Source organism: Nocardia sp. XZ_19_231 (assembly GCF_015355705.1).
Classification (GTDB): domain Bacteria; phylum Actinomycetota; class Actinomycetes; order Mycobacteriales; family Mycobacteriaceae; genus Nocardia; species Nocardia salmonicida.
The window spans coordinates 286,998-743,992 of sequence record NZ_JACUZI010000002.1; the positions used below are offsets into that span (position 1 = coordinate 286,998).

At 67.1% G+C, this 456,995-nt stretch carries 432 protein-coding genes, 10 tRNA genes, 1 other RNA gene and 1 riboswitch (1 of these 444 only partly in view); of the genes, 263 read left to right on the top strand and 180 right to left on the bottom strand.

The features are described from left to right. Positions 1-103: 103 nt before the first annotated feature. Positions 104-829: a maleylpyruvate isomerase family mycothiol-dependent enzyme gene (locus IBJ82_RS08555; protein WP_194825435.1), complete on the bottom strand. Its 726-nt coding sequence runs from the start codon at positions 827-829 to the stop codon at positions 104-106. Positions 830-973: 144 nt separating this feature from the next. Beyond that, the gene (locus IBJ82_RS08560) at positions 974-1,369 is read right to left on the bottom strand and encodes a Rid family hydrolase (protein ID WP_194825436.1); all 396 of its coding nucleotides are present in this window, start codon (positions 1,367-1,369) and stop codon (positions 974-976) included. An 85-nt stretch (positions 1,370-1,454) separates the two neighbouring features. On the opposite strand from IBJ82_RS08560, the gene IBJ82_RS08565 reads away from it, so the two are divergent. Further along, positions 1,455-3,035: an esterase-like activity of phytase family protein gene (locus IBJ82_RS08565; RefSeq protein WP_370585224.1), complete on the top strand. Its 1,581-nt coding sequence runs from the start codon at positions 1,455-1,457 to the stop codon at positions 3,033-3,035. On the opposite strand, the gene IBJ82_RS08570 is transcribed toward IBJ82_RS08565, so the two are convergent. Continuing rightward, the gene (locus IBJ82_RS08570) at positions 3,028-3,708 is read right to left on the bottom strand and encodes a DUF998 domain-containing protein (RefSeq protein ID WP_370585225.1); all 681 of its coding nucleotides are present in this window, start codon (positions 3,706-3,708) and stop codon (positions 3,028-3,030) included. The genes IBJ82_RS08565 and IBJ82_RS08570 overlap by 8 nt on opposite strands. 146 nt (positions 3,709-3,854) lie before the next feature. On the opposite strand from IBJ82_RS08570, the gene IBJ82_RS35060 reads away from it, so the two are divergent. After that, positions 3,855-3,983, top strand: coding sequence for a hypothetical protein (locus IBJ82_RS35060; protein WP_255532839.1), 129 nt, complete (start codon positions 3,855-3,857; stop codon positions 3,981-3,983). A gap of 18 nt (positions 3,984-4,001) precedes the next feature. Here the strand turns inward: IBJ82_RS35060 and IBJ82_RS08575 are convergent, their stop codons facing one another. Next, complete coding sequence (locus IBJ82_RS08575) at positions 4,002-4,436, bottom strand: very short patch repair endonuclease (RefSeq protein ID WP_063004636.1); 435 nt, start codon at positions 4,434-4,436, stop codon at positions 4,002-4,004. After that, positions 4,433-5,566 (bottom strand): DNA cytosine methyltransferase, encoded by a 1,134-nt coding sequence (locus tag IBJ82_RS08580; protein ID WP_194826171.1) that lies wholly within the window; start codon positions 5,564-5,566, stop codon positions 4,433-4,435. The genes IBJ82_RS08575 and IBJ82_RS08580 overlap by 4 nt, the downstream gene beginning before the upstream one ends. A 480-nt stretch (positions 5,567-6,046) precedes the next feature. On the opposite strand from IBJ82_RS08580, the gene IBJ82_RS08585 reads away from it, so the two are divergent. From IBJ82_RS08585 to IBJ82_RS08595, 3 genes are read left to right on the top strand one after another with little or no spacing between them, the layout of a single operon-like run. Beyond that, positions 6,047-7,795: an ABC transporter ATP-binding protein gene (locus IBJ82_RS08585; protein ID WP_194825438.1), complete on the top strand. Its 1,749-nt coding sequence runs from the start codon at positions 6,047-6,049 to the stop codon at positions 7,793-7,795. Continuing rightward, a complete protein-coding gene (locus IBJ82_RS08590; RefSeq protein WP_194825439.1) occupies positions 7,792-9,651 on the top strand; it encodes an ABC transporter ATP-binding protein in 1,860 nt (619 codons plus the stop codon). Before IBJ82_RS08585 ends, IBJ82_RS08590 begins: the two co-directional genes overlap by 4 nt. Before the next feature lie 49 nt (positions 9,652-9,700). Next, positions 9,701-10,318, top strand: coding sequence for a putative glycolipid-binding domain-containing protein (locus tag IBJ82_RS08595; RefSeq protein ID WP_131816641.1), 618 nt, complete (start codon positions 9,701-9,703; stop codon positions 10,316-10,318). 18 nt (positions 10,319-10,336) lie between these two features. Here IBJ82_RS08595 and IBJ82_RS08600 read toward each other — a convergent pair whose 3' ends face one another. Continuing rightward, positions 10,337-11,284, bottom strand: coding sequence for a prephenate dehydrogenase (locus IBJ82_RS08600; RefSeq protein ID WP_194825440.1), 948 nt, complete (start codon positions 11,282-11,284; stop codon positions 10,337-10,339). 58 nt (positions 11,285-11,342) lie between these two features. On the opposite strand from IBJ82_RS08600, the gene IBJ82_RS08605 reads away from it, so the two are divergent. The 4 genes from IBJ82_RS08605 to tnpB all read left to right on the top strand — a co-directional run bounded on the left by IBJ82_RS08605 (position 11,343) and on the right by tnpB (position 14,262). Beyond that, positions 11,343-11,882 carry a tRNA adenosine deaminase-associated protein gene (locus IBJ82_RS08605; protein WP_194825441.1) on the top strand — a complete coding sequence of 180 codons (540 nt, stop codon included), beginning with the start codon at positions 11,343-11,345 and terminating at the stop codon, positions 11,880-11,882. An 11-nt stretch (positions 11,883-11,893) separates the two neighbouring features. Beyond that, complete coding sequence (locus IBJ82_RS08610; RefSeq protein WP_194826172.1) at positions 11,894-12,328, top strand: nucleoside deaminase; 435 nt, start codon at positions 11,894-11,896, stop codon at positions 12,326-12,328. A 46-nt stretch (positions 12,329-12,374) separates the two neighbouring features. Next, positions 12,375-12,465: transfer RNA gene (locus IBJ82_RS08615), tRNA-Ser, on the top strand. A 354-nt stretch (positions 12,466-12,819) separates the two neighbouring features. Continuing rightward, the gene (gene tnpB, locus IBJ82_RS08620) at positions 12,820-14,262 is read left to right on the top strand and encodes an IS607 family element RNA-guided endonuclease TnpB (RefSeq protein ID WP_228536811.1); all 1,443 of its coding nucleotides are present in this window, start codon (positions 12,820-12,822) and stop codon (positions 14,260-14,262) included. A 97-nt stretch (positions 14,263-14,359) separates the two neighbouring features. On the opposite strand, the gene IBJ82_RS08625 is transcribed toward tnpB, so the two are convergent. Beyond that, a complete protein-coding gene (locus tag IBJ82_RS08625) occupies positions 14,360-15,337 on the bottom strand; it encodes a GlxA family transcriptional regulator (protein ID WP_194825442.1) in 978 nt (325 codons plus the stop codon). Between the two features lie 322 nt (positions 15,338-15,659). On the opposite strand from IBJ82_RS08625, the gene IBJ82_RS08630 reads away from it, so the two are divergent. Continuing rightward, positions 15,660-15,908, top strand: coding sequence for a hypothetical protein (locus IBJ82_RS08630; protein ID WP_228536812.1), 249 nt, complete (start codon positions 15,660-15,662; stop codon positions 15,906-15,908). Between the two features lie 46 nt (positions 15,909-15,954). On the opposite strand, the gene IBJ82_RS08635 is transcribed toward IBJ82_RS08630, so the two are convergent. Together IBJ82_RS08635 and IBJ82_RS08640 are read right to left on the bottom strand one after the other, a co-directional pair. After that, positions 15,955-18,240, bottom strand: a complete 2,286-nt coding sequence (locus tag IBJ82_RS08635; RefSeq protein ID WP_194825443.1) for an MMPL family transporter — start codon at positions 18,238-18,240, stop codon at positions 15,955-15,957. 178 nt (positions 18,241-18,418) lie between these two features. Further along, entirely contained in the window at positions 18,419-20,713 is a 2,295-nt protein-coding gene (locus IBJ82_RS08640; protein WP_194825444.1) for an MMPL family transporter, read from the bottom strand. Between the two features lie 201 nt (positions 20,714-20,914). Here IBJ82_RS08640 and IBJ82_RS08645 point away from each other — a divergent pair, with 201 nt between their 5' ends. From IBJ82_RS08645 to tgt, 5 genes are all read left to right on the top strand, one after another. Then, entirely contained in the window at positions 20,915-21,508 is a 594-nt protein-coding gene (locus IBJ82_RS08645; protein ID WP_194825445.1) for a TetR/AcrR family transcriptional regulator, read from the top strand. 10 nt (positions 21,509-21,518) lie between these two features. Beyond that, positions 21,519-21,995 (top strand): Rrf2 family transcriptional regulator, encoded by a 477-nt coding sequence (locus IBJ82_RS08650; RefSeq protein ID WP_056822080.1) that lies wholly within the window; start codon positions 21,519-21,521, stop codon positions 21,993-21,995. An 83-nt stretch (positions 21,996-22,078) separates the two neighbouring features. Further along, the gene (locus IBJ82_RS08655) at positions 22,079-23,812 is read left to right on the top strand and encodes an ABC transporter ATP-binding protein (RefSeq protein WP_194825446.1); all 1,734 of its coding nucleotides are present in this window, start codon (positions 22,079-22,081) and stop codon (positions 23,810-23,812) included. Next, positions 23,809-25,713, top strand: a complete 1,905-nt coding sequence (locus IBJ82_RS08660; RefSeq protein WP_194825447.1) for an ABC transporter ATP-binding protein — start codon at positions 23,809-23,811, stop codon at positions 25,711-25,713. The genes IBJ82_RS08655 and IBJ82_RS08660 overlap by 4 nt, the downstream gene beginning before the upstream one ends. A gap of 32 nt (positions 25,714-25,745) precedes the next feature. Beyond that, positions 25,746-26,999: a tRNA guanosine(34) transglycosylase Tgt gene (gene tgt, locus IBJ82_RS08665; RefSeq protein WP_194825448.1), complete on the top strand. Its 1,254-nt coding sequence runs from the start codon at positions 25,746-25,748 to the stop codon at positions 26,997-26,999. A 36-nt stretch (positions 27,000-27,035) separates the two neighbouring features. On the opposite strand, the gene IBJ82_RS08670 is transcribed toward tgt, so the two are convergent. Next, on the bottom strand, positions 27,036-27,809 hold the full coding sequence (locus IBJ82_RS08670) for a queuosine precursor transporter (protein WP_370585227.1): 774 nt from the start codon (positions 27,807-27,809) through the stop codon (positions 27,036-27,038). Positions 27,810-27,871: 62 nt separating this feature from the next. Here IBJ82_RS08670 and IBJ82_RS08675 point away from each other — a divergent pair, with 62 nt between their 5' ends. Continuing rightward, positions 27,872-28,465 (top strand): DUF4190 domain-containing protein, encoded by a 594-nt coding sequence (locus IBJ82_RS08675; RefSeq protein ID WP_194825449.1) that lies wholly within the window; start codon positions 27,872-27,874, stop codon positions 28,463-28,465. Between the two features lie 69 nt (positions 28,466-28,534). Here IBJ82_RS08675 and IBJ82_RS08680 read toward each other — a convergent pair whose 3' ends face one another. Genes IBJ82_RS08680 through IBJ82_RS08690 form a run of 3 tightly spaced genes read right to left on the bottom strand, consistent with a single transcriptional unit; the run spans position 28,535 to position 30,697 of the window. Further along, on the bottom strand, positions 28,535-29,236 hold the full coding sequence (locus tag IBJ82_RS08680; RefSeq protein WP_194825450.1) for an RDD family protein: 702 nt from the start codon (positions 29,234-29,236) through the stop codon (positions 28,535-28,537). A 45-nt stretch (positions 29,237-29,281) separates the two neighbouring features. Then, on the bottom strand, positions 29,282-30,202 hold the full coding sequence (gene gluQRS / locus IBJ82_RS08685; protein ID WP_194825451.1) for a tRNA glutamyl-Q(34) synthetase GluQRS: 921 nt from the start codon (positions 30,200-30,202) through the stop codon (positions 29,282-29,284). A 9-nt stretch (positions 30,203-30,211) separates the two neighbouring features. Continuing rightward, positions 30,212-30,697: a DUF309 domain-containing protein gene (locus tag IBJ82_RS08690; protein WP_194825452.1), complete on the bottom strand. Its 486-nt coding sequence runs from the start codon at positions 30,695-30,697 to the stop codon at positions 30,212-30,214. 420 nt (positions 30,698-31,117) lie between these two features. Between IBJ82_RS08690 and IBJ82_RS08695 the strand changes: the two genes are divergently transcribed. Both IBJ82_RS08695 and IBJ82_RS08700 read left to right on the top strand, forming a co-directional pair. Beyond that, positions 31,118-31,327, top strand: a complete 210-nt coding sequence (locus tag IBJ82_RS08695; RefSeq protein ID WP_056822060.1) for a DUF397 domain-containing protein — start codon at positions 31,118-31,120, stop codon at positions 31,325-31,327. A gap of 96 nt (positions 31,328-31,423) precedes the next feature. Next, positions 31,424-32,854 (top strand): WS/DGAT domain-containing protein, encoded by a 1,431-nt coding sequence (locus tag IBJ82_RS08700; protein WP_194825453.1) that lies wholly within the window; start codon positions 31,424-31,426, stop codon positions 32,852-32,854. Between the two features lie 24 nt (positions 32,855-32,878). On the opposite strand, the gene IBJ82_RS34605 is transcribed toward IBJ82_RS08700, so the two are convergent. Beyond that, entirely contained in the window at positions 32,879-33,361 is a 483-nt protein-coding gene (locus tag IBJ82_RS34605; protein ID WP_255532840.1) for a helix-turn-helix domain-containing protein, read from the bottom strand. A gap of 266 nt (positions 33,362-33,627) precedes the next feature. After that, positions 33,628-34,272 (bottom strand): helix-turn-helix domain-containing protein, encoded by a 645-nt coding sequence (locus IBJ82_RS08710; RefSeq protein WP_194825454.1) that lies wholly within the window; start codon positions 34,270-34,272, stop codon positions 33,628-33,630. A 348-nt stretch (positions 34,273-34,620) separates the two neighbouring features. Between IBJ82_RS08710 and IBJ82_RS08715 the strand changes: the two genes are divergently transcribed. Then, complete coding sequence (locus IBJ82_RS08715; protein ID WP_194825455.1) at positions 34,621-36,072, top strand: threonine/serine exporter ThrE family protein; 1,452 nt, start codon at positions 34,621-34,623, stop codon at positions 36,070-36,072. 21 nt (positions 36,073-36,093) lie between these two features. On the opposite strand, the gene IBJ82_RS08720 is transcribed toward IBJ82_RS08715, so the two are convergent. The 3 genes from IBJ82_RS08720 to IBJ82_RS08730 all read right to left on the bottom strand — a co-directional run bounded on the left by IBJ82_RS08720 (position 36,094) and on the right by IBJ82_RS08730 (position 37,931). Beyond that, positions 36,094-36,522 (bottom strand): DUF5994 family protein, encoded by a 429-nt coding sequence (locus IBJ82_RS08720; protein WP_194825456.1) that lies wholly within the window; start codon positions 36,520-36,522, stop codon positions 36,094-36,096. 267 nt (positions 36,523-36,789) lie between these two features. Then, positions 36,790-36,874, bottom strand: a tRNA-Ser gene (locus tag IBJ82_RS08725). 67 nt (positions 36,875-36,941) lie between these two features. After that, positions 36,942-37,931 (bottom strand): hypothetical protein, encoded by a 990-nt coding sequence (locus IBJ82_RS08730; RefSeq protein WP_194825457.1) that lies wholly within the window; start codon positions 37,929-37,931, stop codon positions 36,942-36,944. Between the two features lie 153 nt (positions 37,932-38,084). Between IBJ82_RS08730 and IBJ82_RS08735 the strand changes: the two genes are divergently transcribed. The 3 genes from IBJ82_RS08735 (at position 38,085) to IBJ82_RS08745 (ending at position 40,235) form a co-directional block, all read left to right on the top strand. Then, the gene (locus IBJ82_RS08735) at positions 38,085-38,657 is read left to right on the top strand and encodes a TetR/AcrR family transcriptional regulator (protein ID WP_194825458.1); all 573 of its coding nucleotides are present in this window, start codon (positions 38,085-38,087) and stop codon (positions 38,655-38,657) included. A 26-nt stretch (positions 38,658-38,683) separates the two neighbouring features. Beyond that, positions 38,684-38,778, top strand: an RNA gene (gene ffs, locus IBJ82_RS08740) — signal recognition particle sRNA small type. A gap of 170 nt (positions 38,779-38,948) precedes the next feature. Further along, entirely contained in the window at positions 38,949-40,235 is a 1,287-nt protein-coding gene (locus tag IBJ82_RS08745) for an aminotransferase class I/II-fold pyridoxal phosphate-dependent enzyme (protein ID WP_194825459.1), read from the top strand. A gap of 24 nt (positions 40,236-40,259) precedes the next feature. Here the strand turns inward: IBJ82_RS08745 and IBJ82_RS08750 are convergent, their stop codons facing one another. After that, positions 40,260-41,102: a methyltransferase domain-containing protein gene (locus IBJ82_RS08750; RefSeq protein WP_370585228.1), complete on the bottom strand. Its 843-nt coding sequence runs from the start codon at positions 41,100-41,102 to the stop codon at positions 40,260-40,262. A gap of 40 nt (positions 41,103-41,142) precedes the next feature. On the opposite strand from IBJ82_RS08750, the gene IBJ82_RS08755 reads away from it, so the two are divergent. The 3 genes from IBJ82_RS08755 (at position 41,143) to IBJ82_RS08765 (ending at position 44,187) form a co-directional block, all read left to right on the top strand. Next, complete coding sequence (locus IBJ82_RS08755) at positions 41,143-41,718, top strand: HhH-GPD-type base excision DNA repair protein (protein WP_194825460.1); 576 nt, start codon at positions 41,143-41,145, stop codon at positions 41,716-41,718. Between the two features lie 105 nt (positions 41,719-41,823). Further along, positions 41,824-42,534: a hypothetical protein gene (locus tag IBJ82_RS08760; RefSeq protein ID WP_194825461.1), complete on the top strand. Its 711-nt coding sequence runs from the start codon at positions 41,824-41,826 to the stop codon at positions 42,532-42,534. Between the two features lie 372 nt (positions 42,535-42,906). Then, complete coding sequence (locus IBJ82_RS08765; protein ID WP_194825462.1) at positions 42,907-44,187, top strand: ROK family transcriptional regulator; 1,281 nt, start codon at positions 42,907-42,909, stop codon at positions 44,185-44,187. A 66-nt stretch (positions 44,188-44,253) separates the two neighbouring features. Here the strand turns inward: IBJ82_RS08765 and IBJ82_RS08770 are convergent, their stop codons facing one another. After that, positions 44,254-45,876 (bottom strand): DUF2207 domain-containing protein, encoded by a 1,623-nt coding sequence (locus IBJ82_RS08770; RefSeq protein ID WP_194825463.1) that lies wholly within the window; start codon positions 45,874-45,876, stop codon positions 44,254-44,256. A 278-nt stretch (positions 45,877-46,154) separates the two neighbouring features. On the opposite strand from IBJ82_RS08770, the gene IBJ82_RS08775 reads away from it, so the two are divergent. Both IBJ82_RS08775 and IBJ82_RS34610 read left to right on the top strand, forming a co-directional pair. Then, entirely contained in the window at positions 46,155-47,066 is a 912-nt protein-coding gene (locus tag IBJ82_RS08775) for a neutral zinc metallopeptidase (protein WP_194825464.1), read from the top strand. 232 nt (positions 47,067-47,298) lie between these two features. Then, positions 47,299-48,345: a neutral zinc metallopeptidase gene (locus IBJ82_RS34610; protein WP_228536813.1), complete on the top strand. Its 1,047-nt coding sequence runs from the start codon at positions 47,299-47,301 to the stop codon at positions 48,343-48,345. Here IBJ82_RS34610 and IBJ82_RS08785 read toward each other — a convergent pair. Continuing rightward, on the bottom strand, positions 48,342-49,619 hold the full coding sequence (locus IBJ82_RS08785) for an ammonium transporter (protein ID WP_194825465.1): 1,278 nt from the start codon (positions 49,617-49,619) through the stop codon (positions 48,342-48,344). The two genes, IBJ82_RS34610 and IBJ82_RS08785, sit on opposite strands and share 4 nt — an antisense overlap. Before the next feature lie 154 nt (positions 49,620-49,773). Further along, on the bottom strand, positions 49,774-50,598 hold the full coding sequence (locus tag IBJ82_RS08790) for a hypothetical protein (RefSeq protein ID WP_194825466.1): 825 nt from the start codon (positions 50,596-50,598) through the stop codon (positions 49,774-49,776). Between the two features lie 444 nt (positions 50,599-51,042). On the opposite strand from IBJ82_RS08790, the gene IBJ82_RS08795 reads away from it, so the two are divergent. The 3 genes from IBJ82_RS08795 (at position 51,043) to IBJ82_RS08805 (ending at position 57,322) form a co-directional block, all read left to right on the top strand. Further along, positions 51,043-53,724 carry a DNA polymerase III subunit gamma and tau gene (locus IBJ82_RS08795; RefSeq protein ID WP_194825467.1) on the top strand — a complete coding sequence of 894 codons (2,682 nt, stop codon included), beginning with the start codon at positions 51,043-51,045 and terminating at the stop codon, positions 53,722-53,724. Between the two features lie 189 nt (positions 53,725-53,913). Continuing rightward, a complete protein-coding gene (locus IBJ82_RS08800; RefSeq protein ID WP_194825468.1) occupies positions 53,914-55,128 on the top strand; it encodes an acetyl-CoA C-acetyltransferase in 1,215 nt (404 codons plus the stop codon). A 37-nt stretch (positions 55,129-55,165) separates the two neighbouring features. Beyond that, on the top strand, positions 55,166-57,322 hold the full coding sequence (locus IBJ82_RS08805) for a 3-hydroxyacyl-CoA dehydrogenase NAD-binding domain-containing protein (RefSeq protein ID WP_194825469.1): 2,157 nt from the start codon (positions 55,166-55,168) through the stop codon (positions 57,320-57,322). Positions 57,323-57,390: 68 nt separating this feature from the next. On the opposite strand, the gene IBJ82_RS08810 is transcribed toward IBJ82_RS08805, so the two are convergent. Further along, positions 57,391-57,756, bottom strand: coding sequence for a cupin domain-containing protein (locus IBJ82_RS08810; protein WP_194825470.1), 366 nt, complete (start codon positions 57,754-57,756; stop codon positions 57,391-57,393). Between the two features lie 195 nt (positions 57,757-57,951). Here IBJ82_RS08810 and IBJ82_RS08815 point away from each other — a divergent pair, with 195 nt between their 5' ends. Together IBJ82_RS08815 and IBJ82_RS08820 are read left to right on the top strand one after the other, a co-directional pair. Beyond that, positions 57,952-59,037, top strand: coding sequence for an esterase-like activity of phytase family protein (locus tag IBJ82_RS08815; protein WP_194825471.1), 1,086 nt, complete (start codon positions 57,952-57,954; stop codon positions 59,035-59,037). A gap of 149 nt (positions 59,038-59,186) precedes the next feature. After that, the gene (locus IBJ82_RS08820; protein ID WP_228536814.1) at positions 59,187-62,726 is read left to right on the top strand and encodes a serine/threonine-protein kinase; all 3,540 of its coding nucleotides are present in this window, start codon (positions 59,187-59,189) and stop codon (positions 62,724-62,726) included. Between the two features lie 112 nt (positions 62,727-62,838). Here the strand turns inward: IBJ82_RS08820 and IBJ82_RS08825 are convergent, their stop codons facing one another. Then, positions 62,839-64,155, bottom strand: coding sequence for a class I SAM-dependent methyltransferase (locus IBJ82_RS08825; RefSeq protein WP_194825472.1), 1,317 nt, complete (start codon positions 64,153-64,155; stop codon positions 62,839-62,841). Further along, positions 64,152-65,594 carry an FAD-binding oxidoreductase gene (locus tag IBJ82_RS08830; protein WP_194826177.1) on the bottom strand — a complete coding sequence of 481 codons (1,443 nt, stop codon included), beginning with the start codon at positions 65,592-65,594 and terminating at the stop codon, positions 64,152-64,154. The genes IBJ82_RS08825 and IBJ82_RS08830 overlap by 4 nt, the downstream gene beginning before the upstream one ends. Before the next feature lie 180 nt (positions 65,595-65,774). Here IBJ82_RS08830 and IBJ82_RS08835 point away from each other — a divergent pair, with 180 nt between their 5' ends. Then, positions 65,775-66,209: an SRPBCC family protein gene (locus tag IBJ82_RS08835; protein ID WP_194825473.1), complete on the top strand. Its 435-nt coding sequence runs from the start codon at positions 65,775-65,777 to the stop codon at positions 66,207-66,209. Between the two features lie 14 nt (positions 66,210-66,223). Here the strand turns inward: IBJ82_RS08835 and IBJ82_RS08840 are convergent, their stop codons facing one another. The 3 genes from IBJ82_RS08840 to IBJ82_RS08850 are packed head-to-tail and all read right to left on the bottom strand — an operon-like array spanning position 66,224 to position 68,021. Then, complete coding sequence (locus tag IBJ82_RS08840) at positions 66,224-66,574, bottom strand: VOC family protein (RefSeq protein ID WP_194825474.1); 351 nt, start codon at positions 66,572-66,574, stop codon at positions 66,224-66,226. Continuing rightward, positions 66,574-67,401, bottom strand: coding sequence for a MerR family transcriptional regulator (locus IBJ82_RS08845; RefSeq protein ID WP_194825475.1), 828 nt, complete (start codon positions 67,399-67,401; stop codon positions 66,574-66,576). The genes IBJ82_RS08840 and IBJ82_RS08845 overlap by 1 nt, the downstream gene beginning before the upstream one ends. A 44-nt stretch (positions 67,402-67,445) precedes the next feature. After that, positions 67,446-68,021, bottom strand: a complete 576-nt coding sequence (locus IBJ82_RS08850; protein WP_194825476.1) for a hypothetical protein — start codon at positions 68,019-68,021, stop codon at positions 67,446-67,448. Positions 68,022-68,321: 300 nt separating this feature from the next. Between IBJ82_RS08850 and IBJ82_RS08855 the strand changes: the two genes are divergently transcribed. Both IBJ82_RS08855 and recR read left to right on the top strand, forming a co-directional pair. Then, a complete protein-coding gene (locus tag IBJ82_RS08855; RefSeq protein ID WP_228536936.1) occupies positions 68,322-68,639 on the top strand; it encodes a YbaB/EbfC family nucleoid-associated protein in 318 nt (105 codons plus the stop codon). Further along, complete coding sequence (recR, locus tag IBJ82_RS08860; RefSeq protein ID WP_056822003.1) at positions 68,639-69,247, top strand: recombination mediator RecR; 609 nt, start codon at positions 68,639-68,641, stop codon at positions 69,245-69,247. Before IBJ82_RS08855 ends, recR begins: the two co-directional genes overlap by 1 nt. 15 nt (positions 69,248-69,262) lie before the next feature. Here recR and IBJ82_RS08865 read toward each other — a convergent pair whose 3' ends face one another. After that, entirely contained in the window at positions 69,263-69,904 is a 642-nt protein-coding gene (locus tag IBJ82_RS08865; RefSeq protein WP_194825478.1) for a hypothetical protein, read from the bottom strand. A gap of 131 nt (positions 69,905-70,035) precedes the next feature. Between IBJ82_RS08865 and IBJ82_RS34615 the strand changes: the two genes are divergently transcribed. The 5 genes from IBJ82_RS34615 (at position 70,036) to IBJ82_RS08895 (ending at position 80,233) form a co-directional block, all read left to right on the top strand. Then, positions 70,036-74,121 carry a transglutaminase family protein gene (locus IBJ82_RS34615; RefSeq protein ID WP_228536815.1) on the top strand — a complete coding sequence of 1,362 codons (4,086 nt, stop codon included), beginning with the start codon at positions 70,036-70,038 and terminating at the stop codon, positions 74,119-74,121. A gap of 41 nt (positions 74,122-74,162) precedes the next feature. Next, positions 74,163-77,252, top strand: coding sequence for a circularly permuted type 2 ATP-grasp protein (locus IBJ82_RS08880; RefSeq protein WP_194825479.1), 3,090 nt, complete (start codon positions 74,163-74,165; stop codon positions 77,250-77,252). Further along, positions 77,249-78,160, top strand: a complete 912-nt coding sequence (locus IBJ82_RS08885; protein ID WP_194825480.1) for a transglutaminase family protein — start codon at positions 77,249-77,251, stop codon at positions 78,158-78,160. Before IBJ82_RS08880 ends, IBJ82_RS08885 begins: the two co-directional genes overlap by 4 nt. 4 nt (positions 78,161-78,164) lie before the next feature. Further along, positions 78,165-79,223: a putative zinc-binding metallopeptidase gene (locus IBJ82_RS08890; protein ID WP_194825481.1), complete on the top strand. Its 1,059-nt coding sequence runs from the start codon at positions 78,165-78,167 to the stop codon at positions 79,221-79,223. Positions 79,224-79,351: 128 nt separating this feature from the next. Next, positions 79,352-80,233: a bile acid:sodium symporter family protein gene (locus IBJ82_RS08895; protein WP_194825482.1), complete on the top strand. Its 882-nt coding sequence runs from the start codon at positions 79,352-79,354 to the stop codon at positions 80,231-80,233. Between the two features lie 63 nt (positions 80,234-80,296). On the opposite strand, the gene IBJ82_RS08900 is transcribed toward IBJ82_RS08895, so the two are convergent. The 4 genes from IBJ82_RS08900 to IBJ82_RS08915 all read right to left on the bottom strand — a co-directional run bounded on the left by IBJ82_RS08900 (position 80,297) and on the right by IBJ82_RS08915 (position 85,177). Further along, the gene (locus IBJ82_RS08900; RefSeq protein ID WP_194825483.1) at positions 80,297-81,013 is read right to left on the bottom strand and encodes a glutamine amidotransferase; all 717 of its coding nucleotides are present in this window, start codon (positions 81,011-81,013) and stop codon (positions 80,297-80,299) included. Next, positions 81,010-82,245: a MurT ligase domain-containing protein gene (locus tag IBJ82_RS08905; RefSeq protein WP_194825484.1), complete on the bottom strand. Its 1,236-nt coding sequence runs from the start codon at positions 82,243-82,245 to the stop codon at positions 81,010-81,012. The genes IBJ82_RS08900 and IBJ82_RS08905 overlap by 4 nt, the downstream gene beginning before the upstream one ends. Positions 82,246-82,308: 63 nt before the next feature. After that, entirely contained in the window at positions 82,309-84,063 is a 1,755-nt protein-coding gene (locus IBJ82_RS08910) for an FAD-dependent oxidoreductase (RefSeq protein ID WP_194825485.1), read from the bottom strand. Between the two features lie 187 nt (positions 84,064-84,250). Continuing rightward, positions 84,251-85,177 (bottom strand): EamA family transporter, encoded by a 927-nt coding sequence (locus IBJ82_RS08915; RefSeq protein ID WP_194825486.1) that lies wholly within the window; start codon positions 85,175-85,177, stop codon positions 84,251-84,253. 71 nt (positions 85,178-85,248) lie between these two features. Here IBJ82_RS08915 and IBJ82_RS08920 point away from each other — a divergent pair, with 71 nt between their 5' ends. Next, entirely contained in the window at positions 85,249-86,148 is a 900-nt protein-coding gene (locus IBJ82_RS08920) for a LysR family transcriptional regulator (protein WP_194825487.1), read from the top strand. Positions 86,149-86,178: 30 nt separating this feature from the next. Here the strand turns inward: IBJ82_RS08920 and IBJ82_RS08925 are convergent, their stop codons facing one another. After that, on the bottom strand, positions 86,179-87,645 hold the full coding sequence (locus IBJ82_RS08925; RefSeq protein ID WP_228536943.1) for a MinD/ParA family protein: 1,467 nt from the start codon (positions 87,643-87,645) through the stop codon (positions 86,179-86,181). Positions 87,646-88,216: 571 nt separating this feature from the next. Continuing rightward, complete coding sequence (gene leuA, locus IBJ82_RS08930; protein WP_194825488.1) at positions 88,217-90,013, bottom strand: 2-isopropylmalate synthase; 1,797 nt, start codon at positions 90,011-90,013, stop codon at positions 88,217-88,219. A 298-nt stretch (positions 90,014-90,311) separates the two neighbouring features. Here leuA and IBJ82_RS08935 point away from each other — a divergent pair, with 298 nt between their 5' ends. The 3 genes from IBJ82_RS08935 (at position 90,312) to IBJ82_RS08945 (ending at position 93,756) form a co-directional block, all read left to right on the top strand. Then, positions 90,312-91,079: a sulfite exporter TauE/SafE family protein gene (locus IBJ82_RS08935; protein ID WP_194825489.1), complete on the top strand. Its 768-nt coding sequence runs from the start codon at positions 90,312-90,314 to the stop codon at positions 91,077-91,079. 118 nt (positions 91,080-91,197) lie between these two features. Then, on the top strand, positions 91,198-92,808 hold the full coding sequence (locus tag IBJ82_RS08940; protein ID WP_370585229.1) for a GMC oxidoreductase: 1,611 nt from the start codon (positions 91,198-91,200) through the stop codon (positions 92,806-92,808). A 114-nt stretch (positions 92,809-92,922) separates the two neighbouring features. After that, on the top strand, positions 92,923-93,756 hold the full coding sequence (locus IBJ82_RS08945; RefSeq protein WP_194825491.1) for an ion transporter: 834 nt from the start codon (positions 92,923-92,925) through the stop codon (positions 93,754-93,756). On the opposite strand, the gene IBJ82_RS08950 is transcribed toward IBJ82_RS08945, so the two are convergent. The 3 genes from IBJ82_RS08950 to IBJ82_RS08960 all read right to left on the bottom strand — a co-directional run bounded on the left by IBJ82_RS08950 (position 93,743) and on the right by IBJ82_RS08960 (position 96,141). After that, positions 93,743-94,945 (bottom strand): low temperature requirement protein A, encoded by a 1,203-nt coding sequence (locus tag IBJ82_RS08950; RefSeq protein WP_194825492.1) that lies wholly within the window; start codon positions 94,943-94,945, stop codon positions 93,743-93,745. The genes IBJ82_RS08945 and IBJ82_RS08950 overlap by 14 nt on opposite strands. A gap of 66 nt (positions 94,946-95,011) precedes the next feature. Beyond that, positions 95,012-95,470 carry an SRPBCC family protein gene (locus IBJ82_RS08955; protein ID WP_194825493.1) on the bottom strand — a complete coding sequence of 153 codons (459 nt, stop codon included), beginning with the start codon at positions 95,468-95,470 and terminating at the stop codon, positions 95,012-95,014. 98 nt (positions 95,471-95,568) lie between these two features. Beyond that, positions 95,569-96,141: a TetR/AcrR family transcriptional regulator gene (locus IBJ82_RS08960; RefSeq protein WP_370585230.1), complete on the bottom strand. Its 573-nt coding sequence runs from the start codon at positions 96,139-96,141 to the stop codon at positions 95,569-95,571. A 71-nt stretch (positions 96,142-96,212) separates the two neighbouring features. Between IBJ82_RS08960 and IBJ82_RS08965 the strand changes: the two genes are divergently transcribed. The 3 genes from IBJ82_RS08965 to IBJ82_RS08975 all read left to right on the top strand — a co-directional run bounded on the left by IBJ82_RS08965 (position 96,213) and on the right by IBJ82_RS08975 (position 99,227). Continuing rightward, entirely contained in the window at positions 96,213-96,788 is a 576-nt protein-coding gene (locus IBJ82_RS08965) for a dihydrofolate reductase family protein (protein WP_194825495.1), read from the top strand. 135 nt (positions 96,789-96,923) lie between these two features. Then, the gene (locus IBJ82_RS08970; protein ID WP_194825496.1) at positions 96,924-98,189 is read left to right on the top strand and encodes an aspartate kinase; all 1,266 of its coding nucleotides are present in this window, start codon (positions 96,924-96,926) and stop codon (positions 98,187-98,189) included. 3 nt (positions 98,190-98,192) lie between these two features. Beyond that, positions 98,193-99,227, top strand: coding sequence for an aspartate-semialdehyde dehydrogenase (locus IBJ82_RS08975; protein WP_194825497.1), 1,035 nt, complete (start codon positions 98,193-98,195; stop codon positions 99,225-99,227). A gap of 70 nt (positions 99,228-99,297) precedes the next feature. Here the strand turns inward: IBJ82_RS08975 and IBJ82_RS08980 are convergent, their stop codons facing one another. Both IBJ82_RS08980 and IBJ82_RS08985 read right to left on the bottom strand, forming a co-directional pair. After that, a complete protein-coding gene (locus tag IBJ82_RS08980; protein WP_194825498.1) occupies positions 99,298-100,641 on the bottom strand; it encodes a serine hydrolase in 1,344 nt (447 codons plus the stop codon). 75 nt (positions 100,642-100,716) lie between these two features. Beyond that, complete coding sequence (locus IBJ82_RS08985) at positions 100,717-101,955, bottom strand: APC family permease (protein WP_194825499.1); 1,239 nt, start codon at positions 101,953-101,955, stop codon at positions 100,717-100,719. A gap of 729 nt (positions 101,956-102,684) precedes the next feature. Between IBJ82_RS08985 and IBJ82_RS08990 the strand changes: the two genes are divergently transcribed. Beyond that, positions 102,685-103,353: an arsenate reductase ArsC gene (locus tag IBJ82_RS08990; protein WP_370585231.1), complete on the top strand. Its 669-nt coding sequence runs from the start codon at positions 102,685-102,687 to the stop codon at positions 103,351-103,353. On the opposite strand, the gene atzF is transcribed toward IBJ82_RS08990, so the two are convergent. From atzF to IBJ82_RS09010, 4 genes are all read right to left on the bottom strand, one after another. Next, positions 103,310-105,007, bottom strand: a complete 1,698-nt coding sequence (gene atzF / locus IBJ82_RS08995; protein WP_194825500.1) for an allophanate hydrolase — start codon at positions 105,005-105,007, stop codon at positions 103,310-103,312. The two genes, IBJ82_RS08990 and atzF, sit on opposite strands and share 44 nt — an antisense overlap. Before the next feature lie 26 nt (positions 105,008-105,033). Further along, the gene (locus IBJ82_RS09000) at positions 105,034-105,738 is read right to left on the bottom strand and encodes a GntR family transcriptional regulator (RefSeq protein WP_194825501.1); all 705 of its coding nucleotides are present in this window, start codon (positions 105,736-105,738) and stop codon (positions 105,034-105,036) included. A gap of 485 nt (positions 105,739-106,223) precedes the next feature. Next, entirely contained in the window at positions 106,224-106,931 is a 708-nt protein-coding gene (locus IBJ82_RS09005; RefSeq protein ID WP_194825502.1) for a YrhK family protein, read from the bottom strand. Positions 106,932-107,274: 343 nt separating this feature from the next. Continuing rightward, complete coding sequence (locus tag IBJ82_RS09010; protein ID WP_194825503.1) at positions 107,275-108,234, bottom strand: hypothetical protein; 960 nt, start codon at positions 108,232-108,234, stop codon at positions 107,275-107,277. Between the two features lie 977 nt (positions 108,235-109,211). On the opposite strand from IBJ82_RS09010, the gene IBJ82_RS09015 reads away from it, so the two are divergent. From IBJ82_RS09015 to IBJ82_RS09130, 24 genes are all read left to right on the top strand, one after another. Next, positions 109,212-111,038 (top strand): serine/threonine-protein kinase, encoded by a 1,827-nt coding sequence (locus IBJ82_RS09015; RefSeq protein ID WP_194825504.1) that lies wholly within the window; start codon positions 109,212-109,214, stop codon positions 111,036-111,038. A gap of 283 nt (positions 111,039-111,321) precedes the next feature. Then, positions 111,322-112,161, top strand: a complete 840-nt coding sequence (locus tag IBJ82_RS09020) for a class I SAM-dependent methyltransferase (protein WP_194825505.1) — start codon at positions 111,322-111,324, stop codon at positions 112,159-112,161. A 113-nt stretch (positions 112,162-112,274) separates the two neighbouring features. Further along, a complete protein-coding gene (locus IBJ82_RS09025) occupies positions 112,275-112,949 on the top strand; it encodes a GntR family transcriptional regulator (protein WP_194825506.1) in 675 nt (224 codons plus the stop codon). A gap of 173 nt (positions 112,950-113,122) precedes the next feature. After that, positions 113,123-113,332 (top strand): DNA-binding protein, encoded by a 210-nt coding sequence (locus tag IBJ82_RS09030; protein WP_194826262.1) that lies wholly within the window; start codon positions 113,123-113,125, stop codon positions 113,330-113,332. Further along, a complete protein-coding gene (locus tag IBJ82_RS09035) occupies positions 113,329-113,544 on the top strand; it encodes a hypothetical protein (protein WP_194825507.1) in 216 nt (71 codons plus the stop codon). The genes IBJ82_RS09030 and IBJ82_RS09035 overlap by 4 nt, the downstream gene beginning before the upstream one ends. Continuing rightward, complete coding sequence (locus IBJ82_RS09040) at positions 113,544-113,693, top strand: hypothetical protein (protein ID WP_194825508.1); 150 nt, start codon at positions 113,544-113,546, stop codon at positions 113,691-113,693. Before IBJ82_RS09035 ends, IBJ82_RS09040 begins: the two co-directional genes overlap by 1 nt. Then, positions 113,690-114,067 carry a hypothetical protein gene (locus IBJ82_RS09045; protein WP_194825509.1) on the top strand — a complete coding sequence of 126 codons (378 nt, stop codon included), beginning with the start codon at positions 113,690-113,692 and terminating at the stop codon, positions 114,065-114,067. Before IBJ82_RS09040 ends, IBJ82_RS09045 begins: the two co-directional genes overlap by 4 nt. Then, entirely contained in the window at positions 114,064-114,366 is a 303-nt protein-coding gene (locus tag IBJ82_RS09050) for a hypothetical protein (protein WP_194825510.1), read from the top strand. Before IBJ82_RS09045 ends, IBJ82_RS09050 begins: the two co-directional genes overlap by 4 nt. Continuing rightward, positions 114,363-114,764 carry a hypothetical protein gene (locus tag IBJ82_RS09055; RefSeq protein WP_194825511.1) on the top strand — a complete coding sequence of 134 codons (402 nt, stop codon included), beginning with the start codon at positions 114,363-114,365 and terminating at the stop codon, positions 114,762-114,764. Before IBJ82_RS09050 ends, IBJ82_RS09055 begins: the two co-directional genes overlap by 4 nt. Further along, positions 114,761-115,843: a hypothetical protein gene (locus IBJ82_RS09060; protein ID WP_194825512.1), complete on the top strand. Its 1,083-nt coding sequence runs from the start codon at positions 114,761-114,763 to the stop codon at positions 115,841-115,843. Before IBJ82_RS09055 ends, IBJ82_RS09060 begins: the two co-directional genes overlap by 4 nt. Continuing rightward, a complete protein-coding gene (locus tag IBJ82_RS09065) occupies positions 115,840-117,840 on the top strand; it encodes a hypothetical protein (RefSeq protein ID WP_194825513.1) in 2,001 nt (666 codons plus the stop codon). Before IBJ82_RS09060 ends, IBJ82_RS09065 begins: the two co-directional genes overlap by 4 nt. 37 nt (positions 117,841-117,877) lie before the next feature. Then, the gene (locus IBJ82_RS09070; protein ID WP_194825514.1) at positions 117,878-118,501 is read left to right on the top strand and encodes a hypothetical protein; all 624 of its coding nucleotides are present in this window, start codon (positions 117,878-117,880) and stop codon (positions 118,499-118,501) included. 31 nt (positions 118,502-118,532) lie between these two features. Beyond that, positions 118,533-118,922 (top strand): hypothetical protein, encoded by a 390-nt coding sequence (locus IBJ82_RS09075; RefSeq protein WP_194825515.1) that lies wholly within the window; start codon positions 118,533-118,535, stop codon positions 118,920-118,922. Positions 118,923-118,947: 25 nt separating this feature from the next. Continuing rightward, positions 118,948-120,477 carry a hypothetical protein gene (locus IBJ82_RS09080; RefSeq protein WP_194825516.1) on the top strand — a complete coding sequence of 510 codons (1,530 nt, stop codon included), beginning with the start codon at positions 118,948-118,950 and terminating at the stop codon, positions 120,475-120,477. Between the two features lies 1 nt (position 120,478). After that, positions 120,479-120,922 (top strand): hypothetical protein, encoded by a 444-nt coding sequence (locus tag IBJ82_RS09085; RefSeq protein WP_194825517.1) that lies wholly within the window; start codon positions 120,479-120,481, stop codon positions 120,920-120,922. Position 120,923: 1 nt separating this feature from the next. Next, on the top strand, positions 120,924-121,337 hold the full coding sequence (locus tag IBJ82_RS09090) for a hypothetical protein (RefSeq protein WP_194825518.1): 414 nt from the start codon (positions 120,924-120,926) through the stop codon (positions 121,335-121,337). After that, on the top strand, positions 121,337-122,392 hold the full coding sequence (locus IBJ82_RS09095) for a toprim domain-containing protein (RefSeq protein WP_194825519.1): 1,056 nt from the start codon (positions 121,337-121,339) through the stop codon (positions 122,390-122,392). The genes IBJ82_RS09090 and IBJ82_RS09095 overlap by 1 nt, the downstream gene beginning before the upstream one ends. Before the next feature lie 28 nt (positions 122,393-122,420). Beyond that, the gene (locus tag IBJ82_RS09100) at positions 122,421-122,771 is read left to right on the top strand and encodes a hypothetical protein (protein WP_194825520.1); all 351 of its coding nucleotides are present in this window, start codon (positions 122,421-122,423) and stop codon (positions 122,769-122,771) included. A 32-nt stretch (positions 122,772-122,803) separates the two neighbouring features. Then, positions 122,804-123,229, top strand: a complete 426-nt coding sequence (locus IBJ82_RS09105; RefSeq protein WP_194825521.1) for a hypothetical protein — start codon at positions 122,804-122,806, stop codon at positions 123,227-123,229. After that, positions 123,226-124,116, top strand: a complete 891-nt coding sequence (locus IBJ82_RS09110) for a DUF2637 domain-containing protein (RefSeq protein WP_194825522.1) — start codon at positions 123,226-123,228, stop codon at positions 124,114-124,116. Before IBJ82_RS09105 ends, IBJ82_RS09110 begins: the two co-directional genes overlap by 4 nt. Further along, positions 124,113-124,367, top strand: coding sequence for a hypothetical protein (locus IBJ82_RS09115; protein WP_194825523.1), 255 nt, complete (start codon positions 124,113-124,115; stop codon positions 124,365-124,367). Before IBJ82_RS09110 ends, IBJ82_RS09115 begins: the two co-directional genes overlap by 4 nt. Continuing rightward, positions 124,351-125,778 carry a DNA cytosine methyltransferase gene (locus IBJ82_RS09120; RefSeq protein WP_194825524.1) on the top strand — a complete coding sequence of 476 codons (1,428 nt, stop codon included), beginning with the start codon at positions 124,351-124,353 and terminating at the stop codon, positions 125,776-125,778. The genes IBJ82_RS09115 and IBJ82_RS09120 overlap by 17 nt, the downstream gene beginning before the upstream one ends. A gap of 38 nt (positions 125,779-125,816) precedes the next feature. Then, on the top strand, positions 125,817-126,014 hold the full coding sequence (locus IBJ82_RS09125) for an AlpA family transcriptional regulator (RefSeq protein ID WP_194825525.1): 198 nt from the start codon (positions 125,817-125,819) through the stop codon (positions 126,012-126,014). Positions 126,015-126,016: 2 nt separating this feature from the next. Next, positions 126,017-127,243 (top strand): site-specific integrase, encoded by a 1,227-nt coding sequence (locus tag IBJ82_RS09130; protein WP_194825526.1) that lies wholly within the window; start codon positions 126,017-126,019, stop codon positions 127,241-127,243. 93 nt (positions 127,244-127,336) lie between these two features. On the opposite strand, the gene IBJ82_RS09135 is transcribed toward IBJ82_RS09130, so the two are convergent. From IBJ82_RS09135 to IBJ82_RS09145, 3 genes are all read right to left on the bottom strand, one after another. Beyond that, positions 127,337-127,410: transfer RNA gene (locus tag IBJ82_RS09135), tRNA-Pro, on the bottom strand. 67 nt (positions 127,411-127,477) lie between these two features. Continuing rightward, positions 127,478-129,028 (bottom strand): hypothetical protein, encoded by a 1,551-nt coding sequence (locus tag IBJ82_RS09140; RefSeq protein WP_194825527.1) that lies wholly within the window; start codon positions 129,026-129,028, stop codon positions 127,478-127,480. Between the two features lie 48 nt (positions 129,029-129,076). Continuing rightward, entirely contained in the window at positions 129,077-130,039 is a 963-nt protein-coding gene (locus IBJ82_RS09145; protein WP_056821935.1) for a metallophosphoesterase, read from the bottom strand. Positions 130,040-130,161: 122 nt separating this feature from the next. On the opposite strand from IBJ82_RS09145, the gene IBJ82_RS09150 reads away from it, so the two are divergent. Continuing rightward, positions 130,162-130,626 (top strand): GatB/YqeY domain-containing protein, encoded by a 465-nt coding sequence (locus IBJ82_RS09150; protein ID WP_194825528.1) that lies wholly within the window; start codon positions 130,162-130,164, stop codon positions 130,624-130,626. Positions 130,627-130,674: 48 nt separating this feature from the next. Here IBJ82_RS09150 and IBJ82_RS09155 read toward each other — a convergent pair whose 3' ends face one another. After that, positions 130,675-133,053, bottom strand: a complete 2,379-nt coding sequence (locus IBJ82_RS09155) for a penicillin-binding protein (protein ID WP_194825529.1) — start codon at positions 133,051-133,053, stop codon at positions 130,675-130,677. Between the two features lie 372 nt (positions 133,054-133,425). Between IBJ82_RS09155 and IBJ82_RS09160 the strand changes: the two genes are divergently transcribed. Further along, on the top strand, positions 133,426-133,749 hold the full coding sequence (locus IBJ82_RS09160) for a WhiB family transcriptional regulator (protein WP_056821932.1): 324 nt from the start codon (positions 133,426-133,428) through the stop codon (positions 133,747-133,749). Positions 133,750-133,863: 114 nt separating this feature from the next. On the opposite strand, the gene IBJ82_RS09165 is transcribed toward IBJ82_RS09160, so the two are convergent. Together IBJ82_RS09165 and IBJ82_RS09170 are read right to left on the bottom strand one after the other, a co-directional pair. Further along, complete coding sequence (locus IBJ82_RS09165; protein ID WP_194825530.1) at positions 133,864-134,997, bottom strand: ArsA family ATPase; 1,134 nt, start codon at positions 134,995-134,997, stop codon at positions 133,864-133,866. After that, the gene (locus IBJ82_RS09170; protein ID WP_194825531.1) at positions 134,994-136,031 is read right to left on the bottom strand and encodes an ArsA family ATPase; all 1,038 of its coding nucleotides are present in this window, start codon (positions 136,029-136,031) and stop codon (positions 134,994-134,996) included. Before IBJ82_RS09170 ends, IBJ82_RS09165 begins: the two co-directional genes overlap by 4 nt. A gap of 59 nt (positions 136,032-136,090) precedes the next feature. Between IBJ82_RS09170 and IBJ82_RS09175 the strand changes: the two genes are divergently transcribed. From IBJ82_RS09175 to IBJ82_RS09185, 3 genes are read left to right on the top strand one after another with little or no spacing between them, the layout of a single operon-like run. Continuing rightward, positions 136,091-136,252 carry a DUF4177 domain-containing protein gene (locus tag IBJ82_RS09175; RefSeq protein WP_101464811.1) on the top strand — a complete coding sequence of 54 codons (162 nt, stop codon included), beginning with the start codon at positions 136,091-136,093 and terminating at the stop codon, positions 136,250-136,252. A gap of 2 nt (positions 136,253-136,254) precedes the next feature. Then, positions 136,255-136,716: a RidA family protein gene (locus IBJ82_RS09180; protein ID WP_056821924.1), complete on the top strand. Its 462-nt coding sequence runs from the start codon at positions 136,255-136,257 to the stop codon at positions 136,714-136,716. Between the two features lie 9 nt (positions 136,717-136,725). Then, positions 136,726-137,520: an MBL fold metallo-hydrolase gene (locus IBJ82_RS09185; protein WP_194825532.1), complete on the top strand. Its 795-nt coding sequence runs from the start codon at positions 136,726-136,728 to the stop codon at positions 137,518-137,520. A 171-nt stretch (positions 137,521-137,691) separates the two neighbouring features. On the opposite strand, the gene IBJ82_RS09190 is transcribed toward IBJ82_RS09185, so the two are convergent. Both IBJ82_RS09190 and IBJ82_RS09195 read right to left on the bottom strand, forming a co-directional pair. Next, complete coding sequence (locus tag IBJ82_RS09190; RefSeq protein WP_040703546.1) at positions 137,692-138,366, bottom strand: Crp/Fnr family transcriptional regulator; 675 nt, start codon at positions 138,364-138,366, stop codon at positions 137,692-137,694. A gap of 145 nt (positions 138,367-138,511) precedes the next feature. Next, positions 138,512-138,754, bottom strand: coding sequence for a hypothetical protein (locus tag IBJ82_RS09195; RefSeq protein ID WP_056821920.1), 243 nt, complete (start codon positions 138,752-138,754; stop codon positions 138,512-138,514). Between the two features lie 167 nt (positions 138,755-138,921). Here IBJ82_RS09195 and nth point away from each other — a divergent pair, with 167 nt between their 5' ends. Genes nth through IBJ82_RS09215 form a run of 4 tightly spaced genes read left to right on the top strand, consistent with a single transcriptional unit; the run spans position 138,922 to position 142,286 of the window. Next, complete coding sequence (gene nth, locus IBJ82_RS09200) at positions 138,922-139,680, top strand: endonuclease III (RefSeq protein ID WP_370585293.1); 759 nt, start codon at positions 138,922-138,924, stop codon at positions 139,678-139,680. Beyond that, positions 139,677-140,327, top strand: coding sequence for a TlpA family protein disulfide reductase (locus IBJ82_RS09205; protein ID WP_370585233.1), 651 nt, complete (start codon positions 139,677-139,679; stop codon positions 140,325-140,327). The genes nth and IBJ82_RS09205 overlap by 4 nt, the downstream gene beginning before the upstream one ends. A gap of 40 nt (positions 140,328-140,367) precedes the next feature. Continuing rightward, positions 140,368-141,096, top strand: coding sequence for a CoA pyrophosphatase (locus IBJ82_RS09210; RefSeq protein WP_370585234.1), 729 nt, complete (start codon positions 140,368-140,370; stop codon positions 141,094-141,096). Beyond that, positions 141,093-142,286 carry a MarP family serine protease gene (locus IBJ82_RS09215; protein WP_194825533.1) on the top strand — a complete coding sequence of 398 codons (1,194 nt, stop codon included), beginning with the start codon at positions 141,093-141,095 and terminating at the stop codon, positions 142,284-142,286. The genes IBJ82_RS09210 and IBJ82_RS09215 overlap by 4 nt, the downstream gene beginning before the upstream one ends. A 234-nt stretch (positions 142,287-142,520) precedes the next feature. On the opposite strand, the gene IBJ82_RS09220 is transcribed toward IBJ82_RS09215, so the two are convergent. From IBJ82_RS09220 to acs, 4 genes are all read right to left on the bottom strand, one after another. Beyond that, entirely contained in the window at positions 142,521-143,507 is a 987-nt protein-coding gene (locus IBJ82_RS09220; RefSeq protein WP_194825534.1) for an alpha/beta hydrolase, read from the bottom strand. A 55-nt stretch (positions 143,508-143,562) separates the two neighbouring features. Further along, entirely contained in the window at positions 143,563-144,090 is a 528-nt protein-coding gene (locus IBJ82_RS09225) for a phage holin family protein (RefSeq protein ID WP_194825535.1), read from the bottom strand. Beyond that, positions 144,087-145,316 (bottom strand): Na+/H+ antiporter NhaA, encoded by a 1,230-nt coding sequence (gene nhaA / locus IBJ82_RS09230; protein WP_194825536.1) that lies wholly within the window; start codon positions 145,314-145,316, stop codon positions 144,087-144,089. Before nhaA ends, IBJ82_RS09225 begins: the two co-directional genes overlap by 4 nt. 147 nt (positions 145,317-145,463) lie before the next feature. Further along, positions 145,464-147,422, bottom strand: coding sequence for an acetate--CoA ligase (gene acs / locus IBJ82_RS09235; protein WP_194825537.1), 1,959 nt, complete (start codon positions 147,420-147,422; stop codon positions 145,464-145,466). A 387-nt stretch (positions 147,423-147,809) separates the two neighbouring features. Between acs and IBJ82_RS09240 the strand changes: the two genes are divergently transcribed. From IBJ82_RS09240 to IBJ82_RS09265, 6 genes are all read left to right on the top strand, one after another. After that, positions 147,810-149,408 carry an ABC transporter substrate-binding protein gene (locus IBJ82_RS09240; RefSeq protein ID WP_228536816.1) on the top strand — a complete coding sequence of 533 codons (1,599 nt, stop codon included), beginning with the start codon at positions 147,810-147,812 and terminating at the stop codon, positions 149,406-149,408. Positions 149,409-149,471: 63 nt separating this feature from the next. Next, complete coding sequence (locus IBJ82_RS09245) at positions 149,472-150,398, top strand: ABC transporter permease (RefSeq protein ID WP_194825538.1); 927 nt, start codon at positions 149,472-149,474, stop codon at positions 150,396-150,398. Further along, entirely contained in the window at positions 150,391-151,320 is a 930-nt protein-coding gene (locus IBJ82_RS09250) for an ABC transporter permease (RefSeq protein ID WP_194825539.1), read from the top strand. Before IBJ82_RS09245 ends, IBJ82_RS09250 begins: the two co-directional genes overlap by 8 nt. Continuing rightward, positions 151,317-152,984 carry an ABC transporter ATP-binding protein gene (locus IBJ82_RS09255; protein ID WP_194825540.1) on the top strand — a complete coding sequence of 556 codons (1,668 nt, stop codon included), beginning with the start codon at positions 151,317-151,319 and terminating at the stop codon, positions 152,982-152,984. The genes IBJ82_RS09250 and IBJ82_RS09255 overlap by 4 nt, the downstream gene beginning before the upstream one ends. 439 nt (positions 152,985-153,423) lie before the next feature. Further along, positions 153,424-153,588 carry a hypothetical protein gene (locus tag IBJ82_RS09260; RefSeq protein ID WP_156677517.1) on the top strand — a complete coding sequence of 55 codons (165 nt, stop codon included), beginning with the start codon at positions 153,424-153,426 and terminating at the stop codon, positions 153,586-153,588. Between the two features lie 10 nt (positions 153,589-153,598). After that, a complete protein-coding gene (locus IBJ82_RS09265; protein WP_194825541.1) occupies positions 153,599-154,345 on the top strand; it encodes an oxidoreductase in 747 nt (248 codons plus the stop codon). 422 nt (positions 154,346-154,767) lie between these two features. Here IBJ82_RS09265 and IBJ82_RS09270 read toward each other — a convergent pair whose 3' ends face one another. Further along, complete coding sequence (locus tag IBJ82_RS09270) at positions 154,768-155,562, bottom strand: HAD-IB family hydrolase (protein ID WP_194826184.1); 795 nt, start codon at positions 155,560-155,562, stop codon at positions 154,768-154,770. 414 nt (positions 155,563-155,976) lie between these two features. On the opposite strand from IBJ82_RS09270, the gene ssd reads away from it, so the two are divergent. From ssd to IBJ82_RS09305, 7 genes are all read left to right on the top strand, one after another. Further along, the gene (gene ssd, locus IBJ82_RS09275; RefSeq protein WP_228536817.1) at positions 155,977-157,140 is read left to right on the top strand and encodes a septum site-determining protein Ssd; all 1,164 of its coding nucleotides are present in this window, start codon (positions 155,977-155,979) and stop codon (positions 157,138-157,140) included. Positions 157,141-157,159: 19 nt separating this feature from the next. Next, complete coding sequence (locus tag IBJ82_RS09280) at positions 157,160-158,341, top strand: TadA family conjugal transfer-associated ATPase (RefSeq protein ID WP_194825542.1); 1,182 nt, start codon at positions 157,160-157,162, stop codon at positions 158,339-158,341. Between the two features lie 271 nt (positions 158,342-158,612). Further along, positions 158,613-159,191, top strand: coding sequence for a type II secretion system F family protein (locus IBJ82_RS09285; protein ID WP_370585235.1), 579 nt, complete (start codon positions 158,613-158,615; stop codon positions 159,189-159,191). A 165-nt stretch (positions 159,192-159,356) separates the two neighbouring features. Next, positions 159,357-159,977: a type II secretion system F family protein gene (locus tag IBJ82_RS09290; protein WP_194825543.1), complete on the top strand. Its 621-nt coding sequence runs from the start codon at positions 159,357-159,359 to the stop codon at positions 159,975-159,977. Between the two features lie 72 nt (positions 159,978-160,049). Beyond that, positions 160,050-160,259 (top strand): DUF4244 domain-containing protein, encoded by a 210-nt coding sequence (locus tag IBJ82_RS09295; RefSeq protein ID WP_194825544.1) that lies wholly within the window; start codon positions 160,050-160,052, stop codon positions 160,257-160,259. 41 nt (positions 160,260-160,300) lie between these two features. After that, complete coding sequence (locus IBJ82_RS09300) at positions 160,301-160,615, top strand: TadE family type IV pilus minor pilin (RefSeq protein WP_194825545.1); 315 nt, start codon at positions 160,301-160,303, stop codon at positions 160,613-160,615. Positions 160,616-160,698: 83 nt separating this feature from the next. Next, positions 160,699-161,064, top strand: a complete 366-nt coding sequence (locus IBJ82_RS09305) for an Rv3654c family TadE-like protein (protein WP_370585294.1) — start codon at positions 160,699-160,701, stop codon at positions 161,062-161,064. Between the two features lie 300 nt (positions 161,065-161,364). Here IBJ82_RS09305 and IBJ82_RS09310 read toward each other — a convergent pair whose 3' ends face one another. Continuing rightward, positions 161,365-163,755 carry a DEAD/DEAH box helicase gene (locus IBJ82_RS09310; protein ID WP_194825547.1) on the bottom strand — a complete coding sequence of 797 codons (2,391 nt, stop codon included), beginning with the start codon at positions 163,753-163,755 and terminating at the stop codon, positions 161,365-161,367. A gap of 434 nt (positions 163,756-164,189) precedes the next feature. Between IBJ82_RS09310 and IBJ82_RS09315 the strand changes: the two genes are divergently transcribed. The 6 genes from IBJ82_RS09315 to IBJ82_RS09340 all read left to right on the top strand — a co-directional run bounded on the left by IBJ82_RS09315 (position 164,190) and on the right by IBJ82_RS09340 (position 171,626). Next, positions 164,190-164,396, top strand: coding sequence for a cold-shock protein (locus IBJ82_RS09315; RefSeq protein WP_019044597.1), 207 nt, complete (start codon positions 164,190-164,192; stop codon positions 164,394-164,396). A 237-nt stretch (positions 164,397-164,633) separates the two neighbouring features. Further along, entirely contained in the window at positions 164,634-167,570 is a 2,937-nt protein-coding gene (gene topA, locus IBJ82_RS09320) for a type I DNA topoisomerase (RefSeq protein ID WP_194825548.1), read from the top strand. Between the two features lie 91 nt (positions 167,571-167,661). Further along, complete coding sequence (locus IBJ82_RS09325; RefSeq protein ID WP_194825549.1) at positions 167,662-168,861, top strand: DNA polymerase III subunit delta'; 1,200 nt, start codon at positions 167,662-167,664, stop codon at positions 168,859-168,861. A gap of 58 nt (positions 168,862-168,919) precedes the next feature. After that, a tRNA-Thr gene (locus IBJ82_RS09330) sits at positions 168,920-168,992 on the top strand. A gap of 670 nt (positions 168,993-169,662) precedes the next feature. Continuing rightward, positions 169,663-170,244: a transcriptional regulator gene (locus IBJ82_RS09335; RefSeq protein WP_194825550.1), complete on the top strand. Its 582-nt coding sequence runs from the start codon at positions 169,663-169,665 to the stop codon at positions 170,242-170,244. Positions 170,245-170,252: 8 nt separating this feature from the next. Continuing rightward, entirely contained in the window at positions 170,253-171,626 is a 1,374-nt protein-coding gene (locus tag IBJ82_RS09340) for a prolyl oligopeptidase family serine peptidase (RefSeq protein ID WP_194825551.1), read from the top strand. A 95-nt stretch (positions 171,627-171,721) separates the two neighbouring features. On the opposite strand, the gene IBJ82_RS09345 is transcribed toward IBJ82_RS09340, so the two are convergent. Beyond that, positions 171,722-172,810 (bottom strand): alpha/beta fold hydrolase, encoded by a 1,089-nt coding sequence (locus IBJ82_RS09345; RefSeq protein WP_228536818.1) that lies wholly within the window; start codon positions 172,808-172,810, stop codon positions 171,722-171,724. 225 nt (positions 172,811-173,035) lie between these two features. On the opposite strand from IBJ82_RS09345, the gene IBJ82_RS09350 reads away from it, so the two are divergent. Together IBJ82_RS09350 and IBJ82_RS09355 are read left to right on the top strand one after the other, a co-directional pair. After that, positions 173,036-173,500, top strand: a complete 465-nt coding sequence (locus IBJ82_RS09350) for a DUF2752 domain-containing protein (protein ID WP_370585236.1) — start codon at positions 173,036-173,038, stop codon at positions 173,498-173,500. 38 nt (positions 173,501-173,538) lie between these two features. Next, entirely contained in the window at positions 173,539-173,724 is a 186-nt protein-coding gene (locus IBJ82_RS09355) for a hypothetical protein (protein ID WP_194825552.1), read from the top strand. Here IBJ82_RS09355 and IBJ82_RS09360 read toward each other — a convergent pair. From IBJ82_RS09360 to IBJ82_RS09370, 3 genes are all read right to left on the bottom strand, one after another. After that, entirely contained in the window at positions 173,709-175,064 is a 1,356-nt protein-coding gene (locus IBJ82_RS09360) for a M1 family metallopeptidase (protein WP_194825553.1), read from the bottom strand. The two genes, IBJ82_RS09355 and IBJ82_RS09360, sit on opposite strands and share 16 nt — an antisense overlap. Continuing rightward, positions 175,064-178,975 carry a Pls/PosA family non-ribosomal peptide synthetase gene (locus IBJ82_RS09365; protein WP_194825554.1) on the bottom strand — a complete coding sequence of 1,304 codons (3,912 nt, stop codon included), beginning with the start codon at positions 178,973-178,975 and terminating at the stop codon, positions 175,064-175,066. The genes IBJ82_RS09360 and IBJ82_RS09365 overlap by 1 nt, the downstream gene beginning before the upstream one ends. 156 nt (positions 178,976-179,131) lie before the next feature. Next, the gene (locus IBJ82_RS09370; RefSeq protein ID WP_194825555.1) at positions 179,132-179,566 is read right to left on the bottom strand and encodes a MarR family winged helix-turn-helix transcriptional regulator; all 435 of its coding nucleotides are present in this window, start codon (positions 179,564-179,566) and stop codon (positions 179,132-179,134) included. 237 nt (positions 179,567-179,803) lie between these two features. After that, a riboswitch (SAM riboswitch) is annotated at positions 179,804-179,918 on the top strand. Positions 179,919-179,958: 40 nt separating this feature from the next. On the opposite strand from IBJ82_RS09370, the gene IBJ82_RS09375 reads away from it, so the two are divergent. Both IBJ82_RS09375 and IBJ82_RS09380 read left to right on the top strand, forming a co-directional pair. After that, positions 179,959-181,275 (top strand): aminotransferase class V-fold PLP-dependent enzyme, encoded by a 1,317-nt coding sequence (locus tag IBJ82_RS09375; RefSeq protein WP_194825556.1) that lies wholly within the window; start codon positions 179,959-179,961, stop codon positions 181,273-181,275. A gap of 534 nt (positions 181,276-181,809) precedes the next feature. Then, complete coding sequence (locus IBJ82_RS09380; protein WP_194825557.1) at positions 181,810-181,977, top strand: excalibur calcium-binding domain-containing protein; 168 nt, start codon at positions 181,810-181,812, stop codon at positions 181,975-181,977. Between the two features lie 15 nt (positions 181,978-181,992). Here the strand turns inward: IBJ82_RS09380 and IBJ82_RS09385 are convergent, their stop codons facing one another. Together IBJ82_RS09385 and IBJ82_RS09390 are read right to left on the bottom strand one after the other, a co-directional pair. Beyond that, a complete protein-coding gene (locus IBJ82_RS09385) occupies positions 181,993-182,460 on the bottom strand; it encodes a flavin reductase family protein (RefSeq protein WP_228536961.1) in 468 nt (155 codons plus the stop codon). A 172-nt stretch (positions 182,461-182,632) separates the two neighbouring features. Next, complete coding sequence (locus IBJ82_RS09390; protein ID WP_194825558.1) at positions 182,633-183,109, bottom strand: YbaK/EbsC family protein; 477 nt, start codon at positions 183,107-183,109, stop codon at positions 182,633-182,635. A 241-nt stretch (positions 183,110-183,350) separates the two neighbouring features. On the opposite strand from IBJ82_RS09390, the gene IBJ82_RS09395 reads away from it, so the two are divergent. From IBJ82_RS09395 to IBJ82_RS09415, 5 genes are all read left to right on the top strand, one after another. After that, on the top strand, positions 183,351-184,172 hold the full coding sequence (locus tag IBJ82_RS09395; protein WP_194825559.1) for a crotonase/enoyl-CoA hydratase family protein: 822 nt from the start codon (positions 183,351-183,353) through the stop codon (positions 184,170-184,172). Positions 184,173-184,260: 88 nt separating this feature from the next. Further along, positions 184,261-184,752, top strand: coding sequence for a MarR family transcriptional regulator (locus tag IBJ82_RS09400; protein WP_194825560.1), 492 nt, complete (start codon positions 184,261-184,263; stop codon positions 184,750-184,752). A gap of 5 nt (positions 184,753-184,757) precedes the next feature. Further along, positions 184,758-186,521 (top strand): DHA2 family efflux MFS transporter permease subunit, encoded by a 1,764-nt coding sequence (locus IBJ82_RS09405; RefSeq protein WP_194826189.1) that lies wholly within the window; start codon positions 184,758-184,760, stop codon positions 186,519-186,521. A 7-nt stretch (positions 186,522-186,528) separates the two neighbouring features. Continuing rightward, on the top strand, positions 186,529-187,779 hold the full coding sequence (locus tag IBJ82_RS09410; RefSeq protein ID WP_194825561.1) for a sensor histidine kinase: 1,251 nt from the start codon (positions 186,529-186,531) through the stop codon (positions 187,777-187,779). Continuing rightward, positions 187,767-188,426, top strand: coding sequence for a response regulator transcription factor (locus IBJ82_RS09415; protein WP_194825562.1), 660 nt, complete (start codon positions 187,767-187,769; stop codon positions 188,424-188,426). Before IBJ82_RS09410 ends, IBJ82_RS09415 begins: the two co-directional genes overlap by 13 nt. Here IBJ82_RS09415 and IBJ82_RS09420 read toward each other — a convergent pair. Next, positions 188,396-189,904, bottom strand: coding sequence for an alpha/beta hydrolase (locus IBJ82_RS09420; protein WP_370585237.1), 1,509 nt, complete (start codon positions 189,902-189,904; stop codon positions 188,396-188,398). The genes IBJ82_RS09415 and IBJ82_RS09420 overlap by 31 nt on opposite strands. After that, on the bottom strand, positions 189,901-191,088 hold the full coding sequence (locus IBJ82_RS09425; RefSeq protein WP_194825563.1) for a serine hydrolase: 1,188 nt from the start codon (positions 191,086-191,088) through the stop codon (positions 189,901-189,903). The genes IBJ82_RS09420 and IBJ82_RS09425 overlap by 4 nt, the downstream gene beginning before the upstream one ends. 200 nt (positions 191,089-191,288) lie before the next feature. Here IBJ82_RS09425 and IBJ82_RS09430 point away from each other — a divergent pair, with 200 nt between their 5' ends. After that, entirely contained in the window at positions 191,289-191,516 is a 228-nt protein-coding gene (locus tag IBJ82_RS09430) for a hypothetical protein (RefSeq protein WP_056819071.1), read from the top strand. A gap of 58 nt (positions 191,517-191,574) precedes the next feature. On the opposite strand, the gene IBJ82_RS09435 is transcribed toward IBJ82_RS09430, so the two are convergent. Beyond that, positions 191,575-192,063, bottom strand: coding sequence for an inorganic diphosphatase (locus IBJ82_RS09435; protein WP_194825564.1), 489 nt, complete (start codon positions 192,061-192,063; stop codon positions 191,575-191,577). A gap of 163 nt (positions 192,064-192,226) precedes the next feature. Here IBJ82_RS09435 and dacB point away from each other — a divergent pair, with 163 nt between their 5' ends. The 4 genes from dacB to hpt are packed head-to-tail and all read left to right on the top strand — an operon-like array spanning position 192,227 to position 196,353. After that, complete coding sequence (dacB, locus tag IBJ82_RS09440; protein ID WP_194825565.1) at positions 192,227-193,684, top strand: D-alanyl-D-alanine carboxypeptidase/D-alanyl-D-alanine-endopeptidase; 1,458 nt, start codon at positions 192,227-192,229, stop codon at positions 193,682-193,684. A gap of 14 nt (positions 193,685-193,698) precedes the next feature. Beyond that, entirely contained in the window at positions 193,699-194,760 is a 1,062-nt protein-coding gene (locus IBJ82_RS09445; RefSeq protein WP_194825566.1) for a zinc-dependent metalloprotease, read from the top strand. Next, on the top strand, positions 194,761-195,777 hold the full coding sequence (gene tilS / locus IBJ82_RS09450) for a tRNA lysidine(34) synthetase TilS (RefSeq protein ID WP_194825567.1): 1,017 nt from the start codon (positions 194,761-194,763) through the stop codon (positions 195,775-195,777). Between the two features lie 24 nt (positions 195,778-195,801). Then, positions 195,802-196,353, top strand: coding sequence for a hypoxanthine phosphoribosyltransferase (gene hpt, locus IBJ82_RS09455; RefSeq protein ID WP_056819061.1), 552 nt, complete (start codon positions 195,802-195,804; stop codon positions 196,351-196,353). Here hpt and IBJ82_RS09460 read toward each other — a convergent pair. Further along, positions 196,350-198,239, bottom strand: a complete 1,890-nt coding sequence (locus tag IBJ82_RS09460) for a serine/threonine-protein kinase (RefSeq protein ID WP_370585238.1) — start codon at positions 198,237-198,239, stop codon at positions 196,350-196,352. The two genes, hpt and IBJ82_RS09460, sit on opposite strands and share 4 nt — an antisense overlap. Positions 198,240-198,290: 51 nt before the next feature. Continuing rightward, entirely contained in the window at positions 198,291-200,696 is a 2,406-nt protein-coding gene (locus tag IBJ82_RS09465) for a protein kinase (RefSeq protein ID WP_194825569.1), read from the bottom strand. Positions 200,697-200,919: 223 nt separating this feature from the next. Between IBJ82_RS09465 and IBJ82_RS09470 the strand changes: the two genes are divergently transcribed. Then, on the top strand, positions 200,920-202,266 hold the full coding sequence (locus IBJ82_RS09470) for an amidase (RefSeq protein ID WP_370585295.1): 1,347 nt from the start codon (positions 200,920-200,922) through the stop codon (positions 202,264-202,266). On the opposite strand, the gene IBJ82_RS09475 is transcribed toward IBJ82_RS09470, so the two are convergent. From IBJ82_RS09475 to IBJ82_RS09485, 3 genes are all read right to left on the bottom strand, one after another. Further along, complete coding sequence (locus IBJ82_RS09475) at positions 202,263-203,159, bottom strand: LysR family transcriptional regulator (RefSeq protein ID WP_194825571.1); 897 nt, start codon at positions 203,157-203,159, stop codon at positions 202,263-202,265. The genes IBJ82_RS09470 and IBJ82_RS09475 overlap by 4 nt on opposite strands. 386 nt (positions 203,160-203,545) lie before the next feature. Next, positions 203,546-205,096 (bottom strand): aldehyde dehydrogenase family protein, encoded by a 1,551-nt coding sequence (locus IBJ82_RS09480; RefSeq protein WP_194825572.1) that lies wholly within the window; start codon positions 205,094-205,096, stop codon positions 203,546-203,548. Between the two features lie 120 nt (positions 205,097-205,216). Then, entirely contained in the window at positions 205,217-205,489 is a 273-nt protein-coding gene (locus tag IBJ82_RS09485) for a DUF2277 domain-containing protein (RefSeq protein ID WP_194825573.1), read from the bottom strand. Positions 205,490-205,614: 125 nt separating this feature from the next. On the opposite strand from IBJ82_RS09485, the gene IBJ82_RS09490 reads away from it, so the two are divergent. Next, on the top strand, positions 205,615-206,472 hold the full coding sequence (locus IBJ82_RS09490) for a DUF1266 domain-containing protein (protein WP_062991379.1): 858 nt from the start codon (positions 205,615-205,617) through the stop codon (positions 206,470-206,472). A gap of 23 nt (positions 206,473-206,495) precedes the next feature. Here the strand turns inward: IBJ82_RS09490 and IBJ82_RS09495 are convergent, their stop codons facing one another. Further along, positions 206,496-207,308 carry a hypothetical protein gene (locus IBJ82_RS09495; RefSeq protein ID WP_370585239.1) on the bottom strand — a complete coding sequence of 271 codons (813 nt, stop codon included), beginning with the start codon at positions 207,306-207,308 and terminating at the stop codon, positions 206,496-206,498. Between the two features lie 401 nt (positions 207,309-207,709). Between IBJ82_RS09495 and ftsH the strand changes: the two genes are divergently transcribed. From ftsH to IBJ82_RS09595, 20 genes are all read left to right on the top strand, one after another. Then, positions 207,710-210,085, top strand: coding sequence for an ATP-dependent zinc metalloprotease FtsH (gene ftsH / locus IBJ82_RS09500; RefSeq protein WP_194825574.1), 2,376 nt, complete (start codon positions 207,710-207,712; stop codon positions 210,083-210,085). A 247-nt stretch (positions 210,086-210,332) separates the two neighbouring features. Next, the gene (gene folE / locus IBJ82_RS09505; RefSeq protein ID WP_194826192.1) at positions 210,333-210,947 is read left to right on the top strand and encodes a GTP cyclohydrolase I FolE; all 615 of its coding nucleotides are present in this window, start codon (positions 210,333-210,335) and stop codon (positions 210,945-210,947) included. Next, positions 210,944-211,828, top strand: a complete 885-nt coding sequence (gene folP, locus IBJ82_RS09510) for a dihydropteroate synthase (protein ID WP_194825575.1) — start codon at positions 210,944-210,946, stop codon at positions 211,826-211,828. Before folE ends, folP begins: the two co-directional genes overlap by 4 nt. Further along, positions 211,825-212,247: a dihydroneopterin aldolase gene (gene folB / locus IBJ82_RS09515; protein WP_194825576.1), complete on the top strand. Its 423-nt coding sequence runs from the start codon at positions 211,825-211,827 to the stop codon at positions 212,245-212,247. Before folP ends, folB begins: the two co-directional genes overlap by 4 nt. Continuing rightward, entirely contained in the window at positions 212,244-212,783 is a 540-nt protein-coding gene (gene folK / locus IBJ82_RS09520; RefSeq protein WP_194825577.1) for a 2-amino-4-hydroxy-6-hydroxymethyldihydropteridine diphosphokinase, read from the top strand. Before folB ends, folK begins: the two co-directional genes overlap by 4 nt. Further along, a complete protein-coding gene (locus IBJ82_RS09525; RefSeq protein ID WP_194825578.1) occupies positions 212,777-213,250 on the top strand; it encodes a DUF3180 domain-containing protein in 474 nt (157 codons plus the stop codon). Before folK ends, IBJ82_RS09525 begins: the two co-directional genes overlap by 7 nt. A 68-nt stretch (positions 213,251-213,318) precedes the next feature. After that, positions 213,319-214,398, top strand: a complete 1,080-nt coding sequence (locus tag IBJ82_RS09530; RefSeq protein ID WP_194825579.1) for a DUF6779 domain-containing protein — start codon at positions 213,319-213,321, stop codon at positions 214,396-214,398. A 147-nt stretch (positions 214,399-214,545) separates the two neighbouring features. Continuing rightward, positions 214,546-215,499, top strand: coding sequence for a Rossmann-like and DUF2520 domain-containing protein (locus IBJ82_RS09535; RefSeq protein ID WP_194825580.1), 954 nt, complete (start codon positions 214,546-214,548; stop codon positions 215,497-215,499). Further along, positions 215,499-216,455, top strand: a complete 957-nt coding sequence (panC, locus tag IBJ82_RS09540) for a pantoate--beta-alanine ligase (protein ID WP_194825581.1) — start codon at positions 215,499-215,501, stop codon at positions 216,453-216,455. The genes IBJ82_RS09535 and panC overlap by 1 nt, the downstream gene beginning before the upstream one ends. Before the next feature lie 12 nt (positions 216,456-216,467). Further along, the gene (panD, locus tag IBJ82_RS09545) at positions 216,468-216,887 is read left to right on the top strand and encodes an aspartate 1-decarboxylase (RefSeq protein ID WP_056819033.1); all 420 of its coding nucleotides are present in this window, start codon (positions 216,468-216,470) and stop codon (positions 216,885-216,887) included. A 22-nt stretch (positions 216,888-216,909) separates the two neighbouring features. Continuing rightward, on the top strand, positions 216,910-217,692 hold the full coding sequence (locus tag IBJ82_RS09550) for a type III pantothenate kinase (RefSeq protein WP_194825582.1): 783 nt from the start codon (positions 216,910-216,912) through the stop codon (positions 217,690-217,692). A gap of 128 nt (positions 217,693-217,820) precedes the next feature. Then, positions 217,821-218,417, top strand: a complete 597-nt coding sequence (locus IBJ82_RS09555) for a cysteine dioxygenase family protein (RefSeq protein WP_228536821.1) — start codon at positions 217,821-217,823, stop codon at positions 218,415-218,417. Next, on the top strand, positions 218,417-218,848 hold the full coding sequence (locus tag IBJ82_RS09560; protein ID WP_194825583.1) for a rhodanese-like domain-containing protein: 432 nt from the start codon (positions 218,417-218,419) through the stop codon (positions 218,846-218,848). The genes IBJ82_RS09555 and IBJ82_RS09560 overlap by 1 nt, the downstream gene beginning before the upstream one ends. Before the next feature lie 287 nt (positions 218,849-219,135). Beyond that, positions 219,136-220,602: a lysine--tRNA ligase gene (lysS, locus tag IBJ82_RS09565; protein WP_194826194.1), complete on the top strand. Its 1,467-nt coding sequence runs from the start codon at positions 219,136-219,138 to the stop codon at positions 220,600-220,602. Between the two features lie 115 nt (positions 220,603-220,717). Then, complete coding sequence (locus tag IBJ82_RS09570) at positions 220,718-221,080, top strand: Lsr2 family protein (protein ID WP_194825584.1); 363 nt, start codon at positions 220,718-220,720, stop codon at positions 221,078-221,080. 293 nt (positions 221,081-221,373) lie between these two features. Further along, positions 221,374-221,985, top strand: a complete 612-nt coding sequence (locus tag IBJ82_RS09575; RefSeq protein ID WP_082843641.1) for an FHA domain-containing protein — start codon at positions 221,374-221,376, stop codon at positions 221,983-221,985. A 124-nt stretch (positions 221,986-222,109) separates the two neighbouring features. Next, positions 222,110-222,766 (top strand): DUF1772 domain-containing protein, encoded by a 657-nt coding sequence (locus tag IBJ82_RS09580; RefSeq protein ID WP_194825585.1) that lies wholly within the window; start codon positions 222,110-222,112, stop codon positions 222,764-222,766. Positions 222,767-222,843: 77 nt separating this feature from the next. After that, positions 222,844-223,773, top strand: a complete 930-nt coding sequence (locus tag IBJ82_RS09585) for a triacylglycerol lipase (RefSeq protein ID WP_194825586.1) — start codon at positions 222,844-222,846, stop codon at positions 223,771-223,773. A 274-nt stretch (positions 223,774-224,047) separates the two neighbouring features. Further along, positions 224,048-226,615 (top strand): ATP-dependent Clp protease ATP-binding subunit, encoded by a 2,568-nt coding sequence (locus tag IBJ82_RS09590; protein ID WP_194825587.1) that lies wholly within the window; start codon positions 224,048-224,050, stop codon positions 226,613-226,615. Positions 226,616-226,742: 127 nt separating this feature from the next. Then, the gene (locus tag IBJ82_RS09595; RefSeq protein ID WP_194825588.1) at positions 226,743-227,591 is read left to right on the top strand and encodes an AraC family transcriptional regulator; all 849 of its coding nucleotides are present in this window, start codon (positions 226,743-226,745) and stop codon (positions 227,589-227,591) included. Here IBJ82_RS09595 and IBJ82_RS09600 read toward each other — a convergent pair. Continuing rightward, positions 227,572-228,762 carry an MFS transporter gene (locus IBJ82_RS09600; protein ID WP_194825589.1) on the bottom strand — a complete coding sequence of 397 codons (1,191 nt, stop codon included), beginning with the start codon at positions 228,760-228,762 and terminating at the stop codon, positions 227,572-227,574. The genes IBJ82_RS09595 and IBJ82_RS09600 overlap by 20 nt on opposite strands. Before the next feature lie 308 nt (positions 228,763-229,070). On the opposite strand from IBJ82_RS09600, the gene IBJ82_RS09605 reads away from it, so the two are divergent. After that, complete coding sequence (locus IBJ82_RS09605) at positions 229,071-229,718, top strand: vWA domain-containing protein (RefSeq protein WP_194825590.1); 648 nt, start codon at positions 229,071-229,073, stop codon at positions 229,716-229,718. Between the two features lie 5 nt (positions 229,719-229,723). Here the strand turns inward: IBJ82_RS09605 and IBJ82_RS09610 are convergent, their stop codons facing one another. Beyond that, a complete protein-coding gene (locus IBJ82_RS09610; RefSeq protein WP_370585240.1) occupies positions 229,724-230,428 on the bottom strand; it encodes a response regulator in 705 nt (234 codons plus the stop codon). Continuing rightward, the gene (locus tag IBJ82_RS09615) at positions 230,421-231,704 is read right to left on the bottom strand and encodes a sensor histidine kinase (protein ID WP_370585241.1); all 1,284 of its coding nucleotides are present in this window, start codon (positions 231,702-231,704) and stop codon (positions 230,421-230,423) included. Before IBJ82_RS09615 ends, IBJ82_RS09610 begins: the two co-directional genes overlap by 8 nt. Before the next feature lie 146 nt (positions 231,705-231,850). On the opposite strand from IBJ82_RS09615, the gene IBJ82_RS09620 reads away from it, so the two are divergent. Both IBJ82_RS09620 and IBJ82_RS09625 read left to right on the top strand, forming a co-directional pair. Beyond that, a complete protein-coding gene (locus IBJ82_RS09620; protein ID WP_194825591.1) occupies positions 231,851-232,750 on the top strand; it encodes an ABC transporter ATP-binding protein in 900 nt (299 codons plus the stop codon). Further along, complete coding sequence (locus IBJ82_RS09625) at positions 232,747-233,607, top strand: ABC transporter permease (RefSeq protein ID WP_370585242.1); 861 nt, start codon at positions 232,747-232,749, stop codon at positions 233,605-233,607. The genes IBJ82_RS09620 and IBJ82_RS09625 overlap by 4 nt, the downstream gene beginning before the upstream one ends. Positions 233,608-233,652: 45 nt before the next feature. Here the strand turns inward: IBJ82_RS09625 and IBJ82_RS09630 are convergent, their stop codons facing one another. Next, positions 233,653-234,129, bottom strand: a complete 477-nt coding sequence (locus IBJ82_RS09630; protein ID WP_370585243.1) for a DUF4240 domain-containing protein — start codon at positions 234,127-234,129, stop codon at positions 233,653-233,655. 265 nt (positions 234,130-234,394) lie between these two features. On the opposite strand from IBJ82_RS09630, the gene IBJ82_RS09635 reads away from it, so the two are divergent. Further along, the gene (locus IBJ82_RS09635; protein WP_228536822.1) at positions 234,395-234,841 is read left to right on the top strand and encodes an SRPBCC domain-containing protein; all 447 of its coding nucleotides are present in this window, start codon (positions 234,395-234,397) and stop codon (positions 234,839-234,841) included. 90 nt (positions 234,842-234,931) lie between these two features. Further along, positions 234,932-235,369: an OsmC family peroxiredoxin gene (locus IBJ82_RS09640; RefSeq protein ID WP_194825593.1), complete on the top strand. Its 438-nt coding sequence runs from the start codon at positions 234,932-234,934 to the stop codon at positions 235,367-235,369. Positions 235,370-235,426: 57 nt separating this feature from the next. Here the strand turns inward: IBJ82_RS09640 and IBJ82_RS09645 are convergent, their stop codons facing one another. The 4 genes from IBJ82_RS09645 to IBJ82_RS09660 form a co-directional block, all read right to left on the bottom strand. Further along, positions 235,427-235,876, bottom strand: coding sequence for a hypothetical protein (locus tag IBJ82_RS09645; RefSeq protein ID WP_194825594.1), 450 nt, complete (start codon positions 235,874-235,876; stop codon positions 235,427-235,429). A 36-nt stretch (positions 235,877-235,912) separates the two neighbouring features. Continuing rightward, complete coding sequence (locus IBJ82_RS09650) at positions 235,913-236,698, bottom strand: CbtA family protein (protein ID WP_194825595.1); 786 nt, start codon at positions 236,696-236,698, stop codon at positions 235,913-235,915. Continuing rightward, positions 236,689-236,889: a CbtB-domain containing protein gene (locus IBJ82_RS09655; protein ID WP_056818985.1), complete on the bottom strand. Its 201-nt coding sequence runs from the start codon at positions 236,887-236,889 to the stop codon at positions 236,689-236,691. The genes IBJ82_RS09650 and IBJ82_RS09655 overlap by 10 nt, the downstream gene beginning before the upstream one ends. Before the next feature lie 226 nt (positions 236,890-237,115). Next, entirely contained in the window at positions 237,116-237,439 is a 324-nt protein-coding gene (locus tag IBJ82_RS09660; RefSeq protein WP_194825596.1) for an antibiotic biosynthesis monooxygenase, read from the bottom strand. 57 nt (positions 237,440-237,496) lie between these two features. Between IBJ82_RS09660 and IBJ82_RS09665 the strand changes: the two genes are divergently transcribed. Then, on the top strand, positions 237,497-238,240 hold the full coding sequence (locus IBJ82_RS09665) for an alpha/beta fold hydrolase (RefSeq protein ID WP_194825597.1): 744 nt from the start codon (positions 237,497-237,499) through the stop codon (positions 238,238-238,240). 34 nt (positions 238,241-238,274) lie between these two features. Here the strand turns inward: IBJ82_RS09665 and IBJ82_RS09670 are convergent, their stop codons facing one another. Next, positions 238,275-239,153: an A/G-specific adenine glycosylase gene (locus IBJ82_RS09670; RefSeq protein ID WP_194825598.1), complete on the bottom strand. Its 879-nt coding sequence runs from the start codon at positions 239,151-239,153 to the stop codon at positions 238,275-238,277. Between the two features lie 90 nt (positions 239,154-239,243). On the opposite strand from IBJ82_RS09670, the gene IBJ82_RS09675 reads away from it, so the two are divergent. Beyond that, positions 239,244-239,867, top strand: a complete 624-nt coding sequence (locus IBJ82_RS09675) for a carbonic anhydrase (RefSeq protein ID WP_194825599.1) — start codon at positions 239,244-239,246, stop codon at positions 239,865-239,867. A gap of 82 nt (positions 239,868-239,949) precedes the next feature. Then, on the top strand, positions 239,950-240,633 hold the full coding sequence (locus tag IBJ82_RS09680) for a hypothetical protein (RefSeq protein WP_194825600.1): 684 nt from the start codon (positions 239,950-239,952) through the stop codon (positions 240,631-240,633). 155 nt (positions 240,634-240,788) lie between these two features. On the opposite strand, the gene radA is transcribed toward IBJ82_RS09680, so the two are convergent. Then, positions 240,789-242,189, bottom strand: coding sequence for a DNA repair protein RadA (gene radA, locus IBJ82_RS09685; protein ID WP_062982912.1), 1,401 nt, complete (start codon positions 242,187-242,189; stop codon positions 240,789-240,791). Positions 242,190-242,269: 80 nt separating this feature from the next. Beyond that, positions 242,270-242,971 (bottom strand): hypothetical protein, encoded by a 702-nt coding sequence (locus IBJ82_RS09690; protein WP_370585244.1) that lies wholly within the window; start codon positions 242,969-242,971, stop codon positions 242,270-242,272. A 351-nt stretch (positions 242,972-243,322) separates the two neighbouring features. Between IBJ82_RS09690 and carD the strand changes: the two genes are divergently transcribed. The 6 genes from carD to IBJ82_RS09720 all read left to right on the top strand — a co-directional run bounded on the left by carD (position 243,323) and on the right by IBJ82_RS09720 (position 247,873). Beyond that, positions 243,323-243,811: an RNA polymerase-binding transcription factor CarD gene (gene carD, locus IBJ82_RS09695; RefSeq protein ID WP_019044685.1), complete on the top strand. Its 489-nt coding sequence runs from the start codon at positions 243,323-243,325 to the stop codon at positions 243,809-243,811. Positions 243,812-243,824: 13 nt separating this feature from the next. Continuing rightward, the gene (gene ispD, locus IBJ82_RS09700) at positions 243,825-244,556 is read left to right on the top strand and encodes a 2-C-methyl-D-erythritol 4-phosphate cytidylyltransferase (RefSeq protein WP_194825601.1); all 732 of its coding nucleotides are present in this window, start codon (positions 243,825-243,827) and stop codon (positions 244,554-244,556) included. After that, positions 244,553-245,020 (top strand): 2-C-methyl-D-erythritol 2,4-cyclodiphosphate synthase, encoded by a 468-nt coding sequence (ispF, locus tag IBJ82_RS09705; protein ID WP_194825602.1) that lies wholly within the window; start codon positions 244,553-244,555, stop codon positions 245,018-245,020. The genes ispD and ispF overlap by 4 nt, the downstream gene beginning before the upstream one ends. A 131-nt stretch (positions 245,021-245,151) precedes the next feature. Next, positions 245,152-246,555: a cysteine--tRNA ligase gene (cysS, locus tag IBJ82_RS09710; protein WP_194825603.1), complete on the top strand. Its 1,404-nt coding sequence runs from the start codon at positions 245,152-245,154 to the stop codon at positions 246,553-246,555. Continuing rightward, positions 246,555-247,544 (top strand): 23S rRNA (guanosine(2251)-2'-O)-methyltransferase RlmB, encoded by a 990-nt coding sequence (gene rlmB / locus IBJ82_RS09715; protein ID WP_194825604.1) that lies wholly within the window; start codon positions 246,555-246,557, stop codon positions 247,542-247,544. The genes cysS and rlmB overlap by 1 nt, the downstream gene beginning before the upstream one ends. 50 nt (positions 247,545-247,594) lie before the next feature. Next, entirely contained in the window at positions 247,595-247,873 is a 279-nt protein-coding gene (locus IBJ82_RS09720) for a DUF4190 domain-containing protein (protein ID WP_062982906.1), read from the top strand. A 2-nt stretch (positions 247,874-247,875) separates the two neighbouring features. Here IBJ82_RS09720 and IBJ82_RS09725 read toward each other — a convergent pair whose 3' ends face one another. From IBJ82_RS09725 to kstR, 7 genes are all read right to left on the bottom strand, one after another. Next, positions 247,876-248,679, bottom strand: a complete 804-nt coding sequence (locus tag IBJ82_RS09725) for an enoyl-CoA hydratase/isomerase family protein (protein WP_194825605.1) — start codon at positions 248,677-248,679, stop codon at positions 247,876-247,878. Positions 248,680-248,693: 14 nt separating this feature from the next. Beyond that, a complete protein-coding gene (locus IBJ82_RS09730; protein ID WP_194825606.1) occupies positions 248,694-249,869 on the bottom strand; it encodes an acyl-CoA dehydrogenase family protein in 1,176 nt (391 codons plus the stop codon). Positions 249,870-249,891: 22 nt separating this feature from the next. Then, positions 249,892-250,758, bottom strand: a complete 867-nt coding sequence (locus IBJ82_RS09735) for a metal ABC transporter permease (RefSeq protein ID WP_174551977.1) — start codon at positions 250,756-250,758, stop codon at positions 249,892-249,894. Next, positions 250,758-251,606, bottom strand: a complete 849-nt coding sequence (locus IBJ82_RS09740) for a metal ABC transporter ATP-binding protein (protein ID WP_194825607.1) — start codon at positions 251,604-251,606, stop codon at positions 250,758-250,760. Before IBJ82_RS09740 ends, IBJ82_RS09735 begins: the two co-directional genes overlap by 1 nt. Before the next feature lie 8 nt (positions 251,607-251,614). Next, on the bottom strand, positions 251,615-252,499 hold the full coding sequence (locus IBJ82_RS09745) for a metal ABC transporter solute-binding protein, Zn/Mn family (RefSeq protein ID WP_370585245.1): 885 nt from the start codon (positions 252,497-252,499) through the stop codon (positions 251,615-251,617). 134 nt (positions 252,500-252,633) lie between these two features. Beyond that, entirely contained in the window at positions 252,634-255,204 is a 2,571-nt protein-coding gene (gene otsB, locus IBJ82_RS09750) for a trehalose-phosphatase (protein WP_194825608.1), read from the bottom strand. Between the two features lie 344 nt (positions 255,205-255,548). Next, entirely contained in the window at positions 255,549-256,163 is a 615-nt protein-coding gene (kstR, locus tag IBJ82_RS09755; protein WP_056818959.1) for a cholesterol catabolism transcriptional regulator KstR, read from the bottom strand. A gap of 148 nt (positions 256,164-256,311) precedes the next feature. Between kstR and IBJ82_RS09760 the strand changes: the two genes are divergently transcribed. The 7 genes from IBJ82_RS09760 to IBJ82_RS09790 are packed head-to-tail and all read left to right on the top strand — an operon-like array spanning position 256,312 to position 263,775. Beyond that, positions 256,312-258,435, top strand: a complete 2,124-nt coding sequence (locus tag IBJ82_RS09760; RefSeq protein ID WP_194825609.1) for an acyl-CoA dehydrogenase — start codon at positions 256,312-256,314, stop codon at positions 258,433-258,435. 4 nt (positions 258,436-258,439) lie between these two features. Further along, positions 258,440-259,519 carry an acyl-CoA dehydrogenase family protein gene (locus IBJ82_RS09765; protein ID WP_194825610.1) on the top strand — a complete coding sequence of 360 codons (1,080 nt, stop codon included), beginning with the start codon at positions 258,440-258,442 and terminating at the stop codon, positions 259,517-259,519. Beyond that, a complete protein-coding gene (locus tag IBJ82_RS09770) occupies positions 259,504-260,667 on the top strand; it encodes an acyl-CoA dehydrogenase family protein (protein ID WP_194825611.1) in 1,164 nt (387 codons plus the stop codon). The genes IBJ82_RS09765 and IBJ82_RS09770 overlap by 16 nt, the downstream gene beginning before the upstream one ends. A 14-nt stretch (positions 260,668-260,681) precedes the next feature. Beyond that, entirely contained in the window at positions 260,682-261,665 is a 984-nt protein-coding gene (locus IBJ82_RS09775) for a bifunctional MaoC family dehydratase N-terminal/OB-fold nucleic acid binding domain-containing protein (RefSeq protein WP_370585246.1), read from the top strand. A gap of 43 nt (positions 261,666-261,708) precedes the next feature. Then, entirely contained in the window at positions 261,709-262,131 is a 423-nt protein-coding gene (locus IBJ82_RS09780) for a MaoC family dehydratase (RefSeq protein ID WP_194825613.1), read from the top strand. Then, positions 262,128-263,312 carry a lipid-transfer protein gene (locus IBJ82_RS09785; RefSeq protein ID WP_194825614.1) on the top strand — a complete coding sequence of 395 codons (1,185 nt, stop codon included), beginning with the start codon at positions 262,128-262,130 and terminating at the stop codon, positions 263,310-263,312. Before IBJ82_RS09780 ends, IBJ82_RS09785 begins: the two co-directional genes overlap by 4 nt. A gap of 25 nt (positions 263,313-263,337) precedes the next feature. After that, positions 263,338-263,775, top strand: a complete 438-nt coding sequence (locus tag IBJ82_RS09790) for an NUDIX domain-containing protein (RefSeq protein ID WP_194825615.1) — start codon at positions 263,338-263,340, stop codon at positions 263,773-263,775. On the opposite strand, the gene IBJ82_RS09795 is transcribed toward IBJ82_RS09790, so the two are convergent. Beyond that, complete coding sequence (locus IBJ82_RS09795) at positions 263,748-264,353, bottom strand: TetR/AcrR family transcriptional regulator (protein ID WP_194825616.1); 606 nt, start codon at positions 264,351-264,353, stop codon at positions 263,748-263,750. The two genes, IBJ82_RS09790 and IBJ82_RS09795, sit on opposite strands and share 28 nt — an antisense overlap. A 64-nt stretch (positions 264,354-264,417) precedes the next feature. On the opposite strand from IBJ82_RS09795, the gene zapE reads away from it, so the two are divergent. The 6 genes from zapE to IBJ82_RS09825 all read left to right on the top strand — a co-directional run bounded on the left by zapE (position 264,418) and on the right by IBJ82_RS09825 (position 269,753). Next, positions 264,418-265,497 carry a cell division protein ZapE gene (gene zapE, locus IBJ82_RS09800; protein WP_194825617.1) on the top strand — a complete coding sequence of 360 codons (1,080 nt, stop codon included), beginning with the start codon at positions 264,418-264,420 and terminating at the stop codon, positions 265,495-265,497. A gap of 138 nt (positions 265,498-265,635) precedes the next feature. After that, positions 265,636-266,565: a DUF4129 domain-containing protein gene (locus tag IBJ82_RS09805; RefSeq protein WP_370585247.1), complete on the top strand. Its 930-nt coding sequence runs from the start codon at positions 265,636-265,638 to the stop codon at positions 266,563-266,565. Beyond that, positions 266,562-267,056, top strand: a complete 495-nt coding sequence (locus IBJ82_RS09810) for a hypothetical protein (RefSeq protein ID WP_194825619.1) — start codon at positions 266,562-266,564, stop codon at positions 267,054-267,056. Before IBJ82_RS09805 ends, IBJ82_RS09810 begins: the two co-directional genes overlap by 4 nt. A gap of 17 nt (positions 267,057-267,073) precedes the next feature. After that, positions 267,074-268,036 carry a MoxR family ATPase gene (locus tag IBJ82_RS09815; protein ID WP_056818940.1) on the top strand — a complete coding sequence of 321 codons (963 nt, stop codon included), beginning with the start codon at positions 267,074-267,076 and terminating at the stop codon, positions 268,034-268,036. Beyond that, entirely contained in the window at positions 268,033-269,307 is a 1,275-nt protein-coding gene (locus IBJ82_RS09820; RefSeq protein ID WP_194825620.1) for a DUF58 domain-containing protein, read from the top strand. The genes IBJ82_RS09815 and IBJ82_RS09820 overlap by 4 nt, the downstream gene beginning before the upstream one ends. Beyond that, positions 269,304-269,753, top strand: coding sequence for a hypothetical protein (locus IBJ82_RS09825; protein WP_194825621.1), 450 nt, complete (start codon positions 269,304-269,306; stop codon positions 269,751-269,753). The genes IBJ82_RS09820 and IBJ82_RS09825 overlap by 4 nt, the downstream gene beginning before the upstream one ends. 10 nt (positions 269,754-269,763) lie before the next feature. Here the strand turns inward: IBJ82_RS09825 and IBJ82_RS09830 are convergent, their stop codons facing one another. Next, entirely contained in the window at positions 269,764-270,615 is an 852-nt protein-coding gene (locus IBJ82_RS09830; protein WP_194825622.1) for a GNAT family N-acetyltransferase, read from the bottom strand. Between the two features lie 48 nt (positions 270,616-270,663). Further along, positions 270,664-271,011: a helix-turn-helix domain-containing protein gene (locus tag IBJ82_RS09835; RefSeq protein ID WP_056818933.1), complete on the bottom strand. Its 348-nt coding sequence runs from the start codon at positions 271,009-271,011 to the stop codon at positions 270,664-270,666. A gap of 70 nt (positions 271,012-271,081) precedes the next feature. Here IBJ82_RS09835 and IBJ82_RS09840 point away from each other — a divergent pair, with 70 nt between their 5' ends. After that, complete coding sequence (locus IBJ82_RS09840; RefSeq protein ID WP_194825623.1) at positions 271,082-271,849, top strand: SDR family oxidoreductase; 768 nt, start codon at positions 271,082-271,084, stop codon at positions 271,847-271,849. Positions 271,850-271,922: 73 nt separating this feature from the next. On the opposite strand, the gene dmpG is transcribed toward IBJ82_RS09840, so the two are convergent. The 3 genes from dmpG to IBJ82_RS09855 are packed head-to-tail and all read right to left on the bottom strand — an operon-like array spanning position 271,923 to position 274,707. Further along, positions 271,923-272,978 (bottom strand): 4-hydroxy-2-oxovalerate aldolase, encoded by a 1,056-nt coding sequence (dmpG, locus tag IBJ82_RS09845; protein ID WP_194825624.1) that lies wholly within the window; start codon positions 272,976-272,978, stop codon positions 271,923-271,925. 14 nt (positions 272,979-272,992) lie between these two features. Further along, positions 272,993-273,898, bottom strand: a complete 906-nt coding sequence (locus IBJ82_RS09850; protein WP_194825625.1) for an acetaldehyde dehydrogenase (acetylating) — start codon at positions 273,896-273,898, stop codon at positions 272,993-272,995. Between the two features lie 23 nt (positions 273,899-273,921). After that, positions 273,922-274,707 carry a 2-keto-4-pentenoate hydratase gene (locus tag IBJ82_RS09855; protein ID WP_194825626.1) on the bottom strand — a complete coding sequence of 262 codons (786 nt, stop codon included), beginning with the start codon at positions 274,705-274,707 and terminating at the stop codon, positions 273,922-273,924. 172 nt (positions 274,708-274,879) lie between these two features. On the opposite strand from IBJ82_RS09855, the gene kstD reads away from it, so the two are divergent. Together kstD and IBJ82_RS09865 are read left to right on the top strand one after the other, a co-directional pair. Continuing rightward, positions 274,880-276,583, top strand: a complete 1,704-nt coding sequence (gene kstD, locus IBJ82_RS09860) for a 3-oxosteroid 1-dehydrogenase (RefSeq protein ID WP_194825627.1) — start codon at positions 274,880-274,882, stop codon at positions 276,581-276,583. 93 nt (positions 276,584-276,676) lie between these two features. Beyond that, positions 276,677-277,537 (top strand): MaoC/PaaZ C-terminal domain-containing protein, encoded by an 861-nt coding sequence (locus IBJ82_RS09865; RefSeq protein WP_056818922.1) that lies wholly within the window; start codon positions 276,677-276,679, stop codon positions 277,535-277,537. A gap of 55 nt (positions 277,538-277,592) precedes the next feature. On the opposite strand, the gene IBJ82_RS09870 is transcribed toward IBJ82_RS09865, so the two are convergent. The 5 genes from IBJ82_RS09870 to hsaA all read right to left on the bottom strand — a co-directional run bounded on the left by IBJ82_RS09870 (position 277,593) and on the right by hsaA (position 281,771). Next, positions 277,593-278,138: a YdeI family protein gene (locus IBJ82_RS09870; protein ID WP_194825628.1), complete on the bottom strand. Its 546-nt coding sequence runs from the start codon at positions 278,136-278,138 to the stop codon at positions 277,593-277,595. Positions 278,139-278,235: 97 nt separating this feature from the next. Beyond that, positions 278,236-278,811 carry a 3-hydroxy-9,10-secoandrosta-1,3,5(10)-triene-9,17-dione monooxygenase reductase subunit gene (gene hsaB, locus IBJ82_RS09875; protein ID WP_194825629.1) on the bottom strand — a complete coding sequence of 192 codons (576 nt, stop codon included), beginning with the start codon at positions 278,809-278,811 and terminating at the stop codon, positions 278,236-278,238. Positions 278,812-278,829: 18 nt separating this feature from the next. Continuing rightward, a complete protein-coding gene (gene hsaC / locus IBJ82_RS09880; RefSeq protein ID WP_194825630.1) occupies positions 278,830-279,735 on the bottom strand; it encodes an iron-dependent extradiol dioxygenase HsaC in 906 nt (301 codons plus the stop codon). After that, positions 279,735-280,604, bottom strand: coding sequence for a 4,5:9,10-diseco-3-hydroxy-5,9,17-trioxoandrosta-1(10),2-diene-4-oate hydrolase (hsaD, locus tag IBJ82_RS09885; protein WP_194825631.1), 870 nt, complete (start codon positions 280,602-280,604; stop codon positions 279,735-279,737). Before hsaD ends, hsaC begins: the two co-directional genes overlap by 1 nt. Before the next feature lie 3 nt (positions 280,605-280,607). Continuing rightward, positions 280,608-281,771: a 3-hydroxy-9,10-secoandrosta-1,3,5(10)-triene-9,17-dione monooxygenase oxygenase subunit gene (gene hsaA, locus IBJ82_RS09890; protein ID WP_194825632.1), complete on the bottom strand. Its 1,164-nt coding sequence runs from the start codon at positions 281,769-281,771 to the stop codon at positions 280,608-280,610. A 194-nt stretch (positions 281,772-281,965) separates the two neighbouring features. On the opposite strand from hsaA, the gene IBJ82_RS09895 reads away from it, so the two are divergent. Next, entirely contained in the window at positions 281,966-283,141 is a 1,176-nt protein-coding gene (locus IBJ82_RS09895; protein WP_194825633.1) for a Rieske 2Fe-2S domain-containing protein, read from the top strand. Position 283,142: 1 nt separating this feature from the next. Further along, entirely contained in the window at positions 283,143-283,565 is a 423-nt protein-coding gene (locus IBJ82_RS09900; protein WP_370585248.1) for a hypothetical protein, read from the top strand. Here IBJ82_RS09900 and IBJ82_RS09905 read toward each other — a convergent pair whose 3' ends face one another. The 8 genes from IBJ82_RS09905 to IBJ82_RS09940 form a co-directional block, all read right to left on the bottom strand. Continuing rightward, on the bottom strand, positions 283,566-284,315 hold the full coding sequence (locus tag IBJ82_RS09905; RefSeq protein ID WP_194825634.1) for a DUF427 domain-containing protein: 750 nt from the start codon (positions 284,313-284,315) through the stop codon (positions 283,566-283,568). Between the two features lie 104 nt (positions 284,316-284,419). After that, positions 284,420-285,667, bottom strand: coding sequence for an MFS transporter (locus IBJ82_RS09910; RefSeq protein WP_194825635.1), 1,248 nt, complete (start codon positions 285,665-285,667; stop codon positions 284,420-284,422). Between the two features lie 17 nt (positions 285,668-285,684). Beyond that, positions 285,685-286,137 (bottom strand): MarR family transcriptional regulator, encoded by a 453-nt coding sequence (locus IBJ82_RS09915; protein WP_194825636.1) that lies wholly within the window; start codon positions 286,135-286,137, stop codon positions 285,685-285,687. A gap of 131 nt (positions 286,138-286,268) precedes the next feature. Then, on the bottom strand, positions 286,269-287,318 hold the full coding sequence (locus IBJ82_RS09920; protein ID WP_194825637.1) for an acyl-CoA dehydrogenase family protein: 1,050 nt from the start codon (positions 287,316-287,318) through the stop codon (positions 286,269-286,271). Between the two features lie 10 nt (positions 287,319-287,328). Beyond that, positions 287,329-288,360, bottom strand: a complete 1,032-nt coding sequence (locus IBJ82_RS09925; RefSeq protein WP_194825638.1) for an acyl-CoA dehydrogenase family protein — start codon at positions 288,358-288,360, stop codon at positions 287,329-287,331. Between the two features lie 28 nt (positions 288,361-288,388). Next, positions 288,389-289,531: an acyl-CoA dehydrogenase family protein gene (locus IBJ82_RS09930; protein ID WP_194825639.1), complete on the bottom strand. Its 1,143-nt coding sequence runs from the start codon at positions 289,529-289,531 to the stop codon at positions 288,389-288,391. Then, positions 289,532-290,407 carry an enoyl-CoA hydratase gene (locus tag IBJ82_RS09935; protein WP_194825640.1) on the bottom strand — a complete coding sequence of 292 codons (876 nt, stop codon included), beginning with the start codon at positions 290,405-290,407 and terminating at the stop codon, positions 289,532-289,534. It lies immediately after the preceding gene. Then, on the bottom strand, positions 290,404-291,969 hold the full coding sequence (locus IBJ82_RS09940; RefSeq protein ID WP_194825641.1) for a FadD3 family acyl-CoA ligase: 1,566 nt from the start codon (positions 291,967-291,969) through the stop codon (positions 290,404-290,406). Before IBJ82_RS09940 ends, IBJ82_RS09935 begins: the two co-directional genes overlap by 4 nt. 79 nt (positions 291,970-292,048) lie before the next feature. Between IBJ82_RS09940 and IBJ82_RS09945 the strand changes: the two genes are divergently transcribed. The 5 genes from IBJ82_RS09945 (at position 292,049) to IBJ82_RS09965 (ending at position 298,016) form a co-directional block, all read left to right on the top strand. Beyond that, a complete protein-coding gene (locus IBJ82_RS09945; RefSeq protein WP_194825642.1) occupies positions 292,049-293,236 on the top strand; it encodes an acyl-CoA dehydrogenase family protein in 1,188 nt (395 codons plus the stop codon). Then, the gene (locus tag IBJ82_RS09950; protein WP_194825643.1) at positions 293,233-294,039 is read left to right on the top strand and encodes an SDR family oxidoreductase; all 807 of its coding nucleotides are present in this window, start codon (positions 293,233-293,235) and stop codon (positions 294,037-294,039) included. The genes IBJ82_RS09945 and IBJ82_RS09950 overlap by 4 nt, the downstream gene beginning before the upstream one ends. 46 nt (positions 294,040-294,085) lie before the next feature. Beyond that, positions 294,086-294,706: a TetR/AcrR family transcriptional regulator gene (locus tag IBJ82_RS09955; RefSeq protein WP_062982761.1), complete on the top strand. Its 621-nt coding sequence runs from the start codon at positions 294,086-294,088 to the stop codon at positions 294,704-294,706. Between the two features lie 46 nt (positions 294,707-294,752). Then, positions 294,753-295,916: an acetyl-CoA C-acetyltransferase gene (locus tag IBJ82_RS09960; RefSeq protein ID WP_194826200.1), complete on the top strand. Its 1,164-nt coding sequence runs from the start codon at positions 294,753-294,755 to the stop codon at positions 295,914-295,916. Between the two features lie 138 nt (positions 295,917-296,054). After that, entirely contained in the window at positions 296,055-298,016 is a 1,962-nt protein-coding gene (locus IBJ82_RS09965; protein WP_194825644.1) for a molybdopterin-dependent oxidoreductase, read from the top strand. Between the two features lie 129 nt (positions 298,017-298,145). On the opposite strand, the gene IBJ82_RS09970 is transcribed toward IBJ82_RS09965, so the two are convergent. From IBJ82_RS09970 to IBJ82_RS09985, 4 genes are read right to left on the bottom strand one after another with little or no spacing between them, the layout of a single operon-like run. Further along, on the bottom strand, positions 298,146-299,231 hold the full coding sequence (locus IBJ82_RS09970; protein WP_194825645.1) for a nitronate monooxygenase family protein: 1,086 nt from the start codon (positions 299,229-299,231) through the stop codon (positions 298,146-298,148). Then, complete coding sequence (locus IBJ82_RS09975) at positions 299,228-299,974, bottom strand: CoA-transferase subunit beta (RefSeq protein WP_194825646.1); 747 nt, start codon at positions 299,972-299,974, stop codon at positions 299,228-299,230. The genes IBJ82_RS09970 and IBJ82_RS09975 overlap by 4 nt, the downstream gene beginning before the upstream one ends. Further along, positions 299,971-300,852, bottom strand: a complete 882-nt coding sequence (locus tag IBJ82_RS09980; RefSeq protein ID WP_194825647.1) for a CoA transferase subunit A — start codon at positions 300,850-300,852, stop codon at positions 299,971-299,973. Before IBJ82_RS09980 ends, IBJ82_RS09975 begins: the two co-directional genes overlap by 4 nt. Before the next feature lie 5 nt (positions 300,853-300,857). Further along, on the bottom strand, positions 300,858-301,622 hold the full coding sequence (locus tag IBJ82_RS09985) for an enoyl-CoA hydratase family protein (protein WP_056818882.1): 765 nt from the start codon (positions 301,620-301,622) through the stop codon (positions 300,858-300,860). A gap of 70 nt (positions 301,623-301,692) precedes the next feature. On the opposite strand from IBJ82_RS09985, the gene IBJ82_RS09990 reads away from it, so the two are divergent. The 5 genes from IBJ82_RS09990 to IBJ82_RS10010 all read left to right on the top strand — a co-directional run bounded on the left by IBJ82_RS09990 (position 301,693) and on the right by IBJ82_RS10010 (position 306,474). Beyond that, the gene (locus IBJ82_RS09990; protein WP_194825648.1) at positions 301,693-302,469 is read left to right on the top strand and encodes an SDR family oxidoreductase; all 777 of its coding nucleotides are present in this window, start codon (positions 301,693-301,695) and stop codon (positions 302,467-302,469) included. A 222-nt stretch (positions 302,470-302,691) separates the two neighbouring features. Beyond that, positions 302,692-303,603: an SDR family oxidoreductase gene (locus tag IBJ82_RS09995; protein WP_062982756.1), complete on the top strand. Its 912-nt coding sequence runs from the start codon at positions 302,692-302,694 to the stop codon at positions 303,601-303,603. Positions 303,604-303,806: 203 nt separating this feature from the next. Continuing rightward, positions 303,807-304,916 carry a hypothetical protein gene (locus IBJ82_RS10000; protein ID WP_194825649.1) on the top strand — a complete coding sequence of 370 codons (1,110 nt, stop codon included), beginning with the start codon at positions 303,807-303,809 and terminating at the stop codon, positions 304,914-304,916. An 11-nt stretch (positions 304,917-304,927) separates the two neighbouring features. After that, positions 304,928-305,443 carry an ImmA/IrrE family metallo-endopeptidase gene (locus tag IBJ82_RS10005; protein WP_056818874.1) on the top strand — a complete coding sequence of 172 codons (516 nt, stop codon included), beginning with the start codon at positions 304,928-304,930 and terminating at the stop codon, positions 305,441-305,443. Further along, positions 305,440-306,474, top strand: a complete 1,035-nt coding sequence (locus tag IBJ82_RS10010) for a hypothetical protein (RefSeq protein ID WP_194825650.1) — start codon at positions 305,440-305,442, stop codon at positions 306,472-306,474. The genes IBJ82_RS10005 and IBJ82_RS10010 overlap by 4 nt, the downstream gene beginning before the upstream one ends. A gap of 131 nt (positions 306,475-306,605) precedes the next feature. On the opposite strand, the gene IBJ82_RS10015 is transcribed toward IBJ82_RS10010, so the two are convergent. Both IBJ82_RS10015 and IBJ82_RS10020 read right to left on the bottom strand, forming a co-directional pair. Next, the gene (locus IBJ82_RS10015) at positions 306,606-307,022 is read right to left on the bottom strand and encodes a helix-turn-helix domain-containing protein (RefSeq protein ID WP_019044759.1); all 417 of its coding nucleotides are present in this window, start codon (positions 307,020-307,022) and stop codon (positions 306,606-306,608) included. A gap of 365 nt (positions 307,023-307,387) precedes the next feature. Then, positions 307,388-308,551 (bottom strand): steroid 3-ketoacyl-CoA thiolase, encoded by a 1,164-nt coding sequence (locus tag IBJ82_RS10020; protein ID WP_194825651.1) that lies wholly within the window; start codon positions 308,549-308,551, stop codon positions 307,388-307,390. Between the two features lie 132 nt (positions 308,552-308,683). On the opposite strand from IBJ82_RS10020, the gene IBJ82_RS10025 reads away from it, so the two are divergent. Then, positions 308,684-309,973 (top strand): cytochrome P450, encoded by a 1,290-nt coding sequence (locus IBJ82_RS10025; protein WP_370585249.1) that lies wholly within the window; start codon positions 308,684-308,686, stop codon positions 309,971-309,973. 65 nt (positions 309,974-310,038) lie between these two features. Here the strand turns inward: IBJ82_RS10025 and IBJ82_RS10030 are convergent, their stop codons facing one another. From IBJ82_RS10030 to IBJ82_RS10050, 5 genes are read right to left on the bottom strand one after another with little or no spacing between them, the layout of a single operon-like run. Next, entirely contained in the window at positions 310,039-310,458 is a 420-nt protein-coding gene (locus tag IBJ82_RS10030) for a nuclear transport factor 2 family protein (RefSeq protein ID WP_056818869.1), read from the bottom strand. Then, positions 310,455-311,345, bottom strand: coding sequence for a TIGR03619 family F420-dependent LLM class oxidoreductase (locus IBJ82_RS10035; RefSeq protein ID WP_194825653.1), 891 nt, complete (start codon positions 311,343-311,345; stop codon positions 310,455-310,457). The genes IBJ82_RS10030 and IBJ82_RS10035 overlap by 4 nt, the downstream gene beginning before the upstream one ends. Continuing rightward, on the bottom strand, positions 311,342-312,511 hold the full coding sequence (locus tag IBJ82_RS10040; RefSeq protein WP_194825654.1) for a thiolase domain-containing protein: 1,170 nt from the start codon (positions 312,509-312,511) through the stop codon (positions 311,342-311,344). The genes IBJ82_RS10035 and IBJ82_RS10040 overlap by 4 nt, the downstream gene beginning before the upstream one ends. Beyond that, on the bottom strand, positions 312,508-313,521 hold the full coding sequence (locus tag IBJ82_RS10045) for a thiolase domain-containing protein (protein ID WP_056819347.1): 1,014 nt from the start codon (positions 313,519-313,521) through the stop codon (positions 312,508-312,510). Before IBJ82_RS10045 ends, IBJ82_RS10040 begins: the two co-directional genes overlap by 4 nt. A gap of 16 nt (positions 313,522-313,537) precedes the next feature. Further along, the gene (locus IBJ82_RS10050) at positions 313,538-314,509 is read right to left on the bottom strand and encodes an OB-fold nucleic acid binding domain-containing protein (protein ID WP_194825655.1); all 972 of its coding nucleotides are present in this window, start codon (positions 314,507-314,509) and stop codon (positions 313,538-313,540) included. A 60-nt stretch (positions 314,510-314,569) separates the two neighbouring features. On the opposite strand from IBJ82_RS10050, the gene IBJ82_RS10055 reads away from it, so the two are divergent. Together IBJ82_RS10055 and IBJ82_RS10060 are read left to right on the top strand one after the other, a co-directional pair. Further along, the gene (locus IBJ82_RS10055; RefSeq protein ID WP_194825656.1) at positions 314,570-315,607 is read left to right on the top strand and encodes an LLM class F420-dependent oxidoreductase; all 1,038 of its coding nucleotides are present in this window, start codon (positions 314,570-314,572) and stop codon (positions 315,605-315,607) included. Between the two features lie 21 nt (positions 315,608-315,628). Further along, complete coding sequence (locus tag IBJ82_RS10060) at positions 315,629-317,161, top strand: acyl-CoA synthetase (RefSeq protein ID WP_194825657.1); 1,533 nt, start codon at positions 315,629-315,631, stop codon at positions 317,159-317,161. 13 nt (positions 317,162-317,174) lie between these two features. Here IBJ82_RS10060 and IBJ82_RS10065 read toward each other — a convergent pair whose 3' ends face one another. Continuing rightward, a complete protein-coding gene (locus IBJ82_RS10065) occupies positions 317,175-318,173 on the bottom strand; it encodes a sigma-70 family RNA polymerase sigma factor (protein WP_194825658.1) in 999 nt (332 codons plus the stop codon). Between the two features lie 149 nt (positions 318,174-318,322). Here IBJ82_RS10065 and IBJ82_RS10070 point away from each other — a divergent pair, with 149 nt between their 5' ends. Next, entirely contained in the window at positions 318,323-318,739 is a 417-nt protein-coding gene (locus IBJ82_RS10070) for a VOC family protein (protein ID WP_194825659.1), read from the top strand. Between the two features lie 51 nt (positions 318,740-318,790). On the opposite strand, the gene IBJ82_RS10075 is transcribed toward IBJ82_RS10070, so the two are convergent. Then, positions 318,791-319,573: a crotonase/enoyl-CoA hydratase family protein gene (locus tag IBJ82_RS10075; RefSeq protein WP_194825660.1), complete on the bottom strand. Its 783-nt coding sequence runs from the start codon at positions 319,571-319,573 to the stop codon at positions 318,791-318,793. Positions 319,574-319,634: 61 nt separating this feature from the next. Here IBJ82_RS10075 and IBJ82_RS10080 point away from each other — a divergent pair, with 61 nt between their 5' ends. Further along, positions 319,635-321,278 carry an acyl-CoA synthetase gene (locus IBJ82_RS10080; RefSeq protein ID WP_194825661.1) on the top strand — a complete coding sequence of 548 codons (1,644 nt, stop codon included), beginning with the start codon at positions 319,635-319,637 and terminating at the stop codon, positions 321,276-321,278. 174 nt (positions 321,279-321,452) lie between these two features. Continuing rightward, on the top strand, positions 321,453-321,902 hold the full coding sequence (locus IBJ82_RS10085) for a DUF4440 domain-containing protein (protein ID WP_194825662.1): 450 nt from the start codon (positions 321,453-321,455) through the stop codon (positions 321,900-321,902). A gap of 110 nt (positions 321,903-322,012) precedes the next feature. Here the strand turns inward: IBJ82_RS10085 and IBJ82_RS10090 are convergent, their stop codons facing one another. Then, on the bottom strand, positions 322,013-323,191 hold the full coding sequence (locus IBJ82_RS10090; RefSeq protein WP_194825663.1) for an FAD-dependent monooxygenase: 1,179 nt from the start codon (positions 323,189-323,191) through the stop codon (positions 322,013-322,015). A gap of 99 nt (positions 323,192-323,290) precedes the next feature. Here IBJ82_RS10090 and IBJ82_RS10095 point away from each other — a divergent pair, with 99 nt between their 5' ends. Next, a complete protein-coding gene (locus IBJ82_RS10095) occupies positions 323,291-323,872 on the top strand; it encodes a TetR/AcrR family transcriptional regulator (protein WP_228536827.1) in 582 nt (193 codons plus the stop codon). Positions 323,873-324,097: 225 nt separating this feature from the next. Here IBJ82_RS10095 and IBJ82_RS10100 read toward each other — a convergent pair whose 3' ends face one another. Both IBJ82_RS10100 and IBJ82_RS10105 read right to left on the bottom strand, forming a co-directional pair. Continuing rightward, positions 324,098-325,195: an acyl-CoA dehydrogenase family protein gene (locus tag IBJ82_RS10100; RefSeq protein WP_194825665.1), complete on the bottom strand. Its 1,098-nt coding sequence runs from the start codon at positions 325,193-325,195 to the stop codon at positions 324,098-324,100. 21 nt (positions 325,196-325,216) lie between these two features. Further along, positions 325,217-326,410, bottom strand: coding sequence for an acyl-CoA dehydrogenase family protein (locus IBJ82_RS10105; protein ID WP_194825666.1), 1,194 nt, complete (start codon positions 326,408-326,410; stop codon positions 325,217-325,219). A gap of 186 nt (positions 326,411-326,596) precedes the next feature. Between IBJ82_RS10105 and IBJ82_RS10110 the strand changes: the two genes are divergently transcribed. The 12 genes from IBJ82_RS10110 to IBJ82_RS10165 all read left to right on the top strand — a co-directional run bounded on the left by IBJ82_RS10110 (position 326,597) and on the right by IBJ82_RS10165 (position 338,067). Then, a complete protein-coding gene (locus IBJ82_RS10110; RefSeq protein ID WP_056819344.1) occupies positions 326,597-326,785 on the top strand; it encodes a ferredoxin in 189 nt (62 codons plus the stop codon). Between the two features lie 43 nt (positions 326,786-326,828). Further along, a complete protein-coding gene (locus tag IBJ82_RS10115) occupies positions 326,829-327,731 on the top strand; it encodes a 3-oxoacyl-ACP reductase (RefSeq protein WP_194825667.1) in 903 nt (300 codons plus the stop codon). A 325-nt stretch (positions 327,732-328,056) separates the two neighbouring features. Then, entirely contained in the window at positions 328,057-328,821 is a 765-nt protein-coding gene (locus IBJ82_RS10120; RefSeq protein WP_194825668.1) for an ABC transporter permease, read from the top strand. Positions 328,822-328,825: 4 nt separating this feature from the next. Beyond that, a complete protein-coding gene (locus IBJ82_RS10125; protein WP_062982725.1) occupies positions 328,826-329,677 on the top strand; it encodes an ABC transporter permease in 852 nt (283 codons plus the stop codon). A 4-nt stretch (positions 329,678-329,681) separates the two neighbouring features. Continuing rightward, positions 329,682-330,884, top strand: coding sequence for an MCE family protein (locus IBJ82_RS10130; RefSeq protein WP_194825669.1), 1,203 nt, complete (start codon positions 329,682-329,684; stop codon positions 330,882-330,884). Then, positions 330,881-331,909, top strand: coding sequence for an MCE family protein (locus IBJ82_RS10135; protein ID WP_194825670.1), 1,029 nt, complete (start codon positions 330,881-330,883; stop codon positions 331,907-331,909). Before IBJ82_RS10130 ends, IBJ82_RS10135 begins: the two co-directional genes overlap by 4 nt. Beyond that, the gene (locus tag IBJ82_RS10140) at positions 331,902-332,969 is read left to right on the top strand and encodes an MCE family protein (protein ID WP_194825671.1); all 1,068 of its coding nucleotides are present in this window, start codon (positions 331,902-331,904) and stop codon (positions 332,967-332,969) included. Before IBJ82_RS10135 ends, IBJ82_RS10140 begins: the two co-directional genes overlap by 8 nt. Then, complete coding sequence (locus IBJ82_RS10145; protein WP_194825672.1) at positions 332,966-334,225, top strand: MCE family protein; 1,260 nt, start codon at positions 332,966-332,968, stop codon at positions 334,223-334,225. Before IBJ82_RS10140 ends, IBJ82_RS10145 begins: the two co-directional genes overlap by 4 nt. Next, positions 334,222-335,448: an MCE family protein gene (locus IBJ82_RS10150; RefSeq protein WP_194825673.1), complete on the top strand. Its 1,227-nt coding sequence runs from the start codon at positions 334,222-334,224 to the stop codon at positions 335,446-335,448. Before IBJ82_RS10145 ends, IBJ82_RS10150 begins: the two co-directional genes overlap by 4 nt. Then, on the top strand, positions 335,445-336,848 hold the full coding sequence (locus tag IBJ82_RS10155; RefSeq protein WP_194825674.1) for an MCE family protein: 1,404 nt from the start codon (positions 335,445-335,447) through the stop codon (positions 336,846-336,848). Before IBJ82_RS10150 ends, IBJ82_RS10155 begins: the two co-directional genes overlap by 4 nt. Next, positions 336,845-337,585 carry a hypothetical protein gene (locus IBJ82_RS10160; RefSeq protein ID WP_194825675.1) on the top strand — a complete coding sequence of 247 codons (741 nt, stop codon included), beginning with the start codon at positions 336,845-336,847 and terminating at the stop codon, positions 337,583-337,585. Before IBJ82_RS10155 ends, IBJ82_RS10160 begins: the two co-directional genes overlap by 4 nt. After that, positions 337,582-338,067, top strand: coding sequence for a h domain protein (locus IBJ82_RS10165; RefSeq protein ID WP_194825676.1), 486 nt, complete (start codon positions 337,582-337,584; stop codon positions 338,065-338,067). Before IBJ82_RS10160 ends, IBJ82_RS10165 begins: the two co-directional genes overlap by 4 nt. A gap of 1 nt (position 338,068) precedes the next feature. On the opposite strand, the gene IBJ82_RS10170 is transcribed toward IBJ82_RS10165, so the two are convergent. From IBJ82_RS10170 to IBJ82_RS10185, 4 genes are all read right to left on the bottom strand, one after another. Continuing rightward, entirely contained in the window at positions 338,069-339,487 is a 1,419-nt protein-coding gene (locus tag IBJ82_RS10170) for a cell wall metabolism sensor histidine kinase WalK (protein ID WP_194825677.1), read from the bottom strand. Next, positions 339,484-340,188 (bottom strand): response regulator transcription factor, encoded by a 705-nt coding sequence (locus IBJ82_RS10175; protein WP_194825678.1) that lies wholly within the window; start codon positions 340,186-340,188, stop codon positions 339,484-339,486. Before IBJ82_RS10175 ends, IBJ82_RS10170 begins: the two co-directional genes overlap by 4 nt. A 66-nt stretch (positions 340,189-340,254) precedes the next feature. Beyond that, on the bottom strand, positions 340,255-341,784 hold the full coding sequence (locus IBJ82_RS10180; protein ID WP_194826201.1) for a trehalose-6-phosphate synthase: 1,530 nt from the start codon (positions 341,782-341,784) through the stop codon (positions 340,255-340,257). Between the two features lie 44 nt (positions 341,785-341,828). Next, a complete protein-coding gene (locus IBJ82_RS10185; protein WP_194825679.1) occupies positions 341,829-341,987 on the bottom strand; it encodes a hypothetical protein in 159 nt (52 codons plus the stop codon). A gap of 175 nt (positions 341,988-342,162) precedes the next feature. Between IBJ82_RS10185 and IBJ82_RS10190 the strand changes: the two genes are divergently transcribed. The 3 genes from IBJ82_RS10190 (at position 342,163) to IBJ82_RS10200 (ending at position 343,511) form a co-directional block, all read left to right on the top strand. Further along, positions 342,163-342,996, top strand: coding sequence for an alpha/beta fold hydrolase (locus IBJ82_RS10190; RefSeq protein ID WP_194825680.1), 834 nt, complete (start codon positions 342,163-342,165; stop codon positions 342,994-342,996). A gap of 129 nt (positions 342,997-343,125) precedes the next feature. Beyond that, the gene (locus IBJ82_RS10195; RefSeq protein WP_022565839.1) at positions 343,126-343,362 is read left to right on the top strand and encodes an MbtH family protein; all 237 of its coding nucleotides are present in this window, start codon (positions 343,126-343,128) and stop codon (positions 343,360-343,362) included. A 77-nt stretch (positions 343,363-343,439) separates the two neighbouring features. After that, a tRNA-Thr gene (locus tag IBJ82_RS10200) sits at positions 343,440-343,511 on the top strand. A gap of 40 nt (positions 343,512-343,551) precedes the next feature. On the opposite strand, the gene IBJ82_RS10205 is transcribed toward IBJ82_RS10200, so the two are convergent. Together IBJ82_RS10205 and IBJ82_RS10210 are read right to left on the bottom strand one after the other, a co-directional pair. Beyond that, positions 343,552-344,703: a site-specific integrase gene (locus IBJ82_RS10205; RefSeq protein WP_194825681.1), complete on the bottom strand. Its 1,152-nt coding sequence runs from the start codon at positions 344,701-344,703 to the stop codon at positions 343,552-343,554. 51 nt (positions 344,704-344,754) lie between these two features. Beyond that, positions 344,755-345,366, bottom strand: coding sequence for a hypothetical protein (locus IBJ82_RS10210; RefSeq protein ID WP_194825682.1), 612 nt, complete (start codon positions 345,364-345,366; stop codon positions 344,755-344,757). Between the two features lie 120 nt (positions 345,367-345,486). Between IBJ82_RS10210 and IBJ82_RS10215 the strand changes: the two genes are divergently transcribed. The 9 genes from IBJ82_RS10215 (at position 345,487) to IBJ82_RS10255 (ending at position 350,423) form a co-directional block, all read left to right on the top strand. Then, positions 345,487-345,693, top strand: coding sequence for an AlpA family transcriptional regulator (locus IBJ82_RS10215; RefSeq protein WP_194825683.1), 207 nt, complete (start codon positions 345,487-345,489; stop codon positions 345,691-345,693). Positions 345,694-345,801: 108 nt separating this feature from the next. After that, the gene (locus IBJ82_RS10220; RefSeq protein WP_194825684.1) at positions 345,802-347,541 is read left to right on the top strand and encodes an AAA family ATPase; all 1,740 of its coding nucleotides are present in this window, start codon (positions 345,802-345,804) and stop codon (positions 347,539-347,541) included. A 193-nt stretch (positions 347,542-347,734) separates the two neighbouring features. Then, positions 347,735-347,938 carry a hypothetical protein gene (locus tag IBJ82_RS10225; RefSeq protein WP_194825685.1) on the top strand — a complete coding sequence of 68 codons (204 nt, stop codon included), beginning with the start codon at positions 347,735-347,737 and terminating at the stop codon, positions 347,936-347,938. Between the two features lie 64 nt (positions 347,939-348,002). Further along, complete coding sequence (locus IBJ82_RS10230) at positions 348,003-348,239, top strand: hypothetical protein (protein ID WP_194825686.1); 237 nt, start codon at positions 348,003-348,005, stop codon at positions 348,237-348,239. A gap of 86 nt (positions 348,240-348,325) precedes the next feature. Next, entirely contained in the window at positions 348,326-348,967 is a 642-nt protein-coding gene (locus IBJ82_RS10235) for a hypothetical protein (protein ID WP_194825687.1), read from the top strand. Next, complete coding sequence (locus IBJ82_RS10240) at positions 348,960-349,247, top strand: hypothetical protein (protein WP_194825688.1); 288 nt, start codon at positions 348,960-348,962, stop codon at positions 349,245-349,247. The genes IBJ82_RS10235 and IBJ82_RS10240 overlap by 8 nt, the downstream gene beginning before the upstream one ends. Beyond that, a complete protein-coding gene (locus tag IBJ82_RS10245; protein WP_194825689.1) occupies positions 349,244-349,753 on the top strand; it encodes a M50 family metallopeptidase in 510 nt (169 codons plus the stop codon). The genes IBJ82_RS10240 and IBJ82_RS10245 overlap by 4 nt, the downstream gene beginning before the upstream one ends. Further along, the gene (locus IBJ82_RS10250) at positions 349,750-349,956 is read left to right on the top strand and encodes a hypothetical protein (RefSeq protein WP_194825690.1); all 207 of its coding nucleotides are present in this window, start codon (positions 349,750-349,752) and stop codon (positions 349,954-349,956) included. The genes IBJ82_RS10245 and IBJ82_RS10250 overlap by 4 nt, the downstream gene beginning before the upstream one ends. Positions 349,957-349,958: 2 nt before the next feature. Further along, positions 349,959-350,423 carry a hypothetical protein gene (locus tag IBJ82_RS10255; RefSeq protein WP_194825691.1) on the top strand — a complete coding sequence of 155 codons (465 nt, stop codon included), beginning with the start codon at positions 349,959-349,961 and terminating at the stop codon, positions 350,421-350,423. A gap of 179 nt (positions 350,424-350,602) precedes the next feature. Here IBJ82_RS10255 and IBJ82_RS10260 read toward each other — a convergent pair whose 3' ends face one another. From IBJ82_RS10260 to IBJ82_RS10270, 3 genes are all read right to left on the bottom strand, one after another. Next, positions 350,603-351,112 carry an HNH endonuclease signature motif containing protein gene (locus IBJ82_RS10260; RefSeq protein WP_194825692.1) on the bottom strand — a complete coding sequence of 170 codons (510 nt, stop codon included), beginning with the start codon at positions 351,110-351,112 and terminating at the stop codon, positions 350,603-350,605. A 441-nt stretch (positions 351,113-351,553) separates the two neighbouring features. Further along, positions 351,554-351,724 carry a hypothetical protein gene (locus IBJ82_RS10265; RefSeq protein ID WP_194825693.1) on the bottom strand — a complete coding sequence of 57 codons (171 nt, stop codon included), beginning with the start codon at positions 351,722-351,724 and terminating at the stop codon, positions 351,554-351,556. Further along, positions 351,724-351,954 (bottom strand): hypothetical protein, encoded by a 231-nt coding sequence (locus IBJ82_RS10270; protein ID WP_194825694.1) that lies wholly within the window; start codon positions 351,952-351,954, stop codon positions 351,724-351,726. The genes IBJ82_RS10265 and IBJ82_RS10270 overlap by 1 nt, the downstream gene beginning before the upstream one ends. A 449-nt stretch (positions 351,955-352,403) precedes the next feature. Here IBJ82_RS10270 and IBJ82_RS10275 point away from each other — a divergent pair, with 449 nt between their 5' ends. From IBJ82_RS10275 to IBJ82_RS10285, 3 genes are all read left to right on the top strand, one after another. Then, positions 352,404-353,630, top strand: coding sequence for a helix-turn-helix transcriptional regulator (locus IBJ82_RS10275; RefSeq protein ID WP_194825695.1), 1,227 nt, complete (start codon positions 352,404-352,406; stop codon positions 353,628-353,630). A 323-nt stretch (positions 353,631-353,953) separates the two neighbouring features. Continuing rightward, positions 353,954-354,301 (top strand): YciI family protein, encoded by a 348-nt coding sequence (locus IBJ82_RS10280; protein ID WP_056818818.1) that lies wholly within the window; start codon positions 353,954-353,956, stop codon positions 354,299-354,301. Next, complete coding sequence (locus IBJ82_RS10285) at positions 354,298-355,521, top strand: RNA polymerase sigma factor (RefSeq protein WP_194825696.1); 1,224 nt, start codon at positions 354,298-354,300, stop codon at positions 355,519-355,521. Before IBJ82_RS10280 ends, IBJ82_RS10285 begins: the two co-directional genes overlap by 4 nt. Positions 355,522-355,526: 5 nt before the next feature. Here the strand turns inward: IBJ82_RS10285 and IBJ82_RS10290 are convergent, their stop codons facing one another. Continuing rightward, entirely contained in the window at positions 355,527-356,528 is a 1,002-nt protein-coding gene (locus IBJ82_RS10290) for a 1-aminocyclopropane-1-carboxylate deaminase/D-cysteine desulfhydrase (RefSeq protein ID WP_194825697.1), read from the bottom strand. Between the two features lie 407 nt (positions 356,529-356,935). Here IBJ82_RS10290 and IBJ82_RS10295 point away from each other — a divergent pair, with 407 nt between their 5' ends. Continuing rightward, positions 356,936-357,361 carry a DUF6069 family protein gene (locus IBJ82_RS10295; RefSeq protein WP_194825698.1) on the top strand — a complete coding sequence of 142 codons (426 nt, stop codon included), beginning with the start codon at positions 356,936-356,938 and terminating at the stop codon, positions 357,359-357,361. A gap of 98 nt (positions 357,362-357,459) precedes the next feature. On the opposite strand, the gene IBJ82_RS10300 is transcribed toward IBJ82_RS10295, so the two are convergent. From IBJ82_RS10300 to IBJ82_RS10325, 6 genes are all read right to left on the bottom strand, one after another. Next, positions 357,460-358,215 (bottom strand): ESX secretion-associated protein EspG, encoded by a 756-nt coding sequence (locus IBJ82_RS10300; RefSeq protein ID WP_194825699.1) that lies wholly within the window; start codon positions 358,213-358,215, stop codon positions 357,460-357,462. Next, complete coding sequence (locus tag IBJ82_RS10305) at positions 358,212-359,477, bottom strand: hypothetical protein (protein ID WP_194825700.1); 1,266 nt, start codon at positions 359,475-359,477, stop codon at positions 358,212-358,214. The genes IBJ82_RS10300 and IBJ82_RS10305 overlap by 4 nt, the downstream gene beginning before the upstream one ends. A 129-nt stretch (positions 359,478-359,606) precedes the next feature. Beyond that, positions 359,607-359,999, bottom strand: a complete 393-nt coding sequence (locus tag IBJ82_RS10310) for a hypothetical protein (protein ID WP_194825701.1) — start codon at positions 359,997-359,999, stop codon at positions 359,607-359,609. Positions 360,000-360,026: 27 nt separating this feature from the next. Next, positions 360,027-360,548: a DUF3558 domain-containing protein gene (locus tag IBJ82_RS10315; protein ID WP_194825702.1), complete on the bottom strand. Its 522-nt coding sequence runs from the start codon at positions 360,546-360,548 to the stop codon at positions 360,027-360,029. A gap of 81 nt (positions 360,549-360,629) precedes the next feature. Beyond that, positions 360,630-361,055 carry an HIT family protein gene (locus IBJ82_RS10320; protein WP_194825703.1) on the bottom strand — a complete coding sequence of 142 codons (426 nt, stop codon included), beginning with the start codon at positions 361,053-361,055 and terminating at the stop codon, positions 360,630-360,632. Between the two features lie 14 nt (positions 361,056-361,069). Next, positions 361,070-361,447, bottom strand: a complete 378-nt coding sequence (locus IBJ82_RS10325; protein ID WP_194826202.1) for a PH domain-containing protein — start codon at positions 361,445-361,447, stop codon at positions 361,070-361,072. A gap of 167 nt (positions 361,448-361,614) precedes the next feature. On the opposite strand from IBJ82_RS10325, the gene purD reads away from it, so the two are divergent. After that, positions 361,615-362,898, top strand: coding sequence for a phosphoribosylamine--glycine ligase (gene purD / locus IBJ82_RS10330; protein WP_194825704.1), 1,284 nt, complete (start codon positions 361,615-361,617; stop codon positions 362,896-362,898). A gap of 6 nt (positions 362,899-362,904) precedes the next feature. Here the strand turns inward: purD and IBJ82_RS10335 are convergent, their stop codons facing one another. Both IBJ82_RS10335 and IBJ82_RS10340 read right to left on the bottom strand, forming a co-directional pair. Then, positions 362,905-363,087 (bottom strand): YegP family protein, encoded by a 183-nt coding sequence (locus IBJ82_RS10335; RefSeq protein WP_194825705.1) that lies wholly within the window; start codon positions 363,085-363,087, stop codon positions 362,905-362,907. Positions 363,088-363,169: 82 nt separating this feature from the next. Beyond that, complete coding sequence (locus IBJ82_RS10340) at positions 363,170-364,291, bottom strand: M23 family metallopeptidase (RefSeq protein WP_370585250.1); 1,122 nt, start codon at positions 364,289-364,291, stop codon at positions 363,170-363,172. A gap of 154 nt (positions 364,292-364,445) precedes the next feature. Between IBJ82_RS10340 and IBJ82_RS10345 the strand changes: the two genes are divergently transcribed. From IBJ82_RS10345 to IBJ82_RS10365, 5 genes are all read left to right on the top strand, one after another. After that, positions 364,446-365,609: a pyridoxal phosphate-dependent aminotransferase gene (locus IBJ82_RS10345; protein WP_194825706.1), complete on the top strand. Its 1,164-nt coding sequence runs from the start codon at positions 364,446-364,448 to the stop codon at positions 365,607-365,609. A gap of 157 nt (positions 365,610-365,766) precedes the next feature. Next, complete coding sequence (locus tag IBJ82_RS10350) at positions 365,767-366,420, top strand: TetR family transcriptional regulator (protein WP_194825707.1); 654 nt, start codon at positions 365,767-365,769, stop codon at positions 366,418-366,420. A gap of 6 nt (positions 366,421-366,426) precedes the next feature. Next, complete coding sequence (gene purB / locus IBJ82_RS10355) at positions 366,427-367,848, top strand: adenylosuccinate lyase (RefSeq protein WP_056819329.1); 1,422 nt, start codon at positions 366,427-366,429, stop codon at positions 367,846-367,848. 82 nt (positions 367,849-367,930) lie between these two features. Continuing rightward, the gene (locus IBJ82_RS10360) at positions 367,931-368,353 is read left to right on the top strand and encodes an HIT family protein (protein WP_056818792.1); all 423 of its coding nucleotides are present in this window, start codon (positions 367,931-367,933) and stop codon (positions 368,351-368,353) included. Between the two features lie 136 nt (positions 368,354-368,489). Continuing rightward, complete coding sequence (locus tag IBJ82_RS10365) at positions 368,490-369,449, top strand: alpha/beta hydrolase (RefSeq protein ID WP_370585251.1); 960 nt, start codon at positions 368,490-368,492, stop codon at positions 369,447-369,449. A 12-nt stretch (positions 369,450-369,461) separates the two neighbouring features. Here the strand turns inward: IBJ82_RS10365 and IBJ82_RS10370 are convergent, their stop codons facing one another. Beyond that, entirely contained in the window at positions 369,462-370,499 is a 1,038-nt protein-coding gene (locus IBJ82_RS10370) for a DUF2330 domain-containing protein (RefSeq protein ID WP_228536828.1), read from the bottom strand. Positions 370,500-370,633: 134 nt separating this feature from the next. On the opposite strand from IBJ82_RS10370, the gene IBJ82_RS10375 reads away from it, so the two are divergent. From IBJ82_RS10375 to IBJ82_RS10395, 5 genes are all read left to right on the top strand, one after another. Further along, a complete protein-coding gene (locus IBJ82_RS10375) occupies positions 370,634-372,781 on the top strand; it encodes a S9 family peptidase (protein ID WP_194825709.1) in 2,148 nt (715 codons plus the stop codon). Positions 372,782-372,910: 129 nt separating this feature from the next. Further along, a complete protein-coding gene (locus IBJ82_RS10380; RefSeq protein ID WP_194825710.1) occupies positions 372,911-373,612 on the top strand; it encodes a DUF2334 domain-containing protein in 702 nt (233 codons plus the stop codon). 134 nt (positions 373,613-373,746) lie between these two features. Continuing rightward, positions 373,747-375,171, top strand: coding sequence for an APC family permease (locus IBJ82_RS10385; RefSeq protein WP_194825711.1), 1,425 nt, complete (start codon positions 373,747-373,749; stop codon positions 375,169-375,171). Further along, positions 375,168-375,605 carry a hypothetical protein gene (locus tag IBJ82_RS10390; RefSeq protein WP_194825712.1) on the top strand — a complete coding sequence of 146 codons (438 nt, stop codon included), beginning with the start codon at positions 375,168-375,170 and terminating at the stop codon, positions 375,603-375,605. The genes IBJ82_RS10385 and IBJ82_RS10390 overlap by 4 nt, the downstream gene beginning before the upstream one ends. A 10-nt stretch (positions 375,606-375,615) precedes the next feature. Beyond that, entirely contained in the window at positions 375,616-376,962 is a 1,347-nt protein-coding gene (locus tag IBJ82_RS10395) for a dipeptidase (RefSeq protein WP_194825713.1), read from the top strand. 1 nt (position 376,963) lies between these two features. On the opposite strand, the gene IBJ82_RS10400 is transcribed toward IBJ82_RS10395, so the two are convergent. Beyond that, a complete protein-coding gene (locus tag IBJ82_RS10400; protein WP_062982678.1) occupies positions 376,964-377,608 on the bottom strand; it encodes an MBL fold metallo-hydrolase in 645 nt (214 codons plus the stop codon). Positions 377,609-377,705: 97 nt separating this feature from the next. Here IBJ82_RS10400 and purS point away from each other — a divergent pair, with 97 nt between their 5' ends. After that, positions 377,706-377,942: a phosphoribosylformylglycinamidine synthase subunit PurS gene (gene purS / locus IBJ82_RS10405; RefSeq protein WP_056818769.1), complete on the top strand. Its 237-nt coding sequence runs from the start codon at positions 377,706-377,708 to the stop codon at positions 377,940-377,942. Further along, positions 377,939-378,616: a phosphoribosylformylglycinamidine synthase subunit PurQ gene (gene purQ / locus IBJ82_RS10410; RefSeq protein ID WP_194825714.1), complete on the top strand. Its 678-nt coding sequence runs from the start codon at positions 377,939-377,941 to the stop codon at positions 378,614-378,616. Before purS ends, purQ begins: the two co-directional genes overlap by 4 nt. 24 nt (positions 378,617-378,640) lie before the next feature. Here the strand turns inward: purQ and IBJ82_RS10415 are convergent, their stop codons facing one another. Continuing rightward, on the bottom strand, positions 378,641-379,714 hold the full coding sequence (locus IBJ82_RS10415) for a substrate-binding domain-containing protein (RefSeq protein WP_194825715.1): 1,074 nt from the start codon (positions 379,712-379,714) through the stop codon (positions 378,641-378,643). Positions 379,715-379,774: 60 nt separating this feature from the next. On the opposite strand from IBJ82_RS10415, the gene IBJ82_RS10420 reads away from it, so the two are divergent. Next, positions 379,775-380,212, top strand: coding sequence for a MarR family winged helix-turn-helix transcriptional regulator (locus IBJ82_RS10420; protein ID WP_056818763.1), 438 nt, complete (start codon positions 379,775-379,777; stop codon positions 380,210-380,212). 60 nt (positions 380,213-380,272) lie between these two features. Continuing rightward, positions 380,273-381,565 (top strand): M18 family aminopeptidase, encoded by a 1,293-nt coding sequence (locus IBJ82_RS10425; RefSeq protein ID WP_194825716.1) that lies wholly within the window; start codon positions 380,273-380,275, stop codon positions 381,563-381,565. Positions 381,566-381,593: 28 nt separating this feature from the next. On the opposite strand, the gene IBJ82_RS10430 is transcribed toward IBJ82_RS10425, so the two are convergent. After that, positions 381,594-382,850 carry a glycosyltransferase 87 family protein gene (locus IBJ82_RS10430; protein ID WP_194825717.1) on the bottom strand — a complete coding sequence of 419 codons (1,257 nt, stop codon included), beginning with the start codon at positions 382,848-382,850 and terminating at the stop codon, positions 381,594-381,596. 162 nt (positions 382,851-383,012) lie between these two features. Here IBJ82_RS10430 and purL point away from each other — a divergent pair, with 162 nt between their 5' ends. Then, a complete protein-coding gene (purL, locus tag IBJ82_RS10435) occupies positions 383,013-385,307 on the top strand; it encodes a phosphoribosylformylglycinamidine synthase subunit PurL (protein WP_194825718.1) in 2,295 nt (764 codons plus the stop codon). A gap of 22 nt (positions 385,308-385,329) precedes the next feature. Continuing rightward, positions 385,330-387,114 (top strand): alpha/beta hydrolase, encoded by a 1,785-nt coding sequence (locus IBJ82_RS10440; protein WP_370585252.1) that lies wholly within the window; start codon positions 385,330-385,332, stop codon positions 387,112-387,114. 48 nt (positions 387,115-387,162) lie between these two features. Here IBJ82_RS10440 and IBJ82_RS10445 read toward each other — a convergent pair whose 3' ends face one another. Continuing rightward, a complete protein-coding gene (locus IBJ82_RS10445) occupies positions 387,163-387,450 on the bottom strand; it encodes a YiaA/YiaB family inner membrane protein (RefSeq protein ID WP_056818759.1) in 288 nt (95 codons plus the stop codon). Between the two features lie 155 nt (positions 387,451-387,605). On the opposite strand from IBJ82_RS10445, the gene IBJ82_RS10450 reads away from it, so the two are divergent. Both IBJ82_RS10450 and IBJ82_RS10455 read left to right on the top strand, forming a co-directional pair. After that, a complete protein-coding gene (locus IBJ82_RS10450; protein WP_194826206.1) occupies positions 387,606-389,309 on the top strand; it encodes an alpha/beta-hydrolase family protein in 1,704 nt (567 codons plus the stop codon). Beyond that, the gene (locus IBJ82_RS10455) at positions 389,306-389,935 is read left to right on the top strand and encodes a lysostaphin resistance A-like protein (protein WP_370585253.1); all 630 of its coding nucleotides are present in this window, start codon (positions 389,306-389,308) and stop codon (positions 389,933-389,935) included. Before IBJ82_RS10450 ends, IBJ82_RS10455 begins: the two co-directional genes overlap by 4 nt. Positions 389,936-389,941: 6 nt before the next feature. Here the strand turns inward: IBJ82_RS10455 and IBJ82_RS10460 are convergent, their stop codons facing one another. Beyond that, a complete protein-coding gene (locus IBJ82_RS10460) occupies positions 389,942-390,808 on the bottom strand; it encodes an alpha/beta fold hydrolase (RefSeq protein WP_194825720.1) in 867 nt (288 codons plus the stop codon). A gap of 155 nt (positions 390,809-390,963) precedes the next feature. Here IBJ82_RS10460 and IBJ82_RS10465 point away from each other — a divergent pair, with 155 nt between their 5' ends. Beyond that, positions 390,964-391,374 (top strand): sterol carrier family protein, encoded by a 411-nt coding sequence (locus IBJ82_RS10465; protein ID WP_194825721.1) that lies wholly within the window; start codon positions 390,964-390,966, stop codon positions 391,372-391,374. Between the two features lie 18 nt (positions 391,375-391,392). On the opposite strand, the gene IBJ82_RS10470 is transcribed toward IBJ82_RS10465, so the two are convergent. Further along, positions 391,393-392,811 (bottom strand): YhgE/Pip domain-containing protein, encoded by a 1,419-nt coding sequence (locus IBJ82_RS10470; protein WP_370585254.1) that lies wholly within the window; start codon positions 392,809-392,811, stop codon positions 391,393-391,395. A 206-nt stretch (positions 392,812-393,017) separates the two neighbouring features. On the opposite strand from IBJ82_RS10470, the gene purF reads away from it, so the two are divergent. The 6 genes from purF (at position 393,018) to purM (ending at position 401,321) form a co-directional block, all read left to right on the top strand. Further along, on the top strand, positions 393,018-394,598 hold the full coding sequence (purF, locus tag IBJ82_RS10475; protein WP_194825723.1) for an amidophosphoribosyltransferase: 1,581 nt from the start codon (positions 393,018-393,020) through the stop codon (positions 394,596-394,598). 268 nt (positions 394,599-394,866) lie between these two features. Then, on the top strand, positions 394,867-396,453 hold the full coding sequence (locus tag IBJ82_RS10480; RefSeq protein WP_228536829.1) for an ABC transporter substrate-binding protein: 1,587 nt from the start codon (positions 394,867-394,869) through the stop codon (positions 396,451-396,453). Between the two features lie 53 nt (positions 396,454-396,506). Beyond that, positions 396,507-397,547, top strand: coding sequence for an ABC transporter permease (locus IBJ82_RS10485; protein WP_194826208.1), 1,041 nt, complete (start codon positions 396,507-396,509; stop codon positions 397,545-397,547). Then, positions 397,548-398,498, top strand: coding sequence for an ABC transporter permease (locus tag IBJ82_RS10490; RefSeq protein WP_194825724.1), 951 nt, complete (start codon positions 397,548-397,550; stop codon positions 398,496-398,498). After that, positions 398,491-400,155, top strand: a complete 1,665-nt coding sequence (locus tag IBJ82_RS10495; RefSeq protein ID WP_194825725.1) for an ABC transporter ATP-binding protein — start codon at positions 398,491-398,493, stop codon at positions 400,153-400,155. Before IBJ82_RS10490 ends, IBJ82_RS10495 begins: the two co-directional genes overlap by 8 nt. Positions 400,156-400,241: 86 nt before the next feature. Then, complete coding sequence (gene purM, locus IBJ82_RS10500) at positions 400,242-401,321, top strand: phosphoribosylformylglycinamidine cyclo-ligase (RefSeq protein WP_056818742.1); 1,080 nt, start codon at positions 400,242-400,244, stop codon at positions 401,319-401,321. Between the two features lie 298 nt (positions 401,322-401,619). Here purM and IBJ82_RS10505 read toward each other — a convergent pair whose 3' ends face one another. The 4 genes from IBJ82_RS10505 to IBJ82_RS10520 form a co-directional block, all read right to left on the bottom strand. Then, positions 401,620-401,847 (bottom strand): DUF3073 domain-containing protein, encoded by a 228-nt coding sequence (locus IBJ82_RS10505; RefSeq protein WP_082843622.1) that lies wholly within the window; start codon positions 401,845-401,847, stop codon positions 401,620-401,622. A gap of 174 nt (positions 401,848-402,021) precedes the next feature. After that, entirely contained in the window at positions 402,022-402,972 is a 951-nt protein-coding gene (locus IBJ82_RS10510) for an asparaginase (protein ID WP_194825726.1), read from the bottom strand. Positions 402,973-403,042: 70 nt separating this feature from the next. Beyond that, on the bottom strand, positions 403,043-403,711 hold the full coding sequence (locus tag IBJ82_RS10515; RefSeq protein ID WP_194825727.1) for an MOSC domain-containing protein: 669 nt from the start codon (positions 403,709-403,711) through the stop codon (positions 403,043-403,045). Positions 403,712-403,722: 11 nt separating this feature from the next. After that, complete coding sequence (locus IBJ82_RS10520; protein ID WP_194826209.1) at positions 403,723-404,856, bottom strand: folate-binding protein YgfZ; 1,134 nt, start codon at positions 404,854-404,856, stop codon at positions 403,723-403,725. Between the two features lie 92 nt (positions 404,857-404,948). Between IBJ82_RS10520 and IBJ82_RS10525 the strand changes: the two genes are divergently transcribed. The 5 genes from IBJ82_RS10525 (at position 404,949) to cydC (ending at position 412,141) form a co-directional block, all read left to right on the top strand. Next, on the top strand, positions 404,949-405,854 hold the full coding sequence (locus IBJ82_RS10525) for an aminodeoxychorismate lyase (protein WP_194825728.1): 906 nt from the start codon (positions 404,949-404,951) through the stop codon (positions 405,852-405,854). A gap of 135 nt (positions 405,855-405,989) precedes the next feature. Beyond that, positions 405,990-407,444 carry a cytochrome ubiquinol oxidase subunit I gene (locus IBJ82_RS10530; RefSeq protein WP_370585255.1) on the top strand — a complete coding sequence of 485 codons (1,455 nt, stop codon included), beginning with the start codon at positions 405,990-405,992 and terminating at the stop codon, positions 407,442-407,444. Positions 407,445-407,453: 9 nt separating this feature from the next. Continuing rightward, the gene (gene cydB / locus IBJ82_RS10535) at positions 407,454-408,482 is read left to right on the top strand and encodes a cytochrome d ubiquinol oxidase subunit II (protein WP_194825729.1); all 1,029 of its coding nucleotides are present in this window, start codon (positions 407,454-407,456) and stop codon (positions 408,480-408,482) included. 129 nt (positions 408,483-408,611) lie between these two features. Beyond that, positions 408,612-410,402 (top strand): thiol reductant ABC exporter subunit CydD, encoded by a 1,791-nt coding sequence (gene cydD, locus IBJ82_RS10540; RefSeq protein ID WP_370585256.1) that lies wholly within the window; start codon positions 408,612-408,614, stop codon positions 410,400-410,402. Then, a complete protein-coding gene (cydC, locus tag IBJ82_RS10545) occupies positions 410,399-412,141 on the top strand; it encodes a thiol reductant ABC exporter subunit CydC (protein WP_194825731.1) in 1,743 nt (580 codons plus the stop codon). The genes cydD and cydC overlap by 4 nt, the downstream gene beginning before the upstream one ends. A gap of 329 nt (positions 412,142-412,470) precedes the next feature. On the opposite strand, the gene IBJ82_RS10550 is transcribed toward cydC, so the two are convergent. The 6 genes from IBJ82_RS10550 to IBJ82_RS10575 form a co-directional block, all read right to left on the bottom strand. Beyond that, a complete protein-coding gene (locus IBJ82_RS10550; RefSeq protein ID WP_194825732.1) occupies positions 412,471-413,163 on the bottom strand; it encodes an FABP family protein in 693 nt (230 codons plus the stop codon). 180 nt (positions 413,164-413,343) lie between these two features. Next, positions 413,344-413,649, bottom strand: a complete 306-nt coding sequence (locus IBJ82_RS10555; protein WP_056818727.1) for a DUF1416 domain-containing protein — start codon at positions 413,647-413,649, stop codon at positions 413,344-413,346. A gap of 5 nt (positions 413,650-413,654) precedes the next feature. Further along, on the bottom strand, positions 413,655-414,488 hold the full coding sequence (locus IBJ82_RS10560) for a sulfurtransferase (protein WP_194825733.1): 834 nt from the start codon (positions 414,486-414,488) through the stop codon (positions 413,655-413,657). A gap of 32 nt (positions 414,489-414,520) precedes the next feature. After that, on the bottom strand, positions 414,521-414,988 hold the full coding sequence (locus IBJ82_RS10565) for a DUF4395 domain-containing protein (protein WP_194825734.1): 468 nt from the start codon (positions 414,986-414,988) through the stop codon (positions 414,521-414,523). A 279-nt stretch (positions 414,989-415,267) separates the two neighbouring features. After that, positions 415,268-415,702 carry a thioredoxin family protein gene (locus IBJ82_RS10570; protein WP_194825735.1) on the bottom strand — a complete coding sequence of 145 codons (435 nt, stop codon included), beginning with the start codon at positions 415,700-415,702 and terminating at the stop codon, positions 415,268-415,270. Continuing rightward, positions 415,699-416,547 carry an LmeA family phospholipid-binding protein gene (locus IBJ82_RS10575; RefSeq protein ID WP_194825736.1) on the bottom strand — a complete coding sequence of 283 codons (849 nt, stop codon included), beginning with the start codon at positions 416,545-416,547 and terminating at the stop codon, positions 415,699-415,701. Before IBJ82_RS10575 ends, IBJ82_RS10570 begins: the two co-directional genes overlap by 4 nt. 200 nt (positions 416,548-416,747) lie before the next feature. On the opposite strand from IBJ82_RS10575, the gene IBJ82_RS10580 reads away from it, so the two are divergent. From IBJ82_RS10580 to pstB, 6 genes are all read left to right on the top strand, one after another. Beyond that, the gene (locus tag IBJ82_RS10580) at positions 416,748-417,509 is read left to right on the top strand and encodes a response regulator transcription factor (RefSeq protein ID WP_194825737.1); all 762 of its coding nucleotides are present in this window, start codon (positions 416,748-416,750) and stop codon (positions 417,507-417,509) included. A gap of 53 nt (positions 417,510-417,562) precedes the next feature. Beyond that, positions 417,563-418,471 (top strand): mycothiol synthase, encoded by a 909-nt coding sequence (gene mshD / locus IBJ82_RS10585; protein WP_194825738.1) that lies wholly within the window; start codon positions 417,563-417,565, stop codon positions 418,469-418,471. Positions 418,472-418,768: 297 nt separating this feature from the next. Further along, complete coding sequence (gene pstS, locus IBJ82_RS10590; protein WP_194825739.1) at positions 418,769-419,884, top strand: phosphate ABC transporter substrate-binding protein PstS; 1,116 nt, start codon at positions 418,769-418,771, stop codon at positions 419,882-419,884. 91 nt (positions 419,885-419,975) lie between these two features. Further along, positions 419,976-420,947 carry a phosphate ABC transporter permease subunit PstC gene (pstC, locus tag IBJ82_RS10595; RefSeq protein WP_228536830.1) on the top strand — a complete coding sequence of 324 codons (972 nt, stop codon included), beginning with the start codon at positions 419,976-419,978 and terminating at the stop codon, positions 420,945-420,947. Next, positions 420,947-421,852 carry a phosphate ABC transporter permease PstA gene (gene pstA, locus IBJ82_RS10600; protein WP_194825741.1) on the top strand — a complete coding sequence of 302 codons (906 nt, stop codon included), beginning with the start codon at positions 420,947-420,949 and terminating at the stop codon, positions 421,850-421,852. The genes pstC and pstA overlap by 1 nt, the downstream gene beginning before the upstream one ends. A 19-nt stretch (positions 421,853-421,871) precedes the next feature. Beyond that, positions 421,872-422,648 (top strand): phosphate ABC transporter ATP-binding protein PstB, encoded by a 777-nt coding sequence (gene pstB, locus IBJ82_RS10605; RefSeq protein ID WP_194825742.1) that lies wholly within the window; start codon positions 421,872-421,874, stop codon positions 422,646-422,648. A 185-nt stretch (positions 422,649-422,833) separates the two neighbouring features. Here pstB and phoU read toward each other — a convergent pair whose 3' ends face one another. The 3 genes from phoU to dusB all read right to left on the bottom strand — a co-directional run bounded on the left by phoU (position 422,834) and on the right by dusB (position 427,062). Further along, positions 422,834-423,499 carry a phosphate signaling complex protein PhoU gene (gene phoU, locus IBJ82_RS10610; protein ID WP_194825743.1) on the bottom strand — a complete coding sequence of 222 codons (666 nt, stop codon included), beginning with the start codon at positions 423,497-423,499 and terminating at the stop codon, positions 422,834-422,836. Between the two features lie 86 nt (positions 423,500-423,585). After that, positions 423,586-425,661: an LCP family protein gene (locus IBJ82_RS10615; protein WP_194825744.1), complete on the bottom strand. Its 2,076-nt coding sequence runs from the start codon at positions 425,659-425,661 to the stop codon at positions 423,586-423,588. Positions 425,662-425,907: 246 nt separating this feature from the next. Next, positions 425,908-427,062 (bottom strand): tRNA dihydrouridine synthase DusB, encoded by a 1,155-nt coding sequence (gene dusB, locus IBJ82_RS10620; RefSeq protein WP_063004817.1) that lies wholly within the window; start codon positions 427,060-427,062, stop codon positions 425,908-425,910. Positions 427,063-427,266: 204 nt separating this feature from the next. Between dusB and IBJ82_RS10625 the strand changes: the two genes are divergently transcribed. Further along, a complete protein-coding gene (locus tag IBJ82_RS10625; protein ID WP_194825745.1) occupies positions 427,267-427,848 on the top strand; it encodes a hypothetical protein in 582 nt (193 codons plus the stop codon). A gap of 61 nt (positions 427,849-427,909) precedes the next feature. On the opposite strand, the gene IBJ82_RS10630 is transcribed toward IBJ82_RS10625, so the two are convergent. The 3 genes from IBJ82_RS10630 to IBJ82_RS10640 all read right to left on the bottom strand — a co-directional run bounded on the left by IBJ82_RS10630 (position 427,910) and on the right by IBJ82_RS10640 (position 429,969). Next, positions 427,910-428,866, bottom strand: a complete 957-nt coding sequence (locus IBJ82_RS10630; RefSeq protein WP_194825746.1) for an acyl-ACP desaturase — start codon at positions 428,864-428,866, stop codon at positions 427,910-427,912. Positions 428,867-429,096: 230 nt separating this feature from the next. Continuing rightward, positions 429,097-429,690 carry a DUF937 domain-containing protein gene (locus tag IBJ82_RS10635; protein WP_194825747.1) on the bottom strand — a complete coding sequence of 198 codons (594 nt, stop codon included), beginning with the start codon at positions 429,688-429,690 and terminating at the stop codon, positions 429,097-429,099. A 203-nt stretch (positions 429,691-429,893) separates the two neighbouring features. Then, a tRNA-Lys gene (locus IBJ82_RS10640) sits at positions 429,894-429,969 on the bottom strand. A gap of 730 nt (positions 429,970-430,699) precedes the next feature. Here IBJ82_RS10640 and IBJ82_RS10645 point away from each other — a divergent pair. The 4 genes from IBJ82_RS10645 to IBJ82_RS10660 all read left to right on the top strand — a co-directional run bounded on the left by IBJ82_RS10645 (position 430,700) and on the right by IBJ82_RS10660 (position 431,753). Next, on the top strand, positions 430,700-431,371 hold the full coding sequence (locus IBJ82_RS10645; RefSeq protein ID WP_194825748.1) for a TetR family transcriptional regulator: 672 nt from the start codon (positions 430,700-430,702) through the stop codon (positions 431,369-431,371). Positions 431,372-431,462: 91 nt separating this feature from the next. Then, positions 431,463-431,535, top strand: a tRNA-Glu gene (locus IBJ82_RS10650). Positions 431,536-431,575: 40 nt separating this feature from the next. Then, positions 431,576-431,649 (top strand) — tRNA-Asp (locus IBJ82_RS10655). Between the two features lie 30 nt (positions 431,650-431,679). Continuing rightward, positions 431,680-431,753 (top strand) — tRNA-Phe (locus IBJ82_RS10660). Positions 431,754-431,818: 65 nt separating this feature from the next. On the opposite strand, the gene IBJ82_RS10665 is transcribed toward IBJ82_RS10660, so the two are convergent. The 6 genes from IBJ82_RS10665 to IBJ82_RS10690 form a co-directional block, all read right to left on the bottom strand. Then, positions 431,819-432,508: a TetR/AcrR family transcriptional regulator gene (locus IBJ82_RS10665; protein ID WP_194825749.1), complete on the bottom strand. Its 690-nt coding sequence runs from the start codon at positions 432,506-432,508 to the stop codon at positions 431,819-431,821. A 21-nt stretch (positions 432,509-432,529) separates the two neighbouring features. Beyond that, the gene (locus IBJ82_RS10670) at positions 432,530-433,513 is read right to left on the bottom strand and encodes an NADPH:quinone oxidoreductase family protein (protein WP_194825750.1); all 984 of its coding nucleotides are present in this window, start codon (positions 433,511-433,513) and stop codon (positions 432,530-432,532) included. Positions 433,514-433,599: 86 nt separating this feature from the next. Then, positions 433,600-434,814, bottom strand: coding sequence for an acyl-CoA dehydrogenase family protein (locus IBJ82_RS10675; RefSeq protein ID WP_194825751.1), 1,215 nt, complete (start codon positions 434,812-434,814; stop codon positions 433,600-433,602). Between the two features lie 15 nt (positions 434,815-434,829). Further along, the gene (locus tag IBJ82_RS10680) at positions 434,830-435,651 is read right to left on the bottom strand and encodes an SDR family oxidoreductase (RefSeq protein WP_194825752.1); all 822 of its coding nucleotides are present in this window, start codon (positions 435,649-435,651) and stop codon (positions 434,830-434,832) included. Between the two features lie 128 nt (positions 435,652-435,779). Continuing rightward, positions 435,780-438,995 (bottom strand): carboxyl transferase domain-containing protein, encoded by a 3,216-nt coding sequence (locus IBJ82_RS10685; RefSeq protein ID WP_194825753.1) that lies wholly within the window; start codon positions 438,993-438,995, stop codon positions 435,780-435,782. A 38-nt stretch (positions 438,996-439,033) separates the two neighbouring features. Beyond that, entirely contained in the window at positions 439,034-439,657 is a 624-nt protein-coding gene (locus tag IBJ82_RS10690) for a TetR/AcrR family transcriptional regulator (protein WP_194825754.1), read from the bottom strand. A 117-nt stretch (positions 439,658-439,774) separates the two neighbouring features. Between IBJ82_RS10690 and IBJ82_RS10695 the strand changes: the two genes are divergently transcribed. Beyond that, positions 439,775-439,851, top strand: a tRNA-Asp gene (locus IBJ82_RS10695). 58 nt (positions 439,852-439,909) lie between these two features. Here the strand turns inward: IBJ82_RS10695 and IBJ82_RS10700 are convergent. Genes IBJ82_RS10700 through IBJ82_RS10710 form a run of 3 tightly spaced genes read right to left on the bottom strand, consistent with a single transcriptional unit; the run spans position 439,910 to position 442,554 of the window. Beyond that, on the bottom strand, positions 439,910-440,935 hold the full coding sequence (locus IBJ82_RS10700; RefSeq protein WP_194825755.1) for a hypothetical protein: 1,026 nt from the start codon (positions 440,933-440,935) through the stop codon (positions 439,910-439,912). 9 nt (positions 440,936-440,944) lie between these two features. After that, entirely contained in the window at positions 440,945-442,237 is a 1,293-nt protein-coding gene (locus tag IBJ82_RS10705; RefSeq protein WP_194825756.1) for a hypothetical protein, read from the bottom strand. Beyond that, positions 442,237-442,554, bottom strand: a complete 318-nt coding sequence (locus IBJ82_RS10710; protein WP_194825757.1) for a hypothetical protein — start codon at positions 442,552-442,554, stop codon at positions 442,237-442,239. Before IBJ82_RS10710 ends, IBJ82_RS10705 begins: the two co-directional genes overlap by 1 nt. A 211-nt stretch (positions 442,555-442,765) precedes the next feature. Between IBJ82_RS10710 and IBJ82_RS10715 the strand changes: the two genes are divergently transcribed. Together IBJ82_RS10715 and IBJ82_RS10720 are read left to right on the top strand one after the other, a co-directional pair. Then, positions 442,766-443,452, top strand: a complete 687-nt coding sequence (locus IBJ82_RS10715) for a GAP family protein (protein ID WP_194825758.1) — start codon at positions 442,766-442,768, stop codon at positions 443,450-443,452. 123 nt (positions 443,453-443,575) lie between these two features. Beyond that, the gene (locus IBJ82_RS10720; protein ID WP_228536832.1) at positions 443,576-444,295 is read left to right on the top strand and encodes a polyprenol monophosphomannose synthase; all 720 of its coding nucleotides are present in this window, start codon (positions 443,576-443,578) and stop codon (positions 444,293-444,295) included. 60 nt (positions 444,296-444,355) lie between these two features. Here IBJ82_RS10720 and IBJ82_RS10725 read toward each other — a convergent pair whose 3' ends face one another. Beyond that, positions 444,356-444,790, bottom strand: coding sequence for a DUF6069 family protein (locus IBJ82_RS10725; RefSeq protein WP_194825759.1), 435 nt, complete (start codon positions 444,788-444,790; stop codon positions 444,356-444,358). Positions 444,791-444,943: 153 nt separating this feature from the next. Between IBJ82_RS10725 and IBJ82_RS10730 the strand changes: the two genes are divergently transcribed. From IBJ82_RS10730 to IBJ82_RS10740, 3 genes are all read left to right on the top strand, one after another. Further along, positions 444,944-445,492: a hypothetical protein gene (locus IBJ82_RS10730; protein ID WP_194825760.1), complete on the top strand. Its 549-nt coding sequence runs from the start codon at positions 444,944-444,946 to the stop codon at positions 445,490-445,492. A 95-nt stretch (positions 445,493-445,587) separates the two neighbouring features. Continuing rightward, a complete protein-coding gene (locus IBJ82_RS10735) occupies positions 445,588-446,136 on the top strand; it encodes a copper chaperone PCu(A)C (protein WP_194825761.1) in 549 nt (182 codons plus the stop codon). Further along, positions 446,129-447,325, top strand: coding sequence for a Dyp-type peroxidase (locus tag IBJ82_RS10740; protein WP_194825762.1), 1,197 nt, complete (start codon positions 446,129-446,131; stop codon positions 447,323-447,325). The genes IBJ82_RS10735 and IBJ82_RS10740 overlap by 8 nt, the downstream gene beginning before the upstream one ends. Positions 447,326-447,359: 34 nt before the next feature. On the opposite strand, the gene IBJ82_RS10745 is transcribed toward IBJ82_RS10740, so the two are convergent. Next, positions 447,360-448,769: an HAD-IB family hydrolase gene (locus IBJ82_RS10745; protein WP_194825763.1), complete on the bottom strand. Its 1,410-nt coding sequence runs from the start codon at positions 448,767-448,769 to the stop codon at positions 447,360-447,362. Next, the gene (locus IBJ82_RS10750) at positions 448,769-451,186 is read right to left on the bottom strand and encodes a glycerol-3-phosphate 1-O-acyltransferase (protein ID WP_194825764.1); all 2,418 of its coding nucleotides are present in this window, start codon (positions 451,184-451,186) and stop codon (positions 448,769-448,771) included. Before IBJ82_RS10750 ends, IBJ82_RS10745 begins: the two co-directional genes overlap by 1 nt. 249 nt (positions 451,187-451,435) lie before the next feature. On the opposite strand from IBJ82_RS10750, the gene IBJ82_RS10755 reads away from it, so the two are divergent. After that, positions 451,436-452,737, top strand: coding sequence for a salicylate synthase (locus IBJ82_RS10755; protein WP_370585257.1), 1,302 nt, complete (start codon positions 451,436-451,438; stop codon positions 452,735-452,737). Positions 452,738-452,883: 146 nt separating this feature from the next. Here the strand turns inward: IBJ82_RS10755 and IBJ82_RS10760 are convergent, their stop codons facing one another. Beyond that, positions 452,884-454,527 carry an AMP-binding protein gene (locus tag IBJ82_RS10760; protein WP_194825766.1) on the bottom strand — a complete coding sequence of 548 codons (1,644 nt, stop codon included), beginning with the start codon at positions 454,525-454,527 and terminating at the stop codon, positions 452,884-452,886. A gap of 125 nt (positions 454,528-454,652) precedes the next feature. Here IBJ82_RS10760 and IBJ82_RS10765 point away from each other — a divergent pair, with 125 nt between their 5' ends. Next, positions 454,653-456,995, top strand: the 5' portion of a protein-coding gene (locus IBJ82_RS10765; protein ID WP_194825767.1) for a non-ribosomal peptide synthetase. Its footprint extends 1,413 nt past the window's final position; only the first 2,343 of its 3,756 coding nucleotides appear in the window; the start codon lies at positions 454,653-454,655; its stop codon lies beyond the right edge, outside the window.

The following is a 456,995-nucleotide window of genomic DNA, read 5'->3' on the forward strand; positions in this document are numbered from 1 at the left end:
TATCAACTGATACGGGGTCGTTTTTTGCGTGATGGTCCGAGTCGTTTGCGGGGCCGGTCGCTTCGGGACTCTGGTGGGGCGGAGGTACTTTCGTCGGAGCGGGCTACTTCCAGGCCGGCAGCGGCGGTAGGGGGCCGGTGAGGTCGTTGCCGGAGGTGCGGCCGACCAGCCACCCCAGGAGAGCCCAGGCGGGGCCGAGGACGGTGTGGTGGGGGCGGCCGGGGCCCACGGTGGCAATGAAATCTGTGTCGGTGGACTGGATGTCGAAGGTGGGGGTGGCTTCGGGGAGGAGTTTGGCGGAGAGGTCGGTGATGGTTTCGGGGAGCAGGCGGGCGACGAAGGGGGCGGGCCAGTCGGCGGGGGTGTAGCCGATGTCGAGGTCCACATGGTGGATTTCGGTCTCGCGCAGGCGCATCCAGGGAATCTGGTCGGCGGTGAGGGTGCCGCCCTGGCGATTGCGGACCTCGGCCTGCCAGTCGGCGGCGGGCATGGTGGTGGCGACAGCCTGCCAGCGGTGCGCGGTGGCGGTGAAGTCCGCGCGCTGCACGGTCAGCGGGCGGGGTGCGCCCGCCTCGATGTCGGCGTCGCGGACGGCGACGTTCGGATACTGCGGCATCTCGATACCGGTGTGGGCCCACAGCAGCAGGTTCAGCAGGCTGTCGGCATTGCGTGACAGGTGGGCGAGCACGTGACCGCGGGTCCACCCCGGTAACAGGGACGGTTCGGCCAGGGCCGCATCGGTGAGCGAGCCGATCGCGGTGTCGATGCGCGCGGTGGAGGTGGCGAGCTGATCGAGCAGGTCGGTGGGAGTAGCCGTTTCGCTGGTCACAGATTCGAGAGTAGTGGTCAGGTCTCCGGCGCACAGGCGATAACGACGGCATCGAAACTGCCCTGTGGATAACTCTGAGCCTGTGGATAACCAGGCGTTTTCAGCCGTCGGCGCCGGAGAGCCGGAGTAGGCCCGTGTGACGATTCAGTCAGCGATGATCGCGTCCGCCTCGATCTCGACCAGCAGTCCGGGGGCGATCAACGCGGTGACTTCGTACATGGAGGCCGCGGGGCGGATCGTGCCGAACACCTCGGCATGAGCGGCCGCGACCTCGGGCCAGCGGGCGATATCGGTGACGAACATGCGCGTGCGCACCACATCGCGCACACTCGCCCCGGCCTGCTCGAGGGCTGCGGCGATGCGGGCCAAGACCTCACGGGTCTGCGCGCCGATGTCGTCGCCGCCGACCGCGCCACCACCGGCAACGGCGGCCGTGGTGCCACTGATGACGACCTGGTTGCCGACCCGTACCGCCCGCGAATACCCGACGACATCTTCGAAATCGGAGGCTGAGGAAATGTTCACCCGAGTTGTGGTCATGATCGCCAGGATGGTCCACCGAGGGGTGGAGGACAATTCATTTGCCGGTCGTCTACTGGTCGGCTCGCGACGGTATGCATGCCAGGTGAACGCACGTCCAGGTCTACGCCTCCTTCCTCTCACCGCCGCTCTGTGCGCTGCCGCCGTTGTGGCGGGCTGCTCAGCGCCGGATCCCGATGCCGGCTTCACCGCGGGCAAGGACCAGCCGCTGGTGATCTCGCTCGACGACCTGGTCGCCAAGGCCGGTAGCAGTGCGGTGCTCGGGGTCAGCCTCGAGCCCGAGCACGGCAACATCACCCGCCGGGCCGACGGCGCCTACGTCTACACCCCGAGCGCCGGCTACACCGGTCTCGACCAGTTCACGGTCACCACCACCGACGCGGTTCGCCTCTACACCACCGACATTCCGGTGCTCGGTGAATTCGGCGGCACCACTGTGCAGGGCAGTGGATTCGGGTCGGCCTGGACCCCGGTGCCGGGTAGCGCCGACGAGTTCTACGGACTCACCGACCGTGGCCCGAACGTCGACGGTCCGGCCAAGAATGAAAAGCTCTCGCCGACGCCGAGTTTCGTGCCAAAGATCGGCCGGTTCAAGTTGGTCGACAACAAGGCCGTGCTGCAGTCGAGCATCGAGCTGCGCAGTAAGTCGGGTGCACCGTTCAACGGCCAGGTCGACATCTCGGCCACCACCGGCGAGACCATCAAGGACCTCCAGGGCAATGTCCTGCCGCCCACCGATCACGGTATCGACCCCGAAGGCCTGGTCGCACTGGCCGACGGCACGTTCTGGATCTCCGACGAATACGGCCCGTTCCTGGTGCATTTCGATGCCAAGGGCACCGAGATCGAGCGGCTCGCCCCAGGCAAGGGCCTGCCGAAGGAGATCGCCCTGCGCACGCCCAACCAGGGCATGGAGGGGCTGACCATCACCCCCGACGGCAGCACCCTGGTCGGGATGGTGCAGAGCGCACTCAACACCCCCGGGCTGAGCGGTTCGGCCAAGGAGGTGCCGTTCGCGCGCATCGTGACCGTGGACCTGAAGACCAAGGCGCAGAAGGAATTCCTGTACCCGCTGGAAAACCCGAAGCAGTCCAAGGTCGCGGTCTCGGAGATCACCGCACTGAGCGCCACCACCTTCCTGGTCGACGAGCGCGACGGCAACCTCGCACCCGAGTCGAACAAGAAGATCTGGACCATCGACATCGCGGGCGCCACCGATGTCGGCCCGCAGGCCGCGGTGCCCGGCGCGACCTATGACGCCGAGAAGGGCGGCCTGCTGATCGACGGCAAGCCGCTGGAAACGCTGATCGGCGTCACCCCGACCGCCGATGCCGTCGCCGCGCTCACCAAGGCGGGCGTCACCCCCGTCGCGAAGAAGAGCAACCTCGACCTCTCCGCGCTGGTCGTCGCGCTCGACGAGAAGGGCCGATTCTTCGGTCACGACAAGATCGAGGGCATCGCCACCCTCGACGGTGGCAAGACCATCTACATCGCCAACGACAGCGACTTCGGCCTTGCCGCCGGCCAGGGCGAACAGCCCCCGTTCGGTCTGAAGCCCAAGACGTTGCCCAACGGCATGCAGGACACCGGCGAGGTGCTCGCGGTCGACACCACCAAGCTGCCAGCGAAGATCGACGGCTACACGGTGAAGATCACCGTCAAGTAGTCCACTCGCGGGCTTCGATGAGGACCGCGGTGGCCAGGGCGAGCAGCCACAGTGACATGGTGCCGACCTGGATTCGCTGGGCGATGCCGAGTGCGTAGGAGCCGGACAGGTTGTCGGCGACCATCATCCAGATGGTGGCCGCCGACCCGAGAATCAGCACCGCGACGCCGAACTCGCGCAGGATCCGCCAACGGTGGTAGCGGTAGGCGGCGGCGCTGAACGCGAACGCCGCCACCGCGATCGAGGTGACGGCCAGGGTGCTCGTCAGCGCGTGTGGTTGGTGCAGTTGCGGGAACAGGCCGCTGTCGCCGCCGCACGTGCTGTTACCCGCGGCGCAGTCGTGCAGCGGGAGCAGGGCGTCGGCGATCGTGGACGCACCGAAGCAGAGCAGGGCTGTCCAGCCGATCGTGGTCAATCGGCGGCGCCGGAAAACGAGCAGTCCACCCAGCGCCGCCGGGATGAGCAACAGGCCGACCACTTTGTCGGCGGTGCCGAACACCTCGCGGTACGGCTTGCCCTCGGCATCGAGTTCGCTGAGGAAGTCGTTGACCGGGTCGGTGTCGATCGGCAGCGCGAATTCCAGCAGCCAGGACGAATAGCACAGGCCCGCGACCGCGATCGCGAGGGCGATCAGCAACGAATAGCCACGGGTGTGCCGTGCGGATTCGGTCACACCGACCATTGTGCGTGTCCGGCCTACACCGCCCCGATCAGGCGCGTCGAGAACGCGGACGTGGTTTCATCGAGCAGCACAGGCACGCACAGGTTGCTGTCAGGTTCACCGTGCAGGGTGGTTGGTAACCAACGGAGAGGTCCTCGATGAGCTACGTGATCGCGCTGGCAAGTTTCGCCACGATCCTGGCACTGGCCGTGTCCGGCTTCGTAGCGGCGGATGCGTCGCGCGCACGGGTGCGGGTTCGCGCCGAAAGCACTCCGCGTCGTCGCTGAAACTGTAATAGGCGCAGGTCAGCTGGGCTTTGATCGCTCCACCAGTGCGGTGATCCGCTCAGCTGCCGTGTGCGGATCCTCGTGCTCCCACACCCGCACGACCCGCCAGCCCGCCGCCGTCAACGCGGCATCGGTGGCCCGATCGCGGGCGACGTTGCCTGCCAACTTGTCGGCCCACCACTGCGCGTTGTTCTTCGGATCGGTCGCGTGAGCAGGGCAGCGATGCCAGAAACATCCGTCGACATACACGGCGATGCGCAGCCGGGGAAACACCACATCCGCGCGCCGACGCTGACCTTTGATGGGCGGGCGGTCGACGAAATAGCGCAGGCCCGCGCGGTGTAATTCGCGGCGTAGTGCCAGCTCGGGAGCGGTGTTCGCGCGTCGCTGTTTGGACATGCGTGCACTCGTCGCCGCGTCGGTCGGTGGCGACAAGGCCCGCCGCGCGCTCATGCCGCCCAGCCGCCCATGCGGTCGAGGTGGTCGCGGACATCGTCGAGGAATCCGGGCGGAAAGCGCAGGTTTCCCATCTCGGTGCGACGCAGGAATCCCGCCGTCGCGCGGGGAGAGAGCAGGCGAGGTTCGGCGAGGAAGTTCTTCAGGTCCTCGTAGGGCTCGTGGACCGGCCAGGTCGAGAGGGGAACGCGGTGCACGACGCCCGCGTGACCCCAGGCCGCGCTCGGCCATGGTTGGCCCGCGGCAATCGGTTCTCCCACGGTCAGCGGATCCGACGGTGCGGCCAGGCGTTCACCGACCCAGTTCGCCATCCGCACACTCACCGCGTTGCCCACCAGTTTCCAACGGTGACCGTGGCGCACGCCGGGAACGTCGATGGCGGGGGCGGTCCAGTCGGCGTCGAAGCCTTGTAATCGTTCACCGTCGACGATGCCCGGCGTCACGATCTCGCCGGAGGGCAGCCGGACCGCGGGCGGACTGGCGATGCCGAGCCCGGAGCCACCCTTGAGGGTCGGCACGGCGTTCACCGCCCAGCCGAGGCCACGCACACCTTCGGTCCAGTAGAAACCACACGGATCGCGCTCCGGGTCGCCGTAGTCGCGGGGGCCTGCGTCGTCGCCGAACAGCACCTGACGGGGGTCCTCGGTGCGCGAAGCCAGCATCAGCACGCGCTGACGCCGCTGCGGCAAGCCGAACGCGCGGCCGTCGACGACCCGGTACGCCCAGGCATATCCGAGCTCCTCCAGCGCGGCGGTGATGTGGCGCATCGCCGCACCACGACCCAGCTGCAGCATGAACGGGACATTCTCGATCAACAACCAGCGCGGCCCACGCTGCCTGCGAACCAGCCGGAACACCTCGTCGACCAGGCCGGATCGACGCCCGGTGATGCCCGCCGTGCGCCCGGCCTGTGACAGGTCCTGGCAGGGGAAACCGGCCGCGACGAGCTCGGTGCCCGCGGGCAGTGAACGCAGTCGGGTGATGTCGCCGTGCAGGTCGGTGTCGGGGAATCGAGCGGAAAGGACGCCCTGGGCGCCGGGGTCGATCTCGCACAGCAGCTCCGAGGTCCAGCCATGCCTGCTCAGACCGAGTTCGAGCCCGCCGATCCCGGCGAACAACCCGACCATCCGCATCAACGACCCCTGTGTCTTCGGAGCGCGGCCGCGCTCGAGTTCGCGGCCCTGAGCGGCCCGCTGTTCGGCGGCCGATACTCGCGCCCGCGTCGCATTGTATCGGGCCGCTGAACAGCGAGCCGACCGCGAACGATCGGCCAAGAAGGTCGAGTGCTTCAGCAGATGGACGGTGGGGCTCGCTCGAAGGTCGAGGGATCAGGAGGTGCACGGGGGCGGTGTACGGCGTCGGGTCGCCCAGGTGGACGAAGGGGCGTTGCCGGGAGGAAAATCGGTGGCCGGAGGCGGGGGTGCTCTGGGACTCTTGAAGGGCCGAACTTGTCGGACCCCGGTGCGAACATCACCTGGCGTCCGTACCGGAAAACCAACCAGCCGACCGGGCATCAAGGGGGAGTTTTGTCTGTCACATCAGAGCTGGCGGCTGCCGAATCGGAGGCCGACAGATCGGAGCGGCCTGCGCCGCGGTCGAGTGGGGGGATGCGGTCGCTGAGGCGATTTCTGCCCTTTCTCCGCCCCTACCGGGTGCCGCTGCTGCTGGCGAACGCGCTGGCGATCGTTACCGCGAGCACCGCGATCGCGATTCCGCTCGTTATCGCGCGGGTGATCGACGGGCCGATCGCACAGCGGGATTTCGTCGGCCTGCTGGCGCCGGTCGCGCTGATCTTTCTGCTCGGCTCGCTCGAATCGTTCGGTATGTGGGGCAGGCGATGGCTGGTATCCAAGCCTTCGACGCTGTTCGAGATCACCATGCGCGCCAAGCTCTTCACCCAGCTGCAGGCGCTCTCGATCGGCCGCCACGACGGCTGGCAGTCGGGCCAGTTGCTCTCGCGCGCGATCGACGATCTGTCGGTGATGCGGCGATTCGTCGCGTTCGCAGGCCCGTTCCTCATCGTCAACGGGGTGATCATGCCCACCGGGCTGATCGTGCTGTTCGCGATGAATTGGCAAGTGGGACTGATCTTCACGGTTACGTCCCTGCCGTTGACGCTGTTCTGCGCGCGATTCGTTCGCCGTTTCGAGGTGGCCTCGCGGCGTTCGCAGGACCAGTCCGGCGACCTGGCCACCATCGCCCAGGAATCCGCGCAGGGCGTGCGGGTGCTCAAGGCGCTGGGTCGTGGCCGGTTCTTCGGTACGCGCTTCACCGCCCTGTCCCGAGAACTGCAGCGCACCGAGATGGAGAAGGTGCGCCTCGACGCGACGCTGTGGGCGGCGTTGGTGACCCTGCCGACCGTGTCTATCGCGGTGTCGCTCGGGGTGGGCGGCTACTCGGTGGTGCAGGGGTCGATGACGATGGGCACGCTCGTCGCGAGCATCACGCTGGCCACGTTCCTGCAGTGGCCGATCATCTGGCTCGGGTTCCTGTTGTCGGAGCTGTTCGAGGCGCGCACCGCGGCCGATCGGTTCTGGGAGATCATCGACACCCCGCTCGACATCGCCGACCCACCGAACCCCGCGGAACTACCCACCGCGCTGCGCGGGGAACTGGTGATCGACCGTGTCCGCTTCGCCTACCCGCGATCTGGAGACGGACCGGAGCACACCGTGCTGGAAGAGATTTCGCTGCGGATCAGGCCGGGGGAGACGGTCGCGCTCGTCGGCGCGACGGGCAGCGGTAAAACCGCGCTGCTCGAGCTGATTCCCCGGCTCTACGACGTCAGTGGCGGCAGCATCACCATCGACGGCGTCGATATCGCCACCCTGCAGCTGGCCGAGCTGCGCCGGGTGGTGACGGTGGCCTTCGAGGAACCGGTGCTGTTCTCGGCCAGCGTGCGCGAGAACGTCGCACTGGGTGACCCGCGCGCCACCGACGCCGATGTGCGTCTGGCGCTCGATGTCGCGCAGGCGGGCGAGTTCGTCGACGCGTTGCCGTGGGGGCTCGACACCCGCATCGGTGAGCAAGGCATGAGTCTGTCCGGCGGACAGCGTCAGCGTCTGGCCCTGGCCAGGGCTGTGCTCACCGGTGACACCGCGGCGAGCGGCCGGATCATGGTCCTCGACGATCCGCTCTCTGCCCTGGACGTGGAAACCGAAGAGCGCGTGCAGGATCGGCTGCGCTCGGTGCTCTCCGGAGCGACCACCCTGCTCGTCGCGCACCGGCCGTCCACCGCCGCACTGGCCGACCGCGTCGCCCTGCTCGCCGACGGTCGCATCGTCGCCGAGGGCAGCCACGAGAAACTGCTGCGCACGAGCAGTCACTACCGCGAACTGATGGGAGGTGAGGCATGAGCACCGAGACCGTGACACCGGAAGAGGCAGTGCCGGAGAAGGAATCCGATCTGGCCGCCGACTGGCGGGGTATCGCCAAGGAAGACGACACCGTCACCGGAACCGGAAACCTGGTGCTGGCCGGTCGATCCCGGCGACTGCTCCTCGATCTGGTGCGGCCCTACCGCAAGCAGGCGATCGGAACCTTCGTCCTGATCCTGCTCGACAACGCGGCCAAGGTGTCGCTGCCGCTGTTCATCGCCTACGGCCTCGACCACGGCATCGCCCAAGGGCGCCAGGGCAATTGGACGCCGATGCTCGCGACCGTCGCCGGCTTCGTCGGGGTGACGTTGCTGTCGGGGCTCACCACGTTCGCCTTCCTGCGGGCCTCCGGGTGGCTGAGTCAGCGGGTGCTGTTCGACCTGCGGGTGCGCGCGTTCCAGCACACGCAGCGGTTGAGCGTGTCATTCCACGAGAAGTACACCTCGGGCAAGGTCGTCACCCGGCTCACCAGCGATATCGAAGCCCTACAGGAGCTGCTCGAAGGCGCGCTGAATCAGGCGCTGAGCGCGGTGATCTCGGTGGTGACCATCGCGGCGCTGTTGATCTGGCTCGATCCGATGCTCGCCTCGATCGTGTTGATCGGGTTCGTGCCGCTGGTACTGGTCACCCGGTGGGCGCAGCGGCGTCAACGGGCGGGCTATCGGCGCACGCGCGGCGCGATCTCGCGCGTTGTCGTGCAGTTCGTCGAATCGATGAGCGGTATGCGCGCGGTGCAGGCATTCCGTCGCGAACACCGCAACGAGGAGGTCCTCGGCGCCGAGGACTCGGTGTACCAGAAGGCGACCACCACCGCGGTTCGCGGAATGGGCGACTACGTCGGGCTGTCGAACTTCATCGGCAAGCTCACCACGGTGATCGTGCTGCTGGTCGGCGCCTGGCAGGTGATGGAGGGCAACCTCGCCATCGGTGTGCTCGCCGCGTACCTGCTCTACCTCGACCAGTTCTACGGTCCGCTCGACGAACTCGCGCAGGTGTTCAACTCCTACCAGTCCGCCGCCGCGGCGCTGGAGAAGATCTCCGGCGTGCTCGAGGAGGAACCGGCCGTCGCCGAACCGGAACGCCCGGTCACGCTCGACTACTCGACCGGCGCGGTGCGGATGGACAAGGTCAGCTTCGGCTACAACACCACCTCGGTGCTGCCGGAGTTCGACCTGGAGATCCCGGCCGGACAGGTGGTGGCGCTGGTCGGCGCCACCGGCGCGGGCAAGTCGACGCTGGCGAAACTGCTCACCCGGTTCTACGACCCGAGCGGTGGCGTCATCACCCTCGACGAGGTGGATCTGCGCGACCTGGCCGATGCCGAGTTGCGCAGGCACGTCGTGATGATCACGCAGGAGGCCTACCTGTTCTCCGGCACCATCGCCGACAACATCCGGCTCGGCAGGCCCGACGCGACCGACGCCGAGGTCGCCGCGGCCGCGCGTGCGGTGGGGCTGGACGCGTTCGTCGCGGGACTGCCCGACGGGTATGCCACCGACGTGCGCACGCGCGGCGGCAGGCTTTCGGCGGGGCAGCGTCAGCTGGTGGCGTTCGCTCGGGTGTTCCTGGCCGATCCGGCGGTGATCGTGCTCGACGAGGCCACGTCCAGCCTGGACATCCCCGGTGAGCGACTGGTTCAGCACGCGCTGGAGACGCTGCTGCGCGACCGCACGGCCGTGATCATCGCGCACCGACTGTCCACCGTGGCCATTGCCGACCGGGTGCTGGTGCTCGACGGAGGCCGGATCGTGGAGGACGGCGCACCGGCCGAGTTGATCGCGGGCCAGGGACGCTTCGCCGGATTGCACGCCGCATGGCGGGATTCGCTGGTGTGATGCGCCCGTGTTGTGTGGCGGCGGGGCTGGTGTCGCTTACCGTAGAGAGGTGACGACCCCAGCCCCGGGCCCGGCCGACGGCCCCACCGAGATCAAGCCGGCCTCCCGGTGGCCTACGGTGCTCACCTGGCGTGCCCACGACAACTCCCGCATGGAATCGGTGCGCGTGACGGTGAACGGCAATCGGATCAGGGCGGCGGGCCGACTGATAGGTAGTGCCGGCGACGAGCACCCGGCGTTCAGCGCGTCCTACGACCTCGTCACCGATGAGGCGGGCGCCACGCGGCGGTTGTCGCTGCGCACCACCACCGCGGCCGGTGAACGCCACGCCTCGATCTCGCGTGACGAGGAGAACTACTGGCTCGTCGACGCGGGCGGCACCCACGTGCGCTCCACCTTCGGCGGCGCACTCGACGTCGACGTGGTGTTGAGTCCGTTCTTCAACACCCTGCCGATCCGGCGGTTCAGCCTCCAGCACGCTGTCGGTGACGTCCAGGTTCCGGTGGTCTACGTGCGACTACCCGACCTGCTGGTGCAAGAGGCCGAGCTCACCTACTCGAGCGCGGCCGACGGCATCAACGTCCTGTCGCCGGTGTCGAGCGCCACCCTGACGGTCGACCCGGAAGGTTTCGTCCTGGACTACCCGGGACTGGCCGAGCGCGCCTGATCCGGCGAAGGCAGGGACTCAGAGTGCGCGCAGCACGCCACCGTCGCGACCCGCACGATGCAGGTCGCCGAGCCAGTCGCCGGTGCCGGGAGTGATGCCGGTGATGTCTGAGGTCGTGCGGTCGTCGTAGGCGGTGCGACCGCGGAAACCCGTCTCGACGAGTTCGCCGAGGTCACGGTCCGCACGCAGGGAGTCGCGTGCAGTGACAAGTGTCTCGATGGCCTCGTCGAGGACCCGGCCCAGCGCGGTCGCGTTCGGTTCGCAGATGGCGCGCACGAGGTCGGGGGCGGTGGCCGCGACGCGGGTCCCGTCGCGGAACGAACCCGCCGCCAGACCGAGCGCCAGTTTCCCGCCCTCGGCACCCGCAGCGGCCAGCGCTTCGGCCAATACGTGCGGCAGATGCGAGATCCGCGCGACGGCCTGATCGTGTTCCTCGGCGCGCACCGGAACCACCACCGACCCGCAATCCAAGGCGAGCCGTACCACCCGCGACCATGGTTCTGCTCGCGTGCCCTCGTCCACCCCGACGGCCCACACAGCACCCTGAAAGAGGTCTGAATCTGTTGCAGCCCAACCGGATTGGGCGGTGCCGGTCATCGGATGCCCACCCACATACAGGGCCTCGAGCCCATGCTTTCGCACCGCGTCCAGCACCGGCCCCTTCACGCTCACCACATCGGTCAGCGGGCAGCCGGGCGCGAGCGCGGCGACGTCGGCCAGTAGATATTCGACGGCGGGCATCGGTACCGCGATTACCAGCAGCGCGTCTACTTCGGCGGCCCGAATGAGCACCGCGGACAGGTCGCCGGAGACGTCGAAGCCGTCCTGACACGCCGCGGAAACCCCGGATTCGGAGCGGTTGTAGCCGAACGCCGGGTACCCCGATGCGACGGCGGCGCGCAGCAGTGAACCGCCGATCAGGCCGGTCCCGAGGACGCAAACAGCCCCACGCTCGTCGATGCTCATCGGAACAGATTGGCACACGAGTTCATCATTAGGGGTGGGACAGACTACCGTTTGGTCCATGGCAGCACAGCGCTCGGGCACGAACAGGGCGACGTCGGATGACGACTTCGACGTCGAAGGGTTCGCAGTGGCCGTGGTCCGCGAAGAAGGCACGTGGCGGGTCAGCCCGCTCAGCTCCGAAGCCCTGCACGATCTGTCGGCCGCGGAGACCGAGCTGAAGGCTTTGCGCAGCTCAGGTGCGGTCTTCGGCCTGATCGACGTCGACGACGAATTCTTCATCGTGTTGCGTCCCGCGCCGAGCGGCACCCGGCTGCTCGTCTCCGACGCGACCGCGGCGATCGACTACGACATCGCCGCCGACGTCCTCGACGCGCTCAATGTCGAGATCCCCGATATCGACCCCGACGACCTCGACGACGTCGAACCGTGGGAAGAGGGCGACCTGGGAATGCTGGCCGACCTCGGCCTCCCCGAACCGGTCCTCAGTGTGATCATCGCCGAAACCGACCTCTATCCCGACGAGCAGCTCGGCATGATCGCCCAGCGCCTCGGTTTCGCCGACGAATTCGCCGCGGTCCTGGACAAAATGCCGAGGTGACCGACGAAGAGATGATGCGCGCCGCCTTGGCGGCCGCAGCCGACGCCGACCCGCGCGATGTGCCGGTCGGCGCCGTCGTCTTCGACGCACAGGGCCGCGAACTCGCTCGCGCCACCAACGCCAGGGAAGCCCGCGGCGACCCGACCGCCCACGCCGAAGTGCTCGCCCTGCGCGCGGCCGCGGCTGTCCACGGTGACGGATGGCGCCTCGAGGGCGCGACCCTGGCCGTCACCCTCGAACCGTGCACCATGTGCGCGGGCGCGCTGGTTCTGGCCCGGGTCGGCAAGGTCGTCTTCGGTGCGTGGGAACCCAAAACCGGTGCCGTCGGCTCGCTCTGGGACGTGGTCCGCGACCGCCGCCTCAACCACCGCCCCGAAGTCCGCGGCGGAATCCTCGAATCGGACTGCGTAGCCCTCCTCGACACCTTCTTCAAAAACCAACGCTGACCAGCCGATTTAACAATCGTCCACCCACTCCGGTACCGTAGTCGGCGGTGGCGTGTCCGAGCGGCCTAAGGAGCACGCCTCGAAAGCGTGTGAGGGGTAACCCCCCTCCGAGGGTTCAAATCCCTCCGCCACCGCCAAGAGCCTCCCACTTGTTCACCCAGGTGGGGGGCTTTTTCATGCAACGAGCGTCGTCGCTGATTACTGACAGCAGCGACGCCTGTGGCTCACGACTTCGAGCCCAGGGTTTCGCTGAGGCGAGACCGCAGGAGTCGTTGTCACCGCGGCCAGCCCCGGACGCCGCTGCTCGGGCGTGACTTCCTTGGTCCTGAGCGCAGCGGGACACCGCGCAGCTTGCCCGTCCGGCTGCCCTCGCTCGCTGTCATCGAAATATGTCACATCGCTATGGCATGGTGGTGGGCAATGTTTGTGAGCGACTACAAGACCCAGGGAAGGAGTTGATCGCTGATGGCGAGGTTCGACATCCCCGACGGATGGACAGTGCAGGCCTACCGATTCGCGATCGACCCCACCCCGCAACAACTTCCCGTTTCGGATCACATTGCGGTGCATCCCGATTCGTGTTCAACCACATGCTCGCCCTCGTCAAAGCGGTGATGGATCAGCGCGCCGCCGAACGCAGCTATGGGATCGCCGAGACCGATCTGACCCCGTCGATCGGCTGGTCACTGCCGAAGCTCCGGAAGATCTGGAATAAGCGTAAACACGAGCACGCGCCGTGGTGGGCGGAGAACTCGAAGGAGGCCTACAACACCGGACTCGATGGGCTCGCCCGGTCGCTGGAAAACTGGGCTGCCTCCCGGACCGGTCTGCGAGCCGGTAAACCGGTCGGGTTCCCGAGATTCAAAACCGCGGCCCGGTCGCGGCGGTCCGTTCGGTTTACGACCGGAACGATCCGGCTCGAACCCGACCGCCACCACATCGTCTTGCCACGGGTCGGACGGCTCAAAACACATGAGTCGACCCGCAAGCTCGCCCGCCGAGTCGAGGCCGGAACCGCACGCATCCTGTCAGCGACCCTCTCCCAGGACTCGCGTCGTCGCTGGTACGTGTCATTCCAAACACTGGTTGGGACCAAAACCCGTCCCGCACACGCACGCCGGTCGCCGCACCCGGTGGTTGGTGTCGATGTCGGTGTCAAAGCCGACGCGCTGCTGGTGATCGCGACTCCTGACGGTTGTGAGGTCGCCCGTGTTCAGGCGCCGAAACCCTTAACTGCCGCGCAAGCCCGGTTGCGGGAGTTGCAACGTCGGGCAGCACGCCAACTCGGCCCTTATGACACGGTCACGAAGACCCGCAGGCGGCCATCGAAACGGTGGCAGGCCACCAACGCACGAATCGGCCGCACTCACGGACGGGCCGCCGCGATCCGCCGCGACGTTCTCCACAAGGCAACCACCGAACTCGCCCAGCAGCACCGGGTGATCACGGTGGAATCACTGAACGCGGCCGGGATGCGATCCGCTGGTGGCGCCCGCAAGAAGGGGTTGAATCGGGCGCTCGCTGACGCCGCATTGGCACAGATCCGCCAGATGCTGGGGTACAAGACTCGCTGGTACGGGTCGGCGTTGGTGGAAGCTGATCGGTGGTTTCCGAGTTCGAAGACGTGTTCGGGGTGTGGTGGGCGAAAGCCAAACCTGACCCTCGCCGACCGCGTCTATAGCTGTGAATCGTGTGGTTTGTCGATTGATCGCGATCGTAATGCCGCGATCAACCTCGCCCGACTCGGCGAGACCCGCCTGTCCAGGATGGGTGAACAGGGTTGTGCCGACAGTGGGTCGGCGCCAGGACGTGGAGCCATCCGCAAGTCCGAGCCCGCGCGAGCGGGCGAGGCAGGAGGCCGTGAAACGTCTACCCCGTACCAGCGTGAGCTGGGTTCGATGGGGACCGCTTCACCGCAAGGTGAGGCTGCCTGATGGAGCAGGCTCACGTCCGCTCCCCAAGGGTAACGGATTCGATGTATTGGGCTCGTTCGATTACCACACCAGGTCGGCGATCCCGCTCGACCGCTGTTCATGCCTGAGATGGCGTGCCTTTCCTGTGGCTGGCCCGGAAGGTGTTGCGGTAGGCCGACGGTGCGGTTCGCATTGACTTGGCGAAGTGGTGACGGAAGGTGACAACGGTCGCGAATCCGGCGGCGGTGGCGACTTCCTCTACCGGGGCATTGCTGCTTTCGAGCATTTCCAGGGCGGCTTGGATGCGCTGGGCGATCAGCCATTTGGTTGGTGTGGTGCCGGTTTCTCGGATGAAGTGGCGTAGGTAGGTGCGAGGGGAGAGGCCTGCGACTCTGGCCAGGTCGGCGACGGCGATCGGGTCGGCTAGGTGTTCGAGGGCCCATGAGAGACTGCGGGCTATGGGGGCATCGAGGGGTTCGGGGGGCACGGGTGACTCGATGTATTGAGCCTGGCCGCCCGTGCGGTGGGGCTGGATGACGAGGCGACGGGCGACCGCATTGGCGACGGCCGCACCCAGGTCGGTGCGCACCAGGTGGAGTGCCAGGTCGAGGCCGGCGGCGCAGCCCGCGCTGGTGAGGATGTCGCCCTCGTCGGTGTAGAGCGGTTCGGGGTCGACGTCCACAGCGGGGTAGCGCTCGCGCAGTAGGTCGGCGTATCGCCAGTGGGTGGTGGCTCGGCGGCCGTCGAGCAGGCCCGCGGCGGCGAGGGCGAAGGCGCCCGAGCAGATCGACACGATCCGGGAGCCGTTGCTGTGCGCCCGGCGGAGGGCGTCGATCAATTCCGGCGAGGTCTGCGCGCGTGGGTCGGCGACGCTCGGGACGACGACCGTATCGGCGGCGGCGAACTCGGCGAGACCGTACGGGCTGGTCATGGTCGCGCCGCCGATTACGCGGACAGGGTCGGGAGTTTCGGTGCAGATCTTCAGCTCGTACCAGGGCTGTTCGATATCGGACCAGGTCAGACCGAAGACCTCGATGACGATGCCGGTTTCGAACGCCGTCATCCCGTCGTAGGCCAGCACGGAAACAGAGCTCATGTCTAAATCTTAGCGATAGTCGTCATCTACGCCACTTCTCCCGATGACGCGGAAGTCAGACCATGGAGATATGTTGAAGCAACTGAAGGACTTCGCCCTCGGAATCCACGCCGCGAACGCGATCAGGCACGGCATCCGTCCGCCTGTCGAGGCTCGGCGCGGAAGCCGGAAGCCACAGTGCGGGAGCGAGTGCAGCCCCCGGTAACGGTCGCGGTTCGAGAACGGGCACGATCTGTCGTCGGGTATTCACCTGCGTCCGACCTGCGGTGTATTCCTCGCGTAATAGACTGGGTGACACCGAATCCTGGAAGGAACGATGTTTATGCGCGGGCGACAGCCGCCACCCGCGAAGTCCGGGATGGGGCTCGGGGGAAAGCTTCTGGTTCTCATCGTGCTCGGCTGGGTTGCCGTCGGGTTGCTCGCCGCTGGTCAGCGGCACCACTTCGCTCACCTGCCCAAGCAATGTTCGGACTGGGCGACCATCGCGGTCACGGCCGCGGCGGGGCCGGCGAACTACATCGGGCTCAATCCGCGTGTCACCGAATGCCAAGTGCCGCAACCGAGTCAATAGAGAAATGGCCGGGGAACCAGAGTTCCCCGGCCATCGATGCTCAGCCTTACGGTACCGGCGCGACCTCGCGCTGATCGGCCTGGATCTCGCGCAGCCGCGAGCCTTCGACGTCGATATCGGGCACGATCCGGTCCAGCCACTTCGGTATCCACCACGCCCACTTGCCCAGCAGCACAAGCAAAGCAGGAATGAGCACCATCCGGACGACGAACGCGTCCAAGGCCACGCCCGCCGCCAGCGCGAAGCCCATCGACTTGGCGGTGACATCGGATTCCAGCAGGAACGAACCGAACACCGAGATCATGATGATCGCCGCCGAGGTCACCACCCGCGCACCGTGGTGATAGCCCTTGATCACGGCGTCTGTGGGATCGGCACCGTGGACGTATTCCTCGCGCATGCGGGTCACCAGGAACACCTGGTAGTCCATCGCCAAGCCGAATACCAAGCCGATCAACATGATCGGTAGGAAGCTGACCAGCGGATGCGGGTCCTTGATCAGCCCGAGTTCGCCCTCCTGGAAGATCAGCACGGTCGCGCCGAAGGTGGCCGCCATCGACAACAGGAAGCCGAGCGCGGCGGTGAGCGGGACCAGGATCGATCGGAACACCAGGATCAGCAGGATGAACGCCGCGCCTGCCACGATCGCCATGTACGGAACGATCTTGCTCAGTAGTACATGGTCGATATCGGCGTAGATGGCGGTGGTTCCGGTGATGCCGTACGACATGTTGTACTGCTCGTTCAGATCGGATTCCGCATCGCGCGCCGACTGCACCAGATCCTTCGTCGACTGTGCGTTGGGTCCGGTCTTGGGGATGCCGTTGATCAGCGCACCCGCCCCGTCCTTGCTCATCTGCGGCTCGGTGACCAGATCCATGTCTGGGTAGGACTGCAGCTTGACGCGCAAGGCATTCAGCGCCGCCGGACGCTGGTCGGCGGGGGTGTCGCTGAGGTCGACGGCCACTTGGAGCACACCGTTGCTGCCCTCGCCGAAGCCTTCGGTGCGCAGGTCGTAGGCCTTCCGGACGGTGGTCGACTTGGGCAGGCTGTCCTCGCCGGGCAGGCCGAGGTTCAGGTTCAGCGCCGGTGCGGCGAGCAGGCCGAGCACCACGATGGCCAGGATCATCGTGACCGCGGGGAACTTGGCGATCACCCTGGCCACGCGGGTGCCGTTGGTGACGACACTGTCGTCCTCGGGATCGTGCTGGGCGATCACCGGCAGCTTCGGCTTGAACAGGGCCTTGCCGAACGCGCCGAGCAGCGCAGGCATCAGCGTGATGGCGGTGAGCACGGCGAACGCCGCGGCGATGGCGCCACCCAGGCCCATGAAGGTCAGGAATCTGACCCCGACGATGCTCAGCCCGACCAGCGCGATGATGACGGTGAGCCCGGCGAACACCACCGCCGAACCCGCCGTCCCCAACGCCGAGCCGACCGCTTCCTCGGCGGAATCCTGCACCGCCAGCTCATGTTTGTAGCGCGAGACGATGAACAGCGCGTAGTCGATCGAGAGCGCGATGCCGATCATCGAGGCGAGGAATGTGGTGAAGCTCGGCACCGACACCACCGACGTCGACAGGAAGATCAGCGAAGTCGCCGCGCCGAGTCCGACGATCGCGGTGATGATCGGCACGAACGCGGCGACGATCGCGCCGAACGCCACGATCATCACCACCAATGCCACAGCCATACCGATCATCTCGGACTTGCCGCTCGGCATTTCCTGTTCCATCGCGATGGTGCCGCTGATCTCGACCGTCAGTCCGGCCGCGCGGGCGGTGTCGCCCGCGTTGTAGGCGGCCTCGCGTTCCTCGGCGGTGATGTCGGCGAAGTCGGTGATCGTGAACGGGACGCTGAAGAACGCGACGGTGTCGGGCGCGGTCTTGTTCAGCACGTTCAGCGGGGCGCCGCTGCATGTCGACGGGTCGGGTTGCCCGGTGAGGCAACCCATTTCCTCGGTAGCGGTGATCGGATTCACGATCGGCTCGGCATGGTCGACAATGTCGAGTTGGTCGAGCTTGCCGATCAGCTCGTCGATCGCGGCCCGGTTGGCCGGGTCGGTGAGTTTCTGGCCCGCGGGCGCGCCCACGACATAGGTGCCGGTCACGGCGTCGAACGCGAAAGCCTCTGACATACCGGGGAAGTGCTTGTCGAGGATTTCGGTGGCCCGTTCCGAGGGCAGGTTCGGCATGCTGAAGTCATCGGTCATCGGCTTCTGCAACGAGGACCCGAGCCCCGCGAGCACCATGAAGAACAGCAACCAGACGGGCAGCACAATCCATTTGCGGCGGAAGGCCAGCTTGCCCCACCGGTAGAGATAGACAGACACGGTTCTTCTCCTCGTGGATCGGTGCAGAGCGCGGATCGGAGGTATAGCCGGGTCGAACTAGCCCTGAGTCTGCTGCCCGGCAACCGCGATATCAAGCACCGCCTCCAGCGCGGAGACCGAAAACAAACGGCCCCGCAATCCAGGAGCGGATTGCGGGGCCGTGCGGTTCAGTGACGGATCAGCCGACCGAAACCGGGTGTTTCACCGTCTCGACGGTCTCGTTGCGCAGCTGCTCGAGCTTCGCCCCTTCGACGTCGATATCGGGCACGATCCGGTCGAGCCACTTCGGCATCCACCAGGCCCACTTGCCCATGATCACCAGCAGTGCGGGGACGACGATCATGCGGACGATGAACGCGTCGATCGCCACACCGGCGGCCAGCGCGAAACCGAACGACTTGGCGGTGACGTCGGTTTCCAGGATGAAGGAGCCGAACACCGAGATCATGATGATCGCGGCCGAGGTCACCACGCGAGCACCGTGGTGGTAGCCGGAGACCATCGCGTCCTTGGGCGATTTGCCGTGCACGAATTCCTCGCGCATGCGGGTTACCAGGAACACCTGGTAGTCCATGGCCAAGCCGAACACCAAGCCGATCAACATGATCGGCAGGAAGCTGACCAGCGGCTGCGGATCCTCGATCAGCCCGAACTTGCCCTGCTGGAAGATCAGCACGGTCGCACCGAAGGTGGCGCCCATCGACAACAGGAAGCCGAGCGCCGCGGTGAGCGGGACCAGAATCGAGCGGAACACCAGGATCAGCAGGATGAACGCGGCACCGGCCACGATCGCCAGATACGGCAGGATCTTGCTGAGCAGCACGTGATCGACATCGGCGTAGATGGCGGTGGTGCCGGTGATGCCGTAGACCATGCCGTACTGCGCGTTCAGATCCGCTTCCGCGCCACGTGCTTCGGCGACCAGATCCTTGGTGTCCTGGTTGTTCGGACCAGACTTCGGGACACCGTTGAGCATGGCGCCCTGGTTGTCCTTGCTCCACACCGGCTCGGTGACGTAATCCATGCCCTCGTAGGACGCGAGCTTGGCACGCAGCGCATCGACCGCGCCCTTACGCTCGCCCTCGGGCGTCGCACTCAGGTCGGCGGCGACCATGAGGATGCCGTTGCTGCCTTCACCGAAGCCTTCGGTCCGCAGGTCGTAGGCCTTACGGATGGTGGAGGTCTTCGGCATGCTGTCGTCACCGGGCAGGCCCAGGTTCAGACCGGCGGCCGGTGCGGCGAGCGCACCCAGCACGAGCACCGACAGGATCAGTGCGACCCACGGCGCCTTGGCGATCACCTTGGCGAAACGCTGACCGTTGGTGACCGAGTTCTCGTCGTCGGGATCGTGCTGCGCCACGACCGGCAGCTTCGGCTTGAACAGCGACTTGCCGAAGGCGCCCATCAGCGCGGGCATCAGGGTGACGGCGGTGAGCACGGCGAACGCGGCGGCGATGGCGCCACCGAGACCCATGAAGGTCAGGAACTCCACGCCGACGATGCCGAGGGCGCCGAGGGCGATGATGACGGTGAGACCGGCGAACACCACGGCCGAACCGGCGGTACCGAGCGCGGTGCCAGCGGCTTCTTCGGCCGAATCACGCACGGCCAGTTCGTGTTTGTACCGGGAGACGATGAACAGCGCGTAGTCGATCGACAGCGCGATACCGATCATCGAGGCCAGGAAGGTGGTGAAGCCGGGCACCTCCATCACCGAGGTGCCGAGCATGATCAGCGAGGTCGCCGCGCCGAGGCCGACGATGGCGGTGATGATGGGCACGACCGCGGCGACGATGGCGCCGAAGGCCACCACCATCACGATCAGTGCGACACCCATGCCGATCAGTTCGGACTTGCCGCTCGGCTGTTCCTGCTTCATCGCGATCGAGCCGCTGAGCTCGACGGTGAGTCCGGCGTTGCGGGCTTCGGTGCCGACATCGAAGGCGGCATCGCGCTCGGTATCGGTCACATCGGTGACCGCCTTGATGGTGAACGGGACGCTGAGCACGCCGACGGTGTCGGGTGCGGTCTCGCTCAGCACGTTGAGCGGGGCGGACGAGCACTTCGACGGGTCAGGGGCGGCGAGGCAGCCCATCTCCTCGGTGGCTGCGACCGGGCTGGTCAGCTTCTTCTCGTGATCGACGATCGACAGGTCGTTCAGCTTGGCGATGAACGCTTCGATCGCGGCCCGGTTGGCCGGGTCGGTGAGCTTCTGCCCCTCCGGGGCGCCGATCACGTAGGTGCCGGTGACGGCATCCATCGAGAACTGCTCCGACATGCCTTCGAAGTGCTTGTCGAGGATCTCGTTGGCGCGAGCCGACGGGAGCTCGGGCATGCTGAAGTCGTTGGACATCGGCTTGCTCAGCATGGCGCCGAGGCCGCCGAGCAGCACGAACAGCAGTAGCCAGACCGGCAAGACAATCCATTTACGGCGGAAAGCGAACTTTCCCCATCTATACAGGTATACGGACACGCGGGTGCTCCTAGCGCGAAGAACGGGTGGGTGGCATGGCTCGTAGACAGCACTCGCGGGCCACCCCTGCGGGACCCGCCTCCACAACATCGTTTTCTGCCTACCGTGCGGTAGGTAGACTACCTAGGTGATAAGTGGAGGAGCAACCTCGATATCGGGGGCTCCGGATGCGTCACACCGAATCATGGGAGGATTGCCGCCATGCCCGCCCGAGACATCGCCGACACCGTCACCGCAGGTGGGGGTACCAAACAGGCGATCCGAGACGCCGCGGTTGCGCTGTTCGCCGCCAAGGGTTTCGAGCAGACGAGCCTGCGCGAGGTCGCGGATGTGGTGGGAATCACGAAGGCTTCGCTCTATTACCACTACGCTTCGAAGCTCGATCTGCTCCTCGCGATCATCGATCCGATCATCGATCACATGCGCGACATCGTCGAAGACATCGACGCCGTGCCCTATGACGACGAGGGTATCCGCGCGGTCCTGCGCACCTATCTGCGCGGCATGATCCGCCACCGCGCCGCGGGAGCGCTCTGCGTGCGCGATACCGCCGCCATCGTCAACGCCATCGCCGACCGCTACCCCGACCTGATGGAACCCACCCGTGAGCTGCGGCTGTGGCTGGCCGGGCCCGACCCGACCCAGAACTCGATGCTGCGCGCCGCTGCCGCCATCGAGGTGCTCGGGGTGGCGCTGTTGTCCTCGGAGCTGGCGCCGGGCGCCACCGACGAGATGGTCGAGAAGACTCTCCTGGACGCGGCAACCTGCGTACTGACCGCGTGCGGCACCGCGTAAGTTCGACACCGTGCATATCACCGCCAGGGTCGATTACGCGGTGCGAACGCTGCTCGAGCTCGCTGCGGCCGATGGAGTCGTCAAGTCCGAGGCCATCGCCGCCGCCGCGCAGATCCCACCGAAGGTGCTGGAAACGGTGCTGGCCGAACTGCGTCGCGCCGAGCTCGTGCTGAGCAGGCGAGGGCCCGACGGCGGGTATCGCCTCGGCAGGCCTGCGACGGAGATCTCGGTGGCCGATGTGATCCGCGCGGTGGAGTCGCCGCTGGCGTCGGTGCGCGGGCAGCGGCCCGAAGACGTCCGATATCCCGGTGCGGCGGAGCCGTTGCAGCAGGTGTGGATCGCGCTTCGGGTCAATATCCGGGCCGTGCTGGAGAACGTCTCCATCGCCGATATCGCCGCCGACCGACTGCCCGATTTCATCGGTGAGCTGGTCGCCGACCCCGGCGCGTGGGCACGTCGTGAACCGCGCACACCGGCAGGCGCCTGAGTTATCCACAGGCTGAGAGTTATCCACAGGGCTGGTAAAAGTACGGGGCGCGGGTCATCGCCGCGCTGTAGCCTTCGTCCATCATGTTGATCTCCCTGCTACGGACCTACTTGGCCCCGTACCGCGCTCAGCTGGCGGGTGTCCTCGTACTCCAGCTGATCTCGGTTATCGCGATGCTCTACCTGCCCAGTCTCAATGCCGACCTCATCGACAACGGGGTCACCAAGGGCGATATCGGTTACATCTGGACCACCGGATTGTGGATGCTCGCGGTGAGCTGCGTGCAGATCGTGGCCTCGTCGGCGTCGGTGTACTTCGGCGCGCGGGCGGCGATGGGTGCCGGTCGGGATATGCGCGGTGGCGTGCTGCACCGGGTGGAAACGTTCTCGGCCAGGGAGGTCGGGATGTTCGGCGCGCCGTCGCTGATCACCCGCTCGACCAACGATATCCAGCAGGTCCAGCTGCTCATCGTGATGTCGGTGACGATCCTGGTGATGGCGCCGATCATGTGCGTCGGTGGCGTCATCATGGCGGTGCGTGAGGATCTCGAGCTGTCGTGGTTGCTGTTGATCGCGGTGCCCGCCCTTGCTCTGTCGATGGGCACGATCGTGACCAAGATGGTGCCGGGGTTCCGGGAGATGCAGGCCCGGATCGACAGCGTGAACCGGGTGTTGCGCGAGCAGATCACCGGCATCAGGGTGGTGCGCGCGTTCGTGCGTGAGCGGCAGGAGATCTGGCGCTTCGGGATGGCCAATACCGCGCTCACCGATGCTTCGCTGCGCGTCGGCAAGCTGATGGCGTTGATGTTCCCGACCGTGATGTTGATCAGTAATCTGACCGCAGTCGGGGTGATCTGGTTCGGCGGTCACCATGTGGACAACGGCACGATGCAGATCGGCTCGCTCACCGCGATGCTCTCCTATGTCATGCAGATCCTGATGGCCGTCATGATGGCCTCGTTCCTGGCGATGATGGCCCCGCGTGCGGCCGTCTCCGCCGATCGGATCGGCGCGGTGCTCGAGACCGAGTCCTCGGTTCGCCCGCCCCGGCTGCCGCAGGTGTTCAAGGGCGATCCGGCAACGGTCGACATGCAGTTCGCGGAATTCGCCTACCCCGGCGCGGAGAAGCCGGTGCTGCGCGGTATCCGATTCCAGGCCACACCCGGTACCACCACTGCCGTCGTCGGTTCGACCGGCGCGGGCAAGACCACACTGATCAACTTGATCCCGCGCCTGATCGACGTCACCGACGGCGCGGTCTACGTCGGCGGCACCGACGTGCGCCACCTCGACCTCGAACTCCTACGGAGTGAGATCGGATTGGTGCCGCAGAAGGCCTACTTGTTCTCCGGCACCATCGCGACCAACCTGCGCTACGGCAAGCCCGACGCCACCGACGAAGAACTCTGGCACGCGCTCGAGGTCGCCCAGGCGGCCGATTTCGTGAGTGAGATGCCGCAGGGTCTCGACACTCCGGTGGCCCAGGGCGGCACCACGGTCTCGGGCGGTCAGCGCCAGCGGTTGTGTATCGCCCGCGCGCTGGTGCGTCGGCCGCGCGTCTACCTGTTCGACGATTCGTTCTCCGCGCTCGATGTCGCCACCGACGCCCGGCTGCGCGCCGCGCTGAAGCCCGAGACCGCCGACGCGTCGGTGATCATCGTGGCCCAGCGGATTCAGACGATTCGCGATGCCGACCAGATCGTCGTGCTCGAAGACGGTGCGATGGCGGGCATCGGTACCCATGACCAATTGATGCAGCGCTGCTCGGAGTACCGCGAGATCGTCGAGTCCCAGCTGAGCGTGGAGGAAGCCCGATGAGGCCAGGTGGACCCGTTCCCGGAGCGCCGGGAACGAAGGCCAAGTCGTTCAAACCGTCGCTGAAGCGACTACTGCGCAGGCTGACTCCCGAGAGGTTCACCGTCGGCCTGATCGTCGCGCTGGTGATCGCCTCCGTGGTGCTCAATACGCTCGGCCCGTATCTGCTCGGCAAGGCGACGAACCTGGTGTTCGACGGCTTCGTCGGCAAGCAGCTCGAACCCGGGCTCACCAAGGACCAGACCATCGAGCTGCTGCGCGGGCAGGGCCAGACCACCCGCGCCGACATGCTCTCGGCGATGAACGTGGTCCCCGGTACCGGCATAGATTTCGACGCTGTCGGGCGCGTGCTGATGCTCGTGCTCGCGCTGTACGTGGCCGCCGCGGTGTTCGGGTGGCTGCAGGGCTACCTGCTCAATATCGCCATCAACCGGACCGTGAAGCGGCTGCGCGACGACGTGGAGCAGAAGCTGCACCGGCTGCCGCTGCGCTATTTCGACACCGCACCACGCGGTGACGTGCTCAGCCGTGTCACCAACGATGTCGACAACATCTCGCAGACCTTGCAGCAGACGATGAGTCAGCTGTTGGTCTCGCTGTTCTCGGTGGCAGGCATTCTGATCATGATGTTCTGGATCTCGCCGCTGCTGGCGCTGATCGCGCTACTCACCGTGCCCGCCGCGATCGTGGTCACCGCGCAGATCGCCAAGCGATCCAAGCCGCACTTCGTCAACCAGTGGAAGTTCACCGGTGAGGTGAACTCCTCGGTGGAAGAGGCCTACACCGGCCACGAAATCATCACCGCGTTCGGTCGCGGTCGTGAGGTCGGCGAGGAATTCGACCACCGCAATCAGAAGCTCTACGACGCGAGCTTCAAAGCGCAGTTCATCTCCGGCCTGATCATGCCTGCCATCATGTTCCTCGGAAACGTGAACTTCGTGTTCATCGCGCTGATCGGCGGGCTGCGGGTGGCCACGGGCAACCTGTCGCTCGGCGAAGTGCAGGCGTTCATCCAGTACTCGCGCCAGTTCAGTCAGCCGCTCACCCAGATCGGTGCGATGGCGAACCTGCTGCAGTCCGGCGTCGCCTCAGCGGAGCGGATCTTCGAGATCCTCGATGCCGAGGAACAGAGTCCCGATCCGCTGGTGGAGATCTCGCGCCCGGTGGATCGTGGGCGGGTGGAGTTCGAGGCGGTGTCGTTCGGCTACAGCCCGGAAACGCCTGTCATCGAACGGCTTTCGCTGGTCGCCGACCCCGGTCACGTGGTCGCCATCGTCGGCCCCACCGGCGCGGGCAAGACCACCCTGGTGAACCTGCTGATGCGCTTCTACGAACTCGACGCGGGCACCATCGCGATCGACGACGTCGACATCACCACCATCACTCGCGACCATCTGCGCTCGCGCATCGGCATGGTGTTGCAGGACACCTGGCTGTTCAAGGGCACCATCCGCGAGAACATCGCCTACGGCAACCCGACGGCCTCGGAAGCCGACATCCAGGCCGCTGCCCGCGCTGCCTACGTGGACCGGTTCGTGCACTCGCTGCCCAACGGGTACGACACGGTCATCGACGAAGAGGGCGGCGGGGTGAGCGCGGGCGAGAAACAGCTGATCACGATCGCCCGCGCGTTCCTGGCCAAGCCGTCGATCCTGATCCTGGACGAGGCGACCAGCTCGGTCGACACCCGCACCGAGTCGCTGGTCCAGCATGCCACCGCGGCCCTGCGCCGCGATCGCACCAGTTTCGTGATCGCGCATCGTCTGTCGACGATTCGAGACGCGGATCTGATCGTCGTGATGGACAAGGGGCGCATCGTCGAACACGGCACCCACGACCGGCTGCTCGCCGAGCGCGGACCGTACTACAACCTGTACAACGCCCAGTTCGCGGCGGCTCAGTAAGACCGCGGTCTCCGCCCTGGCACGATGGGGCGGTGGCCGACAGCAGCGAGTTCTCCTTCGAAGTAGGCACCCGTCTCGACGGGGGCAGGCATGGTCGGACCGGGGTGATCGGCACCCCGCACGGCGAGATCGCCACGCCCGCTTTCATCCCGGTGGGAACGAAGGCTTCGGTGAAGGCTGTCCTGCCGGAGACGATGAAGGAGATCGGGGCACAGGCGCTGCTGGCCAATGCCTATCACCTGTACCTGCAGCCCGGCTCCGATGTGGTCGACGATGCGGGTGGGCTCGGCAAGTTCATGAACTGGCAGGGGCCCACCTTCACCGACAGCGGTGGGTTCCAGGTGATGTCGCTGGGGGTCGGGTTCAAGAAGGTCCTTGCCATGGAGGCCGTGGATATCCGGTCCGACCAGGTGATCGCGGCAGGCAAGGAGCGGCTGGCCACCGTCGACGACGACGGGGTCACCTTCCGTTCGCATCTGGACGGTTCGAAGCATCGATTCACGCCCGAGGTGTCGATGGGGATCCAGCACCAGCTGGGGGCCGACATCATGTTCGCCTTCGACGAGCTGACCACCCTGATGAACACCCGCGGCTATCAAGAGAAGTCGTTGCAGCGCACGCACGAATGGGCACAGCGTTGTATCGACGAACACGAACGGCTCACCGCCGCGCGCGGTCATCGGCCGTACCAGGCGCTGTTCGCGGTGATCCAGGGCGCGCAGTACGAAGACCTGCGGCGCAAGGCTTGTCGTGAGCTGGAGACGATCCGGGGTAGTGGCGGAACGGAATTCGACGGCTACGGCATCGGCGGTGCCCTGGAGAAACACAACCTCGGCACGACCGTCGGGTGGTGCTGTGATGAGCTGCCCGAATCCAAACCGCGCCACATGCTGGGAATCAGCGAGCCGGAGGACATGTTCACCGCGATCGAGAACGGGGCGGACACCTTCGACTGCGTCAATCCGTCACGGGTGGCGCGCAATGCCGCGATCTACGTCGACGAGGGTCGTTTCAACATCAACACCGCGCGGTTCCGTCGGGACTTCACTCCGATCGACGAGAACTGCGACTGCTACACCTGCGCGCACTACACCCGCGCCTACCTGCATCACCTGTTCAAGGCCAAGGAGATGCTCTCGGCGACGCTGTGCACGATTCACAACGAGCGCTTCACGATTCGGCTCGTCGATCGGATCAGGGAGAGCATCGAGGGCGGGTACTTCGATGAGTTCAAGAAGGAGTTCTTGGGGCAGTGGCGGGGTCGGATCAAGGTGCCGGGGGAGTAGGCGGCGGATCTTCCGATCCGCCGCCGGCACTGCGAACTAGTCGTGGAGTGCGTCGACCTTCGCCGGGGCGTAAGTCGGTTCGGTCTTCTTGAGGATCGCGATGACGCGGTAGGTGATCGGCATGACGAGTACCTCGCACAGGGTTTTCCACAGGAAGCCGACGATGACGTAGTTGATGAACGACTGCCAGGTGTTGATGCCGATGGCGGTGGCGGCGATCGAGCAGAAGATCAGGGTGTCGGCGAACTCGCCCACGACGGTGGAGCCGATCAGGCGGGCCCACAGGTGCTTTTCCTTGGTGCGCTCTTTGATCAGCACCAGGGTGGCCGAGTTGAGCAACTGGCCGACGAAGTAGCCGGCGAGACCGGCGAGCACCAGTTGGGGGGTGGTGCCGAGGACCGTGCGGAAGGCTTCCTGGTTCTCGTAGAAGCCGGCGGGGGGCAGCTGGATGGCGATATAGAAGCAGCCGACGGTGAGCAGTAGCGCGCCGAAACCGGTGTAGATGGCGTGGCGGGTGGCGCGGAAGCCGTAGACCTCGCTGAGCACGTCGCCGAGGATGTAGGCCAGCGGGAACAGGAAGAAGGCGCCGTCGGTCGCGATCGGCAGGACCTGGATCGGGCCGAGCATCACCGAACTGTCGGTGAAGAACTCCACGCCCTTGGTGGCACAGATGTTGGAGATGATCAGCGTCGCGGTGAACAGGGCGACGATTACCGGATAGAACCCCCGCGCAACCTGGGCGAATGCCGCATGTTCCGGCGCGGGGTGCCCAGATTCAGCTGGTTTGTCGAGCGAGTTTGTATCAGTCACGGCCCCTATTCTCCCAAGGAAGCGATGCGTCACGGTGGCCGGTTGTGGAATACGCTGTCGTTATGACGAATCCCGGCGATTCCGACGAGTGGTGGAAGCAGTACGGCGGCTCCGGCGTGTCTCCGGAGTCCGGCGCGCCGGGTTCGGTGCCGCAGCATCCGACCGCCCAGCCGTCGCAGCCTTCCCAGTACCCGTCGTCGCCGCAGTATCCCCAGCAGCCGGCGCCGCCCCCCTCGCAGCCGCAGTACCCGCAGCAGCCGCCGTCGCAGCCGCAGTACCAGCAGCCCAGCCAGCCGCAGTATCCGCAGCAGCCGCCCGTGTACGGGCAGCCTCCTGCCTACGGCGGTTATCCGGCCGCGGGTGCCTATCAGCCGTACGGGCAGTACCCGCAGCCGCAGGGCACCAACGGGCTGGCGATCGGCGCGCTGGTCTCCTCGCTGCTCGGCCTGTGCAGCTGTGGCCTCGGCGCGGTCGTCGGCATCATCCTCGGTGTGATGGCGCTCAACCAGATCAAGGAGCGCGGCGGCGAGGGTAAGGGCATGGCGCAGGCAGGCATCTGGATCGGTGTCGCCGCGATCGTGGGCTGGATCCTCTACATCCTGTTCTTCGTGGTGCTCGGCATCGCCGGTGGCCTGGATTCGTCCACGACCTACTGAGTTCGAAACGCAGCAGGGGCGCTTCCGGAATCCGGAAGCGCCCCTGCTGTTTTTGCCAGGTGAAGGGAATCAGCCCTTGACGACCTGCGTGCCGCCGGCGAACTTGTCGTGCCAGCCCTGCTTGTTCGGGTCGTTGCTGATCGTGACCATGATGTAGATGGCCAGGCCGAGGCTGACGAGGCCGCCGACGCAGGGGATCAGGCCGACGATCGTGAACAGGTTGCGCTTGAGAGACTGCTCGGGCGTCACGCTCGGCGCACCGCCGGGGGCGAGCACGCGCAGGCCGAGGATCTTCTTGCCCAGTGACTGACCATTCTGCGTGACCTCCATGGCCACGAAGTAACCGTAGATGGCCAGCGACAAGATCAAACTGGTGAGGATCTGGCCGCCGGTGCCACTACCGACGATGAGCCCGAGCAGGATCGCGACGGGGATGCCGACGATCAGGTAATCGATCAGACGCGCACCGATCCGGATTCCCAGGTCGGCAGGCTGCACGCCGCCGAAGCCCTGCTGCTGACCGAACTGGTCCTGCTGCGGGTAGGCCTGCTGCTGACCGTACGGGTCCTGCCCGTAGGCCGGCTGCTGCTGACCGTAGGGGTCCGGCTGGCCGTAACCGGGCTGGGGTGCCCCGCCGTGTCCGGGCTGGCCGTACGGCTGCTGCTGGCCGTAGCCCGGCTGCGGCTGCTGCTGGCCGTAGGGGTCCTGGCCGTAGCCGCCGGGCTGACCGCCCTGCGGGTACTGGTTGGGGTCGTAACCACCGCTGGTCATAATCTCAGTCCTCGTATTGATCTTCTAGATCGGTCGATGCGTACGTTACGGACATCCCTCTGGTCGGAACAACCCGATAGGCTCGAGTATCCACGGTTTCTCAGGGATGCGTGCGGGGTCGAAAACTTCGCGTAGTTCGGCAGTGGTCCGTGCGGTATATCCGAGGGACTCCGTGATCGCCGCCACCACGTCCTCGGGAGTGTGACCGAGGGCGCGTTGATCCGAAAGGCTCACGGCCCCGTCACGTTTCGCGAGCCGCTTGCCTTCTTCGTTGAGCACGAGCGGTACGTGGGCGTAGGTCGGAGCGGTGAGTCCGAGCAGGTCCGCGAGATAGGCCTGGCGCGGGGTGGACGGCAGGAGGTCGTCACCGCGAACCACCTGGTCAACGCCTTGAGCGGCGTCGTCGACGACGACGGTGAGGTTGTAGGCGGGGATGCCGTCGCCGCGGCGCAACACCAAATCGTCGACAGCGCCCCGATATCGGCCGTGCAGCAGATCGGTGATCTCGTACTCGGTGACCTCGGCGCGCAATCGCACAGCGCCGGTGCGCCCTTCGGCCCGCTTGGCCGCGCGCTGGGCCTCGCTCAGCTGACGGCAGGTGCCGGGGTAAGCGCCCATCGGCCCGTGCGGCGCGGTGGCGGCCTGCTGGATTTCGCGTCTGGTGCAGAAGCATTCATACGTGCGTCCGGCGGCGGTGAGTTCGGCGACAGCGGCCGCGTAGATCGGCAGTCGGTCGGATTGGTAGACCACCGGGCCGTCCCAATCGATACCGATCGCGGCGAGGTCGTCGAGCTGGCGCTGCGCGGCACCGGGCCGAACGCGGTCCAGATCGTCGACACGAATCAGGAACTCGCGCCCCGAGGTTCGCGCGAAAAGCCAGGCGAGCACCGCGGTACGCAGGTTTCCCACGTGCAGCTCGCCCGAAGGGCTCGGCGCGTAGCGGCCCGCGCCTCGACTCGTTGGCACCCCTCGATCCTAGGTGGGCTCTCGGCACAGCCGCGTCCGTAGTCGTTCCTCGGCGATGGCGTCACCGGTATCGAGCGCGACGAGCAGCTCCTGCGCGTGCGCGATGAGCCCGGCGCGGTCGACATCGTGCTGCTGGGCATTCGCCGGATAGGACTCGAGCCGGTCACTCGCGCGGCGCAGTAGAGTACCCGCGCCTTTGGCGTTGCCCCGCTGGATGTGGGTGAGCCCGACGGCGTACTGGGCCAGCCCCTGCCAGAGCATCCGTTCGGCAACCGGCCCGTTCTTCCACGCTGCCTCCAATACCTCGTGGGCATTGAATGCCAACCCGTCGTCCAGCAGTTGCTGAGCGAAAGCCAGAGTTTGCTGGGGCCCGAGCTCGAGATCGTCGGGAATTCGGGCGACTCCGGAGCTGCCGGGAGGCAGCGGTCGGCCGAGGCGGTCGCGGGGACGGTCGTTACGGGCACGACCTGCGGTGTCACGGTCACGGGAGATCATTCCCCCATGATCCACGTCTGCCCTCGATGGTGCTCATGTGACTGTTGGGGCGCTCGAGAAATTGACGTATCACGGACTAATCACATGGAAGTAATTGGGGATGTGTCAACCGGATCAGGAATGGGTAAGCGGGCTGGCAATGCCCCCGCAAACGTGAAGCTTCGCAAGGTTGGCAAAACGATATGAGAAAGCAAATTCTCTTCCGCAACATTGCGGAAGACCTGCTAGTGTTTCTTCCGCGGGGGCAGCCCCCGGAGGCGGAAACGCCTCGATGCGCTGGTTCGTGCCGGTCGGTTGCGCGCGCCGTGTGGTAGTGCCTTGTGTGCCACGAAGTAACTCATCGGTCGTGCCGGATTTCGGAATGTTGCAACGATTCCAGGAGTTATCCCCTCTTCTCGATGGACCAAAGGAGCAAGTGCCGTGGAAGTTGATGTGACCGACGCTGTGTGGCGGAAGAGCACCTACAGCGGACCCGATGGGAACTGCGTCGAAGTAGCCTTTCTCGCCGGCGGCGATATCGCCGTTCGCGACACCAAGGATCGCGGTCGCGGACCCGTGCTGGCCTTCGGTCCAGGGCAGTGGCGAGCCTTTCTCTCCGATGTCACCGCAGGAGAGTTCGCGCGCGGCTGAGCCGCGAGATGCATCTCGAATGGACAACACCGGCCCCGAGTCGAGCGGACTCGGGGCCTTCTCAGTGACCTCGGAGGTTTGGCCTATCGTGGCCGGATGACCACGATGGCCGCGCGTGACGCGACGATGTACTGGCTGTCACGCCGCACTGCCAACGATGTGTTCCTGCTCTACTCTTTCGCCGAAACCGATACCGCCACTGACGAACTCCGCGATTTCGTCGCCGCGCGTGCCGCACGCATTCCGGATCTGCGGATCCGGTTACAGGAGATACCGGGCAATCTCGGCTATCCGCGCTGGGTTCCGGCCGAATTCGCGTCCCAGCAATTCACCCACCACCGCCCCGACGGCCTGTCATGGCAGGCGTTGCTCGCGGATCTGGGCGAACTCCTGGGTACCGGTGTCGTCGCGACCGAATATCCCTGGCGCATCCACGTTTTCCGGGCGGTCCACGGTGCCCCCCGATCGACGGAGCCCGTTGTGGTGGTGGTGCTGCAACTTTCGCACGCACTCGCCGACGGCACTCGTGCCGCTGTCATCGCACGAGCGCTCTTCGGGACGGCTGTGGATGAAGCTGTTGTCCACAGCACATCCGGTATGCCTGTGGATAACTCGGCATATCACCCGGTCGGAACTGCCAAAACTTACACACCGCCTGTGGATTCCTGTGGACAACCCTGTGGATGGATTGCGCGACGGGTAGATCCGAGAGTGATTGGAGTGCTGCGCTTTCCCGGACAGTTGGCCGCGACCGTGTGGCGCGGACGGGCCGCGTACCTGGCCCAGCGGGAATTGGCTGACCGGACGGCGGCGGGTGAAGTCCCCGCGGTCGCACCCGGATTCGCGCCGAGTGCGCTGAATCCGGCCTCCCCGGTCGCCGACCACACTGTACGAATGCTGGTTGTCGATGTGGACGACCTCCGCATTCCAGGCAAAACCGTCACTGTCGTTGCACTGACGGCGATTTCGTCCGCGCTGGTCGACTACCTCACCGAGCGCGGTGAGCGACCGGAACGGCTGGGGACGGCGCTACCGATGGCTCTTCCGGCGCTGAGCGAGGCGCGCAACAACTATCGCGGACTGTCCATCGACCTGCACATCGACGAACCCGACCTGCGTCTGCGCGCGAATCTCATCGCCGATGACCTCGCCACCCGTCGCGAACGGGCGTTGAATCCGCTGCTCTCCGCACAGGATCGAGTCGGCGAGGTGGTCCCCGCTGTCCTGGCGGTGCGCGATGTCGAACGCGCCGACCTGGACGACGTTCCCGCGATGCTCGACGGCAACACTGTCGTCTCCAGCGTCTACCGCGGCCAGGGCGACCTCGCCTTCGCGGGTGGCCCGGTCCTGTTCACCGGTGGTTTCCCTGCGCTCGGCAGCGTCATGCACCTCACCCACGGGGTCCACGGAATCGGTGAAACCATCACGCTGTCCGTGCATTCCGATCCGCGGGTGCTGCCCGATCCCGACCGCTACCTGCAACTGCTCGCCGAGTCGCTCGACAGGGTCGTCGCCGCGCACCGATGATCAGTGGTCGCCGTGCGCCCGGTATCACCGAATTCGTCCGGGGCCGGTGCTGTTTCCCGCCCGGTTCAGCTCGGCGCCCACCGCAAGCAGCGCCGAGCGCACGGCCGTCGCCGCATCGGTTCCGGCGGCTTCGCCCTCGATTACACCGTCGATCCGGAACGGGCAGAAGTACCCGGTTCCGCTGTCTCCCTGGTGTGGTCGTCCGATCTCGATGAGCGGGCCGGTCCGGTGTGCGGCGGCGATCGCCGCCGCGAGTGCGGCGTCGGCGGCTCGCGGATCACGTCGACGAGTTCCGGGTAGCGCGGGCCTCGATTGCGCGTGTACCCGCTCGTACCAGGCGATCACCTCGAAAGATGCTGCTCGCGCCCCGGTTTCGTAGTGACCGAGCGCCGCCCTGCTGTATGGAACGCGAGTGGCCAACGCGGCCAGTGACAACCCCGCCTCTTCCCGCAGTCGCCGCAACCGAGCTCCGACGATGCCGTTCCCCTGCTCGCCCCGACTGGACATGGACTCATCGTAGAGAACTGTAGACGTTTGTAGACGCTTTTTGCTGTCCAAAAGGTCTTGACGGCGACCATACTTTTCGTGGCGGCTCAGAAGCCACAATACCGCGCCACTCGTGCAAGCACTGACTCGTTCGGAGGGGAACCGATGGAGATCTTTCTGTGGATTGCTCTGGGGCTGTTCGTATTCGGGGCGCTGAGCCGCTACCTACTACTGCTGCCGCCCGAGGACGACGGGCGTCCGAGCGTCGCCGAGATCCGGCGGCGGCTTCAGGCCGAGCGAGAGGGGCCGGGCCACGACTCGACACTGCCGTCGGTGCGCAGCATTTCCGCCAGAAGCTTTTCGGCGTCGGACTTTTCCCGCGCCAGGACGCTCCAGCCGCGTACCAGACCGTCGGGGCCCGATTTCGTCGTCCACGAGCCGACGGCATGAGCACCCTGGGGATGGAGCGAGTAGTAGATGGTGCCCACCGGGAACGCGATATCCATGCCGCGCACCCAGCCGGTGAGCGCCTCGCCCTCCCAGACGCGCATCTCACCACGCACCTGAGTGACCGGATCCGACTCGGGCGCAGGCGATTCAGGGGCAGAGTCGAGCATCAGATGGTCGCCCTCGTGCCGGATGGTCACCGCCGCTACCTCGACCTCGTCCGGGTGGTTCGCCGGTTTCTGCCAGGCTGCCCACCAGTGACCCGCCAGGTCGACGCGGTTGTCCACGATGCCGGCCAGCTCCGCGAGCGAGACCTGCAGCGCGTCGGCCAAGCGGACCGCGACCGGCAGCGTCGGCGATTGCTCTTCGGACTCGTACCTGGTGATCTGGCGCGAGCTCACCCCGATCGCGGTGGCCAGCGCGGGCTGCGAGAGCCCGAGCAGCCTGCGCCGCTCCTGGATCACCTTCCCCGTCCCGGTGTTCATACAGTCATCGCCTCCATTGCCTGCCCCTCCCGTCACACCCTGCTGGACACATCCGCACCAGACCCGCCGACATCGCGGGCCGCCGTCCTCCGTCACGAAGACCACTGGCGCGCCGTACATGCCGACTGTGTGGCCGATTCTTCCATTTCTTCGCTCCAGCAGGCCCGTTTCGTGCTGACTCAGCACAATGGCTGTGGCCCTCGCTGCCTCCAGCACCTGGCCGCGATGGCCTACAGCACCGGACTGATCGACGACATCTGAGTGCGAACTCCAGGTCAGCGGGCCCGACACGTTGACGAACTGGTTGCGAGACGGCGAAGGTGCTGCGATCGCCGTTACCGTCGAGGTATGAGTGCGGACCCCCTGGCGGAAGGCGACGGCGCCACGATTGTCGAACGCCCAGGTCTGCGCCGCCGGTGGTGGCGGTTGCGCCGACCGTTCGTGCTGCCGTCGCAGCGCGCCACCGCCGACAACATCGTCGCCGCGCCCACTCCGCTGCGACCGATCGATCTGGCCGACGACGCCGAGGTGTCGCAGGTACTCGACCTGGCGGTGCGGGTGGGTGAGGTCGTGCTCGCGGCGGGCACCGGTGTCGGCGACACCACCGCGCAGGTCCGTTTCATCGCCTCCACCTACGGTCTGAACAGCTGCGACATCGATGTCACCTTCGACGCGATCCGCATCTGGGCCGACCGAGGACCGCGACTGCCGCCGGCCAGCGATATGCGGGTGGTGAAGTATCGCTCGCTCGACTTCACCCGACTGGCCGCGGTCGACCGGCTCACCCGACGCATTCGCAGCCAGATCGTCCCCGTCGACCAGGCGCACGCCGCCCTCGACGAGCTCATCTCGTCACGGCACCCCTATCCGCGCTGGGTGTCGACGGCGGGCTGGTCGTTGCTCGCGGCGGCGATCGCGGTGCTACTCGGTGGTGGGTTCATGCTCGCCGCCATCAGTTTCGCGACCACCGCGGTGATCGATGTGGTGAACCGGGTGCTGCATCAGCTCGGTCTGCCGTTGTTCTTCCAGCACATGATCGGCGGTGTCATCGCCGCCGCCCCTGCCATCGCGCTCGCCGCGTTCAGTGAACATTGGCGGGCCGATGCCGCGCTGATCGTGGCCGCGGGGATCACGGTGCTGCTGTCGGGTTTGCAGTTGGTCGGTTCCGTACAGGACGCGATCACCGGCGCGCCGATCACCGCCGCGGCCCGCATGCTCGAAGTGGTGATGATGACCGCGGGCATCGTCGCGGGTATCGGTTTGGCGCTCCGTATTTCGACGATGATGGGGATCGGGGTGCCGGAGATCGCGGCGAGCGCCGGTCGCGATATCGAATATCTGCCGATCAAACTGATCGCGGGTGCCGTCGCGGCGATCGCGTTCGCGCTGGCCTGTTACGCGGAGCGGCGGGCGCTGGTCGCGGCCGGGCTCAGCGGCGCGGGCGGCATCATGGCCTACCTCGGCGCGCAGGACATCGGTTTCGGGCCGGTGGTTGCTGCGGGGCTGGCGGCGACGCTGATCGGTCTCGCCGGTGGTCTGATGGCGCGTCGCGCGCTCACGCCGCCCTTGGTCGTCGCGGCGGCCGGAATCACACCGCTGCTGCCGGGTCTGAAGGTATATCGCGGGCTGTACGCCCTGCTCGAGGACGAAACGCTGCTCGGTTTCGGGCAGATCCTCGGTGCGTTCGGTGTCGGCTGCGCGCTGGCCGCGGGCGTCATTCTCGGTGAATGGTTCGACCGCTTGCTGAGCCGCCGCGGTGCGCCGCGCGACTTCGATCCGACCTACACCAGCGACCGCTGAACGGGACCGGTACGAGGTGGGCTAGATCTGCACGAGGGTGCGAGGACCGGCGGCCGCCGTGTCGGCGGGCGCCGGGTCCTGGATGCGCGGCTTGCCTGCCGCCCAGCGCATCTGGCTGCGGGCCGCGGGCGCCTCGGTGGCCGCGGGGATGACCAGCAGCGCGAGCGCGGCGCCGTTGCTGCCGACCACGTGCATGATGCGCGCGGCCTGGTCGGTGCGGGCGGTGCTGTCGCCGGATTCACCGGCGGTCCAATCGAATCCGAGCCGGGCCAGCTTGCCGATCCGCGGTCCGACCGCGGCCACCAACTGGTGCAACTCGGTCATCGGCTGATCGGTTCGCGGCCACCAGGCGCCGTCGATCGGCCCTGTGGTGGCTGTGCGGTCACGCAGCATCAGCCGGATCTGCCCGGACGCGTCGCGCCCGGTGCTCGTTTCAGGTGATGTATTCACTTCTTCGTCTTTTACTTTCTGATTTCTGTGCGATCGACGCCGCTCGCGGCATCGACCGGCGCGGTCCGAACTCGGATCGGCGCGAAGGCTGGGTACCCACTGGACTGTGTCGGCACGCACGTTATTTTTGGGGGCGGCGACGACGGTATATGGGTGTGGTGGGGGTCTCCCGCACCATCGGGGCTCACTCTACGGAAGCCCACTGACAGATCCACCGATTAAACGAGCAAGGCCCCGACCGGCGAACCGATCAGGGCCCTGCTGTTGCGGAGGATAGGGGATTTGAACCCCTGAGGGCGTTAACCCAACCCGCGTTCCAGGCGAGCGCCATAGGCCACTAGGCGAATCCTCCGTGGAGCAGCATAGCGGGTTGTAGGGGGTCGATGCCAAACCGGCCCCCTGCGACGGGTTCTGACCTGCTACTTCTTCAAAGCCGCCAGCACCTTGCGGACCTGCGTCTCGGCGGCGGTGCGCATGGCGGCCTTGTCGACGGTGCGCATCGTCGACACCTCGATCTCCACCTTCACCGAGATATTGCTGTCGTGCGCGGCCACCACGACGGAGTAATCGCTCGGGATGGAACCGTAGGTGTGCTGCTCGTCGGCGTAGTACGCCTCTGTGCCGAGACCGCTCACCGGGCCGTGGTCGTAGTCCTTGCCGGTGGTCTTGGTGTCGTAGCCCTTCCAGCGCGCATAGTCGGACTCGGTCTCGCTCTCGGTCTTGAACTCGACCTCGAGGCCCAAGCTCGCGTCGTTGGCGTTGCGGCCCGTCTCCTTGTTCTTTGCGTCGCAGTCGTAGGAGCCGCCACCGATGTACTCCGACGGTCCGCGCTCGGTGTGGGTGGTCGTCTCGCGGGTGGACGACCACTGGTTCAGCACCGTGAGATCGACCAGTTCGCAGGCGTTCTTGCCGTCCTTGTAGACGTAGCTGCCCGCCCACTTGTCCGGATCGGTTCCGAAGGGGTTGTCGTCGACCTTGTTGGCCGTGAACGCGATCAACCCGATCACGAGAGCGCCGACCGCGACGATGGCGCCACCGACGATCCACCACACCGCTTTGTTGCCCGACGAGGGCGGCCGCGGCGGTGGTGCACCCCACTGCGGCTGCGGCGCCTGATAGGCGACCGCTTGCGGATGCGCGTACTGCTGCGGCTGCGGGTACGGCTGTGGGTTCGCGCCGCTCTGGTAGGGACCGGGCGGGGCGGTGTAGGGCTGTGGGTTCGCGCCGCTTTGATAGGGCGTCGGCGGTGCGGTGTACGGGCCGGGCGCGCCGATGTTGCCGCGCAGCACGGTCGGGTCGGCTTGTGCGGGGTTCTGACCTGCGCCGTCGCCTGGTCGTTCCCACCACGCGACAGTGGGATCGGACGGTGGCACACCGTTGCCGGGTGGTTGTTGATTCGGGCCGGTCACGAGTGGGCCCCCTCTCCAGTCATGGGGAACCGGAACCCCCCACTGCCGATATCGGATAGATCGTAGCCAGCGTCACCGTCGGCGCGGCGGTTATACGGCTGCGTACACTCGAGGATCGACTGGTCGGGTGTGGTCGTCGTCGATGGATATGAGGTGGAACACGTCGTGGGTACCGCGCGAACTCCCCGGGTCAGATGGGTCGAGGAAGGTCTTGCCGTGCTGGCGTCCTCGGGCGTCGACGCGGTCCGGGTCGAGGCGCTGGCCAAACGCATCGGCGTCACCAAGGGCGGGTTCTACGGCTATTTCGCCGACCGCGACGCACTGCTCACCGCGATGCTCGACGCGTGGGAGAGCGAGGCGACCGATCAGGTGCTAGAGCACGTCGAGCACGCGGGCCTCGACCCGAAGACCAAAGCGCGCGTGGCCGGGCTGCTCACGTTTTCCAGCCATCGTCTGCTCCCGATCGATCTGGCGATCCGCGACTGGGCTCGCCGCGACGACGACGTCGCCGAACGCCTGCGCCGCGTCGACAACAAGCGAATGGCGTTGCTGCGCGAGACAATCGGCGTGTTCTGCGAAGATCCCGACGAGGTAGAAGCCAGGAGCCTGCTCGCCTTCTGCGCCACCATCGGCAGCCACTTCCTCGCCGCCGATCACGAGGGCCGCACTCGCGTCGAAGTGCTCACGCGGGCCGCCGACCTGCTGTTCGAAGACCGGAATCGCTAGTCGGCAGAACTACCGCTACACTGGCCGACGGATCCCGCGCGGCGAGCATCCTGTGAACTCCCCCAGGGCCGGAAGGCAGCAAGGGTCAACGGGCTCTGCCGGGTGCGCGGGGTCCCCTTTAATTTCCGGGGGTCCCTTTTCCGACTGATCGGCCTACGCACCTTCGCAGCGTGCGAGCCTGATCCGGGTACGGATACCCCACCGATTCCGAGCAGCCGCCGGGTAACGTTGCGGATGTCAGCACGCGCAGCGTGCACACCCCCACCTTGCTGCTTCGAAAGGCTGCCCAGGATGCCCCGGCAAACGCAGATCGGTTTGATGAGCCACGAGGAACTCGTGTCCGAGCACGAGTCCCAGACCGCGAATTACGCGACGCTCCGAACCGAGAAGCTCACGCTGGACCTCACCCGAGGTAAGCCGTCGCCGGAACAACTCGACCTGTCCGTGTCGCTGCTTTCCCTGCCGGGCGACGGTGACTTCCGCGACAGTTCGGGCACCGACTGCCGCAACTACGGCGGCCTCACCGGTCTGCCGGAACTGCGCGCGATCTTCGGCGAACTGCTCGGCATCCCGGTCGAGCGGCTGCTGGCGGGCAACAACGCCAGCCTCGAGATCATGCACGACCTCATCGTGTTCTCGATGCTCTACGGCACCCCCGACTCCCCGCGCCGCTGGGCCGACGAGCCGATCAAGTGGCTGTGTCCTGCCCCCGGCTACGACCGTCACTTCGCCATCACCGAGGCGCTCGGCATCGAGATGATCACCATCCCGATGCGCCACGACGGCCCCGACACCCACGCCATCGCGACGCTGCTGGCGAACGATCCGCAGATCAAGGGTCTGTGGGCGGTGCCGAACTACTCCAACCCCACCGGTGTCGTCTACTCCGAAGAGATTGTCCGCGAACTGGTTTCGATGCCCGCCGCGGCGCCGGACTTCCGTCTTTTCTGGGACAACGCCTACGCGGTGCACCCGCTCACCGATACCGCGGCCCCGGTCGTCGACGTACTCGGCCTGGCCGAGGCGGCGGGCAACCCGAACCGTCCGCTGGTATTCGCGTCGACCTCCAAGATCACCTTCGCCGGCGCGGGCGTGAGCTTCTTCGGAGCGTCGCAGGCCAATATCGACTGGTACCTGTCGCACGCGTCGAAGAAGAGCATCGGCCCCGACAAGCTCAACCAGCTGCGGCACCTGCGCTTCTTCACCGATGCCGAAGGTGTGCGTGAGCACATGCAGAAGCACCGCGCGCTGCTCGAGCCCAAGTTCGCGCTGGTGCGCCGCATCCTGGAAGACCGCCTCGGCGCCTCGAAGGTGGCGTCGTGGACCGAACCCAAGGGCGGCTACTTCATCAGCCTCGATGTGCTCGACGGCACCGCGTCCCGGGTGATCGCCCTGGCCAAGGAGGCCGGCATCGCGCTCACCGCCGCGGGCTCGGCCTTTCCGTACAGCAAGGATCCCGAGGACAAGAACATCCGCATCGCCCCCAGCTTCCCGCGGCTGCCGGAGCTGGAGAAGGCGATGGACGGATTGGCGACCTGCGTGCTGCTGGCGGCCACAGAAAAGCTGCTCGAGAGCTGAATTGTTGTAGCGCTGGCGCCGGACTCAGGTCGGTTTATGGACCAAGGCGCCGAACAGGGTGACGGAGATGTGGATGTCGCCGCGGTCCGCGCCTGTTTGTAGGTCGGCGAGGAGTTGGTCGCGTTCGGTCGCGGTGATCACGCCGCGCAGGACCGCGAGGTCTGCGATCCGGCGCACCAGCGCGCCCGCGCCGACCGTGCGGTCCTGCACCAGCGCGTGCGAGCCGATCTCGTCGACCACCAGTCCGGTCCCGCTGAGCAGCCCGGCTAGCCGGCGACCCGACAGCGGATTGGTGGTCGAGGAGATCAGGGTGTCGATCACCGCGCTCACCACCCGCGGGTTGCCCGGATGGACGATCGCGGTTGCCCAATCGCAGTCCACCACCACCGCGCGCCCACCGGGTCGCAGCACCCTGGCGATCTCGGCCGCCGCTCGCGCGGGTGCGGTGAGATGCTGGAACACCCGCTCGCACAACACCGCGTCGAAGGTGTCGCTGCCGAACGGCAGGCCGTAGGCGTCGCCGGAGACGAACGCCGCCCTCGACCCGGACTCGACCGCGCGGCGCTGCGCTGCGGCCAGCAGATGCGGGTCCGGCTCGACGCCGACCGCGGTGCCGTCGGGCCCGAGTTCCTCGGCGAAGGTGAATACCTCCGATCCGTTGCCCGACCCGACATCGAGAGCGCTCTCACCGGGCCGCAGCGCCAGCGCGCTGTGACTCCAGGCGCCCAGCGCGCGCATTCCGGGTCGGGTGACTTCCAGATCATGGGCGTCGATCAGCTGATCCCGGCCTGCTTGGTCGAAGCGGGCCGGTCGTGGGGTGTAGTCGGTCATACGCACCGCCAGTGTGGGAGCAGTCCTCGTGAGCATGGACTCAGAGGCTACTGGTGAAATGTGTCACGATGAATGTATGACTCGCACGCTGTGCCTCGCGCAGGAATCCGAGGCCGACGAACTGCTCAGCACCGACGATTTCGCGCTGCTGGTGGGGATGCTGCTCGACCAGCAGTACCCGATGGAGCATGCGTTTCGCGGGCCGCGCAAACTCGCCGAGCGCATGGGCGGATTCGATCTGCACCGGATCGCCGAAGCGGATCCGGCCGAATTCGAGGAACTCGCGGCCACCCCGCCCGCGATTCACCGCTATGGGCGGTCGATGGCGCGGCGGGCGCAGGCACTCGCCCAGTATGTGATCGAGCATTACGACGGTGTACCCGCGCAGATCTGGACCGCGGGCGACCCCGATGGCAAAGAGGTGCTGCGCCGATTGCAGGATCTGCCGGGGTTCGGAGCGCAGAAGGCGAAGATCTTTCTCGCGCTGCTCGGCAAACAACGTGGGGTGCAACCGGACGGCTGGAAGAAAGCGGCTGGATCCTACGGCGACGACGGATCGCGACGTTCGGTCGCCGATGTCGTCGACGCCGAAACGTTGTCGGAAGTAAGGGAATTCAAGAAGCAGGCCAAAGCCGCGGCGAAAACCGCGTGAATTCTTAGTTACGATCCGGTTGCTTTTATCCCTCGTCACCGGGGTGGATCTGCTCGAAGCTTGTTTCTCGAACAGCTCCACAACAGATGAGGGATTGGCAGTTTTATGAAGATGAGGAAGTTCGCCGTTGTCGCGGCGCTGTTGACTGTGGCTACCGGCATCACCGCAGGCACCGTCAACGCCGCGCCGGCCGCGCAGGCCGATACCCCCGTGAACTTCACGGCCCAGGAGGTCAACGGCACGTCGGTGATCACCACCGATGCCGGCTCGCTGGTCGCCGAAGAGGGCGCCTTCAAGGTGAAGGCCCCGAACGGCACGACTATCGCGGCCACGCCGTTGACATTCCGGCTCGACGATTTCGAATTGCCCATCGCCGCGGAGATCGCGGGCAACACCGCGACCCTGACACCGCAACTCGACGCGTCCAAGGCCGTGTACAAGCCCGTCGCCCTGCCGTTCGAGGACAAGGCGCCGTTCAAGACCGAATACGACCGTGAGGTCGCGGCCTGGAACCGGCTGACCAGCACTATCTCCCTCGGTGCTGCGGTGGGTACCCTGCTCGGTGGCCTCACCGGCGGCGCCGTCGGCTGCGTCCTCGGTGGCATCGCCGGCGCGACCGTCGCGGCGGCGACCATCGTCGGGCTCTTCGGACCGTTCCTGCCCGCGGCGGCCATCGGCTGCATCGGCGGCATCCTGGCCGTCGGAGCCCTCGGCACGCTGGTCGGTCAGATCTTCATCACGGCTCCGGTCGCGATCGGTGCCGCCATTCAGTACTTCACGACGGTCAACGCACCCTTCGCAGCCCCAGCCAAGTAGCTACCACTCCGCAGGCCCCTCCCGGAACTTCGGTTCCCGGAGGGGTTTTCCCGTCTCCGGCACGGCCGCGCTCCACATTGCGCGCCCCACGGCAACGCGCTGAACTGGGAATATGATGTGCCGCAGCGCACAATTCGCCGGTTTGGGTTGGATGGGTCGGGATTCGGTGTTAACTTGATTGTTATGTCCAGCAACCGTCTCTCCGCTGAGCGGGTCACCTATGTGACCGCCGCTCTGGGCTTGCGGTTGCCGTTGACGCGCGAACTGTGTCGTTCCTGCTTCTGCAGCTGAGCCCTTCAGGTTCGCGAGCTGCCACGCCCCACGTGTAGGCAATCCCGTTGAGATAACGGGATTTTTGGCAAGGAACTTCATATGTCTGCTCCCATCATCGATCGCCCCGCCTCCCGGACGGGCGCCGCTCGCCCTCGCGTTTCCCGCCCTGTTGTGCCGCCGGAGCTGCGTCGTAGCGACAACCCCGCCGCCGCCGTGCTGCGAACCGCCGCCTCGGGTCCCGTCTCGCGTGACAATGCCGCGCGAGCAACTGGGTTGAGTATCGCCACCGTGAATCGGCAAGTGGCGTCGCTGCTTTCGGCGGGACTGCTGCGTGAGCGGCCCGATCTGACCGCCGCGGGGGCCGTCGGCAGGCCGCGGGTGCCGTTCGAGATCGATCACGACGCCTATCTGACGCTGGGCATCCATATCGGTGCCGAGGCAACGAAGATCGTCGCCGCTGATCTGCGTGGGCGCATCCTCGGTGGGCTCGCCATCGCCACACCGCAGACCGGGCAGGAGTTCGCGGTCACCACCGTCGCTCGCAGCGCCAAGGCGTTCCTGCAGCGCTGGCATCGGCGGACCCCGCTGTGGGCGGGTGTCGCCATCGGTGGCCGGGTGGATCCGCAGAGCGGTGTGGTCGACCATCCGAAGCTGGAATGGAAGGGCGCGCCGATCGGACAGGTGCTCGGTGACGTACTCGAGCTGCCGGTCTCCGTCGCGCCGCACGTCGAGGCGATGGCGGCTTCGGAGCTGCTGCTGCCGACCTTCGATGCTCGTCGGCCCGAGCCCGATACCGAACTTCCCGCTGCTCAGCACGGCAGCAGCCTCTACTTCTATGTTCGTGAGACCGCGGGCATCGCCGTGACTCTCGACGGTCGGGTCCATACGCCGAGCAACGGGCCGGGGTCGATCGCGCACCTCCCGACGGGGTCCGATGTGCAGTGCACGTGCGGACGGCGTGGGTGCTTGGAAGTGACCGTCGGCGACCGGGCGCTGCAAGCTCGGGCTGTCGGTCGCGGAATCATCCCGGCGCACAACGGGACTGCAGGCACGACGATCAACGATCTGTACCGGGCCGCTGAGTCCGGGTCCGAATCGGCGCGGGAATTGCTCGCCGAGCGGGCGACGATGCTCGGGCAGACCGTCGCGCTGGTGCGGGACATGCTCAACCCGGACCGAGTTGTACTGGGCGGACAGGCATTCACCGGATATCGACCCGCGCTGGGACATGTGGCCAGGGCGTTCTCGCAGAGTACGCAGTTGGCGGCCACGGATATCCGTATCAGTGGATTCGGCGGCAAGGTACAGGAATTCGCCGCGGTGGTCACGTCGCTGAGCGCGCTGTACGCCGACCCGCTGGCGGCTATTCGTCGGGTATAGGAAACTGGGACAAAGAAAAACGCCCCGCGACTCGTCAAGAGTCGCGGGGCGTTTCGCATCGACAAATCAACGCGGGTTGAACGCGCCTTCCAATGCCGTGATGAAGAACGGGAATTGCGCGGCGAAGCGGTGCAGGTTGGGGTCTTGGTCGTAGCCGGCGAACCAGTAGAGACCCGGTTGTGAGTCGGCGGCGGGGTTCATGTCGCGGAAGGTGCGGATCCAGTTGTCGGCTCTGCCGCTGATCACCGTGTAGGGGAGGGCGCGGGAGAAGATCGTTTCCTGGTCGATGGGGGGAATCCGGTCGCGGGTGACGGTGTCGAGGCCGCGGTGCATGGCACGGATTCGGCCTGCGACGGTGTCGCCCAGTGGGGTTCGGGTGGGGAGGTAGTTGGGGAGCAGCAGCGCCGCGCCGCCTGCGAGAGCGATGGCTACGCCCACCAGGGCGTGGCCGGAGGTCAGGGCGAGCGTGACCGTGATGATCACCCCGAGAGCGATCAGGGCGGCGCCGATCCAGCGGGACAGCGCCCGCTGCTTCGGGTCGGCGAAGGCGCCGGTGGCGACCGCGTCGTTGCGCATGGCGGCGCGAATCGGGTCCAGCTGCAGGCGGCCCGGGGTGCGTAGTTCGCGAACGGCGACGGTGTCGGTGCCCTCGGGGAGCAGCATGTCGTAGACGGTGCGTTCGTAGTCGCGCAACTGGTCGTCGGGGGCGTTGACGCGGCTGATGCGCCAATCGTCTTCGCCGCGCGCGTTCACCGGAGTGATCCACAGGTAGCGCCGGACGGCGAGATCGACGACGGTGGCGGCGATGTCGACCGGATCGGCGTGCTCGTCGATGATCAGGCCCGCCTCGCCGGGGAGCACACCGTCGGGGGAGACGAACTCGACCCGGCCGGCCTGCTGGATCAGCGGATCGAAGGCGTCGCTGCCCCTGACCGCGGCGGCGGCCCGCTTCCGCGCCAGCAGCACGTAGGCGATCATGCCCGCCAATGCCAGCAGCAGGGCGCCGAACGCGGCGAGCACGGGCGTGGTGAAGGCGAAGGGACCCGTACCGCCGCCGCGCACATCGGCATTCGCGGGCACGGTGCCGGGGGGCATCTGCAAGGTGAGGTCGATGGCATCGCCCTTGCGCAGGTCGGTCTGGTGCAGGTACAGCACGCCGTCGGGTTCGGTGTGGACATCGGCGCACGGCTTGGCATTGCCCGCGGAGCCGAGTTTGCAGTCCACGATGCCCATTTGGAAGCTCGGGCTGATCACCGAGACATCGAGCACGGCGATATCGGCGTTGAGCACGCCGAGCCAGTGGAACACCTGTGTGCCCGGCATGTCGGAGACGGTGTTGTGCACCGTATACGTGAACTTCGATTCGCCAGGCTCGGCTTCGACGACGAACTGGTCGTTGACGGTGGTGGCGGTGCCCGAACCGCTCGCGGTCACATCGGTGACCTTGAAGACCCGCTCGACATCGTCACCGACCTTGAGGCGCAACGGGAGCGACATCGTGAAATTTCCATCGGCGGGCACCGCGACAGTTTCGATGACCTCGAGCACACCGGTTTCGGTGAGCGTGAGATCGGCGGTGATCGAAACACCGGTGGTCGCGGGCTGCGTGTGGGCTACCGGCGCGGCCACGAGCAACCCCGCCGCGGCGAGCAGCAGCGCGCCCGCGGCGCCCCCCCGAAAAGTCAGCATGGGTGCTTACTCTAGACAGCTTGCTATTCTGCGTCAGCGGCTGTCGACGACTCATGAGACGAGGGGGGTACGGGGGAGTGACTCAACCACCGTACGGTTATGGGCCGAACGGCCCAGGTGGACGTCCGGTTCCACCGCCCCCTGGCTATGGTCCGCCCCCGGGATACCGGCCACAACCGGGATATGGGCAGCCAGGTTATCCACAGCCTCAGGGTTATCCACAGGGTTACGGGCAGCGTCCGGCGTACGGTCCGCCGCCGGGATACCGCCCACCGCCCATGCCTTACGGGCCGCCGGGCAGGCCGACTCCGCCGCCACGTAAGCGCGGTGGTGGCTTCACCTCGGTGATCCTCGTGGTCATCTTCCTGCTGGTCGGTGGCCTGGTGAAGTACGCCGTCAACACCGGCGTCGACCTCGGCATCGGTGCGATCGGCCCGAAACCGACCACCACCTACACCCCCCAGCCCGGTACCGCGCCCGCCGCGACCGGCGACAACCCGCTGCTCACCGACTCCGACGGCACCCTGGTCCCGGCATCGTGCAACTACGCGCCGTGGGGCACCCAGGTGGACAAGGCCCGCACCTTCTTCGAATCGGCCGCGACGTGCCTCGAATCGGCGTGGAAACCACTGCTGGCGGAGAACAATCTGCCCTTCGAGTCGCCGACGCTCAGCGTCACCGCGAACACCGACGGCATCACTACCCCGTGCACCGGATCGACGAGCAACTTCGCCGCCTTCTACTGCCCGGCGAACAAGACCATCTACATGCCGATCAGCCAGCTGCAGACCGAGCAGTTCCGCGACAACTGGGTCGTGTACCTGTCGGTGTTTGCGCACGAGTACGGCCACCACGTGCAGGCCCAGTCGGGCATCCTGCGCAAGGCCAACAGCGAGCGCGTCGACGCGGGCGCCCGCTCGGCCAAGGGGCTGGAGCTCTCGCGCCGAGTCGAGTTGCAGGCCAACTGCTTCGACGGCATGTTCATCGCCTCCTCGAAGGGCGGCGGCTCGCTGACCTCCTCGCAGGTCACTGTCGCAGCCAAGGATTCCTACGGCCGCGGTGACGGTCCCGGCGACATGCGCGACCACGGCACCGCAGAGCACGGCGGCCAGTGGTTCGAAACGGGTCTCGATCGCAACCTCACGGCCCAGTGCAACACCTTCACGGTGTCCGCGAGCGAAGTGAACTGAGGCTCCCCGCCTCTCCGGGCCTTCCAGCCGGACTTGTGTGCCGCACAAGTAGCGTTGGCGGCCGACGGTGTGGTGCGGGGTGAGTTGGCTCCGTTCCCGGTGAGTTACCCATGTCCGTGCGTGATCAGTTGTCAGGTGATTGATGTATCCCCCGCCTCCTCCGCAGCCGCCCTATGGCAGGCCCATGCCGCCGCCGTACGGGGGGCAGATGCCGCCGTATGGTCGGCCCGCGATGCCGCCGTACGGGAGGCCGCTGCCGCCGCCTTACGGCTATGCGCCGCAGGCTTACGGCTATGCGCCGCAGGGGTATCCGCCGCCGCGTCGTGGCGGATCGGGCGCGGTCGGTGCGGTGCTGACGGTGTTGACCGTGTTCAGTGTCATCGGGCTGCTGTTGGTCGCGGTGACCGTGTCGGGTCAGAGCTCGCCCGGTTCGGTCGCCAAGACGACGCCGCCGAGCTTCACCTACAGCTCGAATTCGCCGGTGCCGACCACGAATCCGACGTCTGCGCGAACCACCACCACCGCGCGCACCACTGCGCCGACGACGACCAAACCCGCGGGGCCGCAACCTGTTATCGCCCTCGATCAGCATCCGCTGTTCAAGAACGACGACGCGGGCCTGACGAACATGGACTGCGATCTGCCGCGGTGGTCGACCAACGCGGCGGTGGCCAAGGCCTTCTTCGCGGCGGCGCAGGTCTGCCTCGATCAGATGTGGCGGTCGAATCTCGCCGCCGCGAATCTGCCGTTCAAGAGCCCGGGACTTGTTGTCGCGGAACAACCTTCACAACTGTCGTCGCCGTGTGGTAATTCCACGGCCGACGCGTTCTACTGCAGTGCGTCGAGCACGATCTACATGTCGACGGAGGGGTTGGTCATACACAACACGCCTTATCCGCCGATGGAAGCGCTGTCGGTCTACGCCCACGAGTACGGCCACCACATCCAGGGGCTCACCGGCCTGATGCAGGCATCGTCGAATCAGCGTCGTGACCAGGGCGCGATGTCGGCGGGTGGACTGGAGACCTCACGCCGAATGGAGTTGCAGGCCAGCTGCTTCGGCGGGATGTACATCGGTTCGTCGGAAGCAGGCGGTTCGTGGACCTCGCAGGAGGGCTACGCCGCGGTCAAGCACAACTACAACCGCGGTGACGGCAACGGCCGCCACCGCGATCACGGAACCCCGGACCACAACGGCAATTGGTACAACCAGGGCTACTCGAAGAACCGCAACTTCCAGTGCAACACCTGGCTGGCCCCGTCCGACGAAGTGAGCTAAGTCCCGTAGTGGCCCTCGCCGAAGCGGCGGGGGGAGGAACCGTGCACGCCTTCGGCATAGGCGGTTTCGGCGTGGAGGGCGAAGTCGATGCCCGCGGTTTCGTCTTCCTTGCTCACGCGGAAGCCGATGATCTTGTCGATGCCCTTGCCCAGCACCCACGAGACTGCGAAGGCGTAGGCCGCGACCACGAGAATCGCGACGAGCTGCTTGCCGAGCTGGGTGAAGCCGCCGCCGTAGAGCAGGCCGTTCACGCCGCCGGTCATCACCTGGGTGGCCAGCAGGCCGATCAGGACGGTGCCGACGATGCCGCCGACGAAGTGCACGCCGACCACGTCGAGCGAATCGTCATAGCCCGCTTTGTGTTTCCAGCCGACCGCGAACGAACACACCACACCGGCGGCCAGACCGACGATGACCGCGCCGAAGGTGTTCACCACGCCGCAGGACGGGGTGATCGCGACCAGACCGGCCACCGCGCCCGAGGCCGCGCCGAAGGTGGTGGGCCGACCGTCGCGGACCTGCTCGACGATGAGCCAGCCGAGCATGCCGAGACTGCCCGCGACCAGGGTGTTCAGGAAAACCGCCGCCGCGGTCCCGGTGGCGCCGAGTGCGGAGCCCGCGTTGAATCCGAACCAGCCGAACCACAGCAGACCGGCGCCGAGCAGCACGAACGGCAGGTTGTGCGGACGCATCGCATCGATGTTGAATCCGATCCGCGGCCCGAGGACCAGTGCCAATGCCAAGGCTGAAGCGCCGGAGGCGATCTCGACCACCAGGCCGCCCGCGTAGTCGAGCGCGCCGAAGTTCAGCAGCCAGCCGTCGGGTCCCCACACCCAGTGCGCGATCGGCGCGTACACCGCCAGCGTCCACAGCGGAACGAACACCATCCAGCCCGCGAACTTGGCGCGGTCGGCGATGGCGCCGGAGACCAGGGCGGCGGTCAGGATGGCGAACGTCAGCTGGAAGGTGACGAACAGCAGCTCCGGAATGGTGCCGCGGACGGAGTCGGGAGTGATCCCGGCCAGCCCGAAGTGCTCGAGATTGCCGATCAGGCCACCGCCCGCGTCGTCGCCGAACGCGAGGCTGTAGCCGGCGACCAGCCAGACGACGGTGACCAGCGGGATCGCGATGAAGCTCATCATCAGCATGTTCAGCACGCCGGTCGAGCGCACCATCCCGCCGTAGAACACGGCCAGCGCCGGCGTCATCAACAGCACCATGGCGGTGGCCGCGAGTAGCCAGGCGGTGGCCGCCGGGTCGATCGTTGCGGGCACGGGAACTCCTTTCACGCGTGAATGCGTTGCAAGGAAGTTACCGAATGCGCACAGGACAAAACCCGTCAGTCCTGTCGGCCGACCAGCGCGGTCACGCGGATCTCGACGCGCATGCCGGGGGCGCCGAGGGCGGCTGCGCCGATCTGAGCGGGCGCTAGGCCCGGCTCTCCTTGGCCAGCGCCCGCGCGCCGCGTTTGCCGGGAACGGGCAGGTCATCGCCGTCGGCGAGCCATTCGGCAGTGGTGAGCCAGCGGCGCTGAGCATGCGCGTCGGCCACGTCGAAGAACAGTCGGCGGCCGCGATCGTCGCGTGCGTCGCGGGCGAGCACGGCCCAACTCGGCGGCTTGCCCCGTTCGGCGGTGTGTTCCACGACGAAGCCCGTGACCAGCTTGCCGACCATGTTGACCGGCTTCTGCGAGACCCGATTGCCGTATTTCGTGGTGTGCCAGCGCCGCGCCGGGCACAGCGAACCGGGGCTCGCGTTCGAGGCGATCCAGCCGGCGCGCTGCGCCCGCTCGATCAGCCACAGATGCTTGACCGCCGACGGCGCGATCTCACCCACCCGTTCGGCGATGAGTTCGCAGACCTCGGTATCGGCGAGGATGTCGCGCCTGGTCGGACCGATATCGTGGTCGGTCCAGTGCGCGGCGGCGAGGCGGGCGAGGATGCGACCGAACTCGTCGATGCTGCGCTGGGCGCGACGGCCGAGCCGCTCGATCCGCTCGGCCTCGCGGCGCATCTCGTTCTGCGCGGTGAGCGTGCGAATGGCCGCCATCGTTGGTACCTGCCCGCGTTGGAGCAGTTGCAGGATGGCGTCGGCGGTCGCCGGGTCGGCCGCGGCCGCGACGGGTAACGAGTCGCGTTTGATGTCGAAGTCTTGTGGGCTGATCGCCCGACTCAGTAGCCCGACCGCGGCGTTGTCGCCGGCGAAGTCGGTGTGGGCGAGCCAGGCGGTTGCGATGTCATCACACGACAGCACGGTGAAACGTTCCTCCGGTCGGTGCGGTGGGGGAGCGATCGGTGCGCGAAGGTTGTGCCCCGGTCGGGATGAGGGACCGGCCGGGGTCACCAACCTGATGAAGGTTTGGCCACCGAAGTTGCCGAGACCCACGGTAGCCAGACACTTGCGCTGCTGTCACGATCGTTCATTGTTTCGTTACATCCAGTAAGAAGCCGTCAAGCGGGGAATGGGTATGTATATACGCTGCAACCAGGATTGACAGTTGGTCGATGGCGAATTCGCCGCGCGGATGGCAGTCGATAGCTCGACCGTTGCGCATGGCAGACCGCTTTGCTCCTACGCTTCAGACCGCGCATTTCAATGTGATTTGCATCACAACATGGTCATCGCTTCGTTACCGCGCGACCGCACAGTGCCAGCCGCCGATAAAGCCTGTCGGACACGCTCGGTAGCCTGTGGGTCGTGGCTCTGTACCGGAAGTATCGACCGGCGACATTCGCGGAAGTAGTGGGTCAGGAGCACGTCACCGACCCGCTGAGTACGGCGCTGGATACCGGCCGGATCAGTCACGCGTACCTATTCTCCGGGCCGCGTGGCTGCGGTAAGACGTCGTCGGCTCGCATCCTCGCGCGCTCGTTGAACTGCGTGGACGGACCCACCTCGACGCCGTGCGGTACGTGCTCGTCGTGTGAGGCGCTCGGGCCAGGTGGGTCGGGCAATCTCGACGTCATCGAGCTCGACGCGGCCAGCCACGGTGGTGTCGACGACACCCGTGAGCTGCGTGATCGCGCTTTCTACGCGCCCGCGGAGTCGCGTTATCGCGTGTTCATCGTCGACGAGGCGCACATGGTCACCACGGCCGGTTTCAACGCGCTGCTCAAGATCGTCGAGGAGCCGCCTGCCCACCTGATCTTCATCTTCGCCACCACCGAGCCCGACAAGGTGCTGCCGACGATTCGCTCACGCACGCACCACTATCCGTTCCGTCTGCTGCCGCCCGCCACCATGCGCGGACTGCTCGGCAAGATCTGCGAGCAGGAGAACGTGCCGGTGGAGGAGGCGGTGTATCCGCTGGTCATCCGCGCCGGTGGTGGTTCACCGCGCGACAGCCTCAGCGTGCTCGACCAACTGCTCGCCGGCGCCGGACCAGACGGTGTCACCTACCCGCGCGCGGTCTCGCTGCTCGGCGTCACCGATGTGGCGCTGATCGACGACGCCATCTACGCATTGGCCGCCGATGACGGTGCCGCCCTGTTCAACACCGTCGATCAGGTGATGGAGGCGGGTCACGACCCGCGCCGTTTCGCCGTCGACCTGCTCGAGCGGCTGCGCGATCTGATCCTGCTGCGCGCGGTCCCCGACGCCGCCGACCGCGGTCTGGTCTCCGGTCCCGGCGATGTCATGGAACGGATGCGCGACCAGGCCGAACGTCTCGGCCCCGCCACCCTCACCCGCTACGCCGAACTCCTGCACGAGGGCCTGGGCGAAATGCGCGGCGCCACCGCCCCGCGTCTCCTGCTCGAGGTGATCTGCGCTCGCATGCTCCTGCCTTCGGTGTCCGACACCGAATCGGCGACGCTGCAGCGGCTGGAACGCCTGGAACGTGGGTTCGCCGGTGGAGCGGTCCCCGCTCCGGCCCGTCCGGGCCCTGCCGCAGGTGAGGCGCCTGCGGAACGTTCTTCCGCGCCTACGTCGAGCGGGGAAAGCCGCCGTCGTGGCGCCGAACTTCTCGCTGCCGCCCGCGCCGAGAAGGAAGCGGCGACCGGTGGTTCGTCGGCACCTGGCGCGGCGAGCCCTGTTGTCGCGGAACAGAAGACCGCCGTTCCGACCGCGCCTGCGGCCCCCGCGACTTCTGTCCCGACCGCGCCGCCGACTCCCGTAACCGCCGCGTCCACCACGCCGTCGGCGACCGTGGCCCCGGAATCGACCATGACGCCGGTGGCAGTGACCTCGGATTCGACTGTGACGCCGGCGGCCCTGACCTCGGACTCGACTGTGATCCCGGCGGCCTCCGACTCGACCCCGGCGGCCGCGGCGACCGCCCCGCGCGGACAATCTGCACCGCCGGTCCCATCAGCGGAGTCCGAGTCCCTCGCCGAATCCGCACCGGCCACGCAGTCCGCACCGCCCGCTGTGCAATCTGCGGACGTTGTGCCGCCAGTCGATTCCGGCCGAGGTGTTGCCGGTACGTCCTCAAAAGAGGTTGCACCCGAACCGCTGACGACAGAAATCCCGCCGACCGAAGATGACAACACCGCCCGGTCCGACCTCGGCGCACGACCGGAAAGCTCTGGCGCCGAGCCGCCGACCGAAGCCGCCGCGCCGCGCCGCACCGCCGAATCGACGCCGGTTCCGGAAGCAGTAGCACCGCAGGCGGATTCGCCGGCTCAGCCCGAACCCGCTCAGGCGCCGGCGCCGGCGCCGGCGCCGGTAGAGGCTGCTCCGGTGCAGGCGGAGCCGCAGGTCAGCGCGGCCAAGCCACCGGCTGTGGCCGAGGATCTGGTCGCCATCGTCGATGCCGCGTGGCCGGAGATCAAGGGCCGAGTGCGGGAGTTCGGGGCTACCTTGCAGGCGTTGTTGTCGGGTGCGGCGGTGTCGCGGGTCGATGGTGACGTGATCGTGTTCGCGCATCAGAGCGCGCCGTTGGCGCAGCGACTGTCCGATCCGCGCAATATCGACGCCGTGCGCTCGGCGGTGCGGGCCGTGCTCGGGCGTGAACTGGATGTGCGCTGGGAGACCGGAGCTCCCGCGCCCCGACCTGCGCCCGCCGCCAAGACCGGGGCGGCACGGGGGACGGGAACTCCGGAGAGCAAGCCGGCGGGTCGGCCGAAGTTCTCCCGGCCGAGCCAGGCCGGGGGCAACCAGTCGTCGAACCGGGCGAACCGACCGCCCGACGACGACATTCCGCCGCCTGATTTCCCCGACTTGCCCGACGATCCCGGCCCGGACGACGGGCCGGAGTCCCGGTCCGGCTCGGATTCCGCGCGCAGCGCCGCCGTTCTCGCCCCGCCGACCCCCGAAGAAGAACGGGAGATGCTGGCCGCCGCCGCGGTGCCGGTGGCTCCCGGTGACCGCCAGGACCCGGACGAGGTCGCTCTGGCGTTGCTACGTGAACAGTTCGGAGCAAAGAGTCTGGATGGTTGACAGCCACCGTCCTCAGCGCGTTAAGTTAACCGGAGTTCGCACACCACGGTAGTATGAACGGGTGGCCGGTTTCACCGGATGGGCATGGTTCTATGCTCCGCTGGTGCCTGCCGGGATTTGTACGGCGTCGAGACAATTGGTCGTGGCGTTCGTGCGGCCACCGCACCCCAAGGAAGGAAACACTCCGATATGACCACAGAGGCCTACATCTACGAGGCCATCCGCACTCCGCGCGGCCGCGGCAAGAAGAACGGCTCGCTGCACTCGGTCAAGCCGATCGATCTGACTGTTGGTCTGATCCAGGAGCTGCGTGGCCGCTTCCCGAACCTCGACGAGGACCAGATCTCGGACCTCATCCTCGGCGTGGTCACCCCCGTCGGCGACCAGGGCATGGACATCGCCCGCACCGCGGTCACCATCGCCGGCCTGCCCGACACCGTCGGTGGCTTCCAGCTCAACCGTTTCTGTGCTTCCGGCCTCGAGGCCGTGAACCTGGCTGCGCAGAAGGTTCGCTCCGGCTTCGACGACCTCGTCATCGCCGGTGGCGTCGAGTCGATGTCGCGCGTACCGATGGGTTCCGACGGCGGCGCCTGGGCGCTCGACCCGGCCACCAACTACGACGGCTACTTCGTGCCCCAGGGCGTCTCGGCCGACCTGATCGCCACCATCGAGGGCTTCAGCCGCGATGACGTCGACGCCTACGCGGTGCGCTCGCAGGATCTGGCCGCCGCGGCGACCACCGGCGGCTACTTCGCCAAGTCGATCGTCCCGGTCAAGGACATCAACGGCCTGGTCGTGCTCGACAACGACGAGCACATGCGTCCCGGCACCACCGCCGCCGACCTCGGCAAGCTGAACCCGGCCTTCGCCGGCGTCGGTGAGATGGGTGGCTTCGACGCAGTCGCGCTGCAGAAGTTCACCTACATCGAGAAGATCAACCACGTCCACCACGGTGGCAACAGCTCGGGCATCGTCGACGGCGCCGCCCTGCTGCTGATCGGTTCCGAAGAGGCGGGCAAGAACTCGGGTCTGACCCCGCGTGCCCGCGTCGTGGCGACCGCCACCTCCGGTGCGGACTCCACCATCATGCTGACCGGTCCGACCCCGGCTGCCAAGAAGGCGCTGGCCAAGGCCGGTCTGACGATCGAGGACATGGACCTCGTCGAGATCAACGAGGCCTTCGCCTCCGTGGTGCTGAAGTTCCAGAAGGACCTGAACGTCCCGGACGAGAAGCTGAACGTCAACGGTGGCGCGATCGCGATGGGCCACCCGCTGGGTGCCACCGGCGCGATGATCACCGGCACGGTGCTCGACGAGCTGGAGCGTCGCAACGCGCGCTACGGCCTGATCACCCTGTGCATCGGCGGCGGCATGGGCGTCGCCACCATCATCGAGCGCGTCTGATTCCCGGCCGAAACTTCTCACAGGAGAACGAAAAACTATGACTGACAACATCATCGGCTGGGAGAAGGACGCCGACGGCGTGGTCGTCCTCACCATCGACGACCCCAGCCAGGGCGCCAACACCATGAACGACGCGTACCTCGCGTCGATGAACGCCACCGTCGACCGCCTCGAGGCGGAGAAGGACGACATCACCGGTGTCGTCATCACCTCGGGCAAGAAGACCTTCTTCGCCGGCGGCGACCTGAAGAACATGATGAAGGTCGGCCCGGACAACGCGGCCGAGGTCGTCAAGATGGTCACCGACGTCAAGGCCCCGCTGCGTCGCCTCGAGCAGCTCGGCAAGCCGGTCGTCGCCGCCATCAACGGCGCTGCCCTCGGTGGCGGCCTCGAGATCGCGCTGGCCACCCACTACCGCATCGCGGCCGACGTCAAGGGTTCGGCCATCGGCCTGCCCGAGGTCTCCCTGGGCCTGCTGCCCGGTGGCGGCGGCGTGACCCGCACCGTGCGCATGCTCGGCCTGCAGAACGCGCTGATGCAGGTGCTGCTGCAGGGCCAGCGTCACCGCGTCACCAAGGCCAAGGAAATCGGCCTGATCGACGAGGTCGTCGCCACGGTCGAGGAGCTCGTCCCCGCCGCCAAGGTGTGGATCGCGGCCAACCCCGAAGCGGCGCAGCCGTGGGACAAGAAGGGCTACCGGATCCCCGGCGGCACCCCGTCCACCCCGGCCTTCGCGGCGAACCTGCCCGCGTTCCCGGCCAACCTGCGCAAGCAGATCAAGGGCACCAACATGCCCGCACCGCGCGCCATCATGGCCGCGGCGGTCGAGGGTTCGCAGGTCGACATCGACAACGCGCTGACCATCGAGGGCCGTTACTTCACGAGCCTGCTGACCGGTCCGGTCGCGAAGAACATGATCCAGGCGTTCTTCTTCGACCTCAACCACATCAACGGTGGCGGCTCGCGTCCGTCCGTCGCGGATGTGCCCAAGCGTGACATCAAGAAGATCGGTGTCATCGGCGCGGGCATGATGGGCGCGGGCATCGCGTACGTCTCGGCCAAGGCCGGCTACGAGGTCGTGCTCAAGGACGTCGAGCTCGCCAACGCCGAAAAGGGCAAGGGCTACGCCGAGGCCATCGAGGCCAAGGCACTCTCGCGTGGCAAGACCACCCCGGAGAAGTCGGCCGAGCTGCTGGCCCGCATCACCCCGTCCGCCGACGCGGCCGACTTCAAGGGTGTCGACTTCGTCATCGAGGCCGTGTTCGAGAACCCGGACCTCAAGAACAAGGTCTTCCAGGAGATCGAGGACATCGTCGACGCCGATGCCCTGCTCGGCTCGAACACCTCCACCCTGCCGATCACCCTGCTCTCCGAGGGCGTGAAGCGGTCCGAGGACTTCATCGGTATCCACTTCTTCTCCCCCGTGGACAAGATGCCGCTGGTGGAGATCATCAAGGGCAAGAACACCTCCGACGAGGCGCTGGCTCGGGTGTACGACTACACCCTCGCCATCAAGAAGACCCCGATCGTCGTCAACGACAGCCGCGGCTTCTTCACCTCGCGTGTGATCGGCACCTTCATCAACGAGGCCATCTCGATGGTCGCCGAGGGTGTCGACCCGGCCACTGTCGAGCAGGCCGGTCTGCAGGCGGGCTACCCGGCCGCGCCGCTGAAGCTCAGCGACGAGCTGAACTTCACCACGATGCAGAAGATCTACAAGGAGACCTCCGAGGCCATCCTCGCTGCCGGTGGCGAGCTCAACGCCGCGTCCGCGAAGACCGCCGAGGTTCTCAACACCCTGATCGACAAGTACGACCGCAAGGGCAAGCTGGGCGGCGCGGGCTTCTACGAGTACGTCGACGGCAAGGCCACCGGCCTGTGGGACGAGCTGCGCGAGATCTTCAGCTCGAGCCGTGAGCTCCCGGAGGGTGTCACCTTCCAGGACCTCAAGGACCGGATGATGTTCGCCGAGTCCATCGAGACCCAGAAGTGCTTCGACGAAGGCGTGCTCACCAGCACCGCCGACGCGAACATCGGCTCGATCTTCGGCATCGGCTTCCCGGCCTGGTCGGGTGGCTCGCACCAGTTCATCGTCGGCTACCCCGGTGGCCAGGAGGCCTTCGTGGCCCGCGCCGATGAGCTGGCCGCGAAGTTCGGCCCGCGTTTCGAGGTTCCGGCCTCGCTGCGCAAGTAAGTCGGTAGTTCCGGTTTCGGCCGGGTCCGGACGCCCGTCGCCTCGTTGAGGTGGCGGGCGTTCGCCGTTTATCGCGGCTTGGCGTAGTCGGCGTAGCCCTGCCAGTCGAGCATCACGCACGGCTCGTCGCCGACGACCCAGGCATCGTGGCCAGGGGAAGCGATCATCACGTCGCCGGGGCCGAATTCCTGCTGTGCGCCGTCGTCCATCACCACCATGAGCCGCCCGGACAGGCAGTATCCGATATGCGGGGCCTGACAGCTGTCCGTGCCCGCGATCGGTTTCACGTGGTCGCTCCATCGCCAACCGGGTTCGAAGACCGCACGGCCGACGGGACCCGCTTCGGTGTTGACCAGGTCGAGTCGACCCTTACCCTGCTCGAACGGCCGGGTTTCCTCGGGTGCGTCGAAACTCATGCGTACCAGCGTGGACATGACATCTCACTTCTGCTCGGGTGATGAGCAGTCATGTCGTGGTCCACCGCGTGGAGGCCAGTACGGCCCACGGCCGAGCCCACCGAGGATCCAATTCTTCGCCGATTCGTGGGAGGTAGCAAGGGCGCCGGCGGAGGTCCGACAGTTCGGATGGTGTTCACCTTGGGGTGTGCTGGGGTGGATAGCTTGTCGTCCATGGGACATCGCGTGGCCGCAGTGGTGCTGGGAATCGTCGTCGCTGGGGGCGTGGTGCCGGATGCGGGGGCTGAGGCCGGTGGGGTGCGGGTATTGGGGGAGCAGGTAGTCGGGCACGATCTCGAATTCGACGCGACGGTGGTCGGAGGGCTGTCGGGCATCGATTACCTGTCCGGCAGTGGGGAATTCGTCTTGATCAGCGATGACCGGTCGGAGAAGGGGCCTGCGCGGGTATACACGGCTCGAATTCCATTGGGGGAGTCCGGGATCGGTCCCGTGAGCTTTGTCGGTACGAAGCCGCTGCTGCGGCATGGCGGGAGTGTGTATCCGCCGAAATCGGTGGATCCGGAGGATATTCGGGTCGATCCGTGGACGGGGGACTACTTCTGGACGCAGGAGGGAGAGCGCGCCGGTGGGGTGCTCGTTGATCCGTCGGTGCGGGTAGCTCGGGCGGACGGTGGGTTCGTCGCGGAGTTGCCGATCCCGGAAAACGAACGGATGCGCGCCGATTCGGGGCCGCGGCAGAATCAGGCGCTCGAAGGGGCGACGTTCGCGGCAGGTGGCGCGTTGTTCGTGACCGCGATGGAAGGGCCGCTGCTCCAGGACGGGCCGGGCGCGACCACGACGGCGGGGGCGACGACGCGCATCACCGTCCAGGCCAGGTTCGGGCCGGTGCTGGCCCAGTACGCCTATCCGCTGGAGCCGGTATTCGCCGAGTCCCGGCCGGAGGCAGGGCAGGCGAGCAACGGCGTCACCGCGATCCTCGCCGACGACACGCTCGATCCGACTCGATTCCTGGTGGTCGAACGGGCTTTCGCCAAGGGTGTGGGAAATCGGGTGCGGATCTTCGAGATCGACACCGCATCCGCGAGCAATGCGCTCGACGCGCCGATCTCGGGTGCTCGTCCGGTCACGAAGCGACTCGTCGCCGACCTCACCGATCTCGGGATCGAGGCGGTCGACAACATCGAGGCGATGACGTGGGGCCCGCGCCTGCCCTCGGGTGAACGCACGTTGGTGCTGGTCGCGGACAACAACTTCGCGTCGGAACAGCGCACCCAGTTGATCGCTCTCGCTGTGCGCTGAATTCCGGTTCGGACAACCGTTGCCGCCACAGCGTCGAATCTCCACCCGATAGATGCCGGATCGCGCTAGCTTGGATATGTGCGGTGATGCCGGTGACGGCCCGCATACCGACCGAAACGCCGGTGACGCCGATGGTGAGAGGTGGTCACATGGATCCGGAGCAGACGCGTATGCAGCGCGGGCCTGCCGAGGCGGCGCCGGTGGGGCTGAATACGCAGCGGACGATGGCGCCGGGGGTGCCCGACAAAGCCGTGATCGCGGAACTCGATGCCATGGGGCTCACGGGCGCCAAGGAGATCGGACGCGGCGGGTTCGGTGTTGTGTACCGGGCTTTGCAGCCGGCGCTGGATCGCGTGGTCGCGGTGAAGGTGCTGTCCTCGGAGATCGATGTGGAGAGCCGGGAGCGGTTCCTGCGCGAGGAACAGGCGATGGGCAGGCTGTCCGGTCACCCGAATATCGTCGACATCCTGCAGGTGGACGTGACCGAGACCGGGCTGCCGCTGATCGTGATGCCGTACTGCTCGCGTGGCTCACTCGAACGGCTCATCCACGATCGCGGCCCACTGACCTGGTCGGACACCCTGCGGGCCGGGGTGAAGCTGGCGGCGGCGATCGAGTCGGCGCATCGGGCGGGCATCCTGCACCGGGATGTGAAACCGGCGAACGTGCTGATCAGCGGCTACGGCGAACCGCAACTCACCGACTTCGGCATCGCCCGCATCCCCGGCGGTTTCCAGACCTCGAGCAGCCTGATCACCGGCTCGCCCGCGTTCACCGCGCCGGAGGTACTCAAGGGCAATGAACCGACCGTGCGGTCGGATATCTACGGCCTCGGCGCGACCCTGTTCGCCCTGCTCACCGGCCACGCAGCGTTCGAACGCCACGCGGGGGAGAAGGTGGTTGCCCAGTTCCTGCGCATCACCACCCAGAACGTCCCCGACCTGCGCGCCCAGGACATCCCCGGTGACGTGGCGGAGGTGATCGAACGTGCCATGTCCCCCGAGCCCGACGACCGTCCGGCCTCGGCCTACGAGTTCGGCGAGATGCTGCGCGATGTCCAGCGCGCACACGGCCAGATGCCAGACGAAATGGCGTTGCTCGACTCCGAGGAGACCACCGACGACGCCCCGGAGGTTCTGAAGTCGGTCACCGGCCGCCGCAGCTGGCCGCTGACCTTGCAACCCGCGGGGGCCTCGGTACCCATGCCGAGCTCGACGACCGGCACCTTTCCGCCGACCGCCGCCACCAAATTCCGCCCGCCCACGCCCGCGCGCGAGCCCTTCCCCCGCCAGCGCCTGCTCGACGTGCTGCGTGAGGGCGGCGCGCGCCGACTCGCCCTGATCCACGCGCCCGCCGGTTTCGGCAAGAGCACCATCGCCACGCAGTGGCGCGCGGACCTGGCCACCCGCGATATCCCGGTGGCCTGGCTCGGCGTCGACCAGGACGACGACAGCGAGATCTGGTTCCTGGCCCACCTCATCGAGGCCATCCGCCGCGTGCGCCCCGATGTCGGCGCGGGCCTCGAGCAGGTGCTGGAGGAGCGTCCCGCCGACGCCGTCGCCTACGTGATCGCCACGCTGATCGATGAGATCCACGCCAGCGGGCAACCGGTGGTCGTGGTGGTGGACGACTGGCACCGGGTGCGCGACCCCGGCGTGCAACGGGTGATGGCGACCCTGCTCGACAACGGCTGCCACCACGTGCGGTTCGTCATCACCAGTCGCGATCAGTCCGGCCTGCCGATCAGCAGGTTGCGGGTGCGCGACGAACTGGTGGAGCTGGACGCCGCCGCATTGCGGCTCACCGAATCGGAGACTCGTCAGATCCTGGTGGAACGCAACGGTTTCGCGCTCACCCACGAGCAGGTCGAGCAGATCCACATCGCGACCGACGGCTGGCCCGCCGCGATCCAGCTGGTGAGCCTGACGCTGCGGGGTAAGGCCGACCCGACGCAGCTGCTCGCCTCGCTCGCCGAGGGCGGGCACGGGATGCGGGAGTACCTGGCCGAGAACGTGCTCGACGCGCTGGCGCCGGAGCAACTGGAGTTCCTGATGGCGATCTCGGTGGTCGAGCGGGTGAACGGTTCCCTGGCCGGGCTGCTCGCCGACGTCGCCGACGGTGCCGCGATGCTGGCACAGGCCGAGCAGCGTGAACTCTTCCTGCATCGGATCCAGCACGATCCGGAGTGGTATCGCATGCAACCGCTGTTCGCCGAGCATCTGCGCGCCCGGCTCGATCGCGAACATCCCGGGCGTTCGAAAATGCTGCACCGCAAGGCCGCTCGCTGGTACGCCGAGCATCAACTGCTGCGCAAGTCGGTGGATCACGCACTGGCCGCGACCGATCTCAAACTCGCCGCCGACCTGCTCGAAAGCGGCGGCATGGACCTGATCGACGGGTCCCGGCTTGCCACCCTGCTCGGCACCGTCTCGAAGCTGCCCGTGCAGCAGGTGACGTCGCGGTCGAAGCTGTTGATGGCGGTGGCAAGGGCGAATATGAACATGCAGCAGACCGGGACCGCCCGCAACGCGCTCGGCAGGCTCTCGAACCTGCTGGCCCGCAGCGCGCCCGGTGCGCCGGAACTGACCGAGCAGCGGTGTGTGGCAACGGTGCTCGACGCCGCCGATCGGGTCGCACACGATGACATCGCCGAGGTAGCCGACAGCCTGGCCGCCATTCTGGAAGAGCCCGGCGACCTGCCCGCCTGGACGGTGTCGACCGCCGCCAATCTGATGTCGTTCGTTCGGCTGTGCGAGTTCGACTTCGACGCGGTGACCGACCTACAGGATTGGGCCGCCGACTATCACACACAGTCGAAGGACCCGCTCGGTCCGGTCTTCGGCCTCTGCGCGTTGGGCGACGCCGCCTACGAGCAACTCGATATCGCCGCTGCTACCGCCTCTTTCGAGCAGGCCTACGAGACTGCCCGAACCAGGGCGGGTCCGCGCTCGGACGCCGCACGCATCGCGGCCGCGCTGCTCGGTGATCTGGCCTATCGCCGAGGCGATCTGGCGCTGGCCGATCGGCTCCTGGACGAGAGCAACGAGCTGGTCACCCGGGTCGGTCCCGTCGACTTCCTGATCGCGACCTTCGTGACCGGGGCCAGGGTGAAGGCCACGCTCGGCGACCAGTACACGGCCTCGGCGCGCCTCGACGAAGGCGCGCGAGTGGCGGCGGAGAACGGGTTGGCCCGCCTGGATGCCCAGGTGCGAGCCGAACGGTCCAGGCTCGGATTCCCCACCGGAGAAGACGGCTTCGTCCCCGACGCCTCCGGCAACGGTGCGCGGCGCAAGAAGGGCGCCGCCGCGCTGATCACCGAGGCGCGCGCCATCGCCGATATCCGGATCCTGCTGGCCGAACAACGGCTGCGCGCCGATGATCGTGCCGCACGCCACGCCAGGGTGATCTACGCGAAGACGCTCGAACAAGGCCGTCCCCGCGCGGAACTGGACGCGACCTTGCTGCTCGCCGAATGTCTCGCGTCGGCGGGATGGGTCGGGGAAGCGACCGGGCTGGTGCTGCCGGTCCTGCGCACCTGCGCCGAACTGAGCTGGAGCAGACCACTGCTGGACGCAGGCCCTGGTGTGGTCGGCCTGCTGCACGTGTTGCGCACGCAATCCCATGACGGGCAGGACCATCCGATCCTGCAGCACCTGCCCGGTCACTTCCTCGACGAACTGCTGCAATAATCTTGGCGGCTGGCGCCGCGGTTCTCGGCGCTGAACTCCACCTCTTCCCTCCCTACGGGCACTCCTTCGTCGCACCCTTCGGTCAGTCCATCGGCGGAGGCGCGCCGAGAACCTAAGGCTGCCACCACGGACGCAACGGGACATCCCAGGTGCCGTTCGAATCGAGCTTCACGCCGAGCACATGGTGCAGCTGGATCACATTGCGCTGGAAGCCGAGTCGACAGCCGGCCATGTACAGCCCCCACACCTTCGCGGTGCCCTCGCCGACCTCGGCGACGGCCGCGTCCCAATTGGTGACCAGGTTCTTGCACCATTCGTGCAGCGTCAGCGCGTAGTGCTCGCGCAGGTTCTCCTCGTGCAGCACTTCGAGGCCGACGTTCTGGATATCGGAGATGATGCGGCCGGAACCGATCAGCTCCCCGTCGGGGAAGACGTAGCGGTCGATGAAATCGCCCGCCTTGGTGGTGCGGGTGTTGTCGTGGCGGGTGATGCAGTGATTGAGGAACAGCCCGCCCACCCGCAGCTTGTCCTTGATGTAGCCGAAGTAGAACGGGTAGTTGTGCACGCCGATGTGTTCGGTGAGGCCGATCGAGGAGACGGCGTCGAATTCGCCCTCGGGGATGTCGCGGTAGTCGCTGTGCCTGACCTCGGCGAGCTCGCCGAGACCTTCCTCGGCGATCTTCTGCTGTGCCCAGGCGGCCTGCTCGGCCGACAAGGTCGCCCCGATCACCTTCACGCCGCGGCGTGCCGCGTAGCGGACCATGCCGCCCCAGCCGCAGCCGATGTCGAGCAGCCGGTCGCCTTCCTTCAGGCGCAGCTTCTCGAAGATCAGGCGGTACTTGTTCTCCTGTGCCTGCTCGAGCGTCCAGTTCTCGTCGCCGTACACCGCGCAGGTGTAGGTCATCGACGAGCCGAGGACGTACTCGTAGAACTTGTTGGAGACGTCGTAGTGGTGGTGGATCGCCTCGGCATCGCGAGTCTTGGAGTGGCGCAAGCCCTCCAGCGCGATCCGGCGCCAGCGCGGCAGCGTCTCCTGCGGCGGAGGTGCGATCGGCTTGAGCCGCTCCCAGCCCAGCGAGCGGGCGATGGTGACCAGCGACAATGCCGAAGGACGATGGAACTTCATGTCCTGCATGGCTTTCAAGATGTCGTACGGGTCACCGGGATGCACCCCCTCGGCGATCATGTCCCCGGCGATGTAGGCCCGCGCCATCCCGAGGTCGCCGGGGGCGCCCGCCAGGTAGTTGATGCCGCGTGGGGTCTTGATCTCGAGAGTGTAGGGCGCGTCCTCCGGGCCGGTCGCGCTGCCGTCGTAGGCGGTCACGCGCACGGGGATCTCGCCGTCTACGAGGCTTTCGACGACCTCGGCGATGTTGAGCCGGGTCCCCAGCTCTGCCAATACCTCGGATCGGTCCTTGAATGTCGTCACTTGCGTTGCACCGCCTTCGAATACAGATTCAGCAGTCGTTGGTCCGGGTCGTAACGGGTCTTCAGTTCGATATAGGTGTCGCCGCCGTAGAGCTCGGCGAACTCGGCCTCGTCGTAGTAGGAGTCCGAGTAGAGCGATTTGTGTCCGTCGAACGCGGACACGATCTTCTCGATGGCGCGGTTGGCCGCCCCTTCCGGTTGACCTCGCTCGGTCGGCACCGCCGACCAGAATCCGACATTGACGTAGGTGCGCTGTGGTTCGAGCGGATACAGCGGCCACGGACGCGCGCCGTCCGTCGCCGGCGCGTCGTCGAGCGCACGCAAGCGCAATGGGCACAACCAGATCGGCTCGATCGGTATTTCCCGCAGGAACCATTCGACGAAGTCGGCGGTGTGTTGCACCGGTACCTCGATGTCCTGCACGACGCGTTCCTGCGGGGGATTGCCGTTGCGGGCCTGCCTGCGATCATCGATGTGGTACTTGCGATCGAGCGCGACCAGTTTCCAGTAGAAACTGCTGCGGCGCTTCGACTTCGGCCAGAGTCTACGAATCTTCGGATTCTGGGCGCCGAACGCGCGTGAGCACCAGAACCAGTCGGTGTCCCACCGCCACAGGTAGTCGTGGATGGTCAGCCGGTCGCGCGTCACGCCGTCGGGGTGCTGCAGGGAGCGGTAGAAGATGTCCATACCGGTGTAGTCGCTGACCGGGCCAGGCTCGTCGGTCTGGCGACCCAGGGTCAGATAGCTCTCGCCCGCGCTGAACACCACGCCATCGATGTAGTCGACTTCTTCGCCCTCGAAGCGGCGTTCGATGACGATCCGGTCGAGTTCGGCTTCCAGTTCGCGCAGGTCGTGAAAGCGCACGTGCCGCAGTTCCACGAACGGCAGGACGGGTTCGAGCTCGATCTTCAGCCGGACGGAGTAGCCGAGAGTGCCGTAGGAGTTGGGGAAGCCGTGGAACAGGTCGGCGTGCTCGCCGGTGGGCGTCGCGGTGACGATCTCGCCGGAGCCGGTCAAAATGTCCATTTCCAGGACGGATTCGTGAGGTAGACCGTTGCGGAACGAGGTCGATTCGATGCCGAGGCCGGTCACCGCGCCGCCCAGGGTGATGGTCTTGAGCTGGGGCACCACCAGCGGCGCCAGCCCGTAGGGGAGGGTGGCCGCCACCAGGTCCTCATAGGTGGTCATGCCCGCGACGTCGGCCGTGCGGGCTTGCGGGTCCACCGCGATCACCTGCCCGAGGCCGGACACGTCGAGACCGGGCGCGGTGGGTGCCGCCCTGGCCCGGAACAAGTTCGATGTCTTCTTCGCCAGTCTGACGACGGCACCGGGTGGGATGGCGCGATAGCTTTCCAGCAGTCGCTCCACACCCGCCCGATGCGCGGCATATCCGGACTCGCGTGTGGCCGGTTCGTGACCAGCCCTACCCAAAAGACTCACTGCCACCCCTTTGACGCTAGTACGACCGTGTCCGCCGGGCCACCGGATACTTGCGCGCCGCGACAAAATGTCACGCACATGTTCCCGCACCGCCCCGACCTGGTCGGGTGAACCGGTCAGGGACAGGGCAGGATGTAACACGGTCGAGATATCGCCACACCCCCCAGCAAGGAGTCAACAGTGGGACAGGTCAGCGCCAGCAGTTCGATCGTCGTCGCCGCGGATCCGCAGCGCACGCTCGCAGCGATCGGCGATTACGAGACGGTTCGGCCGCGCATTCTCTCCTCGCACTACCGCGACTACAAGGTTGTCGAAGGCGGCAACGGCGCGGGCACCGTGGTGGAGTGGACGCTGCAGGCCACCGAGAAGCGCACACGCAACGTGCGCGCGACCGTGACAGTGGCGGATTCGGTCCTCACCGAACGTGACGCCAACTCCACCATGGTCAACACCTGGACCGTCACCCCCGACGGCACCGGCTCGAAGGTCACCGTCGAGACCACCTGGAAGGGTGCGGGCGGCATCTCGGGCATCTTCGAGGGCATCTTCGCCCCGCTCGGCCTGAAGAAGATCCAGGCCGAGGTGCTGGGCAACCTCTCGCGCGAACTGGCCTGAGCTCAGTTCACGGGTCAGTCCTTGCCGATGTCGAAGAGGTTTCCTTCGGGGTCGGCGAGGGTGGTCCATTGGATGCCGTACTCGTCGAAATCGCCGATGTGCTTGCCGCCCAGGCTGACTGCGCGCTCGATGTAGTCGGCCCACTCGGCTGTATGGAAGTCCAGGTGGACCACATTTTTGCCAGGGGTCTTGTCGGGGACCTGGATGAACATCAGGATCGGGGCGAGGCCTGCGGATTTGCCGACGGTGGCGAAATACGGCGACGCCTCCGGGTCGACAGGCACGGCCAGCAGCTGTGCGTAGAACTCGGCCTGTGCGGTGGCGTTGTGACAGTCCATGGTGATGTTCGCCAGGGCGATGGGCATCAGATTTCTCCTTCGGTGATCGGCCAGCACACCTCGGTGCGGTAGTCGGCCTGGTTATCGGTGGTGTCCGGTCCGACGAGGTAGCGCTCGCGGACCGGTTCGTCCGGCAGAGCGGCGCCGTGCTCGGCGACGTGGCTGCCGAGCGCGCCATAGGTGCGGTCGAAGTCTTCGAACGGGCCGTCGTGGACGGCCACGGCGAAGTGGCGGGCCGGAAATTCGACGACGGCGAAGGCGCCGGTGGGGACCAACTCCGCGCCGGGCGGTAACGGCACGAACGCGGTGACCGCACCGTTGTCGTCGGTGAAGAATTCGTTCGAATATGTGGCTCCCGCAACACCTCCCGGGTCGACGCCCGACTCGAGCAGGGTCGTGTACAACTGCTCGAACGCGGCGCCGCACCAGTCGGCGATGGCGATGCGCTCGATCCGGTCGGTGACCGTGAGCGCCGTGAACGCGGGCTCGATCCGGTAATCGACCTCGATCGGTGGTGCGGCTGCGGTGAGCAGGGCACGCAGCGAGACCACCACCTCGCGGGTGCGTTCGAGCGCGGCCTCCATCCTGATCAGGTGCGCCCGCAGGGCGGTGTCCCGCTCGCCGGGATCCGCGGTGGCGAGCACGGTGCGGATCTCCGGGAGCGGCATGTCCAGGTCGCGCAGGCGGCGGATCAGATGGGCCTGCTCCACCTGGTCGGTGGAATATCGGCGATAGCCGGTACCCGCGTCTACCTCGACCGGCTCCAGTAGCTCGATCTCGTGGTAGTACCGCAGCGTCTTGACGCTCAGATGGGTGAGGCGGGCGAACTCGCCGATCGCCACGGTTGCTGTCATGACGTCCAGACAACACCCTCCAGCGGGTGGAGGGTCAACAGCGATCAGGCAGGCGTCAATACGAAGGAGGCGAGCAACGGCCACTGGCCCTCGCGCCACCACGAATAGCCGAACCAGACGCCCGGGGTGATCTCGCGGATCTCGTCGTAGACCTGCGGGGTGGGCGAGGGCGCGTAGTTCAGTGCCCAGGTGGGGGCGCCGTCGAGGATCGACGGTGCTCGATAGACATCGGCCGGGAACGCCTCGATCCCGGCGCCGGTGACCCGGTTGGTCAGTGTGCCGCCGTCGGGCCCGGTGCGGAACACCTTGCCGGTCCACAGCGCCGGTGCGGCCGCTTCGAGCTGCGGCGGGCGCGTCACCCAGCCGTTGGTGAGGCCGTTCGCCACCGCGCCCGCCTGTGCGTCGCGGTAGATCTGGTCCTGCTGGGTGACACTGCAGCGAAAGCGCAGCGAATCGACGGTCGCCGCACGATTGCCGGGATCGAGTACGCAGCCGTTGCCGTAGTCGGTGATCCCGTCCCCCGGCTCGGCCGATACGACGGCGGGCGAGAGAAGGAGCAGGCTGGAGATGGATGCGCTCAAGGCCACGATCGATGCCAGGCGCGCACGGGATGCATTCATCGACTCTCCTAGAGATTGCTGAATCATTGCCCTATCGAGGCATGATCGTATGCCCGAAGTCCCGACAGAGCCATTCAATCAGCCTCCATTTCCCACGACTAAACTGGCAACGGCACGCGGCCATGCCGCGCACCCGACGTACCCCACGGTTTTCGGCCGCCTCGCACCCGAGGGGCGAGACGGAACGCCGAAGGCGCAGTATCGTCCCTCGGGTGCGAGGCCCCCCAGGGCCGAAAACCCCGCGGCGCCAGCCGCCAAAAATACAGGAGCGTTGTGCAACCCGGTGATGGTCAGTTCGATATGCAGGCACTGCTCGCTCAGGCTCAGCAGATGCAGCAGGCAGTGATGCAGGCGCAGGCCGAGCTCGCCGAGACCGAGGTGGCCGGTCAGGCCGGCGGCGGTCTGGTACAGGCCACGATCAAGGTCAGCGGCGAGGTGATCGCGCTGACGATCGACCCGAAGGTGGTCGATCCGGAGGACGTCGACGGACTGCAGGACCTGGTCATCGGCGCGATCAACGACGCGATGGCCAACGCGCAGCAGCTCGCGGCCGAGCGCCTCGGCCCGCTGTCGCAGGGCCTCGGCGGCGGTTCGATGCCCGGTCTGCCCGACTTCTGATGTATGAGGGGCCGGTTCAGGATCTGATCGACGAGCTGGGCAAACTGCCCGGCGTCGGTCCGAAGAGCGCACAGCGCATCGCTTTTCATCTACTGCAAGTGGAGCCGCCGGATATCGACCGTCTGCAGGCCGCCCTGCAGAAGGTGCGCGACGGCGTCCAGTTCTGCGTCTCGTGCGGCACCGTCGCCGATGGTGAGCTGTGCCGGATCTGTGCCGACCCACGCCGCGACCGCACGATGATCTGTGTGGTCGAGGAACCCAAAGACGTGCAGGCCATCGAGCGCACCCGTGAGTTCCGTGGTCGCTACCACGTGCTCGGCGGTGCGCTCGATCCGCTCAGCGGCGTCGGGCCCGATCAGTTGCGGATCAGGGAGTTGCTGACCCGCATCGGTAACCAGGAAGACGGCATCGATGTGAGCGAGGTGATCATCGCTACCGACCCGAATACCGAGGGCGAGGCGACGGCCACCTATCTCGTGCGGATGCTGCGCGATTTCCCCGGACTCACCGTTACCCGGTTGGCCTCCGGACTGCCGATGGGTGGCGATTTGGAATTCGCCGACGAACTGACGCTAGGCCGGGCGCTTTCCGGCAGGCGGACGTTGTAGGACCGATCAGCCGGATCAGAGCTCGACGCGGGTCCAGGTGACGCCCTCGCTGGTGGCGGGCTTGCCGTTGGCCCAGTCCCAGATGATGCGGGCGACCTCCGCCGGGTCGTCGAGGGTCGTGCCGAAATGCCGGTCGGGGGCGCCGTCGCGGTATTCGAGGGTGTAGGGCCCGCTCGCATCGCGGTAGGTCTGGATGTAGCGCTGTTCGCCCTGTTCGACGATGAGGTACGGGTTGGGGGCAGCGAGCCCGGCGACCCACTGGTGCGCCAATTCCTCGGTGAGATAGGGGAATTCGCCCGCGCCGCCGTGCGTGACATTGATCGCGATGTGGTCGGCCGGGTCGATGATCCAGGTCAGCTGCGGATCGTAGACGGCGTAGCCGCGCGGGGTGGCGAGGTCGAAGAGCAGGTTGCGGACGAAGCCGATGGCGTCGTACGGCGAGGGGATGTAGAGCGTGTCGCCGCTGGGGCCGCCGACGGATTCGACGCTGAGGAACGAGTCGTCCACCGGCAGCTCGGCGTTGCGCGTGTTCAACTCGGCCGCGATCTCGGCGATCGGTTCGGACTCGGTCAGGCCTTCCTGGGCGGCCAGGTAGGCGTCGATCTCGTCGACAGAGCTGGCGACGCCGGACGGCAGAAGGATGTGGTCGTAGCTCACGCTGTAACTCTAGCGGCTGACGCCGCGGGTCTCGGTCGGCTATTACCGCGGTGTTTCGAAAGGGGTGCCGGTGGGGAAACTCCGGTTTCGTCGGCCCGCGCGGTGCCGGGGGTATGTGGTCAACTTGGTGAATGGGCATCAAGGTGTCACTCGAGCACCGCACGGCATATTCCTTCGATCGTCTCGTCGAGGTGCATCCGCATGAAGTGCGGTTGCGCCCCGCACCGCATTCGCGCACACCGATCGAGGCGTACTCGCTCGAGGTGTCACCGGCCGAGCACTTCGTCAACTGGCAGCAGGACGCGTTCGGCAATTTCGTTGCGCGCCTGGTGTTTCCGAATCCGACGAAGGAGTTGTCGATCACCGTCGGGCTGATCGCCGACCTCGAGGTGGTCAACCCGTTCGACTTCTTCATCGAGGATTACGCCGAGTTCTTCCCGTTCGAGTACGAACCCACGCTCGCCGAGGATCTCGCGCCCTATCTGCGGCACGTCGACGAGGCGGAGCCGGGCAGCGGCCCAGGGAAGTTGCTGCGCGACTGGGCGCAGGCGCACCGGCCGCAGGGCCCGACTCGTGTGATCGACTATCTCGTCGAACTCAACTACGCGCTGCGCAACTCGGTCGACTACACCGTGCGCATGGAGGCGGGTGTGCAGACGCCCGATCACACGCTGCGCACCGCGCTCGGATCCTGCCGCGACTCGGCCTGGTTGCTGGTCGGCGTGCTGCGTGAGCTGGGGTTGGCCGCCCGCTTCGTGTCCGGCTACCTGGTCCAGCTCACCTCCGACGTGCCGTCGCTGGATGGTCCGTCCGGCCCGACCGCGGACTTCACCGACCTGCACGCCTGGACCGAGGTGTATCTGCCCGGTGCGGGCTGGGTCGGGATGGATCCCACCTCCGGCCTGTTCGCGGGTGAAGGCCACATTCCGCTCGCCGCCACTCCGCATCCCGGCGCCGCCGCCCCGATCACCGGGGCGACCGGGATCACCGAGGCCACCCTCGACTTCAGCAATGTGGTTCGCCGGATCCACGAGGACCCGCGAGTCACGCTGCCCTACACCGATTCTCAGTGGGACCGCATCGTCGCCTCCGGTGCCGCGATCGACGCCCGGATGGCCGGGGCCGATGTGGGCCTCACCATGGGCGGCGAGCCGACCTTCGTCTCCATCGATGACCAGGTCAGCACCCAGTGGACCACCGACGCCGACGGCAGACACAAACGCGAGCGCGCCGTCGACCTCGCCGACCGCCTCCGCTCGATCTACGCGCCGACCGGCATCGTGCAGTACCGGCAGGGCAAGTGGTACCCCGGAGAACCTCTGCCCCGCTGGGAGATCGCGATCGCCTGGCGGGCCGATGGCGTGCCGATCTGGCAGCGGCAGGACCTGCTCACCGATCCGTGGACGCCGGTTTCGCGGCATACACCGGCCACGCAGGGTGCCACCGAAACGGCAGGGTCCGCACCTTCGAACGGATACGCACCGGCCGGTGTCGAGGTCGCGACCGCCGTGGTCGCGCTGGGGCTGGCGGACGAGTCCGGCCCGATCGCGGCCGATGACGTGCCCGCGTCGGCCGACGCGGTATCGGTGCTCGACGAGCGCCTGCCCACCGTCGCCCCTGTCGACATGGTCGCGGTCCTCGACCCGCGTCGTCGGATCGGTGGTGACGAAGTCGCTGCCGCTGTCGTCGCGCTCGGCCTCGCCGACGATGACGACTTCCGCCGCGACGGCGAGACGAGCGGTGCCGACCTGCTCGACGATGCCGATCCGGGCGATCTCGCGCAGGAGGCAGAACCTGCTGTCGAGGAGGTGGAGTCCGACGATGGACCGGTGCTGATCGACGAGCCCGTCGAGTTGGTCGCCGCCGAACATCGCCGCACCGCGGAGAGTCAGCAGGCCTGCGCCGACGCCGGTGGCAAGGATCGCCAGGCGACGAAGGCCGAGGTGGCGAAGCAGGAGGCGAAGCAGTCGGCCGAGGCCGCTGAGAAGGCCACGGACGAACTGCGAAAGATTCTGGGGATCAAGAAAGTTCGCGGCAAGAAGGACGGGAGATCCGGGAGTGCGCCCCAGACGGCCCACCCGCACATCCAGCTGACCCGCTCCCAGCCGAGCAACGCGGCCGCCGGGGTGATCCACGACCGGGCGCCCGCCGCCGAGATCGGTGCGGCCAAGGCCTTGATCGCCGAGATCGCGGGCACCCTCGGCTTGCCCGATGCGCAGGTGCGACCCGCGTTCGAGGATCCGTTGGCGCGGTTGGCGGCGACAGTGAGCGCGCCGTACGGCGATCCGCCGCCCGCCGATATCGACCCGACCGAGGACTCGCCCGAGGTGCGGCGGGTACTGCTCGAGAGTTTGGAGGAGTCGGTCGATCAGCCGTCGGCGTATGTGCTGCCGATTCATCGGCGGGCCGACGGGGCGGGCTGGGCCAGTGCCGACTGGCAGCTGCGTCGTGGACGCGCTGAGGGCGGTCGCGGTCGGATCGTGTTGGCCGATGGCGATTCGCCTGCCGGACTTCGTCTTCCGATCGGGTCGGTGTCCTGGCACGCACCGCCGATCCTGCCCGACAGCGACCCGCTCTACCAGCAACCGCTGCGCGCGGACCGGGCCGAGCCGCCCGCCGCGGTGGAGTCCGCCGATTTCACGCCGACGACCGCGCTGGTCGCCGAGGTCAGGCAGGGGCGGCTGCATGTGTTCCTGCCGCCGGTCACCGAGCTCGACGACTTCCTCGATCTGATCGCCAAGGTCGAGGCGGCGGCGGTGGCGATCGGGCAGCCGGTGGTGCTCGAGGGCTACGCGCCGCCGAGTGACGCCCGGCTACAGACGTTTTCGGTGACGCCCGACCCCGGCGTGATCGAGGTGAACATCATGCCGACCAGCTCGTTCGCCGAGCAGGCCGAGGTGCTGAACACCCTCTACGAGCAGGCAAGGCTCGCCCGGCTGAGCACGGAATCCTTCGACGTGGACGGCACGCACGGCGGTACCGGCGGCGGCAACCACATCACCCTCGGCGGGGTCACCCCGGCGCGTTCGCCGATGCTGCGCCGACCCGACCTGCTGGTTTCCATGCTCACCTACTGGCAGCGCCATCCCGCGCTGTCGTACCTGTTCTCGGGTCGTTTCGTCGGTCCGACCTCACAGGCGCCCCGCGCGGACGAGGGTCGTGAAGGCGCGCTCTACGAACTCGAGATCGCCTTCGCCGAGGTCGCCCGGCTCACCGCCGAGCAAGCCACTGGTCCGACGCCCTACGAAATCCAGTCGGCCCCTTGGCATATCGACCGTGCGCTGCGGCATCTGCTCACCGATCTCACCGGCAACACCCACCGCGCCGAGTTCTGCATCGACAAGCTGTACAGCCCCGACTCGGCCCGCGGCCGACTCGGACTGCTGGAGCTGCGCGGCTTCGAGATGCCGCCGCATTTCCAGATGGCGATGGTGCAGTCGCTGCTGGTGCGCGGCCTGGTCGCGATGTTCTGGGACAAGCCGCTGCGCGCGCCGCTGATCCGCCACGGGGCCAACCTGCACGGTCGCTATCTGCTGCCGCACTTCCTGATGAACGACATCGCCGAAGTGGCCGCCGACCTGCGCGCGGCGGGCGTCGACTTCGACACCGCCTGGCTCGACCCGTTCACCGAGTTCCGCTTCCCCCGCATCGGCACCGCCATGATCGGTGAGGCCGAGCTGGAACTGCGCGGCGCGATCGAACCGTGGCTCACCCTCGGCGAACAGACCACCGGCCAGGGCACCGCTCGCTACGTCGACTCCTCGGTGGAGCGGTTGCAGGTGCGGTTGGTCGGCGCCGACCGCGGCCGCTACGTCCTGACCTGCAACGGCATGCCGGTACCGCTGCTGGCCACCGACAAATCCGACGTGCAGGTGGCAGGCGTGCGCTACCGCGCGTGGCAGCCGCCGAACTCCCTGCACCCCTCGATCACCGTCGACGCACCCCTGGTGTTCGACCTGGTCGACGTCGCGACGGGCATCTCCCGCGGTGGCTGCACCTATCACGTCGTGCACCCCGGCGGCCGGGCCTACGACGACGCGCCGGTCAACGCCGTCGCGGCCCAGTCGCGCCGCAATCGGCGTTTCGAGGCCGCCGGTCATACGGTGAACCCGATGGATCCCGCCGAACTCCGTGCGAAGATCTCGGCACAGTCGACCGATGTCGGAGCACCAGGCATCCTTGACCTACGCCGCGCGCGAACCGTGTGGGGCACATAGTCGGTCATTTGGCGCCAGCCGCAATCAACACAGGAGGCTCGGTGGCTCAGCGCGACGAAGCGCAACGGGGTGGGAATCGGCAGGGATCGGGCGTACGCGCCCAGGTTGCCGAGCAGTTCGCGCGGTATCGGGCCGAGAGCTCGGCGGATTCGCGCTTCGACGAGTGCGGCAGGCCGACCACGGGCTATTACGACGAGTTGGTCGACGGGCGCGGGCGGGTGCGAGCGATGTGGTCGGAGCTGTCCGCCGACTTCATCGATCAGGGGATCGGTGGGATCGATCGGATCGATCACCGGGTGCGCAGGCAGATCGAGGACGACGGCGTCACCTACACCGAGGTCGGTCTCGGCGGCGAGGACGACACCGCGATACCGCAACCGTGGCGCCTGGACCCGATTCCGCTGCTGGTCTCCGCCGAGGACTGGACCCGCCTGGAAACCGGGCTGGTGCAGCGCTCGCTGGTGCTCGACGAGGTGCTCACCGATGTGTACGGCCCGCGCAGACTGCTGAGCGCGGGTCTGCTGCCGCCGGAGGTGGTGTTCGGCAATACCGGGTATGTGCGGGCAGCGCACGGCATCACGATCCCCGGCACCCACCAGCTGTTCCTGCATGCCTGTGACATCAGCCGGTGGAGTGACGGGCAGTTCCGGGTGCTGGCCGACTGGGCGCAGGCTCCTTCGGGCGCCGGATACGCCCTGGCCGACCGTCGGGTGGTGGCCGCGGCGATTCCCGAGGCTTTCGAGCACGCGGGGCCGCGCCCGCTCACCCCCTTCGCCCGGGCCATGCGGTTGATGCTCGAGGAGGCCGCGCCCGAGTTGTCCGACGGGGAAGAGCCGGTCGTCGTCGTGCTCAGCCCCGGTTCGCATTCCGAAACTGCCTTCGACCAGGCCTATCTCGCGCAGATGCTCGGTTTTCCGCTGGTCGAGAGCTCCGATCTGGTGGTGCGCGACGGCGCGTTGTGGATGCGCTCGCTCGGCAGCTTGGAACGGGTCGATGTGGTGCTGCGGCGCGTCGACGCCGAGTTCTCCGACCCGCTGGATCTGCGACCCGATTCGCGGCTCGGCGTGGTCGGGTTGGTCGAGGTGCTGCGTCGCGGGGCGGTGACGGTGGTGAACACCCTCGGCAGCGGGTTGCTGGAATCGCCCGCGCTGAGCCCGTTTCTGCCGCGCATCGCCCGCTCGGTACTCGGCGAGGATCTGCTGCTGGACGCCACCCCCACCTATTGGGGCGGCGACGACACCGAGCGCGCGCACCTGGTGTCGCACGTCGGTGATCTGGTGCTGCGCTCCGCCGTCGACGGCTCCACGATCTTCGGACCGAGCCTGTCGGCGGCCGAACGTGCCGACCTCGCCGCCCGGATCGAGGTCGAACGATGGAAGTGGGTGGGGCAGGAACCCGCCGAGTTCTCGGTCGCGCCCGCGGTCGACGGCCTGGCGGGGTTGGCGCCCGCACCGGTCGGCATGCGGTTGTTCTCGCTGGCCCGGCGGGGCGGCTACACGGCGATGTCGGGCGGACTCGGCCAGCAACGCATGCGGCTCGAACCGACCCGCAGTGTGATCAAGGTGGCGGCCAAGGACGTGTGGGTCCGCGCGGCTCCGGCCTCTGTGCCCGCGGTGGGTTCCGAAGCGCCGCACGAGGAACGGTTGCGCAGGGCGATGCCGGTCGTGGAGGCGATCAGTTCACCGCGTGTGCTCAACGACCTGTTCTGGATGGGCCGCTACAGCGAACGCGCCGAGTCGGTGGTGCGCTTGCTCGCCGCCACCCATGACGTCTACCAGGACTACCGCTATCGTCCCTGGCTGGACGGCGCCGAAGCGTTGCCGATCCTCATGCGCGCCCTGTCGATCACTACGGGCACTGTCGCTCCACAGTCGGTGCTGCCCAACGGAATCAGCCAATTGACAGCGGTGCGGTCCGGCGATACCCCTGCTGCGGAAGATTCGAATCCCGGTGCTGAGCACGATGATTCGACAGGTGTCGAAGAAGCAACGGACGCAGTGCGTCACGACGCTCCGTCCGAGCCGATGGCAGCACAGTCGGCGGAGCAGAGCCAGAGCGCCGGCCAGGGGCGATCCACAGCTGGTGAGCCGGAACCCGATTCCGGTGGCGATGAGGCGGAGGCGCCTTGGGAGCGGGCGGGGACCAGCGCGCTGGCCCGCGCGCTGCGCACCACCGGTGTCACGCCTGAACGTGGTCCGGAGCCGGTACCCGAGCCCGAGCCCGAGCCGGTTCTCGCTCGGTCGCGGCAGGCGCAGGGACAGTTCACCCATCGAGCGATGGATTCCAGTGGTCAAGAAGGTATAGCCGCGAGACGGGCGGTGGCGGGTGCTTCGGCCGAGGGATTCCAGTACCTGGCCTCGGTGACCGGCGATCGTGAGCTGGCCGGGTCGTTGTCGTACGCGGTGGATCACTACGGGTCCGCCGCGCGGGCGGTGCGCGATCAGCTCTCGGGTGACACCTGGATGATCGTCGGTGCTGTCGATCGCGCGCTGGCCGAATTCCGCAGTGCCAGTACCGAACAGGAGACGGCGCTGTCGTCGGTGCATTCGCTGACGCTGGCGGCGTTGCTGTCGCTGTCGGGGATCGGCTCCGAGTCGATGGTGCGCGACACCGGTTGGTACGTCATGGATATCGGCAAACGGATCGAGCGTGGGCTCGCCCTGACGTCGCTGATCAATGCCGCGCTGGGGCGGCGGAGTTCGGCCGAGGCGCAAGGAGTGGTCGCCGAGGCGGTGCTCGCCGCGACCGAGTCGGCGGTGAGTTACCGTCGCCGCCATCGTGGTGCACCGCGCGTGGCCGCGCTGGCGGGATTGCTGATGTTCGATGCGGGCAATCCGCGTTCGCTGATCTATCAGCTCGACCGCCTCGAGGCCGATTTCCAGGCACTGCCGGGCGGTTCCGGCGCCTCGCGCCCGCAGCGGCTGCTCGCCGATGCCCAGCGCATGCTGCGCCGCGTCGACCCGGCCGACCTGGAAAACACCGACGACGACGGCGTACGGACCGAACTGGTGGAACTGCTGGAGGGGGTGCACTTGCGACTGCGCAAGCTGGCCGAATCGTTCGAAACCACCAAACTCGCTGTCCCGCTGGGCATCCAGCCCCTCTGGGGTAACACCAGGATGGTCGGATGACCCGGCGATACATGGTGGTGCACCGCACCACCTACAGCTACTCCGACGAGGTGACCAGCTCCTACGGTCGCGCGTACCTCACCCCGCGCGAATACCCGGGCCAGCGCCTGCTCGAGCACGAGATCTACATCGACCCCGTCCCCTCGGACCGCTCGGTGGGCACCGACGTCTACGGCAACACCACGACGTATTTCCACGTGACCTCCGAGCACCGCAATCTCGAAGTCACCGGTGAGTCCCTGGTCGATGTCGACGGCGAACACCCGGGGAGCATGCCGGGCGTCGATATGCCGTGGGAGGCAGCGCGTCCGAGCACTGCCACCGGACCACTCGCCGTCGAGTTCACCCTCGACCTGCTCCCACCCGAGATCACCCCCGACGTCATCGAATACGGGGCGGAGAGTTTCCCACCGGGCAGGCCGCTGCTCGAAGCCGTCACCGAGCTGAACACGCGCATCCACAACGACTTCCAGTACCGCTCGGGCTCCACCACGGTGAGCACCAGCGTGGCCGACGTGTTCGCCGCGCGCGAAGGTGTCTGCCAGGACTTCGCCCGGATCGGCGCGGCCTGCCTGCGCTCACAGGGCCTTGCCGCCCGCTACGTCTCCGGCTACCTGGCCACCGACCCGCCTCCGGGTAAAGAGCGCATGGTCGGCGTGGACGCCACGCATGCCTGGGCGGCGGTGTGGTTGCCCGGTACCGACGACACCGATCGCACCGGCCGCTGGATCGCCTTCGACCCCACCAACGACCAGTTCGCCGACGAGCGGTACGTGACGGTGGCGTGGGGCCGCGATTACCAGGACGTTCCGCCACTTCGTGGCATCATCTACACGGACTCGAAGCAGTCGACGATCAAAGTCTCAGTCGATGTAGCCCCGATTGATATAGCCCCGATAGAGGTGTAAGTCCGTGCGTGATTTCGTCTGTCCGAATTGTGGTCAGCAGCTGGCATTCGAGAATTCTGTCTGCCTGTCGTGTCGTAGCGCACTGGGTTTGAGCCTCAGTGAGCGGGCGCTGGTGGTGATCGGTGTCCCGCCTGGCGACGAACCGATAGATCACGTGGCCGGTGTCGTGGACAGTGATCGCTTCCGCCTGTGCGACAACCTGCATGTGGCGCAGTGCAATTGGCTGGTCGACGGTGACGCGTCCGGCCCCGGTCTGTGTGTCTCGTGCAAGCTCACCAGGACGCGGCCCAACAATTCCGACAAAGTCGGGCTCGCCGAGTTCGCCGAAGCCGAGAAAGCCAAACGGCGTTTGATCTTCGAACTGGTCGAGCTGGGCCTGCCGATCGTCGGCCGGGAGGAAGACCCCGAGCAGGGACTGGCCTTCGATCTGTTGTCCAGCCGCACCGACGATGTGATCACCGGCCATATGAACGGTGTGGTCACCCTTGATCTGGCCGAAGCCGACGACCCGCACCGCGAGCAGTTGCGCGTCGAGATGGCCGAGCCGTATCGCACGCTGCTCGGTCACTTCCGGCACGAGATCGGGCACTACTACTTCCCCGTGCTCGTCGCCGAGGACGCTGCGCTACAACGCTTTCGCGAGCTGTTCGGCGACCCCTTCGCCGACTATCAGGAAGCGCTGGACCGCCATTACTCGCAGGGCGCGCCCAAGGGCTGGAAGAGCGACTACGTCTCCTCCTACGCCACGATGCACGCCGCCGAGGACTGGGCCGAGACCTTCGCTCACTACCTGCATATCCGCGACACCCTCGATACCGCGGCGGCGTTCGGTATCGCGCCCGCGGGCGCGACGCTGGACCGTCCGCAGATCGGTCGGGCCGGGTTCGACAAGATCATCGAGCTCTGGTTGCCACTGACCTGGTCGCTGAACATGGTCAACCGCTCGATGGGCCGCGACGACCTCTACCCCTTCGTGCTGCCCGAGCGGGTGTTGGAGAAGATGCGCTTCGTCCACGAACTGTGCAACAGCAGTCAGCCCGCTGTGCCGGAGGCCATCGTGTAGACGCGGCAACGCATTGTCGATTTCGCTGCGACAGGCGTCACAGCTGGCTACGCTGCGAGATTGAGACCGAAGCGTCTCAATCCGGTCGACAACCTCGACTCGGAGTGCTCGACGAGAAGTGTGTGGCTATGAACTCTCCACTGGTATCAGTCGGTCTGCCGTTGGCGCTGGCGGTGATCATGTTCGGCCTCGGGCTCTCGCTCACCGGCGCCGACTTCGCCCGCATCGCGAAGACGCCGCGCATCGTCGCCATCGCGCTGGTGTGCCAATTGATGGTGCTACCGGTGGTCGCGTTCGGCCTGGTGCTGCTGTTCGACCTGACGCCGATTCTGGCGGTCGGCATGATGCTGCTCGCCGCCTCGCCCGGCGGGACGACAGCGAACCTGTTCAGCCACCTGTTCCGTGGCGACGTGGCGCTGAATGTGTCGCTGACCGCGGTCAATTCGATCATCGCGGTCGTCACCGTGCCGCTGGTGACGAACTTCGCCATCGGCTACTTCGAGCCGAGCGGCGAGGACGGTTCGGTCGGTCTGCAGCTGAGCAAGGTGATCCAGGTGTTCGCCATCGTGCTGGTTCCGGTCGGCCTCGGCATGCTGGTGCGCCGCTGGTCGACGGAGTTCGCGGACCGGATGGACAAGCCGGTGCGCATCGGGTCGGCCATCACGCTGCTGCTGGTGATCGTCGGCACCATCGCCAGCGAGCACGAGACGCTGGCCGACTCGCTCGCCGACGTCGGCGCCATCACCGTCGTGTTCTGCCTGATCAGCCTGACGGTCGGCTACTACCTGCCGCGCCTGCTCGGCGTCGCCGACCGCCAGGCCATCGCCTGCTCGTTCGAGGTCGGCATCCACAACAGCACGATCGCCATCACCATCGCGATCAGCGTGCTCGACAGCACCGAAATGGCCATTCCCGCCGCGGTGTACGGCGTGCTGATGTTCCCGCTCGCCGGGCTCGTCGGCTGGCTCATCACCCGTCGACAGGTGCGGTCAGAGGTCGCCGCCGAGTGAGTCAGGGCTTCGCTCAGGCTTGCTGTGAGGAGCTGACGCGACGTCGATTCGCTGCACTGTGACTCAGGCGCGGAGGCGTTCCTTGCGGAGGCGCTGGACCTCGGGGAGGTCGAGCGGGGCGAGGTCGGCGGCCGGGATGCCGAGGGCCATGGCGATGAGGAGGTCGGCCAGCTCGGGGTTGCGGGCCAGTGCGGGGCCGTGCAGGTAGGTGCCGAAGACCGAACCCTGGACGACGCCCTCGGTGCCGTCACCGACGCCGTTGCCGACACCTCGGGTGACGCGGGCGAGCGGGGTGGCGTCGGTGCCCAGAGTCGTTCCGCCCCGGTGGTTTTCGAACCCGGTGAGGGGTGCTTTGAGCCCGGGAACCAGGGGGGTGGTTGTCACTTCGCCGATGGCGCGAATCATCTGGGGAGAGGTGGTGACATCGAAAAGGCTGACGCCGTCGACCTTTTCGCCCGCCGAGGTTTCGTACCAGTTGCCGAGCACCTGGATGGCGGCACAGATGGCGAGGACCGGAACGCCCTTGGCGGCGGCCTGCTGGAGGCCGGGGTACTTCTGGAGATGGCGGGTGGCCAGCCGCTGGGCGGAGTCCTCGGCGCCGCCGAGGGTGTAGATGTCGAAGGAGTCGGGGACGGGATCGGCGAGGGTGATGTCGACGATCTCGGCGTCGTAGCCGCGCATGCGCAGGCGCTGGCGCAGGACCAGCGCATTGCCGCCGTCGCCGTAGGTGCCCATCACGTCGGGCAGGACGAGGCCGATACGAATGGTTGACTCGCTCACTTGCGGGCCTCCAGGTCACGGTTGAGATCGCGGAACGCGGTGTAGTTGGCCAGCACCTCGACGTGCCCGGCGGGACAGGACGCGATGGCGCGCAAGGGATCCGGGATGAGCGTGTGTTCGACGCCGGCGTAGGTCAGGCGCACCGCGAGGTCGGTGGCGCGCTCGCCCGAGGCGACCACCTGCACGCCTTCGAAGTGCTCGAACCGCACGTCCCACAGCCACGACAGGTCCTCGCCATCGGGCACCTGACCGTTCACCGCGATCACCAGACCGGCCGAGGTCGGCTCGATCATCGACAGCGCTTCCTGCCAGCCCGCGGGGTTCTTGGCCAGCAGCAGACGGGCATCGTGTTCGCCGACGGTGACGGTGCGGTAGCGGCCCGCGATCTCGCGCACGGTGCCGGTGGCGTCGGTCGCCTTCGCCGGCTCGGCGCCCATCGCGACCGCGGCGGCCACGGCCTGGGCCGCATTGCCGCGATTCGCGCGACCGGGCAGGGCCAGATGCAGCGGAGCGCGGAAGCCGTCGGGGCCGCACAGGTCTTCGCCCTCCAGCCACCAAACCGGTTGCGGGCGGTGGAAATCGGCGCCGGTCGAGCGCCAGTTCTCGCCCTCCCAGACGATCGGCTCGCCGCTGCGCGGACAACTCGTGGCGTCGACGGCCCAGCCGCTGCCCGCCGACACCCACACCACATTCGGGTGGTCGTAGGCGATGGAGGCCACCAGCACGTCGTCACAGTTGGCGATGACGACCGCATTCGGATGACGCAAGAGCCCGGCGCGCAGCTTGCGTTCGATCATGTTGATCTCGCCGACCCGGTCGAGCTGGTCGCGGCTGAGATTGAGCAGCACCACGGCGGCGGGGTCGAGCGCGTCGCTCACGTGCGGCAGGTGCAGCTCGTCGACCTCGATCGCGGCCAGCGCCACACCGGGGTGCAGTCTGAGCGCGGCCACGATGCCCGCGTCCATGTTGGCGCCGTCGGCCTGGGTGGCGACATCGCCGAGCGTGCCCAGCGCCGCGGTCGTCATCCTGGTGGTGGTCGACTTTCCGTTCGTGCCGGTGATCAGCACTGTTCGCCGACCGCGCCCGAGCTGCGTCATGATCGACGGATCGATCTTCAACGCGATCAGGCCGCCGATCATCGAACCCTTGCCGCGACCCGCCTTCTGCGACGCCCACGACGCTGCCGCCGCTGCTCGCAAGGCCAATCGCCCACGCACCGAAATGTCTGCCACGCCGCGAGTCTATGTGCGTACCGTCCGGGCGCGCGTGCGGGAGCGGTGTGAGCTGCGTCCGGGTCAGGCCGGGTCGTCGAAAAGGTTGGGCAGACCCTTGGCGTAGCGGTCGACGTCGAGGAGCCGCAGCGGCTCGAGTTCGGGGGTGCGGCGCAGGCGGAAACCGCGACAGCGCTGCGCCGACGAGCCCGCCACGTCGAGCAGCGCGTTCACCGCGGCGCGGGCCGACTCGTTGGCGCCCTCCATGGTCGCCAGGTCGATATCGGTGCGCACGTAATCACCGGCGAGGAACAGGTTCTCGATCGATCCGTGCGGCTCCGGCCTGGCATCCCACGAACCCGCGGTATTGATGAGCAACGGGTCGGCATTCGCGTTGCGACTGCCCTGCCAGGTGATTCCCGGATCGAGAAACCAGGAATGCACGTCGGCGGGGCGAAGCAGTTGTTCGCGATCGTTGAGATGGCTGCTCAACTGCTCCCAGACTTCGCGGAAGATCTCCTCGTGGGTGCATTCGACGGCGGGTTTGCCGTAGAGCATTCCCGGCGAATTCCAATCGGAGATATCGACCGAAAGACAATCGGCCACCGACCCGTCGCCGAAGGACGGGAGTTTGTCGGTCCACAGCTGGTTCTGGCTGATCGAGGTGAGCGACCACGGCGAATCCACATAGGCCGTGTGTCCGCGCGAAATACGCAGTGGCGCACGGAAATAGATCTGTATTCCGTTCATCCAATCGACGAAGAGCCGATCCGTCACGGCGAGCTCCGGCGCCACGGCGAGCACTTGCGACGACCACAGTTTTCTGGCCTGTTCCACCGGCAGCGCCACCACGAAATAGTCGGCCTCGACGGTGCGCGCCCCCGTGGCATCGGTGATTCGAGCGGCGCGGATTCGTCGGTCGCGTACCTCGAGTTCGCTCACCCGTGCGCCGAGTTCGAACCGAACGCCGAGGTCACGCAGGTGGCGCACCCATGGGTCGAGCCAGGCGGTGTTGGTCGTGTTGTTGAGCACGCGGTCCAGGCCGCCGTCGTTGCCGAGGCCGAGCGGATTGCCGAGGAACTGCTCACCCATGCTGCCGATGGTGCGGGTACTGGCCAGGTTCTCCTTGGCGGCGACCATGATGGAGGTGAGCGACCTGGACACGACCGCGCGGAACTCGTGCGAACGCTCGTGCCCGCGCACGAAGTCGTACCAGGAGGTGTGCTCCCACTGCCCGAATCGACGGGCATCGCAGCTGGTGTTGAACACCATCAGCCGGTTGGCGAAGAACATGCCCTCCGCCGCCGACATCCTGGCGGTCGTGGCGATGGTGGCGGCCAGGGTTTCCCTGATCGAATCCGGGGTGGCCTGTGTGGCGGTGATGCCGTCGGGCAGGGCGAGCAGGATGTCGTCGCCGTCGCGACGCGAGAACCTGGCCTCCGGCACCGAGACGAGGTTGTTCCACACGCCGTCGGCGTTGCCTGCGAAAGGAATTCGGCGCATCGTGTCGGGCAGGTTCTGATAGAAGCCGGGGAAGAAACGGAACCCGTGCTCGCCGGGCAGATCGGGTCTGCCGTCGCGGCCGGTGCCGGGCACGCCCACGCTGCGCGCCTTGCCGCCCAGCGCCCGCGCCTCGTACACGGTGACCTCGAACCCGCGCTCGGCCAATTCGTGGGCGGCGGTCAGTCCGGCGACACCGCCGCCGAGGACGGCGACCCGTCGGCCGGGTGGCGCGGCGAATCCCGGCGCTCCCGCAACGGCCCCCGCCGATATCACCCCCGCTGCGACCGTGCCACGAAGTAGGTTCCTTCGCGAAACGGGCCACCGCTGTTCCGCCATACGCTGTTCAGCTGCCTTGCTCGAGTATTGCCTGGGATTTGCTACCACTCTAGAGCGCGGCGAAGACCTGGCTGTATCGACCTGTGCGTCATTCGCGAGCTCGAAACCGACCGGTCGCACAACAACCGCATCGGCGACCGGTCACATGCTAGCCAGAGCTCGAGCGATCGTGGGTCGAATTCGGGGGTCAGGCTCGGGCCAATTCGGAAGTGGGGGCGGGCGACGCTGCCTTCGTGAGCCCCCGGCCGGTGGTTGCCGCGAAGGCCCCCGCGATCACGATCGCCCCGCCGACCAGCGCGGCCACCGACGGCTGCTCGTCGAGAACTGTCCAGGCGGCCGCGATGCCGACGACCGGCACGAGCAGCGACAAAGGCGCGACTGTCCCCGCGGGGTAGCGGCTCATCAGGTAGGTCCACAGGCCGGATCCGCAAACGGTGGCGAGGACGGCGATATAGGCGAGCGCGGCCAGTGCGGGCAGGCCGTCGGCGGAGAACGCGGTGCCGATCGCGCGGAAACCGGTTCCAGGCCCCTCGACAACCATCGACAGCGCCAGCATCGGCAGCACGGGGACCACCGACATCCACAGCGTCAGGTGCATCGGGTTGTAACCGGGGGAATCGGCGCCGGCCTGGCGGGCGCCGATATTGCCGAACGCCCAGCCGAGGCCACCTGCCAAGGTCAGCAGAACGGGCAGCAGGGTGGCATTGGCCATCCGGTCGGCGCCGATCACCACCATGCCGAACACGGCGACGGCGAGGCCCGCCATCTGCACGGGCCGTAACCGCTCGCGCAGCAGTACCGCGCCGAGCACCACCGTGAACGGCGCCGACGACTGCAGCACCAGCGAGGCGAGACCGGTCGGCATCCCGGTGCGCATCGCCGTGAACAGGAACGCGAACTGCAGGATGCCGAAGCCGATGCCGTAGAGCAGCAGCCAGCGGGTGCGCACGGCGGGACGCGGGATGAAGATCAGGACGGGGATCGCGATCACGGCGAAGCGCAGTGCGACGAAGAAGAAGGGCGGGAAGTGGTCGAGGCCGATGCGGATGGCCAGGAAGTTCAGGCCCCAGAGCACGACGACGGTCAGTCCGAGCAGGCGGTCACGGGAGGTCACGCCCTTATCGTGCGGGCCGCTAAAGATCAGCACAATCGAATAAAAATGGATGGATAACGTAGTTTTACTTCATGTTCTCGATCGAGCGATTGCGGATTCTGCGCGAGCTGGCCGACCGTGGCACGGTCGCCGCCGTCGCCGAGGTGCTGTCGATGACGCCGTCGGCGGTCTCGCAGCAGTTGAAGGTGCTGGCCAGGGAAGCCGGGGTCGCGCTGCTCGAACCCGACGGGCGGCGGGTGCGGCTCACCGACGCGGGGCAGGCATTGGTGTTGCGGGCCGACGACGTGCTCGCCGCGATGGAGCGGGCGACCGCGGAGATGGCCCACTATCGGGGCTCGCCGCGCGGGCAGGTGCGGGTGGCGTCGTTCCCGTCCGGGGCCGCGCTGCTGCTGCCGCCGGTGCTGGCCACGCTGGCCACCAGTGGGGTCGAACTGGTGGCGGGTGACGAGGACCTGCCACCGAGTGAGGCGTCGAAACTGCTGGCCGACTACGACATCGTGCTCACCCATCGCGACGAACGCGCGCCGTCGCTGTCCGCGCCGCGGCTGGCGGCACGGGTGCTGATGCGCGAGCCGATCGATGTCGTTGTCGCGCCGGATCATCCGCTGGCCGGGCGTTCTTCGGTGCGCCCGGAAGAACTCGCCGAAGAGACCTGGGTGAGCGTGCGCGGCGGGTTCCCGGTCGACGATGTGCTCGAATCCATTGCCACCGTCACCGGGGTGCGGCCACGGATCGCGCAGCGGCTCAACGAGTTCCGTGTGATCGAGACGCTCGTGGCCTCCGGCTACGGTGTCGCGCTGATGCCGCGCTACGCCGTAGCCCACCCCGACCTGTCGGTCCTACCGCTGGCCGGGGTCCGCGCGGCCCGGGTCTACGAGATCATCACCCGCCCGCAGGCGCACCGCCGCCCGGCCGTCGCCACGGTGCTCGACGCGTTCGAGGCCGCGGCGCGCGAAGTCATCGCGCGGTGACGGACCCGCGCACCGAGAATTCGTTCTCCGTCAGAACTGGCCGGGCTGGTACTGCTGACCCGGGTAGGGCTGGCCCGGCTGATACTGCTGTTGCTGGGGCTGACCGTGGTAGCTGAAGTCGTCGGCGACCATCGCGGCCAGTTCGAGCAGGGCCCGCCTCGTCGGCTTGCTGACCAGCTCGAGGTCGATCTCGGCGCCCTCTGCCAGGTGATCGTCGAACGGAACGATCTGCACGGCGCGGGTGCGGTCGAGGAACAGTTTGCGTAGCTGGTCCAGGTCGACCGTGGACGCGCCACGGCGCGAGGCGTTCACGACGACGACGGTGCGTTCGACCAGCTTGCTGTAGCCGTGGTGGTCGAGCCAGTCCAGCGTCGCCGAGGCGCTGCGCGCACCGTCGATGGCGGGGGAGGTGACCAGCACCAGCGAGCTCGCCATATCCAGCACGCCCGACATCGCCGAGTGCATCAGACCGGTGCCGCAGTCGGTGAGGATGATGTTGTAGAACGACTGCAGGATGCCGATGGCCTTGCGGTAGTCGGCCTCGCTGAAGGCCTCCGACACGGCCGGATCCTGTTCGGAGGCAAGCACTTCCAGTCGGCTCGGGGCCTGCGAGGTGTGTGCGCGAACATCGGAGTAGCGGGTGATCTGCTGGTCTTCGAGCAGGTTGCGCACCGTCGAGCGGGTCTGACGTGGCACCCGGTGGGCGAGGGTGCCCAGGTCGGGGTTGGCGTCGATGGCGATGACGCGGTCACCGCGCTGGGAGGCGAAGGTGGAGCCGAGACCGACCGTGGTGGTGGTCTTGCCGACGCCGCCCTTGAGCGAGAGGATCGCGATCCGGTAATCGCCGCGCACGGGCTGGTTGACCCGCTCGCCGAGATCGCGGTAGACGACATCGGCCGCCGACTCACCGGGGTTGATCACACCGCCGGACACCTTGTGCACGGCCTTGCGCCACCCGCTACGCGGTGACTTGCGCGCGCGCTTGAGCAGGTTCAGATCGTTGACCGAATGACCGGGCTGGTTCGGTGCCTGCATGTGCTGCGGCTGGAACGGTTGCTGCTGCGGGGGCGGACCGCCCCACTGCTGGCCGGGCGGCGGACCCGCCGGACCCGGCTGGCCCAGCTGCCCGGGGAACTGCCCCGGGTGACCGGGGAACTGTCCCTGCTGTTCGGGCTGGCCAGGGGGCATCCCGCCCTGCATCGGCTGCTGGTACATCGGCGGCGGCGGAGGCGCCCAGCTGTAGATGGGCTCGGACTGCGGCCCCTGCTCCTGTGCGGGGAACTGTTGCTGTTGTTCGGGTCCGGGGTAGGGCTGGCCCTCGGCGCCCGGATACTGCGGCTGCTGTTCGGCGCCGGGGTACTGCGGCGGCAGACCCGGTTGCGGCTGCTCGCCGGTCGCGTGCGGGCCGGGGTAGGGCTGTTCGGCGCCCGGCTGACCCGGCAGCCACGGCTGCTCGCCCGGCTGGCTCGGCCACGGCTGCTGCTCGGGGCCGTTCATCGGCGGCGCGCCGCTGCTCTGATACGGATCGGGCACCGAGTACGGAGCGCCCTGCGCGAACTGACCCGGCGGCGCGAAACCTGCGGGCTGATACACGGTTTGGTCGGCGAGGCCGGCATGGCCGGGATCGGCGACGGGCTGATCACCGGTCGACGGATCGCTGACTTCACCGACTGGGTCGGCGGCGGTTTCGGCGGGCTCGATGTCGTCCTCGGTCGCGGTCTGCACACCGGAGGGACCGGACGCAGCTTCGGACACGTCAGCCGACGGACTCTGCAGCCACGGCGGCGAGGTCGGATTATGGTCGTTGTTGGTCACAGTTCCCCCACTTGCTCGCTGAACGAGCAGGAAAGCTCGGCGCTGAATATGCCCTAAAACGCTAACACGGAGCCAAATTTCGCGCGCCGGTGGCAGCTGGCACGCACAGGCAGATGAGAATCGAATGCGCCCAGCTCAACCGGTATATCCGGCGCGAAGCCGACCAGCCGGACCGCAGTTATCCACAGGATCGTAAAACTATCCACAGGTCAGCATGGTGGCCGAGACCCGGTCTCGGCCACCATGAAGCAACCTATTGCGCGGCGCGGTTCACGGCCGAGACGACCGCGCGCAGCGAGGCGGTGGTGATCGAGGTGGCGATGCCGACGCCCCACACGACCTTGTCGCCGATCGCGACCTCGACGTAGGCGGCGGCCTGCGCGTCGTCACCGGCGGACATCGCGTGCTCGCTGTAGTCGAGCACGCGCACGTCGAAGCCGACGGTCGCGATCGCGTCGACGAACGCGGCCAGCGGGCCGTTGCCCGAACCGCTGATCTCCTGCTCGGCGCCCTCGACCTTGACGGTCACCACGATGGAGTCGACGCCACCGTCGGTCTCGGCCGCGGTGACCTTCTGCTTGATCCGCTCGAGCGGCATGATCGGGTTCAGGTACTCGGAAGCGAAGACGTCCCACATCTCCTTGGGCGTCACCTCGCCGCCCTCACCGTCGGTGATCGCCTGGATCGCCTGCGAGAACTCGATCTGCAGGCGACGCGGCAGCACCAGCCCGTGATCGGTCTTCATGATGTAGGCCACGCCGCCCTTGCCGGACTGCGAGTTCACCCGGATCACGGCCTCGTAGGTGCGGCCGACGTCCTTCGGGTCGATCGGCAGGTACGGGACCTCCCAGACGATGTCGGACACGTCGGCGTCGCGCGCGTCGGCGGTGGCCTTCATCGCGTCCAGGCCCTTGTTGATGGCGTCCTGGTGGCTGCCCGAGAACGCGGTGTAGACCAGGTCACCGCCGTAGGGGTGACGCTCGGCGACGGCCAGTTGGTTGCAGTACTCCACCGTGCGACGGACCTCGTCGATATCGGAGAAGTTGATCTGCGGGTCGATGCCGCGCGAGAACATGTTCATGCCCAGCGTCACCAGGCAGACATTGCCGGTGCGCTCACCGTTGCCGAACAGGCAGCCCTCGATACGGTCGGCGCCGGCCTGGTAGCCCAGCTCGGCGGCCGCGACGGCGGTGCCACGGTCGTTGTGCGGGTGCAGCGACAGCACGATCGAGTCGCGTCGAGCCAGGTTGCGGTGCATCCACTCGATCGAGTCGGCGTACACGTTCGGGGTGGCCATCTCGACGGTCGCGGGCAGGTTGATGATCAGCGGCTTGGCCGGGGTCGGCGCGATGATCTCGGAGACCGCGTCGCACACCTCACGGGCGTAGTCCAGCTCGGTGCCGGTGTAGGACTCCGGGCTGTACTCGTAGCGCCACTCGGTGTCGGGGTAGCGCTTCTCGATCTCCAGGCACAGCGACGCCGCATCGGTGGCGATCTTCTTCACCGCGTCGCGGTCGGCGCGGAAGACGACCCGGCGCTGCAGGATCGAGGTGGAGTTGTAGAAGTGCACGATCACGTTCGGTGCGCCCGCGCAGGCCTCGAAGGTGCGCTCGATCAGCTCGGGGCGGCACTGGGTGAGGACCTGGATGGTGACGTCGGCGGGGACGGCGCCGTCTTCGATGATCTCGCGGACGAAATCGAAGTCGGTCTGGCTCGCGGCCGGGAAACCGACCTCGATCTCCTTGTAGCCCATCCGCACCAGCAGGTCGAACATGCGGCGCTTACGGGCCGGGCTCATCGGGTCGATGAGGGCCTGGTTGCCGTCGCGCAGGTCGACGGCGCACCACGCGGGCGCGCGATCGATGATCTTGTCCGGCCAGGTGCGGTCGGGCACCGTGATCGGCTCGACCTCTTCGGCGAAGGGGCGATACCGGAACGCCGGCATCGAGGAGTTCTTCTGGGTGTTCCAGGCGGGCTGGTCGGCCGGTGCGGGTTTGCCGGGGGCCGAAATGGTGCGCGAAGCGGATACGAATGCGTCAGCCGAGGACATGCAAGTTTCTCCGTGGGTGTGAGGATTCCCTGAATGGGAGCGGGTCGACCGGCGCGTTGGAACCCCGCGACGGGAGCCGGTCCGTATCAGGACCCGTCGCGGCGGCCGAGAAGAAGAGCCCGCTGCAGCATGATCCTCCGAGCTTACCGCGTGCCCACCCCTGCTTGTAAGCGGCCCGGAACAATTCAGTGGATCAAGTCCGCTGCCATTCGCTCACCAGTTGACCAGTACGGTTTCCTGCATAACGCACGCTTGTACGGACCTGCGCGTCCGACGAGACGTACCAAAGGAATTCGAAATGACTTGGTTACAACAGGTGGCCGTCTTCGCCGCGGGTATCGCGGCCGGCGGCATCAATACGATCGTCGGATCGGGCACGCTGATCACCTTTCCCGCGCTGCTCGCGTTCGGGTTGCCGCCGGTGACGGCGAATGTGTCCAACACCATCGGGCTCGTCCCCGGCTCGGTGAGCGGGGTGATCGGTTATCGGCGCGAACTGCAGGGGCAGCGGTCGCGACTGCTGCAGCTGGGCACCGCGTCGCTGCTCGGCGGCATCACGGGCGCGATCCTGCTGTTGACGATGCCCGCGGAGGCGTTCAAGGCGATCGTCCCGGTCCTCATCATCGCGGCGCTGATATTGGTGGTGGTGCAGCCTCGGCTGGCCGCGTGGGTGAAGAAGCGTCGGGAGGGCGGCGAATCGTCGGCGCCGGAACACGGCGGCCCGATTCTGCTGATCGCGGTGTTCGCCACCGGCATCTACGGCGGGTACTTCGGAGCGGCGCAGGGAGTGCTGCTGCTCGGTTTGCTCGGGGTGTTCGTGCACGAGGACATCCAGCGGCTCAACGGCGTGAAGAACGTGCTGGCCCTGATCGTCAACGCGGTGTCGGCGCTGATCTTCATCGTGGTCGCCGAGGTGGATTGGCAGGCGGTGGCGTTGATCGCGGTCGGCTCGATCATCGGCGGGCAGCTGGGGGCGAAGGTGGGCCGTAAGTTACCGCCGAATGTGCTGCGCGGGGTGATCGTGGTGGTCGGCACCGTCGCAGTGGTGCGCCTGCTCACCAGCTGAGTTCCCCACGGCGTCCCTCGGGCGTCGTGACTTGGGACAAATGTGGGTGCTAGCGGGCGATTCGTCGTGTTTGCGGGTATTCTTCGCCTCGGCCATGCGTGATGAGGGAGGTGGCCTGGTGCACAGACGTGCCTTTTTCAAGGCGGCGGGACTGGCGGCTGCTGCCGGTGCCGTGGGAACGACGCTGGCGAGCGTGCCCGCTTCGGCGGATCCGCGCGAGACGATGTTCCAGTCCTGGGTACCCGAGATCTTCGCCCCGATCCCGGACGCACCGGCGCATACGCAGGCCATCGTGATCGGATCCGGCTTCGGCGCCGCCGTCACGGCGCTGCGCCTGGCCGAGGCCGGGATCGCCAATACGGTGCTGGAGCGCGGTTCGCACTGGCCCAACGATCCGTGGCGGGAGATCTTCACCGGCGACGATCTGCCCGACGGCCGCGGGTTCTGGCATCGCACCAGCTTCACCGGCGTCACCAAGGTGCCGATGAGTTTCAGCGCGTTCGGCGGAGTGCTGGATGTGACCGAATATTCCGGTATCGATGTGTGGCGGGCCGCCGCTGTCGGCGGCGGATCGGTGATCTTCACCGGGGCGATGGTGGCGCCGGAACGCAGGCTCTTCGACCAGGTCTTCGGTGGTGTGGTCGATTTCGGCGAGCTCGAAAGCGTCTACTACCCGCGGGTGCGCCAGATGCTGCGACTCGACCAGATGCCCGCCGACATCTACAACTCCTCGCCCTTCGCGCACTCGCGCGCCTGGGACGACCAGGTGCGGGCCGCCGGTTACCAGCCGCTGCCCAACGATTCGATCTTCAGCTGGGACGTGCTGCGCAGCGAGCTCGCGGGAAGCTCGCGTGCCTCGGCCACCTCGGCCCGCTCCAATCTCGGCAACTCCAACGGCGCCAAGTTCGACCTCAATCAGAACTACCTGCGCTACGCCCGCGAGACCGGCAAGTCCCAGGTGTTCCCCGGCCACCGCGTCGACGCCATCGCCCAGGAGGCGAGTGGCAGGTTCGTCGTCACCGTGTCGAAGCTCGCGCCGAGCGGTCAGGTGCTGAGCACCCGCAACCTGACCTGCGACAAGCTGTTTCTCGGCGCCGGTTCGATCGGCACCTCGGAGCTGCTGGTCCGCGCCCAGGCCACCGGCGCGCTGCCCAACCTCAACGAACACATCGGCGACGGCTTCGGCACCAACGGTGACGTGGTGCTGGCCCGCGGCGCGAGCGCCATCGCGGGCCAGGGCCAAGGCGTGCCGAGCGCCAGCCGGATCCACGACGAATCCAACGTGCCGCTCACCCTGGAGAACTGGTACATCCCCGGCATCCCGTTCGAGACCGGCGCGCTGGCCTCGCTCGGCATGGTCCTCGATCCGACCCGCGCTCGCTTCGGCTATCACGCCGCGACGGGCGGCGTCGGCCTGAACTGGTCGGCGGCCACGCAGCACGCGGTCGCCGCGGCGGCTCGCGTGGTCGACCATCGGATCGCCGATCGCGCGGGCGCGGTCGCCGAATACGGCGCGCTCGGTTACGACGCCAACGCCCAGTTCACGGCGCACCCGCTCGGCGGCGCGGTTCTCGGCAAGGCCACCGACGCCCACGGTCGCGTCCACGGACACCCCGGCCTCTACGTGATGGACGGTGCCGCGATCCCCGGCAGCACCGCGACCGTCAACCCGTCTCTGACCATCACCGCCCTGGCAGAACGCAATATCGAGGCCGTCCTGCGCGGCTGAACACGCCACCGACCGGCGTCCGCAACTCCCCTCGCGGCGCCGGTCCACCAATTAGCGTGGGCACCAGCAAGGCCGACCTACGCGGCGCCGACCGCCAGATATTCAGGAGCAACAGTGGCTTCACCGGGGATCGAACGGGTCGAGGCCCTGCCGGACGTGCGCTCGAAGACGCCCAGCCTGCGCATCGACATCTTCATGCTGATCCTCGCCATCATCTCGGTGGTGCTGGTCGTGTGGATCACCTTCTTCGAGGTCAGCGGGCCGACCTACCACGCGATCGTCGTCGTCGACACGTCGATCTGCGCGATCTTCCTCGTCGAGTTCCTGTGGCGCTGGCGCCGGGCGGGCTGGCCGTGGTCGTTCCCGTTCATCTACTGGTACGAGGTCCTCGGCATGATCCCGGTGACCACGCCGCTGTTCCGCGGGTTCCGGCTGTTGCGCATCGTGGTGATCTTGATCCGGTTGGGCCGGGTTGCCGATCGGGCGCTGGGGGAGCGGGTCACCGCGACGATCGTCAACCGGTTCGTCGGCACGATCGTCGACGTCATCAAGCGCCCGATGACGATCGCGATCCTCGACGAGGTTTCCAAGGTTCTACGCGCAGGCCACTACACCCAGAACATCGCCGCCGCGCTCGAGGAGAACCACGCCGAGGTCGATCAGCTGATCATGGACCTGATCAAGAACGACCCGCAGACCGGCAAGCTGCGCTACGTGCCATTCCACGACGACATCATCCGGCTCGTCGCCGACACGGTCTACCGCATGCTGCGTCAGCTGCTCGACGATCCGCGCACCGACGAACTCGTCGCCGACATGCTGCGCGAGAACCTCGACCAGATCAACGACGCCGTGCGCGCCGGGGTGAAGGTCCCGCCCTCACACCGTGGGGCGACGCCCACCGAGCACGGCGTGCGCCACCACGTCGGTCAGATCAAGCGTGTCTGATCTGGTCACGCGGCTGCGCGAATCGCAGGGTCTCGAAGATCACCAGCGCGGCCAGCACGGCGCACAGCAGGGTGAGCGATGCGAGCGCGGGCAGGTGCGCGGCGAACGGGATCAGCGCGAGCAGTAGGACCACGGTGATCACGCGCGCGATCGATACCGATTTCGAGGCATAGTATTTCGCCACGACGACGCCGAGGATGAACAGCGCTGGTCCCGCGTAGAGCGCACCGAGCGGGATGCCGTAGAGCGGGTCGGTGAGCTTGTGGTGCGAGGAGTCGCCCACGTAGTACAGCACCTTCTTCAACCCGAGCGAGAGCGCGATCACGCCGACGATCATCGGAAAATGCCAGTACGTGTAGCTGTTCTGCGCGATCTTGATCTGCTCGGCGCCCTTGGCATGGGCCAAACTGTGTTCGATCGAGATCGCGGCGACGTCGAAGTAGAGCCACCACAGCAGACCCGAGACCGCGAGCCCGAGCATCGAGCCCAGCGCGATCGGCCAGGAGATCGGCAGTCCGGCCACCCCGATTCCGATCGAGACGATCGATTCGCCCAGCGCCACGATGACGATCAGCCCGTAGCGTTCGGCGAAGTGCTTGGCCGAATTGAGCCGCCAGTCGGTGCCCGCGACGAAGGTCCACACCATGTCGCCGACGATCGCGGCGATCCACAGCAGGATCTGGGTGAGGCCCGTGGTCATCGCGGCGATCACCAGCAGCGTGGTGCCGATGGTGATCGAACCGAGCGCCCAGCGCAGCAACTGCCCGCGCAGCTGGGAGTCCTCGGCGCTGACCGCCCAGAAGATGGCGACGTGCACGAGTCGCACCACCAGGTAGGCGATGGCGAAGACCAGCGGGCCGAACCAGCCGCCGGGCAGATCGGTGAACGCCTCGGGAATGGTGAGCGCGGCGATGAACGCACCGCCCATCGCGACGAAGATGCCCACCCTCGCGATGCCCTCGTCGGCGCGCACCACATTGCCCAACCACGAGTAGGCGATCCACAGCCACCACATCAGGGCGAGGACCAGCGTGGCCCGCAGCATGTTCGCCGCCGTGGTCTCGTCTGCTGCCAGGTCGGTGACCATGGTGAAGGCGAAGACGATCACCAGGTCGAAGAACAATTCGAGCTGGGTCACCGAGCTGTCCGCGGTGACCGGACGGAACCGGACCCGTCGATTTCCGATCATGCGATCAATCGTCGCACCCCCGACCACGATTCGCGCGCGGCGACGATGGTTTCGCAGACGGCGCAATCAGCCGGCCGCGTAGCCCCCGATCTCGGGATACCGCTCGGCGAACTCGATGAAGTTCGCGACCGTCTCGTCGTGCAGCTTGCGCAGCGAGCGGTTGAAGAGGATGCCTGGAATAGGTAATGGAAGTGAGAGCTCCACGTGGTAGTCGACCTCGGTGCCCTCGGGCGTCTCGAGCAGCTCGATCCAACCCCCGCCTTTGGAACCGCGACTGCTGTCGACCACCCGCCACGACGAGCGGTACTGCTCCCAGGTGTATTCGAGCACCTGGGCGTCGGAGTTTCCCATGAAGTGGGCGGTGGCGAAGACCCGGCGCGGCCTGCCGTCGGCGTCGCGCGGGCCTACCCGGACATCACTGAGCGAGGTCGACCACTCCGACATCAGGTCAACGGCCAGTAGTGCGTCCATCACTTGGTCGATCTCGGCGTCAACGGTGAATCGGATGTCGATCTTCGAGCGCATCTGTGTCTATCCTCCGAACCCCCGCAGCTTTCGCGCCCGATTGTGCACAGTCGTACTAGTGATCGTCAACACGTCTATGGTCTGGACAAATGACCGGGTCAGGTGCTTATCACACGCTCGACGGCCGTTTCGATCAGTGCCATGCTCTGTTGCTCGGTGAAGATTCCGGGCAGTGTGAGGTGTTCGACGATGAGCCAGTTGAGCGCCAGGTAGAGCAGTAGTACCGACTCCGCGTCGCCTGGCATGCCGGATGCCAGATGATTGCGCACGTTGAAATCGATGTCGGCGCGGACGCGTTCGGTGAGCACCGTGCGTAGCTCGGGGCGCCGGGTGGCCTCGAGGCGGAGTTCCAGCAGCGCGAGGTAGGCCTTGCGATGCGATTCGATGCGCCCGACCACCTCTTTCATCAGCGTGGTGATGTTGTCGATGTCCTTCGGGCCGTCGCTGACCAGTGCCATCGTCTCCTCGCTCGGCTGGACCACCTCGTAGAAGCGCACGCCTGCCTGGGTCAGGAGCTCGTCGCGATTGGCGAAGTAGTTCGACGCCGTGCCCGCGGGGACCGCCGCCTGTTTGTCCACCGCGCGGAAAGTGAGGCCGCGGGCGCCTTCGTCGGCGAGGACCTCGATGGCCGCGTCGAGGAGAGCTTGTCGTCGTTCGGGGTTGGTACGCACTTGACACCACTCCATCTGTAGTACTACCTTGAAACCACTTCAAACATAGTACAACAACTGAGGCGGTAACCATGCGAAAGCTTGTCTACTACATCGGCGTCTCCCTCGACGGCTACATCGCAGGTCCCGGCGGTGAATACGAGTTCTACCCGACCCCGCCGGAATACTCGGGCTGGCTCAACGGCGAATTTCCCGAGGCGATCCCGGTCCACCTCCGCCCGCATTTCGGCATCGACGTCGATACGCCGAACAAGAACTGGGACACCATGCTGATGGGTCGCGGCACCTACGCGGCCGCGTACGACGCCGGCGTCCTCAGCCCGTTCGTCCACATGAAGCAGTACGTCTTCTCCTCCTCGCTCAGCCCGGTCGACGCCCCCAACATCGAGATCGTCGACGGCGATCCGGTCGAGCTGGTGCGCGAACTCAAGCAGCGGGAAGGTCTCGACATCTGGCTGTGTGGCGGCGGGAACCTCGCGGGACAGCTTCTCGACGAGATCGATCAGCTGATCGTCAAGAGCTACCCGGTCATCGCGGGCGAGGGCATTCCCGCCTTCGCCGGTGTCTTCAAACCGACACTTTTTACTCCGACCCGACGCAAGGAATTCGACAGCGGCGCGCAGGTCACCTGGTTCGATCGGAGCTGAATCCAGTGGTTAGCCACAGGTGACAAGCCTGTGTCGTTTTCCACAGGCAGGGCAGGTAGCAGCAAAACCGGTGGCCCGGGCCCGGTACTCTTGGTCGCTGATACCAATCTGACACTCGATCGTGAAGGACCTGCTGTGGCTCTCGTAGTTCAGAAGTACGGAGGATCCTCGGTGGCTACCGCCGAGCGGATCCGGCGCGTCGCTGAACGGATCGTGGAGACGAAGAAGCAGGGGCACGACGTGGTTGTCGTGTGCTCGGCCATGGGCGACACGACCGATGAGTTGCTCGATCTCGCGGAGCAGGTGGCCCCGGCGCCGCCCGCTCGCGAGATGGACATGCTACTCACCTCGGGCGAGCGCATCTCGAATGCCTTGGTGGCCATGGCTATTCACACTCTCGGCGCCGAGGCTCGCTCGTTCACCGGTTCGCAGGCAGGCGTGATCACCACCGGTGCGCACGGCAACGCCAAGATCATCGACGTGACCCCGGGGCGCCTGCAGGAGGCGCTCGCCGAGGGCCAGATCGTGCTGGTGGCCGGCTTCCAGGGCGTGAGCCAGGACAGCAAGGACGTCACCACGCTGGGCCGCGGCGGCTCCGACACCACCGCCGTCGCGTTGGCCGCGGCGTTGAAAGCCGACGTCTGCGAGATCTACACCGACGTCGACGGCATCTTCTCCGCCGACCCGCGCATCGTGCCCGACGCCCAGAAGCTCGACAACATCTCCTACGAGGAGATGCTCGAGATGGCCGCCTGCGGCTCGAAGGTGCTCATGCTGCGCTGCGTGGAGTACGCGCGCCGCTACAACGTTCCCGTTCATGTTCGGTCGTCCTACACCGACAAGATCGGCACCACTGTTTTCGGATCGATGGAGGACATTCCCGTGGAGCAGGCAATCCTGACCGGCGTCGCGCACGACCGCAGCGAAGCCAAGGTGACCGTCGTCGCCCTACCGGACGAGCCGGGCTACGCGGCCAAGGTGTTCCGCGCGGTGGCCGACGCCGAGATCAACATCGACATGGTGCTGCAGAACATCTCCAAGGTCGACACGGGCAAGACCGACATCACCTTCACCTGCCCCAAGACCGACCTCGTCCGCGCGGTGCAGATGCTCACCGCGCGCCAGGCCGAGATCGGCTTCGCCGAGATCCTCTCCGACGATCACATCGGCAAGGTTTCCCTGGTCGGCGCCGGCATGAAGTCGCACCCGGGCGTCACCGCGACTTTCTGTGAGGCGCTGGCCAACGCGGGCGTCAACATCGACCTGATCTCCACCTCGGAGATCCGGATCTCGGTGCTGGTGCGCGACACCGAACTCGATGAAGCGGTGCAGGTGTTGCACAAGGCATTCGATCTCGGCGGCGAAGAGGCCGCTGTCGTCCACGGCGGAACGGGGCGTTAGGCAATGGGTGTACGTGTAGGTGTTGTCGGTGCGACCGGTCAGGTCGGCACCGTCATGCGCAAGCTGCTCGAAGAGCGCAACTTCCCGGCCGACGAGGTGCGGTTCTTCGCCTCCGCTCGGTCCGCGGGCAAGACGCTGCCGTGGCGCGGCGGCGAGATCGTCGTCGAAGACACCGAGACCGCTGATCCCTCGGGTCTGGATATCGCGCTGTTCTCGGCAGGCGCCACCATGTCGCGTGTGCAGGCCCCGCGTTTCGCCGCGGCAGGCGTCACCGTGATCGACAATTCCTCGGCTTGGCGCAAGGACCCCGATGTGCCGCTGGTGGTGTCGGAGGTCAACCCCGAGGCCACCCGCAACCTGCCCAAGGGCATCATCGCGAACCCGAACTGCACCACCATGGCCGCGATGCCGGTGCTCAAGCCGCTGCACGATGTGGCCGGTTTGCAGCGCCTGATCGTGTCGAGCTACCAGGCTGTTTCGGGTAGTGGGCTGGCCGGTGTGGAGGAGCTCGCCTCGCAGATCCGCGCGGTGGCCGCCGATGCGGAGAAGCTGGTGCACGACGGTTCGGCCGTGGAGTTCCCCGCGCCGAACAAGTACGTCGCGCCGATCGGTTTCAACGTGATCCCGCTGGCCGGTGCCCTGGTCGACGACGGCTCCTTCGAGACCGACGAAGATCAGAAGCTGCGCAACGAGAGTCGCAAGATCCTCGGCTTGCCCGACCTGCTGGTGAGCGGCACCTGCGTGCGGGTTCCGGTCTTCACCGGGCACTCGCTGTCGATCAATGCCGAATTCGCCGAACCGATTTCGGTGCAGCAGGCCCAGGAACTGCTGGCCAAGGCGGCAGGCGTGCGTCTGGTCGACGTGCCCACCCCGCTGGCCGCCGCAGGCCAGGACGACTCGCTCGTCGGCCGCATCCGCCAGGATCCGGGCGCACCGAGCGGTCGCGGTCTCGCACTGTTCATCTCGGGTGACAACCTGCGAAAGGGCGCCGCCCTCAACACGATTCAGATCGCGGAAGTTCTGCTCGAGAACCGCTGATTCCCCGTCGACGGCCGGGCCACCTTCGGGTGCGCCCGGCCTTTGTCGTTGTCAGGACTCGACCCGACGGCTAGCGGATGCCCGGGGTGCGCGGGTCGTGGCCGACGCAGGCCAGGATGGCGCAGCCGGGTGGGATGCTGGCGAAGGGGGCGGCCAGCGGTTGGTTGAGGCAGTTGAAGACGGTGCAGCCGGGGTAGGCGCCGGGGCCGATGCCGAAGACGGCCAGCAGGATGTTGGCGTCGATGAGTTTGGCCGCGTCGAATTCGAGCGGGGGCTCCACATAGGGTTCGGCGACCGGCGCCTGCGTGTCGGTGACGGCGGCGAACAGGCGGCGGAAGAATTCGTGGGGCAGTTCTTCGGCGTGGGCGAGGATGCCGCTCGGGCCGTAGGCGGTCTGGTTGCCGAAGGGACCGGTCCACATCACCGTCAGGTCGAGGCCAGGCAGGAAGAAGACGTTCTGCAGGCCGAGCCCGGACATGAAATAGCTGTCCGCGGGCATGAAGTCGGGGGATTCGCTGCAATCGGCGCCGAGCCAGAACAGATAGCCGTAGCAGCTGTTCGCCTTCGACGGTGTGCGGGCTTTGCGCAGATAGTCCGAGGAGACCACGCGGTCGGCGCCCCAGCGGCCGTCGTTGGAGACGAGCAGCCCTATCTTGGCCAGGTCGTTGGGCGGCAGCATGAGATGGGCGTAGCCGTAGGTGTGGCCGGATCGGTCACTGGCCCAGTAGTAGTCGCTGCGCGGAATGCCGAGCGGGTCGAACAATTCGCGCTGCGCGAACTGCTGCAGCGGTTCGCCGACGGCCAGTTCGATCACATAGGACAGCAGGTCGACATTGCGCTGGCTGTAGCTGAACGTGGTGCCTGGCGGGTTGGTCAACTGCACCGACAGCGCCTGTACCGCCGAGTGCGGGTCGATCGGGATCACCGCGGTGACGCCCTCCGACAGCACTCCGACCTGCATGCCCGAGGTTTCGGTGAGCAGGTTCTCGACGGTGATCGACCGGTGTACCGCATCGCCGAGGCCGGGCGGCAGATAGCGATCGATAGGGGCGGCGATATCGATTTTGCCTTCGTCGGAAGCGATTCCGGCCAGCATCGACACCACTGATTTGGTGACGCTCCAGATGTTCCACGGCGTATTGCCGGTCTCGTCGTTGCGTAGCCCTTCACCGACGAGGCAGTTGTGCCGGAAGATCTGGACGTTGAGCCGGTTGCGAGTGGCGGCGAACTGCAGTGCCGCTTCGAGTTTCGCCGAATCGAGCCCGACCTGTTCGGGTTGGGCACGTTCCAGCTCGCGAGCCGACGTCACCTCACAGGTCGTGCTCGGCGCGGCGTGGGCCGGGACGGCGAAAAGGCTCGCCGAGGCCAGCACCGTAGCGATCGTTCCTGCGAAAACGCTCGTGATGGGCCGCATGCGGCCGAGAGTAGCCCTTGTCACGCACCGTAACCCGTATAGCGTGGCCGTAGAACCCACTGATCACAGGCATATTCACCTCCTCGCAACGCGGCGGATTCCGTACACCCCCGCACCGATCGCGAGCACCGCGAGCCCCGCCAGCACCGAGCCGATCGGCAACGCGAACCCGACCACCACACATCCCACCGCGCCGAGCACCGGCACCCAGCGCTGCGGCCTGCCCTCTGCAGCGGTCAGCGTGGCCGCCGACAGATTGGCGATCAGGTAGTACGCGAGCACCGCGAACGACGAGAACCCGATCGCCGCCCGCAGATCCACCGTCGCCGCGAGCACCGCGACCACCACACCCACCGCCAGCTCGGCTCGATGGGGGACGGCGTACTTCGGATGGATCCGGGCCAGGCTCGCGGGCAGATGGCCGTCACGCGCCATCGCCAGCGAGGTCCGCGAGACCCCAAGAATCAACGCCATCAGCGAACCAGTCGCCGCCAGTACCGCACCGATCCGCACCACCGGCGTCAACCAGCCCGCCCCCGCCGCCTCGACGACCTGCGCGAGCGGATCACGCGCCGCCGCAAGCCCACCCGACCCCAACGTCAGCAACGCGGCCACCGCCACCAGCGCGTACACCGCCAATGCCACCGCCAACGCGAGCATGATCGCCCGCGGAATCGTCCGCTCCGGCTCACGCACCTCTTCGCCGAGCGTGGCGATCCGCGCATACCCCGCGAAGGCGAAGAACAACAGCCCCGCCGCCTGCAACACCCCGTACGGCCCGATCTCCTTGTCGAGCACCGCTGCCCCCGAATGATTCCCGCCGACACCCACCACAACGACCAGCAGCAGCACGGTCAACACCACCGCCACGATCACCCGCGAAGCCGATGCCGACTTCTGCACCCCCACATAGTTGATCCCCGTCACCACCACCACGGCCCCCACCGCCACCGCATGCGCCTGCTCCGGCCACGCGTAGCTCCCCACCGTCAACGCCATCGCCGCACACGACGCCGTCTTCCCCACCACGAACCCCCACCCCGCCAAATAGCCCCAGAACGCCCCGAGCCGCTCCCGCCCGTACACATACGTCCCCCCGGACACCGGATACAACGCAGCCAGCCGCGCCGAAGACGTCGCATTGCAATAGGCGATCACCGCGGCCACCCCCAAAGCTGCCAACAGCCAAGACCCGCCCACCCCCGCCGCGGGCCCCAACGCCGCGAAAACCCCGGCCCCCACCATCGCCCCCAACCCCACGACCACCGAATCGCCCAACCCCAGTCCCCGCCGCAACTGCCCATCCGAAGTCATAGACCCATCCTCGAGCATGGGTGCGGGGCCCGCGACCCGGAGACGACAAACGCCGCCAGGTCGATGAGGGTGACCTGGCGGCGTTCGAGTCGATGGGCCACCTCGAGGACGGCCCGTCAGGGTGTCGACGCCCCACAAGCGCCTCTCGGCGGGTGGTCGCTCGTAGCGACAAAGGGGTGAGGCCCGGGGCTGTTCGGACGTCGACAGTGTTTCCAACCGCGGCTGCCGGTGAACTATTCCGGCGGCTCGATGTGACCCGCGCTACGCCTCATCTCATAGACGGGCGAAGAGCCTGGTTCCAGGCTCTCCCGTGGTCGATGTCAGGGGTCAGAAGTTGCTGAACCAGTACAGAAGGCTTGCCAGCAACCAGACGATCGCGGTTTCCATGGTCGATCTCCTTGCGTCGGTACATCCATCATCGCCGAAAACCCGCCTTCGCCGACAAGTTGTTCTTAAGAAGCTCTAGAGACCGACACCGCATTGTTGCTTCAGACACCGGAACAACCGGGTCCGATCGGTCTCGAGGGGTGATCGGTCGGACCCGGCGGTGCAGACCAGAAGGTGGCTCTTCCAGACGCTGAAGACGCACTGCCGACGGTAACCACACCGACGGGCTGGGCCGAAGATGTTCCACGTTGTGTCGGCGAGTACGCGTGCCGGGCCGGTCGGTCGAGGGGTTGATCGGCCCGGTCGTTTGCGTATGGCTCGAATTCGGGTAAGTGTTGGGGGGTGGTCGATATTGCCGAGCACTCCGACGCGCTAGACCGTGCCGAGGCGCGGCTGCGCGAAGAATTCGCGACGATGTTCGAGCTGGAGACGATCCATCGTTTCCTGCATACCTCCTACGAGGATTTCGCCGCTCGCGCGACGGTGACCCTGTACTTGCCGCTGCTGGCCGAGCGATTCGCGCGGCAACGGTTGCAGGCGCTGGCCAAGATCGAAGGCAAGGTGTCCCGGCCGCGCCCCACGGTGCTGTTCCTGTGCACGCACAACGCGGGCCGGTCGCAGATGGCACTCGGCTACTTCGAAGAGTTGGCGCTGGGGCGGGCGGTGGCCTGGTCGGGCGGGTCGGTGCCGGGTGGGCAGCTCAATCCGGCCGCGGTGGCGGTGATGGCGGAGGTGGGCGTCGACATCTCGCGTGAGTATCCGAAGCCGTGGACCGATGAGATCATCCGCGCGGCCGACGTGATCGTCACGATGGGCTGCGGCGATACCTGTCCGCTGGTGCCGGGGGTGCGCTACGAGGAGTGGATCATCGAGGATCCGGCCGGGCTCGATGCCGAGCTGGTGCGGCCCATCCGCGACGACATCGGTCATCGCGTGACGGGCCTGCTCGCCGAGCTCGGCATCGACGTCACCGATCCCGTAGATACGCCACCCAACTCCCGAACCGGGTGATGTCGGTAGCTGCGACGGCGGCGTCGTAGCTGCAGGCGAAACCGACCACCGCGCGGCCATCGGATAGATCGATGCTGGTCAGGGCCATCGGCGGTGGTAGTTCGGCGAGGAATCGGCCGAGGCCGGCGGGGGAGACCAGGAACAGTTCGCCGAGGATCGGTGCGCCCTGCCCGTCACCGTGGCGGACCAGACCGGGTTTGGACGGGGTGGTGTCGAGGGCGGTGAGGCGGTAGGCGTCGGTGGTCGTGATCTCGCCCGCGAAGCGCGCGCCCAGCTGTTCGAGTTGCCAGTGCAGGGGTTGGCCGCGCAGGTGGGCGCCGAAAACGGCAAGGGGCACACCGGTTTCCACGAGAAGTGGCGCCGGGGTGCCGGTGATGCGGGCGGCGAGGTCCACGGCGAGTTGGTCGGCGAAGGCGGGGACCACGACCGTCACGCCGAACGGGAGACCGTCGGCGGTGGGTTTGCCGGGGATCGCGACGGCGGCGAGGTCGAGCAGGTTGCAGAAGTTCGTGTAGGTGCCGAGGCGGCGGTTGATCGCGAGAGGGTCGGCTTCGACTTCGGCGATCGAAGGGTGCTCGGTGGTGGTGGGGAGCAGCAGGCCGTCGAAGCCGGCGAGCAGTGTTGTCGCGGTGGTGCGGGCACGGGCTAGGGTGTCCAGGTCGTTGGCGAAGGCGTGTGCGTCGAGTTCCTTTGCGGCGCTGATTATTCCGGCGACTGCGTCGTCGAGACCCGGAGCGCCCTTGTCGACGAATTCGCCGACCGCCGCGTATCGCTCGGCGACAATCGCGCCGTCGTAGAGCAGGCGGGCCGCGTCGAGAAGTGGCGAGATATCGATCTCGGTGGTTCGCAGGCCCTGATCATGCAGGGCGGCAACGGTTTCGGTGAAGGCAGTGCGGTAGGCCGGGCTCAGCGGTTCGAGGTCTTCGGGGCGGGGGATGGCGATCTCGAGTTCGGCGGATGCCGAGAGACGGACGTCGGCGGGCCATTCGCGGCTGCGCGGGTCTCGAGAATCCTTGCCCGCCATCGCCTTTGTGGCGGTGACGGCCAGCTCCAAGTCGGCCGCGAAAATGGTGACCGCGTCATAGTCGGCGCAGGCGGCGACGACGCCATGGGTGGGGATCACGCCGAGGGTGGCCTTGATGCCGACGATCCCGTGCAGCGCGGCGGGCACGCGGCCCGAGCCGGCCGTATCGGTGCCGATGGCGAGGTCGGCGATGCCGAGCGCGACAGCAGCCGCCGAACCGGAACTCGAACCGCCCGAGATCAATGCGGGATGCAGTGCGTTGCGGACGGCGCCGTAGGGGCTGCGAGTGCCGACGAGACCGGTGGCGAACTGGTCGAGGTTGGTCTTGCCGAGGACCAGTGCGCCCGCCGCGACCAGCCGCTGCACAGCGACGGCGGTTTCGGTTGCCTCATAGGCGAATTCGGGGCAGGCGGCGGTGGTGGGCAAACCCGCCACGTCGACGTTGTCCTTCACCGCGAGGAGCAGACCCGCCAGCGGGAGTTTCTCGCCCGCAGCGACCCGGCGTTCCAGCTCGACGGCTTCGGTCGTCAGAACCTCCTGCGAACGCAGCGTGATCCAGACCTCCGGCCGATCTACCTCGGCGATCCGTGCGTAGGCGGCGGCGACCCGCGCGGTCGGGGTTACAGACATTGACGCTCCTCTGATTACTACGGGCTCTACTCGCTGAGAGACATGGCGGCGACGGCACGCGAGATCCGCTCGAGCACCACATCCAGCGAATCGCCGATGTGGGTGTGCAAGAGCTGCTGAGCCAGCGTGAGGTCACCGGCGAGGACGGCGTCGAGGATGCCGAGGTGCTCGCTGATCGTGGTCTCGATGCGGTTGTTGATCATGAAGTCGTACATGCGCACATGCCGGATCCGGGAGTTCACCGCCACCAGGGCGCGCACCATCTCGGCATTGCCCGCCGCGGTCAGCAGCGCGACATGGAACTCCTCGTCGACGACGACGAAACCCGGCTCCTGGGCGGGCGGGTCGGCCTGCAGCGTCAGCCATTTCTGCCGCTCGGCACGCAGCAGCGCGGTGTCGTGGGTGATCCGCGGATCCACCCGCACCCGCGTCATCCCGCCCAGTTCCAGGGTCAGCCGCAGCTCGTAGAGATCGCGAATCCGCGACACACTCGGCCGCACCGGACTGAACCCGAACTCCTCCCGCTGCAACAGCCCGTCCGAGCAGAGCATCGTGAGCGCCTCCCGAACCGGGGTGCGGGAGATCCCGAATCTGGTCGACAGCTTCGGCTCGGTGAGTCGCTCCCCGAACCGGATGTCGCCGTTCATCAACTCCCCCCGCAACGTCGAATACACGACGTCGCGCAACGGCCTTCCCGAGCCATCGCCCGCTGCATCCACCCTTGTCGACATGGGTGTATACGCTATCGATCGCTAATTTCTATCAAGTGACAGAAAGTAAGCGCCAGGTTATCCCTTGCTCACACCGGCGTCCTCACCACGCAGAGCCTCGCGTGGGGAGAACTTCTCAACCAACCCCGAACACGCAGGCAACCCCACCCGCCATGGATGCGCCCACACTCGAACCACGAGCCCACCGCCGCGCTCCCACCTCCGCTCACCCGGAAGGGCGACCCCCATGTGCCCCACCATCCTGGCCCTCATCCTCGGCTTGCTCTCCGTCACGGCCCTCACCATCTGCTGGCCGAACCCCCTCGACCGCAAACCCCCGCAGACAAGCGAAGAGCCCCTGCCCGGTGAACTGGTCAGGGGCTCTTCTGCCTCTCTACCAGCACGTCGGAATGACAGGATTTGACCCTGCGACCTCTTCGCTTCGAGAACTCGGCTGGGATCGTCGTTGCGTTGCTACAGGAACACGGGAGCTCCCTCGCGGATCTTCACCGACGAGGATCGCGCCGTCGCACATGGCCGAAGAGTCTGGAATTCGCCCTGGTCCAGACGTTGGGGGCCGGCGCGTAACCTGCGGGGATGTCGCGCCGGCTCAGCAGCGCCGCTGCGAAGAAGCACAGTGCGCCGAGGAAGGTTCCGAGGTTCGCCCACAGCTGGCTGACGAAATCGGAGGTGGTCGGGATGACGTACGCCCCGACCGCGGACACCCCGAAGAGCACCGATCCCACCATGTTCAGCCAGGTGCAGCGCCACGTGCGCGCTTTCGGGTCCCACAGACGGTCCCTGTCGGTCGTCGCGACGACCGCGAGTGCACTTGCCACCAGGAAGCAGACCGATCCCCGGGCATCCGGGCGCCAGCCCGATCCGACGCGCGCGCTCTCGTTCACCGCGCTGATGAGCGCCGCGCTCGTGCTGAGGTTGAAGAACAGCGTACCGACGAACTGCACCGCGGTTGCCCACCAATCAGCCCGAACCGCGCGATCGGCGCCGCGGCGAGCTGGGCGCCGACCGCTGAGCGCCAGCTGGATGAACGCTGCCAGCGTGAAGAAGATCGCCCCGATGAAGAACGTCGCGTTGGTGACGACGGCGCCCACGGCGTCGGCGTAGAACGGCACCGCTCCGACGGCGAAGAACACGGATCCGATCGCGAAGCCCCACGCTTCCCGGCGGAGGCGCACAGGGCGTTCTGGCGTCATGAATCGAGCGTACGACCGGCCGCTGCGGGAAACGTCATATGCGCGGCATGACGCAAGGCGGGATTTCTGGGATGGTCGCCGGCGCCTAGCTGCCGAGGGTTAGATAGCAAAAAACCCCTGACCCAGGAATCCCAGGTCAGGGGTTCTTTTGTGTCTCAACCAACACGTCGGGGTGACAGGATTTGAACCTGCGACCTCTTCGTCCCGAACTATGGCGTTCGGTAAAACCGCAGTTCAGGGCAATTTAGGTCATTGTTGGTCATGTTGGCTGACCAGCGGTTTCGATGCTGGCGGTGTTGGTGGTCAGCGGGGGTGCTCGATGTTGCTGCGTACCGATTGCGTACTAGGAAACCCATTCCGCCACGAGTTCTTCGTTCGGTTCTTCGTAGCCTGGAAGTTGCCAGTGCCGCACTGTCGACGAGGCAAGGCGCGAGGTTCCAGCCACAGGCAGCCGAAGTTCGGAATCGATCGTTGGTTGCGCAAGAACCGAGCGTGCCCATTCATTCGATTCGTCCTCGTCGTTCCTCAGAACTATCCCGCCGCGCATCCGGACCACACCGGGTCCGGTTACTACCAGGCCGACATCGCGCACGCTGACCCCGTAGTGGGCAGTGTCGCCGCCGTCAAACATGAGGTAGGTGGCGAAACCGCCCGCGTCGTCGCCGAATGAGAAGTTCAGGCTCCATTTGTGCCGGGGCAAGACCACGTTCTCGTACGGGTGGTCGATAAATATCGTCTGTACGACGCCGAGTTCGAACCCTTCACAGCCATCCCTTGCGACCGGACTGAAGGACACGCCACTATCGATAACCTCAAGCGTTGGCACGCGGGAATGCGGCAACAGCAGTGAGATCAACTCAGCCCGAGTCGCAGTGCGCACGGCGGTCGCGGACCTCCACGGCACCTCGCTGGCGATAGCACTTTGTCCGTCGGGTTTGACGAGGTACGGAGCCCGGTCTGTCTCGAACGAGAGGCAGACGACCGGGCCACTCTCAGTGACGACGGTTAGCACCTGAATCGATGGAGTCACACTGTCGGCGAATCTCGCCTGGACCTGTGCCCACCAGTTCGAGACCTCGTTTTCGTCTAGCGGTCGAACTGCATGCGCGTCCTCATCAATCCCAATGAGCCAGTGGATCTGCGCGCCGGCGGCTGCGTTGGCCATGCCCGCGATACGTCTAGCAGCCTTCTTCGGGTCCGGCCACCGAGCCTTCAATTCGAAGGTGTCATCCTCGATCATGGCTCCGGCGAGCACCTGGCCGACGAGGGAGAGAACCTTGGCCTCAAGGTGAATCCTGTTCACATGGCGAACACTACGTCGCATCAGCGGCCGGGATTTTGCCGGGACAGTGCCGGGACTTCGTCGGGACAGTGCCGGGACTTGTGGAGTCCCGGCACTGTCCCGGCAGGGTCCCGGCAATACCCCAGCTGAGCTGGGATGTTTTGTGCCGCCTTCCTCCCTCCCTGGATATCACTCTCTCGCTTCGCTGAGAGAGTGATATCCAGGGAGGGAGGAAAACAACACAAAACAAAAGAAGAAGAGAAAAGAAAGAAGAGGGAGTAGGGGAGGGAGGAGGAGAAGACCACAAAGAAGGGCCGGGTTGGGGAGCGTGGCTGGGCTGGGGAGCGTCCGTTGCGTTCTCGACGTAGTCGGACGGGTAGCTGCGTCAGGGTGAGCGGCTGCGGTTCGGGAACGCGCGTCGCGGTACTGGGTCGAGCAAGTGCCGCAGCGCGGTCCTGACGCGCAAGAGGTGACCACAACGTAGGGGTTCCGGTCGGTCCGAAGGGACCACGCCCGAGCTAGTGATCGCAGTCCGTGTGTATCGGTGGACTGTAGATCGTCGTGCTGCAGGCGTGGCGCGTGTGCGTTCGGTGGTGGCCGCCGGCCTGGCCCCAATCGATGCCCGTTCGGTCAGAATCGCGGCGCCGATTCTGACCAGCGCTCATTGCGCAGATAGAGCCCGATTCGCACATACGTTCGATTATGTACATTGCTGCGGTGGCGGTGAGGCCGGGCAGGGAGGTCGCGCGGCTGACCACCGTATCTGACACTGGATCGGGCATATCTGTCACTGCGAACACGCGGTATGTGGCCTCAAAGTGTGCGCTGGTTCGATGAGTAGCCCGTGGCGGTGAGCGCTCGGCGGTCCGGACGCGGCCTGGACTAGTTCGTCGTCATCGGCCGCGAAATCTTTCTCGCCATATTGTGCCCGGCGGCCACTTCGCACAAGAATGCTGTGCGATACCCACCCCGATGCTCTCCAGAGATTGCAGGTGCCCATGGATCTAGACGATGACGAGCCATCGACAACCCGAAGTCGGGACGATGTGGTCGCCGTGGCACTCGGGTTGGTGGACGCGCTGCTCGGCGAGCTTGTCGCTGTGGCCAATTCTTCTCAGCTTAGCTTTCGCGGCGACCCCGTCGCCTACAAGAAGAACCGTATCCGACTGAGCATGATACTCAGGCAGCTCGACATCGAGGAACCCTTCCCGTTTGCAACGCTCGAAGCGGGCGTTGCGGCAGCCAAGGCCCGACATAGCGGGAAGGGGTCGTGGGCGGCACGCAGGTCTTACTTCAACGACCAAGCCGATCCGGTCAGAGAAAAGCTAGAGGCGTTGCTGCGCAACGACTCTGAGAGCATCGAGGGTTTGAGATCGTTCACCGATTCTGACGGGGCTGTGTGGCGTTACGATCCCGCCGAAGTCATCGGTTCCGGCGGGGCCGGTGTCGTGTACCGGGGGGTCGGCGAAGACGGAACGGCCGTGGCTGTGAAACGCGTCGAGCTGGGACTCGGCGGTGACCTTGCCGCCCGCATCCACGGTCGCGAGATCGAGATCGGCAAAAAGATCGGTGCCGCTACGTCGCACGATCACCTACTGGTTAATCTCGGCGTCGCCTTGGGCGAGGAATCGGTCAACATCGTCATGCCGTTGGCGGACACCAACCTCGAGGAGTACCTCGCCCAGGCGGCCGGACCACTTCCGATGGACGACGTCGTACCTATTCTCCGTGCTATCGCCCTCGGGCTGCAGGAACTTGCCGAGATCGGAGTCGTGCATCGCGATCTCAAGCCCGCCAACATCCTTCGCGTTGGCAACTGCTGGCGACTCGCCGACTTCGGTATTGCCCGCGACCTGGCCGAACACACCGCATCGTGGACCCGCAAAGGCGAGGGCACCACTGCATACATGGCACCGGAATACATCGAAAATGGCATAGCCACCGCGCGGACCGATCTGTACGCGCTCGGCGTGATCGCCTTCGAATTGCTGACCGGCGCGCGTCCTTTCACCGGTCACGACAGCAGCGAACTGCGCCGCCAGCACCTTGAGAGTCCACCCCCCGCTATGATCGGCGCGCCCGAGATGATGCAGCGATTGGTCTATCGACTGCTGGCCAAGGACCCTGCAGCGCGACAATCCGATGCCCGTGCCGTGGTCGAAGGCCTTGAGGCGGTCAACACGCCGCTGACGGCCTTGCAACAGCGGCTGGCCTCGGTTGCCGTCCGTGCGCAGAGAGCTCAGGATGCCGAACATGCTGCGACCGCCCGGGCCGACCACCAGCGGCAGAAGCGCGCTGACGAACAAACTAGCGCGCTGGTCGACTTGAACGAGATGCTGGAACAAGCATTGGAACTTGCACGAACAGTGCTCGGCGACGAGGTCACTCTCAAACGGACCAATTACGACGACGTCGGTGATCGCTGGGTGCTCTCCTGGCGCCAGTTCGCCCTCGTAGTTGCTGCCGAGACTGGTGAGGCGACGAGCCTGAATCCCCGTCGCCATCCATTGCTGGTGGGGTCACTGGCTAGCGCGACACCCGATCCGCGGCACCCCTCGAACCTTGTGGGAGCATCGATGGCCGCGAACCTTATCTACTTTCGCGACGCACCAGGGTGGGTCACACGGGTCTGGTGGCCGCCGTTCATCTTCGAACCCGGCGGCATGAATGTGAATCAGAGATTGTGGAATATCATCGCTGACACTGAGGGACAGCCACTTGAATCAGGGTTCAGCGATACCCCATTGACTGTTGAGGCCCTCCTCGAACCGTGGCTTGAGCTACTGGGTGGTTCCGCACCGCTGGTTGACGGCGGATCGTCCTGACCGAGCAACGCACCAGACTTTGAAATCGGCATGAGCGGACGGCCTACGGCGGACGACTCGCCTTGGAACCACCGAACGCGCGGTCGATGGCAATTATGCTGGAACCCCGGGGACAGCCAGCTTAATCCCAACACCAGTCTCGCCTGATCGGACGTCCGAGCGGTGGCAGATATCGTGGTCACCCACAGCGGTCGCAATATGAGGTGCGACGTGGTCGTCGCAAACGTCTGTGCGCGAACAGCATTCACTCCCATTGGCGGTGGGCGGCAGGCACTATGGATGTATGACCGCCTTCACGCTGTCCCCGGATCGTCGCGACCAACTGGCCACGCTTCTCGCGGATGAGGTGAGGTTGCAGACCGAGTATCCGAAGGTTGCCGAGTACCTCGACACTGCAGCCAGCTTGGCGGGCAGTGCGGATCCTGAGCAGGACCGATTGCTAGACCTTCGGATGCTCCACTTCCTTGCTGGAGGGGAGAGTGCGAACCCGTACTGGGAGATTGTCGAGCCGCTGGTTGGCTCTAGGCCTGACGGCCGGCGCCGGATTCCGGGGGATGCTGAGAAGGGCAGCGGCCGACTCGGGTACGCGCAGACAGTTCTCCAGGAGACCTACGCATATGCGGTCCCGTCGCCGGGCACGCTTGACTGGATCGAGCGGATCGTAGGTGGCCGCGGGCTCTGTGAGGTCGGTGCGGGGCGAGGCTATTGGGCGGCAATGCTTGCGGCCAACGGGCTGAACGTCGTGGCATTCGATTCGGAACCGCCACAGCTCACCGCTAACCCGTCGTTCCCCGGTGCGCCAGGACGGCGAGCCACGTGGCACCAGGTGGATGGACTTGAGCAACTTGCAGAGGGGTGGGAATCCCGGGCGCTGGGTGACCGGGTGCTCTTCCTGTGCTGGCCCCCGGGGTGGGAAGACCCGATGTCGGCGCAGACGCTGAACAACTACGTGGGCGCCGGGGGTAATCGTGTGATCTACATCGGCGAGCCGAAGGGTGGGAAGACTGGTTCGAATCAGTTCTTTGATCAGCTCTCCGCTGATTGGGTTCTCGACACCTGTGACGAATCGTTCGTGTCTTGGTGGAACCTCGACGACGTAGCCCAGTGCTGGAGCCTGCGCTAACGGCATGACGCCACGGACGGCACGCCGCCGCTGGTGTGTCGGTTCTATTGGCGTACATTCTCTGCGTATACGCAGGCCGTTCGCCTGCGGTTTCTAACCGAGAGGGGTGCTCGATGCCAGAACCGAAGTACGTGGCCATCGCGAACAAGTACGCCGCCGATATCCGGAAGGGTGTGATCCCGCCGAATGTCTGGCTCCCCAGTCATGCCGAGATTGCCCGCGAGCACGGAGTGTCCGAGATTGTTGCCCGTCAGGCGATCGGCCAGCTGCGACGAAAGGGGCTTGTGACGACCGTTGAAAGGCGGGGGACGCTGGTTCTTGCGCAGCGGGATGACACTCGACTCTCTCCGGAGCGGCAGGCGGAGAGTCCTGAGACCACCTACAAAACCGAGGCGACCGCAGATGTTGAGGTAGTCGTCGACCGCACCGTCACCGAGGTTTCTGCAAGCGAGTCGCTCGCCGACGAGTTCGGCCTCGACGTTGGCGCGCCGCTGGTGCACGAGCTTGTTCGCGCATCCGAGGACGGACGGCCGATTTCGATCTCGGACACCTATCACCTGCCGAATCAGTCGCCGCCGGAGGCGGACATCCTCGAAGAGGAGCTGTCCGAGCGCGTACCGCCCGGCGGGCATGCGGAGTGGCTCGGGATACCGGTCGGTGAGCCGCTCATGATGGTCAAGCAGCGGTTCCTGACGTCGGCCGACAAGCTGCTCATGACGTCTGACGTGTCCTACATACCGGGGCGGTATCGCACTTTTTCCTTCCGGATGGTTCTGCCCCGCGAGTGATGCGGAGCCGGCGCTTGCCGTCGTGACTCGCTGTCAATAGCCCTGATCAGTCTTCTGATCAGGGCTTTTTGCTGCCCGTTCCACTTTGCGTATACGCAATGCTTGAGCGTATACGCAGTTGCGTATACGCTTCTGTGTATACACAAGTCGCATACGTGGAAGGAGCTGCATAGATGAACACAGGGGATAGCTCGAAGGGGCCCGTCCTGATCGGGCTTCGGGATGCTGGAGTGCTCGCTGGCGGAGTGCATCCGACCACCGTTCGCCGGTGGGTCAAATCGGGTCTGCTGCAGGCATTCCTGGTCGGGCCGCGACTGATCAAGGTCGACCGCGACGAGGTTCTGGCGCTCAAGCGCCCGCTCATCGAGGGCGGTGCGAAGTGAGCGCGCCGGTTCGAATCAAACGGAGCATCGCCGGCGCGGTAAGCGCGGACGGAAGTGATCGCCCGATCAAGCGGAAGTCGCGGACCGTGATCACGGCGCCCGACGTCTCCGACTACCTCGACGAAATCGTCGACCAGGCCCCGCCGATGTCCGCCCAGGCTCACGCCAAGCTCGCAGCGCTTCTGGGCCGCTCGGCGCGGAGGGCGGCCTGATGCGCGGCAAGACATTCCTAACCGCCGTCGCGCTGTTGTCCGTGGGCTACATGGTCCTGACCGCGCCGGATGTCTTCGGGTTCGTGCTGATGGTCGTCGGTGCTGTGTGGTTCTGGCGCGCGACGAAGCGCGCGGGGGTGCGGCGATGAGCACCGATCACGGCCAGGAGCCGATTCACGATCCGGTCGACTTGCTCGACGAGCTGGACTCGATCATTCGAGCCCAGGAGGTGCTGCGCCACCGCACGATCGCGCTGCAGGCCCGCTACGCCGCTCTGGAGCCACACGCGGACCGATTCGACCAGCCGAACGTCAACCCGAATCTGAAGGGCTTCCCGCGCGAGTACGGCTCGATCAACGTCTCGCACACGGCCATGAGGCTCGGGGACGCGGCGAATGACATGGCCATGACGTCGAAATACGGCTTGCATCCCGCACGCAAGTTGGCAGCGAAGGTTCGCGAGTACCCGAATCAGGCCCAGTCGGTCGAGGCACCCGCGGTCGATCGGCGGCGGTCGCGGTGAGCGGCGGGTTGTTCCGGTCGCCCCGCGAGGACCGCAACGCGGTTGGGCGCAGCGCCGGTCAGTCGATGGCTCGCCCCGAGTTCATGGGGGTCGGTGCGGTCTACGCCCCGGTGAACCACCTGCCGCCTGCTCTACGACTGATCGTGCTGGCCGTGTGCGTGTTGATCGGGATGGTCGGTTGCTCGATTGCCTGGGTCGACCAGCAGAGCTACCAGCCCTCGCTGAACATCTGCCGCGCCGCCGACGAGAACGTGCGGGTCGCGCAGGTCGAACCGTGCCCGGTCGGGACACGGCCGTGAGCAGGCATTTGGACCCGGAAGGCGACCGGCACGGCGGTATGCCGACTTATCCGTGGGGCGCGGCGCCGTCGCACCTGCGGACACGGCGCCAGCTCGCCAAGGACAACCAGCGACCGGGCGATGAGTACGAGGCGCAGATTCTGCGCAGCCGGCGGGGACGGGACCCGTTGAAGGCGCACCTGTTCGACGCCGCGAAGGCCCAGCCCAAGCGTGAACCGACCCAGGCCCAACTTGACGCGTTGCGGGTTGCGCGGTGGACGAAGTCGGCGAACGCGGCCGAGCGCCGCGGGGTCGACGCGACCGACATGCGGGAGCTGATCGAGCAGGCCAGGCGCGACCTGGCCGCACGTCACCGAAACCGGCCAGCCAAGCAACGACCGGGAAGGGAGCGAACATGAAGATCGACCACAAGCAGAAGACGGCCCTATGGGCGGCGCTGGAAGTCGAAGCGCGCGACGAAATCATTGCCGGACTGCGTGATTCGGGCCTGACCTACCGCGATATCTCCCGAGTACTCGGTGTCCGGGCCCGCCGGGTCGAGGCCACGCTCGGCGAGATCGACGCCCTGCACAGTCGCGGGCTGAGCATGACCGAGATCAGCACTCGTGTCGGGTTGCCGCGCAGCACCGCCCAGGCGCTGGTCGGCCCCGGCCGCCGATCGACGGGACGCAAGACCGCGGTGCTTTCAGCGTTGTCGCAGATGCACGGCATGCAGGTCGACACCCTGGGCTGGTTTCTCGGAATGGAACGCAACCACGTCTACGCACTGGTCGCCGACCTGGTTCGGGCCAGCGAGGTGCACGAACTCAAGCAGGTCCAGCCGGGCGAGAAGTGGGTTGTCCCGACCCGGATCACCGCGGCCCGGTACCTGGGATGGCGTCCGCCGGAATGGCAGCCACCGCTGATGTTCGCCGAGCACTACCGCGCCGTCGCGCAAGCCCGCGTGATGTTGGTTGGTCCGGACCCGAAGTCATGGGTCTCGGAGCGGACGTTGCGTCACCGCGTTCAGGGCGAGACCCAGCCTGGCCCGCGAAAGCCGGCGACCCCGATTTCGAGCGGCCGTGACCCGAAACTCGGCCGCCCGCACATCCACGACGGCCGATTCCTCGGTGTCGTCGAGGGCCATCACGGCTGGTGGGCGCTGGAAGTCGAACTGTCCAAGAAGCAACCCGAAGCGATGGACATCGCGTTGCGGGGTGCGATCCGGGCCGCTCGTGACAGTGACACCGAACCCATGGTCGGCGTGCTCTACCTGTGCCGTACCGCGTCGGTCTACGACAACGTCACCGCGGCATCGGAGCGGTTGCCCGCGGCCGAGTTCTCCGGTCTGGCTCTGGATCTGGTTGTCGATGACTTCGACGCCTATTGGTCGCGCTGGCTCAAGCGCTACGCCGACCTACGCGAGGCCAGGAAAGCGGCGAGCCCGAACCGGTTGCGCAGCACCATCATTCATCTCTCCCAGCAGGAAGCATCATGACGTGCACACCTCTCATCACCCCGGCTGACTGCGCGCCAGTCAAGGCCCCGGTCATCATCACCGCGTCCCCGACAACGACCCCGGCGATAAACCCGGGCGCACCGATGCCCGACATCGCCCCGACCGCACCGCCCGTCGAGGTCGGCGGGCATAACCTGCCCGATCTACCGATGCCCGACTTCGCTGCCCTGGCCCACACTGCCGGGACCTCCGCGGTGATCGCGTTCGTCGTGATCGCGATGCTGCTGTTCATCGTCGCGGTCGCCACGGCCTGGCCCTTGGACCCGCACCGGTTGCGCAACTTCGCCGTCGCGTCGCTGCTGTTGCCGATGTCGTCGGTCGTAGCCGGCGGCGCCTGGTCGACACCATGGACCCTGCTGTGGACTGGCGCCGAAACCCTTGCTGCCGGGGACTTCTCGGGCCTGGTGCCGATGCTCGCGGTCGCCGGACCGGCCGCGATGCTGCTCGCGACGTTGTGGTGGGCGAAGTTCCTTGTCCAGAACGCCAGCGTCGGACAGAAGTCCCTCGCACGCACCGAGCGCATCAAGTCCGCGATGGACAACCGGCGCAGCCAGGCCGCGGCACGGGCAGCGAAGCTGGGTGCCCCATACAGCACCGGAGATTCGATCGTGCTCGGGGTGCTGTCCGAGCACGTCAGCGCCGAACCGGGCGGGTTCTGGCGCAGCCTCACCGCACGGCACATGCAGTGGCTGACCATCCCGCACGCGGATGTGAAGCGACACATGGGCATCATCGCGACCACCGGCGCTGGCAAGACCACCCTGCTAGAACGGCACCTGGTGTCGATCCTGACCACGGAGTGGAAAGCCTGGCAGCGCTGGCGCGAGGTCCCCGGCATGCGCGGTCGCCACCCGCGGCCGTTGATCGTGATGATCGCCTGCAAGGGCGGCGAAGACGACCGGGTGCTCGGCGAAACCATCCGCGACGACGCCCTCGCGATGGGCATCGAGGACGAGCGGATCGCGCTGGTCCCCTCGCGGGATCGACTCGATATCTGGGACATGCCCGCCCGTGACCTGCGGGGCGTGCTGATGGACCTCATGGTCGGCGGCGAATCGACCACCAGCGAAGGTCAGCACTTCGACGAGATGCGCAAACGCATCGTCACTCTGGTCGTCGATGCCCCCAGTGGCCCGCCGCGGTCGTCGGCCGAGTTCCTGGCCCGCCTGGAAGCGCAGACCATCGTCGATGCCTGGGGCGGTTCCCCGGATGTGGTCCGCCAGGTCGAGGCGCTGCAGGCGGAGAAGGTCCCGCAGCTCGACGACGCGCTGATCAAGATGTCGAACCTGTTCTCAATGCTCGAAGACCACAACGGCAACGGTGTGTTCGACGGGGGCAAGAACCTCGACGAACTCGACATCCTCTACGTGACCGTGCCGGGCATGGATCCCGACGCCGGGCGCGCCCAGGTCGCCGCGATCATCCGCATGGTCATGCAGCGGGCCGGGCGCACCGCCAAAGACCAGCGGCGCAGCGTCTCGCTGATCATCGACGAACTCTCCGCTGTCGCAACCCAGTCGCAGGCGATCGGTTTGGAGAACGTCGCCGAGCGGGGCCGCTCCCAGGGTGTCGCGTTGACGTTCGCGGCGCAGTCCCAAGAAGGTGTCGCGCGCGATCAGTGGTCGCTGAACCGGTTGCTCAAGGCGTGCGCCGGCGGGCTGATCCTGGGTTACTCGGAGAACGCCGGTGATGTGTGCAAGCACTTCGGCTCGATCCGTAGCGCGATGCCGTCGCGGCACCTGATCAAGGGCCAGCGTCACGGTGACGAGGGATCGGTGTCCTACGGCGAGAAATGGCTGGTCGACCCCGACCGGGTCCGGCAGATGGCTACCGGGGAAATCGTGCACGCCAAGGCCGGTCACGCCTACTACGGCCGCGTCGTCCCGGTCGACCGCGCCGAGCTCAAGCCCTTGCCGGGCACCCGCGCCGCCGACACCGCGGCGCCGATCGACCCCGAACCCGTCGCCGCCGTCTGACGCCGCGACCCCCCACCAAACCTGAAAGGCCACTGCCATGCGCATCATTCGCGGCAACTCCGACCCCAACGACGACAACGAGCACAACCACGACCACGGCCGCAAGCAGCAGCCGGCGTCGGAGTCCGACGCGGCCCGCATGGCCGAGACGCTCGTCGACGAGGCCGAGGCATTTCTCGCAGCCCAAGCCGACGCACACCCCTTCGAACCGGAGCCCGAACCGAAACCAGTTGCGCGACTGGTGAAGTCGCTCACCGGTGAGCAGACGGCCGTGGTGCCGGTCGAGGACGAGAACCTGATCCCCGCGCTGCGCCCGCAGCCCGACCAGCCCGCAGCCCCGACCGGGCGCAAGGTGCCGCGCTGGGTGCGCACCGCGCTGCCGGGCTCTGTCGTTGTGGTCACTCTCGCTGTCGTAGTGACCCATGGCCAGCCGGAGGTTGTGGCTGTCCCGATCGATATCTACGCCGGTTGCTGGGTCGGGTTCCTGTTCTGGAACGCCGCCCATCGTCCGCCGCTGCGCGATGTCGCCGCCGCCACGATCTCGGCCGCGATCGGCCTGGTCGCCGCCGTGCTGAGCCTGTTCGCCCACGGCATCCGCGCCCTGGTCACCGGTATCGGCCACCGACGCGGCCGCTTCGAAACCGCACGCACCGCCCACTGAACAACCCACCACAAGGAAGGAACCACCTGCCATGCCCGAGAACACGACCGAACCGATCCTGCCGATCCCGTCTGATCTGGACCAGCGGACCTGGCAAGCCCGCGAGGCACTCGACGCGCTGCGCCACCAGATCCAGACCCTGCACGAGCACTACGGCGAACTGCACGGGTCACCGGAATCGCTGCGCACCGACAACCTCGGCCAACCGATGGAACCGACCGAGGCGACCAGCGCCACTCAGATGTGGCTGGCCTCGACCGACCGGGCGCTGTCGGCCGCCGAGGACGGGCTGCGCCGCGCCAATTCCTACACCACCCGGCTCTCGCTGACCGAGCAAGCCAGTGAGGAACGCGAGGCCCGCGTCCAGGCGCGCAAAGACCTCTACAACGGGCGCCGTCCCCGGGTCGAACGCACCCGCTGAACCCACCACAGCAAGGAGAACTGCCATGTCCGAACGTCCCGTAGAAGACGAAATCATCGACCAGGCACGCCATTTCGGTCGCGCGCTGATGGCACTGGCCAGCCAGCACGGCCGGGCGGTGACCTGGATGGAGCAGCGCCGCATCCGTAAGGAGGTCAGCCGAGCATTGCGCCAGCAGCGCCAGGCCGAGTTCATCGAACGCCAAAAGCAGCTGATCAACACCGAACGAGCCGTGGACCGCTACCGCGCCCACGCCCAGGCCGTCACGATGCGCAGCAACGACCCGCGCGTCGACCACGACCGCCGCAGCCGCGACCAGCTCGCGCTGCGCACTCATGCCACCGACATCCAGCAGGCGGTACTCACAGGTCATAGCTTGACCCCGGTCGAGCAGGGCATCGTGCTGGACGGAATCGACTCCGCGACAGCATTTCCTGGCCACGACCCGAAGCGGGCACTGTTCGCCGGTGCCCACCGAGTCAAGGGAATCGACGCCCTGCGCTACCGCGCCACCGTCGCCCGCACCCGCGCCGCGCTGCCGCAGCAGGTCGCCGAGCTGACCGAACAGCGACGCCAGGCCAACACCGCTCGCTACCAGCGCCCGACACAGCCGGTTCCGGTTCGCAAGGCCACCGGGCAGGAGCGTGAGGCCGCGATCCAGCAGTTGCGGAGGGCACAGCTCGATTGGGACCTCAACGCGCCGACCGCCGATCAGGCGGACCTGCGGGCCTATGACCGCCAGGTCCGCACCGCCACCGCGGGTGCCGCCGAGGTCGGGGTGTCACCCGAGCGGATCGCCTACGAACGCGCCCACGCGGTCGAAAACTCAAAGTTCACCGCGAGTGTGTACTCACTGCGCCCGGGCGGGGATCAAGCCCAGGTCATCCAGACCGTGCACCCGACCGGCCGCGAGGCCGCCGAGTGGACCCACCGCACCGTCCGCTCGACGAACTGGGTGCCCCAGGTCGCACTCAAAGCCGTCATCCACGAACGCGGCGTCGAAGCCCCCGCACGCGTCGCCGATGGCACCTACGAGCAGGTCAGCGCCCGAACCGCCGAATGGACGCCGACGCGCAAGCGCCCCACCACAACGCAGGAAACTGCCGAGCCGGCCACCCCGGTGAGCTCGGATGCAGACCGGTTGGCCGAGGTCGAAAAGCAGCTCAAGGCCATGGGCCAGGACCGTGACCGGCTGATGTCGAAGGTGTCGATGCTGCAGCGCGGCATGGACTCGGTCACCGCGGACCGCGACGAGATCCGCACCAAGCTCGACTCCGCCGAGGGCCGGATCGAGTCGCTGACCAACCGCAACACCCGACTCGCCGCCGAGATCGACGAAGTCCGCCGCGACCAGCCCGACATCGAGGACCTGCGCGCCGAGCGCGACCAGTACAAGACCCAGCGCGACCGGGCCATCGACCGGTTGGCCAAGCAGACCGCCGCGGCGCGCGAACGGCCCGGTGGTCCCGAACGGGTCGCCGCCGAGACCAACCAGACCCAGCCCATGCCCAGCCCGATCACCAACGGCCACAACGGAATCGAAAGGAGTCGCTGACATGCAGCGCGAACACGAAGAGGCCATGCGTGCGGACTTCGACCGCCACGCCGATCTGTCCGACCAGATGGAAACCGGGGTCACCCACCCCGACAGCACCATGACCGACGAGCAGATCCTCGCCATCGACGCCCAGCAGCAGGAACTGGAACAGCGCTGGGCCGGCGGCCCCCATGCCGAGCACTGGCAGTACCTGTCCGACGCCCACGACGACTGGCGGCAGGCCCCGGACACGATGCGCCGGATGCACGAGAACATCGCGCACAACGACGGCTGCTTCGTCACCGACATCGAGTCCCGCAGCCAGGACCAGGCCGCCGGCCTCTACGCCCGGACCTGCGAGCGCCGCGAGGCCGTCCAGAGCGAAATCCGTACCCGCCGCGAGGCGACCAAGAAGACCCGCCCCCAGCGCCGCGCTCGCGGCACGGTCGAGCGGAGCCGTTGAGATGGACTACAACACCGAAGAGATCATGCGCGAGGACTTCGCCCGCGTGGTCGAGCTCAACAAACAGATCCGTGACGGCGCCGGCCCCGACATCGGCCACAACGTCGAGTACGGGCGCGAGATGGCCGCACGTGAGCGCAACGGGTTCGTCAAAGCCTGGTCCAGCGGCCCGCACGCCGAGCACTGGGATACCTTGCGCGGCGCCCACAAGGCGTTCGAGTTGGTCCCGGACGCCATGGTCGGGCTGTACGCCGATATCCGGTCCGGACGCAACGCCCACGGTCTGGACGGCGTCGACCAGCGCAGCGTCTTCCAGGTCGCCGAGATGCGCGGCCGGGACAACCCGAACCTGCGTCACGCCTTGATCGAAGCCACTCGCGACCGGCGCCGCACGCCGATCGAGCGGAGCCGGTGATGGACCCGCAGCCCGGCACCGCTGGTCAGTCCTGGCAGCGGATCGTCGAGGCCCTGGAGCGCCACCACCTGGGCCCCGCGAAAGGACCAGGGACACCACAGGCGTGGAACCGGTACCTGTGCCCGGTCCACGAGGGCGACGGCAAACATCACACCCCGAGTTTGGGTGTGCGGTATGACCCGCGTCAGGCCAAGACGATCGTGCGGTGCTTCTCCGGAACACGCTGCGACGACGCCGAGGTATTGGGGCGGATCGGGCTGCGGGTACGCGACATGTTCGACCGGTTGCCCGAGCGAGCCCGCAACGGGCACAACCATTCCGGCAACCGGTCGCACAGCACGCAGCCGGCGCGGATACCCCGGCAGGTGTTCAGCCGCGCCGAGCAGGCCATCTTGGCCGCCCGGTTCGAGTTCCCCACCAAACCCGACCTCGGTGCGCAGACCGGGCAACCGGAGACCGAAGCGACCTACGTCTACAAGTGGCCCAACGGACGCGTCGAAGGCGCGGTGATCCGGCGCCGGACCCCGCACGAGCACGGGTACGCCAAGTCGTTCTACCAGCGGCACTGGACCGGAACTGAGTGGGAGAACACCGGTTTCGCCCCCTTGCCGTGGCACCTCGACGACGTAAGGGAAGCCCTCGATACCGGGCGCGAACTCTACGTCTGCGAGGGCGAGAAGGACGTCCAGCGGGCACGGCTGGCCGGAGAACTGGCGACCTGCAACGCGATGGGCGCAGGCAAGTGGACCGCCGAGCACGCCCGATGGTTGCGCGGCGCTGGTCGCGTGATTGTGGTCGCCGACCGCGACAAGCCCGGCTACCGCCACGCCAGCCAGGTAGCCGAGAGCCTCTACGGCCAGGTCGGCGAAGTCCGGGTGCTCCAAGCCCGCGCGGGCAAAGACCTGTCCGACCACTTCGACGCCGGTCACACCCTCGACGAACTCGAACCCGTCCGCTACCTCGACCGCCCCGGCTTCCACCAGCAACACCAGTCCGGAGCGGTCGAGAACCGCGGCCGAGAACCGTCGCCGGTCGACCGCCGACTCAGCCGATAACCACCCACCACAAGACAAGGAGCACCCGATGGACCGCAACCAGCCCACACCGGACCCAATCCTGGCGCGCGCCAAGGACTTGAACCGCAGCCTGTTCAACGCGATAGCCGCCGCGGAGAACCCCGATCTGATCAACCCCGACTGGCCCCCACACAAACCCAATCCCGAACTTGAGCAGATCAAGGGCGAGATCGAAGCCAACTACTACGCACACCTGACCGAGCACCGCGACCACCTCGGCAACCACGAGGACTTCCGCAACGACTTCGAGTTTTTGGACTGGCTCGCCACCGAACGCGCCGACCTGCGCGACCACCAGAGCTGGACCGGTGATCCCGAAGAGCCGCTACGCCGCGCCGATCGCCGCCGCAGCCGCTGAACCCCCACCGACCACAAAGGAGAAATGCGCTCATGACCATCACCAACTTCGGCCAGCGTTTCCGCAAGGCCGCCCGGCCGGCACCCGCCTTCGGCAAGAACAGCACCCCCGGCACCACGGTGACCGGATGCATCACCGCCATCACCGAAGAGCCCAAGCTCAAGTTCGGCGGGGCACCCGGCGAGGTCGAACTCGACGACGACGGGCAGCCAGTGATGCAACTCGTCATCACCATCTACACCGGATCCGGACCCCGGAACCTCTACGTCAGCTGGCGCATGGAACAGGCCATCGGCCGAGCCCTCGAAGACGCCGGATGCGAGGAGTTCCAGATCGGCGCCACGCTCTCGGTCACCTACACCGGACCCGACCCCGAGTACACAAAGGCCCGGATGTTCGCCGCCACCTACGCCCCGGCGACGGTCGCCGGCGCGGCAACTCGACAGGGCGGGCAGTGACCGCATCGACTGCCGGTGCATACCCGGTGCGCAGCAACGACGCTGCGCACCGGTCCGCACCGAGCAGTGCACAGCCCGCACCCCGTGACCCCAACGAGGTCGCCGCCGTCCGATTCTTCTGGGGCGAGTTGATCCTCGTCGCCGCGATGTCGATCGGTGGCAACGCCGTCCACGCAGTCCTCAACGCACCGACAGGAATGGAAGTTGTCGCCGCGATCGTGGCGACATTCCCGCCGATAGCGTTGCTCGCAGCAACCCACGGCGTCGGTCTGCTGGTCCGTGCTCGGTCGAGCGCGAGCCTGGCCTACTGGGCCGTTGTGGTCCTGACCGGCATGATCGCCGTCGTCGCGTTCCGGCTCTCGTTCGACGCGCTGCGGGATCTGGCAACCCAGGTCGGGACCAGCGAACACCTGGCATGGCTGTTCCCGGTCATCATCGACGGCGCGATCGGACAGGCCACCGTCGCCCTTTTGGTCCTCGCTCGCAAGCAACGCATCGACCCCGAACCGGTCGTGCGCACCGATGCGCACCCGGTGCACAGCCCCGAATCCGTGCGCACCGTCTCGGTGCGTGAGGTCCACACCGAATCGCACGCCGTGACCACCGCGGCAGCTCCGGCGCCGGTGATCGAGGCCGCCGAACCGGTCGCAATCACCTCCACGGTGCACACAGTGCACACCGACCGGTGGTCATCGGTCGCAGAAATGGTGTGCAGCGCCGATCCGGCCGGGCGCCGTGATCCGGACAAGGTCGCCGAGATTCTGCGCCTGCGCCACGACGCCGGACTGTCCCACGCACGCATCGCCGAACAGGTCGAGGTATCGGCGTCGACCGTGACCCGAACCCTCAACGCAGCCGCCGAGATCACCGAAGGGACCGAGTCATGACGTTGCTCCATCTGCACCTCGACATCGCGGGCTTCACGATCGAAACCCGCATCGAACGCTCACCCCGCGCAACGACCGCGACCGCACAACCAACCGATGCGATCGCCACCGACCGCGACGACCGGATCCGCGCGCTGCACCGCGCCGGCGCCTCGACTCGCACGATCGCGGCAGAAGTCGGGTTACACCACTCCAGCGTCGCCCGCATCCTCGCAACTCCGGAAGGCGCCCGCCATGATCACACTGACTGACCTGTTCTGCGGCGCCGGTGGATCCAGCAGCGGCGCTGTCCAGGTGCCCGGCGTGCAGGTCCGTATGGCCGCCAACCACTGGCCCCTGGCTGTCGAAACCCACAACACCAACCACCCGAACACCGACCACGACTGCGCCGACTTGTCCCAGGTCGAACCCCGCCGCTACGCCCGCACCGACATTCTGTGGGCATCACCGGAATGCACCAACCATTCCGTCGCCCGCGGTCGCCGCCGCAACATCGACTCCACCCCGGACCTGTTCGACGATGTCCTGCCCGACGCCGCCGCCGAGCGATCGCGAGCCACGATGTGGGACGTCGTGCGCTTCGCCGAGCACCACCGCTACCGCTCCGTTGTGGTCGAAAACGTAGTCGACGCCGCGAAATGGGTGCTGTTCGAACCGTGGCTGACCGCGATGGACGCCCTGGGCTACCGACACCGCGTGGTGTATCTGAACTCGATGCATGCCAGCGCAGCCGGCGACCCCGCCCCGCAAAGCCGCGACCGCATGTACATCGTGTTCTGGCGCAACGGATCCACCGCACCGGACCTGGACCGTTGGACCAGGCCACGCGCCTGGTGCACCGGTTGCGACCGCGCGGTCACCGCGGTTCAGGCGTGGAAGAACCCACCTCGCCCGTGGGGCCGCTACCGAGCCCAGTACGTGTGGCGCTGCCCATCGGTGACGTGCCGCAACACCGTGGTCGAACCGGCCTGGTTGCCCGCATCGTCGGTGATCGACTGGAACCTGCGAGGTCAACGCATCGGTGACCGGTCGAAGCCGTTGGCGGACAAGACTATTGCTCGTATTCGGGCCGGTCTGGCGAAGTTCGGCGAGGTTGACCCGATCATCGCGACGATGCGCGGCGCGTCGAAGTGCCACCCGGCGAGTTACCCGGTCACGACCATCTCGGCGGGCGGTGGACACCACGGTCTGGTCGTACCGCCGATGTTGGTGCCGGTCGAGGGGCGGGAGGGCAAGCACGCCCAGCCGGTCACCGCACCGGTGCGGACGATGACCACAAGGTCGGAAACCGCTGTGCTGGTGCCGTACTACGGCAACGGCACCGCCCGCACCTCCGAAGCGCCACACGGAACGGTCACTACCAGGGACCGGTGGGCGATGGTCGTGCCGCTGCGCAACCACAACACCGCGAAGGCCCTGACCGAGCCGCTCGACACCGTCGCCGCAGCCGGTAACCACCACGGACTCGCCACCGTCGCAGCCAGTTTGGACGACTGCGAGTTCCGGATGCTCGAACCGTACGAGATCAAGCAGGCCATGGCATTCGGCCGCGGCTACGTCCTCGGCGGCAACCGCCGCGAACAGGTCCGCCTCGCGGGAAACGCCGTCACCCCGCCCGCGGCAAGAGACCTCATCCACGCAGTAACCGCTGCTCTGTCCTGAAACCAACCGCACTCATTCTGAAAAGGAGACCCCAAACCATGAGTACTGACCGATACCTGCAGGCGAAGGATTGCGCCGAACTGACCGGGATTCCGGCGGGCACCTGGCGCTACTGGGCGCATCTCGGAACCGGACCGCGGAGCTTCAAGCTCGGGCGCCGACGCGTATGGCGAGAGTCGACCATTCTCGCCTGGATCGCCGAGCAGGAGCTGGCCGCGACGGACGGAGCGGCCTGACCATGTCGACACGACGGAATCGCCGCGCCGGGGTCGAAGACCTTTGGACCAAGGACGAGCGCCAGGACGACGGAACGGTGCGGCGTGTTCCGTCCAAGCTGGAAGGTAAGGGCAAGCGCTGGCGCGCTCGCTATGTGGATGACGACGGGCAGGAGCACTCCAAGCGGTTCACTCGCAAAGTCGATGCGCAGTCCTGGCTCGATTCGCAAGTGAGCACCCTTGTTCAGGGCAGCCACGTCTCGCCGTCCTCAGGTCGCGAACTGGTCGGCGATGCGGGCAAGAAGTGGCTCGACTACCAGGCTCACCTCAAGGAAACGACCAGCTCAACCCGCAACTACACGTGGGAAACGCATGTTCTTCCGCGATGGGGTAGCAAGAGCCTCAAGGAAATTCGGAAGACCCACATCCAGGCGTGGGTCGCCGAGTTGGTTGCGGCCGAGGCCGGCGTACCTACGATCGAGAACGCGGTTGGAATGCTTCGCATGATCCTCGAATCCGCGGTGGATGACCGGCAGTTGTCGTCGAATCCTTGTGCCGGGGTCAAGCTTCCTCGCCGGAAGCATCGGCCGCACGGGTACCTGTCCCATGACCAGGTCGAACAACTTGCCCGCGAGGTCGTCGAGCAGGGGACCGTGATTCGGTTCCTCGCCTATACCGGACTTCGCTGGGGCGAGATGGCTGCGCTGCGGGTGTCGAACTTCGACATGCTGCGTCGGCGGGTGAACGTACTGGAAGCGGTCGCGGAGGTGCGCGGCAAGTTGGTCTGGTCGACGGCCAAGAACCACGAACGTCGCACCGTTCCATTCCCGGAGTTCCTGGCCGCCGACCTCGCGGCCCTCATGGTCGGCCAGAACCGCGACTCCCTGGTGTTCCGGTCGCCGAAGGACAAGGCGCTCCGAGTGTCGACCTATCGCCCGCGGGTGTTCAACAAAGCAGTGGAGCGCCTCCAATCGGCGGCGCTCGAAGCCAGGGCAGAGGAGCTGAAAACGGGGCAGGGACTTCGCACCCCGGAGTTCCCCAGGGTCACGCCGCACGATCTTCGGCACACCGCCGTATCGCTGGCGATCAGCGCCGGCGCGAACGTGAAGGCTGTTCAGACGATGGTCGGGCACAAGTCGGCAGCGCTCACCCTCGACACGTACGCGGATCTGTTTCCGGACGACCTCGAAGCAGTTGCCGAGGCGCTCAACGTGGCGGCATTGGCCGCCCGGAAACGCGCTGCGTACTGACTGCGTACCCACCTCGCTGCAGAGGGCAGACAGCAAAGAACCCCTGACCCAGGAATCCCAGGTCAGGGGTTCTTTTGTGTCTCAACCAACACGTCGGGGTGACAGGATTTGAACCTGCGACCTCTTCGTCCCGAACGAAGCGCGCTACCAAGCTGCGCCACACCCCGTGAGGCGAACCTGAAGTAGCTTACAACGCGGGGTCGGGAAACGTTAAATTGGCTGGTCAGCTGGGGGCTAGTCGAGGGATCTGATGGTGCTGAAGATGCGCTTTGCTTCGGTGGCGTCGATGGCCCCTGGGACGCCGGTGTCGGCGATCATGACCATGACGAAGCTGCCGTCCTTGGCGCCTTTGAAGGCGTAGGTGTAGACGGAGTAGGTGGAGGCGCAGCCGGGTTTGGGGGCGGGGACGGTGCCGGTGGTCTCGGTGAACATGCCCTCGGTTTTGCCGTCGATCGACTTCAAGGGCTGGGCGGGGCCGGGGGTTCCCTTGGAGCCCTGGTAGGCGAGGGGGGCGGCCTTGGTGCCGAGTTCGGCGCCCGCCGCGGCGTTGTCGGCGTTCTTGGAGCCGGTGAGCAGCGACATGGTGCGGGTGGAATTGGGGCAGTAGTCGCGGCCGTCGGAGGCGTAGCCCTTGCCGACCACCGAGTCGCCGGGGGGCTCGCCGACGCCGCCGATGGTGGTTTCGGTGGCGACCTTCCAGCCCGCAGGGACGTCGTAGGCGGCGCCACGGTCGGGGGAGGCGACTACCTGGTAGCCGTCGATGAGGGGTTTGCGGTTCGACGCGGCGCCCGAGGGGGAAGGGGTCGTCGTGCTCGGTTTGGGCTTGCTCGACGAGGTCGGTGCCGGGGTGGTGGACAGGGCGCTGACCATCGACGGGGTGGCGCCCGCGGTGGTGTTCGGTGCGTCGTCGCCTCGGGTCAGCGCGACCGCGGTGATCGTGCCGCCGACCAGGAGCAGCGCCGCCACGCCTGCCGCGGCCCAGATCGCCGCCTTGTTCCCGGATTTCTGATCGGGCGGAAAGGGCTGGCCGTACGACTGGACGCCACGGTGATCGAGCGGGGGGATTTCGCCGTATTGCTGCGGCGCCTGCTGTTGCCGACTCGGTGCGCCCCACTGCTGCTGACCGGGCGGATTCGCCGGACCGCCGCCACCCCATTGTTGCTGTCCACCGGCGGCGGGAGCGCCCCACTGCTGAGCAGGAGGTACCGGCCCACCCCACGGGCCCGGAGTTTGTTGTCCGGCAGGCGGATTCATGCCCGGTTGCCACTGCTGATTCGAACCAGGTTGTCCGCCAAGAAAATTAGCGCCAGCCGGACCGCCATGCTGCGGGCCCCCGGGATGCCACTGCTGGCCAGATTGCCCGACAGGTGGATTCATACCGGGCTGCCATGGCTGATTCGAACCCGGCTGACCCACAGGCGGATTCGCGCCTGGCCAGGGTGTCGGCCGGCGCAGCTGGGTGGCGTCGGCCTGTCCTGGCTGCGGAACCTGCTGTCCCGCAGCAGGGTTACCGGAATCCTGCCAATCCTGCGGACCCGCCGGTGCCCATTGCGTCGGTTCGGGGAGCCCGGGTGGCGGGCCGGAGCCGTCCCACCGCAGGGTCGGGGGGAGGCCGGCGCTGCCCGGCGTCCAGACCGCGGTGGGATCAGGCGTACCCGGATTCGGCTGTCCCGTAGCCGGATCCGGCGAACCGGGCCGCTGCCACTGCTGATCGGGCTGGTTCGGTGCGCCGGGGCCGCCGAATACGGTCGGGTCGTCGCGCCTGTCGTCGGATCCACTGCTCACGGTCGTCTCCTGTGACACCTCAATGACAATGCCGTTCGGAGCCAGACCCTAGCGGGCTACGGCCTCCGAGGTGGAAATGCCGAAGCCGGTATCGGCGGAGGGCCGCTTGGGCTGGGAGCCGACCAATGTCAGCAGCGTGGCCTCGGGGCGGCAGCAGAAGCGGTAGGGCGCCCACGGGGAGGTGCCGATGCCCGCCGAGACGTGCAGCTGCGTGTGCGCGCCCCACTGGGAGGCGCCCTTCACACGCGACTTGTCGATGCCGCAGTTGGTGACCAGCGCGCCGTAACCGGGAACGACGAGCTGCCCACCGTGGGTGTGACCGGCCAGCACCAGGTCGTAGCCGTCTTCGGCGAAGCGATCGAGCACGCGCGGCTCGGGCGAGTGCGTGACACCGATGCTGAGCTGCGCCAGCTGGTTCGGTGCGCCCGCGACGGTGTCGTAGCGGTCGCGCTGCAGGTGCGGGTCGTCGACACCGGCGCTGGCGATGCGGATGCCTGCCACCTCGAGGTCGCGCCGGGTGTGGGTCAGGTCGAGCCAGCCGCGTTCGGTGAATGCCGCGCGCAGGTCCTTCCACGGCAGCGGATCGCCGTAGACGCGACGGTGATCTTTCTTGAAATACTTCAGCGGATTCTTCGGCACCGGCGCGAAATAGTCATTCGAACCGAACACGAACAAGCCGGGTCGAGCCAGCAGCGCACCGAGGGATTGCACCACGGCGGGCACAGCCTTGGGATGGGAAAGATTGTCGCCGGTATTCACGACCAGGTCGGGTTCGAGGCGGTCGAGTTCGCGCAACCACTGTTGTTTGAGCTGCTGGCCCGGCATCATGTGCAGGTCGCTGACGTGCAGAATGCGCAACGTCGGCGAACCGGGCGCGAGCACCGGCATCGTGGCTTCGCGCAGGACGAACGCGTTCCGTTCGATCAGCGTGGCGTAGCCGATGCCTGCGACGGCGGCCCCTGCGGCTCCCAACGCGGTTCGGCGGACAGCGGACGTCGAGATAACGGGCATTTGCCCAGCATAGGCGACCCCCTCCCGGATCGGCGCGTGTGTTTCCGCACAAACGGTCTGGAATTTCCGTCGCGACGGAAATGTGATGGGACTCCACAGAGCGAACGACTACGGTAAACCGCATGTCGGAACTGAAAGCCAAGCTGCGCGCGGATATGACCGCCGCGATGAAAGCCAAGGACAAACTGCGTCTCGCGACCCTGCGGATGCTGCTCGCCGCTATCCAGACTTCCGAGGTCTCCGGTTCGGAGGCGCACGAACTCGCCGATGCCGATGTCGTGTCGCTGTTGCAGAAGGAAGCGAAGAAGCGCAACGAAGCGGCCGTGATCTTCGAGCAGAACGGTCGCGGTGAACTGGCCGCGAACGAGCGCGCCGAGGAACAGATCATCGAGGAGTACCTGCCGACTCAGCTCGACGACGCCGAGGTGGCGCAGATCGCCGACACCGCGATCGCCGAGGTCGCCGAGCAAATCGGTGAGCGCCCGAGGATGAAGCAGATGGGCCAGGTCATGAAGGCCGCCACCGCGCTCGCCGACGGTAAGGCCGACGGTTCGCGACTGTCCGCCGCGGTCAAACTCAGGCTCTGAAAACGTGAAGGCCGCCGTCCGAATCGGACGGCGGCCTTCGTCGTGTGACTAGCGCGGCACCGGGATGGGGATCGGTGGCAGGCGCGGAATCTGCGGCAGCCCCGGAATCACCGGTGCGGGCGCGGCGGGCGGGGGAGTCGTCGGCGCGGGCACCCGCACGGTGCCGTCACTGATGTAGATCGTGACCACCGAACCCGGAATGGCCGAGCCGTTCGGCGAACTGCCCATCACCGTGCCCTTTGGCTGCGAGCCGGCTCCCGTCACCGCGGAGACCTGGAAGCCCGCGCCGGACAGGATCGAGGTGGCCTCGCCCTGCGACTTGCCCGCGACATCGGGGACCTGGGAGTTGTTCGCGCCACGGACGTACTTGTCGTCCACCGGCGGCAGCCCCGGCGGCGGGAATCGGTCCATCAACGGTTTGATGGCGTTGAACCAGGTGCGGGCCGGTTCGTTACCGCCGAACAGGCCGGAGGCATCACTGGCGCCACAGTTGCGCAGCGGGAACGAGCAGATCTCGCCGGGGGTCGGGCTGTCGCCGTAAACGTAGACCGACGATGCCAGCGCATTGGTGAACCCGAGGAACGCCGAGGAACGGTGGCTCTCGGTGGTACCCGTCTTGCCCGACATCGGCGCTGCCCACCCCGCGGCACGCGCCGCGCCCGCGGCGGTACCGCTGATGTCGTCCTTGCTCATCGCGTTGGCGAGGGTATTGGCCAGACCCGGGTCCACCACCTGCTCGCAGGCCTGCTGGGTGAGTGGAACGGGCTTGCCGCTGCGGTCGACGACTTCCTTGATCGGCGAGGGCGGGCACCACTTGCCGCCGGAGCCGAGCGTGGCGGCCACATTCGACAGTTCGAGCGGGTTGATCGCGAACGGGCCGAGGGTGAACGAGCCCATGTTGTTGTTCTTGATGTGGTCGGCCAGGCTCGCGTTGCCGTGCCCCGAGGTGCCGGGATCGGTGTAGGACCGCATGCCCAGGCGCACAGCCATGTCCACCGCGGACGAGACGCCGACGTCCTGGATCATCTTCACGAAGGTGGTGTTGGGCGAGGTCGCGAGCGCGTCGGTCACCGACATCGACCCCGGGTAGTTGCCCGCGTTCTTGACGCACCACGAGTCGGCCGGGCAACCCGGCGAGTTCGAGTAGCCCATGCCCCTGGCCGCGTAGGTGCCCGGCACATCCACCTGGGCGGCGATACCGAGGCCCTTCTCCATCGCGGCGGCGGTGGTGAACAGCTTGAAGATCGAGCCCGCGCCGTCACCGGCCATCGAGTACGGCTGGCCGAGCAGCGTCTCGTTGGCGTCGCGGTTGAGGCCGTAGGTGCGGCTGGAGGCCATCGCGAGAACGGGGTGCGAATCCTGACCGGGCGCGACCACCGACATGACCTCGGCGATGTTGTCGAGGTCGGGTTTGGCCTGCTCGTTCACTGAACGCTTCACCGATTCCTGCAGCACCGGATCGAGCGTGGTCTTGATCAGGTAGCCGCCCTTGTCGATCTGCTCGCGGCTGATCCCGGCCTCGGCCAGGTACTGCAGCGCGTAGTCGCAGAAGAAGCCCTTGTCGTTGGCGGAGATGCAGCCGCGCGGCAGACCCTTGGGCTCGGACAGCACACCGAGCGGTTCGGCCTTGGCCTTGCGGAACTCCTCGGCGCGGTGCGGGATGTTCTGAATCAGCGTGTCGAGCACGGTGTTGCGGCGGTCGGTGACGCCCGCGACGTTGGTGTAGGGGTTCAGCTTGGAGCTGGACTGCACCATGCCCGCCAGCATCGCCGACTGGGTGATCGTGAGCTCGGACGCGTCGACGCCGAAGTAGGTCTGGGCGGCGTCCTGGATGCCGTAGGAGCCGTTGCCGAAGGGCACCAGGTTCAGATAGCGGGTGAGGATCTCGTCCTTGGACAGCTCGCGGTCCAGCGTGAGCGCCATCCGGATCTCACGCAGCTTGCGCGCCGGTGTCGTCTCGATCGCGGCGCGACGCTCGGCGTCGGTCTTGGCGACCACGAGCAGGTTGAAGTTCTTCACGTACTGCTGGTCCAGGGTCGAGGCGCCCTGCTGCACCGCACCCGAGGAGGTGTTGGTGAGAAACGCGCGCAGCGTGCCCTGCCAGTCCACGCCCTTGTGGTCGGCGAAGCGCTTGTCCTCGATGGACACGATCGCCAGCTTCATGTTGTTGGAGATGCGATCGCTCGGCACCTCGAAGCGGCGTTGCTCGTAGAGCCACGCGAGGGGCGACCCGTTCGCGTCGACCATGGTCGAAACGGCGGGGACGGTGCCCTCCACTAGTTCGGCTGAGACATTGTCGACTGCATCGGCGGCGCGGTTGGAGATGAACCCGAACCCACCGGCCATGGGGAACAACAGCCCAGCGACAAGCACGGAGGCCAGCGCGCAGCTGCCGGCCAGCCTCGCGAGCGTTTGAGTGATCGGCACGATCCCAGACTAGAGGGTGGGGTGGTGAGGTTCACGGCTGTGCTGCCCGACGGGGAATGTCCGGGCGGTGCCAGGGGGGTTGCTCGGGCGTGTCAACAAAATGATCACATCGGCGTGTCGCGACCGGCCACGCCGGTGATCAGCACTACTGCGCGGTTCTGACCCGATTTGAATGGACGCCCGTACCAAAAAATCGGGGGGCGGTCTTGCGTAACCGCCATACCTTTACCTAGATTGAGAACCCAGTGTGATAGAGCTAACACTCAAAGTGGAATGTGGTGCGGGCCGCAGCGGTAGTTGGGTTGCTGTGATCCGCGCTCGCGATTCTGGAGCGCCGCACAACGGTGTTCGGACTGCAAAGGGGCACATCAAATGCACATCACAACCCCCATCGCTCGACTGGATGTAGAGCAGGCCGAGGCAAGGATCGCTTGGGTTGCCCAGGCGCGATGCAAGGAAGTGGACCCTGATCAGCTGTTCGTTCGCGGTGCGGCACAGCGCAAGGCGGCAACGATCTGCCGTCACTGCCCGGTGCTGATGCAGTGCGGTGCCGATGCGCTCGACAATCGGGTCGAGTTCGGAGTGTGGGGCGGGATGACCGAGCGGCAGCGGCGTGCGCTGCTCAAACAGCATCCCGACGTGACGTCGTGGGCGGAGTTCTTCAATGCCCAGCGCCAGCACCAGGTGGCCATCTAGCCAACGAGACCGGACCGGTATCACAAACGGCGCCGAGACCGCATGGTTTGCGGAATCGGCGCCGTTCGTGAGTGTTACCGGATTTGTCAGCTATAGCGGATTTGTCTGAATCAGTCAGGCCGAAGCCGGAGTACCTGTCAGTTGATCGCCCACCGCGCGCAACGCTTCGAGGTCCGAGACCTCGAAAGGCAGCGCCGTCACGGAGACGATCTGCACGTGCGGATGCGCTCCGGTGAACCGATGCAGCAGCCGCCGCTCCCGTGCTGCTGTCGACACCCGATCGGCGTGGATGCGCAGCACCGAGGCGATCAGCGGGTCGGAATCGGCCAACTGGTCCGCCGCGGTCAGCGCGTGATCACTGGACAGCTCTGACAGTGCGGGATGGGTCCGGTTCAGCACCAGACCGGCCAGCGGCATCTTCTCGGTCGACAGCCGGTCGACGAAGAACGACGCCTCGCGCAGCGCGTCCGGCTCGGGCGCGGCGACCACCAGGAAATGGGTGCCCGGCTTGGACAGCATCGCGAAGGTGCGCTCGGCCCGATCCTGGAACCCACCGAACAGCGATTCCAGCGACTGCAGGAACGTCGAGGCGTCCTTGAGCATCTGCCCACCGACGATGGTCGACACTCCTCGCATCGCCAGGCTCATCGCCCCGGTGACGATCCGGCCGACACCGCGCCCCGGTGCCATGATCAAACGGATCATCTTGCCGTTGAGGAAGGTGCCGAGCCGCTTGGGCGCGTCGAGGAAATCCAGCGCGTTGCGCGAGGGCGGAGTGTCGACCACGATCAGGTCCCACTCCTTGCGCGCGGCCAGCTGGCCGAGCTTCTCCATCGCCATGTATTCCTGTGTGCCGCCGAACGAGGACGCCACCGTCTGATAGATCGGATTGGCGAAGATCTGCTCGGCCTTGTCCGCGCTGGTGTGCTCGAGCACCATGTCGTCGAAGGTGCGGCGCATGTTCAGCATCATCGCGTGCAGCTCGCCGGGCACCTCGGGACCGAGTTCCACGCGCTGCGGGTTGTTGTCCAGCTCGGCCACGCCGAGCGACTGCGCCAGCCTGCGTGCCGGATCGATGGTCAGCACCACCACCTTGCGACCCGATTCCGCCGCGCGCAGCGCGATCGAGGCCGCGGTGGTCGTCTTGCCGACCCCGCCGGACCCGCAGCACACGATCACCTTGGCGTTCGGATCGGCGATGATCTTCGAAACGTCCAATAAGGGCGGGGTGGAAACGTGCTCGCTCATCGGACTCCCTGCGCGGATAGCTGTTCGGCCAGTTCGTAGAGGCCGCCCAGGTCGATGCCGTCGCCGAGGGCGGGCAGCGACAGCTGGGGGACATCGATCTGCGCCAGTTCGGCGGCACTCACGTTCTGTGCCGTGAGCACCGTCGCGTGGTCGACCGTTTCGGCGATCAGGCCGTCGAAGTCCGATTCGGACAGTGCGATGCCGACCTTCGCCAGTTCGGCGGCGATGGCGGTGGTGTCGAGTTCGCCCGCCACGACCGCGTCACGCTGGGTCGGGGTGAGCTCGGCGGTGGCCGCCCGGTTGACGATCACCGTGCCGATCCGCAGATCGTCGGCGGTGAGTTCGGCGATCGCGTCTGCGGTCTCCTGCACCGGCAGCGCCTCGAGCAGCGTCACCAGGTGGATCATCGTCTGACCGGAGTGCAGCAACTTGGACACGCCCTCGGCCTGCGAGGCGATAGGGCCGCCCTTGGCGATCTCGGCCATGGCCGTGGTGACGTCCAGGAACGCGGCGATTCGGCCGGTCGGCGGCGCGTCGACGACGATGGCGTCATAGGCGGGTTTGCCGTCCTTGCCGACCCGCACCACACATTCTTTGATCTTGCCGGTGAGGATCACATCGCGCAGACCTGGCGCGATGGTGGTGACGAACTCGATGGCGCCCATCCGGCGCATCGCCCGCCCCGCGAAGCCGAGGTTGTAGAACATGTCGAGGTATTCGAGGAACGCGTACTCGATGTCCAGTGCCAGCGCCGTCACCTCGCCACCGCCGTCGGCGCTGGCGATCAGGGTCTCGGTGGGCGGCAACGGTGGCCGGTCGAAGAGTTGCGCGATGGACTGGCGACTCTCGACCTCGACCAGCAGCACTTTGCGTCCCCCTGCGGCGAGCGCGAGTGCGAGTGCGGCCGAAACGGTCGACTTGCCGGTGCCTCCCTTGCCGGTCACGTAGTGCAAGCGGGCCTCGGCCGCGCGCTGTGGCCATCCGGTCGACGGTTCGGGAACCGACGAAACCGGCTCTACTGTTGGTGCTCCCACGTGGCCGAGCCTATAACCCGTTTCTCCCAGGCGTTCGGGGTGAGCCCTAAACTCACCCCATGAGTGAAGTCACCCTGTGGGAGTACGCGACCGTGCCGCTGTTGACGCACGCGACCAAGCAGATCCTCGACCAGTGGGGGTCCGACGGCTGGGAGTTGGTTTCCGTGCTGCCAGGACCGACCGGAGAACAGCACGTCGCCTACCTGAAGCGGCAGAAGTAGCCGTGGCCACCGCGTGGAAGGACGCGCTCGACCGGCTCGGTGTCACGCTGCCGCCGGTCGCCGCTCCTGTCGCGGCCTACATCCCCGCCGTGCGCACCGGTTCGCTGGTGTACACCTCCGGCCAGTTGCCCTTCGTCGACGGTGAATTGTCGGCGGTCGGCAAGGTCGGGGCCGAGGTGGATGTGGAGCAGGCCAAGGAGGCAGCTCGGCTGTGCGCGTTGAACGCGCTCGCCGCCGTGCACGATCTGGTCGGGCTCGACCAGGTGGTGCGGGTCGTGAAGGTCGTCGGATTCGTCGCCTCGGCGCCGGGATTCGGCGATCAGCCGATCGTGATCAACGGCGCGTCGGAGTTCCTCGGTGAGGTGTTCGGCGAGGCGGGCGTGCACGCGCGCTCGGCGGTCGGCGTCTCGGAACTACCCAAGAACACGCCCGTCGAGGTGGAATTGATCGTCGAGGTCGGATAGGTAGCCGTCATGGCATCGGAACATCCCGCGTACGGCCAGGTCAGGCAGGTCACCCCGACGGCATCGGTACTTCTGGCCGACAACCCCGGTCAGATGACGCTCGACGGAACCAACACCTGGCTGCTGCGCGGCCCGGACAGCGACTCCTACGTGGTCGTCGATCCGGGACCGAAGGACAAGAAACACACCGCCGACATCGTCGAGGCCACCGGCGGCCGGATCGCGCTGACCCTGATCACCCATCACCATCACGATCACACCGGCGGTATCGATCACCTGGTGAAGGCCACCGGGACGCCGGTGCGTTCGGTGGATCCGGCGTATCTGCGCGGTGCGGTCGTGCCGTTGGCCGACGGCGAGGTCATCGAGGTCGCGGGCCTGCGGATCACGGTGCTCGGCACGCCGGGACACACCACCGATTCGGTGAGCCTGCTGCTCGACGACGCGGTGCTCACCGGTGACACGGTCCTCGGCCGTGGCACCACCGTGCTCGAATCCGCGCCGGGTGCGCTTGCGAGCTTCCTCGCGTCGCTGGAAAAGCTCCGTGAGCTGGGCGAGGGCAAGGCATTGCTACCTGCGCACGGGCCCGATCATCCCGATGCGGTACCAGTGGTGCAGTACTACCTCGACCACCGGCGTGAGCGGCTCGATCAGGTGCGGGCCGCGCTGGTGGAACTGGGTTCCGACGCGGGCGCCCTCGCGGTGGTCCGCAAGGTGTACGCCGATGTGGACAAACGGCTGTGGCCCGCTGCGCGCAGTTCCGTGCGGGCGCAGCTGGAGTATCTGCGGGCCGAACAGAACTGATACCGGCTCGATCGCCGACGCGCTTGATCCGTCGGCGATCGAGTCGTGTCACGGCGACAACGCAGACGTCCCGGCACGACAAGACCGCGCTGGTGTGGACGAGGCCCTCTCCTCATGAGCCCACACGCAGGCGCGGCCCCCGTCGTACCGGGACGGCCTTGTGTTCGAACGTCAGCGAGCGCGACGTGCCAGACGCTCGGAATCCGAGATCAGCACGCTCTTGCCCTCGAGCCGCAGCCACCCGCGATGAGCGAAGTCGGCGAGCGCCTTGTTGACGGTTTCCCGGGAAGCACCGACCAGCTGGGCGATCTCTTCCTGGGTCAAATCGTGGGTCACGCGCAGCGCGCCCGCTTCCTGGGTGCCGAAACGCTGTGCGAGCTGCAGCAGCGCCTTGGCGACGCGACCTGGCACGTCGGTGAAGATCAGGTCGGCGAGGTTGTTGTTGGTGCGGCGAAGGCGTCGTGCCAGCACGCGCAGCAGCTGCTCAGCGATCTCGGGGCGCTGATCGATCCACGACTTGAGAGCGTCGCGGTCCATCGTCACGGCGCGGACCTCGGTGACCGTGGTTGCGGTCGAGGTACGCGGGCCCGGGTCGAAGATCGACAGTTCACCGAACATGTCGGACGGACCCATGATGGTCAGCAGGTTCTCCCTGCCGTCCGGGGACCGTCGGCCGATCTTCACCTTGCCCGTCGTGATGATGTACAGCCGATCGCCGGGTTCGCCCTCATTGAAGATGACGTGGCCGCGCGGAAAATCTACCGGCTGCAGCTGCTTGGCGAGCGCGGCCACCGCGGTGGGCTCGACGCCTTGGAAGATGCCTGCTCTGGCGAGGGCCTCGTCCACGAATGTGCTCCTTATGGGATATGGCTTGCGAACCTGGTCGAGCGAATCGACCAACCGCGCAGTCTACGCGGCATTCCGGCACCGCAGTGACAGACACCACGTAAAGAGTGGATTGCGCGTGGAGAATCGATCGTTTAGCTATCGGTCAGCTTGCCCTGGCCACATCCAATTCGGAGGTGCGGGAACGGCGCTTGCGCACGCGCGCCACGGCGGCGGGCAGGCCGAGTTTCGTCAGCTCTTTCACTTCGGCGTTGCTTGCGTTGTCCAGGTACTGCTGAACCTCTTCGTCGGGTTCGAGAAGCTTTCGGAGCCGATTCTCGACCCGCTCCATCCCCAGCGCGAACAGCATCAACAGCACTGGGAAGAGCACCACAGCGAGTCCTTGCATGACTGGCAGTAAACACGGTCCAGGTCTCAGATGGAACACAGCGGGCCAACTGGCCGGGCAATGTTGTCGTAGTGGTTCCGTATGGTGAAGCAGTGCCCGTTTCCCCTGCCCCCGCCGCTGCGGGCGATGCCGATCCGGCCGTGGAAACGGCCGCCGCGCCCACCGGCATCACCGCCGCCCGCAAGCGCAAGAACCGTGCGATAGCTGCGGAAACGCGGATCGGACTCGTTCGCCGCGCACGTCGGATGAACCGCACGCTCGCCGAGGCGTTCCCCGGCGCGCACTGCGAGCTCGACTTCACCACTCCGTTGGAACTGGCCGTCGCGACCATCCTGTCCGCCCAGTGCACCGACGTCCGGGTGAACCTCACCACTCCGGCCCTGTTCGCGAAGTACCGCAGCGCCTACGACTACGCGCAGGCCAACCGGGTGGAGCTGGAGGAATACATCAGGCCCACCGGCTTCTACCGGAACAAGACCAGTTCGCTGATCGGCCTCGGCCAGGCGCTGATCGAAAAATACGACGGTGAGTTGCCTCACACTCTGGACGAATTGGTGAAATTACCCGGGATCGGGCGCAAGACCGCCAACGTCATCCTCGGCAACGCGTTCGATGTTCCGGGTATCACCGTCGACACCCACTTCGGGCGGTTGGTGCGCCGCTGGAAGTGGACCGACGAAGAAGATCCGGTCAAGGTCGAGCACGCGGTCGGCGCGCTGTTCGAGCGCAAGGACTGGACGATGCTCTCGCACCGGGTGATCTTCCAGGGGCGTCGGGTGTGCCATGCGCGCAAACCGGCCTGTGGCGCGTGTGTGCTCGCTGCCGACTGCCCCTCGTTCGGGCTCGGCCCGACCGATCCTGCGGTGGCCGCGGAGTTGGTGAAGGGGCCCGAGCGCGAACATCTGCTGAATATGGTCGGCCTGTGAGCGAACCCTCGCTGCTGCGGCGGCCCGCGTTGCGCTGGGTGCTCGCCGCGGTGATCTTGGTCGCGGCGGCCACGGTGGCGCTGTGGCCGCGTGAGGGCAACGAGACCACCGGCACCGTGTCGCAGACATCGCGACAGACGCCGGGCGTGTCGGCCGAGGAACGAGCAGCAGCGGGGTCGGCGCCGTGCCCGGCACCGGCGACCGCGTCGGCGACCGGGCCGGGTCCCTTGGCAGGTCTCACGCTGAGCTGTCTGGCCGATGGCGAGCCCGTCGATCTCGCGGCTGCCCTTGCCGGAAAGCCCGCGCTGCTCAATCTGTGGGCCTACTGGTGTGGCCCCTGCGCCACCGAGTTGCCCCACCTGCAGGAATTCGCGCAGCGGGCAGGCTCGGAACTCACGGTCATGACTGTGCACAGCGATCCCGACGAGGCGAAGGCACTGTCGCGGCTGACCGGACTCGGCATCACCCTGCCCGGTGTCCAGGATCCGCAGGCCGCCGTGCGCAGTGCGGTGGGTGCGCCCGCGGTCCTACCCGTTTCGGTACTGGTGCGAGCCGATGGCACCATCGCGAGCGTGGAGGTGCGTACCTTTGCCGACGTGGCCGACATCGCGGATACGGTAGCCGCGAAGCTCGGTGTAACGGTATGACAGAGGACGTAATGGTGGCGTGCGGATCGAAGGCGATGGCGTGAACGATGTAGCGAGGCTCGACGATTCCGGCATTCCCCCCTGGTTGCGCACCGCGACCAGAACCGGCGGCCCCGATGCCGACGACACCCTCGCTACCTCCCGCGCACTACGCCGGGCCATGTCGATCACCGGTAAACCACGCCAGGCCGCCGTCCTCGTGCTGTTCGGCGGCTCGCCCGACGCCGACGAGTCGGCACCCGGCGGGGTGCCCGCCGACGCCGATGTCCTGCTCACCCAGCGCGCCTCGACCATGCGCCAGCACCGCGGCCAGATCGCGTTCCCCGGCGGCGCCGAGGATCCCGGCGACGGCGGCCCGGTCGGCACCGCGTTGCGCGAGGCAGCCGAGGAAACCGGTCTCGACCCCTCGGGGGTCGAGCCGTTCGCGCTGCTGCCGAAACTGTTCGTGCCGCCGTCGAAATTCGACGTCACTCCGGTGCTCGGCTACTGGCGGGCACCCAGTGCGGTCCGCGTCGTCGATCAGGGCGAAACCGAGCGTGTCGTGCGTGTTCCGCTCGCCGAATTGCTCGATCCAGCACACAGATTCATGGTGCGTGGCAGTCTCGGCTACCAGAGCCCCGCGTTCCAGGTCGACGGCATGCTGGTGTGGGGACTCACCGGCGGTATCCTCGCCGGCATCATCAAATCCGCTGGGTGGGAAAGAAACTGGGATCGGGGCGACGTGCGTGACCTGGAGAGCTCGCTGGCTGCGGTCGGAATGACCCTGTGACCGCCTCGGTATGGCTCGACATCGTGGTGGTTTTGATCGCGCTGGTCGCGGCGTCCACCGGCTGGCGGCAGGGTGCGGTGGCGTCGGCGTTGGCGTTCTTCGGCGTCGCGCTGGGTGCGGTCGCGGGCATTCTGATCGCACCGCACATCCTCAAACACCTCGATGAGGGCCGCAGTCGGGTTCTCGGCGGCATCCTGCTGATCGTGCTGCTGGTGATCGTGGGCGAGGTCGCGGGCATGGTGCTCGGCCGGGCCGCGCGCACCAGCATCCGTCAGCCGGTCGCGCGCAGTGTGGACAGCGTCGTCGGTGCGATGTTGCAGGCGGTGACCGTGCTGGTCGCGGCCTGGCTGCTCGCGTTGCCGCTGGCTACCGCGTCCCAACCCGCGGTCGCCGCCGCGATCAACGGGTCGAAGGTTCTCGCCGACGTCAACTCCGTCGCGCCGGAGTGGTTGCGCAAGGTACCCAACGAATTCTCCAGGCTGCTCGATACGTCGGGGCTGCCCGATGTGATCGGCCCGTTCGGCCGTGCGCCGATCGCCGCCGTCGAACCGCCGGATCCTTCCGTACTGGCGAGCCCCGTAGCGGCCTCGTTGCAGCAGAGCGTGCTGCGCATCCGCGGCACGGCACCGAGTTGCCAGCGGGCGCTCGAGGGTTCGGGCTTCGTCGTCGCGCCGGAACGTGTGATGACCAACGCGCACGTCGTCGCGGGCACCAACACCGTGTCGGTCGATACCGCCCGTGGCGCGCTCGACGCCACCGTGGTGCTGTTCGATCCGTCCAAGGACATCGCGGTCCTCGCGGTACCCGGGCTCACCGCTCCGGTCCTGAAACAGGCCCCCGAGCCCGCGGATTCGGGCGAGAGCGCGATCGTGCTCGGTTACCCCGGTGGCGGGCCGTACACGGCCAGCGCCGCCCGTGTCCGCGAGACCCTCGACCTCACCGGCCCGACCATCCACCGCGACGGCACCGTCGAGCGTGAGGTGTACACCGTCCGCGGCCAGGTCCGCGCGGGCAACTCGGGCGGACCACTGGTCGACGACGAGGGACAACTGCTCGGCGTGGTCTTCGGTGCGGCCGTCACCGACGACGACACAGGCTACGTACTCACCCTGAACGAAGTCGCCTCAGAACTGAAAGCAGCAGCCCCGAGCAGCGCCGCGGTGAACACCGGCGCCTGCGTCCTGAGCTGATCACCCCCCGGGCCAGGTTCACCCCGTATGTCTCTACCCAAAGGGGCCCGCCCCGATCTGGACTGACCGAAGGGTGCGACGAAGGAGTACCCGTAGGGAGGGAAGATCGGGGCCTCAGGGGCCCCGCTCGAGCGCGCCAGCGCTCCAAAAACACAGCCCCTCAACTACCCGGACCAGGTCGAACCCGATATGCCCTACCGAGCGCCGCCCACCTTCGAACGCGTCAGCTCCGAATTACGGAGAGACCAGGTCGTCGTAGGGCGACCCGTTCACCCCGTTCTGTTCCCGCCAGCGCGTAGTCAGCACCTCGTTGACCCTGCCCGGGTTCTCCTGATGCGCGTAATGCCCGGCATCGGGAATCGACACGAGCGTCCGATGGGGAGACCACACCTCCCCACGATGGAACGTGGCGTCCAGCAGATACCGATCGTGCTCGCCGCGCAACATCAGCACCGGAATGTCGATCGGCGTGCGCATCGTGGCCATGAACCGCTTACCGTCGGGCCGCCACTGACTGCGAAACGCCCAGCGCTGATATTCCAGCGCACTGTGCGCTGCCCCCGGTATCCGGATGGCATGACGCATCCGCGCCGCGGTCTCGACGAATTCCGCGCTGCGTGACCAGGGCTCACCGACCCGATCGCGCAGCAGCCGTTCGACCTCGGCTCCACCACGCCGGGTGAGCAGGTTCTCGGGATAGCGCGGCAGCTGATACCGCAGGAAATCGGGGAGCCAGGTCGCACGTTGCGCCGGATCGCGCAGGACAGCGCTCTTCAGCGCGGCGGGATGCGGCGAGCTGACCAGCGCGATCGAGCGGACCAGTCGCGGATGCAGCACCGCGGTGGCCCAGCAGACCAGTCCGCCGTCGGCGTGTCCGACGAGCGTGGCCTCGGTGTGTCCGAGTGCCCTGATCAGTCCGGCGATGTCACCGGCGAGGGTCCAGCCGTCGTAGCCGCGCGGTGGTTTGTCGGTGTCGCCGTAGCCGCGCAGGTCCACCGCGACGGTGCGATACCCGTGGTCGGCGAGCGCGGTCAGCTGATGCCGCCACGACCACCAGAAGTCGGCGAAACCGTGCAGCAGCAGCACCAGGGGCGCCTCGGAGCGGTCCGTACCGTCGGCTTCGACGACATGGAATCTGATTCCGTTGGCGTGCACGTCCCGGTGGGTCCACGGTCCGTCGAAGCGGACGCTGGAGGGATCCGGGAATGAGTTGGACGACACGCCGATCGAGCCTAGTGGGCGGGTCCGGCTGTTGCGACCGGGCCCGCCCGGCGCGTCATCGGTTGCTCGACTTCTCCAGCGAAGTGGCGCCCGCGCCACGTGATCCGATGGCCGCATGCGCGTCGGCCGCGTCGCGGTGGGCGAACGCGGCGGGCAGCACCTCGGCGGCCTGTTTGAGCGAGCCGATCGTCTTCTCCGGCGCGCGCACCTTCCGGACCTTGAGCCACCCGAGCAATGCCAGCACGACAGTGGTGAGCACCATCAGCAGGAACACGATCAGGAACGCGGCCCAGCGCCACAGCCACATGTCGAGCAGCTCGGCGAGGAAGAAGAAGAAAAAGAACGAGCTGAACAGCAGCACTGTCAGCGCGAGGATGAAGAAGACGCTGCCGGTGAGGCCCTTCTTGATCTCACCGGTGACCTCGGCCTTGGCCAGTGCCACCTCGGCGCGAACCAGTGTCGACATCTGCTCGGTGGCATCGCGCACGAGGCTGCCGATGCTCGCCGATCCGGGCGGATTGGCGTCGGTCAACGGGATCGAAGTGACCGTCCGACCGTCATTTCCGCCTTGGGTGTAACTCACTTCGTCGACCCTTCTCCCTGTGGTAACTGGTCTGCATCGCGGCGCGCCTGGTGCACACGTCCTCGGCGCAACAGTAGCGCCGATCCGATCAGCGATGCTGCCATCGAGGTCACCAGAACGGCGGCCTTGGCAAGATCGACTGCATCGGTGCCGACGTCGGTGAGCGCGAGTTCCGCCACGAGAAGGCTAACGGTGAACCCGATCGCGCCGAGTACCGACAGGGCGAACATGTCGCGATACTCCAGTCCGCCTGGGCGTTTCGCCCAGCCGAGCTTGATAACCACCCAGCTCACACCGAAGATCCCGATCGTTTTGCCGAGCAACAGCCCGAGGATGATCGCCAGTGAGAGCCGGTCGGTGAACAGCGATCCGAACACCTCGCTGTTGAGCGGCACACCGGAGGCGAACAGTGCGAACACCGGCACACAGAACCCGGCCGAGATCGGTTGCACCACATGCTCGAGATGCGTCGCCGGCGCGATTTTCTCGCCGGGATCCTTGCGGACCCTGGTGAGCAGCCCCAGCGCGACACCGGCCAGCGTCGGATGGATGCCCGCCTCGTGCAGCGAGTACCAGCACAACAGCGCGACCGGAATGTAGAACAGCGGCGTGTGCAGGCGCAGCTTCTGGGCCAGCGCCCACGCACCGCAGCAGGCGATGGCGGCGACCAGCCACAGCAGCGACAGCGAGGCGGTGAACAGCACCGCGATGAGAACGATGGCGAGCAGGTCGTCGACCACGGCCAGGCTCAGCAGGAACACCCGCGCGCTGGCGGGAATCCGCGAACCGGTCATCGCGAGGATCGCGAGCGCGAAGGCGATGTCGGTGGCGACGGGAATGGCCCAGCCCTTGTCCATGCCGGGCACGCCGTGGCCCACCGCTAGCGCGATCACGGCCGGGGTGATCACACCGCCCACCGCGGCGATGATCGGCAGCGCGGCCCGTTTCGGGTCGGCCAGCTCACCGACGGCGAACTCGCGTTTGAGCTCGAGCCCGGCGACGAAGAAGAAGATCGCGAGCAACCCGTCCTTGGACCAGTCGGCCAGGGTGAGGTCGAGGTGCAGCGCGGGAATGTCGAGCTGGGTATCGATCATCGTCTGGTAGCTCGCGCCCCACGGCGAGTTCACCCAGATCAGGGCCACCGCGGCGGCCACGAGAAGTAGCGCACCGCCGACCGTCTCGGTGCGGAGATAGCGGGTGAGTTCCGAGCGAACGCGCGTGATCAAGGGCAAGCCTTCCGGCAGGGGTCGACTGAGCTGCGGGCGCTCATCAACTCGATTCACGACCGCATGCCGACCAGACTTCCCGGCACACCTTGACGTGATCCTAACGGACCCGGCCGGTGACATCGGGTGTCGCCGGCCGGGTACACGTCACTGGCTCTCGGTACGAATGGCCTCGAAAACGCCCGGATCGACCAGCGTCGAGGTGTCGCCGAGCTCGCGTCCCTCTGCCACATCGCGCAGCAGCCTGCGCATGATCTTGCCGCTGCGAGTCTTCGGCAGCTCCGGCACGATGTGGATCTCACGCGGCCTGGCGATGGGGCTGATCTCCTTGGACACCTGCGCCTTCAGCTCGGTGACGAGCTCGGGCCCCGCCGACCCCGCTGCCTCACCGGTGAGGATGACGAACGCGACGATCCCCTGCCCGGTGGTCGCGTCCGTGGCGCCGACCACCGCGGCCTCGGCGACGGCCGGATGCCCCACCAGCGCGGACTCGACCTCGGCCGTGGAGATGCGATGCCCGGAGACGTTCATGACGTCGTCGACGCGGCCGAGCACCCACAGATCACCGTCGGCGTCGAGCTTGGCGCCGTCGCCCGCGAAGTACCACCCCTGCTCGGCGTAGCGCTCCCAGTAGGTGGACCGGTAGCGATCCATGTCGCCCCAGATGCCACGCAGCATCGACGGCCACGGCTTGTCGAGCACGAGGTATCCGTTGGCCTCGGTCTCCCCGAGCCGCACCGGGTTGCCCTCTTCGTCGACGACCGTCGCGGAGATTCCGGGCAACGGACCCATCGCCGCGCCGGGCTTGGTCGAGGTGACTCCGGGCAGCGGCGAGATCATGATCGCGCCGGTCTCGGTCTGCCACCAGGTATCGACGATCGGAGTCTTGTTCGCGCCGAACACTTCTCGGTACCAGCGCCATGCTTCGGGGTTGATCGGTTCGCCGACGGAGCCGAGCATTCGCAGGGTGCTCAGATCGTGTGCGTCGGGGATCTCGCGGCCCCACTTCATGAAGGTGCGGATCAGTGTGGGCGCGGTGTAATAGATGGTGACGCCGTATTTTTCGATGATCTGGAAGTGTCGGTGTTCGTCGGGGGAGTTGGGGGTGCCCTCGTAGACGACCTGGGTGGCGCGGTTGGCGAGTGGTCCGTAGACGATGTAGCTGTGTCCGGTGACCCAGCCGATGTCGGCGGTGCACCAGTAGACGTCGTGTCCGGCTTTGTGGTCGAAGACGTTGTGGTGGGTGTAGGCGGTTTGTGTGAGGTAGCCGCCGGTGGTGTGCAGGATTCCCTTGGGCTTACCGGTGGTGCCGGAGGTGTAGAGGATGAACAGCGGGTGTTCGGCGGGGAAGGGCTGTGCCTCGTGCGAAGGCGAAGCGACAGCGACGGTCTCGTGCCACCACAGATCACGCCCATCGGTCCACGGCACCTCCGTGCCGACCCGGCGCACCACGAGCACGTGCTCCACCGACGACGGCACGTCACCCTTGGCCGACAGCGCCTCGTCGACGGCCTCCTTGAGCGCTGCGGGCTTACCGCGCCGCCACTGGCCATCGGTGGTGATGATCAACCGGGCTTCGGCATCGTCGACCCGCTGACGCAGCGCGCTCGGCGAGAATCCCGCGAACACCACCGAGTGCGTGAGCCCCAGACGCGCGCACGCCAGCATCGCCACGATCGCCTCGGGCACCATCGGCATGTAGACGGCGACGCGATCGCCTGCCTCCAGCCCGAGCTCGGTCAGGTAGTTCGCCGCCCGCGAGACTTCCTCCAGCAGTTCGCGGTAGGTGATGTCGCGTGAGTCGCCCGGTTCGCCTTCCCAGTGGATGGCGACCTGGTCGCCGTGCCCGTCGATGACGTGGCGGTCGACGCAGTTGTAGGAGACATTGAGTTCGCCGTCGCCGAACCAGCGCGCGACCGGCGCGTCGGCCCAGTCGAGCACCTCGGTGAAGGGTTTGTGCCAGTGCAGCCGGTTGGCCTGTTCGGCCCAGAAGCCGTCGCGGTCGGTCTCGCCTCGCTGGTAGAGCGCGGCGTCCGCGTTGGCGGCGGCGGCGAATTCCGCACTCGGCGGAAACGAATCCTGTTGTCCTGCAGCGGTTTCGGTCACGTCGTTTCAGCCTCACATGCCTGGTGCGGTCGGGTCGGTCGCCGGGGTGCGGCCCGGCTGTCTCGACACTAGTCAACAGACCCACGCCGAGGCGGACCGTTGCCCCGGCGATGTTTCGCGGCGGTCAATAGGGCTAGTTCATCCGATGACTTCGCGGACAGACCGGCCGGTCGCGGGCTATCGTTTTTACTCAACGGTTCAGCTGATGGTTTCCGATTATTGTTCATATTTTTCTGCCGAAGGCGAGGGGCTCGGCAATTCTTCCTGCGTTTCCAGCGAGTAACCGTACTGATACATGTGAAGTGAAAATGGCTCGGATCGCTGAAAAATCCAGCCGGAGCCGCTAACCTCCGACCGTTAGCCACGGAATCGAACCGGGAGAGAGCGTTGAGATTCATCAGAGCGACCGCGCTGGTCGCGGCGGGACTGGCGGCCACAAGCCTCGGTCTCACCGCGTGCTCGTCCGACGACAGTGCTGATTCGAGCATTGTCACCACCAATGCGGGCGAGCCGCAGAATCCGTTGGTACCGAGTAATACCAACGAGAACATGGGTGGCCGCGTTGTCGACCGTTTGTTCGCCGGGCTGAAGTACTACGACGCCAACGGTGAGGCCCACGACGAGGTCGCCGAGAAGATCGAGACGGCCGATCGGAAGTCGTACAGGATCACCATCAAGCCGAATTGGAAGTTCACCGACGGCACCACGGTGACCGCGAAATCGTTCGTCGATGCGTGGAACTACGGCGCACTCGCCGACAACGCGCAGCTGCAAAGTTACGTGTACAGCCCGATTGCCGGGTTCGACGAGGTGAGCGCCGAGAAGCCCACCGTCAAGACGATGTCGGGCTTGAAAGTTGTCGACGACCGCACCTTCACCGTCGAGTTGAAGTCGCCCTCGATCGACTTCGAGAGCGCGCTCGGCTACGCGCCGTTCTACCCGCTGCCCGATTCCGCTTTCAAGGATATGAAGGCGTTCGGCGAGAAGCCGATCGGCAACGGCCCCTACGCTTTCGGTTCGTGGGAACACAATGTCAAGATCGATCTCACACCCAACCCGGACTATCCCGGTGGCCGGCCGGCCAAGAACAAGGGCCTCCGATTCGTGATGTACCAGTCCTACGACACCGCGTACGCGGATCTGCAGGCCGGAAATCTCGACACGCTCGACACCATTCCCGACAGCGCGATCACCACGTACCAGAGCGACCTCGGCGACCGCGCGATCACCAAGCCGACCGCGCAGAACCAGCACATCGGCATCCAGGCCACCGTGCCGCATTTCGCCGGCGAGGAAGGCATTCTGCGGCGTAAGGCCATCTCGATGGCGATCAACCGACCGCAGATCATCGACAAGATCTTCAACGGCACGCGCACGCCCTCGCGCGACTTCACCGCCGCGACCCTGCCCGGCTACGACGCGAACCTGCCGGGTTCGGAAGTGTTCGATTACAACCCCGACCAGGCCAAGAAGCTGTGGGCGCAGGCCGACGCGATCTCGCCGTGGTCGGGTCAGTACCAGATCACCTACAACAGCGACGGCGGTCACCAGGCCTGGATCGAGGCTGTCGCCAACAGCGTGAAGAACACCCTCGGCATCGACGCGGTCGCCAACCCGATGCCGACGTTCAAGAACATCCGTGACGCGGTGAACGCCAAGACGATCGGTACCGCGTTCCGCTACGGCTGGCAGGGCGACTACCCGACGATGATGCAGTTCCTCGGTTCGCAGTACTACAGCTTCTCCGAGACCAACAACGTCAACTTCAACAATCCCGAGGTGGATCGGCTGTTCGACGCCGCCCTCGCCGCCCCGACCCAGGCGGATTCCTACAAGCTGATCGCGCAGGCGCAGGCGATCATGATCAAGGAGATGGCAGACATCCCAGTGTTCGACTACGTCGCCAACGCGGGCCGCTCGGACAAGGTCACCAAGGCCGAGCTCACCTGGAACGGCCTGTTCGACTTCGAGAACATCGAGAAATAGAACTCGACAGCTGGGCCGGGTCACTGCGAAGTGGCTCGGCCCCAGTCGTTTTCGGAGGAAGCGATGGCTTGGTACGTAGTTCGGCGTCTGCTCCAGATGATCCCGGTATTCCTGGGCGCGACGCTGCTCATCTATGCAATGGTCTTTCTGATTCCGGGTGACCCGATCAAGGCATTGGCCGGCGAGAAACAATTGACGCCGGCGGCCGAGGCGGTACTGCGCGCCCGATATCACCTCGATCAGCCTTTTATAGTGCAATATCTGCATTACTTGAAAGGGATTCTCACTTTAGATTTCGGCACCTCTTTCTCGGGCCGACCGGTGCGCGAAGAACTTGAACGCGCCTTCCCGATCACCATCAGACTGGCGTTTCTCGCGGTGTTCATCGAAGGTTTGTTCGGCATCGTGTTCGGCATGATCGCCGGGTTGCGCAAGGGCAAACTCTTCGATTCGACCATGCTCATCGCGAGCCTGATCATCATCGCGTTGCCGGTGTTCGTCGTCGGTTATCTCGCGCAATTCTTTCTCGGCGTGAAATGGGGGATCGCCCCGGTTACGGTCACGGGTAAAGCGAGCCTGAGCGAGTTGATCGTGCCCGCGTTCGTGCTCGGGTCGCTGTCGTTCGCCTATGTGCTGCGATTGACCCGAAATTCGGTGGCTGAGAATAAAACGGCCGATTTCGTTCGCACGGCGACGGCGAAGGGGCTCGGGCGCCGCCGCGTGGTGTCGGTGCACATTCTGCGGAATTCGCTGATCCCGGTCGTCACCTTTCTCGGCGCCGATTTCGGTGCGCTGATGGCGGGCGCGATCGTCACCGAGGGCATCTTCAACATCCCCGGCGTCGGCGGCACCATGTACCAGGCGATCATCCGTGGCGAGCCGCCGACCGTGGTGTCGTTCGTGACGGTGCTGGTGGTGGTGTTCCTGATCGTCAACCTCGTGATCGACCTGCTCTACGCCGTCCTGGACCCGAGGATCCGCTATGCATGACAAACAACAGCATTTCGTGGCGCCCGCCGACGAGGTGGAGGTGCTCGCCACCGACCGTGTCCTGGACAAGGGCACCCCGACCAGCATCTGGGGCGACGCCTGGCGGCGGCTGCGCCGCAACCCGGTGTTCGCGGTCTCGGTGGTGTTGATCGTGTTCGTCATGCTCGTGGTGGTGTGGCCCGCGCTGTTCACCGATCAGGACCCGCGGTTGTGTCTCGGTGAGTTCGGGATGGACGGCCCGCGCGAGGGTCATCCGTTCGGATTCGACAAGCAGGGCTGTGATGTCTACGCGCGCACCATCTACGGCGCGCGTGCGTCGGTGAGCGTCGGCATCGCATCGGCGATGCTGTTTCTGCTGGTAGGCGGCGTCCTCGGTGCGGTTTCCGGTTTCTACGGTGGTCTGCTCGACACGATCGTCTCGCGCATCGCCGAGATCTTCTACGCCATTCCGATGGTGCTGGCCGCGATCGTGCTGCTGCAACTGCTGCGCCCCGCGGGGATCATGACGGTGGTCGCGATCCTGGTGGCCTTCACCTGGCCGCAGGCCGCGCGCATCACGCGTGGCGCGGTGATCGAGGCCAAGAACAGCGAATATGTCACCGCCGCCAAGGCACTGGGTGTCTCGCGGCTCGGCCAACTGATGAAGCACGTGCTGCCCAACTCGGCGAGTCCGCTGATCGTGGTTGCCACGATCTGGCTCGGCGTCTTCATCGTCACCGAGGCGACGCTGTCCTACCTCGGCGTCGGCCTGCCGCCGAGCATCGTGTCGTGGGGCGCCGATATCGACCGCGCCAAGACCGAGATCCGTACCTCGCCGATCCTGTTCTATCCGGCGACCGCGCTGGCCATCACGGTGCTGAGCTTCATCATGCTCGGCGACGCGGTGCGCGACGCGCTCGATCCGAAGGAGCGCACCCGATGAAGCCTCTGCTCGAAATCCGCGACCTGGACGTCAGTTTCATCTCCGACGGCAACCGGATTCCCGCCGTGTGCGGGGTGAACCTCACCGTCTATCCCGGACAGACCGTCGCCATCGTCGGCGAATCCGGCTCCGGCAAGTCGACGACCGCGCACGCGATCATCGACCTGCTGCCCGGCACCGGCAAGGTGACCGGCGGTTCCATCCTGTTCGACGGCAAGGACCTGACCGAGGCGTCGGAGAAGGAGATCGTCGCGATTCGCGGCAACGGCATCGGCCTGGTCCCGCAGGATCCGATGTCGAACCTGAATCCGGTGTGGAAGATCGGCTTCCAGATCAGGGAAACCCTGGTGGCCAACGGCATCGCCACCGGCGACGCCGCGCGCAAACGCTCGGTGGAACTGCTGGCCGAGGCGGGGATGTCCGATGCCGAACGCAGGGTGAACCAGTACCCGCACGAGTTCTCCGGCGGTATGCGTCAGCGCGCGCTCATCGCGATCGGCCTGTCGTGCAGGCCGAAACTGCTGATCGCCGACGAGCCGACCTCGGCACTCGACGTCACGGTGCAGCGCCAGATCCTCGGTCATCTCGAACAGCTCACCACCGAGCTCGGCACCGCGGTGCTGCTGATCACCCACGACCTCGGCCTCGCCGCGGAACGGGCTGAGCACCTGGTGGTGATGTATCGCGGCAAGGTGGTGGAATCCGGTCCCGCGCTCCAGATTCTGCGCGATCCGCAGCATGCCTACACCAAGAAGCTGGTGAACTCCGCGCCGTCGTTGGCGGCATCGCGCATGTCGTCGTCGCGGCAGCGGGCCGAAGTGCGTACTCGAGCCGTCGAGGTCGCGGAGAAGGTCTCCGACGATCGTGCCGACTCCGTGCTCGAGGTGCGAAACCTGTCCAAGGCGTTCAAGATTCGCGGTAAGCGGCCATGGCAGTCGGCCGACTTCGTTGCCGTCGACGACGTGAGTTTCACGGTCGACCGAGGTACCACCACCGCGATCGTCGGTGAGTCGGGCTCGGGCAAGTCGACCATCGCGCAGATGGTGCTCGGCCTGCTCGAACCGACTTCGGGCACCGTGGCTTTCGATGGCAAGGACGTAGCGAAGCTGGATAGCAAGGGCGCGTTCGCTTTCCGTCGCCGGGTACAGCCGATCTTCCAGAACCCGTACGGATCGCTCGACCCGATGTACTCGATCTTCCGCACGATCGAGGAACCGCTGCGGGTGCACAAGATCGGTACCGCTACCGAGCGCGAAGCGGTGGTGCGCGATCTGCTCGACAAGGTGTCGCTGCCGACGACGGTGTTGCGGCGCTATCCCAACGAGTTGTCGGGTGGGCAACGTCAGCGGGTGGCGATTGCCCGTGCGCTGGCCCTGTCACCGGAGATGGTGGTGTGCGACGAGGCGGTCTCGGCGCTGGACGTGCTGGTCCAGGCTCAGATCCTTACGTTGCTCAACGACCTGCAGGCCGAGCTGGGGCTGACGTATCTGTTCATCACCCACGACCTGGCTGTCGTCCGGCAGATCGCAGACAACGTTCTGGTCATGCGTGAAGGGAAAGTGGTCGAGGCGGCAACGACCGATGAGGTGTTCGCGTCGCCGCGTGAGGAGTACACGCGGGCGCTGCTCGAGGCTATTCCGGGGCGGGAGTTGCTCACGGGGTAGAGGTAGTCCCAGGAGGTTTGACGCTGTGTTTTTGGCGCGCTGGCGCGCGCGTGTCCGCGGCCCTGAGGGGCCGCCGGTCAGGCACCGGTGCTTGCTCCTTCGTCGCCTACGCACCGGCGCCTGACCGGCGACCCGGCCGCGGACCGGCCACTTCGTGGCCGTCCCTCCCTAGGGGTCGGGAGTGCGGTGGTTGGGTTGGGTGGGGGTGTGGAAGACGGGGGCTGGCTGGGTGTGCGCGGTGGTTGTTGAAGGTGGGGACTGGCTGGGTGAACCGTGTGTTCGGAGTGTGGGGTTGGGTTGGGTTGGGTTGGGGTGGGGTGAAGGCGAGGGCGGGTTATGGGTAATCGGTTCTCGAAACTCTTCGAGCGCTCGCACACGTCGGCGTAGCGTGGGTTCGTCCGAGGTGGTGCGGTGTGGATCGCAGGGGTTGGAGACGCCGGTGGATCGGATCGATGCTGAACGACTGGCCGAGCGGGAAGCGCGGCGGCGCAGGGCGGTGACCCCGGCGGCCAAGCGGCTCGCCGAGGTGCCGTGGCCCGATCGCAGCTGGCCGACGGTGCGCGGGATATACGTGACCGTGGGGGCCGCACTGTACGAGCGGTAACCTCCATGCCGTGACTGATCCGCTGCAGCCCCTGGTCGACCTGCCCGGCGTGCGCGAGGCCGCCGACAAGGCGCGCGACGCGCTCGCGGCCGTGCATCGGCACAAGTCGAACCGACGCGGCTGGGCGACCACCGCCGCCGAAGCCGCCGTCCGGGCCGCCCGTTCCTCGGCGGCCATCGAAGGCGCGAGCACCGATCTGCCCGCCGACGGCCAGGTCAGCGATCCGGTACTGGCCGGCGCGTTGCGGGTGGGTCAGGCGCTCGACGGTGACGCGCTCACCAACCTCGTCGGGACCTGGCGGCGCGCGCCGCTGCAAGCGCTGGCTCGGCTGCACCTACTCGCCGCCGCCGATCTGGTGACCGAAGGGCAGGAGCTCGGCCGCCCGCGTTCGGCTCCCGGCGTCGCCGAACGGCTCGATATGCTCGCGCAAACCGTCCAGTCGAGTAAGGCGCCCGCCCCGGTGGTCGCGGCGATCGTGCACGGCGAGCTGCTGTCGCTGCGTCCGTTCGGCACCGGCGACGGCGTGGTCGCGCGCGCTGCTTCGCGCCTGGTCGCGGTGGCCAGCGGATTGGATCCGCGCAGCCTCGGCGTGCCCGAGGTGTTCTGGTTGCGCCGCCGTCAGGCCTACCTCGACGCGGCCGCCGGATTCGGCATGGGCACCGCGGAGGGCGTCGGCGGCTGGGTGCTGTTCTGTGCGGGGGCGCTGGAAGACGGTGCCCGCGAAGCGAACTCGATCGCCGACGCGGCGGCCGGCTGAACCAGCCGCACACATCGAAACGGGCGGCGTTGTCGATTGCTCGACCTCACCGCCCGCTAGCACGGAACACCCGGTTACCAAGCGTGCAGGGTGGGTTGTGTTCGGTGGCCTCGGCGATCATCCCAACCCCGCCGGTTCATCCCCGCAACCTGTGCGAGGCGTTCGCCGACGTCGGCTCGAATTTCGCAGGCCCACAACTCTTTCAGCCTTGTCGCGGCGCGCTCCGCGTGGGTGCCTGGTGTCCGTGCTGGGAAGGGTGGGCTGGGAGGCGAAACCTTCTCTTCCGGCTCCGTCTTGGCCTTCCGTCCTTCCGTGTCTCCATTCTTACACTGTGACCGCACTCACATCAAGGGTTTCAGGGGCATTACCGAATCCCGATGAATTCGGCGTGTCGCTCGGAGATTCGTGCTGGCAGGAGCCGGTCAGCGCCGTTTGCGGAGCAGTCGGTAGCTGATCGCGCCTGCGATGATCGCGCTCAGTCCGACGGCGGCCGTCGCCGCGACGGTGGTGGTCGACGGCGCCTGGAATCGCGACCACAGCGAGACCGGATTGGAGAACGTGAGCACCGGCCAGCCGCGGCTCGCCGCCTCCTTGCGCAGCGCGCGATCGGGGTTGACCGCGGTCGGATGCCCGACGGCGCTCAGCATCGGCACGTCGGTCACGGAGTCGGAGTAGGCGTAGCACCGCGACAGGTCGTAGCCCTGCTCGGCGGCGAGCTTCTCGATCGCGGCGACCTTGCCCTCGCCGTAGCAGTAGAACTCGATGTCGCCGGTGTACTTGCCGGCCTCGACCACCATCCGGGTCGCCTCGGTGTGCGAGGCGCCGAGCACCTCCGCTATCGGCCCGACGATCTCCTCGCCGGAGGCCGAGACGATCACCACATCGTGTCCGCGGATCTTGTGATCGGCGATCAGATCGGCGGCCTCGGCGTAGATCAGTGGGTCGACCAGATCGTGAAGTGTCTCGGCGACAATGCTTTTCACCTGCTCCACATCCCAGCCCGCGCACATGTTCGCGAGGTTTGCCCGCATCCGTTCCATCTGGTCGTGATCGGCACCGGAAAGGAGGAACAAAAAGTGTGCGTAGCTGCTCTCCAGCACGGCTCTGCGGTTGAGCAGACCCTGTGCGTAGAAGGGTTTGCTGAACACGAACGCGCTCGACTTCGCGATCACCGTTTTGTCGAGATCGAAGAACGCGGCCACCCGCCCGCCCGGCACCGGGCCCGAGCCCGATTTGCCGAGTCTTGTGTCCGTGGGCGAGGTCTGGTCGCGTTCTGGCGTCACGTCAACAGAATAGGCACGACCTGCGCTCACCGCAGATTCGACTGCCCGCACCGTGGAAAAGGGTTTGCCCCGAGGACGCCCGGCGGCGCGAATCGCCGAAGAATGTCGGCGAATGCTACTTGCGCCCGAAGCAGGGGGTGGGTGTAGTATTGCTGGCACCTGGACTTAGTCCAGGCGCGTTCAGCCCGACCCCCCGGGGCTGAACCCGACGGCCCCAGCCTCCTCCCCCCCGGCTGGGGCCGTCCTCTATTTCGGGGACGATCGTAAAAGTTCTCCACACCCCCGAGTTATCCACAATCGCCCTTTTCGGGGTGTTGATAACCTCCTCGCTCGGCGACGCTGAGTCGCATGAACCCAGCCCCCATGCGCAGTGGCTCCCCACCCGTTGCGCCCGCTCTCGTGCTCGTGCGTGATGACCGGTTGCGTGCGGAGGTGCGCCGAGTCGCGGCGGCCGCCGAGCGTGTCACCGACGAACGGGTGATGCCTGTCGGCAGGCACGCGTGGGCTGGGGCCGGGATGGTGATCCTCGATACCGCCGCCGCTGTTTCGGCCGCTGCCGCCGGCTGTCCGCGCCGGGCGGGCGTGGTCCTGGTCACCGAGGGGGAGCCTGCCGTGCCCGACTGGCAGGCGGCGACTGCGGTAGGCGCCGAGCGGGTTGTCGCGTTGCCCTCGGGCGCTGTCGCGCTGGTCGAACAGTTCGCCGAACACGCTGAGTCCCGCACGGGTGAAGGGATAGTCGTCACGGTGGTGGGTGCGGGTGGCGGCGCCGGGGCATCCACTCTCGCCGCAGCTACCGCGCTGCGCGGGGCCGCGCGCCGGGTCCGCCGCGACACGGTGCTGATCGACGGCGCCCCGCTCGACGGCGGGATAGATCTGGTGTTGGGCATGGAGAACGTGCCAGGGCTGCGATGGCCCGATTTGATCATCGAGGACGGGCGGGTGTCGGCTGCGGCCCTGCACAATGCGTTGCCCGCCGCGTCGGCGGGCCTGGCGGTGCTGTCCTGCGGGCGAGCGCGCCCAGATGCCTCCGGGCAGGGGCGATCGCCGACCGTCTCGGCTGCCGAGCACCCGCGTCTCGGCTGCTCATCGACCGAGCTGTCGCCGGCGGCGGTGCGCGCGGTCATCGAATCCGGCAGGGATGCAGGCGATCTCGTCGTCTGCGATGTCTCGTCCGAGCGTGGCCCCGCGGCCGACGCGATGCTCGACGCCGCCGACCTTGTCGTCCTCATCGTCCCGGCGCGGCTGCGCTCCATCGCCGCGGCGGAAGTCGTCTCGGCATATCTGGGCGAACGAAACCCCAACCGCGGCTTGATCGTTCGAGGGCCTGCGCCGGGCGGCCTGCGGGGCGCGGAAGTGGCGGAGTTGCTCGGGTTGCCGCTCCTGGCCGCGGTTCGCGGACAAGCCGGCCTGGCGTCGCGCCTCGAACGCGGAGGGCTGAGTGTGCGCCGTCGCGGCCCGCTACGCGACGCCGCCGACGCCGTCCTGGCCGTGGTCGGAGCTGAGGCCTCGTGACTACTTCTGCAGGCGCGATATGACCACATTCGTCACCGTCGATCTCCTCGAGCGCGTCCGTGAGCGCCTTGCCGAACATCCGGGCGTCCCTGACGCCGCACAACTCGCGGCTGCGATCCGTACCGAAGCGGGCGGTGTACTCGCCGATACCGATCTGCTCCGGGCGCTACGCCTGCTGCAAACCGAGATGACCGGGGCGGGACTGCTCGAACCGTTGCTGCACGATCCTCGGGTCGCCGATGTGCTTGTCACAGCGCCGGATTCGGTCTGGATCGACCGTGGTCGGGGGCTGGAGCTGACCGATGTCCGCTTCGCTGACGAAGCCGCTGTTCGCCGACTCGCCCAGCGCCTGGCTCTGGCAGCGGGCCGCCGACTCGACGATGCGCAACCCTGGGTCGACGGCAAACTCGCCGGAACCGAAGCGACCCTTGGCGATGCGTTCGGCGTCCGACTTCACGCGGTGCTGGCGCCGGTCGCCCATGACGGCACCTGCCTTTCCCTACGCATACTCCGCCCGGCGACCCAGGGCCTCGACGCGCTGGCCGCCGCCGGTTCGATTCCCCCGGACGCCCGCCGACTACTCGGCGACATCGTCCGCGCCCGCCTCGCATTCCTCGTCGTGGGTGGCACCGGCGCCGGGAAGACCACCTTGCTCTCGGCGTTGCTCGCCGCCGTCGATCCCGCCGAACGAATCGTGTGCGTCGAAGACGCCGCCGAACTCGCTCCGGTCCATCCCCATGTCGTACGCCTGGTCGCCCGAACCGCCAATGTCGAAGGGGTGGGCGCTGTTACGGTCCGCGATCTGGTTCGCCAGGCATTGCGAATGCGCCCGGACCGCATAGTCGTCGGCGAGGTTCGCGGCGCCGAAGTCGTCGACCTGCTGACCGCACTCAACACCGGTCACGACGGTGGCGCGGGGACGGTCCACGCCAACTCTCCCCAGGAGGTCCCCGCTCGTTTGGAAGCGTTGGCAGCCCTGGGCGGTATGGACCGCGCCGCCCTGCACAGCCAACTGGCGGCGGCGGTTCAGGTGGTCCTGCACGTCCACCGGCGATCAGACGGCACCCGCGCGCTTCGCGAAATCGGCGTCCTGCAACGCGATTCCGACGGAGTCCACATCGCCCCGGCCTGGCGATCGGACAACCACCCGACTCCCGCCGCCGGCGAACTCCAGCGACTACTCGAGGTGCGCCTCGGATGAGAAGTCGGCAGCAGGGGATCGGTGACCGAGCAGCAGGTTTCGTTGTGAAGGGGGTGAGTTCGTGGGTGCTGCGTTGCTCTGTTGTGCGGTGGCGATGCTGGTACTTCCCGTGGCGGGCGGGCAACGGCGGTTCACGCGGTTGTTCGGCGCGGGCGGGCGCAGTGCACCGAGGCGGGTGCCTGTGGAGTGGTGTGCAGGAATCGGCTTGGGGTGTACGGCATTCGCGTTCGGCCCCGGTGTCGGGCTGGCGGCTCTCATGCTGGGAGCGACTGTGGCCGTGCGGAAGCGGCGCGGTCGAGGTGACCGCGAGCGACGCCGCGAATGCGGATATCTACTGGCCGGCCTCGAAGCCGTGGTCGGCGAGCTCCGCGTCGGTGCGCATCCCAGCGCGGCGGCCGAATCCGCCGCAGGTGAATCGCGGGGCGAAGCCGCGCGCGTACTGGCGATCAGCGCGGGCCGCAGCCGCCTCGGCGGTTCCGGCGCCGACGGCTGGATCCAACCGGATTCGATTGTCGCCGAGGAACTGTCGAGGGTCGCAGCCGCCTGGCGAGTGGCCGAAGAACACGGCCTTGCCCTGGCGGAGCTGCTCTCGGCCGCCAGATCGGACCTCCTCGGTCGCATCCGCTTTCGAGACCGCACCGAAGCGGCACTGGCCGGCGCCCGAGCATCGGCCACCGTCCTCGCGGGCCTCCCGCTGGTTGGCATCGGCCTGGGTCAGCTGATGGGCGCCGCTCCACTCACAATCCTGTTCACATCTCCAGCCGGCGAACTCCTTCTTCCACTGGGCGCCGCCCTCGCCTGCTGTGGACTCCTGTGGACAGATGTCATCACCCGCAAGAGCACAGCCTGACTCCCCGCCGACAGCACTGCTGAACGGTTGGCAGAAGTGGCCGCCGACTCGAATGCCTGTGGACAGATGTGCGTCACCAGACCACAGGGTGTCCGTGAGGTCGGCTCGGAACAGGTATGTGGACAGGTGTGGATCGAACTCCGAGGGGGGATTGCTGTGCAAGGGATGGCTGGAGCTGCTTCGCCGGAGGCGTTGCTGATCGCGGCGCTGGCGATCGTGGTGTTACCAGGGCGCGTTGCCGTCAGTCGACGGGTGCGTGCGCTCGGACCGGCATCAGTTGGCGTGTCCGGGGCGCAGGGCAGCGCCGCGAAGGTCGACCCGCTCGGGTCCGCCTCCGCATTCGATCTGCTGGCCGCGTGTCTCCGAGCGGGACTGCCGATGGCCGCGGCCGCGCGAGCGAGCGCTCCGACCGCACCACCGATTCTTCGGACCGCATTGCTCAGGGCTGCAGACCTTCTCGCGCTTGGCGCCGACCCGGCGACGGCATGGGAGCGGGCGGCCACGGACGCCGCCGGATCGGTCGGCGCCGATGACGTGGAGTCGCTGGCCAGGATGGCCCGCCGTTCGGCCCGCTCCGGTGCCTCGCTGGCGACGGCGGTCGGCGAACTGGCCACGCAGCGCCGGGAAGCCGTGGAAGACGCTGCCGTCGCACGCGCCGAACGCGCGGGCGTGCTGATCGGTGGACCGCTCGGCCTGTGCTTTCTGCCCGCTTTCGTCTGTCTCGGCATCGTCCCGGTCGTCATCGGCCTCGCGGACAGCGTGCTCGGCGACGGAGGGCTACTGTGACCGGCCTCGACGAGGCCACCGAAGCTTCACCGCGCGGACCAGCCGCGCGGTGCAACCAGAGAGGGGATCACGATGACGTTCGTCCACGCCGTATACCTGGGGGCCCGCACTCGATTCACGCGTCTGCTGCTCGAGGACGACGGCATGTCCACAGCGGAATACGCGATCGGCACGATCGCCGCGGCAGCCTTCGGGGCCGTGCTCTATGGGGTCGTCACCGGGGACAGCATCGTCACCGCGCTGACCGGCATCATCGACAAGGCGCTCAACACAACCGTGTAAACCATCGCGACACAAGCACTCTCGGTGCCGATGCGGGCGCGGTGACGGTCGAGGCCGCCATCGCCCTCGCGGCTCTGGTGTGCGCCGTAGCCCTGTGCATCGGCGCCCTCCTCGCAGGATCCACCCAGGTGCGCTGCACCGACGCGGCCCGCGAGACCGCCCGCCTTGCCGCTCGCGGCGACGTTTCGCGCGCGATCACCGCGGGCAGGACCGTCGCCCCGCCAGGGGCGAGCGTCGAACTCCGGACCGAAGGAGACCGCGTGATAGCCACCGTCGCCGCGAACACTCCGCTCCTGCCCGGCCTGCGGCTGCGCGCCGAAGCCGTAGCCGTCATCGAGCCGGGAGTGGAACCGTGATGGCACGCCACGATAGATCGGCGAACGCGCAGATCCGGGCGCCGAAGCTGAGGCGAGAGTCCGGGTCGGTCTCCCGGAGATCGGTGTGGCGTGGGCTGGCTGGGGATGCAGGCGGGGCGACCGTATTCGTCTGTGTGGCGTTGGCGGGATTGATCTGTCTGACGTTGTCGGTGGGGCAAGTCGGCGGGGTGGTGGTGGCTCGGCATCGGGCGCAGGGGGCCGCTGATCTGGGGGCGTTGGCCGCGGCGGGGGTATTGGCGGAGGGTGCCGAGTCGGGTTGTGGAGAGGCCGGGGAGATCGCTCGGCGGATGGGGGTCCGGCTGCGGCGGTGCGTAGTCGCGCAGTGGGATGTTGTTGTCGATGTCGAGGCGAATGTATCGGCGGGAGTGTTCGGCGTGCGCACTGTGCGGGCTTCGGCACGCGCGGGTCCGGTGGAAGAGAATGAGTGACTCGGAAGAGTTATCACTGGTCGGTGGTTGTTCCGCACCGAACCAATTCTGAATTTACCGGAAGCGCATTTGCGCTATTTCATGCGCATTCTTTGATCTGTGCCTGAAAAAAATGAAAAAAACGATGGGGCCGCCCCGGTGATCCCGGTTGGCTATGAACCAGTTAATAGAAGAGTGGTCCTTTTTAATCGACAGGCCTGTGCCTATCGCTATATCTTCGCTGGTCAACACTAATTCGGACGAGTGACCAACATTCTTGGAGTGAGGTGTATCGCCGGTCACGTAGTGGGTCGGTGCACATCATGTGCCGGCGGGCCCATCGCGGTGGGTCCACAGTTCGCTGAGAACAGCGGCCAGCAAGCGTGCGGCAGCGTCCTTGTCCAGGGGGTTGTTGCCGTTGCCGCACTTGGGCGACTGCACGCACGAGGGGCACCCGTCCTGGCACGCACAGCTGCGGATCACGCTCGCGGTGGCGGCCAACCAGTCTGTGAGCTGGGCGAATCCGCGCTCTGCGAAGCCGGCGCCGCCGGGCTGCCCGTCGTAGACGAACACCGTCGGCGCCCCCGTATCGGGATGTTCGGCGATGGAGACACCGCCGATATCCCAGCGGTCGCAGCCCGCGACCAGCGGCAACATGCCGATGGCGGCATGCTCGGCCGCGTGTAGTGCGCCGGGTAGCTGTTCGTCGGTGATGTTCGCGGCGGCGAGCAGGCGGGGCGTGACGGTATAGAGGACAGCCTTGGTGTGCAGCGTGTGCGCGGGCAGATCGAGCTCCACCTGGTCGAGCACCTCACCGGTCACCAGCGTCCGCAGGTAGCCGACGACCTGGTTGGTGACCGCGACCTGCGCGGATGCCGCGGTCACCGCGCCGAACACACGTTCCTCGATCACCCCTTCGACGGTGATCGAGGTGATCTGCCGGGAACTGGTGGTGAAGCCGGGATCCACCTCGTTGACGAACGCGACGCCACCCTCGAGGTCGAGCTCGTCGACGAGATAGGTCTCGCCCTGGTGCAGATGTACAGCCCCCGTATGCAGGGTGGCAGGCGCTCGGCCCGCGTCGGCGGTGCCGAGCAGTCGTCCGGTTTCGGCGTCGACGATCGCGACCGGCGAACCGAGCCCACCGCGCACATCCACGTCGTCGTGCGGGTGCGTGTGCGCGGTGACATGCCAGCGCGCACCCGCGCCACGGATACTCGGCCTGCGCCGGATCAAACCCTGTTCGGCCAGGTCAGCAAGCACTTCATCGGCCCTGAACTCGCTCACCTCTTCGTCGGTGAGCGGCAGCTCCATCGCGGCGCACAGCAGCTGGGGGCCGAGGATATAGGGGTTGTACGGGTCGGTGATGGTGGCCTCGATCGGCCGGTCGAGCAGCGCTTCCGGGTGATGAACCAGGTAGGTGTCGAGCGGGTCGTCGGTAGCCACGAGCACCACCAGCGAACCTTGCAACCGCCTACCGGCCCGCCCGGCCTGCTGCCAGAACGAGGCGACCGTCCCGGGAAAACCGGCGATGACCACGGCATCGAGGCCCGCGATGTCGACACCGAGTTCGAGCGCGTTGGTGCTGGCGGCGCCGAGCAACGTCCCCTGCGACAGCGACTGCTCGAGCTCGCGCCGGTCCTCCGCCAGATAGCCCGCCCGATAAGCGGCAACGCGTTCTTGCAGCTCAGGGGCAGTTTCAGCAAGGACGCGCCGAGTGTCTAGCGCGATCAGTTCTGCACCGCGCCGCGAGCGAACAAAGGTGAGAGTCCGAGCGCCCTCGGCCACCAGCGCCGCCATGATCTTGGCTGCCTCGCTGGTCGCGGTCCGCCGCACCGGTGCCCCGTTCTCCCCGGTCAGAGACGCGCTCAGCGGCGGTTCCCAGAGCGCGACGGTCCGGGCGCCGCGCGGCGACCCGTCCTCGGTGACAGCCACGACCTGCGCGCCGATCAGCCTGCTCGCCGACGCGGCCGGATCTGCGCTGGTGGCCGAGCACAGGATGAACACCGGATCGGCGCCGTAGAACTGGGCCAGCCGACGCAGCCTGCGCAGCACCAGTGCGACATGCGAACCGAACACTCCTCTATATGCATGGCATTCGTCGACGACCACATACCGCAGGTTGCGCAGCACCCGCGCCCAGCGCTGATGCGAGCGCAGAGTCCCGACGTGCAGCATGTCGGGATTGGTGAAAATCCAGCGTGCGTTGGCCCGTACCCACTGCCTGACCTCGGCGGGAGTGTCGCCGTCATAGCTCGCCGGATGCGCCTCGCGCAGCGGGTTGTCGTGGATCAGGCTGCCGACGGCGCGGAGCTGATCGGCGCCGAGCGCCTTGGTGGGGGAGAGATACAGCGCGGTGGCGCGCGGGTCGTCGAGCAGCGCGGTGAGCACCGGCAACTGGTAGCCGAGCGATTTTCCCGATGCGGTTCCGGTGCTCACCACAACGTGGTTTCCGGTCGCCGCGAGATCGGCCGTGCGGGTCTGGTGTTCCCACGGCAGTTCGATTCCCTGCGCGTCCAGAGCTGTGACCAGCTCCGATGGCACCCATTCCGGCCACGCTGTGGTGTCGGCGCGCTGTGCGGGCAGCTCCGCCACATGGGTGAGCGGGTTGCCGCCGGCAGCCGCTTCGGTCAGGACACGATTCAGCAACGATCGCCCGTAGCTATCGCTCGTATCGCGCTCCCGAACGCCGGTCCGGTCTGTCGGATTCATCCAGTCCTCCTCTCACGCGACACGAGAAGTGTGAAACGTGTGTGTGCGACAACCACTACCTGGTATTTCGTAACCCAGTAGCGATCTGGGTCACAGCATGTTTGCTAGAAGCTCACTCGGTTATCAAGAAGCAAACAGACCAAAAGTACGGATACACCCAATCTGTCCCTTACCTGCACATTCGCAAGATCATGAATTTTGCAAATACTCGGTAACTCGACTGTCGAATTGCTCAGAGACATGGTTCACTGGGTCTCGGTCGCAAGCTTCTGTGTTCGAGGGACGGATCCAAGGTCCAAACCATCAGCAGGATCGTTGTTGCGAACGCCGTGCTCAGGATTTCCTTGCAGGGGGACCAACGGTACAGCGGTCGGAACGGGCCCGGTGGACGAACCCAGTTGTCCGCCGATTCCGGAGAAAGAGAAGGAAACAGAATGGCACAGGGAACTGTGAAGTGGTTCAACGCGGAGAAGGGGTTCGGCTTCATCGCGCCTGAGGACGGCTCAGCTGACGTCTTCGTCCACTACTCGGAGATCCAGGGCACGGGCTTCCGTACCCTCGAGGAAAACCAGAAGGTCGAGTTCGAGGTCGGCCAGGGCACCAAGGGTCCGCAGGCCACCGGCGTTCGCGCGCTCTCCTGAGCTGCGAAACACAACAACGCCTCGTCCCCCTCCTCCGCATGCGGAGGAGGGGGACGAGTCATTTCCGGGTAGCATCGCCCAGGACAGCGCCCGCGACGTGAAACGCCGCAAATGCCTCTACCCCAAGTGCGCAGGGTATAAACGTCACTGGTGGTGATGTCCGAACGTCGCCGTCTGCCCCAGCCGTGCACCGAGCGGACCTCCCGACGCGCGGATCTAGAAGGAAGGTGTTCGCCGGTGGCAACACGAGACCGCAGTTCAGCCGATCAGGGCCGACCCCTGCGTCGTCTCGTGATCGTCGAGTCGCCGACCAAGGCCCGCAAGATCGCGCCCTATCTAGGTCGCAACTACACGGTGGAGGCCTCGGTGGGCCACATCCGTGACTTGCCGCGCGGTGCCGCCGACGTGCCGGCCAAATATAAGGGTCAACCGTGGGCCCGCCTCGGTGTCGACGTCGACCACGACTTCGAGCCGATCTATGTGGTGAACCCGGATAAGAAGGCCAAGGTCGCCGAGCTCAAGAGCTTGCTGGCCGACGCCGACGAGCTCTACCTCGCCACCGACCCCGACCGTGAGGGCGAGGCGATCGCCTGGCACCTGCTCGAAACGCTCAAGCCGAAGGTCCCGGTTCGCCGGATGGTCTTCCACGAGATCACCGAGCCTGCCATCCTCGCCGCCGCCGCCGACACGCGCGAGCTCGATAACGACCTGGTAGACGCCCAGGAAACCCGCCGCATCCTGGACCGCCTCTACGGCTACGAGGTCTCTCCGGTGCTGTGGAAGAAGGTCATGCCGCGGCTTTCCGCCGGTCGCGTGCAGTCCGTCGCCACCCGGGTGATCGTCCAGCGTGAGCGTGAGCGCATCGCTTTCCGCTCCGCCGGGTACTGGGATATCGCCGCCAAGCTCGACGCGGGTCCCGACGAGAAGTCCGATTCGACCAACCCGCGCACCTTCGGCGCGCGCCTGGTGCAGGTGAAGGGCGACCGCGTCGCCTCCGGTCGTGATTTCGGTTCCGACGGTCAGCTCAAGTCGGCCACCGGCGTCGTCGTGCTCGACGAGGCCTACGCCCGCAGGCTTGCCGAGGCGCTCGACGGTGCCGCGCTCAAGGTCAGCTCGGCCGAGGCCAAGCCGTACACGCGCAAGCCGTATCCGCCGTTCATGACCTCTACGTTGCAGCAGGAAGCGGGCCGCAAGCTGCGGTTCACCTCCGAGCGCACGATGCGGGTCGCGCAGCGGCTGTATGAAAACGGCTACATCACCTATATGCGTACCGACTCCACGACGCTGTCGGAGTCGGCCATCGCGGCGGCTCGCTCGCAGGCGACTCAGCTCTACGGCGCCGAGTACGTCTCGCCGTCGCCGCGCCAGTACACCCGCAAGGTCAAGAACGCGCAGGAGGCACACGAGGCGATTCGTCCCTCGGGTGACACGTTCATGACGCCCGGTCAGCTGGCCTCCAAGGTCGACAACGACGAGTTCAAGCTCTACGAGATGATCTGGCAGCGCACGGTCGCCTCGCAGATGGTCGACGCGCGCGGCACCACGCTGACCCTGCGCATCGCCGGCACCGCGCGGACCGGCGAGGAGTGCGTGTTCTCGTCCTCGGGTCGCACCATCACCTTCGCCGGGTTCCTCAAGGCCTACGTCGAGAGTGTGGACGAGGAGGCGGGCGGCCAGTCCGACGACGCCGAATCCCGTTTGCCCGCACTGGAAGAGGGTCAGAGCGTCACTGCTGTCGAACTCACCCCCGACGGCCACAGCACCAACCCGCCCGCCCGCTACACCGAAGCCTCGCTGATCAAGACGCTGGAAGACCTCGGCATCGGCCGCCCGTCGACCTACTCCTCGATCATCAAGACGATCCTCGATCGCGGGTACGTCTACAAGCGCGGTAGCGCGCTGGCCCCGGCCTGGGTGGCGTTCGCGGTGGTGGGACTGCTCGAGGCCTACTTCGGTCGGCTCGTCGACTTCGACTTCACCGCCGCGATGGAAGACGACCTCGACGCGATCGCCGGTGGACGCGAGCAGCGCGGAAACTGGTTGTCCAGCTTCTACTTCGGCGGCGAATCCGGCGCCGAGGGTTCGGTCGCGCGCTCGGGTGGCCTGAAGAAGATGGTCTCCGTGCAGCTCGATGACATCGACGCGCGCGAAGTGAACTCGATCAAGATGTTCGTCGACGAAGAGGGCCGCGATGTCGTGGTCCGCGTCGGCCGCTTCGGTCCGTATCTCGAGCGGATGATCATCAATCCCGATGACCCCGAGGGTGATCGGATCTCGCAGCGGGCGAACCTGCCCGACGATCTGCCGCCCGACGAGCTGACGCCCGAGGTCGCCGAGAAGCTGTTCTCGACGCCGCAGGAGGGTCGTTCGCTCGGCGTCGACCCGGTGTCCGGGAACGAAATCGTCGCCAAGGAAGGACGTTTCGGCCCGTACGTCACCGAAGTGCTGCCGGAACCGCCCGCACCCGATCCGGACGCCGCGCCCGCGAAGAAGACGAAGAAGGCCGCGGAGGTCAAGCCGCGCACCGGTTCGCTGTTCAAGTCGATGGACCTGGCCGAGATCACCCTCGACGACGCGCTGATGCTGCTCTCGTTGCCCCGCGTGGTCGGCAACGACCCCACCTCGGGCGAGGAGATCACCGCGCAGAACGGCCGTTACGGCCCGTATCTGAAGAAGGGCACCGACTCCCGTTCGCTGGCGACCGAGGATCAGCTGTTCTCGGTCACCCTCGAGGAGGCGCTGAAGCTCTACGCCGAGCCCAAGCGTCGCGGGCGTCAGGCCTCGGCCGCGGCACCGCTGCGTGAGCTGGGCAACGACTCCGCCACCGACAAGCCGATGGTGATCAAGGACGGCCGCTTCGGTCCGTACGTCACCGACGGCGAGACCAACGCCAGCCTGCGCAAGGGCGACGAGGTCGAGTCGATCACCGACGAGCGCGCCTCCGAACTGCTTGCCGATCGCCGGGCGCGTGGTCCGGTGAAGAAGGCGGCGAAGAAGACGACCGCGAAGAAGGCGGCCAAGAAGGCGCCGGCCAAGAAGGCCGCGGCGAAGTCGACCGCGACCAAGACGGCCACCAAGACCGCGGCCAAGAAGACGACCGCGAAGAAGACGGCCGCCAAGAAGGCTCCGGCGAAGAAGGCCACAGCGCAATCCGCTGGGACCGAAGACGATTGAGCGATCGGTGAACCTGGCCACCGCATCCGCTGGTTGTCGATGACCCAGGCGTCCGGAAGTGTTGTCGGACCCCGTGGCTAGGGTGTAGCGCGTGGCAGGTGTCTTCGATCGACTGGTCGGCCAGGACGTGGTCGAGACCGAGCTGGCCGCTGCCGCGAAGGCGGCGCGGGCCGGGGTGGTCACCGGGGCGATGACGCATTCGTGGCTGTTCACCGGGCCGCCCGGGTCGGGGAGGTCCGTCGCGGCGCTGTGTTTCGCGGCGGCGCTGGAGTGCACTGATCCAGACATCGTCGGCTGCGGGAAGTGTCACGCTTGCACCACCACGATGGCCGGTACCCACGGCGACGTGCGGCGCATCATCCCCGAGGGTCTGAGCATCAGTACCAAGGAGATGCGGGCGATCGTGCAGATCGCGGCCCGTCGTCCGAGCACCGGTCGCTGGCAGGTCGTAGTCGTCGAAGACGCCGACCGCCTTACCGAGGGTGCTGCCAATGCCCTGCTCAAGGTCGTCGAAGAACCACCGGACCGCACCGTTTTCTTGCTGTGCGCCCCCACCGTCGACCCCGAGGACATCTCCGTCACCCTGCGCTCGCGCTGCAGACACGTCCACCTGGTGACCCCGACCGTCCCCGCTATCGCACAGGTCCTGCGCGAGCGCGACCAACTCGACGCGAAAACCGCCGACTGGGCGGCTTCGGTCAGCGGCGGCCACGTCGGCCGGGCCCGTCGCCTCGCCACCGACGAAGACGCCCGCCAACGACGCAAGCGCGCCCTCGCCCTGGTCACCGCGACCGAACGCCCCGGCGCCGCCTACACCGCCGCCGACGAACTGGTGAAATCCGCCGACGACGAAGCCAAGCTGATGAGCGCCGACCGTGACGACCGCGAACGCGACGAACTCGCCACCGCCCTCGGCGCCGGCGGTACCGGCAAGGGCTCCGCCTCGGCCACTCGCGGTTCGGCCGGTGTCCTCAAAGACCTCGAACGCCGCCAGAAATCCCGCGCCACCCGCACCGGCCGCGACGCACTCGACCGCGCCCTCATCGACATCGCAGGCATGTACCGCGACGCCCTGGCCATGCGCTTCGCAGGCCGCGGCACCCCCATCACCCTCACCCACCCCGACATGGCAGGCGAGATCACCGACCTCGCCACCAACGTCCGCCCCGAAGGCCTCCTGCGCAGCATCGACGCCGTCCTGGCCTGCCGCGAAGCCCTCGACCTCAACGTGAAACCCCGCTTCGCCGTAGCCGCCATGGTCGCCACCCTCATCACCGCCCGCACCACCTGACCACCCGTTTTCGCGTTCTACCCGTTCCCGCGATAGACTCGCGTCGCCGAAATGGCACGCCGCCTTAGCTCAGTCGGTAGAGCGCTTCACTCGTAATGAAAAGGTCGCGAGTTCGATTCTCGCAGGCGGCTCAAAACGCCAGTAGAGGGCGGGCACCGGATACATCCGGTGCCCGCCCTTTCTGCATTTCTCGGCCAGGTTCACGCCCGTCGCTGCGGTAGCGGCGGGCACCGCCGTCACTCCAGCTCGGCTGCTGCCGAGATCGCGTACACCGCCTGCCTCGGATCGGGCATGTCCACGGCAAATGCTGGTGAGGTTAGCCCTCATCGTGGTTAGAAAAAATCTGTGGTGCTGGGTGTAGACATTCCTCTGGAGACGATATACAGTCACTGTCGTTCAGAAGATAAGTCCAAAGGCCGGGCAGGCGAGCTGCCCGGGAGCAAGTAGTCCGACCGTCCCTTCCGGCGGAGAAGAGAATCCGGTGCAGTAGGCCGGACCGCCGGAGAGGACGAAGAAGCAAGACGAAGAACGAAGTGAAGAAGGAACGAAGGCAAGACCGGCGATCCAGGAGGTGGTGCCCACTGAGTAGTCATTTATCAGTTCCGCGTCTCAGGGAAAGTCGGATGCGGTGTACGGCATCGGCCCACTCGGCCGGTGAACAGAGTTGACATTGAAGACAAACTCGTAAATCCAGGCCCCGGCGTAGACGCGCCGGGGCCTGCTGGTTTCGAATCCCTGTCGCGGATCGTTGTTGCATAAAGTTCTTTGCACGGATAAGTGTGCAAAGAGTACTGTGCAACTATGGCCGACGAGGTAGCACCCAGAGAGATCACCGATCCCGCAGCCCTCCGCGCGCTCGCGCACCCGCTGCGGCAGCGGATCTTGCGCGCACTTGCCGAGAACGGGCCGGCGACCGCGACGGCTTTGGGTGCGCAGCTGGGTGAGAACACCGGCGCGACCAGTTACCACCTGCGCCAACTCGCCGAACACGGCTTCATCGAAGAGGCGCCCGAACTGGCCAAGGGCAAGGAACGGTGGTGGCGTTCGCCGCCGAAGGACCTGCGCTACCGGATGGATCGGGAACAGTCGCCGGAGTTACGCGAGTTGATGGAAGGTCTTGTCGCCCAGCACATCACCGAAGACATCGAGATGTTCCGGCGCTTCCAGGCCGAGCGTGCCGAGTTGGGTGAGTGGGCCGACATGATGCCCTTCTCGCGCGGCGCGATCTACGCGACGCCCGCCGAACTCGAGGAATTCTTCGAGGACTACATGACGTTGCTCAAGCGTTTTCAGCAGTCACACCCGCAGGATCGCCCCGGCGCCCGCCGCGTGCTGACGCGTTTTCTCGCTTTCCCCGCACCTCGCACGAACACCGCAGAGTAGGACATGGCGTGCTCTCGATCCTCCGACGAATCATCCTGCTCGCCATCATGATCGCCGCCGTCGCCGGATTTCCGTCGGCGCAGGCACAGAACACCGTCGCCGTCGACATCACGGTCACCCGCACAGACGGCACAACCACCTCCGGCACAGTGCACGCCCCGGCAGGAGCGACCGGCAGGCCGGGCGTCGTGCTCGTCCACGGCTCGGGCAACGGTAGCGGCGAGCACTACGACGTGGTCGCCGAGGCATTCGCCCGAGCGGGCATCGTCGCGTTGCGTTACGACAAGCGCACCGAGGGATACACGCCATCGCACCGTGACTATTCACTCCTGGCCGACGATGCGCTGGCAGGCCTTGCCGCACTGCGGAATCGGCCCGAAGTCGATCCGGCGCGCGTCGGTCTGTGGGGACTGTCGGAGGGTGGATGGGTCGCGCCGCTGGCTGCTTCACGATCCGCCGAGGCCGCCTTCCTGATCACGATCGGCGCCAACTCGGTCCAACCCGCCGCGCAACAGACGTGGGCCAACGAGACCCGGTTCGGTGCGGCAGGCGTACGCGGCTCGATGGTCGATGTATTGGCCCGCAACGGTATTCGTCAGCTGGTAGCCGCCGACCAATTCGCGCAAGCCGACTACGACCCGATCCCGGTACTGGAAAGAATCACGCAACCGGTCCTCGCGATCTGGGGTGACCAGGACCGCCTCACCCCACCCGGTGACAGCCTGCGCGGCTTCCGGACCGCCTTCGACCACGTCGGAAAGACGAACTACACGCTGCGCACTCTCCCGAACGCTCAGCACGCCGGACAGCCGACCACCGACGGCTTCGACAAACTTCCCGGCTTGGCGCCGGGATACGGCGAGCTCATGGGTGATTGGGTCAACGGTCTTCCCGGTAAGGCGACACCTCCGACCACGGATCAGCCAGCGGCACAAGGGCATCCGGTGCGGGTGCTGGAGCCGGCCTCCTGGTGGGAATCGACCGCGGTGCAACTGACCCTGTTGTTCGGCATGATCCTGACACTGAGCGGCTACGCGTTCACCGGGATGGTCGGGCGTTGGCGGCTGCCCGATCGCCTGTCCGCGCGAGTGTTGTTGTGCGCGACAGTGATCGGCATCGTGGGCACTGTGGTCCAGCTCGGCTACATCCTCACCACCCGCGCAACCTCGTTCGGCCCCCTGTTGTTCGGCCGCACCCTGCCGTGGCTGGCACTGCAACTGATCGCCCTCGGCGCGGTGGTCGCGCTCGGTGTCGTGCTCGCCCGCGCCCGCCACACCCTGGGCGGAGCAAGCGCTGGTGCGCGGATCCGATGGGCCCTGTTGGTCTGCGGCGGAACAGGTTTCGTGCTCTGGGCACTGTATTGGGGCCTGCTGCTCCCATGACCTGACGAGAAAGGCCCCCGACGAGGTCGGGGGCCTTCTTCGCGGTTACTCCTGAGCCGATCGCCGTTGATCGGTCTCAGGAGAACTGGCTCGGGTCAGCGGGCAGCGACGTTGCGGCGGGTGGCCCGAGAGTTCGAGGAGCTGCGCAGGATCTGGTGCACCACGGCGTCGAAGGCGTCGGTGTCTTCGACATTGCTGAGGTGACCGTGCGGCAGCACATGGAAATCGGCCAGGTGGCCGGTGCGGCGCAAGATGTCGACGATCGGGCGCGAAAGGCGCTGCGGGAGCAGCCGGTCCCTTGCACTGGCGATCACGGTGGTCGGCACGGTCAGGTTGGCGGTGCCCGCAGCCAGATCCATGTCGGCCATGGCGGCGGCGTGGCGGGCCCGCGCGACCGGACGGCAGGAGCGGACGATGCCCATCGCGAAGTCGACCTCGTCGGCGGTGGCCTCAGCGGTGAGAACGCGACTGCGCAGAATCTGCTGGGTGAGCCAGCCGCCGGGGATCGGCAGCGGCGCGAACAGCAGCGACTCGCTGACCGGCTGCGGCATCCGCACCGGCGCGCCGAGCAGGGTGACCGGGTACTGCCCGACGGTGAGCTGCTTGTTCAGCACCGGCACCATGTCGGTTTCCCAGCGGATCGCGGCATTGGCGGTGTTGGCCAGCAGCACGGCGGACGCGCGCTGCGAGACCTGCTCGGGGTGATGCTTGGCCCAGGCCTGAATGGTGAGCCCGCCCATGCTGTGCCCGGCCAGGACGGCCTTCTCGTCCCCACGCAGCGTCGCGTCGAGGACTGCGGACAGATCGTCGGCGAGAGTGTGCTCGCTGGGGACGGCGGTGCCGAGGGTGGACTCGCCGTGGCCACGCTGGTCGTAGCTGATCACGCGGTACTCGCCGGCGAAGGCGGTGATCTGCGGGTTCCAGTATTCGATACTGCAGGCCCAGCCATGGATGAGAACCAGGGTGGGGGCGGTATCGGGACCGTAGACGTGGACCCGGAGCTGCGCGCCGTCCGCGGTCGTCACCGGGACGACCCGGTGCTCGGCGGTGGGAGCGTTGAGTTTCGCTGTGGCGAAACTGCGGGTACGCAGCCCGGCACGGAACTGTGCGGTCAGTGCGCCGGTCTCGAGGTGAGAGACCATGGTTCGCGCTGCCGCGAGCGTCATCATCGACTTCGCAAGCATGTCGGCACTCCTTTGTGTCGTAGGCCACCGTACAGTGCGAGCTCGGGTGCTAGCTAGTGTTAGCGGGTCACAGTGTCCCACTTGTTGTGAACTGGGTCACCGGGCATGCCGTCATTGTGAAATCGCCAGAAACCGGCGATAAATTACACGGAAAGAGCACGATCAGGCATCGTTCGCGCCAGGCGTCTGCTGGCGGCGGTGATCGGCCGCCGCTACCGTAGGGGAGTGGACAAAACGCACGTCACGGCCGAGTTTTCCGGCGCAGACCCGAACCGGGGTGCCCCGCGCTCGACCTGGCAGCGGATGACACCTCCGGTGATCGCCGCCGGTCTCGGCATCGGCACGCTGGCCCTGCTGCATTTCCGCGACCCGCACGTCGAGGGTTCCTACGGCCTGTGTCCGGTCTACGTGCTGTTCGGGGTGTACTGCCCCGGCTGCGGTGGCATGCGCGCGATGCACAACCTCACCGACGGCAACGTCATCGACTCGCTGCACAGCAATCTGCTCGCCGTGCCGCTGACCGTCGCGTTCGCGGTCTTCGTCATCGACTGGATCCTGCGTGCTCGCCGCGGACAACGGTGGCGTCTGCCCAGCCTGAGCCCGGTGACCGTGTGGTCCTTCTTCGGGCTACTCGCCGTCTACTCCGTGCTCCGCAATACGCCATGGGGAACTTGGCTCACGCCCGTTTGACGGTGGTTCGCAGCCCGAATACCGGGCAAGCTGGATACATGGGCGATTCACTGAAAGACAGAGTCCGACAGAAATTGCAGCGCCAGCTCGCCCAGGACGGGCCGGACCCCGAGCAAGACGACGCCAGGACCATCTCGGTGGCCGACGACCTCGAGGCGCTCGAGATGGTGCAGGCCGAGGATCCGCTCATCGAGGAACTGGCCCAGCGCTACCTGGTGTTCTGATGCGCCTGCCCGCCCAGCGGCGGTAATTGTGGCAGCGGCTTGGTCCCGAGCCAGATCGCGAACAGCCCGCGCAGCGGCGCCACACTGTAGTGGCCGGCCAGGTCGACGAATTCCTCCGTAGTAATAGAGGAGTGCCGGTACCGCGCGGTCCACTCCCTGATCAGTTCGAAGAACAGGTGATCGCGCAGTTCCAGCCGCAGCGCGTGCAGGGTGAGCGCCCCACGCTTGTAGACCCGGTCGTCGAACATGTCCTTGGGTCCGGGATCGCCGACGATGATGTCCTGCGGCTGACGCGCGAGGTTCGTCCGCGCGGCCCGGGCCAGCTGATCGGCGGTCGGCCCACCGGAGGATTCGGACCAGATCCATTCCGCGTAACAGGCGAAACCTTCGTGCAGCCAGATGTCTTGCCACCGCTTCAGCGTGAGGCTGTTGCCGAACCACTGATGCGCGAGTTCATGTGCGACAAGACGTTCCGCGCCGCGCTTGCCATCGCAATGGTTGGCGCCGAAGATCGAAATCCCCTGCGCCTCGATCGGAATGTCGAGTTCGTCGTCGGTGACGACCACGGTGTAATCGTCGAACGGGTACGGCCCGAACCGCTCGGTGAACAACGCCATCATCTCGGGCTGGCGCGCGAAGTCGTAGTCGAAGCTCGCCCGCAATCGCGGTGGGATGACAGCGTGCATCGGCACCGGTTCGCCGGCGGCGCCGACCCGGTACTTGCGGTAGCTGCCGATCTGGATCGTCGCCAGATAGCTCGCCATCGGCTCGGCCATCTCGTACACCCAGGTGGTCTGGCTGGCCTTGGGCTGCTTGCTGAGCAGGGTGCCGTTGGCCAGCGCGTAGAACGGGCTGTCGGTGGTGATCGAAATCCGGTAGGAAGCTTTGGAACTCGGGTGGTCGTCGCACGGGAACCAGGAGGCCGCGCCGTTGGGCTGACTCGCGACCAGCGCGCCCTCGGTGAGCTCTTCCCAGCCGACCTCGCCCCACGGCCCGCGCACCGGCTTGGGGGTGCCCGCGTAATGGACGGTGATCTCGAGAACGCCACCGGCGGGGATCTTCTGCTGCGGCGTGAGCGCGAGCTTGCCCTGCTGATGGACGAATTTCACCGCCTTCGACCCGTTGACGAGCACCTTCGACACCATCAGAGCCTGCGACAAATCGAGGGTGAACCACGGCCGCACCGTCGTGGTGACCGCGATGATCACCGCGCGTCCGGCGAGCCGGTTGCTGGCCGGTTTGTAGCTCAGCTCCAACTCGTAGCGGGACACGCGATAGCCGCGATTGCCGTTCTGCGGCAGGTAGGCATCGATGGGATCCTCGTAGAACTTGCTCCGCATCAGGCGGCTCCGCGCTGCCTCGACTCCCGCGTCACGGCGGGATCGGTCCAGTGCGAGATTGGGTTGCCCCACCAGCGAGTCGAGGGCGGGACCACGTCGCCGCGCATGACGAGCGAGGCCGGTCCGATGGTGGCGCCCGCGCCGATGTGGGCGGCGGGCAGGGCGACGCAGTGCGGTCCGAGGGTGGCGCCAGCTTCGAGCGTCACCGTGTCCATGGACATGATTCGGTCGTGGAACAGGTGCGTTTGCACCACGCAGCCGCGCTCCACGGTCGCGCCGTCACCGAGTGTCACCAGGTCCGCCTCCGGTAGCCAATAGGACTCGCACCATACCCCGCGGCCGATCTTGGCACCGAGTCCGCGCAGCCACAGATTCATGACGGGAGTACCCGTGGCGGCACGCGCGAACCACGGCGCCGCGACGGTCTCGACGAAGGCGTCGGAGACCTCGTTGCGCCACACGAACGAGCTCCACAGCGGGTACTCGATCGCGCGAATTCGCCCGACGATCAACCACTTCGCCGCCACGGCGATAATTCCCGCCAGCGCGCCCGCGACCATCAGGACCAGACCGGAGACAACAGCCGCGACCAGGTAATCGGTGTGCTGGGCGATCAACGCGAGCACGAGCAGTACCCCGAGTCCGATGGCGAAGGTCACCATCACCGGGATCAAGCGGCACGTCTCCACGAAGGCCCGCGCCAGCTTCAATCGCAGCGGCGGATCGAAGGTGCGCGAGGTGTCGCTGGACTCGGTCGCGCGACGCAACCGCACGGGCGGACTGCCCAGCCACGACGAGCCCGCCTTGGCCTTGTTCGGAGCGGCCGAGAGCACCGCGACGAGGCCGTTCTTGGGCACGCGCCGACCGGGTGCGGTCATCCCCGAATTGCCGAGGAAGGCGCGCTTGCCGACCTTGGATTCGCCGATGCGCAGCCAGCCGCCGCCGAGTTCGTAGCTGCCGATCATGGTGTCGTCGGCCAGGAACGCGCCGTCGGAGATCACGGTGAACTTGGGCAGCATCAGCACGGTCGACGCCTCGACGTTCTTGCCGATCTTCGCGCCGAGCAGCCGCAGCCAGACCGGGGTGAGCAGGCTGGCGTAGAGCGGGAACAGGAAGGTGCGGGCGGAGTCGAGCAGGCGCTCGGTGGCCCACACCTGCCAGCCGGTGCGGCTGCGCACGGGGTGATAGCCCTCGCGCAAACCGATGCTGAGCAGGCGCACCGCGATCACGGTGGCCACGGCGTATACGCCGAGACTCAGCAGCGTGGCGAGCGGCAGGATGGCGAAACCGCCCACGGCGGCGGCGCTGATGGTGGTCTCCTCGCGGACCCACCAGGCGATGAAGGTGCCGCCCACGGCGAGGCCGAACACGGGCATCGCGCCCAGCACCATCGACGACAGACCGAACACGACCAGCCAGTGCCGGGCGCGTTCGGGGGAGTGGTCGGGCCAGCGGCGCGGCGCCTTGCCGGTCTTGGTGGCAGGCGAGCCTGCCCATTCCTGTTCGCCCTTGACCTTGCCCGATACCGCGGACCCAGGAGCGATCTCGGCCTTCTTACCGATCTTGGTGCCGGGCAACAGGATCGAGCGGGCACCGATCACCGCGCCGTCGCCGATCGTGATGGCGCCGATGTGCACGATGTCGCCGTCGACCCAGTAGCCGGACAGATCTACTTCGGGTTCCACGCTGGCGCCGTCGCCGAGTTCGAGCATGCCGGTGACCGGGGGCAGGCTGTGCAGGTCGACGCCCTTGCCGATCTTGGCGCCGAGTGCCCGCGCGAACGGGACCATCAGCGGTGCGCCGGAGAGACTTTCGGCGCCGCTGGCTTCGGACAGTCGGACAGCGGCCCACAGGCGTAAGTGCACGGCCGACCCGCGGGGATAGGACCCGGGACGCAGCCCGGCGAGCAGGATTCTGGCACCGACCACGCAGATCGTCATCCGGCCGATCGGCGAGATGAACAGCACGAACGCCAGCAGGATCCACCACCACGACAGGCGCGGCAGCCACGGCAGCGAACCCGACCAGCCCGCGATGCCGGACACCACGGTCAGCCAGGTGACCCACTGCAACCCGGTGAGGGTGGTCAGCGGAATCGTGGCCAGTACCTGGGTGATCTGCGCGCGCAGCGGTGTCGGTTCGACGACGCGCACGTCGACGGCCGCGACCGGTGCGCTGCCGTCGAGGAGCTCGACCAGCGAGCCGAGGCGCGGGTGGTCGTAGAGATCGGCGACGGTGACGTGCGGGTACCGCTCACGTAACGCGCCGACGAGCTGCGCCGCCGAGAGCGAGCCGCCGCCCAGGTCGAAGAATTCCGCATCGAGGTCGGCGGCCTCGGCGCCCAGGATCGCGTCCCACAGACTCGCTACCCATGCCGCCGTGCCCGACAGTCCTGTCTCGGCGGGTTCGTCGGTGCTCGGCAGCGGCCACGGCAGTGCGTCGCGGTCGACCTTGCCGGAGGTGCGCGTAGGCAGATCGGCGACGATCGCCAGGCGCGGCACCAGCGGCGCCGGAAGTTGTTCGGCCAGAATCTCTCTGGCCTTCTTCACGTCGAAGTCCGGACCGGGGCCGGTGAGGTAGCCGACCAGAATTTTGTTGCCCGCCTTGGTGGTTCGGATCGCCGCGGCAGCGCCACTGACACCGGGCAGGTGCTGTAGCGCATTGTCGAGCTCGCCGAGTTCGATGCGACGGCCGCCGATCTTGATCTGGTCGTCGGCGCGGCCGAGGAAGATCAGTCCCTGGTAGTCGTTGCGCACCAAATCGCCACTGCGATAAGCACGTTCCCAGCCGAGCGAGGGCAGCGGGGCGTATTTCTCGGCATCCTTGGCGGGATCGAGGTAGCGGGCGAGGCCGACCCCACCGATCACGAGTTCGCCGGTTTCGCCTTCGGCCACCGGGTTGCCCTGGGGGTCGACCACAGTCAGATCCCAGCCGTCGAGGGGCAGGCCGATGCGAACGGGCATCTCGCCGGTGAGCAGCGCGGCGCAGGCGACGACGGTTGCCTCGGTGGGGCCGTAGGTGTTCCACACTTCGCGGTCGGCGCCGGCGAGCCGTTCGGCCAGTTCCGGGGGCACCGCTTCGCCGCCGAAGATCAGCAGCCGCACCGATTCCAGCGCTTCGGCGGGCCAGGTCGCGGCCAGTGTGGGCACCGTGGAGACGATGCTGATCTCGCGGCGCATCAACCACGGGCCCAGGTCGGCGCCGGTGCGCACCAGGTCGCGCGGGGCGGGGACGAGGCAGGCGCCGTTGCGCCAGGCCAGCCACATCTCCTCGCAGGAGGCGTCGAAGGCCACCGAGAGTCCGGCCAGCACGCGGTCGCCGGGACCGATCGGGGCCTTCTGCAGGAACAGGCGGGCTTCGGCGTCGACGAAGGCGGCGGCGTTGCGATGGGTCACCGCCACGCCTTTGGGGGTGCCGGTGGAGCCGGAGGTGAAGATGATCCACGCGTCGTCGGCGGGGGTGGGCAGGGTGTTCCAGTCGTGTTCACCCGTAGCCGTGGTGGCCGACTCGATGCCGTCGCCGGTGGCGATCGCGCTCACCCGGGCCTCGCCGAAGACGAGCTTGGCTCGCTCCTGCGGGTCGTCGGCGTCGACGGGCACGTAGGCGGCGCCGCAGTAGAGCACGGCCAGGATCGTCACGTAGAGCGCGGCGGTGCCCGACGGCATCCGTACGCCCACCCGGTCGCCCGGTCGCACGCCCGCCTCGATGAGCTCGGCCATCCTGGCCTCGATCGCGGCGATCAGTTCCATGTAGCTGAGCACGACGGTGCCGTCGTCGACGGCCGGTGCGTCGGGATGTGCGAGGGCGGTGCTGGTCAGGATGTCGACCAGGGTGCGCGGCGGTGCGGCGAGATCGGCGCGCAGCAGCGGGTCGCGAAGGACCGCCGCTACCTCAGTGTGTGGCTCGAGCATCGTGCTCAGTCCACCTCTCATCGGTTGACCCCCATCGGTGGTGTCTGTTGTCTCATGAGCGGGTTACCGGAGGGCAAACAGGATGGTCACCAGATGCCAACGGTACTCGGTGCGGGTGTTGCCGGACGGCAGCCAAGCGCGTGCCGTCGGCGCTGTTCACGACGGCGATTCCGGCGTCTCGCCGAGGGCGGTGACCGCCAGCCGGTGCAGCGTCCGCTGTTCTTCTTCGTCCAAGCGTCCCAGCACGCGCGCGGTGGCCTCGGCGATCAGCTTGTCGGTGCGTTTGCACTGCTTGCGCCCCGCCTCGGTGATCCGCAGCCGGTATTTGCGGCGATCCTTGCCGTCGCGGGTGCGTTCGACCAGTTCGGCGCGTTCCAGCGCGTCGATCAGGCGGACGACTTCACTGCGGTCGATACCGAGCGCGTCGCCCACTTTCTTCTGCGTCAGGTCTGCGTTCTCGGAGATGAAGGTGAGCACCCAATGATCGCGCAACGGGACGTCGATCTCGGCGTGCAGCGCCTTGGTGAGCCGTCCGAGCGCGTACACCGGGTAGCGCGGCAGGCCGCGGACGGAGTTCGTGTTCGTGGACATGAGAGGGAACTCTAGCAAATGGTGGAGATGCCCAATCATTCGGTTCCTCCATCATGGGGTGTGTAGATGGTTGAGAACTGGGTGTGAGCAGGCAACTCGGGGCAATCCCGCGTATCGCGTCGGAGACCGGGTCGGCGTGTCGAACCGGGCGATGTCGTGCGCGGTCGGCGGCGACTCGGAGCGCGGTCGGCGAAAGGTGGTTGACAGGTCCGGCGGTCGTCTGTCACTCTCGTTCCAGGTCACGAGTACCAGCGTTCAGCCCCGGCTTGCTGGTCGGCAACCCTCCTCCGCGGTGGGGTGCTCCGGGTGACGACCAGGCCGACGTCCGATTCGGGCGCGGCAAGCGCGGGCCACCTCTTTGGAGCGGGTCCCTGAGCCGACGGGATTTCGTCATGACTGCTGTAATCGACCCCACCTGTGCTATCGCCGCCGTTTCCGGTGCCGACCTGCAGGTTCCGCTCGTTCAAGGCGGCACCAGCTCCTACGCCAACTTCGACTACGCCGCGAGTGCGCCGGCATTGAAGCAGGTCACCGACCGGATTTCGCAGTTGCTGCCGTACTACGCCAGCGTGCACCGGGGTGCGGGCTACGCCTCGCGGATCTCGACCGAGTGCTACGAGGCTTCCCGTGGCGCGGTCGCCCGGTTCCTCGATGCCGACGACGACCAGGTCGTCGTGTTCACCCGCAACACCACCGATTCGCTGAACCTGCTGGCCGGGTGCGTGCCGGGGGAGACCGTGGTGCTCGATATCGAGCACCACGCCAACTTCCTGCCGTGGACCGCGCACGGTCGCCGGGTGGTGCGGGCCGCCGCCACCGTCGAGGAGACGATTCAGCGAGTCGTCGCCGAGCTGTGCAGCAAGCCCGCCGCGCTGCTCGCGGTGACCGGGGCATCCAATGTCACCGGTGAGGTACTGCCGCTGGAGCGCCTCGCGACCATCGCCCACCTGTGTGGTGCGCGCATCCTCGTCGATGCCGCGCAGCTGGCTCCGCATCGGCGGATCTCCTTGCGCGAGAGCGGGATCGACTATCTCGCGTTCTCCGGGCACAAGCTCTACGCGCCGTTCGGTTCGGGCGTGCTCGTCGGCCGACGCGATTGGCTGGACCAGGGTGAGCCGTACCTGGCGGGCGGCGGTGCGGTGCGCAGTGTCGGTGTGTCGGAGATCGAATGGGCTTGCGCGCCGCAGCGGCACGAGGCCGGTTCGCCGAATGTGTTGGGCGCAGCCGCTATTGCCGCCGCGTGCGACGCGCTGGCCGCGATCGACCCCACCGAACTCGTTGCCCACGAACGCTTTCTGGCAGACCGACTCCGTGACGGTCTGTCCGCGATCGCAGGCGTCGACCTGGTCACCATCTGGTCCGACAGCCCCGACTGTGTCGGCATCGTTGCCTTCACCGTCGCCGACCACGCCCCCGGTAAGGTCGCCGCCTACCTCTCCGCCGAACACGCCATCGGCGTGCGCGACGGCCGTTTCTGCGCCCACCCGCTGCTCACCAGCCTCGGTCTCGACGCTGCCCTCCGGGCCAGCATCGGCCTCGGGACCACCGCCGCCGACGTCGACCGCCTGATCGGCGCGGTCTCCACCCTGGTCACCAACGGCCCCACCTGGACCTACGCCGCCACCGACGGCCACTGGAACCCCACCCCCGAAACCCGCCCCCTCACCGCCTCTTCCGCCGAAGGCGCGGCACCCTGCCTGATCGGCTGAATCGCCGGCCGGACGAGGCCACCCCGAATATCGGCCGCTGAGAGCTGTTCTCGGCGGCCGATACATTCGAAAAACTGCAGGTTTGATGCATTTCCAGCTGGGTAACGCATGTCGAACCCGTCGCGATGAAGCCCCCGAGATCGCCCGATAATCGAAGGGGACACAGTGACTCGACCGATTCAGCCGCCCGATCCGTGGGCACGTCCGCCCAGACAGTCCGAGAAGAAGCGGCGTTGGCCGTTGGTGGCGGGAATCGGAGTTGTCGGCGTGCTAGGTCTCTCGGTGGTCGCCGGTCTCAGCGACGGCGAACCGACCGCACAAACATCGCCCACTTCCACCACGCGCGTTGTCGAATCCTCCACGACTACAAAGTCTTCGACAACTACCCCGGCACCGACCACCACCGCGTCGAGCGCGCTGACACTCGCGCCGACCACGACGGTCGATCTACCAGTAGCTCCTGCTGTGCCGACCACGACTGTCGCGCCGCCTCCGCCGCCCGTCGTTGTCCCCGCGCCGACTACAACGGTTGCGATGCCGGCCCCGCGTGTCGCGCCGGTCCCCGTGCCCGCTCCCGCCAGCGTCTCCTACCCGAATTGCAAGGCGGCCAAAGCGGCTGGTGCCGCGCCCCTTCGTCGGGGCGACCCCGGCTACAGCTCCGACCTGGACCGAGATGGGGACGGCATCGCCTGCGAAAAGTAGGTGATCCCCTTTCGATCAGGTGTCGAGTGGGGTGGGGCGGTGGTATTTGCCGTTGTAGTACAGCAGCGGTGCTGCTGAGGGGGACTCTTCGGTTTGGTCGTGGACTCGGGTTACCAGGCCGACGGCGAGGGTGTGGTCGCCCAGGTCGATGAGTTTGTGGAGGGTGGTGCGCAGCCAGATGGGGGTGCCGTGCAGGACTGGTTCGCCGGTGTCGAGGGTGGTCCAGAGGGCGCGGTCGGTGAAGCGGTCGGCTGCGGTGCGGGAGAAGCGGTGGGCCAGGTGCTGTTGGTGTTCGCCGAGGAAATGGATCACCACCGAGTCCGCGGCTCGCAACGCGTCGATGCTTGATGACGTGTGCGCGATGTTGAACGACACCAGGGGCGGTTCCAGTGACAGCGAGGCGAACGAGGTGGCCGTGAAGCCCACCGGTCCACTCTCGGCTCCGAGCGTCACCACCGTGACGCCGGCCGGATAGTGCCGCATAGAGCCCCGATACTGCTCAGCCGTTATCCCGCTCAGATCATCGGGAACCACCAGTCCGGTCTCAGAAGGTTGCACATCGCCCACCGCCCCAACTTACGCCCGTCCACCGCGCGTCCTCACGTCCACTGTGTCCGTTTGATCCAACTCACCCGGTCGGGATCAGAACCCGAATTCAATCAATGTCGATCGGCAGGCCCGCTGTGATGCGGATCAGTTCGCGGAAGTTGGTGCGGAACAAGGTGTTCGGGTGGCCGCCTGCTGCCCAGACTTCGGGGTGGGCGGCCAGGGCGGTGTCTACCCAGGTGGGGAGGTTGGTGGGGTGGCCGAGGGGGGCTGTGCCGTCGATGGGTTGGCCGGTGATGCGTTCGACCAGGGCCGTGGGGGCGGGGGTGAGGGTGCCTTCGAGGCGTTTGCCGGTGCGGGCGAGGTCGACGTGGTGGTGGTCGGCTACCAGCAGCAGGACCGGGTCGTCGTCGAGGAGGAAGACCTGGGCGGTGAGGATCGCGGCGGGATGGACGCCCATGGCGCGGGCGGCGTCGGCCGCGGTGAGGGACGGCGTCTCGGGGCAGACGATGACGCCGTGGTGCCCGCGGGCGATGAGAGTTTCCGCGACCCGGCATGCGACCGGCGGCAATGACGACCTGCGCATACACCCAGAGTAGGTCGATTGCGGGAAATACGCTGTGTTACTTGGAGTTCTGGCGAACTCGAGTTCGCGGCCCCGCCGGTCCCGTCGATCAGGCACCGTTGCTTGCTCCTTCGTCGCCTACGCAACGGCACCTGATCGACGGGACGGCCGCGAACCCGGCCGCTGCGCGTCCGGCCCCTCCCTATGGGTCGGGGTCGGGGCTGAGTGGGCGGCATGTTGGCGTGGTGGCAATAATCGGGGCATGAGTGAATGGAAGGCTTTTACCGTCGAGATCGCCGACAACGTTGCCCAGGTCACGTTGATCGGTCCGGGTAAGGGCAATGCGATGGGACCCGACTTCTGGCGTGAGCTGCCGGAGGTCTTCGCCGAGCTCGATGCCGATCCGCAGGTGCGGGCCGTGGTCGTCACGGGGTCGGGCAAGCATTTCTCGTTCGGACTCGACCTGGCCGCGACCGCGGGGATGCTGGCGCCGGTACTGGCCGACGACGCGAAGGCGGCGCCGCGCACGGAGTTCCTCAAGGAGGTCCGCCGGATGCAGGCCTCGGTGACGGCGCTGGCCGAGTGCACCAAGCCGGTGATCGCGGCGGTGTCGGGTTGGTGCATCGGCGGTGGCCTCGATCTGATCGCCGCGGCCGATATTCGACTGGCCAGCGAAGACGCCAAGTTCAGCCTGCGTGAGGCGAAGGTGGCGATCGTCGCCGATATCGGTTCGCTGCAGCGGCTGCCCGGCATCATCGGCGAGGGCAATCTGCGTGAGCTGGCCTTCACCGCCAAGGACATCGACGCGGCGCGGGCCGAGCGGATGGGTCTGGTGAACGAGGTGTTCGCCGATCAGGAGGCCGTGCTGGCCGCCGCGCACGCGATGGCGCGCGAGATCGCGGGCAACCCGCCGCTGGTGGTGCAGGGCATCAAGGACGTGCTCGAGCAACGGACCAGCCCGGCGGTGGCCGACGGCCTGCGATATGTGTCGACGTGGAACGCGGCGTTCCTGCCGTCGAAGGACCTGCCGGAGGCGATTTCGGCGGTGTTCCAGAAGCGCGCGCCGGAGTTCAAGGGAGAGTAAAGGCAGTTCAAACGGTTGCCCCGGTGACCGTTCTGCCTACATACTTGCATCACACAACTAATTGATTGATGCAAGTAAAGGTAAAAGTGTGAGTGAGAGTGAGCCCGCGATCGACGCGATCGCGATCCAGCTCGTGCGCCTGCACCGGCTGCGCGACCGGGCGATGGCCCAGATCAAGGACCGCTCGGGGATAGATCCCGCGGGGTTCGTCGTGCTGTTCCGGCTGGTGTGTGACGGGCCGATGCGTTCGGGTGCGCTCGCCGAGGCGGTGCATTCGGACGCGTCGACCGTGAGCAGGCAGGTCGCGCAGCTGGTAGAGCGTGGCCTGGTGGTCCGCACCGCCGACCCCGACGACGGGCGGGCCACCGTGCTCGAGGCGACCGATCACGGGCGCGAGACCGCCGATCGGATCCGGTCACGGCGCCGGAACTCCGTCGCCATCATCACCGAGGACTGGTCGGCAGACGATCGCGCGCTCTTCGCCGGACTGCTGACGCGGTTCGTCGAGGACTACGACGAGGCCCGCCCGGTCCTGCTGACCCAGCCGCCCGCACTGAGCACTACGGAGAACGTTTCGTGACGACAATCGCGGCCCCGGTGGAATCACCGGCAGGCTTCACCCATCGACAAATCCTGACCATCCTGTCCGGGCTGATGCTCGGCATGCTGCTGGCCTCGCTCGATCAGACGATCGTGTCGACGTCGATTCGCACCATCGCCGACGATCTCGACGGCTATTCGCTGCAGGCCTGGGCCACCACGGCCTACCTGATCACCGCGACGATCAGCACTCCGCTCTACGGCAAGCTCTCGGACATGTTCGGCCGTAAGCCGTTCTTCCTTGCCGCGATCGGTCTGTTCATCGTCGGTTCGCTGCTGTGCACGCTGGCCACTTCGATGTATCAGCTGGCCGCGTTCCGCGCGTTCCAGGGTCTCGGCGCCGGCGGACTCATGTCGCTGGCGCTGGCCATCATGGGCGACATCATCGCGCCCCGTGAGCGTGCCCGCTACCAGGGCTATTTCCTTGCGGTGTTCGGCATTTCGAGTGTGCTCGGGCCGGTGCTCGGCGGTCTGCTGGCCGGGCAGGACACCATCCTCGGCATCACCGGCTGGCGCTGGGTGTTCCTGGTGAACGTGCCGCTGGGGCTGCTCGCCCTGGTGGTGGTGACCCGGGTGCTGCACCTGCCGCGCAAACCACACGCCACCCATCGCATCGACTTCGCGGGCGCGGTGGTGCTCGCTGTCGGACTCGTTCCGCTGCTGATCGTGGCCGAGCAGGGCCGCGAATGGGGTTGGAGTAGTACGTCTTCGGTGCTCTGTTACGCGATCGGCGTGATCGGCCTGATCGGGTTCGTGGCGGTCGAGAAGTTCATGGGTGACGCGGCGTTGATCCCGCTGCGGATCTTCGACGACGTGACGTTCACGCTCGGCGTGGTGATCTCGTTCGTCGTCGGTGCGGCGATGTTCGGCGGCATGCTGCTGCTTCCGCAGTACCTGCAGGTGGTGCGCGGCGCCGGGCCGACCGAGGCAGGCTTGCAGATGCTCCCGATGGTGCTCGGGATGATGACCGGTTCGATTCTCTCGGGTCGGCTGATCTCGAAGACCGGCAGCTATCGGGCCTTCCCGGTGATCGGCGCGATCATGCTGACGCTCGGGCTGTTCCTGCTCCATCTGCTCGACGCCGACAGCCCGCTGTGGCTGGCGATGCTGTTCATGGCGGCCACCGGCTTCGGCCTCGGCAACCTGATGCAGCCGCTGACCCTGGCACTGCAGAACGCGTTGCCGCCCAAGGACATGGGCGTCTCGACAGCGTCGGCGACCTTCTTCCGCCAGATCGGCGGTACCCTCGGCGCCGCGGTGTTCCTGTCGATCCTGTTCTCGCTGCTCACCCCGAACATCACCGAGCAGATGCAGCGGTCGGCGTCCGATCCGGCCTATCAGCAGGCTGTGATCGAGGGCGCGCAGAGCGCCAACCCGGCCGACGCGGCCCTGGCGAAGGGTCTGCTCGCACACGACACGTCGGCCGCGGGCCAGGTGTTGCAGGACAGCTCGATCATCCAGCAGCTCGACCCCGAACTGGCCAAGCCGTTCCAGGTGGGCTTCGCCGACTCGATGTCGACGGTGTTTCTCGTCGCGGCCGCGGTGGCCCTGATCGCACTGCTGCTCGTGTTCTTCTGGAAGGAAGTTCCGCTGCGCATGTCGGGCGGAATCCAGTCCGACGGCGATGCCAAGGCCGCCGAAGGAGTCGGTGCGCTGGTCGACACCGTCGCGCAGTCCAGTGCTCCCACCGAAGATCGGCGTGACGACCAGGTGGGTGGTCGCCCGGGGACGGGTGCGCCCCCGGCATGATCATCGGGTGAGTCGATTCGGCAGCGGCGGTGCAGTGCGACGGTTACGTCGTCTGCCCGCCGCTGTCGGCTATCTGGTGGTCGGCGGGCTGACCGGGGTCCTCTCGTTGTTCGCGGTGGTCGCGCTGGCGATCGTCGCGGCCGCGAGCCTGATCGGAATCGGGATTCCCGCGTGGCCGGAGGCGGTCAAACTGATCCGGCCACTGCTCGGGGTCGAGCGACGCAGGGCGGGCAAACGGCTTGGCACGCCGATCGTGCCCGCCTATCAGCCGTTGACCGGCGACCTGCGTCATCAGCTCGCGACGCTGGCCGCCGATCCGGCGAATCGGCGTGATCTCGGGTGGCTGGTGCTGCACGGGATCATCGGACTGCCACTGGCCGCGCTGGCGGTGGCGCTGCCGCTGAGCGCGGTGCAGCACCTGGCTATTTCGAGCTACTGGGCCGCGGGGGGCCAGGGTGACGTGTCGAGCGGCGGCATCGTCATCGATTCGTGGATCGCCGCCGTGGTGAGCGCGGTGATCGGCATCGTCTACGGTGCCCTCGCGCTGCGTGCGCCCGAGGCGGCGAACGCGCAGGCCCGGGTGGCGGCCGCGTTGCTCGCACCGGATGAGAACGCCCTGCTGGCCGATCGGGTCGCCGAACTGACCGCGACCAGGGCCGCCGCGTTGGACGCGCACGGTGCCGAACTGCGCCGCATCGAACGCGATCTGCACGATGGCGCCCAAGCCAGGATCGCGGCGGTGATCATGCAACTGGGGCTGGCCGAGCAATTGCGCGACCGTGATTCCGATGCCGCCGACCGGATGGTGCGGACCGCGCAGGACACGGCATCGGCGGCCCTGGCCGAACTCCGCGATGTGGTGCGCAGCGTCTATCCGCCGGTGCTCTCGGATCGGGGCCTGAACAGTGCCGTTTCCGCGCTGGCCGCGCGAAGTCCGATCCCGTGCGTGCTCGAGACGAACGGGATCACCCGCCGGCCGATGGCGGTGGAGGCCGCCGCCTATTTCGTGATTGCCGAGGCCATCGCCAATGCGACCAAACACTCCGGCGCCGACACGTTGTCGATCGAACTGGGCGGGCCGCCCGATCTGCTCACCGTCGAGATCCGCGACGACGGCGTGGGCGGGGCGCGGGTGACCGACGGCGGTGGTCTGGCCGGCATCCGACGCAGGGCCGAGGCGCTCGACGGGCAGATGACGCTGAGCAGCCCCGCCGGTGGGCCTACTGTGGTGCGGGTGGAGTTGCCGTGCGGGTCGTGATCGCCGAGGACGACGCCCTCCTTCGGGAAGGTCTCGCCCTGCTGTTGAAGACGGCCGGAATCGACGTGGTCGCCGCCGTCGACAACGCCGATGATTTCCTCGCGATCGTCAGCGCCGACCGGCCGGACGCGGTGGTGGTGGACGTGCGGCTCCCGCCCACCTTCACCGATGACGGCCTGCGCGCCGCGGTGCGCGCCAGGACCGTCCACCCAGGGCTGCCGGTGCTCGTACTGTCCTCCTATGTGGAGGACAGTTACGCCTCCGAACTGCTCGGAGACGGTGGCGGCGGCGTCGGATACCTGCTCAAGGAACGGGTCGGCAAGGTCGACCGGTTCCTCGAGTCACTGCACCGCGTCGCGGCCGGTGGCACCGCGATGGACCCGGAAGTGATCGCGCAACTATTGGTGCGCCGCAAGGCCGACGATCCGCTGTCCACGCTGACCGCCCGCGAACGCGAAGTACTCGCGCTGATGGCCGAAGGACAGGACAACTCGGCCATCGCGGCACGCCTGGTCGTCACCGAAGGCGCTGTGCTCAAACACATTCGCAGCATCTTCGCCAAGCTCGGGCTCGCCGCCGACGAATCGGGCCACCGCCGGGTCCTCGCCGTACTGGCCTACCTGGACTCGCGGCCCGGATCGTCCTGACAGATCAGGTCGGTGTCGGGCAGCGTGCCGTCGCGGAGATAGGTGTTGACCGTCGTGTCCACGCAGGTGTTCGGGTAATTGCCGTAGATCCAGTGCACCGCAACGTCTTCCAAGGTCACCATGCGTGACCCCGTCATTGCCCGGTGCATGGCCTGCGCGCCCGCGTGGGTGGTGCGGGTGTCGTCGGTGGACTGGACGATCAGGCTCGGTAGCGCATTGCCGATCACGGTCGGCCGCTCGACCGGGGGCGCCCAGAACGCGCACGGCGGGATGTTGTTCGCGAACGCGCCGAACAGCGGTTGATCGGCGCGACTCGCCTCGATATTGCGCCAGTACCAGGCCGGATCGCGCGGTACCTCCACATCGCCGCACAGGACGGCCAGCGCAGGTGAGTAGTCGCGCGGCTGTGCGGTGAGCATGAAGGCGAGCGAGGCGGCCAGCTCGGGTTCGGGCCGCACCTGCATGCCGTCGGCGGCGTCGGCGAGTTGCCGGATCTGGCGCGCCAGCAGCGGATAGTTGCGCGGGTCGTCGAGCCCGCGATAGAGCACCATCGGCAGGCTGTGTTCGTCGACGGTGAACTCGCCGATCCGGATCGGCCGGTCGTTCGCGCGGCGGACCATGTCCTGCGCGGTCAGCCTGACCGCGGAACGATCCGCGCCGAAACGGAACTTGGCATTGTGCGCGGCCACCCAGTCGGCCCATCGGTCGAACGCTGCCTCGTTGGCCGGGCCCATGGCGCGGATCATTCCGACCGATCCGTAGTGCTCGGGGTCGACGGCGCTGTCGAGGACGAACCGGTCGCTGCGCTCGGGGAACAGCTGGGAGAAGACCGCGCCGAGGTAGGTGCCGTAGGAGGTACCGAAGTAGCTGATCCGGTCTTCGCCGAGGGCGGCGCGGATGACGTCCATATCGCGAGCGGTGTTGCGCGTGGTGATGTGGTTCAGCCGAGGCCCCTCGTTCGCCGCGCACAGTGCGGCGAGTTCGGCTTGCTGGGCAACGCTTTCGGCGAAACCGACACCGTCGAGACCGGCCGACTCCAGCCCGAACCCGTGCTGCCAGCGGCAGTTCACCGGAGTGGAGCGGCCGATGCCGCGCGGATCCATGCCGATCAGGTCGTAGCGGTCACGAACGTCGGAGCCCATCCCCTCACGCACGTCGATCATGAAGTCGAGACCGGGAGCGCCGGGGCCGCCCGGATTGGACAGCAGCACGCCGCGACGTTTCGCCGGGTCCGTGGCGGGGAGCCGGGAGATGGCCACGGTCATCGTTTCCGCCTGTGGCGCCGAGTAATCCACGGGCACGGTCACCTCCGCGCACCGGGCGCCCGCGGGATCGAGGCGCGGATCGTCGCAGGGCTGCCAGGTGAGCGACTGGTGGCGGAAGCGGTCGAGCGGGTCGACATCGGCCGATGCCGTGGTAGCGGTGAGTAATCCGGCGGCGATCGAGGAAACCGCGACGGCCATGATCGCGCGTTTCACGAGGCGCACACCACGGTGTCGAAGGCCCGCTCGACAACCTCTGCCTGTTCCTTGCTGTTCGGCAGCTCGTTCACGGTGATGGTTATCGCGACGCCGTCGGCTGTGACGCCGGTACGGGTGTCGAAACCGGGGATGCTGCCGCCGTGCGCGACGGTCTTCTTACCGCACGAGGTGGTCTGCTCGACCAGGCCCAAACCGTAACCAGCCGAGGGCATTCGATCGAACGGCACCGTCTGGCGCATCTGTTCCAGTTGCGCCGCGGGCAGCAGCTTGCCGTCCAGCAGGGCGAGGAAGAAGCGGTTCAGATCCGAGCCGGTGGCGATCATCGCACCCGCGGTATCGCCCCAGGAGGGATCGAAATCGGTGAAATCGATACGGGTGCCGTCGATTTGCTGGTAGCCGCGCGGGTGTGGCGCGCGCACGCCGATGTCGCCGGCAGCGGGAAAGTAGGTGTTGCGCAAGCCGAGTGGCTCGATGATCCTGGTGGTGATCTCGGTGGCGGCGGGGCGGCCGGTGACCTGCTCGATCAGCATGCCGAGCAGGATGTAGTTGGTGTTGGTGTAGACCGAGCGGGCGCCGGGTTCGTAGCGCGGCGGCATCGTCATCGCGATGCGGACCAGCTCGGCAGGTGAGAAGTGTTGTAGGCGGATGACTTCCGGGTCGGGCGTAATCTGCTGCGTGCCGGGGGCGGCGCGCAGGCTGGGATCGCCACCGGCCAGGTAGTCCGGTAGGCCGCTGGTGTGCTGGAGCAGTTGGCGCACGGTGATGCGGTTGCCGTCGTTGCCGCTGCCTCGGACGACGCCGGGTAGGTACCGTTCGACGGGGCCGTCGAGGTCGACCTTGCCCTCGGCGACCAACTGCATGACCACGGTCGCGACGAAACTCTTGGTATTGCTGCCGATTCGGACGAACGCGTTGTCGGGAATCGGTGCACCGGAGGCGATATCGCCGACCCCAGCGGTAATGGTCTGTTCGCCTGCCGCACTGGTGATCACGGCCTGAGCGCCGGGGAATCCCGCCTGCACCACCGATTCGAGCGCCTGCCGGATCTCGGGACGATCAGGTTGCGCCGCGGTGGCGCTGTTCTCGGGCCCGCACGCCGTGACGGCGAGTAGTGCGAGCAATCCGGTTCCGGCCGCGAAGGCACGCAGTGACTTACTCGAAAAAGTGGTGTTGAGCTGCATGATTCGAGCCTATGAACGGGCGGGGGCCGTGCCTATGCCGCGCACGCCCGAATCGAAGGTGGTGCCAGCACTACCAACCCGAGGGTGGGGTAGGTGAAGCGACCAAGGGGAGAGTGAACCTACCCCTAGGGGTGGCTGTTCGAACCGCTGCGCCGCAATAACTTCGAGAAGTCGAAATTGCACGCGTCAGGAGAAACAACATGCGCATCAAATCCACTATCGCCGCCGCCCTGCTGGCCGTCGCGACCGTCGCCGGGGTGTCGGCGGTCGGTGCGGGCAGTGCTGCCGCGGCGCCGTATGGAACCTATTACGGCACGTACTACGAGCTCTACCAGTGCCGCGCGGCCGGGGAGGATCCGTACACCGGCGGGTACTACTGGGAGTGCACGGAGACCTGGGACGGCTGGGATCTGTACATCTGGTACTGACAGAAAACGGGAAGTCCGAAAATTCTTCGGACTTCCCGTTTTTCGTTGGGCTATCGGCTCAGTGGCCGGATTCCTTCAGCCGGGCGAAGGACTCGTCGATGATCTTCTCGGCCTCGGCGCGACCCAGCCACTCCGAACCCTCGACGTACTTGCCGGGCTCGAGATCCTTGTAGCGCTCGAAGAAGTGCTTGATCGCCGACAGTTCGAACTCCGAGACGTCGCCCAGGTCCTGGATGTGGTTCCAGCGCGGGTCGCCCGCGGGCACGCACAGCACCTTGTCGTCGCCGCCGGCCTCGTCGGTCATCCGGTACACGCCGACCGGGCGGGCCTCGACGATCACGCCGGGGAACACCGACTCGGGCAGCAGCACCAGCGCGTCGAGCGGGTCGCCGTCCTCGCCGAGGGTGTTCTCGATGAAGCCGTAGTCGGCCGGGTAGCCCATGGAGGTGTACAGGTACCGGTCGAGCTTGACCCGGCCGCTCTCGTGATCGACCTCGTACTTGTTCCGAGAACCCTTGGGAATCTCGATGGTGACGTCGAACTCCACGCCATCTCCTTGTTCGTTCGGTGCTGGTCTGTGCCGAATCGCCAGATCGTTCTGGGGAACCGTTGCGCAACGAGGATAGTGTGGTGTGCTGGTACACCGGTGCGGCAGGCGGCTGTAGTCGCGCAGTCGAGGCGTGTCGGGCGGCGTTGAGGGAGACACGGGCGTGGTCGGTACAAGCGGCAGCAATCCGGGATCGCAGGTGCAGGGGCGCCGCGGGTCCCGCTGGATCTGGTTCTCGGCGGTGATCGTCGCGCTGTTGGTGATCGCGGGCGGTTTCGCGGCGATCGCACGTCCGTGGACGCCGGAATTCCGGCACGGCGGGCTCACTGTGGCGCCGCCGCCGGACACGGGTCAGGTGTTTCCCGAGGTGGCGCCCGCTCGATCGGACGCGCCGGCGCCGACGGCGGCGGGAATCGCCGCGGCGCTCGCTCCGGTGGTCGGGAACCCCGATCTCGGTGCGTTCGCGGGTCAGGTGACCGATCCGAGCAGCGGAGCGGTGCTGTGGAGTCAGGACCCGACCAAGGCGATGATTCCGTCGTCGACGGCGAAGATCATGCTGGTCGCGGCCGCGTTGCTCACCTTGCCCGATGATCAGCGGGTGGCCACGAAGGTGGTCGCCGGTGCGCCCGGCGAGCTGGTGCTGGTAGCCGGTGGGGATCCGACGCTGACCACGCGGGCCACCGGCGGCTACTACACCGACGGCGCGCGGATCTCGGATCTGGCCGCGCAGGTACGGGCGGCGGGGAAGCAGGCGAAGGCGATCGTGGTCGACACCTCCGCTTACACGGGGCCGACGATGGCCTCCGGCTGGGATCCGATCGACATTCCGGAAGGGTCGATCACGCCGATCGAACCGATCATGATCGATGGGGGCCGGTTCGATCCTTCAGCCGACTATTCCCCGCGCACCGCGAACCCCGCGCTCGACGCGGGTCGGGCGCTGGCCGCCGAGCTCGGTATCGATCCCGGTGCCGTGCGGGTCGGTCCGGCTGCGCAGAGCGGGGTCCAGCTCGCGAAGGTCGAATCGGCGCCGCTGCGAGTTCGGCTGCACGACATGATGATTCATTCCGACAATGTGCTGGCCGAGACCATCGGGCGTGAGCTGGCGGTGGCGTCGGGACAGGCGGCGTCCTTCGCCGGAGCTGTGGCGGCTACCTCGGCGGCCCTGACGGCGGCTGGGTTCGATGTTACCGGGCTGCATCTGGCCGACAACAGCGGGCTTTCCGTGGATGACCGGGTAACGCCGAAGCTGCTCGATTCGATCATCGCCACCGCAGCCGAGCCGACCGGCGCCGCGGCGGTGGCACCTGCCGGAACGCAGGCCAAGCCCGAAAACGACCCGCGCGCAGCGGCTCTCGCGCCGATGTTGGACTACCTGCCCGTCGCGGGCGGCACCGGCACGCTCGCACCGCGCTTCGTCACCCAGAACCGGCAGGGCGCGGGGTGGGTGCGGGCCAAGACCGGAACTCTGAGTGTGGCCAGCGCGTTGGTCGGATATGTACTCGACCGCGACGGCCGGGTGCTCACCTTCGCACTCATGTCGAACGACCGGTTGCCGGAGCTCAGCAGGCCGGCGCTCGACGCGGTGGCGGGTGCCCTGCGCAACTGCGGATGCTCGTAGAGAACGGGTGGTTTATGACCGACAAGACCGAGCGCAAGAGTTCCGGCTTCAGCGGAGCGGTGGATTGGCCGTTGGCCGCGCGCACCGGGGCGCTGCTGGCGCCCTCCGGGCCGCGCGCGTCCAGGGCCACGGCGGAACAGGTCGTCGCCGAGCTGGCGTCGGCCTCGGTGCTGGCAGAACTGCCGGTCCGTGAGGTCAGCGGGTTGCTCGACGATCGGCCGGTACCCGAGGCGCGGATCGTCGACCGGCCGGGCTGGATCGCCGCGGCCGCTGATTCGATGGCGGTGCTCACCGGCACCGAATTCACGGACCGCGGCAAGTTCGTCGGAAAGCCCGCGGGCGTCCAGGCCGGGACCATGCTGGCGTTCCTGTCCACCGCGATTCTCGGGCAGTACGACCCGTTCACCGGCGAGGACGGCACATTGTTGCTGGTCGCGCCCAATATTCTCGGCGTCGAGCGGGCGCTGGGCGTCGATCCGAGCGACTTCCGGTTGTGGGTGTGCCTGCACGAGGTGACGCACCGGGTGCAGTTCTCGTCGGCGCCCTGGTTGGGCGGGTACATGCGCACCAACGTCGACATCTTGAGTGAGGTCGGCGAGGAACCGATGAGCGAGCTGCTCACCCGGTTGGTCGGCGAGGTGCGGTCGCGGCGCAACGGTGACAATGCCGACGATCCGAACAGCCGTGGCGTGGTCGGGCTGTTGCGTGCGGCCCAGGCGCCGCCGCAGCGCGAGGCGCTGGATCGGCTGTTGATGCTCGGCACACTGCTCGAGGGGCACGCGGATCATGTGATGGACGCCGTCGGGCCCGCGGTGGTGCCCACTGTCGCCGATATCCGGGCAGCCTTCGATCGGCGCAGGCAGCGGCCGTCGAATCCGGTTCAGCGGCTGCTGCGGGCGCTGCTCGGGGTGGACGCGAAGGTCGCGCAGTACGTACGAGGCAAGAAGTTCGTGGACGCGGTGGTCGAACGGGTGGGGGTCGCGGAGTTCAACACGGTGTGGACGAACGCGGACACGCTGCCGCTGCTGGACGAGGTCGACGAGCCCGAGCGGTGGATTCGCCGGGTGCTGGGGTAGATGACGGAATCGGGCAGTATCCGGCTGCCGGAGACGGCGGCGGTCCTCGCTGTGCGGCAGGGGGTGCGGGAGTGGGTCCACGCGCAGGGCGGGCGCAGGCCGGTGGTCGTCGGGTTGTCGGGCGGGGCCGATTCGCTGGCCTTGGTGGCCGCCGCTGTCGTCGAGGCCGGTGAAGTGACGGCCGTCGTGGTCGATCATCGGTTGCAGGACGGTTCGGCGGAGGTCGCGGAGCGGGCGGCTGAGCGGGCGCGTGCGCTCGGGTGTGCGTCGGCGGTGGTCGTTCCGGTCGAGGTGGGGCGCGAGGGTGGGGTAGAGGCGGCCGCGCGAGCGGCTCGGTACGAGGCGCTGGAGTCGGTGCGCGCGGGGCGGCCGGTCTTGCTCGGGCACACGCTCGATGATCAGGCCGAGACCGTGTTGCTCGGGCTGGCGCGCGGGTCCGGTGGGCGGTCGATTCAGGGGATGGTGGCGTGGAAACCCCCGTGGGGGCGGCCGTTGCTCGGGGTGCGGCGGGCCCAGACGGTGCGGATGTGTGCGGATCTGGAGATCGAACCGTGGGACGACCCGCACAACGCGGACCTCAGATACACGCGAGTGCGAGTCCGCAACGAAGTGCTCCCGCTGCTCGAGCAGGTGCTCGGCGGTGGCGTGGCCAAGGCGCTGGTTCGCACCGCCGATCAACTCCGGGAGGACGGGGCGGTCCTCGATGTCTACGCCGACGAACTGCTGCGGACGGCGCGCTCGCACGGCAGTGGCACCGGCGACAACGATCGACCCACGGTCTCGATCGAGATCCTGGCCACTGCGCCGCCCGCACTGCGTCGCCGGGCCGTGCGCGCCTGGCTCGCCGATCAAGGCGTCACCGGGCTCATGAATGCGCATTTGCAGGCGATCGACGAGCTGGTGAGCAACTGGCGCGGGCAGGGCGGGGTGGCTGTGGGAGGCGGGTCCAGGGACCACAGGTTGGTCGTGACGCGCGAACATGGCACGCTGGCGGTGCGAGCACAGCCGCGCATTTGATGCCACGAAGGGACACCCACTTCCGTGTACGGAGACGACATCGCATCGGTGCTGATCACCGAAGACGAGATCAAAGCCAAGATCGAGGAATTGGCCGAACTCGTCGCCAAGCGATACCCGCCCGATTCCCCCGAAGGTGACCTCCTGCTGATCTGCGTCCTCAAGGGCGCGATCTTCTTCATGACCGACTTCGCCAGGGCGCTGTCGATTCCCACCCAGCTCGAATTCATGGCCGTGTCGTCCTACGGTTCGTCCACCTCGTCCTCGGGCGTCGTGCGCATCATGAAGGACCTGGACAAGGACATCGCGGGCCGCAACGTCCTGATCGTCGAGGACATCATCGACTCGGGTCTGACCCTGTCCTGGCTCAAGCGCAACCTGTCCACCCGCAACCCGGCCTCGCTGGAAGTAGTCACCCTACTCCGCAAGCCCGACGCCTTGCGTACCCCTGTCGACGTCGCCCACGTGGGCTTCGACATCCCCAACGAATTCGTCGTCGGCTACGGCCTCGATTACGCCGAGCGCTACCGCGACCTGCCCTACATCGGCACCCTCAACCCGGCCGTCTACTCCTAGTCTGTTGTCCGCGAGCCGACCACCCGCAGCAAGGCGCGGATGTCGGCTTCGATGATTCGGAACAGCACGTAGGACACGACGAACCCGATCACCCCGCCCACGCAGATAGCGCGGAGTGGGGTGGTGGTCGTTCGTAGGTCTTCGACCGGCAAGAATGTCGCTCCGATACCCGCGACGAGCGGGATGGACGCCGCAGCGATCAAGTACCGGTGACAGTGGACGATCAGACCTGTCAGCGCCCGCACGTCGCTGCGGAAGTCCCCACCGTGGTGTGGAAACAACGGGTATATGCAGCGCGTGAGATAGAGCGTGATCAGGAAGAACGGGTAGGTCATCGCAATGGCCGCGCAGATCGCCGCCGCGAGCCCGAAGTGAACCGCGGTCCGGATAGTCAGACCGTTGCCTGCGAGCCCGATTGTCGCCGCGAATACGGCGGCCGCCGACAGCCACAGGACGAAGGCTATCGCGACAGCCTGGTTGCCCAGGCGCAAGGAATCTCGGCGGGCGCGGTCGAGCGAATGGTAGCCCCTGCCCGAACGCAGCCGCCGGGGGGCAATCAGGAGTCGTCTGGCCAGGTAGATCAAGATTGCGGCGCCGAAAGCGAAGAACACCACGTTCGTGACACCTGCGACTCTCAGCAACGTGCCACGGGTGCTCGGATCGAGCCGGTCGACGATCAATGCGGTATTCAACTGTGCGTTATAGAGCGCAGCCAGCAAGTTGGGGATGGCGATTGACAAAGCCATTATGGGAAACAGGAACGGCCGCAATCTGATTCGCCAACTATTCGGTGGTGGATCTACTAGATCGCGAGCGTGCGCATCCTGGCACAGGTCGAACTGTGTAGCGAGAACGTCTCCGTCGGGCCAGCGGTCGGTTCGGTCCGGCTCGAGGCAACGAAGCAACACCCGGCGAAGCGCAGGCGGACAATCCGGTGGGAGTTGTTGTAGCGCAGAAGAACTCACGCCCGCGCTGCGTGAGGTGAGCATTGCTTCGAGCCTGGTCTGATCGCCCCAGGCCGGGTCGTCGGCACCGGTGTCGTCGAATGGTTTTGTGCCGGTAAGCAATTCCCACAGCAGCACGCCCAGCGAGAAGAGATCGGAGCGGGCTTCGAGGTCGGCTGCGCTACGGTCGTGGCCGGGGTGGCTGGCCTCCAGCTGTTCGGGCGACATGTACGCCAGCGACCCGCCGAAATACGAGAGCGGGCTGGTACCCGCGCTCTCGCTGAAGCTGATGTTGAAATCGGCGAGCTTGGGCACTCCCTCGGCCGTGAGCAGGACGTTCGCCGGCTTCACATCACGGTGGAGCACACCCCGGTCGGCGGCGTGATCCAGCGCGGCGGCCAGCCGTCGACCCAGCCAGGCCACGGTGTCGGGCCAGCTGAGGGCGGCGATCTCGCGGCGCACGCTCGAATCCGCCGGACGGATTTCGCCCTTCTCCGTCATCGCCGCGTCGATCGCGTCGAGCAGGAGTCGGCCGCTGCGTTCGGCGGGTGGGGTCGCGCGCACCCAGCGCAGCAGGCCGAGCAGGGTGCCGCCGGGCAGGAATTGCATGTACAGCAGGCGGAGGCGGGGTGAGCCGTCGGCCGGATCGAGCACCAGCTGATCGAAGACTCGCACGATGTAGTCGTGATCGAGCTGGGCCAGGGTTTGTGGCTCGGTGCCGCTGTCGGCGGAGATCTTCACCGCGACCAAGCGCTGCATCGAGCGTTGTCGGGCGAGGAAGACCCGGGCGAACGCCCCTGAACCGAGCTCGGTGAGCAGCTCGAAGTCGCCTATTCGCGCGCCCACCTCGAACCGGTCGAGCCCGCGACGAACGGTGGGGTGCATGGTGGCGGTGCGGTCGAGCGAGGGGCGGGTCGCCTCGGTGATCACTGTCGAGCTCACGACGGGGGATACGGACGCGGGCGCGCGGAAGTTCATCCGCGCCGGGCAGCCTCAGCTGACTACGCGTTCCAGCGCCTTCAAGTCGGCTTCGAGTGCTCGGAACATCAGGTAGGAGGCGATGAAGGCGAAGATGCCGCCGACGCAGAGGACCCGGACGGCGACGATCACGGCCGGGATATCGCTGGGCGGGAGGAAGGTGACACCGGCTACGGCGAGCAGGGGGACCGAGGCCGCCACCGCTAGATACCAGGTGCAGCGGCGGCTCAGCGCGCGCAGCCAGGCGCCGTCGTCGGTGCTGGTTTCGCCGTGCTTGAGGAAGATCGGGTAGATGCAGCGGACCAGGTAGAACGTCACCAGGAAGAACGGGTAGGCGACGGCTATCGCGCCGCAGACCAGCAGGGACGCGAGGAAGTGGACCACGGCATGGCCGGGGACGTCACCCGCGGCCAATTGCAGGGCGATGGGGAAGGTGAGTCCCGAGATCGCCCACAGCGAGAACGCGACGATCACGACCCGATCGCCCATGCGCAAGGTGTCGTGTCTGGTGCGGCGCAGGGTCGGCGGGTCGTAGCGGCGGCCGTGGCGAAGGCCGCGCGGCACGGAGAGCACGAAACGGGCGAGGTAGATGAGCACCGCGGCGCCCAGTGGGAAGAAGACCAGGTTCACGCCCGCGGTGATCACGACGAACGATTGCTGGGCGGTCTCGTTGAGCCGACTCACCACCAGGGTCTGGTTGTGCTGGATGTTGTACCAGGAGGCCAATGCGTTGGGGATGCCGATCGCCAGGACCATCACCAGCAAGGGCCATTTGCGCCACAGCATCCGCCAGCTGTTCGGCGGCGGGTCGACGAGGTCGCGGGCGCGCGCGTCCAGGCACAGGTCGAACTGCTTGGCCAGTACTCCACCCTCGGCCCAGCGACGCGACCTGTCCGGATCGAGGCAGGTCAGCAGGACCCGTCGCAGCGCAGTGGGACAGTTCGTCGGAACCCGGTCGAGCGCGGCCTGGTCGACGCCGACGGTACGGCGTTCGAGCATCGCTTCGAGTGTGGTTTCGTCGCCACGACCCTCGGCGGCGGCGGTGCTGTCGTCGAAGGGCTTCGCGCCGGTCAGCAGTTCCCACAGGACCACGCCAAGGGAGAAGATATCGCTGCGGGTGTCGAGGTCGGCGGCGGTGCGGCCGAGGCCGGGGTGGCAGGCCTCGAGCTGTTCGGGCGACATGTACGACAGCGAACCGCCGAAGTAGGCCACCGGGCTGGTGCCCTCGACGGTGCGACTGAAGCTGATGTTGAAGTCGGCGAGCTTGGGGACGCCCTCGGCGGTGAGCAGCACATTCGCCGGTTTCACATCACGGTGCAGCACACCGTGCGAGGACGCGTAGTCGAGCGCCTCGGCCACCCGCCTGCCCAGCCAGGCCACCGTTTCCGGCCAGCTCAGGGCGGCGATCTCGGAGCGCACGCTCGAATCGGTCGGGCGGATCTCGCCCTTCTCCTCCATGGCGGCGTCCACCGCGTCGAGCAGCAGTTTGCCGCTGCGTTCGGCGGGTGGGGTCGCGCGGACCCAGCGCAGCAGGCCGAGCAGGGTTCCGCCGGGCAGGAACTGCATGTAGAGCAGACGGAGGCGACGCGAACCCGAGGGCGCCGAGTCGGTGTCCATCAGTTGCTGGTCGAACACGCGCACGATGTAGTCGTGGTCGAGCTGGGCCAGCGTCTGCGGCTCGGTGCCGCGGTCGGCGGAGATCTTCACCGCGACCAGACGCTGCATCGACGTCTGCCTGGCCAGGAAGACGCGCGCGAACGCACCGGAACCGAGCCCGGTGAGCAGCTCGAAATCGCCGATGCGCTGGCCGATTTCGATGCGGTCGAGCGGCTCGAACGCGCCGGGATTCGAGAGTGCGTCCGTCGACGACGTCGCGGCCGAGGTGGCGGTCGCGGTGAGGTCGAGCTCCGGGCTGGTCATCTGGGTACTACGGGTCGAGTCCAGCGTTTGGTTCATCGTCGCGTCGAGATCGTCGGCCCGATGGGTGCTCTGGTCGAGTTCCTCGGTGTTGAGCAGGCCGCGCAGACTGGCCGCCTGCTCGGGGTATTCGCGCAGGCAATCGCGCGGATCCACGCGCTCGCCGCTGTGCCTGCGGATGACGAATTCCTCGAACACCAGCCCGGCGGGCAGCGATGCCCGATCGAGTTCGGGGAACTCGGCGCAGTAGTTGATCAGTCGCTTGCGGGCGATGTCGGAGCCCGTGTGATGCAGCCAGCGGTGGCGCAGGTCGACCCGGATCAGTTCGTGCAGCGCCTGCGCGCGCAAGGTGGCCGCGTCGGGAAGGAACTCGGCGATCTCGGGCGGGTGCTCGGCGGCCGTGCCCCACGCGGCGGCGAACGCCTCGACCATGTCGACGCGCACATCAGCGGCCCGACCGGGCGTCGCGTCGGGTTGTTGCCCGCTTGCGGTGTTATCGCTCATCACCCGACCTAAGTGTTCGCGCGGATCGGTGCGAAATTCATTCCGCCACACCCGCCGCCATCGCCGGAGAGCTGTACTAGAAATGATAACTTGCGCCTCTAGAGCTGATCACCCGAATTTCGACGACCATGCGACGGGGGCGAATCCGCAGATGAACGAAGACCTCACAGCGGTAGCATGGGAGTCCGTCGACGACGACGGCGTAACGGACGCTGAGGTGACGATGGACTCGTCCCGCCCCGCCGACGAATACCCCATCGGCGGCCCTGCGGCAGCACTGGCTGCCCGGGTTCGCGCGGGCACCATCACGCCCGCCGACGTCACCGCCGACGCGCTGGCACGCATCGCCTCGGAGAATCGCAAGATCAACGCGTTCACGGTGGTGCGAGCCGAGCGGGCAAGAGCCGAAGCGCGAGAACTGGCCGCCAGACTAGATCTCGACGAACTACCGCTGGCCGGTGTGCCGGTGGCGGTGAAGCAGAACATCGCGGTGGCGGGAGAGCCGACCCGCGCGGGCTCGGCGGCCACCTCCGCCGAACCGGCCGACGCCGATCACCCGGTGGTGGCCAGGTTGCGGGCCGCGGGCGCGATCGTCGTCGGGTTGACGGCCATGCCGGAACTCGGTTTGTGGGCGACTACCGATTCCGAAGGGAGTGTCACGCGCAATCCACGCGATGTCGGCCGGTCAACGGGTGGATCCTCGGGTGGCGCGGCCGCCGCGGTGGCCGCCGGACTCGTCCCGATCGCGCACGGCAACGACGGCCTCGGCTCGATCCGGGTGCCTGCCGCGGCGTGCGGAGTGTTCGGAATCAAGCCGGGTAGACACGTCGTGCCCTCGCAGATCGGCGCCGATTCCTGGGCCGGACTCGCCGAGAACGGCGTCCTCGCGACAACGGTGTCGGACGCGGCGCTGGCGCTTTCGGTGTTGGCGGGCCGCTCTGACCTGGCCGAACTACGCAAACCGCAGCGACTACGCATCGGACTGGCCGTGGCCCCGCCGTCGCGACTGGTCCGCATGGATCGGCATTGGACGGCGGCGGCGCGCACCGCGGGTGCGCGCGCGGCAGTGGCCGGGCACGAGGTGCAACCGGTCGAGCTGCCTTACGGCGATGCGGCGCTGTTGATGCTGCTGCGCTGGCCGAGCGCGGGTCTCGGCGACGCCGACGCGCTCCCGAAGCCCGAACTACTCCAGCAACGGACCCGACGTCATCTGGCGCTCGGCAGAGTGATCCGGCGTCTCGGTCTGGTCCGTCCCAGCCAGATCGACCGGACCGAAGCCAGACTGCTCGAATTCTTCGAAGACTTCGACGTGGTGATCACGCCGACACTCGCCGCGCCGCCGCCGAAGGCCAGACAGTGGAGCGGGCGCGGTTGGGTCGCGAATGTCGTGTCCTCGGTGCGCTACGCACCGTTCACCGGACTGTGGAATCTGCTCGGCTGGCCCGCGGCGTCACTGCCGATGGGCACTCACCCCGAGGCGCATACTCCGTTGGCCGCGCAACTGATCGGTCCGCCGGGCAGCGAGGCCACCTTGCTCGGCCTCGCCGCCCAACTGGAACTGTCGAACTAGACCGCGATCGGCTGTGGCTGCGGTGTCGGCTCGGAGAAGCCCCCGTCGACAGCGCGACCGGCGAATTCCAGAATGGTCGGGCGAGTGTCGTCGGCCCGCCACGCCACCGCCAGCTCACACGGGGTGAGACCGGCGACCGGACGCGCGGTGAGCCCGGGCCAGCGGTACATCGGCACATTGTTCTCGGCCAGCAGGCACACACCGAGGCCGAGGCTCACGGCCTCGAGCTTGTCCTCGGGGGTGGCCGCCTCGGCGCCGATCTTGGCCGCCTTGCCGCCACGGGCGTCGTTGCCGAGCCAGAAGTCGCGGACCGCGCCCGCTTCGGTGGGCAGCGCGACGAAGGACTCGTCGAGCAGATCGGCGAACTCGATGCTTTCCTGCTCGGCCAGGGGGTGCGACTCGGGCAGCAGCACCCAGCGCGGCTCGGTGCGCAGCACCTGCCAGCGATAACGGTTGGGGTCGGGCAGCGGCAGCCAGACCAGCGACAGGTCGGCCTGTCGACCGGCCAGACCGCTGGACGGGTCGTTCCACGACGCCGCGTGCAGGGCGAGACGGTGCCCGCTCGCGCTCTCGAGGTCGTTGAGCAGGCCGCGGCCGAGCGCGGACTGGATACCGACGCGCAGCACCTCGCCTGCTTCCTGGAGGGACACGTTGGTCACCTCCCACAGCTCGAGGATCTTGCGGGCGCCTTCGAGGAGTTCCTTACCGGCGACGGTCAGGGCGACACTGCGCTGGTTGCGGTCGAACAGGACCACGTCGAGCTGGCGTTCGAGCTGACGGATCTGGCGTGACAACGTCGGCTGAGCGATGTGCAGCCGCTGCGCGGCGTTGGTGAAATGCAGTTCCTCAGCGACGGCGACGAAATACCGCAGATCGCGCAAATGCGGGTCCATAGCACCTTGCTATCAGAATCGGTCGGGAAAATCCAGCCAAAACGGGCAAGGAAGTTCGCGGAAGTGGATCAAAACAGTCACCAGGTTGGTAATCCACAGCATATGGCCTGACATGGTGAGCTGCACCATCGGATTGCGTTTTGTTCACTGTGATCGATCACAGAGCGGATCGGCGGCGAAGTTGGGCGGCTGACCAGCGATAATGCGGCGACATTCACACTCGTTGCCCGAATGTAAGCCTCGACGTGTCGCCGTCGGGCAACCCGAAAGGTGCCGCTGACCACGGCGCGCGTTGCGGGGAGGGCTCAGCAGGTGACGTTGCTCACAAACAAGTTTCGACGCGACGAATCCGGCTGCGCGCGAGTGCGCGTCGCAGCCGGAATCAGCTAGTCGCTCTTCTTCAGGCGCAGCACCGTCGGCAGGTCGATCCGGCGCATCCCACGCGCACCCGCGGCCCGCATCGCCGCGACCGCGAAGACCAGCTTGTTCATGTCGTACGGGTACCAGAACAATTCCTTGCCCATGGTCGGCAGCTTCGGCTTCGTCATCGCCTGCGCGCGACAGTATTTCCGCAGGCCCGACGCGCCGCCCCAGCGCGCGCCGACGCCGGACAGGCCCCAGCCGCCCATCGGCATCGCGGGATTGAACAGGTTCGCGAATACGTCGTTGATGTTCACCGCGCCGGTGTTCAACTGCCTGGCCACGCGTTCGCCGCGTGCCTTGTCGCCGGTCCAGACCGACGCCGAGAGCCCGTAGATCGAGTCGTTGGCCATCCGGATCGCCTCGGCCTCGTCGGCCACCTTCATCACCGGCAGCGTCGGGCCGAAGGTCTCCTCGGCGACGCACGACATCGAGTGGTCCACATCGACGAGCACGGTCGGCTCGAAGAAGGTGCCGACGCCGGTGCGTTTGCCGCCGGTGGTCGCCCGGGCGCCCGCGGCGATCGCGTCGTCGACGTGGCGCTGCACGATCAGCACCTGGTTCTCGTTGGCCAGCGCGCCGACGTCGTTGCTCGACTCGCGACCGTCGGCGCCCTGGCGCAGCGCGGCCACCGCCGCGGTCAGCTTCGTGACGAACTCGTCGTAGACCGGCGCCTCGACGTAGACCCGCTCGACCGAGATGCATACCTGACCGGCGTTGAACATGCCGCCGAAGGCGATGCCGTGCGCGGCGCGGTCGATGTCGGCGTCGGCGAGCACGATCGCCGGGTCCTTGCCGCCGAGTTCGAGGCTGTAGGGCACCATCCGCTCCGCGCAGGCGGCCGCGATCTTGCGGCCGGTCGCGGTGGAGCCGGTGAACTGGATGTAGTCGGTGTTCTCGACGACGGCCGCGCCGGTCGCGCCCGCGCCGGTGACCACCTTGAACACCGGCGGCGCGCCGATCTCGGCCCAGCCTCGGGCCAACTCCACCGCCGACAGCGGTGTCACCTCCGACGGCTTGAGGATCACCGCGGCGCCGGCGGCCAGCGCGGGGAACACATCGATCGCGGGCATCGCGAGCGGGAAGTTCCACGGGGTGATCACCCCGACCACGGGATACGGGCGATAGGCGACCGTCAGCGTCTTCACTCGCGCGAGCGGGCTGTGCGGGGACGGGTGATCGTCGGCGAGGAATTTGGCGGCCCGGCGCGCGTAGTAGCCGAGGATGTCGACCGCGAACGCCGGATCGATGATCGCGTCGACGCGCGGCTTGGCGGTCTCGGACTGCAGCACCGCGGCCAGGTGCTCGGTGTTGTCGATCAGCCAGTCCTGCATTTTCAGCAGCCACTTCTTACGCCCGGCGGGCCCGATCGCCTCCCACTCGGGCTGGTACAGACGCAGCTCCCGCACCGCGGCCGCCACCTCGTCCGGCGTGGTGACCGGCACGGTGCCTGCGAGTTCGCCCGTCGCCGGATTGTGTACTTCGATCACCGCGGCGGTCTTGTCGAGTTCGCTCATTGGTCGTTCTCCTTAGTGCATCCGCTGAATTCGATCCACCGACTATCGCGGCGCGACCAGAGGAAATGGCGTGCCCGCTCGAGTCAATTAGAACACGTTGCAGTATGGAGTTCGCCGATCCTACGAGGTCTCGCTGACCTCGTTTTCGCGGGCCGCGATCCGGCGCAGCGGTGGCTCGGTAGGCGGCGGGACTCGCCGATCGGGCAGTTCCGCCAGCAACTCCGTGGTAGCCGCGGCGATGGCCGCGACAGCTTTGTCGACCGCGGGTTTGGTGGCGCTACTCAGGCCGGAGATGCCGCCGACTTTGCGCACATATTGCAAGGCGGCAGCGTAGATCTCCTGCTCGGTGGCGGCAGGCTCCAGACCACGCAAGACGGTGATATTTCTACACATGTCAGAACCATAGACCTGTGCGGCATGACACGACAGGTGAAGAATGAGGCGATCTGAAAATCTCGTAATGCAGGTGAGATTCGCAGGCCGCCCGTGATCGCGGTCACCGCACTAGACTCGGCCGCATGCCTGCCAGGGGAGTACCAGCGCTGACCACTTTTCCGTACCCGGAACTAGACGAGCGCGAAGAAGATCACTGGTCGGGCGCGGGGGTGAGCGACGACGAACTGCGCGCGCTCGCACTCGGAGCCTTCTACTCCACGCGCTGGGACGCCTTCCACGACGCCATGCTGCTCGGCCCCGAACGTGAGCACCCGCTCGGTGACCGCCGTGAACTGGCCATCGACACCCTCACCGGCGCCTGGGGCATCACAGACGGCACCGAAGCCCGCGCCTCGATGGAGCAGTTGCTCGAAGGCATGCACGCACCGTTGTATTCGCTGGTGCATCCGCTGGTGATGGCCTCGGTCAATGCCAGCGAGCGCGACCGTTTCGGTGAGCGTGCCGACAAGCAGCGCGCGTTTCTGCGTCAGGTCGGTTCGTTTCGGGGGATGGACAACCCCGAGGCGCTGGTCCGCGACTACGACATCTGGGCCCAAGCCATCAAGATCGGCTTCACCGACCACCTATCGCGCCCGCTACCCAACGACATCCACGCCTGGGACCTGGCCCGCGTGGTCGCGGTGGCCCGGATGGCGTTCACCGCGGGATATATCGACGCCGATGTGGCGTGGGAATACTGCATGCGCGCGCTGGTGCCCGCGCAGCGCCGCTACCGCAACTGGCGTCAATTCGGCGATGCCTACCTCACCGGCTGGACCTACTGGCAGGCCACCGAGGACCTCGCCGAGTTGAAGAACGGCGGCGTCGACCGGCGGATGGAACTGGTGCGCCTGTGGACCCGACCGACGAGCCCGTGGCGCCGTATCGAGCTCAACGAGCCGGAGCAGAAGGCGGAAACCGAAGCAGCCGAACCGAATTGAGCATTCGGTTCGACCACCGGTGGCTACAGGCTGCGAAGTATCCCGCGGCCGTAGCGCTGGAATTGCGTGTCGTCGACCATGCCGAGCGAATGCCGCTCGACCAGTAGTTCCCACTCCGCGTAGAGCTGGTTGACGCCCGGATCGGCGGGGCCGGCGGCACCGTCGGCGGCCTGCCTGCGGACGGCGAAGTTCACCGCGCAGGTGACCCGCTCGGTGTCGGCGCGATCCACGCCCGCGAAATGCAGGGTGCGATTGCCGTCGTTGATGTCGATGCCCGAGCCGCCGTGGCGCGTATCGACCTCGCCCGGCGCCGAGCGCGTGCCCTCGATGGTGCGGGCGCCGAGAATCGCGGCCACCGCCAATTCGAAGGCATAGCGTTCGCCGCTGCTGCCGATCGAGATGAACAGCACGCGAGAGGTCGTCGCCGCGAGCAGGCCGGTACCCGATCCCGCGGGCGGGGCGGCCACGGCGATCGCCGTTTCCAGAACGTATTCGTCGGGGGTGACGTACCGATTCAGCGCGGTGACGGCCGTACGGGCGTCCTTGCGCGGGGCCATCCGGCGCACGGCGCGCTCGACATCGGCGCGGGTCGGGCCCGACTTTCCCCACTCGGGCGGGGGCGGGGTGAGATCCGGCGCGGCCACGTCGATGCGCTGGGTGGTCATGATCTGGTCGTTGATCCGGTCGACGATGCCGAGGGCGGCAGGCACGTCGTGCTCGGCGATGAGCACCGGAAGGGGAGTGCGGTCGGCGGGAACGCCGGTGAGGACCGCCGTGGGATAACGCAGATAGATTTCGATGACCACCGCTTCGTCGGCGCGCCGATTGAGGCGCACCTTGAGGAGGTCGGCAATGGGAACGTCGAGAACACGTTCGCCGTCGGTACCCGGCCGGAGGACGACAAGCCGTCCATCGCCGTGGCGCAGAATCGCTGTGGGTGTTCGTAGCTCGACGATGTCTATACCCCCTGCGCTGTAGTTGTGTCGTCGCCCACGATAAGGCGGGCATGACATGATTGTGGCCACTTGCCACAACCCGGTCGGAGCGTTCGGGAACCTCTTGCGTTCTCCGGCCGTTTACCAGTGCAACTGCACCAGCAGCCGAACTGCGCGATGTATCGAACTAGACCGTACGCGGTAACGTGGCATGTCCGCATCCGAAACCCGCCGATCTCGACGCTTCGCAAGCACACCCGGAGTAATAACCGGAAAGGACTGGGCCGTCCGGCCGACGCTCTATGAACCGCAAGACAGTGTTTCGCACCTTGGCGATCATCTCGGGCATCATGCTCATGATCTGGCTGTTCAGCTTTCTCAGCGATGACACGCGCGGTTGGGAGAGTGTCGACACTTCCGTTGCGCTGACCCAGCTCGAGGACAAAGCGAACGTCAAGAACGTGCAGATCGATGACAAGGAGCAACAGCTCCGCATCGAACTGAACAACGGCAACGAGGCCACGAGCAACAACTCCAAGATCGTCGCCAAGTACCCCAGTGGCGGGGAGAACTCCGCGCAGGTCCTCGACGCTGTGCAGAAGTCCGGCGCGCCGTACGACACCGTGGTCAAGCAGGAGAGCTGGCTTTCCCAGCTGCTGCTGTTCATCGTGCCGATGGTGCTGTTGGTCGGCCTGTTCATCTTCGTGATGTCGCGCATGCAGGGCGGTGGCCGTGGCGGAATGATGGGCTTCGGAAAGTCCAAGGCCAAGCTGCTGACCAAGGACATGCCGAAGACCACGTTCTCCGACGTCGCCGGTGCCGACGAGGCCGTCGAAGAGCTCTACGAGATCAAGGACTTCCTGCAGAATCCGGCCCGCTACCAGGCACTCGGCGCGAAGATCCCCAAGGGCGTGCTGCTCTACGGCCCGCCGGGAACCGGTAAGACGCTGCTGGCCCGCGCCGTCGCCGGTGAGGCCGGGGTGCCGTTCTTCACCATCTCCGGTTCGGATTTCGTCGAGATGTTCGTCGGTGTCGGCGCCTCCCGCGTGCGCGACCTGTTCGAGCAGGCCAAGCAGAACAGTCCGTGCATCATCTTCGTCGACGAGATCGACGCGGTCGGCCGCCAGCGCGGTGCCGGCCTCGGCGGCGGTCACGACGAGCGCGAGCAGACCCTCAACCAGCTCCTGGTCGAGATGGACGGCTTCGGCGATCGCTCCAACATCATCCTGATCGCGGCCACCAACCGGCCCGACATCCTCGACCCCGCGCTGCTGCGTCCGGGCCGGTTCGACCGGCAGATCCCGGTCGGCAATCCCGACCTGGCCGGTCGCCGCGCGATCCTGCGGGTGCACTCGGCGGGTAAGCCGATCTCGCAGGACGCCGACCTCGAGGGTCTGGCCAAGCGCACCGTGGGTATGTCCGGCGCCGATCTGGCCAACGTCATCAACGAGGCCGCGCTGCTCACCGCCAGGGAGAACGGCACGGTCATCACCGGCGAATCGCTCGAGGAGTCGGTCGACCGGGTGATCGGCGGCCCGCGTCGCAAGAGCCGCATCATCAGCGAGCACGAGAAGAAGATCACCGCCTACCACGAGGGCGGCCACACCCTGGCGGCCTGGGCGATGCCCGATATCGAGCCCGTCTACAAGGTCACCATCCTGGCGCGCGGCCGCACCGGCGGTCACGCCATGACGGTGCCAGAGGACGACAAGGGCCTGATGACCCGCTCGGAGATGATCTCGCGGCTGGTCTTCGCGATGGGTGGCCGTGCGGCCGAGGAACTGGTGTTCCACGAGCCGACCACCGGCGCGTCCTCCGATATCGACCAGGCCACCAAGATCGCTCGCGGCATGGTCACCGAGTACGGCATGAGTGCCCGCCTCGGTGCCGTGCGCTACGGCCAGGAGCAGGGCGACCCGTTCCTCGGCCGCTCGATGGGCGTGCAGGCCGACTACTCGCACGAGGTCGCCCGCGAGATCGACGAGGAGGTGCGCAACCTCATCGAGGCCGCGCACACCGAGGCGTGGTCCATCCTCAGCGAATACCGCGAGCAGCTCGACGCGTTGGCCACCGCGCTGCTCGAGCGCGAGACGCTGCACCGCAAGGATCTCGAGACGGTTCTGGCCGGTGTCGAGAAGCGTCCGCGGATCACCGCGTTCAACGATTTCGGTGACCGGCACCCGTCGGACAAGCCGCCGGTGAAGACGCCGGGCGAGCTGGCCGTGGAGCGCGGCGAGCCGTGGCCGCCGGTGCAGCCGGCTCCGGTGCCGGTGCCCAACGGAGCGCCGCCGGTCGAGCCCAACGGGTACCAGGGTCAGCCTTACGGCCAGCCCGCACCGCCCGCGGCCGGTTACCCGCTGCCCGCCGCGCCGACCCAGGCGTTCCCCCGGCAGTCCGGTACGCACGGTTCGCGGCCCGATTACGGTGCACCGGCAGGTTGGTCGGCTCCCGGTTGGCCGCCGCGCGACGAGCAGCAGCAGCCCCCGCAGCAGCAGCCTCAGCAGCCGCAGCAGCAACCCCAATCGCCCCAGGATCAGGGCAGTGCTTGGGGTCGACCCGAGCAGCAGCCGCGGCACGCAGGCGACGGCTTCCAGCCGTGGGGCGTCCAACCGCAGCCGCCCGCGCGTGACGCCGATCCGGAGAACAAGGAATGGGAAGGGCCGAACGGCCGCCACTGACCGGTGGCCAACTACGCTCGAACGTCGAATGCCGGACGATTACCGGCGTCGACACAGGTTCTCGGCCCGCACTGAAGGATTTCAGCGGTGCGTCCCGGATCGGCTGACGGTGGTCAGTGCGAAAAGGAAGTGCTCGCCAGGACAGACGTGGTGAACAGGGCCGAGAACCCGCGGCGCCAGCCGCAAATATCACGGAGGTGCGGAGAAGTTGTCGGCCAACAAGCAGGATCTCGATCCGGCAGGTGAGCTGGGTGCTACGAGTCCGTCGGTGCTGACGGCGCTGGCGACCGGTTTGCCATTCGATCAGCAGCGCGCTGAGAACGCGGTGCGTGAGCTGCTGATCGCAGTGGGTGAGGATCCGGACCGCCCAGGTCTGCTCGATACGCCTGCCCGGGTGGCCCGCGCCTACCGGGAGATGTTCGCCGGGCTCTACACCGAGCCCGACGCGGTACTGGCGACCACGTTCGACGAGGGCCACCAGGAACTCGTGCTGGTCCGCGACATCCCGATGTACTCCACCTGCGAGCATCACCTGGTCTCGTTCCACGGCGTCGCGCACGTGGGCTACATCCCCGGCTCACACGGCCGGGTGACGGGGCTGTCGAAGCTGGCCCGCGTCGTCGACCTCTACGCCAAGCGCCCGCAGGTCCAGGAGCGGCTGACCAGCCAGATCGCCGACGCGGTGATGCGCAGGCTGGATCCGCGCGGCGCGATCGTGGTGATCGAGGCCGAGCACCTGTGCATGGCCATGAGGGGGATCCGCAAGCCGGGCGCCAGCACCACCACCTCGGCGGTGCGCGGCCAGCTGCAGACCGATGCCGCCTCGCGATCCGAGGCGCTGGACCTGATCCTACGCAAATGAGCGAGCCACTGGTGACCGCCCGTGACCACCGTTCGTGTGTGGTCATGGGTGTGGTCAACGTGACCGCTGATTCCTTCTCCGACGGCGGTCGCTACCTCGATCCCGAACTCGCGATCGCGCACGGTGTCGAGTTGTACGAGGCAGGCGCCGACATCGTCGATGTGGGTGGTGAATCCACCAGGCCGGGCGCCGACCGGGTCGATCCCGCCGCCGAGGTCGCTCGCGTCACCCCGGTGATCCGCGGGCTGGTCGCCGCGGGCGTGCCGACCAGCGTCGACACCATGCGGGCCGAGGTCGCGGAGGCGGCGGTCGAGGCAGGCGTCTCGGTGGTCAACGACGTCTCCGGCGGCCGCGCCGACCCGAACATGGTGAAGGTCGTCGCCGAAGCCGGTGTGCCGTGGATTCTCATGCACTGGCGGGCAGGGGCCGACTACCGGCACACCGGCCCCGCCGACCACTACGACGACGTGGTCGCCGAGGTCCGCGCCGAACTCGACGCCCAGGTCGAACTGGCTGTCGCCGCCGGGGTGACCCCGGACCGGCTGATCCTCGACCCCGGCCTCGGTTTCGCCAAGAATGCCGAACACAACTGGGAACTCCTGGCCGCCCTGCCGGAACTGGCGGCAGGCGGCTTCCCGATCCTGATCGGCGCTTCCCGCAAACGCTTCCTCGGCGCCCTGCTCGCCGACGATTCCGGCCCCCGGCCCCCTGACGGCCGGGAAACCGCCACCGCGACGTTGTCCGCCCTGGCCGCCACCCACGGCGCCTGGGGTGTGCGCGTCCACGACGTCCGTGCCTCCCTGGACGCCATCGCCGTCGTCGATGCCTGGCGTCGAGCCACCGAAGCCCGTGCCACCGCCGCCCGAGGAGTCAAGCGATGAACCTGCCCCTGCTGCCGCCGCCCGCTGGCAGGTCCGCGTCGTCGCGGATCGAGCTGCTCGGGCTGACCGCGTTCGGCAGGCACGGTGTGTTCGATTTCGAGCGTCGTGACGGCCAGGAGTTCGTCGTCGATCTGACGGTATGGGTCGATTTCGCCGCGGCCGCCGCGTCCGACGACCTCCGCGACACGGTCGACTACGGCGCGCTCGCCGAGCGCGCCGTACGCATCGTGACCGGTCCGCCGCGCAATCTGATCGAGACCGTGGTCTCCGAGATCGCCGACGACGTGATGGCCGACCCGCGGATCGAGGCGGTGGAGGTGGTCGTGCACAAGCCGTCGGCGCCGATCCCGCACACGTTCGCCGACGTGCGCGTGGTGGCCACCCGGTATCGCACGGTGGTGCCGGGGTCGCGGCGATGACTCGCGCGGTGCTCTCGATCGGCTCGAATCTGGGCGATCGGCTCGCGCATCTGCGCAGCGTGCTCCACGCGCTGGGGGAGCGGGTCGTGGCGGTCTCGCCGGTGTACAGCACCGCGCCGTGGGGCGGCGTCGACCAAGACGATTACCTCAATGCTGTTGTCGTAGCGCAAGATCCCGCCTTCGATGACTACGCCTGGCTGCGGTTCGGTCAGCAGCTCGAGCAGTCGGCGGGTCGTGTGCGCGAGATCCGCTGGGGCGCGCGCACCCTCGACGTCGACGTGGTCCAGTGCACCGACGACACCGGCACCGCGATCGCCCGCGCCACCGACCCCGCGCTGATCCTCCCGCACCCGCAGGCCCACAACCGGGCCTTCGTGCTGATCCCGTGGCTGGCCGTCGAACCGTCCGCGCACCTGCTCGTCGACGGCGTCGCCCGTCCGATCGCGGAGTTGCTCGCCGGACTCGACCGGTCCGAGAAGGACGGCGTGGTCGTCACCGATCTGGTGCTGCGCGACGAAAGCGCCCGCCCGTGCTGAAACCCACCCGGGTACTCGACCTCGCCCTGAACGTGGTGGTGGCCGCCGCGGTCGCCTGGGTCGCCACCCGGTTCGCCTATTCCAGCTTCCCGTCGATCTCGGTGGCCGCCGGCGCCTCGCTGCTGCCGGTCGCCGCGATCGAGGCATCGCTCGGCTTCGCGATCAAGGCCAAGATCGCCGATGAGCAGATCGGCGACGGCTCGGGCCAGATGCACCCGATCAACGTCGCCAGGGGCGTGGCATTGGCCAAGGCGTCCTTGCAGGTGGGTTCGCTGGCCGCCGGTGTGTGGCTGGGTTTTTTGCTGTGGGTTTTCCCACAGCGCGGCACCGTGACCGCCGCCGAGGCCGATTCGCCGGGCGCGGTAGTCGGGCTGCTGGCCGGTTCGACCCTGGTTGCTGCGGCTTTGTGGCTGGAGTATTGCTGCCGGGCACCCGAGGACCCGCACGACGACCCCGCTACTACATAGCAACTTGCGAATGGAATCACCGCCACCTTTGGTGGGCCGACCAGCCGATTCCGGCTACCCTGGCCCTCATGGTTTCACCCTCCCGCAGCACGGCGCCCCGACGACGGCGGGACGACGCGGGAAAATTTTTCGTCGGTTTCCTCATCCTGCTCGGTCTGACGGCCAGTGTTTTCCTGATCTTCAGCGAAAACGTCCAGTACGTCAGGATCGGCCTGGTAGCAGCCCTGTGGGCAGCGGTGATCGGCGCGCTCGCGGCCACCCGCTACCGCAAGGACGCGGCCGTCGACAAGGCGAAGGTGCGCGATCTGCAGACGGTGTACGAGTTGCAGCTCGAGCGCGAGATCAACGCGCGCCGTGAGTACGAGATGGGTGTCGAGGCGAGGGTGCGTGCCGAAGTCGGCGCCGACTCCTCCGAAATCGCCGCGCTGCGCGCCGAGCTGACCCTGCTGCGCCAGAATCTGCAGGTTCTCTTCGACGGCGCGCTGCCCGATGAGCAACCTGCGCTGCAGGCCGACGCGGTGCGGATCGACGCGTTGCCCGCCGGTGGCTTCAATGCCTTCGACGAACCCGACACCGATTTCGACGTTAGCCCCGAGGATGCCACCGCCGCCTGGTTCGGCCCGTGGCAGCAACCGCCCAGCGCACTGAAACCCGTCTTCATGCAACCGGTTTCGGCCAATTTCGCCGACCCCTACGACGACCCGGTCACCGCGGAAACCTCCGCCGTCCAGCTGGACGAGTACGCCGAGACCCAGCAGGCGGCCGCCGAGCCGCAGCCCGCCGAGCCGCAGCCCGCCGCGCCGACCACGTCATCGGGGAAGACGCCCCCGCCTCGGCTGTCCTCGCCGAACACCCGCAAGGTGGCCGACACCGTCCTCCCGCCCGAGCCCGCCACCAACGGCAACTCGTCGACCCCGGCTCCCGCCGAGCCCGCCGCCGAGCCTGCCCCGGCACCGGTCGCCACGGCCGAACCCGCCCCGGCAGCCACACCCGACCAGGAACCGGCCCAGCCCCCGGCTGCCCGCCCCGACAAGGCCCCAGCGGTCGGCACGAGCTCCCGTCGACGCCGCCGCGCCGAAACCGAAGGCACCGCCCGACTATCGGTGGCCGACATCATGGCCAACCTGGAATCGGAATCCACCCGCTGACGCACCAGACCGCCTAGATCTGGCCTGAAGACGCGGGGAGGCGTAGATCACGGCGGGGGGTGATGGCGCCCCGCCCACAAACCCCTCTATCCTCGACTCGTACGTCTGGTACCCGCACCGCGGGACTGGAACGCAATCGAGAGGACAATGTTGACCTCGAGAAGTGTCAACCCTGACGGCGCGACCACGAGTGTTGACCCAGCGCCCGCACGACTGACGGTAGGAATCGTCTCGGCGGGACGAGTGGGTTCCGCACTCGGCGTAGCGCTCGAGCGAGCCGGCCACGTGGTCTTCGGTGTCGCCGCGATCTCCGACGCCTCGGTGCATCGCGCCCGTACCCGGCTGCCAGAGGCCCAGGTGCTGCCGATCGAACAGATCGCCCAGCGCAGTGAACTGCTCCTGCTCGCCGTTCCCGATGCCGAACTGGCCGGGCTGGTGCGCGGGCTCGCCGGTGCGAACGTCGTGCGCCCCGGCACCATCGTCGTGCACACCTCCGGCGCGAACGGCGTCGCGATCCTCGAGCCGCTGACGAAACAGGGCGCGCTCGGCCTCGCGATCCATCCCGCGATGACCTTCACCGGCCACGACGAGGACATCGCCCGCCTCGCCAACGCCTGCTTCGGCGTCACCGCCGCCGACGAGGTCGGTTACGCCATCGCGCAGGCGCTGGTGATCGAGATGGGCGGCGAACCGGTTCGCGTCGAGGAGAACCAGCGTTCGCTCTATCACGCCGCTCTCGCGCACGGCAGCAATCACCTGGTCACGGTCATCGTCGACGCTGTAGCGGCGCTGCGCGAAGCCCTGTCCGGCCCCGGTCTGCTCGGCCAGCCGCTGGTCGACGATCAGCCCGGCGGCCTCCCCGAACGGCTGCTGGCCCCCCTCGCCTCGGCCGCGCTCGAAAACGCGCTGCGCCGCGGCCAGGCCGCGCTGACCGGCCCGGTCGCCCGCGGTGATGTCGACGCCGTCGCCGCCCACCTCGCCGCGCTCGAGCAGGTCGACGACCGCCTGGCCGAGGCCTACCGCGCCAACTCGTTGCGCACCGCCGAACTCGCAAGAACCGATCCGGCACTGCTGGAGCTCCTCGCCAAGGAAGGCCACTGATGGAACCCCGAGAAGTGCACCACCACCAGGGCGGCCCGCGTGCCACCGGCGCCTTCAAGGCAGGTGTTCTGACCGTGCACCACAACCCCGAGGTGCTCGACACCGTCGCCAAGGCACTGCGCGGCGCCGGGCGCACGGTCGGCTTCGTGCCGACCATGGGTGCGCTGCACGAGGGTCACCTCGCGCTCATCCGCCAGGCCAAACTCGCCAACCAGGTCGTGATCGTCTCGGTCTTCGTCAACCCGCTGCAGTTCGGCGCCAACGAAGACCTCGACGCCTACCCGCGCACCCTCGACGCCGACCTCGAACTGCTCCGCACCGAGGGCGTCGACCTGGTCTTCGCGCCGACCGTCTCCGATATGTACCCGGACGGCATGCGCACCACCGTCCAGCCCGGCCCGCTCGGCGCCGAGCTCGAAGGCGGCAGCAGGCCGACGCATTTCGCGGGCATGCTCACCGTTGTCGCGAAGCTGCTCAACATCACCCACGCCTCCGAGGCGTATTTCGGTGAGAAGGACTATCAGCAACTCACGCTGATCCGGCAGATGGTGCGCGACCTGAACATGGACGCCAGGATCGTCGCCTATCCGACGGTCCGTGAGCCCGACGGCCTCGCCCTTTCCTCGCGCAACCGCTTCCTCGACGCCACCCAGCGCGAATCGGCGCTGGCGCTGTCGGCCGCACTCGCCGCGGGCCGTCATGCCGCCGGTCTCGGCGCGGAGGCGGTCGTCCAGACCGCCCGCTCGGTTCTCGACGCGGTCGACGGCCTCGACGTCGACTACCTCGAACTGCGCGATGCCAACCTGGGCCCGACCCCCACCACGGGCAATGCTCGCCTGCTGGTCGCGGCCAGAATCGGCGACACCCGCCTGATCGACAACGCTGCTGTAGTACTGGGTGCCCAAATCGATGGACACCCCGACGCGAACTCCCTGCCTGCCTCGCAGGCGCACTGAAAGGCGACGACGATGTTGCGCACCATGATGAAGTCGAAGATCCACCGTGCCACCGTGACCCATGCCGACCTGCACTACGTCGGCTCGGTGACCGTCGACCAGGACCTGCTCGACGCCGCCGATCTGCTCGAGGGTGAGCAGGTCTGCATCGTCGACATCGACAACGGCGCCCGCCTCGAGACCTACGTGATCGCCGGCGAGCGCGGTTCGGGCGTGATCGGCATCAACGGTGCCGCCGCCCACCTGGTGCACCCCGGTGACCTGGTCATCCTCATCGCCTACGGCCAGATGGACGAGGCCGAGGTCCGCGACTACGACCCGAAGGTGGTCTTCGTCGACGACCACAACCGCCCGGTGGAGCTGGGTAGCGACCCCGCGCACGCACCGGAGGGTTCCGGCCTCACCTCACCGCGTTCTCTGTCGTTCGTCTGAGCCGGGCGGGGGACCCAGGACCATGCTGCTGACGATCGACGTCCGCAACACCGGTATCGAACTCGGTCTGTTCTCCGGCAGTGGTGAACACGCGAACCTGGTGCGGCACTGGCGGATTCACACGAATCCGCTGATCACCGCGGACGAGTTCGCGATGCAGGTGCGCGGCCTGGTCGGCGAGGATCTCGACCGGATCGTCGGCGTCTCCGCGCTGTCGACCGTGCCGCCGGTGCTGCGCGAACTGCGCGCGATGCTCGCGCGCTACTGGTCGCATGTGCCGCACGTGCTGGTGGAACCCGGTGTGCGAACAGGCATTCCACTGTTGGTCGACAATCCGAAGGAAGTCGGCGCCGACCGCATCGTCAACTGCCTCGCTGCCTTCCGTAGCTTCGGCGGGCCCGCGATCGTCGTCGATTTCGGCACCGCGATCTGCGTCGATCTGGTGTCGGCCAAGGGCGAATTCCTCGGCGGGGTGATCGCGCCCGGTGTGGAGATCTCCGCCGAGGCGCTGGTGGAACGCAGTGCGATGCGCCGCGTCGAGCTGGCGCGGCCGCGTTCGGTGGTGGGCAAGAACAGCATGGAGTGCATTCAGTCCGGCGCGATTTTCGGCTTCGCCGGTCTGGTCGACGGTCTGGTCGACCGCATCCGCGACGAATTCGACGCGTTCGCGGGCGCCGATGTCACCGTTGTCGCCACGGGGGCGGGCGCACCGCTGATCGTGCCGGAGTCCGAGACCATCGACCAGCACGTCCCGCATCTCACGCTGACGGGACTGCGTCACGTCTACGAGCGCAACAAAAAGTAGTGTCTGCTAAGCTATCGCTCGTGATCTTCCGTGTGAGCACCCAGGAGTGTTGTCGAGGCTAATCTGCCTCGACCGTTCGAGGCTGACGTTTTCCCTCGACCGATTTCTCACCTTCTGGAGATGCGCTCATGCGTTCCTCTGTTCTTTCCCTTTCGTCCGCACGCGACGAATACTCCGCGACGCCCCCGATCGACCGGGCGATCGCCTCGGCCTTGCCGACTCGGTTGCGTCCCGCTGACCTGCTGCGACTCACCGACGAAGGCGCCGAAGACGTTCTCTCCGGCCGCTACGACCACCTGCTGCCCGCCGATGGCATCTGGCCGACCGAAGAGCGTTGGGCGACCCGTCTTTCCCACGACGACGAGGTCGATGTCTGGCTGATCAGCTGGACGCCGGGAAAATTCACCGATTTGCACGACCATGCCGGCTCGATCGGCGCGCTGACCGTGCTGAGCGGCGCCCTCTCGGAATACCGCTGGAATGGGACGGAGTTACGCAGGCGCACGCTGGCCGCGGGTGATCAGGCGTCGTTCCCGATCGGTTGGGTGCACGACGTGGTGCGCGCGCCCGCCGCCGCGGAATCCGTCGGTCCGATGGATCCCACCTTGAGCGTGCACGCGTATTCCCCGCCGTTGTCGGCGATGTCGTATTACGAAGTGACCGGCCATGGAACGTTGCGCCGAACCAAAACCGTCCTCACCGACCAGCCCGAAGGTGATCTGTGATGAGCCGTTTGACGATTGATCAGATGCTCGAGAATGCTCGCGAGCGACTGCACCGGGTGTATGTGTACGACGTGGCCGCCGCGCTGGAGCGTGGCGCGATTCTGGTCGACATCCGGCCCGCCGCACAGCGCGTGCGCGAAGGCTCGCTGCCCGGCGCCCTGGTGATCGAGCGCAATGTGCTGGAATGGCGACTGGATCCGACCTCGTCGGCACGGTTGTCCCTCGCCGTTGATCATGATGTGGAATGGATTATCTTCTGCTCGGAGGGCTACACGTCGAGTTTGGCCGCGGCCGCCCTGCAGGAGTTGGGCTTGCACCGGGCCAGCGACGTGATCGGCGGCTACCAGGCGCTGAAGTCGGCGGGGTTGTTGACGGTCGGCGTCGGCGTCCCGCATTTCGCCCGTGAGGTAGACGCACTGGCTTCTCTGTAAGTGCTCCCCCGCCTCTCCGCGAATTCAGCGTGCCGTTCGCGAATTCTCGGGGTTCGCCCTCGGCCTCACGCCGTGCGCGCGACGACTCCGAGGTGGTTGGGGAGTTACCCATGTCCTCGCGAAATCAGTGAGGCACTTCACAATTCATGGACCGGCGAGGCAGTGAGGCGGGGGAGCGGTATAAGCCTTTTCGGCGACCGCTAATGTTGTCGGATGTGAGCACTCCTAACCCCGCCGCACCCGGCCGCGCCGCCACTTCCGCCGTGGACATCGATGTTCCCGAGCAGATGCGGATTCGTCGGGACAAGCGTGAACGGCTGCTCACCGAGGGCGGTGAGGCCTATCCGGTGGTGGTGCCGCGCACCCACACGCTGGCCGAAATCCGTGCCGCCTACCCGGATCTGGAAGCCGACACCAAGACCGGTCTGCAGGCCGGTGTCGCGGGCCGCGTCATTTTCGTTCGTAATACCGGCAAGCTGTGCTTCGCCACGCTGCAGGAGGGCGACGGCACCAAGCTGCAGGCGATGATCAGCCTCAACGGTGTCGGAGCCGACGCGCTGGCGGCCTGGAAGGCCGATGTCGACCTCGGTGACTTCGTGTTCGTGCACGGCGAGGTCATATCCTCGCGCACCGGGGAACTGAGCGTGATGGCCGATTCCTGGTCGATGGCGGCCAAGTCGCTTCGCCCGCTGCCGGTGGCGCACAAGGAGATGAACGAGGAGTCGCGCGTTCGTCAGCGCTACGTCGACCTGATCGTGCGTCCCGAGGCCAGGGAAATGGCCCGCACCCGCGTGAACGTGGTCCGTGCGCTGCGCAACGCGCTCGAGCGGCGCGGCTTCCTCGAGGTCGAGACCCCGATGCTGCAGACCATCCACGGTGGCGCCGCCGCGCGCCCCTTCGTCACCCATTCCAATGCGCTGGACATGGATCTTTTCTTGCGTATCGCGCCGGAGCTGTTCCTCAAGCGCTGCGTGGTCGGCGGCCTGGAGAAGGTCTTCGAGATCAACCGGAACTTCCGCAACGAAGGCGCCGACTCCACCCATTCACCCGAGTTCGCGATGCTGGAAACCTACGAGGCATACGGCACCTATGACGACTCGGCGACGATGACCCGGGAATTGATCCAGGAAGTCGCGCGAGAGGCATTCGGCACCCTCCTTGTGACACTTGCCGACGGCACTGAATATGATCTCGGTGGCGAGTGGACGACCGTCGAGATGTATCCCTCGCTGTCGGAGTCGATCGGTGTCGAGGTCACTCCGGAAACCACTGTCGAGGAATTGCTCGCACTCGCCGATCGGGTAGGTCTGGAAATTCCTTCCGACAAGGGCTACGGTCACGGGAAACTGGTCGAAGAACTTTGGGAACACGCGTATGGCGACAAGCTCTACGCGCCGACTTTCGTTCGCGACTTCCCGGTCGAGACTTCACCGCTCACCCGTCAGCATCGCAGCAAGTCCGGTGTCACCGAGAAGTGGGACCTCTATGTTCGCGGCTTCGAGTTGGCAACGGGCTATTCGGAACTGGTAGACCCGGTGATCCAGCGGGAACGCTTCGTCGACCAGGCGAGGTTGGCCGCGGCAGGCGATGACGAGGCCATGGTGCTCGATGAAGACTTCCTCGCCGCGATGGAACACGGCATGCCGCCGACCACCGGAACCGGTATGGGAATCGATCGCTTGTTGATGGCACTCACGGGTGCGGGAATCCGGGAAACGATCCTGTTCCCGATTGTCCGCCCCACTAGTCGCTGACCAGTGAATTCTCGGGGTGAAGACCCCGTGTTGGAAATTTCGCATTTCGGGGTATTCTTGCCTCGGGTATTCGGCCTGGAGGCAGGCTTGACGATTTCGAGAGGACGTTCATCTCATGGCAAAGAAGGTCACCGTTAGCCTGATCGACGATGTCGACGGTGAGTCCATCGCGGACGAGACCATCGAGTTCGCTATCGATGGGGTGTCGTACGAGATCGATCTGTCGGACGCAAATGCGGCGCGCCTGCGTGAAGGCCTGGACGAGTGGGTTGCCAACGCCCGCCGTGTGAGTGGCCGTCGCCGGGTGAAGGTTTCCGGTTCACCCGCGCCGCAGGGCAAGAGCCGCGTTTCCATGGACCGTGAACAGAGCGCCGCAATTCGCGAATGGGCTCGGGGTAAGGGCCACAAGGTCTCGGCTCGCGGTCGTATCTCGGCGGAAATCACTGACGCGTACAACAAAGAGGTCGGCAAGCGCTGAGTTATTTGCGGCGCGGGCGCCGCGTGGTTCGCGGTCCCGCCGGTCCCGCTGTTGAGGTGCCGTTGCTTGCTCCTTCGTCGCGTACGCAACGGCACCTCAACAGCGGGACGGCCGCGAACGGCAGGCTGCGCCTGCCTGCCCCTCCTCGGGGTCGGGGCGTGCGGGGTCGGGTTTTGTGGGATCGGCCGATTTCTGGTCGGGTTTTCGAGTCCGGGTCGTGTGGGGTCGGTGCGGTAGGGAAGTAGACTGTTGGCCGTGCACAAGGTGTTTCGAGTATCCAGCGGTGTCGCGCAGTGAGTTCCTTCCTGCGGTATACCGACGACACCGGTAAGCAGCATGAACTGGCCCTGGAGGCCGGGCAGCAGCGTGTGACCATCGGGCGCAATGTGCAGGCCGACCTCGTGCTCGCGTGGGACGTCGAAGTGTCCCGTCTGCACGCGGCCGTCGAACATCTCGGTGCGCACTGGACCATCATCGATGACGGACTTTCGCGTAACGGCACCTTCGTCAACGGTGAGCGGCTGGTCGGTCGACGCCGACTGAGTCCTGGCGACCGTATTCGGGTCGGGACCACGCTCGTGCATTTCTTCGATTTCGGCGGTGTGGTGGACGACGCCACGCATACCGCGTCCGGGTCCATCCCCACGATGCGCTCACTGACCGAGACCCAGCGCGCGGTGCTGGTCGCGCTGTGCCGCCCGTATAAACACGGCACCGGATTCGCGACGCCCGCGTCGAATCAGCAGATCGCCGAGGAATTGTTCCTCTCCATCGACGCGATCAAAACCCACCTGCGCGCCTTGTTCGCGAAGTTCGGGGTGGAAAATCTCCCGCAGAACCAGAAGCGCACCCGACTGGCCGCGCTGGCCATGCAGAGCGGACTGATCTCCGACCACGATTTGTGACCGCGACGCTCGCGTAGGTCGGTGAGCGTCTGAACTATGTCGCGGACGCCCGCTGGGCGGTTGACTTACTCGTATCACCGGAGCACGGGATCGAAGCTCCGGACCACGAGTCAGGAGACATCGCATGTTCGCAGTTCGGATGGCCACCATGGTGCTGGCCTTGCTCAGCACCGGACTCATCGCCGGGGTGTTCTACGCGTACGCGATCTCGGTGATGCCCGCGCTGGCTCGCACCGACGACCGCACGCTGATCGACGTCATGCAGAAGATCAACGTCGTGATCATCAACCCTTGGTTCATGTTCGGCTTCATGGGCACGGTCGGATTCACCGCGCTCGCGGCGGCTCTGCACCTCGGTAAGGACCAGCGCTCGACGCTGATCTGGATCGGAATCGCGTTGGCGCTCAACGTGATCGCGTTCGCCGTCACCGCGGGCCTGAACGTACCGCTCAACGACGCGCTCGCCGCGGCGGGTGATCCCGCCGCGATTGCCGACACCGCCGCCGTGCGTGCGGATTTCGAGGCGACCTGGGTTCGCTGGAACATCGTGCGCGCGGTGGTGCACACCGCCGCGTTCCTGGTGCTGTGCGGTGCGCTGTTCGCCGCCGGTGTGCAGCAGGGCAAGTCGAGTTCGGCCGCTGATGTGAATGCCGGACAGTCCTTCGCGCAGGGGCAGAGCTTCACCCAGGTCGGCGGTCCTGTCGCCGGACAGCAGTTCGCGCAGCAGGCAGGCAGTCCGATCGCCGGTGCGCCGTACGCCTCGCAGCAACAGCGTCGATGATTTCCGGCCGGTAGCGCCACGCGATCACTAGAACGTGTTCCATGATAAGTGGAACACGTTCTAGTGAGGAGTCGTTCATGCGACGTAGTTCGCTCGCGGTGCTGGCCGCGGCCCTGTTCGCCTGTCTGCCCGCCACCGCATCGGCCCAGCCACTCCCGGTCGACTACAACTTCTTCGCCGGCATCCCCCCGGAGCTCACCCACCCGGGCGGCTCACTTCCCGGCTCGAACGACCCGAGCTGCGTCCCCTCGGCCGAACATCCGGACCCGGTGGTCCTGCTGCACGGCACCGGGGGCGGAGCACAGACGAACTGGGGCGTATACGCCCCGCTGCTGGCCAACGAGGGTTATTGCGTCTTCTCCCTCACCTACGGCGCCTACGCCCTGCCATGGCCCGTCTCGGCGATCGGCGGCATGCGTCCCATCGAGCAGAGCGCCGCCGAGGTCGCGGCCTTCGTCGACGGTGTGCTGGCCCGTACCGGCGCCGAGCGGGTCGACTTGATCGCCCATTCGCAGGGCAATATCGTCGGGAACTACTACGTCAAGCGGCTCGGTGGCGGGGACAAGGTCGGCAAGCTCGTCGGGATCGCGCCGCCCTGGCTCGGCACCAACGCGTTCGGGGCGGGCGATATCGCCCACTTCAGCCGGGCGCTCGGCGCCGGACCTGCCTTCGACGCGGTCAGTTCGTCGCTGTGTCAGGCCTGCGGACAGATGTTCACCGGCTCGCCGTTCATGACCGCGCTGAACGCCGACGGCGTGTACGACCCGAGGGTCACTTACACCAATGTCGTCTCCGCCATCGACGAGTTGGTCGTCCCGCACACATCGGGCCTGGTCCCCGGTCCGAACGCCACCTCGGTCGTCGTGCAGGACGGTTGTGCGCAGGACTACTCCGAACACCTGGCCATCGCAGGCAGCCCCCGCGCGGCCGGTCATGTCCTCAACGCCCTCGATCCGGCCAGACGAGCCCCGGTGCCGTGCGAATTCGTCCCACCCTTCACCGGATAACACCCCGACGGCGATTTCGCTGTAGGCAAAACTGAACAGGAAACGAATGCTGCGACGTGCGCGTTGTCAGTAGGTGACCATGTTGTCGCCGGTCTTCAATAGGGTGGACCGGCGGCGGCGGAATCCCCTGCCAACTAGAGTGGATGGCGGGGGCCGCAACCCCCGGGCTTCATGGCAGGCTGACGGCGAAAGTTGTCGGTCCGACGCCCTAGGTTGTATCGAGCATACTGCGGCGTCTGTTGCCAGAATGTCGGAGCAGGAGAGTGAGGGAGCGATGTTCGAGAGGTTCACCGACCGCGCGAGGCGTGTCGTTGTCCTGGCCCAAGAAGAGGCCCGGATGCTCAACCACAACTACATCGGCACCGAGCACATCCTGCTTGGGTTGATCCACGAGGGCGAGGGCGTGGCGGCGAAGTCGCTGGAGTCCCTTGGTATCTCGCTGGAGGGTGTGCGTAGCCAGGTCGAGGAGATCATCGGGCAGGGCCAGCAGGCGCCGTCCGGTCACATCCCCTTCACCCCGCGTGCCAAAAAGGTGCTGGAGCTGAGCCTGCGCGAGGCGCTGCAGCTCGGCCACAACTACATCGGTACCGAGCACATCCTGCTCGGCCTCATCCGCGAGGGCGAGGGCGTCGCAGCCCAGGTGCTGGTCAAGCTGGGTGCCGACCTCAACCGTGTCCGTCAGCAGGTCATCCAGCTGCTGTCCGGGTACCAGGGCAAGGAGCCCGTCGAGGGCGCCGGTCCGCGCGGCGAGGCGGGCACTCCGTCCACGTCGCTGGTGCTCGACCAGTTCGGCCGCAACCTCACTCAGGCCGCGCTCGAAGGCAAGCTCGACCCGGTCATCGGCCGCTCGAAGGAAATCGAGCGCGTCATGCAGGTGCTGAGCCGCCGCACCAAGAACAACCCGGTGCTGATCGGCGAGCCCGGTGTCGGTAAGACCGCTGTCGTCGAGGGCCTGGCGCAGGCCATCGTCAACGGCGAGGTCCCCGAGACGCTCAAGGACAAGCAGCTCTACACCCTCGACCTGGGCTCCCTGGTCGCGGGTAGCCGCTACCGCGGTGACTTCGAAGAGCGCCTCAAGAAGGTGCTCAAGGAGATCAACACCCGTGGCGACATCATCCTGTTCATCGACGAGCTGCACACGCTCGTCGGCGCGGGTGCTGCCGAAGGCGCCATCGACGCGGCCTCGATCCTGAAGCCGAAGCTGGCCCGTGGCGAGCTGCAGACCATCGGCGCCACCACTCTCGACGAGTACCGCAAGTACATCGAGAAGGACGCCGCGCTGGAACGCCGTTTCCAGCCGGTCCAGGTGGGCGAGCCGACCGTCGAGCACACCATCAACATCCTCAAGGGTCTGCGCGACCGGTACGAGGCGCACCACCGGGTCTCCATCACCGATGGCGCTCTCGTCGCCGCCGCCACCCTGGCCGACCGCTACATCAACGACCGGTTCCTGCCGGACAAGGCGATCGACCTGATCGACGAAGCGGGCGCGCGCATGCGCATCCGCCGGATGACCGCTCCGCCGGACCTGCGCGACTTCGACGACAAGATCGCCGATGCTCGTCGGGAGAAGGAAAGCGCTATCGACGCGCAGGACTTCGAGAAGGCCGCGCGTCTGCGCGACAAGGAGAAGCAGCTCGTCGCCAAGCGTGCCGAGCGCGAAAAGCAGTGGCGTTCCGGTGACCTGGACGTCGTGGCCGAGGTCGACGACGAGCAGATCGCGGAGGTGCTCGCCAACTGGACCGGCATCCCCGTCTTCAAGCTCACCGAGGAGGAGACCACCCGTCTGCTCCGCATGGAAGACGAGCTGCACAAGCGGATCATCGGCCAGGAGGATGCCGTCAAGGCCGTCTCCAAGGCGATCCGCCGCACTCGCGCCGGTCTGAAGGACCCCAAGCGTCCGTCGGGCTCGTTCATCTTCGCCGGCCCCTCGGGTGTCGGTAAGACCGAGCTCGCCAAGTCGCTGGCGAACTTCCTGTTCGGTGACGACGACGCGCTCATCCAGATCGACATGGGCGAGTTCCACGACCGCTTCACCGCTTCTCGTCTGTTCGGTGCCCCTCCCGGGTACGTGGGCTACGAGGAGGGCGGCCAGCTCACCGAAAAGGTGCGCCGCAAGCCGTTCTCGGTGGTGCTGTTCGACGAGATCGAGAAGGCGCACCAGGAGATCTACAACACCCTCCTGCAGGTGCTCGAGGACGGCCGTCTCACCGACGGTCAGGGTCGTACGGTCGACTTCAAGAACACCGTGCTGATCTTCACCTCGAACCTGGGCACCTCCGACATCTCGAAGGCTGTCGGCCTCGGCTTCACCCAGTCCAGTGCCGAGGGCTCGAACTACGAGCGGATGAAGCTCAAGGTCAACGACGAGCTGAAGAAGCACTTCCGGCCCGAGTTCCTCAACCGCATCGACGACGTGATCGTCTTCCACCAGCTCACGAGCGAACAGATCGTGATGATGGTGGACCTGATGATCGCTCGCGTCGGCAAGCAGCTGAAGAACAAGGACATGGCGATGGAGCTGACCGATCAGGCCAAGAGCCTGCTCGCGAAGCGTGGTTTCGACCCGGTCCTCGGCGCTCGTCCGCTGCGTCGCACGATTCAGCGCGAGATCGAAGACCAGCTGTCGGAGAAGATCCTCTTCGGCGAGATCGGCGCGGGCCAGACCATCATGGTCGACGTCGAAGGCTGGAACGGCGAGGGTCTCGGCGAGGACGCCAAGTTCACCTTCACCGGCAAGACGAAGCTGACCAAGGCTTCCGCAGGCGACGACAAGCCAGAGGTTGTCCTCACCGGCGCCGCCGAGGGCACTGCGCCCGAGGCCGCCGCCTCCGGCGAGTAACCAGCTGAACCGAAAAGCCCGCCCCCTGAATCAGGGGGCGGGCTTTTCGCTTCTGGTGTACGTCCCGATGCGTACGCCCCGACCGGTACCGTGAAGTGCATCGAAGTTCCATCACGAGGGGTGCGCAGTGACACAGGCCGAGGGTGCGCAGAGCCTCGATGATGTGCTGGCGGGGGTGCAGTGGCGGTTCGCGGGCCGCGACGAGTTCACGCTGACGGCAGGTCAGTGGGAGTTCATGACCGAGCCGAGTGCGCTGGTCGTGGTGGACGGGCTGGTCCGCGTCGAGGGACTCAGTACGACAGAGGATCTGGCGAGCGGCGACTTCCTGTTCGTTCCCGGCACAGCCCGGTTCGCGATCAACGCGCTGTCGGCGGGCCGGGTACTGCGGGTGCGCCTCGATCCCGTCGGGACCGGCAGCGCCATGACCGCGCTGCCGCAACGACTGCTGCTGACCGGTTTCGTCGAGCACACGCCGTTGGCCGCCACCATGTTTCGCCACCTGGTCGAGCAGTGCCCCGACCCGTTCGGTGTCCAGGGCGACCGGGTGGCCACCTTGATCACCTCGATGGCGATCGAGTCCTGGCATGCCCGCGGATGCGCGCCGCAACGGTGGCTACTGAAGGTGAACGAGCCCGGGGTGGCGCAGGCGGTGGCCGCGATGCATGCCGATCCGGGGCAGGAGTGGACGGTCGAGGGGCTGGCGAAGATCGCGCTGGCCTCGCGGTCCGGGTTCGCCGCCCGGTTCCAGGCGGCGACCGGTCTCACGCCGGGCCGGTACCTGACGAAACTGCGGATCGAGCGGGCGCAGCTGTTGCTGACCGATCACGCTGTGCCGGTCGGCGCGGTGGCGCGCCGCCTCGGCTATCGCTCGGAGACGGCATTCGGGCGGGCATTCCGACGGCACACGGGCCACACGCCGACGGATTGGCGGCGTGCGACCCGAGTGCCTGCGGGCGTCAGTGCGCCGCCAGGGTGAGTGAGCGTCGGATCAGCACACCACCGAGCACCGCGGCGACGGCGCCGAGCGCGTAGGTGGCGGCCAGGCCGATGCTGTCCACCCCGCGACCGCCGACCGCCGAGCCGAGAATGATCGCCAGTTGGAAACCGCCGACGATCAGCCCGCTGCCCGCTTCCATCCGATCGGGCAGCACCCGCGACACCCATACCTGCACGAGATTGAGGATGCCGCCGAACGCGGCGCCCCACACGACCACGGCCAGGTAGGCGAGCGGGGCGAACGTCGCGGACGCGATGATCGCGAGCAAGGACAGGGCGATGGCCGTGGGCACCGCCAGCAGCAGGGCGCCGAGGTGGCGGTCGGCGAGTGCGCCGAGAACGAAGTTGCCGAGCAGACCACCGACGCCGAACAGGGCGAGCAGGACCGGGATCACCGCAGGCCCCGCGCCGAGCAGTTCAGCGAGGGCCGGACGGATGTAGGTGTATCCGGCGAAGTGGCCTGCGACGACGGCGACCATGCTGACCAGGCCGAGCGCTACGCCCGGAGCCCGCAGGGCGCTACCGAGTGCGGCGAATCCGACGCCCTTGCTCGGTGCGATCGGCGGCAACATCAGCCGTACGGCGACGGCGGTGGCGGCGGTCAGCGCGGCCGCGATGAGGAAGGTCGTCCGCCAGCCGGCGTAGGTGCTCAGCAGCACGCCGAGCGGCACTCCGGCCACCGTCGCGACCGTGGTCCCGGCGTTCACGATCATCATCGCTTTGCCGAGTCGCGCGGCGGGCACGAGCTTGGCGGCGATCACCAGCGCCATCGACCAGTAGCCGCCGACAGCCAGCCCGAGAAGCAGACGCGCGATCAGCAGCAGCACGATGTTCGGTGCGAGCGCCACCACCACGTTCGATACCGCCGCGCCGATGGTCAGCCCGATCAGCAGGGTGCGTCGATCCAGGCGGGGAAACAGCGCGCCCAACCCGAGTGCGGCCAGCAATGCGGTCAGGGCCGTCGCGCTCACCGAGAGTCCGACGACTCCCCCGGGCACATTCAGATCGGTTGCCAGCGCGGTGAGTACACCGGGGGGCAGGAATTCGGCGGTCACCAGCGTGAAGCTGCCGAGGAACATGGTCAGCAGGGCGGGCCAGACCCGGCGATCGGTGTTCTCTACCGTCGCGTCGGCCGTCGAAGTCGTTGTCATGCCAGGTGCAACATCGCCGTTCGCCGCCGTACTCGCCCGAAACGCCACCGCATCCGACTCAAACGCCGCGTTCGCGCCGCGCCGATTACGAGCCGAGGGCGCGGCTATTCGAACCGGGAGAGCACGGGCGAGTACTTCCCAGTGGCCAACATCAGGAATGCCACCAGCCCTTCGTATCCCATGGTGGGAAAGGTAGAAATTCAGGCTTGGCGATACCTTGGCGACTTCTTTTCGCCGGTCGGAGCGCCCTATTTCGCGGCGTACGGTGGGAATTGCTTGTCCGAACCGACACGGGGGTGTTCGCACACATGACTGATTCCGACCGCACACTGATCGCCGTTCTGCTCGACCGCTCGGGGTCCATGCAGACCATCAAGGCCGACACCGAAGGTGGGTTGGCCGCCTATTTCGAACAGCAGCGCTCGGTGCCGAAGAAGATCGAGGTCACGCTCGCTCAGTTCGACACCACCTACGACGTGGTCTACGCGAATGTGCCGCTGGCTCAGGTACCGGCGCCGAGCCTGCACCCGCGCGGTGGGACCGCGCTCTACGACGCGCTCGGCAAGCTCGTCACCAGCGTGGGCGCCGAACTGGCCGACCGCCCCGAACACGACCGCCCCGGCACCGTGATCATCGTCGTCCTCACCGACGGCCACGAGAACTCCAGCCGCGAGTGGACCCACGCCGCCGTGAAATCGCTCATCACCCAGCAGCAAGACGTCTACAACTGGACCTTCGTCTTCCTCGGCGCCAACATGGACGCCGTCGAAGTAGGCTCCAACCTCGGCTTCGACCCCGGCTCTGCCATCACCTACGCCCCCGTCGCCGGCGGCGTCCGAGGCGCCTTCGACGCCCTCTCCGCCTACTCCGCCCGAGCCCAAGCCGCCCCCGCAGGCGCCGCCCGCCGCGCCCGCTTCTCCGCCTCCGAACGCAGACAAGCAGACCAGGGCAAGTGATTCGCCTACTGCCACCCTGGGCGGACCAGGCCTGATTCGTAGGCGAGGACTACGAGTTGGGTGCGGTCTCGGGCGGCTAGTTTGGTGAGGATTCGGCTGACGTGGGTGCGGGCGGTGGCGGGGGACATGTAGAGGCGGGCGCCGATTTCGGCGTTGGTGAGGCCCTCGGCTACCAGGATCATCACTTCGCGTTCGCGGTCGGTGAGTTCGGCGAAGGCGGCGGGGGGTGGTTGTTTGGCGTGGGTGGAGAACTCGGCGAGCAGGCGGCGGGTGACGCCGGGGGACAGGAGGGCGTCGCCCGCTGCCACGACGCGGACGGCGCGCAGCAGGTCGGCGGGTTCGGTGTGCTTCACCAGGAAGCCCGCGGCACCCGCGCGGATAGCTTCGAAGACGTATTCGTCGAGTTCGAAGGTGGTGAGGACGACGACGCGCACCGGCGCCAGTTGGGGGTCGTCGGCGATCATGCGGGTGGCGGCCAGGCCGTCGAGGATCGGCATGCGGATGTCCATCAGCACCACATCCGGGACAAGGGCGCGGGTCATCCGGACCGCCTGCTCACCGTTTTCGGCCTCACCGATGACTTCGATGTCGTCCTGTGCGTCCAACAGGGCGACGAAACCACCACGCACCAGCGCTTGATCATCGGCGACGAGGAGACGGATCTTCGCTCGGCCCGCCCCGCTCGGCGGCAATTCGGCATGGTCACTCACGCGTCACCTCCTTGCCGGATGACTCCGACGACCGCGCCGACGTGCTCGAAGCCACTGGGCGAGCGGGCAATCGAGCCGCGACCCGGAACCCGCCCGACGGTCGTGGACCCGCGGTGAGCGCCCCGCCGAGCGCATGCGCCCGCTCCCGCATCCCGATGATCCCGTTGCCGCCGATCCCGGTTCGAACAGCGGTCTCGGTCGGCCGGGTGTTGTCGACGGTGATGTCCACCGATTGCGGTGTGTATCGCAGGGTGATCAGCGCCGTCGCGCCGGGCGCGTGGCGCACCACGTTGGTCAGCGATTCCTGAATGATCCTGGCCGCCGCCACATCGATCACGCTCGGCAGCTTCTTGGGTGTACCGATGATCTTGGTGTCGACGTCGAGCCCGGTCGCCCGGGTGCGCTCGAGCAGGGTGTCGAGGTCGTCGAGAGTCGGTGCGGGAGCGCGCGGCGCGGGGCGGGGCGGGGAGGGCACGTCATCGGGTACGCCGACATGTTCGGGATACTCCGGCACCACCGCGGTCCCGCTGCGAATCGCGTGCAGCAGCGTATGTACCTCGGCGAGCGCCTCTTTCGACGTCGTCTTGATGGTCGCCAAGGCAGCGGCCGCCTGCTGCGGCTTGCGGTCGAACAACTCCAGCGCTACCGACGACTGCACATTGATCAGCGAAAGGCTGTGCGCGAGAACATCGTGCAGCTCTCGGGCGATGGCCAACCGCTCCTCGGATGCCGCCCTGGCCTGCTGGGCCTGTTCGTCGCGCTGCGCGGCCTCGGCCCGCTGCGCGCGTGCGAGCACCACCGCGCGCCGCTGTCGCATCCCCTCCGCGATCGCGACCAGCACGCCCATCCACGCCAGCAGTCCGAATATCTGCCACGCGTCGGAGTGCCGCCCGAGCAGAGCGGGCAACGGCCAGACCATCGTCAGGTAGCCGATCGCGACCACCGGGTATGTGCGCCAACGGGATCCGGTGATGGCTGCCGACAGGAAGGCGATCACCAGCGAGAGGAAAATCGGCCCGTACCCGTAGTCGCGCAGCACATAGATCACTGTGGCGATCAACGTCACCAGCAGCACCGGTTCGGGCAGCACCCGCCGGAAACCGAGCGCGATCGGTCCCACGAGCAACAGTAGATACGCGAACGCGTCCAGCGACCGCACTCCGGTTTGATGCGAATTCGCACCGGAACTACCGGCCAGCTGGATCACCGCGACCACCACTGCCAGGCCCCAGTCCTGAACGACCGAGCCACGCTCCCACTTCGCAGACGCTCCCACGTGCTCAACCCTATTGTGTGCGCCCACCCACCGCGTCGGCCTGCGCACGTATTTCCTGTGCGAGGCCGCGTAGTCCGCGCGGCGTAGCACCGAGCACGCCGCGGGACGGATGCCCCGGCACCCCTCGAACGCGGATTCTGATTCCCATGAACGAATCGATCGTGGTCACCAACGAGTTGACCAAACGCTATGGCGAGCACCTCGCGGTGAACGCGGTGAGCATGCGGGTCGCGGCCGGGGAGATCTACGGATTCCTCGGCCCCAACGGCGCGGGCAAAACCACCACGTTGCGCATGCTGGCCGGCCTCATCCGGCCCAGCGCGGGCACCGCGACCGTCCAGGGCCGCATGCCGGGCGACCCGGAGGTGCTGCGCAGAATCGGCGTCCTCATCGAGGGCCCCGGCTTCTACCCCTTCCTCTCCGGCCGCGACAACCTGCGGGTACTGGCCCGCTATCGTGGCCACGGCACTGCCGAGGTCGAGACGGCGCTGGAGCGGGTTGGCCTGGCCGACCGGGCGGGCGACCGTTTCCGCACCTATTCGCTCGGTATGAAGCAGCGCCTCGGGGTCGGCGCGGCCATGCTCGGCGACCCGGATCTGCTGATCCTCGACGAACCGACCAACGGCCTCGACCCAGCGGGCTTGGCCGAAATGCGCACGCTCATCACCGATCTCGCGGCCGACGGACACACCGTGCTGCTGTCGAGCCACCAGCTCACCGAGGTGCAGGAGATCTGCGACCGCGTCGGCGTGATCTCCGGTGGTCGCTTGCTCGCGGAATCCACGGTGTCTGAATTGCGCGGCACCGCAACACTTCTGCTGCGCGCCGAGCCTGTGGACGTGGCGCTCGACGCGGTACGCGCGGTCACCGACGCGCCCGCACGAGCGGGTGCCGACGGGATCAGGGTCGAAACGAGCGCCGCGATGGCGCCGGAGGTGGCGCGCGCTGTCGTCTCGGCGGGCGCGGACCTGCTCGAACTGCGGGTGGACGAGAAATCCCTGGAAGAAGTGTTCTTCGAGATGACGGCTGTGGAGGTAGCGAAATGAACACCATGACAAGGGATCTCCCCGCGAGCGTGCGTGCGGAAGCGGTGCGTCTCGGCCGCTGGCCCGCCTTCTGGATCGTCCTCGGCACCTGGATTCTGCTCAATCTGACCTTCGCCTACCTGTTCAACTACCTCGCCTACACCTCCGGCGAAAGCGGCGCGATGTCGGACGGTCTCCCACGCGACGTTCTCCTCGGCCAACTCATGCCCGCCGCCGTCCCCGAGGTGTTCACGCAGGGCATGTCGATGTTCGGCGGCGCGCTGGTGCTGATCCTCGGCGCCCTCGCCGTCGGCAGCGGATACGGCTGGGGCACCTGGAAAACCGTGTTCACCCAGGGGCCGAGCCGAGCCGCGGCGGTAGCGGGACTGCTGTTGTCCCTGCTTGCGGTGGTCCTCGCCCTCGTCCTGGTCGCCTTCGCCGTCGACCTCGGCATCGCCACCGTGATCGCGGCAAGCGAGTCCCAGCCGATCACCATGCCTTCGCTCGATAACGCGCTGATCGGAATCCTCACCGGTACCGCCATTCTCGGCATGTGGACCCTCGCAGGCACCCTCATCGGCGCCATTGCCCGCGGCCCCGCCCTGGCCGTCGGCCTCGGCCTGGTCTGGGTCCTGGTGGTGGAGAACCTCCTGCGCGGGGTGGCGGGCATCTTCGGCCCGATCGAAGCCGTCACCAACCTGCTTCCGGGCACCGCCGCGGGCTCGCTGGCCGGCGCGATGCGCACCGTGGAGGGTCCAGCCAACCCGGGTGTTCTCGACATCCTCACCCGCGGCGAATCCTTCGCCCTTCTCGCCGCCTACGTGATGGCCTTCGCGGGCGGCACGATCTGGTTGATGAATCGCCGCGATCTCACCTGACCCGCCGCGATCCGTCAACTACCTACGCTTCGGCCTCATATCGGGTCAGGACCAGCCGGCCGGGTTCGAGGCCGTCTCGCGGGAGATGCCCGAGCCGGTCTTGGGAAATCCGCCGAAGCGCTCATTGTGGAGATGCGCGAAGAAGTAGCACATCTTTTCGCATTCGGCGTCGGTGGTCGCGGCCGCTGGGTCGGCGTTGACGGCGTCGTAGTAGTCGCGGCCCATGGCCACGATGAATCCGCGGGCGTAGAGGAAGCCGTCGTCGGAGCCGTCGGTGATCGCCTGGATATCGGCGCGGTCGATGTCGTAGAGCGCGCGTTCGGCGACGCGGTCGAGGACGGTCAGTTCCTCGCTGGTGAAATCTGTTGACAGGGCGCTCAACTGGGTGAGGAACGCGTCGAGGCGACTCTGGAGGTCACCTTCCGTCGATCGCAGAGCGGCGGCCGGTTCGGTACCGGTGGCCGCCCAGGCCGACGCGATCAGATTCCAGAATTTGGCGTTGTCTTCGGGGGTGCTCGTCACCCGTCGGACGGTACTGCTCGGGTCCGACATGTAGCTGCCGTCAGTGGTTCTCGATCAGGCACCCAGCAGGCGCTGGGCGGCATCGGGGTGCTCGGCGCGATCGGTCTCGGTGTGCTCGTGCACAAGGATCCGCTCAGCGCGGGCCGCGCGCCGACGCTGTCGCTGATCCACGGGGGCATCGTGCTCGCGCGCGTGACGAATCCTGAGTAACGCTGTCGCACACCCGATGCGAGGATCGGCCGGTCATGACCGGTAAGGTCGGCTGATGGACCAGCCAGTTCGCCCCCCGGACCTGTCCACGCGGCCACACGAGCTCACGGTCGAGCGCGTGATGAAAGCCCAGCCCAGCCTGCTCTACGCGGCCTGGACCCAAGGCATGGATCTGTGGCTGGCCGTTCCCGGATCGGTGCTGATGCGCCCCGCCGTCAACGAGCCCCTCTACTTCGACACCGGCTCGCCCGAGAAACGCAACCCCCATTACGGCCGCATCCTGCTGCTCGAGCCGAACCGGCGCATCGAGTTCACCTGGGTCACCGCCGCCACCGACGGCGTCGAAACGGTGGTCGCCGCCGAATTCCTCAAACAACCACGCGGCATCCGCCTGCGCCTGCGCCACTCCGGTTTCCCCACCGCGGCGATCCGGGATCTGCACCAGCAGGTCTGGCCGGACAAACTCGAGCGGCTCGACGAAATCACCAGCGCCACCGTCTGACCGGCATACCGGGCCGATCGTCGGCTGAGCGCTGTTCGGCTCGCGTAGGTTCGACACCGAACGCAACACCTCCGAATCGAAGGGATCGCAATGCCGACTCGTAGCGCGCGCACACTCTGGTCAGGCGGACTCCAGGACGGGTCCGGGCAGGTCGAACTGGTCAGCTCGGGTGTGGGCAAGTTCGATGTGAGCTTCCCGCGCCGCACCGCCGACACGGCCGAGGGCACCAGCCCGGAGGAGCTGATCGGGGCGGCGCACTCGTCGTGCTACTCGATGGCGCTGTCGGCGGAGATCGCCAATGCGGGCGGGACGCCGGAAAGCCTCGACGTCAACGCGGACGTGACCCTCGCACCCGACCCGGCCGGTGGTTTCCGGATCAGCAAGATCAAGCTCACCGTGCGCGGACGCGCGTCGGGCGTGGACGCCGACGGGTTCGCCGCGGCCGCCCTCGCGGCCAAGAACGGGTGCCCGGTCAGCAAGGCGCTCGCCGGTGTGGCCGAGATCGAGCTCGACGCCGCCCTGGGCTGATCAGCTCCGCCGTGATCGTGCGATCGGCCGCGACCGATCGCACGATCACGTCAGTCTTCAGTGCCGGGTGAACCAGCGGTGCGCGGCGGGGGTGTACATGGCCGGAATCGCGATGACGACGGCCAGGATGTGAACGGTTCGGCAGCCCGCCAGCACGGCCGAATTGGGGGACATGCCGTCGAACAGTGTCGTGTAGTCGTCGGTGGACAACACGACCGCCAGCGGCTCGATGATCAGCGAGACCAGGCCGACCACGCCGATGCCGACGGTCAGCAGAGCGCGGGCCACCCGACTGCCGTTGAGCATGTACAGCGCGACCCCGGCGACAGCCAGGTAGATGGCGAGCCGGGGTAGTAGACCCGCGGCGGTGGCGCCGAACTCGTCGCCACCACGCACGGCGCGCAACAGTCCTTCGGCGACACCCGCGGCGAGAGCGGTGACGATTCCGCCGAACGCGACATTCACGGCGCGGGGGCGAGTGGAGACAAGAAAGGCAGTGCCGGTCATGACACCGACACTGCCGTTCTCAGCTGCTCGCGAGGATCACCCTGCGGTAGGAACCTTGTCCACTACCGGAGTGCTACGCCGCGAAGCGAATTCCGTGAGTGCGGCGAACGCCAGCCCCAAACTCACCCACAGCGTGGTGGTTTGGGCCAGCGAGGCCACCCGGAAATTCCACAGCAGAGTGGCGGGGAAGTCGTCGGCCACCTCGTTCACGCCGGGCAGCAGCACGTAGCCGACCGTGGTGACCACGACGAACGCGCCCACTCCGGCGATGAGCTGGAGCGTGTCCGACGCGGCGACCGCGCGGTAGGCCGCGACGGCTGCCGCGACAGCCAGCAGACCGAGGACGACGGCCGCGACCCACAGCCAGGTGCGGTCGTTGATGGTGTCCGGATCACCCACCGCGGGCGGGTTGGCCGGATACTTGAAGAACGGCACCGCGACGATCGCCGCCCACGCGAGAACCGCTGCGGTCAGCGACAAGTGGGGCCCGGACAGTGTCGTGAACCGGCGTGCCACATTCACCGCCGACGCGAACAACGCGCCGAACGCCATGCCTGCCAAACCGAGCGCGAGAAACTGTCCCGCCTTCTGGCCCGACCGACTGACCAGCGGTTCGTCCTCGTCGCCGTGGTAATGGCCCTGCGGCTGCGCGGCTTCGTGGCCGTGCTCGGCCGGAGCGGCCGCGGCTTCTTCGATGGCGATCGCGGCGTCCACCTGGGGCTCGCCGACGAAGTAGCCCACTGTCGCGGCCAGCAGGCCGGCGATCAGGCCGGCCAGCAGGCCGCGCAACAGCAGGGTCTTGAGTGATCCGATCAGTGGCACGGAACGCCCAGCAGGTGTCGTCCGTCGTGCATCAGCTCGTGCAGGAACATCCCGCTACGCGAGACGGCCCCCTGGTCGAAACCGACCAGGTACAGGGCGAGCAGTGCAAGCAGGACGACGCCGACCGTGACGAGCACGGTTGCGAGGGTGTCGAGGCCGGTAGATCGGCTGGGGGAATGAACGATTGCCATTCGGGTCCTCCTTCAGGGATACGCGTCCCACGGTTGAAGCGTGGTGCGAAGGTGCCGGTGTCTGGCTCTCCGGCACCGGGGACCCGGTACTTGGATACAGTGGCGCGACCGCTCCGGATTCACACCGGAATTACCGCGCACCCTCGCGGATGTTCCCTCGAACTGTGACAGCCGCGAGCCGTCCACGTCAATACGCGCAACCGCATGTCCAGCGGAAACGCCGCTGTCAGCCCTTCGCGGGAATGTCGAGGACGACCTCGAACTCGAGCAGCGAGGCACCCGTCGACACCGGCTTGGGGCGCTCGCCGTCGCCACCGTTCCCGGCGTGCGCCGCACGGGCCGGACCGTCACGCCACGTGGCGAACGATTCCTCCGAATCCCATTGCGTCACCACGAAATACCGGTTGTCACCGGCGACGGGGCGCAGCAACTGGAAGCCGAGGAATCCGGGGGAGTTCTCCACCGCACCCGCACGCGCGGCGAACCGCTTCTCCAACTCGGGGCCTGCGCCCTCGGGAACCTCGATCGCATTGATCTTCACAACAGCCATGGTGGTGATTATTGCGGCTGGCCCCGCCACGTGGCGGGGCTGGGGCAGTATCGGGGTGTGTTGAACGACGAAGGTGGGTCCGGCACCCCGATCCTGCTGTTGCACGGGCTGATGGGGAGTGCGCGGACCTGGGCCGACCAGGTGCCGTGGTTGCGCGGTTACGGGCACGTCTATGCCGTCGACGCCGCCGGGCACGGGCGGCCGACACCGGCCGAGCTCACCACGGAGGCGTTCGTGGCCGACCTGGCCGAGCTCACCGCCGCGATCACCGAACCGATGGTGATCGTCGGGCATTCGATGGGCGCGATCCACGGGTGGGTCTTCGCGGCGACCTATCCCGAGCGGGTGCGCGCGATCGTCGTCGAGGACATCGCCCCCGATTTCACCGGCCGCACCGCCGCCCACTGGGCCGAGCTGATCCACTCGTGGCCGCAACCGTTCGCCGACGAACAGGCGGTGCTCGACTACTTCGGCCCGGTCGCGGGCACCTATTTCCTTCGCGCGTTCACCGCGGCGCCCGACGGCTACCGCCTACACGGCGAGGTGGACACCTTCCGCGCGATCTCCGAAGAGTGGGGTACGCGCGACTTCTGGACGGAATGGAAGTCGCTGCGGGTGCCCGCGCTGCTCATCGAAGGCGAGCACACCATCACCCCGCCGGGGCAGATGCGCACGATGACCGAGGTGCATCCCGATGCGGAGTATGTGCGCATCGCGGCGGCAGGGCACCTGGTGCACGACGAACAACCCGAGGTCTATCGCGAACACGTCGGCCGGTTCCTGCAACGCGTCACGCGGTGAGCCGGTCGGCCTCGCCACGCGCCGAGATCCCGCGTTATCCGGCGGCGCTGCCCTCGCCCGCCAGTGCGAACAGTCCGTCATCGGTCTGCTCGATCAGCCCGTCGACCAGCAACGAATCCAACGCCCGCGCGCGCTGACCCGGATCTCGGGTCCAGGCCAGGTCGAGGCGGATCCGCTCGACCGGGCCCGATGCGTCGCGCAGTACATCGAGCAGCCGTCCACGAGCCTGACGGTCGGTGCCCTCGTACTTCTGCACCTTGCGTGCCACCGCGGCGGCGGGTCTGCCCGCCTCGACCCACGCACAGCTGGGCAGCGGGCAGCGGGCGCAGTCGGGATTGCGGGCCGTGCAGACCAGGGCGCCCAGTTCCATCAGGGCCGCCGAGAAGGTCGCGGCGCGCGGCACCGGGACGGGCAGCAGGGCTTCGGTCTCCGCGAGATCGCGCGAGGACGGGTTTCCCGGCTCGCGGCCGTGCACCGCGCGCGCGACTACGCGTCGAACGTTGGTGTCCACCACGGGGACTCGCTGTCCGTAGGCGAAACAGGCCACCGCACGGGCGGTGTACGCGCCGATCCCGGGCAGGCTCAGCAGCACGTCGACGTCGGCGGGAACCACGTCGCCGTGTTCGGTCGCCAACACCCGCGCGCACTCGTGCAACCGCAGCGCCCGTCGCGGATACCCCAACTTGCCCCAGGCCCGCAGTATCTCGGCTTGCGTCGACGCCGCCATCGCCGACGGCACCGGCCAGCGCGCCACCCACTCGCGCCAGATCGGCTCCACGCGCACCACCGGCGTCTGCTGCAGCATGATCTCGCTCATCAGGATGTGCCATGCGGTCGCGTCCGGCTCGCGCCACGGCAGCGCGCGCGCCGTCTCGCCGAACCAATCGAGCAGGGCTTCCGCGTCGATGCTCACCGTTCCCGTTTCCTCTGAGCCAGTCTCTCTTTGCCGCCGCGTAACGTGGCGGACTCGCTGGTAACCAGGTGCCTGTGCACAATGGTCGGTATGCCTGGTTCCAATCCGATAAGCGCCTGGAAGTCGTTGCGCGAAGGCAATGAGCGTTTCGTCAACGACACCCTGCAGCATCCTAGCCAGGGCGCCGCAGACCGAGCCAAACTCGTCAAGGGCCAAAACCCTCACGCGATCCTGTTCGGCTGCGGTGATTCCCGCGTCGCCGCCGAACTGATCTTCGATCAGGGTCTCGGCGACATGTTCGTGGTGCGCACAGCGGGCCACGTCGTTGACAGTTCGGTGCTCGGCTCGATCGAATACGGCGTCGAGGTGCTCAATGTGCCCCTGATCGTGGTCCTCGGCCACGACAGCTGCGGCGCGGTGAAGGCCACCATCGACGCACTCGACGGCGGCGAAGTGCCCGGTGGGTTCATCCGCAGCGTGGTCGAGCGGGTGACGCCGTCGATCCTGGTCGGGCGACGCGAAGGGCTCACTTCGCTCGACGACCTCGAAGCGCGTCACGTGGTGGAGACCAGCAAGCTGCTGATGCAGCGGTCGATGATCATCTCCCAGCGCGTTGCCACTGGTCAGCTCGCTATCGCCAGCGTCACCTACAAGCTCGAAGACGGGCGTGTGCACCTGCGGCGCACCGTCGGCAATATCGGCGAGGTGGTCTGAGCCGGGGACTCACGCCCGGTTCGGCTCCCGACACGCCGAGGTCATCGAGCGCGCCCCCGCGCGCTGCGCTTACCTTTGAGGTGTGCTGGAACCGAATGGACCGCTCTCACCGGAGATCTACTGGCGCCGCCGTGCACTCGCGATCGGCGTCATCGTCGTCGCGCTCGCGATCGTGATCTGGCTCGTCACCATGGTCGCGCGTGGTGGGGACTCGTCCGGTGCCGGCAGTGCGGCAGCGAGTACCACTACGTCGGCGGAGTCGAGCGCGAGCGCGTCCGCGACCAGTTCGACGCCGAGTAGCGCGTCGAGCCCACCGAGCAGTGCATCGGCCACGCCGAGCGCGACGGCCTCCGCCGCCGACCAGCCCGCGGCACAGCCGTGCTCGGATCAGTCGCTGGCGCTGAAGGTGACGGTCGGCCAGCCGACCTACCGGGTGGGCGACCAGCCCGCGTTCGGCACCGTCATCACCAACATCTCGTCCGCGGCCTGCGCGCGCGACCTCGGCGCGGGCCCGCAGTTCCTCGTGTACACCCTCGACGGGCAGCGCAGGCTCTGGGCGAGCAACGACTGCAACCAGGACGACCCGGCGGAGATGAAGACGCTCAAGGCCGGTGAACAGCTCTCGTACAAGGGCACCTGGTTCGGAACCACCTCGCAGCCGCAGTGCGCGGGCGACCGACTGCAGGTGCCCGCGGGCGCGTACATGGTCGTCGCCCAGTTGGGCGCCGTTCGCAGTGCCGCGGAGCCCTTCAACCTCGCCTCCTGACGCCGCGTTCCCGCATGCCGGGGGCATTGTGCGGGTGCGCTATGGGTCACATGTTCGAGTTGGGTCGATTTGCAGTGTTCGCAGGATCGGTCAGCCCGTCAATGGACATTGGCGCGGAAATAGATGATCGGTGCTGATTCGGGCGGTTGCCGGAGTTATTCCACTGCCACGACTTCGCGGGGTGCGCGGGATTTGCGGAGTTCGGCCAATCGCAGTGCCGAGCGCAGGTCCCCGACCTCGTGGATACGCATCGTGCCGGTCTTGGTTTTCTCCGAACCGGGCGGGACGAGAGCGGTGGTGAACCCCAAGCGCTCGGCTTCGGCCAGGCGCCTGCCGAGCCCGGTGACCTTGCGAACCTCACCCGCCAGTCCGACCTCGCCGAGAATCACCCAGCCCGCGGGCAGGGCGATATCGGCCTCGGCGGACGCGATGGCCAAGGCGATGGCCAGATCGGCGGTCGGCTCGAGCAAGCGCATGCCGCCGACGGTCGCGGCGTACACATCGTGCTTGCCGAGGAAGACCCGCCCTCGGCTCTGCAGCACCGCGAGCACCATGGCGACGCGGTTGTAGTCCAGGCCGCTCACGGCCCGGCGAGGCTGCGGGATCTCGGTCTTCACGGTGAGCCCCTGCACCTCGGCCACCAGTGGTCGTTTGCCGTCCATCGCGACGGTCACCGCGGTTCCCGGGACAGTGTCGGTGCGATGGTGCAGGAACAGCCCGGAGGGATCGTCGACGCAGGCGATGCCGTCGTCGTGCAGTTCGAAACAGCCGACCTCGTCGGCGCTGCCGAAGCGGTTCTTGATGCCGCGAACCATCCGCAGCGACGAATTCTTGTCGCCCTCGAACTGCAACACCACGTCCACCAGGTGCTCGAGGGTGCGCGGGCCCGCCACGTTCCCGTCCTTGGTGACGTGGCCGACCAGCAGCACCGCGATTCCGGTCGCCTTGGCCAGCGAGGTGAGTGCCGCGGTGACCGCGCGTACCTGGGTGACGCCGCCGATCACACCGTCCACCTCCGGCGCCAGCATGGTCTGCACCGAGTCCACCACCAGCAGCGTCGGCCGCACCTGCTCCACATGCCCGAGCACGATCGACAGATCCGATTCGGCCGCCAGATACACCCGATCGTGCACCGCGCCGGTCCGATCGGCCCGCAGGCGCACCTGCCCGGCCGACTCCTCGGCGGTCACGTACAGCGCGGTCTCCTCGCGCGCCGCCGCCCACCGGAACGCGACCTCGAGCAACAGCGTCGACTTGCCGACCCCCGGCTCGCCCGACAGCAGCACCACCGAGCCCGGCACCACACCGCCCCCGAGTACCCGATCGAGCTCACTCACCCCCGTCGACCGTGCCTGCGTGACCTTGGAGTCGATCTGCGACAACGGCGCCGCCGCCGTACTCGGCAGCATCGCCCGGCGGCCCGGCGCCGCGGCGGACGCCGAAACGGCCACCTCGTTCACCGTTCCCCAGGCGCCGCAATCAGGGCACTTACCCACCCATTTGGACACCTCGTGCGTGCACGCGGAGCACCGGAAGACTGCTTTGGTCTTGGCCACACGCGCACCCTACGGACCGAGACCGACACAAAGAGAAGAGCCGCCGCGAAGTTCGCGACGGCTCTTCCCTACTGCGGGTCTCAGTGACCGCCCGCACCCTCGGGCGCGGGGCCGGACTTCTCGTTCTCGATGCGCGCGACCGCGGCGGCGTCGACCGGGACCGACACCTGCACGGTGCCCGCGTCCTTGAAGTTGAAGGTGACGTTGTAGGTCAGGCCGGGGACGATGTCCTTGGTCAGGCCGGTGATCTCGATCGTGGCCGGGGCCTTCACCGGGTCGTTCGAGGGGAGATCAACGCCCGCGGCGGCACCGGTCGGCGTGGCCGAGGTGGTGGTCGGCGCTGCCGAGGTGGTGCCGTGGTGATCGTCGGCCGCGGCGGGCTTGGTCTCGCCCGTCCCCACGAACACGGTCTGCTGCGGCTTCAGCACGAACTTGGGGTCGGCATTGGGACCGGTGATCTTGATCGAGCCCAGGTCGGTACTCACGCTGGTCAGCTCATCGGTGATGATCTCGCTGTTGTTGATGATCGACAGAGAGATCATTGCCTTGCCGCCCTTGTCGTGCTCGGCGGCCGCCGCCGGGTACACGATGTGCACATTGCGCAGAGCGATCTCGCCGACATCGGCGTGGTTGCCGTTGATGGCGGCTTCCTGCGTCGAGGTCTGGGTGATCTGGCCGGCACTGCAGCCGGTCAGGGCGATGCCCGCGGCAGCGGCGAGCGCGGCAACCGTCACCATGCGACGTCGCGCCGACTGGGCGGTCACAGCTTTCAGGGCAGTCACGGTTTGTCCTCCATGTCGACCGGGCTACTCCGGTCCACGCGGGGATCGGAGGGTAGTAACTAGGCAGCGTAGTAGTTCACTCCGCGCGGGTGACGTTCGGGCTCGCGACGCGCGGGTGCGGAAGTAACAGTTCGGTGTCCCGAGTGGGTTTGCCGGATCGATGCCGGGTTGCCGACGCGCGATAACCGGTCGCTATGCTGGTAGTTAACCCGTTCTGGCGCAACACAATGCACATCAATTCTGCAATGTCAACCCCTGCGATGGCCTCGTTGTGGCCCTGACCTGCACAGTTGATCGCGCCGTTATCGAGTCGCATGTTAAACTGTGAACATCGAAAGGGGCACGGGACACATGATTTTTAAGGTCGGAGACACCGTCGTTTACCCCCACCACGGAGCGGCGCTGATCGAAGCAATCGAGACCCGCACCATCAAGGGTGTGCAGAAAGAGTATCTGGTCCTGAAGGTTGCGCAAGGCGACCTGACCGTTCGGGTTCCCGCAGAGAACGCTGAATACGTCGGCGTCCGTGACGTCGTCGGCCAAGAAGGTCTCGACCGCGTCTTCCAGGTGCTGCGCGCGCCACACACGGAGGAGCCGACCAACTGGTCCCGCCGTTACAAGGCCAACCTCGAGAAACTCGCCTCCGGCGATGTGAACAAGGTTGCCGAAGTGGTTCGTGACCTGTGGCGTCGTGAGCAGGACCGCGGCTTGTCCGCCGGTGAGAAGCGAATGCTTGCCAAGGCTCGTCAGATTCTCGTCGGTGAGCTCGCGCTCGCCGAGGGCACCGACGACGGCAAGGCTGAATCGCTGCTCGACGAGGTCCTCGCCGCGGCTTCCTAGAAATAAACAACAAGTGCGACCTGTCGTAGCGCTGGTCCCTGCCGCCGGTCGTGGCGTGCGCCTGGGTGAACCCACCCCGAAGGCGTTCGTTCCGGTCGGCGGCACACCTATGGTCCGGTTGGCCGTCGACGGTCTGATCGCGTCCGGTGCGGTGCACCGGGTCGTCGTGGTCGTACCCGCCGAACTGGTCGAGGCCGCATCCACGTTGCTGTCCACCACCACCTCGCTGACCGGCGGCTCGATGCCCCCTGTGCCGGTGCAGGTGGTCGTGGGCGGCGCCGAGCGCACCGATTCGGTGCGCGCGGGCATCGCCGCCGCACCCGACGCCGCGTTCTACCTCGTGCACGATGCCGCGCGCGCGCTCACACCACCGGAGCTGATCGCGCGAGTGGCCGCCGAGCTACAGGCAGGCAGCCAGGCTGTGGTTCCCGCGTTGCCCGTTGTCGACACCGTGAAATCGGTCGACGACGCAGGCATCGTCACCGGGACCCCCGATCGTGCCCACCTGCGCGCCATCCAAACTCCCCAGGGCTTCGCCGCCGACCTGCTTCGCCGCGCCTACGCCACCGACGTCGGCGCCACCGACGACGCGGGCCTGGTCGAACGCCTCGGTGTCGCCGTGCACACCGTGTCCGGTGACCCGCTGGCGTTCAAGATCACCACCCCCCTCGACCTACGCCTCGCCGAGGCGCTTCTCGCCGACGGCAGCCGGTCCCCGGCCGTCGAGCAGACGGTTGCCCGATGAGAGTCGGAATCGGGAGCGACGTGCACCCCATCGAGCCGGGACGCCCCTGCTGGATGGCCGGTCTGCTGTTCCCCGACGCCGACGGTTGCGCAGGCCACTCCGACGGCGACGTCGCTGCCCACGCCCTCTGCGATGCCCTGCTCTCCGCCGCCGGCCTGGGTGACGTGGGCGCTGTCTTCGGCGTCGGCCGCCCCGAATGGGCAGGCGTCACCGGCGCCGCCATGCTCACCGAGGTCCGCAGGCTGCTGGCCGAAGAAGGCTTCGAGGTCGTAAACGCCGCGGTGCAGGTGATCGGTAATCGCCCGAAGATCGGCCCGCGCCGCGCCGAGGCGCAAAAAGTACTCGGCGAACTTCTCGACGCCCCCGTTTCGGTGTCCGGCACCACGACCGACGGTCTCGGTCTCACCGGTCGCGGCGAAGGTATCGCCGCCATCGCCACCTGTCTGATCGCGGCATGTTCGTAGCCCCAACGGGCCACTGAACCTTTCCTTCCGCGCATCGCTTTTCGCCGATTCGATCAGCCGTTCCGTTCACCACGGCGCCACGAACCGGCCGGTCAACCCCACCACAATCCCACCGACTAGGATCGAATGCCGTGACCTTGCGCCTTTTTGACACCGACACGCGAACCATGCGGGAATTCACCCCGCTGGTCCCCGGCCGTGCCTCGGTGTATCTGTGTGGGGCCACCGTGCAGGGGCAACCCCATATCGGTCATGTGCGCAGTGGCGTCGCCTTCGACGTGCTGCGTCGCTGGCTGCTCGCGCACGACTACGACGTGCGGTTCATCCGCAATGTCACCGATATCGACGACAAGATCTTGAACAAGGCCGCCGAAGCGGGCAGGCCGTGGTGGGAATGGGCCGCGACGCACGAGCGCGCTTTCGACTCCGCCTACGAAACCCTCGGGGTCCTGCCGCCCTCGGCCGAACCGCGCGCCACCGGTCACATCACCCAGATGGTCGACCTGATGCAGCGCCTGATCGAGCGCGGTCACGCCTACGCCGCCGACGGCGATGTGTATTTCGACGTGATGAGCTGGCCGAATTACGGCGAGCTGTCCGGCCACCGCCTCGACGACGTGCACCAGGGCGAAACTCCGACCCGCTGCAAACGTGATCCTCGCGACTTCACGCTGTGGAAGGCCGCCAAGCCGGGCGAGCCGAGCTGGCCGTCGCCCTGGGGTCCCGGTCGCCCCGGCTGGCACCTGGAATGCTCGGCGATGGCCGAGTTCTATCTCGGCCCGGAATTCGATATCCACTGCGGTGGAATGGATTTGATTTTCCCGCACCACGAGAACGAGATCGCCCAGTCCAAAGCGGCAGGCGACGGTTTCGCGCGTTACTGGCTGCACAACGGCTGGGTGACGATGGGCGGAGAGAAAATGTCGAAGTCACTCGGCAACGTGCTCTCGGTGCCGAATGTTCTCACCCGGGTGCGCCCGGTAGAATTGCGTTTCTACTTGGGCAGCGCGCATTACCGCTCGATGCTCGAATACTCCGACAAGGCACTCGACGACGCGGTCGCCTCGTATCAGCGCATCGAAGCCTTCGTGCAGCGAGTGCTGGACCGAGCGGGCGAGGTGCCGATCGGAAAATGGACCGACGGATTCGCCGCCGCGATCGATGACGATCTGGCAGTCCCGAAGGCGCTCGCCGAAATTCACCACGTGGTGCACGAGGGCAATCGCGCGCTGGAAGCGGGTGCGGTCGAGACCGCGGTCGAACTGGCCGGTCAGGTGCGGGCGATGCTGGGAATTCTCGGCGTCGACCCGCTCGACGAACAGTGGTACACCCCCGCCGACAATTCGGCGGCGATCGACGCGCTCGACGTGCTCGTCCGCACGGAGCTGGATCGCCGGGCGAACGCGCGGGCCGACAAGAACTGGGCAGAAGCCGATGCCGCACGGGATCGGCTCATCGCCGCGGGTATCGAGGTAACCGATACCCCGCAGGGGCCGGAATGGTCGCTGGGCGCATCGAGCGGAAAGGCGAACTGATGGCAGGCAATTCACAGCGACGCGGAGCTGTACGCAAGGGCGGCACCAAGAAGGGGCAGGTCGCCGGTTCCGGTGGCAAGCATCGCCGCGGGCTGGAGGGCAGGGGCGCTACCCCGCCCGCCGTCGAGCGCACCAAGCACCCCGCCGCCAAGCGGGCCAGAGCAGCGGCCAAGGCCAAAGCCAATGCGGCACAGGGCCGTCCGACCGGTAAGTCCGGTGTGCCGCGCGTCGGCCGCAAGTCCGACGAGGGTCCCGAGTTGGTGCTCGGCCGCAACCCTGTGCTCGAGTGTCTGCGCGCCGAGGTGCCCGCGACCGCCCTGTTCGTGGCCGTCGGCACCGAGAACGACGACCGGCTCTCGGAGAGCGTGCAGCGCGCCGCCGATATGGGCATCTCCATCCTCGAGGTGCCGCGCACCGATCTGGATCGGCTCAGCGCCAACGGAATGCACCAGGGCGTGGCCCTGCAGGTGCCGCCGTACCGCTACGCCCACCCCGACGATCTGATGGACCGGGTGAAGTCCACCGCCGAGCCCGCCCTGCTGGTCGCGCTCGACAACATCACCGACCCGCGCAACCTCGGCGCCGTCATCCGCTCGGTGGCCGCGTTCGGCGGTCAAGGCGTGGTGATCCCGCAGCGTCGCAGTGCCAGCGTCACCGCCGTGGCGTGGCGTACCAGTGCGGGTGCGGCTGCCCGCCTTCCCGTCGCCAAGGCCACCAATCTGACTCGCACACTGAAGGATTGGGCTTCGCAGGGCATCCAGGTGATCGGCCTCGACGCCGACGGCGACACCACCCTCGACAACTTCGACGGCAGCGTCCCGACGGTCGTGGTCGTGGGTTCGGAGGGCAAGGGCCTGTCGCGTCTGGTGCGGGAGAACTGTGACTCGATCCTGAGCATCCCGATGGCGGGCCCGGTCGAGTCGCTCAACGCCTCGGTGGCTGCGGGCGTCGTACTCGCCGACATCGCCCGGCAGCGCCGTCTGGGCTGAGTCCGCGCGGTTGGCGGGCAAAACTGCTCTGTCACCGTACAATTCGTGCTGTGGCGATCCCTAATCAGCCGATCGGCGAAACGGTCGAGCACCCGCAGGCCAACATGATCCTTGTGCTCGGGCTGCTCAGCCCGTTCTGCTGTGGGATCTTCGGGCCGATCGCGTGGGTGCTCGGCAAGCGGGCACTCAACGAGATCGACGCGTCCTACGGTGGGCTCAGTGGCCGGTCACAGGTGGTGATCGGCTACATCGCGGGCATCATCGGCACGATCCTCATGCTGATGTTCGCACTGCTGTATCTGGCCGGTTCCTGCAACGGGAACTTCTGAGTTCAGTCCAGGCTCGGGCGCTCGCCGGGAGCGCCCCAGGCCGGCCATTCGTCGTTGACACTGCCGGTCCAGTTCGGTGGGCGCCGCTCCTTGAACGCCACCATCGCCTCGCCACCGTCGACACTCTTGGCAACCTTCGCGTTGAGCTCGGATTCGAGCTGCCCGACCACGGTCGGGGTCATGCCGAGGCTCTCCCAGATCAGTCGCTTGGTGAGCGCGACCGGTAGGGGAGCGGTCCCGGTGGCGATGTCGTGGGCCACCGCCATCGCCGTCGTCAGTACCTCGTCGGCGGGCAGCGAGGCATTGCCCAAGCCGAGCGACTTGGCTTCGTCACCGTCGAACGTGCGCCCGGTGAGCATGATGTCGGCGGCGTTGGCCAGCCCGGCCAGCCGCGGCACCGTCCAGTGCGCGAATCCGTCGGCGAGCACCCCGCGCCGCACCTGGTTCAGCCCGTAGACGGCGTCGCGAGCGAAATACCGCAGGTCGCACTGCAGCGCCAGGGCCAGGCCGATGCCGACCGCGTGCCCGTTCACCGCGGCGATCACCGGCTTACGCACCTGCCAGGGCGGCGGATCGAGGGTCGCGCTCACGTCGCCGCCGCGCGCCGCCAGATCCGCGCCCGCGCAGAAGGCCGGTGGGGTTCCGGTGATGACGACGGCGCGGATCGCGTCCTCGATATCGCAGCGACGTAGCGCGGCGCTCAGCTCGGCCACCATCGTGGGGGTGACGGCGTTCTGCTTGGCAGGTCGGTTGAGCGTCAACAAGGCGACGCCGCCTTCGACATCGACGAGCAATTCCGAACTCATGGGACCGAATCGTACTAGCGACCGGCCAGCAAGTGTCTGCCGATCGCATACTTGTGCACTTCCGTCGGCCCGTCGTAGAGACGGAACGCGCGCATATCCCGGAACAACATCTCCACGACCGTCTCATCGCTGATCCCGATCCCGCCGAGCACCTGCACGCAGCGATCGGTGACCTTGAACAGTTCCTCGGACACATACGACTTGGCCATCGACGATTCGTGCCTGGCCTGCTGCCCCTGATCCATCAGCCAGCAGGCGTGCCAGATGGTCAGCCTGCACTGGTGCAGCGCCACCTCGTTGTCGGCGAGCATGAACGACACGCCCTCGTGTTCGCCGATCGGCTTACCGAAGGCGGTGCGGGTGCGCGCGTAGTCCAGCGCGATGGACTGGGCGCGAGCGGCCGCGCCGAGCCAGCGCATACAGTGCGTGAGCCGGGCGGGCGCGAGTCGCAATTGCGCGTACCGCAGGGCCTGTCCGGTGCGACCGAGCACAGCCGTCGGCGGCAGCGTGAGGTTGTCGAACCGCACCACCGCGTGCCCGCCCACGTAGTTGCGGTCCATCGTGTTCATGATCCGCTCGATCACGATGCCCGGCGCGTCACCCTCGGTGATGAACAGTGTCGGCCCCGCGGGCAGGTGCGGGTTCTCGGCGAGCAGCGCCATGATGATCCAGGTCTTGGCGCCGTCGGCCCCGGTGATCAACCACTTGAGACCGTTGATCACGAAATTCTCGCCGTCGAACACCGCCTCGGTGCTGAGCTGTCCGGGATCCGAGCCTGCCCCACCGGGCTCGGTCATCGCGAAAACTGAACGCTGTTCGCCTCGGATCACCGGCATCAGATATTGGTCGATCTGCTCCGGATCGGCGATCTTGCCGAGCAGAAACATGTTTCCCTCGTCGGGCGCGGCGCAGTTCATGGCGACCGGCCCGAGCGTGGACCACCCCGCCGCCTCGTACACCAGCGCCTGCTCGATGTGGCTGAGCCCCAGGCCGCCGTATTCCACCGGTGCCTGCACGGTCAGCAGCTTCTCGGCGCGAGCCAGCTCCACGAGTTCGGCCCGCAATTCGTCGGTAGGGCCGTGCGCGGTGAGGCGGGGATCGCGCTCGAACGGCACGATCTGCTCGACGACGAAGTTCCGGGCTCGGTCACGAAGGGCAGCGAGATCGTCCGGCACTGAGAAATCGATCATGAATCGATTGTGTTCTATCGGTTCAGCGCGCGGGTACGAGTTGCCGATTGCGATGTCCGACGAACCGGCACACCAGGTAGATGCTGAACGAGATCGCCGTGACGAAGGTCGACACCGGAACTCCGGGCGCCAGCGACAGCAACAGCCCGCCCACGGCGGCGACTTCGGCGAAGATCACCGAAAGCACGGTCGCCCGCATCGGGCTCGAGGTCACCTGCGCGGCGGCCGCGGCCGGGGTGATCAGCAACGCGAGCACCAGCAGCGCGCCGACGATCTGCACGCCGAACGCGGCGGTGATCCCGAGCAGCACCGCGAACACCACCGACAGCGCCCGCACCGGCACGCCACGCGCGATCGCGACCTCGGGATCGGAACTGGCGAACAACAACGGCCGATACACCACAGCCAGCACGGCGAGCACGCCCGCGGTACATGTGACCAGCAGCGCGAGCCCGTCGTAGCCGACCCCGGCCACCTGCCCGGTGAGCAGGGAGAACTTCGACCCGGCCCGCTCCGGCGCGAGCCACAGGAACAACACCGACAGCCCGAGCCCGAACGACAAGACCACCGCGATCACCGAATCACGTTCGCGCGCACGAGAACCCAGCCATCCGAACAGCACGGCCGCGACGACCGAACCGGCGATCGCGCCGAATCCGACCCCGACCCCGACGAGCAGCGCCGCCGACGCGCCGGTCAGCGACAGCTCGCTGGTCCCGTGTACCGCGAACGACATCTGCCTGGCGACGATCAGCGGCCCGATCAACCCCGCCAGCAACCCCAGCAGGGCACTGGCCAACAGTGCCTGCTGCACGAAGTCGTAGCCGAGCAGATTCGCGGTGGTGCCGAAATTGAACATCTGCTCGAACACCTTGGTGAGCTTGTCCATCAGGCCGTCCCGCCCAGCGCGTCCATGTCGTCACCGGTTCCGACCACGACCAGGCGTCCGCGCACCCGCAGCACCTCGACCTCGGTGCCGTACAACTCCGACAGCGTTTCCGATGTCATCACCTCATCGGGCGTACCGATCCGGAAGCCGCCGTCGACCAGATACAGCACCCGGTCCACCAGCGGCAGGATCGGATTGATCTCGTGGGTGACGAACAGCACCGCCGTGTCGTGTTCGCGGCGACGCTTGTCGACCAACTCGGCCACCAGCCGCTGATTCGCCATATCCAGACTCAGGAGCGGTTCGTCACACAGCAGCACCGACGGATCGCCGACCAGCGCCTGCGCGACCCGCAACCGCTGCTGTTCGCCACCGGACAGCGTCTCCAGCGGCGCGTGCGCGAACGACCCGGCACCCACCGCGGCAATGGCGCTGTCGACCTTCTCGGCCCTGCTGCGTCGATCACGCCAGCCGAGCCCCCACCGGTGCCCGTCCACGCCGAGTCCCACCAGATCGATCCCGCGCAGCTGTACCCCGGCGTCGATGGTCTTCTGCTGCGGGATGTAGCCGATGCCCGGATTGCCGACCCCGGCCCGGCGTCCCGCGATCTGCGCGTTGCCCGAGCTCAAGGCGAGGGTGCCGAGCAGCACCCGCAGCAGCGAGGTCTTGCCGGAGCCGTTGGGTCCGAGGACGGCGATGAATTCACCCGGGCGCACGTCGAGGTCGAGGTCGTGCCAGAGAGTGCGGTCGCCGAAGGCCATGGTCGCCGCGCGCAGACGGATCGCCGCGTCGGTGGCGTCGACATCGGGCGCGGTGGTGGTTTCCGACAGTGCGGTGGCCTCGGTCATGGGCGTCCTCAGCGCAGGGCCGCGGCGAGCGCCTTGGCGTTGGCGGTCTGCCACTGGATGTAATCCATTCCGGCGGGCAGGGTTTCGGTGACCTCGACAACGGCGATGCCCGCGGACTGCGCGGTGGCCCGCAGGTCCTGGGTGATCTTGTCCTCGGTCTGGGTGTTGTAGATCAGCGCCTTGACCTGCTTGGCGGTGATCAGGTCGCGAGTGGCGGCGACGGCGGCCGGGGCCGGGTCGGTCTCCTGCTCGATCGCTTCCTGGAATTCACGCGGGGTCTTGTCCTGCGCGGTCGCGGCCTGCAACAGGTAGTGCGCGAGGGGCTCGGACTGGGCGACCGGCGCGTTCGGCGTCTGGGTGGCGATGGTGCCGGTGATGGTGCTGACGCCGATCAGCTGATTCTTGAAGGCCACCGCGCGTTCGGCGTAGGCGCTCGCGTGCGCGGCGTCGACCTGGCCGAGCTCGGCGGCGATCCGGTCGGCGACGGCGGCGACGGTGCTCACGTCGTACCAGACGTGCTCGTTGTCGTCGCCCTTGTTCGCGCGCTGTTCGAAGGCCTCGACGGTCCGCTTGTCCTTGCCCGAGATGGCCTTCTCGATGAACTCGTCGTAGTGCCCGCCGTTGAACACCACCAGATCCGCGTCGCTGATCTTGGCGGTATCGGTGGCCGAGGTCTCGAACGAGTGCGGGTCGGCGGCGGGATCGCTGATGATCGAGGTCACCTGCGCGTCCGGCCCGGCGACGGCGGTCGCGACGGAACCCCACACATTGGTGGAGGCGACGATCTGGGGGGTATCGGAATCGGTGGAGCTGGTGCCGCAGGCGCTGAGGACGACCACGGCCGCCACTCCTGCCGTGAGACCGGCAAACAAGCGGGCGAATCGAAGGTTCACGCGGCACTCCTGGCGTACAAGCACTAGATCATAATGGAAATCGTTACCGTTTTAGATTAGCAGCTACGAAACCCCAGTACGAACCGCATCGAAAAGCCGGGCTCGAGATTCGAACCCGGCTTTGTCGAGCGTTGTCAGACCAGGGCGTTGACGGGCTGGCTCAGGAGTTGGGCGCAGCGCAGCAAGCCGAGGTGGCTGTAAGCCTGGGGATGATTACCGAGGGAACGCTCGGCAACCGGATCGTATTCCTCGCTGAGCAGGCCGGTGGGGCCTGCCGCCGCGACCAGCTGTGCGAAGAGCGCCTCGGCGTCGGAGCGCCTGCCGATCAGCAGGTAGGCCTCCACCAGCCAGGCGGCGCACAGGTGGAAGCCGCCCTCGCCGCCGGGCAGTCCGTCGTCGTGGTGGTAGCGGTACACCGTGGCGCCACTGCGCAGCTCGGCCTCGGTGGCCACCACCGTCGCGGCGAAGCGCGGGTCGGCGGGGTCGATCAGGCCGCTCAGGCCGATGTGCAGGGTGGCCGCGTCCAGATCGGTGCCGTCGTAGGCCGCGGTGTAGGACTGGACCTCGTCGTTCCAGCCCTTCGCCCGCACCTCGTCGGCGATCGTGTCGCGCAACGTCGCCCAGTCGGGATCGGCCCCACGATCGAAGCGCTCCGCCAGGGTGAGAGCCCGGTCGATCGTGAGCCAGCCCATCACCTTGGAGTACACGTGGTGGCGGGGATTGCCGCGGATCTCCCAGATGCCGTGGTCGGGTTCGGTCCAGCGACGCTGCACCGCCGACACCATCGCGTGCACCAGTTCCCAGTCGGCATCCGGCAGCGCCTTGGCCGGGGCGGTGATGCCCTGACGCTCGCGTTCGTGCGCCATCGAGGTGATCAGGTCGACGATCGGCCCGAACACGTCGAGCTGCACCTGCATGTTGGCCGCGTTGCCCACCCGCACCGGCCGTGAACCGGCGTAACCGGGCAGCAGGTCGATCACGGCTTCGGGCGGCAGGGTCTCGCCGTAGATCGTGTACAGCGGGTGCAGGCGCTCCGGCCCCGGCAGGGTGTCGAGCACCTTGTGCACCCAACCGAGGAATTCCTCGGCCTCGGTCAGTGAGCCGAGTGTCACCAGTGCCTGCGCGGTGAGCGACGCGTCACGCAGCCAGCAGTAGCGGTAGTCCCAGTTGCGCACGCCGCCGATGTCCTCTGGCAGCGAGGTGGTCGCCGCGGCGAGGATAGATCCCGATGGGCGATGCACCAGTCCGCGCAGTGTCAGCGCCGAGCGCTTCATCAGATCCGGCTTGAGCGGTGGCAGCTGCAACCCTGCCGCCCACTGCGACCAGTACTGCTCGGCGAGCTGGCGGCGCTGCGGCTCCGGCGTCATCGAAGGCGCGAGATCGGCGGTGCCGCATCGCAATTCGAGCACCACCGGCGCGACGGACGGGTCGACCACCGCGCGTGCCTGTTCGTTGGTGCCGTCGGACAGGATTTCCCACTCGACACCGGGGGAGCGCAGCACCATCGGATCATTGGTGCCGCTGACGACGAGTCCGTTGCGTACGGCTTCCATGCGCACCGGCACCTGCCCGAACTCCGGCTGCGGCGCGAAGGTGACCACGGCCTTCGCCGCGCCGGAGATCACGCGGGTCAGGTCTGTGCGGTTGGGCGCCACATCGTGGGGCAGATAGTCGGCCACTTGCAGACTGGCCCACCGTGTTTCGACTGTCATCGTGCCGTCCACATACCGCTGCGACAGCGGCAGGCTCGGCCGCTCCGGCGCCACCGTGAAGTGCCCGGCCGCCGCGCCGCCGAGCAGGTGGGCGAACACCGCCGCCGAATCCGGCTCGGGATGGCAGAACCAGGTGACCGTCGCGTCGGGGGTGAGCAGCGCGACCGAGCGCGGGCTGGCCAGCATGCTCAGTCGCTCGATCCGAGGGGCGCTCGCCCCGGCCAGCCAGGTGCGCCGCTCCTCGACCAGGAACGCCAGCGCGCGCGCCACGTCCTCGGTGGAGTCCACGTGCAGCTTGGCGATGCTCTCGCCCTCGCCGACCTTGATGCCGACGTCGGGCCCCGACAGCACGCGGAACGCCTTCTCGTCGGTCACGTCGTCGCCGAAGAACACTGCGGCAGAAGCGCTTTCCTGATGGCGGATGGTGTCGAGCGCGGTGCCCTTGTCGGTCGGAATCACCGCGAGCTCGATCACCGCCTTGCCCTCGGTCACCTGCACGCCCACCCAGCGGGCGGGGCCTTGGCGCGCGGAAGTCAGTGCGCGCCCAGCGATTTCGGGGCTGGCGTTGCGCACGTGCAGCGCGGCGCTGGCCGGCTTCATCTCGACGGTCACGCCCGGGTTCTCGGCGGCGATCTTCGAGAACGCGGAATTGATCTCTGTCAGTAGCTTTTTGGCGTCGTTGTCGATCGCGTGCACGAAGCCGACGTCGAACTCCGAGCCGTGACTACCGATCAGCTGTACCTCGACCGGCAGGCGCGACAGCGCGGCCAGATCGCGTAGCGCTCTACCGGAAATCACCGCCGCAGTAGTGTTCGCCAACCCCGCCAGCGCGCGTAACGCGCTCACCGATTCCCGCTGGGGAAACGCTTTCGACGGGTCGGACACGATCGGGGCGATAGTCCCGTCGTAGTCCGAGGCAACCAAGAGCCGTGGCACGCGCGCAACCGACGCCAGTGCACGGCGGACATCCAAGGGCAGTTCCTGTGCGCTCACGCATCCAACCTAGTGATGGGAGGAGTTGATCAGGGGGCGCGAAAAACAATACTGCGTCAATTTTGCCGCGCGAGCGGCGCGGCAGGTTGTGCGCACGACCCCCGGTCGTTTGCTCGCGACTTTACGGCAAATTACCCACCGGTGGCCTACCGGCGTACGCCGGATCCGGCGAGCTCACCGGGCATGCGGAGACCCCGGCGACGCGCGCGAGGCCGGTAGATGCGCTGTTTCGCATATGCGACGTCGGCTATGCATCTTCCTACTGGAAGGCGCACAGCCGACGGGTGTCAACAGCGATGGGCGATTTGTGATGATGCGGCAGCGAGGTTTGCCGGGTTGCTGGGTTATCCGCGATCGCCCAGCAACAGGTCGACAGTGAGCTCGAGTCGTTCCGTGACATCGGTCGCGGACGCTCGCCGTGTGAGCCAGGCCACCAGGTTCGACAGCCACACATCGGAGATGACGCGGGCGATCGCGAGCTGGCGGTCGTCGGGTTCGCCGTCGCTCATCGCGCGGGCGAAGACCCGGTCCATCACCTTGCCGACCCGATCGACCTCCGCGGCGGCCGAGGCGTCGGCGAACATGAACGCGCGTGTCATCGCCTCGGTGAGCAGTGGGTCACGCTGCATCATCCGGGTGATCTGGGTGAGCAGGGTGTGCATTCGTTCGGACGGGCCGTCGCCGGGTAGTGGCTTTCGCTTGCCCTCGAACATCTCGAATTCCCTGGCCAGAGCCGAAACGAGCAGGTGCACCTTGGACGGGAAGTAGCGGTACAGGGTGCCGACGGCGACGTCGGCGCGTTCGGCGACCGCACGCATCTGCACGGCGTCGTAGCCGCCCTTGGAGGCCAGCGCGAGGGTGGCGTCGAGGATGCGCTTGCGCCGGTCGCGCTGCGCGCTGGAGCTGAGTTCTTCCTCGGACAGCGTGGTCACGGTGGGCGTTGGTGCGGGACTGTCCATCGTGGAAACCCTTTCGCTTCAGTGCAATTTCAACGGCTGAGCCGCGTCGAGAAGTGTGGAGCGAGTGTAGCGCTCTTGACTTATGCCCAGCACAGATATTAGAACATGTTCTAGGAGTGGGAACCACGCCGGAAGGGCGGATCTTCTTGTGACCATCGCCACCACTGACGAGCACAAAGCCGTCGCGGCGTCGCTGCGGAGCTGGGCGAGTACGGTCGCGCCGATTGAAACAATGCGGGCAGGCGGTGCGGGTGCCTGGCGCGACTACTGGCCCGCGCTCGGTGAGTTCGGGCTGTTCGAGGTCGCGCTATCGGAGGACAATGGCGGGCTCGGCGGCACGGTCGCCGACCTCGCGGTGATGCTCGAGCAGACCGGCGACGACCTGGTCGGTGGTCCGGTGCTGGCCACCGCGCTGGCCGGGCTGATCACCGAGGGCGCGCTCGCCGAGGGCGCCCCGTGTGCGGTCGCGATGCCCGGCGACGAGCAGGCCGCGAAGGCGACGGCCACCGATGCGGGCTGGAGTGTCACCGGCACTTGGGATTTCGTCTACGGCGCCGATGCCGATACGCAGGTCCTGGTGCAGGCCGACACGATCGACGGCACCCGCTGGATGCTGATTCCGGCTGCGGCAGTGACGATTACGCCGCTGGAGCACGGTGACCACACCGTGCCGCTGGCGCGGGTGAGCGCCGCCGAGGTGGCTGTCCCCGCCGAGCACGGCTTCGCGCCGACGGCCGATGTCACCGATCTCTTCGTGGCGCTGGCGGTCTCGGAACTGGCAGGTGTGGCCGGCTGGTGCCTGCGCACCGCCGTCGAATATGCCCGCGTCCGTGAACAATTCGGCAAACCCATCGGCACCTTTCAGGCGATCAAACACCTGTGCGCCTGGATGCTGTGCCGCACCGAGCTGATCCGCGCGGTCGCCGCCGACGCCGCCGCCGCGATCGACGAAGGTGGCGACGAGCTACCGATCGCCGCCGCTGTCGCCGCGTCGGTGGCGCTTGACGCCGCCGTCGACAACGCCAAGGACGCCATCCAGGTCCTCGGCGGCATCGGCTTCACCTGGGAACACGACGCGCACTTCTACCTGCGCCGGGCGAGCTCGCTGCGCCAGCTTCTCGGTGGTTCGGCCCGCTGGCGCGCCCGCGTCGCCGAGCTCACCAGGGCCGGTCAGCGCCGCACCACCGGCGCCGAACGGGTACTCGGCGACGCCACCGTCGACACCGAGTTGGCCGCGGAGATCACCTCCATCGCCGCCCTCGACCCGGCGGAGCGGCCGCGTGCGCTGGTGGAGGCGGGCCTGGTGATGCCGCATTGGCCGCGGCCCTACGGCCGCGCCGCCGATCCGATGACCTGCCTGCAGATCGCCGAACAACTGCGCCGCGTCGACCTGGCGACACCTGACCTCGCTGTCGCGGGCTGGGCCGTGCCGACGCTGTTGCGGTTCGGCACCGAGGAGCAGATCGAACGCTTCGTCTGGCCGACCCTGCACGGTGAGGTCATCTGGTGTCAGCTGTTCAGCGAGCCCGGCGCCGGCTCCGATCTCGCCGCCCTGCGGACCACCGCCGAGAAGGTCGACGGCGGCTGGGCGCTGCGCGGCCAGAAGGTGTGGACCTCGCTCGGCTCCACCGCGAACTGGGGCATCTGCCTGGCCCGTACCGATCCGTCGGCGGCCAAGCATCGCGGCATCAGCTACTTCCTCGTCGATATGCGCGCCGCGGGCGTGCAGGTGCGGCCGCTGGTGCAGATCACCGGCGAGGAGAAGTTCAGCGAGGTCTTCCTCGATGACGTCTTCGTTGCCGACGATTGCCTGGTCGGTGCGCTGAACAACGGCTGGAAGATCGCGCGCACCACGCTCTCGGCCGAACGGGTCGCGATGGGTGGCGGCGGCATCGGCGGCGCGCTCGAAGCCCTGCTCGATCGTTTCCCGGTCGGCGGATGGGGAACAGAACTGCGTGAGGACCGCTTCGGCGCACTGATCACGTCTTCGATTGCTGGATCATTGCTGGAACAGCGAATTGCGGTGGCGACGATGGCAGGCGTCGACGCCGGGGCTCAGGCGGGCGTCCGCAAACTGGTCGGCGTCCGGCATCGGCAGGAGCTGGCGGAATACGCGCTCGAACTTGTCGGCCCAGAAGGTTCTCTGGACAGCGATGCTCTGAAAGAATTCCTGCTTACGCGGTGTCTCTCGATTGCGGGTGGTACCGAGCAGATCCTGTTGACCGTGGCCGCCGAACGGATTCTCGGCCTGCCGCGCGATGCGGACAGTTAGCTCGATGAGGGAGGACGCCGTGGATTTCACCCGCGACGAAAGCGCCGACGCCGTAGCCGAGGTAGTGGTAAGCCTGCTCGAACGTGAGTCGGCCAGGGATATGGCCCTGTGGCCGAGCCTGATCGACTCCGGCCTGCTCGCCGTGCCGGTACCGGAGCGATTCGGCGGCGACGGCATGGGACTGCTCGAGGTATCGGCCCTGCTCATGGAGCTGGCCACCGATGCCGCCGCCGTGGCGGCACTGCCGACCTTCGGGTTCGGTGTGCTGCCGCTGCTCGACGTGCTGTCGGACGAACTGGCCGAGCGCGTGCTCGCCGAGGTCGGCAAGGGCATCGTGCTCACCGCCGCGCTCACCGAACCGGGGGCGCCGTTCACCACCGCGCCGACCACCAAGGCGGTGCGCGACGGCGAGACGGTGCGGATCACCGGCCGCAAGTCCGGCGTGATCTACGCGTCGGAGGCCCAATGGATTCTGGTGCCCACCGATAGCGGTGTGGCACTGGTCGGTTCGGTCGCGCCGGGACTCGAGATCATTCCGGTGGCCGGTTCGGCGGGCATTCCGGAGGCGACGCTGGTTCTCGACGACGTCGAGATCCCGGCCGACCAACTGCTGCCCGACGTGCTGCCCGTTCTGCACCGTCACGCCCTTGCCTGTATCGGCGCGGTCGCCGACGGCCTGTTGAAGGGCGCGATCACACTCACCGCCGAGCACGTGCGCACCAGGGAACAGTTCGGCAGGCCGCTGGCCGAATTCCAGGCCGTGGCTCAGCAGATCGCCGATCTGTACGTGGTGTCGCGCACGTTGCACGTCGCGGCGGAGTCGGCGTGCTGGGCGCTGGCACAGCCCGATCCGTCGCCGGAACTCCAGCACCGCATCGACGAGGACCTCGATGTGCTCGCCTACTGGGCCGCGGCCGAAGTTCCGCGCGCCATGCAGAAATGTCACCACCTGCACGGTGGACTCGGTGTGGATATCACTCATCCGATGCACCGCTACTACTCGCAGGCCAAAGACCTCGCCCGGCTACTCGGCGGAGCGGGTCTGAGGCTCGACCTTCTGGGAGCAAGATGTTCATCGATCTGACCGCTGAACAGCGGCGGTTGCGCGAAGAATTGCGTTCCTATTTCGCCGATCTCATCAGCCCGGCCGAGGCCGCGGCGATGGCGGTGGACCGGCACGGCGACACCTACCGCGAGGTGGTGCGCCGGATGGGCCGCGACGGCTGGCTCGGTGTCGGCTGGCCCAAGGAGTTCGGCGGCCAGGGTTTCGGCCCGATGGAACAGCAGATCTTCTTCAACGAGGCTGTCCGCGCCGATGTTCCGCTGCCCTTGGTCACCCTGCTGACCGTGGGGCCGACCCTGCAGAAGTACGGCACCGACGCGCAGAAGAAGAAGTTCCTGCCCGGAATCCTCTCCGGCGACATCCATTTCGCCATCGGCTATTCCGAGCCGTCGGCGGGCACCGACCTCGCCGCCTTGCGCACCACCGCGGTGCGCGACGGCGACGGTGACTGGATCGTCAACGGGCAGAAGATCTTCACCACCGGCGCCCACGAAGCCGACTACGTCTGGATGGCGTGCCGCACCGGCTCGGTCGAGTCCCGCCACCGCGGCATCACGATCCTCATCGTGGACACCAAGGACCCCGGCTACTCCTGGACCCCGATCATCACCTGCGACGGCGCCCACCACACCAACGCCACGTACTTCGACGATGTGCGGGTGCCCGCGGACATGCTCGTCGGCGAGGAGAACCGCGGCTGGCGCCTGATCACCACCCAGCTCAACCACGAGCGCGTCAGCCTCGGCCCCTCCGGCAAGATCGAACAGCTCTACGACCGCCTGCGTGACTGGTCGGCGCAGCACGGCCTGCTCGGTGAGCCCGAGGTTCGACGCGCGCTCGGTCGGGTGCGAACCATGGTGCGGCTCAACGAATTGCTGAACTGGCAGGTCGCGGCGGCCGATACCGCCGCGGCGCAGAACGCGGTGATCGCCGACGCCTCGGCCACCAAGATCTTCTCCACCGAATCGCTGCAGGAGGCGGGTCGCATCGTGGAGGAGATCATCGGCCGCTACGGCGACTCGGCCGAGCCCGGCACCGCCGAGCTGCTCGGCTGGCTGGACCGGCGCACCAAGCAGAACCTCGTCGTCACCTTCGGTGGCGGCGTGAACGAGATCATGCGCGAACTGGTCGCCACCGCGGGCCTCGACCTCCCGCGCGTGCCCCGATGAACAAGGAGCGGCGCGTGCCGGACAGCATCACCCCCGAAGATCTCCCGGAAGCACTGGCGAAACTGTCGGCGGCGGGGCAATCGGCGCCGCGTGCGGGCCGTGACCCGGTGAACCAGTCGATGATCCACAACTGGGTCGAGGCGCTGGGCGACACCAACCCGATCTACGTCGACGCCGAAGCCGCAAGGGCGGCAGGCCATCCCGGCATCGTCGCCCCGCCCGCCATGGCGCAGGTGTGGACGATGAACGGCCTGCGCGGTACGCGCACCGCCGACGACCCGCTCGGCCTGGCGACCCAGCTGCTCGACGACGCGGGCTATACCTCGGTTGTCGGCACCAATTGTGAACAGACCTACCACCGCTACCTGGAGCCGGGGGAGGAGGTGACGGTTACCAGCAAGCTCTCGGAGTTCAAGGGCCCCAAGCGAACCGGACTCGGCGACGGCTGGTTCCTGACCTTCGCCACCACCTGGTCGGTCGGCGACGAGGTCGTCACCGAGATGCTGTTCCGCATTCTGAAGTTCGCGCCGCTTCCCGCCGCCACCGCCGAGCCGGCGACCGCCGAATCCGGTACTACGGCGGAAGGGCAGACGCCGAGCATCGCACCGGCGGGCAGGGTCGGCCCGGTCATCTCGCGTGATACCGAATTCTTCTGGGCGGGAACCGAAGTCGGGGAACTGCGTATTCAACGTCTGCCCGACGGTGCGCTGCGCCACCCGCCCGTTCCCGCACTGTGGCAGGACAAATCGGAGACCACCGACTACGTGGTCGCCGCGGGTACCGGCACGGTGTTCAGCTTCGTCGTGCACCACGCGCCCAAGGTGCCGGGACGCGACCTGCCCTTCGTGGTCGCCCTGGTGGAACTCGACGAGGGCGTGCGCATGCTCGGCGAACTGCGTGGCATCGAGCCGACCGAGGTCGCCATCGACCTGCCGGTGCGTGCCGCCTTCGAGAAGCTCGCCGACGGCACCGTGCTGCCGTACTGGCAGGCCGTGTGATGACCGCCGCCGATCACTGCCTCCGTCCGGAAAGGACGACACGATGACCCACGCCGTCGAGTTCGCCACCATCGCGGTGGGAACCACCCTGCCGGAGTTGGTGATCCACGCCGACCCGACCTTCGTCGTCAGTACGGCCATGGCCACGAGGGACTTCCAGGATGTGCACCACGACCGCGACAAGGCCGTGGAGCGTGGGTCGAGTGACATCTTCGTCAACATCCTCACCGACACCGGTCTGGTGCAGCGCTTCGTCACCGATTGGGCCGGGCCCCGCGCCCTGGTGAAGTCCATCGCCCTTCGCCTCGGCGTTCCCCTGTACGCCGGTGACACCCTGACCCTTTCGGGCACGGTCACCGAGATCAACGGCACGCGGATCACCATCGACGTGCACGGCAGAGACAGCCTCGGCGAACACATCACCGCCACAGCCGTCATCGCCCTTCCCGAGCAGGAGTCGAAATGAGCACCACTGCCCGGGCCGGTCTCTCCGGACACGCCGCCATCGTCGGCATCGGCGCGACCGACTTCTCCAAGGACTCCGGTCGCAGCGAATTGCGTCTGGCCGCGGAGGCGGTGAGCGCGGCGCTGGCCGACGCCGGCCTCACGCCCGATGATGTCGACGGCCTCACCACCTTCACCATGGACACCAACACCCAGGCCGCCGTCGCCAGGGCAGTCGGCATCCCGAGTCTGAAGTTCTTCAGCCACATCGGGTACGGCGGCGGTGCCGCGTGCGCGACCGTGCAGCAGGCCGCCATGGCGGTGGCCACCGGGGTCGCCGATGTGGTGGTCGCCTACCGGGCGTTCAACGAACGGTCCGGCGCTCGGTTCGGTCAGTTCTCGCCCGCGCTCGCCGCCGCGCCCACGTCATCGGGGATCGACGCGGGCTGGGCCTACCCGCAGGGTCTCGGCACGCCCGCCGCGCAGGTCGCGATGGTCGCCCGCCGCTATATGCACGTCAGCGGCGCCACCAGTGCCGACTTCGGCGCCGTGGCGGTCGCCGACCGCAAGCACGCCGCGGTGAACCCCAATGCCTTCTTCTACGACAAGCCGATCACCCTGGAGCAGCACCAGGATTCGCGCTGGATCGCCGAACCGCTGCACCTGCTCGACTGCTGCCAGGAATCCGACGGCGGTGTCGCCATCGTGGTCACCAGCGTCGAACGCGCCCGCGACCTCCCGCAGCGCCCCGCGATCATCGCGGCCGCCGCACAGGGCAGCGGCGCCGACCAGTACGTGATGACCAGCTACTACCGCGACGCCATGACCGGCCTGCCCGAAATGGGACTCGTCGGCGACCAGCTGTGGGCGCAGAGCGGCCTGACCGCCGCCGACATGCAGGCCGCGATCCTCTACGACCACTTCACCCCGTTCGTCCTCATGCAGCTCGAGGAACTGGGCTTCTGCCCCCGCGGCGAAGCCAAGGACTTCATCGCCGACGGCGCCATCGAGATCGGCGGACGCCTTCCGCTCAATACCCACGGCGGCCAGCTCGGTGAGGCCTATATCCACGGCATGAACGGCATCGCCGAGGCGGTTCGCCAGATCCGCGGTACCTCGGTGAACCAGGTGGACGCCCTGGAACGCATCCTCGTCACCGCGGGCACCGGCGTCCCCACCTCCGGGCTGGTGCTGACGTCATAGCCTCGGCTCTTCTACGCTCGACCAGGTGACTCCCCGCCACCTGGTCGACGTGCACATCCTGCTGATCCGCGGCGACGAGGTCCTGCTGAGCCTGCGCCGCAGCGGCGACGGGTTCGATCACCGCTGGCACCTGCCGTCGGGAAAACTCGAGGCCGACGAATCGGTGGCGACAGCCGCCGTCCGCGAAGCCTCGGAGGAGGTCGGGGTCGACATCGATCCCGCCGCCCTGCGTCTGGTGCACGTCGCCCATGTCACCGCACCGGGCCGCGACTCCCGTCTCGGACTGTTCTTTCGCGTCGAGAATTGGCGCGGTGAACCTTTCAATCGCGAGCCCGATAAATGCTATGCGCTGCAATGGTTTTTGCTCGGTGAACTACCCGACGACCTGATCGAATATTCCGCGCTCGGATTGGCGGCGTTGAATTCGGCCGAACCCTATTCCGAATTCGGTTGGCGGGGCTGATAGTTACGACCACTGGTGAGGAACTCGGTCAGCGGTAGGGCGAGCTGATCGACGGTGGCCGCCGATCCCGCGCGCAGTCCCGCGAACCGATCGAAGACGAGTCCTTCCAGCAGCGCGAGGAAGTCGTGTGCTGACGCGCGGGGATCGACGGCGCCGAGCGCGTCGAAAAGCGCGGTGGCGCGGTCCAGCGAGAACAGGCTGCCTGCCAGGCGGGCGTGTAGCTCGGGCTCGGACAGGACTTCGATGATCAAGGCGTGCCGGGCGATCAGATCGTTGCGGCGATGCGTGAGCAGCTGATCGAGCCACGTCGCGATATCGTGCGCGACCTGGGCTGGGTCCAGTGATTGTCGGTTCGCGAATTCCTGCTGTGCGGCGAGGAAATCCGCGCGCGATCGAGCGGTGATCCCCTCCGCCACCGCCTCGATCAACGCTTGTCGCGTGCGGAAGTAATACGAGGTCGAACCCGGCGGCAATGCCAGCCGGGTATCCACCGCGCGATGGGTGAGTGCGCGGATTCCCTGTGTCGCGATGAGTTCGACAGCACCCGCCACGATCCGCACCCGCCGGTCTGTGGACATCGTCACCTCTCCTGGCCGTCAGCGACGCCCGTCCTCTACAACTGTAGAGGACGAAGGAGCTCGCATGAAACCCGACACCGTGGTGCTCGACCCCGCACAACAAGCGGCCCTGCGCGCGCTCGAATCACTGCTGGACCCGGTCGCCCGCCCCCTTGTCGGCCGCCCCGCTGAACGCGGCGATCGGCGCATGGGCTGGTTCGGCATTCCGCTCAGACGTCCCTTCGAGCGCGGCCATGCTGGTCGACCCGAACAGCCCGCCGACCTGCGCACGGATCGGTCCGGCATCTACCTGCACGGACGCCCGGGTCGGGGCAAGACCATGGTGATGGACCGCTTCTTCGCTGCGGCCGACACAGATCGCAAGCGCCGCTTCCACTTCCACGCCTTCTTCGCGTCCCTGCACGCAGCCACCCACACCCTCGGCTCGATCGAACGCGCGATCGGCGAACTTCTCGGCGACGCCGACCTGGTCTGCTTCGACGAATTCCACGTCACCGATATCGGCGACGCCATGCTCATCGCCCGCCTGCTCGACACCCTGTTCGCCGAGCGCCGCACCCTCGTGGTCACGTCCAACTACCGGCCCGAGGACCTGCTGCCCAACCCCCTGTTCCATGACCACTTCCTGCCCACCATCGCGCAGATCCTCGCCAATCTCGACCCCGTCACCCTCGACGGACCGCTCGACTACCGCACCCGGACCGCACACCGCGATACCGGCTTCCTCGCGGGTCGTTACGTGGTCACCGCGGGTATCGGATCAACGTTTCCTCGCATCGACGTGCCCATCGGCGACGGCCGAACCATCCGCGCCGACGCCACCGCCGACGCCATCACCATCAACTTCCGCGACATCTGTGCCGCCCCCACCAGCGCGGCCGACTACCTCCGTCTCACCGAGCGCTACCGCCACTGGACCCTGCGCGAGGTCCCGCCGCTACGCGAAGTTCCGCTCGACTGGTCCATGCGCTTGGTGAACCTCGTCGACGTCCTCTACGACGCTGATCTCCCGTTCAGCATCTACGCCCCCGCGCCCCCACACGAGCTGACCGCGGGCGTCCCCGCGATCCCCGATCTGGCGCGCACCGCCAGCCGTCTCGGTGAGTTGCCATTAACTGGCGGTTTAAACGTTCGCACTGCGTAGCATGCCCTCGATCCCAGGGGGACAATATTAGGAGAGGGTCCAAAAGCATCGATTTTCTCTCGAGCGGACCACTCGGCATGTAACTATGTGGCTGTTTTGTGCAGTCTCTCGGGGTTTGGTGGTACAGCTGTGATCGGGGTGAATCAGCCCATTACGCGGGCGATTGTCGTGATCGCACTGGTCGTCGCCGCGACGATCGCGTTGCAGGGCAGTCTGCCCGGCGCCGGTCCGAACTCGACCGGCGCTCCTTCGCCGCTGCTCGTTGCCGTGATGCCGGTCTTGCTGCTGGTCTCGATCGTCATCCTGGTGGCGGGCGTGATCGCCAGCCAGCATCGACTGCCGCTGGCGATGCCGGAAGCCGAACGCGACGCCATGCCGCGCATCCAGTGGCGCAGGATGGCGCTGCTGGTCCCGATCGCCGTGGCCGGGGTCGCGCTGATCTTCGCCGGTGGCGTCACCGCGCTGTTCCTGCTGCCCGGTGCCCGCCCGATGCGCCCGGCCGCCGAAACGCTGGCCGAGGGCTCCGGCCCCGTCCCCACCACCGACACCCATGCCGCGGACCCCACGACCGGACCCACGGAACTCACCGGCACCGCCCTGGTGATCGCGGCGATCCTGGCCATCGTGCTGATCGTCGTCGCGCTGGTCGGTCTGGTCGTCGTCGCCGTGGCCGCGCGCCGCGAACCGGCCCCGGCCGCGCCCGTCGAGAACGAACCGACCGCCAGCGAAGTCGATTCGCTCACGCGCGCCGCCGAAATGGGTCTGGCCGCGATGAACGCCCCGGGTCAGGACCCGCGTACCGCCATCATCGCCTGTTACGTGGCGATGGAGCGCGGCCTGTCCAGCGACCGCGCCGCCCGCCCGCTGGCCTCCGACACCCCGATGGAAGTACTGGCCAGGGCCTTCGAAAGCGGTGTGCTGCACGATGCTTCGGCCCGTGAGCTGGTCGCGCTGTTCGAGGAGGCGCGGTTCAGCCCGCACTCGATGCTCGAATGGCAGCGTATGCGCGCCGAACAACTGCTGCGTATCGTGCTCACCGATCTGCAACGCAGGCTGGTGACGGCGTGAATCGAACCTCGGTGATCGTCACGGCCGTGCTCGCGGTCGCTGTGATCGAAGTGGCGTTGGTGCGTCTGGATCGTGACTCGGTGCTGCTCGCGGTCGCCGTTCCGGTGGCCGCGGCGCTCGCGCTGCTGGTCCGGTCGCTGCGCCACCGCGTGATTCGCGAGGAACCGCTCACCGAATACATCGACAACGGACCCGCCGAGATGCTCGTTCGCTGGCACGCGCGCGCCGAGATGCTCACCGCTCGCGCCGACGGCACCCGTGCCGACTGGGACCGTCACCTGCGGCCCCTGCTCGCCAAGGAATTCGAGCTGTCGACGGGGCTCAGGGTTTCCAAGAATCGCCGGGCCACCGAGGCCGCCGGTCAGCTGCAGTTCGGACCCGAACTGTGGCGCTGGGTGGATCCGGCGAACTCCGCGCTGCGCGATCAAACCGGACGCGCACCGGGTAAGGAGGCGCTGGATGAGATCCTGCGCCGTTTGCAGACGATGTGAGGGGTTAGAGGCCACCGATGACAATGCCGTTGAACGTGACCGTCCAGCGCTCCGATGCCGTACTGCGTGAGCTGGGCCGTGTCGTGGTCGGCAAGCGAGATGAGATGCAGCTCATCATGATTGCCGTGCTGGCCGGAGGGCACGTACTCATCGAGGACCTGCCAGGCCTCGGAAAGACCTTGATCGCGCGGTCTTTCGCGGCCGCGCTCGGACTCGACTTCACCCGCGTGCAGTTCACGCCGGATTTACTGCCCGCCGACCTGCTGGGTTCGACGATCTATGACATGGCGTCGGGCCGGTTCAATTTCCGTCGCGGTCCGGTCTTCACCAATGTGCTGCTCGCCGACGAGATCAACCGCACTCCGCCCAAGACCCAGGCCGCTCTGCTCGAGGCCATGGCCGAGGGACAGGTGAGCATCGACGGCGAGACCTTCCTGCTCCCACAGCCGTTCGTGGTGCTGGCCACCGACAACCCGATCGAGTACGAGGGCACCTACCCGCTGCCCGAGGCCCAACTCGACCGCTTCGCCATCCAGCTGCGCCTGGGCTACCTCTCCGAGGCCGACGAGACGCAGATGATCCGGCGCAGGCTCGAACGTGGTTCCACCGCGCCGCAGGTGGGTCAGGTCGTCGACGCGCAGGGTCTGATGGAGATGCGTCAGTCGGTCGAGTTCGTCACCGTGCACCCCGACGTGGTGAGCTACGTCGTCGCGCTGGCCTCGGCTACCCGTAGCCATCCCCAGGTGGAGGTCGGCGCCAGTCCGCGTGCCGAACTCGATCTGGTGCAGATGTCACGGGCAAGGGCACTGCTGCTCGGGCGCGACTACGTGATCCCCGAAGACGTGAAAGCGCTCGCGGTGGCGGCGATGTCGCACCGCATCACCCTGCGCCCCGAGATGTGGGTCCGCCGCATTCGCGGTGAGGACGTCATCACCGAACTACTCCGCCGGCTACCGGTGCCCCGCGCCACGAGCACATGAAGCATCGCGACGAATCCAGAACGGTCGAGGTCGACCTCCGGTGGCGACCCGCGCCGCTGGTGTTCATCCTGGCCGGTTGCGCGGCAGCGGCACTGGTCGTCGCGGTGCTGCTCGGGCAGTGGCAGCTGGTCGTCTTCGCCGCGCCGATGCTCGGTGTGCTCGCCACGGCGCCGTGGCAGCAGGCGCCGACCAGGGTCCAGGTCGACGGCAGCGGCACCGTGCGCTGTTTCGAGAACGAGGTGATCGGTTGCAGTGCGGTCGCTTTCGTCGAAAGCGGGCACGCGCTGCTACGGATGACAGCCCTGCCGCTGCCCGGCTTGGAACTCGAGGTCGAGGAAGCCCACGATTCCGGCGGTGCGCCCGCGGGCATGCAGCTCGGGCTCTCCGCCACCCGCTGGGGACGGTATCCGGTGCAGGTGAAGGTGTCCGCGCTGAGCCCGGCCGGGCTGGCGGTCGCGACGACCGAGCTGCCCGCGGCCAAACTCTACGTCTACCCCATCGCCGATCCGCAGCGAATGCGCTTGCCGCGCACCGAACTTCCCGACCGCATCGGCACCCACCTGACCCGCCGACACGGTCCGGGTGTCGAATACGCCGACATCCGCGCCTACACGCCGGGCGATCAGTTGCGCGCTGTGAACTGGCCGGTGAGCGCGCGGCGCGGCAGGCTCTACGTCACCCAGCGGTTCACCAACCGCTCCGCCGACGTGGTCGTCATGGTCGACACCTCCCTGCAGGCGCCGGGTCCGGCGAGTGCCTCGCTGGAACTCTCGGTGCGCGGCGCGGCCCAGGTGGTGCAGTCGACGCTGCAATCCGGCGACCGCACCGCCGTGGTCTGCCTCGGCGAATCGCCCCGCTGGCTGCGCCCCGATATCGGACGCAGGCAGTTCTATCGCATCGTCGACACCGTCCTCGGCGTCGGTGACGAACACGTCGAGACCACCGGCACCCTCGCGCCTCACGCCGCCGTTCCGATCGGCGCGATCGTGGTCGCCTTCTCCACCCTGCTCGACACCCAGTTCGCGCTGTCCTTGATCGACCTGCGCAAACGCGGCCATGTGGTCGTCGCGGTCGACGTCTTGCGCGGCACGCCCTTCGAGGACGGCCTCGATCCCACCATGGCCAAGATGTGGCAGCTCGAGCGCGCCTCGATGTATCGGGATATGGGCACCGTCGGCGTCGACATCATCGCCTGGCCCGAAGACACCCGCCTCGACCAAGCCATGCGCCTGCTCCCCGAACACCGCCGAGCAGTACGGGTACGCCGATGACGAGATTCCTTGCCCTGCTGGCCGGCCTGCTGCTGGTCGCCGCGGTCGCGCTGATCAACCCCATCGCCGGAGTGCCCGCGCTGGCGCTGATCATCGCGAGCTGGTGGTGGCGCCCGGCCTCGGTCGGCGCGGTGCTGATCGCGATCGCCGCCTTGGCCGTCTCCGATGTCGGTGTAATAGCCTCGGCGGCAACAGGTTTGGTCGCTACCACCTACCTGCTGAACGCCGCCGTCCTGCATGCCCCCGAAGGAGTGGTCCCCACCACCATCCCCTCGGTCGGCGGCGCGGTCCTGTTCACCATCGCCGCGGCTACCGCGGCCTGGGTCCCCGTCCAACTGATCTGGGCCCCCTTGGCCGCGCCCATCCTCATCGTCGCGATCTACGCCCTGCTGGTGAGCGGGCTGTCGGCCAAGGGGCCGACCGTCGAAGAGATCCGCGCCGAATAGGACTCGAGCCTCAGGCTGGGTCTTTGACCAGCACCGCTCGGGTGTAGAGCAACGCGAAGCCTTGGGCCTGGGAGTTCTTCTGGGATTTCGATCCGGGCTCGGTGGTGACGACCGCGAGGTCGCAGTCGGCCGCGGCCGCGACACCGAGGCGGGCCGAGAGCAGCGCTGTCTGGACGCCTAGTCGACGGTGCTCGGGCAGGGTCGCCGCCCCGGCGAGCGCGGCGATGCCGTCGGACATGCGGAGGCTGGCGCCGCCTGCGGGAATACCGTCTCGGTAGGCCAGGTAGCGGTGAGTGTCGCCGGTGGCGGCGAGGTCTCGGATGACAGCGGCAAGGATGTCGCGGGGGAACTCTTCGTGGGTGGGTAGATCGTTGTCGGGGTGGGCGAAGCCGTCGACGACCGTATCGAGCCAGGTATCGAACCCGTTCTCGTCATCGCGACGTACCTCGACCGACTGCGATGCCGGCCAGACGCGTCCGCGCGGACGCAGGCCGAGCACGTTCTCGAACGACGTCAACCGGTACCCGCGGGCGGTCAGGTCGGCCCCGATCCGTGGGTCGGCGAGATGCGCCAATTCCACCTGGACCGGCGCCCCCACCTCGGCATAAGCCTGTTCGACCGCCGCCCACTGCGCCACCGTCGGCACCCCGGCGAAGCCGACCCCGACGACCTTGTTCAGCGGGGAGCCGGGCCCCGCGAAACATGCCGCGCCACCGACGATCTCGTGAGCGAAGCCGTTGAACTCCGCCTTCCCACTACGGAGCCCCGCGCTCACCCCGCCGGTAATGGCATCGGTCTCCATCCGCTCGATCCGGGCAGCCATGCCGGTATCGCAGAACAATATCGCCGCATCCTCGCTCATCAGCCAGTTATATCGCCGCTGTCCAACGGTTTTCCGGCTATCAGTGGACTAGCGGTCGGGACGCCACGGAATTCGGCCGTTGCCGTCGCCGGAGGACGTCCGGTTCTCGGACCAGTCCCACAGGGGTTGCAGGGATTCGGCGAGGAGGGCGCCCTCGGTGGTGAGTTCGTAGGCGCCGCGTTGGCCGTTCTTGCGGATCAGCGCCGCGGACTGGAGCTGCTGGAGCCGGTCCGAGAGCATGCTCGACGAGCAGTTCCCCATGCGTCGGCGGATGTCGAGGAAGCCGAGGGGGCCGGGCTCCAGTTCCCAGATCACGCGCAGCATCCAGCGCTGGCCGAGTAGGTCGATCGCGGCCAGGATCGCTTGCGAGGGTTCGTCGCCGGTTGCACTTCTCATTCAGAAGCACGATAGTTGCTTCTGAATCAGAAGCATGACGGCCGGTCGGGGATGGACGAGGAGATCGACGATGGATTCGACAGTGCGGCGGGATCAGCGGATCGTGCTGGTCACCGGGGCTTCACGGGGGATCGGGGCGGAGGCAGCCGCGCAGTTCGGCGCGGCGGGGGCGCATGTCGTCGTGAACTTTCGGGAGAAACGCAAGCGGGCCCAGGACGTCGTGAACGCGATCGTGGCCACGGGTGGGAGCGCCTCGGTGCTCGGCGCCGATGTCTCCGATCCGGCGGCTGTCGAGACGATGGTCGCGGAGGTCGGCCGGACATTCGGGCGGCTGGATACTTTGGTGCTCAACGCATCCGGCGGGCTCGAACGGGATGCCGATCCCGGGTACGCACTCCGGCTCAACCGGGATGCGCAGGTGAACCTGGCGACGGCGATGCTGCCGCTGATGCCGGAGGGCGGCCGGATCGTGTTCGTCACCAGCCATCAGGCGCACTTCATCCACGAGAACGACAACGTGCCACCGGGTTACACGCCGATAGCGCGCAGCAAGCGGGCAGGCGAGGATGCGCTCCGAGCGCTGATTCCCGAATTCAGCGAGCGCGGAGTCGGTTTCACGGTGGTGTCCGGCGACATGATCGACGGGACGATCATCGTCCGCCTGCTGGAACGGCGCGATCCGGGCAGTGTCGAGTCCCGCCGCGCGGCAGGCCCGTTGCCCACCGTCGAGGACTTCGCGCGCGTGATAGTTCGGGCAGGCACCGAAGCGGTCGCCGACGGCCACACGTACTTCGTCGGCGGAGACGACTACCTCGCCGCCGGTGCGCTCACGCGGTGACCAACGGGGTGTGCCCGCAACGCCGAACGGCGCGACCCGGGGTTGCCGGGTCACGCCGTCAGGGGGTGTGTTGTCAGGCCGAGGCGGTGACAGAGGCTTCGCGTTGGAGTTCCAGAGCGATGTCGATGAGCTGGTCTTCTTGGCCGCCGACGAGTTTGCGTTTGCCCGCACGTACGAGCATTTCGGCGGCGGAGACGCCGTAGCGTTCGGCTTGGCGTTCGGCATGGCGCAGGAAGCTGGAGTAGACACCCGCGTAGCCCATCATCAGCGCCTGACGGTCGAGCAGGCATTCCGACGGCATGGCCGGGCGGACCACGTCCTCGGCGGCGTCGGTGACGGCGAAGAAGTCGACGCCGGTCTTGATACCGAGCTTGTCGCAGACGCCGATGAAGGCTTCGACCGGCAGATTGCCCGCGCCCGCGCCGAAGCGGCGAGCCGAGCCGTCGATCTGGGTGGCGCCCGCGCGGACGGCGTAGACCGAGTTCGCCACGGCGAGGCCGAGGTTCTCGTGGCCGTGGAAGCCGACCTGGGCGTCGTCGCCGAGTTCGGCGACCAGGGCCGAGACGCGGTCGGAGACCTGCTCGAGGACGAGCGCGCCCGCGGAATCGACGACGTAGACGCACTGGCAGCCCGCGTCGGCCATGATGCGGGCCTGCTCGGCCAGGTTCTCCGGCGTGGTGGAGTGGGCCATCATGAGGAAGCCGACGGTTTCGAGGCCGAGGTCGCGGGCGTAGCCGAAGTGCTGGATGGAGACGTCGGCTTCGGTGCAGTGGGTGGCGATCCGGCAGATGGACGCGCCGTTGTCCTGGGAGATCTTGATGTCTTCCTTGACGCCGACGCCGGGCAGCATGAGGAAGGCGATCTTGGCCTGCTTGGCGGTTTCCGCGGCAGCCTTGATCAGTTCCTGCTCCGGGGTCTTGGAGAACCCGTAGTTGAACGAGGACCCGGCCAGGCCGTCACCGTGGGTGACCTCGATGACCGGGACACCGGACGCGTCGAGCGCGCCGACGATGTCGCGAACCTCGGTCACGGTGAACTGGTGACGCTTGTGATGCGAGCCGTCGCGCAGCGAGGTATCGGTGACGCGCACATCGAGTTCGCCCGAGTAGGGCTTCAGCACATTGCTCATGGTGGAGTTCTCCCTTACGCCCGAGCCGAGAGGATTTGATCGGCCAGCACATCGCCGACCTTGGTGGCCGCGGCGGTCATGATGTCGAGGTTGCCCGCGTACGGCGGCAGGAAGTCGCCGGCGCCCTCGACCTCGACGAAGATCGACACCTTCGCCAAGCCGCCGGATACCAGCGACGGTTCGTCGAACTGCGGGTCGTTGAGCAGCCGGTAGCCGGGCACGTACTCCTGAATGGACTTCTCCATCCGGAAGATCGACTCGGAGATCGCGTCGCGATCGGCATCCTCGGGGATGGCGCAGAAGATGGTGTCGCGCATGATCATCGGCGGCTCGGCCGGGTTCAGGATGATGATGGCCTTACCGCGTTCGGCGCCACCGATGGTTTCCACACCCTTGGAGGTGGTCTTGGTGAACTCGTCGATGTTCGCGCGGGTACCCGGACCGGCCGACACCGAGGACACCGAGGCCACGATCTCGGCGTAGGACACCGGGACAACCCGCGAGACCGCGTTGACCATCGGAATCGTGGCCTGGCCACCGCAGGTGATCATGTTGACGTTCGCCGCGTCCCGCAGCGAATCCAGGTTCACCGGGGGGATCACGGCCGGGCCGACGGCGGCCGGGGTGAGGTCGACGGCGCGGATACCCGCGGCCTCGTATTTCGGCGCGTACGCGCGGTGCACGTAGGCGGAGGTGGCCTCGAACAGCAGATCCGGCTTCTCATCGAGGGCGAGCAGCCAGTCCGCGCCCTCGGCGGAGGTTTCCAGACCCAGCCCGCTTGCCCGCTTCAGCCCCTCCGAATCCGGGTCGATGCCGATCATCCAGCGCGGCTCGATCTTGTCCGAGCGCAGCAGCTTGTAGAGCAGATCGGTGCTGATGTTGCCGGACCCCACGATCGCGGCGGTGACTTTGCTGGTCACGGTGTACTCCTAGGAAGTCTGGTTCAGCTGAAACGCAAACGGACGGAACCGAGTCCGGTGAACTCGGCGAGGAAGTCGTCACCGGGGCGGGCGTCGATGGCGCGGGTGCAGGAACCAGGTAGCACGATGTCGCCCTTCTTCAACCGCACCCCGAAGGTCGCGACCTTGCGCGCCAGCCACGCGACGGCGATCACCGGATCGCCCAGCACCGCGTCGCTGCGGCCCTCGGCGATGACCTCGCCGTTGCGGGTGAGCACGGCATCGATTGCCTTGATGTCGATGTCGCCGGGTGCGACGCGCTCCTTGCCGAGCACGAAACCGGCCGAGGAGGCGTTGTCGGAGATGGTGTCGGTCAGGCCGATCTTCCAGTCCTTGATACGCGAGTCGATGAGTTCGATCGAGGGCGCGTACGCGACGGTCGCGGCCAGCACGTCGGCCTCGGTGCAGTCCTCGCCGGGCAGGTCGGCGCCGAGCACGAATCCGACCTCGACCTCCACGCGCGGCAGCAGGAACTTCGAGGTGTCGACGGGGACGTCCTCGAAGACCTCCATGTCGGCGAGCAGGTGACCGTAGTCGGGCTCGTCGACGCCCATCATCTCCTGCATCGCCTTCGACGACAGCCCCACCTTGTGCCCGACGACCTTCGCGCCCGACCGGAGCCGACGCTGGATGTTGAGCAGCTGGATCTCGTAGGCATCGACCACATCGATATCGGGGAACCGGTCGACGAGCGGCAACACGGCGACGCGCTCGTCTTCGGCGCGGGCCAGTTCGTCGGCGAGATGGGTTCGTACCGCGTCAGGCAGCACGCGGACCTCCTTGGCAGCACGGTCGGAAGAATCTAGACGCCAAAACTGTAACCGGTTTTCCAGTCCAGCATCAGCCGTTCACCTGACAATACAACGCTACATCTGGTGATTTCTGCAACATGTTCTACTGAGTTCTATTTTTATCTGTCCAACGACCGGACCCTTCTATAACGTGTTCTACATGAGTGATCGGGAATACGATGTCGTGGTCGTCGGTAGCGGCGCCGCCGGGATGACCGCCGCCCTCGCGGCGGCGCACAAGGGACTGAGCGTTGTGCTGTTGGAGAAGGCCGCGCACTACGGTGGGTCGACGGCCCGATCCGGCGGTGGCGTCTGGATTCCGGGCAACAAGGCGTTGCTCGCCGCAGGCCGCCCCGACGACCGCGAGGACGCGCGCACCTATCTGCACAGCATCATCGGCGACGTGGTGCCCGCCGAGAAGATCGATACCTACCTCGATCGTGGCGCCGAGGCGTTCGACTTCGTCCTCGACCACACCCCGCTGAAGATGAAGTGGGTTCCGGGCTACTCCGACTACTACCCCGAGGCGCCGGGCGGCCTCGGTCAGGGGCGTTCGTGCGAACCGACGCCGTTCAACGGCAAGGTGCTCGGCGCGGAACTGGTCAATCTGGAACCGCCCTACGCCAAGGCGCCGCTGAACGTGGTCGTCATGCAGGCCGACTTCGTGCGGCTCAACCTGATCCGCCGTCATCCCAAGGGCGCGATGCGGGCGCTGCGCGTCGGCGCGCGCACCTACCTGGCCAAGTGGACCGGTAAGCACCTGCTCGGCATGGGCCAGGCCATCATCGCCGCCATGCGCAAGGGCCTGCTCGACGCCGGCGTGCCGGTGCTGCTCAACACCCCGCTCACCGACCTCGTGGTCACCGACGGGCGCGTCACCGGCGTGAAGGCCATCGCCGACGGCGAACCGGTCACCTTCACCGCGCGCTACGGAGTGGTGCTCGGCGCAGGCGGGTTCGAACACAATGCCGACATGCGGGCCAAGTACCAGCGTCAGCCGATAACCACTGAGTGGACAACCGGCGCCGCGGCCAACACCGGCGATGGCATCGTCGCGGGTATGGCAGCGGGTGCGACGGTCGGTTTCATGGAGGACGCCTGGTGGGGTCCGACGATCTTCAAGGGCGGCAAGCCCTGGTTCGCGCTGGCCGAGCGCAATCTGCCCGGCACCATCATGGTCAACGACCGGGGCGAGCGGTTCGGCAACGAGTCGGCGCCCTACGTCGAGGCGGTGCACACCATGTACGGCGGTGAGTACGGTCAGGGCGCTGGCCCCGGCGAGAACGTGCCGTCCTGGCTGGTGTTCGACCAGCGCTACCGCAACCGCTACATCTTCGCGGGCCTGCAACCGGGGCAGCGTTTTCCGTCGCGCTGGATGGAGAACGACTACATCGTCAAGGCCGACACGATCCAAGAGCTGGCCGAGCGCATCGGCGTGCCCGTCGAGAACCTGACCTCGACGATCGAGCGGTTCAACGGCTTCGCCGCCGCGGGCAAGGACGAGGACTTCGGTCGCGGCAACAGCCACTACGACCGCTACTACGGCGACCCGACCGTGAAGCCGAATCCGTGCCTGGCCGAGCTGTCGCAGGGCCCGTTCTACGCGGCGAAGATGGTGCCCGGCGACCTCGGCACCAAGGGCGGACTCGTCACCGATACCGCCGCACGCGTGCTGCGCGAAGACGATTCCGTCATCGACGGCCTCTACGCCGCGGGCAACACCAGCTCGCCGGTGATGGGCCACACCTACGCGGGCCCCGGCGCCACCATCGGCCCCGCGATCACCTTCGCCTACCTGGCCGTGCTCGACATCGTCGCCAGGAAGAAGACCGAATCGGCGAAGGCGAACGCATGAGGGTGAGCCCGACGATCACCATCGGCTACCTCGCAGTGCTCGACGTCGCCACGACCGGTTCGGCGGACGAGCCGACATCCACAGGAGTACACCGTGCCCATTGATCTAGCGACCGCGCTCGGCGCGACTCTGCCCGCGCGCGAGTTCAGCTGGACGCCCACCGACGTGCAGCTCTATCACCTGGGCCTCGGCGCGGGCGCTCGCCCGACCGACCCAGCGGAGCTGGCCTACCTCGACGATCGCGCACCCCAGGTGTTGCCGACGTTCGCGACGGTGGCGCCGACCCTCGGCGAAACCGAGCCGCCGCGAGTGAGCTTCCCCGGTATCGAGATCGACCTGGCCAAGGTCGTGCACGGGCATCAGGAAGTGGAGGTGCACAAGCCGATTCCCGCCACCGGCAAGGCGGTCTCGGTCGGCCGGATCGCCGAGATCTGGGACAAGGGCGCCAATGCGGTGATCGTGCAGGAGCACACCGTCACCGGGTCCGACGGTGAACCGCTGTGGACCGTGCGGTCCTCCATCTTCGCCAAGGGCGAGGGCGGCTTCGGCGGCGAGCGCGGCCCGAGCACCCGAACCGAACTGCCGGATCGGGCCCCCGACGCGGAACTGCTCACCCCGACCTTGCCGCAGCAGGCCCTGCTGTACCGCCTCTCCGGCGACCGCAACCCGCTGCACTCGGATCCCGAATTCGCTCGTGGCGCAGGTTTTCCCGCCCCGATCCTGCACGGCCTGTCCACCTACGGCACCGTCTGCAAAGCCCTCACCGACGCCCTGCTCGACAGTGACGCGGGTCGGGTCGGTGGTTTCCGGGCCAAGTTCGCCGGCGTGCTCTACCCGGGCGAGACCCTGCGCACCAAGGTGTGGCGCGAGGGCGACCAGCTGATCGCGGTCGTTACCGTGGTCGAACGAGACGACGCCCCCGTCCTCAGCGATGTCGTCCTGCGTATCGCCTGATCTGGACCACTGATCACCAGGTCGCCGGAGCGTGAGAACTCCGGTGGCCTGGTGATTATTTTTCGAGCGCGGTGATCGCTTGGGCGATGCGGCCGGCGCGATCGGTGGGGGTGGTCGCTTTGAGGACGGGGAGAAACAGCAGGTACCGCTCGGTGCGGGTGAGTGCCCGGTAGACGGCATCGGCCTCAGGGGTGAGCGCGGCGAGGAAGTCGGTGGGCGGTTCGGCGGTGCGCTGAGGTTCGTACGCGCCCGCCCAGCGGCCGTCGGCGCAAGCCGATTCGATGGCCGCGAACCCGGCCGACCGCATCCGCCCCGCGGCGATGAGGGCTTCGGCCTTGGCGACGTTGACCTGCGACCAGGGGCTCCGTGGGCGGCGCGGCGAGTATCGCTGCAGGTAGTGGTGGGCGTCGAGGCTGCGGCGATGGCTGTCGATCCAGCCGTAGCAGAGTGCGCCGTCCAGGGTTTCGCTGATCGTCACCGATGGCTCGGGTGCGCCCTTCTTCGCGATCCGCACCCAGACCTCACCAGCGGACGAGTGGTGGGCCGACAGCCACGCTTCCCAAGCGCTCGCATCTGTGCAGATGAGGTATTCGATGGTCATAGAACCATCATCCGAGTCAAAGTGCTCAACGAATGAGCACTTAAAACAGAAAAGCGGGCGCTGCCGCACGTTGTGTGTGCGGCAGCGCCCGTTCAGCTCACAGCCAGGTGTCGAGGCTGGTGGTGGTGAGGAAATGGTCCAGGTCGGCACGCCAGGGGGCGGGAGTGGTCTTGTCCGGCTCGATGCCGGTGTACTGGCCGCGGTAGAACAGCAGCGGACGGCCGCCGGTGGTGGCCGATTCCGAGAGCGCGTGGACCCGGCCGATCACGATGTAGTGGTCGCCGCCGTCGACGACGGAGTCGACCGTGCATTCGATGGTGGCCAGCGAATCGTCGATCACCGGAACGCCGAGTTCGGAGGTGTGCCAGGCGACGCCGGCGAACTTGTCGGTCTCCCGCGAGCCGAAACGCGCGCACGTGGGCTGCTGTTCCTCGGAGAGCACGTTCACGCAGAACCTGCCCGCCGCCTCGATCGCCGCCCACGACCGCGACCCCTTGGTGGGGCAGAACAGCACTAGGGGCGGGTCGAGGGAGAGCGCGGCGAAGGACTGGCAGGCGAACCCGATGGGCGAACCGTCCGGATCGAGCGCGGTGATCACGGTGATGCCGGTACAGAACTGCCCCAGCACAGTGCGGAACTGCCGGCCGTCGATAGCCGGTCTCTGTTCAGTCATGTCCTTCGCCGCCGTTTCCTATTGCTGCCGAAATCCGACAGTGAAATCGTGACCCCACAGGCTGACCGCGGTCGATTCGCGGGCGATCCACTCGTGGTCGTCGACTTCCAGTCCTTCACAACCGAATTCGATGTCGAATCCGCCGGGAGTCTTCATGTAGAAGGACAGCATCTTGTCGTTGATGTGTCGACCGAGGGTGGCCGACATCTTCACCTTCTTGCGGTAGGCGCGGTCGAGGCAGAGGCCGACGTCGTCGGCGCTTTCCACCTCGAGCATGAGGTGCACGATGCCGGTCGGATTCGGCAGTGGCAGGAACGCCAGCGCGTGGTGGCGCGGGTTGCAGCCGTAGAACCGGAGCCAGGCCGGGTCGCCGTCGGCGGGACGGCCGACCATCTGCGGCGGGAGCCGCATGGAGTCGCGCAGCCGGAAGCCGAGGACGTCCTGGTAGAACGCCTGCGCCGCGGCATCGTCGGTGCAAGTGAGCACCACGTGGCCGAGACCCTGCTCGGCGGTGACGAACTTGTGGCCGTAGGGGCTCACGAAGCGGCGGCCCAAGTACTGCGCGCCGTAGAACGCCTCGAGGGTGTTCCCGGACGGATCCTGGAACCGGATCATGCCCTCGACGCGGCGCTCACCCAGCTCTTCCTTGGTGCCCTCGGTGAAGGCGACTCCCGCCTTGTCGAGGGTCTCGCGCAGCTGCTGCAGGCCGGGGGCGTCGGTGACCTCCCAGCCCGAGACCAGCAGCCGGTCCTGCTCGCCGGGAACGATCACCAGCCGCGCGGCGAAATCGTCCATGCGCAGATAGAGCGCGTCGGGATTGAGCCCGGTGCCCTCCATCATGCCGAGAACCTTGAGGCCGTACTCGCGCCAGGCCGCCATGTCGGTGGCCTCGATGCGCATGTAGCCCAGGGCGCGAATGCTCATTACTTCTCCCCGAGGAAATCGACCGTGAGCCGGTTGAACTCGTCGAACTTCTCCAGCTGTGCCCAGTGCCCGCAGCCGCCGAACACATGCAGCTGGACGCGCGGGATCACCTTGGTGGCGATCAGCGCGCCGTCGAGCGGGTTCACTCGATCCTCGCGACCCCAGATCAGCAATACCGGCTGACGCAGCTTGTACGCGTCACGCCAGAGCATGCCCTTCTCGTAGTCGGCGCCGGCGAAGGACTTGCCCATCGCCCGCATCGCGGCCAGCGATTCGGGGGTGTTGGCCAGTGCGAACCGCTCGTCGATCAATTCGTCGGTGACCAGCGACTGGTCGAAGACCATGATCCGCAGGAACTTCTCCAGGTTGTCCCTGGTCGGTTCATAGGTGAACTTCGAGAGCAGCTTCACGCCCTCGGTGGGGTCGGGCGCGAACAGGTTGGTGCTCAGCCCGCCGGGACCCATCAGCACGAGTTTGCCCGCGCGCGTGGGGTGATCGAGTGCGAACCGCACCGAGGCGCCGCCGCCGAGGGAGTTGCCGAGCAGGTGCACCCGGTCGGTGATCTCCAGATGATCGAGCAGCGCGAGCAGTGCGTTGGAGCTGTGCACGAAGTACTGCGGGTGGTCGATCGGCTTGTCGGACTTGCCGTATCCCGGTTGGTCGGGCGCGATCACGTGATAGCGCTCGGCCAGGACCGGGATGTTGCGGGCGAAGTTCGACCACGCCGAGGCGCCGGGTCCGCCACCGTGCAGCAGCACGATCGTGGTCGGGTTGCCCACGCCTGCTTCGTGATAGTGCAGCTTCAGGTCGGGGGTGACCTGCGCGAAGCGTGAGGTCGATGCGTAGGTCAGTTCAGCGGTCTGGGTCATCGGCTACACCATGGCGTCGGTGACGGGCAGCCCGAACTCGTGCGTGCCGTACATGACGTAGGCGCGCTCGGGATCGTTGGCCGCGTGCACCCGCCCGGCATGCGCGTCACGCCAGAAGCGCTGCAGCGGGGTGCCGTTGGCGAGCGCGGTCGCGCCGGAGGACTCGAAGAGCTTGTCGATCGAGGCGATCACGCGTCCGGTGGAACGCACCTGGTCGCGACGGGCGCGCACGCGCAGATCGAACGGCACTTCCTGGCCCGCCAGCAGCAGTGCGTACTCCTCGGCGACATTGCCTGAGAGCTGACGCCACGCGGCGTCGATGTCGCTGGCCGCCTCGGCGACGCGCACCTTGGCGAACGGATCGTCCTTGGCGTTCTCGCCGGCGAAGGCCGCGCGCACGCGCTTGCCCTGGTGCTCGACGTGCGCCTCGTAGGCGCCGTAGCCCATGCCGACGATCGGCGTGGAGATAGTGGTGGGGTGGATGGTGCCCCACGGCATCTTGAAGACGGCGTCGGTGTTCTGTTCGAGGCCAGGCGCGCGGCCCTCGCTCATCGCGCGGAAGCTCAGGAACCGGTGCGACGGGACGAAGACGTCCTCGACCACCACGGTGTTGGAGCCGGTGCCACGCAGGCCGACGACGTTCCAGACGTCATCGATGCGGTAGTCCGAGCGCGGGATCAGGAAGCTGCCGAAGTCGACCGGCTTGCCGTTCTTGATCACCGGACCGCCGAGTACCGCCCAGGTGGCGTGATCGGAACCCGAGGACCAGGCCCACGAGCCGCGCACGATGTAGCCGCCGTCGACGGCCTGTCCCGCACCCATCGGCGCGTAGGACGACGAGATGCGCACATCGGTGTCCTCGCCCCAGACGTCCTGCTGGGCCTGCTGATCGAACAGCGCGAGGTGCCAGTTGTGCACGCCGATGATGCCCGCGACCCAGCCGGTGGAGCCGCACGCGCTGGCGATCCTGCGCACGGTGTCGTAGAAGACCACCGGATCGGCGGCGTGGCCGCCCCACTGCTTGGGCTGGAGCAGCCGGAAGAAACCGGTCTCCTGCAGCGCCTTCATGGATTCTTCGGGGATGCGGCGCAGGTCCTCGGCCTCCTGCGCGCGCTCACGCAGCGTCGGCAGCAGTGCCTCGACCCGTTCGGTCACTTCTTGCGTCATTTCGGAGCCCGCTCCTGCCTGTGTCGGATCGACAACCGGTTCTATTCGTCTCTGAGATTAGAACAGGTTCTCGTTTCTGTCGAGAAGATCGCCCTACCTCGGATATAACAGGAGTCAACAGAGAAGTTCGCTGGATAACTGGCGTGAAGTGGCTCAGTTTTGTAACGTGTTCTAGTGAACGAGGAGGGTTCGGGATGGCGATCAACCCCAAGGTGAGGGAACTCGACGTCGGTGCACCGCCGACAAGGTTCGCACGCGGCTGGCATTGTGTCGGTCTCGCGGCGACGTTCCGCGACGGCAAACCGCACGCGGTCGAGATCTTCGGTACCAAGCTCGTCGTGTGGACCGATACCGACGACCAGATCCGCGTGCTCGACGCCTACTGCAGGCATATGGGCGGCGATCTGAGCATGGGCACGGTGAAGGGCGACGACATCGCCTGCCCGTTCCACGACTGGCGCTGGGGCGCGAGCGGAAAGTGCACCGCGATTCCGTACGCGCGCCGCGTTCCGCCGCTGGCCCGCACCCGGAAGTGGACCACGCTCGAGCGCAACGGCCAGCTGTACATCTGGCACGATCACGAGGGCAACGAACCGCCCTCGGAGGTCACGATCCCGTATATCGAGGGTCCGTACACCGACGAACAGGGCAATTCGACCGAGACCCACAACAGCGGCTGGACCGACTGGACGTGGGACTCGTTGCTGATCCAGGGCGCCAACTGCCGCGAGATCATCGACAACGTCGTGGACATGGCGCACTTCTTCTACATCCACTACGCCTTCCCGACGTTCTTCAAGAACGTCTTCGAAGGGCATGTGGCGACGCAGTTCCTGGAGACCAAGGGCCGTCCCGACGTCGGCATGGCCGCCAAGCACGGCGGTGACACGCTGCTGAAGTCGGAGGCGTCCTACTTCGGACCGTCCTACATGATCAATCCGCTGGTGAACATCTACAGCGGGTACGAGATCAAGGTTCAGCTGATCAACTGCCACTACCCGGTCGACCAGGATTCGTTCGTACTGCAGTGGGGCCTGAGCGTCGAGAAGCCCAAGGGTCTCCCCGACGAGGCGGCGAAGAAGCTGGCCGACACGATGGCCAAGTTCTTCGGCGACGGCTTCCTGCAGGACGTGGAGATCTGGAAGCACAAGTCCAAGGTCGAGAACCCACTGCTCTGCGAGGAGGACGGCCCGGTCTACCAGCTGCGCCGTTGGTACGACCAGTTCTACGTCGACGTCGCCGATGTCACCGAGAAGATGACCCAGCGCTTCGAATTCGAGGTCGATACGACCAAGGCGAATCAGGCGTGGGAGGCCGAGGTGGCGGAGAACCTGCGCCGCAAGGCCGAGTCCGAGGAAGCAGGCGTCTGATATGAGCCTTAGCGAGCAGCAAAGGTCCGGCGATCCGTCGCGGCTCGCTTCGGCGGAGCCGGGGTCGGGCGATTCTCCGCAGCGTGCGGGGACTCGCCCGACCTGGGCCAAAGCGCCCGATTTCGCTGATCAACCCGCGCGACAGGCCGCGGTGCGGGCGCAAACCGTGGTCGACAAAGAGCACTATCTCGACACGGGTCTCACACCACTGCGGTGTCAGGCGTGCTCGGCGCAGGTGCTGGTCCGCAAGGCGAGCCAGCACCAGACTTCGGTGCAGTGGACCGAGCGGCCCGACGCGCACTGCCCGATCTTCGCGCAGTTGACCGCGCACGGTGCGCGGCCGGGTCGGCCGGAATCTTGTCCGTCACTGGAGAAGTCGATCAAATGGGCGGTCGACGAGGGCGTCCTCGAAGTCGGCGAATAGTCAGCTGAACGGTGTGTGCGGGCGATCCTGTCGCACACCGTCCAGGTAGATGTCGACCTTCTCGTTGTAGAAGCACGCCAACCCGGCCACCTTCTGGCTCTCCGGCAGCGGCGTGCGATAGATCCAGACGATGTCGGCGTGCTCGGTGTCGCCGACGCGCACATTCCAGTAGTCCGCGGTGCCCTTGTACGGGCAGCTGGTGTGGGTGTCGGACGCGGTGAGCAGATCCATCCGGACATCGGTCAGCGGCAGGTAATACCGTGCGGGCAAACCGGTTTCGAACAGAATGCGCGGCGAGTGCGAGTCCGCCACGGTGACCCCGTCGATCTCCACCCGCACGTGCCGCGAACTGCCGAGGATGTCCACGCGCGAATACGGATCGCGGGGATGGACGAAGACCTGCTCGTCTTCCTCGAACCAGTCGAATGCGGCGATATCCAGTCGCACAGCGTCTTTCAGTTCCGTGAGCGGAGAGTCGAGATAGCGCAGCGCCGCGCCCTCGGCCCGCAGGCCCTCGACCTCCACGTCGTATCCGGTCGCGTCGCCGCGGCTGGGGGAATGCTCGCTGATCCCGTTCGGGTCCAGGTCGGCACGCACATCGGTGAGCGGCACGTAATAGGTCGGGTAATACGGGACCTCCCAGACCAGCAGCGGCCGCAAGGTGTCGGCCACCAGCTTCCCGCGCAGATAGACCCGTACTCGCTTCTGTCCGGTCTCAACCCTGACAAGTCCACGTCGGTCCTCGGTCATGCACCGACGCTACCCGAATTCAAACCCCGAACCCCGACCTCTAGGGAGGGGCCGGACGCGCAGCGGCCGCGAACTCGAGCGCGCCAGCGCTCCAATAAACACCGTCAATCGCCGACGGTGATGGCCTGTGCCTCTTCGACGGAGTGCGGGGCCGGGTCGTGATCGTCGATGTGGGCGAGCGCGCCGCGTCCCAGGAACAGCACCGCGACCGCGGCGGCGGTGAAGGCCGCGCCGAGCCAGAACGGCAGCGACATATTGTGCTCGCCGAGCTTGCCCGCCACCCACGGCGCCGCCGCACCGCCACCGAATCGCACGAAGCTGTACGCCGCCGACGCGGTCGACCGCTCGACCGGCGCCGAGACCATCACTGCCTCGGTGATCAGCGTGTTGTTCACACCGAGGAAAGCGCCGGCGATCACGACGCCGACGATCAGCACGATCTTGTGCTCGGTGAACATCCCCATCACCGCCAGATCGATCGCGAACAGGGCCAGCGACAGGGCCATCATCGGCAGCGAACCGAAGCGCGCCTGCAGTTTCGGGGCAAGGAACACCGAGGACAGGGCGAGCAGGATGCCCCAACCGCAGAAGATGAAGCCGATCGCGTAGGTGCCCATGTCCAGCGGGAACGGGGTGAACGCGAGCAGGGTGAAGAAGCCGAAGTTGTAGAGCAGCGCGGTGATGCTGACGGTCAGCAATCCCTTGTGCCGCAACGCTTTGAACGGCGCGGTGATCGAGGTCGGATGCGCCGGTTTGGGCATCTCGGGCAGCAGCACGACGATCGCGACGAAGGCGACGGCCATCAGCGCCGACACTCCGAAGAACGGTCCACGCCAGCTGATTCCACCGAGCACACCGCCCAGCAGCGGGCCGGTCGCGATGCCGATGCCGAGCGCGGCCTCGTAGAGGATGATCGCCTTGGCGACGCCGCCGGTGGCCGCGCCGACAATGGTGGCCAGCGCCGTCGCGATGAACAGGGCGTTGCCGAGGCCCCAGCCCGCGCGGAAGCCGATGATCTCGCCGATGCTGCCGGACATGCCGGCCAGCGCGGCGAACACGATGATGATCGCCAGCCCGGACAGCAGCGTCTTCTTCGCGCCGAAGCGGCTCGAGATCACGCCGGTGACCAGCATGGCGACACCGGTCACGGCCATGTAGCTGGTGAACAGCAGCGACACCTGTGACGGCGTCGCGTTCAGCTGTTCGCCGATCGGCTTGAGAATGGGATCGACGAGGCCGATGCCCATGAACGCGATCACGCTCGCGAAGGCGACGGCCCAGACAGCCTTGGGCTGGCCGGACGGGGAGGTGGCTGCGGCAGTGTTGTCGCGAGTCAACTGGGGGATGCTCACTGGCGCTCCTGGTTGCTTCACTGTTGACCGCGGGCAACCGAGCGGAGGGCTGTCAGCAGGTCGTTCATGTCGGTATCGAGACGGACCAGCCGGTCGAGATCGAAATCGGCGAGTCCGGGGGCCATGGCGGCGGCGAACGCGCGCCTGGCCTCGGTGAGTCGGGACCGGCCGGCCGGGGTGAGCTCGACGAGCGCTGCCCGGGAATCGTGCGGGTCCTTGGTGCGGGTGGCGAATCCGTCGGTGACGAGTCGACCGATCAGCGCCGTTGCCGCCGGTTGGGAACATCTGTCGATCCGAGCGAAATCGCTCACCCGCAGACCACCGTGCTCGTCGAGCACGGCTAGGGCCCGCAGGACCGCGCGGGGCAGATCGTCGTTGCTGATCGCCCCGGCCAGTCGGGTGAGCCGACCGGCAGTGACCAACAGGTCGACCACGATGTCGTCTGCGGATGGCTGCGGTGTCTGCTTCACGGGAATTAATATTACATAAGCTAACTATCTAAATCCAGAGGGGGTTCGACCCCGGGGTCGGTGAAACGGCGCACAGCATGCCGAAAGCCCTGGCCGCGGGGCTGCGGCCAGGGCTTTCGGTGAAATTTCGGCTAGGCCGCGACCGGGCGCTTGCCGGTGCCGAACAGCTCGGCGGTGGCGTGAGCCCGCTTGAAGTAGAGGTGGGCGTCGTGCTCCCAGGTGATGGCGATGCCGCCGTGCAGCTGGATGGTCTCGGCCGCCACCGTGGAGAAGGTCTCGGTGCAGTGCTTGCGCGCGACCCAGACATCCTCCGCGGCCGACGGGCTGTTCTCGGCGACTGCCTGGGCAGCGGCCAGTGCCGCCGATTCGGCCGACTCGACCAGCACGTACATATCGGCCATCCGGTGCTTGAGCGCCTGGAAACTGCCGATCGGGCGCCCGAACTGCACGCGCGATGCCGTGTACTCGACCGTCATCTCGAGGCAGTGCCTCGCTGCCCCTACCTGCTCGGCAGCCAGTGCCGCCCAGGCGATTTCGCGCAACCGGCGGCGAAGCGTCGCGGGGTCGCCGGTGCCGATCCGGGTGGCGGGGGCATCGGTGAAGGTGATGGTGGCGAGCTTGCGCGTGGGGTCGAGCCCGGGAGTCGCGGTGACGACCACGCCGGAGGCGTCGGCTGTGGTCTCGAACAGCCCTTCGTCGGTCAGTACCAACAGCAGGTCGGCCTGCGCACCGTGCAGCACGTAATGGGCCGCGCCGCTGAGCTTCCCCTCGGTCACGCCGACGCCGAGCGAATCCCAACCGTTGGCATCGGCCCAGCACAGGGCCGCCGTGCGCGACCCGTCGGCCAGATCGGGCAAGAGCCGGGCGCAGGACTGTTCGTCACCGGCGAGCAGAATCGCCTGCACCCCGAGTACTGCCGAGCCGAGCATCGGCACGCTGCCCAGCGTCCGCCCCAATTCGCCGACGACCATGAGTGATTCGACGAGCCCGGCGCCCGCGCCGCCCCACTCCTCCGGCACCGCGAGCGCGGCCACCCCGACCTGCTCACAGAGCATCCGCCACAGCTTCGGGTCGTACCCGAGGTCGGTGTCCATGGCCTCGCGCAGCGCCGCGGGCGTGGCGTGCTTGCCGAGCAGGGCACGCACGGAGGTCCGGAATTCGAGCAGTTCATTCGATGACATGGGTTGCTCCTCAGACCGCCGCGGCGGCGGGCTCGGCGTCGCGCAGGGCCGCGGCGATGCGTGCGCGGTGGAAATCGGCTGTGCCCCACGCTGTCCGCAGCGCGGCGACCTTCGTCAGCCACAGGGACAGGTCGAACTCCGCGGTGTAACCGATCGCGCCATGTACCTGGAGCCCGGCTCGTGCAGCGCGATGGGCGGCGTCGCCGCAGGTCACCAGGGCTGCCGAGACGTCGCGGGCACGGTCGCTCGAATCGAGCGTGAGCGCCGCGCGATACAGCAGCGGTTCGGCCAGATCCAGCGCGATCAGCACATCGGCGAGCTGCTGTTTCACCGCCTGGAATTCACCGATAGCGCGACCGAACTGCTTGCGCTGCTTCGCGTAGGAGGTGGTCTGCTCGAGAATCGACCGGCCGGCACCGAGGAGCTGCGCGGCACAGGCGAGAACGCCGATGTCGAAGGCGTAGTCGATGGTGGCTTCGACCTCGGGACCCTCTGCGATCAGTTCGTCGGCCGTGACGCGAAACAGCTTGCGGGCGGGATCGATCGAGGTCACCGGCTCCGTTGTCGCATCCCCGTCAGACGGCAGACCGAGCGTCAGTCGACCGTCGGTGGCGAGGAGTACCGGCTCGGCGATATCGGCGTCGAGAGCGATGCCGCGCTGCGGTTCGAAGGTGACGGTGCCGAGCGCGTCGCCACTCGCGAGCGCGGACAACCATCGCTGCGCCGGTGCGTCATCCGGAAGACGTTGCAGCAGTGCGGGAATCACGGCCGTGGACTCGATCACCGGGCCGGGCACGGCGCCACGGCCCAGCTCGATCAGCGCCACGACCAGATCGACGGGCGTCGCGTCGGCCCCGTCGTACTTCTCGTCGACGATCAAGCCGAAGACGCCCATCTCGGCGATCTGCCGCAGCAGCGCGCGGCCCTTGGCGGCGTCACCGGCCGCCCAGGCACGCACGGCGGCGGGTGCCTTTCCTGCCTCGAGGATCTTGCGCAGCTCGGCGGCGAAGTCGAGCTGTTCGGTACTGAGCGCGAATCTCATCGCAGGCCTCCTGAGTAGAAATGCACGTTCATCGCTTGCTCTCGCGGGGCAGGCCGAGGATGCGCTCGGCGATGATGTTGCGCTGGATCTCGTTGGTGCCCGCGTAGATCGGGCCGGAGAGCGAGAACAGATAGCCATCGGTCCAGCTGCTGCGCTGTTCGGCGGCCGTGCCGAGCAGGTCGAGCGCCGTCTCGTGCATGGCGATGTCGAGTTCGGACCAGTACACCTTGGTGATCGACGATTCCGCGCCGAGTTGGCCGCCGTCGGTGAGCCGGGTGACGGTGCCGAACGTGTGCAAGCGGTAGGCCTCGGCGCCGAGCCAGGCGTCGACCACGGAGTTGCGGGCCGCGGTGTCGCTCGGGTCGGAGTTCTGCTCCCACAGCTCGATGAGCCGCTGCGCGGTGGCGCTGAACCGGCCCGGGCTGCGCAGCGAGAGGCCGCGTTCGTTCGACGAGGTCGCCATCGCCACGCGCCAGCCCTCGTTCACCCCGCCGATCACATCGTGGTCGGGCACGAAGACGTCGTCGAGGAAGATCTCGGCGAAGCCGGGTTCGCCGTCGAGCTGGGGGATCGGGCGCACGCTCACGCCCTCGGCGGTGAGCGGGAACATCACGTAGGTGAGTCCGTGGTGGCGCTGGGCCTCGGGATCGCTGCGGAACAAGCCGAACGCCCAATCCGCGAAGGACGCACGGGAACTCCAGGTCTTCTGGCCGTTGAGCAGCCAGCCGCCTTCGGTGCGTCGAGCGGTCGAGCGCAGGCTCGCGAGGTCGCTGCCCGACTCCGGCTCCGACCAGGCTTGCGCCCAGATGTCGTCACCGCGCGCCATGCGCGGCAGGATCCGCGCGAGCTGTTCGGGGGTGCCGTGCTCGAACAGGGTCGGCGCGAGCAGGAAGATGCCGTTCTGCGCGACTCGCCCCGGTGCGCCTGCGGCGTAGTACTCCTGCTCGAACAGCACCCATTCCAGGATCGACGCATCACGCCCGCCGAACTCGCGCGGCCACGAGACGGCGGACAGCCGCGCCTGCGCCAGCTTCGCCTCCCATTCCCGGTGCGCGGCGAAGCCTTCCGCTGTGTCCATCGACGGCAACGGTTCGGCGGGGACATTGGCGGCGAGGAACTCGCGCACCTCCAGCTGGAATTCCCGGGCAGCCGGGTCGATCTCGAGATCCACTTACTTCGTCCCGTTCTGTTCGGCGGAGGTGGCGGCGCCCTTCATCGAGCGGGCGTTCATCCCGCCGAGCGAATCGGCGCCGACCTCGGCGTTGTGCGCGTGTGCGAAATGGTGCAGCCCGAAGACCGAGTCCATGCCGGAGCGCATGCCCATCAGATCCTCGGCCTGGTTGACGGCCTTCTTGGTGAGCGCGAGCCCGAATTGCGGCATGGCGGAGATCTTCTCGGCCAGGCCCATCACCTCGGCCTCGAGCTCGTCGCGCGGCACGACCCGGTTGACCATGCCCCACTCCTTGGCCTGCGCCGCCCCGAACCGGTCACCGGTGAACAGGAACTCCTTGGCCGCGCGCGGACCCATCACCCACGGATGGGCGAAGTACTCCACGCCCGGAATGCCCATCCGGACCACCGGATCGGAGAAGAACGCGTCGTCGGAGCAGACGATCAGATCGCACACCCAGGCCAGCATGAGCCCGCCCGCGATGCACGCGCCCTGCACCATCGCCACCATCGGCTTGGGGATTTCCCGCCAGCGCCTGCACATTCCGAGATACACCTCGGACTCGCGCGCGAACCGCTGATCGCCGCCGGGGCGGTCGATGTGGTCCCACCACAGCGCGGCCTTGTTCTCGTAGTGCACATCGTGGTCGCGACCCGGCGTGCCGATGTCGTGCCCGGCGCTGAAGTGTTTCCCGTTGCCCGCCAACACGATCACCTTGACCTCGGGATCCTCGACGGCCCGCACGAAGGCGGCGTCGAGGGCGTAGGTCATCCTCGAGTTCTGCGCGTTGCGGAAGTCGGGCCGGTTCATGGTGACGACGGCGACCGGTCCACGCACCTCATAGGTGACGACCTCGGCCTCGGTTTCGGAACTCACGACTTCTCCTCACGTAGCTCACGCTTGAGCACCTTGCCCGCGGCGCTGTAGGGCAGCTGGTCGCGGAACTCGACAAGCCTGGGCACTTTGAAATTCGCCAGCTGACCCGCGGCGAAGGAGATCACCTCGTCGGCGGTCAGCGCGGATCCGGCCCTGCGGACCACGATGGCCTTGCCGACCTCGCCCATCCGCTCGTCGGGCACGCCGATCACCGCGGACTCGGCGACGCCGTCGAGCCTGGCCAGGGTCTGTTCGATCTCGGCGGGATAGACGTTGAATCCGCCGGTGATGTACATGTCCTTGAGCCGGTCGGTGATCTTCAGGTAGCCGCGCTCGTCGACGATGCCGATGTCGCCGGTGTGCAACCAGCCGTCGGCGTCGATGGCTTCGGCGGTGGCCTCGGGATCGTCGAGGTAGCCGAGCATCACGTTCGGTCCGCGCAGCAGCACCTCACCGGCGTCGGACAGGCGCAGCTCGAAGCCCGCGATCGGTCGTCCGCAGGTGTTGGCGATGGTGGCGGCGTCGTCCTCGGGGCGGCACATGGTGCCGAAACCGGCCGTCTCGGACAGGCCGTAGGCGGTAATGACCACCTCGAAGGCGAGGTCGTCGCGCATCCGCTCGATCAGTACCACCGGCACAGTCGCCGCGCCGGTCACCGCCACCCGCAGCGAGGTCAGCGCACGGTCGGCGCGCTGTGGATGCTCGAGGATGGTCTGGTAGATCGTCGGCGGGCCGGTGAGCACGGTGATCTGCTCGGACTCGATGAGCGCCAGTGCGGCGGGCACGTCGAAGGTGGCCTGCGGCACGATCGTGGCCCCGGTGACCAGGCACGCGAGAATGCCCGCCTTGTAACCGAAGTTGTGGAAGAACGGGGGGATCACCAGGTAGCGGTCGCCCGCGCGCAGAGTCGAGCACTCGACCCACCCGCGCACCACGTCGAGGGCCTGCCGGTGCGCGACGAGCGTGCCCTTGCTGCGGCCGGTGGTGCCGGAGGTGAACAGGATGTCGGAGATGTCGTCGGGGGAGACCTGGTCGGCCCGCTCCTCGCCGACCGCTTCGGACACCGTCGCGGCCTGTGCGAGCAACTCGTCCCACGTCACAGTCGTGGAAGTGGGAGCACCCGCGGCGCGGGCCGGATCGTCCCCGATCGGGATCACGACGACGGTCCCGATACCCAGTTCCGGTGCCGCCGCCGCGAGTTCGGTCGCCCGATCGCGCCCGAGGAAAGGACCGGCGACGAACAGGGCCTTCGCGTCGACCCGGGCCAGCACATCGACGGCCTCGGCCGCCACATACCGGGTGTTCAGCGGTACCAGCGCCGCGCCGACCGAATGCGCGGCCAGGGCGGCGATCACCCAGTGGTAGGTGTTCGGCGCCCACATCGCGACCCGGTCGCCGGGGGAGATGCCACGGGCGATCAGGGCGCGGGCGGCTACCCGGACCTGGTCGAGAAGCTCGGTCCAGTCCAGGCGGATCGCGCCGTCGATCAGGGCAGGCTCGTGCGGATGCGCCGCGGCGATGTGTCGCAGCGCCTGCGGAGTGGTTTGTGCAGGGGGTGTCACGGGGTCCTCACCGTTGTGCGGTTCGCTGTTCTTCCGAAGCAGCTAACAAAGCAAGTGCTTGGTAGGTTATCCTACCGAGGTGGGCGTGATCCAGACCTCAGATTCCGATACCGTGACTTCCGACGCGGAGTTTCGCGCGGAAATACGCGATTGGCTCGCCGAGAATCTTTCGGGCGAGTTCGCTGACCTGCGCGGCACCGGTGGACCCGGCCGTGAGCACGAATTCTTCGAAGAGCGGTTGGCGTGGGACCGCCATCTCGCCGCGGCGGGCTGGACCTGCCTCGGCTGGCCGGTCGAATACGGCGGTCGCGGCGCCAGCGTGCGGCAGCAGGTGATCTTCCATGAGGAGTACGCCAAGGCCGACGCGCCCGCTCGGGTCTCGCACGTGGGCGAGGAACTGCTCGGCCCCACCGTGCTCGCCTTCGGCACCGATGAGCAGAAGAAGCGCTTCCTGCCGGGCGTGCGCTCGGTCGGCGAACTGTGGTGCCAGGGCTATTCCGAGCCCGGCGCAGGCTCCGACCTGGCCGCCGTCGCGACGACCGCGCGCCTCGACGGCGACAAGTGGGTGATCAACGGCCAGAAGATCTGGACCTCGCTCGCGCACGTCGCCGACTGGTGCTTCGTCATCGCCCGCACCGAGCGCGGCTCGAGCCGTCACAAGGGCCTGTCCTATCTGCTGGTTCCGATGAACCAGCCGGGCATCGAAGTGCGGCCGATCGAACAGCTCACCGGCACCTCCGAATTCAACGAGGTCTTCTTCGACGATGCCGTCACCGACGCCGACCTGGTGGTCGGCGCGCCGGGCGACGGCTGGCGAATCGCGATGGGCACGCTCACCTTCGAGCGCGGCATCTCCACTCTCGGCCAGCAGATCCGCTTCGCGCGTGAACTCTCCGACATCGAAGACCTGGCCCGGCGCACCGGCGCCGCCGACGACCCGCTGATCGCCGATCGCCTCGATCGCGCCTGGGTGGGACTGCGGGTGCTGCGCGCGCACGCGCTGCGCACCATGAGCGAGGACCACGACGACTCGGGCGGCGCCTCGGTGTCGAAGTTGTTGTGGGCCAACTGGCATCGCGACCTCGGTGAACTGGCGATGGCCGTGCAAGGCGCGGTTGGCCTGCTCACCGGCCCCGACGACATGACCGCATGGCAGCGGCTGTACCTGTTCAGCCGCGCCGACACGATCTATGGAGGTTCGAACGAAGTGCAGCGCAACATCATCGCCGAGCGGGTGCTCGGTCTGCCGCGAGAGGCGCGCCCGTGAGCGAGCAGAATTCCCCGCTGTCGGTCGCTCCGGCGCCGATCCCCGGGCACGGCCTGCTGACCGGACGTAAGGCCGTGATCACCGCGGCGGCGGGCACCGGTATCGGTTCGTCCACCGCGCGCAGGCTTCTCCAGGAAGGCGCCGATGTCGTCGTCTCCGATTGGCACGAACGGCGTCTGACCGAAACCGCCGAGTTGCTCTCGAAGGATTTCCCGGAGCGCACGATCGGTGCCGTGGTGTGCGACGTCCGCGACACCGGGCAGGTCAACCAGCTGATCAGCGCGGCCGCCGCGCAACTCGGCCGGATCGACATCATGGTCAACAACGCCGGCCTCGGCGGTGAGACCCCGGTGGTCGACATGACCGACGAGCAGTGGGACCAGGTTCTCGACATCACCCTCACCGGCACGTTCCGTTGCACCCGGGCCGCTCTCGGCTACTTCCGTGGCGCGGGCCACGGCGGCGTGATCGTCAACAATGCCTCGGTGCTGGGCTGGCGCGCCCAGCACGGTCAGGCGCACTACGCGGCCGCGAAGGCGGGCGTGATGGCGCTGACCAGGTGTAGCGCGGTCGAAGGCGCCGAATTCGGCGTGCGGATCAATGCCGTCGCGCCGAGCATCGCCCGTCATCCGTTCCTGGACAAGGTGAGCTCGGCCGAGTTGCTCGACTCGCTCAGCGAGCGCGAGGCCTTCGGTCGCGCCGCCGAACCGTGGGAAGTAGCGGCGACGATCGCCATGCTGGCCAGTGATTACACCTCGTACCTGACCGGCGAGGTTGTCTCGGTGAGCAGCCAGCGCGCATGATCGCCGTGGCGGGTTACCCTAAACCAAGCAAGTGCTTGGTTGTACGATGACGGGTGTGACCGCACCCGACACCGTGAAACGCACCCGCCGCGCCGAACTGCTCGGTCTCGCCGCCGACCTGTTCGCCGAACGTGGACTGCGTGCCACCACGGTGCGCGACATCGCCGATTCGGCGGGCATCCTCTCCGGCAGTCTCTACCACCACTTCGATTCCAAGGAATCGATGGTCGACGAGATCCTGCGCGGCTTCCTCGACGACCTGTTCGGCCGCTACCGCGAGATCGCGGCCGCCGGGCTGAGCTCGCGAGACACGTTGGAGTCCTTGGTGATCGCCTCCTACGAGTCGTTCGACCGGCACCACGCCGCCGTCGCGATCTACCAGGCCGAGGCCAAGAACCTGCGCGATGTCGAGCGCTTCGGTTACATCCGCGACTTCAACACCGAGTTCCGCGAGCTGTGGCACCGCGTGCTCGCCGCCGGCGTCGCCGACGGCAGCTTCCGTGCCGAACTCGATGTGGAACTGGCCTTCCGCTTCCTACGCGACACCGTGTGGGTCGCGGTGCGCTGGTACACCCCCGGTGGCCCGATCACCGTGCAAACCCTTGCTCAGCAATATCTCACCATTGTGCTCGACGGGCTGACCGTGCCCGAGGGCACCGCGAAATAGGAGTTCCAACATGACCGCATCCGCCGAGCGCCGTCCCTACGCCCCGCTGCGGGAGGCCTATGTGATCGATGCGGTACGTACCGCTGTCGGCAAGCGCGGTGGCGCGCTGGCCGAGGTCCACTCCGCCGATCTCGGCGCGGCCGCGCTGCGTGGCCTGGTCGAGCGCACCGGCATCGACCCGGCCGTCGTCGACGACGTGATCGTGGGCTGCGTCGACAATCTCGGTCCGCAGGCGGGCAATATCGGCCGCACCATGTGGCTGGTCGCCGGCTACCCCGAAGAGGTGCCCGGCGTCACCGTCGACCGGCAGTGCGGTTCCAGCCAGCAGGCGATCAACTTCGGCGCGCAGGCCATCATGAGCGGCACCGCCGAGGTCATCGTGGCCGGTGGCGTGCAGAACATGAGCGCCATCCCGATCGGCGCCGCCATGCTCGCGGCCAAGCCCTACGGCTTCGAGTCCGCGTTCATCGGCGCGAAGGGCTGGGACTCGCGCTACGGCACCGGTGAGGTCTCCCAGTTCAAGGGCGCGGAGATGATCGCCGAGAAGTGGGGCATCAGCCGCGAGGACATGGAGCGCTGGGCGCTGCAGAGTCATCAGCGCGCCAAGACCGCCATCACCGAGGGCCGCTTCGACAACGAGATCGTGCCGGTCGGCGACTTCACCGTCGATCAGGGTCCGCGCGAGACCAGCCTGGAGAAGATGGCGACGCTGCAGCCGCTGTCGGAGGGCAGCCCGCTCACCGCGGCGGTCGCCAGCCAGATCTCCGACGGCGCCAGCGCCACCCTGCTCGCCTCTGAATGGGCGGTCAAGGAATACGGCCTGACCCCGCGTGCCCGCATCCACCACGTCAGCGCGCGCGGCGCCGACCCGATCTTCATGCTGAGCGCGCCGATCCCGGCCACCCAGTGGGCGCTGGAGAAGACCGGCCTGACCATCGACGACATCGACGTCATCGAGATCAACGAGGCCTTCGCCCCGGTGGTGCTGGCCTGGATCAAGGAGATCGGCGCCGATCCGGCGAAGGTGAACGTCAACGGCGGCGCCATCGCGCTCGGCCACCCGCTCGGCGCGACCGGCGCCAAGCTGTTCGCCACGCTGCTCAACGAGCTCGAGCGGGTGAACGGCCGCTACGGTCTGCTCACCATCTGTGAAGGTGGCGGCACGGCCAACGTGACGATCATCGAGCGTCTGGACGCCGACAAGAAGTAGCTCCGCACTACGAAAAGTGGTGGTTCTCGGCGGATTTCGTCGGGGACCACCACTTTTCGTTCACCACATCCCAGCGCCGCAGCGTGTCGGGCACGTCCGGTCTCGGCGGGGGTAATTCATCCCACCTATGATGGCCTGGTGAAGGTGCTCGGCGCATGCCCGCTCGACTGCCCCGACGCGTGCTCGTGGGTGGTGACCGTCGAGGACGGGGTGGCCACAGGGCTGCGCGGGAACAAGGAACATCCGGTTACCCGCGGCGCGCTGTGCGTGAAGGTGAACCGGTATCTCGAGCAGGTCGGTGCGCCGGGCAGGCTCCGGTATCCGATGCGCCGGGTGGGACCCAAGGGGTCGGGGCAGTTCGAGCGGATCAGCTGGGACTCCGCGCTCGACGAGATCGCCACCCGGGTCACCGGCATCATCGACGAATTCGGTGGTGAGGCGGTCTGGCCGTTCCACGGCACCGGCAGCCTGGGCTATATCCAAGGGCTGGAAGGCTTTCCGGGCCGCCGGATGTTCAACCTGCTCGGCGCGTCGCACCACGCGCCGACCATCTGCTCGGTCGCGGGCGGCGCGGGCCTTCGCTACACCCTCGGCACCTCCGGCGGCATGGACCCCGAGGACTTCGCGAAGTCGAAGCTGATCCTGCTGTGGGGCACCAACCCGCTCAGTTCCGGCCACCACCTGTGGAAGTTCATCCAGGACAGCGGCGCCTACCTGGTCTCCATCGACCCTATCCGCACCAAGACCTCCGAGCGCTGCGACGAACACCTCGCCCCGTTGCCCGGCACCGATGCGGCGCTGGCCCTCGGGTTGCTGCACGTGGTGGTGTCGCTGGGCGCGCAGGACACCGAGTTCATCGCCGAGCACACCGAGGGCTGGCCCGAATTCCGCGACCGTATCGAGGAATACACGCCCGAACGCGTCGCCGCGATCACGGGCCTGCGGGCAGAACAGATCGTCGCGCTCGGTGAGCGGATCGCCCGCACCAGGCCGACCGCCATCCGCGCCTCGCAAGGTATGCAGCGCCATGCGGGCGGCGGTATGGCGCTTCGGGTGCTCGGCTGCCTGCCCGGCGTTACCGGCGACTGGGCGATACCCGGTGGGGGACTGCACTATTCGACGAGTGGGCACTTCCGCCTCGACGAGGCCGCACTGCGTCGCGATGACCTGCTGCCGCGACCGGTCCGCGCCCTGTCGATGACCCGGCTCGGCGAAGCTCTGCTCGAGACCGATGGTCCGCCGGTCAAGGCGCTGTTCGTGATCGGGGCGAATCCGGTCGGCTCGAATCCCGACCAGCGCCGCGTGATCGAGGGCCTGTCTCGCGAAGACCTGTTCACCGTGGTCCTCGAGCACTTCGGAACCGACACCGTCGACTACGCCGACATCGTCCTGCCCGCCACGATGCAGCCCGAACACCTCGACGTGCTCGCCGGTTACGGGCACCTCTACCTGATCTGGAACGAACCGGCCGTCGAGCCGCCTGGCGAATGCCTTTCCACCACAGAGACTTTCCGTCGGCTCGCGCGGCGCTTCGGTCTCACCGAGCCCGCGCTCTACGACTCCGACGAAGAACTGGCCAGGCAACTGCTGAAAGGCCACGACCTCGAACGTCTCAGGGCCGACGGATTCCTGAAGGTACAGGCAGGCCCGGTTCCCGCGGGAAAGCTCCAGTTCGTTTCCGCCAGAGCGGAACTGGACGGTCACGACGCGCTACCGGCCTACACCCCGCCGGCCGACCCCGGCGACGGCCTGGTGCTGATCTCCGCCGCCTCGCACTACTTCCTGAACACCACCTTCGGCTCCAACCCCGAATTGCGACGTCGCGCCGGCGAATCCAGCATCACGCTGCACCCCGACGACGCCCTCGCACGCGGTATCGCCCATGGCGCCGCAGTGGTCGTGTCCAATTCGCGCGGTTCCTTCGAGGCAGTCGCCGAGGTCTCGGATCGGGTCAGGCCCGGCGTCGCGGGCACCACCAAAGGTCGCTGGGCCAAGTTCACCGGCGGTTCGACCGTGAATGCCACCATCGCCGAACGTGATTCGGACTACGGCGGCGGCGCGGTCTTCCACGACAACCGCGTCGAGGTCGCGCTGCGATAGTTCCTCGCCGGAAGAAAAGCGCCGGACCCGGGCGCGCCTTGTGGGCGTCGCACCTGGTCCGGCGCTCTGATCACCCGGCGAACTCGACGGACGCTCCAGGCCGTCGAGTCGGGGGCGAGCTTCGATCGGTCAGCGAGCTTCGGCGGCGGGCTCGCTGGTCAACGCGCTCACCGCGGCGATCCGGGCCACCGCGTCGGCGACGATCTGTTCGACCAGTTCCGCCACGGTCGGCAAGCTGTCGATGATGCCGGTGACCTGGCCCGCGGGCAGCACGCCCGCGTCGGTGCGACCCTCGACGAGGCCCGCCTTGGTCAACATCGCCGAGTTCGCCGCCATCACGACCTGAGACCAGCTGAGGTCCTTGGTCTTTCGCATGGCCAGGCCGTCGCGCATCAGCGTGGACCACTTCATACCGGTCATGCTCTTGAACTTGGCCGCGTTGCTCACCGCGGCCGACAGCCCGCGCCAGCCGCCGGAGTGCTCCAGCTTCTCGACCAACTCGGTGTTGAGCATCCGGTGCGGCATTCCGTCGACCTTCACCGACACCACCGTGTCCTGGAGGCCGCGGGCCAGGTACTCCTGCTTCACCGCCTCGGGGACGGTGCTCTCCTGGGTGAGCAGGAAGCGGGTGCCCATCGCGACGCCCGCCGCACCGTAGGACAGCGCGGCAGCCAAACCGCGACCGTCGAAGAAACCGCCCGCCGCGATCACCGGGATGTCGACGGCGTCGAGTACCGACGGCAGCAGCAGGGTGGTGGCGACCGGTCCGGTGTGCCCGCCGCCTTCGCCGCCCTGCACGATCACCGCGTCGGCGCCCCACGAGGCCACCTTCACCGCGTGCTTGGCCGCGCCGATCGACGGAACGACCACCACCCCGGCGTCTTTGAGCCGAGCGATGAGTTCCTTCTTGGGCGCCAGCGCGAACGACGCGACCCGCACCTGCTCACGGATGAGCAGTTCGATGCGTTCGGGAGCGTCGGTGGCGTCGGCGCGGATGTTCACGCCGAACGGCTTGTCCGTGAGCGACTTGGTCTTGGCGACCGCCGCCTCCAACTCCTCGAAAGTCATGGTCGCCGACGCGAGAATGCCGAGTCCGCCCGCGTTGGCGGTGGCCGCGACCAGGCGGGGTCCGGCGACCCAGCCCATCCCGGTCTGCACGATGGGATGCTCGATCCCGACCAACTCGGTCAGCGGAGTCCGCAAGCGCACACTCATGCCGCTACTTCCTTCTCCCGGAAACCTTTGGGATCGAGCACGGTGCGGATGATCCGCAGCTCTTCCTCGGAGGGCAGCCTGGTCTCGCCCGCCGAACCCAGCTCGGCGATCTCGAAGGAGGTGTTCTCCGCGACCTCGTCCGGGCTCACGCCCGGGTGCAGCGACAGTGCGCGCAGGGTGTGGTCGGGGCCGTTGAAGTCGAACACGCCCAGATTGGTCACTACGCGGTGCAGGTGATGGAAGCGGTAGGCCGGATTCTCGGGATCGATACGGTCGTAACCGATTCCGGAGATGATGTCGACCTTGTCGACGAACACCCGATTGTTGTGTTTCGGCACGAAGTAGCTGGTCGCGTGGTTGATGGTGTTGCCCGGCGCGCCACGCACACCGAACATCTGCCTGGTCGGCTGCTGTAGCGGACCGAAGGCCGACAGGTTCTGGTTGCCGAACCGGTCGATCTGGTTGGCGCCCATCACCACATGGCGACGGCCCGAGGCGACCACATCGAACACCCGCGAGAACGGAATCCAGCCTTCGACAGGGGCTTTGGCGCCGATCGCCGGTACCTCGGCGAAGAACAGCGCCTCACCGTCGGAGAGCAGCAAGTCGGGTTCGAAGGTGAGCCGGGCCAGCCGGGCGCCGATGGTGGTGACCGTCGACATCGGACTGGCCATGATCTCACCGGCCCCGCGGAAGATCTCCGCGGCGGCGACTACGCAGACCTCAGCACGAGTAATAGTCATAGCTTCTGCTCCTCAGCGAACGCGGCCACGGCGGACTGGTATTCCTCTTCGGAGACATCCAGGTAGCGAGCCTTGAACTCGGCCCACGACTCCGGCGTCTTCGCGGCGGCCACATAGTGCTTCTGAAACTTCTCGTCGCGCCCGTAGCTGCCGGAGAAGGTGAAGTGCGCGCCACCGGGCGACTCGACCACACCGTCGACCAGCATGCGGTTGAGGATGATCGACTGCTGCGGAACGGCTTTCACCAGTTCCTCGGTCTCGACGATGCGATCGACCGAGACGTAGCGACGCTCGGCCGCGAGGCAGTACAGATCGTCGAAGTACGGGTCGACGCCCGTGTAGGCCGCGTTGCCGTGCTTGTCGGCCAGATCCAGATGCACGAACGACGCGTCGAGATTCAACGCGGGCATCGCGACCAGTGTCTCGACGCGACCGTCCGCGGCGGGGTACGGCGACTCGACGGTCTTCAGCTCGCCCTCCCAGAAGTCGAGCACGGCGGATCCGAGCCCGGCCCGGATCGGCAGGAACGGTAGTCGCGCCGCGGCCGCTTGCAGCCCGCACTTCACCATTCCCTCGTCCATTTCGCGCACGGTGATCGCGCCCTCGGTGCGCGCCTTCGCGAACCACGGGTCGTAGAACGGCGCCGAATCCAGCGACACGAACCCGTAGTACGCCTTGCGGACCTTGCCCGCCGAACACAGCAGGCCCAGGTCGGGGCCGCCATAGGTGACCACGGTCAGGTCGGTGACATCGGAGCGCAGCAGCGCGCGCACCAGCGCCATCGGCTTGCGCCGCGAACCCCAGCCGCCGATCCCGATGGTCATGCCGCTGCGCAGCTCACCGACCACCTCGTCGAGGGTCATTCTCTTGTCGCGCATGGCTTTCAGCTCTCCTTCTTCTGCGCGGCGAGATCGTCGTCGAAGCGCGCCCTGATCTCGTCGGCGACCCCGGCGAGGTTGAGCTCCATCGTGAAGCCCTGTTCGTAGCGGTAGGAACGGTGCACGTCCTGCACGTCGATGCCGTTGAGTGCGCGTTTGGCGGCCCGGATCACCCGGCCGTCCTTGTTCGCGATGTTCTTGGCGACGTCCATCGCGGCAGCGTCGAGTTCGGCGCGCGGCACCACCTTGTACACGGAGCCGAAATGGTGCAGCTGCTGGGCGGTGAGCTTGCCCGCGGTGTAGAACATGGTGCGCATCAGGTGCTGGGGGACCAGCCGAGACAGATGCGTGGCGGCGCCGAGCGCGCCACGGTCCACTTCGGGCAGCCCGAAGGTGGCGTCGTCGGAGGCGACGATGACATCGGAGTTGCCGACCAGGCCGATGCCGCCGCCGAGGCAGAAGCCGTTCACGGCGGTGACCACGGGCACCTCGCAGTCGTAGACCGCGGCGAAGGCGTCGAAGCAGCCGTGGTTGGCGCGGATCAGCGCGGTATGGCCGACGTCGGCGTTCATCTCCTTGATGTCGACGCCCGCGTTGAACCCGCGGCCTTCCGCGCGCAGAACGACCACCCGGGTCTCCTGGTTGCGGCCCGCTGCCCTGACGGCGTCGGCCAGGGCGAACCAGCCGTCCGAGGGCAGGGCGTTGACCGGCGGATAGTCGACTGTGACGACCTCTACCCCGTCGGCTTCGGTGTGACGGTTAATCCCCATCGCGATGTCTCCTCGTGCGCGCCCCGGCGAACCCGAGACAAAGCAAGCAATTGCTTGGTAGGTTAACACGGTGGCTGTAGAAATTGACCTTTCCGAGCAGATCGTTCTGGTGACGGGCGGCGTACGCGGCGTCGGCGCCGGAATCAGCCGGGCCTTCCTCGCCGCGGGCGCGACGGTGCTGACCTGCGCGCGCAGACCGGCCGACGAACCGATCACGGTGGGCGACCGCGGTACCGAACACCTCACTTGCGATGTGCGCGATGTCGACGCGGTGTCGGCCATGTTCGCCGAGATCGTCGCCAGGCACGGCCGGATCGACCATGTGGTGAACAACGCCGGTGGCGCGCCGTTCGCGATGGCCGACGCCGCGAGCCCCAAGTTCCACACCAAGATCGTGGAACTGAATCTGCTTGCCCCGCTGCTGATCTCACAGCAGGCGAACGCGCTGATGCAGAAGCAGGACGCGGGCGGCTCGATCGTGATGATCACCAGTGTCAGCGGCCATCGGCCCTCGCCCGGCACCGCCGCCTACGGCGCGGCCAAGGCGGGCCTGGACAACCTGGTCTCCTCGCTGGCTGTCGAGTGGGCCCCGAAAGTCCGGCTCAACTCCGTCGTCGTAGGCCCCGTGGAAACCGAACTCAGCCACCTGCACTACGGCGACGCCGACGGCGTGGCCGCCGTCGCCAGGACCGTCCCCCTCGGCCGCCTCGCCAACCCCGCCGACGTAGGCAACGCCGCGCTCTTCCTGGCCTCCCCCCTGGCCGCCCACATCACCGGCGCCGCCCTACTCGTCCACGGCGGCGGCGAACGCCCCGCCTTCCTGGACGCCGCCAACGCGAACAACTAGCCGCCGATGCGAACCCTCAGTAGTCACCCCGTCTAACGACTGAACGTCCCCCCACCTGCCGCAACCAACGCCACCCACCCCACCCAACCACCACGATTTTCGGCCGCCTCGCATCCGAAGGGCGAGACGGAACGCCGAAGGCGCAGTATCGCCCTTCGGATGTGAGGCCCACAGGGCCGAAAATCCCGCGGCGCCAGCCGCCGATAAACACAGGAGTGCAATATGGACGACCAGTCAATTTGCGCCGGCCGCACGGTAATCGTGACCGGCGCCGGAAGAGGAATCGGCCGCGCGCACGCGCTCGCCTTCGCCGCCGCGGGTGCCCGCGTGGTGGTCAACGATGTCGGCACCGCGCTCGACGGCGCCGCGACCACGGAAACCCCCGCTCAGCAGGTCGTCGACGAGATCGTCGCAGCCGGTGGCGAGGCCGTCGCCAACTACGACGACGTCGCCGATTGGGAAGGCGCTCGCCGCCTGATCCGTCAGGCCGTCGACACGTTCGGCGGACTCGACGTGCTGGTCAACAACGCCGGCTTCGTGCGCGACCGCATGCTGGTCAACCTCGGCGAGGACGAGTGGGACGCGGTGGTTCGTGTGCACCTCAAGGGCCACTTCGCCACCATGCGGCACGCGGCCGAGTACTGGCGGGCCGAGTCGAAGGCGGGTCGTCCGGTGGACGCCCGCGTGATCAACACCAGCTCCGGCGCCGGTCTGCAGGGCAGCGTCGGCCAGGGCAACTACGGCGCGGCCAAGGCGGGTATCGCGGGTCTCACCCTGACCGCGTCGGCCGAGTTCGGCCGGTACGGCGTGACCGTGAACGCCATCGCCCCCGCCGCCCGCACCCGGATGACCGAGACGGTCTTCGCCGACACCATGTCCGCTCCCGACGCGGGCTTCGACGCGATGGCTCCGGAGAACGTCTCACCGCTGGTCGTGTGGCTCGGCAGCACCGAGTCCGCCGGGGTGACCGGCCGGATGTTCGAGGTAGAGGGCGGAAAGGTCGCGCTGGCGCAGGGCTGGCTCCATGGCACTCCGGTCGATCGCGGCGCCCGCTGGAACCCCGCCGAGCTGGGTCCGGTCGTCAAAGAACTGATCGAGAAGAGCACCCCGCCGGAGCCGGTTTACGGCGCATAGCTAACTCTGAGGCGTCAGGCCGGGGAAATGTCCTCGGCCTGCGCCTATGGCATGTCACACACGTCCAGGGGGCTGGACGACTCTTGCTCTCTTCTGCGGGGTTGAGGCACTGGGTTTACTATGGGCTACTGTTCGTCGATCCCGGAATGTGTCGCGACCGGGGGTTAATGCTGCGCTGAATAACTAAGGGGATGATCAAGCGCATGGCCACTGGTCGCATGTTGCGCGTGTTTGCCGCTGCGAGTGTCCTGGCCGGCTGTGCGCTCTTAGGGCCCGCTGTCGCGATGGCCGCCCCGGAAAAACCGCCCACACCTGCCGCCCAGGCACCCGACAGCGGAAGCAGTGGGCAGGGGAGCGGAAGCGGTGGGGGTAATGGCGACGCTCCTGGCAACCCGCAGCCGGGCGCCCCGGTCGCAGGCGAAGGCGAATGGACCTCCCTCACGATCCCCGGCCGATCGAGCGATGACATCCCCAAGAGTGAAGTCGCGGGCCCCCTTTCCGGTTCGGCCGCCGTCGGCTCCGCCGCGGCAGGCACGGGCTCGGCAGCCGCGGGCATTGTCCTCGGCACCGGCTCGGCCGGGCTCGGCGTGCTGCTCGGCACCGGGTCGGCGGGTCTGGGCGTAGTACTCGGCACGGGCTCCGCGGGCGCGGCCGCCATCCTCGGCACCGGATCGGCAGGCGCGGCAGCGGTTCTCGGCACGGGGTCGGCAGGCGCCGCCGCGGTTCTCGGCACCGGCTCGGCCGCGGTCGGCTCGGCCGCCGCGGGTACCGGTTCGGCCGCACTCGGCGCGGGCTCGGCTGTCCTCGGAACAGGTTCTGCCGCAGTCGGTTCCGCCGCTGCCGGTTCCGCGGCGGTAGGTTCCGCGGGCGCGGGTTCGGCCGCCGTCGGCTCGGCCGCGGTCGGCTCGGCGGCAGTCGGTTCGGCCTCGCCACTGCTGCTGCTCCTGATCCCGATCCCCTCGGTCCCGGCCGCACCGGCACTTCCGTCGATCACGATCCCCGCCGCGCCGGCGATCCCCGGTGTTCCGAATGTGGCTGTGGCAGTGCCTGTTCCGGCGGCCGTGCCACCCGCGGCGCAGGCTCCCGCCCCCGCCGCGGCAGCACCGGCGCCGGCGGCCAAGCCGAACCACGAGTTCAAGCCGACCAGTGACAACAGCGGCCTGCCCGAGCCCGAACTCCTGTCGGTGATCGGCGGCCTGATCGCGCTGACCCTGGCCGCAACCGGTTCGGGCGCAGTGAGTTTCCAAGGTGCCGCGGCAGCCCAAGCGCGGGTGAACGCGGCGCGTGCCGAGTTCTTCGGACCGAGGTCGTGAGGGGATCTTCGATGAGTAAGAGCAAGACCCAGAGCACCTCCCGGTCCTATCGCCGCGTCGCCGCCGCCGTCGACGCGGTGTGCGCGGTCGCCGCCGACTTCGACGCCACCACCCTCGACGAGGTGGTCCACGCCATCTCGCTGGAGCGGCAACGCGAAATCGAGATCACCAGCGCGAACCTGGGCCCGGGCGTGTGCGGTCAGCGCCGGTTCTATCCCGAACGCGACATCATCGTGCTCGCCGACGCCCTCCCCAGTCGCGATCACACCCTCGCGCACGAACTCGGCCACATCGTCTTCGACCACGAGGGCGCGCCCGCGGTGGAGACGACCCTCGAAGTCAGCGACGACCTGATCGCCTACATGCTCAGCCAGCGCGCCCACGCGCAGATCGTCGACGACGGCGCCGACGACCTCGCCGAATGGGAAGCCGAGACCTTCGCGGCGATGCTCATGACGCGACTGCGCGTATTCAGCAACCGGGGCGCAGGCGTCTCGGTCCTTCGATTCGATGAGGCGCTCGGATGACACTCTGGTTGACAGCCCTGCTGGTCTGGGTTGCCGCGGGTGCGCGAGTGGGTCGCGTGCTGGTGAAGCCCGCGACGACCGCCCGCGTGGCCATCGTCGTCGCGGTCGCCGCCGTGGCACTCGCGGTCACCGCCGCTATTCCGGAGATGGCCGTCGCCATCGACAACCTGATGAAGGGCGGGGTGCGCAGCGGCTGGCTGTCCACCGGCATCGTCATCTCCGCCTGGATCCTGTTCACCACGGCCACCTCGGTGGTGGCCTCGGCCGCGTGGCCGGTGGTCTCGCGGCGCAACCTGCGCCAGGTCGCGATGGTCGTGTACGGCATCGGCGCGGTGGCGATCGCGATCACCCTGGCGTGGTCGTTCACCTTCGGTTGGGTCGCGGTCGCGCTCGGCGCGGTGTTCATCGTGACCACCGGTCTGCGCAACCTGGACTGGACCATTCTCGGTCGCGGCATCGCCGTCTACATCACGGGCACCGCGCTGGTCGCGGTGCTCGCGGTGGCCAATGTGGGCCGCGCGCTGCAGGATGCCGCGCCGACGCCGCCCGACGAACCGCTGTGGGGCTGGGTCGCGTGGGAGATCGCCGCGCTGCTGATCGCGCTCGGTGCCGTGTCGATCGTGATCGAGCTCTGGTGGCGGGCCAAGGTCCTGCTGCGCCGGATCCGGCCGCTGCACCAGCTGATGGTGGGTCGGTTCCCTGAGGTGGTCGCGCCCGAGCAGAACGCCACCTCGGCACAGCTGAAGGCTTCCGATCACGTGGCTCAGGTGATGGATGCGCTGTATCTGCTCTCGGGCAGCGGCATCGTCATCCCGGCGGCAGGCGAGCCGCCGAACTCGGTGCCGAAGCGGGCCGAGGTGGTGGCCGAGTGGGCGCGAAATCCGTTGGGGGACTTGTTCGTCGACGCGCGCTGGATAGCCCCGCCGCCTGGCATCAGCCCCCGCGGCTGGGTGCTCGCGCTCGCGAATCAGTACGAGAACGCGGTGTCTGCCGCGAAGTCGGCACCGCAGAACGCCGCAGCGTCGAGCTGACCGCTCAACGCAGAAAACGGGCCTGAGCTGGTGATTTACACCGTCTCAGGCCCGTTGTCTGCGTATCCGACGTTTTTACGGCCGTACCCAGGACACCATCAGGTGCGTCAGGCCGACCGGTTGCGTAGATCCTATTCTGTTCCGTCCGGAGGAATTTCGGGCAAGCCTTCGCTGGCCCGCAACTTCTCCGCCATCGATGTGAGCAGATTTTGTGATTCTTCGGACAGGTCGAATGCCCTACTCGACAGTCGACGAAGTCCGTAACCCTGCAGCTGCGCGAGCAGCTCCAGGTCGTGATCGATCTTGGCCGCGTAGATATCGTTGAAGAAGTAGTCAGGCTTGACCTTGAAGAACTTCGCCAGGGCGGCCACCGTCTCGTCGGACGGATTCGTTCGTTGTCCCGACCGCAACTGCGAGAGATACGGCTTCGAGATCGGATGCCCGGAGGCAGTCAGCGCAGCCGCAACCTCTGCGTTGGTATGTGGCTTGCGCCCCGGGGGATGCACGGTTTCGAACAGCTTGTTCAGCCGCGCCGCGAAATCAGCCATTGTGAGCCGCCCAATTCCCTTCACTGTACTAACAGTCGTTATCTCGGATACGTATCATTGATATTAGCGGCTCAGTAACTGAAAACCTACGCCTGATTCAGGATTTCTCGACGATTTCCGACGCTCACCTGCGTGCAGGGGCGGCGGCGGACGCGTTTGCGGGTCAGGCCAACGACTCTTGTGGAGCGCGGGGGTACCCGAGTTCGTGCCCGTCGCAGAGCTCTTCAGCCCTCGCCGCTCGATAACCCAAAGATAGCTGACATCTCATCATCCCCCTGCCCCCCGTGATTTTGTGGCGTACGACACGTTCCGGGCGCCCTGGGATGAATGTTCAACCTGGGCGCCCGGTTTCGGTATGGGTCAGTCTACAGACGTTCGATGATGGTCCCGGTCGCTAGTGCGCCGCCGGCGCACATGAGCACCATGGCAGTGCCCTGACCTGTGCGTTCGAGTTCATGTAACGCGGTTGTGATCAATCGGGAGCCGGTAGAGCCAACAGGATGCCCGATTGCGATCGCGCCGCCGTTGACATTTACACGTTCCATGTCAGGTTGATGTACGGCAGCCCACGAAAGTGCGACCGACGCGAATGCTTCGTTGATCTCGAATAGATCGATATCGCCAATCGTCATTCCCGAACGCTCGAGTAGGCGGGTGCACGCCTGAACCGGACCGTCGAGATGGAACTCCGGTTCGGAGCCGACGAGAACCTGGGTATGGATCCTGGCGCGCGGGCGCAAACCCTTTCGGCGCGCCACGGTTTCGTCCATCAGCAGCACAGCGGCGGCGCCGTCGGAGATCTGCGACGAGGTGCCCGCGGTGTGGATGCCGTCGGCCATGACCGGTTTCAGCGCGGACAGCCCTTCGATGGTGGTGGCGCGCAGCCCCTGGTCGCGGCCCACCTCCACCTTCTCCCCGGTGGCCACGCCTTCGTTGTCGAGTACCGGGGCCGAGATCGGAAGCACTTCGCGGTCGTAGCGGCCCTCGGCCCACGCCTTGGCCGCCAATTGCTGTGAGCGCAAGCCGAATTGGTCGATATCGGAGCGGGTGATCCCGCGCCTGCGGGCGATGCGCTCGGCGGCGCCGAACTGGTCAGGCAGATCGATCGACCACGACGCGGGCCGTCGGGTACCCGCCTCGGTGCCGACATTGGCGCCGAGCGGCACCCGGCTCATCGCCTCGACGCCGCACGCGATGCCGACGTCGATCGCGCCGGTGGCGATGAGGCCCGCGACGAGGTGGTTGGCCTGCTGGGCCGAACCGCACTGGGCGTCGATCGTGGTCGCGCCGGTCTGCCAGGGCAGGCCCGCGTGCAGCCAGGCGACGCGGGTGACGTTGTTGGACTGCTCGCCCGCCTGGGTGACGCAGCCGCCGATCACCTGCTCGACCTCGACGGGGTCGAGGCCCGCCCGATCGAGTAGTCCGCGCTGGGCCAGGCCGAGTAGTTCGGCCGCATGCAGTCCGGAAAGCTGCCCTCGCCGTTTGCCGATCGGAGTGCGCACGGCTTCGACGATCACGGGTGTGCCCATCTGAATCTCCCTCATAACTGCAACAGGTTCTGATCTTGAGTCCAGGGTAAAACCGCGTGGTTCTTCCGTCGCGGCAACCCCTGTGCTTGAATGATTGTAGAACGTGTTTCAGTTTGTCGAAGGAGACATCTGGTGGTAGATCCGAGCACCGAACACGCCGGCCCCGTGACGGGTGCCCGGCCGAACCTGCCGGACGGGTTCGACGTTACCGACCCAGCTATCTACGCCGAGCGGATTCCGGCTGAGGAGTATGCCGAGCTTCGTCGTAAGGCCCCGATCTGGTGGAACGAACAGTCGCCCGAGGTGGGCGGGTTCCATGACGACGGCTTCTGGGTGGTGAGTAAGCACGCCGATGTCAAAGAGGTGTCGCGCCGCAGCGATGTGTTCTCGACCTTCGAGAACACCGCGATCCCGCGCTTCAACGACGACATCCAGCGCGAGCAGATCGAACTGCAGCGCTTCGTCCTGTTGAACAAGGACGCCCCCGAGCACACCAAGCTGCGCAAGCTGATCGCCAAGGGCTTCACCCCGCGCGCGATCAACGGCCTGCGCGCCGAACTCTCGGCCCGGGCCGAGGGCATCGTGAAGCGGGCGCTCGAGTCCGGCAGCGGTGACTTCGTCACCCAGGTGGCGTGTGAGCTGCCGCTGCAGGCGATCGCCGAACTGATCGGTGTGCCGCAGGAGGACCGGATGAAGGTCTTCGACTGGTCCAACGACATGACCAGCTACGACGATCCGGACAGCACCGCCGATCCGGTCGCCGCGTCGATGGAGATCCTCGGCTACGCCTACCAGATGGCCGAGGCCAGGAAGGCCGAACCGGCCGACGATCTGGTGACTACGCTGATCCAGGCCGACGTCGACGGCGAGCACCTCACGCCGGAGGAATTCGGCTTCTTCGTGATCGTCCTGGCCGTCGCGGGCAACGAGACGACCCGCAACGCCATCACCCACGGCATGATCGCCTTCATGGAGAACCCCGACCAGTGGGAGTTGTTCAAGAAGGAGCGCCCGGCCACCGCGGCGGACGAGATCATCCGCTGGGCGACCCCGGTGACCTCCTTCCAGCGCACCGCGCTCGAGGACACCGAACTCGGCGGCGTGCAGATCAAGAAGGGCCAGCGGCTGGTGATGCTGTACCGCTCGGCAAACTTCGACGAGGACGTGTTCGAGAATCCGGAGAAGTTCGACATCACCCGCGCGGACAACCAGCACCTGTCCTTCGGTGGCACCGGCGCCCACTTCTGCGTCGGGGCGAATCTGGCTCGGCTCGAGGTGGATCTGATCTTCAACGCGATTGCTGATCATCTGCCCGATATCACGCAAATCGGTGATCCGAAACGTCTGCGTTCGGGTTGGCTCAATGGGATCAAGGAGCTTCCGGTCGATTACAAGCCCGCCGGTTGCCCTGTCGCGCACTGAGTCGTCACAGCGAGAACAGCCCGGGACCGAAAGGTCCCGGGCTGTTCTCGTATTTGCTGCTTCGGCTATACGGGGCGCGTGGTCGCGACCGCGCGGTCCACTTCCCAGAAGGCGCGCAAAGCGGTGATCTTTCCGTCGGCGCGAACCTTGTAGGTGAACACACCCTCGGCGTCGATGACATGGCCGGCCATGGTGGTGCGGATCAGGCCGGTGAAGGCGATTTCATTGCCGCACGCGAAGGAGTCCTCGAAGCGGAATTCGATGGATTCGGTGAGGGCGATGGCCTTGTCCCAGAACGCGCCGATGGCCTCGTGGCCGCGGTGGCCTACGCCTTCGGGGTCGAAACCCGAAGGGCCGACCGGGTCTTCGACGATGCCGTCCTCGGCGAACAGCGCGACCCAGGCGGCACGATCCTTGGCCCGGACAGCGGCCTGGGACGCCAGGCCCGCGGCGCGGGCGGAATTCTCGACTACGGTCTCGGTCATGGCGCTACCTTCGCGATGATGGGATCGGCGATGTACTTCTCGGCGAACTTGCGCATCGAGTCCTGCTTGGCTGCCAGCTCGCCGTCGAACCCGATACCGTCGGCCAGCCAGGGCACCACGATGTTGTCGGTGACGCCCGCGTCGGCCAGATCTTGATAGCCGTCGCGACCGAACTTGTCGATGCAGACGGACTGGATCTCGAACGGCTGCTCGGACCGGCCGTATTCGGCACGCAGGTCGCGCAGTGTGCCGATGGTGGTGACGAGGTCGTCGAACTTCATCATCGCCGAGGTCCAGCCGTCACCGATGCGGGCGGCCCGGCGCAATGCCGGACCGGTGTGCCCGCCGATGTAGAACGGCACCCGCTCGCTCGGCGCCGGACTCATCTGCAGCTGGTCGAAATCGAAGAACTCGCCGTGGAATTCGACCATGCCGCCGTCGAGGACGAGCTTGATGACCTCGATCATCTCGTCGACCCGCGCGCCACGGCGGGCGTAAGGAACGCCGCACCACTCGAATTCCTCAGGTGCCCAGCCGATTCCGACGCCGAAGCCGAAGCGGTTGCCCGACAAATTGGCGATCGAGCCGACCTGGCGAGCCAGCAGGAGCGGATTGCGCGAGCCGAGCTTGAGGACGTTGGTGTAGAACCGCAGCTTCGTGGTCACCGCGGCCATCGTCGCCGCGGCGATCAGCGGGTCCACCCAGGGAGTCTCCGGGCCCCAGAAGCGGCTGCCGTCCGGGGTATACGGGTAGTCGGCGGCCTGCGACTTCATATAGAACAGCGAGTCGGGCAGGCCGATGGAGGTGAACCCGCATTCCTCGGCCGTCTTGGCCAGCTCCGCGAGCTGTTCCAGTGGGCTCAGTGCGATACCGACGGTGAACTTCATGCCGGCGGCTCGCTTCCCACGACCCACATCGAGAAGTACTGGGAGCCACCGCCGTACGCATGGCCGAGTGCCTTGCGCGCGTTCGGCACCTGGTACTCGCCTGCGCGTCCCATCACCTGCTTGGCGGCTTCGGCGAATCGGATCAGGCCCGAGGCGCCGATCGGGTTGGACGAGAGAACGCCGCCCGAGGGATTCACCGGCAGGCGTCCGCCGATTTCCGTCTCGCCCTTGTCGGTGAGTTTCCAGCCGTCGCCCTCGGCGGCGAAGCCGAGGTTCTCGAGCCACATCGGCTCGAACCAGGAGAACGGCACGTAGATCTCGGCGACATCGATCTCTTCCAGGGGATCGGTGATCCCGGCCGACTTCCACAGGGCGGCGGCCGCGTCCCGGCCCGCCTGCGGATTCACCTGGTCGCGACCGGAGAAAGTCGTCGGCTCGGTGCGCATCGCGGTCGCGTGGACCCAGGCCACCTTCTTGCCTTCGGCTTCGACCACCGCCGCGGCCTCGGCATCGCCGATCACCACCGCGCACGCGCCGTCGGAGGACGGGCAGGTCTCATCGAAACGGATCGGGTCCCAGAGCATTTGGGATGCCAGGACCGAATCGAGGGTGATGTCGGGCTGATGCAGGTGCGCGAGCGGGTTCTTCACGCCGTTGCGTCGATCCTTCACCGCCACCATCGCGCCGATGTGCAGTGGCGCGTTCGAGCGACGGATGTAGGAGCGCACGTGCGGAGCGAAGTAGCCGCCCGCGCCCGCGCCGACCGGCATAGTGAACGGCACCGGAATCGACAACGCCCACATGGCATTCGATTCCGACTGCTTCTCCCAGGCAATGGCGAGCACGCGTTTGTGCACGCCCGCCTGCACGAGGTTTGCCGCGACGACGCCGGTGGAGCCGCCGACCGAACCGGCGGTATGCACGCGCAGCAGCGGTTTGCCCGCCGCACCGAGTGCCTCGGCGAGATACAGCTCGGGCATCATGACGCCCTCGAACATATCGGGCGCCTTGCCGACGACGACGGCGTCGATATCGGCAATCGTCAGGCCCGCATCATCGAGTGCGCGATCGATGGCCTCACGGCACATGCCGGCCATGGATACGTCCGTACGTTTTGTCACGTGATGAGTTTGGCCGGTGCCGAGCACCGCCGCGGGGAAGCTCATCGTGCCTCCGATTCGAGAACGGCGACCAGATTCTGCTGCAGCGCAGGGCCGCTGGTCGCGTGAGCGAGGGTCCGGTTGGCGGTGCCGGAGATGATGGCCTCGGCGGCACACCCGATCCGCTCCAGTCCTGCCGAGAACATCGGGTTGGCGGCGAGCGCGCCACCGGAGGTATTCACCGGCGTGCCCGCGGGCAGACCGATCGCCTCGGCCAGGATCAGCTGCTGGTGGCTGAACGGCGCGTGCAGTTCGGCGAGATCGAAGGTGGTGTTGCCGCCGGTCGCCACCGCGGCGGCCCTGGTGGTGGAGGGGGAGCGGGTCAGGTCGCGACCACCGAGCGCCTGGGCGTCGATGTTGTGCGCGATTCCGGTGATCCACGCCGGGCGCTCGCACAGTTCCCTGGCCCGGTCGCCGACCGCGAGCACGATCGCGGCGGCGCCGTCGGTGATCGGCGCGATGTCGTGGGCGCGCAGCGGATCGGCCACATACGGCGCGGAGAGCAAGGATTCGATGTCACCGCCGGCGACGGCGGCCATCTCCTGCTCGGTCCACCGGCCGGAATCGAGCCCGGCTCGCGCCTGCAATCCGGCGACCGAGACGGCGTCCGGCCACAGCGGCGCGACCAGATACGGGTCGAGCTGCATGGTCAGAACCTGATGCAGATTACCTGCCGAAGCCTTGCCGAAGCCGTACACGAGCGCCGTCTCGGCCTGGCCGGAACGCAGTTTCACCCACGCCTCGTAGAGGGCCCAGGCCGCGTCCATCTCCACGTGCGATTCGTTGATCGGCGGCACCGCGCCGATCGCGTCGACCGCGGAGATGAACGAAAAGGCGCGACCTGCCATGTAGTCCGAGGAGCCGGAGCACCAGAAGTCGATGTCGGTCTTGGTGATGCCGAGGGTCGCGTAGAGCTGCTGGAAGCACGGCACGAGCATCTCGACGCCATTGGTCGTGCCGAAGGTCTCCGGCACGTGCGGTGCGTGGGCGAACCCCACCACCGCGATTTCGGGAATGGTCACCGTCGCCTCTCTAGAGGTGGTTCTGGAAGGACTCGTACGGTGCATCGGGCTCACCGCTCGGCTGGAAGTGGTCGATATTGGCCATCGTGTGACCCCACTCCTCACGGGGTTTCCACACCGCCTCGACCCGCATTCCCATCCGCACTTCGCTGGCCTCGCAGCCGAGCACCAGGTGCAGGAACGGAATGTCGGCGCCGTCGAGCAGGATGTAGGCGGCCACATACGGCGGCTTGATCCGCTGGCCGAGGAACGGCACGTTGACGATGCAGAAAGTGGTGACGATGCCCTTGTCCGGCAGTTCGACCAGATCGTTGGTCGGGGTGCCGTCGGTCGGATTGGCGCCACGCGGCGGGAAGTAGACCCGCCCGCCCGCCTCGGACCTGCCGCCGATGAGCTTGCCCTCGGCGAGGCCGCGCAGGTAGATGCTCTCCTGCGGGGAGGCGGTGTGCTTGTAGTTCAGGTCTACGGGAGTGGTCAGCATGGTGACCAGAGCTTCGGTGTCTTCGGAAGAGATCGCGGTCTGGGTGCTCTCGCCCGGCGCGAAGCAGGCGATGTCCTGGATGCGGCCGGTTCGCTCGTCGGCCCAGCGGGCACTGACCCGCATTCCGGTGCTGAGCTGGCCGGGGTCGGTAACGTCGAGGGCATGCAGCAGAGCTGTGTCGGCGCCGTCGAGCTGGATCAGCGCCCAGGCGAACGGGCGGTCGAACGGCTGGCCGGGCAACGGCTCCGACACCCACGTCCAGGACGTAACGGTGCCCGTTGCCGCGACCTCGACCAGGTCGGCGAGCGGTTCGCTGGTGAGCGGATCGTATTCGGGTGGTGGCACGAGTATCCGGCCGTCGCTGCCGCGAGCGCCGAGTATCCGGCGTTCGCGCAGTCCGGTCAGAAATGCGCCGATGATGGGTCCGACGGACCTGGTGTAGTCGAATCGCACCCGGAGGGGTGCACTCAATACTTCCACTGCGGTATTCCCCTGGGTCACGATATCGAGTAGAACAGGTTCTTATTCTGCTCGCAAGGATTCGCCGAAAGGGCGCCGATCATGAAATTCGGATTGCAACTCGGATACTGGGGCGCGCAGCCGCCTGCCAACGCCGGCGAGCTGGTGATCGCGGCCGAGGAATCGGGCTTCGACGCGGTGTTCGCGGCTGAGTCCTGGGGCTCGGACGCCTTCACTCCGCTGGCCTGGTGGGGGTCGTCCACCGAGCGGGTGCGCCTCGGTACGTCGGTGGCGCAGATGTCGGCCCGCACTCCCGCGGCGGCCGCGATGCACGCGCTCACGCTCGATCACCTCAGCGGCGGCCGAGCCATCCTCGGCCTCGGCGTCTCCGGTCCGCAGGTGGTGGAGGGCTGGTACGGGCAGCCGTTCGCCCAGCCGTTGCGGCGCACGCGTGAGTACGTCGACATCGTGCGCAAGGTGCTGGCCCGCGAGGCGCCGGTGACGTCGGAGGGCAAGCACTACGGCCTCCCGTACGGGGGTCCAGGCGCCACCGGGCTCGGCAAACCGCTCAAGCCGATCGTGCACCCGCTGCGCGCTGATCTGCCCATCTGGCTGGGCGCGGAGGGCCCGAAGAACGTCGCCCAGACCGCCGAGATCGCCGATGGCTGGTTGGCGATCTACTACGCCCCGCGCCTGGCCGGCATGTACAACGAGTGGCTCGACGAGGGCTTCGCGCGCGCCGGGGCTCGCCGTTCGCGGGCCGATTTCGAGATCGCGGCGAGCGCGCAGGTGGTGATCACCGACGATCCGGCGGGCGAGATCGAGCGGATGCGCTGGGTGAGCGCGCTCTACATCGGCGGCATGGGCGCTCCCGAGCTGAACTTCCACGCCCAGGTGTACAAGCGGATGGGCTACGGCGCCGAGGTCGACGAGATCTCCGCGCTGTTCCAGGCGGGACGCAAGGCCGAGGCCGCCGCGGCGGTGCCCGACGAGCTGATCACCGACACCGCGATCTTCGGCGACGAGGCCCATGTGCGCACCCGGCTGAAGGAATGGGAGGACGCGGGCGTGACGATGATGCTCGTCTCGGTGTCGGATGCCGAACAAATGCGTCGGCTCCAACCCCTTGTCACTATGTAGAACACGTTCTAAATTCGAGGGGTGAGCCAGCAGACAACGGAAGTCCTCGGACTGTGGAATATCGCCGCGACGGATCCCGAGCGGATCGCCGTCGTCGACCCGGACGGCAGGGAGATCACCTATCGAGAATTGGCGACCCTGGCCAACCGCTACGCCAACGGGCTACGCGGCATCGGCCTGCAGACCGGTGACGTCGTGGTCAGCATGCTGCACAACGGCGTCGAGGCGATCGCCGCGTACTTCGCCGCCTACCAGGCGGGGCTGTACATCGTCGCGGTGAACTGGCATCTGACCGCGCCCGAGATCGCCTACATCCTCGGCGACAGTGACGCCGCGGCTTTCCTGGCCAGTGAGCGGTTCGCGGCCACCGCCGCCGAGGCCGCCGACCTCGCCGGGCTGCCCGAGAACGCCCGGTTCGCGGTCGGCACGGTGCCGGGCTTCCGGCCGGTGTCGTGGCTCGGTGCCGCCGACACCGACAGGCCGTCGGACCGTTCGGTCGGTGCGCCGATGCTCTACACCTCGGGAACCACGGGGCGGCCCAAGGGTGTTCGCCGCCCGCTGACCGGCGCCGACCCCGATGAGGTTCCCGCTCCGAACAAGGCCTTCTTCAGCCTCTTCGAGCTCGCGCCCTACGACGACCATGTGCACATCTGCGGCTCGCCGCTCTATCACACGGCCGTGCTGAACTTCTCGACCATCTCGATCCAGTTGGGGCACAAGCTCGTTCTGATGGACCGATGGGACGCGCAGGACATGCTCGCGCTGATCGAGCGGCACAAGGTGACGCACAGCCACATGGTGCCCACCCAGTTCCATCGCTTGCTCGCTCTCCCCGACGACGTGCGCGCCCGCTACGACGTGTCCTCGCTGCGCAGCATGGTGCACGGTGCGGCGCCGTGCCCGCCGCAGACCAAGCGGCAGATGCTCGAGTGGTGGGGACCGGTCGTCACCGAGTACTACGCGGCCACCGAGGGCGGCGGCACCGTGATCAACGGAACCGAGTGGCTGTCCAAGCCCGGCTCGGTGGGCAAGGCCTGGCCGTGGTCGGTGATCAAGGTGCTCGACGAGACCGACGGCACCGAGGTGCCCGCGGGCAAAGAGGGCATGGTCTACATGCGCATGGGCGCATCGAGCTTCGAGTACCACCACGCCAAGGAGAAGACCGAGGAGTCGCGCGTCGGTGACCTGTTCACCGTCGGCGACATCGGCTACCTCGACGAGGACGGCTACCTGTTCCTGTGTGACCGTCGCTCCGACCTGATCCTGTCCGGCGGGGTGAACATCTACCCGGCCGAGATCGAGGGCGTGCTGATGAGCCACCCGAAGATCGCCGATGTGGCGGTGCTCGGTGTGCCCGACCCGGATTGGGGTCAGCAGGTGAAGGCGTTCGTGCAGCCGGTGCCCGGCACCGAGGGCGGCGACGAACTCACCGCCGACATCCTGGAATTCGCCGCCGGTCAGCTCGCGAAGTACAAGCTGCCCCGCACGGTGGAATTCCGCGCGGAGCTGCCCCGTGATCCCAACGGAAAGCTGTACAAGCGCCGCCTGCTGTGAAAGCCGTTCTCGCTCAGACGGGCTCGCGCCATTTCGGCTCGAGCCCGAAGAGCGGGAACAGGCGCTGGGTGTCGAGGAAGAAGTTGAGGCCGGCGATGGTGTCGCCCTCGAGTTCGAGCACCGTGATCGACCACGGCACCCAGACGCCGGGCTCCTCGCTCGGCTTGTAATGGCCGAAGGCGGGCGAGCCGTTGGCGCCGACCAGCGGCACCAGCCGCGAATCGCGGCAGGCGCTGCCCGTGCTGAGCATGAACGCGGCCACGTTCTCCGGGCCCGAGATCCAGAGATCGAACGGCGGCATCGACAGCGCCACATCGGCTTTGAGCAGTGTGGTGAGCGTGTCCATGTCGTAGGCCTCGAACGCCTTGACGAAATCGTCGACCAGTTTGCGCTGACCGGGATCGGTCTCGTCGAAACTGTCGGTCACGGTGGGCTGCACCTTCGACATGGTGGCCCTGGCCCGCTGCAGCGCGCTGTTCACCGACGCGGGCGACATCATCAGCGCCTCCGCGGTCTCACCCGCGGAGAAACGCAGCACCTCGCGCATGATCAGGATCGCGCGCTGGGTGGCGGGCAGGTGCTGGCAGGCCGCGACGAAGGCCAGGCGCAGGGTGTCTCTGGTGGAGGCGTGGTCGGCCGGGTCGGCGCCGAAGGCGAGCGCGTTCGGAATCGGCTCGATCCACACGTAATCGGGCTGCGGCATGGGCAGCGGTGAATCCGGGCGACCCGGCCCGTTGAGATCCATCGGTCTGGCGCGGCTCTGTGGACGGTCGAGCATGTCCAGACAGATATTGGTGGCGATCTTGTACAGCCACGAGCGCAGACTCGCGCGGCCCTCGAAGGAATCGTAGGAGCGCCAGGCTCGGGTGAAGGTTTCCTGCACCGCGTCCTCGGCCTCGAACGAGGAGCCGAGCATGCGGTAGGCATACGCGCACAACTCGCGCCGATGCGTCTCGAACTCGGCGAGTAGAGCGGGATCGGGGCCGGTGGTGGCGGTTGTGGCGTCGCTCATAGTTTCACGATGCCACAGGGGTCCGACAGTCGACAGGGCCGAAAACGGACTATCGCGATTTCGCGAACTTCGCGCGGATGCGATGAATCCGGGTTCGCCGTCGCGTCTACATATTCGAGACCGCAACGACGCCACGAAAGGCTGATCCCATGAGCAACAAGATGATCTTCATCAACCTGCCCGTCGCCGACCTCGACCGCTCGAAGAGCTTCTACGAGGCGCTGGGCTGGAAGGTCAACGAGGATTTCACCGATCAGAACGCGTCGTGCATCGTGATCGACGACAACATCTGCCTGATGCTGCTGACAAAGCCGTTCTTCTCGACCTTCAGCACACGTCCGATCGCCGACACCATCAATACCGCCGCCGCTGGGTACGCGCTGTCGCTGGCCAGTGCCGAGGAGGTCGACGTGTTGACCGACGCCGCTGTCGCGGCGGGCGCCACTGAGGAGACCAACGAGGACAAGCGGGCGCAGGAGGCAGAGGTCGGCATGCACGGCCGCACGTTCATCGATCCGGATGGGCACCAGTGGGAGCCGTTCTACATGGACTACCCGGGGGCATAAGCCCCTGTGCCCACAGGGCGCCCGGCACAGTGCCCGGCGCCCTGCGGCGTGTCAGGAGCCGGTGAAGTTTGGCTTGCGCTTCTCGGCGAAGGCTCGCGGCCCTTCCTTGGCGTCGGCTGATCTGAACACCTCGATGCCGATCTTCGCCTCGATGGGAAACGCCTCGTTCTCCGGCATGGCCTCGGTTTCGCGCAGGGTGCGCAGCATCGCCTGGACGGCGAGCGGGCCGTTGTCGGCGATCTGGCCTGCCAGCGCCATGGCCTTGTCGAGGGCGGTTCCGTCGGGGACCACATGGCCGATCAGGCCGATCTCCTTGGCCTCGGCAGCGGTGATATGCCGACCGGTCAGCAGCAGGTCAGCGGCCACCGTGTACGGGATCTGCCGGGCCAGCCGCACCGCGGAACCACCCAGCGGAAACAGGCCCCAGCGGGCCTCGGAGACGCCGAACTTGGCGCTTTCCCCGGCCACGCGCAGGTCGGTGCCCTGCAGGATCTCGGTGCCACCGGCAATGGCAGGGCCCTCGACTGCCGCGATCAGCGGCTTGGCCAGTCGCCGCCCCTTCAGCAGTGCGGGGAGGTAGGCCGGGTCCCAGCTGCCGTTGGAGGCGGTGTCCCCCGGATGCTGCGAGCTCATCGCCTTCAGATCCATCCCCGCGCAGAAGGCCCCGCCCGCACCGGTGAGGATCGCGACGCGGATGTCGGGATCGCTGTCCACCTGGTCCCAGGCATCGCGCATGATCGCCATCATCTCGCCGGAGAGGGCGTTGCGCGCCTCGGGGCGGTTCATGGTGACGATGAGGACATGGTCGCGTTTCTCGACCAGGCAGTCGGCCATTTTCGTACTCCTGACAAGTTGAGTCTTGTCAGAAACAGTAACACGTTCTATTTTTGTCCTTGTGAGCTACAACATAGCCGATCTCGTCGAACATGCCGTCGACTTGATGCCCGACCGGATCGTGCTGGTCGGCGAGCATCGAGAGTCGACCTACGCCGAACTAGAGGAGCGGGCCAACAAGCTGGCCCACTACCTGCTGGAACAGGGTGTGCGTCCCGGCGACAAAGTCGGAATCTATTCCAGGAACACCGTCGAGGCCGTCGAAGCGATGGTGGCCATCTTCAAGGCGCGGGCGGTGATGATCAACGTCAACTTCCGCTATGTCGAGAACGAGTTACTGCACATCTTCGACAACTCCGACATGGTGGCGCTGATCCACGAGCGCCGCTACACCGACAAGGTGGCGGCGGTGCGGGACAAGGTGCCCGCCCTGAAGACGGTGATCGTCGTCGACGACGGCACCGACGGCCCCACCGGCGCGGACACCGTGGAGTACGAAGCGGTGTTGGCCGATTCGTCGGGTGAACGTGACTTCGAGGAGCGCTCGCCCGACGACATCTACATGCTCTACACCGGCGGCACCACGGGCCTGCCCAAGGGCGTGATGTGGCGGCACGAGGATGTCTGGCGGGTGCTCGGCGCGGGCATCAACTTCGTCACCGGCGAGTACACCAAGGACGAATGGGAGCTGGCCAAGATCGGCGCGGAGAACCCGCAGATGGTGCGCTTCCCGATCCCGCCGATGATCCACGGCGGCTCGCAGTGGGCCACCTTCCACAGCCTGTTCGGCGGCGGCAAGGCCGTGATGATCCCCGAGTTCAGCGGGCACGGTGTCTGGCAGGCCGTCGACAAGCACGGCATCAACCTGATCTTCATCACCGGTGACGCGATGGCCCGCCCGATGCTCGACGCCCTCGCCGAAGGCAACCCGGAAACCGGTGAGCCCTACGATCTTTCGACCCTGTACGTGCTGGCCAGCAGCGCGGCGCTGTTCTCGCCCACGCTCAAGGACAAGTTCCTCGAGGTGCTGCCCAACCGGATGATCTCCGACTCCATCGGCTCCTCGGAGACCGGCTTCGGCGGGCTCTCCCTGGTCGCCAAGGGCGCCACCCACACCGGTGGCCCTCGGGTGAAGATCGACGCGGCCACCCAGGTACTCGACGAAGAAGGCAATCCGGTGGAACCGGGTTCCGGTGTCGTCGGCCTGCTGGCGCGCAGCGGGCACATCCCGCTCGGCTACTACAAGGACGAGGTCAAGTCGGCCGCGACGTTCAAGGAGTTCAACGGGGTCCGCTTCGCGATCCCCGGTGACTACGCGCGCGTCGAGGAGGACGGCTCGGTCACCATGCTCGGCCGCGGTTCGGTGAGCATCAACAGTGGTGGCGAGAAGATCTACCCCGAAGAGGTGGAGGGCGCCCTCAAGGCGCACCCCGAGATCTTCGACGCGCTGGTGGTGGGCGTGGAGGACGAACGCTGGGGCCAGCGGGTCTGCGCGGTCGTGCAGTGTCGCGGCGAGAACCGCCCCTCCCTGGCCGATCTGAAGCCGATCCTCGCCCAGGAGATCGCGTCCTACAAGCAGCCACGCAGCCTGTGGTTCGTCGACGAGATCAAGCGTTCGCCCGCGGGCAAGCCGGACTACCGGTGGGCCAAGTCGCAGACCGATGAGCGGCCTGCCGACGAGCACGCGGAGGCAGGCTCGGCCTGAGGCGGCCGGTAGATCGCTGTGTCAAGCCTGGCCGTCGGTGCGTATTCGCACCGGCGGCCAGGCTCGCGAATGCTGTCGTTGTCGCGTGGAATGTCGCTTCGGTCACAATGGCCTAGACCTCGACGTTGGTTGAGGGCGCAGGCTGTGGTCACCAACCGAGACGCGGAGGAAGCCATGCGACCGACCCTGAACGACCCGACCGCCGACCCGACCACGCAGGCCGTGGCCGCCGAACTCGCCGGCGAATTGCAGCGGGCTCTCGAGACTGGCGACGCCGATCTCTACGACAACTCGTTCGCTGCGGATGTGTTGTGGGGCACCCCTTTCGGTGCCCTGGTCATCGGTCACAGCCAGATCAATGCCATCCATCGCGGCATGATGCAGCCGGCGAATTCACCCGCACCGGCCTCCCGTTTCGAGGTCGTGGTTGCCACCAGTCCGGCTCCGGGGTTGATCGTCACCCAGATCCGCAGGCAAGCCCTCGATCCCGGTGGCTTCTCCGAGGTCGCACTGTATGTACTGGTGGAACGCGAGGGGAAATGGTGGCTGTCCGCAGCGCAGAACACGCCGGTCGACGAATCGAAATCGGCGTTGAAACGCGCGAACTCCGAGTCCGCCTCCTGATCCGCCCGGTTTCCTGATCGGCCTGCACCCTCGCGAGCGGTTGGCCATCGCTTACTCGGTTCGTCGCCCCGTTCGGCAGGTTCGCCGGCGGGGCGACGTGCGTGGGGCCGTCATTGGTTGCCGAGTTCGGACAGCTGGTAGGCCAGTTTGCCGCGTACCGCGGGGATGCGGGTGAGGAGGCGGAAGGCGGTGTTGCGTGCGGTGCGTGCGGGGGTGGACTGCAGGGTTGCCATTCTGGTCATGCGGTCGGTGAAGGCTACGACTTCGAGGGCGATCGGCCTGCGGATGGATTCGTAGGTGTCGAGAATCGAATCCGGTTCGCCTGCGGCGACTTTCGCCAGGAGGGTGCCGAGTAGGGCGGCGTCCTGGATGCCGGTGTTCATGCCCTGGCCGCCTGCCGGGCTGTGGACGTGGGCGGCGTCGCCCGCGAGGAGGGCTCGGCCCGCGCGGTAGTGGTCGGCTACGCGGTGGTGGACGCGGAAGCGGGAGCTCCACAGGACCTCGTCCACATGGATCTCGCCTGCGGGGCCCCGGGTGTCGAGCAGTGACTGGATGTCGTCGAGGGTGGGGTGTTCCGGCGCCTGGTCGACGGTGGCGACGACCCGGTAGCGGTTGTGCGCGTCGTCGGGGAGCGGGGCGACCACGGTGACGCCTTCGGGGAACAGGTGCAGCGACACCTCCGAGCGCGGCGTCGGCCAGCTCATCCGGACGTCGGCCAGGATGAAGGAGGCCGGGTAGGTGTCGCCGGTGAACCCGATGCCCGCCTGCTCGCGCACGACACTGTGCATGCCGTCGGCGCCGATCACATAGTCGGCCTCGATCTCGCCTCGCTGGTCGTCCTCGTCGACGTATTCGACAGTGACGCTGCCGTTCTCATCGGTGACTCGGGTGACGGTGAGCGGCCGGTGCACCGCGCCGCCCAGCTCGTGCAGCCGGTCCAGGAGCACCTGCTCGGTGACATCCTGCGGCACCATCAGCGTGTACGGGAACTCGGTGGGGAGATCGCCGAATTCGATCGTGGCCAACGTCTTCGCGCCGTCGTGCAGCTTGAAGGTCGGCACCTCGATTCCACGTTCGACGAGTGCGCTCGCGATGCCGAGTCCGTCGAGCACCTCGAGGGTCCTGGCATGCACCACCGCGGCCCGAGAAGTGTTGGCGCCCTCGCCGAGTCGATCGATGAGTACATGGTCGACGCCGGCTTCGGCGAGCACGATCGCGGCGGTGAGCCCGGCGGGACCCGCGCCGACGATGACGACGGCGGTGGCTTCGGGCAGTGAGGTGGCGGGCATTTCGACTCCTGGTCAACGCTTGTTTGCCAACGCTTGTAGGCATAACGGTAAACCCGCTCGCGAATGAAAGTCAACAGTTGTTGGCCTACAATCGTTGACATGCCTGACCAGGATATTCCCGCCCGGCGTTCCGACGCGACGAAGGCCGCCATCCTCGAGGCCGCCCGTGCCCGCTTCGCCGTCGACGGCTATGTCAAGGCCACCATCCGCGCGATCGCCGCCGACGCCGAGATAGACCCCTCGATGGTGATGCGCTATTTCGGCAGCAAAGACGGACTCTTCGCCGCCGCTGCCCAGATCGACCTGGACCTCCCCGACCTGAGTGCCGCCGACCCGAACGTCATGGGCGAGTTGATGATCCGCCGCTTCCTCGAGATCTGGGAGGGCAACGACAACACCGTTCTGCTGATCCTGCTCCGCTCCTCGATCACCGACGAGGCGGTAGCGGCCCGCTTCCGAGAGATCTTCGCCGACCAGGTCCTGCCCGCCGTCCTCCGCTTCGGCACCCCAACCGACGCCCCCCGGCGAGCCGCCCTGATCGTCACCCAACTCCTCGGCTTGGCTCTGTGTCGCTATGTTCTGCAATTACCGCCGGTAGTCGCGCTGACTTCGCAACAGATCGTTGCCGACATCGCCCCCACTTTGCAGCGGTACCTGACCTCGGATGCCGACAGCGAGTGATCATTCTTCGCTGAGGCGGCCGAGGTCAGGTACCGGTGTCGGACAGCGAAGGCCTTAGACAGAGCGCTCACTCGGTCGTCGGCGACTTCATTTGTGTCAGCGGACCGGGCGGGGTCATCGGGCTGTTGACTGTTCAACGATGACGTCGAGGCGGTCATAGCGAAAACGTACCAACGCAGGCAGGCCCGCGCGGATTCGTCCGTGCGGGCCTGCCTGAGGCGGAAGCTAGTTCGCCAGTTCCGCGCCGAGGGCGAGGAGGTGGGGGGTTGCGCCGCCGAGGGCGAATTCGTTGTGCTTGGCGGCGGTGAAGTAGTTGTGGGTGATGTGGTCGCGGTCGATGCCGAGGCCGCCGTGGATGTGGACGACGGTGTGGGCGACCTTGTGGCCGGCCTCGGCTGCCCAGAACTTGGCGATGTGGATGGCCTCGGCGGCGGGGAGGTCCTCCGAGAGGCGCCAGGCGCCCTGGGTGACCGTGAGACGCAGGCCGCCGATGTCGATGTAGGCGTCGGACAGGCGCTGGGCGACCGACTGGAACGAGCCGATCGGCTTGCCGAACTGTTCGCGGGTGCGGGTGTGCTCGGCGGTCAGCTCGAGCGCGCGCTCCAGGGTGCCGAGTTGCAGGGCCGACAGCCCGAGCCAGGCGTATTCGCGCAGCCAGGTGAGGATGTCGGCACCGGCCTCGATGGTGCCGAGCAGTTCGGCCGGAGTGGCGGCGAGCTCGACGGCGAACTCGGGGCTCAGGTCGACGACCTGCTGGGCGGTGCGGGTGACCGACGCGTGCTCCGGATCGACCACGTAGACACCGACACCGTTGGAGGTGATGGCGGGCACCAGGATTCGTTCGGCGCGGTCGGCGTAGGCGACGGTGGTCGCGGTGCCGGTCAGCGTCCACCCGGCACCGGCGGCCTCGGCGACGATCCCCGGTGCGTCGGTGGTGGCGCGCAGTTGCTCGGCGAGCGCCGCGGTCAGCACGATCTCGCCCGCGCCTGCCCGCGCGGCCAGCTGCTGCTGATCGGCATTGCCGAACTTCGCCAGCGCGCCCGCGCCGAGGACGATCGACCACAGGTAGGGCACCGCGGCGACGACGCGGCCGAGTTCACGCAGGATCGCGGTCTGCTCGAGCATGCCGAAATCACTGCCGCCCAGTGCTTCCGGCAGCGCGGCGGCCAGCACGCCGGTCTCGGCGAGCGACTTCCAGAGCTGCTCGTCGAAGCGGGCGGCGGTGTCGAGTTCACGCAGCCGATCGGCGGTGACGAGCTTGGCGCAGACCTCGCCGGTCAGCCGGGCGAGATCGGTCTGGGCTTCGGTAGGAGTGAAATCCATGGGAGATACCGGCTTTCGGGATCAGCGGGCGGATGCGGGCTGGCGCAGGGCGGTCATGGCGATGATGTCGCGCTGCACCTCGTTGGTGCCGCCGCCGAAGGTGAGAATGAGTGCGGCGCGGTGCATCCGCTCGAGCCGGCCGAGCAGGGCGGCGCCGGGGGAGTCCTGGCGCAGGTAGGCGTGGGGGCCGACGACTTCCATCAGCAGGCGGTAGGTCTCGGTCGCCAGCTCGGTGCCGTAGACCTTGCACGCGGACGCGTCCCACGGTTTCGGCGCCGCTTCGCCGCCCAGGTCGGCGCGGCTGGCGATCTCCCAGTTCAGCAGCTTGAGGTATTCGACCTTGGCGTGCACCCTGGCCAGGTTGAGCCGGGCCCATTCCTGGTCGATCACGCGCCTGCCGTCGGACAGGGTGGTTTCCTTGGCCCACTCGACGGTCTGCGCGACCGCGAGGCTCAGCGGACCCGCCGAGGTGAGGGCCACGCGCTCGTGATTGAGCTGGTTGGTGATCAGCGACCAGCCGCCGTTCTCTGGACCGACCACCGACGAGACGGGCACCCGCACGTCCTGGTAGTAGGTGGCGCTGGTGTCGGGGCCTGCCATCGTGTGCACCGGCGTCCAGGAGAACCCGTCGACGTCGGTCGGCACGATGAGCATCGTGATGCCCTTGTGCTTCTTGGCCGTCGGATCGGTGCGCACGGCGAGCCAGATGTAGTCGGCGTAGGCGATGAGGCTGGTCCACATCTTCTGGCCGTTGACCACGAAGTCGTCGCCGTCGCGCACCGCGGCGGTCCGCAGCGAGGCCAGGTCGGTGCCTGCGCCCGGTTCGGAGTAGCCGATGGCGAAGTGCAGCTCGCCCGAGGCGATCTTGGGCAGGAAGAATTTCTTCTGCTCCTCGGTGCCGTACTGCATGATGGTCGGCGCGACCGAGTTGAGCGTGAGGAACGGGACGGGCGCGCCCGCGATGGCCGCCTCCTCGACGAAGATCAGCTGATCCATCGTGGTGCGGTCCTGGCCGCCGTACTCCTTGGGCCAGCTCAGCGTGAGCCAGCCGTCGCGGCCCATCTCGCGCACGACCTCGCGGTAGACGTTGCCGGAGCCGTATTCGCCGGTGGTCATGCTCAGCGCCGCGCGACGTTCCGGTGTCATCAGCTTCGCGAAATATTCGCGCAGCTCGGCGCGCAATTCTTCCTGCTGCGGCGTATACGCGACGCGCATGCTTCCTACCTCGGTGTCGAGCTGAAAGGGCGGGTGGCGGGGCGCAGGGGGTGAGCCCCGCCGAAACCGATCATTGCATATGAACTGGAACATGTTCCAGTATTGATGGTGATTCGGCGCCTGTTCCGCTCCGTGGACCGGGGTGTCTGAGTTAGTGTCGCCAAGACCGCGTGGAAGGAAGTTCTCATGAAGATCATCGTCGATTTCGACCGGTGCGAAGCGAATGGCGTCTGTGTCGGAATCGCCCCTGACATGTTCGAACTTGATGACGACGACATGTTGACCGTCGCCGAGGGCGATGTCGCGCCCGATCGTCTCGCCGATGCCGAGGAGGCGGTGGCGCAGTGCCCCAAGGCCGCGCTGAGGTTGGCGTGATCGCCACTTGTCGGATGGTGGAACACGTTCTAGAGTCGGCCGAATGAGTGTGACGCAGATTTCATTGGAGGGCCGGGTCGCCATCGTGACCGGTGCGGGCGCGGGGCTCGGCAGGGCCGAAGCTCTCGCGCTGGCGTCGGCCGGTGCGGCGGTGGTCGTCAATGACCTGACCGAGGATGCGGCGGCCGAGACCATCGCCGCCATTCGCGAGCTCGGTGGCAAGGCGGAATTCGTCGGCGGCTCCATCGCCGAGCGCTCGACGGCCGACGCGCTCGTCTCGACCGCGCAGGAATCGCTGGGCGGGCTCGACATCGTCGTCAACAACGCGGGCATCACCCGTGACCGCATGCTGTTCAACATGTCCGACGAGGACTGGGACGCGGTGATCGCGGTACACCTGCGCGGACACTTCCTGCTCACCCGCAACGCGGCCGCCTACTGGCGCGCGGCGTCCAAGGCGGCGGGCGCGCCGGTCTACGGCCGACTGGTCAACACCTCCTCGGAGGCGGGCCTGCTCGGACCGGAAGGCCAGGCGAACTACGGTGCGGCCAAGGCGGGCATCACCGCCCTCACGCTGACCGCGTCTCGCGTCCTGTCCAGGTACGGCGTGCGCGCCAACGCGATCTGCCCCCGGGCCAGGACTGCGATGACCGAGGCGGTCTTCGCGGACGCGCCCGACGGCGCGGTCGACCCGCTGGCGCCTGAGCACGTGGCCAAGCTCGTGGCCTACCTTTCCTCGCCCGCCGCCGACGCGGTGAACGGCCAGGTGTTCGTCGTCTACGGACCGATGGTGGCGCTGATGGCGGCACCGACGGTCGAGCAGCGCTTCGATGCCGAGGGCGCCGAATGGTCCGAGGCCGACCTCGCCGCCACCCTCGGTGGCTACTTCGCAGAGCGCCCCGCCGAGCACACGTTTTCGGCGCGCGACCTCCGCGATCTGGGCTGAAACGCCCGGTTGGCGGTTTGCCCGATGTTGGCCCGCCACACACCCCGTCCGTTTTGTCACGCCTGTCGTGTTGATCACCGGTCCAGGTATTGGTAGACATGACCGTCGGAGTGTGTGACGGCTCACAGGAGGTTCGCGGTTTTTAATAAGTATCCGTTTCAGTTTTAACGGCGATTTACGGCAAAAAGTCCTGTTCTGAGTCTACGAAAATGGCAGACATTAGCAGGAACATGTTCTAGTCTTTGGACAGTCTTCAGATCGGGGTGGCGGTGAAGTACGGGTACGCGGACAAATCAGTCCGCCCGTCGATTGAGGAGGATTCGGTATGACAAACCTCCTTGCTGTCCCGTTGCGGGCGGTCGGCGGATTCTTCGAACTCGGCGCGGAAGTGGCACGCGCCACCGTCCGCAAGCCGTTCCAATGGCGCGAATTCATCGACCAGGCCTGGTTCGTGGCTCGCGTCTCCATCGTGCCGACTCTGCTTGTGGCCATTCCGTTTACGGTGCTGGTGGTTTTCACCCTCAACATCCTGCTGCGCGAAATCGGCGCCGCCGACCTCAGCGGTGCGGCCGCCGCGTTCGGTGCCGTCACTCAGGTCGGCCCGATCGTCACCGTGCTGATCGTGGCAGGCGCAGGCGCCACCGCGATCTGCGCCGACCTGGGCGCACGCACGATTCGCGAAGAGATCGACGCGATGAAGGTGCTCGGCATCGACCCGGTCAGTCGACTGGTCGTGCCGCGTGTGTTCGCCTCGATGTTCGTGGCGCTGATGCTCAACAGTCTGGTGTGCACCATCGGCATCGCCGGCGGCTTCGTGTTCTCGGTCTTCCTCCAGGGCGTGAACCCCGGCGCGTTCGTCAACGGGATTCCGCTGCTGACGAATCTGTCCGAGCTGATCATCTCCGAAATCAAGGCGGGTTTGTTCGGCCTGATCGCCGGAATGGTCGCCTGTTATCTGGGACTCCAGGTCAAAGGCGGTCCGAAGAGCGTCGGTGACGCCGTGAACCAAACAGTGGTATTCGCATTCATGGCGCTGTTCGTGGTGAATGTGGTTGTCACCGCGATCGGCCTGAAATTCACGGTGCGGTGACACGATGGCATTCATAGTTCGCAGCAAGTTTCCGCGCACGGTCCGCCGTTTCGACCGGATGTCGAAATCGGTGGATTCCCTGGGCGATCAGGCCATCTTCTACGTCAAGGCGCTCGGCTCGGTGCCGCGCGCGCTGGTGCACTACCGCACCGAAACCATCCGGCTCATCGCCGAGATCAGCATGGGCAGTGGCGCCTTGGCCGTGATCGGCGGCACCGTGGTGATCGTCGGCTTCCTGACGCTCATGGCGGGCGGCACCATCGCGGTGCAGGGCTACAGCTCGCTCGGCAACATCGGCGTCGAGGCGCTGACCGGCTTCTTCGCCGCCCTCATCAACGTGCGCATCGCGGCGCCGGTGATCTCCGGCATCGGCCTGGCCGCCACTATCGGCGCAGGCGCGACCGCACAGCTGGGCGCGATGCGAGTGGCCGAGGAGATCGACGCGCTGGAATCCATGGCTATCCGGCCGATTCCGTTCCTGGTCGGCACCAGGGTGCTGGCGGGCATGATCGCGATCGTGCCGCTCTACGCACTCGCGGTGATCGCCTCGTTCATCGCCAGCCGGTTCGCGACCGTCGTGATCTACGGGCAGTCGGCAGGCGTCTACGACCACTACTTCTCGACATTCCTCATCCCGAGCGACATCCTGTGGTCGTTCGCGCAGGCGATCGTGATGGCACTGGCCGTGATGCTCATCCACACCTACTACGGCTTCCACGCCGCGGGTGGTCCGGTCGGCGTCGGTATCGCGGTGGGTAACGCGGTGCGGTCGTCGCTGATCGCGGTCGTCACTGTGACGCTGCTGATCTCGCTGGCCATCTACGGCACCTCCGGCAACTTCCACCTCTCGGGATAGCGTGATGGACTCTTCACGGATCGTTGCCGCATTGCAGGGCGGGCTCGGGCGCAAGCTCGCCGCGCTCACGATGGTCGGCTTGCTCGTTGGGCTCGCGGTCTTCGCGTTCGCCCTGTTCCAAGGCGCGTTTACCACCACCGCGAAGGTACTGGTCGACGCGCCCCGCTCGGGCCTCGTGCTCGACCCCGACGCCAAGGTGAAGGTGCGCGGCGTCGAGATCGGCCGGGTCGCCGAGATCAACCTGCGCGACGACGGTGCGCAGATCATGCTCGAGGTCGACCCCGAACAGCTGAAGCTGGTGCCGTCGAACGCGGGTGTCGACATTCGCTCGACCACGGTGTTCGGCGCCAAGTACGTGAATTTCGTAGTCCCCGAACAGCCTTCGTCCAGCTCGCTGAAGCCGGGCAGCACGGTCGCGGCGAGCTCGGTGACGGTGGAGTTCAACACGCTGTTCCAGCACCTGTCCGATGTGCTCGCCCAGGTGGAACCGGAGAAGCTCAACGCCACGCTGACCGCACTCGGTACCGCGCTGCAGGGCCGCGGCGACAAGTTCGGCGACCTGCTCGTCCGATCGGATCGCTACCTGCGCGAGATCAACCCGTATCTGCCCACGCTGCAACAGGATTTGGACAAGACGGCCCAGGTGACCAACATCTACGCCGATGCCTCCGGCGCGCTGCTGCGCACGGTGGACAACGCCACGGTGACCGCGAAGACGCTCTCGGAGTTGCAAGCAGAGCTCGACAATGTGCTGGTGAACGTGATCGGGCTGTCCGATACCACCGGTTCGGTGCTGCGGGAGAACGAAGCCGACCTCGTCACCGCGCTCGACCTGCTGCGGCCCACGACAAGCCTGCTGTTCGAATACGCACCCGCGCTCGGCTGCATCATCGACGGCCTCGGCCCGCTGATGCCGATCGCCGAGGACATGTTCGGCGGCCTGCTGCCCGGCGTCGGCATGAACGCCTCGTTCATGCTCGGCGACAAGCCTTACACCTACCCAGAGGACCTGCCCAAGGTGAACGCCACCGGCGGACCGCATTGTGAGGGCGTGGTCAACCGGGTGCCGGAAAGCCACTCGAACTATGTGGTGACCGATACCAACCAGGGCGCGCCGTACACGCCGCGCCACGGTGCACCCGAATTGAACAGCGCACCAAAGGTTTTCCAGCTGTTGCTGGAAGGACTGCCGGGAGTGACACGGTGAAGAACACGGCGACGACGGTCAAGCTCGCGATCTTCACCGTGGTGATGACGCTGGTGTTCGCCGGCCTGGCGATCGTGCTCAGTCAGGCACGGTTCTCCAGCGAGAACGGCTACAAGGCGGTGTTCACCAACTCCTCGGGCATGCTGCCCGGGTCGAAGGTGCGGATCGCCGGTGTGCCGGTCGGCTCGGTGTCCTCGGTGAAGGTCGGCGACGACGATCTCGCCCACGTCGAGTTCGACGTGGATACCAAGTACTCCGTGCTCTCGAGCACCCGCCTGGTGATCAAGTACGAGAACCTCGTCGGTGACCGGTATCTGGAGCTGCAGGAGGGGCCGGGCTCGCCACGTCGACTGCCGGACGGTTCCACCATCGGCAAGGAGCAGACCACGCCCGCGCTGGATCTCGACCTGCTGCTCGGCGGGTTCAAGCCGCTGCTGCGCGGCCTTGATCCGGGACAGGTCAACGACCTGACCTCGGCGTTGCTGCAGATCTTCCAGGGTCAGGGCGGCACGCTGGTCTCGCTGCTCAACAGCGGTGGCAGCTTCGCCAAGACCCTCAGCGATCGCGATGCCCTGATCGGCAGCGTGATCGACAACCTGAACACCGTGCTGGCCACCATCGACGATCGGGACGAACAGTTCACCACCACGATCGTGGAATTGCAGCGCCTGGTCAGCGGATTGGCCGCCGAACGCGACCCGATCGGCGCCGCGCTACCGCGGATCGCCGGTGCGACAAAGGAACTCAACGACCTGTTGACCACCGCGCGCCCCGATCTGCGCAACACCATCGCGCAGACCGGCAGGCTGGCCACCAACCTCGACAACGGCTCCGACCATATCGAGTGGGTGCTCGGCAAGCTGCCGGATACCTACAAACAGCTCACCCGCATCGGCGCCTATGGGTCGTTCCTGCAGCTGTACGTGTGCGGCACCAACTTCCTGATCGACGGCCCGAACGGCCAGACGATGGAAGTCCTGGCGCCAGGTCTGCAGGCGACCGGAAGGTGTACGCCCAATGAATGAGAAGAATTCGTCGGCCGTCATCGTCGGCATCGTCGGCATCGTGCTGGTGGTGACGATCTCGCTCGCCACGCTGCAATACAACAAGCTGCCGTTCATCCGCTCCGGCGCGACCTTCACCGCGTTCTTCGTCGACGCGGGCGGGCTGGTGCCGGGCGACCCGGTGCACGTCGCCGGTGTGCGTTCCGGCGAAGTCGACCAGGTATCGCTCGACGGTCCCAAGGTGCTGGTGAAGTTCACCCTCGACGAGTCGATCGTGCTCGGCCAGAAGACATCGGCCGCGATCAAGACCAACACGGTGCTCGGTCGCAAGTCCCTGGACGTGCTGCCGACCGGACCGGGCGCGCTGCGCACGGCCGACACCATCCCGCTCGATCGGACCACCTCGCCGTATTCGCTCAACGAGGCGCTCAGCGACCTCGGCGCGACCGTGCGAGACCTCGACATGCAACAGGTCGACAAGACGCTGGACGCGCTCTCGGGCGCCTTCGCCGACACCCCCGGCCCGCTGCGCAACGCCCTCGACGGCGTCACCGCGCTCTCGCGCAGCATCAATACGCGCGACCAGGCGCTGACCGATCTGCTCGGCCGGGCCCAGAACGTCACCAAGATCCTGGCCGACCGCAGCTCCCAGCTCAACGCGCTGCTGCTGGACGGGAACAATCTGCTCGGCGAACTCGACAACCGGCGCGCCGCGATCAACCAGCTCATCGTCTACATCGATTCCGTCGCCAAGCAGCTCTCCGGGCTGGTCGCCGACAACGAGGCGCAGATGAAGCCGACGCTGGACCGACTCAATTCGGTGCTCGCGATGTTGCAGCGCAACAAGGACAACCTGTCGAGCGCGCTCGAGAATCTCGGCCCCTACGCCTCCGCTCTCGGTGAGCAGGTCGGCAGCGGCCCGTGGTTCAACGCCTACGTGGTGAACGCGACGAGTACCGAACTGCGCCCGCTGGTCGACGCGCTGGTCTGGCCCGAGCATCTGCCGCAAGACGTGATCGATATCTTTACGCATCCGAGGCCGCCGGGCATCGTGCCTTCCCAGGAGGATCCGCCGCGATGAGCATCGCATCAACAGTGCGCGGCGTGCCGCGCTGGACGCTCGCGGTCGCCGCGGTGGTGATCGTCGCGCTGGTCGCGGTCGGGGTCTACATCACCCTCGGCGTCGGCAAGACCAAGATCACCGCCGCTTTCACCTCGACTACCGGCCTGTACGCCGGCGACGAGGTGCGGATGCTCGGTGTGGAGATCGGCAAGATCGACGAGATCGAGCCCGGCGAGGGCCGAGTGCTGGTGCGGATGTCGGTCGACAGTGGCATCGACCTGCCCGCCGACGCGCGTGCCGTGCTCATCGCACCCTCGCTGGTCTCGGCGCGGTTCATCCAGCTGGCACCCGCCTACACCGGGGGCCCGAAGCTGGTCGACGGTGCGCAGATCCCGATCGAGCGCACCGCGGTCCCGGTGGAGTGGGACGACATCAAAGCCGAACTATCCAATCTCGCAACGGCTCTCGGGCCGGTCGGCGATGACGAGCAGGGCTCCTTCGGGCGTTTTGTCGACACCGCCGCGAACAACCTGGACGGCAACGGCCAGAAGTTCCGTGACACCCTGCGTGAGCTGTCGGCGACGCTGAACACGTTGTCCGACGGGCGAACCGACCTGTTCGGCACCATTCGCAACCTGCAGAAGTTCGTCGAGGTGCTCTCGGCGAGCAACGAGCAGATCGTGCAGTTCGGTGGCAGGTTGGCCTCGGTGGCGTCGGTGCTCGCGGGCGCGTCCGAGGAACTCGTCGCGGGACTCGACAGCCTGGATGTGGCGCTCGCGGACGTGAAGCGTTTCCTCGAGGGCAGCGGCGCCGAGCTCACCGAGGGTGTCGAGCGTCTTGCCGATGTCACCCAGACGCTGGTCGACAAGCGGCCGGAGATCGAACGGGTACTCCATTCCGCGCCGACCGCGCTGGTGAACTTCTACCAGATCTACAAGCCGGCTCAGGGCTCGCTCACCGGCGCTGTGGCGCTGAACAATACGGCCAATCCGATGAGCTTCCTCTGTGGTTCGGTCCGTGCGCTCGAATACCACGACTCGGACCGCTCGGCGGATCTGTGCGCGGAGTTCCTCGCCCCGGTGATCAGCTCGTTGGCGATGAACTACGCGCCGATCATGCTCAACCCGGGCAGCGGCGTGACGGCCTTCCCCGAACAGTTGACGTTTAGCCCGCCGAGTTTGGCCGGAGAGGTAGCACCAGAACGGTCGTCATCGGCGCCGATCACTGTGCCGAACGGTCTTGCCGGACTTGCGGTTCCAGGAGGACAGCGATGAGGCCCCAACGCATGCTCGCCGGGCTGGCGGTGGGCGTCGCTGTGACGCTCGGCGCCACCGGCTGTCAATGGGACGGGCTGAACTCGCTACCCATGCCCGGCTCCGAGGGCAGGGGCCCCGGTTCGTACACCGTGCGGATCCAGATGCCCAATGTCACGACGCTGACCCGGAATTCGCCGGTGCGGGTGGACGACGTCGAGGTCGGCAATGTCACCGGAATCGATGTCGAGGGTTGGCACGCGCTGGTCACGGTGTCGCTGAATCCTGAGGTGAAACTCCCCGCCAACGCGATCGCCAAGATCGGCCAGACCAGCTTGCTCGGCAGCAATCACGTGGAGCTGTCCGCGCCTACCGCGACGCCGCCCGAGGGTCAGCTTCGCAACAACGACGTGATCCCGCTCGAGCGGGCGGGGGCCTACCCCACCACCGAGCAGGTGCTGTCCTCGCTGTCGGTAGTGCTCAACGGCGGTGGCATCGCCCAGCTCGAGACCATCACCAGGGAGCTGAACGCGGCGCTCAACGGCCGCGAGGCCGAGATCGCCGATCTGCTGCCGCAGCTCGACCAGCTCGTCACCGGCCTGGACAAGCAGACCGGCGACATCATCGCCGCGATGGAGGGCCTCGACCGGCTCGCGGGCAACCTCGCCGACCAGAAGGACGTACTGGCCCGCGCGATCGAGGAGATCCACCCGGCACTGACCGTGCTCGCCGACCGCACCGCCAACATCACCAGGGCGATCACCTCGCTGGGTGAGCTCAGCGAGGTCACCGAGCGGATCATCCAGACCAGCGGTGACGATCTGAAGGCCAACCTGGCCAGCCTCGGCCCGGTGCTCGAGACCCTGGCCAACACCGGCACCAATCTCATCGACGCGATGGGCATCCTGCCCACCTTCCCGTTCCCGATCAAGAACATCGGCAACGCGATCAAGGGCGACTACCTCAACCTCTTCATCACCTTCGACCTGACCGGTAAGCGCTTGGACAGCAACTGGCTCACCGGTACTCCGCTCGGCGGACGCTTCGGTGGTGTCGAGGGCGTGGTCGGTAGTTTCGCGCCGTCGACGGCGACCGACGCGGCCGACCCGACCAAGCTCCCACCGGCGCCCACGCCCAGTGCGGGACCGGCGCCCACACTGCCCGGACTGCCCGCCATTCCCGGCCTGCCCGCCATCCCCGGAATCACCGTGCCGCTGCCCGGCCAGGAAGGGGCGGGACGATGAAGCTCACCAAGTTCGTCCATGTTCAGCTCGCGATCTTCGCGGTCCTCACCGTGATCGGTCTGGTCGTGATGGGCGGGACGTATGTGCAGCTGCCCGCGATGTTCGGCATCGGCCGCTACAACGTGGTCGTGCAGCTCGCCGCCACCGGCGGGTTGTATCCGACCGCGAATGTGTCCTACCGCGGCACCAATATCGGCAAGGTCGAAGCGGTGCGGCTCACCCCCGCTGGGGTCGAGGCGGATCTGTCGATCAACAGCGACTACAAGGTGCCGTCGGACTTGACCGCCTGGGTGCGCAGTGTTTCGGCGATCGGTGAGCAGTACGTCGACCTGGTGCCCGAGGTCGGTGCCGACTCCGGCGACCTGCGCGACGGCTCGGTGATTCCGGTGCAGCGCACCAGGCTGCCCCAGGATGTCGGCGCGCTGCTCGATCAGTCCGACAAGCTGCTGTCCTCCGTCGCCGATACCCGGCTGCGTCAGGTGATCGACGAGGCGTTCACAGCGTTCAACGGCGCCGGGCCGGATCTTCAGCGGTTCATCGACTCGGCGGCGCTGCTGGTGCAGCAGGCCGAGACCGATGTGGAGCCGACCAAGAAGCTGCTCGATCAGATCGGCCCGCTGCTGGACACCCAGATCCAGTCCGAAGCCAATATTCGTTCCTGGACAACAGATCTCGCGACCCTGACCGATCAGCTGCGCGCACACGATCCCACGCTGCGAAACCTGTTGTACAACAGCCCATCGGCGATGCAGAAGGTCAACGAGCAGTTCCAGAGTCTGCGCCCGACACTGCCGCTGCTGACGAGCAACCTGGTCAGCCTCGGTCAGGTCGGGGTGACGTATCACGCTGGTCTCGAACAGCTTCTGGTCGTCTTCCCGCCGTTGATCGCGGCATTGCAGACCGTCATTCGTGGGCCTGCCCTGTACGGCGTGATGGTCGACTTCATGACCGTCATCAACGACCCGCCCGCCTGCACGACAGGCTTCCTGCCCGCCGATCAGTGGCGTGAGCCGAGCGATTTCTCCCCGGTGGACACCCCCGAAGGGCTTTACTGCAAGGTGGCTCAGGATTCTCCGATCGAAGTGCGCGGCATCCGCAACTCGCCGTGCATGGAGTATCCCGGGGTCAGGGCACCCACTCCCGAACTGTGCCGGACGGGGTACGTGCCGCAGGGCACGAACCCGCCGTTCGGTGCGCCGCAGCCGGTAGCGCCGGCTTCGGCACCCACCGGCGCGTCCACCGGCGGGGTCACCCCCGCCGCCGCGCGCCCCTATGATCCGTCCACCGGCAGCTATCTTGGTCCGGACGGACGCATGTACCGCCAAGGTGATATCGCCTCCGACGGTTCGGGCACTGTCCCGGCCAGCTGGCAGGCGATGTTGGAGGAGCAGCAACGATGAGTGAGAACAGCAACCGCCGTCCGCGTCGGCGGGCAGCGCGTTCGGCCGGTCCGCCGGTAGATGATGTGAAGGTCGTCGATGGGAACGTCGACGCGGGTGCGGTGGAACCGGCCGCGGCGGTCGGTGCCGAGGCGGCTCCCGACGAGGACGCCACGGTGGTCGCGGCTCCTGTCGAGCTGCGCAAGTCCGATGTGGTCGCCGAGGAGGCCGACGATGACTCGGCCGACCTCGACGAAGAAGATGCGAAGCTGACGCGGCTCGGGCAGATCATCGGGCTCGCCGCCGCCGCGGTGCTGGTGTTGGCGCTGGTCGTCGGTGCCGGGTTCGCCGCGTTCGCCGCGCGGTCGGGGAGCCAGGATGAGGATCTGCGCGCGCAGTACACCCAGACCGCGCGTCAGGCGGTCATCAACCTGACCACCATTCGCGCCGACTCCGCCAAAGAGGACATCGACCGGATTCTGTCGGTGGCCTCGGGGGAGTTCAAGAACGAGTTCGATGGTCGCGTCGATCCGTTCATGGATGTGGTGAAGCAGGCGAAGGTGGTTTCCACCGGCGAGGTCGTCGAGTCGGGCATCGAGTCCGTCGACGAGAATTCGGCGAAGGTTCTGGTCGCCGCCAAGCAGATGGTGAGCAACACCGGGTCGGCCGAACCGCAGTCGCGGCAGTACCGATTCCGGATCACCGTGTCGAACGGCGATTTCGGGATGACCGTGTCGAAAGTGGAGTTCGTGGGATGAGCAAGCGAATCAAGATCGTCTTCGGAGCCCTCGCGGCAGCTGGTTTGATCGCGGCCATTATCCTAGGCGTCAGCGGGTATCAGCTGTGGCAGCAGGACAAGACCGAGCAGGCGCGCACCGATGCGATGAGCACCGCGAGCCGGACAGTGAGCGCGATGTTCACCTATGAGCCCGCCACCGTCGACACCGAATTGCCGAGGGCGGCCGACAATCTCACCGAGTCGTTCCGCGCCGAGTACCTGAAGCTGATCGAGCAGGCCATCGCGCCGGGCGCCAAGGAGAAGCAGCTCACCGTCAAGGCCACCACCCAGGCCGAGGCCGTGGTCTCGGCCGACGCCGAGAAGGCGGTCATCCTGCTGTACCTGAATCAGCTGACCACCAGCAAGGATGCCCCCGATGGCACCACCTCGGGCAGTCGTGTACGGGTCTCGCTGGACAAGGCCGACAACCGCTGGCTGGTCTCCCAGGTCACGCCGGTCTGACCTACTCGCCGCGCGGTAGGCGCACCACGAAGGTGGCGCCGCCGCCCGGGGTCGATTCGACGCGCACTGTGCCGCCGTGCGCCGCGACGAGCGCGGCCACGATGGACAGGCCGAGCCCGCTGCCGCTTCTGTTGTGTACGCGGGTGCGGGAGACGTCGGCTCGGTAGAAGCGTTCGAAGACGTGGTCGGCTTCCTCGGTGGAGAGCCCGGGGCCGGTGTCGACGACCTCGAGCTGGACGTCGTCGGTGGCGGGGGTCAGGCGGACGGTGATCGACGTGCCGTCGGGGGTGTGGGTGCGGGCGTTGCCGAGGAGATTGGTGAGGACCTGGCCGAGGCGATGTTCGTCGCCGAGGATTTCCAGGGTGCCGGCGCCTTCGGCGATCTCGAGGGTGATCGAGCGGTGTTGTCCTTCGGCGGCTTCGACCGCGCGGGCGCTGTGGACGGCGTCGCCCGCTACTGCCAGTAGATCCACCGGGCGCAGCTCGACGGGGCGCTGGGCGTCGAGGCGGGCCAGCATGAGCAGGTCTTCGACCAGCAGGCCCATGCGTTGTGCCTCGTGCTCGATGCGGTTCATGAACATCGCCGGATCGGTGGTCGCGCCCTGGCGGTACAGCTCGGCGAAGCCGCGGATCGTGGTGAGGGGCGTGCGTAGTTCGTGGCTGGCGTCGGCGACGAAACGGCGCATCTTCGCCTCGGATTCGCGCGCGGCCGTTTCGGAGGCCTCGGTGGCCGCGAAAGCCTGCTGGATCTGGGTCAGCATGCTGTTCAGCGAACGGGACAGTCGGTCCACCTCGGTGACATTGCCGTGCACCGGGATTCGATGATGCAGCTCGCCGCCCGCGATTGCCGCCGCCGTCGCTTCGACCCGGTGCAGCGGTCGCAAGCTGCCGCGCACCACGAAATAGGCCGCGATGGCCAAGGCGATCAGCACAATGGCGCCGACGATCAATTGCAGCACAACGAGATTGCGTAGCGTCTCGATGTTCTCGGCCAGCGGCCACGCGACCGTCGCCGTCGCACGATGGCCCTCGACCGTGAGCACTCGCCACTGATCGCCCGAGTCGTCCAACGAGCCGACCGTGACCGGCTGTAGTGCGGGAGGATCGGGGAGATCGGGCTCGGCATTCGTGCCGAAGACGTTGTCGAGACGGACCTTTCGACTGCCGTCGGCGCTCTCGGCCGTCACGAAGTAGCGCCCGGGTGGTTGCCCGGATTCCGAGGAGGGCGGAGGCAGATTCGGCACGGGCAGTCCCACCCGCCGCTCCCATTCCATCGCCGCGTCCTGCAACTGCTGATCGGTGCGGTTCTGCAGCGAGTTCTCCATCGCCTTGGTCACCACGAAACTCGAAGCGACCAAACCGAATCCGGCCAACGCGACCAGCATCAGCACCAACGTCACCCGCAGGGGGAGTCTGCTCATCGCGTCGGCTCACGCATCACATAGCCGACCCCGCGCAGGGTGTGGATCAACCGCTGCTCACCGGTGTCGACCTTCTTGCGCAGATACGACACGTAGGTCTCCACCACGCCCACCTCGCCGCCGAAGTCGTAGCGCCACACGTGATCGAGGATGCGCGGCTTGCTCAGCACGCTGCCCGCGTTCACCATGAAATAGCGCAGCAGCGTGAACTCGGTGGGGGACAACGCCACCGGTTCGCCGGCCTTCCACACCTCGTGTGTGTCGTCATCGAGTTCGATGTCGGCGAAGCGCAGCCGGGTGCTCGCCTTCTCGGCGTCGGCGTGGCCCGCGCGACGCAGGATCACCCGTAGCCGCGCCACCACCTCCTCCAGGCTGAACGGCTTGGTGACGTAGTCGTCGGCGCCGAGGGTGAGCCCGGTGATCTTGTCGTCGACATCGTCGCGCGCGGTCAGGAACAGCACCGGTGCGTCGATCCCGTCGGCGCGCAGCCGGCGCAGCAGACCGAAGCCGTCCATGCCGGGCATCATCACGTCGACGATCAGCGCCTGCGGCCGGAACGTGCGCGCACGGTCCAGCGCCTCGGCGCCGTCGGCCGCCGTCGCCACCTCGAACCCCTGGTAGCGCAAACTCACCGCCAGGAGTTCGACGATCATCGGTTCGTCGTCGACGACGAGCACCCGCGCTTCAGGCACACCACTCATGCCCCTATGCTTCACCACCCCGCTGGGAAGTGGCTGGACCGACGCTGTGAGGTCGCTGTGTGTGCGTCAGTGCTGGTCGGCGGGGAAGGTCTGCTCGTCGCTCATCAGGGCCGAGCCTGCGATATTGCTGTGCGACAGTGCGTCGAGGAAGGCGCGGGCCCAGCGTTCGACGTCGTGGGTCAGCACCTGACGGCGCAGCGACCGCATCCGGCGGCGCTTGGTGTCGCGATCGTCGTCGAGTGCGCCGATGATCGCGTCCTTCACGCTGTCCAGGTCGTGCGGGTTGCACAGGTAGGACTGGCGCAGCTCCGCCGCGGCGCCGGTGAACTCGCTCAGCACCAGGGCGCCGTTGAGGTCGCTGTGGCAGGCCACGTACTCCTTCGCGACCAGGTTCATGCCGTCGCGCAGGGGCGTGACCAGCATGGCGTCGGCGGCGATGAAGAAGGCGATCAGTTCGTCGCGGGGGATCGGGCGGTGCAGATAGTGCACGACCGGGTAGCCGACGCGGGCGAATTCACCGTTGATCCGGCCCACCTGGCGTTCGATGTCGCCGCGCATCTTGATGTAGCTCTGCACGCGTTCGCGGCTGGGGGTGGCCAGCTGCACCATCACCGTCTCGGTCGGGTCGACGCGACCCTCTTCGAGGAGTTCCTGCAGCGCGTTGAGCCGGATGTCGATGCCCTTGGTGTAGTCGAGGCGGTCGACGCCGAGCATGATGTTCTTGGGATTGCCCAGCTCGGCACGGATCTGCGCGGCCCGCTCCCGCACCGAACGACGGCGGGAGGACTCGTCGAGTTCGGCGGAATCGATCGAGATGGGGAACGCGCCCACCCGAACCGTGCGGAAACCGACCTGCACGACACCCAGTTTCGAGCGAACCCCGATGGTGCCACGCGAGGTGGGCTGACCGGCCAGTCTGCGGGCCAGGTAGAGGAAGTTCTGTGCCCCGCCCGGCAGGTGGAAACCGATCAGGTCAGCGCCCAGCAGGCCCTCGACGATCTCGGTGCGCCACGGCATCTGCATGAACAGCTCGACCGGCGGGAAGGGGATGTGCAGGAAGAAGCCGATGGTCAGATCGGGGCGAAGCATGCGCAGCATCTTGGGCACCAGTTGCAGCTGATAGTCCTGCACCCAGACTGTCGCGCCCTCGGCGGCCACCTTCGCGGTCTCCTCGGCGAAACGCCGGTTGACCTCGACATAGGCCGCCCACCAAGCCCTGTCGTACACCGGGCGCACGATCACATCGTGATAGAGCGGCCACAACGTGCCGTTGGAGAACCCTTCGTAGTAGTCCTCCACCTCCTGCGCCGTGAGCGGCACCGGATACAGCTCGAGCCCGTCTTCGATAATCGGTTCGACCTCGACATCGGGCACACCGGCCCAGCCGACCCAGGCGCCTTTGTTGCTGCGCAGCACCGGTTCCAGCGCGGTCACCAGCCCACCGGGGCTGCGCTTCCATCTGGTGGTGCCGTCGGGCAGGCGCTCGAGGTCGACCGGAAGCCGGTTGGCGACGACAACGAATCCCGAACCCGCACCGGTCGGCGCGAGGGGTTCACTGCTTTCGGACGGACGGTCATTGGACGGTTGATCGATCATTTGGTCCACTCACGCATCCTTATGCGTCGCAGGGGTGCGCTGTGTCAGGCGGGGGCGATGCCCAGCATGGACAGCAGCATGCGGCACTCGTCGGCGTCTCCGGCATGTGCCGCGACGACCTTCTGTGCCTGGCGGGCGGTCTCGTCGGCAAGCGGCTCGAGTTCGTCGTCGGCGATGTCGTTGGTGGTGCTCTTCGCGGCCATAATGGGTTCGTCCTCCCGGTTTCCCTGCGCTCTACCTGCGAGTGATCAATACTATCGGGCGCCGGCGCACGGCCGATGAAGTAGCGACGCGCAACACCCCGCCCCGGTGCCGTGTCGTGGCGGTCCCGTTACCGTTGAGGTAGTACACGATCAACCCCGCAGAGAGGTTTGTTTCATGCCACTGGCCACGGTGAACGGCATCGCACTGAATTATCAGGTCAAGGGCGACCGTACCAAGGGCACCGACGTCAAGGGTGGTGGTCCGCTGGTGGTTTTGATCATGGGGACCGGGTCGCCGGGTCGCGTGTGGGAGCTGCATCAGGTTCCCGCGCTGGTCGCGGCGGGTTATCGGGTCTGCGTGTTCGACAACCGGGGGATCGCGCCGACTTTCGAAGCCGCGGGCGGAATGCGGATCGAGGAGTTGGTCGCCGACACCGCCGGGCTGATCGAGTTCCTCGACGAGGGCCCCGCGCTGATCGCGGGGACCTCGATGGGCGCGCGGGTGGCGCAGGAGCTGGCGCTGGCCCGGCCCGACCTGGTGCGCAAGGCTGTGTTCATGGCCGGTCACGGCAGGCTGGATCAGTTCCAGAAGACGCTGTCGGCCGGTGAGCGGGACCTCGACGCGTCGGCCGTGCAGCTGCCCGCGAAGTTCGAGGCGGCATTGAGCGCGGTGATGAATCTGTCACCGGCGACGATGGCCGACACCAACGCGGCGCGCGACTGGCTCGACCTGTTCGAGTTCTCCGTTGGGGCCCCTTCGCCCGGTGTCCGGGCGCAGCGGGCCATGGACCACGAATTCGACCGAGTCGCCGCCTATCGTTCGATTACGGTGCCCTGCTTGGCAATTGGATTCGCCGACGATCGGATGATTCCGCCGTACCTGTCGCGTGAGGTGGCCGAGGCCATTCCCGGCGCCCGCTACCAGGAGATCCCGGATACGGGCCATTACGGGTACCTGGAGCGGCCGGAGGCAGTCAACAAGATCCTGCTCGACTTCTTCGCTGCCTGATCGTCGAGGTGAGGCAGCATCGGGTAACTGCCTACCAGTAACGTATGCCTTGCTAGGGTCGACACAACGCTCGTGGCTTGGCGGCCGCGCAGTGATCCTGTACACAGCGCCAGTATCCAGTGAGGTGAAATGAGCACCAACCCCTTCGACGACGAGGACGGCCGCTTCTTCGTTCTGGTCAACGATGAAGAGCAGCACTCCCTGTGGCCCGCGTTTGCGGAGGTCCCGGCGGGCTGGCGTGTCGTGTTCGGCGAAGAAAGCCGGGCAGCGTGCGTCGAGTACGTCGAGAAGAACTGGACCGACATGCGGCCCAAGAGCCTGCGTGATGCGATGGCCGCCGACGACGCAGCTCGCGCCCAGTCCTGATCTCCTCCGCCACCGCGTGACACCTATTCGGTGTCACGCGGTCGGCGTGCGCGGCTATGATGGTCGCCGCAGTACCCGCCTCCTTAGCTCAGTGGTAGAGCACCGCTCTTGTAAAGCGAAGGTCGTCAGTTCAATCCTGACAGGGGGCTCATCTCGAAAGAAAGGCTCTGGCCCAGGTCAGAGCCTTTTTTACGCGCTAGCCGCCTTCGGGGAACTGGCGTTTGGCCTCACTTTGGACGCACTCTGTTCCAGCCGTTCGGCCACGGCGTCCAAATCGTCATCGAACAAGTCGGCGTAGACGTCCAGCGTCATCGCTGCCGACTTGTGCCCCAACATCTTCTGGACGGCCTTCACGTTGGCCCCGGCCGACACGGCCAGAGACGCGGCGGTGTGCCGCAAGTCGTGCGCGGTGACCCTGGGGAACGTCTCATCCGCAGCCATGCACCGGGCGACCGCGCCGGACATCCATGAATCCTTGGACGCGGGCGGGCCGAGGTGTTCGCCCTTGCTATTCGCCCAGATCAATTCGTCGCGGCCCTTGCCCCTGCACACCGCTGCGATTTCGTCGGCCACGAATTTCGGAATCGGAACGGTGCGATTGGTGTGGCCCTTCAATGAGCCGACGACCACCTCCGTGCCGACCATCGGCGCATTCTCGATGAGCGTCATGCGGCGGCGCAGGAAATCAATATCGCGCACCCGCAGCGCGGCCAGCTCACCCCAGCGCAACCCGCAGTAGGCCAGCAGCACCACGATGGCCGAGTGCTTCGCCTGGTCGGCCAGCACGGCCACCTGGGCGTGCGTCAGGTACCTGCGGGCCTTCGGGCGGCGCTTCGGCAACTTCACCCCGCGCGCGGGGTTGCTGACGATCCTGCGGTCCGACACGGCGTCGGCCAGCACCCCTGCGAGCACCCGCAAGCACGTCTCGATGGTGCTGGCACTGAGCCCCGTGTCTGTCCTCCGGCCGGTCTTCGGTGCCGTCGACAGTCCGGTGACCCACGCCTTCACGGCCGTGGGTTTGATGGCGCTGACCGGCGTCTTGCCCCAGTGCGGTTCGACGTGGATGCGCCAGGCCGAGTCATAGGACCGGTAGCCGCTGGGCTTCATGTGGCCGCGCTGGTTGCTCAGCCAGTGCGGGCCGAGATCTCCCACGGTGATCTTCCCGGCGCTGGGATCGACGTAGACGCCGGTGTCCTTGCTGACCTCCACACTGTTGCCGAACTTCTCCGCGTCGCGCCTGGTCGTGAATCCGCGCTTACGGGTCGGTCGGCGGTCCGGGGTGCGGTATCGCACTTCCCAGAACACGCCGCCCTTGTTTTCGTACTTATGGGTTGTTGCCATCGAATTTCCTTCTCGTGGTGTGTTTCTCGTGGTGGTGATGCTGCGCAGCTACTAGGGCATGTTGGGTTCCTCCTCCTGGGCGGCGATCACCTTTTTCCGGCGTGGCAAGGGTTTGTTCGGGATGAGTCCTTCGGCCTTCGCCTTGCGGATCAATCGGCCCGCCTGCGCGGTGCCGATGTTCAGGCGCTCGCCTACGAACTCCAGGATCTGGACCGGATCGCCCTTCTTGATGGCCTCTAGCGCGTCGCCGACGTGTCCGGCCACGTCGATCAATCTCGCGTCGTTGATCCGATGGTGGCGGCGGATGTCGTCGGATTTCTCCGGCGTGGCAAACGACTCCACTTCGCCGGGTGCGGCGAAGTGTCCGCCACCGCTGGCCAGGTAGCGCAGCGCGGCGTGTGTGAGGCGGCGCAGATTCACCGACCTCAGCACCGCATGGTCTACCGGCGTCGAGTCGTCGCTCAGGATGCGCAGGTCGGTCAGGACCGGGCCGTCGTCGGCAGTCCTGGTCACCCGCACCACATACCGGTGCGGACGGCCGTGCAGTTCGACCACGACCGGGCTGTCCATCGCGGGGAACTGCCCGTCCATCACCGGTTCGCCTTCTCTGCGTGAAGGGTCCGGCAGGCGCACGGCCTTCACGGTGCCCGGTGCGGCGCTCATAGGGGTGTCTCCGATCATCGTGTGAGTTGCGGAAAGGATCTTTTAAAGGGTATCTGACGATCGTTCTTTAGGGCAATCTATTGACAGAGAACGAAACGCTCACCACGGAGGAACGCCGAAATGTCTTCTCGCACTGTCGAATTGCCCGAGCTACTGACCTGCGCGCAGACCGCCGAGTACCTGGGGCTCACGCCGGGCGCGCTGGCGCAGGATCGCGCGCGGGGCACCGGCCCGCGCTACATCAAAGAAGGGCTGCGGGTCCGCTACCGCGCGCAGGACATCGCCGAATGGTTGGAGGCGCGCCTGGTGACCCCCGGCAGGGGTTGACGCAGAGCACGTAATTCGCACTCGCACAACGACTTTGACAGCAGAACGGCCCGCCTGACCGAGGAGTACGGAGGCGGGCCGTCTAGCAAGGGGAAGGGGGTCCCTTCAGTGGACAATCATACCGCCGACCAGGCCGACCGCGCCGAATACGCCGATCGGGTCTACACCGATGAGGCCACCGAGATCATGAGCGGCCATCTCGCCGCGCTGCTGGCCGGGTGGGACCGTGACGACGACATCGCGAAGCGGCTCGGTGAGGGATCGAACGGGCTGGAGTTCCTGCGCAAGTTCTACGACCGGCACGAACAGGACCAGCCGATCACGTTCGACGGTGCACCCGTCGTGCGCCGTAGCTGGGTCGCGGCGTACCTGCCCGAAGGCCGCCCGACGCAGCAGGAACAGGCCGACCACGTCGCCGCCCATGTCTACGACGACCCCACCGCAGTAGCCGCGCAGTGGAAGCGGCAGACCTGGGAGCGGAACGAACGTCGCAGGCGCGTGCGCGCCGGGAACAAGGTCGCAGTGGACGCCGTGCGCGCCGGTGGGCTGGACCCCAACACCAAGTACACCCCGGGCGAAATCGAGCGCGCTGGGACCGACTGGGCGGCAAGGGCGGTCGGCTGGTGGCGAGACGATCATGCTGCCCAAAGGGCGCAGGGGCGGCGCTATGACGTGTGCCTGACCATGACCGCCGCCCAGTTGGTCCAGTGCGGTGCGACCGTTGACGAACTCGCCGCACTGCGTCCCGCCGACACGGCGGCGCTGGCCGAAGCGGGTCGCCGCCTGGATATCGAGCGGCAGGCCGATGCGATCGAAACACGTACTGCCGCACAGAAACTCATCGTTCAGCGAGCAGGCGGTGTGGTCGCGCCGCCGGAGTTCGTCAGCCTGACCGACCTGCTCTCAGAACCTGACGACGCTGCTGCGTACCGCATCGGCGAACTCTGGCCTATCGGTGGGCGCGTGCTGCTCGCCGCCGCCTACAAGTCCGGCAAGTCCACCACGGTCGGCAACGCCGCGCGGGCGCTGGTCGACGGTGGTGCGTTCCTGGGGCGGTTCCCTGTCGAGCCCGTGGGCAAGGTGGTGCTGATCGACACCGAGTTGGATACGCGGACCCTGCGCCGCTGGCTGCGTGACCAAGGCATCCGCAGTACCGACGCCATCGCCGTGTTGTCGCTGCGCGGCAAGGTATCTGCGTTCGACATCCTGGACCGCGCCGGGCGAACCGAATGGGCGCGGCGCTGCGCCGGGGCCGATGTCGTCATTCTCGATTGCCTTCGCCCGGTGCTGGACGCGCTGGATCTGTCCGAGGACAAGGACGCCGGGCGGTTCCTGGTGGCCTTTGACGACATGCTGGCCGAAGCGGGGGTCGGTGAGGCGCTCGTGGTCACCCACATGGGCCACCAGAACGAACGCGCCCGTGGTGATTCCCGTCTACTCGACTGGCCGGACGCGCTGTGGAAAATCGTGCGCGACCCGAAGGCGCAGGACACCGACGAAGACGCCGCCCGGTACTTCTCCGCGCTGGGTCGTGACGTGTCCCTGTCCGAAGGCGCGTTGTCGTTCGACCCGGATACCCGCCGCCTCGCCTACGAAGGCGGTAGCCGCAAGGACGCCGCCGGGAGCGCGATGCTGCCCGGCCTGTTCGCGGTTCTCCGTACGCAGCCCGGTCTGTCAGGGCGCGCGATCGAAACCGAGTTGATGAACCAGGGCGCTTCGCAGGCGGATGTGCGCGCAGCCATCCGGCGGGCACGGGCCGATGGTCTGATCCGGGTCGAACCGGGGCCGAAGAACTCGCATCGGCACTACGTCGAGGAGAGCGGGGGACCGTTTGATCTGCGCGAATGACCCCAGTGCGTTAGTGCGTTGGTGTGCGTCAAAACGCACAAACGAACTGCTCCCGGAGTGTGCGTCAGTGCGTTATAGGGACGCACTGCACACGGAGAACACGCAGGGGAGCTGAGGGAAGGAATCCCGCAACGCACACACACACAGATCCCGGGCGGCGGAATGACGCCCTCGCCGACACGGAGGTAACCCCATGAGCCAGACCCGCATCCGCATCCCCGGCGATACGCCGGAGGGCCGTCTCCGTGCTGTTGCCCGGCTGCGCTCGCACGACGGCACCGCGCCGGATGAACGCCGACACCCGCCCCGCCCGCCTTCGCCCGAACCGGGCACGGCCATCGAGCGCGACCGCCGCGACACCCTGCGACGGCTCACCGAGACCGACACCGACGCCTGACAGCAGACGACCCCCGAACGGGCGCAATCCGTTCGGGGGCCGAGGAACAAGGGAGAACACCATCATGGCAAACACCGTCACCACCCCGCAGCCGACCACTGAGCCGCTCGGCATGCCTGACTACTGCGCCAGCTGCGTCCGCGCAGGGTGTACCCGGCTCGACACCATCTGCGACCCGTTCGCCCTTCAGTGGCGGGGTGGCGCGGCACCGGTCCTCGCCCTCTACGCATGCCCCTGCGGCCACACCTGGAGCTGCGTGTGGAGCCACCACTATCTGCTGCCTGCCGACGACGAAATCTGACCCGTGATTCGCCTCCCCTACAGCAAGCCATAGTCCCCGCGGCCTGCCATAACCGCAGTTCAGACCCTATAAATAGAGGAAATATGATGTCTGCACCGACCTATTTCGGCATCCGCTCCGGGTACATCGTGCGCGAACACGATCACCGTGCCGACGACCAGAGCACCAAGCGCGACCGCCGCCGGAAGAACCTGGCGACGGAGTACGACGAGCAGTTCGTCTTGTCCACCGAGGTGGCCGCGATCCTGTCCAACCTGCCCGCGCGGGTCATGGCCGACCCGACCCAGACCCGCGTCCGGGCGACGGTCTACACGACCGAGAACGGTATGCGGGAGGCCCTGACCGAGATCGCGCAGAAGTTGGCGCGCGTCCCTGCGCCGGAATTCGCCGAGATGAGCGCGAGCGCGGTCACCAGCGGGTCCTGGGGGGTGGCCCTGATCGACGCCGCCCGGACCCTGGACGGGCCGTTGGCGACCGCACTGGCCCGTGGCGGCACGGTCGCCAACGGTGAGCCTTACCGGGAGTACTTGCTGGCGCGCGTGCGGGCGATGGACCAGGCGGCGACCAACCTGGCCGCCGCCCTGGAACTGGCAGCGGTGACTGACGCCGTTCCCGCGCCGACCTCCGAACGGGTTGCCGTGAACGCGCTCCGGGCACGGCACGCGGCCGAACGGCATGCGCTGGCCGACAAGCACCGTGCCGAACTTCAGGGCCTGCGCCATGGGTAAAGCGGACCCCCTCCAGCGTGCAGCCCATCTGACCGATGGGCAGTGCCCCGACTGCGGTACGCCGACCACGGTGTACCGGGGCAACATCCACAAGTTCCGCTGCCTCGAGTGCGTGACCGATGTCGTCGGCCTGGCCTACCGCCCCGCCGATCCACAGCCCCGGCGCGATCGTGTCGGCCATCCCGTTCCGCCCGGCTGTGATGCACATGGCAGGCCGATCCTGCCGATGGGCAGCGGGCGCACCACCACCCTGACGACGAACACGGAGACGAACCGATGAGCAAGCTGACACTGGCCGACCTGACCGACGCCGAGCGCACCCGCCTGCGGGTGGCCGTCCATGAAGCTGGGCATGCCACCTGGGCGGTGCTGTCCGGCGCACGGGTCCACGGAATCACTGCCGGGGCCGATGACGGCGTGGTGACGTTCACCGGGGAAGGCCCGCACGGGGCGGAGATCGCTTACGCAGGCATCTACGCCGAAGCGGTGTTCGCCTGCGGTGGCACGCCGTCCTGGGAGGACATGCGGGAGGCGGTGCGCAACGGCAGCGCCGAGGATCGCGAGCACTTCGGGGAGACCGTGCGCGTGCCCCGGCACATCGAACCGGATATCAGGTACGTCATGCCCAAGGTGAAGGCCCTGGCCCGTCACCTGTACCGGCACGGGTCGGCCACGCACGCCGATGTGGAGGCGGCGCTGGGGATCGGCCCGGACGTTTCGGTGGCCCGGGTGGCCAGCGCCGTTAAGTCGCGCTGTGGGTGGCCTGTGAGCGGCGGTGCCCGGTGATCCCGCCGGAGGACATCACGACCGAGGCCACGCGGGGTACGCGGATGGCGGAGGCGTACCCCGATGTCCTGGCGCTGGTAGCCGAGGCGGTCGCCGGTGGCGTCCACGTCGGCATGTTCACCCCGGAGCAGGTGCGTGCGCTGCTGCTGGAGGGCATGCGGGAGCGCCGGGCCGGAATCAAGCAGACCGATCAAGGGGGTTAGCCATGGCGATGCCGGACCGGGCGCAGCCGGACGAACGGGACCGGCAGGGCAAGGCGCTGGAACTCCGGCTGATGGGTATGACCTACGCGAAAATTGCCGAGCACCTGGGGTACGCCGACGAGAGCGGCGCATACCGGGCGGTTGAGGCAGTGCTCAAGCGGGTGGAGTCCCAACTGGCGGAGGAGTTGCGCAAGATGGAGGACATGCGGCTGGACGCGCTGCTGCGCAGGCAACTGCCCGCCGCCCTGCGCGGTGACCAGAAGGCGACGGAGTTGGTTCTCAAGATTCACGACCGCCGGGTGAAACTCCACGGCCTGGCGATGCCGGAGAAGTTCATCATTCAGCAGGTCGACAAGGACGCCGCCGCGCTGGACATCCAGGCAAGCCTGGACGCGCTGGGGTACGTCCCACCGGTCACACCGCTCGAGCCGGACGACCCTGACAATGCCTGGTCGAACATCGAGTAGGCGTTTCCAGAAACGTGGGCGGCCTACCGTCCGCAGTCTCAGAAACGCGGTCGGCCGGTCGCCACGGCCCTGCCGGGTGACCTCAACCAGCGTTCAGGTCGCCCGGCAGGGCCGTCGCGCATGGCTCAACAAACCCTCAACCACAGGTCTAGCCGCCGCTAACATTCACTTATCAGCTGTCAGCAACCTGTGGATAACTCCGCCCGCCGGGGAGCGTATGGCCGCGCCTGGACCCCCGGGCGCGGTGCGTACGAATGCCCTTCGCGCTGACGCCGGGCGGCGTACCGGCGGCGGTTACCCATCTTGTGACACTCCCGGCACTTGGTGAATCCGTCCGAAGTGCGCTCCACGTTGTCCCCCGTGATCGGGTGACCGCGCCGACAGACCCCCTCGCGGTGCGTGACGTAGTTCGGCGCGGTGCCCCGTTTCAGGTTCTCGCCGATGGTCACCGGTTCCAGGTGGGCCGGATTCACGCACGCCCGGTTGCGGCACAGGTGATCGAGGACCAGGCCATCCGGGATCGCGCCGACATAGGTCTCATAGGCAAGCCGGTGAGCCATGTGGCGGACCTTGTCGTAGTTGATCCGGCCGTACCCGTCGCTGCCCTTGCCGCGCTGCCAGACCCAGCACCCGGTTTCGTCCACCTGGATGGCGCGCTGAACCCGTTGTTCCGCCGTCGTATTGAGCATGCCGCCAAGCTAGAAAACAACCCTGCACAACCATCGGCGGTCAGAACGCGGGCCCTGTCCGACGCCTGTACTCACTGTCACACTTCGGACAGTGCGGCCTGGTCTCGTTTGCTGCTGGCCACTCATCGCGACCTGCGCGTACATGCCCCCGCTGCTCGAGGTGTCCCACATCTAGTCCGCAGAGGGTCACCAGGCGATCCCAATCCTGGCCGTATGGGTCTGCGACCGCGTGCACCTTGGCATCGTGGACGGGCGATCCGCCACCGAAAGCACCGCCTGGCCGTAGAACGGTTTCGTACGCCGTGCCCCACTGCGTCATGGATTAACGGTAGCCACGCGGATGCCAGGTAGCGTGAAACCTCATCAAAATGTGATCTGAGCTGCGGGTATTCGCAATAATGTGAGTGCTCGGCGTGTTCGCCCGCCCGAGCAGGAACTCGATTACCACGGCTGCGGGTGGCGGTGACCGCGTCGGCCTTCACGCTCGGACTCGATGCGTGCCCGGATCGCGTGCACCGTGCGGTCCTGGGGAATCGGCTCCGGCCACACGATCGTGCCGAACAGCACGATCAAGGGCAGGCCGATCGCGATGGCGAAACCGAGCGCCGTCATCACCCGTCCGCCCTGACGCCGGTGCGGTCCTGCGTGTTCCCCTGCGCATCGCGCTGTTCGGCTGCGGTGAGCCAGTCGGCCACGTTGTCCAGCGACCCGTGGCAGACGACCCGGAACGGGCTGTACAACTCCCACCCGTAGGGCGGCTCATGTGCGCGGCGGATCGCCATGGACCGCAGCGCGGCCCGTTTGGTCAGGCCGTCCAGCCGGTTCTGTATCGCCTTGCTCATGATGTCCGCCGCTTCGGTTCCCACCGATCGAGCGCGGCGAGTAGCCGCCGGATCACTTCGGGTGGCGCGACTTCTACCGGGTGCGGTCGTTTCGTGTGCGGTGTGCGCTGGGGCAGTGTCACGGGTCCCCCTGTGGGTGTCAGGTCGATGCGCCCACCGCCGGAGAGCTTTCGCCATCGTCCCGCAGCTCACTGCGCCCGATGTGCCGAGCGGCGTTGCCCGGCATACCCCGGCGGTGGGGCTGTGTGAACTGTGCGCCCGGCGCGCACCGGGGTCCGGTGGCCGCGAACCACCCTGCGCGGTAGGGGGATTCCCCCTACCTGAGTCCCTGGTGAGACACGCCTACCGGGCCTTATCCTGGGGTGACCTCTTCGCGGAGGACTTCGCCCCCGGTCGACGGACCGGGGGTATCCGCGAAGCGGTCCACCCCGCGAAGAAGGCAGGCCGCAATGCCGACTCCTGACGAACTCGCCGCGAAGGCGATCGGCGAACGCATCCAAGCAATCCGCACGCGCACCGGCCGGACCCGCGCCGTTGTCGCCGGTCTGGTCGGCCGGTCCGAGGACTGGCTACGCGACGTGGAGAAGGGCCGCCTACAGCACCCGCCCGGCCTGGAGATGCTGCTGCGCATCGGGCAGGCGCTGGGCGTACGGGACCTGACCGAGATCACCGGCGAGCATGAGCTGTTGATCGGCATCTCCCGCCGCGCAGGGCATCCCGTGGTTCCGGCGATCCGTGAGGCCATCGAGGGCGTGGACCTGACGCCGACGCCTTCCCCGGTCGATACCAGCGAGCTGGCCGCCCGGGTCGAACGCGCGTGGAGGCTGTGGCACACCTCCGATACGCCCCGCGCCGACGCCGGTGCGATGCTGCCCGAACTCATCCGTGATGGCCGCCGGGCGCTGCGCACCCTGGACGGGCAGGAACGTCGTGCCGCTGCGGCTGCCCTGTCGGGTGCGTACGCCCTGTCCGAACAGGTGCTCGCGTGGGTGGCTGACGCGCCGCTGTTGTGGCTGGCCGCAGACCGGTGCATGTCCGCAGCCGAGATCGCCGACGACCCGGTGACCCTGGCGTCGGCCAGCTGGGTACTCGGCAACGTGTGGAGGTCGACCGGTCGCGAAGATGATGCGTACCGCCTGGCGTCCGATGCCGTCGCCCTGCTCGAGCCGCAGCTCGATGATGACGCCGACGCGCGAGCGCTCTGGGGTGCCTGCCAGCTCCACGGGGCGATCACCGCCGCCCGCATCGGCCGCGAAGGCGATGCACTGCGCGGCATAGATCAGGCGATGGGGATGGCCCGCGCGATGCCCACCGGCAGCGCGCACCCGTGGACGCTGTTCGGCGTCGCCAACACGGAGATCAGCGCCGTGTCAGTGCAAGTGGAGCTGCGTAAGTCCGGCGGTGCACTCGACGCGGCCAGCCTGGTCGACCCCGACGCGGTGCCATCCGTGGACCGGCGTGCACGCCTGTGGCTCGAGCTGGCGCGGGCCTATGCGCAGCAGCGCGATTGGCTGGGCACCCTGGGCGCGCTGCGCACCGGCACCACCGTGTCCGAGGAGTCCATGCGAAGCCATCCCCTGGCACGGTCCCTGGTAGCTGATCTGGTCTCCCACGGGGGTCGGATCACCGAGCGGGAATCGCGTGCACTGGCCGGTCGTTTGGGCGTCACGGCCTGATGTCGACACCGAGGTCAGCGGCAGTATCCGCTGGCCTCACATTGGCCTCAATCGTGGTAACTCCGAGTCATTGGATTAATCGCCTGTCATATGATTCGGGCAGGTCGGGACATGAAAAGGCCCCCTGCCTGGACTGACCCGTGAGTTCAATCCTGACAGGGGGCTCACTATTGATGAAGGCTCCGACCCAGGTCGGGGCCTTTTTTCATGCCCGGGGTGAGAAAGTTTCAGCAATCTCGGTGTGAGTTGTCGTATTCGTGTTCGGTCGTTCGTGGTGTGAGTAGAGGCAGCCGATCGGCGGCCACCGACGAAGGGAGATCGCCATGACTCAGTACCTGCTTTCCGTTGTTGTCGACCCGAGCGCCTACGACATTCCGCAGGAGGAGGCGCAGCCGCAGTACGACGCCACGGGGAGGTTCAACGACGAGCTTCAGGCCGAAGGAGTGTGGGTGTTCGCGGGTGGGCTCGGGCGGGTCGACGAGGCGACCACGGTGGACAACACCGGAGCTGACGTGATTGTCACCGACGGGCCGTATGCCGAGACCAAGGAATGCCTCGGCGGGTTCTGGGTCGTGGAGGTACCCGACCTCGATGCCGCGCTGAAGATCGCCGCCAGGGCTTCGAAGGTCTGCGAGCAGAAGATCGAGATCAGGACGTTCGACGGCGCATGAGCGACGACACTCGCGCGCGGATCGATCGGATCTATCGCGAGGAGTACGGCCGGGTGGTCGCCTCGCTCGCTCGCCGCTTCGGGGATCTCGACATCGCCGAGGACGCCGCGGGCGAGGCCCTGCTCACCGCCATCGAACGGTGGCCGGTCGACGGCATACCGCCCAACCCGGGCGGCTGGCTGACGAAGACCGCGGGCAACCGCGCGATCGACCGGATCCGCCGTGAATCACTGCGCGACGCGAAACATCAGGCAGCCATGATCATCGACGATCACACACCGCACGAACCGACCGGACCGGTCAACGACGATCGCCTCCGGCTCGTCTTCACTTGTTGCCATCCGGCATTGGCGCCGGAGGCGCGAGTCGCGCTGACATTGCGCCTGCTCGGCGGGCTCACGGTCGGCGAGATCGCTAGTGCGTTCCTTGTTGCCGAAACGACTATGGCGCAACGTATTACCCGCGCCAAAGCCAAGATCAAAGCCGCGCACATCCCGTTCCGAGTGCCCGATCGCGATGACGTCACCGATCGGCTCGGCGGGGTGCTGGCCGTCATCTATCTGGTCTTCAACGAGGGATATCTGGCCGGCGCGCAATCCATGCGGACCGACTTGATGGCCGAGGCCGTTCGGCTCGGTCGCATCATGCGAGATCTGCTGCCCGACGACGGCGAGGTTGCCGGGTTGCTCGCGCTGATGTTGCTCATCGATGCGCGCAGTGCGGCGCGCTTCGCGGGCGGAGAACTGGTGACGCTCGACGAGCAGGACCGTGGCGGCTGGGACCACGCCCTCATCGCCGAGGGACACGCGCTGGTGCGCGAATGCCTGGGTCGCGTCGCCGCGGGCAGGGCTCGACCCGGCCGCTATCAGCTCATGGCGGCGATCAACGCGGTCCACACCGACGCGGCCGACTCCCGCGATACCGACTGGAACCAGATCGTCGCGCTCTATGACCAGCTCTACGCCGTGACCCCGACCGCGATCGTCGCCCTCAACCGAGCCGTCGCCATCGCCGAACTCGACGGTCCGAATGTAGCTCTGGCGCAGATAGATTCACTGCCGCTCGACGGATACCACGCCTGGCACGCCGCGCGCGCCGATCTACTTCGCAGGTTGGGGCGCGGCGCCGAGGCGAGGTCCGCCTACGACGCCGCTATCGCCGTCACGCAGAACCCGGCGGAACGCGCGTACCTGACCAGGAGGCGAGAGCATCTCGTGTAGGAGGGCTAGCGCGGTCCGTTCGTATTGAGGTAGAGGACAGGGCCGTCGCCGAATGCGCCCCGCTCGTTCATCGCCAGCAGTGCCGCCATGGCCTTGGCGGTGTAGACGGGTTCGAGGTGCAGGTGCTCGCGGTCGACTGACAAGGCTTGGGCGCGTTCGCCTTCCGCTGTGGGGTGGCCGTAGCCGCTGCCGAGCCAGTCGGTGACGATGTCGATGTCCTCGACTCGTGGTTCGAGATCGGACAGGTCCGCGCCTCGCTTGCGCAGCAGTTGCGCGGTTCGGCGGGCGAGTCGGGTGATCGTCGCTGGATCCAACCGCAGCGTGTCGTTGACTACGACACCGACTGCTCGGGTCGTCAAGCCCGCCATTCGCAATCCGAGTTGCAGCCCCGCGATAGTGCCGCCGGATCCGACAGCGGTCACGATGTGGGTGGGCTCGGGTAGCTCGCCGCGGTGTACTTGTCCGGCCAGCTCGAGCGCGGCCTCGACGTATCCGAGGACGCCGACCGGCGAGGATCCGCCGGGCGGCAGGTAGTAGGGCAGATGCCGCCCGCTGGTGTGCCGGGCAAACAGTATCGGCGCGGTGAGGATGGTCCGCGTCTTCGAATGCGTGAAATACAGCGAGGCGCCGCTGTTCTCGAGTCGGCTCAGCTGTGCACGGACGTGCTCGTCCACGGGCTGGTCGACGAGGGCGAGAGCGGTGCCGAGTCCGTGGTCGCGTGCGTACAGGGCGACGGCCAGCCCCCAGTTCGTACCCAATCCGCCGACGGTCAGGATGGTCCGGGAGCCGCGCCGGTGTGCGTCGGGGAGAATCCATTCCAGCTTGCGGACTTTGTTGCCACCCCACCCGCCGTCACCGAATGCGCAGTCGTCCTTGAGCCAGCTCGGCGCGCCACCGGCAGGCAGCGCATCGAGTCGGCGGACCGGTGTCGGGCCTGAGCTCAGCCCGATATGCGGCAGGGTTTCGCGTAGCCGTGGAAAGCGTTGGTGCAGAAGCGGAGTGTTCATCGGCTGCCGTTCGTCAGGACAGTGTCGTGGAACCGGTCGCCGATCCGTGAGCGCGGCACATTTCCCTCCTCGGATTCGGTGCTGCCCAACTCTCGCAACCCTTGTCGCGAAAGTCGAACAACTTGCCGAAACCGCGCTGAACGCCACAAGCGCCCGCCGCTCGATGATCCGGCCGGCTGACGAGCGCTACGGCACGTAGAGGTCTGCGCCGGAGCACTGCATGGTCTGGCTCGCCGACAGGCCGGAGGTGCCTACCGCGCCGGTCAGGCGGACCGTGCCCCTGGCTGTCACGGGATACCGATGTGCCGCCGAAAGAACTTTTCCGAGACCTGTCGTATTCGGCCGGTCCTGTTCGTGGAACTGAGGAGAGGCGGCAACGGGCTGCCCACACCACACAGGAGTTCGCCATGACCGCTTCCGCTTACGCCGCACCCACCGTCCGCAGCAGCTCCGCCTTCTGGCGTCCGGCCGCACTGGCAGCCGTCGTCGCCGCAGCCGCGACAACGGCCGTAGCCGCCGTCGCCCACGACGCCGGCGTTTCCCTCGCAATCGAAGGCGAACAGATCCCACTCGCCGGATTCGCCCAGCTGACCCTGATCTTCGCCGCGATCGGCATCCTCTTCGCCGCCGCCCTACGCAAGTGGGCCCGAAACCCTCGCCCAGTGTTCGTACGCACCACGATCACCCTGACCGCGCTGTCGCTCGTCCCCGACCTGATCGTGAACGCAGCCGCCGACACCAAGCTCACCCTGATGCTCACCCACCTCGTGGCCGCCGCGATCGTCATCCCGACGGTCGCCGCTCGGCTCGCTCACCAGGTCTCGCCTGAATGAAGGAGTCGCCGCTGTCCGGATGTGATGACGGAGGTGGTCGTGTACAGACGCCCCGTGGCTGTACACGATCTACCGGTCGATTCAGCGAGTGGTGGTGTCTACCAGACTGATTGGCGAGTGGTGGCGGTTGCTTGGTCGACCAGGCGTTGGAGGTCAGCTTCGATTTTGTCGGCGGTGGCTGGGGTGGCTTCTATTCGTTCGCCTTCGTGGATGAGGTAGCGGCCGTCGTTGGTGTAGTCGACCAGTTGGAGGGTGGTGCCGCCTTCTTGCCAGCCGTCCAGGGCTGGGCCGGTGGCTACGCGGAATTCGGCGTAGGTGGTGAAGGGGCGTTTGAGGAATTTGAGGGCTTGTTCGGCGGGGGTGCGGTGGCGGGCGTAGGGGTCGGGGGTGGTGGTGAAGTCGTCGCGGTGGACGTTGAAGCCGCCGGTGGTGCCCGCGGGGGTTTTCGGGAGGATGGCCAGCAGCCGGGTTGTGATGGCGTGGGCTGGTCGTAGGGAGATCAGGATGTTGCCGCCTTGGCCGTATTCCGGACCGGGGAGCTGGGCGGCGACTACACCGTTGCTTGCCTCCGTGGTGGCGCAGGCGCGGACCATCCGGGTGCGGCCGTCCAAGCGGTGCCCGAACAGTTCGATACGGATTTCGGGGTGCGCGAGGGCGTGTAGGGCGTGGTAGAGGGATTCGTCGGTGCCCATCTTGGCGATTAAAACGTCCGCGGCGCGACGGCATTCCAGGTCGAATTCGACCTGGGTTTCGACACCTGCGGTGAACGTGAGCGGCCAGGGCATGCGGTCGCGGCCGAGAGTTTCCCAGGCGACCCAGAACTCGAACGGGGTCAGCTCCCAGGTGTCGGTCATGCGTCGCCGCCGATCACCGGCGGGACGTGCAGGCGTTCGGGGCCGAGCAGTTCTTCGTGAACGCCGCGCAGGTAGTCGGGGGCCTGGTGCTCGTTCTCGTCGTCCTTCCCGCCGCCGCGTGCGCCGGGCGCGCCCATGCCGCCCATGCCGGATGTGCCTGCACGGCCTGAGGATGCGCCGGAACCCGCGCCTGCTCCGGTGCCTGCGCCCTGCTTCTGACCGGCGGTGCCAGGGACTGCTGCGCCGGGGGTGCCTGCGCCTGCTCCCGCACCCCCTCCCGCACCTGCGCCTGAACCGCCGCCGGAGCCGAGGCCGCCAGGGGAAGTACCCGCCGGGGTGGTGCCCGGGGTGGTACCTGCTGGGGTCGTGGTGGTGGGGGTTTCTGGGGTTGTCGTGGCGGCGGTGGTCTCGTCGCCGGTCGTGTCGTCGTCGCCGCCGGTGGTGGTGTCGTCGTCGCCGGGGTCGGTGGTGGTGGGGGTTTCCGGCTCCGTGGTGGAGGTAGTGGTGTCCTCGGTGCTCGGCTTCTTGGTGGTGGTGGTGTTGTTGTCCGTGGTAGTGCCGTTCGGCTTGTACTCGGTGGTGTCGCCGGTTGGCTTGTCGGACTGGGGTTTTGCTGGCGTGGGGACCTTCGGGACCTGGGTATCCGACTGTTTCGCGACCGGCGCGTAGACGGTCTCCATCACCTGGCGAGCTGCGGCTAGGGCAGCTTCGGAGCGGCCTGCGCTCGCGCTGTCCATGACGAAGTTGGTTGCGGTGCCGAGCCCGGGCACGGCAACGCTGGCGAGTGTGTTTACGACCTTCCCTGCGATGGTGCTGCTCTGTTGGTCGGACTCGTGGGGGACCGAGTATTTCACCTGCTGGAGGCCGGAACGAGCCTCCTCCATCTTGTTGGCAATCAGCTGGGCTGCCTGCTCGACTTTGTCCACGTCTCCGAGGTAGCTCTTCGTAGTAGCCAATGCTTGGTTGGCGGCGCTGCCCGACCAACCCCGTTCCATTTCCTTCTGAATGTCGTCGTGGTACGCGGTCGCTTTGGTCGAAGTGTCCGTAGCGAGTGTGGTCCAGCCCTGAACGCTCGTGCTTAGTTCCTCGATCTTGATGGACTCGACGAATTCCATTATCCGCGAGTGCGACATGTCAGTAAAATTCTCCATCACGCCCGGTACTACTTGTGGGGCGTACTCGCCGGAGAAACCAGCACTCAGGGCCTTGTTGGTGTCATAGATCCGAGCTCGATCCTTGTTGCCATCGGCTTGTGCATCCAACTCCGACTGTGTCGCCGAAACATCGGAGTCGAACAGTGAGCCGACGCGGTCGACAATAGTTGGAACCGCGGTACTCGTATTGGTTAGGCCGATTAGAAAATCTCCGAACGACATGTGTCCCCCCTGTTATCAGTCGAGCTTGTTGGTCTGCTGCTTGATGGCAAGTTGAGTTGCCTCATCGCAGTTCCTATAGGCGGTACCGGCTTTGCGGTACATATCGGCCATATTAGTGAGGATCTCGATATGCTGGCGGACGGCCTCGACGTAAGAACCGTACCCGTCTGTGCCTTCTGCTAGATCGGCAAACTTCTGGCCGAGGGCCTTTGCGGACTTGAGGTTTCCGAACGAGTCTGCAGTGACCATCCTCCTGGTGCGCTCAGACAGTCCTTGTAGATCCTTGATGTAGTCCTCACACCGCTGCGCGCAGCGGTCGGCGGCTCCGGACTCAATTATCAATTCCCCTACAGCTGCCTTGCTCGCAAGGGTTTGAAATTCTTTTGCAAGTGCGTTGGTATCTGCCATGGCTGTCTCCCCGTATGTTTAGTGCGGCTATTGAGGAATGGAGCCCACGAAACTTGGGGCAGCATTGTTTGCCAGCAGGCACGGGTTTGTTTGGGATTTACTATCCACAAATTTGCTCGCGTTTACGAGAACTCTTCCATGTCCGGTATCAAATGCAATTTCGCATTCCACCGGTGGATTTTCCTTGCCGATATAGTACTGCAGAGCTTTTCTGTCGCTGACCGATATATCCTTGAAATCGTGGAAGCGGTCGTTAGCCCGAATCTCGTCGACAGTGTAGATGGTGGACATGAAAGCAATGAAGTAGCCATCGGCACGCCAGTTGCAACCCTTCCACTCGGCACGCGGGACCGACCATAGGTTGTCGTCCTTCGACGCCGGGTCGAGCCCCGCCGCTTGCAACACACTGTCCGACACCGTGCACGGATCGAACAGCTGCTCCTTGGTCAGCGGAGTCCCACTGGCCTCGGGCTGCCCATCGACCGCTTTAGAACATCCGGTGAGCGCCAGCACAGCGCACACTCCGGCGGCAAAGCCAACCAGTCGCATCGTCTCTCCTCTTTCGCGCACTACAACCACTCGCTGTCTTAGACGCGCGCCCGGTCGTTTCGGTTCCATCCAGGGCAAAAATCAAGCGGGGACGTTGGCTCCGTAGCCGAGGTCGCGGAGGGCGGCCTTGATCTTGGTCTGGGCCTCGTCGAGGGATTCGGGGGTGGGGTCGGTGTTGGCGCCGGAGATGTCGAAGTCGCCCATGGTGTAGGCGGGGAAGACGTGGGTGTGCAGGTGGGGGACCTCGAGGCCGGCGATGAGCAGGCCCGCGCGGGGGGCGTCGAAGGCGGCGCGGACGGCCTGGCCGATCTTCTGGGCGAGGGCTGTCATCCGAGCCATCACGGCGGGATCCACGTCTTGCCACTGGTCGATCTCCGCGCGCGGCACGATGAGGGTGTGGCCCTGGGTGACGGGGCCGATGGTGAGGAATGCGACGAACTCGTCGTCCTCCCAGACGAATCGGCCGGGGATCTGACCTGCGATGATCGCGCTGAAGACGGATGCCATACGGGTGAGCGTAGCTAGACCGAGACGAAATGCGACAGGATGCCCTGCACCTCGTAGATGTCGACCTGGCGGTTGAAACGCTGCTTGACCGGCTCGTTGTCGCTGCCGATCCAGATGTAGAGCTCGGCGTCGAGGTCGAAGGTGCCCGCGGTTTCGACGGAGAAGTGGCTGATCGAGCGGTAGGGGATGCTGTGGTAGCTGACCTTGCGGCCGGTGACGCCCTGTTTGTCGACCATGATCAGGCGGCGGTTGGTGAACAGCATCGCGTCGCGGACCAGGATGAACGCGGCATACACCTGTTCGCCTTGGCCGAACAGCTTCGCGTACTCCTGCTGGGCGGCGGCCGGATCTATGCGACCGGCATTGCCCATCATCCCGTCGAGCAGTCCCATGGTTTTCCCCCGTTCGGTGGCGGCTGCCGCGCCACCCCTGGTTCCATTGTGGCGCAGGTGAAGCCGGGCCGCGAGATGGTTGCGCTGCGCCATCACGAGGATCGGTGAACGCTCAGCGCGGTCGGCCCTATCGCGGAGACCCAGGACAGCGCGACTAATCTATTGCCGTGCGCGTACTCGTCATCGGTTCCGGAGCCCGTGAACATGCCCTCGTCCTGGCGCTGCGCCGGGATCCGTCCGTGACGGCGGTGATCGCCGCCCCGGGAAATCCCGGTATCGGCCAGCACGCCGAGCTACGCCCGGTCGATCCCTGCTCCGGCGAAGCCGTTGCCGCGCTGGCCGCCGAGGTGGCCGCTGACCTGGTGGTGATCGGTCCCGAGGTGCCGCTGGTGCTCGGCGTCGCCGATGTCGTACGCGCGGCCGGGTTCCCGGTGTTCGGCCCGTCGGCCGACGCGGCCCGGATCGAAGGGTCGAAGGCGTTCGCGAAAGATGTGATGGCGGTGGCCGGTGTGCGGACCGCGCACAGCGAGATCGTCGACAGCCCGGCCGAGCTGGACGCGGCGCTCGACCGTTTCGGCCCGACCTGGGTGGTCAAGGACGACGGGCTCGCCGCGGGCAAGGGCGTGGTGGTGACCGCCGACCGGCGCGCGGCCCGCGATCACGGTGCCGAACTGCTCGAGCAGGGCCACCCGGTGCTGCTGGAGTCGTTCCTCGACGGGCCGGAGGTGTCACTGTTCTGCCTGGTCGACGGCGAAACCGTGATTCCACTGCTGCCCGCGCAGGACCACAAGCGGGTCGGCGACGGCGATTCCGGCCCGAACACCGGCGGCATGGGTGCCTACACACCGCTGCCGTGGCTGCCGGAGGAGACGCTCACCGAGATCATCGACGACGTGGTGAAGCCCGTCGCCGCCGAGCTCGTCGCACGGGGCAGCTCGTTCTCCGGCCTGCTGTACGCGGGCCTGGCGATCGGCACGAACGGCCCGGCCGTCATCGAATTCAATTGCCGCTTCGGTGATCCCGAGACCCAGGCGGTGCTCGCGCTGCTGGACAGCCCGTTCGCCGAACTCCTGCACGCCACCGCGACCGGGCGTCTGGCCGAGATCGACGCACCGCGCTGGAAGGACGGCTCCGCGATCACCGTCGTGCTCGCCGCCGAGAACTACCCGGCGCGACCGCGCACCGGCGATGTGATCACCGGTGCCGACGACGGCGCGCTGGAGGGCGAAACGCTGGTGCTGCACGCCGGTACGGATCAGCGCGCGGACAAGGCGCTCGTGTCGGCGGGCGGGCGCGTGCTGAACGTGGTCGGGGTCGGTGCGGATCTCGCGCAGGCGCGGGAGCGGGCCTATGCGCGGCTGGCCGGAATCAAGCTCGCCGGCAGCCATTTCCGGACCGATATCGGTGCGACCGAAGTTGTTGTGCCGGAACGCAACAGCGTCGCGGGGTAATTCGCGTCAGGCGGTGAGGTCGAGGACCTGGGCGTTCGGAGCATTCGTCTGAATGGAGGCGATTCCCTTCTTGGCGCCTTCCTTGCTTTCGTAGCCCTGACTTTCGAGGACGATTTCGCCGTTACCGGCCTTCAGGTGGAAACGGAACTTTCCCGCCTTGTCCTTGAATACCTCGAACTTGCCTGCCATGGTTGCCTCGCTTCATTCGGAGGGAAACACTCGACAGGTTTCACATTAACGTTCCCGTGATGTCGGTGGTCTCGACGTGATGTCAATCGAGACGCAATCCATGCATTGCGAGCCAGGCCTGTGGGTCCACATGTTGACCGTTCTGGACGATCTCGAAATGCAGGTGCGGCCCGGTGGAATCGCCGCGATTGCCGATGCGTGCGATCTGCATTCCGGCGGGCACGCGCTCGCCCTGGGAGACGAAGAAGTCGTACATGTGGCCGTAGATGCTGATGGTGCCGTCGTCGTGGCGGATCCGGACCCACAGGCCGAAACCCTGCGCGGGTCCCGCCTCCACCACGGTGCCGTCGGCGACGGCGTAGATGGGGCTGCCGATGGGGCCCGCGATGTCGATGCCGCGGTGCATGGTGCCCCAGCGGGAGCCGAAGCCGGAGGTGAACGCGCCCTTCGCGGGCAGGCTGAACCCGCCGACCGACGGGGTCGATCCGGGCACCATCACGCTGGGGACCACCGGGGCGCGCTGGCCCATCCAGTCCTGCCATTCACCTGACGCGGCGGCCGCCGCCTCCGCCTTGGCGCGTTCGAGGGTGGCCCGGGCCGCCGCGGCGACCACATGTGCCTCGCGGCGCTTCTCACCTGCGGCGATGGCGTTCAGCATCGGGGTCACCGACTGCGGGTTGGGCAGCAGTTGCGGGGGATAGGCGATGGCAATGTGCAGCGCTTCGCCCGGTGCGAGTGGTCGCTCGTCGACGGCGCCGCCGAACTGTCCGTCGGCCGCCACGAACACCGCGACCGCGAGCACCCCGGCGATGAGCACGCGCCGTTCGAGTAGCATCTGACGCACCCGTTCGCGACTCGGCCGACGCGCCCACATCCCCTCGGCCTGTGCCTTGGGCCGCCGCCAGAAGACCTTGCGCACCTCGCCGCTACGAAGCTCGCCCGCGATCTCACCGACCAGCGGATACCGCGCGGCCCACTCGGTCATCCGATCGCGCGCGGCAACCTTGGTCGGCAGTTGTTCGCGCCAATTCGCTTGCAGAATACGACCGTTGACGCTGACGGGTCGACGGCGAATCGTCTCGCGGTTTCCGGTCGTTTCGGCGTCGTCGCCCGCGGGTGCCGCCGCTGTCTCGTCCGCGATATCCGTGCCGACCGAGGAGGCGGATTCCGCGCGCTCTTCCTCCGCGCGGGTGCCTTCGCCCACGTTCCGCGCTGTCCCTGTCCGCTTCATCTCGCCCCCGCGCCCCGGCCCCGACGTGACCGCAGGGGTCGCGTCGGTGGCTGCGTAATCGCTGTCGGAGCCATTGTGCCGACCATATCCGTGAACGCCCGCAATCGGGTGCTCTACCGTCGTTCGGGTGTCCAGAGAATCGCGCCGGTCGGCCATTGCCCCTTTCTACGTCATGGATGTGTGGAAAGCGGCTGCGGAACGCGCCAGGTCGCACGGCGATGTGCTGGTGCTCGCGGCGGGGCAGCCGTCGACGCAGGCGCCCGCGCCGGTACTGCGGGCGACCAGGGCCGCTATCGATCACGAATTGCTCGGATACACCGAAACATTCGGCATTCTGCCGCTGCGCGAGGCCATCGCGGGGCATCACAGCGAGACCTACGGCTACGACGTGCACCCGGACGAGGTGGTGGTGACGACCGGGTCGTCGGGCGCGTTCACGCTGATCTTCCTCGCCGCCTTCGACGCGGGTGACACCGTGGTGGTGGCGCGCCCCGGCTACCCCGCCTACCGCAACACGCTGTCCGCGCTCGGTTGTACGGTCGTCGAATTGGACTGCGGCCCGCAGACCAGATTCCAGCCGACCGTGGCGATGCTCGAAGCGCTGCCGGAGCCGCCCAAAGGTCTGGTGGTGGCCAGCCCGGCCAATCCCACCGGCACCATGATCGACCCCGCCGAGCTCGCCGCGCTGGCGCGCTGGTGCGAGCAGCACGGCACGCTGCTGATCTCCGACGAGATCTACCACGGCATCACCTATGCGGGCGCGAGCACGCCGACCTCCTCGGCGTGGGAGTTCTCTCGCGAATCGGTGGTGATCGGTTCGGTGTCGAAATACTTCTCGATGACCGGTTGGCGGCTCGGCTGGATGCTGGCCCCGGCCGACCTGCGCCCGGCACTGCAACGGCTGGCGTCGAATATGACGGTGTGCCCGCCCGCGATCTCCCAGTACGCGGCCGTGCACGCGTTCGGACCGGAAGCCAAGGATGAACTGGACGGGCATGTGCGCCGGTACTCGCGTAACCGGTCGCTGCTTCTGGAGGGCTTACCCGCGATCGGAATCACCGAACTCGCACCCGCCGACGGCGCCTTCTACGCCTACGCCGATATTGGACATTTGACCGACAATTCACGCGCCTGGTGCGCCGAAGTCCTCACCGAAACCGGTGTCGCACTGGCGCCCGGACTCGATTTCGACACTGTAAATGGAAACCACACGGTCCGTTTTTCCTTCGCGGGCGCCACCGACGACATCGCCGCAGCGCTGGAGCGTCTGGGACGGTTCCTGAAGGGCTGATTCGACCCCTTGTCAACAGTGATGTGCGACAACAACTTTGCGTAGTACGAACACATCTGTGCCGGGATACGGTAAAACTCAGTTATCCCGAATTCCCACTGTTTCCCCGATGACGATTGCGCACGGTTGAACTGATGATGACTGGCACTCCTGCACGGTGACCACGGCAACGACTCCGAAAGGCGAACGACGTCGGCAGGCTCTGGTGGCGGCGGCGGCTGAGCTGTTGCTCGAAGGCGGCTTCGACGCCGTGCGGCATCGTTCGGTGGCCTCGCGAGCCGATCTTCCACTCGCTTCGACCACCTACTACTTCGAATCGCTGGAGGATCTGATCGCCCGCGCCGTCGAGTTCAGCGGCGCGATCGAACTCGACGCGATGCGCCGCCGGGTGGGCGAGGTCAGTCATCGCCGGCGCGGCACCGAGGCGACGGTCGAGCTGGTGCTCGACGTGCTCGTCGGCCCCGACGACGGCGACCTCGAAGCCCGCGGCCAGCTCATCGCCCGCTACGAGCGTTCGGTGGCCTCGGCCCGTCACCCCGAGTTACGCGAGGTCCAGCTCCGACTACGTACCCAGCTGGAGGAACTGCTCGCCGACGTGCTGCGCCGCTCCGATCGAGTGGTGCGCCCCGAGCAGTTACGCAGGATGGTGGCCGTCGTCGACGGTGCGGTGGTCGCCGCGCTGATCGAGGGCCACCCCGAACCACGCCGACCGGCACGGGCCGGTTTGCTGGAAATGATCGACATCGTCGCCCCGCCCGTGGTCCCGAACATGATGCCCTCCCAGCCCGAACGGGTGCGGCAATTAGACTGAGTGCTCGTGAGCCTCGTCCCGAATGTCCTCGCCACCCGATACGCCAGCCCGGAGCTCGTCGCGCTCTGGTCGCCCGAGAACAAGATCGTGCTCGAGCGCCGGCTGTGGCTGGAGGTGCTGCGTGCGCAGGCCGAGCTCGGAATCGATGTCCCCGCAGGGGTTGTCGAGGATTATGAACGCGTCATCGACCAGGTGGACCTGGCCTCGATCGCCGAGCGTGAGCGGGTCACCCGCCACGACGTGAAGGCGCGCATCGAGGAATTCAACGCTCTCGCCGGGCACGAACACGTGCACAAGGGCATGACCAGCCGCGACCTGACCGAGAACGTCGAGCAGCTGCAGATCAGGCTCTCCCTCCAGCACGTCTATGACCACGGCATCGCCATCGCGGCGCGGCTGGCCGAGCGGGCTGCCGAGTACCAGACCCTGGTGATGGCCGGGCGCTCGCACAATGTCGCCGCGCAGGCCACCACGCTGGGCAAGCGCTTCGCCTCGGCCGCCGACGAGATGCTGGTCGGCCTCGCGCGCGTGCGGGAGCTGATCGAGCGTTACCCGCTGCGCGGGATCAAGGGCCCGATGGGCACCGCCCAGGACATGCTCGACCTGCTCGACGGTGACGCGAACAAGCTCGCCGCGCTCGAGCAGCAGGTGGCGACTCACCTCGGCTTCGCGAACGTGTTCACCAGCGTGGGTCAGGTGTACCCGCGTTCGCTGGATCACGACGTGCTGTCCGCGCTGGTGCAGCTGGGTGCCGGGCCGTCGTCGTTCGCACACACCATTCGGCTGATGGCCGGTCATGAGCTGGTCACCGAGGGTTTCCAGCCGGGGCAGGTCGGGTCGTCGGCGATGCCGCACAAGATGAACACGCGGTCGTGCGAGCGGGTGAACGGCCTGCAGGTGATCCTGCGCGGTTACGGCTCGATGGCGGCCGAGCTGGCGGGCGCGCAGTGGAACGAGGGCGACGTGTTCTGCTCGGTGGTGCGCCGGGTCGCGCTGCCGGACGCGTTCTTCGCCATCGACGGGCAGATGGAGACCTTCCTGACCGTGCTCGCCGAGTTCGGCGCCTACCCGGCGGTGGTCTCGCGTGAGCTCGATCGGTACCTGCCGTTCCTGGCGACCACCCGCATCCTGATGGCGGCGGTGCGCGCGGGCGTCGGCCGCGAGACCGCGCACGAGGTCATCAAGGAGCACGCGGTGGCGGTGGCGCTGGCAATGCGTGAGCAGGGGCGCGAACCCGATCTGCTGGATCGTCTGGCTGCCGATGAGCGGATGCCCCTCGACCGTGCGGGACTCGACGCGGCGCTGGCCGACAAGGCCGCGTTCATCGGCGCGGCCTCGGACCAGGTGTCCGAGGTGGTCGCGCAGGTGCAGAAGCTGGTCGAAGCCAATCCGGAAGCCGCGCGCTACTCGCCGTCGCCGATTCTGTAGAGCTGTGCGAATCAGCCCGCCACTGCCGCTTTTTCGGCGCAGGTGGCGGGCTTTCGTGCGTAAAGGTCGATACCGTACGCGGGTGAATCCGTACACGATCTTCGCCGACATCATCGCCGGGGCCGCCCCGTCCTCGAAGGTTTACGAGGACGACGAGGTCCTCGCCTTCATGGACATTCGTCCTGTGACACCGGGCCATGTCCTGGTGGTGCCCAAGGTGCCGGCGCCGAGTCTGGCCGATCTCGATCCCGCGTTGGGCGGCAAGCTCTTTCAGGTCGGGCAGCAGATCGCCGCCGCGCTGCGCAGCAGTGAGGTAGCGGCCGACGGGGTGAACTTCTTTCTCGCCGACGGGGTGACGGCCGGGCAGGAGGTTTTCCATGTGCACCTGCACGTGATCCCACGGACGCCCGGTGACGGTTTCGGCTTGCGCGCGCGGCCGACGTCACCCGCGCGGGCGGATCTCGACTACCTGGCGGGCTCGATCCGGGGCGCGCTCACCCGCTGACCCGGAATTCGGACGAAGCGGTCATCGCGGACTCGAAAGTTTGCTGAAGAAACGCCATAACCGCTGAATGCTTCCAGTTCGCTGCCCTGTGGGTTACCTTGGACTGTCATTGGCATGCGGTTATGGAGGGTACATCGTGCGTCGTACAGGTGTTGCTGCAGCAGTGCTGGCAATTGCTCTAGGTGTGCTCGGACCGACGGTGGTTCACCCCACGACGGCGTCCGCCGCACAGATCATCGGTGTCAACGAACTGACTCCGCACCGTACGGCCATCACCATCACCTCGCCCGCGATGGGCCGCAATGTCGATCTGCAGGTCCTGCATCCGGCCGGCGGTGGCTCGCGCGGCACGTACTACCTGCTCGACGGCCTCGACCCCGGCCTCGGCCAGAGCACCTGGACCAACGCCACCGACGCCGAAGCCTTCTTCCGCGACAAGAACGTCAATGTGGTGCTCCCGATGGGCGGCCAGGCCAGCTACTACACCGACTGGATCGCTGAGGATCCGCGTTTCGGCCGGTACAAGTGGGAAACGTTCCTCACCCAGGAACTGCCGGGACTGATCGACGGACACTTCAACGGCAACGGCCTCAACGGCATCGGCGGGCTGTCGATGGGCGGCAACGCGGCCTACATCCTGGCCGCCCGCCACCCCGGCCTCTATCGCGCGGTCGCCGGTTACAGTGCCTGCCCTGACATCGCGATGGCGGCGGGCGCGATGATGTTCTCCATCGTCAATCGCGGCGGCAACCCGGTCAACATGTGGGGGGCGCCCGGCAGCCCCGACTGGGCCTCGCACGACCCGGCTCTGATGATCGAAGGGTTGCGCGGCAAGGCGCTGTACTTGTCGACCGGCACCGGCATCCCCGGCCCGCACGAGACCGAACTCAAGCCGACGCTGGCCGAGAACATCTTCCTCGGCGGACCCATCGAACTCGGCGTCAACACCTGCCTGGTGGCCTTCGACCAGCGGCTGCGTGGTGCGGGCATCGGCGCCAGGATCGACTACCACCCGGTGGGCACCCACTCCTGGTCCTACTGGCAGGACGCCCTGCACGCCTCGTGGCCCTTCATCGCACCCGCGCTCGGGGCCTGAGGATCTCCTGGACTATTTCGCGGACCGTCGCCGCAAGACCGCGCTCGCGATCACGCCGATCACCGACAGCCCGGCAACGATCAGTACGTAACCCGCGGGCAGGCCGAGGATCTCGACGTACTCCTTGCTCACCACGCGATCCCGTACGGGGACGTCCTCGGCGGCGGGGCCGAAAAGGAAATCGCTGGTGATCGTGGCGGGATCGGGGATGTAGACCGAGAGCTCGGTGAGGTAGTTGTTTCCTGCGGCAAGCGCTTTCAGGTCCGAGTCGCTGGGTTCGGCGACAGGAGAGGCGAATTCGGTGGTGACGGTGTGGGCATCGGTGTCGGGGTCGATGCGCGCCACCCGGTGGTCACCGAAGATGTAAAGGTGCACCGATTGCGGTGTGACCGCGGCGGCCGACATGCGCATCGGGTACACGAGGCGGTCGGAATCGAAGGTGAGACGGACCGGGTCGAGGGCGCCGGAGAGAGGTTCGGCGCTGGTGAGGCGCATGGCGACGAAGGACCAGCCCTCGCGGAGGTAGGGGTCGAGGGTGGCGCTCACTTCGGGTCGGAGTTGATAACCGTTGGCGTCGAGCCACTCTCGGATTCCGGTGAGATCTCCGCCGCGCAAGGTGGTTGCCTCCAACGGGCCCAGCTGTACCCGGCCGAGCACCTCGGGGCCCGAACCCGGAGCGGCGCCGGATGCGTCGCCACCCAGCGAACCGCTGCCGAACCAGTCGTACTCGGTGACCCGCTCCGGCGCGGTCATGCGCGAGAGCTCCGCGAACGAGTCCGAACTCCCGGCTGAGACAGTCGCGGGTGTCGGCGTCGGCACGATCAGCGCCGCGTCGGCGCCGGCGAACCGCATCCCCAACCGCATCAGTACGGTCTCGCGCCGCCCGTCCCAGCCGAGGACCGCCGATTCACTGTTCACCCGCGCCGAACTGTCCCCGCTGACGACGCCGCCGCACGCACACGCGTTGGCCGACATCACCGCCCCCGATCCCGCGGCCAGCACCATTCCGGCAGCCAGGACCAACGATCGAACTGCGTACCGCATCCCCATGCGGTCAGATTACGCAGAACGGGCCTCGCGCGGATGCGCGGAAATACTCAGTCTTCCGGTGCGAGCGCAGTGCTGTCGAGTGCCCGCGGCCGAGTTGGCGGGCCCGGTTGGAGTGGGGCGGCTACGGTGGACCAATGGCTGGCGAGAATGAGACTGTGTCGGCGCCGATCGCGAAGAGGGCGCCCTTCGAGCGGGTCCACCATGGTGACACGTTCGTCGACGACTACGAGTGGCTACGGGACAAGGAAGACCCCGAGGTCATCGCGTATCTGGAGGCGGAGAACGCCTTCACGGCGGCGCAGACCGACCAGTTGCAGCCCCTTCGGGACAAGATCTTCGACGAGATCAAGGCCAGGACGCAGGAAACCGATCTCTCGGTGCCGACCCGGCTCGGCGATTACTGGTATTACTCGCGCAGTTTCGAGGGCAAGCAGTACGGCGTGCACTGCCGCTGTCCGGTCGACGCGAAGGCCGAGGGCATCGACGCCTGGACGCCGCCGCAACTGGAGGCGGGCTCGGCGATCGAGGGCGAGCAGGTACTGCTCGACAGCAATATCCTCGCCGAGGGTCTGGACTTCTTCGCGCTCGGCGCGTTCTCGCTGAGCCACGACGGTAACCTGCTGGCCTACTCCGTGGACAGCTCGGGCGACGAGCGCTACACGCTGCGGATCAAGGACCTGCGCACCGGCGAGCTGCTGCTCGACGAAGTGGCGGGCGCGGCGCCGGGAGCGACCTGGTCGCTGGACAGCACGCACATTTTCTATCAGACCGTCGACGAGTCCTGGCGCCCCGACACCGTGTGGCGCCACCGCGTGGGCACCGGTTCCGACGCCGATGTGACGGTGTTCCACGAGCCCGACGAGCGCTACTGGGTCAGTGTCGGCGCGACCCGCTCCGAGAAGTACCTGATGGTCTGGCTCGGTTCCAAGATCACCACCGAGGGCTGGGTCCTGGAATCGGACAACCCCGAGGGCGAGTTCCGGGTGTTGTTGCCGCGTCGCGAAGGCGTGGAGTACTCGGCCGAGCACGCGGTGATCGCGGGCGAGGACAAGTTTCTGATCCTGCACAACGATGTGGTCGACGGGGTGAAGGCGGAGAACTTCGTGCTCGCCGTCGCGCCCGCCACCGACCCGTCGGACATGACGATGCTGATCGGGCATCGTGAGGACGTGCGGCTCGAGGATATCGACGCCTTCGCCAACCACCTGGTGCTCGGCTACCGGCGCGACGCGCTGCCGCGCCTTTCGGTGTGGCCGCTCACCCCGGAAGGCTTCGGTGAGCTGACCGAGCTCGACTTCGGCCTCGAATTGTTCTCCGCCGGTGCGGGTTCGAGTCCGGAGTGGGAGCAGCCGACGCTGCGCGTGGGAGTCACCTCGTTCATCACGCCGATGCAGGTGTTCGACTACGTGCCCGCCACCGGTGAGCTGCTGCTGCGCAAGGAACAGCCGGTGCTCGGCGGTTACGACGCCGACGACTACGAGCAGCATCGTGATTGGGCCATCGCCGCCGACGGCACCCGGATTCCGATCTCGATCATCAGGCGCAGCGGGCTGCCCGACGGGCCGAAACCCACCCTGCTCTACGGCTACGGCTCCTACGAGGCCAGCATCGATCCGTCGTTCTCGGTCTCGCGGCTGTCGCTGCTCGATCGCGGCATGGTGTTCGCGGTGGCGCATGTGCGCGGCGGCGGCGAGATGGGCAGGCTCTGGTACGAGCACGGCAAGACGCTGCTGAAGATGAACACCTTCACCGACTTCGTCTCCTGCGCAAGCCATCTCATCGACACCGGCGCCACCGCTCCCGACCGGTTGATCGCCGACGGTGGCAGCGCGGGCGGGCTGCTGATGGGCGCGGTGGCCAACCTGGCCCCCGAACTGTTCAACGGCATCCTCGCCAACGTCCCCTTCGTCGACCCCCTCACCTCCATCCTCGACCCCTCGCTGCCGCTGACGGTGATCGAATGGGACGAGTGGGGAAACCCGCTGGCGGACAAGGACGTCTACGAGTACATGAAGTCGTACTCGCCGTATGAGAACGTCGAGGCCAAGAACTACCCGGCCATCCTGGCCATCACCAGCCTCAACGACACCCGCGTGCTCTACGTGGAACCGGCCAAGTGGGTCGCCAAGCTGCGCGCCACCAAGACCGGCGACAACGAGGTGCTGCTGAAAACGGAGATGACCGCGGGCCACGGCGGCGTGAGCGGACGCTACGAGAAGTGGAAGGAAGTCGGCTTCGAGTACGCGTGGGTGCTCGACCGAGTGGGTCTCGCGGACGCGTGATCGGAAGGGCCCTGGCTTCGGCCGGGGCCCTATTTCTCTTCCGGGCACGTGGTGAGTGGTGCGCCGAAATTCGTCGGGGCGTCATCGGGGCAGCACGCCGGCGTCACCTCGGGCTGTCACCGTTGGTGCATGAACGCTGAGTTGATCGTTTCGGTGTCGGGGATCCGGGATACGACTCGCGATGCCGCGATCGAATTCGCCGGGGAGATGGACGCGCGCGGTGTGCGGCTGTCGTTGCTGGTCGCGCCGCGTTTGAAGGGCAAGTACCGACTGGTCGACGATCCGGCGACGCAGTCGTGGCTGCGCGGACGTCGGCTCGAAGGCGACGCGATCGTGCTGCACGGTTACGACCAGGCCGCCACCAAGGCGCGGCGCGCGGAGTTCGCCGATCTGCCGCGGCACGAGGCGACGTTGCGGCTCAAGGCCGCCGATCGGGTCATGGAGCGGGTGGAACTGCGCACCCGGCTGTTCGCCGCGCCGCGCTGGGACGCCTCCTCCGGTGCGTTGGCGGCGCTGCCCGATGTGGGGTTCCGGATGGCCTTCGGGCTGACCAGCATGCTCGACCTGGAACGTGATGTGGCCCAACGTGCTCGGGTGTACGGGATCGGCGAGGGTTTCCGGGCCGAACCGTGGTGGTGCCGGGCGCTGGTGATGGGTGCCGCGCGCACCGCTCGGCGCGGCGGCGTACTGCGACTTGCGGTGTCGGCGGCGCAGTTGCAGCGGTCGGGGCCGCGCCAGGCGATGTTCGACGCGGTCGATCTCGCGCTCTATCACGGTGCCCGCAGCGACGTCTACCGCTGGGAGCCCTACTCGGCGGCCAGAGCTGCCTGACCGGCCGCCGCCGCGCGCGTACCGGCGATCAGCGCGCGCGGCGGTGGCCCTGATACCTCCCTGCGCGATTTATCATTCATCAGTTGATCGAGTGGTTTCCGCTAGTTGTGTAAACGCAGCAGGAGGCAACGCTGATGACGGGCACCGCGACGAAAGCCGCGACTACGACGAAATATCTGTCCTGGGTGACCTTGGCGCTGATGACCACGAGTTCGGTGGCCAGTCTGCGATCGGCGCCCACCATGGCCGTCTATGGCTTGGCCTGCGTATTCCTCTACGTCATTCCCGCGATTCTGTTTCTGATGCCGACCTCGCTGGTCGCCGCGGAACTCGCGTCGGGGTGGCAGGGCGGGGTGTATCAATGGGTCAGCGAGGGATTGAGTAAGCCGCTCGGATTCCTTGCCGTCTGGTGCCAATTCGCCATGACGATTTTCTACTATCCGAGTTTGCTCGCTTATGTAGCAAGCACTTTCGCGTACATCATTCATCCGTCGCTGGCGTCCAACGGGCTCTATGTGGCGATTGTGATCATCACTGTGTACTGGGCAGCGGTGTACGTGTCCTCGCAGGGGACGAAAACGGTGGCCGGATTGTCGAGTATGGGCCTGGTGATCGGCACACTGATCCCCGGCACACTGTTGGTCGTACTCGGCCTGGTGTTCCTCGCACAGGGCAATCCTTCTGCCGCGCCGATGAATTCGGACCATCTGTTGCCCGCATGGGCCGGTCTCGCGAGCCTCGTGTTGATCGTGAACAACTTCCTGTCCTACGCGGGCATGGAGATGAACGCGGTGCATGTGTCGTCGCTGAAGAACCCGGCCAAGGAATTCCCGAAGGCGATGTTCCTCGCCATGGGCCTGGTGCTGGTGATCTTCATCCTGCCCGCGCTGGCGATCAGCTGGGTCGTCCCCTCGGCCAGCTTGAGTCTCACCGCGGGCGTGATGCAGGCCTTCGACGCCTTCTTCAGCCATTTCGGAATCGGCTTCCTCACCCCCATCATCGGCATCGCACTGGTGGCCGCCGCGCTCGGCGGCATGCTGACCTGGCTGGCCGGACCGTCGAAGGGGCTGTTGCTGATCGGGCGCAGCGAGGGGTACCTGCCACCGTTCCTGACCCGGCTCAACAAGCACGGCGTACAGCAGAACATGCTGGTGGCCCAGGGCGTGTTCACCACGTTCATCGCGCTGCTCTACGCCTTCATCCCCAATGTCTCCAGCGCGTACTGGATTCTGTCGGTGATCACCACGCAGGTGTATCTGATCATGTATGTGCTGATGTTCGCCGCCGCCGCCAAGCTGCGCAGAGACCATCCGGATCACCCGCGCGGCTACCGGGCGCCCGCGCTGATGGCGCTGTGCGCGCTCGGCGCCGCCTCCTCGATCGCCGCGTTCACGATCGGCTTCGTGCCGCCCTCGCAGTTCGGCGCGGGCAGTCCGTGGGTGTACCTGCTCATCGTCGGTGGCGGTCTCGGCATCGTCGGGCTGCTCATTCCGTACCTGTTCTACCGAAACCGCAGGGAAAGTTGGAAGTTCGCCGTACCGGAAGGGCAGCAGGCATGACAACCGGAGACGCCCCTGACCGCAAGCGACGTTGGATCTACATCACGACCGGTGTGCTGCTCGTGGTGTTCGCCCTGACCGGGCTCTTGACCTTCAGCGCGATCCGCGAGAGCACGCAGGCCACCGCGAAAGCCGAGCAGTTGCACAACAATCTGGTCGCCGCGGGTCTACCCGCGCCGGAGACGAATGTGATCGCCGACGCGCTCGGCGAAAACGGCGGGTCGGTCTGCCAGGACCCGAGTGCGCCGATGATCAAGGCGAAATATCAGGCCTCGATCACCAACGGCGCGGCCGGGCCGGGGCAGCGTCCGGTGATCGGCCCGCGCGATACCGCCGAGGCGGTGGCGATCACGATCGCCACCTATTGCCCGGATCGCTTGCAGGACTATCTTTCCCATCTCGAAACCCTGAAGCTGGACGACACCACGAAGTGAGGCCGAAGAGATGACCGACGATGTGACGGCGCTGCGCGGCAAGGTTTCCGGGCTGATGGGACAGGCGAAAAAGGATCTGGCCCAGCTCGTTTCGTTCGAATCCGTCGCCGACCCCCGTCAGTTCCCGCCGGAAGGCTGCACGCAGACCGCGCAGTGGGTGGCCGACGCGTTCGCCGCGGCGGGGCTGACCGAGGTCGGTCTGCACGAGACGCCGGACGGCAGCTCGGCTGTCATCGCGTCGAAGCCGGGGCCGCCCGGCACGCCGACGGTGCTGCTGTACTGCCACTACGACGTGCAGCCCCCGCTCGACGATGCCGCGTGGAAGACGCCGGTCTGGACGCTGACCGACAAGGACGGGCGCTGGTACGGGCGCGGAGCGGCCGATTGCAAGGGCAATATCGTCACCCATCTCACGGCCTTGCGCGCGATCGGACCCGACTTCCCGATCGGGATCAAGGTGGTGGCGGAGGGTTCGGAGGAGCAGGGCACCGGCGGTCTGGAGAAGTTCGTCGTCGCCGATCCCGCACTGCTGCAATCGGATGCGATCCTGGTCGCCGATTGCGGCAACTTCGCCGTCGGGGTGCCGACGTTCACCCAGACCCTGCGCGGGATGGTGAATGTGGTGCTGACGGTGAAGACCCTCGAAGGGCCGATGCATTCGGGGATGTTCGGTGGACCGGCGCCGGACGCGCTCGCCGCGATGATCCAGCTGCTGTCGTCGTTGCGCGATGCCGAGGGCAACACCACGATCGACGGACTCACCGACGATCAGAAGTGGGCCGGTGCGCAGTATCCGTCGGCGGACTTCCGATCCGACGCCGGTGTGCTCGACGGTGTCGACCTGCTCGGCGACGGAACCGTGTCCGACATGCTGTGGGCGCGGCCCGCGCTCACCGTGCTGGGGATGGACGTGCCCGCGGTGGTCGGGTCGTCGGCGGCGATCCAGCCGAGCACCCGCGCCCGGCTCAACCTGCGTATTCCGCCGGGAACCGAGCCGAAGCGGGCCTATGACCTGCTGGAGAAGCACCTGCGCGCGCACGTGCCGTGGAACGCGCACCTCGACATCGAGGTCGAGGCGCTCGGCGAGCCGTTCGTCGCCTCCGAACACGGACCCGCCCGCGACGCGCTCGGCAAGGCGATGGAGACCGCCTACGGCCGGCCGGTCACTACCGAGGGCCAGGGTGGGTCGATCCCGCTGTGCAATGTCTTCCACGACACATACCCGAAGGCCGAGATCATGCTGATCGGGGTGGAAGAGCCGAAATGCCTGATCCACGCGCCCAACGAGAGCGTGGACCCCAGCGAGATCGAGCACATGGCACTGGCCGAAGCGCTGTTCCTGACCAGCTATCGCTGACTCAGAACTGGCCCTGGTCCTCGGCTTCGAGTACACGGAACTCGGTGCCGGCCGGGGCCATTTCGGTCAGCCTGCCGAAGTAGACGCCGTAGGCGGCGGGATCGATGATGCCGAAGTGGATGGGGATCGCGGTGCGTGGATTGACCGCGCGCAGGTAGTCGACGGTGTCCCAGATCCGCATCCACGGGGCCACGGCCGGGATGGCGAGCACGCCGACCGGGACCGGCGGCACCCACAGTGAGTCGCCGGGGTGGACCAGCTGGGCGGGGTCCGACGCGGTGCCGAGCTGGAAGACGGTGTTGTCGACCACCGGGATCTCCGGGTGGATCACCGCGTGCCTGCCACCGCCGCCGGTGATCTGTAACTCGCCGATATCGAGCACCTGACCAGCCGAAACCGGCTCCCAACCCTCGCTGCGCTGCTGCGCGGTCTGCGGATCCGACAGCAGGCGGGCGCCGGGATTGTGCTCGATGAGCTCGCCGATCCGGTTCGGATCGATGTGGTCGGGGTGCTGGTGCGTCACCGCGATCGCGTCCAAGCCGGTGATGCCCTCGAACCCGTGCGCGAAGGTGCCGGGGTCGAACAGCACTTTCACGCCGTGCAGTTCCACGAGGATGCAGGAATGTCCGAAGTGGGCGATGCGCATACCCGATGCTAAGCCGCCGTGACCCCGGAACGCGGGCACGACGTCCCTGTCAACTAGGATTTCTGGGGTAACCCACACACCACTTGAGGAGCAACGCGTGGCACGAGTCGTGGTCGAGGTCATGCCGAAGGCCGAGATTCTGGACCCCCAGGGGCAGGCCGTGGTCGGCGCGCTCCCGCGTTTGGGATTCGCCGGGATCTCGGATGTGCGGCAGGGCAAGCGATTCGAGCTCGAGGTGGACGACAGTGTGTCGGACGCCCAGCTCGAGCAGATCGCCGAGGCGCTGCTGGCGAACACGGTGATCGAGGACTGGAAGGTCGTTCGGGTCTCGTGAGCGCTCGCATTGGCGTTATTACTTTTCCCGGGACGCTCGATGATGTCGACGCCGCTCGGGCGGTTCGGTTGGCCGGCGCCGAGGCTGTGAGCCTGTGGCACGCCGATGCCGATATCAAGGGTGTCGACGCTGTCATCGTGCCCGGTGGATTCTCCTACGGGGATTACCTGCGGTGCGGGGCGATCGCACGGTTCGCGCCGGTGATGGGCGAGGTCGTTCGCGCCGCCGGGCAGGGTCTGCCGGTGCTGGGTATCTGCAACGGCTTCCAGGTTCTGTGTGAAGCCGGGTTGCTGCCGGGCGCGCTGACCCGTAACGAGGGACTGCACTTCATCTGCCGGGACGAGTGGTTGAAGGTCGAAGCGACCGATACCGCGTGGAGTTCTCGGTATGAGCAGGGTGCGCAGATCCTTGTTCCGCTGAAGTCGGGCGAGGGGCGTTTCCAGGCTTCGGAGAAGGTGCTCGACGAGCTCGAAGGCGAAGGTCGCGTGGTGTTCCGGTACGCGGGTGACAACCCGAACGGGTCGCAGCGTGGTATCGCCGGAATTTCCTCGGCCAACGGGCGCATTGTCGGATTGATGCCGCACCCCGAGCATGCCACCGAGGCATTGACCGGACCGAGCGATGACGGTCTCGGAATCTTCTTCTCGGTGATCGATAGTTTTGTCGGGGCCTGATAACTCGGTTATCCCCGGTCGACACTAGAGGGTGTCGATGATGTCGAAGTCGACCCCGTTCGCCATTGCCAGGTGGGCGGGGCCTACTGCTTGATTGCCGAGGAAACCTCGGCGGGCGGCCGGCCCGTCCAGCACCAGACCGGTTTCCGTCGCCGCGGAGATGGTTTCCACGTCGAGCGTGCCTGTCGCTTCGGCCATGGCGTTCAGCAGGTGGATCGCTTCGTAGGTGGAGTTGCTGAAAGTGGTCAGCGCCGGGGCGAATCGGCCCTGGTGACGGTGGTAGCGGGCGCGCCGGGATCGGCCCTCGGTGGTGTTGTTGTCGAGGAAGAAGCTCGAGGCCACGTAGAGGTTGGTGTTCGCCGACGGGCCCGCACTGAGTAGGACGTTCTCGTCGACCGCCGGGCTGAGGCGGGGCATCACGGCGGGGAGGCCGGTGGCGGTGAACTGCCGGTTGAAGCGGGCTGTGTCGGCACCGACCATCAGGATCAGGACGGCGTCGGCGAGCAGGAGCGTGGGGTTCTCCAGGAAACCGCGGAAATCGGTGGTGCCGAGGGGGACGTAGTGCTCGACGATGATGTCGTACGGGTTGGGCAGGGTCCGGCGCAGCGCGAGAGCTGTTCGGCGAGGCCAGATGTAATCGTTGCCGATCACTGCCCAGCGACGCACTCCGAGTTCGCGGGCCATCCAGGCCGCCGCGGGAACTGTTTGGTGGTCGGGGTGTTCGCCGACCAGGAGGACGCCGGGGCGTTCGTCGGGCAGGCCCTCGTGGTCGGTGGCGTAGAGATAGGGGACGCGGGCGTCCACGACCGTGGCAACCGCCCGGCGCACCGCGGAGGTGTGCCATCCGGTGATCGCGCCGACCATTCCGGTGGCGAGGAAGGCCCCCACCTCGGCCGCTACCTCGTGTGGTTCGCGACCGCCGTCGATGGTGGTGAGGTGTATTTCTCGGCCGAGAATTCCTGTGCCGCTATTGATTTCGTCTACGGCCAGGGAAATCGCGGCGGTACACGATGGTGCGATGATGCCACCGGGGCCCTGCGTGGGGACGATCGAGAGAATCTCGATCGTTTCATCCCGGCTCTGACCATAGAAAGGCACTCTGTACTCTATCGCCTAGCGCGAACAGGATTGTTCTAATGAATTTCTCGGCAGGTGGGAATGCAATCGGTGTCCATCATAAGTGGGTATTCCACGCTGCACGGGGCCCTGCGCTCCGCGGAGCGTAACTGGGTAGGTCGGCTCGAATCGGCGCTGTCGGCTGACAATCTCACGGCCGACCACTGGGCGATCCTGTCGCAGTTGTCCACCGACGACGGGATGACCATGTCGGAACTGGCCGCCCAGGCGCGGCTGGCCCCGTCCTCGGCCACCCGGCACGCGGACAACCTGGCCGAACGCGGGCTGATCTTCCGGGTCGCCGCCACCGACGATCGGCGTCGAATCCTGATCGGGCTGAGCAGTCTCGGCGCCAAACTGGCCGCCAGGATCCGCGCGCAGGAAAAGCTCGCGGAGGACGAACTGCGCTCGCGCCTCGGGATTCGCCGCTACGGCGAATTACTGGCCGCGCTCGCGGTTGTCGCCGAACGCGACGACTGATCCGAGCGCGGTATTCCGGGGCGGGATGCCGGGGCGCGACATCGTGCCTAGGATCGCAGGATGCCGGTTTCCTTGACAGCGGCCACGGCCAGCGGATTGTGTGCCTTCATCGATGCGTCACCCTCGCCGTTCCATGTGTGTGCGACGGTGGCGGCCGAGCTGGACGGCAACGGGTTCACGCCGTTGACCGAGGCGTCGGCATGGGACGACGCGGGCGGGAAACACTATGTGGTGCGCGGTGGTTCGCTGATCGCGTGGGCTGACTACGACGCGGTGCCCGCCGCTCCCTTCCGGGTGGTCGGCGCGCATACCGACAGCCCCAATCTGCGGGTGAAGCAGCATCCGGACCTCGCGGGGTCGGGTTGGCAGCTGGTCGGGCTCGAGCCGTACGGCGGGGCCTGGCTGAACTCCTGGCTGGACCGGGAGCTCGGTCTCTCGGGGCGGCTCAGTGTGCGCGAGGGCGCGCGGATGCGCGATGTGCTGGTGCGCATCGACGAGCCGATCCTGCGGGTGCCGCAGCTGGCCATTCACCTGTCCGAAGACCGTCGCGGGGTCACTCTCGACCCGCAACGGCACGTGAACGCGATCTGGGGAATCGGCGACGCACCCGCGTCGTTCCTGGACTTCGTCGCCGAGCGGGCCGGGGTGAACGGTGCCGATGTGCTCGGTTGGGAACTCATGACCCACGACCTCGCGTCGAGCACGATCGTCGGCCGCGATCTCGATCTGGTGAGCGCGCCGCGGCTCGACAACCAGGGCACCTGCTATGCCGGATTGCAGGCATTCCTCGCGGCTGCCGACGAGCCGGGGGCGGCGACGGCGGTGCTGGTGATGTTCGACCACGAGGAGGTCGGGAGCCAGTCCGATCGTGGGGCGCAATCGGATCTGCTGCCCGCGGTGCTGGAGCGGATCGTGCTGGCCCGCGGTGGTGGGCGTGCCGACTACCTTGCCGCGCTCGCAGGTTCGGTGGTCGCCTCCGGCGATATGGCGCACGCGACGCACCCGAACTATCCGGACCGGCACGAGCCCGCGCATCGCATCGAGGTCGGCGGTGGACCGGTGCTCAAGGTGAATCAGAACCTGCGCTACGCCACCGACGCGGCGGGCGCAGGCGCGTTCGCGCTCGCCTGCGCGCAGGCCGAGGTGCCGCTGCAGCGCTATGTCCACCGCGCCGATCTGCCGTGCGGCTCGACCATCGGCCCGATGACGGCCGCCCGCACGGGGATGTCGACCGTCGACGTCGGCGCACCCCAGCTCGCCATGCACTCGTGCCGCGAACTCATGGGCGCCGCCGACGTGCCCGCCTATGCCTCGGCTCTCGCGGCGTTCCTGACCCCGGAAGCGACGGACTGACGGATTCGAGGGATCGGGTCGGGCTCGCTCAGTTCGTCGCGAGTTCCGAGGTCGCCGAAGGCTTTCGGGCCGGGCGGTAGGTGATCACCGCGTAGACGATCACGGCGAACGTGGTCCACACATAACTGCTGCCGATGATCTGCTGCCACCAGGCCCAGGCGAGTTCCTTCTCGCCCGAATGTGGCAGGACCCACTGCGGGCCGACGATGAACATCAGTGTGAACAAGATGACGACAGTGGTGAAGGCGCGGGAGCGGCGGCGCACGGCCAGACTCACGGCGACGACCAGCGCGGGCGCCACCCAGACCCAGTGATGCGACCACGACACCGGCGAGACCAACAACACGGCGGCCGCGTTCACCAGTAGCGCGCCGACATCGTTGCCCGCGCCGATCAGGCGGTACATCCACACCGAGGCCAGCGCGATCGTCAGCGCGGACAGGCCGAGCCACAGCCCCGTCGCCAGCGATTCGTCCATGCCGAGGCGGAACAGCGTGCCCTTGATCGACTGGTTGCCCGCGAAGTAGGGGGTCCCGATGCGGCCGGTGTCGGAGACGGTGTGGAACCAGTATTCGACCGAGTCCTTCGGGAACAGCAGGAAGCCGACGCCCACCGCGGCCGCAGCCGACGCGACCATGGTGGCCGCGGCCTTCCAGTCCCGGCGGAGCAGGAAATACAGCAGGTAGCCTGCCGGAATCAGCTTGATCGACACCGCGATGCCGATCAGCATCCCGCGTGGCCAGAACGGCTTGCGCACCAGAATGTCGATGGTGACCGCGGCCATCAGGATCAGGTTGATCTGGCCGAAGTTGAAGGTCTGGCGGACCGGTTCGAGGAACTGGGCCAGGCCGAGCCCGGCGATCAACACGGTGAGGACCGAGATCCGGTCGAGCTCGGGACGCACGCGAACCAGTACCAGCCACAGCGCGACTGCCAGGCTCGCCAGCGAGGTCGACAGCACGACGACCTCGGCGACCACCAACGGCATCAAGGCCAGCGGCACGAAGAACATCGCGGCCAGCGGGGGATAGGTGAACGGTAGGCCGAGGCCGTGGACCGGCGGCATCGGGCCGTACAGGTCGCCGCCGTCGAGCCACACGCGCGCGCCGTTGCGGTAGACCTGCAGGTCGATGAACCCGTGCCACCAGTGCGCGAGGAGTGCGACGGCCGCGGAGACGACGAACAGCCCGACGGCCGCGGTCAGCAGGCGTCGTTGGCGCTCCAGGCGGTCGGGATCGGGAATACGCGGCTCTACCTGCTCGGCAACCCCCGGACTTTCGTTCACGGCGCCAGAGTAACGGGTACTCCGATGCCCCAACCGCAAGTGTGACCAGACCGAATCCGGTACCTCCCCAGCGTGAGGGCAGGACGGGCGGCAGGCGGTCACCCAGCAACCATTAGACTCTGCAGATCAAGTTCCCCCCGGCCGAAAGGACCCTGGTCTCCCGTGACACTGCAGGTCGACACCGTCGCTACCGCCGCAGCCACCCCGGATGCTCCGCAGCCGTACAAGGAACTCGGTCTCAAAGACGACGAGTACGCCCGCATCAAGGAAATTCTGGGCCGTCGGCCCACCGATGCCGAGCTGGCGATGTACTCGGTGATGTGGAGCGAGCACTGCTCCTACAAGTCCTCCAAGGTGCACCTTCGCTACTTCGGTGAAACCACCACCGACGAGATGAAGGCCTCCATGCTGGCCGGGATCGGCGAGAACGCCGGCGTGGTCGACATCGGCGACGGCTGGGCCGTCACCTTCAAGGTGGAGAGCCACAACCACCCCTCCTACGTGGAGCCGTATCAGGGCGCGGCCACCGGCGTCGGCGGCATCGTGCGCGACATCATGGCCATGGGCGCACGCCCGATCGCGGTGATGGACCAGCTGCGCTTCGGCGCGGCGGACGCCCCCGACACTCGTCGCGTGGTCGACGGTGTGGTGCGCGGCGTCGGCGGTTACGGCAACTCGCTCGGCCTGCCCAATGTCGGCGGCGAGACCGTCTTCGATGCCTCCTACCAGGGCAACCCCCTCGTGAACGCGCTGTGCGCGGGCGTGATGCGCGTGGAAGACCTGCACCTGGCCTTCGCCTCGGGCAACGGCAACCGGATCATCCTGTTCGGTGCGCGCACCGGCCTCGACGGCATCGGCGGCGTGTCCGTGCTCGCCTCGGACTCCTTCTCCGGCGACGAGTCCGGCACCGGTCGCAAGAAGCTGCCCGCCGTGCAGGTGGGCGACCCGTTCACCGAGAAGGTGCTCATCGAGTGCTGTCTCGACCTGTACGCGGCCGGGCTGGTCGTCGGTATCCAGGACCTCGGCGGCGCCGGGCTGTCCTGTGCCACGTCCGAACTCGCCGCTGCGGGCGACGGCGGCATGCACATCGACCTGACCAGGGTCCCGCTGCGCGCCAAGAACATGACCCCCGCCGAGATCCTGTCGAGTGAATCGCAGGAGCGCATGTGCGCGGTCGTGACGCCGGAGAACGTGGACGCGTTCATGGCCGTCTGCAAGAAGTGGGACGTGCTGGCCACCGACATCGGTGAGGTCACCGACGGCGACCACCTCGTCATCACCTGGCACGGCGAGACCGTGGTGGACGTGCCGCCGCGCACCGTCGCCCACGACGGCCCGGTCTACGAGCGCCCCGTGCAGCGTCCCGACACCCAGGACGCGCTGATCGCCGACACCACCGCCACCCTGACCCGGCCGAAGACCGGCGACGAGCTGCGCGAGACCTTGTTCACGATGATCGCCAGCCCGCAGCTGTGCAGCCGCCGCTGGATCACCGAGCAGTACGACCGCTACGTGCGCGGCAACACCGTGCTGGCCGAGCACGCCGACGCGGGCGTCGTCCGTATCGACGAGTCCTCGGGCCGCGGTATCGCGCTGGCCACCGACGCGTCGGGCCGCTACACCAAGCTCGACCCGTACACCGGTGCGCAGCTGGCGCTGGCCGAGGCGTTCCGCAATGTCGCCACCACCGGCGCCACTCCCAAGGCCGTCACCAACTGCCTGAACTTCGGTTCGCCGGAGGATCCGGGCGTGATGTGGCAGTTCCAGCAGGCCGTGCGCGGTCTCGCGGATGGTTGTGTGGCCCTTGGCATTCCGGTGACCGGCGGCAACGTGAGCTTCTACAACCAGACCGGCAAGGACGCCATCCTGCCCACCCCGGTGGTCGGTGTGCTCGGCGTGATCGACGATGTGCACCGCCGCATCCCGACCGGCCTCGGCCTCGAGCCGGGTGAGTCGCTGATCCTGCTCGGCGAGACCCGCGACGAGCTGGACGGCTCGATCTGGTCGCAGGTCGTCCACGATCACCTCGGTGGCGTGCCGCCGCAGGTCGACTTCGCCCGTGAGCAGCTGCTCTCGGAGGTGCTCACCTCGGGTTCGCGCGACGGCATGATCTCCGCCGCGCACGACCTGTCCGAGGGTGGTCTGGCGCAGACCGTCATCGAGGCGGCGCTGGCAGGCGAAACCGGCTGCCGCATCGTGCTTCCCGAGGGGTCGGACCCGTTCGTGCAGCTGTTCTCCGAGTCGGCCGGGCGCGTGCTCGTCGCGGTGCCGCGTTCAGAGGAGACCCGGTTCACCAAGATGTGCGACGCGCGGCAGCTGCCGTGGGCGCGCATCGGCGTGGTGGACCAGGGTTCGGATTCGGTCGAGGTGCAGGGGCAGTTCTCCGTGACACTCGCCGAATTGCGTGAGGCATTCGAAGGCACGCTGCCTAAGCTGTTCGGAGCGCATACCGCCTGATCCACCGGACGAGGAGTCGAGCTTGACCACCGAGAGTACGGGCTCGACTTCTCTGTCCGCGGCGCGCGAGGACCCCGCGCACAACAACCTCTTCGTCCGGGGAATTCACCTGGTGGAGAGGTTTTTTCATCCGGATTACGTCGGCCTGATCGTGGCCACGATGTTCTTCGGACTGTCGCTGACACCCTCGCTGCTACCGCGTGACTGGTTCTTCCAGGGGCTGCTCAGCGGGATCAACGCGACGATCGGCTACGGGCTCGGCTGCGCGCTGTCCTGGGTCTGGCGCAAGTGGATCGCGCCCCGGATCACCTGGCCGGCCCAAGTGTCCTCGGCCTGGAGCCGGCGGCCCGGCTGGCTGCTGGTGGCGGTGAAGGGCGCGATCGTGCTGGCGTGCCTGGTCTTCGCGGTGCTGATGAGCATCAAGTCCTCGCAGTGGCAGCGCGAGATCACCGATCTGATGGGAATGGCACCGGTGTCCGACGCCGGGTATCCGCGCACGGTGTTGCTCGGCGCGGTGGTGGTGGGTCTGCTGATCTGGATCTCGCGTCTGGTGGTTCGGCTGGTCCGCACGGTGGCGCGGGCGCTGAACCAGTGGGTGCGGATTCCGGCTGCGTTCGCGCGGCCGCTCGGGGTGATCGTCGTGGTGGTGGCCGCGGTGCTGTTGTTCAACGGTGTGTTGGCGAAAGGCTTTTTCGCCGTGGCCAACTCGGCGTTCAGCGCGCGCAACAGTCATACCTCGCCGAACGCGGTCCAGCCGACGCTGCCCGAACGTTCCGGTAGCCCCGACTCGTTGGCCAAGTGGGAAACGCTGGGTTCGGAGGGCCGATGGTTCGTGGCGAACGCGCCGACCGCCCTCGCGATCGGTGAGGTCACCGGAAAGCCCGCGCGCGAACCGATCCGGGTCTACGCGGGCCTGGAATCCGCGGACGGCGTCGAGGCGCAGACCGATGTGGCCGTCGCCGAACTGGAGCGCACCAAGGCTTTCGAACGCGAAGTGCTCGTGGTGATCAGTACCACCGGCACCGGCTGGGTCGATACGGCCAGCGCCGAGGCGGTCGAGCTGATGTTCGGCGGCGACACCGCGCTGGTGGCGACGCAGTACTCGTATCTGCCCAGCGCGCTGTCGTTCCTGTCCGACCGGGACAAGTCGATGACCATGGGGCGCACGCTGTTCGACAAGGTGTACGACCGCTGGTCCGTGCTGCCCGAAGACGCGAGGCCCAAGCTGCTCGTCTACGGCGAGAGCCTGGGTTCGCAAGGGTCGGAGGGCGCGTTCTCCGGTCTGGCCGATATCCGTAACCGCACCGACGGCGTGCTGTGGGTGGGGCCGCCCAACTCCAACCGGCTGTGGTCGGAATTCGTGATCAGGCGCGACCCAGGCACCGAGGAGATCACCCCGATCTACGCCGACGGAATGTCGGTGCGGTTCGCCGCGAGCGCCGATCAGCTCGCCCGGCCGTCGCCGATCTGGAACGACCCGCGCATCGTCTACCTGCAGCATGCCTCCGATCCGGTGGTGTGGTGGTCGCCGGATCTGCTGTTCAGCAGTCCGGACTGGTTGCGGGAGAAGCGCGGACCCGATGTGTCACCGGCGATGTCGTGGTACCCGATCGTCACGTTCTGGCAGGTGGCGGCGGATCTGCCCCGCGCGCAGACGGTGTCGGACGGGCACGGTCACAACTACGGCAATCTGCTGCCCGACACGTGGGCCGCGGTGGCCCAACCGCCGGACTACACACCGGAATTGGCCGCCCGGATCAGCGCGTTCATCGAAGAATCCATGGCCACCGAGCGTCAGCTGAAGTGACGAACCGCGCGGCGCCGAACCCCTCGATCGGCGCCGCGCGGTTGGCGTTCACGACACCGATTTGAACGGATTGTGTTCGGCGATCAGCTGTTCCAGCCGCGCCTCGTCGATCCGGCCGATCAGTGACTGGGTCTCCTGCTGGTCGCGCACGACCTTGGCGAGAGTGAAGCAGCTGGTCACCAGGAACAGGCCCGACATCGCCAGGAACGCGCGCTGCCAGCCGTCCAGCGGCAGGTAGGCGATTCCGGCGCCGGTCCCGAACAGGCTGACAGCGAAAGCGATCGCGGCCTGGGCCATGTAGGCCGAGGTGTTCTTCGGCTTGGTGTTTGTGCTCATGGTTCTCAGTGTGCTCAGCCGCGGCTTCGCGATCGCGCGTACAACTACTCGAGCGCGGTACGTAGTTTGTGAGCGGCTCCGCACTGACAAATCCGGTGATTGTCGGTAGCGGCGGCCATACTGAGGCGGTGACCGAGCGCGCTTCGACATCTGCGATGCTGCGTGCGCGCGGCGGCGTTGTCGTGCGGCGCATAGAGGCCGTGGTCGATCTGAACTATGTCGGATTGGTGTTGGCGACGCTGTTTTTCGGGCTGTCGGTGACGCCCTCGCTGGTGCCGCGTGACTGGCTGTTCCAGGGTCTGATCAGCGGGATCAACGCCGCGATCGGGTACGGGCTCGGCTGCGTGCTCGAATGGGTGTTCCGGCGGTGGGTGCGGGCTCGGATTCCGATTCCGAGCCCGTCCGATCGGGTGCGATACGTGCTCAAGGCGACCTTGCTGGTGGGGTGTGCGCTGATAGCGGCGGTGATGCTGGTGCAGTCGGCGCGGTGGCAGCGCGAGATCACCTCGCTGATGGGGATGGCGGGGACCACCACGCCCGCGTATCTGCGCACCGGGCTGCTCAGCGTGGCTGTCGGGGTGGCTGTGGTTGCCGCGTATCGGACGGTGCGCGTGATGGTGCTCGGGCTGGCTCGCCAGCTCAATCGGTGGGTGCGGGTGCCGCGAGAACTGGCGCCTGCCGCCGGGTTGCTGGTGCTGGTCGTCCTCACGGTGACGATGGTCAACGGTGTGGCCTCGCAGGCGTTCTTCGCGGTGGCCAACTCGGCGTTCAGCGTGCGCAACGACCGGACCACGCCGCACGCGGTGCAGCCTGTCGCGCCGGAGCGTTCGGGGAGCCCCGAGTCGCTCGCGCCGTGGCAGACGCTGGGGTTCGAGGGGCGGTGGTTCGTTTCCAACGGTCCGAGTGCGGCCGCGATCACCGAGGTGACGCGGAAGACCGCGCGCGAACCCGTTCGGGCCTACGTGGGGTTGGAGTCGGTGGCCAAGGGGCAGACCGCGGCGCAATTGGCTGTCGCCGAGCTCGAGCGGACCCGCGCCTTCGACCGTGAGGCGATGGTGGTGGTCACGACTACCGGAACCGGGTGGGTCAACGGGATGGCGGCGGCGGCCGTGGAATACCTCTACGGCGGCGATACGGCGATCGTCGCGACCCAGTTCTCGTATCTGCCCAGCGTGCTCTCGTTCCTGTCGGACCGGGAGAAGGCGGCCGCGGCCAGCCGGGAGCTGTTCGACGCGGTGTACGAGCGGTGGTCGGCGCAGCCGGAAGGGCATCGGCCGAAGTTGTTCGTCTACGGGGAGAGTCTCGGTTCGCAGGGGTCGGAGGAGGCTTTCGACGGGCTGGCCGAACTGCGCGAGGAGGTCGATGGCGCATTGTGGGTCGGCCCGCCGAACTCGAATCGGTTGTGGCGGCAGTTCGTCGATCGCCGCGATCCGGGTTCGCCCGAGGTGGCGCCGGTGTACGCGGACGGGCTCGTCGTTCGATTCGCCGATGACGCAACGGATTTCGACAGTGCGGAGCCGTGGCGCGAACCCCGCATCGCCTACCTGCAACATCCCTCCGACCCGATCGTGTGGTGGTCGGCCGATCTGATCTTCACCCAGCCGGATTGGTTGAGCGAGCCACGCGGTTCCGATGTGTCGACCCAGATGCGGTGGGCGCCTTTCGTGACGTTCTGGCAGGTCACGGCCGATCTCACGAACGCGCAGGGGGTCGTCGACGGGCACGGGCATCGGTACGGGAGCTTGGTGCTCGACGGATGGTTGGCCGTCGCGGCGCCGCCCGGGGTGGACGGCGATGTCATCGAAAGGATCCGTGCCGCACTGGAATCAGCGGAAACCTACGAGCGCGAGGTGAAGTGAGGCGACTCGAAAGTGCTGCGGCGCTGATTCTTCCGCTGCTGTGGAGCAACCGGGTTCTGCCCGCTCTCGATCTGTCTTTGCGCGGCCGCACCGTCGCGAACACAGTCTTCGCGACGGGATATACCAAGCTTTTCCGTGGTAGCCCGAACTGGTTGTCGCCCAGCGGTTTCCGATGGGGTCTCGCGAGCGCGGGTGTCGTCCTCACCGGCTACGCCGTTGCCCTGGCGATCCCGTCCCTGCGACGCCTTCCACTCGAAATCGCCGTTCGGGCACCAGAAACCTCGACCCTCGAATGGATAGCCCTTCACATCCCCGTCGGTACCGTCCTGGCCGAAGAAGCGATCTTCCGGGGGACTCTCGATCCCTTACTCGCCGAGAGCATCGGCCCACCGGCTCCTGTGATCAGCGCCCTCGACTTCGGCCTCTGGCACATCCAACCGGCAAGAGCCGCAGAAGATCCGGTATTCCCGACGGTCGCGGCCACCACCCTGGCCGGGCTCGTCTTCACCGAACTTCGCCGTCGGTCGGGCAGTGCCACCGCACCCGCGCTCCTGCATCTGGCGATCAATGCCGGGGGAGCGCTCGCGCCCACCGCCGCCCGGTGGGTCGACGGGCTGAGGCGCTAGCGCGGCTCAGGCCGTGGCGACGAAACCGGCGACGGCCTCGGTGAAGGCGTCGTTGTCGTCGCCCGCGGCGGTGTGGGCGGCCGCGCTGATCTCGGCGAGGCGGGCATGCGGTGCGAGAGCGAGGAAGGCCGCGGCGCCCTCGTCGCTGACGACATCGGACTTGCCGCCGCGGATCAGCAGGACCGGGATGGTCAAGGCCTCAGCGGCGGCTTCCATCTCGACGATGCGGGCATCAGGATCTTCGTTGACGTCGCTGATCAGGTCCGGGTCCCAGTGCCAGTACCAGCGGCCGTCACGCTCGCGCAGGTTGCGCAGGAGGCCGTCGGCATTGTCGGGGCGCGGGCGGTGCGGCAGGTAGGCGGCGACCGCGTCGGCCACCTGGTCGAGGGTGTCGAAGCCGTCGCGGTGCTTGCCGAGGAAGTCCATGACGCGGCTCACGCCCGCGGATTCCGAGCGGGGCACGATGTCGACCAGCACCAGCGCGCGGATCGCGCTGCCCCCCGGTCTCGCCGTGGCGAGCAGCCCCGTGATCCCGCCCATGCTCGCCCCGACGACCACCGCACCCGCGTCCGGCGTCGCGCCGAGCTGTTCGAGGACGGCGTGCAGGTCGCCCACCATCGCGGTCCTGCCGTAGTCGGCGGTCGGCGACCAATCGCTGTCACCGTGCCCGCGCGCGTCCACGGTGACAACCCGCATCCCCGCCGCCGCGAGCGCCCGCCCGGTCCGCTTCCACGAATACCGGTTCTGCCCACCACCGTGCAGCATCACGACCAACGGGCCGTCCTCCGCACCGAAGCTGTCGGCGACCAGGGTGAGCCCGTCAGCACTGCGCAATCGCAACGTGGTCGGCTCATGGGGACCGGTGACACTCATAGGACGAATGTACGACGCGCCCCACGTTCCGGCACCGCCGGGCATTCGATCGGTCGGCGGCGTTGCCATGTCACCAGCGGTCGTCTCGGTAGACCTCGAGGTGGTAGGTGGTCATGGTTGTCTTCTGTGTCGGTGGTGCTCGGTAGCTTTTGGGGATGGTGCGACAGAGCGTGGATGCGGCCGAGGTGCGGGCGGCTGTGTTGGACGTGGGGGAGTGGTTGCGGGATCCGGCGTTGCCCGTGCCGGGGCGGCGGGAGTTGGGGGCGGCGGTGAAGGGGACGGTGCGGGCGTTGGCGGGGAGTGCGCCGGGGCATTCGGTGGAGGTTCGGGTGCCGCCGTTCGTTGCCGTGCAATGCATCGAGGGGCCTCGGCATACCAGGGGGAACCCGCCGAATGTGGTGGAGACCGATCCGCGGACGTGGTTGTTGCTGGCCACGGGGCTGTTGACGTTCGAGGCGGCGGCCGAGTCCGGTGCGTTGACGGCCTCGGGGACCAGGGCGGGGGAGATCGCGGGGTGGCTGCCGATCGTGGCTTTGCCCGCGCGGCCCGACCCGGCTGCCGGGTAGCGGCAACCGGGTCAGGGCTCAAGCGGCCGTGGTGTGCTTACGGTGCAGGCCCTTGGAGTCGTAGTAGCGGGTGATGATCGTGCCCGCGACGACGGCGATCGTGATGCCGAGCAGCGACATCCAGATGCCGCGGTCGAGACCGGATGCGTAGCCCGCATCGAAGTACAGGATCGAGCGGACGCCGAGGAATACCTGGTGCATCGGCTCGAATTCGGCGAGCCACGCGAGGTATGTCGGGGTCGCCTCGATCGGTACGGTGCCGCCGGAGGACGGCAGACCGAGGATGATGAACAGCGTCAGGTTCACCAGCAGCCCCGCGGTGCCCAGGGCGGCCAGCGTCATCAGGGCGGTCCAGCCGACCGCGATCATGGCGAGCACCGAGAACAGGACCAGGGCCAGCGGATTTTCGATCGGCATGCCGACCGACTTGCCGACCAGCAGGAACACCAGCGAGGTGATGACCGCGACCAGCGCCGATACCCCCCACTTGATGAGCAGAGTCCGAAAGCGCGAGATCGGGGTCGGCGGATAGTGCACCGACCACGGGCCGTACTCGGTGGGGAGGAAACCGAGTTGGGCATCGACCATCGTGTGGATCACCATCGCCCCGACCATGCCGGCCAGCAGCAGCAGCAGCGAGTAGAAGAACGCCGTCAGGCCGATACCGGTGCCGCTCGGCAGCGGACGGAAGTCCTGCGCGACCACGTCGATCGGACTCTCGAGGGTGAGCATCGCCGCGCCGGACACCTGCGGCGGCGGTGCGCCCGCCGGCGTCTCGGCCAGGGTGGCCCGTACCTGCTCGGTCAGTTGCAGGCCGACCTGTTTGTCGACCTCGGTCAGCGCCTGGTCGCCGATGCGCTGCATGATCCCGACGCCGTAGGCGCCCATGCGCGGGTTGGCTTGCAGGGTGATGATCGGCCGTTCCATCTCGCCGGGCACGATGCTGCCCGTACCGAGAATGCCCAGGCGTTTGCTGAAATCGCCGGGGATGATGATCGCGCCGTAGACCTGTCCGGTGCGCAGCAGCTGTTCGGACTCCGATTTTCCGACGACGTGCAGTTTTACCTTGTCGGCGGGGATGCCTGCGACGAGTGCGTCCGCGACCTGCTTGCCGAAATCGACCTGCTTTGCCTGCTCGCCCGAACCCATGACGTCGCCGACATCGGAATTGACCAGCGCGATCGGGAAGTCGTGCAGATTCTTCTCCGGGTCGGCGATATAGCCGAGGTACATCACCCCGAGCAGGGCGGTGAGCAGGGTCAGCACCGCAGTGGGCGAGAGCACGATCCGAGCCCAGTGACGCCGACCGAAGATCGGTGTGGTGAACGTCGCTTCGCTCGCGGGCGTCTGCTCGGGATCAATCGGCTTCGCGTTGGTGTTCTCACTATCCGACCCGGTTCCACCGGCTGCAACGTGTGCACTGTCGTCCGTCGTCACGATCCGCACCGTAACAGCTCTTTGTGGTGATCGGCGGGTTCGTGACCGGCGGATTGCTGCCGGGATGCGAGCGCGCGTACTACCTGCCCATGATTCACCCGTAGACTGACTAGTGCGCCCAGCCCTACGCAACACAGGGAGTAAAGGTCGACGCATCCGTGCACTGACTCGACACTCCCCCAGCCCGCCCGAACAGGGAGCAAACGGTGACCGACGTCGATCCCACGATCGTCCCCACGCCCAATACCCCCGACGAGATCGAAAACGACCCTCGCGAGGAGTGTGGCGTCTTCGGCGTCTGGGCTCCCGACGAAGACGTGGCCAAGCTCACTTACTACGGCCTGTACGCCCTGCAGCATCGCGGGCAGGAGGCGGCCGGAATCGCCGTTTCCGATGGTGCCCAGATCCTCGTCTTCAAGGATCTCGGCCTGGTCTCCCAGGTTTTCGACGAGCAGACTCTCGCGGCCATGCCGGGGCATATCGCCGTCGGACACTGTCGCTACTCCACTACCGGTGGAGTCACCTGGGAGAACGCGCAGCCGATATTCCGCACCACCTCGGTCGGCTCCGGCCTGGCGCTCGGCCACAACGGCAACCTGGTGAACACCGCTGAATTGGCCGGTCGCGCACGCGAACTCGGCCTGATCGGCACCGGTGTGATCGATGGCCGCCCGCAGATGACCGGCGCCACCTCCGACTCCGACATCGTCACCGCGCTGCTGGCGCACGCCTCGGCGGACTCCAGCATCGAGGCCGCGGCGATGGAATTGCTGCCGCAGTTGCGCGGGGCGTTCTGCCTCACCTTCATGGACGAGCACACTCTCTACGCCGCGCGTGACCCGCACGGCGTGCGCCCGTTGGTGCTCGGCAGGCTCGATCGAGGCTGGGTCGTCGCGTCCGAGACCGCCGCGCTCGACATCGTCGGCGCCGCGTTCGTCCGTGAGATCGAGCCGGGCGAGCTGCTGGCCATCGACTCCGAGGGCGTGCGCTCGATGCGCTTCGCCAACCCCGAACCCAAGGGTTGCGTCTTCGAGTACGTCTACCTGGCCCGTCCCGACACCACGATCGCCGGACGCTCGGTGCACTCCACCCGTGTGGAGATCGGCCGCAAGCTGGCCAAGGAGCATCCGGTCGACGCCGATCTGGTGATCCCGGTGCCAGAGTCGGGCACGCCCGCCGCGGTCGGTTACGCCCAGGGCTCCGGCATTCCGTACGGCCAGGGTCTGATGAAGAACGCCTATGTGGGGCGCACCTTCATCCAGCCCAGCCAGACGATTCGTCAGCTGGGTATCCGGCTCAAGCTCAACCCGTTGAAGGAAGTTATCCGCGGCAAGCGGCTGATCGTCGTCGACGACTCCATCGTGCGCGGCAACACCCAGCGCGCGCTGATCCGCATGCTGCGCGAGGCCGGTGCGCTCGAGATCCATGTGCGCATCGCGTCGCCGCCGGTGAAATGGCCCTGCTTCTACGGCATCGACTTCGCCTCGCGCGCTGAGCTGATCGCCAACGGCACCGGCGCCGACGACAGCTACGCCGACATGGTCGAGAACGTGCGCCGCTCCATCGGCGCCGACACCCTCGGTTACGTCTCCACCGAGGGCATGATCGCCGCCACCGAACAGCCGCGCTCGCGACTGTGCACCGCCTGCTTCACCGGTGACTACCCGATCGAACTGCCGCCAGAGGCAGCGATCGGCAAGAACGTGCTCGAGGGGATGCTCTCGGGCAAGGCCGAGTCGAAGCTGCTCGGCGAGAACGCCAATGTGGATGCGCTCAGTCGTCCCTGACGCTGCGCAAGAGGGGTCGGACAGGATAAACCTGGTCGGCCCCTTTTGTGTTGTGTACGAAGGTAATTCCGGTAACCGGTAATTTCGTAAGATTAGTTCATAACATGGCGGCAATAATTCCGACCATTTGAAACTGGGCGGTAATGGTTCACCTGTACGGTCCCTCGTTATATCGCTAGCTCACCATGTAGTCGTCGCCCCTGTGATCCGGGGGCGACGGCTGCGCGGCGTTCGAGAATGGGACCTGATGTTGAACAAGGCACGAAGCATGCGCGCGAAACGAATTGCCGCGGTGGGGATTACCGCCGCTGTCGCCGCCGCGCTGGCCGGTTGCGGCTCCGGCCGCACTGATGAAGCGGGCTCCGGTGCGGGCCTGGTCGTCGGCACCACCGACAAGATCTTCTCGCTCGACCCCGCCGCGGCGTACGACAACGGTTCGCTGCTGGTGGAGAACCAGATCTATTCGTATCTGCTGAACTTCGCACCGGGCGATACCACGCCCAAACCTGATGCGGCGGAAAAGTGCGAATTCACCACTCCGACGGTTTACACCTGCAAGATCAAATCCGGGCTGAAATTCGCCAGTGGTAACCCGTTGACCGCCAAGAGCGTGAAGTTCTCCTTCGACCGGATGGTGAAGATCAACGATCCGCACGGTCCGGCGTCGCTGCTCGGCAATCTCGACAAGACCGATGTGGTCGACGATCTCACCGTCGCGTTCACGCTCAAGGTCGCCAATGATCAGACCTTCCCGACGATCCTGCCGACCCAGGCCGGCCCGATCGTCGACGAGTTGGTGTTCCCGGCCGACAAGGTCGCCACCGACGACGAGGTCGTCGCGGGCAAGGGCTACTCCGGCCCGTACACGATCTCCAGCTACGACAAGAACAAGCTGGTGGAATACCGGGCCAATCTCGATTACCAGGGCATCCTCGGCACGCCGAAGACCGCGACGGTGTCGACCAAGTACTACGCCACCTCCGACAATCTGAAGCTGGACCTGCAGAACGGCGCCATCGACGTCGGTTACCGCTCGTTCACCCCCACCGACATCGACTCCCTGCGGGCCGATTCCAAGGTGAAGGTCACCGACGGTCCCGGCGGCGAGCTGCGCTACGTGGTGTTCAACATGAACACCATGCCGGGCAATACGCCGGAGCAGAAGTTGGCCGTGCGCAAGGCATTCGCGTCCTCCGTCGACCGTGAGGCGCTGGCCAACGGCGTCTACAAGGGCACTTACCAGCCCGCCTTCGGCTACGTGCCCGCAGGCATGGCCGGGTCGGCCGAGCCGCTGAAGGATCTCTACGGCGCCAAGCCCGACAAGGTCGCCGCCGCGAAGTTCCTCGCCGAAGCGGGCGTCGCCACGCCGGTGACACTGAACCTGCAGTACAACCCCGACCACTACGGCTCCAGCTCCTCGGAGGAGTACGCGGCGGTCAAGTCCCAGCTCGAGGCCTCGGGTCTGTTCAAGGTGAACCTGCAGTCCACCGAGTGGGTGACCTACCAGAAGGAGCGCGCCTCCGACGGGTACCCGATGTACCAGTTCGGCTGGTTCCCGGACTTCCCGGACGCCGACAACTACCTGACGCCGTTCTTCGGCCCGAACAACTTCCTGCAGTCGCACTTCGAGAACCCCGGCATCAACGCCCAGCTCACCGCCGAGGCCACCGAGTCCGACGCGACCAAGCGGATCGAGTTGCTGAAGAAGATCCAGGCCGATCTCGCGCAGAACCATCTGCCGACCCTGCCGTTGCTCTCGGGTAAGCAGGTCGCGGTGTCGAAGCCGGGCGTCACCGGTGTGGATCAGACCCTCGACGGCTCCTTCAAGTTCCGGTTCACGGTCCTGAGCAAGTGAGTGACGTTGCCGCTGCGCCCGGATCACCGATCCGGGCGCAGCGTTTCGGGTGGATGCGCGGCGGGGGTTCCCGCCAGGTGGCTTTGCTGCGGTACCTGCTGATTCGGCTGTTGCTGATTATGCCGACCGCGTGGTTGCTGGTGACAGTGGTGTTCTTCCTGATGCGGGTGATCGGTGACCCGATCAGCGCGGCCATGGGTGGCCGACTGACCCAGGATCAGATCGAGGATCGCAAGGAAGCCGCAGGGCTCAATCGCCCTATCCTGACGCAGTATTGGGAGTACATCACCGGCTTCCTGCACGGTGATTTCGGACGGACACAGGACAACCAGGCGATCAGCGATGTGGTGATCACCTACGGTGCCGCTACTTTCGAACTCGTCTTCTGGGGCCTGCTCGTCGCGTTCGCCGTCGGCGTCCCGCTGGGCAGATACGCTGCGACACATCGGGATACACCCTCGGACGCGTTGCTGCGGTTCTCCGCGGTGCTGGCCTACGCGGCGCCGGTGTTCTTCGTGGGCATGCTGTTCAAGCTGATCTTCTCGGTGTGGCTCGGCTGGTTTCCGGTCGGTGGCCGCGCCAGCACGGATGTAGAGCTTGCGCTGCAACATGTGTCGCCGAAGACGAATGTCCTGATCATCGATGCGATCCTCTACGGCGAACCGTCCTATGTGCTCGACGTACTCGAACACGCGGTGCTGCCCGCGGTGGCGCTCGGCTTGCTCACCGGCGGCATCTTCCTGCGGCTGGTGCGGGTGAACCTGATCCAGACGCTGCGCAGTGATTTCGTCGAGGCGGCGCGGGCGCGGGGGTTGTCCACGCGGGTGGTCACCGGCAGGCACGCGGTGCGCAACGCGCTGATCCCGATCATCACGGTGATGGGCATGTGCATCGCGATGATGCTCGGCGGCGCGGTGCTCACCGAGACCACGTTCGAATGGAAAGGCTTGGGCTATCAGCTCGCCGAGTATCTGCGGGCGCGCGACTTCATCGCGGTGCAGGGCATCGTGGCGTTCATCGCGCTGGTCGTCGCGGTGATGAGCTTCGTCGTCGACGCCATCGTCGCGATGATCGACCCGAGGGTGAGGTTCTAGATGACCACCGCTGTGAAACGTCGGCGTCTGCCCCTCGCCGAGCTGCTGTCGAAAACCTCGGGGCTGCAACGAGTCACGCTCATCACCGGATTGGTGCTGGTCGGTGTGTTCGTGTTCGTCGCGGCGTTCGCGCCGTTGCTCGCGCCCTTCGGTCTGGCCCAGAACTCCGCTGACGGTGTGGCTTTCGTGCCGCAGCAGGGTCCGTCGGCCGAGCACTGGTTCGGTACGTCGGTGCGTAGCGAGGATGTGCTCTCCCGGGTGTTGTTCGGCGCGCGCACCGCGCTGCTGGTGATCGCGATCTCGGTAACGCTGTCGCTGCTGGTCGGCGTGCCGCTCGGCCTGCTGTCGGGGTTCGTGGGGCGCTGGATCGACAAGACGCTGGTGCTGATCATGGACGCCATCTACGCGTTTCCGTCGCTGCTGCTGGCCATCGTGGTGTCGATCGTCGTCGCCGGTGGTACGTCGAGCAGTCTCGGCGGCATGCTGTCGGCGGCCATCGCGATCACGGTTGTCTATGTGCCGCAGTACTTCCGGGTGGTGCGCAACGCGACGGTCGCGGTGAAGACCGAGCCGTACGTGGACGCGGCCCGGGTGACCGGCGCCTCGACGACGCGAATCATGTTCCGCCACATCCTGTCCAACGTCACCGGCTCGCTGCCGGTGATCGTCACGATCAATGCCGCCGACGCCATCCTCACCCTCGCCGCGCTCGGCTTCCTCGGGTTCGGCATCGAGCCGACCCAGGCCGCCGAATGGGGCTACGACCTGAACAAGGCGCTCAACGATGTCTCCAACGGCATCTGGTGGACCTCGATCTTTCCCGGAACCGCGATCGTGCTGGTCGTGCTCGGGATGACGCTGGTCGGCGAGAGCCTCGACGAAACGCTGAACCCGTTGCTGCGCACCAGGCGTGCGGTCACCTCGGCAGACAAGGAAACAGTCGATGAGTGAAAAGACCGCCGCACTGGCTGTTTCGGGACTGTCGGTCACCTTCTCGACCGACAGCGGACCCGTGAACGCGGTGCGCAATGTGTCCTACGAGGTGTTCCCGGGTGAGGTGCTCGCGATCGTCGGCGAGTCCGGGTCGGGCAAGTCGGTGAGTTCGCGCACCGCGATCGGGCTGCTGCCGCATTCGGCTTCGGTGCGCGGGCTGGTGACCATCGGCGATCGGCCGGTCACCTCGATGACCGAGCGGCAGCTCACCGCCCTGCGCGGTGGCGAGGTGTCGATGGTGTTCCAGGAACCGGCGCGTGCGCTCGACCCGCTGTTCACCGTCGGGTTCCAGATCTGTGAGGCACTGCGCGCCCACAGCGGCATGGGCCGAAAAGCCGCCAAGGCCAAGGCGATCGAGCTGCTGCGCACGGTCGGGCTGCCCGATCCCGAGCATCGCGTCGACTACTACCCGCATCAGCTCTCCGGCGGGCAGAAGCAGCGCGTGATGATCGCGATCGCCATCTCGTGCGAGCCGAAGGTGATCATCGCCGACGAGCCGACCACCGCGCTCGATGTCACCGTGCAGGCCGAGATCCTGGAACTGCTGCGCGATCTGCGCGACCGACTCGGCAGTGCGATCGTGCTGATCACCCACAACATGGGCGTGGTGGCCGACCTCGCCGATCGGGTGGTGGTGATGCGGGCGGGCGAGGTGGTCGAACAGGCGCCGGTGCACGAACTGTTCGCCAGTCCGAAGGCCGACTACACCAGGGCGCTGCTCGATGCCGTTCCGCATCTCGGTGCGGCGACCATCGAGCGGCCCACGATCGACCGGACCGCGGAGCCGGTGCTCGATGTGAAGGATCTGGTCGTCACGTTCCCCGGGCCGTTCGGTCGGCCGGCGTTTCGTGCGGTCGACGGCGTGAGCTTGCAGATCAGGCCGGGGGAGACCCTCGGCCTGGTCGGCGAGTCGGGGTCGGGCAAGTCGACCATCGGGCGCTGCGTGGCCGCGCTGCAACGGCCGAGCGAGGGGCACGTGCTGATTCGCGGGCAGGACATCGCGGATCTGTCCCAGCGCAAGCTGCGGCCGATCCGGCGGCGGTTCGGGTTCGTGTTCCAGGACCCGGCGGGTTCGCTCAACCCGCGCCTGACCGTCGGCGAATGCGTCGCCGAACCCCTGGTCGTGCACGGCATCGGCGACAAGGCGAGCATCCGCGCGCGGGTCAGGCACATGCTCGACGACGTGCAGCTGCCCGCGGGCACCGAGAATCGGTATCCGCACGAACTGTCCGGCGGACAGCGTCAGCGGGCGAGTCTGGCGCGGGCGCTGGTGCTCGACCCGGATCTGCTCGTCGCCGACGAGCCGACCAGCGCGCTCGATGTCTCGGTGCAGGCCGCGGTGCTCGAACTGTTCGCCGAACTACAGCGTGGGTGCGGTTGGGCGTGTCTGTTCATCAGCCACGACCTCGCCGTCGTCGACCAGCTCGCGGACCGGATCATGGTGCTGCGCCAGGGATCCTGCGTCGAGGAAGGCGACAACGAACAGATCCTGCGCGACCCCCAGCACGAGTACACCCGTCGCCTGGTTGCCGCCGTTCCGGTCCCCGACCCGGTCGAACAGCGGCGCCGCCGCGCCGAGATCGCCGCCACATTCGCCACTGAACCGGAACAATGAGCTGAGCCGCACGACAGCTGAACTGGCGGATCACTTAGAGTTACTAGGCATCTATCCGCCGATTCGGTTTGGAGCTTTCCCCCACAATGACTGAACAGACACCCAGCGGTGCAGGCGCTTCCTACGCTGCGGCAGGCGTGAGCATCGAAGCCGGTGACCGCGCCGTCGAATTGTTCGGACCATTGGCCAGGAAGGCCAGCCGACCCGAGGTACAGGGCGGCATCGGCGGCTTTGCCGGGCTGTTCGCGCTCAAGGGCGGATACCGGGAGCCGTTGCTCGCCGCCTCCACCGACGGTGTCGGCACCAAGATCGCCGTCGCCCAGGCGCTGGACAAGCACGACACCGTCGGGCTCGACCTGGTCGCCATGGTCGTCGACGACCTGGTGGTGTGTGGCGCCGAGCCGCTGTTCCTGCAGGACTACATCGCCATCGGCAAGGTGATCCCGGAGAAGGTCGCCGAGCTGGTCTCCGGCATCGCCGAGGGTTGCATCAAGGCCGGTTGCGCGCTGCTCGGTGGCGAGACCGCCGAGCACCCGGGTCTGATGGATCCCGATGACTACGACCTGTCCGCCACCGGCGTCGGTGTCGTCGAGGCCGACGCGGTGCTCGGCCCCGACCGGGTGCGTCCCGGCGATGTCGTCATCGCGATGGGGTCGTCGGGCCTGCACTCCAACGGCTACAGCCTGGCGCGCAAGGTGCTGCTCGACATCGACCGGATGTCGCTCACCGGCTACGTCGAGGAGTTCGGCCGCACCCTCGGTGAGGAACTGCTCGAGCCGACCCGCATCTACGCCAAGGACTGCCTCGCGCTGATCGCCGAAACCGATGTGCGCACCTTCTCGCACGTCACCGGTGGCGGCCTGGCCGCCAACCTGGCCCGCGTGCTGCCCGCAGGCCTGGTGGCCGAGCTGGATCGTGGCACCTGGAACCCGGCGCCGGTGTTCAAGATGATCGCCCAGCGCGGACGCGTGGAGCGGATCGAGATGGAGAAGACGTTCAACATGGGCGTCGGCATGGTCGCGATCGTGGCGCCCGAGGACGCCGATCGTGCGCTGGCGGTGCTCACTGCCCGCCATATCGACTGCTGGACGCTGGGCCAGGTCAAGAAGGCCGCCGATGTCGCGGCGCCGCGTGCGGTGCTGCTGGGCGATCACCCCAGGTTCTGATCTTCTTAGTTACCACCGAGCCGGGTCGCGACGAGCGGCCCGGCTCGTGTGCGTCCCGGGTTTGTTCCGGCCACTGAGTGGCTAACCCATAGCTGGAGGGTTTGTGCCCGTCGGCTCGGGGTGGTCGGGGCCTCGAGGCGGCGAATACCTGAATACGCGACGAGCGTCCTGTGTGTGCACAGGACGCTCGTCGCGTATTCAGGTATTCGCCGTAACTGCTACTACGAGTCTGTCGTCACTCACCTGAGAACGGCTGGAAGGGGGAGGCCCTCAGGCCTCCCCCTTCGTCGCTGTCAGGTCAGCGGCGCCAGCTGTCGTAGCCGTCGTCCTCGTCGTTCCAACGAGACGGCGACTCGTCCGCATCATGCTCATCGGACAGCACTGCTCTACTCCTTGGTTGGGAGTAGGGCGAAGCATCGCTATCCGACAGCTCGCGCTGAAGGCTCGCGAAGTCGGTCGGCGCGGAGCTGTACTTGAGCTCACGTGCGACTTTGGTCTGCTTTGCCTTAGCCCGGCCACGGCCCATGGCTGACCCCCTCGCGTCACTGCGGGGCGGCCTGGGGTTTGTTGGCGGCCCCGTTCGAATTAAACTCTTCCTGACAGACACTTTAGCGTGTGTCAGAGCGTCGCGCTCCCAGGAGTGGGTGAAGACCTGGCGAAGCGCCCCCGTTTGCCCCTTCTTCGCCCAGACCGCCCGGTCTCAGAAGACTCCCGGAATCGCGCGGATCACACCGACTCTGGCGTCGCCGCCGAGCACCGCGGTGGCCGCGAGCCGGGTGTGCTGATCGGTCCACTCGACGCCGAGTTCGCGCAGAATCGCCAGCGTCAGCGGCATCCGGGCCCGATCGTGACCGTCTTCGATCTTGTACGCGAAGGCCCTTCCGTCGGGTAGCGCACCCGCGTGCACGCCGTCGGCGCCGATCTTGCAGAACAGTCCCGGGGTTGCCGACATGGCCGAGAGATCCGGGCCGCCGGTGCCGGAAATCACTCGTGGATTCGCCCGAACGGCGTCGGCGATCCGGCGCGGCGCGGTGCCGGACTCGGCCGTGGTGAAGCCGGCGAAGGCGCGCGCGAGGTTGATCAGGGAGACGGGCACGATCGGCAGGCCGCAGCCGTCGATACCCAGATCGGTCTCCGGTTCGCCGGTGACGTCGGCGACGGTGGCCAGCACCGCTTGCTGGATCGGGTGCTCGATCTCGAGGTATCCGGTGCGCGGCCAGTCGTTGATCGCGCAGGTCGCCAGCATCGCGGCGTGTTTGCCCGAACAATTCATGTACAGCGGGCTCTGGCCTTCGCCGGTGATCGCGGCGGCGCGGGCCGTTTCCTCGAAGGGCAGATCGGGTGGGCAGGCGAGGTCTTCGGCGGTGAAGCCGAAGCGGTCGAGCAGACGACGGACCAGGGCGATGTGGTCGGGTTCGCCGAAGTGGGAGGCGGTGGCGATGGCGAGCTCGTCGTCGTCGACGGGGTCGAAACCGTTGCGCAGCAGGGCCAATGCCTGCATCGGCTTGTTGGTGGAGCGCGGGAAGATCGGGCCGTGGATCTCGCCGAGTTCGAGGGTGGGGGTGCCGAAGGCGTCGAGGATGACGACGGATCCGCGGTGCACGCACTCACGAAAGCCGGAACGGACGACTTCGACCAATTCGACACTCATGCTGTCTCCCTTGGGCATGCTCGGGCGCCCTGCGTGGTTACGCGAGCTGCCGCCTCCGGGCGCTGACCGCTCATGCCTCGACCTCCACGGCGGTTCGGGTTCGGGTTCGGGTGTGGCGGTCGATCTGCATGTGAATGTCGGCGGAGATCGTCGGTTCTTCCGCGCGCAGGCGTTCGAGACGGGCTGGGTCGGCGCCGGTGAACAGGTCGCGCACGGTGATGCCGTGTTCGGGAACGTGGACGACGTGGACTTCGTCGCCCGCGCCGATCGTGCCCTCGGTGAGCACCCGGAAGTAGGCGCCGGTGTCGGATCGCAGGGCGAACCGCTTCACCCACCGCTGCTCGCCCGACCACTGCTGGAAGGTCGCGCAGGGCACCCGGGGCGCGCTGACCTCGAGCAGGGTGTCGCCGATCGCCCAGTGCGCGCCGAGCACCGCGTCGCTGACCGGCAGGCCGGTCAGGCGTAGGTTCTCGCCGAACCAGCCCGCGGGCAGTTCGCGGTCGAGTTCGCTCGCCCAGCGGCGGGCGTCTTCGTCGGCGTAGGCGTAGACGGCCTGGTCGATGCCGCCGTGGTGGGCGGTGTCGCAGACGTGGTCACCGTTGAGGCCTAGCGCGGCCACGGCTACCCGACCGTCGACAGGACGCTTGTCGATGGCCGTGCGGCCGACGCGGGTGCGCACCTCGATCTCGGCGTGGACGACGCACACGGCCTCGACGCGGCCGGTATCGCCGACGCGCATGACCGGACGGTTCATCGCCCGCGCAACCGGTTGACGGCGGCGCGCCCCGCCTGCTCGGTGTCGTCGGCGGGGATCGAGTCGGGGTCGATGGCCGCGGCCATGCTGCCGACCACCAGTTCGGTGCCCGCGGGGACCGAACGCTTGATCAGAGCCAGGGCGATCGGGCCGAGTTCGTAGTGGTCGACAACGGTGCCGAGGCGGCCGACGGTGCGGCCGGCCGCGGTCACGTCGTCACCGGTCGCCGGGCGCTCATCGGCCGAGCCGTCGAGGTGCAGCAGCACGAGATTGCGCGGGGGCTTGCCGAGGTTGTGGACCCTGGCCACGGTTTCCTGGCCGCGGTAGCACCCCTTGTTGAGGTGGACGGCCCCGTGCTCGTCGATGCCGCCGATCCAGCGTGCCTCGTGCGGGATGGTGCGTTCGTCGGTGTCGACGCCGATGCGGGGCCGCAGCGCGGCCACGCGCAGCGCCTCGTAGGCCCACATGCCCGCCGGAGCGGCTCCCGCCTCGGTGAGCCTGGTCCACCACGCCGAGAGCTCGGCACGGGGCACGATCAGATCGAAGGAGTCCGGCATCCGCCGCAGGAACCCACCACCGGGCAGAGCGGCCGCGACGTAGGTCTCGGGGAGTTGCGCGATGCCGAGCGCGTCGAGCAGCGTGTCCACTCGCGGGCCCAGCAGGCTCAGCACGGCGTGATCCGGCGCGTCCTCCGGCTTGGCGTCGGCCCAGAAGACCATTTTCTTGAGGAACGCCAGCAGCTCGGCGCCGCGGTCGGCCTCGGTATCGAGCCACAGGGTGCCGTCGAGGTCGGTGAGGACGAAATGATTGAGAACCCGGCCGTTGAGATCGAGGTCGAGGGTCTCGGCGCTGTGCGCGTCGGGCAGCGCGGCGATGTGCTGACTGGTGATGGTGTGCAGCCAGCTCAGGCGCTCGGCGCCGGTGATCTTGGCGAGGCTGCGGTGGGAGCGGTCCACGACCGCGACCTGCTGCGCGGCAGCCTTCTGCTCACCGAATGGGTCACCGTAATGCCAGGCGACCGCGGCGTCCGGAGTGTCGGGAGCACCCGCGACGGCACCCGGCGTATGGAGAACAGGACTGGGGACGACGACCTGTGACACGACACCCACTGTAGGCGCGTCTGCCGACATGCGCCGCACGCGGTCTTCTTCGCGACGCGCGTCGCGAGCTCGATTCGATGCAGCCATAGGCATAACAGAGCGATAACGCCTACGCTCGGCGCATGGGAGAACGGGTTCTTGTGACACTCGACGGGACGGTCGCCGACGCGAACGTGCCGTCGCTTTATGCCGACGACATCGGTGCACTTCGCGGCGATGGAGTATTCGAAACGATTTTGGTGCGCGGCGGCACGGCCACCGCGCTGGAATTCCACCTGGCGCGGCTGCGTCGCTCGGCGCAGGCACTGGAACTACCGGAGCCGGGACTGTCGAGATGGCGCACCGCGGTAGAGCTGGCTGTGAAGGAATGGGGATCGGAAGAGGAAGGAATGTTGCGGCTGATCTATACGCGCGGTCGCGACTCGGAATTCGACGCACCGCGCTCGGAACTGGCGCCGGAGGACCCGCAGCCCACCGCGTATGTGCTCGTCTCCCCGGTGCCCGCGCGGGTCGCGACGGCGCGTACCGACGGCGTGAAGGTGATGTCGCTGGCGCGCGGCATCTCGGTCGACCTCGCGCAGGCGGCGCCGTGGCAGCTGCTCGGCGCGAAGACGCTGTCGTACGCGACCAATATGGCCGCGCTGCGGTTCGCGCGGCGCATGGGCGCCGAGGACGTGATCTTCCACAGCACCGAACACAAGGTCCTCGAGGGACCGCGCTCGTCGGTGGTGATCGCCCGCGGCAAGCAACTGATCACCGTGCCCGCCAAGAGCGGCGTGCTGCCCGGTGTCACGCAGCGTGCGCTGTTCAACGTGGCGGAGAAGGCGGGCTGGGAGTGCAAGTACCAGACGCTGTTCACCGCGGACATGTTCGACTGTGACAGCATTTGGCTGCTGTCGAGTATCACCCTCGCCGCGCGAGTGAACCAGCTCGACGGCGTGCGTATGTCGGCGCCCGACAACGCCCAGGAGATCATCGACATGGTCGACCTCGGCATCGAACGGCCGGGGACCATCGGGGACTGGTGATCCAGGTGTGGGGCACGGGTGGGCGTGCCCCTGCGGGAACGGTTTCCGCGTGCCGTGGCGGTTGTCACGCTCGAACGGGGTGAATCCCGGCGTACGATCTACTACAAGTTGTCGTAGTAGATCGGTGGAGGTCGGATGGACACCCTTGATGTCTCCCGGTGGCAGTTCGGGATCACGACCGTCTACCACTTTCTGTTCGTCCCGCTGACCATCGGACTCGCTCCGCTGATCGCGATGATGCAGACCGCCTGGGTGGTCACGGGCAATGAGCGCTGGTACCGGCTCACCAAATTCTTCGGCAAGCTGTTCCTGATCAATTTCGCCCTCGGGGTCGCGACGGGCATCGTGCAGGAATTCCAGTTCGGGATGAACTGGAGCGAATACTCCCGCTTCATCGGCGACGTCTTCGGTGCGCCACTGGCACTGGAAGCGCTGATCGCCTTCTTCTTGGAGTCGACATTCATCGGGTTGTGGATCTTCGGGTGGACCCGGCTGCCTCGACTGGTGCACTTGGCGACGATCTGGATCGTTGCCATCGGGGTGAACGCTTCGGCCTTCTTCATCGTCGCGGCCAATTCGTTCATGCAGCATCCGGTGGGCGCTCGGTACAACCCGGAGACCGGACGTGCTGAGCTGGAAAGTATTTGGGCGCTGCTGACCAACAACACGGCGTTGGCCGCGTTTCCCCATGTGGTGGCGGGTGCCTTTCTCACCGCGGGAACTTTCGTGGCGGGCATCGCGGGTTGGTGGATGGTGCGTCACGCGCGCAGTGCCGATCCGGCGAAACTCGAAGAGGCGCAGACAATGTGGCGGCCGGTGGGGCGGTTCGCCCTCGTGGTGGTCGCGCTCTCCGGCGTCGCCTTGATCTTCACCGGTGATATTCAGGGCAAGCTGATGTTCGAGCAGCAGCCGATGAAGATGGCATCGGCGGAGTCGTTGTGCCACACGGCGACCGATCCCGACTTCTCCGTTCTCACGGTGGGCACACACAACAATTGCGACAGCGTGATCCACGTGCTCGAGGTGCCCTACGTGCTGCCCTACCTCGCCAAGGGCGAGTTCAGCGGGGTGACGCTCGACGGTGTGGTCGATCTACAGAAGACCTACAACGTCGCCTACGGGCCCGGTGACTACCGGCCCAACCTGTTCGTCACCTACTGGTCGTTCCGCGCCATGATCGGGCTGGCAGGCGGGTCGGTGCTGCTGCTGTTGGCCGGTTTCTGGGTGACGCGCGGTGGCCGGGTGCCGAATCAGCGATGGTTCTCCTGGCTGAGCCTGCTCGCGATCCCCACGCCGTTCCTGGCCAATGCCGCCGGGTGGGTATTCACCGAGATGGGGCGTCAGCCGTGGGCGGTGGTGCCCAATCCGACCGGTGACCCGAATATTCGAATGACGGTGCAGCAGGCCGTCTCCGAACACGATGTCGCGACCGTGCTGTTCTCGCTGGTGGTGTTCACGCTGCTCTATGGCGCGCTCGCGCTGGTGTGGTTCTACCTGATGCGCCGGTACGTCGTGGCGGGGCCGGACACGCAGACGCACGCCGAGAGTTCGACCGACTCGGATACTCCCCAACTTTCCTTCGCGTACTAGGAGCCGACGATGGGTCTGCAACAGTTCTGGTTCCTCTTGATCGGCGTGCTGTTCACCGGCTACTTCGTGCTGGAGGGATTCGACTTCGGGGTGGGCATGTTGATGCCGATTCTCGGGAAGGGGTCCGATACGCGCAGGCGCGTCGTGCTCAATACGATCGGGCCGGTCTGGGACGGCAACGAGGTGTGGCTGATCACCGCCGCCGGTGCGCTGTTCGCGGCGTTTCCCGAGTGGTACGCCAGCATGTTCTCGGGGTTCTATCTGGCGCTGCTGCTCCTGCTTGTCGCGTTGATTCTGCGGGTGTGCGCGATCGAATACCGGGGCAAGATCAATGATCCGCAATGGCGGGCCTGGTGCGATATCGGAATCGGGATCGGGTCGTGGATTCCGGCGCTGGCCTGGGGATGGGTGTTCGCGAATATGGTGCGTGGCGTGCCGTTGAACGCGGAGAAGCAGATGGTCGGATCGGTGGGGGATCTGCTCAGCCCGTACGCGTTGCTCGGCGGGCTGGCTACCGCTGTGCTGTTCGCGCTGCACGGTGCGGTGTTCCTGGTGCTCAAGACTGCCGGTGAGGTTCGGACGGACGCCGTGCGAATCGCGAAGTCGCTGCTGATTCCCACCGTGGCAGTGGTCGGCGGATTCGGGTTGTGGACTCAGCTCGCCTATGGCGCGGGGTGGACCTGGATCGTTCTGGCGACTGCCGTGCTCGGACTCGTTCTCGCCGCGGTGACGAATATCGCGGGGCGTGATGGATGGGCCTTTGTCGGCACGACACTGACCGTTGTCTCGGTGACGGTGTTGATCGTCGGGTCGATGTTTCCGAATGTGCTGCCCTCGACCATCAGCCCGCTCTACGACCTCACCATCTACAACGCGTCGTCGACGCCGTATACGTTGAAGGTGATGAGCTGGGCGGCGGTGATCGCGACGCCGGTGGTGCTGATTTATCAGGGGTGGACCTATTGGGTATTCCGGCAGCGGATTCGGGTCGAACAGATTCCGCCGCCGGTGGGTTTGCCGCGCAGCGGTAAGGGCTGACCGATGGCGTCGGCCCTGCCTCGGGAAATTGTCGCTGGCGAAAGGTCGGACGCTGTGGTGTCGGAGAGCTTGTCGCAGGATGGACCGGGGCCGGGCGAGGGGACGCCGAAACGGTCGAGGCGCGGACCGGTGGATTCGCGGTTGTGGCGGTACGCGCGGTCGGCTCGGCCGCATCTGGTGATCGCCGTCGCGCTGGCGCTGGTGATCACGGCGACGATCGTGGTGATCGCCATCGTGTTGGGGCGAGTGCTCGCCGGGGTCATCACGGATCCGAGCAAGCGTGAGTTCGGTGCGTGGACCACGGAATTGGCTGTACTGGCGGTAGCCGTCGCGGTGCGGGGGCTGGCGAGTTGGTGGCAGGCGCGGTTGGCCCATCGAGCCGGCAGCGCGGTGGTCGCGGAGCTGGAGACGGCGGTGCTGCGGGCAGGCGCCGAACTGCCGCCGCGGGAACTGGATGTGCGGCGAACGGAGATCGCGGTCGTCGTCGGCAACGGTCTCAGCGGTTTGCGCGGGTGGTTCACCGGCTATCTGCCCGCGCTGTTGCTGGCCTGTCTCGTGCCGCCGGTGGTGTTGGTGGTCATCGCCCTGCACGATCCGACCTCGGCGCTGATCGCGGTGATCACCGTGCCGTTGATCCCGGTGTTCATGGTGCTGATCGGGCTGCTCACCCAGGGTCGAGCCGAGGCGACGCTGGCGGCGACCACCCGGTTGTCGGACCAGATTCTGGACCTTTTCGCGGGCATGCCCACCCTGCGCGCCCTCGGACGGGAGGGGGCGGACGGTCCCTCGATGGCCGATCAGGTAGAGGCCCTTGGCGATTCGCTGCGACAGCGGACCATGCGCGCGCTGCGGATCGCCTTTCTGTCCTCGATGGTGCTGGAAAGTCTCGCGACGCTGAGTGTCGCGTTGATCGCGGTGGCGATCGGGCTGCGATTGGTGTTCGGGGAGATGGCGTTGTACAGCGGGCTGGTGGCGTTGATTCTCGCGCCGGAGGTGTATTGGCCGCTGCGGCAGGTGGGGGAGAAGTTTCATGCGGCGCAGGACGGAATGGCTGCGGCTGACCGGGCTTTCGCGGTGCTCGAGCCGCCCCTGCGGGACGGGTCGGCGCCTCCTCGCGCCGCCTGGGGTGAGGTCATCGGATCCGGCAGTCGGCCGGCGGCCGTGGCCGGACTGCCTGATGCGGGTGTCGGGCCGGCGCGAATCACCCTGCGTGGATTGTCTGTTGCCGCCAGAACGGGCACCGCGCCCGATCAACTGACGGCCGTGCTCGAACCCGGACTGGTGACCGTCTTGACCGGGCCGAACGGGTGCGGGAAATCGACCACGGTGCAAGCGATTCTGGGCCTGATCGAACCTGATGAAGGCGCCGTCTTCGTCGACGGCACCGATGTTCGTGAACTCGACCTCGACAGCTGGTGGAGTCGGATCGCCTGGTTGCCGCAGCGGCCGGTGCTGGTTCCCGGGACATTGCGTGAGAATGTCGAGCTGCTCGGGGCCATCCCGGACCCGACCGCCGATGATCTTCGAGCCGTCAGTGCCGCAACGGGATTCGAGAGTGTGCTGGCCGAGCTCCCCGACGGCTGGAACACCGTCGTCGGTCAGAACGGCACCGGCCTCTCCCTAGGCCAACGCCAACGGCTCGCCCTCACCCGCGTCCTCGCCGCCCACCGCCCGATCCTGCTCCTCGACGAACCCACCGCCCACCTCGACCCCGAGAGCGAGCAGCGCGTGCTCACCACCCTGCGCGAATACGCCGCGGCCGGTGCGACCGTAGTGGTTGTCGCCCACCGTCCGACCGTGCTGGCAGCGGGCGATGTGGTGATCGAGGTCGTCGCGGCGCACACGCATTCAGTCGTCGCCCCGGATTTGGTGGCGACAAACAACTCGGGCGGTCGCGTGTACGGAGTGGAGGTCTCATGATCGGCGATCTGCGGGAGATGTGGCGGCTGCTCGCGTTGTCGCCCGCGCGGGTCGCGGTGGCGATCGCCTGGGGCGTGGCGGCGTTGGGCAGTGGGCTCGGATTGGCCGCGCTCGCCGCGTGGTTGATCGCGCGGGCCTGGCAGATGCCGCCGGTGCTGGATCTGAGCGTCGCGGTGGTCGCGGTGCGGGCGCTGGGTATCTCGCGGGGGTTGTGCCGGTATCTGGAGCGACTGGCCACTCACGATGTGGCGCTGCGGGCGATGACAACGGCCCGGACCTCGGTGTATCGCACGCTGGCGCAGTCGGACGTCTGGTGGTGGCGAGACCGGAACCGCGCTGACCTGCCATCGGGCTCGGGTCGTGTGTTGCGGCGCGGGGATGTGCTCGTCCGGATCGGTGCTGATATCGACGATCTCGGGGCGGTGGTCGTTCGGGTGCTGGTGCCGGTGGCTGTCGCCGTGGTGTTGTCGCTGGCCGCAGTGGGGCTGATCGCGACGATCTCGCCGTTGGCAGCGGTGATTCTTGCTGTCGCGCTAGGGGTTTCGGGGATTCTCGCGCCTTGGCTGTCCGCGGTGGCCGCGCGGGAGGCCGAGCGGGCGGTGCGGGCCGATCGGGCCGAGTTCACCGCCGAGGGGCTCACGGTGCTCGATCATGCTGCCGAGCTCCGTGTCGCGGGGCGGCTGGATGCGGCCCTCGCGGTGGCGGACGAGGCTTCTCAGCGTGCGGTGATCGCGGAGGATTCGGCTGCCTCGCGGAGCGCGTGGGCGGCCGCGGCCACTCCGCTGTCGATCGGGGTCAGCGCGTTCGGTGCGCTGCTGGTCGGCATCGCCGCCTACGGGCCGACCGGCGGGCTCCCTGGCGGCATGACCCCGATGGCTTTGACGATCCTGGTGCTGGTCCCGCTGTCCGCCTTCGAAGCCGTCGGCGCGCTTCCCGCCGCCGCGACCACCCTCACCACTTCCCGTGCGGCCCTGCATCGCCTCCGCGGCGTCTCGGTAGGAACCCGCAGCACTGTCGGCGCCGATAGCGGCGGGAGCGAGCGCCGCGAGTGGGCGGCGGTCGAGGCTGCTCCGGCTGACGTCGACCGGGGATCTGTGGGGATTCGAGAACGCGCGCGGTCGGTGGTCGCTGACGAGGGAGCGGTGGCGACGGCCAGGCGGATACCGATGCCGACGGGATCGCGGGTGGTTGTTGTCGGGCCCAGTGGGGCGGGGAAGACGACGTTGCTGATGGCGTGGGCGGGCCTGTTCGATACGCCTCGGGACGGGGTCACGTTCTTCGCGGAGGACGCGCATCTGTTCGGCACCTCGATTCTGGAGAATCTGCGAGTGGCGCGTGGTGACCTCACCCTCGCCGAGGCCGAAAGCGCGATGCGCACAGTCGGTCTCGGCCCATGGCTGGATTCGCTGCCGGACGGTCTGCACACCTCGCTCACCGCGGGTGCGGCCGCCGTATCCGGTGGTCAACGCCGCCGCATCCTGCTGGCCCGCGCCCTCGTCGCCCCCGCGCACACGCTGCTCCTCGACGAGCCGACCGAACACCTGGCCGCCGCCGAAGGCGATCAACTCCTGCGCGAGCTCCTCGATGTGGACAGCGGTCTCGTCGGCCCCGATCGCACCGTTGTCGTTGTCACCCACCAACTCCCGCGCGGGCACAGAGCCGACACCGTCGTCACCGTCGATGCGACCGGCACCTGCCACATCGAACATCCCCATGCCGCGACGTCCTCGGTGACCTGACGCATACACCCAGGTCAGCATCACAATTAATTCAATTGCCGACCGCGTCGAGCGCGGCTAAATTCATCAGTACACAAGAGAGGAGGTGGTCTGAAGAATGTATGTTCATCGGATGCGTGAGGTGGCTGCCCGCTAGCAGCTCCACTGCGGGAGATTCCCCAGCGGTGCGCTGAGCGAATCCCAGGCAGTCACCCGACCCCCGAGCCCCCGGACGATCCAACCGGGACCATCGCGTTCATCGAACGCAGTGGAAAGGCTCGGGGGTCGCTCCATGTCAGGACGAAAACGGCCCGCCCGGAATGATCTGGACGGGTCGTTCGCGAAGAATCTCAGCCGATATAGCGGACCAGCCGCGCCGACAGGCGGGGGACGAGCGCGCCGTCGGGGTCTACGCGTTCTTCCACGTAGGCGAGGTCGCCGTTGTCGACGATGCCGTAGAGGCGTTTCGCACCGCCCACCACCACGCCGGAGGAGCTGCGGATGGAGACGTCGGTCGCGAGCTCCCATGAGGCATGGTTGCGGGCCTTGCCGTAATACAGCTCGATGACGCCGTTGCTGTGGGTGAGCAGGAGTTCGAGCATCTCGTCGGAGCCCTCACCGCCGACCCGCCAATAGCCGCTCTCGCGCAGATCGGGGCCGGTGTACTTGCCCTCGGCGTCGAGTTTCCAGGTCTGCGATTCCCAGGCCAGGTAGTCGCCGCCGTCGTGGGAGACGATGATCTGCTGGCCGAAGTGGTAGTCACCCTCGGCGGGGTGGTTGCCTTCGCCCTCGCCGCGCCACACGCCGACCATGGGCAGCAGGGCAAGCATGGCGTGGTTCAGGTCGGGGCCGAGGCGCAGATTGGCCGTGTCCTCGGGCAGGGGAAGACCAGGCAGCACCGAAATGTTTCGGGCGCCGGTCTCTTTGGCCCGTTCAGCCGCGACATTCACTGCCTCGTCGCCACTACGACGCTCGGCCGGAGCGCCTTGCTCATTGCTTGCTCGCTCGGCCGGTTCGTTACCTTCGCCAGCGAGCCCGCTCATGACTCGGTGAAGAGGCGGTAGAGGACGTAAAGGCCGAACCAGCCGATGAGAATCGACACGGCAACAAGGAGTACCTCGAAGAAGATGACCACAATCGGAGTCTAGCTACTCCCGGCAACGGATACGAAAACGGCCCTGGTAGTTCCCGCACAGGAACTACCAGGGCCGTTGTGAGCTTTCTTACTTCGCGACCGCGACGTCCACGGCGTGGATGCCCGCGCCCTCGGGGCTGATCTCGGCGGAGCCGTTGCCCGACGAGGACAGCGCGCGCAGGGTCCACGAACCCGGCGCGGCGAAGAAGCGGAAATCACCGGTGCCCGAGGCGACGACCTCGGCGGTGAAGTCACCGTTGCCGTCGAGCAGACGCACGAACGCGCCGCCGACGGGCTGGCCGTCGGTGCTCAGGACACGGCCGGTGATGACCGTTTCCTTCTCCACATCGACGCCGGCCGGGATGGCCTGACCCTGGGTAGGTGCTGCACACATATTGATTACGCTCCCAACTCGATAGGCGCTCCGACGAGGGAACCGTATTCGGTCCAGCTGCCGTCGTAGTTCTTGACGTTCTGGTGGCCGAGCAGCTCCTGCAGCACGAACCAGGTGTGCGAGGAACGCTCGCCGATGCGGCAGTAGGCGATGGTTTCCTTCTCGCCGTCCAGGCCCGCGTCCTTGTACAGCTCGGCCAGGTCGGCGTCGCTGCGGAAGGTGCCGTCCTCGTTCGCGGCCTTGCTCCACGGCACGTTGATCGCGCTCGGGATGTGGCCGGGACGCTGGCTCTGCTCCTGCGGCAGGTGCGCGGGGGCGAGAATCTTGCCGGAGAACTCGTCGGGGCTGCGCACGTCGACCAGGTTCTTGGTGCCGATGGCCGCGATGACCTCGTCACGGAACGCGCGGATGCTCAGGTCGGGAGCGGCGGCCTTGTACTGGGTGGCCGGGCGCGAGACCGCGTCACGCGAGAGCGGACGACCGTCGAGCTCCCACTTCTTACGGCCGCCGTCGAGCAGCTTGACGTCGTTGTGGCCGTAGAGCTTGAAGTACCAGTAGGCGTAGGCCGCGAACCAGTTGTTGTTGCCGCCGTAGAGCACCACGGTGTCATCGTTGCTGATGCCACGCGCCGAGAGCAGGTCGGAGAACTGCTCCTGGTTCACGAAGTCGCGACGGACCTGATCCTGCAGGTCGGTCTTCCAGTCCAGGCGGATGGCGCCTTCGATGTGGCCACCCTCGTAGGCGGAGGTGTCCTCGTCGACCTCGACGAAGACGACGCCGGGGGCGTTGAGGTTCTCTTCGGCCCAGTCAACGGGGACCAGGACATCGGAGCGAGCCATGTTGTTCCTTTCAGAGATGACGTGCAAAGGGGTCAGTTCGGTGCCGGGGCTGGTGACCGGCGGAAGCGAGCTACCAGCGGATAGATCTGGCAACCCAGGCAGACCCCGAACGCCGCGTTCAAGAACGCCGCGAACAGGGCGAAGCCGGCGAACACCGCGCCGACGATCGAGGAGCCGAGCGCGAAGCCCAGCAGGGAGAGACCGGCGAACACGAAGCCGAGCGCTTGCGCGAAACGCAGCGGCGGCACGGGCTCGGTCTCGGTGGGCGGACCATTACGCGGCGCGACGAACGCGGCGTAGATCCGGCCGTAAGGGTGCTTGGCAGGGCCGACGGCCGCGCCGATCGCGAATACGGCGGCCTGCAGGCCGATCAGGATCGCGGCGGCGGCGGTCGAGAAGGCGCTGACGAGGAGCACCAGGATGAGGACGCCGGTGGTGATCCAGGCCACGAAACGCGGCCCTCGGACGTCTACGCGAGGTGGGGAATCAGAATCGGTCATTGTGCGAACTCCTGCGCTTCAGATGAGCACTTCCAGGGGGATCTACCTGTTCGCCGGGGGATCGATGAGGATCACTCGCGCGGCGGGCATAGATCGACGTCAGAAATCTCGGGAGAGAATGGGCCGATCGTTCAGCAGCACAGGCAGCAACAACCACCGAGGCGACACAGGTCAACTGTGCGGCGTCGGGTGAGCATCAGCTCGTGGTCGGTTTGCACGAGAAGTAGTTTACCCGGTCTCCCCGGAGAATGTCTCGGCCCCCCTGAATATGGGGCTGGATCACACAGTCAGGGGCTCGAGGGCGGTACGCAGGTCGCCCGCCTTCGGGACGCCGGAGATGCGGAAGCGTTCCTTGCCCTCGGCGTCGAAGACGAAGGTCGTCGGCAGGGAGAGGACATTGAGCTCGCGGGCGAGCGCGGGATCGGCGTCGATATCGATCTCGATGTCGCGCGGGGCATTCGGGGACTCCGACAGCTCGGCGGTGACGCCTGCCACGACCCGGCGGACCGCGTCACACGGGCCGCACCAGTCGGCGGAGAAGTGCAACACCGCGGGGACCTCGCCGGTCACACCGGCGGCGTCGAGCAGCAGAGCGCGCTGTTGGGTCTCGGGGTCGAGGGAGGCGGGACGAACCTGCCCCTGCTTACGCGACAGGGCGAAGCCGACCGCGACGGCGGCCGCGATGACGACGGCCAGAATGACGATCTCGATCATGGTTGCTGCAATCGGTCCAGGTCGATGGTGACGTTGCGGCCGACACCCTCGACGACGATCTGGCCGCCGAGCGCCGACACCTCGGTCGGTGCGACACCGAACGGCAACTCCTTGATATCGATCGTACGGCTGAATCGAGCGAGGACAGCGGCGTGATCGGTCTCAGGGATCTTCGAATCGGTGGTCACCGCGGCGGTCGTGTCGGCGGTGCTGGTGGTGTCGGTGTAGAAACCGGTCGCCTGGATGCGGACCTTGTCGCCCTCGAGCAACAGGTCGGCCTGGATCTGCACCGGCACGCGCGTCGCGGAACTGGACGGGGTGACGCCTACCGGGAGGACGCGCCCGTTCGCCGCGGTCGGCAGGGTGCCCTTCAGGACGAGCACGCCCGCGGTCGTCATGCCCGACCCGCCGGAGCCGCCTGTCCCGTCGGACTTGTCGGCGGGCGGAGTGTGGACCTGCAGGTCCGGGATGCCGAAGAGTTTGCCGAGCTCGGTGGGCTCGAACCGCATCAACGCGTCGATCCGGTCGACCTGCACCTTGCGCGCCGCGCCGTCGAGCAACTCGCTCGCGGGGGCGTGCAAGCCCTGCAGCTTGGCCTCGATGCCGACCTCGCCGGGGATGTCGGGGCGCACGCCGCGGGCGCGGATCGTCACGTCGTCGTAGCGGCCGCTCATCGCCTGGGCGGTGAACGGGAATCCGTGGAACGTCACTTCCGGGTCGGCCGAGAGATCCGCGCCCGCCCGCAGTTGACGGGAGACGTGGTACTCCGAATAGGCGGCGGCGCCGAAATCGATGACCACCGCCAAACCGGCCAGGCAGAGAAGCCCGATGATCAGCTTGCGCATGATGTGACAGTAGCGGCTGGCGCCGGGGGTCGCGGGCGCTGGTCGCGACCAGTGCAGGCGACAACGACACAAAACGGACGCCGTGTTGCGAGGTCGTGGTGGTAGAGGCGCTAATGTTGCACACGACTTAACCTGTGTTTCGGCGACGTAGCTACGCGGCTGCTGTCGTCCGCGGAGCAACGAGATAGGAGGAGAGCCCCATGGAGCTGCTCCTACTGACCTCCGACCCCAACCCCGATGCGGTCCTACCGTCGTTGACGCTACTGGCGCACAACGTCCGGCCCGCACCGACCGAGGTGTCGTCCCTGCTGGAGGCGAGTAGCGCCGATGTCGCGCTGGTCGACGCGAGAACGGACCTGGCCGCCGCGCGCGGTCTGTGCCGATTGCTCGGCAGCACCGGGTCCTCGGTGCCGGTGGTCGCGGTCCTGACCGAGGGCGGCCTGGTGGCCGTCAACGCGGACTGGGGCCTGGACGACATCCTGCTGCCCGGCACCGGCCCCGCCGAGCTCGATGCGCGCTTGCGGCTGCTGGTCGGACGCAACGGTGGGGTTGCCAGCCCGGAGAACACCGGCAAGATCACCCTGGGTGAGCTGGTGATCGACGAGGGCACCTACACCGCGCGGCTGCGTGGTCGCCCGCTCGACCTCACCTACAAGGAATTCGAGCTGCTCAAGTATCTCGCCCAGCACGCGGGCCGGGTGTTCACCCGTGCCCAACTGCTGCAAGAGGTCTGGGGCTACGACTTCTTCGGTGGTACCCGCACCGTCGACGTGCACGTGCGACGCCTGCGCGCCAAGCTCGGCACCGAGTACGAGTCGCTGATCGGCACCGTGCGCAACGTCGGCTACAAGGCCGTGCGCCCGGCTCGAACAGCCGCCGCCAAGGGTGAGGTGGTGACCTTCGTCGACGAGGACATCGACGGCGACGACTCCTTCGCCCCGGCGAACGGCTCCGCGCAGTAGCGCTCGTCGGTGCGGCGCAATACGGTGACCGTGCCACGCTTCGAGAGGACGCGATGTCGGACACAGCAACCCTGACCTGGACCGATCAGGTCGAGCCCGGCACCGTGAACACGGTGCGCGCACTGCTCGAACGCGCGGCTGACGTCGACGGCGTCGCCCCGGTCTCCGAGCAAGCGGTGCTCTCCCTCGCCGAAGTCGACCCCTCGACCAGGCATTTGCTCGCGGTCCGCGCCGGTGAGCTGGTCGGCTACGCGAATCTTGTTGCGGCACATGACGAACACCCCGCGATGGCCGAGGTCGCCGTCGACCCGGCCGCGCGTGGTGCCGGTGTCGGTGCGGAGCTGGTGCGCGCCGCGCTGGCCGAAGGCGGCGCGGGCGCCAGGGTGTGGGCGCACGGCGACCTGCCCGCGGCCAAGGCGCTGGCAGCCGGCCTCGGACTGAGTACCGCCCGCGAGCTGTGGCAGATGCGCCGATCGCTGGCTACCCCGGAGCTACCCGAACTCGAGGTCCCCGAAGACCTCATCCTGCGTACCTACGCGGGCCCGGTCGACGACCTCGAAATCCTGCGGGTGAACAACGCGGCTTTCGCCTGGCATCCCGAACAGGGCGGCTGGACCGAGCGCGAGATCGCCGCCCGACGCGCGGAATCCTGGTTCGAACCGGCCGGTCTTTTTCTGGCTTTCGACGCCGCCGATCCGAGCCGCCTGCTCGGTTTCCACTGGACCAAACAGCACCCCGACGCCGCCCCCGCCGGTGAGGTGTACGTGGTCGGGGTCGACCCGTCCGCACAGGGGCGTGGCCTCGGCCGACTGCTGACCCTGGCCGGTCTGCGGCACCTGCGCGCGACCGGATCCTCGGAAGTCCTGCTCTATACCGAAGCCGACAACACCGCCGCGGTGCACACCTACACCAAGCTCGGATTCGCCCCCGCCCATATCGACGTCGCGTACTCGCTGCCCTGATGCGATCCACCTCACACGCGAGGTGAATTCTGGTGCGCGAGGAGAATATTGCGCGGATGACCGGGTACCTGCGAGTAAAACTGGGGCTAACGTCACATTCGCCGCATTATTCGCGCCGGGCTGTTCATTTTCCGTTAACCCACGTCGGGCCCACTGTCAACCGGGCGACCCTAGGTTACTTCTGGGCGGCACAGTCGTCGCCTGGTGCGCGCATTCCTCCGGGGATCGCCCGCACCACCCAGCCTCGCTCGGGCCGGTGAGGGACCGAGTGAGACACCCAGCATTGTCGGAGGAAAAGTGAACTTCAAGCGCACCAGTGCCCTGGTCGGCGTCTTCGCCGTGGGCGCCATGACCCTGGCGGCCTGTGGCAGTGATGACAACAGCACCGGTGGCGACGCCAGCAACGCCGCCAACACCAGCGTTGCCTGTGGTGGCAAGAAGGCGCTCAAGGCGTCGGGCGCTTCCTCGCAGAAGAACGCCATGGAGCGCTTCGTCGCGGCCTACGAGAACAACTGCGACGGCTTCACCCTGAACTACACCTCGAGCGGCTCGGGCGCCGGTGTCAACGAGTTCATCGGCAACCAGACCGATTTCGGTGGTTCCGACTCGGCGCTGAGCTCCAAGAAGGAAGAGCCGGCCAAGGCCGCGGAGCGTTGTGGCTCCCCCGCGTGGAACCTGCCGACCGTCTTCGGCCCGATCGCGGTGACCTACAACGTCGACGGCGTCACCGATCTGGTGCTCGACGGCCCGACCGCCGCCAAGGTGTTCAACGGCTCCGTCGCCACCTGGGATGCCCCCGAGATCAAGGCGCTCAACCCGAACGCCAAGCTCCCCTCGGAGAAGATCGCCGTGATCTTCCGCTCCGACGAGTCGGGCACCACCGACAACTTCCAGCTCTACCTCGACGCGGCCTCGGACGGCGCGTGGGGCAAGGGCGGCGGCAAGTCCTTCAACGGTGGCGTCGGTGAAGGCGCCAAGGGCAACGAGGGCACCTCGGCCGCGATCAAGAGCACCAAGAACTCGATCACCTACAACGAGTGGTCCTTCGCCAAGGCGCAGAACCTGTCCATCGCGCAGATCATCACCTCCGCGAGCAAGGACCCGGTCAAGCTGTCGGCCGAGTCGGCCGCCAAGGCCATCGACGGCGTGAAGGTCAAGGGTGAGGGCAACGACCTGGTCCTCGACACCAGCTCGTTCTACAAGCCGACCGTCGCGGGCTCGTACCCGATCGTCATGGCCACCTACGAGGTCGTGTGCTCCAAGTACGCCGACGCCGACACCAGCAAGGCCGTCAAGGCCTTCCTGACCTCGGCCGTCACCAACGGCCAGTCCGGTCTGACCGAGGCAGGCTACGTGCCGCTGCCCGACGCGTTCAAGACCAAGCTGACCACCGCGATCAACGCCATCTCCTGATCGCTCCCTGGCCATGACCATGCACCCTGAGGTGACCGCCGTGGGCACGTCGAACTCGACGAGCCCACGGGCGGCCGGAGATACTGCGAATATGCCGACCGAACCGAAAATCGACAAGGCCCCTGACGGGGGTCGTACCGGCCGCCTGAACGCCGAGACGATCTTCCGGTGGACGGCCACCGCGGCAGGCGCCACGATCGTCGCCGCCATCGCGTTGATCGCGCTGTTCCTGCTGATTCGCGCGGTCCCTTCGCTCATGGCCAACAACGCCAACTTCTTCACCAGTACCGAGTTCTCGACCGGCGATGCCAATAATCTCCGCTTCGGTATCCGCGACCTGTTCATGGTCACGGTCTTGAGCTCGGTGTTCGCGCTCATCGTGGCGGTGCCGATCGGGGTCGGCATCGCGCTGTTCCTGACGCACTACGCGCCGTCGCGGCTGGGCAAGCCGTTCACCATGCTGGTCGACCTGCTCGCCGCGGTGCCGTCCATCGTGTTCGGCCTGTGGGGCTTTCTGGTGCTGGCGCCGCAGATCTCGCCGGTGCAGGAGTTCCTCAACAGCAACCTGAGCTGGTTCTTCCTGTTTTCCGACGGCAACGTCTCGATCGCCGGTGGTGGCACCATCTTCACCGCCGGTGTCGTGCTCGCGGTGATGATCCTGCCGATCATCACCTCGGTGGCCCGCGAAGTGTTCGCGCTCACCCCGCGCGCCCACATCGAGGCCGCCCAGGCTCTCGGCGCCACCAAGTGGGAAGTCGTGCGGATGACCGTCCTTCCCTACGGCCGCAGCGGTGTGATCGCGGGCTCCATGCTCGGCCTCGGCCGCGCTCTCGGTGAGACGATCGCCGTCTTGGTCGTGCTCCGCACCGCGAGCAACGCCGGTAACTGGTCGCTGTTCGACGGCGGCTACACCTTCGCCTCCAAGATCGCCTCGGCGGCCTCGGAGTTCAGTTCACCGCTGCCGACCGGCGCCTACATCGCCGCCGGCTTCGTTCTCTTCGCGCTGACCTTCGTCGTCAACGCGCTGGCCCGCCTGGCCTCCGGTGGAAAGGTGAACGGCTGATGACAACCACGACGACCCTCGACAAGCCGGTCAAGGCACCGACCTTCCGGCACGTCAGTACCGGCAGGCGGATCAAGAACAACGTCGCGACCGTCCTGGTCACCCTCTGCTTCGTCATCGCCCTGATCCCGCTGGTGTGGGTGCTCGGACTGGTGGTCAGCAAGGGTTTCATCGCGGTCACCTCCGCTGACTGGTGGCTCAACTCGCAGAAGGGCATCCTGCCCGACCAGACCGGCGGTGGTGTCTATCACGCCATCTTCGGGACCATCGTGCAGGCTGCGGTCGCCTCGATCATCGCGGTGCCGCTCGGCATCATGGCCGCGGTCTACCTGGTCGAATACGGGCGCGGCAGGCTCGCCAAAGTCACCACCTTCATGGTCGACATCCTGGCCGGTGTGCCCTCGATCGTCGCGGCACTGTTCATCTTCGCGCTGTGGATCGCCACGTTCGGGATGCCACAGAGCGCCTTCGCGGTCTCGCTGGCACTGGTACTGCTGATGCTGCCGGTGGTCGTGCGCAGTACCGAGGAGATGCTGAAGCTCGTTCCCGATGAGCTGCGTGAGGCGTCCTACGCGCTCGGTGTGCCGAAGTGGAAGACCATCCTGCGGATCGTCATCCCCACCGCCGCGCCCGGCATGATCAGCGGCATCCTGCTCTCGCTCGCGCGAGTGATGGGTGAGACCGCGCCCGTGCTGGTGCTGGTCGGTTACGCGAAGTCGATCAACCAGAACATCTTCGACGGCAACATGGCCTCGCTGCCGCTGTTGATCTACCAAGAGCTGGCCAACCCGGAGGCCGCGGGCCGCGAACGTGTCTGGGGTGCGGCGCTCACGCTGATCCTGATGATCGCGGTGCTGTACCTGGCTGCCGCCGGCGTCAACAAGCTGCTCACCCGGAACCGATAGAAGCGAACGGAATACTCAGATGGCCAAGCGGATCGACGTCAAAGATCTCAACATCTATTACGGCAGCTTCCACGCCGTGGCGAATGTGGAACTGACCGTGCTGCCGCGCAGCGTCACCGCCTTCATCGGTCCCTCCGGCTGCGGCAAGTCCACCGTGCTGCGCTCGCTCAACCGCATGCACGAGGTGACCCCCAACGCCCGCGTCGAAGGTGCCGTGCTGCTCGACGGCGAGGACATCTACAGCTCCTCGATCGACCCGGTCGGCGTGCGTCGCACCATCGGCATGGTGTTCCAGCGCCCGAACCCGTTCCCCACCATGTCGATTCGCGACAACGTGGTGGCCGGGCTGAAGCTGCAGGGTGTGCGCAACAAGAAGGAACTCGAGGAGGTCGCCGAGCGCTCGCTCAAGGGCGCCAACCTCTGGAACGAGGTCAAGGACCGTCTCGACAAGCCCGGTGGCAGCCTCTCCGGTGGTCAGCAGCAGCGTCTGTGCATCGCCCGCGCCATCGCGGTCTCGCCCGACGTGCTGCTGATGGACGAGCCGTGTTCGGCGCTCGACCCGATCTCCACCCTGGCGATCGAGGACCTGATCACCGAGCTCAAGAAAGAGTTCACGATCGTCATCGTCACCCACAACATGCAGCAGGCCGCCCGGGTGAGCGACCAGACCGGTTTCTTCAACCTCGAGGCCCAGGGCAAGCCCGGACGCCTGATCGAGATCGACGACACCGAGAAGATCTTCTCCAACCCCACCCAGCGCGCCACGGAGGACTACATCTCCGGCCGCTTCGGCTGACGCCGATTGTCCCGCCTCCCCGCGACTTCAGGCCAGACCTGGGCGCGGGGAGGTTTGCGTCGGCGGCCAGACGACGGTTGTGGGTGGCTCAGCCCGTACCCGGTGAGTTACCCATGTTCGTGCGAGATCAGTGAGTAGGCAAGCAAAAGGCCCGTGCATTGCGCACGGGCCTTTTGTGTTCTCTCTCAGCTGGTTTCGATGTCCTCGTCTACCGGGAGGACGCCGGTCACCAGGAAGATCACGCGGCGGCCGATCTCCACGGCGTGGTCGGCGAAGCGCTCGTAGTAGCGGCCCAGCAGGGTGACGTCGACGGCGGCGGCCACGCCGTACTTCCAGTCACGGTCCATCAGGAGCGTGAACAGGTGGCGGTGGAGGTCGTCCATCGCTTCGTCGTCCTGGTTGAGCTGGGCGGCGCGCTCGGGGTCGCGGGTCTCGAGTACCTCTTTGGCACCCGCGCCCATGTTGACCGCGATGCGGCCCATCTCGGCGAAGTAGCCGTTGACCGACTCGGGGAGGGCGTGGGCGGGGTGGCGGCGGCGGGTCACCTTGGCGACGTGCAGCGCGAGCGCGCCCATCCGGTTGACGTCGCCCACGATCTGGATCGCGCTGACGACCTGACGCAGATCGCCCGCGACGGGCGCCTGCAGTGCGAGCAGCGCGAAGGCCCTCTCCTCGGCCTCGGTGATCATCACCGAGATCCGATCCTGCTCACCGATGACCTGCTCGGCCAGACTCAGGTCGGCCTGCAGCAGTGATTGGGTGGCCTGTTCCATGGCCTGGCCAGCGAGACCGGCCATCTCGCCGAGGAGGTTGGCGAGGTCGGCCATTTGCTCGTTGTAGATGACACGCATGATTGCTGACCCTAGTGGGTACTCGGAGCCCTGTCACCCAACGGTGGGTTAATGCCGCATGGCAGTGTCGTGGCAGGTCAGCGCGGTCAGTCGCAGCTGGTGTCGGCCGCGTTCATGTGTTCGAGGTCGGACGGGAGGGTTACCGGCGCCGCGGTGATCGGCTTGCCGGTGCCGACGTCGGGGATTTCGGTGCCGACCGAGGCCGGGGTGCGGACCTGTCCGGCGTAGTTCGAACCCAGGATGACCTCGATGATTCCGTCGAGGTCGTCCGCGCGTTCGAGCACCGCGCCGGGAATCGAACTCGCGACGGTGGCGGCCGCGGCCTCGTTGCCGGTGGAGAAGCGGACCACGGTGGATTCGCTGCCCTGGGGGTAGTTGCCGACGTTGTAGATCCCGAAACCCATGTTGGAGAGCTTGTTCGCGGCCTGTTGCGCCACGCCGGTGCGGCCGGTTCCGTTCGAGATCCGCAGCGAGACCGAGCCTGGACTGACGGCGTAGAGCTTGGGCGCCTGGGTCGGCGGCGCCTCGCTCGAGCTCGTCACCGGCGGCGCGGTTTCCTCACCGGGCAGCGGCTGATCGTCGATGATCGAGCGGAAGATCGCCTTGATGTCGGACTCACGGGGAATCTCGTTGCCATAGGCGGTGGTACCGGCGGTGGGCGCGGTGATGAAGGTGACAGCGCCCGCGTTGACCTTCTGCAGCGACCGGCCGAGCAGAATCAGATCCTGCGTTCCGACGCCGTCGACGAAGGTGTGCTGACGGAAGGCCTCGACGAAGCCCTGCAACTTCGCCGGATCGAGCAGTACTTTGCTCGACAACGCGCCGCGCAGCAGCGCCGCCAGGAACTGCTGCTGCCGGTGGATACGGTCGTAGTCGCTGCGTTCCTCGCCGACCACGTGCCTGGCGCGGACATAGTTGAGTGCGGTTTCGCCATTGACCCGCTGCTTGCCCGAGCTCTCGAGCACCGTGCCGAGCACACCGTCGATGATCGGTTTGGTCGAGCACACCTCGACACCGCCGATCTGATCGACCATGGCCTGGAAGCCGGCGAAGTCGATGCCGATGAAGTGACCGATGGTCAGGCCCGACATCTTGCGGACCACGTCCACCAGGCAGCGCGGGCCGCCGAGGGCGTACACCGCGTTGAGCTTGTCGCCGATGGCGGAGGGGAATTTCTGCTCGGTGTAGGTGGCCTTCTCGTTGTCCCACCCGGCGCACTGCGGCCTGGTGACGTCGAGGTCGCGCGGGAACGACACGACCACTACGCGTGAACGGTTCTTCGGGATGTGCACCAGCATCGCCGTGTCGGCGCGAGCGCCTTCGGTGTCGGTGGCCGAGCCCGCGCCCATATCGGCGTTGACGCCCGCTCTGGTGTCGGTGCCGACGATGAGGTAGTTCTCGTCGCCGAGCTGCATATCGCCGTCGAGTACGTCGCCGGAGACACCGCCGCCGAGCGCGTCGACCTGGGTGAAGCTGCTGTTGGTGGCCTGTAGGTAGCTCCAGCCGCCGCCGGTGATGACGAGGGCGAGCACCGCCACGAACGTCAGTGTGACCCGGCCCGCCATCCGCGCCTGCTTGTTGCGCCGGCCTTCGGTGCCCGGACGACGCGGCGGTGCGGCGGAGGCGGTTTTCACCGGCCTGGCGCGCTCGGGCTCCGCGGTGGCGACCGTGGGCAGGATATCCGTGGGCGGATCGACCGGATCGGCGGCCACGCGCCGCGCCGGGGGCGCCTTGCGCCCCTGCTCTTTCGACTGGGCGGGTAGCGCGGTGGTCGCGGTGCGGTCGGCGGGGGATTCGGCGCGGTGTGGCGGCTTGCCCGCGATGTCGTCGACGACGGGGGAGCCGTCGGTGCGGGGTGCGATGTCGGGACGTGGGGTGGGGCGCGGCGCCTGTTCGCGGGCTCGACGGCCCGCGCGCGAGGCAGGATCGGCGCTCTCGGCGGGGGGCACCCGTCTGCCGCGCTTGGTGCGTTCGCTGTCGACGCGGTTGACCAAATCGGCCACCGTCAGCGGCGCGGCGGTACCGGCGTCCGGCGTCGCGTCCGCGTGCCGGGAACGTCGAGAGCCGGAATCCGGTTGCTCGGGGGGTTCGGCCGTCGGATAGCGCTCCCAGGGGGCGCGATTTCCAGGCCGGGGCGTACGCCCGCGCCGATCGTCACCCACCAACGAACCTCACTCCTCTATCTGGCGCAGCCTGCGCGTCATCGCCCGGCCCCGATTCGAACCAGAGTCGAACGATCCCGCAATGATAACGATTCCGCCACGAGGGGCCACTCCAGTGCACACCGGAATCGCCGACGAATTGATCGAGAAGGTTCGCCAGGCTCAGGAAAGCCCTGTTCGGGCGGGTACTGCCCGCCGAAACAGTGATGGCTTACGAATTGATGTCGACCCGTTATCCGCGGCTGATCAGCCGCCGCTGTGCATCACATCGGCCGCGGCCGGAACGGTGTCGTCTTCCGGGTCGTCGAGCCAGCCCTCGGGGAGCACGACCTTGGTCTGCGGCGAGCCCTGCCGCCCGCGCGGGCCGAGCGCGTCGGTGGGGAACGGCACAGTGGGGTCGAGCTGGCCGACCAGATCCTCGATCTGCGACAGCTTCGACACGGTGGCGAAGCTGCGCCGCAGCTGTGAGCCGACCGGGAAACCCATCAGGTACCAGGCCATGTGCTTGCGGATATCGCGCATGGCCTTGTCCTCACCGTCGTGCTCGGTGAGCAGGGTGGCGTGGCGCACCAGGATCTCCCCGACGCGGCCGAGCGTCGGCCCCTCCGGGATCGGTTCGCCGCGCAGGGCCGCGCTGAGTTCGGCGAAGAGCCAGGGCCGACCGAGGCAGCCGCGGCCGACGACCACGCCGTCGCAGCCGGTCTCGTTCATCATCCGCAGCGCGTCGTCGGCGGTGAAGATGTCGCCGTTGCCGAGCACCGGGATGGAGGTGACGGTTTCCTTGAGCCGTGCGATGGCCGACCAGTCGGCCGCGCCCGAGTACAGCTGGGCGGCGGTGCGCGCGTGCAGCGCCACGGCAGCCGCGCCCTCGGCCTCGGCGATGCGGCCGGTGTCGAGGTAGGTGTGGTGGTCGTCGTCGATGCCGATGCGGAACTTGAAGGTCACCGGCACGCCCGCCGGTTCGGCCGCGGCCACCATCTCGCGCACGATATTGGCGAACAGCCTGCGCTTGTACGGCAGCGCCGAACCACCACCGAGCTTGGTCACCTTGCGCACCGGGCAGCCCAGGTTGAGGTCGATGTGGTCGGCCCAGCCCTCGCCGACGATGATCCGCACCGCCTCGCCGAGCGTCTTGGGATCCACACCGTAGAGCTGCATCGAGCGCGGATGCTCGTCGTCGTCGAACGACATCATGTGCAGCGTCTTCTCGTTGCGCTCGACCACCGCGCGTGCGGTGATCATCTCGCACACGTAGATCGAGGTCGAGCTACCGAACTCCCGGCACAACCTGCGGAAGGCACGGTTGGTGATGCCCGCCATCGGCGCGAGCACAACCGGCGGGTCGACCGGGTAGGGCCCGATCCGCAGCGCGGTGGGCGCCTGGGGCAGCGTGGTAGTCACGCGAATGATTGTCTCATCCGCCCCGATGTGATCGATCTCGCGTCCGAGCGCTTATCACCGGGTCATCGCCGCCACTGCGACCCCGCTGACACCGTTTACCTGCTACACCGTGTCCGGAACGGTTCCGAAACCTCAGTAGCCTTACGCTGCTGGCATCGTCGCCTCCGGCGGTGCGCTGTCCCCACGTAATCGGAGAAGACCCCCATGGCCGAAAGCAACGAAGGCGCCACCGACCTGACGAAAACCCCTGCCACGCCCGCCGCGGGCACGGTCGCCGTGCGCGTCTCGTCGCTGGTGGGCGGCGCTGTTATCGCCGTCCTCGCGATCATCGCCCTCGTGCTCGGCGTGCTGCTCGGCTCGGCGCGCTCGGAGATCTCCGACATGAAGGACCAGGCCGCCGACAACGCGAAGGCCGAGCAGATCGCGCTCGATTACTCCGTCGGCTCGGCCACCCTGAACTATCAGGACGTCAACGCCTGGGTCGCCAAGCTCAAGGCCGGTACCTCCCCCGAACTGTCGAACAAGTTCGATGCCACCGGCGCGAAGCTCGAGCAGATCATCATCCCGCTGAAGTGGACCTCCACCGCGGCGCCGATCACCGCCAAGGTGCTCTCGCAGGAGGGCGAGGTCTACAAGGTCGCCGCCTTCGTCGACGTGAGCACCACCAACGCGCAGAACCCCGACGGCCTGCGCAACACGGTGACCTACAACATCACCGTCGACGCGGGCAAGGACTGGAAGATCACCGACGTCGGCAGTGCCGACGGCGCCCTCCCGATCAAGTAGGTCCGGACAGACAGAAGCGCCGCCTACCGGAACCCGGTGGGCGGCGCTTCTGTGGTGAAACCTAGACGCTGGCCATTTCGCGCTTCTTGGCTTCGCGAGCGAGCATCCGGTCGCGCTGCTCCTCGAACTTCAGCACGTCCTCGCCCAGCTTCTCCAGGAAGCCTGCGAGCCGCTCACGGGTGGCCTCGCCGCGTGCGGTGAAGTCGGTGCGATCGAAGACGTTCCACTTCTTGAGCACCGGCTGCACGACCTCTTCGAGGTGCTGACGCAGGTCGTAGATGCCGTGCTTGGCCATCAGCACGCCGTTGCGACGGAAGTTCGGCATCCCGGCGCCGGGCATCTGGAAGTTCTCGACGATCAGCGAGATCGCCTCGATGGTCTGGTCGGGGCTCAGGTCCATCGCCGCGCCGCAGAGGTTGCGGTAGAAGATCATGTGCAGGTTCTCGTCGGCCGCGACGCGCTGCAGCATGCGGTCGGCGATCGGGTCGTCGCACACCTTGCCGGTGTTGCGGTGGCTCACCCGGGTGGCCAGTTCCTGGAAGGTCACGTAGGCGACCGAGTGCAGGAAGCCGGCGTCGACCTCGGTGGGGGAGGCGAAGCCGTTGGTCATGTGGATCATGCGCGCCTCTTCGAGGGCGACCGGGTCCACACCGCGGGTGACAACCAGGTAGTCGCGCATCACGATGCCGTGCCGGTTCTCCTCGGCGGTCCAGCGACCGACCCAGGTGCCCCAGGCACCGTCCTGGGAGAAGTTCTCCGCGATCTCACGGTGGTACGACGGCAGATTGTCCTCGGTGAGCAGGTTGGTGATCATGGCCGCCTTGGCGACCTCACTGAGCTTGGACTGCTCAGGATCCCAATCGATGCCGCCCATGGCGGCGAAGTTGCGGCCCTCGTCCCACGGGACGTAGTCGTGCGGATGCCATTCTTTGGCCATCGACATGTGCCGGTTGACGTTTTCCTCGGCAACCGGCTCCAACTCCGTGAGCAGTTCGAGTTGAGTCAGATCCCTTGCCATGTAAAAACCCTTCGCTGTCATGCTTGCGGTCGAACGTCGCGATGCGGCCATACCTTACGGCACCGTAGGTGTGATGCGAAACGCAACAGAGCGGTTTTCCGACGATGTTGAGCAACGCCACAACTCGTCAGTAGATTCGATGGTCTTGCTGACGAGTCTAGGCGTTCGACCCGCAGCATAGGGACTATCGCTGCGGGCCTCGCGACGTTAACTACAGGTAGATGAACATCTCAGCGCTTGCCGCCGAGCAGGCCGCCGAGCACGCTGCCAAGCGCACCGCCCGCGTTCTTCGACAGGGCATCGCCGATCATCCCGCCGAGCCCGCCGGTGTTGCTGCTGCCGCCGAGCAGACCGCCCAGCAGATCGCCGAGACCGCCACCGGAAGCCTGCGTCTGCTGCGGTGCCGGTGCCGCGGCGCCGCCACCGGTGAGCTGCTTGGCCAAGTAGGCGAGCACGATCGGGGCCAGAATCGGCAGCAGCTTGCCGATCAGGTCGTTGCCGCCGGTCCCGCCGCCCGCGCCGAGCGCGCTGATGACAGTGTTCTTCTCGTCACCGAAGACGTTGTCGACGATCTTCTCGCCGTCGCCGACGTCCACCTGCCCGAGATCGACCGCGCCGTCACCTTCGACGAGGCCGCCGTGGTTGTCGAGCGCGCCGAGCAGTGACGCCGCGCCCTGTGGCTCGGCGGCATTGACCTGGAGGCCGCCGAGCAGCGTCGGCAGCGCGGCCTGCACAGCCGTCGTCGCGGTCGCCTGGTCGACGCCGAGTTGGTCGGCGATCTGGGCGATGGGTACTTGGGAGAGCAAATCGTCGAAGGAAGTCATCTCACTCCGCCTGAGGTTGTGGGCGCCCGGAAGCCCGGGTCGCGCTCAGATTAGGCGAAACCTCCGCCTTCGCTCCGGCCGTGCGCGGCTGAGGAACGCTGCGCGTCGGCGCCCATTGTGTGCATCGATCCACGAACCCGGCGGTTTCGGCGGCGTCTGCGCTTGGCGCGTCGCCACGTGACGATCGTCACGGTGGTGATTGGTGGTGCCCCCTGTAGGACTCGAACCTACGACCTAGTGATTAAAAGTCACCAGCTCTACCAACTGAGCTAAAGGGGCGCGCAGCGGAGTCTAGCGGACGCGGTGCCGAAGGGCCGAACAGTGGTCCCCGGTCGCGTTGCGGGCATCCGATCGCCGCTGGTGGCGGCCGGTAACGGCGGAGCCGTCCGCGACGATTCTGGGTAAACACCTGGTGCCCAGCACCGTTCGCGCTTTCGGTTGCGTATGGTTGTCGAATATTGTTGTATCGCAACAACTTTCGACAAGCAGGGGTGCAGGAGCGATGGAGTGGTCCACGGTGGGCGCCGGTCTCGCGACCGTTCGGCGAACTTCGGCGGTGCCGGTGAGCCGGTCAACCGGGCTGCGCGCCTACGGAATTCGTACCCGGACTAACCATTCTGGTTGCGCTTCGTTTGCTGACCTGGATAACCGGACCGGATGTTCGGATAGGTACACCAATCGCCGCGTGTCGTCTCGGGAATACGGGTACGGTGATCGCCTGGTGAATTTCGAAACAATCACCGGTGCCGCGTTTTCCGTGGTTCCGGTGCAGGGTGCGGCGTTTCGCAATTCATCGACAGATTGCAGGCCGAAGTGATCGCGATGGGTGCGCGAACTCCCGGCAAAGGGGTAGTCGTCGCCGCAGGAGGAGGCGGTTCTCACCGGTGGCGGGGCCGCTGTGCGAGGCACCGCGAGTCTTTCATACCGAAAGTTTGAATTAAAACCACTATTCGCACCAGCGGTCTGTATTCGACCGCCGGCGTCGAGAAGGTTCGGAGGCGTTTCGAGCATGGCACGGCAGCAAGAGCGGGCGCGCCGGACACGCGCGGCAATAATCAAATCCGCGGCCGTCGAGTTCGGGAAGAGTGGATATGCCGCGGCATCGCTCAACCGCATTCTGGAAGGCTCGCGCGCTACCAAGGGCGCGATGTACTTCCACTTCGACTCCAAGGAAGACCTGGCGCGCGCGGTGCTCGAGACCGCGGTCGAGCGGTACCGGATCTGCGCGGAGCGCTGGCTGGCGCGCGCCGACCTCGGCCCGCTCGATGTACTGCACGGCATGGTCGACGAGATCGCCCTTCGCCTCGAGCACGACACCATCGTGCAAGCGGAGTACCGCCTCGTGATCGAGCCCGACTTCCATCGCGACACCGGCAACGGCGGCGGACGCATCGTCGGTCGTGCCACCCGCGTGCTCGCGGTCCGCGCCATCGACGACGGACAGCTGCGCGCCGATGCCGACCCCGACCGCTTCACGCGGACCCTGTCCGCGGCGCTGGCCGGACAGCGCTATCTCGTCGACCCGATCTCCAACGGTTCCGCCGCCGACCTGCGTGCCCGCTTCGCCGAGGTGCTGGAGGTTATCGTGGAGGCAATGGCGACCCCGCTGTGGATCCAGACTTTCCGCACCGATGGTTGGCGGGAGCAAGCACGCCTCGATGACCTCGGTTTGGGCGCCTGACCAGGCGATTTGGAACTCTGCGCACACCTGTCATAAGCTATGCGAGCTCCCAACGGAAACGTTGAAGCCGCCCCGGAGAGATTCGGAACGAGCCCCCTTCGTCTAGCGGCCTAGGACGCCGCCCTTTCAAGGCGGTAGCGCGGGTTCGAATCCCGTAGGGGGTACAGTCTTCGGACTGTGTCTAGTAGTACTGCAGGTATGCATGGCCCTGTAGCGCAGTTGGTTAGCGCGCCGCCCTGTCACGGCGGAGGTCGCGGGTTCGAGTCCCGTCAGGGTCGCACGTAGTACCAGAGCAATCCGGTACTTCCGGCCAGGTAGCTCAGTTGGTACGAGCGACCGCCTGAAAAGCGGTAGGTCGCCGGTTCGATCCCGGCTCTGGCCACCTTCGATCCCCTCACCGAAGTACGCGGTGAGGGGATTTTTTCGTAGGTGGGCGGCGAGAGCCGGTCAGCCCGTCACCGGCATCCGCAGGGCGTTGGCCCATAGGCGCGACAGGGTGTGGACAACTTCTTCCATCGGAATCCGACTGCCGTCGAACTCGCCGTCGCCGATGACGAAATAGTTGAAGGCCATGCGGCTGACCATGCCCGAGAGGGCGCGCGAGGTGAGCATCGGATCGATGTCGGGGTCGGCCAGGCCGCGTCGCTGAAGGTCGGCGATGCCGCGGGCATTGCGGCCGATGAAGGCATCGGCACGGTGCTGGCGCAGCTTGCTGAATTCGGGGTCGATATGGGCGACCTGCTCGAGCAGGCCCATCAGCTTCGCATTGCGCTTGTAGGCCTCGAAGTAGGCCAGATTGGCGGCTTCGATGATCGAGGCCGGGTCGTCCTCGCCCGTCACATGCGGCATCCCGGGATGCATCATGTCTTCCTGGGCGTGCTCGAGGATCGCGGCGAAGATCTCCTCTTTGCTCGCGAAATAGGTGTAGAAAGTGCCCGACGAGCAGTTGGCTTCCTGGGTGATGTCGATGAGCCGGGTATCGAGGTACCCCATGCGCTCGAACACCTTCCGGCCCGCCGCGATCAGCGCGTCCCGCGTACGCAGTCCGCGCTGGGTGGCAGGCAGGTCGCGCAACAGCGAGGTGCGTGCCATCGAGGGCAGCGCGCCCTCGCTGTCGGTGTCCGCGGATCGTTCCATGGTGTAGTTATATACCGGCGTTCACGGGCGGAACACGACGCGGCCGACGGTATCGCCGTCGCCGAGGCGGCCGAGTCCGGCTGGGACATCGGCGAACGAGAGCCGCTCACTGATCAGCGGTTTCACCAGACCTGCCGCAGCGAGCCTGGTCAGCTCGGCATGGCAGTCGTGGATCGCCTGCTGGTTGTACTGCTTGTAGAGACCCCAGTGCAGGCCGATGATCGAATAGTTCTTGATCAGCGCGTGATTGAGCGCGGGCTGGGGGATGGTGCCGCCGGCGAAGCCGATCACGAGGATGCGACCTTCGAAGGCGATGCACTTGGTGGACTTGGCGTAGGCGTCGCCGCCGACCGGGTCGTAGACCACGTCGGCGCCGCGGCCACCGGTGAACTCCTTGACGATCGGCACGAAATCCTCGGTGTGCCGGTCGATCACGAGGTCGGCGCCGAGCTCTCGGCAGTAGTCGGCCTTCGCGGGCCCGCCGACGACGCCGATCACCCGTGCACCCGCCGCCTTGCCCAACTGCACCGCGGAGCTGCCGACGCCACCTGCCGCGGCGTGCACCAGCAGCGTCTCGCCGGGCTGCAATCGAGTCCGGCGGTGCAGCGCGAACCAGCTCGTCTGATAGCCGATGACCAGTGCCGACGCCTCGGCATCGTCGAGGGATTCCGGTGCGGGGAAAGCGTTTTCGGCATCCAGTACGGCCAGCTCGGCGAACGCGCCGCCGGGCAGGTTCGCGGTGCCGACGATCCGGTCACCGATCGCGAACCGGTCCACACCCGCACCGACCGCCAGCACTTCGCCGCACAGTTCCACGCCAGGGGTGAACGGCAGCGGTGGCTTGATCTGATATTGCCCACGGCACAACAGCACATCGGGGAAGTTGGCGGGCGTGGCGAGAACGCGCACCAGCAGCTGCCCCTCACCCGCCACCGGGTCGTCGATATCGTTGAACTGCAGTACTTCCCGTGGTTCGCCGAGTTCGGCCAACTGCCAGGCTTTCATCGTGATCAGTGCTCCTGTTCGGTGTGTACGTCAGATAGCTGAGGTTGCCGGGTCACGTGCGGCCGGTCGGATCCAGTTCAGTCATCTCAGTTGCACTCCCGGTACTTGTTCAGTTCCTGACGTGCGATGGCACGCTTGTGCACTTCGTCGGGTCCGTCGGCGAGCCGGAGCGTGCGCAGGTGCGCCCAGGCGGCGGCCAGCGGGAAATCGTCGGTGACGCCGCCCGCGCCGTGTACCTGAATGGCCCGGTCGACGACCTTCAGCGCGATGTTCGGCGCGGCCACCTTGATCGCGGCGATCTCGGTGCGCGAGGCCTTGTTGCCGACGGTGTCCATCAGATAGGCGGCCTTGAGTGTGAGCAACCGGATCATCTCGATATCGATGCGCGACTCGGCGATCCAGTCCTGAATATTGGCGTTCTCGGCCACCGGCTTGCCGAAGGTGACCCGCGCCTGCGCGCGCTTGCACATCATCTCCAGTGCGCGCTCGGCCATGCCGATGCTGCGCATGCAGTGGTGGATGCGGCCGGGCCCGAGCCTGGCCTGGCTGATCGCGAAACCCTCGCCCTCGCCCTTGAGTACATCGGTGACGGGCACCCGCACGTCGGCGAAGTCGATCTCGGCGTGGCCTTCGCGTTCCTGGAAACCGAACACCGGCAGCCCGCGGATGATCGTGACGCCCGGCGCGTCGATCGGGACCACCATCATGGTCTGCTGGCGGTGCGGTGCCGCGGTGGGATCGGTCTTGCCCATCACGATCATCACGCGACAGTTCTTGTGCAAGGCGTTGGTGGCGAACCACTTTCGGCCGTTGAGCACATAGTCTTCGCCGTCGCGCACCATCGACAGTTCGATATTGGTGGCATCGGAGCTGGCCACTCGCGGTTCGGTCATCGCGAAGGCCGAGGCCATGGTGCCGTCGAGCAGCGGCTTCAGGTACTTCTCTTTGTGCTCCTCGGTGCCGAACAGTTCCAGCACTTCCATGTTGCCGGTGTCGGGGGCGTTGCAGTTGCAGGCCTCGGACGCGAGATGGCTACGGCCCATGATCTCGGCCAGTGGCGCGTATTCGAGGTTGGTCAGGCCGGGGCCGCGGCCAGGGTGCGGGTGGAAGAGGTTCCACAGTCCGCGACGTTTGGCCTCGGCTTTGAGCTCTTCCACGATGGGCGGCTGGAAATGGGGGTCGCCGGATTCGCGCATCTGTACGTCGTAGACGGACTCGGCCGGGTAGACGTGGGCGTCCATGAAGTCGAGCAGTTCTTCGGAATACTTCTTGGCGCGGTCGCTCAGATCGAACAGTGACATGGCTTGCTCTCTCGCTCAGTGGGTTTCGGCCAGCAACGACGACTGGTAGCGGCGCATGCCGCGCAGCCAGCGGTCGTAATCGGCGCCTTTGTGGCGGTACATGTCCAGCACCTGTGGATGCGGCAGGATCAGGAATTCCTCGGCGTCGACGGCCGCGAGCACGATGTCGGCCACCGCGGCAGGTTCGAGGACATCGCCCGCCGAGACGACGGCGCGGGTCGCGGTGGCGCCGATTTCCTCGCCCGAATCCCGGCCCGCGTAGAGCAGCTTCGTGTTGACGCCCATCGGGCACAGGCAGCTGACGCGAACACCCTGGTCGCCGTAGGTGACACTGAGCCACTCGGCGAACCCGACCGCGGCGTGCTTGCTCACCGAGTAGGTGGCCGAACCGATCTGGGTGAGCAGCCCCGCGGCGGACGCGGTACTGATGAAGTAGCCCGCACCGCGTTCGACCCACTCGGGCACCAGCAGGCGCGCGGCGCGGGTGTGGGCGCGCAGGTTCACCTCGAGGGCGCGGCTCCAGTCGTCGTCGGTGACATCGAGCCCGGGGGCGCCGACGATGCCCGCGTTGGCGAAGTACAGGTCGACCGGCCCGAAGTGATTCTGCGCCACCGCGATCAGACCTCTGATCGCCTCGGTGTCGGCGGCATCGGCGCCGACACCCACGGTGGCGCCGGGGTGGTCGGCGTTGATCTGCTCCGACACGGCCAGCGCGGCGGTCTCGTCGATGTCGGACACCACCACCTTCGCACCGGCCGCGGCGAGTGCGGCGGCCAGCGCGGCGCCGATGCCCGCGCCGCCACCGGTCACGATGGCCACCTTTTCGGTAACTCTCACGGGAAGTCCTTTCGAGGGGGATCTGTCAGTACTAATAGAACTTGACGTCAACTTCAAGTGAGTGAGCGCTTGCTCAGTGTCGTTCACGAAGAATGTAATGTCAATCACATGCGGCTACCGGCGGCTGCTCAGGATCTTGCGCGCGCCCGGCTGTTGACGAGGGTCGCGATCCACGTGCGGGTGTCGGCGGGGTCGATCACATCGTCGAGTTCGAATCCCGTGGCGGCGGTGAGCGCCTTGCCCTGCTGGTAGGCCAGGGTGAGCAACTGCTGGAAAAGGGTCTCGCGCTCGTCCGGATCGGCCACAGCGGCGAGCTCTTTGCTGAAGCCGAGGCGAACCGCGCCCTCCAACCCCATCGGGCCGATCTCGCCGGTGGGCCAGGCGACGGTGAAGTTCGGCGCGCGGAAATGGCCCGCCGTCATCGCCATCGCGCCGAGTCCGTAGCCCTTGCGCAGGATGACGGTGCCGAACGGGACGGTCAGCTGCGCGCCGAGCACGAACAACTTGCTGAACCGGCGCACCGTCGCGGTCTTCTCCGCCTCCGGTCCCACCATGAAACCCGGTGTGTCGCACAGGGAGACGATCGGCAGCCCGAACGATTGGCACAGGGTGAGGAAATCGCCCATCTTGTCGGCGGCCTCGGCGTCGATGGCGCCGCCGAGGTGATGGCTGCTGTTGGCGATCAAGCCGAACGGTTCGCCGTGCACCCGCACCAGCGCGGTGACGACGCCGACCCCGTAGTCCGGCCGCAGCTCGAGCACCGAGCCGACGTCGACGATCGCGTCGATGGCGCGATGGATGTCGTAGGCGCGTAACCGGTTCTCCGGCACCACATGTCGGGCCAGCCGTGGGTCCGGTGCGTCGAAATCCTCGACCCGGCCCTGGAAATAGCCGAGGTACTGCTTGGCCAGCGCCACCGCGTGCGCCTCGTCGCGGGCCACCAGGTCGACGACGCCGTTGCGTCGCTGCACGTCGATCGGGCCGATATCCTCCGGGCGGTAGGCGCCGAGCCCGCCGCCCTCGATCATCGCCGGACCGCCCATGCCGATATTGGCGTCCGGCGTCGCGATGATCACGTCACAGGAGCCGGCCAGCGCGGCGTTGCCGGCGAAGCAGCGGCCCGACACGATCGTCACCAGCGGCACCTTGCCGCGCAGGGCGCCGAGCGCGCGGAAGGTCGTCACCTCGAGACCCATGCCGGTCCAGTCGGTGTCGCCCGGCCTGCCGCCACCGCCCTCGGCGAACAGCACAACCGGAACCCGCTTGCGTTCGGCCAGTTCGAAGGCGCGGTCGGTCTTGGCGTGGTTGTTCTTGCCCTGGGTGCCCGCGAGCACGGTGTAGTCGTAGGAGATCACCACCGCCTCGGCTTTGTCGAAGTGTTCGGCGCCGATGGTCGCCAGGCCGGTGATCAGGCCGTCGGCGGGGGTGTTGGCGATCAGGTCTTCTTCGGTGCGTCTGGTGCGTTGGGCGGCGAACGTGAGTGCGCCGTACTCGACGAAGCTGCCCTCGTCGACCAGGTCGGCGATGTTCTCCCTGGCGGTGCGTCGACCGATCCTGTGCCGTTTCTCCACGGCCGCCGGGCGGGATTCGTCGAGCGTCACCCGGTGCCTGGCACGGATCTCGTCGACATCGGCGCGAGCCCGGCCGGGATCGAGATCGGCGTGCGCGCTGCCGGTTCCGTCGGCGCCGGTACGGGTGATGATGACCAGCGGATCGCCCGGCGCGACGACTCGGCCGGGGCGAACCAGCACCCGCACGACCCTGGCGGCATCCGGCGCGGCGAGCACATGTTGCATCTTCATCGCCTCGAGCACCACGAGCTGACCACCGGCGCCGATGTCGACACCCTCGTCCGCTACTTCGACCACCGTGCCCGCGAGCTGCGCGCGCACGGCTTCCTGACCGGGATACAGCTCGACCGCGGCGACCGCGACCTCGGGCTGATCGGTCTGTGCCGCCGCGACCAGTTCGGTCAGTCGCTCCGTGAGAAAGCCGGTGGTGGCCAGACCCGACTGGAAGGTGCTGTCGGCGAGGATTTCTCGCAGGAACGAGATATTCGTGCCGATGCCGGTGACGGTGAACTCGGCGAGCGCTGTCGCGGTCTTGCGGGCGGCGGCGGGGAAGGACTGTCCGCGGGTGCGGGTGATCACCTTGGCCAGCAGCGAGTCGTAGCGCGGGCTCGGGGTCAGCCCGGAGCGGCCGAAGGTGTCGACTCGCACGCCCGGCCCGGTCGGCGGTGCGAAGGTGGTCAGCGTGCCCGCGGTCGGCACCGCCGAACCGTCGGCCGTCATCGTCTCCATGTTGACTCTGGCCTGGATCGCGATGCCGTCCGCCAGGGCCGGATCGCCGGTGGATTCCGTTCCGTCGGAGACGATTCCGCGCGGCAACCCCAAGTCGTCGAAGTGCGCGCCCTGGGCGATCGCGAGTTGCACGGCGACCAGATCGACGCCGGTCACCTCCTCGGTCACGGTGTGCTCCACCTGGATTCGCGGATTGACCTCGAGGAACACGAAGTCGGTGTCGGAGACCAGGAATTCGACGGTCGCCAGTCCGCGATACCCGACCTGGGCGCACAACCGGGCCGCCGCGAGGTGGAGGTCCCTGCGCAGTGTCTCCGAAAGCCCCTGCGCGGGAGCAATTTCGAGGAGCTTCTGATGCCTGCGCTGCACGCTGCAATCGCGGTCTCCCAGCGCCAGCGCCCTGCCGCCCGTGGCGACGATCTGCACTTCGATGTGCCGGGCGTTCTCGAACAGCAGCTCGGCGAACACCGCGGGGTTACCGAAACCGAGCTGTGCCTCCGCGCCGCACTGCCGATACGCGTCGTCGATCTCCTCGACCGCTCGCACCACCCGCATGCCACGCCCGCCGCCACCGGCCAGCGCCTTGATCATGATCGCGCCGGGGTGGGTATCGAAGAACGCGCGGACCTCCTCGGCGGTGGTCGGTCCCTCGGTGGCGGGCAAGACAGGCACGCCCGCGGCCACGGCGGTCGCGCGGGCCGAGGACTTGTCACCGAACAGGTCGAGCACCGCGGGATCGGGCCCGACGAACGTGACGCCATCGGCCGCGCAGGCACGGGCGAATGCGGCGTTCTCGCTGAGGAATCCGTAACCGGGATGGATGTAGTCGGCGCCGGATTCCTTGGCGGCGGCCAGGATCGCGGAGTGGTCGAGGTAGGGCGTGGCGCCGGTGCCAGCCACCGCGATCGCCTCGCCCGCCGCGTGCACATCGGGGTTGTCGGCATCGTCGCCCGCGTAGACCGCCACGGTGTCGATGCCGAGTTCGGTGGCGGTGCGGATGATGCGCAGGGCGATCTCGCCACGATTGGCGATCAGCAGTTTCACTGGATGTCCTCGGATTCGGTGGCGGCGGGTTCGATGATCTAGCTGGTGAAGCCGATCAGTCGTTCGGCGATGGCGATGTGGTCGGTGACGAACTGTTCGCGGCGGTCGTGGTCGGCTCCGGCGAGCCGGGAGGCGCCGATCAGCAGCGCGTCGGTGAGGGTCTCGACGATCCGCGTCGGCGGGGCGCACGGATCGATCCCGCCGCGCACCTCGTCGCGTTCGAGAAACGCGGTGAACCGCTTGCGCAGACGAGTACGCACCCGCGACCACTGCGCGCCGATCGCGGGATCGATCCCCGCCCGGTGCTCGATCAGCGCCACCAGCGCGCCGTTGGCGAACACGGCTTCGGCGAATGCACGGGTGGTCGCCCCGATGACCTCGGCAGGCGCGGTGACCCCGACGTCCACCACGAGTTGCGAGTCGAGGAACTGCGCGCACACCCGCTCGGTGATCGCCGCGAACACCTCGTCCTTGGAGGAGAAATACGCGTAGAAGGTCGCCCGGGAGACCCGCGCCCGCGTCGTGATCGTCTCGACGGAGGTCTGGTCGTACCCCAGTTCGGCGAAGCACCGCGCCGCCGCGTCGAGCAACTCACCCCGCCGCGGTCCCGCGCTGTCCTTGCGCGCCGACCGCGCCCGCTCCTGCGCCTCGCTTGTGGTCACCGTCACAAGTGTTATTGACGTTGACGTCAGTGTCAACGGACGATTCACCACCTGACCTGTTCGGTTACCGAAACCGATGCCCACCGGGTAATATCGCTCTCCGATGCAAGGAAGCAAGGCCCTGTAGCGCAGTTGGTTAGCGCGCCGCCCTGTCACGGCGGAGGTCGCGGGTTCGAGTCCCGTCAGGGTCGCCACACAGAAAGTCCCCCACACCGATTCCGGTGCGGGGGACTTTCGCGTCAGCGGACCTGCTCAGATGCGGTGGTCGATGCTGGTGATGCGGTGACGACCGGGCGCTACCTCGGTGGTGCGCATGACCTGATTGATCTTTTCGGTGGTGGCATCGCCCGGCCATTTCTGGTGGATGGTCACGTTCCAGAGGGTGGCGTCGGCGGCGTCGGCTTTGGTGATGTGGACGCAGTACTTCACATCGAGGGGGAGTGAGCCGATGCCCTCGGCCAAGGCCGACGCATTGCCCACATGGGCGTTGTCGGTGACGAAGGAACGGGCCTTGGCGGCGTCGCGGTCGACGTAGTAGCTGTATTCGAAGCCGAGGATGGCGCCCTCGGGGCTGGCGGTGTCGCCGCGTTCGGCGCTGATGGTGATCGAGGGGGTGCGGAAGGATTCGCAGCCCGACAGGGCGTGTGCGGGAAGTGGGGGTACCACGGTGGAAGTCGTTGCCCGCGTGCCGGAGACAGCGGCCTGCGCCGTGGTGATCGGTTTGTCGGCGGGGCCGAGGAAGATGGTGGCGGCCAAGCCGAGGAGCACGACGAATACCACGGCTCCGATGATGCCTTTGATCGCGGCCGCGGCCTTCACCTTGCCACCGCTTTCGTCGTAGCGTTCGTCGTCGAAGTTCCTGCGTGGGCGCCGGGCGATCTGGCCGCCGCCGCCGAAGTCCTTGAGGCGCGGCAACACCGGTATCTCGACATGGTCGCCGCTCTGTTCGGTCGCGGTGGCGGTGGCCCAGTCGTTCCAGTCGACATCGTCACCACGCTGCGGCTCGGCCGGCACGTCGCCGTCGTTCCAGTCGTTCCAGTCGCCGGTGAACCCGTCGTCGTCGTCGGGATTTCGATACACCGGTTCGACCGGCGCGGGCTGGAACGGGCCGTCGTCGAACGGTTCCGGGTCGGGTGGCGGCCAGGTTTCCGGGTTCGTGCCGATCGTCTGTGGCTCGGCCTCGCGGCGTCGCCTGCGCCGCCGTTTACCCTGCGGGCGACGGCGGCCGGGCGACGTGGCGTCCGGCGACGCGAAGTAGGCACCGAACGGATTGTCCATGTGGGTGTCCTACGCCGGCGCCGGGACGACTCCCGGTTGACCGTGTTTAGGCGAGGCAGAAGGTTTTTCGGTCTCCTGCTCCTGCTGAGGACGAGCACCGGGCGGCACCACTCCGCCTTGCATCGGCTGCTGCGCGGGCGCGGGTGTACTCGGAGCCTGTTGGGGCTGTTCGGCTTTCGGCGTCTGATTCTGGAACGGAGCAGCCGGCGCGGGTGCTTCCGGCTTCGCCGAAGCGCCACTGTTGTTGTTCGCGGCGCCACCGCTGTTGGCGCCGCCGCCGGTGCTGGTGCCGCCACCCAATCCGCCGAAGAGGGTGTTCGTGCCGGTCCCACCGCCATTGGTCGACGGTGCGGTGGGCGTGGTGCCCGCGGGTGTGGTGGACGTGGCGCCCTCGGTGCCCGCGGCATTCGCGGCGAGAGTGTCGATTCCGGTCGTCGCCAGCTCGGTACCCTTGTCGAGCCCGTGCATCGCGACTTCGGCGATCTTGTCGATCAGATGCGTACCGAACGTGACACCGGCGTCGATCGCCGCGGTCCCCAGTGACACCCCGCCGTCGATCAAGGCCTCTTGCAACGCGATCTGCGCCGCTGTCGCCGGATCGATGTTGTCGTCGTCGTCATCCCACGGCGAGTCGTCATCCCAGGACGACGTATCGGACCCACCGGTGCCGAGTACGTAGACGCCGGGCGCCACCTCCGTCGCGCCGGCGGGCACGGTCACCCCGTTGGTCCCGCCGAGATCGCTGGTGAGCCCCTTGGTGTCTCGGGTGTACTGATCCATCTCGGTGCTGGCATTACCCACCACGCCGACTGCTTCGGAGATGGCCTCTTCGGCGAGTTCGACGATGGCGTCGAGGTTGTTGCCGTTCACCGCGGGCGCGGCCTTCTTCGCCTTGGCCCGGAAGTCGGCGATGATCGCGTCGACCTTGGCGGCCGCGGTCGACTGCGTCGAATGCGCCTGCCCGAGCAGTGAACTCAATCGAGTCCCACGATCGGCCGCGGCCGAGACCTCGGTCGCGGTCTGCCGCAGCGCGGGTGTGGCGGGGGCGGCGGTCTCGGTCGACTCGAGGGCGTACAGCCCGAGCCGATGCGGGTCCTCGGTAGCTGTCGTCGCGGCGGATGCCGACGTCAGCGCGGCGACCACCGAGGCATCGGGATCGGCAGAGGTATTACTGCCCAACGATCTACGCAACTCGAGCAACGGCACTTCGAGCAGCGCGATCACCGGCGCGATCTTCGCCTCGGCCTCGGCGGGCGTGATCGTGCTCAACGTGGTCTCGGTGGCCAGCGACTTGGCAGCCATCACGCCACCTCGCTCTCGACCGCGCGCAGATCGCCCGCCAGCCCGGTGTCGATCCCGGTCACGCTGTCGCCGAAGCGATTCAAGATGCCCTGATAGGCGGTGACCAGGTTGCCCGCGGTACTGAGTGTCGAAGCGTGTTCGCCCGCTGCCTGTGTCCAGGCAGCGGCGAATTCACGCCCGAGCACGCCGAGCCCGGACAGATCGACCCCGGCCGCGGTCGTCGTATCGTTGGCCGCTGTGCCAAGAAGTTCGGAAACCCGAGCTGCCGCACGCTGATAAGCGTCGAGTGCTGACGGGTCGAAAGACATTTCTGCCACGATGTCTGCCCCTTCACGATCGCGGATCCCGGCACGGCCGGTGCTCAAAAGCGTAACCACCGAGCGCCGTTTGCGGGAGAGTCCCGTCCAGATGGACGGATCGATTTCGAGACTACGCAGGTCAAGGACTTTCACCGCGAAGCCGGTGTGGTGCTGGTGTGACTGACGGGTCGGTGATCGAACATGACCGGCGAGTAGGGTCGGCCACGACATGGATGGGTATCGACTGTTCGCCCTGTTCGGGTTCGCTCTGCTCGATGCGCTCGACGTGCTGCTGGTGGCGATCACCACGGCCGTGGTCGCCGACGCCAGGCTGACCCGGCGTTCGCCGATGACGGGGGTGCTCAGTTTCCTCGGCGGCGTTTTCGCGGTCTCGGTGGCCTTCGGTGTGTGCACCGTGCTCGGCATCGACTTCCTGGTTCGGCTGTTCGACTTCGAGCTGACCCCCGCCCTGCGCTACTGGGGCGAGTTGGTGATCGGCCTCGTGCTGATCGCCGTCGCCGCGCTTCCGGTCGACACCACCACGTCCACCGGCGGCCGCTGGATCGAGCCGGTGCGCAGATACCCCTGGCTGCTCGGGGTGATCGGTTTCACGCTCGGCCTGGCGAAGGTCCCCACCTCGGTGCCCTATCTCGCGGCCCTCGCAGTGCTGTCCGCGCAGCGCCCGCTGCCGGTGGCGTGGCCGGTGATCGTGGCGGGCTACTGCGCGATCGCCCTGGTTCTGCCACTGGTCGTGCTGGCTTTGGCCATGCGGCGAACGCCGCGCGCACGGCGGGTCTATCGCCTGCTCGTGCGGGGCATCACCCGTTTCGGGCCGCCGACGATCAGGGTGCTTTTCGTCGTGTTCGGCATAGGACTGATCATCGACGCACTGGTCCACGCGGGCCGACTGTGGTGAGCGCCCGCACGGCCACTCAGGAAAGCGTCAGGACCATCGAGTACCGTCATAACGAATCGATGACATGCCCCGTGCCCGCATCCTGGGCCGCGGGGCTATCCAGGTGAGCAGGGAGGGCGACCCTTGAGGGTTACCGTTGTTGTGCCGACCTACAACGAGCGGGAAAATCTGCCGGTGGCGGTGGAGCGGTTGACGGCTCTGCCGGTGTCCGATCTGCACGTGCTGGTGGTAGACGATAATTCACCCGACGGCACGGGTGACGTCGCCGACAAACTGGCCGCCGAGCTGCCGAATGTGGTGAGCGTGCTGCACCGCACCGAGAAGGACGGCCTCGGCCGCGCCTACATCGCGGGCATCACCGCGGCGCTCGACGAGGGCGCCGATGTGGTGATCCAGATGGACGCCGATCTGTCGCACCCCGCCGAGGTGATCCCGTCGATGCTCGAGAAGCTGAGCTCCGACGATGTCGGCGTAGCGCTGGGGTCGCGCTACGTGCCGGGTGGTTCGACCGCCGCGGAGTGGAAGTGGTACCGCAAGGCCCTGTCGGCCTGGGCCAACTTCTACGTGAACCTGATCCTGCGCCTCGGCGTGAAGGACGCGACCGCCGGTTTCAAGGCCTGGAAGGCCGACACCCTGCGCGCGATCGACGTGGCCTCGATCCGCAGCAACGGCTACTCGTTCCAGGTCGAGATGAACTACCGCGCGATCAAGAAGGGCTACACGATCGCCGAGGTGCCGATCCGCTTCGAGGAGCGCACCGTCGGTGCGTCGAAGATGAGCCTGAAGGTGCAGCTCGAGTCGGCGCTCATGCCGTGGAAGCTGCTGTTCGGCCGCTCGGTCTAGAATTCGATACGCGAAAGGCCCCGCCGATGGTTTCGGCGGGGCCTTCGCTGTTTCCTCGGGTCACTTCGCGGTGATGCCGCGACGCACGCCTTCCAGGGCGATCACCATGACCGGCACCAGCACCACGTGCATCACCGACAGGGCGATGGTGGAGGCGGTGTCGAAGTCGGCGGCCACGGTCAGCCCGATGGTCGCGATCGACAGCGCCGACCCGACCACGGCGGCGGTCCGCAGCACGCCGGTCCACAGGTAGGACACCAGCACGGCGACGGTCAGGCCGATCAGGACCGGCACGGCCGACATCAAGATCACCCCGCCGGGCGCGGCATCGGTGAGCTTGCCGTCGGCGATCGTGGTGAACGACCCGCCTGCGGCGGCGCCGATGGCCCAGACGATCAGATTCAGCACCACGGCGACGGCAGCGGCGCCCAGCACGGCGACGGGCCGGTTCAGTGCGGGGACGGTGTAGGCGGTGGGGGCGGTGACGGTGCTCATGATGTTCTCCCTCATTCGGTGGTGAGACAAGCATCGAACCTGAACCTTTGTTCATGTCAAGTCCTTGCTCGAATTGAATTGCGCCGCATCGTCGAGACCCTGGTCATAGGCCCTGGGCCCCGTACCTACGACAGAAGGTCGTAGCATGGCGGCGTGGGCTCTCCGACGGATCACACCGCGCGCTTACGCGGCGCGGCAGTGGGTTCCGCGTCCGGTGCCGTCGCGGTTCTGGCGCACGGACTCGGTGGTGCTGCCGCCGTTCCCGCCGGATCTGCCCTGGCGCTGTTGTTCGCCGCGTGCGCGCTGATCGGTGTCGTCGTCACCGCGCTGCCGCGGGGAAACAGTGCGATGTCGACCATGGTGGTGCTGGCTGTCGGCCAGTGCGTCGGGCACACCGCGCTGTCGCTGGGACATTTCCAGCACCACACCATTTCGGGCGCGATGGTGCTCGCTCACCTGGTGGCGATCCCCGTCGGCGCCCTCGCGATTCGCGCCGCCGAGGTCGGTGTGCGCCGGGCAGTCACCAGCGTGCGGCAGCTGGTCCTCGTGCTGGCCGGGGTCCCGAGCCCCGCCGAGCGTCCGGTCCGGCTACCCGTCGCCGACGAGCGTGCGGTGCTCCGGCAGCTCCTCCTACGACCAAATATCGGGCTGCGTGGTCCGCCCGGGGTGGGCGCGACCGCATTCCACCCCGTTCCGGCTTAGAACAACGCCGACGAATTCCGCCGTCTCGGTCGATGATTCGCTGTGCCGACAGGCCGGTCCGGGGCACACCTCACCCCGATGATCGGAGTTCTCCCATGTCCGTCTTTCCGCATACCCACCTGCGTGCACGCCGTGTCGGCGCTGCCGCCGCCTGTGCCGTCCTCGCCGTGTTCGCCACCGCCTGCTCGAATTCCGAGCCCGGCCCGGCCGCTTCCGTGGCGACGGGGGACCGGATCACCATGAGCGACCAGTGGATCAAGGCCGCCGAGTCCGGAATGTCGGCCGCCTTCGGCAACCTGCGCAACGCCGGTGACGCTCCGATGACGCTGGTATCCGCCACCAGCCCGGCCTCGGAGCGGGTCGAGATCCACGAGGTGGTGCCCGACAGCACCGGTGCGAAGACCATGCGCCCGAAGGCAGGTGGCATCACTATCCCGGCGCGCGGCGAGGTGACCTTGAAGCCGGGTGCCGAGCACCTGATGTTCATGGACCTGAAGCAGCCGCTGCGGACCGGCTCGGAAACCTCGCTCACGCTGACCTTCGCCGACGGCTCGAGCACCGTCGTCACCGCACAGGTGCGTGATTTCGCCGGCGGCAAGGAGAACTACACGCCGGGCACCGACAACCCGATGCACGGTGGCTGATTCGCGGCCCGGACTCTCTCGTCGACGGTTGCTCGGCGGGGGAGCCGCGGTGGCGGGTGCGGCCGGAATCGCCTGGGGTACGGCCGAACTCGTGCGCCCGGAGGCCGATCGGGATGAGGCGCTCGACATCGTCGCCTTTTTCGGCGCTCATCAGGCGGGCGTGGAGACGATGCCGCCACGTCACGTGGCTTTCGCGGGCTTCGACCTGGCGCCCGGCGTCGGACGCGAGGACGTGATCGGGCTGCTCCGTATCTGGACCGACGACGCGGCGCGCCTGACCATGGGCATGCCCGCGCTCGCCGACACCGAACCGGAGCTCGCCGCCAGACCGGCCCGTCTCACGATCACCGTCGGCTTCGGACCCGAACTGTTCACCGTCGCAGGGCTCACCGAGCGAAGACCGGCGTGGCTGCGCCAGCTACCGCCGTTTCCCATCGACCGGCTCGACCCCGTCTACACCGGCGCCGACCTGGTCCTCCAGGTCTGCGCCGAGGAGGCGACGACGGTCGCGCACGCGGTGCGGGTGCTGTCCAAGCACGTGAAATCGCTGGTGACGGTCCGGTGGGTGCAGCGCGGGTTCCGGGATGCGCCGAGAGACCAGACGATGCGCAACCTCATGGGGCAGGTCGACGGCACCGTCAACATCGCCCCGCGCACGGTCGACTTCGACCGACTGGTGTGGGATGACGGCGCGTCGACGCCGTGGCTCGCCGGCGGCACCTCCCTGGTGCTGCGCCGGATCGCCATGGACCTCGACACCTGGGACGAACTCGACGCCGACGGTCGCGAACTGACCGTCGGTCGCCGGGTCGCCAACGGTGCGCCGCTCACCGGTATCGCCGAACACGACGAGCCCGATCTCGCCGCGGTGGACCGTCACGGCATCCCGGTCATTCCGCCGTCATCGCATGTGGCGCGGGCCAGGCACACCCACGACGGTGAACGGTTCCTGCGCCGCGGGTTCAACTACGACGAGAACCCGGCGCCGGGGCAGGTGTCGAACTCGGGCCTGCTGTTCGTGGCCTATCAGCGCGATGTCGACCGTCAGTTCCTGCCGGTGCAGGCGCGGCTGGCGGAATTCGACGCGCTGAACGAGTGGACCACGCCCATCGGCTCGGCCGTGTTCGTGATCCCGCCCGGTGTCCCCGGTCCAGGGCACTATCTCGGGCAACAACTGTTCGAGAGCTGAGTATCCGGTCGGGCGCTCCCCGCGCCCGACCGGTTCAAGCTCGGGGCCAGTCCAGCAGCGTGTTCTCGTACAGCTGCCGGACGCCTTCCACCTCGGCGTCCATGTCGGCGGGGTCCCAGCCGGAGACATCGATCGGCGCCAGCACCGCCACGTCGACGATGCCGGCGCGGGCGATAGGTGAATCCCGCCAGGCGATTTCGCCCGCGTTGCGAACCACCACCGGGATCACCGGCACGCCCGCCTGGATGGCGATATGGAACGCACCCTTCTTGAAGGGCCCGACGCCCGGAGTGAACGAGCGAGTTCCCTCGGGTGCGACGGCGATGGAGAGTCCGTCGCGCAGGGTGGCAACAACCGGGGCGAGGGATGCTTTCGCGCGCTCGGTGTCGGTTCGGTCGATGAAGGTGACGCCGACGAACCGCATCAGCGGACCGAACAGCGGATGATTTCGCAGCTCTTTCTTGCCGATGCCGGTCACCGCGCCGTCGAGGACCTTCGGGACGATGATCACGTCGAACTGGCTCTGGTGGTTGAACAGGAATACCGCGGGCCTGGGCGCGCGGGCGTTCTCGGCTCCGACCACGCGCAGTTGGACGTCGATGGCGCGCAGGGTCGCGGTGGTGGCGTCGTGCATGAGTGCGTCGGCCATCGTCTGCCGCTTGCCGGTGTAGGACTTGCGAAGGACGCCGACCAGCGCGCCGCCGATGAGTCCGGCGAATCCGACGATGGTGCGCAGATAGTCGAGGGGGCGTGGGGCTCGACGCAGGCGGAAGGTCAGTGTGGGCCAGCCGTTGTCGGCGGCGATCGTGGCGAGGGCCGGGTCTGGGTCGATCACGGTCGGTCGCTGGGCGAGTTCCAGCAGTGGCAGGTCGGTCACACTGTCGGCGTAGGCGTAGGCGATCTCGAGATCTGGCGCGAATCGAGCTACTGCCGTGGACTTTCCGGTGCGCCACAGCGGCGTGCCCGCAGGTTGTCCGGTCAGAACGCCGTCCTCGACGGCGAGTTCGGTGCACAGCACGTTGTCGATGCCGAGCCGCTCGGCGACGGGACGCACCTGGAATCGCGTGAGCTCGCTGACCAATATCACTGTGTGACCGGCCAATTGGTGTGCGCGCACGAGGTGCCACGCCTCGGGGAACATCCGCCCGTAGATCTCCTTGCTGAAAGCCTTGCGGCCGAGCTGGTCGAGATCGGTCTCCGACGCGCCCGCCCATGTCCGTTCGGCGGCCTGCAGGAATCGTCCGTAGTCACCGTCGTTGCCGCCGCGCTGGATACCGCCGAGGAGGGTGGCCAGGCGTTCCTCACCGCGCCGGAACACCTTGCCCGCCAGTCCACGTCGCGGCAGACCGTCGACAACGGTGCCACCGAAATCGAACACCGCGGCGATCTGCGCACCTTGCGGACCCGAACGGATCGCGGCCACGGCGTCGGCGAGTGTGCTCATCAGTTCGAGTTCCTGTTCGACGGATCGAGCGAGGCCGCCCGCGCGATCCGGTCACCCAGATCGCGCAGCTGATCGGCGAATTCCTGGCGTTTGTCGATCAATTCGGCTTCGGCCCCCTCTGCCGCGGGTGTGATGAGGCCGTGGTTGTCGGCCAGTTTCCAGGCGCTGGTGAACAGTTCCGACGATACCGATTCCGGGCTGTGCAACCGCTGCTGCAACAGCATCTGCTTGCCCACCGCCACGCATTCGTCGATGAATTCCTTGCGATCGATCGTCGCGTCGGCAGGTCGCGCCACCAGCCGCTCGGCGACCACCAACTGCGCGTCGAAGAACGAACGCAGCACGCGATGGGCCATCACGAACCCGGATTCGGTGACAGCGCCGAGGAATTGGCGATCCAGTCGATCGTCGGGGGTGTGCTCGTCCCATTCGGGCACGATGATGCGCACCTCCTGGATGATCTGGTCGGCGAACTCCTTCCGTTCCGGGAAGAAGAATTCGAACTTGAGCAGATCGCGCAGCGCGAACGCCGCCTTCCACGCCGCCCGCAGCGGGTCGTCACCCGGCTGCTCCACCGCGGTGAGGGCCGCCAGTTCGAGGATGGCGCGGTTGACGAACCAGTGCACCGCGCTGTTGCGGTAGAACGCCGCCTCGAGATGGGCACCGGGTTCGATCGCGTACACCGGTTCCAGCCCACCGCGATACACGGTGACCACGCCCGCCAGCGCGAGCTGTTCGAGCACCACCCGCAGGCCCTTTTCATCGCGCAGCGTGGTGAGTTCGCCGCTGGGCAGTTTGCGACCGGCGATATAGCCGAGCACCGGGTCGAGCACGGTCCGCACCTGGTCGAGCGTGAGCGCTCGTTCGTGCACGCCGAGCAGAGCCAGGGTGACCAGCGCGTTGACCGTGATCGGGGTGACCTCGTTGATCCCGACCGCGACGTCGAAAGCCAAGCGCTGCACCGCTTTGTGCTCGACGTCGGCCAGCGTCTTCTCGTCGGGAACGGTGGCCGAACCGGTTTCGGTGTCGCGCAGCGGGATGGTTACCGGTCGCTGATCGAGCGGATCGCCGTGCACCCCCAGCCGCTCGCGCGCCGAAATGGCTTCGCCGAAGCGCACATACACGCGTCCGGCCGAATGCTGCTGACTGCGCACATATCTGGCCAGCCAGCCGATGCCCTCGGCCTTCTTCTTGCCGCCGGCCTGTTCGATGGCGATCGCGCCGAGCTCGTTGAGTCGCTCATAGGTGATCGAGACCGGCACGAGCATCACATCGTCGACGCGACGTGAACGCACCGCGGCGGCAAGGTAACTGAGTAGTCCGTAGCGCGGTGGGCGCAGTTTGCCCGTCCTGGTGCGCCCGCCCTCGAAGTACCACTCCATATTGAAGCGCTTGGCCAGCAGGTAGGCGAAGTACTCCTCGACGACCGCCTTGTAGACCTCGTCGTCGCCGAAGCTGCGCCGGATGAACACCGTTCCGGTGCGTCGCGCGATCGGACCCATCGGCCAGAAGTTGAGGTTCGCGCCGCCGATCACGTGATTGGGCGGAAAATCATTGCGCGCCAATACATCGCCGAGCACGAACGCGTCGACATAGGAGCGGTGCGAGGGCAGGAAGACCAACGGGTGTTTGCGGTTGAGCTTGCGCAGCGCGTCGAGGCCGCGCAGATCGGTGTCGACCTTCCACGTCGAGGCGTGCACCGGCCGCATGGCCTGGGTGAACAGGTCAGAGACCAGCCTGCTCTGCGCGGCGACCAGCTCGCGCAGCGCCTTCTCCGCGTTGCGATACACCTGGTCGGATTCGGAGCCGATCTCGTCGGCGATGTAGTCGAGCTTGCGCTGGAATTCCGGGGAGTCGAGGATCTCCTCGGCCACCAGCTGGGGCACTTTGTACCGATCGCCGATGACGGTGCGTTCGGCGCGTTCGAGCGCGACCACCGCGGCGCGCACCACCGCGCGCGCGAACGGGTCGGCCGAGCCCGCGCGCAGCAGCGCCGCGGCCTCGGGATTGTTGGTGCGCAGCGCGCTGAGTCGGGCCGGCGCGCCGACGAGCACGCGGTGGCGGTCGGGTTCGGTGCGCAGCAGCCTGCGCTGGACGAGCCGGTTGGGTTTGCGCGGGTTGGTGAGCATCGCCAGGTCGGCGAAGGTCACCCGGCGCACACCGTCGCGTTCGGGCGGCAGCCACAGCACTCGGACCGGCACGACCAGCGGATCGTCCTGCCTGCCGACGAGGCGTTTGGTGATGGCCTTCGCGTCGAGGTCGAGCTGGGTCACCGGGACCGTGGAGTCGATCTCCCTGCCGAGCCCACCCTGGGCTATCCAGTCGCCGATCACTTCGCGTTCGACGGCGGAGGCCGCGTCGACGAGGGCGACCACCGAGTCTGCCTGCGGGCCGCGCCGCCCACCTTTGTCGATCATTGCTCCATTCAAGCCGCAGATCTGGTTCGGCGCATCGAACTTGGGCTACAGCGCGTTGCGCGGCGCGCGCATCGAGGCGGATGTCCGGCACGAGCTACAGTGCTGGAGGTTTGCTCTGTGTGAGCGGGAGTGGCGAACAATACCCAGTATGAGTCTGGCTAAACGGCGAGGTAATGCTAACCTAACCAAGAAAAGTTAGGTCAGCTTTACCTTGGAGGATCGTTGTCGTCGACGGAACAACCCGTACGGGTGGAGTATGTGACCGACCCGGCGGCAGCGATGTCACGTCTGGCCGTCTCTGATCGGTTCGGTGAGTACGTGATGTACGAGCAGCCCGGTGTGTGGGTGTTCGCCGCCGATCCGCTCGGTAGCGTGGAACTCGACGCCGGTGAGCTGCGCACCACCTGGGGTGGTGAGACCACCGCTCGCACGTGGTCCGGCAGCCCGGCCACCGCCATCGACGCCGCGCTGGCGACCCTGCCGATCGACGGCCGCAACGCCTACGGCTGGATCGGCTTCGAATTCTGCGCCTACTCGCTCGCGGCGACCCACTATCTCAATCCGCTGACCTCGTTGGCGCACCTGATGATTCCGCGGATCGAGGTGCGCGTCGATGCCACTGGCGTGCGGATCAGCGGCGCCACCCCGAGCGAGGCGTGCGATATCCACGATCTGATCTCCGGCTCGCAGGGCGTCGACCTGCCGACCGCGACGCCGATCGATGTGCGGGTCGACCCGACGAACTACGAGGAACGGGTCGCCGCGGCGGTCGCCGAAATCCGTTCCGGCAGCTATCAGAAGGTGATTCTGTCGCGCAAGGTCGACCTGCCGTTCGCGGTGGACGTGCCCGCGACCTATCGCCTCGGCCGGGCCAACAACACCCCCGCCCGTTCGTTCCTGCTGCGGCTGGGCGGGCTCGAAGCGGCCGGGTTCAGTCCCGAGTTGGTGGCTTCGGTCGACGACGATCGCATCGTCACCACGGAACCGCTGGCCGGTACGCGCGCGTTCGGACTCGGTGTCGAGGCTGACGGCGCCGCCCGCGCCGAACTGCTGGCCGACCCGAAGGAGATCGTCGAGCACGCGATTTCGGTGCAGACCTCCTTCGCCGAGATCACGGAGGTGGCCGTGCCCGGCACGCCCGCGGTCTCCGATTTCATGGCGGTGCGCGAGCGCGGCAGCGTGCAGCACCTGGCATCCACCGTGCGCGGCACCCTCGCCGCCGACCGCACCGCGTGGGATGCGCTCGAGGTGCTGTTCCCGTCGGTGACCGCGTCCGGCATCCCCAAGCGGGCCGGTGTCGACTCGGTATTCCGCAACGATCACGATCCGCGCGGGCTGTATTCCGGTGCGGTGGTGTGTGTTTCGCCGACCGGCGCGCTCGAGGCGACGTTGGTACTGCGCGCGATCTACCAGACCGGCGAAGGTGCGTGGTTGCGCGCCGGTGCGGGCATCGTGGGGCAGTCGCGGCCCGAGCGTGAGTTCGAGGAGACCTGCGAAAAGCTGGGCAGCGTAGCGCCCTACGTGGTCAAGGCTATTACCGCCTCTCCGTGACTTCTGCCGGCCGTGGGGTGCGCAGGGCTTGCGCGCCGGGCCGACGGTATGGGCCGTGGCCAGGGCCGGGCGTCCCCGGCGAGTTACCCATGTTCCCGCGAAATCAGTTGTCCTGGAAGACGCTGTCGGCAAGAGATTTCGGACCGTCAACCGTGCAGGGCGCGCAAGGCTTTCTTGTCGATCTTGCCGACGGCGGTGAGCGGCAGTGAATCCGCCTGGCGGATGAGGTCGGGGAGCTTGTAGGTGGCCAGGCCGCGTTCGGTGAGGAAGGTCTTGATCTCGCCGAGGGTCGGCAGTTCGCCGGTGACAACCAGGACGACACAGGCCTTTTCGCCGAGCGAGGCATCGGGCAGGCCGACCGCGGCGGCGTGGCGGACCGTGGGGTGGGCGAGCAGGTGCTCCTCGAGTTCATCGCAGGAGATGTTCTCGCCACCGCGGTTGATCACATCCTTGATCCGGCCGCTCACGACCAGGTGGCCGCCGGGTAGTTGCCGGACGAGATCGCCGCTGCGGTAGAAGCCGTCGGAGGTGAAGGCGCGCGTATTGTGCTCGGGCGCACGGTAATACCCGCGCAGGGTGTAGGGGCCGCGGGTGAGTAGTTCGCCTTCTTCGCCCGGGGCGACATCGTTGCCGTCGGCGTCGACGATGCGCAGTTCGTCGGCGGGGGAGAGCGGTCGGCCCTGGGTGGTGCACACCAGTTCTTTGTCGTCGTCGAGACGGGTGTAGTTGAGCAGCCCCTCGGCCATCCCGAACACCTGCTGCAACGTGCACTGCAACGCGGGCTCGACATCGCGGGCGTTCACCTCGGCCAGTCGCGCCCCGCCCACCTGCAACAGGCGCAGCGAACTCAGGTCGGCCTCTTCCCAATCCACTGCCGCGCTCCATAGCTGGGCCAGCGGCGGGACGACGCCGGTGACGCTCACCCCGTGCTTCTCGATCGCGGCGAAGGCGGCCTCGGGGCTCGGGTCGAGGGTGAAGGCGATGGCGCCGCCGGTCGCGACGGTGCCGAGGATGCCGGGGCAGGCCAGCGGGAAGTTGTGTGCCGCGGGCAGGGTGGCGAGGTAGACATCGTCGGGGCCGAGCTCGCAGACCTGCGCGCTGGCGGTCGCGTTGTAGACGTAGTCGTCGTGGGTGCGGGCGATCAGCTTCGGCAGGCCGGTGGTGCCGCCGGAGACCAGCATCACCGCGATATCGGACGGATCGACCGCGGGCAGCGAATCACCTTCGCGAGCAACCGAATCGAGGGCGACGAACTCGGCGGTACTGCCGTCCGGCGACCCGGTACCCGGATCGCCGGCGACCAGCACGTGCCGCAGACTCGGCACCGCCTGGCGCACCGTCGCGGCCAGCTCGCGGTAGTCGAAGTCGCCGAGCTGGTCGGGGATGAGATAGGCGACCGCTTCGGACAGTGCGGCCAGGTGCTCGATCTCGACGCGGCGGTGTGCGGGCAGGGTGAGAACGGGGATGATCCCGGCGCGCAGCACACCGAACAGGGCCGTCGCGAATTCGGGAATGTTCGGCAGCTGCACGATCACGCGGTCACCGGGATTGATCCCGAGGGCGAGCAGCCCGTGCGCCATCCGATCGGCGGCGGCGTCGAGTTCGGCGTAGGTCTGCGCACCGGCGTCGCTCAGCACGGCAGGGCGCTGCGGCTGGATGCGCGCGGTGTCGCGCAGTAGATCACCGAGTGTGCGCCCGGCCCAATAGCCCGCGGCCCGGTACTCCTGGGCGGCGGCTTCGGGAAATGGAACGTAGCCCTCGCGGTGGCCGGTTGCCGATGTCGACGTCACGTACTGCCTCACTCGAGTCTCGCTACACTTGCAAAGGTTAGGCAACCCTATCTCAATGGAGTAGGCTGCCGCCGGGCAGTACCGAATCCGTCCGGGATGGGCGGCGAGCAAGGAGTGATCGGCAGATGGAGAAAGCACCCGCAGGCGGCGCCGGGATCGACCGCGCCGAGATCCGCGCCGCGATCGCCCGTCACCTCGATCTCACCCCTGACGCCGTCGCCGAGGCCGACGATCTGATCCAGCTCGGACTCGACTCCATTCGCACGATGAAGCTCGCAGGCGCCTGGCGCAAACGCGGCATCGCCGTGAACTTCGCCCTGCTGGCCGCCCACCCCACCGTCGACGCCTGGTACGCCCTCCTCAACGGCGCCGACCCCGATGACCTCGCGGCAAGCGACGGTCCGTCGATTGCCGCCGATGACGCCGCCGACTCCGCCACGCTGGTCGACAACTTCAGTTCTGCCGCAAACGAATCCGTGATCGTTCCCGACGACGGGACGCCTTTCGCCCTCGCGCCCATGCAGCACGCGTATTGGATCGGGCGGTCCGATGCGCAGGAGCTCGGCGGTGTCGCGGCGCATCTCTACGTCGAATTCGACGGGGCCGATGTGTATCCGGAGCGGCTCGAACGGGCTGTGGAACAGCTGCTGTCGCGCCACCCCATGCTGCGCACCCGGTTTCTTCCCGACGGCACCCAGCAGACTCTCGACCGGCCCGGCCGCGCGGTATTCGGCGTGACGGATCTGCGCGAGGCATCCGCCGACGAGGCCGAGCAGCGGCTCGCGGAGTTGCGCGGCGCGCGGACGCATCAGCGGATGGCGGTGGAGGACGGGCAGGTGATCGATATCGCGCTCACCCGCCTCGCCGACGGCCGCACCCGCCTGCACCTCGATGTCGATATGCTCGCCGCCGATGCGATGAGCTACCGCATTCTCATCACCGACCTCGCCCGGCTCTACCACGGCGAACCGCTGCCGCCGCAGGACTACACCTTCCGCCAGTACCTGGCCGAGCACCGGCGCGACAGCGCCGCAGCCCACGTTTCGGACAATGCCGCCGCAGACCTCCCCCAGGGACCGGGCGCCATCGCCGACGAGCGGGCCCGTGATCGTGCCTGGTGGCAGGATCGCCTGAGCGAGCTGCCGGGCGCGCCGGAACTGCCACTGGCCCAGCATGTCTCGGATCCCAACCGCACGATCCGTCTGCACCGCTGGCTCTCCCCGCAGGCCAAAGCGCAGGTCTTCGACGCGGCCCACGCCCGTGGGATCACCCCGGCGATGGCACTGGCCTCGGTGTTCGCCGAAACCGTCGGCGGCTGGTCGGCCCAGCGCCGCTTTCTGCTGAATCTGCCCCTGTTCCACCGTGAACCGGTGCACCCGCAGGTCGACGGTGTCGTCGGCGACTTCACCTCCTCGGTCCTGCTGGAAGTCGACGTCACCGAGCCCGCCACCGTCGCCGATCGTGCGCGTGCGCTCCAGCAACGCCTCCACGAAGCGGGCGCGCACTCCGCGTACTCGGGCCTGGAAGTCCTGCGCGACCTCGGCCGTCACCGCGGCGAACCGGTGCTGGCTCCCATCGTGTACACCAGCGCCCTCAACCTCGGCGAACTCTTCCCCGACATCGTCACCGACACTTTCGGCGACCCCGTCTGGATCATCTCCCAGGGCCCGCAGGTCCTGCTCGACGCCCAGATCACCGAGGTCCGCGGGGGCCTGCTGCTGAACTGGGACATCCGCGAAACCGCCTTCCCCGCGGGCATGGTCGACGCCATGTTCGCCCGCTACATCGAAGCGATCGAACGCCTCGGCGGCCAGTCCGGCGAGCTCGACAGCGCGCAGCCGACGGCGGTCGAGCCCGCACGGTCCCCAGCGACCTCGGCGACGGTGCCGGTGGTGCCCGCCGACGCAGCGGCAGATTCGACCGGGCGCACTCGGTTCGCGGGGGGAGCGGGGTGGCAGGCCGAGGCCGGCGTGCGGATTCCGGCGGAGCAGGCCGCTACTCGGGCGCGCGTCAACGCCACCGCGGGACCGGCGAGTGGCGGGCTGCTGCATACCGTCTTCTTCGCGAACGCGGCGATGAATCCGTCCGCGCCCGCGGTGCTCTGGGAGCCTGCCGGGCAGCTGACCTATGGCGAGCTGGCAGCCGACGCGCTGGCGGTGGCCGGTGCGCTCAGGGAAGCCGGTGTGACACCTGGTGATTCGGTCGCGGTGCAGCTCCCGAAGGGTCCCGACCAGATCGTGGCGGTGCTCGGCGTGCTCGCGGCGGGCGCGGTGTACGTGCCGATCGGGTTCGATCAGCCCGCGGCTCGTCGCGCCGAGATCCTCGGCACCGCGGACGCGGTCGCCGTGCTCACCGTCGGCGGTGCGCAGATCCCGAATGCTCGCGCGATCGACCTGGCGCAGGCGCGTATCCACCCGGAACCGTTGGCGCGCCCCGTCTTCGGAGACCCGGAGAACATCGCCTACGTG

Excerpts from the sequence above, each read along its gene's own strand:
- IBJ82_RS08560 (WP_194825436.1), bottom strand. The coding sequence starts at position 1,369 with ATGACCACAACTCGGGTGAACATTTCCTCAGCCTCCGATTTCGAAGAT.
- IBJ82_RS35060 (WP_255532839.1), top strand. The coding sequence starts at position 3,855 with ATGAGCTACGTGATCGCGCTGGCAAGTTTCGCCACGATCCTGGCACTG.
- IBJ82_RS08575 (WP_063004636.1), bottom strand. The coding sequence starts at position 4,436 with ATGAGCGCGCGGCGGGCCTTGTCGCCACCGACCGACGCGGCGACGAGT.
- IBJ82_RS08580 (WP_194826171.1), bottom strand. The coding sequence starts at position 5,566 with ATGGTCGGGTTGTTCGCCGGGATCGGCGGGCTCGAACTCGGTCTGAGC.
- IBJ82_RS08585 (WP_194825438.1), top strand. The coding sequence starts at position 6,047 with ATGCGGTCGCTGAGGCGATTTCTGCCCTTTCTCCGCCCCTACCGGGTG.
- IBJ82_RS08590 (WP_194825439.1), top strand. The coding sequence starts at position 7,792 with ATGAGCACCGAGACCGTGACACCGGAAGAGGCAGTGCCGGAGAAGGAA.
- IBJ82_RS08600 (WP_194825440.1), bottom strand. The coding sequence starts at position 11,284 with ATGAGCATCGACGAGCGTGGGGCTGTTTGCGTCCTCGGGACCGGCCTG.
- IBJ82_RS08605 (WP_194825441.1), top strand. The coding sequence starts at position 11,343 with ATGGCAGCACAGCGCTCGGGCACGAACAGGGCGACGTCGGATGACGAC.
- IBJ82_RS08610 (WP_194826172.1), top strand. The coding sequence starts at position 11,894 with ATGATGCGCGCCGCCTTGGCGGCCGCAGCCGACGCCGACCCGCGCGAT.
- tnpB (WP_228536811.1), top strand. The coding sequence starts at position 12,820 with ATGGACAGTGCAGGCCTACCGATTCGCGATCGACCCCACCCCGCAACA.
- IBJ82_RS08625 (WP_194825442.1), bottom strand. The coding sequence starts at position 15,337 with ATGAGCTCTGTTTCCGTGCTGGCCTACGACGGGATGACGGCGTTCGAA.
- IBJ82_RS08630 (WP_228536812.1), top strand. The coding sequence starts at position 15,660 with ATGCGCGGGCGACAGCCGCCACCCGCGAAGTCCGGGATGGGGCTCGGG.
- IBJ82_RS08645 (WP_194825445.1), top strand. The coding sequence starts at position 20,915 with ATGCCCGCCCGAGACATCGCCGACACCGTCACCGCAGGTGGGGGTACC.
- IBJ82_RS08655 (WP_194825446.1), top strand. The coding sequence starts at position 22,079 with ATGTTGATCTCCCTGCTACGGACCTACTTGGCCCCGTACCGCGCTCAG.
- IBJ82_RS08660 (WP_194825447.1), top strand. The coding sequence starts at position 23,809 with ATGAGGCCAGGTGGACCCGTTCCCGGAGCGCCGGGAACGAAGGCCAAG.
- IBJ82_RS08675 (WP_194825449.1), top strand. The coding sequence starts at position 27,872 with ATGACGAATCCCGGCGATTCCGACGAGTGGTGGAAGCAGTACGGCGGC.
- IBJ82_RS08680 (WP_194825450.1), bottom strand. The coding sequence starts at position 29,236 with ATGACCAGCGGTGGTTACGACCCCAACCAGTACCCGCAGGGCGGTCAG.
- IBJ82_RS08690 (WP_194825452.1), bottom strand. The coding sequence starts at position 30,697 with ATGATCTCCCGTGACCGTGACACCGCAGGTCGTGCCCGTAACGACCGT.
- IBJ82_RS08700 (WP_194825453.1), top strand. The coding sequence starts at position 31,424 with ATGACCACGATGGCCGCGCGTGACGCGACGATGTACTGGCTGTCACGC.
- IBJ82_RS34605 (WP_255532840.1), bottom strand. The coding sequence starts at position 33,361 with ATGTCCAGTCGGGGCGAGCAGGGGAACGGCATCGTCGGAGCTCGGTTG.
- IBJ82_RS08710 (WP_194825454.1), bottom strand. The coding sequence starts at position 34,272 with ATGAACACCGGGACGGGGAAGGTGATCCAGGAGCGGCGCAGGCTGCTC.
- IBJ82_RS08715 (WP_194825455.1), top strand. The coding sequence starts at position 34,621 with ATGAGTGCGGACCCCCTGGCGGAAGGCGACGGCGCCACGATTGTCGAA.
- IBJ82_RS08745 (WP_194825459.1), top strand. The coding sequence starts at position 38,949 with ATGCCCCGGCAAACGCAGATCGGTTTGATGAGCCACGAGGAACTCGTG.
- IBJ82_RS08750 (WP_370585228.1), bottom strand. The coding sequence starts at position 41,102 with ATGCTCACGAGGACTGCTCCCACACTGGCGGTGCGTATGACCGACTAC.
- IBJ82_RS08755 (WP_194825460.1), top strand. The coding sequence starts at position 41,143 with ATGACTCGCACGCTGTGCCTCGCGCAGGAATCCGAGGCCGACGAACTG.
- IBJ82_RS08760 (WP_194825461.1), top strand. The coding sequence starts at position 41,824 with ATGAAGATGAGGAAGTTCGCCGTTGTCGCGGCGCTGTTGACTGTGGCT.
- IBJ82_RS08765 (WP_194825462.1), top strand. The coding sequence starts at position 42,907 with ATGTCTGCTCCCATCATCGATCGCCCCGCCTCCCGGACGGGCGCCGCT.
- IBJ82_RS08770 (WP_194825463.1), bottom strand. The coding sequence starts at position 45,876 with ATGCTGACTTTTCGGGGGGGCGCCGCGGGCGCGCTGCTGCTCGCCGCG.
- IBJ82_RS08775 (WP_194825464.1), top strand. The coding sequence starts at position 46,155 with ATGCCTTACGGGCCGCCGGGCAGGCCGACTCCGCCGCCACGTAAGCGC.
- IBJ82_RS34610 (WP_228536813.1), top strand. The coding sequence starts at position 47,299 with ATGCCGCCGTACGGGAGGCCGCTGCCGCCGCCTTACGGCTATGCGCCG.
- IBJ82_RS08800 (WP_194825468.1), top strand. The coding sequence starts at position 53,914 with ATGACCACAGAGGCCTACATCTACGAGGCCATCCGCACTCCGCGCGGC.
- IBJ82_RS08805 (WP_194825469.1), top strand. The coding sequence starts at position 55,166 with ATGACTGACAACATCATCGGCTGGGAGAAGGACGCCGACGGCGTGGTC.
- IBJ82_RS08810 (WP_194825470.1), bottom strand. The coding sequence starts at position 57,756 with ATGTCCACGCTGGTACGCATGAGTTTCGACGCACCCGAGGAAACCCGG.
- IBJ82_RS08815 (WP_194825471.1), top strand. The coding sequence starts at position 57,952 with ATGGGACATCGCGTGGCCGCAGTGGTGCTGGGAATCGTCGTCGCTGGG.
- IBJ82_RS08820 (WP_228536814.1), top strand. The coding sequence starts at position 59,187 with ATGGATCCGGAGCAGACGCGTATGCAGCGCGGGCCTGCCGAGGCGGCG.
- IBJ82_RS08840 (WP_194825474.1), bottom strand. The coding sequence starts at position 66,574 with ATGCCCATCGCCCTGGCGAACATCACCATGGACTGTCACAACGCCACC.
- IBJ82_RS08845 (WP_194825475.1), bottom strand. The coding sequence starts at position 67,401 with ATGACAGCAACCGTGGCGATCGGCGAGTTCGCCCGCCTCACCCATCTG.
- IBJ82_RS08850 (WP_194825476.1), bottom strand. The coding sequence starts at position 68,021 with ATGAATGCATCCCGTGCGCGCCTGGCATCGATCGTGGCCTTGAGCGCA.
- IBJ82_RS08855 (WP_228536936.1), top strand. The coding sequence starts at position 68,322 with ATGCAGGCACTGCTCGCTCAGGCTCAGCAGATGCAGCAGGCAGTGATG.
- recR (WP_056822003.1), top strand. The coding sequence starts at position 68,639 with ATGTATGAGGGGCCGGTTCAGGATCTGATCGACGAGCTGGGCAAACTG.
- IBJ82_RS34615 (WP_228536815.1), top strand. The coding sequence starts at position 70,036 with ATGGGCATCAAGGTGTCACTCGAGCACCGCACGGCATATTCCTTCGAT.
- IBJ82_RS08885 (WP_194825480.1), top strand. The coding sequence starts at position 77,249 with ATGACCCGGCGATACATGGTGGTGCACCGCACCACCTACAGCTACTCC.
- IBJ82_RS08895 (WP_194825482.1), top strand. The coding sequence starts at position 79,352 with ATGAACTCTCCACTGGTATCAGTCGGTCTGCCGTTGGCGCTGGCGGTG.
- IBJ82_RS08910 (WP_194825485.1), bottom strand. The coding sequence starts at position 84,063 with ATGGCGGAACAGCGGTGGCCCGTTTCGCGAAGGAACCTACTTCGTGGC.
- IBJ82_RS08920 (WP_194825487.1), top strand. The coding sequence starts at position 85,249 with ATGTTCTCGATCGAGCGATTGCGGATTCTGCGCGAGCTGGCCGACCGT.
- IBJ82_RS08925 (WP_228536943.1), bottom strand. The coding sequence starts at position 87,645 with ATGAACGGCCCCGAGCAGCAGCCGTGGCCGAGCCAGCCGGGCGAGCAG.
- leuA (WP_194825488.1), bottom strand. The coding sequence starts at position 90,013 with ATGTCCTCGGCTGACGCATTCGTATCCGCTTCGCGCACCATTTCGGCC.
- IBJ82_RS08935 (WP_194825489.1), top strand. The coding sequence starts at position 90,312 with ATGACTTGGTTACAACAGGTGGCCGTCTTCGCCGCGGGTATCGCGGCC.
- IBJ82_RS08950 (WP_194825492.1), bottom strand. The coding sequence starts at position 94,945 with ATGATCGGAAATCGACGGGTCCGGTTCCGTCCGGTCACCGCGGACAGC.
- IBJ82_RS08955 (WP_194825493.1), bottom strand. The coding sequence starts at position 95,470 with ATGCGCTCGAAGATCGACATCCGATTCACCGTTGACGCCGAGATCGAC.
- IBJ82_RS08965 (WP_194825495.1), top strand. The coding sequence starts at position 96,213 with ATGCGAAAGCTTGTCTACTACATCGGCGTCTCCCTCGACGGCTACATC.
- IBJ82_RS08975 (WP_194825497.1), top strand. The coding sequence starts at position 98,193 with ATGGGTGTACGTGTAGGTGTTGTCGGTGCGACCGGTCAGGTCGGCACC.
- IBJ82_RS08980 (WP_194825498.1), bottom strand. The coding sequence starts at position 100,641 with ATGCGGCCCATCACGAGCGTTTTCGCAGGAACGATCGCTACGGTGCTG.
- IBJ82_RS08985 (WP_194825499.1), bottom strand. The coding sequence starts at position 101,955 with ATGACTTCGGATGGGCAGTTGCGGCGGGGACTGGGGTTGGGCGATTCG.
- atzF (WP_194825500.1), bottom strand. The coding sequence starts at position 105,007 with ATGTCTGTAACCCCGACCGCGCGGGTCGCCGCCGCCTACGCACGGATC.
- IBJ82_RS09000 (WP_194825501.1), bottom strand. The coding sequence starts at position 105,738 with ATGTCGACAAGGGTGGATGCAGCGGGCGATGGCTCGGGAAGGCCGTTG.
- IBJ82_RS09005 (WP_194825502.1), bottom strand. The coding sequence starts at position 106,931 with ATGACGCCAGAACGCCCTGTGCGCCTCCGCCGGGAAGCGTGGGGCTTC.
- IBJ82_RS09015 (WP_194825504.1), top strand. The coding sequence starts at position 109,212 with ATGGATCTAGACGATGACGAGCCATCGACAACCCGAAGTCGGGACGAT.
- IBJ82_RS09020 (WP_194825505.1), top strand. The coding sequence starts at position 111,322 with ATGACCGCCTTCACGCTGTCCCCGGATCGTCGCGACCAACTGGCCACG.
- IBJ82_RS09025 (WP_194825506.1), top strand. The coding sequence starts at position 112,275 with ATGCCAGAACCGAAGTACGTGGCCATCGCGAACAAGTACGCCGCCGAT.
- IBJ82_RS09030 (WP_194826262.1), top strand. The coding sequence starts at position 113,123 with ATGAACACAGGGGATAGCTCGAAGGGGCCCGTCCTGATCGGGCTTCGG.
- IBJ82_RS09040 (WP_194825508.1), top strand. The coding sequence starts at position 113,544 with ATGCGCGGCAAGACATTCCTAACCGCCGTCGCGCTGTTGTCCGTGGGC.
- IBJ82_RS09045 (WP_194825509.1), top strand. The coding sequence starts at position 113,690 with ATGAGCACCGATCACGGCCAGGAGCCGATTCACGATCCGGTCGACTTG.
- IBJ82_RS09060 (WP_194825512.1), top strand. The coding sequence starts at position 114,761 with ATGAAGATCGACCACAAGCAGAAGACGGCCCTATGGGCGGCGCTGGAA.
- IBJ82_RS09065 (WP_194825513.1), top strand. The coding sequence starts at position 115,840 with ATGACGTGCACACCTCTCATCACCCCGGCTGACTGCGCGCCAGTCAAG.
- IBJ82_RS09070 (WP_194825514.1), top strand. The coding sequence starts at position 117,878 with ATGCGCATCATTCGCGGCAACTCCGACCCCAACGACGACAACGAGCAC.
- IBJ82_RS09075 (WP_194825515.1), top strand. The coding sequence starts at position 118,533 with ATGCCCGAGAACACGACCGAACCGATCCTGCCGATCCCGTCTGATCTG.
- IBJ82_RS09080 (WP_194825516.1), top strand. The coding sequence starts at position 118,948 with ATGTCCGAACGTCCCGTAGAAGACGAAATCATCGACCAGGCACGCCAT.
- IBJ82_RS09085 (WP_194825517.1), top strand. The coding sequence starts at position 120,479 with ATGCAGCGCGAACACGAAGAGGCCATGCGTGCGGACTTCGACCGCCAC.
- IBJ82_RS09090 (WP_194825518.1), top strand. The coding sequence starts at position 120,924 with ATGGACTACAACACCGAAGAGATCATGCGCGAGGACTTCGCCCGCGTG.
- IBJ82_RS09095 (WP_194825519.1), top strand. The coding sequence starts at position 121,337 with ATGGACCCGCAGCCCGGCACCGCTGGTCAGTCCTGGCAGCGGATCGTC.
- IBJ82_RS09100 (WP_194825520.1), top strand. The coding sequence starts at position 122,421 with ATGGACCGCAACCAGCCCACACCGGACCCAATCCTGGCGCGCGCCAAG.
- IBJ82_RS09105 (WP_194825521.1), top strand. The coding sequence starts at position 122,804 with ATGACCATCACCAACTTCGGCCAGCGTTTCCGCAAGGCCGCCCGGCCG.
- IBJ82_RS09115 (WP_194825523.1), top strand. The coding sequence starts at position 124,113 with ATGACGTTGCTCCATCTGCACCTCGACATCGCGGGCTTCACGATCGAA.
- IBJ82_RS09120 (WP_194825524.1), top strand. The coding sequence starts at position 124,351 with ATGATCACACTGACTGACCTGTTCTGCGGCGCCGGTGGATCCAGCAGC.
- IBJ82_RS09125 (WP_194825525.1), top strand. The coding sequence starts at position 125,817 with ATGAGTACTGACCGATACCTGCAGGCGAAGGATTGCGCCGAACTGACC.
- IBJ82_RS09130 (WP_194825526.1), top strand. The coding sequence starts at position 126,017 with ATGTCGACACGACGGAATCGCCGCGCCGGGGTCGAAGACCTTTGGACC.
- IBJ82_RS09145 (WP_056821935.1), bottom strand. The coding sequence starts at position 130,039 with ATGCCCGTTATCTCGACGTCCGCTGTCCGCCGAACCGCGTTGGGAGCC.
- IBJ82_RS09150 (WP_194825528.1), top strand. The coding sequence starts at position 130,162 with ATGTCGGAACTGAAAGCCAAGCTGCGCGCGGATATGACCGCCGCGATG.
- IBJ82_RS09160 (WP_056821932.1), top strand. The coding sequence starts at position 133,426 with ATGCACATCACAACCCCCATCGCTCGACTGGATGTAGAGCAGGCCGAG.
- IBJ82_RS09165 (WP_194825530.1), bottom strand. The coding sequence starts at position 134,997 with ATGAGCGAGCACGTTTCCACCCCGCCCTTATTGGACGTTTCGAAGATC.
- IBJ82_RS09175 (WP_101464811.1), top strand. The coding sequence starts at position 136,091 with ATGAGTGAAGTCACCCTGTGGGAGTACGCGACCGTGCCGCTGTTGACG.
- IBJ82_RS09185 (WP_194825532.1), top strand. The coding sequence starts at position 136,726 with ATGGCATCGGAACATCCCGCGTACGGCCAGGTCAGGCAGGTCACCCCG.
- IBJ82_RS09195 (WP_056821920.1), bottom strand. The coding sequence starts at position 138,754 with ATGCAAGGACTCGCTGTGGTGCTCTTCCCAGTGCTGTTGATGCTGTTC.
- IBJ82_RS09245 (WP_194825538.1), top strand. The coding sequence starts at position 149,472 with ATGGCTTGGTACGTAGTTCGGCGTCTGCTCCAGATGATCCCGGTATTC.
- IBJ82_RS09250 (WP_194825539.1), top strand. The coding sequence starts at position 150,391 with ATGCATGACAAACAACAGCATTTCGTGGCGCCCGCCGACGAGGTGGAG.
- IBJ82_RS09255 (WP_194825540.1), top strand. The coding sequence starts at position 151,317 with ATGAAGCCTCTGCTCGAAATCCGCGACCTGGACGTCAGTTTCATCTCC.
- ssd (WP_228536817.1), top strand. The coding sequence starts at position 155,977 with ATGAACCCAGCCCCCATGCGCAGTGGCTCCCCACCCGTTGCGCCCGCT.
- IBJ82_RS09280 (WP_194825542.1), top strand. The coding sequence starts at position 157,160 with ATGACCACATTCGTCACCGTCGATCTCCTCGAGCGCGTCCGTGAGCGC.
- IBJ82_RS09290 (WP_194825543.1), top strand. The coding sequence starts at position 159,357 with ATGGCTGGAGCTGCTTCGCCGGAGGCGTTGCTGATCGCGGCGCTGGCG.
- IBJ82_RS09295 (WP_194825544.1), top strand. The coding sequence starts at position 160,050 with ATGACGTTCGTCCACGCCGTATACCTGGGGGCCCGCACTCGATTCACG.
- IBJ82_RS09310 (WP_194825547.1), bottom strand. The coding sequence starts at position 163,755 with ATGAATCCGACAGACCGGACCGGCGTTCGGGAGCGCGATACGAGCGAT.
- IBJ82_RS09315 (WP_019044597.1), top strand. The coding sequence starts at position 164,190 with ATGGCACAGGGAACTGTGAAGTGGTTCAACGCGGAGAAGGGGTTCGGC.
- IBJ82_RS09335 (WP_194825550.1), top strand. The coding sequence starts at position 169,663 with ATGGCCGACGAGGTAGCACCCAGAGAGATCACCGATCCCGCAGCCCTC.
- IBJ82_RS09345 (WP_228536818.1), bottom strand. The coding sequence starts at position 172,810 with ATGCTTGCGAAGTCGATGATGACGCTCGCGGCAGCGCGAACCATGGTC.
- IBJ82_RS09355 (WP_194825552.1), top strand. The coding sequence starts at position 173,539 with ATGGGCGATTCACTGAAAGACAGAGTCCGACAGAAATTGCAGCGCCAG.
- IBJ82_RS09360 (WP_194825553.1), bottom strand. The coding sequence starts at position 175,064 with ATGCGGAGCAAGTTCTACGAGGATCCCATCGATGCCTACCTGCCGCAG.
- IBJ82_RS09365 (WP_194825554.1), bottom strand. The coding sequence starts at position 178,975 with ATGCTCGAGCCACACACTGAGGTAGCGGCGGTCCTTCGCGACCCGCTG.
- IBJ82_RS09370 (WP_194825555.1), bottom strand. The coding sequence starts at position 179,566 with ATGTCCACGAACACGAACTCCGTCCGCGGCCTGCCGCGCTACCCGGTG.
- IBJ82_RS09375 (WP_194825556.1), top strand. The coding sequence starts at position 179,959 with ATGACTGCTGTAATCGACCCCACCTGTGCTATCGCCGCCGTTTCCGGT.
- IBJ82_RS09380 (WP_194825557.1), top strand. The coding sequence starts at position 181,810 with ATGCCGGCCCCGCGTGTCGCGCCGGTCCCCGTGCCCGCTCCCGCCAGC.
- IBJ82_RS09385 (WP_228536961.1), bottom strand. The coding sequence starts at position 182,460 with ATGCGGCACTATCCGGCCGGCGTCACGGTGGTGACGCTCGGAGCCGAG.
- IBJ82_RS09390 (WP_194825558.1), bottom strand. The coding sequence starts at position 183,109 with ATGCGCAGGTCGTCATTGCCGCCGGTCGCATGCCGGGTCGCGGAAACT.
- IBJ82_RS09395 (WP_194825559.1), top strand. The coding sequence starts at position 183,351 with ATGAGTGAATGGAAGGCTTTTACCGTCGAGATCGCCGACAACGTTGCC.
- IBJ82_RS09425 (WP_194825563.1), bottom strand. The coding sequence starts at position 191,088 with ATGCAGCTCAACACCACTTTTTCGAGTAAGTCACTGCGTGCCTTCGCG.
- IBJ82_RS09430 (WP_056819071.1), top strand. The coding sequence starts at position 191,289 with ATGCGCATCAAATCCACTATCGCCGCCGCCCTGCTGGCCGTCGCGACC.
- IBJ82_RS09445 (WP_194825566.1), top strand. The coding sequence starts at position 193,699 with ATGACCGACAAGACCGAGCGCAAGAGTTCCGGCTTCAGCGGAGCGGTG.
- tilS (WP_194825567.1), top strand. The coding sequence starts at position 194,761 with ATGACGGAATCGGGCAGTATCCGGCTGCCGGAGACGGCGGCGGTCCTC.
- IBJ82_RS09465 (WP_194825569.1), bottom strand. The coding sequence starts at position 200,696 with ATGAGCGATAACACCGCAAGCGGGCAACAACCCGACGCGACGCCCGGT.
- IBJ82_RS09470 (WP_370585295.1), top strand. The coding sequence starts at position 200,920 with ATGGACTCGTCCCGCCCCGCCGACGAATACCCCATCGGCGGCCCTGCG.
- IBJ82_RS09475 (WP_194825571.1), bottom strand. The coding sequence starts at position 203,159 with ATGGACCCGCATTTGCGCGATCTGCGGTATTTCGTCGCCGTCGCTGAG.
- IBJ82_RS09480 (WP_194825572.1), bottom strand. The coding sequence starts at position 205,096 with ATGAGCGAACTCGACAAGACCGCCGCGGTGATCGAAGTACACAATCCG.
- IBJ82_RS09485 (WP_194825573.1), bottom strand. The coding sequence starts at position 205,489 with ATGTGTAGAAATATCACCGTCTTGCGTGGTCTGGAGCCTGCCGCCACC.
- IBJ82_RS09490 (WP_062991379.1), top strand. The coding sequence starts at position 205,615 with ATGCCTGCCAGGGGAGTACCAGCGCTGACCACTTTTCCGTACCCGGAA.
- ftsH (WP_194825574.1), top strand. The coding sequence starts at position 207,710 with ATGAACCGCAAGACAGTGTTTCGCACCTTGGCGATCATCTCGGGCATC.
- folP (WP_194825575.1), top strand. The coding sequence starts at position 210,944 with ATGAGCGAGCCACTGGTGACCGCCCGTGACCACCGTTCGTGTGTGGTC.
- folB (WP_194825576.1), top strand. The coding sequence starts at position 211,825 with ATGAACCTGCCCCTGCTGCCGCCGCCCGCTGGCAGGTCCGCGTCGTCG.
- folK (WP_194825577.1), top strand. The coding sequence starts at position 212,244 with ATGACTCGCGCGGTGCTCTCGATCGGCTCGAATCTGGGCGATCGGCTC.
- IBJ82_RS09530 (WP_194825579.1), top strand. The coding sequence starts at position 213,319 with ATGGTTTCACCCTCCCGCAGCACGGCGCCCCGACGACGGCGGGACGAC.
- IBJ82_RS09535 (WP_194825580.1), top strand. The coding sequence starts at position 214,546 with ATGTTGACCTCGAGAAGTGTCAACCCTGACGGCGCGACCACGAGTGTT.
- panC (WP_194825581.1), top strand. The coding sequence starts at position 215,499 with ATGGAACCCCGAGAAGTGCACCACCACCAGGGCGGCCCGCGTGCCACC.
- panD (WP_056819033.1), top strand. The coding sequence starts at position 216,468 with ATGTTGCGCACCATGATGAAGTCGAAGATCCACCGTGCCACCGTGACC.
- IBJ82_RS09550 (WP_194825582.1), top strand. The coding sequence starts at position 216,910 with ATGCTGCTGACGATCGACGTCCGCAACACCGGTATCGAACTCGGTCTG.
- IBJ82_RS09555 (WP_228536821.1), top strand. The coding sequence starts at position 217,821 with ATGCGTTCCTCTGTTCTTTCCCTTTCGTCCGCACGCGACGAATACTCC.
- IBJ82_RS09560 (WP_194825583.1), top strand. The coding sequence starts at position 218,417 with ATGAGCCGTTTGACGATTGATCAGATGCTCGAGAATGCTCGCGAGCGA.
- lysS (WP_194826194.1), top strand. The coding sequence starts at position 219,136 with ATGCGGATTCGTCGGGACAAGCGTGAACGGCTGCTCACCGAGGGCGGT.
- IBJ82_RS09570 (WP_194825584.1), top strand. The coding sequence starts at position 220,718 with ATGGCAAAGAAGGTCACCGTTAGCCTGATCGACGATGTCGACGGTGAG.
- IBJ82_RS09580 (WP_194825585.1), top strand. The coding sequence starts at position 222,110 with ATGTTCGCAGTTCGGATGGCCACCATGGTGCTGGCCTTGCTCAGCACC.
- IBJ82_RS09585 (WP_194825586.1), top strand. The coding sequence starts at position 222,844 with ATGCGACGTAGTTCGCTCGCGGTGCTGGCCGCGGCCCTGTTCGCCTGT.
- IBJ82_RS09590 (WP_194825587.1), top strand. The coding sequence starts at position 224,048 with ATGTTCGAGAGGTTCACCGACCGCGCGAGGCGTGTCGTTGTCCTGGCC.
- IBJ82_RS09600 (WP_194825589.1), bottom strand. The coding sequence starts at position 228,762 with ATGACAACGACTTCGACGGCCGACGCGACGGTAGAGAACACCGATCGC.
- IBJ82_RS09605 (WP_194825590.1), top strand. The coding sequence starts at position 229,071 with ATGACTGATTCCGACCGCACACTGATCGCCGTTCTGCTCGACCGCTCG.
- IBJ82_RS09620 (WP_194825591.1), top strand. The coding sequence starts at position 231,851 with ATGAACGAATCGATCGTGGTCACCAACGAGTTGACCAAACGCTATGGC.
- IBJ82_RS09625 (WP_370585242.1), top strand. The coding sequence starts at position 232,747 with ATGAACACCATGACAAGGGATCTCCCCGCGAGCGTGCGTGCGGAAGCG.
- IBJ82_RS09635 (WP_228536822.1), top strand. The coding sequence starts at position 234,395 with ATGGACCAGCCAGTTCGCCCCCCGGACCTGTCCACGCGGCCACACGAG.
- IBJ82_RS09640 (WP_194825593.1), top strand. The coding sequence starts at position 234,932 with ATGCCGACTCGTAGCGCGCGCACACTCTGGTCAGGCGGACTCCAGGAC.
- IBJ82_RS09645 (WP_194825594.1), bottom strand. The coding sequence starts at position 235,876 with ATGACCGGCACTGCCTTTCTTGTCTCCACTCGCCCCCGCGCCGTGAAT.
- IBJ82_RS09655 (WP_056818985.1), bottom strand. The coding sequence starts at position 236,889 with ATGGCAATCGTTCATTCCCCCAGCCGATCTACCGGCCTCGACACCCTC.
- IBJ82_RS09660 (WP_194825596.1), bottom strand. The coding sequence starts at position 237,439 with ATGGCTGTTGTGAAGATCAATGCGATCGAGGTTCCCGAGGGCGCAGGC.
- IBJ82_RS09675 (WP_194825599.1), top strand. The coding sequence starts at position 239,244 with ATGCCTGGTTCCAATCCGATAAGCGCCTGGAAGTCGTTGCGCGAAGGC.
- carD (WP_019044685.1), top strand. The coding sequence starts at position 243,323 with ATGATTTTTAAGGTCGGAGACACCGTCGTTTACCCCCACCACGGAGCG.
- ispF (WP_194825602.1), top strand. The coding sequence starts at position 244,553 with ATGAGAGTCGGAATCGGGAGCGACGTGCACCCCATCGAGCCGGGACGC.
- rlmB (WP_194825604.1), top strand. The coding sequence starts at position 246,555 with ATGGCAGGCAATTCACAGCGACGCGGAGCTGTACGCAAGGGCGGCACC.
- IBJ82_RS09725 (WP_194825605.1), bottom strand. The coding sequence starts at position 248,679 with ATGAGTTCGGAATTGCTCGTCGATGTCGAAGGCGGCGTCGCCTTGTTG.
- IBJ82_RS09730 (WP_194825606.1), bottom strand. The coding sequence starts at position 249,869 with ATGATCGATTTCTCAGTGCCGGACGATCTCGCTGCCCTTCGTGACCGA.
- IBJ82_RS09735 (WP_174551977.1), bottom strand. The coding sequence starts at position 250,758 with ATGGACAAGCTCACCAAGGTGTTCGAGCAGATGTTCAATTTCGGCACC.
- IBJ82_RS09740 (WP_194825607.1), bottom strand. The coding sequence starts at position 251,606 with ATGACCGAGGCCACCGCACTGTCGGAAACCACCACCGCGCCCGATGTC.
- kstR (WP_056818959.1), bottom strand. The coding sequence starts at position 256,163 with ATGGACAGTCCCGCACCAACGCCCACCGTGACCACGCTGTCCGAGGAA.
- IBJ82_RS09765 (WP_194825610.1), top strand. The coding sequence starts at position 258,440 with ATGAGGGAGGACGCCGTGGATTTCACCCGCGACGAAAGCGCCGACGCC.
- IBJ82_RS09770 (WP_194825611.1), top strand. The coding sequence starts at position 259,504 with ATGTTCATCGATCTGACCGCTGAACAGCGGCGGTTGCGCGAAGAATTG.
- IBJ82_RS09780 (WP_194825613.1), top strand. The coding sequence starts at position 261,709 with ATGACCCACGCCGTCGAGTTCGCCACCATCGCGGTGGGAACCACCCTG.
- IBJ82_RS09785 (WP_194825614.1), top strand. The coding sequence starts at position 262,128 with ATGAGCACCACTGCCCGGGCCGGTCTCTCCGGACACGCCGCCATCGTC.
- IBJ82_RS09795 (WP_194825616.1), bottom strand. The coding sequence starts at position 264,353 with ATGTCCACAGACCGGCGGGTGCGGATCGTGGCGGGTGCTGTCGAACTC.
- zapE (WP_194825617.1), top strand. The coding sequence starts at position 264,418 with ATGAAACCCGACACCGTGGTGCTCGACCCCGCACAACAAGCGGCCCTG.
- IBJ82_RS09815 (WP_056818940.1), top strand. The coding sequence starts at position 267,074 with ATGACAATGCCGTTGAACGTGACCGTCCAGCGCTCCGATGCCGTACTG.
- IBJ82_RS09820 (WP_194825620.1), top strand. The coding sequence starts at position 268,033 with ATGAAGCATCGCGACGAATCCAGAACGGTCGAGGTCGACCTCCGGTGG.
- IBJ82_RS09825 (WP_194825621.1), top strand. The coding sequence starts at position 269,304 with ATGACGAGATTCCTTGCCCTGCTGGCCGGCCTGCTGCTGGTCGCCGCG.
- IBJ82_RS09830 (WP_194825622.1), bottom strand. The coding sequence starts at position 270,615 with ATGAGCGAGGATGCGGCGATATTGTTCTGCGATACCGGCATGGCTGCC.
- IBJ82_RS09835 (WP_056818933.1), bottom strand. The coding sequence starts at position 271,011 with ATGAGAAGTGCAACCGGCGACGAACCCTCGCAAGCGATCCTGGCCGCG.
- IBJ82_RS09840 (WP_194825623.1), top strand. The coding sequence starts at position 271,082 with ATGGATTCGACAGTGCGGCGGGATCAGCGGATCGTGCTGGTCACCGGG.
- dmpG (WP_194825624.1), bottom strand. The coding sequence starts at position 272,978 with ATGAGCAATGTGCTGAAGCCCTACTCGGGCGAACTCGATGTGCGCGTC.
- IBJ82_RS09870 (WP_194825628.1), bottom strand. The coding sequence starts at position 278,138 with ATGACCATCGAATACCTCATCTGCACAGATGCGAGCGCTTGGGAAGCG.
- hsaB (WP_194825629.1), bottom strand. The coding sequence starts at position 278,811 with ATGACTGAACAGAGACCGGCTATCGACGGCCGGCAGTTCCGCACTGTG.
- hsaC (WP_194825630.1), bottom strand. The coding sequence starts at position 279,735 with ATGAGCATTCGCGCCCTGGGCTACATGCGCATCGAGGCCACCGACATG.
- hsaD (WP_194825631.1), bottom strand. The coding sequence starts at position 280,604 with ATGACCCAGACCGCTGAACTGACCTACGCATCGACCTCACGCTTCGCG.
- hsaA (WP_194825632.1), bottom strand. The coding sequence starts at position 281,771 with ATGACGCAAGAAGTGACCGAACGGGTCGAGGCACTGCTGCCGACGCTG.
- IBJ82_RS09895 (WP_194825633.1), top strand. The coding sequence starts at position 281,966 with ATGGCGATCAACCCCAAGGTGAGGGAACTCGACGTCGGTGCACCGCCG.
- IBJ82_RS09900 (WP_370585248.1), top strand. The coding sequence starts at position 283,143 with ATGAGCCTTAGCGAGCAGCAAAGGTCCGGCGATCCGTCGCGGCTCGCT.
- IBJ82_RS09905 (WP_194825634.1), bottom strand. The coding sequence starts at position 284,315 with ATGACCGAGGACCGACGTGGACTTGTCAGGGTTGAGACCGGACAGAAG.
- IBJ82_RS09920 (WP_194825637.1), bottom strand. The coding sequence starts at position 287,318 with ATGTCATCGAATGAACTGCTCGAATTCCGGACCTCCGTGCGTGCCCTG.
- IBJ82_RS09925 (WP_194825638.1), bottom strand. The coding sequence starts at position 288,360 with ATGAGATTCGCGCTCAGTACCGAACAGCTCGACTTCGCCGCCGAGCTG.
- IBJ82_RS09955 (WP_062982761.1), top strand. The coding sequence starts at position 294,086 with ATGACGGGTGTGACCGCACCCGACACCGTGAAACGCACCCGCCGCGCC.
- IBJ82_RS09970 (WP_194825645.1), bottom strand. The coding sequence starts at position 299,231 with ATGAGTGTGCGCTTGCGGACTCCGCTGACCGAGTTGGTCGGGATCGAG.
- IBJ82_RS09975 (WP_194825646.1), bottom strand. The coding sequence starts at position 299,974 with ATGACTATTACTCGTGCTGAGGTCTGCGTAGTCGCCGCCGCGGAGATC.
- IBJ82_RS09980 (WP_194825647.1), bottom strand. The coding sequence starts at position 300,852 with ATGCGCGACAAGAGAATGACCCTCGACGAGGTGGTCGGTGAGCTGCGC.
- IBJ82_RS09985 (WP_056818882.1), bottom strand. The coding sequence starts at position 301,622 with ATGGGGATTAACCGTCACACCGAAGCCGACGGGGTAGAGGTCGTCACA.
- IBJ82_RS09995 (WP_062982756.1), top strand. The coding sequence starts at position 302,692 with ATGGACGACCAGTCAATTTGCGCCGGCCGCACGGTAATCGTGACCGGC.
- IBJ82_RS10000 (WP_194825649.1), top strand. The coding sequence starts at position 303,807 with ATGGCCACTGGTCGCATGTTGCGCGTGTTTGCCGCTGCGAGTGTCCTG.
- IBJ82_RS10005 (WP_056818874.1), top strand. The coding sequence starts at position 304,928 with ATGAGTAAGAGCAAGACCCAGAGCACCTCCCGGTCCTATCGCCGCGTC.
- IBJ82_RS10010 (WP_194825650.1), top strand. The coding sequence starts at position 305,440 with ATGACACTCTGGTTGACAGCCCTGCTGGTCTGGGTTGCCGCGGGTGCG.
- IBJ82_RS10015 (WP_019044759.1), bottom strand. The coding sequence starts at position 307,022 with ATGGCTGATTTCGCGGCGCGGCTGAACAAGCTGTTCGAAACCGTGCAT.
- IBJ82_RS10020 (WP_194825651.1), bottom strand. The coding sequence starts at position 308,551 with ATGGGCACACCCGTGATCGTCGAAGCCGTGCGCACTCCGATCGGCAAA.
- IBJ82_RS10030 (WP_056818869.1), bottom strand. The coding sequence starts at position 310,458 with ATGACCGAGACCGTAGTCGAGAATTCCGCCCGCGCCGCGGGCCTGGCG.
- IBJ82_RS10035 (WP_194825653.1), bottom strand. The coding sequence starts at position 311,345 with ATGAAGTTCACCGTCGGTATCGCACTGAGCCCACTGGAACAGCTCGCG.
- IBJ82_RS10040 (WP_194825654.1), bottom strand. The coding sequence starts at position 312,511 with ATGAGCTTCCCCGCGGCGGTGCTCGGCACCGGCCAAACTCATCACGTG.
- IBJ82_RS10055 (WP_194825656.1), top strand. The coding sequence starts at position 314,570 with ATGAAATTCGGATTGCAACTCGGATACTGGGGCGCGCAGCCGCCTGCC.
- IBJ82_RS10065 (WP_194825658.1), bottom strand. The coding sequence starts at position 318,173 with ATGAGCGACGCCACAACCGCCACCACCGGCCCCGATCCCGCTCTACTC.
- IBJ82_RS10070 (WP_194825659.1), top strand. The coding sequence starts at position 318,323 with ATGAGCAACAAGATGATCTTCATCAACCTGCCCGTCGCCGACCTCGAC.
- IBJ82_RS10075 (WP_194825660.1), bottom strand. The coding sequence starts at position 319,573 with ATGGCCGACTGCCTGGTCGAGAAACGCGACCATGTCCTCATCGTCACC.
- IBJ82_RS10085 (WP_194825662.1), top strand. The coding sequence starts at position 321,453 with ATGCGACCGACCCTGAACGACCCGACCGCCGACCCGACCACGCAGGCC.
- IBJ82_RS10090 (WP_194825663.1), bottom strand. The coding sequence starts at position 323,191 with ATGCCCGCCACCTCACTGCCCGAAGCCACCGCCGTCGTCATCGTCGGC.
- IBJ82_RS10095 (WP_228536827.1), top strand. The coding sequence starts at position 323,291 with ATGCCTGACCAGGATATTCCCGCCCGGCGTTCCGACGCGACGAAGGCC.
- IBJ82_RS10100 (WP_194825665.1), bottom strand. The coding sequence starts at position 325,195 with ATGGATTTCACTCCTACCGAAGCCCAGACCGATCTCGCCCGGCTGACC.
- IBJ82_RS10105 (WP_194825666.1), bottom strand. The coding sequence starts at position 326,410 with ATGCGCGTCGCGTATACGCCGCAGCAGGAAGAATTGCGCGCCGAGCTG.
- IBJ82_RS10110 (WP_056819344.1), top strand. The coding sequence starts at position 326,597 with ATGAAGATCATCGTCGATTTCGACCGGTGCGAAGCGAATGGCGTCTGT.
- IBJ82_RS10115 (WP_194825667.1), top strand. The coding sequence starts at position 326,829 with ATGAGTGTGACGCAGATTTCATTGGAGGGCCGGGTCGCCATCGTGACC.
- IBJ82_RS10120 (WP_194825668.1), top strand. The coding sequence starts at position 328,057 with ATGACAAACCTCCTTGCTGTCCCGTTGCGGGCGGTCGGCGGATTCTTC.
- IBJ82_RS10125 (WP_062982725.1), top strand. The coding sequence starts at position 328,826 with ATGGCATTCATAGTTCGCAGCAAGTTTCCGCGCACGGTCCGCCGTTTC.
- IBJ82_RS10130 (WP_194825669.1), top strand. The coding sequence starts at position 329,682 with ATGGACTCTTCACGGATCGTTGCCGCATTGCAGGGCGGGCTCGGGCGC.
- IBJ82_RS10140 (WP_194825671.1), top strand. The coding sequence starts at position 331,902 with ATGAATGAGAAGAATTCGTCGGCCGTCATCGTCGGCATCGTCGGCATC.
- IBJ82_RS10145 (WP_194825672.1), top strand. The coding sequence starts at position 332,966 with ATGAGCATCGCATCAACAGTGCGCGGCGTGCCGCGCTGGACGCTCGCG.
- IBJ82_RS10150 (WP_194825673.1), top strand. The coding sequence starts at position 334,222 with ATGAGGCCCCAACGCATGCTCGCCGGGCTGGCGGTGGGCGTCGCTGTG.
- IBJ82_RS10155 (WP_194825674.1), top strand. The coding sequence starts at position 335,445 with ATGAAGCTCACCAAGTTCGTCCATGTTCAGCTCGCGATCTTCGCGGTC.
- IBJ82_RS10160 (WP_194825675.1), top strand. The coding sequence starts at position 336,845 with ATGAGTGAGAACAGCAACCGCCGTCCGCGTCGGCGGGCAGCGCGTTCG.
- IBJ82_RS10165 (WP_194825676.1), top strand. The coding sequence starts at position 337,582 with ATGAGCAAGCGAATCAAGATCGTCTTCGGAGCCCTCGCGGCAGCTGGT.
- IBJ82_RS10170 (WP_194825677.1), bottom strand. The coding sequence starts at position 339,487 with ATGAGCAGACTCCCCCTGCGGGTGACGTTGGTGCTGATGCTGGTCGCG.
- IBJ82_RS10175 (WP_194825678.1), bottom strand. The coding sequence starts at position 340,188 with ATGAGTGGTGTGCCTGAAGCGCGGGTGCTCGTCGTCGACGACGAACCG.
- IBJ82_RS10180 (WP_194826201.1), bottom strand. The coding sequence starts at position 341,784 with ATGATCGATCAACCGTCCAATGACCGTCCGTCCGAAAGCAGTGAACCC.
- IBJ82_RS10185 (WP_194825679.1), bottom strand. The coding sequence starts at position 341,987 with ATGGCCGCGAAGAGCACCACCAACGACATCGCCGACGACGAACTCGAG.
- IBJ82_RS10190 (WP_194825680.1), top strand. The coding sequence starts at position 342,163 with ATGCCACTGGCCACGGTGAACGGCATCGCACTGAATTATCAGGTCAAG.
- IBJ82_RS10195 (WP_022565839.1), top strand. The coding sequence starts at position 343,126 with ATGAGCACCAACCCCTTCGACGACGAGGACGGCCGCTTCTTCGTTCTG.
- IBJ82_RS10205 (WP_194825681.1), bottom strand. The coding sequence starts at position 344,703 with ATGGCAACAACCCATAAGTACGAAAACAAGGGCGGCGTGTTCTGGGAA.
- IBJ82_RS10210 (WP_194825682.1), bottom strand. The coding sequence starts at position 345,366 with ATGAGCGCCGCACCGGGCACCGTGAAGGCCGTGCGCCTGCCGGACCCT.
- IBJ82_RS10215 (WP_194825683.1), top strand. The coding sequence starts at position 345,487 with ATGTCTTCTCGCACTGTCGAATTGCCCGAGCTACTGACCTGCGCGCAG.
- IBJ82_RS10225 (WP_194825685.1), top strand. The coding sequence starts at position 347,735 with ATGAGCCAGACCCGCATCCGCATCCCCGGCGATACGCCGGAGGGCCGT.
- IBJ82_RS10230 (WP_194825686.1), top strand. The coding sequence starts at position 348,003 with ATGGCAAACACCGTCACCACCCCGCAGCCGACCACTGAGCCGCTCGGC.
- IBJ82_RS10235 (WP_194825687.1), top strand. The coding sequence starts at position 348,326 with ATGTCTGCACCGACCTATTTCGGCATCCGCTCCGGGTACATCGTGCGC.
- IBJ82_RS10240 (WP_194825688.1), top strand. The coding sequence starts at position 348,960 with ATGGGTAAAGCGGACCCCCTCCAGCGTGCAGCCCATCTGACCGATGGG.
- IBJ82_RS10245 (WP_194825689.1), top strand. The coding sequence starts at position 349,244 with ATGAGCAAGCTGACACTGGCCGACCTGACCGACGCCGAGCGCACCCGC.
- IBJ82_RS10255 (WP_194825691.1), top strand. The coding sequence starts at position 349,959 with ATGGCGATGCCGGACCGGGCGCAGCCGGACGAACGGGACCGGCAGGGC.
- IBJ82_RS10260 (WP_194825692.1), bottom strand. The coding sequence starts at position 351,112 with ATGCTCAATACGACGGCGGAACAACGGGTTCAGCGCGCCATCCAGGTG.
- IBJ82_RS10265 (WP_194825693.1), bottom strand. The coding sequence starts at position 351,724 with ATGACGGCGCTCGGTTTCGCCATCGCGATCGGCCTGCCCTTGATCGTG.
- IBJ82_RS10270 (WP_194825694.1), bottom strand. The coding sequence starts at position 351,954 with ATGAGCAAGGCGATACAGAACCGGCTGGACGGCCTGACCAAACGGGCC.
- IBJ82_RS10275 (WP_194825695.1), top strand. The coding sequence starts at position 352,404 with ATGCCGACTCCTGACGAACTCGCCGCGAAGGCGATCGGCGAACGCATC.
- IBJ82_RS10280 (WP_056818818.1), top strand. The coding sequence starts at position 353,954 with ATGACTCAGTACCTGCTTTCCGTTGTTGTCGACCCGAGCGCCTACGAC.
- IBJ82_RS10285 (WP_194825696.1), top strand. The coding sequence starts at position 354,298 with ATGAGCGACGACACTCGCGCGCGGATCGATCGGATCTATCGCGAGGAG.
- IBJ82_RS10290 (WP_194825697.1), bottom strand. The coding sequence starts at position 356,528 with ATGAACACTCCGCTTCTGCACCAACGCTTTCCACGGCTACGCGAAACC.
- IBJ82_RS10295 (WP_194825698.1), top strand. The coding sequence starts at position 356,936 with ATGACCGCTTCCGCTTACGCCGCACCCACCGTCCGCAGCAGCTCCGCC.
- IBJ82_RS10300 (WP_194825699.1), bottom strand. The coding sequence starts at position 358,215 with ATGACCGACACCTGGGAGCTGACCCCGTTCGAGTTCTGGGTCGCCTGG.
- IBJ82_RS10310 (WP_194825701.1), bottom strand. The coding sequence starts at position 359,999 with ATGGCAGATACCAACGCACTTGCAAAAGAATTTCAAACCCTTGCGAGC.
- IBJ82_RS10315 (WP_194825702.1), bottom strand. The coding sequence starts at position 360,548 with ATGCGACTGGTTGGCTTTGCCGCCGGAGTGTGCGCTGTGCTGGCGCTC.
- IBJ82_RS10320 (WP_194825703.1), bottom strand. The coding sequence starts at position 361,055 with ATGGCATCCGTCTTCAGCGCGATCATCGCAGGTCAGATCCCCGGCCGA.
- IBJ82_RS10325 (WP_194826202.1), bottom strand. The coding sequence starts at position 361,447 with ATGGGACTGCTCGACGGGATGATGGGCAATGCCGGTCGCATAGATCCG.
- IBJ82_RS10335 (WP_194825705.1), bottom strand. The coding sequence starts at position 363,087 with ATGGCAGGCAAGTTCGAGGTATTCAAGGACAAGGCGGGAAAGTTCCGT.
- IBJ82_RS10370 (WP_228536828.1), bottom strand. The coding sequence starts at position 370,499 with ATGGGGATGCGGTACGCAGTTCGATCGTTGGTCCTGGCTGCCGGAATG.
- IBJ82_RS10375 (WP_194825709.1), top strand. The coding sequence starts at position 370,634 with ATGGCTGGCGAGAATGAGACTGTGTCGGCGCCGATCGCGAAGAGGGCG.
- IBJ82_RS10380 (WP_194825710.1), top strand. The coding sequence starts at position 372,911 with ATGAACGCTGAGTTGATCGTTTCGGTGTCGGGGATCCGGGATACGACT.
- IBJ82_RS10385 (WP_194825711.1), top strand. The coding sequence starts at position 373,747 with ATGACGGGCACCGCGACGAAAGCCGCGACTACGACGAAATATCTGTCC.
- IBJ82_RS10390 (WP_194825712.1), top strand. The coding sequence starts at position 375,168 with ATGACAACCGGAGACGCCCCTGACCGCAAGCGACGTTGGATCTACATC.
- IBJ82_RS10395 (WP_194825713.1), top strand. The coding sequence starts at position 375,616 with ATGACCGACGATGTGACGGCGCTGCGCGGCAAGGTTTCCGGGCTGATG.
- IBJ82_RS10400 (WP_062982678.1), bottom strand. The coding sequence starts at position 377,608 with ATGCGCATCGCCCACTTCGGACATTCCTGCATCCTCGTGGAACTGCAC.
- IBJ82_RS10420 (WP_056818763.1), top strand. The coding sequence starts at position 379,775 with ATGCAATCGGTGTCCATCATAAGTGGGTATTCCACGCTGCACGGGGCC.
- IBJ82_RS10425 (WP_194825716.1), top strand. The coding sequence starts at position 380,273 with ATGCCGGTTTCCTTGACAGCGGCCACGGCCAGCGGATTGTGTGCCTTC.
- IBJ82_RS10445 (WP_056818759.1), bottom strand. The coding sequence starts at position 387,450 with ATGAGCACAAACACCAAGCCGAAGAACACCTCGGCCTACATGGCCCAG.
- IBJ82_RS10450 (WP_194826206.1), top strand. The coding sequence starts at position 387,606 with ATGCTGCGTGCGCGCGGCGGCGTTGTCGTGCGGCGCATAGAGGCCGTG.
- IBJ82_RS10460 (WP_194825720.1), bottom strand. The coding sequence starts at position 390,808 with ATGAGTGTCACCGGTCCCCATGAGCCGACCACGTTGCGATTGCGCAGT.
- IBJ82_RS10465 (WP_194825721.1), top strand. The coding sequence starts at position 390,964 with ATGGTGCGACAGAGCGTGGATGCGGCCGAGGTGCGGGCGGCTGTGTTG.
- IBJ82_RS10480 (WP_228536829.1), top strand. The coding sequence starts at position 394,867 with ATGCGCGCGAAACGAATTGCCGCGGTGGGGATTACCGCCGCTGTCGCC.
- IBJ82_RS10485 (WP_194826208.1), top strand. The coding sequence starts at position 396,507 with ATGCGCGGCGGGGGTTCCCGCCAGGTGGCTTTGCTGCGGTACCTGCTG.
- IBJ82_RS10490 (WP_194825724.1), top strand. The coding sequence starts at position 397,548 with ATGACCACCGCTGTGAAACGTCGGCGTCTGCCCCTCGCCGAGCTGCTG.
- IBJ82_RS10495 (WP_194825725.1), top strand. The coding sequence starts at position 398,491 with ATGAGTGAAAAGACCGCCGCACTGGCTGTTTCGGGACTGTCGGTCACC.
- purM (WP_056818742.1), top strand. The coding sequence starts at position 400,242 with ATGACTGAACAGACACCCAGCGGTGCAGGCGCTTCCTACGCTGCGGCA.
- IBJ82_RS10505 (WP_082843622.1), bottom strand. The coding sequence starts at position 401,847 with ATGGGCCGTGGCCGGGCTAAGGCAAAGCAGACCAAAGTCGCACGTGAG.
- IBJ82_RS10510 (WP_194825726.1), bottom strand. The coding sequence starts at position 402,972 with ATGAGTGTCGAATTGGTCGAAGTCGTCCGTTCCGGCTTTCGTGAGTGC.
- IBJ82_RS10515 (WP_194825727.1), bottom strand. The coding sequence starts at position 403,711 with ATGCGCGTCGGCGATACCGGCCGCGTCGAGGCCGTGTGCGTCGTCCAC.
- IBJ82_RS10520 (WP_194826209.1), bottom strand. The coding sequence starts at position 404,856 with ATGTCGGCAGACGCGCCTACAGTGGGTGTCGTGTCACAGGTCGTCGTC.
- IBJ82_RS10525 (WP_194825728.1), top strand. The coding sequence starts at position 404,949 with ATGGGAGAACGGGTTCTTGTGACACTCGACGGGACGGTCGCCGACGCG.
- IBJ82_RS10530 (WP_370585255.1), top strand. The coding sequence starts at position 405,990 with ATGGACACCCTTGATGTCTCCCGGTGGCAGTTCGGGATCACGACCGTC.
- cydB (WP_194825729.1), top strand. The coding sequence starts at position 407,454 with ATGGGTCTGCAACAGTTCTGGTTCCTCTTGATCGGCGTGCTGTTCACC.
- cydC (WP_194825731.1), top strand. The coding sequence starts at position 410,399 with ATGATCGGCGATCTGCGGGAGATGTGGCGGCTGCTCGCGTTGTCGCCC.
- IBJ82_RS10550 (WP_194825732.1), bottom strand. The coding sequence starts at position 413,163 with ATGAGCGGGCTCGCTGGCGAAGGTAACGAACCGGCCGAGCGAGCAAGC.
- IBJ82_RS10555 (WP_056818727.1), bottom strand. The coding sequence starts at position 413,649 with ATGTGTGCAGCACCTACCCAGGGTCAGGCCATCCCGGCCGGCGTCGAT.
- IBJ82_RS10560 (WP_194825733.1), bottom strand. The coding sequence starts at position 414,488 with ATGGCTCGCTCCGATGTCCTGGTCCCCGTTGACTGGGCCGAAGAGAAC.
- IBJ82_RS10565 (WP_194825734.1), bottom strand. The coding sequence starts at position 414,988 with ATGACCGATTCTGATTCCCCACCTCGCGTAGACGTCCGAGGGCCGCGT.
- IBJ82_RS10570 (WP_194825735.1), bottom strand. The coding sequence starts at position 415,702 with ATGATCGAGATCGTCATTCTGGCCGTCGTCATCGCGGCCGCCGTCGCG.
- IBJ82_RS10575 (WP_194825736.1), bottom strand. The coding sequence starts at position 416,547 with ATGCGCAAGCTGATCATCGGGCTTCTCTGCCTGGCCGGTTTGGCGGTG.
- IBJ82_RS10580 (WP_194825737.1), top strand. The coding sequence starts at position 416,748 with ATGGAGCTGCTCCTACTGACCTCCGACCCCAACCCCGATGCGGTCCTA.
- mshD (WP_194825738.1), top strand. The coding sequence starts at position 417,563 with ATGTCGGACACAGCAACCCTGACCTGGACCGATCAGGTCGAGCCCGGC.
- pstC (WP_228536830.1), top strand. The coding sequence starts at position 419,976 with ATGCCGACCGAACCGAAAATCGACAAGGCCCCTGACGGGGGTCGTACC.
- pstA (WP_194825741.1), top strand. The coding sequence starts at position 420,947 with ATGACAACCACGACGACCCTCGACAAGCCGGTCAAGGCACCGACCTTC.
- pstB (WP_194825742.1), top strand. The coding sequence starts at position 421,872 with ATGGCCAAGCGGATCGACGTCAAAGATCTCAACATCTATTACGGCAGC.
- phoU (WP_194825743.1), bottom strand. The coding sequence starts at position 423,499 with ATGCGTGTCATCTACAACGAGCAAATGGCCGACCTCGCCAACCTCCTC.
- IBJ82_RS10625 (WP_194825745.1), top strand. The coding sequence starts at position 427,267 with ATGGCCGAAAGCAACGAAGGCGCCACCGACCTGACGAAAACCCCTGCC.
- IBJ82_RS10630 (WP_194825746.1), bottom strand. The coding sequence starts at position 428,866 with ATGGCAAGGGATCTGACTCAACTCGAACTGCTCACGGAGTTGGAGCCG.
- IBJ82_RS10635 (WP_194825747.1), bottom strand. The coding sequence starts at position 429,690 with ATGACTTCCTTCGACGATTTGCTCTCCCAAGTACCCATCGCCCAGATC.
- IBJ82_RS10645 (WP_194825748.1), top strand. The coding sequence starts at position 430,700 with ATGGCACGGCAGCAAGAGCGGGCGCGCCGGACACGCGCGGCAATAATC.
- IBJ82_RS10665 (WP_194825749.1), bottom strand. The coding sequence starts at position 432,508 with ATGGAACGATCCGCGGACACCGACAGCGAGGGCGCGCTGCCCTCGATG.
- IBJ82_RS10670 (WP_194825750.1), bottom strand. The coding sequence starts at position 433,513 with ATGAAAGCCTGGCAGTTGGCCGAACTCGGCGAACCACGGGAAGTACTG.
- IBJ82_RS10675 (WP_194825751.1), bottom strand. The coding sequence starts at position 434,814 with ATGTCACTGTTCGATCTGAGCGACCGCGCCAAGAAGTATTCCGAAGAA.
- IBJ82_RS10700 (WP_194825755.1), bottom strand. The coding sequence starts at position 440,935 with ATGGACAATCCGTTCGGTGCCTACTTCGCGTCGCCGGACGCCACGTCG.
- IBJ82_RS10705 (WP_194825756.1), bottom strand. The coding sequence starts at position 442,237 with ATGGCTGCCAAGTCGCTGGCCACCGAGACCACGTTGAGCACGATCACG.
- IBJ82_RS10715 (WP_194825758.1), top strand. The coding sequence starts at position 442,766 with ATGGATGGGTATCGACTGTTCGCCCTGTTCGGGTTCGCTCTGCTCGAT.
- IBJ82_RS10725 (WP_194825759.1), bottom strand. The coding sequence starts at position 444,790 with ATGAGCACCGTCACCGCCCCCACCGCCTACACCGTCCCCGCACTGAAC.
- IBJ82_RS10735 (WP_194825761.1), top strand. The coding sequence starts at position 445,588 with ATGTCCGTCTTTCCGCATACCCACCTGCGTGCACGCCGTGTCGGCGCT.
- IBJ82_RS10745 (WP_194825763.1), bottom strand. The coding sequence starts at position 448,769 with ATGAGCACACTCGCCGACGCCGTGGCCGCGATCCGTTCGGGTCCGCAA.
- IBJ82_RS10750 (WP_194825764.1), bottom strand. The coding sequence starts at position 451,186 with ATGATCGACAAAGGTGGGCGGCGCGGCCCGCAGGCAGACTCGGTGGTC.